The organism is Mucilaginibacter mallensis (assembly GCF_900105165.1).
Classification (GTDB): domain Bacteria; phylum Bacteroidota; class Bacteroidia; order Sphingobacteriales; family Sphingobacteriaceae; genus Mucilaginibacter; species Mucilaginibacter mallensis.
This window is the reverse complement of sequence record NZ_LT629740.1, coordinates 57,672-519,044: the sequence shown is the minus strand read 5'-3', so window position 1 is coordinate 519,044 and position 461,373 is coordinate 57,672. Positions and strand designations below refer to the sequence as shown.

The following is a 461,373-nucleotide window of genomic DNA, read 5'->3' as shown; positions in this document are numbered from 1 at the left end:
TTTTTTACAATTGGGAGATAATGTTTTGATGTGAGGATGAAGCTTTTAATGTGCGGATATGCAGATGTGCGGATATGCAAATGAAGCCCAATTACAGGATTTATTCATCAAATCATCTGCACATCTGCACATCAAAAAAATTATGCTACGGTACCTTCTTTAAGTTTTTCGGCGTTTTCCGCGAATTGAAGGGCTTCCATAATTTCTAATATATCGCCGTTCATTACACCTGGCAGGTTGTAAATGGTTAAGCCTATACGGTGCTCCGTTAAACGGCCCTGCGGATAGTTGTAGGTACGTACTTTAGCTGAGCGGTCGCCGGTTGATACCATGGTTTTACGTTTTTTAGATGTTTCTTCCAGGTGCTTTTGCAGCTCCATTTCATAAACACGTGAACGTAATACCTGTAAGGCTTTATCGTAATTTTTAAGCTGTGATTTTTGATCCTGGCACTGTGCAACAATACCTGTAGGTAAGTGTGTTAACCTCACAGCTGAATAAGTTGTATTTACCGATTGCCCACCCGGACCAGATGCGCAGAACAGATCCTTGCGGATATCGCTCACCTGCAGATCGATGTCAAACTCATCAACCTCTGGCAATACTACTACGGTTGCTGCCGATGTGTGAACACGGCCCTGGGTTTCGGTATCAGGCACACGCTGTACACGATGCACGCCCGATTCATATTTTAATGTACCGTAAGCCTCTTCGGCTATTACCTTAAACACAATTTCCTTATAACCGCCTGAGGTACCTTCGGTATAATCAACCAGTTCAGTTTTCCAGCCGTTCTTTTCACAAAAACGCATGTACATACGGTAAAGGTCGCCTGCAAAAAGCGCGGCCTCATCACCACCTGTACCACCACGAATTTCGACGATGGCATTTTTAGAATCTTCCGGATCTTTAGGTATCAGCATCAAACGGATCACTTCTTCCATCTCATCGCGCTGCACCAATAGTTCATCCAGTTCGCTTTTAGCCATTTCCCTGAACTCTTCGTCCTTTTCGGTAGCTAAAATTTCTTTGTTGCTATCAATATTGCTCATAATGTTGCGGTATATGTTATACTCGTCAACAATTTTGGCCAGGTCTTTATATTCCTTATTCAATTGGGCAAAGCGCTTCATATCAGCCATCGCATCGGGGCTGCTCAATTCAGCTTCAACGTTTTTCCAGCGTTGAAATATCGCTTCTAATTTCTCTAACATATATTTATTTGAAATAATTATAGCCAGCGCCAGGCTAGTAATTCCAGGTTTTGACTATCGGCTTTATATAAAAAAGCGCACAAAAATACGATTTTTTAGCCACATTTTAATTCACCGCATTGTAAGATGTGCAAATGTGCGGATATCCAGATGTGCAGATTGGGGTTGATGCGGAGATGATTTGACAAATAAAGGCTGTATTGGCGCTTCATTTGCACATACGCACATCTGCATATTTGCACATCAGGATGTAAAGTATTTCAAACTCAACTGCTCCCCGTCAAATTCGGCGTAGGAGTTATAGTTGATCCACTCGCCAAGGTTTATGTAGCGGCTTTTATCGGTAAGTTGTATATCCAGCGGCAAATGCCTGTGGCCGAATATCAGGTAATCATAATAAGTAGTTTGCAACACCTCGCGGCTATAAGTAACCAGCCATTCCTGTTCGTATACTTTGCGGTCTTCTTTCTTATCATTAACAATCCGGCTATTCTGCGACCAGCGGTTAGCTATGCCTATACCCAGGTTAGGGTGCAACCGCGCAAAAAGCCATTGGCACAATTTACTGCGGAAAAACTTTTTAAGTATCTTATATTTCCTGTCGCCCGGGCCAAGGCCATCGCCATGGTGCAGGAAGAACTTTTTACCCCCGCGTTCAATCACCAGTTCATTGGTGATAATGGTTGCGCCCAGCTCATTCACAAAATAATCGAACATCCACATATCATGGTTGCCCTTAAACATCCAAAGCTTTACGCCTGAGTCAGTTAATTCGGCCAGTTTGCCTAATAAACGGATATAGCCTTTAGGTACCACCGTTTTGTATTCGAACCAAAAATCAAAAACATCGCCCATTAAAAAAACTTCGGCGGCATCAGCTTTTATGCTATCCAACCAGCGCACAAAACGGTCCTCACGCTGGCGCGATGATTCATAACTACCTGCACCTAAGTGGATATCGGAAGCAAAATAAAGTTTATTTCGGGTTGGCATGTGCGCAAAAGTACGTTGTTAAGCTGAAAGGAAAAAACGATATGAAAAGCGATCCTTTATTTACTAGCCCATCAGCAGTCGTCCCAAAACCAATACAGCTACAATAATCAATACAGGTTTAGCAATGCTTTTAGGGTAATAATCATTATCCGGGAAATATTTCCTGAAGAAATACTGGGTTAAAATCAGCCCACCGATAACATTAAACGAAGTAGATAAGCCCAATATAATGAGGTATGTTTTGTTTAGGTTCGTCAGATCAACTTTATAATCTACTATATTGATTTTTAAAGCCAATAAAATTTCACTGGTTATTATATCTATTGCGAATAGGTATGCTAATAAAAAGATAAGCACCCGATATACTGCTTTTTTAAAGCCGGCAGCATACAAATTCAGCATTAACAAAACACCGCCAAATATAAAACTAGGGAATATTGAAAATCCGAAAATAGCCCATTTTGAATATATTTCAACGTAACTATCATCCTGTTGTTCCGGTACGTTGTTATCATCAATTTCCATGTGTCAAATATAATACTAAAAAATATTGGCGCTAAGTAAATTGTAAATGTTCCACTTTAAAATCGCCTTTCTACACTGGCTCTTATTTACATGCAATCCTTAATCTTATGTTGATAATAAAATAACCTATCAATTAGACACAAACCCGTTATTTTAACGTTCTACCATTCATAAACAAGTTTGTTGATCAGCTCATGAAACATTATGAAAATTAAGTCGCTTACCATTTTCACGTTGTTTTTATTTATGCTGACAGCCGCATCTGCGCAGGATAAATGGGAATTAAGACGAAATGAAGATGGTATCACCATTTATTCACGGCAATCGCCCGATGGTAAATTAGTGGAATTACGCCTGCTATGCCAGCTTGATGCCACACCCGGGGAGCTTATAAAGCAGCTTATGGATATTGACAGCTATAGCAGCTGGGTTTATAGCAATAAAAAATCGGGCATTATAAAAAAGATAAATGACCATGATATTATTTATTTTACCGAAGCGCATTTGCCCTGGCCCATACAGGACCGCGACCTGGTAGTTGAACTTAATATTGAACCCACCACTACTCCAAATGCACAACAAATTATACAGGTTAAAAGTATTAACGGTATACTGCCTCCTAAAAAACATTTTATCCGTGTACCTTATTCGATGGTAACGTGGCGAATAACCCCTGTGCCGGGCAATAAAATAAATGTAGACTATACTTTTAGCCTTGATCCGGGTGGCAGTATTCCCCGATGGCTGATAAACTTAACCCTTACAACAGGGCCCTATAAATCTTTTGTAAAACTCAGGGAATTATTAAAAGCAGAGCGGGATAAAAGGTAAAAATCGCCTTCCGTTTTAATTTTCACCTCAAAAAACTATCTTTATTACCTGTATTTAACTAAAAAATGACAAAGACGACTTGCTTAGCTGTATCTGCATTTTTACTTTGCAGCTTTACGTACGCCCAACAAATGAATATTAAAACACTGCCCTACCCCAAAACCAAGAAAGTAAATACCGTTGATACTTATTTCGACACAGAAGTGCCCGACCCATATCGCTGGCTGGAAGATGACCGTGCCGATGATACCAGGGAATGGGTAAAAGCTGAAAATACAGTTACAGAAAATTACCTGTCGCAAATACCTTACCGTGAGGCTATCCGCAAACAACTGGAAACCTTATGGAACTATGAAAAATACAGTGCGCCATTTAAAGAGGGCCAATACACCTATTTTTATAAGAACGATGGCCTGCAAAGTCAGTCGGTTTTGTACCGGCAGGCTGGTAATGGCACACCCGAGGTATTTTTAGATCCCAATAAGTTTTCGGCAGATGGTACAACCTCCATGCAGGGTATCGATTTCACCAAGGATGGCAGCATGGCAGCTTACCAATTATCAGAGGGTGGTTCCGACTGGCGCAAGGTGATCGTTATTAATACAGCTGATAAAAGCATTATTGGCGATACGCTTACTGATATAAAATTCAGTGGCATTGCCTGGAAAGGTAATGAAGGATTTTATTACAGCAGCTACGATAAACCAAAAGAGGGCAGTCAGCTTGCGGGGATGACACAGTACCACAAACTGTTCTATCACAAACTAGGCACACCACAAAGTACTGATAAACTGATATTTGGCGGCGAGGCCACACCCCGCCGCTATATAGGCGCTTATTTAACCGAGGATGAGCGCTTTTTGGTGATAACCGCAGCCAATACAACAACAGGCAACGAGCTTTACCTGGAAGACCTGAGCAAGCCCGGCAGCGGCATTGTTAACGTGGTTGACAACTTTGATAATGAGCATAGCATTTTGGATAATGTGGGTAGCAAACTGTATATTATTACCAACCTGTATTCGCCCAATTTTAAGCTAGTTACAGTTGATGCAGCAACGCCACAGATTGTTTACTGGAAGGACCTGATACCTCAAACCAAAAACGTATTAACTGCATCAACCGGTGGCGGTAAAATATTTGCTGAATACCTGAAGGATGCTACATCGCTGGTTGAGCAGTATGATATGGAGGGTAAACTGGAACGTATCATCGCCCTGCCATCAGTAGGTACGGCCGCAGGTTTCGGGGCAAAAAAAGAAGAGAAAGAAGTGTACTATACTTTCACCAGTTATATTTATCCATTTACTATTTTTAAGTACGATATAGCCAGCGGACAATCAACCTTATATAAAAAATCAGGGGTAAAGTTTGATCCTGAGCAATACCAGTCGGAACAAGTTTTTTATGCCTCAAAGGATGGCACCAAGATCCCAATGATCATCACCTATAAAAAAGGAACCGCGTTAAATGGTAAAAATCCGCTGTTATTATATGCCTATGGCGGTTTTGGGGTGAGCTTAACGCCTGCCTTTAGTACATCAAACATTATATTTTTGGAGCATGGCGGCATTTATGCCGTACCTAATCTACGTGGTGGCGGCGAATACGGCGAAACATGGCATCGCAAAGGCATAAAAATGCATAAGCAAAATGTATTTGATGATTTTATCGCTGCTGCCGAATACCTTATCAAACATAAATATACTTCAAAAGATTACCTGGCCATATCAGGCGGCTCAAACGGGGGCTTGCTCATCGGTGCTATTATAACACAACGCCCTGATCTGTTTAAAGTGGCTTTCCCCGCTGTTGGGGTTTTGGATATGCTGCGCTATAATAAATTTACCGCAGGCGCTGGCTGGAGCTATGATTATGGCACCGCCGAGGATTCAAAAGAAATGTTTAATTACCTGTATAAATATTCGCCGTACCATGCTTTAAAGCCGGGCAATTACCCTGCAACCATGATCACTACCGGCGATCACGACGACCGTGTGGTACCTGCGCATTCCTTTAAATTCGCAGCACGTTTGCAGGAGTATCAAACAGGTCCGGCGCCGGTGCTTATCCGTATTGAAACCAAAGCCGGCCATGGCGCCGGTAAATCAACCGCCCAGGTTATTAATGAGCAGGCTGATAAATGGGCGTTTTTGTTTGAGAATATGAGGATTGGGTGGTAGTTTTCATCTTGTTACTGGCTTCAGTTTGCAAAGAAGCCTATGGATGACGATGTCTATTGATTTCTGAATTACTTTTCAGTATGCAACTGTACTCACGATTACATATCACATGGTATCGCTCATAGCCGCTATGGCCTATTTCATTTGTCTTGATACAAAAGAAACAAAAAATCAAGTCAGGAGAAATGTTTCTTTGCCGCACGAGCCATTCCCCTGCAAATCAGGCAAAACCTGGGCTGCTATATTTTTACCCTGCTGTCGCTACGCACTTTGGCCCTTACTCTGCTGTAAAAATCTGCTATGCCCTGCCATTACGCACAAGGCCACCATCGTTTTGCCTGATTTCGCCCGAAGCTGTTCTACTGACGGGAGCTACATAACTTATTAGAATGAGAAAACTTTAAATGAACCGCGATTAAAAGTGGGTAAAGGCCCGACAAAAAGCGCGGGCCTGGGTGTTTTGCCTGTGGGCGGAAGGATCTTTTTGTCTTGATCTTTTGGTTACTTTTGGATCAAGCCAAAAGTAACTAAGGCTCCGCGCCTATGAGCGGCTTCACGCGATATATAAACGATATGCATATCCGCTCGCAATTACTCGCAAATACAAAACAACAAAGGGCAGGATAAATCCTGCCCTTTGTTGTTTATTAATAAAATTTTCATTCTATTACCTGCCATCGTGACCGTGGCCCTGGCCATTATCACCATGTCCGTGACCGTTATCGCCATGTCCATGATCACCGTGACCATTATCGCCATGTCCACCATTATCATAATGTCCGCCACCACCGTGGCCGTTATCACCATGCCAGTGATTGCGGTATTTGTCATCATGACTATCGCGGATAACTACCTGGTCTCTTCTGCCTCTATATTGAGCATAACGAGCCCTTATCTGGTCATGATGAACCCATGGTGTAGACTGGTTCACAACTACTTTATAGCCATGATATACATCATAATTGCTGTATCTTGGCGGTAAGCCACGTGAATGTACCCATACGTTATTGCTGAAGTAAACATATTGATGCGCGTTAACATCGTAATAAGAATCAATATCGGGCATATAATAATAATCAGCATGATCGTAACCAACAGGGCCCCATTCGGGCTGGCTACCAATGTTTATACCTACACTAAAATGAACTTGTGCGTCGGCAAATTTGAATGACAAGCAGCTAAATAATATAACTGCCATAAAGATTAACTTTTTCATGATATATATAGTTTGGATGTATGACAAATAATATCAATAATAGTTTAGCTATTTATTTAATATACACTAACGCAAGAAAATAAATTCATCATAAAACACGCCACATCAATACACAACATATTGATATACAGGTATTATATATTATAAAAAGCAAAAAAATTATATCTGAGCGTTATTAAAAGGTCTAATAATAATTATTATTGATCGTCGCTATTATTGGTAGTGTCTGCTGCTTTTTTAGTTGATACTGCTGCTAATACAGGTTTGCCGATCACTTTGTAACTCCCCTCGCCCTTTAGTATGGCATCAAGCTGGGTTTTATCCTGCATAGTTTTTATAGCCTGGGCCAGCTCGGTATCATACTTAAAATTGGCCAGGTAACGGCCTTTTTCGTAATAATAACGTGATGATATCTCGTTTTCCAACAGCTGTTTTATTTCGTCCTTATGAATTTGCAGGTCGTTCTTTTTGCTTTCGAGCAGTTTGGCCTGCAGGTTATTGAACTCCGTTTGCACCTGGTCGAATTGTTTTTCCTTGGTAGCCTCTGTTTTAAGCTGGGTCAGCAATTTTTCAGTAGGGCTGCTATAGCTATAATTTTTATCCGACAGGAACTTCACAAAATCGTTATAATCAGCATCAGACAGGGTGAAAGTACGAGGATCGGGTAATTTGGCGTGTTTTTCACGGTACAGGGTGGCATAATCAAATATCAGCAGTTTACTCAGTATGCTTTGCGTAACACTTGCAAAACGTTCCTGCTTTACAAAAATATCAGGGTAGATGCCGCTGCCATCATATACTGAACGGCCATCCTTGGTTTTAAATTCGTGGAGGAGTGAATCGGCTACTTTTACTACACTGCCATCATCCTTTCGGTGGGTATAATCCAGCGCCTGTATACACCTGCCCGATGGCACATAATACTTGGCGATGGTTATCTTCACCAAACTGTTGTATGGCAATGAAAATGTTTGCTGTACCAGCCCTTTACCAAAGCTGCGCTGACCAATGATCACTGCGCGGTCGAGATCCTGTAACGAGCCAGCCACAATCTCGGAGGCTGAAGCCGAATGACTGTTAACCAACACCACCAATGGCATATCAGGCGCCATAGGTACATTGGTTGTGTTATACGTAAAGTTTTTCTCCTTTATTTTACCGCGTTGCGATACTACTTCAACCCCTTTGGGTACAAAAAGGTTCACGATTTTTACGGCTTCCTGCAATATACCGCCGCCATTTGAGCGCAGGTCGAGGATGATACCGTTGGGATTATTCTTTTTCAGTTCGGTTAAGGCGTTGGTTACTTCATCGCCCGAGTTTTCCAGGAACCTGTCGAGTTTTATATAACCCATATTACCATCAACCATACCGTAATAGGATACGTTAGGCTGTTTTATCTCGTCCCTAACAAGGTCCTTTTCAATAGGGGCATTGTTATCGCGCTTAATCAACAGCTTTATTTCGGCGCCCTTTGAGCCTTTCAGCAACAAGCTCACATCGTCATTATTTTTACTGTTAAGGTCGATGCCGTTTATTTTCAGGATCTGGTCGCCGGGGCGGATATCGGCCTTTTGTGCCGGGAAACCCTCAAATACTTCAGATACATATACACCACCGTTACGCACAAAAATACTGGTACCGATACCGCCGTATTGGGTGCTTACATAGTGCAGCTTATAATCTTCAATTTCCGATTCGGGAACAAATTCGGTATAGGGGTCGAGGCCGTCAAGCATTGCATCGGCACCCGTTTTTATCATTTTTGCAGAATTGATATCGTCAACATAATTAATGTTAACCTCTTTATATAGTGATGCAAAAACATCCAGATTTTTGGAGATCTGGAACAGGTCATCATCAAAACTCCATATAGCTGTTGCCAAAACTACTATCCCGGCGGATAGCAGCAGCCTTTTATAATTCCTTTTCATTAGATGCGAGACGTGAGATTTGAGATATTAGACATTATGAAAATTAAATCAATCTCCCAATAACAATTTATGTTATTAACGATATTTTATAAAAATAAATATAAGATTTTTGTAATTAGATACCGGTTTTAATATAATCAAAGATTAGCCGAACCCTGAGTCTCAAATCTCATCTCTAAAATCTCAATCTATAGCCTGTTATTATCAATATTTACCAGCGCTTTTTGCAGGGTAAATACTACATACTTTCTATCGCGGTTCACCAGCTTCATTAAATTGCCGATCAGGCTTTCTTCCTGGCCCTCGGTATATTGCAACTGCGCATCACTTAGGTGGTTATATTTTCTCTGGATCTTGATTTTTACCCGCTGCCAATCTTTATTTGATATGCTGATCTCTGCCATGTTTAAAATTTTAACAAAAATATAAAAATTGAAGTAAAGTAGTAAACATTATACTTGTCATTCTGAGGGGCAGCCAAGAAACCAATATTTAGCGCAAGTCTTGTGTGTTGGAATAAGCAAGGCTGACTTGTGCTTTTTTGGTCAGGCACAAGTCAGCCATTACACGAGGCGTTTCACCTACAAGACTTGCGCCAATGAGCACCTCAACATGACACCCTTCGCACTTAAAAACGGCTCCCATCCTTATACAGCAAAGAAACTATCCGCGTTAACCGGCTGCTTGTATAATAAATGCTTCGTTCCTCAGCATGACAATGTAATTTTTGATTCCCCCTTTAGGGGGCGAGGGGATTATAAACAAGTAAAGCCCCTGTTGGGCAGGGGCCTTTACTAACCAATTATAAACCTAAATTATGAGAAGAGCTGTAGGAGAAGGAGTCGAACCTCCACGGAGTGGTTATTTTCATTGCTGAAAGTTTCCCAATTTCTCCGCCACCGCGACAAGGAGGTGTGTCTGCCAAAATTTCACCATCCTACATTTTTGTTAATCTCAAGCCTTTGAGATTGCTGTTGGGGAAGGATTCGAACCTCCACATAGTGGTTAGCCCGCTTCGGGTTTTCCATGATCTACGCCACCGGGACAAGGAGGTGTGTCTGCCAAAAATTTCACCACCCAACAAGATTTTTTTAGAAAGAACGGTTAGCAATTGGTCATTTGCATGTTACAAATCTAATAGACCTATCGTTTCCTTGCAAATATTTCAACGAAATAATTTTATTTTTAGTTTTATTTTAATTAAACTTGTATATTAGTATAGAATTTAAAATTTATGTCTCATAGAAAAGCCCCAAATTTAGAAATTGATAATCTTGACATACAGATTTTATCAATTTTAATGAAAAATGCAACCACTCCGTACACGGAAATTGCGAAAGAGTTGATCGTTTCGGGCGGAACCATACACGTGAGGATGAAAAAGTTGGAGGAGATGGGTGTTATAAAAGGTGCCACACTGGAGGTTGATCCCCAAAAATTAGGCTATGATATTACCGCTTTCCTGGGTATTTACCTGGAAAAGGGTTCACAATATAATGAAGCCGTCAAGCAGTTGAAAAATGTTAAGGAGATTGTTGAGTTGCATTACACAACCGGCAGCTGGAGCATTTTTGCCAAAATTGTATGCCATGATACCAATCACCTGCGCGAAATACTGAATGAGAATATACAAGGTATAACAGGCGTACAACGTACAGAAACTTTCATTTCATTGGAAGAAAGTATTAAGAGGCAGATAACGCTGGAATAAGTATACAGTATATTATAATACTTAGTAAGGGTATTAATAATCTCTTGATTATTAATACCCTTTTTAGTTTACAATCTCAGTGAGTATTTCTTTAGCTATTCTTTTCAGATTGTAATATTTAAACGTGGCATACACTATAAATGGCACTCCCATTAAAAATATAGAGTTATTCAAACATATCCCGGCTACTATATAAAGCGTTGAAATTATACAAATGATGACTATATCTAATGAATCCAAATGTGTATAATTTAAATCGACAACCCTATAATTTCCACAATCCTCTATCTTAAAAATCCCACTGTCAAATCTTCTAATTTGTTCATGCCTGCCACCATATGCATTATCGAATTTTACGCTATCGGTTTTTATTCCGGTAATATCATATTTCTCTCTGGTCATAATTAAAAGAATTCTTTCAATTAGCTCATTCGTATCGTGATTAGTTTTTTCTGAGATTTGGCTGGATATTTCCATCTGTAATAAGGATGATCCGAAATTACAAAATCTAGCGAGATTTCAATTGCGCTCGTCTGTGACGAGTGCTTAACTCTTTAGAGCATTTGCAACGCCCTGGCGATACAATCGCAAACCCATTTAAGCACTCGTCACAGACGAGCGCAATAGGATATTATTTATTGATAAGAAATCGATCTTTTATTTCTTCAGCGATATAAGTTGGCAGTTGACATTCCTCTTTAAGAGTTACCTTAATCCAGCTATCCTTTTCTATTAAGTCAATATAATCATATATCGACTTATTTACATTCCTAAAGAATGTATCGTATTTGCCCTGTATTTCCATAAGGACTTCATTAACTAACTGTATTCTTTCCATTATTAAGTGTCAGCAAGGTCTTATGTAAATATAGCCTATTTAAACTTACTTTTCAATGCCGCTAACTTCATTTGCAGATCACCTTCCGGTTCAGGAGCAGCTTTACTTGCATATGGTTTATTGAATGCCGGTTTTTGTGCCGGTTTGTTAAAGTTTGGTTTGACCGCAGACGGATTAGCCGGCCCCCTTTTCTCGTTCTCCTTCATACTTAATGAGATCCGTTTGCGGTTAACATCCACCTCGGTAATTGTTACTTCCACCTTTTGGGCAACCTTTAAAACTTCGTTAGGGTCTTTTATAAAGCGGTTGGTGATCTGGCTCAGGTGCACCAAACCATCCTGGTGAACGCCGATATCAACAAAAGCGCCGAAGTTGGTAATATTGGTTACTATGCCGGGCAATTTCATTCCTATCTTCAAATCGCCAATGGCATTCACACCGTCAGTAAAGCTGAACTGCTCGAATTGCTCACGCGGGTCGCGGCCGGGTTTGGCAAGTTCGGCCATAATATCATTTAAGGTAGGTAAGCCTACGGTATCCGATGTATATTTTGTAAGTGGGATGCTTTTGCGCAGCTTGTCATCCTTCATCAGGTCCTTTACGGTACACTTCAGGTCGGCTGCCATTTGTTTTACCAGGTCGTACCTTTCAGGGTGTACGCCACTTGTATCTAAGGGGTTATCAGCATGACGGATACGCAGAAAGCCTGCTGCCTGTTCAAAAGCCTTATCGCCCAAACGGGGAACTTTTTTAAGTTGGTCGCGTTTTTTAAACGCACCGTTCTGATCGCGGTACTCTACTATATTTTGCGCTAGCTGCGGGCCCAAACCCGATACATAGGCCAGTATTTGTTTTGATGCGGTGTTCAGCTCCACGCCTACCGCATTCACGCAATTGATAACGGTATCATCAAGTGATGTTTGCAATTTATTTTGATCCACATCGTGCTGATACTGCCCAACACCAATTGATTTTGGGTCGATCTTTACCAGCTCAGCCAATGGGTCCATCAACCTGCGACCGATGGATACCGCGCCCCTAACCGTAATATCCTTATCCGGGAACTCATCCCTCGCCACTTCTGACGCGGAGTAGATAGACGCGCCGCTTTCATTCACCATTACAATAGTTGCACCCGGCAAATTCAGGTTGCGGATAAAAACTTCCGTTTCGCGTCCCGCTGTTCCGTTGCCTATGGCTATGGCTTCAATATTATGTTTTTCAAACAAATGCTTAGCAGTTTTCTCCGCTTCTCTGGCCTGACCAGCACCGGTATGCGGGTAAATAGCGGTATCCTCCAATAGCTTACCCTGCTCATCCAAGCAAACCACTTTACAACCGGTACGGAAACCCGGGTCGATAGCCATTACTCGTTTTTGGCCAAGCGGCGCACCCAATAAAAGCTGACGCGCGTTTTCGGCAAATACCCGTATGGCTTCCTCGTCGGCCTTCTTTTTGGTGAAGAGACGAACTTCGGTTTCCATTGATGGTTTTAACAATCTTTTGTAGCCATCGCCAATAGCCTGCCGCACCTGGTTTGATGCCGCATTGTTACCTTTTATAAACAGGTTCTCCAAAGTAGCAAGCGCTTCTTCTTCCTGTGGTTTTATATCCAGCCAAAGTATCTCTTCCTTTTCGCCGCGGCGCATGGCCAGTATACGGTGTGATGGCGCTGTTTTTACAGCCTCCGTCCACTCAAAATAATCCTTGTATTTTATGCCTTCCTCTTCCTTACCTGTTATTACCCTCGATTCAAAGGTCCCTTTCTCAATAAAGAGCTCCCTTACTTTGGTACGAGCCTCAGCATTTTCAGCTATTTGCTCTGCGATGATATCTCTTGCACCGGCCAATGCTTCTTCAACACTATTAACACCTTTTTCCTCGTCAATAAATTTGGCAGCTTCCGTTTCAGGATCGATGCGGTGCTGCTCGAACAGCAGATCAGCCAATGGCTGCAAGCCTTTTTCCTTAGCCGCTGTTGCACGGGTTTTACGTTTAGGGCGATACGGCAGATAGATATCTTCCAGTGCCACCATCGTTTCGGCCTCGTTCACCAGTTTTTCCAGTTCGGGGGTTAACTTACCCAGGTCGGCAAGCGATTTTAAGATAGCTTCACGGCGTTTATCCAACTCGCGCAACTGTTGTATACGATCTCGGATTGCGGCCACCTGTACCTCATCTAAAGTACCAGTAACCTCCTTACGGTAACGGGAGATGAAAGGCACTGTTGCGCCTTCATCAAGCAAGGCAGCGGTAGCGCTTACCTGTTTCTCGGCGATGGAAAGTTCGTTGGCTATTTTTTTATAATGCGTGCTCATTTGTCAAATATTCGGGTTGCGAAAATGGTACTCTTTGGGTGAAAAACAAAAAGGAGTTTTAAACAAATCGTGAGAAAAAAATATTGTCATTTCGAACGAAGAGAGAAATCTTCTTCGCCATGCATATTCGCTGTGCATAGCGAAGAAGATCCTTCACTAACGTTCAGGATGACAATAGGGGATTTTTACTTAGCTTATATTCAGACTTACGAAGTTTTGAAAACTTCGTAAGTCTTTAACCGCCTTGTCATTTCGAACGAGGAACGAGGAGAAATCTTCTTCGACTTGCAAACGGTTATGTTTTAGCCAGAAGATTTCTCCCTCCGGTCGAAATGACAATGAGGAATAAATTTTACTTCGCCTTCAACCACCCATTCCCATCCATCCACTTAGCCAAACTGTTAAACCAATCATCTTTGGTTACCCTGTTATGCAGCCCAAAACCATGATCGCCGAATTGGTAAATATGGATCTCGCCCTTAACATGATTTTTCACCATGGCACCGTAAAACATCAGGCTGTTTTCAACAGGTACCAGGCCGTCGTCCTGCGCATGTACCAGGAATGTTGGCGGCGTATTAGGCGTTACCTGTTTTTCATTGCTATATAAGTCAATCAAAGTCTGCGGGGCATTTTTGCCGATCAGATTTTCTTTTGAGCCCACGTGTGCCCACTGCCCAAAGGTTACAACCGGGTATAACAATACCGCAAAACTCGGGCGCAGACTGATGTGTTTTTTATTCTCGATAACTTCCTTATCAAAATGCGTTGCCGCGGTTGATGCCAGGTGGCCACCCGCCGAAAAGCCAATAATACCAACACGCGCCGTATCAATACCCCACTCGGCGGCACGTTGCCTAACCAGCTGTATGGCGCGTTGTGCATCTTGTAACGGGCCAATGGTTTTATCAACCATAACACTATCACTCGGCATACGGTACTTTAAAATGAATGCTGTTACTCCTATCCTATTAAATGCTGCCGCGATCTCCGAACCTTCGTTCACCATCGATAATCCTGAATATCCTCCACCCGGGCAGATCACTACGGCAGCGCCGTTAGCCTTATCCTTTGCGGGGAAATATGGAATAAGCGCAGGCACCGTAACATTATGCATGAATGAACCTGCATCCATATTTTCCACATAATCCTTTGGCGCGGGCTTTGAATTGGGCACGCCATCGGGGTACAACAATATTGGTGTTGATTGCTGCGCGAATGTTGCAGATGAGATCAGCATTAATACAAACAGGAGTTTTTTCATGGTTTAAAATTAACTTTTAGGTCCGCCAAATTCCATTAAATAGGCTTTCAGAAAATCATCCAGGTCGCCATCTAAAACAGCGGCTGCATTTGATGTTTCATGATCGGTACGCAAATCCTTCACCAGTTTATACGGGTGCAGCACATAGTTTCTTATCTGTGATCCCCACTCTATCTTTTTCTTATTGCCTTCAATAGCATTGGTAAGTTCCATGCGTTTACGCATTTCGGCCTCATATAATTGCGATTTCAATAATCTGATAGCATTATCCTTATTCTGCAATTGCGAGCGCGATTCCTGGTTCTTGATAATAATGCCCGATGGCTTGTGGTATAAACGCACGGCGGTTTCCACCTTGTTCACGTTCTGCCCACCTGCACCGCCTGAGCGGAAGGTCTCAAACTCAATATCAGCCGGGTTAATGTCGATCTCAATAGTATCATCAACCAAAGGATAAACATATACCGATGCAAATGAAGTATGGCGTTTGGCGTTGGAGTCGAAAGGCGAGATTCGTACTAAACGGTGTACGCCGTTTTCACCCTTTAAATAACCGTAGGCGAATTCGCCTTCTATTTGCAGGGTAACGGTTTTTACACCGGTAACATCACCTTCCTGGTAATCCTGTTCGGTTACTTTATGGCCATTTTTTTCGGCCCACATCATATACATGCGCATGAGCATACCGGCCCAGTCGCAGCTTTCGGTACCACCGGCACCTGCGGTAATCTGCAATACGGCATTCAGCTGATCTTCATCAGCTGAGAGCATGTTCTTAAACTCCAGTTCTTCAACGGCCTTTATAGCAGCATCATATTGTTCCTGCATTTCGGCTTCGGTAGCATCGCCTGCATGATAAAAATCATACATAACGGCTGCATCCTCAACTACCGCCACTACTTTTTGGAAAGCATCAGTCCACACTTTTTTTGTTTTGATGGATGCCAGTACCTTTTCGGCATCTTTAGGATGATCCCAGAAATTTGGGCCTATAGTTATATCCTGTTCTTTTTGTAATAAATCGAGTTTGGTATCGATGTCAAAGATGCCTCCTCAGGGAAGTAACTCTATCCCTTAAATCCTGAATCTGTTCTTTAGTCATTTGGCAAATATATAGAATTTCGGAATTCGGATGTTCGATTTCGGATTTACATTTATTTCGGAATTCGGATGTTCGATTTCGAATTCACTTGTATTTCGGATTTATGATATGCAGATATTGATTTTCATTTGTCAATATCTAAAAAATCAAATAAAAACAATTCCGAAATCGAACATCCGAAATCCTAAATCGCACAAAAAAGCCCACCAATAAATTGGCAGGCCATATATGAGGTTGTTAAAATTTATACTTAAGCTACAGCTAGCTGGTTCATATCAACATGAATACCGGTAAGCTTTGTTAATATGGCTGATAATGCAAAGTCCTTATTCTCGCTTTTTGATTCCTTTATTAATTCCTGCATAACAGGCGGGATCAAAGATTTTGAGATAGCAAGCGCTGACGCCGCATCAATATTATAGTTATTATTCAGTTTATTGGCAAATCTTTTAACCGCGCTTGATATAAGTGGATTATTGTAAACTCCCGAAAACTGAAAATACTTTATCGTATCTTTTAGTTTGCCGCCTTCCATATTACCCTTTAAAACTTCAATTATTGAACTTGAAGCTTCATTTATCACTGCATCACGGTATTTTTCCGGTACCTCCGGGTTGTTCATAACAGCCGTCCCGGCGTTATTTTTAACAAGCAAAAAGAGTTTCTCAAACATGAATAAAAAATTTAAGAGCCGATTAACAATTTGATTATAAATAGATGTTTTCTTTACAAGATGTACAAATATGATAAATAATTATTTTAAATATGTAAACAAAGTGTAATTATTTTTTGGAATTTTACAATTAACATGGTGTAAAACAAACACTAAGTGAGGTGTGTTAATAATACACTGATCATACATGAAAAAGTAAACTTTCAGATTAATTTATCACCTGAAATTTTAAATCCTACTTTTGTTTAAAAACTAATCCAACTATGCTGCCAAACATTGATTTTACCACCACTAAGGCTTATAAATATTTAGCCGATCATTATATTGATATAGTGGCCGAAAACCTGAAAGACCTTTTTAAAACTGACAATCAAAGATTTACTAAATTCTCAACCCGTTTTGAGGATATTTTAATCGATTACTCCAAAAATCGCATCACGGATGAAACTTTTGCCCTGTTAATGCAACTGGCCAGGGAATGTATGCTAAAGGATGCGATTGAAGCCATGTTTTCCGGTGAAGTAATCAATGCTACCGAGCATCGTCCGGTATTACACATAGCCCTGCGTAACCGCAGCAACAAACCTATTTATGTTGACGGTAAAGATGTAATGCCTGATGTGAACCGCGTGCTTGAGCAAATGAAAACTTTTAGCGAAGAGATCATCTCGGGCCGCTGGAAAGGCTTTACCGGTAAATCAATTACTGATGTTGTTAATATAGGTATCGGCGGTTCTGATCTTGGGCCGGTGATGGTTACCGAGGCATTACGCCCTTACAAGAACCACCTGAAAATGCACTTTGTAAGTAATGTTGACGGCACCCACATTGCCGAAGCATTAAAAGAAGTGAACCCTGAAACTACCTTATTCCTGATCGCCTCAAAAACTTTCACTACCCAGGAAACCATGACCAACGCGCAAAGTGCTAAGGATTGGCTGCTGGCAAACGGCGGTAAACAGGAAGATGTTGCCAAGCATTTCGTGGCCCTGTCAACCAATACTGCCGGTGTTGAGAAATTCGGCATCGATACCAAAAACATGTTCGAGTTTTGGGATTGGGTAGGCGGTCGTTACTCTTTATGGAGCGCTATTGGCCTTTCAATTGTTTTAAGCCTTGGTTACGAAAACTTTGTTGAGCTTTTAACTGGCGCCCATGCTTATGACGAGTATTTCAGAACTACAGAGTTTGAACAAAACCCATCAGTTATATTAGGCTTACTAGGCATCTGGTACAATAACTTTTTTGAATCGGAAACCGAAGCTATTTTACCATACGACCAATACCTGCACCGCTTTGCCGCATACTTTCAGCAAGGCGATATGGAGAGCAACGGTAAACATATCGACCGTAATGGCAAGGCTGTTGACTACTCAACCGGTCCAATTATCTGGGGTGAGCCGGGCACAAACGGTCAACACGCGTTTTACCAGTTGATACACCAGGGAACAAAACTGATCCCTTGCGATTTTATAGCGCCTGCACAATCACACAACCCACTTGGCGACCATCACATGTTATTGCTTTCAAACTATTTTGCACAAACAGAAGCTTTGATGAATGGTAAAACTATAGATGAAGTGATTGCTGAATTAAAGGCAGCTGGCAAATCGGCTGAGGAAATTGAGAAATTAGCACCATTTAAAGAATTTGATGGCAACCGCCCTACCAATTCATTCCTGCTTAAAAAGATTACGCCACACAGCTTAGGTTCATTAATAGCAATGTATGAGCACAAAATATTTGTACAGGGTATTATCTGGAACATCTACAGCTTTGACCAATGGGGTGTTGAACTGGGCAAGCAATTAGCCCAAAAAATACAGCCTGAGTTAAGAGCCGAAGGTGAAGTTACTACGCATGACTCATCAACCAATGGGTTGATCAATCAGTATAAGAGCTGGAGATAACCCCCCAGCCCCCTGAAGAGGGAGCTATATTTATTAAACAAAAAAGAGCCAGAAATTCTGGCTCTTTTTTGTTTTTTCTTAGTAAGGACAAATTGTTCCCCCTTCAGGGGGTTAGGGGGCTTACTTCTTCACAAACTCCACCTGGTACAAATGCGGCCATTTTTTGCCGGTTACGAAGAGCCTTTTACCTTTTTCATCCCAGGCTATACCGTTAAGTACGTTTTGGCCATTATCAAAATCAGCGGGGCGACTTGCCATTGGCCACAGATTCTTCATATCCACACGCTGAAGCACCGCGCCTGTTTTGGGGCTGATCACCAAAATGGTATCATGCTGGTAAACGTTCGAGTATAGTTTATGGTCGATGTACTCCAGTTCGTTTACTGAATCTATCGCTCTTTTATTATCGTACACATCAATATAACCTGTGGCGTGGTAATTATTTTTATCCAGGAACCAGATCCGGTTCGAACTATCATCCAGGTATAGTTTATTGCCATCATAAGTAACTCCCCAGCCTTCAATACCCACATTATTATTAAAAGTACTGAGCATTTTAAACGTGTTCTTATCAAATACAAAACCTAATTTTTCTGTATAGGTGAACATTACAATTTTACCGTCGATTATAGCGCTGCCTTCTCCAAAATATTTAGGATCGAGCTTGGCTTCCATTACGGTTTTGCCGGTTTCAAGATTTACTTTTTTCAAGGCTGAATGACCTGCATTACCGGTACTTTCATATAAATAACCATCGTGATATAACAAGCCTTCGGTATAAGCGCTGGTATCATGCGGATAAACCTTTATTACCTTGTAGGTATATTCTTCAGGTGCTTTTGCTGCCAGTAAAACTATATTTGTTGATGCTTCCTGATTTTTGCCGCCGGTGTAAACCCGTGCAGTTATTACCCTTGGGCCTAAAAGCATGCTATCAGTTTTTAATGACAATACCGATGAATCCTTCAGCATACCCACCCTTACCGAGTCAACTAAATAAACAATAGAATCAGGTTTGGTATCAGCCGAATAATGCGCTTTTACAGCAACCACATCACCACTTTTGTAGCTGGTGCCCGCATCCGGACTTATATTAACAATATTTTCCGTTTGATTATGGTGACAGCCGAGGGCCAGTAATGCAAACGAGGCAAAAAGTAGCTTTATTTTATTATTCATGTTCAGTTTATGTGGCATGTGGCCAAAACGCATCTTCAATATGCTTTATTTTATAATTAGCTTGTTTATCAAATAATATGGAGATGATATCAAAGCGCACATCGCCCTGGTGATTCATCAGGTAAATATATTCATCCGCGGCATTAACCAATAATTTTTGTTTACGGTCATCCACAAAATCTTCTGGTTCGCCATAACCATTGCCGGTACGCGTTTTTACCTCCACAAATATAATCACCTTGTCTTTATAGGCAATCAGGTCGACCTCGGCTTTGCCATGCGTCCAGTTTTCATCCAGTATTTCATAACCGGAATTTTCAAGAAGTGTTTTAGCAATGCTTTCGCCTTTACGGCCTAGGTCGAGGTGTTGGGCCATTACCTTACTACTACAATGCCTAAATAATCCGCAATGCTTTTTTCAACTCTTTTAAGTTGCATGTGTCGGGCTAACAATATATTTAATTCTTCTATATCATTTGTAGTTTGCATTTCCTGATGAACGTTATCGAGAAGCTTTTTAACTTTTTGGTTCTTTAAGTTGAATACGCCTCCAAGTATAGTAGCTTTCATATTTTTTGTTTCATCATTAGTTGTAATATTATGCATTAAGACCCAATTAGGACTTAAAGAATATTGTGATAACAATATTGAGATCGCTAAATCTGAAACTTTATTATCATAGAAATTGACCAAGAAAGTATCATCAGGCATAATTCCTTTTTCATATTCTTGTTTATAAACTTCCATTACTTTACTACATTCAGAGTTTTCGAATTCTACATCGTCCAATGAGGATATTATAAAAGGTCCTATATAAGTATTAGCAATTCCATCCCAATCAATTATAACATTCCCATATAATAAGAGTAAGCGTATAATTTCTCGTTCTTGATTAAAATCATCTCTTGCGTTGTCTTCAATAGGCTCATAAAGCAACGTTTCATCAACAGGCACAAACTGCCTTGGATTTGAATTTGGCTGCTGCGAATCCTTTTTGGCCTTAGCCATCCGCATTTTATTGAGCTCGGATAGCAGGGCGCGCTCATCTATCTTTAACAGATCGCTGCACTCTTTTATAAATACCGATGCTTTTATGGAATCCGGTATTTTGGCAACGCTCTCAACAATTTCCCGTATTACCTCTGCTTTTTTTATGGGGTCGTTACCCGCATCTTTAAGCAGCAGGTCAGTTTTATACAGGATGAAATCTTTCTTAGTATCTTCAATATATTTTTTGAATGCGCTGGTACCTACGCTGCGCACATAGGAATCAGGATCATGCCCATCGGGGAACAGCACTACTTTTACGTTGAGTCCTTCCTCCAAAATCATATCTAACCCCCGCAACGAGGCTTTTATACCTGCCGCATCGCCATCATATAAAATGGTGATGTTTTTGGTAAGGCGACCAATCAGCCTGATCTGTTCAACTGTTAATGAGGTGCCTGATGAAGCCACCACATTCTCGATCCCTGTCTGGTGTACCGATATAACATCGGCATAACCTTCCACCAAATAACAGTTATCCTCATCCCTGATGGCTTTCTTGGCAAAAAACAAACCATAAAGCACATTTGATTTATGGTAGATCTCCGACTCAGGCGAGTTTACGTATTTAGGTACGTTCTTATCATTTTTTAAGGTACGCCCACCAAAGGCAATCACACGCCCGGTAAAGCTATGTATCGGGAACATTACCCGGCCACGGTAACGATCATACAATGAGCCGTTATCACGCTTAACAGATAAGCCGCTTTCCTCTAAAAACTCTTGCTGATAACCTTCTTTTATGGCCTGACCAGTAAAGGCTTCCCATTGATCGGGAGAATAACCCAGCTCAAACTTGGTTATAGTATCTTTATTAAAACCACGCTCTTTAAAATAGCTAAGGCCTATATTTTTGCCTTCATCGGTCTCCAGTAAGCTTTCATGAAAAAATTTAGCGGCATAGCCCGTAACTATCATCAGGCTTTCGCGATGATTGTCGGCTTCACGGTTCTCGCTGGTATCAACAGTTTCCTCAACCTCAATACTATACTTTTTCGCCAGCCATTTGAGAGCCTCGGGATAGGTGAATTTCTCCAGTTCCATTAAAAACGTAACTGCTGAACCGCCTTTACCCGATGAAAAATCCTTAAAAATACCTTTAGCCGGCGATACCGTGAATGATGGTGTACGCTCATTTACAAATGGCGACAGGCCCACATAGTTAGCCCCACGTTTTTTTAATTGCACAAACTCCCCTATCACCTCCACAATGTCGGTGGCTTCCATAATCTTGTCAATGGTGGGTTTTGTTATCATGTGCTAAAATGCAAATGTAGGGCAAATCATCAATGGATAATTAACAAACGTTAAGATACAATTTTATTTGATTGATTACCTGCCTTTAAAAATGTTACGGCTATGCCGCCCAGCACAATTACACTGCCTATAATTTCATTGGCACCCAGTCTTTCGCTCAGTAAAAATGCAGCTAACAGGCCTGCAAATACGGTTTGGCTCAATAAGGTGATAGCCACTTTGGTCGATTCCAGGTAACGCAGCGAGTAGTTGATGGTGAGCCACCCGGTAAGCTGGCATATTAGGCCCATCCCCACAAAACAGAACCATACTTTGGGCGAATAATCAATAATATCATTCCCCATAAAGCAATTTACCAGCAACAAGAACATACTTGCACTCAGCATGCTATAAAACATAAACGTGAATACATCAATACCCGCCATAATATTTTTGGTGATCATGATGTAGATTGCGTAGAACAAACTGGCTAAAATAGCCAGTAGAATACCCGTATTCAGTTCCAGGTGTAAAATATGCTGGTACCCTACTAATATTATCATGCCTGTTATGGCAATCAGGGTGCCTACCCAAAACAATATGCCTGAGCTTTTTTTGAACAGCAGGAAGCTGAATAAGCCCACCCAAACAGGCGCCAGGTTAGCAATAAGGGTTGATACTGTAGCACTGATTTTTAACAGGGAGATATTCCAAACGGCTACATCCAAAGCAAAAACTACTCCGGCGGTTAGCGCTATAATAAGTTGCCTTTTATTAATCCTGAGTTTTTTGGCCGCAATGCAATAGGGCACCAGGCAAAGCCAGGCAACCAAAACCCTGTAGAAAGCTGCCCCCAAAGGCGATACCCCTGCAAGCTTTACAAATATTGGCGAAAACGATATACACAGGATGCCAATAACCAGGCTTAGTTTGGGATTCATATTGCTATTATTGGCGTCAAACTTAAACAAATACACATTAATTTTTCTTAATGTTTTATAGTGAAATTTTTTATTGCTTACAACCGCTATCTCATTACTAATTAACTATTTACTGGATATTTTTTTTGTATATATCATAATATCCTTAACTTTGTAGTTCCCCATATAAATTGGGGATTGCTCTATTTATATTAATGCTTAATTTTTAACTTTAAATCTAACTCTTAATCATATGAAGAAATTAAACCTGCTTGTTTCCGGCTTATTGCTGATCTCAATATCTGCCTGCACCAAAAACAATAGCGTTAGCCCTGCTACGCATAGCAAAACTAACACTACTGGGATAAATGATAAACTTAAAGACACTATTGATGTAAGAAGCCCTTTACTTAAGAAAGATACTATTGATTTGCACAATCTTAGGCTTAAGGACACTATTGACATAAAACTGAAGAGCCCTTTACTTAAAAAGGATACTATTGACTAAAAATAGTTTCGTTATAAAATATAAACCCCGGCATATCACCGGGGTTTTCTTTTTTAGTTTCGCAAATAGTTTTTCAAAGGCTTATCGGCAATAAATCAAATAATTGTATTTTTGCCGCTCAAAAGATATTTACATGAGCCAGCGGACAAAGATCAAAGCATTATTAGAGAGCGAACAAACCAATATGGAGATAACTGTAAAAGGATGGGTACGGGCTTTCCGTCAAAATCGTTTTATAGCTTTAAATGATGGCTCAACTAATAATAACTTACAAATCGTTGTAGATTTTGAAAACACCGATCCTGATCTGTTAAAAAGGATCACTTTTGGCGCTGCTATAAGTGTTACCGGCGAATTGATCCCATCTTTAGGGCAGGGTCAGAAAGTTGAAGTTGTTGCAAAGGATATTGAAATTTTAGGCGATTGTAACCCTGATGAATTCCCTTTACAGCCTAAACGCCAAACCTTAGAGTTTTTGCGCGAGAACGCCCACCTGCGTTTCCGAACCAATACCTTCGGCGCTATATTCCGTGTGCGCAATACGCTGTCATTTGCGGTGCACCAATTCTTCCAGGAGCGTGGGTTTGTTTATTTGCACACGCCTATCATCACTGCATCTGATGCGGAGGGCGCGGGCGAAACTTTCCATGTAACCAATTTCGATCTGGATAACCCGCCAAAAACAGAAACCGGCGAAATAGATTTTAAACAGGATTTCTTCGGCAGGCCTACTAACCTTACCGTTTCCGGTCAGCTGGAAGGTGAGCTTGGTGCTATGGCTTTGAGTGATATTTATACTTTCGGTCCAACTTTCCGTGCTGAAAACTCCAACACTACCCGCCACTTAGCGGAGTTTTGGATGATAGAACCCGAAGTTGCCTTTAACGACCTTGTTGATAACATGGATCTGGCTGAGGATATGCTGAAATACGTGATTAAATACGCCCTTGACAAAAACAAGGATGATATTGAATTTTTAACGCAGCGCTTAACCGAGGAAGAAAAACAAAAACCGCAAAACGAGCGATCAGAAATGACATTACTTGATAAGCTGCAGTTTTGTTTAGACAATGATTTTGAACGTCTGACCTACACCGAGGCTATCGACATACTAAAAGAATCGACCCCGAATAAAAAGAAAAAATTCGTGTACCCGGTTGAAGGCTGGGGGACCGACCTGCAATCAGAACATGAGCGTTACCTGGTAGAGAAGCACTTTAAAAAACCAGTAATACTAACCGATTACCCTAAAGCTATTAAAGCGTTTTACATGCGCCAGAATGAGCCCGATGCACAGGGCCGCGAAACTGTTCGCGCTATGGACATTTTGTTCCCCGGCATTGGCGAAATTGTAGGTGGATCGCAGCGTGAAGAGCGTTTAGATAAACTGGAGCAACGCATGGATGAAATGGGCATACCAAAAGAAGAGCTTTGGTGGTACCTGGATACAAGGCGCTTCGGCGCTTGTCCGCATGCTGGTTTTGGTTTAGGCTTTGAGCGTTTGGTACTGTTTGTAACCGGCATGGGCAATATCAGGGATGTAATACCTTTCCCAAGATATCCAAAGAACGCGGAATTTTAAGCGCTGATTTAGGATGATTTTTTGATTACGCTGATTTTTGTGTCATTGCGAGGAGGAACGACGCGGCAACCTCGTCGCGTTCAATATGCAAGCGACGAGGTTGCCACGCTATCGCTCGCAATGACATACATTATATAACCATTATGCCAACAATAGAGTTGATCACCGAGATAAATGCTCCTGTTGAAACGGTTTTCAACCTCTCGCGCAGTATTGATCTGCATATGGAATCAACCAAACAAACCGGCGAACGTGCTATTGCAGGGCGCACCAGCGGATTGATCGGCTTGAATGAAAACGTTACCTGGCGGGCAAGGCACTTTGGCATATGGCAAAATTTAACTTCAAAAATTACCGTATTTGATTTCCCTTTCCTTTTTGTTGACGAAATGGTTAGCGGAGCATTCAAAAGCTTTACCCATGAGCATCATTTTACTGTGGTTGATGACAAGCATACGGTAATGAGGGATGTATTTATGTTTGAGTCACCATTAGGCATATTGGGTAAGCTGGTTAACCGGCTGGTATTGAAAAGGTATATGACCAGGTTCTTAACAGAAAGAAACAGAGTGATTAAAGCTGCTGCTGAAACACCGTAAATAGTCGCCGCCGTGTTGAACTTGTTTCAAAACCGTACCCACTATGTCATTGCGAGGAGGAACGACGAAGCAACCTCGTCGCTTGCATATTGAACGCGACGAGGTTGCCACGCTATCGCTCGCAATGACATGTTTTTTGTGTTTTACGCGCAATGACGTTTGGAGAAAACACTACGGCGTAAAATCCTTTTGCACAATCAAAAAACTTGCCCGCTCTGTCTTATGAAACGGAATATCCCAATTGCCCTGGTAGGTTATTTTAGTGGGCAATAGCTCGCCATTAAACCTGTTTAGTTCCATATTCATCTGCACATCAAAATCAATAAACATATTGTGGAAACTGAGGTTAACATAGCGACCCAATATCTGGAATGTGCGGGTATCAAAAATAGTGGTGAGTTCTTTTATCACTACATCATTATCCTGCGTGCTTGATTTTTGGATCACCTTAAAACGATAAACGGGTATACTATCCAAATACTTACCGCGGGCAAACTGATAATCGTAATACTGCCGCATATCCGGTGAAAAGATCTCTGTTTTATTGCTGATGAAAGGAATACCATCAACCCGGTGACCGGGTGCGAATATGAGGGTTTTAAGCTTGTCTTTATACGATTGATCCTTACCGCCATTGGTACTTTTAGCTCCTAACGGACTACTATTACCATTGCTGTTGTAGGCATTGGTAAAAATGTAATCAAACATATTTACGGTATACAACTGGTATTTGCCATCCTTTTTGTACATATTGCCGCTATCGCGTTTAGCCAGATATTCAACTTTATGACTGCCGTTGGCATAGGTGCGTTTTATTTTACGGTATATTTTACCGTCAATTTTATTGTGCTTGTCGTAGGTGTAGATATAATTTTCTGCAATAAATGAGGCATGTTTCATATTGCGAAAAGCCTGGTAAAAGCTGGTATCGTTTAATACGACATCAATAAAATCCTGCACATTCAGTTTATGCGAATGGATATTAATTGGCGAATCAATAACAATAGTGCGGATGGTATCCGGATTGAAACGCTTTACCTGTGCTTTTGAGATGAAAGCGAAAAGGAGAAAGATGAAAGCTAATAAAACGCATTTGTTCATAGATATTTTATCTAACACCCCTGTCATCCCGAACTTGTTTCGGGATCTCACAAGCCATATAGCCAACATGTTGTACACTTTGCATGTGGGGTGCTGAAACAAGTTCAGCATGACATATTGATTAAATTCGTTACTTTAATTCCCCAATTGTTTAATAGCCAGGTAAGCCATTAAACCGGTGCTTAGTTCCAATGCAGATTCCTCTACATCAAAGGTTGGTGTATGCACTGATGATATAATGCCACGACTTTCATTACGCGTACCTAAACGGTAAAAGCATGAATCAGCTTTTTGCGAATAAAATGCAAAATCTTCGGCGGCCATCCATATATCAAGGTCGAGTACATTTTCTTTGCCTAAATAATCTTCGGCATGGCCACGGGTTGATGCGGTTAGTTTTTCTTCGTTCACCAAAAAAGGATAGCCCTTCATAATGTTGAAATCGCAGCTGCCGCCCATGGCTTCTGCAATGCCTTCCGCCATTTTTTTCATGCGGATGTGGGCATCTGCGCGCCATTTTTCATCCATGGTGCGGAAGGTACCTTCCAAATAAACCTCGTTAGGTATAACATTGGTAGCGCCATTGGCAATCACTTTACCAAACGATAATACCGATGGATTTTTAGGATCGGCAAAACGGCTTATTACCTGTTGCAGGGCCGTTAATATATGCGCGGTAATAATTACCGGGTCGATATTTTGCTGGGGTTGCGCAGCATGGCCGCCCTTACCTTTTACAGTCACATACAGCTCATCAGCCGATGCCATATATTTTCCAGCGCGGAAACCTACTTTACCGGCATCAATTAAAGGCATTACGTGCTGCCCTATTACCGCCTGCGGTTTAGGATTCTCCAACACGCCTTCTTTTATCATGAGGCTGGCACCGCCGGGCAATTTTTCCTCAGCTGGCTGAAAGATCAGTTTTATAATACCGCCAAATTCGCTTTTTAAACTGGTTAGGATTTTTGCCGTACCCAGTAATGATGAGGTATGCACATCATGGCCACAGGCATGCATTACGCCGCTGTTTTTTGAGCGGTATGGCACATCATTAGCCTCAAGTATAGGTAGCGCATCCATATCGGCACGCAGGGCTACAACGTTGTTTGATGGCTTATCTCCTTTTATAAGGGCTACCAAACCGGTATCGGCCATTTTGTGGTACTCAAGGCCTAGTTCTTCCAGTTTTCTTGCTACAAAGGCAGATGTTTCTACTTCGTGAAATGAAAGTTCGGGATGGGAGTGTAAATGACGGCGGTTGGCTACAACACCACTAAATATATTGCCGGATAGTTCCCTTATCTTGTCCTGGATCATTCTGTATCAAGTTTTGGAAGATTGATCTTCTCTTGTGTAATAAAAAGGCCGCCAAACAACGGCTTTAAGTCCTGCATCACTTTCTCAGCCTCAAGCCTCGACCTGTAATCACCAACGCGTACCTTAAAATTAGGAGCGCGGTAGCTTAGATAAGTTGCTAAGTCAGGATATTTAGCCTTAAGTTTTGCCTGCGCATCATAAGCAGCCTGGCGGTCGGAGCCACTGAATATTTGTATACGGTAACCATCGGATGAGGCAGGCGCGATATTCTTTCCTTTATCGCCTACCACATAGTCCTGCACCAGCGAATCAACTTTGGGGTCTTTCACTACTTCTACCTTGCCCTTTTCCTGCGCAAACAGTAACGAGGGCAATAGCATTAACCCAAAAAGCACACAGCACCTTACCGGTGCTGCTGCTATAGTTTTATAAAAAGATGACCCATCTTTCATCCCTTGTAGTAATTACGCCAGGCCCTGACCGTGGCAGTTTTTAAACTTTTTACCGCTTCCGCAAGGGCAGGCATCATTACGCCCTACTTTTTGCTCAACGCGTACCGGGGTAGCTTTTTGTGGCTCACGGGTATCATCAAGCATAGGTATACCCGTGCCCTGGCTAACTAACTCAGGTTTTGAGGTACGCATTTTTTTCATATCCGTGCGTGGCTGCGGTTTAGCTTCGCGAACATCTTCCGCCTGCTGCTGAACCGGTATACCGCCTCTGAACAGGAAGCTCACCATCTCTTTATTAACAGCGGCAAGCATATTTCTGAACAACTCAAAAGCCTCAAACTTATAAACCAATAAAGGGTCCTTTTGTTCGTAAACCGCATTTTGTACAGATTGCTTTAACTCATCCATCTCATGCAGGTGTTCTTTCCATGCATCATCTATCTGCGAAAGCGCTACCATTTTTTCAAATGATTTAAACACTTCCAAACCATGGTTCTGGATAGCTTTTTTAAGCGGAACAGCTATTTGAATACCATGTATACCATCAGTAAATGGCACCATAATATTTTCCACATACTCGCCGCGGGTATCATAAACATCCTTTAGTACAGGGTATGCCTGATTAGCGATAGCCTCAGCCTTACGCTTGTAGAATGCCATTACGTCAGCAAAAGTTTTTTCAGTAAGATTAGCAACAGACATATGACCGAATTCATCTTCAGTAGTCTCAATATCCACAGAGAATAAACGGATCACTTCAAGCTGGAAACCTTCGTAATTATTTTGCTCCTTAAATTCTATAACAATGTCTTCAACAACATCATAAATAGTATTGCTCAGGTCAACATCCAAACGTTCGCCAAACAGGGCATTTTTACGTTTTGAGTAGATAACCGTACGTTGTGAGTTCATCACATCATCATACTCCAGCAAGCGTTTACGTATGCCAAAGTTATTTTCTTCCACTTTCTTTTGCGCGCGCTCAATTGATTTTGAGATCATAGAGTGCTGTATCACTTCGCCCTCTTCAACACCCATACGTACCATCATACTTGATATACGCTCTGAGCCGAACAAACGCATCAGGTTATCCTCTAAGGATACGAAGAACTGGCTTGATCCCGGATCGCCCTGGCGACCAGCACGACCACGCAACTGCCTGTCAACACGGCGCGACTCATGCCTTTCGGTACCCACAATGGCTAAACCACCGGCGTCCTTAACATTTGGCCCTAATTTTATATCCGTACCACGACCAGCCATGTTGGTAGCAATGGTCACCGTGCTCGTTTTACCAGCTTCAGCCACAATATCGGCCTCTTTCTGGTGCATTTTGGCGTTCAGTACGTTATGTTTTATGCCGCGCAGCTTAAGCATACGGCTCAATAATTCAGAAATTTCAACCGATGTTGTACCTACCAGTACCGGGCGGCCAGCTGTTGTTAATTTAACGATCTCGTCAGCTACCGCGTTGTATTTTTCACGTACGGTACGGTAAACCAGGTCCTGCATATCTGAACGGCTGGTTGGTGTGTTGGTTGGTATTTCAACCACATCCAGTTTGTAGATCTGCCAAAACTCACCTGCTTCGGTAACGGCAGTACCCGTCATACCGCAAAGCTTATGGTACATACGGAAGTAGTTTTGCAGTGTAATGGTAGCAAATGTTTGTGTGGCGTCTTCTACCTTAACATTTTCCTTTGCCTCTATTGCCTGGTGTAAACCGTCTGAGTAACGGCGGCCATCCAGTACGCGGCCCGTTTGCTCATCAACAATCTTCACCTTGCCTTCGTCAAGGATATATTCGGTATCCTTTTCAAATAGCGTGTATGCTTTTAATAATTGGTTAACAGAGTGGATACGTTCTGATTTTATAGAAAAATCACGCATCAGCTCATCTTTCCTTGTAATCTTTTCTTCGGCAGGCATAGTACCTTTTTCAATGTCGGCTATCTCGGTACCTACATCGGGCATTATAAAAAAGTGCGGGTCTTCGCCTGATGCAGTGATCAGTTCGATGCCTTTTTCTGCCAGTTCAACCTGGTTGTTTTTTTCGTCGATTATAAAGAACAGCTCGGCATCAACCTTATGCATTTCCTTGTTTTGGTCCTGCATGTAATAACCCTCGGTTTTAAGTAAAAGCTGCCTGTTGCCGCCTTCGCTTAAATATTTAATTAAGGCTTTGCTTTTAGGTAACCCCCTGTAAGCACGCAATAAAGCCAAACCACCTTCATCGGGGCCGCTTTTGCCTTCAGCTATTAATTTTTTAGCTTCGTTTAATACCGTATTAACATATGATTTTTGTGCATTTACCAAACGTTCTATACGTGGTTTCAGGTCATAAAACTCATGCTCATCGCCGCGTGGTATAGGGCCTGATATAATTAATGGTGTACGTGCATCGTCAATCAACACGGAGTCAACCTCATCCACCATGGCATAATGCAGCTTGCGTTGTACCAATTCTTCAGGACTGCGTGTCATATTGTCACGCAGGTAATCAAAACCAAATTCGTTATTGGTACCAAAAGTAATATCGGCCAGATATGCTAAACGGCGCTCTTCGGAGTTTGGCTCATGTTTATCGATACAATCAACAGATAAGCCGTGGAACTCATACAAAGGCCCCATCCACTCAGAGTCACGACGGGCCAGGTAATCATTCACAGTAACTATGTGTACACCCTGCCCTGCCAAAGCATTTAAATAAGCAGGCAATGTAGCTACCAGCGTTTTACCTTCACCTGTGGCCATTTCGGCAATTTTACCCTGGTGTAATACTATACCGCCAATCAGCTGTACATCGTAGTGTACCATATCCCAGGTAACTTCATTACCAGCAGCTAACCAGGTACTACTGTGTATAGCTTTGTCATCTTTTATAATAACATTGTTCTTTTTGGCAGCCAGTTCACGGTCAAACTGTGTGGCAGTAACCTCGATGGATTTATTTTCCTTTAGGCGGCGGGCTGTTTCTTTAACCACAGCAAAAGCTTCAGGCAATATATTCATCAATATATCTTCCAGTTCTTTATTACGGTCTTTCTCCAGCTTATCCAGTTGGGTATACAGCTCTACTTTTTCGGCTACATCCATGTCCAGTTCATTCTCTGTCCTGTCTTTAATAGCCTGTATTTCAGCATCAATACCAGCAAGCCCAACCTTAATTGTTTCTTTAAAATCTATGGTTTTAGCCCTGAGCTCATCATTGCTTATATTATCGAGTTTAGCAAATTCGGCCTTTACTTTTTCAACTAAAGGCAATATGCTTTTTACATCCCGTTCTGATTTGCTTCCAAAAAGCTTACTAATAAAATCTAACATATTAATTTGATATAATCATCCCAACTCAACAATTGCGCCATAGCAAATTATAAAGCCATAATGACAGGCAAATGTAAGAAATTAGTATTGATTTAGATGTGCAAAACGATTGTTTGATGTGCAGATATGCAAATGTGCGGATGTGCAGATAACTTCAACCGTGGATATGCAGATGCGCGGATGATTTGGGAATCAATATTAAGTTACGCTTCATTTGCACATCCGCACATTTGCATATCTGCACATTAAAAAGACTTCATCCGCACATTTGCACATCATAAAAAACCTATCTTTGCCCCCATGAACATCCTGATCTTAGGTTCGGGCGGAAGGGAAAGCGCCTTTGCCTGGAAACTATCACAAAGTAAAAAATGCGGGCAGCTTTTTATAGCGCCCGGTAATGCCGGCACCGGCCAGTATGGAACTAATGTAAACATAGCCGTTACTGATTTTGAAGGCATTAAACAATTGGTTTTGGAGAAAGGCATTAACCTGGTATTGGTTGGCCCTGAAGAACCATTGGTTAAAGGCGTGCATGATTTTTTCCTGGCGGATGAGCAGTTGAAAGGCATCCCGGTTATTGGTCCGCAGGCCGAAGGTGCGCAACTGGAAGGCAGCAAAGATTTCTCCAAACAATTTATGGAGCGCCATAACATCCCGGCAGCGGCATCAAAAACATTTACCCGCGAAACTTTGCAGGAAGGTTTCGACTACCTGCCAACAATAGGCCTGCCCATTGTTTTAAAAGCTGACGGACTTGCAGCTGGCAAAGGCGTACTGATATGCCTTACCGTGCAGGAAGCCCAGGAAGAATTAATTGAAATGCTTACCAATGCCAAATTTGGCGCAGCCAGCGCAAAGGTTGTGGTTGAGCAATTTTTACAGGGTATTGAGCTATCGGTTTTTGTGCTTACCGATGGCAATAACTATAAAATACTGCCATCAGCAAAAGATTATAAACGCATTGGTGAAGGAGACACCGGCTTAAATACCGGCGGCATGGGTTCGGTTTCACCTGTTCCGTTTGCGGATGAAGTGTTTTTGAAGAAGATAGAGGACCGTATTATCATCCCAACTATTGAAGGACTGAAAAGCGAGAACATCCCTTATAAAGGTTTTATTTTTATAGGGCTGATGAACTGCGATGGCGACCCTTACATGATAGAATACAATTGCCGCATGGGCGACCCGGAAACGGAAAGCGTATTGCCACGTATAGAATCAGACTTTGTTGAATTATTATCAGGCGTAGCCGAAGGTAATTTGAACGAGAAGGAGCTCATCATATCCAGCAAAGTAGCTGCTACCGTAATGATGGTTGCAGGCGGATACCCCGGCACTTATGTAAAAGACAGGGTGATGACAGGTATGGAAAATATCCGCGATTCCTATGTTTTCCATGCAGGTACTTATACCGATGGGAATGAGATAAAAACTTCAGGCGGCAGGGTAATAGCTATTACCTCGTTGCAGGATGATATGTTCACCGCGTTGCAACAAGCAACTGCTGATGCCAGCCGTATTTATTACGATGGTATGTATTTCAGGAAAGATATCGGGTTTGATTTGTTGTAGGTAAGTCCGAAAGACGGAAAGTCCGTAAGTCTGGAAGTAGCTGCACTTATCATTTATAGAAAAACGAAAGTCCGAAAGTTTAAGCGCGTTAAGCTCTTACTTTCGGACTTTCTGTCTTTTCAGACTTTCGGACTAATCTTCTTTCTTTCCGACTTTCGGACTTCCCGACTTTCGGACTAATAAAAACTAAATCTTCCCGAATAGCTCCGCTAATTTCTTCTCTAAATCATCACCAAAAAGATCTTTGGCTATGATCTTTCCGCTTGGGTCTATCAGCAGGTTTTGGGGAATGGCTTGTATGCCGTATAATTTGGCTGCATCATTATCCCAGAATTTAAGATCGGATACATGGTTCCAGGTTAACCCATCGTGATTAATGGCTTTGATCCATGCATCTCTTTTACCCGGCCTATCCAACGATACGCCCAATATGGTAAAGTTTTTGCCTTTATAGTTATTGAATGCCTTTACCACGTTAGGGTTTTCGGCACGGCAAGGACCGCACCATGATGCCCAAAAATCAACCAGCACATATTTACCTTTGAATGATGACAGACTGATCATTTTACCATTGGTATCAGCCTGGGCAAAGTCAGGAGCCATTGCGCCAACTGCTACCGCTTTTAGCGTGTTTAAATAAGTTTGGTATTTTACACCGGCCGCGCTTTTTTGCAACGATGGTGATAATTTTGAGAACACCGGCTGCAATTCATTCGGATCAGGATATGGGCCGCCCATACCTCTTAATGCTTGCAGGCTCATGTATGAATCAGGGTTTGCCGCGATGAACTGTTTATTCAGCTCCTTTGATTGTACGCCTATCACGCTATCTTTTTTATCGATATAGTCGCCAAATTCCTTGGTTTCCCTTTTCTCTTTTGGTGCAGCATAATACTCCGCGGTTAATGCATCTTCCGCATCGGTAGCAGGTTTTACAAATGTTTTATAACGTACATTATCCTCGTTTACCTTTGTGCCGGTAACTGTAGCGTGTGATAATGAATCGGCGCTGTTAATTGTGGTTGTACCATTAACCAGGAACACAGAAACGACATCCTGTTTTGATTTCCTGTCGATATTCATAATCCCGATACCTTTATAATCCAGCAGCAATGTAGCCTGGCTTATATCTTTTACTTCGCCACTGAACTGGAATGCGCCATTTTTTATCGCAGTCGAATCCGACATACGTTTGCCATCGGCACTATAAGTTAAGAATATTTTTGAAGGTGGGTTAACTGAGCCAACCTTGCCCTTTATCACATATTTTTCCTGTGCAAACAGCACAGCCGGTGATGCCACCAGCATGAATAGAATTAGTTTTTTCATTGTTATTGTTTATTATCTATTAAATAAGGTCAGCCATAAAAGTAGGAAAAAGAGTCAAGATTTAAGAATCAAGAGTCAGGATAGCGTCAGGAATTGAGAAAGAATCAAGATTCAATAGCCAGGAATCAAGATGAAGGGCCATAATATAAAAAGCAAAGAGTCAAAAATCAGGATCAGAAACGTTGGTATACTCTTCTTATCCTGATTCCTGGCTCTTAAATCTTGATTCTTAAAACCTACTTGCCGAATATCGCTGACAGTTTATTGTCAAGATCTGCACCACGCAGGTCCTTGGCGATGATCTTTCCTGTTGGGTCGAGCAGGAAATTATGCGGGATGGATTGTACTGCATACAGAACCGCCACCTGGTTGCTCCAGGCGTTAAGATCTGATACCTGTGTCCATGCCAAGCCATCATTTTTGATAGCGGCTACCCAATCGGCTTTACCATTTGATTTATCAAGCGATACGCCTATGATGGTGAAGTTTTTTGTTTTGAATTTATTGTAGGCCTTTACCACGTTCGGGTTTTCCTGGCGGCAAGGGCCGCACCATGACGCCCAAAAATCTATCAGTACATATTTACCTCTAAAAGATGATAAAGTAACCGGCTTACCATCAGGATCGCTCTGCGTAAAATCAGGCGCTATTGAACCTAAGGCAGTAGATTTTAAACCATCAATCCCTTTTCTGATCACCTTACCCTGCTCTGTATCTTTTAAGTTTTGCGACAATGAGTTATATAGATCATTCAATACTAAATAATCAGGCGATGGGCCTAAAGAGCTCAGTACGATCAGGCTGAAATAATTATCAGGATTGCTTTTTATGAATTTTTCGAAGATAGCGGTTTGCTCGTCGGCCAACGCTTTGTGCTTGGCGTCTTCGGCAGTTTGGTATGCTTCGGTGTTTTGTTGCGCCGCAGGGGTTGCGCTTTCTTCGGTTTTAATTGCTTTTGCTTTAGTGATAACAGGCGTTAAATCCACCATTAATCTTTTATAAGCATCATTAACTGCTGAGCCGGTGATCTGCGCTTTCCCAATGGAATCGGTTGTACTCACTACTGCCATTGTGCCTTTTTCAACATAAAAGCTTAAGCCATCAAGCGATTTTTCATCCAGGTATGCTGAACCAAGGCCTTTATGGTCTATAACCAATAAAGCCTGACTTGGGTCCATTACCTGACCGGAAAACTTGAAACTGCCTTGTACAATTTCAGATGAGTCGATTATCTTATTGGCGCCTAACTGGTAAAACAGGTAAGCACGCACAGGTGCATTTAAACTGCCAACTTTACCCTGGATGGTAAATGTTGAAACTGTAGGAGATGTTGTTTGCGCAAAGGCCAGTGACGGCAACAATGCTATAATAAAAACGAATATTTTTTTCATAAACACAATAATACTAACAAAGGTAACGTAAAAATGCGCTCAGAATTATTCTATCAGATGAGTTTTTGGTAAGTACGCCACCAAAGATCAGGCATTTCGCCGGAAACAGCGGTCTTGTAATCATTATATTGACAAGGCACTAAATGGAAACGCTCGTTAATAGAGCCAGTGTTTGGGTAAGGCACCTGCATCCACCAGCGGTCTGATTTTTTGCTTTTTACAAACACCACTTCATGCTCATCGTGCTTTAAACTGGTTTTATAAATCAGGTATTGCGATTTCGGGTTGAGCGGGAAATCTTTTTTACGGTTATAAAAACCATCAATAAAATACCATATCATTTGCGCTACCAGCGTAGCAGTTTGGCCGTTACTATCATAAGCCGGGCTAAACTCGTAAAAGCCTATGGAAGTTAGCTTATCATTAAAACCTGCGTAGCGGCAAAGCTGGCATGCTTCCTCAGCATAAAAGCCATTTGGGGTAGCATTAGCACTGCCCATCGCATCAGACGAGCGGATGGCATTTACATCAAAACTGATCATGCTCGCGTTGCGGATAATGGGTTCAGCAACGGCTATATTGCCGCTTAGTGCGCCTAAACGATGTGCATCGAAAAACAATTTTTCCATCACCCGCAAACCTGCCTGACTAATAAAATAAGTCTGGTAACCCAGGTTACTAAAGTTGAACAGGAAATTAGGCTCGTGCAAAAATATTTTGCTCAGGTATGATTGCGATGTGGTTTCGATGGTATCGCCAAAGGCATCATCATCCAGGTCGAAATGCGAATCGATAACTACCAGGTCAACTCTTTGCTCCAGGTTTTCATAACCCATGTATTGGGCATAGGTAAGATCCTGCCCACCACCTATGATGATGGGGATGATATCTTTTTTAACCAGTTCCTCAACCACCGTTTTTAGGGCGAAGTAAGTGTCAGTTATAGTAGCACCAGGTTTTATATTGCCAAAATCAACAATTTTGGTGTTGTAATTCCCCTCGTTAAGCAGGTAAAGTTTTTCGCGTACATAATCGGGTGCCAGCGCACAGCCGGAGTTATCCACGGCATTACGATCCTCCATTACCCCAATAATGGCGATATCTATTTTTTGCTCCTGGTCAAGGGAATCAGCAGCATATTGTTCTATCCTGTCGCCCATATGACTGGCATAATAACCGTTTTTAGGTGTTATAGTTTTAAGATCAACCGGGGTAAAAAAATCAGATAAAGACATGTTTTATAATATGCGGATGTGCAAATATGCAGATTGTTTTGATATGCATATGTGCGCTGTGCAAAATATGCAGTTTTTTTAATGCGGACGTCACAAATGTGCGTTTGCCCCATTTAATATTTACTCTATGCCCGGAAAGCTATTGGCGTAAAGGAAGTTTGCTTTTTGAAATATTTAGAGAAATGCGCCAGGTCATCATAACCTAATGCATAGGCTATCTCGCTTATGCTCCAGTGTGTTTGTTTCAGTAATATTTTGGCTTCCTGTATGATCCTGCTGCCGATCATTTCGGATGTTGTGTTGCCGGTAACTTCCTTTAAAACCTTATTAAGGTGATTTACATGCACAGCCAGGCGGTCGGCATAATCTTTAGCGGTACGCAGTGAAAGTGACTGACGGGGTGACTCCAGCGGGAACTGTCGCTCCAGTAATTCGATGAACAATGATGAGATGCGTTCCGAAGCATTCTGCGAAGCACTCAGTGTCGACATAGGCTGTAGCTTTTGCCCGTAGTGTATAAGTTCCATAACGAGGGTGCGCAGCAGGTCAAATTTATATTGGTAATCAGTGCCCAGCTCTTTGAGCATCTTCCGGAAGATATATTCTATTTCCTTTACCTCTGTTTCAGAAAGTTGGAACACGGGCAGTTGGCCTGGTTGAAAAATAGGCAACTCATCCAGCCCCAAACCTGTTTTGCCCGGCGAAAGGAAATCGGCGGTAAAAATGCAGAACATACCGGTTTGATTACTATCGGCGGGCAGCCAGTGATAAGGGATCTTGGGTGTTGCAAACAGCAGGGCATTTTCCTGCACATCAATCACTTTATCGGCATACTCGGCGCGGCTTTTACCTCGTAGCCAGCTGATCTTGTAATAAGCGCGCCTGCTATATGGCATAATACGGTCACCTGTTTTTTTGTCGAACAGCTTCTCACTTTCAAACACATTAAAATGACCTATGTCACGGGCGATCCCTTCAGGCTGCGGAGCTCCGTTCCTTTGGTAAAAATCGTCAAGTGAAGTATTGATGATCATTTTTGTGTTTGATAATCTATAATACAAAGATGAGAATATTACCAGTCAATAGTTTGCAACAATCAATCCGTTATTTGTACATTTCAAACTATATGCAAAAATAGGCATCGCTGATAATTCGTATTTGCACATACGCCTATCAATATGCACATTTGCACATACGCATAGCTGCACATAAATAATGATACTGGTTACAGGCGCAACAGGTTTTTTAGGTTCGGAACTGGCCAGGCAACTGGTGCAGCAGGGCAATACTATCCGCTGTACCAAACGCGGCAGCTCGGTAATACCCAAAATACTCATCCCTTACCAGCAACAGATAGAATGGGTTGATGCCGATATGCTCAACATATTTGCCTTGGAAGATGTGCTTGATGGCGTTACCCAGGTTTACCATTGCGCGGCATGGGTATCATTAAGGCAGGCCGATAAACAACCCATGATCCGTACCAATGTTATGGGCACTGCTAACCTGGTTAATTTATGTACGCAGTTTGGTATAAGATTATTGCACGTAAGCTCCATTGCCGCCATTGGCACCGCCTTACCTGGCGAAATGATAAGTGAAAATAACCACCTTGAAGAAACCGCCGAAAACGACGGGTATGCCATATCAAAGCTGGAAAGCGAGATGGAAGTATGGCGTGGTATTGCCGAAGGATTGAACGCGGTAATTGTAAACCCATCATTAATACTGGGTGCAAGCTCAGGTACAAATGGCACAGGTCAATTATTTGAGACCGTGCGCAAGGGCCTAAAATTTTATACCGCCGGCACAGGAGGTTTTGTTGATGTAGAGGATGTAGCCAAATGCATGATCCTGCTCATGAACAGCGACATACAAGCCGAACGCTATATTATCAACGCTGAAAACCTGACTTATAAAGAAGTAGTTACCGATATAGCCAACCATTTTGGCCTAAAACCACCTGCAACCCTTGCTACACCGTTTATGATGGGCCTGGCCTGGCGAGGATCGGCTGTTGTAGCGGCCTTAACCGGCAAAGCTCCCGCAATTGATAAAGTTTCGGCCCAAACGGCATCGCAAACACGGGTTTATGATAACTCGAAGATTAAGAAAGCGATAGGAATTGAGTTTAAGAGTATTAATAAAACGGTGAAGGAAGTTTGTGAGGCGTTGGCCGAGGTCATTAGTTAATGCTTTATCTTCGATAAGGGAGGGGGGCATACTGAGCATGGTCGAAGTATGCGGGCAAGGCCTCTGCACTTACCCTTCGACTAGGCGCTCAGGGTGACACCCACCACGCGTTATTCTTATATCTCAACAAACCATACCAACTTAATCAACTAATCGTCCAAAAAATCATCCAAAATTTGCACATTTGCACATCCGCATATTTGCACACTAAAGCTTATATCTGCACATCAAATAATGGATCAATATTTTATTATAGACTTCGACAGCACATTTACGCAGGTTGAAGCGCTGGACGAACTTGCCCGCATCTCCCTTAAAAATCACCCTGACCGGGAAAAAATATACGAACAGATTGAAGAACTAACCAACGCCTCGATGGAGGGCCGGTTATCATTCACGCAAAGTCTGGAGGCGCGTGTTAAATTATTGCAGGCTAACCGTGAGCATTTAAAACAGCTCATCACTCATCTAAAAAAGAAAGTATCTACCTCTTTTTCACGTAATACTATCTTTTTTAAGAATCACCAGGATGAGGTATTGATCGTATCAGGCGGCTTTAAGGAGTTTATTACACCGGTTGTTACCGAGTACCATATTAAAAAGGAAAACATCTACGCCAACACCTTTGTGTTTGATGATGAGGGGAATATTATCGGCTACGACCGTAAAAACCCATTATCGCAGGAAGGTGGCAAAGTAAAGCTATTGAAAGAGCTAAACCTGCCTGGCGAAATATTTGGCATTGGCGATGGTTATTCTGATTTCCAATTAAAGGAATCGGGTATGATAAAAAAATTCTTTGCCTTTACCGAGAATATCGAGCGGAAATCTGTAGCGGAAAAAGCCGACCATATTACCCCAAGCTTTGATGAGTTCTTATACATCAACAAACTGCCGAGAGCTATATCGTACCCCAAAAACCGCATAAAATGTTTGGTGGTGGGTAATGTTGATGAGGATGCCCTGGCGCAGATGCAAAAGGAAGGTTACAACATTCGCCAGCGTGAAAGTATCGAAGACAAATATTTAGAGGAAGCCGGTATCTTATTTTGCGATGAGGAAAATCAACCAACGCCCGAGCAATTACAAAATGCTGGAAGGCTAAAAGCGATAGGTATCTTTGGTAAAATAAGCAGCCGCAAGCTGGGTGAAATAGCCTGTGAAAATGGCATTATCATTTTTGATGATCCTAAGCATAACCCACGTAATGATGATTTTATCCCCAAAAGGGTAATGGCATTTATGAACGAGGGTAAAACACATACCAGTTGTAATTTCCCTGATCTGCAGCCGCCGCGCATTAATAACGCGCATAGGTTGATCCACATTCACAAAAATGTACCGGGTATACTGGCTAAGATAAATGATGTATTCGCCCGCCATAACATTAATATAGTAGGCGAGTTTTTGGTTACCAACCCACAAATAGGCTACGTAATTACCGACGTTAATACCGGTTATGACACCCAGGTATTGAACGAGCTTAAAGCGATTGAGCAGACAATTAAGTTTAGATTGCTTTATTAAGAGAAGTCCGAAAGACAGTAAAAGCAAAAAGTCCGGAAGTAAAAAAGCTTTACTTCCGGACTTTTTGCTTTTCATCTTTCGGACTTTACTGACTTTCCGACTTCCGGACTAAAGACTACTCTTTCGACGGCACTACCAGTACCGGAATTTCCGAGTGGCGCACCACATATTCGGCAATGCTGCCCATCAGCAGGCGGTCGAGACCAGTACGGCGATGGGTGCCGATGATGATCAGGTCGGCTTTAAACTCGTGGCTACAATTGATAATACCTTCGCCGGTTGAGCCGAATTCATTAAAATGAGTAACCTGCAATGTGCCACCATACTTTTTAACAATACGCTCCATTAAATTTTCGGCTATCTCATCCTGCACCTTTAAAAGTTCAAGATTATCGGGTCCACTAAGAGCCTGCATTGAAGTGCCCAATATTTCATCGGCCCCGGTATTGGTCATAGCTAAAGATACGGGTTCGGTCATATGTACCAATCCTACGTGAGTATTCAGTGTTTCAGCCAGATTAAAACCATATTTCGCGGCATGTTCGGCATATGCGCTGTCATCAATGCCTATTAGTATTTTCTTTATCATAAAATTATAAAGGTTTGGTGTGTATAATGTATAACAATTTAAGCGACAGATGTTTTGCAGTGTTATAAGTTTATGGGTTACTTATTATCAGCAATAGGTATTAATACTAAACCTATTATGACTCGTATTGCAAAAGTGCTTTTTTATACACTAATAGTTATTTTAGTGACTGCATTAATAAGAATTAAACCGGCAACAGAATATATTGGTTTTTATGCAGGTGAGTGCATAGGGGCATGTAATATTAGCTACGAGATCACGGCTGATAAGCTTACAATCGATGAAGTTTCAAATGACTCGGTACCGAGCAGACATCATGTAATAAAAGGCAACTTTGATTCACTCAGATTTAGGGTTCCATTGCTGATATTATCACAAATTACCGGCAGGTTTGGCTGTCCGGATTGTTCCGATGGCGGCGCATCAACCTTAGGGTTTAGACTATTAGGCATGACGTTTAATTATGCTTTTGACAGGGACAAGAAGCCATGGTATTTTCGTGATGCACATGATATTATAAGAGACAGATTGAATAAAATACAGAAGATAGATTCAGCATATCATAAATAACAAATCTTCCTACATTTGCTTATGCCGTTTACACCCGAAATTGAACAACGCCTAACACAGCTGCAGGAAAAATATGAGGCCATGGGCCAGGATATGCCTGCCTATCTGGATGGTTTGCTGTATGCCGATTTTTTAACTTACTGGGATTATATTCACCTGGATACTTTACTGAGCCTGCAAAGCCCTAAAACACCCTTCCCGGATGAGGAGATCTTTATCATTTATCACCAGATAACAGAGCTGTATTTTAAACTGGCACTGCACGAGTGTAAACAGATAGCAGAAGCGCAACATTTAACAACCGACTTTTTTACCGCCCGCATAAGGCGCATTAACCGTTATTTTGAAGCGCTCACCCATTCGTTCGAGATCATGGTTGATGGGATGGAAAAAGAGCAGTTCCTTAAATTCCGGATGTCGTTATTACCGGCAAGCGGTTTTCAATCGGGGCAATACCGGATGATAGAGATCCATGCTACTGATTTCATTAACCTGGTGGCAAAAGATAAACGGGCTGAGTTAAGCACGGCTACCATTGAGGACCAGTTTGAGCATTTGTATTGGAAATCGGGCGCCACGGAACTGGCAACAGGCAAAAAAACGCTGACACTTAAACAATTCGAGAAGAAATATTCCAAAACTTTTATTGAACTGGGCACTGCAAATGTTAATACCAATTTTAATGCGCTGCTACAGCAATTTAAATACAAGGGAGAAAGCACGCCGCAACTGGAGGACGAACTAAGGCGCCTGGATAGCAATGTAAACGTAAACTGGCCCCTATCGCACTATAAATCCGCCGTGCGTTATCTTAACCGCGAACCCGAGGATATTAAAGCAACCGGCGGCACCAACTGGCAAAAATACCTTCCTCCGCGTTTTCAGAAACGCATCTTTTTCCCAAGCTTATGGACCGCCGAGCAGGAAGAGAGCTGGGGTAAGAGTTGGGTTGAGCAGGTGCTAAGGGATTTATAGAATTGCAAAATATGGCAGACAATCAATATTTTACAAGAATAAAACGGCACTTTATTGCCTTTGGCATTTTAGGTTTATATTTCTTTTGTTGGATCTGGTTAGGATGTGCTGCCTTCTATGACTTTAACAATCATGGTGATGGAGAAGAGATTGGAATAGCTTTATATTCCTTCTTACCCTGTATCTTCCTACCATACTTTATTATTACAGGAATGATGGCAATTATCTCCAAACAAAAAAGTGCCTTTTATTGGAAATTAGTTTGGCTAATACTAATGCCAATACCTATAGCCGTAGTGGTTGGCTTAGGCATTTATTTTCTGCATTAATTTCATTTCCGGGAAACAGAACTCGTCATCCCGTTCGCTGATTAGCAGATCGAAACCCCACATGACAAACAGCTTGCCTAGCATGTGATGTGCTGAAATAAGTTCAGCATGACGGATTTGAAATGAGTAATAAGTTAAAAACTATTAATATTTTAACAAAAATACCTAACTTGCCATTTTCCATAATTTAATACGATAAGGCCATGACAGAGACGCTGGACATCAAGATCACCAAAACAAACCATTCGCGCTTAGCGGAAACCGATTTTAACAATTTGCCTTTCGGAAAAATTTTTACTGACCACATGTTCGTGGCAGATTACGTCGATGGCGAGTGGAAGAATTTTCAGGTCATTCCCTACGGCGAAATTGGATTGAGTCCTGCCATTTCAGCCCTGCATTACGGACAATCATTTTTTGAAGGGATAAAAGCTTACAAACATGCCGATGGCACGGTTTCAGTTTTCCGCCCGGATAAAAATGCAAAACGTTTTAATAAATCGGCAGAAAGACTATGTATGCCTACCATACCTGAGGATATATTTTTACAAAGTATTGCTGCAGTAGTTGATATTGACCGCGACTGGGTACCTACCCAAGCCGACCATGCATTATATATAAGGCCATTTATGTTCGCAACTGATCCATTTTTGGGTGTATCGCCATCATCAACCTATAAATTCATGGTGCTATTATGCCCGGTTGGACCATATTTCTCAAAAACATTAAGGGTTAAGATAGAAACTTATTACACCCGTTCTGCCGAAGGCGGTATGGGGTTTGCAAAATCATCAGGTAACTATGGCGGCGCTATGCTGCCTGCTAAAAAGGCCGTTGAAGAAGGCTTTGACCAACTGATATGGACCGATGCAAAGGACCATGCTTATGTTGAGGAAATGGGCGCTGCCAACGTAGTTTTTGTATTGGATGGCACAGTACTAACCCCATCAACCCGTGATACTATTTTGGATGGCGTAACCCGCGATACAGTTTTAGCGCTGGCCCGCGAATGGGGTTACCCTGTTGAAGAACGCCGCGTATCGGTAGCTGAAATTATTGAGGGTGCTAAAAACGGCAAACTTAATGATGCCTTCGGTGCTGGTACTGCCGCTACCATTGCGCCGGTTGGCTCCATAAGCTTTAATGGCGAAGAGTACTTTTTGAGCGACCCAAAAACACGCGAGTTTTCGCAACGTGTATTTAAGGAAATGAATGCTATAAAATACGGCACTACGCCTGATACCCACGGTTGGAATTATATTGTGAATGCTGAGTGACGCCAATGATTTTATTATATAAGCCCTGAGAGATCAGGGCTTTTTTTGTAAAGCAGGATTTCTAATTTTTATATAGGGTATTACTCAACACTAACTGTTAATCCCTCCTGTTGTAAAATTTTGCGGTAGATCTCCATTTCGGTAAAGGAACCTTCCAGTACAGCGCATTTGCCCTCGTTGTGTACTTTCCAGGCTATTTTCTCGGCCTGGGCTTCCGAGTAATCAAGATATTTGATCATGCAATAGATCACATGATCAAAACTGTTAACATCATCGTTCCATAAAATAAGTCGGTGAATTTCCTTCAAACCTACCAGCAACTCCTCGAGTGTGAACGTTTCTTCCTGTACTTCAGTTGGCATATGTAACTGTAAAATTACTTAAAAACTATAATAAAATTGTTAAAATTCTGTTCAAAGGGGAATTTTAGCAGTGAAATGATGAATCAAGAAATCATCCTTTAAGGAAAATTTTCCTAGTGAAGATCTATTCATCGTAAAATCGCCCTAAAATAAGCAAACATCACAATTAAATTAATGAAACAATCCCCTTTTTACATTACCGGTATTTTAACTATCCAATTAATGGCAACCATGATATGCCATGCGCAAACGGATGTAAACCTTAAGCTGCAAACACCACCGCCACATTTAACCGTCGACGGTGATATAAGAGATTGGGGCGATAGTCTTAAATTTTACAGTCCTGAAGAACGCATCAATTATATGATGGCCAATAGCCAGGATACGATTTACCTGGCTGTGAAAATTTATGAAAAATCGGAAATCGGGCGTGTGTTAAATGCCGGTTTAACTTTCAGCATCGACCCAAAGGGTAAAAAGAAAGAAACTTTTAGCATAACCTTTCCCCTGAACGTACAGGGCAGTGCGTCTGTACCATTTAAACGCCCCGAAGGCGATGAAGATGCAATAAGCCAGGAAGACCGCAATGAACTGATGCGTGAGCGCATAACCTCATTAAGGGGCATTAAGGTTGTTGGTTTTAAGGATATTGAGGATGATATGATCACCACATCAAACACCTATGGTATACAAACCGCAATAAACTATGATGATGCCGGCAACCTGATTTGCGAGGCTGCTATACCATTAAAATTTTTCCATGCTGATAACCTGATGAAAAGCCCGTGGGCATTTAATATCAAGATAAACGGTGTACAACGCCCTAAACCAAGCGGCGATAGCGACAGCGGCGGTGGAAGACAAGGTGGTGGTGGCATGGGCGGCGGTGGCGGCATGGGAGGTGGCGGCGGCAGACATGGCGGCGGCGGTGGTGGAAGACACGGTGGCGGCGGCGGCAACAGCAGTCCTGATAATAGCGAAATGAGTAAATCGGTTGATTTTTGGGGTAAATTTTCGTTAGCGAAATAAGTAAAATTTTAATATGTCATTGCGAGGAGGAACGACGAAGCAACCTCGTCGCGTTCAATATGCAAGCGACGAGGTTGCCACGCTATCGCTCGCAATGACATATTTTTACATTATTCCACCTTATACCTGTACACCTGCCTGCCCAAATTCCCATCACTGTCAATACCTTCAATAACTACGCGGTAGGTCCCTTTGCTGCCTGCATTAAAGAAATCCAATGAAGCATTGCCATCTTTATCAGTAATAACATTAGGGTTCCAGTAAATGGTTGACCGCAGATCTGCTACCGCAGTGTTAGTTTTAGGATCGTCATATTTAGGTGAGTAAAACTCCCTGGTTTTATAATAACCCTTGGGCGAAACAGTAATAATACCCGGTGCCGGGCGGCTTAAATAGGAATGATCTTCATCCCCCCTTTTCATGGTGATCAATATAACACCACCGGGACCAGCTTGGCTCCCATATATTGAATAATAAGTAGGTGTACGCAGTACTTCTATACTTGCAATATCATTGGAATTGATCATATCATACTCCGAACTTTGCAGAAACATACCATCAACGTTAATAGTCAACGCACCCCCACGGGTTGAATAAGGTATTCCGTTGCGAAAAGTAACCCCCATCACCACACCTTGTAAACAAATGCTAAGTGTTGGGCAACCAAGTAATCTATCCCCTAATATAACCTGATCTGCATTGCCCGGTCCGTTTAAATTATCAGAATGTTTTAAAGCAGCAGGCCGTTTATCCCTGATTTCAACCTCTTTCAATACTATTATATGATTACCCAAGCCGTACTTTAACTGTGCATCATAATAAGCTTTGCTATTTTGCATGTAGACTGACAGCCCATCGCTCACATTCACCTGCATATCGGGCGCATTCTTATTTTGGGTAACTTTTTGCGGGTTTATGTCGTCAAGATCAATTTCTACATTTTTCCTGTCCTTGCTGGTACGTGCCTGTATCACAAACCTAACACTATCCCTGAATGCAAGGTTATCGAACGAAAATTTACCCTGTTCATCGGTTACCGTATCTATAAAAAATGTCCCCCCTCCGGTAGCTAACAAAGTAACCTTACCATGCGGCACAGGTTTACCGCCCGATGTTTTTATATGCCCACTGAGATGTAAGGTTCTTTCAGGTTCATAGGCCAATGGCGGCATATCATCCTTTAATATCTTTTTCCATTCAAAGCGGCGATAGCCCTGGGTAAGCATCAGTACATCCAGATCGGCTTTAGTTTTTTCGTTTACGCCGGTAAAGTAATAGTTGGGTTTTTCTACATACCCTTTTATGTCTGACGTAAGCAGCAGGTTTGACAATATGGTACTTTCATCCTCTTCTTTAACCGGCACCTTTGTTTCATCAATAACAGCCACGGAAAAGGCGCCTATTACCGGCTTTGAATCGGCGTTTTGGGCATTTAGGTTGATCTTAACTTTTTCCCGCGGCGCGTAGGTTTGTTTAGCCGAATTTACATCCATCTTAAGCTGATCAGGATTTTGTATAAATACCAATCGCTCATTCATAGGTTCCCCTTTTGACGAGAATAAGGTAAACTGTACAATACCTGACGGGAAACGGCTTTTGGATATAGATGCCGTAAAATTGGTACTGCTGGCTTTACTCTGCGCGGCAAAATATACCTGCCCGCCTGATTGACCAATAACACTAATGGTATCGTCAGGATTATCGGCAAGCAACGCGTGGCTGGCTGATATTTTTAACTTAACATTATTAGGGTCGGTGTTATCAATGCTTAAAACAAAACCTTTATCAATTGCCTTAGGCAGATCGAAACTTTTGGTTGTGCCATCGGCAAATGTAATATTGGCTTTGTATGCTCTTCCGGTAGCTGGCAAAAGATCAAATACCCCCATTCCCAGGTGCTCGGTGCTGAAAGCAGTTATGGTATTATTCTGATCATCAATTACGGTCCCTTTTACATCTGCACCTAAACCATCGGCACCTGTTGCCTTAAAAGCTACTTTGGATCTGACACCACTCACCAGGCTGCCGCTTTCTGGAAAAAACTGGACATCAACATTGGCCGACGTGTTTTTTATCAATATAGCTTTGGTAACCGTTTTTTTATCATCCAGCTTAATGGTAGTTGCTATCATGCCCGACTGCAACGCCGTAGGCTGCGGGTCGGTGAAGGAAACATTGATATTTCCCTTATCATCCGTGATGCCTTTCCCCTTGGCTACAGATTTTGCATTCAGCTCAACAGTGTACCGCACTTCTTTATTTGCATACGGTGTACGATTCAAATCAGCATAGTTGATGACAGCATTTACCTGCTGTTTGCCGTTTTGGGTAGTATAGGTATAGGTTGTTTTTGTAAAGACCTTATTAGTGGTTGAGTTAACAATGGTAATGGCCTTATCAAAAAAATAATCCTCGCCGGCATTGCGCATGTAATTGGTGTAGGCACGTATGTGGTAGTTACCTTCTGTTAATGTATCAGATAGTGCAAAGTCACCCCAGGCGAGGCCGTTTATCAGAGGCAGCTTAACGCTTTGCTTTACGGAATCCTTATCATCAATCAGCTCCACATTTAAAGCACCGCTTAAGGCTGATAACTGATGCTTGCTGCCTATGGTTACATAAGCCTTAAACCATATATCATCGCCGACTGCATAATAGGGTTTATCAAATTGCAGGTAAACTTTTTCAGGCGCGTAGTTTTCCTTCCACTTATTGAGTTGTCCGGCTATTTTCTCTATTGAATATTCATCAGCATTAATAAAACCGGCTATGGTTGTTACACTGCCGATCAGCAATAGCCCTGCAATTATTTTTTTGTAGCTCATAGGTATAAAAATAAATTATATGTGCTTAATAATGCCGGTTGGTTGTATAACAAATATGTTACTTTGGGAAAGAGTCAAGATGTAAGAATCAGTATAAAATGAGAAAGATATTAACCGCTTTGTCTGCAAAATAATCTTTCTTGATTCTTGACTCTTAATTCCTGGCTCTTGTAAACTAAAACTTATTCTTCCACATCATGCTTTCAACAGGGCGGGTGGTGGGGTTGTTGTATTTGGCGTTGCCTTTGGTATTGTACATGGTTTCAATATCGCCCTCAACAACAAAATAAATAAGCTGACCTATAGGCATACCTGCATAAATCTTTACAGGTTGCGCGCATGATATTTCAAGCGTCCAGGTATTGCAGAAACCTACATCGCCTTTGCCGGCTGTAGCGTGTATATCAATACCCAGCCGACCGGTGCTTGATTTTCCTTCCAGAAAAGGCACATGGGCATGTGTTTCGGTATATTCAAGCGTTACGCCCAGGTAAAGTGTGTTGGGCTGCAAAACAAATCCATCCTTGGGGATCTCAAAATAATCTATCTCATTATGCAGCTTTGCATCAAGCACCCTATCACGATAAGTAGCTAAATGTTTGCCCAAATGCACATCGTAGGAGTTGGTGCCCAGGCCCTCACGTTTAAAAGGTTCAATAATAATGGTGCCCTTATCAATTTCCTCAAGAATGCGTTTGTCTGATAATATCATATTTAAAGATGTTATATGGCTAAATTAGAATTATTTGACATAAGTTTGCCATCCTTTTTGCAATTTTACTTTTATGGCTATAGCATACCGCCAACGGGTTGATGATGACACTGAATTTGCTCTCTGGAAAATAGAGGAAGAAGCAGATGAATTGTATAACCAGTTACAATTAGATGCCGACGAACAGGCTTATTTTGAACAGCTAAGCAAAGGCAAGCGCCACTTGCACTGGCTGGGCACGCGTGTGCTGTTGCGCAAAATGCTGAATACTGACGCTTTTATCGACTGCAAGGTTGACGCGCATGGTAAACCCTACCTGGTTAACCTGCCTTTCCAGATCTCGATGAGTCATTCTTTTGATTACGCCGCGGTAATGATCAGCAAGAAAAGTCCGGTGGGGATTGATATTGAGTTGATAAAGGAAAAGGTGGAGCGCATTGCCAACAAATTTATGCGCCCCGAAGAAATGGATTTTATTGCCGCCGATAATAACCGCATACCGCAGCTATATGTATGCTGGTGCGCCAAGGAGGCGGTTTATAAATGTTACGGACAAAAAGAGGTATCGTTTGTAAACAACATTTTATTGGAGCCATTTAAATTTGCTGAGCAAGGCACATTGCAGGTTTCTCTGGATAAAGAACCGGTAAAAAATAATTACAAGGTTGAATACATGCAGTATGAAGACTACATGATAGGATATGTAAAGGGCTGATAAATGAAGAACAAAAAAGTTGAGCTGATAGATTGGGGACTGATAGATTATCAGCAGGCATGGGATAAGCAGGAAGAGATATTTAACAGCACTGTCAAGTTAAAAACGGAGATCCGTAACAGGCAGGTGGCAGTTACGCCGGATGCATTGCCCGTTGAGGACAATGATATAACGCCGAACTATCTTATTTTTTGCGAACACCCGCACGTTTATACCCTGGGCAAAAGCGGTAAGGCCGAACATTTATTACTCGATGAGCAAGGGCTGAAGGAAAAAAATGCCGTTTATTATCCCGTTAACCGCGGCGGCGATATCACCTACCATGGGCCGGGGCAGATAGTAAGCTATCCGATACTGGACCTGGATAACTTCTTCACCGATATACACCTGTATTTAAGAACACTTGAGGAAGCTATAATACTTACCCTTGCCGATTATGGTTTACAGGCAGGGCGTTACCCCGGCTATACCGGTGTTTGGTTTGACGCCGATAACGAAAAAGCCCGAAAGATATGCGCCATGGGTGTGCGCTGTAGCCGCTGGGTTACCATGCATGGCCTGGCACTAAACGTTAATACCAACCTGGATTATTTTAAAAATGTGATCCCCTGTGGTATTGATGATAAAGATGTAACCTCGATGGAGCGCGAGCTGGGAAGAAAAGTTGATATTAATGAAGTAAAAAAAATCCTTACACATCATATTTCCGTATTGTTTGATATGGAGATATTGATATGAAAGTTTTACAGATAATTTTAATTAGTTTGACTACGCTGTCCGGCTGTAAAAAAAATGAAGCTAACCCTTATGTTTACACGTCAACTGACATCGTTAACCCAGTTAAAGCAATGACCACCGATTCCATTACCTACCTTGCTTTAGGCGATTCTTATACTATAGGCCAATCTGTATCGCAAGCAGAATCATATCCATACCAGTTAACTACTGCATTAAGCGGAGCAGGCTTTAAAACCCGTAATCCGGATATAATTGCAGTAACCGGCTGGACAACCGACGAACTGATAAATGCGATCGCGACCAGTCCGTTTCAAACTAAACAATACAGTTTTGTAACCTTATTAATTGGGGTGAATGATCAGTACCAGGGCATGAGCCAGGCCAATTACACCATAAAATTTGCGCAGGTACTAAATACAGCTATAAGTTATGCCCAAGGTGACCCTAACCGAGTTTTTGTATTATCGATACCAGATTACGGTGTTACGCCATTTGCAAACGGAAATGACGCCGTTATAGGCCCGCAAATAGATCAGTTTAATGCTATCAACGCAGCTATCAGCGCCAAAGCCGGCGTATATTATATTAATATTACGGCAATTTCAAGGCAAGCTGCTAACGACCCTTTGTTAATTGCTTCGGATGGCTTGCACCCGTCGGGCCTGATGTATACGCAATGGGTAAGCATGCTTGAACCATTAGTTGCTACGCAATTGAATAAGAAGTGACTTTTAGTCTTGAGTCTGAAGTCTTTAGTCGTAAGTAAAAACTACCGCCCGTTCAAGCGGACTTTAGACTTACGACTAAAGACTTCAGACTCAGGACTAAGGTGCTAACACTCAGGCAAACTCAGCGGTATATTTATCGCCAGGCCGCCATCAGATGTTTCCTTGTATTTCGAGTTCATATCCTGAGCGGTTTGCCACATGGTGCGTACTACGGCATCCAGACTTACCTTGGCATTTTCGGGGTTACTTTGCAGGGCCAGTTGTGATGCGGTTATGGCCTTTATAGCGCCCATGGTATTACGCTCAATACAAGGCACCTGCACAAGTCCGCCTATTGGGTCGCAGGTTAGGCCGAGGTGGTGTTCCATGGCAATTTCGGCAGCCATTAATACCTGGCGCTGTGTGCCGCCCAAACATTCTGTTAAAGCAGCAGCAGCCATTGCCGATGATACGCCAATCTCCGCCTGGCAACCACCCATAGCCGCCGATATAGTAGCACCCTTTTTAAATATGCTGCCAATTTCTGATGCAGTAAACATAAAGCGGATCACCTTATCATCAGTATAGCCATCACAAAAAGTTATATAGTATAGCAGCACTGCCGGTATTACCCCTGCTGCGCCATTGGTCGGAGCTGTAACCACCCTGCCGAACGAGGCGTTTTCTTCGTTTATGGACAAGGCGAAGCAACTTACCCAATCCAGTATATTTTTAAAGCCCCCGCCGGTTTGGCGTATGGCTGTTACCCATTCATCAAAATTGCTGTAAGTATTTGTGCCGATGAGCTTTTTGTTAAGATTAGCCGCCCTACGCGATACATTTAAGCCACCGGGCAAATTGCCCTTAGTATGGCAGCCACGGTACATACACTCTTTCATCACCCTGAAAATATTGAGCGCGCCCGCGCGCACCTCATCCTCATTGCGCCAGGCCAACTCATTTTCCATTACCACTTCTGATATCTTGAGCCCGGTTTTCATGCACCAGTGCAGTAAATTGCCTGCAGTATCGATAGGAAAAGGCAGGTCGACCTCTGTTTTTGATTGATCCTGCTCGCCCTCCTTAACTACAAAGCCGCCGCCAATGGAATAAAAGGTAGCTGATATAGCCTTATCGCCCATTAACAATGCCTGAAAGGTTACCGCGTTTGGGTGATAGGGTAAACTTTCGTTAAATAAAAACAGCAGGTCATCATCAGTAAAAAAACTGATCTGCTGCGTGCCCCCCAGCATTAATTTATGCGAGGTTTTAATGTCGTTTATTTTAGTATCTATCGCGTTTACATCAAAAGTTACCGGGTCATCACCGCTCAGGCCCAGTAGTACGGCAATATCAGTGCCGTGGCCTTTGCCTGTTTTTGCCAGTGAGCCATATAGCAATATCCTGATCCCTTCAACCAAAGGCAGGGCCTGCTGCTGTTCCAATAATTGTACAAACTGCTGCGCGGCACGCCAGGGACCAAGCGTGTGCGAACTTGATGGCCCTATGCCAATCTTAAACATATCGAATACGGATATTTGCTCTCTCTGCATAGTTCAAAATTACAATAGTATCCTGCTTTTGCCGATAAAATTTTGATTATTGAGAATAGATTTTTACATTCAACTATAAATTAATCTCTTATCACCAATGGATCAAACAACACCTTTCGATCAAATGCCTCCTCTACGCCCGAAAAACTGGCTGGTTGAGTCTATTTTAGTTACCATTTTTTGCTGTCTGCCTTTTGGCATTGTAGGCATTATAAATGCGGCCTCTGTTAATAGTAAATATGATTCCGGGGATTATGCCGGAGCCTTGTATTCTTCGCAGCAAGCCGGAAAGTGGACTAAAATTGGATTTTTTACAGGTATTGCAGTAACGGTAATTTATTTAATTTTTGTTTTTACAGTAGGTATCAGCAGCTTTATGCCGCATCATTAATAAATGACATTAAAAAGAAACCTGTATTTTGCCTTAACCGGATTGTTATTAATTGCTTTAGCCGTTATATACTATCTGTTTAACCCGGCAAAATATGGGTTTTTCCCAAAATGTCCTTTCCATACACTTACAGGCTTGGATTGCCCCGGCTGTGGTTCGCAACGGGCCATATATAGTCTTTTACACGGCGATCTAAAGCAGGCGCTCTCCTACAATCTTTTATTAGTTATCAGCCTGCCTTTTCTACTGGTACAGCTTTCTTATAAGATCAGGTCGTTCATCTTCAAACGTGATATCCGCTGGGCAATATTGTACCATCCGCTTACGCCTAAAATAATATTTGTTATAGTGATGATCTTCTGGATCGTGCGTAATATCCCGGCAACGCCGTTTAGTTATTTATCAGCAGATCACTAGACGAACTGATATGGCTGTAATCCTTTATCAGGATTTGTAAAAACTGCATAGCGTTCATATTCGGCGGCAGGGAAATAGATAGATGCTCCCGCATTTTATCGGCCATGGTATAAACCAGCATATCATTTCCCGATTTAAAGTAATTGCTCATTACTTCATGTATCAGCTCAATATCTTTATCGTTTAACTGGCTTGCCTGCGGAAACACAGGCTGATAGGTATCATCGGTAGTAGCAAAAGCAATATTATCCCTTTTTGTGCGTGGAGATGTTTTTATCACCGCTGTACCCGCAACCAGATCACCAAGGCGCTGGCCTTTTTTTGATACCGCTACCGAAATTAACGCACATATACCACTGCTAATGCCAAAATCAACCATCCTGAATAACCAGCGCAACAGGTATTGGCTAAATCTCGGTCTTGTCCCGTTTAAGCTGATCACCCTTATTTTCATAATCCGTTTGCCGAGGCTTTGCCCGTTAAAAAATGTTTCGAACAACAGATCATAAAAAACATACAGCACACCAATAATTATAAAATATACCATAATAAAGGTTTCAGCTGAAAATATTGCCCCTATAATGCCGCCAACAATAAACAAGCCGATAAATATTCCGCAATCAATTATATAGGCTAATATGCGCTCGCCTAAGCCGCCAATCTCATAATCGATATCAATATTTTGGGTGGTGCGTACACTTATAGTTTCCATCTTTAACAAATATAAAATTGTTATTGAAAATATAGTTGCAGATTAAATTTTTGTGAGTATTTTGAACAAAAAACTAAGCCCTTATAAATGCGTGAAGCCCTGTTTATTAAACAAAATACACAAAGGTGGAAAGACTATGAAAAACAACAAGCAAGCGACCCCGATGAGCTTGCCGAATCTTTCATAAGTATTACCGACGATCTTGCGTATGCCAAAACATTTTATCCAAAATCAAATACTACAAAATATTTGAATGGGCTTGCCGCGGGCTTTCATCAATCTATATACAAAAACCGCAAGGAGAAAACCAACAGGTTCATCACTTTCTGGAAGTATGAGCTGCCACTGATATTTTACAAGCACCGCAGGCAATTACTGTATTCTTTTTTATTCTTCGTGGTATTTAGCCTGATGGGGTGGCTATCCGCAAAATATGACAGCACATTTCTGCGGGCCATATTGGGGAACGACTATGTAAACATGACCAATGAGAACATTGCCAAAGGCGACCCATTTGGCGTATATAAACAGGGCGATTCATCATTGATGTTCCTGATGATCGCATCAAACAATATAAAAGTTGAGCTATTAACATTTGTTATGGGTATTTTCCTATCCATCGGCACCATATATGAATTGATGTTCAACGGCATTATGATGGGCTCATTTCAATACTACTTCTTTAGTAAAGGGCTGGGCCTGCAATCAGTATTGGTAATATGGCTGCACGGCACCTTGGAGCTGTCATCCATTATTATAGCAGGCGGGGCCGGGTTGATATTAGGCAACAGCATACTTTTCCCAAAAACATTTACCCGCATGGTATCATTAAAAAATGCGGCAAAAGATGGCCTTAAAATAGGCATCGGCCTTATACCCATATTTATTACGGCAGCATTTATTGAAAGCTTTTTAACACGCCGTACCGAAATGCCCATTTGGTTGAGTGGCAGCATATTATTAAGTTCGCTGGCCTTTATTATTTGGTACGTTATAGTATACCCCGCTTATTTAAACCGAAAACTAACACCTAAAAACCTAAACTTAGATGAACCCACCTATTGAATTAAGAAAAACGCGCGACTTTGGCCAGATCATTAATGACTCCTTTACCTTTTTTAAAGAGAACTTTAAACCGCTAACTATCTCGTTACTCATCATCACTGGTTTGTTTTTACTTGCCAGTATTATATCAACTGTGTTTGCCTATATGAGTATGGCCGATCTGTATTCCGGTGGTTTTACACATCCGCCAACACTATCGCACTATACTTCATCTTATATTATAAGTACGCTGGTAAACACACTTGTCACTCTTTTAACACAAGTGTTTATTCACCTTACAACTTTATGCTACATTTCTGTTTACCTGCAAAAGGGCAATAAACAGCCAACATTTGATGAGGTTTGGGGATACTTTAAGTATTATTTTTTAAGGGCCATAGGGAGTGGATTTTTAATTGCTTTACTAATGTGCGTTGGTTTTGTAATGTGCATTATACCGGGCATTTATTTAACCCCTATTTTTTATCTTATCATTCCCATTATCGTTATTGAAAACTCTTCGTTTAAATATGCATTTAACAAAAGCTTTAAACTGATTAAGGAAAACTGGTGGTTTACCTTCGGGGTTATTTTTGTTATGGGCTTAATTGTGGGTATGGCCGTAGGTATTGCAAGCATACCGGCAACAATAATCAGTGTTAGCAGCAGTTTTCTATCGTTAAAAAGTTTCACACTGCCTATTCTTATTATTTGCAGTATACTGCGCGGGATTATCACCATAGCTTATGCCTTGCCATCAATTGCGATATGTATGTGTTATTTTACCCTGTCGGAAGAAAAAGAGGGTCTTGGATTATTGAGCCGTATTGAAAACCTAGGTAAAAATGACAATGCCGACACAGGCCTACCTGCTGAGGAATATTAAATATATGCACAGGTTTATTGCAACTTTTTTTGCCTTTATTATCGCCTTAATGTTTTTTAACATGGCCCGTGCCGGTGTTAAAAAACCTGTCATTAAAAAAGTGCCTGCCCAGGAACGTCTTGATACCTCTAAAATCCAGGTAAAGAAATTTGACGCATCGGCTGTAAATAAATTCAGGGCCGATAAGAATTTTAATTATAACGAAGCCCAGGACGACACATCACTATGGACACGTTTTTGGGCATGGGTATGGGATAAATTGTTTGGCTGGATTAAATATACCCGCTATGGGGGCACTATATTGGAATATGTATTAATAGCTGCAGCGGTTGGATTATTGATCTATGTGATATCAAAATCATTAGATATTGACCCCATTAAACTATGGCGTGGCGAAGCAAGAAAAATTGATATGCCTTACAGCGAATCACTGGAGAATATTCATGAAATAAGTTTCGACAGCGAGATAGAAAAAGCCATCGCCCAAAATAATTACCGCCTGGCTGTACGCCTGCTGTATTTAAAATGCCTTAAACAATTAAGCGATACCCAGCTTATACAATGGCAAATTGATAAAACAAATGCAGCCTATATACATGAGCTTACCGACCCCGGGCAACAGCAAACCTTTAAGCTAATAACGCGCCAGTTTGAGTACGTATGGTATGGCAATTTCGGTATTGATAAACAGGCGTTCAGTACTATTGACGCGCTTTTTCAGGACTTTAAAAAGCAATTGCCATGAAAGGGTTACGCGCATATCTTATAATTGGCGGGGCATTGCTTATCGTCTATCTTATAGCCGAGTTTAATCGCCCAAAACCTATCGACTGGACAGTGTCATTGAGCAGTAAGGATAAGATACCTTACGGTACCTATATATTGCAAGACCGTCTGAATGATATTTTCCCGGGCGATACCATAGTTCCGTACCGGAAGCCGGTGTATAATGTAATTGCAGACGATTCTATAAAACAATCGTCGTATATTATCATCTGCCATGATATTGAGTTTTCAAAGCCCGATTATAATCAGCTGGAAAAATATTTGAAACAAGGCAATGATGTTTTTATAGCCGCTGAGGATTTCGGCACTTTGTTTGAAAAAAACCTCAGCATTACAACAGACGCCGAAAACTACTTTAAGTTCACCAGGGATTATGGTATGCCGGTAAACTTTGTAAGCCCTTATCTCGACCCTAAAAAAACATATACTGCAGGCAAAGGCATGGGCGATATCTATTTCAGTAAGTTTGATACCACTAAGGCTGTTGTTTTGGGTAAGGATATTAAACATAAAGCTAATTTTATAAAATATGCTTTCGGTAAAGGATCGTTATACCTGTTGGCTGACCCTAAATTTTTCAGCAATTATAGTTTACTGAAACCACAGGGCGCCGCCTATGCCGCTGCGGCTTTATCATTTATAAAAAGTACAAAAAAGATAACCTTGGACCAGTATTATACCCAGGGCAGCGAAGAAAACGATTCGCCGATGCGGGTATTTTTAAGTCACCCGGAATTGGAATGGGCCTATTACATAGCCATTTTTAGCCTGATCATATTTGTGCTGTATGAAATAAAACGCAGGCAGCGCATTATCCCGGTTATTGAGCCGCTCGGCAACTCAACGCTTGAGTTTGTGAATGTTGTTGGCCAGCTTTATTATGAAAAGCGGAATAATGATAACATCGCCAAAAAACAGGTGCTTTACCTGTTAAGCTATCTGCGCGATGAATATCACTTAAAAACCAATAAGCTGGATAAGGAATTTATTGAAATACTAACCGCAAAATTGGGCCTCACCCCTGATTTCGCCAACGACTTTGTGGAGTACCTACATTACATAAACGTGCAGGACCATATTAACGACAAGGAACTCATACACTTAAACAAACTCATTGAACAATTTTATATTCAATCCAGGTAAATGATGGAAGAAGACGAAATATTTGAACAAAGAACCGATTTGAGCAAGCTTAGTGCTGCCGTAGATCAGATAAAAACAACCCTTGCAAAAATAATTGTGGGGCAGCAGGACAGCATTGACCTGCTGATAGCAGGCATACTCGCCGATGGGCATATACTAATTGAGGGTGTGCCGGGCGTAGCCAAAACTCTAACGGCCAAACTGCTTGCCAGATCAATTGATGCGAAATACTCGCGCATACAGTTTACGCCAGATCTGATGCCCTCTGACATTTTAGGCACATCGGTATTTAACCCAAAAACAACTGATTTTGAGTTTAAGCGCGGCCCCATCTTCGGCAATATAATTTTGATCGATGAGATAAACCGCGCACCTGCTAAAACGCAATCAGCCTTGTTTGAGGTAATGGAGGAACGCCAGCTAACCATAGACGGGCACAGCTATAAAATGGAAGAACCTTTTATTGTACTCGCTACCCAAAACCCGGTTGAACATGAAGGAACTTATCGCCTGCCAGAAGCACAACTGGACCGTTTCCTGTTTAAGATAGAAGTGAAATATCCATCGCTTGATGAAGAGATCGCTATCATTACCCAGCAACATCAGCATAAAACGGTCGACCAGTTGCATGATATAAAACCGGTATTATCAGGACAGGAGATCATATCGCTTCGCCAGCAGGTTAAGGCCTTTCATGTTGAGGATAAACTGATCGTTTATGTTGCCAAGCTTATAAATGAAAGCCGCAACAATAAATCATTGTTCCTGGGTGGGTCGCCGCGTGCTTCGCTGGCTATTATTAACGCGGCTAAGGCGTTGGCTGCTATCCGCGGGCGCGATTTTGTTACGCCGGAGGATATTATTTACGTAGCTACCCCTGTTTTAAGGCACCGCATTATGCTTACGCCCGAAAAAGAAATGGAAGGCGTTACACCAGATGATGTAGTGGCACAATTGATACAGAAGATTGAAATACCTAGGTAAGGTGAAAGGATAAAGGCGAAAGCTGAAAGGTTACCTTCAGCAGATCTACTATTAATAATATACGTGAAAAAAATATTCAGCTTATTTTATAAGAACCTGTTTTTAACAAACCGGCTGTTCACCCTGATTGGCTGCTGCGTGGTGCTGTTTTTGCTTGCGTTCTTTTTTACTTGGCTGGGTGTAATACCCGAGCTGCTTTTTTATACGCTGATGGCGCTTGTTATTATTGATATATTCATGCTTTATCGTACTCATCGTGGCGTATTCGCAAAGCGCCATGCACCTGATCGTTTAAGCAACAGCGATGATAATGAACTGGGCATATTTATTGAAAACTGGTACCCTTTTAATATTAGCGCGGGTATAATTGATGAGATACCTTTCCAGTTTCAGCGCCGGGATATTTTATTTAAGACCTTTTTAAAACCACGCCAGCGTAAGTTAATTAACTACATGCTGCGCCCTACCAAACGTGGCGAATATGAGTTTGGTGATATCAGGGTATATGTACAATCGCCATTAGGGTTGATCAGGAGGCGTTATAATATAAAACAGGCGGAAACACTGGCCGTGTACCCATCCTTCCTGCAAATGCGTAAATATGAGCTGATGGCTATCTCCAATAACTTATCAGAGATCGGCATAAAAAAAATACGGCGACTAGGCCATAGCATGGAGTTTGAGCAGGTAAAAAACTATGTACAGGGCGATGATTACCGCACCATCAACTGGAAAGCCACCGCGCGCCAGGGCAACTTAATGACCAATACTTATACCGATGAGAAATCGCAGCATGTATATTGTATCATCGATAAATCAAGGGCCATGAAAATGCCTTTTGAGGGATTGAGTCTGCTGGACTATGCGATTAATGCCAGTCTTGTGCTCTCAAACGTTGCCTTACTAAAAGAAGATAAAGCCGGACTAATTACCGCGGGCGAAAAGATAGGCTCCGTTATAGCTGCCGACCGCCGGCCTACGCAGATCAATAAAATACTGGAAGTGCTATACAAAGAAAAAACCCGCTACCTTGAAACCAATATGGAGATGCTTTACGCAACCATTCGCTCGGTAATTAAGCAGCGCAGTTTGGTAGTGTTTTTCACCAATTATGAGAGTCTATCGGCATTGCAGCGGCAGTTGCCTTTTTTAAAGCGGATAGCCAAATACCACTTATTACTGGTGGTGTTTTTTGAGAACACGGAGCTCAAAAAGATCAGTGAAAAACCGGCTGATGATGTAGAAGGTATCTACATAAAAATTATTGCCGAAAAGTTTGCTTACGATAAAAAACTGATCGTAAAAGAGCTGGCAAAGTATAATATACAATCTATTTTAAGTGCTCCGCAAAATCTTACTGTTAATACTATTAACAGGTATCTGGAGATTAAGGCTAAGCAGAAGATATAGGGGTGTTATCACCCTGCTTCATTGCGAGGTGAAATTGTGAATGGGGTTATGCTGAGCGCTAGTCGAAGCATAAACGTAAAGGCCTTTGCCCACATGCTTCGACTATCGCTCAGCATGACAGCCCCTCTTAAAGCATCAGACTCCCGGCAGCTTTACACCGGCCGTTACTAAATCATTCAATATTTTTTCCTGCAGGGCCAGTTTTACAGCTCCGAAATCACCAGGGTTTACCCATGCGTTTACGACAAACTTAACGCCGTCAATCTCCAATGCCGAGATCCCTACCTTGTTCCGGGGATCGTTTAATACGTTGGGCGTACTTTTAACAGCATTCCATATCACGTTTTTCACCTGCTCTACATTAGCAACATAGCCTAATTTTATCTCAAAATCCAAACGGCGTTTACCTTCGCGGGTTACGTTTACGATAACTTCGTTAAACAGCTTACCATTGGGGATGATCACCGTTTTACTATCAAACGTTAGCAGTACGGTATAAAATATTTGTATGGATGTTACTATACCATCCTGCCCCTGTGCCACTATATTATCATCCAGGCCGAAAGGTTTAAGCAGCAATATCAACACTCCACCTGCAAAGTTTTGCAATGTGCCCGATAGTGCTAAGCCCGCAGCAACACTAAACGCGCCAATAATGGTAGTGAATATAGTAAGCTCAAGCCCGACCACATTCATTACCACAATAATGAGCAATATGTAAAGCGAGGTAATGGTTAAACTAAGAAAAAATGGTTGGAGTGAAGAGTGTACCTTCTTTTTGAGCATCTGATCGCGGAGCCGCGTTCTGAGCATTTTTATAAGCCAGATGCCTATAAACAATATTATTAATCCTATTATTATTTTTGGCCCGATATCAAGCAACCAATCGTAGGCCTTATCGTATAACTTCGTTAGCTTCATAGTAGCGCGAAGTTAAGGAATTAATTATTTTCCGTAAATAGATATAAAAAGCTCAGGGCCTTTAAAAAACACCCACTCAACTATGTGGGATTGTATTTGTCTTGTTTTTTCTGCTATATGTTTCATGCTGTGATGTATTCAAATGCCATGCCTGATTTATGATGTATCAGAATTGTTATTCAAATTTACGCAGAAAACATACGATTAGATTTATTAATCAATCATTTGATTAATAAATGACCATCCGCTTACTTTTAAATGACTTTTCAGCCCATTTAAAGCAAAACAGCCTGTCTGAAATATCAGACAGGCTGTTTTAGTGTATATTATATTAGTCGGTAGTCTTTAGTTCTAAGTCCCTAGTCAAAATAATTGACTTAAGACTCTAGACTATCGGCTTGGGACTTTCGACTTACATCATGCCACCCATGCCGCCGCCGCCCATTGGTGGCATACCGGCTTTTTCATCTTCAGGATCGTCAGCTAACACACACTCGGTGGTTAACAACATCGCTGCAATTGAAGCTGCATTCTCTAATGCTACACGGCCTACTTTAGTTGGGTCGATAACACCGGCTGCGATCAGGTTTTCGTATTTATCAGTACGTGCATTGTAACCGAAGTCGCCTGTACCTTCTTTAACCTTTTGTACTACTATTGAACCTTCAATACCAGCGTTTTCACAGATCTGACGTAAAGGCTCTTCAATAGCACGACGGATGATCTGGATACCAGTATTCTCATCTTCGTTATCACCTTTAAGATTAGCTAAAGCAGCAACTGCGCGGATGAAGGCAACACCACCACCAGCAACTATACCTTCTTCAACAGCGGCACGGGTTGCGTGTAATGCGTCATCAACACGGTCTTTCTTTTCTTTCATTTCAACTTCTGATGCAGCACCGATATATAATACAGCCACACCGCCTGATAATTTGGCTAAACGTTCCTGTAATTTTTCTTTATCGTAATCAGATGTTGTAGTTTCAATTTGTGAGCGGATCTCACCAACACGACCTTTAATAACTTCGGTATCACCGTTGCCATTAATGATAGTTGTATTGTCTTTATCGATAGAGATCTTTTCAGCCTGGCCTAACATGGTTAAGTCAGCACTTTCCAGTTTGTAACCTCTTTCCTCAGAAATTACGGTACCACCAGTTAATACAGCGATATCTTCTAACATAGCTTTACGGCGATCGCCGAAGCCTGGTGCTTTTACAGCAGCAACTTTCAGTGAACCACGAATTTTGTTAACTACTAATGTAGCTAATGCTTCACCGTCTAAATCTTCAGCTATAATTAATAATGGCTTGCCAGTTTGAACTTGTTTTTCAAGTATTGGAAGCAATTCCTTCATTGAAGAGATCTTTTTGTCGTAGATAAGGATATAAGGGTTATCCAGTTCTACTTCCATTTTATCAGAATTGGTTACAAAGTAAGGAGAAAGGTAACCACGGTCAAACTGCATACCTTCAACAGTTTTAACTTCAGTTTCAGTTCCTTTAGCTTCTTCAACAGTGATCACACCTGAAGTACCAACTTTTTTCATCGCGTCAGCAATCATTTCGCCAATAACTTCATCGTTATTTGCTGAGATAGATGCTACTTGTTTGATCTTGCTGAAATCATCACCAACATCCTGTTTTTGTGATTTTAAGTTTTCAACAACAACTTTAACCGCTTTATCAATACCGCGTTTTAAATCCATTGGGTTAGCGCCGGCTGCAACGTTTTTAATACCTGCAGTAACAATTGCCTGTGCTAAAACAGTAGCAGTAGTAGTACCATCACCTGCAATATCAGCAGTTTTTGATGCAACTTCTTTAACCATTTGAGCGCCCATGTTTTCAATAGGGTCTTTTAATTCAATTTCTTTTGCTACAGTTACACCGTCTTTAGTGATAGCCGGTGAACCGAATTTTTTATCAATAATTACGTGACGACCTTTAGGGCCTAAGGTTACTTTAACCGCGTTAGCTAAAATATCAACACCGCGTTTTAGAGCGTCGCGTGCTTCAACATTGTATTTAACTTGTTTTGACATGTTTAATTTTTTTATTGGTTGTTTTTAATAGATTCTATAAAGAAACGTTAACGATTAGCTCGTTAACAGATTATAATATAACGTAGATATCAGATTCTCTCATTACTAAATAATCCTTACCATCGATAGGGAATTCCTGGCCGGCAAATTTACCATAGATTACTTTATCACCTGCCTTAACTGTCATAGGTATTAATGTACCTGTTTGATCAGCATATCTTCCCGGGCCAACTGCTACTACAGTTCCGTATTGAGGTTTTTCTTGTGCAGTTTCAGGGATGTAGATACCTGATGCAGTTTTTGTCTCAGCCGGAGCAGCTTCAATTAAAATTCTGTCTCCAATAGGTTTAACGTTTAATGACATACTAATAACTATTTTAAATTTATAAAAGTTTTATGTTTTGCTTGCTTTAGCTCATCAATTGTGCCAAGCATGCAAATGCTGTTTAATTGTCAGATTAGATTTTATTAATATTTCTTACCTAACGGCATCATAACATGCAAGTGCCATCATGGCAGTGGTTTTTATTTAAACTAAAAAGGCCCCGGTAAATTACCAGGGCCTTTAAATATTTTATACGCTCCGTTATTTTGAAGGAGGAGTTGTTTGCGGTTGTGGCTGTTGAACAGGAGGCAATGCAGTTGGCGCAGCACCTGTGCTTGCCGGTTTCGAAGCTTTTTGTATAGCCTCATGCAATTGTTTGTTTGAATCATCAGAAGCTGCTACACCACGTTTTACACCAACGTTAATAGCCAATGATAAAACCATCAGTGTTATAGCTAAAATCCATGTGCCTTTTTCTAAAAAGTCGCCGGTTTTTTGCACGCCCATTAATTGTGATGAGCTTGAGAAATTTGAGGACAAGCCTCCGCCTTTTGGGTTTTGTACTAAAACAATGAATCCTAAAAGGATACAAACTATGATAACAACGATCAACAATAAAATGTACATTTCTTTATATTAATTAGTTTTCTTTTCTAACTCTTCAATTTGGCTTGCAAAGTAACGGCTTTTTTCCGGAAATTTCAACATCAATTTTTTATAGGCTGCAATAGCTTTATGGTACAGCATTTGGTCGGCATAAATTCCCGCCAAAGTTTCTGTCACCAACTCATCCTTGTCTTCCGAACTCTTCCGGGCTTTATTCTCATTATCCAGTTTCTCGCTGGTTTGCGGCTTTATTTGTGGCGCTTCCTGCATAAAGCGTTCAATTATAACATCCTCCTTGCGTTTGGAATCAAACTCAACCGGTATAAGACCGGTGCTCCTGTCCAATTCCTCTACCGAAGTAAGGTGAAAAATATTTTCAACATACTGCTGCTGCAATTCATCAGCAGGCGGCGTTTCCTTTATGCTTTGTGTAGTGTCAAGCGTAAACTCAACATAAGGCTGATATATACCGGAGTGCTCTTTACGGGTTTTATTTAACCACCATAAAAAACTGAAAGGCATTTTATCATCATTATACTTTGATACCCTTTTGTTGTTAACAAACTTAGCAGGGATATTATGCGCATAAGGTTTGAATGGCTCAGCTGCTGGTTGCGACTTGTCTATCGTAACATCCGTGTTTGTTTTTTTCTTATCGCCAAAGGCGCGATCAAAAACAAAGAAATCGCTGGCAGCAATATTACCCAGTATCAGTTTTTCTTCTTCCCGGTTCAGGTTTTGCTTACGGCCGGTATCGGTAGTTTCTTCGTTTTCAACAACAGGCACGTCCGGGGTATCATCAGCTACAGGCTCGGGCTCTTTATGGCTCGGCGTATCATAACGTATGTTCGACAGGTTTATACCTTCTATGCCCTGTATCTCATCATACACCTCATCTTCGTCATACTCATCGTCTGCATTTGATCTGTTTATATCCTCGATACTTTGTATCTCGTCGAAAATCTCATCATCAATAGCATGCTCTATTTGCGGCTCTTTTTCTTCGAGCTCAATCAGCGGTTCAACTATATTCCCGGCTTCTTCTTCGGCTATTGCTGCGGCTTCGGCTATTGCCTGCTCATCTTCCGCCACTTCTTCCCTTATCTGTTCGGCAGTTAGTACCTGACCTTCGGCATTGGGATCTATAGTATATTGCTGCTCAACAGTTTCATTATCTTCAACAGGTATTACCGCGTATTCAGGATTTTCGAGCAGTTCCTCGTGTTCTGTTTCTGCGGATGGTTGTTCCGTAGATTCATTTTCCGCACCAGTATCCGGCATTAATAATGGCTCCGCCTGATGATGGGTATCTTTAAGACTAACAATTTGATCTGGGCTAACTGTATGCAAGCCATCAGGATCATTAACTATCTTATATAGTAACTGCGGATTGCTGTATGTGGTTGCGCGCGATAAATTCCCTCCATCGCCTGCATATAAAAGTAATGACTGTAAGAGGCCGCTCTGCGGATAGTCCTTAACTAGCTGGTGTAAATTATAGGCATACTCCGCCCCTTTAGCTGCAGGGTTATCTAATAACTCCCATAAAAGTTCTGTCCGCCGGTTATTTAAATATTGATCCACGAGGTTGAAACTACGAATTGCTTACCAACTTGCAAAGGCTTTGTTAAAAATATCTTCGGTGAGGGCCAGGTTAAGGGTTGTTATAAGGTTATCCTGCTTGCTGCCGGTAAGGTCGCCGGTAAAGTTACCGGGCTCGCTGAATGACTGTTCGTAGCTCAGCTTTTTATCTACATTGTTGACATACTTTACCTCAACCGTAATGGTTAATGCAGATGCACCGGCAATAGGCGCTGTATTACCCGTAGTAGCCTGGATTGATACCGGAGCTATGCTGTAACCTGTAATTGTACCTGTTAAAACAGCATCGGCCTGCTGATTTTGTATAATGTTGAGGTTAGTTGTTGAGCGTATACGCGCCTTTAAGGCTTCAGTAAAATTCTGGCTCAGGTTACTCACCACAAAGGGGGCATTGTTATCAAAATAGCCCACATATATTGTTTTTAAACCTACTGTTGAAGCACCGTTTAAAGTAAAGGAGCATGAGGGCAAAACAAAAACCAAAAAACTCACCGCGACAAAAATTCCAAGTATTTTCTTCATCTGCCTTGTTATCCTATAAATCTAATTCTTTTATTTTCCTGTACAATGTACGTTCTGATATACCCAGTTCATTAGCGGCAAGCTTGCGTTTGCCTTTGTGTTTTTTTAATGCCTTGCGTATAAGGTCCGATTCTTTTTCAACTAATGATAACGATTCTTCCACTTCCTCATGATCGTGCGTTATATTGAATGAGTCGGGTTTGTTATTATTGTTATTAACGGGTTGTTGCAGCGTAAATTGTGCCTCTGGATTACCGGGTAATTCAATATCGCGGTAAAGCTGGTTTATGGCCTGGGAGTGGTTGGCAAAATTTGGTGATACACCTCCGTGTTCTACAATCTCGGCTACCAGTTTTTTAAGCTCCACCATATCGCGCTTCATATCAAACAATACCTTGTATAATATATCGCGTTCGGAGAAATCCTCTTTTTGCTGATCTATCCGCATAGGCAAATTTCTGCCGCTTACTTCCTGCGGGATGTAGGTAAGCAGGGTTGGACCAGTAATAATGCGGTCGGTTTCCAGCACAGCTAATTGCTCGGCCATATTTTTTAGTTGCCTAACGTTACCGGGCCATGAATAATTGATCAGGATCTGCTGCGCATCGTCGTCCAGTTGAATGGGCGGCGTGCGGTATTTATCGGTAAAATCAGAGGTAAATTTCCGGAATAGCAGGAAAATATCTTCCTTCCTGTCGCGCAAAGGAGGTATGCGCAGCGGAACGGTATTTAAACGATAATACAGATCTTCCCTGAACCTGCCTGCTTTTACCGCGTCATATACATCAACATTGGTAGCGGCTATAACACGTACATTGGTTTTCTCTACTTTGGATGATCCAACTTTAATGTATTGACCCGATTCCAAAACACGCAGTAAACGTGCTTGTGTACCCAACGGCATTTCGGCAATTTCATCTAAAAATATGGTACCGCCGTTTACCGTTTCAAAGTACCCTTTACGTTCGCCAACCGCGCCGGTATAGGCACCTTTTTCGTGACCGAATAATTCAGAATCGATAGTGCCCTCAGGTATAGCACCGCAGTTAACCGCGATGAACGGCCCATGCTTACGCGGGCTCATCTGGTGTATGATGTGTGAAAACACTTCTTTACCACTACCGCTTTCGCCGGTAATCAGTACCGAGATATCAGTAGGTGCTACCTGGTTGGCTATATTTATTGCCCGGTTCAATAAAGGCGAATTGCCAATAATGCCGAAGCGTTGTTTAATTTCTTGTATTTCCATACCCCCCGACCCCCTAAAGGGGGAGTTAGTTAGTTAGTTAATTATTAATTTATATCCCCATTGCCACACGGCGTAACTCCCCTTCAGGGGGTTTGGGGCTCACTGTTCCAATTAAAGTAGCAGTGGTACATCTGTCAATATGTACATTCACATACTGCCCCGGTTTGTAACCTTCGCCTACCGGGAAAACTACTACCGTATTTTGATCGCTTCTGCCGCTGTAATCTTTGTCTGATTTTTTAGAGAAACCTTCTATCAGTACTTTTTGCGTTGTGCCAACCAGCTGTTTTAAACGCGCGTGTGAATGTTCCTGCTGTTTAGCCACCACCTCTTTTAAGCGCTGGTGCTTTACTGCCTCCGGAATGTCATCTGCATAACGTTTTGCGGCTAATGTTCCGGGCCTTTCGGAGTACATGAACATGTAGGCAAAATAGTATTGCACATAATCCATCATGCTTAAGGTATCCTGGTGTTCTTCTTCTGTTTCGCTGCAAAAACCTGTTATTACATCGGTTGATATCGCACATTCAGGGATGATCCGACGAATAGCGTTGATCCTGTCGATATACCAATCACGACTATAAGTACGGTTCATCAGTTTCAGTACACGGGTATTACCCGATTGTACCGGCAGGTGAATATATTTGCAAATGTTATCATACGCCTTCATGGTGTACAATACATCATCAGTAATATCTTTTGGATGCGAGGTTGAAAAGCGGATCCTCAATTCAGGGCTGATCTCTGCAACCATCTCTAAAAGGTTAGCAAAGGTTACCCCTTCCTTAACTTCTTCCAAAGCCTGATCCTGTGTTTCGCCCAGGTCCTCGCCTGATGAAAGTACTTTCTCCAGCAGGTCCATACCCATTATGGGTTTTTGGTCTTCTGCTTTAGCATTCTGTTTCTCCGGGTTCCATTTGTAGGAGTCAACATTTTGGCCCAATAAGGTAACCTCGCGGTAGCCACGGTTAAACAGATCGGTGCATTCAGCTACTATTGATAGCGGCTCGCGGCTGCGCTCACGGCCACGTGTAAATGGCACTACGCAGAACGAGCACATATTATCGCAGCCACGCATAATGGATACAAAGGCGTTTATGCCATTGCTGTTTAAGCGCACCGGGCTAATATCCGCATAAGTTTCCTCACGGGATAGCAATACGTTTACGGCTTTTTGTCCATCGTCAACACGCTCTATAAGGCCGGGCAGGTCGCGGTAGGCATCAGGGCCAACCACTACATCTACCAGTTTTTCTTCTTCTAAAAATTTTGATTTTAAGCGCTCGGCCATACAACCCAGCACACCAACTACCATACCGGGGTTTTTAACCTTGGCTACGGTAAACTCCTTTAAGCGGTTGCGCACACGTTGTTCGGCATTCTCGCGGATGGAACAGGTGTTTATCAATACCACATCGGCATTGTTAAAATCTGTTGTGGTTTCAAATCCTTTATCCTGCAAAATAGATGCAACTATTTCACTGTCAGAAAAATTCATGGCGCAGCCATAACTTTCAATGTATAGTTTGCGTCCGTTATTTTTTCCGGCAACCGGTTCTAACAATAAAGCCTCACCTTGCCTGCTCTCATCATGTGTTTTATCCGGAATTAATAAATCCATCGTATTTTTAACAAAATTAGTTTGCAAAAATACATAAAATTTAAATTATAGCGTGACAGATTGTCAGCATTTAACAAAATGTATATTTTGTTGTTATAAGGATATACCAATAAGTATAATAATACGTATAAAGGCTAACTTTAAGCCGGAGCTAATACAAAGCCGCTATAAAAATAAGAACGCCAAAAGGGAATAAAAGAAACATATCAAAAGTAAAAACTAAAGAATGGCGTTACGCAGGCATCATAAAATAGGCGCGGCTATCTTACTAACAATAGCAGCACTTGTTTTAATTCTATCATTTTTTATAAACAGGTACTGGTCGCCCGTGCTGGCTATGCGGGTAAAAAGCGTTGTTTTAAGCAGCAGCGATAGTTTGTATAATGTTGATTTCAGTGATGCTGAACTGCATGTGCTTAAGGGGCAGCTCATTTTTTATAACATCACCCTAAAGCCTGATACGGCGGTTTTTAACCGCAGAAAAAAGCAGAACATAGCGCCCAATAACCTGGTTGAGCTGCATTTACGGAGGCTGATACTTAATAATATCCACCCGCTTCAATTATACTTTCATCACAAGCTTAATATCGGGGAGATAATTTTGAGCAGCCCGGAACTGAATGTAAGTTATCAACTGAACCATACCCGCGATACTGTAATTAAGGACCGTCGCACTCCATGGGAAATGATCTCAAAGAGCCTTAAATCTATTCGTATAGGGGCCATCTATTTAAATGATGTAAAGCTGAAATACAGGGATTACTCAGGCAATAAAGTGGCCATATCCGAGCTAAAGGAGATGAACCTGAGTGCCAGTGATCTATTGATAGATTCTGCTACACAAACGGATAAATCGCGACAGCTTTATTGTAAGGAGATAGTGTTTGAGGTAAATAACTATACGGGCCAAACGCCAAATGGTTTATATACCTATAAAATAAACCATCTTAAACTATCAACCCTAACCTCGCAGCTGAATGTTGAGGGCTTTAGGTTAACGCCCATTAAAGCGAATGATTTTTTTAACAAGAGCCATCAAACTCGTTACGACCTGGGGATAGATACGATACAACTCAACCATTTTGATTACCTGGGCTATCATAAATACCGTAAAGTATCGGCATCAAAAATAATGGTAAAGGGGGGCATGTTATCTGTTTTCAGCAACCCTAAGGGTGCTAAAGATCCTGATGCAGATAAAACAAAAAGCTTTCCGAATGTGGCTTTAAGCAGCTTTACTACCGATATTAAAGTTGATACCATCCAGATAAAAAGATACAATATTGCTTACAGCGAGTTCAATAAAAAATCAAATCAAACCGGTACCATTACCTTTAATAATACAACCGGCACCGCTTTAAATGTAACCAATAATAAAGATGCCCTTGCAAAGAATAATATTAGCACGATATACTTAAACTCCTATTTTATGAACAGGGGTAGGCTAAATGTGCTGTTCAACTTTAATTTAACGGATAAGGATGCCGCCTTTAGTTATAAAGGAAATTTAGGGCCGATGAAGCTAACAGATATTAACCCGGCAACTATGCCATTGGCTATGGTTAAGATCACATCGGGAACTATAAAGGACCTTAGCTTTGATATAAAGGGCAGCAGTAAAATATCAAAAGGACACCTGGCTCTGTTGTACAATGATCTGAAGGTAAAACTATTAAAACCCGACTCCACTTATGGACTTAAGAGCAAGATAATTGAAACGTTTTACGCCAACCTGTTTATCCTTAAGCACGATAATCCGGATAAAATAGGCGGTGCCCCCCGTACATTTAATGTTACTTTCGTTCGGCCTGATAATTTCCCTTTCTTTAAAACGGTATGGCAAACCCTGTTCAGCGGTATAAAGCCATCGGCAGGGCTTGATAAAAAAACTATAGAAGCCATTGCCGCAATGAAAAATAATAACGCGCAGAAAAAGCAGGAACGCCTCACCAAAAAGGCGTTAAGACAACAGCGCCGTGCCGAAAAGCAGCGCGAAAAGGAATTGCAGCAATAAATTTATTGCAACAGCAGTTTTAAGTTGAAACCAAAATTGGTGAACGATGTGGTAAAGGTTTGCGAAGTATATGGCCTTGTGATGTTAGAATCATAGAAGAAACTCACCGTAAAACGCTGACTGATGGAGTAATCTACTTCGGGGCGGTAGGTAATATTTTGCGCGCCTGATGATACCTGGGCGGCCAGTACATCGGGCTGGTAAATGAGGGTTTTGGTATCGCGAAGATCGAATGTAAGGTTAAAGGTAAGATCGTTTTTTAATATCACATTCTTAAACAAGCCAAACGGGAATCTGAAGTTTTTGGCTTTATACCCAAACCCGAAGATCACATCGTTCTCATTTTGCTGTGCCAGCTGACTGTTTAATAAGCTTAAGCTCAATGCCCTGCTTTGCGAGTAGCTAAAATTGGCGGTTACATTATTCTTAAACCGCATATCAACACCCAATAAAGGCGCAAACTGTTCAAATATGGTGATCTGCGAGAACTGGTATAGCGGTAAAAAGTCGTTATTCACATCCCTTGAGGTCGCATTACCATCTGTTTCAGAATATTGCAGCAGCGTGGTATAGCCGCCCACATTGTAGGTTGATGAATAGGCATGTTTCAGATCGAACGAATCAAAAATCTCACTTATAAAAGGAATTTTAGCTAAGCCGCTATAGGTGATCTGCCAGTTGGGGATAGGTATATTTGGGAACTGGCTAAGGCTTGATTTTGATGGATCCTTACCTGTATATGCCGCCAGGAAAGCGGGCACCAGCACATCCTGCGAGTTAGGGCCATAACCATCGGCAAAGCCGCCAACAACCCCAGTAGAGTTTGGATTGGTTTTACCCAGCCTGGTCGAGATCTCACTACGATCGTTCAGGAAGTTTTCATAAACAGCCGATGTATTGTTAATACCGCTTGTTTTGGAGAACGCGGTAGCCAATGTCATATATGATATGCTGTAATCGCCGGTGATTACAGGTGAAAGATTTTCAAAGCTATTGGTTGCGGCCAGGTATTTGAAGTTCGACTGATAGGTATGATCCTGTGTTTTAAATGCAGTTAACAGGATACGCAAACCCGGTATAGGCTCGAGCGTGCTACTAAAGTGCAGGTCTGAATTATAGGATTGTACATATAACTGGTTCTGTAAGGTATCTGACGAGATCCATCCCTTTGCAATGGCCTGTGGCCGCAGATCAGCCTGGCTACCCAGTAAAAACCCGATACCCGGCGCGCTGTAACTTGGGTCTTCGCCAAATATGGTCGACTGCGGCAGGTATCCGGGTAAATAGGTACCCTGCGTTTGGGTATAGGTTGCATTTAAGCTTTTAACGCTGGTTAACAAGCCTAGTAAAACCTTACTCAGTTTACTCATGCCCTCGCCTTTTTGCGCCCTGCGTAACAACGGGAATTTATTATACAGGGTGATAAAGTTAAATGTAGGATCGAACTCAATGGTACGCCTGTTTTGTATACTGTTACCCACCTCAAACTGCGGGTCATCTATAGAAAATCCCGGTTGGGCCATCCAGGTAAATTGTGTGTTATAACTAAAATTGGCCGTAACCCAATCCATGTAGGGCAGCTTATTTATAGGCACGGCCCAGGTTAAAGCAACGGTATGGTTATAATTAATGGTGCGCCCCAAATGCTTTAAATTATTCCAAAGTGTGTCCCTGTTCAATCCGGTAAGCGGCCCCTGCGGCTCATCAACTGTTGACAGGTTAGTGGCATCAATATTAAGGGTTAACGATTTGGTAAGGTTCCAGCCTACGCCAAATACCCGGGTTATGTTAAAGGTATTGTTATAGGTGGTTGGTATTGGGATAATATTTGTAGGGTCGTTATTTCTTAAAGTGGTTTGCGAATCAAAACGATCAAAATCAATACTAAAATTCAACCTTGATGGCATCAGGTTAAAGTTTATATCCTTAAAAATGGTGAGCAAATTGTTCTTAATTATTTTGGCAAACGGGCTAATATATTTTGGTTTGATGGCGTAGTTGTAAGCCAGCGCAAACCGGTACGTCTTTTCAAAATCGGTAACCGTATTAAAGTCGTGGTGCTCCATATCGGTAAAGGCATAGGTGGCATTAAAATTATCTATATCCCATACACGGTTCGGTGTTGCAGGGTTTGTTTTGGCAATGTGTACGTTGGTGAAATTAATGCTCTTGCGTTCGGTATAATCTTCGGCAGCGTTTTTTATGGAATCCTTTTGCTTGGTGCTGGTAGCGGCTTTAAGTGTTTGGCTCAACTCAATATCAGGCGATGCCGGGTCATATAGCGGCATACTGGTTTGGTTTGATACGTTTATATAGGTTGGGATATGTACGCCGCTTTTATCCGGAAAGAATTTACCGAGCTCCACATTTGCCGAGATATCATACGACTGCGTATTATCCAATGTACGGTCGCCTATTTTTGAATCGAGTGTACCAAAGCCGGCTGTTGTTTTACTGCCCGATACGGTTATATCGGCAAAATCAGCCAGCTTCACATCAGCCTTTGCTATTGCCGACCAGCCTTTACGTTCGTTAAAATCCGTCAACCTTAGCTCATCAAACCATACAATACCCGATTTCTGTAGCCCATCGTCATTAGTTGGGTTATTTAGTTTATACGGGTTACGTACACCCAGCATCACCGTACTTAAACGGCTCAGATCGGGCTGGCCCATAATGGTTATTTTATAGATGCCAACAGTAACGGTGTAAGGTATATTTAACGGCCATGGCTGCCCCTTATACCGGGCATTATTACGGGCCAGTTTTGCATTGGTAAGTACCGAAAGTTCCAGGTCGAGCTGATTGGCCGCAGGCCAAATGGAGTTTGGATTAGTGCTACCCGGCTGTGTTACCTGCAAAGGAATTTCACACTCGTAATAATTATCTACATAATCAATACCCAAACGGATAAATGCGCTCAGGTCATTATCCTTTAGCTGTTGGGTAGGCAGAGCTTCAGCATGTATAAACATTTGCAGGTGTTTATAATTACGCAAATCGTTATTAAATGTTTTGAAGGCCGTTTGCGAATACCCATCGTGCAGGTTGGTAACCGTTAATGATAGTGATTGCTCATTTAGCTTGGTATTGGCATTTATACCGGTATAATTGGTTTGGCGCTGTATGCCCGGCGGCACTACATAGGGTATTGGCACGCGGTTACCGTTCTCCTCAATATTAACCGTACCAACCACCATGGTTGAACCATCGGGCACGGGATTAACAATAGCGGGATCGGCAATAACGTTAGCAGCGGTATTGTCGGAGTTATATGCGCGCCAATCGCCTCTTACCAGTTGCAGGGTTGCGAAACGCAAAATAGATGTATCGGCGAAACCGGTCATATACATCCTGATAAAACGGATAGACTTAAAATCCTGAATACCGCCAATTGCTGCCTGATAAGAATTGATAGGGATGCGGAACTGGTACCAGGTATAGGATTGTGTTACACCATTAGCCAGTTTAACACTTGAGGTTACTTTATCATTAACAAAACCCTGCCCTACTACCAGGTTTTGCGGGTTGATGGGTACCTTATATTCAAAATATTCATCATCGGTACTCATGTTGTTATCGCGGTCAATATCCTCCGCATCGGGCAGGGAGGTGGAGGCCGATGTTTGCAGGCCAAGCAGCGCCTGCGATTGTTGTGCTGTTTTGGAGTTACCATCTGTACCATTGTACTGGCTGTAACGTTGCAGGATGCCCGCCCCGGCCTGGTCAAGCTTAGGGCCCTGGTAATACTGGTAATTATCTGTTGATGGGTCATTGGCAAAATCAGTGGCTGCCTGCGGGCTTACTACTGCCTTAACGCGCTGTACTACGGTACCAAATTTTGCACGTTCATCAGCATCGTTCAAACCATCCAAACCAACATCCTGCAAAGCGCGCGCGTTCGGGTCATTATCAAAGGCATCAACCACTGGCTGCAGCTTGGCAACACGGCCCCAGGCGGTGGTATCAACAGTACTGTAATCGCCGTTAACTGGCAGGCCATTTTCCAAACTTTTACGCCCATCCTTCAATATATCTTCCGAAATACTGCCCAGGTCGAAATACAGGTAACCGCTATTTTTATTATTGATAAAGGGGTCGAGCACCCAAAACTCAATATAACCTACGTTTAGTGCCTCAAAATCGGTTGTTGATATTGCCCGCATCATACCACCCCAGTTATTGGCCGGGGTTTGCAGTGTACCATCACTGTTGATGCCGGTTGTGGTATAGTTATACGGGCCGCGCACTTTAGGGTAAAAAGCCAGATCCAAAGTTGGTAAAACCAATGGCTGCCCGGTTACTGATTGTTTGAATGGGAACACTTCCGTTTCTAACACCTCGCGCACATAAGGCTTTGACAACTCGGCGCGGGAAACCGGTATACTGCTTGAGGTATAAAATATGGGGTCGATATTATAAAAGGCCAGGCGGGCACGGTGGAAACCGTAGCTCAGATCATTAAACCGCTGCGATTCGGGGAATAACTGCGGCGTGCCTGAGATCTGCCAGCTTATGGCACTCTTCAGGTCGATATCTGATTGGCTATTCTCAAAATCATCAAGGTAAGCTGTACCATTTTTTGATCCTGCATAATTCAGTACGCTTGGCGTACCAGGCAATAACTGGGCAAACTCACCGCTCAGGTTTATTGATGATGGGGCCTTGGTATGTATAAATGGTATCTTATCAACCAAACGGGTAAGTAAGCGCGAGTCGGAGCTGTAGTGGCCATCAAAGCCCCAAATGGTATTGGAGATGGATTCGTCTCCTACGGCCTCGTTTTGCGAAATAGGTTGCTCGGTAAGGTGCATAATGGTTGCACCTAATTTTAGTTTAGGGCTCGCATCGTAATCAAACCTTGAGCCGTATAATGATTTTTGCTGAACGCCGAATAGCTCATTGTTTTCCAAATTCACGGTAATGGGCACGCCCGATGAAAGGATGGCCTGGTTAAGTATGCGGATAGTACCGGCATTATAATCAACCGTAAAATCGTTACCCTCAACCAATTTGGTAGCACCTGCTGTTACAATAACAGAGCCTTGCGGAATATTGGTGGCATTCAACTGGTACTCAGAGCCGCCCTGCGATGTATAGGTACCCTGTATCACATACCTGTTCAATTGCGGATAAAATTGCTGCGCTACGGTTTTGGTGGAGTCATACAACTGCTGGTACACATAAGTACTGACCAGGCTCGTTTCCCCGGGCGCAAATTTTGCTGCTAGGTCGGAGCCGAAAGGTTCAACTTCGGGAAAGATCAGGAAGCCGTTTTTGGAGTCGATAGTTATGCCCTCTATAAAGTCGAAATAACCATCGGGTTTTTTCTGTTGCTGCTGATCGAGGTTATCCAGGTCGGTTAACTGAATCCAAAGCTTGCCGGTAGTGTTCTTACCTTCAGCCATTATTTGCTTCGCGATGCCTGAGTTATTATCAAGCCGCGAAATATTCATTTTAAAGTTGGTTGGACTGATCTGGTATGCACCTAAATTATAGATGTTTTTCATCATCAGTTTCCAGGTTGGCAGGTTGGTTTTTAGTAAAGTATTTTTCAGCAACTTTACATACAACACATTTGGGTTATTGTTATTAACCGCACGATCGCTTGAAAACTCACCCACTTGGTAAGTAACACCGTTATAGGTGTATTGGTAAGCCACGGCCAGCACCTCATCGTTATTCAAAGGATAATTCAGGGATATATAACCCAGTTGCGGGTGCAGGGTAAACTCCTTGCTGGTTAGCTGGCGGGCATAGGTTAACTTGGCATAGTTATCGGTACTACCGGTACTATTAAAATAGGTGGCAATAGCGTTTGAGTTTGTTAAACGGGCATCAGCCGGCAGGTTTTTAAGCAGGCTGTTTGATTGCTGCGGAAAACCCGGTATATCACTACCTGCAGGCAAACCTGAATATGACGGGCCGCCTTGTATCAAACGGGTATTGTAGGGTTTATTTTCACCAAGGTCCATAAAGGCCAATATATCCCTTGAGTTAGTGGTAACATTGGTGCGGTTGGTTGTCCAAACCTCAATTTTGGTAATGTTTATGTTTGAGCTGATAATGGGGATATTTGCCAGTGCCTTATCATAATTATCGCGAAAATATTGTGATAAAAAGTAGTGCTTATTGGCATCATACGCATCGGTAGTCAGCTTAAAATTACCCTGTTCGGAGCCATTGGTAATGGTAATTGTTTTTGACTGCGACCGTTGTTGCGACAAAATAGAGGTCATGGTGAGCTTACCAAATTTGAGCTTGGTTTTAACCCCGAACAATGCCTGCGTACCAGTAATGAGCTGGGTATTTAACGGCATGCTTACCGTACCGGCCTGTATTTCCTGTATAATATCATCATCGTGCCCTTTGTAATCCATTTTTACCTGGTTATCAAACTGGAACTGGGCATTGGTATTGTAATTGGTATTAAAGGTTAATTTATCACCTATAGTACCTACTACGTTCAGCTGTATCTGCTGATCAAAATTAAAGTTGAACTGATCACGCTGCGCGGTATTAAATAATGGATTTTCGTTTTTATTAATTTGCCCGGTAAAGGTAGCATTAGCCGATCCCTGGGCTTTTATATCGATATTTTCGCCACCGAATATTCGTGAAAAGGTTTGGCTCCTTACCTTTATTTGCGGAATAAAGCCAGGTTGTTGTGATTGATAGGCATAGTTATCGGCCAGTTTTTTAAAATAGTCGCGCTCATTTTGACGCTCTCTTAAGGCCAGGTATTGTGCAAAGGTAAGGTACTGGGGCGGGCGGTATAACATGTCGCCAACGCGCTCGTACATAATGTACTGATTGGCAACCGGGTCATACTCAATAGTACGTACTAAATTTGGCGGATCGGGATCAAAAAGGCCCTCCCTTAAACGCATATTGTTTGATTGCTGCAGGTTTAAGGGCGCTTTTGACGACGTTGAATCTCTTTTCCCGTTTGGCGACTGCTGGGCAAATACCTTTTCCTGTCCGCAAAATGCAGCAAGAATTAAGATAAGCGTAACAATCTTAAACGTAAAAGTCTTAGTCAAAAGTCAAATCAAATTATACGTAATTATAAGTTTTTTAGGGCGGATTTAATCAACTGTTCAACGGTTAAATCCTCTTTATTTTTATTCATTTCCTGGTCAAGAACTTTCTCGGCAGCATTGCGTGCAAAGCCCAGCATTACCAACGCCGAAAGCGCCTCATCCTTAGCAGTTTTATTAACCGGCATACTGGTTAAGGTATCAGGCCCTTCCTTGCGCAATTTATCCTGCAACTCCAGTATAACACGCTGTGCCGACTTAGGGCCGATGCCTTTTATACGTTGTATAAGGGCCACATTACCATTAATAATGGCTGTTTGAATCTCTAAAGGCGTGATTGACGACAGCATCATGCGCCCGGTATTAGGGCCAATGCCTGAAATTGATATCAAGTGAAGGAACAGGCGGCGCTCGCCCTCATCGGCAAAACCATATAGGCTGTGCGCATCTTCCTTTACATATAACCAGGTGTATAATTTGCAGTGCTCGGCATCACCCAGCAATGAGTAAGTATGGAGCGATATATTGATGTGATAACCCACTCCACCGGCATCAATTACCACATATGAAGGGCTTTTAAAAACTAATTTACCATCAATATAAGCGTACATGTTTTTTCGATATTATTAGCGTTTTACAGATTTAGCGGGTTCAACAGCAACAGATTTTTCCTGCGCATTTACCACTGCAATGGTTATCATGTTTACAATTTCACGTACCGAACTGCCTAACTGCAACACATGCACCGGTTTTTTAAGGCCCAGCAATATTGGCCCTACTGCTTCGGCCCCGCCTATTTCCTGCAATAATTTATACGCAATATTACCCGATTCAAGGTTCGGGAATATTAAAGTATTTGCAGGGCGGCCAACCAATGTTGAGAACGGAAAATTATCCGACAACAATTCGGGGTTTAGGGCAAAGTTGGCCTGCATATCACCGTCAACCACCATGTCGGGATACTTTTCATGTAATATACGCACGGCTTCACGTGTTTTTTCAGGAATAGGGCCATCATTCGAGCCAAAGTTCGAATAAGATAAGATCCCAACCCTTGGCGTAACATTAAATTGCCTAACTGAGTGCTCTATCAATACCGTAATATCTACCAGTTCCTGCACTGTTGGATTAACATTTACGGTGGTGTCACCAAAAAATACGGGGCCTTTCTGGGTTATCATCATGTACATACCAGCAACACGACTTACACCCTCCTCGGTACCAATTATTTGCAGGGCAGGTTTTATGGTGGTTACATAATTCTTAGTTAAACCGGAGATCAAGGCATCGGCTTCGCCAAACTGCACCATACTCGCGCCGTAATAGTTGCGGTCGATCATCAGCTTGCGGGCCTCAAACAAAGTTACCCCTCTGCGCTGACGCTTGTTATACAGATACTGCGCATATTTTTCGGTTTCCTCGGTACCCTCGCGCGGGTCGATGATCTGTACATCGCCCAGGTCGAGGTCGTTATCCTTCATTATTTGTTTTATACGATCTACATTGCCCAGCAAAATTGGCGTGGCAATACATTCATCTTTAACAATTTGAGCGGCACGCAATATTTTGTAAGTATCAGCCTCAGCAAAAACAATGCGTTTAGGGTTTTGCTTGGCCTGATTGGTCAGGTTACGTAATAATTTATCATCGCTGCCTATCCTTGTACGCAATTCTTCGGCATAAGCATCCCAATCGGTGATCACCTTGCGGGCGACACCTGAGTCAATAGCTGCTTTTGCTACCGCTGTTGATACCTCGATGATCAAGCGCTGATCCATTGGTTTCGGGATGATATAATCACGACCAAACTTCAGGTTAGTGGTGCTATATGCCAGGTTCACCGCCTCGGGTACCGGCTTTTTAGCTATCTCGGCGATGGCTTTAACAGCGGCAATTTTCATTTCCTCGTTAATGGCGGTAGCTCTTACATCCAAGGCCCCACGGAAAATATAAGGGAAGCCGAGTACGTTATTTACCTGGTTAGGGAAATCAGAACGACCGGTAGCCATGATGATATCCTTGCGGGTATTATGTGCAATATCATAAGCGATTTCAGGATCGGGGTTGGCCATGGCGAACACTATGGGATTTTTGGCCATACCTTTAAGCATATCAGGCGTAACCACGTTACCTGCTGAAAGACCAACAAAAACGTCGGCACCCTTCATCGCTTCGGCAAGGGTTTTTATGTCCTTGCGCTCAGTAGCAAATTCCATACGGATATCACCCAGATCGGTGCGGTCAGGGGTTAAGAGGCCATTGATATCAAACATCACCAGGTTTTCCTTTTTAACGCCTAATGACAGGTACATTTTTGAGCAAGATACAGCAGCGGCACCTGCACCGTTAACTACCATTTTAATTTTATCCAGCTTTTTACCCTGTATCTCGCAGGCATTAAGCAGTGCCGCGCCTGATATAATAGCCGTACCATGCTGATCATCGTGCATAACAGGGATCTTCATTTCGGCTTTCAGGCGGCGTTCAATTTCAAAACAGGTTGGAGCCGATATATCTTCGAGGTTGATGCCACCAAAGGTTGGCTCCAGCGCTTTTACTATAGCTACAAATTCATCGGGGGTTTTGGCATTTATCTCCAGATCGAAAACATCGATATCAGCATAAATTTTAAACAGCAGACCCTTGCCCTCCATTACCGGCTTGCTTGCCTCGGGGCCAATATTACCTAAACCAAGTACGGCGGTTCCGTTACTGATAACGGCTACCAGGTTACCTTTGGCGGTATATTTGTATACATCTTCAACGTTGTCGGCAATGCGCAGGCAGGGTTCGGCAACGCCGGGAGAATAAGCCATGGTAAGATCCCGCTGGGAGTTAGTAGGCTTGGTTGGCACTACCTGTATTTTACCCGGGCGGCCTTTTGAATGGTAATCTAAAGCGTCCTGTTTACGATTGGTTTTATTATTCATCTTCTCAAGATTCAAGAGCTCAAAACTACGATTCTTTTTTCACCGGGTACGGGAAAAAGACCGTATTTGATAATATATGTAAGGTTTAGCATAAAATAGAGCCAAGATTTAAGAGTCAGGAATCAAGATAGAAAGGTTCAGGAATTAAGGAACTTTAACAGCTTACTTCAATTGCTTTTATTGGTTTATCTTGATTCTTATATCTTGGTTCTTAATTCTATTATCAAAATCAGCCTTTGCTTATTTTAAGTGTCATCCCCGGCTGTAACTGACCATGCTTTAAACCATTTAATGATTTAATATGCTCAACCGATGCACCATCAAATTTGGCGGCAATTACACTCAGCGTATCGCCGCGTTTAACTTTATAGGTTATATAATTATGTGTTTCTTTTGGCGATGCAGCAGCATCTTCTTTATCGCCACTTAATTTAAGCTTTTGACCCACTGCCGGTTTGTGGTGCAGGTGGTTCCAGTTTTTCAGGTCCTGTACATCAACGCCATAACGATCGGCAATATCCGACAGCGTTTCCCCTCTTTTTACTTTATGGTAGGCAGGCTTGTGCTCGGGTTTTTCTTCCGCATAAGAAACATAGCTTGCATGCGCCGGTAATACGGGCGAAATAACACCGCTATTCAGTGCATCGTATAGTGCTGAGTAAGATTTACTGTTACATTGCGGAATAATAAGCCTGCGCGGGTTAGCCGGGCTGCCATTTATCATTTGTGTGCGGTAGGCCGGGTTTAACAGCGCTAAAACCCTGTAATCCATATTTAAGATATTGGAGATATTGCCAAGGGAAATGGACCTATCAACCAAAACGGTATCTATATTTCTTGAAAAACTACAAGGCTGGGCAATAATATTATGCTTGCCATAATAATTCATGAGGTAAGCAACGGCTATGTAAGCGGGTACATAGTTACGGGTTTCAAGCGGGAGGTATTGGCGAATGGACCAGAAATCATTGGCCCCGGCTTTGGCAATGGCATTTTCCACATTGCTTTTACCACAATTATATGACGCGATGGCTAACAGCCAGTCGCCGAATTCTTCATAAGCATCTTTAAGATAAGCGGCGGCAGCATAGCTGGCACGCACAGGGTCGCGGCGCTCATCAATATAGCCATCCATACTTAAGCCATATAATCTGGCTGTGGTTGACATGAACTGCCACGGACCGGTAGCGCCTACCCTTGATACCGCGTTAGGATCAAGCTTCGACTCCACTACCGATAAGTATTCAATTTCAACAGGGATACCCGCAGCGCGGAAAACCTTTTCGTAGATAGGGAAATAATATTTAGCCAGACCTATAACCTGCCCCATTTCGTCGCGGTTATTAGCGTAAATATCAATGTAGTTTTGTACGTATTCGTTATAATCTAACGGAACATCTTTTTTAAGGGAATCAAGGCGATGTTTTATGTTAGTTTGATAGCCTGTAAGCTGTGCCTGATTTGCAGCAGCATGTGCAAATGTGGTATCGCCAAAAGTTTGCGTAGAAGCCGGGGCTATAAAGCCAGCAGCAAAAATTGTATTAGTTTTAACAATTAGGAGTAATAAAATACAGATAATAAAAGTAAATAATCTCTTCATTTATTATAGGGATTTAAAACTAAAAACGTTGGCTTGCGTCAACATTTTTACTAATGTATTAAATTTTTATAGTCCCAGGAAATATTCAGAGAAATTTAACAATTCCTGTTCCTCAAACTGCCTGGTTATTAATTGTAAACCTAACGGCAAACCTTTGCTATTATTGCCCGCAGGCAATGAAATTGCCGGGACACCAGATAATGAAGCCTGAACAGTAAAAATATCAGCCAGGTAAGTTACAACCGGATCGCTTTCCTCCTTACCTATTGCATAGGCCGGTTCGGGGGCTGTTGGGGTGAGTATAAAATCGTATTCCAGTAATATTTCTTCTGTTTTCTCACGGATAAGACGGCGCGCTTTTTGTGCCTTGGCATAATAAGCATCGTAATAACCGGCACTTAAAACAAATGTACCCAGCATTATACGGCGTTTTACCTCTTTGCCAAAACCTTCGGAACGTGATTTTTTGTAGGTTGATTGCAGGTCGGATGCCTCTGGACTCCGGTAACCATAATGTACGCCATCAAAGCGTGCAAGGTTTGATGAAGCCTCGGCGGTAGCCAGAATATAGTACGATGGCACCATATAATCCAAATAATCAAAGGCTATTGGGTTTACGGTATGGCCTTCGGCTCGCAACTTGTCAATATATTTGCTCAGAGTATTTTTTACCTCAGCATCTACACCCGGACTGGATAATGATTCCTGCAGATAGGCAATCTTTTTCTTTCCCGGCGCTTTAATATTTGCGCTGAATGCCGGAACAGGTTTTTGGGCCAGTGTACTGTCGTACTCATCGGGGCCTGCCATAACTTCCAATAACAGGGCGGCATCCTCTATAGATCTGGTGATCGGGCCCACCTGATCGAAAGATGAGGCATAAGCTATTATACCATACCTTGAAATACGGCCATAAGTAGGCTTAAGGCCGACAAGCCCGCAAAATGACGCTGGCTGCCTTACTGAACCACCAGTATCCGTACCAATAGCAGCATGGCACATACCGGCCTGCACCGCTACCGCGGAACCACCTGATGAACCACCTGATACTTTAGTATTATCGGCATAGTTTTTTACCGGACCATAATATGAGTTCTCATTACTGGCGCCCATGGCAAATTCATCGCAATTGCAGCGACCTATAATTATGGCATCCTCGGCCAGTAAACGCTCAACTATGGTTGAGGAATAAATGGAGGTAAAGCCCTCTAAAATTTTTGATGATGCGGATACCTTGTGATCCTTATAGCAGATATTATCTTTTATTCCGATAACCATACCTGCCAGCTTACCTGCACTCCCTAGCTGGATGCGGGAATCAATATCATTGGCACGTGTTAATGCCTCCTGTTCAAATACTTCGTTAAAAGCATTTAAATGGGCATTATGTTTAATTTTTTCTAAATAACCCTTTACCAGTTTTTCAACGGTAATTTCCCCACTTTGCAACCCGCTCTTTATTTCAGTTAAAGAGGAATAGAATTTAGCCATGCGGCTAAAATAAAAATTAAAATTGATTTGAAGACTTGTTGATTTGAAGATTTGGTGATGTGCCAGTTTGAAAATGGCAAACCGCCCGTTCAAGCGCCTACGCTTGAATGCAGTTTTTTGTAAGCGTCTACGCTTACTTTATATTAAAATAACATGATTTTGAAGGATCTTTAGCGTGGGCGCTAAAATCTTTTTTCATTCAAGCGTGGACGTTTGAACGGGCGGGGAGCCTAAATAATGATCTGAAAATTTGAAGACATACCAACTGATAGCGGTAATTTAACCTTCAAATTTTCAAATCAACATATTTTCAAATAAACCCTTGCTTATGCTTTAGGTTTGTCGTCGGTATTTGTGGTAGTAGTACCCTCGCCGTTTTGCGCGTCTTTAAATTCCTTAACTCCTTTTCCTAAACCTTTCATTAGTTCAGGAATTTTCTTCCCGCCAAACATCAATAATATTACGCCGAATATTAAGATGAGCATTACTGGTGATTCTAATCCCATGATTTTAAGTTTTTATATTATGATTTATATACTGTACTTATGATTTAACTTCTTCCTGCGGTGATTTAAGCGACTCAATAGGTGTTTCCCTTAAATGAGCCGGCTCAGCAGGTGTATTAGGTTCGTGGTGTACCGCTGCAACTTCGGCTGTTGAGCTTATCTCAGCTACCGGCATTGTATTGGGTGCGGGTGTAATAACAGGTGGTTCAGTTGCCACTACCACCGGGGCGGCAGCTGCTGCAGTTTCGGTTGTAGTTGTTGCAGTGTTTGCCTGTTCAGCCTTTTTCGCTTCAAAACTATCAATCTGGTTGGTTATTTCACGCTTTACACCTTCAGATGCGTCTTTAAAATCACGGATGCCCTTACCCAGGCCGCGTGCCAGCTGAGGAAGTTTTTCGCCGCCAAACAATAATAATATCACCAGCATGATGAGCATTATTTCACCCCCACCTATATCAAAAAACAGAAAAACTGAACTAAACATAATTTTACTATTAAAAGGTTACAAATATAAACATTTTTAATATTACAAAGTTTCAATCAATTTGGCGCCAACCATAATTTAGGGTTAACCGGTGTTGAACCTTTGTATAAATCAAATTCAACATCCGTTTCGCCGGTTGTTGAATCGGTAGCCACAGTGCCTATTGTTTGCTTGGTGGTTACCTTTTGCCCCTTTGATACGCTAACCGACCTCAGGTTTGAGTAAGCTGTAAAATACTCACCATGCCTTATAACTACCAGGTAAGTACCAACAATATCACGCACATTTATCACCTCCCCTTCAAATATAGCCCTTACACTTGCACCAGGATTTGTTTTAATAGAAACGCCTGTACTCTCACTTTTAATATTCTCGGGCGTATAATAAACGCCAAAACCCTGTATTATAACGCCATTAGTTACCGGCCATGGCAAACGGCCCCGGTTACCCAAAAAGTCGTTTGATAGTCTGGCTGCCTCTGGCGTAGCGTTCAATACCTCGCTGTTACTTGATGTTTTAGTAATAGTTTTGGTTTTTGGTATCTCCACTTCCCTGTTTTCAGCCTTAGCTTTCGCGGCAGCTACTCTTGCTGCCTCCTTTGCTTCCTCTTCGGCCCTGCGCCTTGCTTCTGCAATTTCCCTGCGTACTGCCGCGTCTATCTCACGATTAGTAGCGGCTATTTTCTTTTGCAGATCCTTTTGCTGCTGTTTAAGCTGCCCTTCATGCTGCGACAGATCAGCTATTGCCTGTGTCTGCGTATTTTTCTGCTCGCCTAATGTTTTTTTCTCTTTCTCTTGGTCTTTCAGCAATGCACTTTTTTCTTCTTTGCTCTTATCCAGTTCAACTATCTTAACATGCAGGTCTTTTTGTGTCCCTTCAATATAATCAGCCTGCCGCTCGCGATAGGTACCAAATTGCTGTAAATACTTTAAACGTTTATAAGCCTGGTTAAAATCCTTTGCCGCGAAAATAAACATCAGTTTATTGTATGCACTTTGATTGCGATAAGCAAACAATATCATGCCCGCGTACTCTTTTCTAAGCTGATCTAACTGGCTTTGTAAACTACGTACGGAATTATTACTCTCAGAGATTTGATTATCTAAATTTCTTACCTCAGAGTTTATAACATTTATTTTTTCTTCGCGGATACTGATCTGCGCTTTTAGGTTATCGAGCTGTTTTTTAGATAATTTTTTATTGTTTGCTGTTTCCTGGTATTCCTGGTTTAGCTGCTGCAACTCCTGGGTTAGCTGGTCGCGGCGGCGTTTTAACTCCTGGCTGCTTTGCGCATGTACATTAAATGCTGTAAAAACGCAGAGCAAAAAGAAAACAATTTTTAAAAATTTCATCCGTATATAGTGGTATTTAATGGTTTTGACAAGGCTGTTTATACCCTGTCATTCCTGTTACATAAGCGCAAAAATACAATTTAATTTGCCGGTGAGTAGCTGTCGGGGATATTAAATGGATATTCAAGCGGTTGATTAATATCAACTTTAACGTAATGCAAATTAACCTGTATCTTTTTATCGCCGGCAACAGAAGCGATATTTATTTGCGATGGTACCTTTTGAGTGCCCGCTAAAGTAAACGCATTAACCGCCTGTAACGATTGCCCTGCTTCCTGGTTTGTAAGATTGGTTTGGCTCACTTTCATATCATTGCCAAGTACCAGTTTATATATCAGGTCCTGCAAATTACCACTTAAGGTGGTGTTATTACTGCTATCCGCCGCAATTTTTGTGCTATCGTTCAATGCCTGGGGTATAGCGTTACCTACCAGCAGTGCCTGCAACATGGTATAATCTATCTGCTTGTTGGCGTATTTATAAATGAAACTGAAAGGCTTTTTGAAGTACACACCCTGCAAACGGTTTATAACCTGTATGCTATCGGGTGTGATGATAGCCCGGGCTACTTCAATACCCAATAAAGCGGTTACTGAAACCCATATCTTTTTACCATTATCAATGCGGAGATTAAGTGTACAGTCGTTATTATTACCATTAATAGCCAGGCTTGCTTTGGCCTTGCCCGAAAAAGTATTAAAGCCGAGTTGCTGTGTACGGATAGGCTCCAGCTTTGATTCCTCATTAGCTTTTGAAACCGTGGCCGATGTACCCGCAGTAAGATGCTTATGCGCCGAGCAGCTTACCATTATCAGCAAGCCGCAGGCTATCATCAGTTTATTCAAAATATTTTCTTTCATTTATTTTACGATCTAAAACCGGCGACTGCTCTCCGAATGATTTTGCTTTTTTCCAGTTTTGTACAGCAGCGTTGGTATCGCCTAAATAAAACATAATATCGCCATAATGTTCTATCTGTACGGCGCTGTTTGTTTTATCATGCACTATGGCTTTCTCTATCCAAATTTTGGCATCGGCATATTTTTTTTGCTTGAATAATATCCAGGCATAAGTATCCTCGAACGATGCTGTATTAGGCTGCAACTCATTGGAGTGTGCCGACATTTGCGCCGCCTTATCCAACTGCTCTCCTCTTAACGATAAATAATAGGCATAATTGTTTAAGGCAAAGGCATTATCAGGATTATACGTCAGCGATTTATCATAGGCAGCATCAGAATTGCTGAAATCCTTCATCTCATGATAACAATCACCTAAGGAGGAATAGCTTAATGAGAGTAGGTCCTTATCATCAGGAGCAACATCAATAGCACTTTTAATATAACCTATCGCTTTTTTGTAATTTTTTGTTTGCTGGCAGGCAATGCCTACCAGGTAATTCATCCAGGCTTGGTTAGGGAAAAGCGCAAGGGCGTTCTCACCATCTTTTATAGCCTGATCCATTTCGTTTGAGCTGATCTCGATACGAACCAACTGTTCATAAACAGCATAATGGCTGCCATTTAGCTGGATAGATTTTCTGTAGGCTGTTTCTGCTTCCTTAAACTTCTCGGTCTGGAAAAGCATATCGCCATACATGGCATAAGATTTTGAATCATCGGGGTGAGCCTTTATCAAGATCTTGCTCAGCTCAAGCGCGCTGGCTTTGGCATTGGGATCGGGAAATTTGGGGAAGTATCCTAAAATGATCTTAATTTTTTGGTCGATATCAACCTCCGGAGATGCAAAAGCCAGTTCCAGTTCATTAAAGAAAGATTCATTATCTTTTTTATCACGATAAATATCGGCCAGGGCTAAATGTATCTGCCCGTTATTAGGTGCAATTTTTTCAGCATCCTTTAAAACTTTAAATGCCTTATCCTGCAGATTATTTGAGTTGTACAACTCAGCCAATACCAGGTAATACTTTACTTGTGAGGGATTGTCGGCAATCATTTCCTGCAACTGGGCAGCAGCCGGGTCAACCTTGCCTTGTATAAGGTATATTTTTTGTTTACCTGCAAGTATGTCATCATCAAGCCCGTTCATGGCCTGCAACTGATCATAAACCTTCAGAGCATCATCATACCTTTTCTCAATAAAAAGGGCATTGGCGTTATCATAATAATATTCGGGCTTATCGGGGTTTATCCTTATCAGCTGTACAAATACATTCTGAAGTTTTACTATGTTATTGTTTTTCTCATAACACTCGGCAAGTGACAGCCAGTACCACTCATTATCCGGACTAATGGCAACGGCTTTTTCGAGCAAGGGTTGCGCATCAGCATAATTACTTTTTTGCTTTTTAAGATTTGCCAGCTCATACAGCGCGGCGGCATTGCCCGGGTCGGATTGGAGCACACGGCCGAATAATTCAGCAGCCTGTGTAAAATTCTCCATTACCTTTTCATGCAAGGCCGACATAAAGATCTGCCTCACCATCACACTATCTATCTGCGACATGGGTTTGGCAGCCACAACGGTACCAATGCTTTTGTTTTGTGCAAAAACAAAAGCTGGTATTACTGAAAAAAGCATAACTGCAAACCGCCTCATCCTGAAATTTATCTAAATCTATGCTACCCCTGTATGTCCATAACCACCCACACCGCGCGAAGTTTCATTTAATACCTCAACTTCCTCCCAATTTACTTGTTCGTGTTTGGCAACTATCATTTGCGCGATCCTGTCGCCGGTATTTACCTCGAATACCTGGTCAGAAAGATTAATCAGCAACACCTTTATTTCACCACGGTAATCGGCATCAATTGTTCCCGGGGAATTAACTATGCTTATACCATGTTTAAACGCTAAACCGCTGCGCGGGCGTATCTGTGCCTCAAAGCCTTCGGGCAATTCAATATGTAACCCTGTTGGGACAAGCTTGCGCTCAAAAGGTTTAAGCGTTATGGTTGTTTCCAGGTCGGCACGCAGGTCCATACCTGCAGCATGCATAGTTTCATAGGCCGGCAGGCCATTTTTTGATTTGTTTATTACTCTGATAATCATCGTTTAAATATAGCCCTTAAGTTTGCGCGTTCAAAATAAAATGCCACTGATATATATAATAATAACAACGCATCGCCTATATAAATATTCCTGTTAAATACATAAAATGACAGATAAACTACCACAATTGATGATACTATATAAACCAGGTTCTTTTTAAGATTATAAGGAATAGGATAGTTTTTTTGCCCCCATATATAGGATAATACCATCATGGTTGCATAAGCAATGAATGACACCCATGCCGAAGCCATATAAGTATATTTTGGAATAAACAGCACATTCAGCACAATGGTGAGTATTGCCCCTATGCCCGAAATGTACAAACCATATTTTGTTTGATCGGACAGCTTATACCATACTGATAAATTCATGTAAATACCCAGACTCACATAACCAAAAACAAGTGGTGGCACTACACGTAAACCTGTCCAGTATAATGCGGTTTGTTTTGCATCGTGGCCTTTTACAAAGTATTTTAAAATTTCGATATTGGCTATAAGCGCTATAAATATTACGCAAACGGTAATTACAAAATAATCCATAATACGGGCATAGGTTTGGCCTGCATTCTTATTTTTGGCATGACTAAAAAAGAAAGGCTCGGCACCTAAGCGGAAGGCTTGCACAAATATGCTCAGGAAGAGGGATATTTTAGCACAGGCTGCATATATGCCTACTTCGCGCACACTGATGTTTTGCGGCAGCAGCTTACCCAAAAGCAGTTTATCTAAATTTTCATTAACTAAAAACGACAGGTTGGCAATTAACACCGGCCAGCTGTAGGCAAACATTTCCGCAAGCATTTTGCCATCAAAGTCAAGCCTTAATTTCAATATCTCAGGCAGCAATAACACTAATGTAACAATGCTTGCAATTAGGTTTGACAGGAATACATAACCCACCCAGCCTTTTGTATACCATGTATTTATCCAGCCCGAGCCAATATAGTGGTGATTTATCCAATAAGGAATAACATAAATAAAGACCAGGTTTAGCGAAACGAAGATGATAATATTAATAAACTTGATGATACTATACCTGCCGGGTTTACCATCGGCACGTATTTTGGCAAAAGGAATAACGCACCATGCATCAATTACCAGTATAGCTATAAAGTAGTCTATAAATGTTACAAACTCACTGTGTGAAGTATCCTTACCTACCTGTATAAAATTGGCTATATGCCCAATAAAGGGCAAAGTAACCAGCAGAAACACAATAGTAATGGAGAATACCGAAGCAAAAGCATTGTTATAAACTTTCCTTTTGTTATCGGCATGTTTATTTAAGTACCTGAAAAAGGTAGTTTCCAATCCAAATGCCATTATTGCATTTAAGATTGCCGCATAGCTGAATATGGTTGATAAAATACCATATACGCCGGTAGCAAATGTGCGTGTATAAACAGGGGTAAGAAAAAAATTTAGCACCCTGCCGGCTATAGTACTTGCGCCGTATATGGCGGTTTGACCCGCGAACTTTTTAGCTGTTGACAATGATTATACCTGGATTAATTGCTGTGGATGTACTACCACAAATGATTTTTTTTAACTACCTCAAAATTACGATAGTTTTTTAATTCGCCTTCATTTGATTCTACAGAAGTTACCTGGGCATCCTGCGGGCCTTCGTTGCACCAGTCTAAAAACATTTCGAGGGTAGCTTTATCGGCTTCGGCGGCTATGAGTACGTCGCCGTTATCGGCATTTTTTACAAAGCCGCGTACACCAAGCTGGTCGGCAACGGCTTTGGTTGATGCGCGATAAAATACGCCTTGTACTTTGCCTTTTACAGTTATATCCAGATGCTTTATCATAAGTTAAAAGTCAAAATTAAAAAGTCAAAAATAGGAAGGTTTGGATATAATAACGTTTTTTAAAAGTATTTTGTGGTTTATTTAATGATTCGCGCTCATTGCCGCTAAGGCTATTTCTTTTGTCTTGATACAAAAGAAACAAAAAATCAAGTCAGCAAAGAGGCTTCTTTTCGCACAGGGCCTGCGCTGCAAATCAGGCAAAACCTGGGCTGCAATCTTTTACCCTGCTGTCGCTCGCACAAAGCCACCGCTTCTGTAAAATTTGCTATGCCCTGCCACGCTTCTGGCCACCATCGTTTTGCCTGATTTCGCCCGAAGCTTTTTTGCTTACGGAATTTAGTATAGTATTTAGTCTTAAGTCTTTGCTGTAATGTGGATGAAGCTCATCTTAATTCTTTACTTCAGCATAAATACTTGTGACGGGAAGCTTTTATCATCATAAACTTCTTTTAGGTTAGTCACACTATCGGTTGTATCAAACAGCATAACCTGGCGGGTGTTGCTGTTGTATTCTGGCCATTTTGGGTTTGATGATGTATTGGGATTGCCGGTTTTTATAAAGGTTACCCATGCACCGTGCAGATTAATAGTTAATTGCTTTTTCGCGCTGTCGGTTATGGTGTTGGGGTTATTTATGTTCCAGATGTATTGCAGTTCTTCACCGTGCCTGGCACCGAATGATTTGCCGTTATCGTATTTAAAGCGGTACATCCAAACCGGTATGTTATTTTGGGCCAGCACTTTTGCAAAGCGGTAAGAATGCATCTGGTACATATACTGTGTGAGTACTTTTACCTCGGCGGCATACGGCGAATCTGTTTTTAGCTGCTGCTGATAAGCCGCATAAACCATTGGCGCGCCATCTTCAAATAATGGTTTAAAAACAGTTTTGTTTATATCCTTCAGATCGCTATTCGGACCAACGAAGGCTGCAGCCTCGTATTCATTTGTGCCGATGAGCGCTTTTATTTTTGGCATTTGACCACTGGCTGCATATTTATAAGCATCGCCGGTAATTGTTGCCCCATCATAAACCGGCCCTAAAAAAGAATTGCCGCCAATGCCTTCGCACACCATTCCCTGTATCTTTATAATAGAATCAGCAGGCAGCGTTAAGAATTTTTTAACATCAAGCGCGGTTAGTCCCATTTTATTTAAGATCCGCAGTCTTGCGTTTTTAGCAGTAACGGTATCGCGGATACACTGAACTGATCCGCTTTCGGCAATATATTGCTGAAATAAGCCTTTGGATAATGGCGAAACCATCACAGCGCTGATGAGCTTTGCGCCTGCAGATTCGCCCATAATGGTAACCCTGTTGGGGTCGCCGCCAAAGGAGGTGATGTTTTGTTTAATCCATTTAAGCGCTGCTATTACGTCCAGTACTCCACAATTACCTGATTGTGCGTAACGCTTACCCACATCGCCCATATATAAAAAACCAAAAGCGCCAAGCCTGTAATTAATGGTGATGGTTATAATATCATCATGATCGGCAAAGGCATGGCCGTTCATCCCTTTGCCCGAGCCGTTTGTCATGCTGCCGCCGTGTATCCAAACTACTACCGCCCGTTTATGATTATCGGTTTTTGGGGTGTACAGGTTTAATGAAAGGCAATCTTCGGAACCAATAACTTTATTACCTGAATATTGTGTAGCAACCGGGCCAAACTTTGTAGCGGCTAAGGTATCTGTCCACAGTTGGTGGGTTGCCGGGGGCATAAATCGTAAATCGCCGGCGGGCGGAGCAGCATAGGGTATGCCTTTAAAAACCTGGATATTATTTTCAACTATCCCGCGTATATATCCTTTGTCGGTTTTAACAACAGGGTCATTGTTTTGGGCTGATGCTTTGCAGGCGATGCAAATCGCCATAAATAAAATTACAGACCTGATTGCTGGGAGCATTCTTATAAAGATTAGTATCGCATTTAAATTAATCGCCTAACTTTTGATTCCGGGGTTAGTTTAAGTCCATCAACATTGGTAATTAAATTTAGTCCGGGTGTTTTGCCGGGTTCAAGGCTGCCTTTTTCCGCATCGATACCTAAAAACTGGGCCCCGTTAATTGTTCCCCACTCCATTAGCTTAGCTGTAGTAATAACCGGGAACTTTTGCTGAATGGTTTTCATTTCATGCAGTATGCACAGCTTGGTGTTTGATGCCAGGCTATCGGTACCCAGGGTGATGTTAAAGCCCTGATCAATAAACAGATTGATCTTTGGTACCCGGTTCTCGATATATAAATTAGCATTGGGGCAAAAGCACCAGTTTATTTTACGGTCGAAACGTTTAAGAAAATAGATGTCCTTAAGATTAGTACAGGTATTATGCACCATTAAAATATCCTGCTTGCTGGTTAGCAATGGGATTATGGATTGCATGGAGTTACGGGCCTGGGGCTTAAAGTGGCTGGTATCCATACCAAAGAACTCGTACAGCTCATTAAACTTACCCAATTTATAGCGGAAGAACTTATTCTCATCATCGCATTCCTGGTTATGGATACTCAGCAGATTTTTAACGCCTGAATCTGAATATTTTTTTATCAGCCTGAATAATTCTTTTGATACCGAATACGGTGCATGCGGTGTTATGGAGCATGATTGCGGCCTGAACTCATTCAGCAACATTAAACCATTGGCATACAATTCATTGGCATTGTGCGGCAAAAAACCCAGTATCTCCACAAAAGTGTGGTAGTATAATTTACTTTTGGCTTTTATTTGGATGGTAACATTATTGTTTGATATATCGCCAACGGCAACTATGCCATTATCATACATGTCGCTGTCGGCTTTTTCGGCAGCTTCAATAATTAATTGATGCTCGCCATTACGTACCTTTAGTATCTGTTTGATGAAATCGACCAGGCCTGTTTTTGTGGGTACCTTACCCTCCAGGTGTGAAAGTTCAAGATGACAATGTGTGTTTATAAATCCGGGGCAAATAATGCCGCTTAGGTGTTCAAGGGGCTGATTTTGATCTGATGCGGGCTGATAATCTGTAACTGAAATGATCCTGCCATAATCATCAACTGTAACAATTCCATTTTTAATTGGTTCGGCATAAACAGGGAAAACATAATCGGCTTTAAAACTTTTCATTAAATCATATACTTAGTATCTTCTAAAAAACCTTTTAAAATATACCAACCAAATCTATAAAACATTTACAATTAACTTAAAGTTATTGTTTTTAATTTGACAAAAAGAATATACTAAAAAAAGTTACTTTTTTTTTATTTCAGTACCTTTGCAAAGTGAGCATTAAAAAAGACAAAATTGATATCCGCAGCATTAGCCTGCAAACTCTGCAAGAGCACTTTATCCGTATGGACGAAAAAAGCTTCAGGGCAAAACAAGTTTATGAATGGCTTTGGAAAAAATCATGTTTCTCTTTCGATGAAATGAGCAATATTTCAAAAGAACTTCGTAATAAACTGGACGAAAATTTTGTTATAAATAACGTAAAAATTAACAACTCACAGTTTAGTGCAGATAAAACTATAAAAAATTCTTTTATTTTACATGATACCCACCTAATTGAGGGTGTTTTAATTCCTACACCGGGCAGAATGACAGCCTGCGTATCATCGCAAGTGGGCTGCAGCCTTACCTGTAAGTTTTGTGCCACCGGTTATATGGAGCGCAAACGCAACCTTAACCCCGATGAAATTTACGATCAGGTTGTGTTAATAAGCAAGCAGGCCATGGAAAATTACGGGCAGCCATTAACCAACATTGTGTACATGGGCATGGGCGAACCATTGCTGAACTACAAGAACGTAATGGATTCGGTCGAAAAAATAACATCGGAAGACGGGCTTAATATGGCTGCCAAGCGCATCACCGTATCAACCGCGGGCATAGCAAAAATGATAAAAAAACTGGGCGACGACCAGGTGAAGTTTAACCTGGCGCTATCCCTGCATGCCGCTAACGACGAAAAGCGTAACACCATAATGCCTATAAATGAGCAAAACTCGTTAAAAGCACTGGCCGAGGCATTAAAATACTACTACGCCAAAACCAAGAACCCGGTAACCTACGAGTACATTGTTTTTGATGGCTTTAACGATACTTTGCAGGATGCCATTGAACTGGCAAAATTTTGCAAGCACCTGCCATGCAAGGTGAATATTATTGAATATAACCCCATAGCCTTCGCCAATTTTATAAATGCCGGTGAGGATAAGATTGAAGTTTTTGCCGAATACCTGCGCAAACAGGGCATCAATACCAACTTACGCCGTAGTCGCGGCAAGGATATTGACGCAGCTTGCGGGCAGCTGGCGATTAAGGATAAGGAAAAAGCGGTGCAGGAGTAAAGCCCATTTTTGTGGCAGATTAAATTTGTTTTTAACCACAAAGGGCACGAAGCTTTCACAGAGATACGCAAAGATTTTATTGAATGAATTATTAGGGCGTTGCCTGCGGCCGTGCTATGCGCTCATACGCCTGCAGGCTTTAGGCTCAGCCTGCACTGAGGCCCTCGAAGTGGGCCGGTATCCACTCCTATCACTAACGCGGAGCTTCGACGCGCTCCGCTGACTCACCCGGTCGTTGCTCCGCTCGACCACCCTCTCTGCGGTAAACCGCAAAGAGGGTTGAGGGAAATTTCGTTATTCCCTTTTTCTCCCCTAACTTACTACCGTGAAACTATCCCGCGGTTATCTTGCTGATTTTGTTGCCTTATTTTTTCCAGAGCTTTGCCCGGCTTGCGGGGAGAGCTTGATGGCTAATGAGCATGTAATTTGTACCGATTGCCTGTACCACTTACCACAAACCAATTTTCATTTACAGCCCGACAATATTGTTGCCCGGCAGTTTTGGGGAAAGATTAAACTTGAAGGTGCCTATGCACTGTACTTTTTTGCCAAAGGTGGCAGGATTCAAAACCTGATGCATCATTTTAAGTATAAGGGCATGCAAAAGATAGGAAATCTGTTAGGCAATATTTCAGGTGGACAACTGGCAAAGAGCCCTGTTTTTAATTCGGTTGATGTGATCATACCTGTGCCGCTGCATAAAAGCAGGTTAAAGGAGCGAGGCTATAATCAAAGCGCCTGCTTTGCTGAGGGATTAGCGCAAAAGCTGAATGCTGTTGTTGAAGTTAATAATCTCGTGCGTGCAAAGGCAACCGAAACACAAACCCATAAATCGCGGTTCCTGCGGTTTGAGAATATGCAGGATGTGTTTACTATAAATAACCCCGAAAGCTTAATAAACAAGCATGTATTACTGGTTGATGATGTGATAACTACCGGCGCAACGCTGGAGGCCTGCGGGATTGAGTTATTGAAGATAGAAGGGTTGAAATTGAGTATTGCTACTATTGCGTATGCGGAGTAAAAACCAGGAATAGGAACCAGGATTTAACGAATTTTATGAATTTACAGGATGTTTTGATTTACTGCTTAACATAATGCCCTTTTGACTTTTGACTTTTGACTTTTGACTTTTGACTTTTGACTTTTGACTTTTGACTTTTGACTTTTGACTTTTGACTTTTGACTTTTGACTTTTGACTTTTGACCTACTGCTTCTGGTATTTACTCAGTTTATCGTAAAGCGTTTTGGGTTCAAAGGGTTTAAGGATGAAATCGTTCATGCCTGATTCTATCATTTGATTTACCTCGTTACTCAGCATGGATGCGGTTAGGGCAAGTATAGGTAATTGTTGAAAATAGGTTTCATCTTTAGCCCGCAGTATCTCGGTTGCTTCCAACCCACCCATTACCGGCATGTGTACATCCATCAATACAACATCGTAGTTTCTATTAGCTTCTATCTTGTCAATGGCTTCCTTGCCATTTTCGGCAAAGTCCACAGTGGTGCCCCATTTCTTAAGCACTTTGTTAACCAGTATGCGGTTGATCTGATTATCATCAACTACCAATACATTTATGTCTAATCCCATATCCATTTTACTCGCATTAAGCACGTGGCTATCAGCCTTGTTAAATGTTATTGTAAACCAAAATGTTGATCCCTGCCCAAGCACGCTATCAACGTTTATTCTTGAATCATGCAGCTCTACCAATCTTTTACTAATAGCAAGCCCCAGGCCCGTACCACCATATTTACGTGTAGTATCAAGCTCTGCCTGTTTAAACGATTCAAATATAGTTCCTTGTTTATCAGGTGCAATGCCTATACCCGTATCAATAACTGCAAACCGTATACGTACCGTATCAGTATTTTGCTCCAAAACTTTCAGATCAATGGTTACACCACCCTTTTCGGTAAATTTAACAGAGTTACTCACCAGGTTCAGCAATATTTGAATAAGGCGCGCGCTATCCGCAATAACCATTGGCGGAACATCTGGATCAACACTTTGTTTTATGTAGATATCCTTTTCATTGGCCCGGTATTGCAGCGAGTTGGTAACGCTTTGCACCAGTCCGCGCAGGTTAACGCCCGCTTTCTCCAGCTGTACGTTACCGGTTTCAATTTTGGTAAAATCAAGCACATCGTTTATCAGCTTCATCAAATTTTCGGCTGAAAATTTAAGAACGCTCAGGTTCTCTTTTTGCGATTCCAGCGGATCTTCATCCAATAATAAGTGTGACATGCCAATTACCGCATTCAATGGGGTGCGTATCTCATGGCTCATCACCGAAATGAACATATCCTTGGCCCTGTTCAATTGCAATGCCTGTTCCTTAGCCGATATGAGTTCCAGCTCCACCTTCTTTTTGGAGGTGATATCAATAATAACCTCAATATATTTATCAACTTCACCCTCACTGTCAATAATAACCGAATTGATGACTGAGATCCACAGCATCTGCCCATCCTTGCGGTAAGCCAGCAGATCAACCTCAAATGATTGTTTATTTTTTGAAAGATCCCGAGCCCGCTCTATAATGGCTATATCAGTAAGTTCACCTTTAAGGGCATCACCCAAATGCCTGCCCTTAACATCGTTAATATTATATCCGGTAATTTTCTCAAACGCACTATTGATCCATTCTACATTGCCGTCACTATCATTTATTACCACGCCGCTCGTGGTATTGCTGGCTACCAAGGAGAGCATTTTTAATTGCTCATCGGCTTTTTTGCGCTCTGTAATATCTACTATAACACCTATTTGACGTTCCACAACACCAACTTCATTTAGTAAAGGGCTATTGGATATAAATACCCAAATGGGTGTCCTATCCTTTTTATAAACCTTTATCTCAATCTCATAGGTTTTGTTCTGCTCAGCAGCATCAACCGCTCCATTATATACATGCATATTGGTTCCTTCGCCTAAAAGCATAGTACCAAAAGTTTTGCCTTTCATCTCTTTAAGCGTATAGCCTAAAATACGCTCGAGGGCTTCATTCATCCATATCACATTGCCGTCAGCATCACGTATTAATGAACCGCTAGGGGTCTTTTCGGCTGCGAATGATAGTATTTCAAGATCTTTTTCGGCAGTTTTGCGTGCAGTAATATCAATTATTACACGTATATATTTGTCAATATTGCCGTTGGCATCGTAAACAATAGAATTGACTATGGATATCCATTTCGGTTGCCCGTCCTTCCTGTTGAAAAGCAATTCTATTTCATAAGGCTGCTTATTTGGTATAGCCTCATCCAATATTTTTTTACTCTCTGCTGTAGGCTCGCCGTTAAGCGTATTTCTTAATGTCTTATTTTCAACATCGTTTAAATCATAGCCTGTTATCCGCTCAAAGGCCTCATTTATCCATATCACTTCATCGCTGGTGTTGCTTATAACCACACCGTTACGCACCTTACTAGCCACCAGCGAAAGCTGCTCCATTTGCGCCAATAAATGCTTTTGATAGGTAATGTCCCTACCGCTGGCATACCATTTTCCTTCTTTGTGTACAGCACACCAGCTTATCCATTTCGCCTCATTGTCGGCAGTTATGGTTTCTGTTTCCAGTTCAAACGGGCGCTGCGTAGCTATTGCCTTTTCAATAAGCGGCACAAACTGATCGCGGCTGTTCGTGCCAACTACAAACTGCCATAATGAACGCCCCATTGCCTGTTGCGGCGTATAACCCAGCACGCTGAGCACCGCATCATTTATCAATTCGATATTGGAATCCTTATCGGCAATAAAATGTACCTCGGAGGAATTATTGAAGAGTGTAAAGAAATCTTTATGAACGGCAAGCGATGCTTCAAGCTCCCGCTTTTGCTTACGCAATACCAGGTGCGACATTACCTCGTTAGCCAATGTGCGCAGTGCATCCTTTTGTTCAGAGGTGAGTGTACGTGGCACATTATCAATAACACATAATGCGCCTAAACGATGGCCATCAGGGTCAATTAGCGGGGCACCTGCATAAAACCTGATATGCGGCTCGCCTAAAACGAGGTTGTTATCTTTAAAAGTATCAGACTCAAAGGAATCATTAACTTCAAGTATGGTATCATCAAGGATGGTGTGATTGCAAAATGCCTCCTGCCGGGGCATATTCCCCCCCTCATTATCCAAACCTATTCTTGATTTTACCCATTGCCGGTCGGCATCAATTAAGGTAATAAGGGCAATAGGAACCTGGCATATATAGGATGCCAGGCGTGTTATAGCATCATACTCTTTCTCGGGCAATGTATTTAAAACATTGTAGGAATCAAGGGCTTTTAACCGTTGATCTTCATTTCCGGTAAGAGTATGATGCGTAATCACTTTTATCAATCAGTGCCTTTAAGTTTATATAGTGGATAGTCATCCATCAGCTTATGAACTCTCTTACGTATTTTCTTTAAGGAAAGTTCATTATCTGGATTGGTAATTACATTATCTATTAATTCAACAATGTGTTCCATTTGCTTTTCCTTCATGCCACGGGTTGTTATGGCGGCAGTACCCACACGGATACCTGAAGTTACAAACGGCGACTTATCATCATAAGGCACCATGTTCTTATTTACGGTAATATCCGCTGTAACAAGTGCATTTTCAGCAGCTTTTCCGGTAATATTTTTATTCCTAAGGTCGATAAGGATTAAATGATTATCTGTTCCGCCAGATACAATCTCGTATCCGCGATCAATAAATGCTTTTGCCATGGCTGCGGCATTCAATTTAACCTGTACGATATACTTCATGTAGTCATCAGTCAATGCCTCGCCAAAGGCAATTGCCTTTGCAGCTATGATATGCTCCAATGGGCCACCTTGTGTGCCCGGGAAAACAGCCATATCCAGCAAAGCCGACATCATTTTTACTTCGCCTTTTGGTGTTTTTAAACCCCATGGGTTTTCAAAGTCCTTACCTAATAAGATTAGGCCGCCACGCGGGCCACGCAATGTTTTGTGGGTAGTGGTAGTAACAATATGGCAATGCGGCAGCGGATCGGTTAATAAACCACGTGCTATTAGGCCTGATGGGTGTGAGATATCAGCCAAAACCAAAGCGCCAATTTCATCAGCTACTTTACGGATAAACTCATAATCCCAATCGCGCGAGTAAGCCGAAGCACCGCAGATGATCATTTTAGGCTTTTCGCGCAGGGCTACTTCCTTAAGCTGATCGTAGTCAACATAACCGGTATCTTTTCTAACCCCATAAAAATGAGGCTCATATAATTTACCCGAGAAATTCACTGCTGAACCATGTGTTAAGTGCCCACCGTGAGAAAGATCAAACCCTAATATTTTATCGCCTGGATTAAGGCAGGCCAGCATAACTGCCGCGTTTGCCTGTGCGCCAGAGTGTGGCTGCACGTTTGCCCATTCAGCATTAAACAACTGCTTTGCGCGTTCAATAGCAATGGTTTCAATTTCATCAACTACCTGGCAGCCGCCATAATAACGTTTGCCGGGTAAGCCCTCGGCATATTTGTTGGTAGCTACTGATCCCGCGGCTTCCATTACCTGCAGGCTTACAAAGTTTTCAGATGCGATAAGCTCAATGCCTTCTTCCTGGCGTTGTTGTTCTTCGTCTAATAATTTGAATATTAATTTGTCTCTTTTCATTGTGATGCTTAAACGCCGCTAAGGTAGCAAAAAGCTAAAAGTTAAAAGGTTAAAGCTTAAAGGTTTTTTTGACTATTGCCAAATAAGGCAGCAAAAAGGTAAAAGGTAAAAGCTAAAAGGTTTTTTGATTAGGTATTAATCTCCCTGCTTTTACCTTTTTACCTTTCAGCTTTTTTGCTCATTCGCTCCTTAAGCTTTTTATGGGGTTGGTGAAAGCTGCTTTTATGGTTTGGAGGATAATTAATAAAGCGGTTATGCCCGCAAGCAAGGCTACAGAAAAAACAAACGGTGTTAATGATATATTGATGCGGTAAGCATAATTGCTCAGCCATTTTTGCATAACGAGATAAGCCACCGGACAAGCGATCAAACCTGCGATCATCACTACGCCCAAAAAATCTTTCAGGAACAGCGTTGTAATACCCACGACTGATGAGCCCAGCACTTTGCGGATGCCTATCTCTTTGGTACGTTTTTGAATACTGAGTGATATTAAACCTAACACGCCAAGCAATACAATTATGATGGATAATACGGTGGCAATATAAGCAGCCTTTTGCAGCTGGATCTCGCTTGTATATAGCCGGTTAAGGGCATCATCCATAAAATGATATTCAAAAGGTTCGCCGGGTAATAGCTCGGCCCATTTCTTTTGCAGGGCCTCCGCGCTTTTTTGCAGGTCGCCGGGTTTAACCCTGAATGAGAAATAACGGTAATAAGGCGAGCGGTTTACATTAATAAAGGTGATGGGCAGTATCTTGGCCTGCATCGATCCAAAATGAAAATCGGCGGTGACGCCGCTGATGGTGTATGGCTGATCCCAGTACATGATCTTGCGCCCAATGGCATCATTGGGGTTGTTCCACCCCAACGCTTTTGCCTCCGTTTCATTGATCACTATTTGGGTGGAATCAGCTGCATTATAAATCGGACTAAAAAATGAGCCTGCTTTTAGGGGTATATTGTAAGTGGCCGCATATTGATTATCTGCTGTTAATCCCTGCGTAGTTACAGTTTTTGATGGATCTGAGCCTTGCTTATAAATGGGTACACTTCCACCATTGATTCCGTCGGGGATTTCAAATGAAAGCGAAACACTGCTTACCTGCGGCATTTGCGCCATTTGATAACGGATAGCCTCCATCTTTTTTACACCTTTTGGTGACCAATCGCGGGGTAGTTGGGCGTAAACTATATAATCCTTATTATAGCCCAGGTTATTGCTAAAAAATAGACTGATCTGTTGCGAAATAATCACTACGCCTATAAAAACAACAGCCGCTGTTGTAAACTGGAATGCCACCAGCGTTTTACGGAACAGTACACTCTCTTTTACTGTAGCGAGTTTTCCCTTTAGCGAGTCGACAGATTTTAATGCTGATAATACCAGCGCCGGATAAATACCTGCGAGCAAACCGATCATCAAGGCGAAGACAAACGGCAGCGGGAAGAAATACACAGGAAAATCAATAAGGCTCATGATATCCCTGCCCAAAGCCGCACCAAAATATGGCCTTGCTATGGTGTAGATGATCAGCGCCAAAATAGTAGCCAGCATTACCATCAGTACCGATTCGGCAAGGAACTGCCACACGAGTTGCTTGCGCAAACCACCCATCACCTTGCGTATGCCCATCTCCTTCATCCTGCCTGAAGCACGACCGATACAGATATTCACAAAGTTGATAACCGCCATCAGCAAAATAAACAGGGCGATGCAGGAGAGCGTCCAGGTCATTTTTTTTATGGTGCCATTATTGGCCAACAAGTTATAGTCCTTCATTTTTAGCAGGTAGGGCGTCAGGTTTTGGTTGATATCATCAGAAGCATTCTTCTTTAGCAACACCACCATGGCCCGTTCCACCGCCTTGGGGTCGACACCTTGTTTCAGTTCGATATGATCAATTGTGGCCGAGTTGTCCCAGCCATCCATACCACGCTCAAAAAATTTATTAACGCTGGCATTAAAAAAGAACTGTATAGTTCTGCCGTTTAAGTCGGTAACGGTGTTGCGTGGCAGTTCATCCAATACCGCGGTGACCATAAAATCATGGTTACTGCCCGCGAAGCTCTCGAAATTTAGTGTTTGCCCAACCACATCCGTTTTTCCGAAATATTTTTTGGCCATCTGCGTCGTTATCACCACCGAATAAGGCTCGATCAAAGCGGTTTTTACATCGCCATAAAGCAGCTTAAAGCCATACATATTCAATAGGGTACTATCGCCCACCAGCAAACTTTCATGAAAATGCATATCACCTTTTGATACATTGGTGAATGCAGGGTCGGAATTATAATAGTTGGCTACCAGGCCGGGGTAATTATCTTTTAGCGCACGTGACAGCTGCGCGATGGAAGTATAATCAGCCCCCATAGCCGGGTCCTTCCATTTACTCATGATGATGTATTGGTTATCGGCATTCTTAAGCTGCTGGTTTACCTGCAGCTCGCCCCATACATACGCGCCAATAAGCAGCGTAAAGGCTATACCTACCGAAAGGCCAAATATATTGATGAGGGAAAAAACTTTGTTCTTCCACAGGTTCCTCCAGGCGATTTTGAAGTAGCTTTTTAACATGGTTAAGGGATTGATTTGTAAAGTGGAAGATAAGGAAAAGGCAGGGATTTAGATTTACTTTATAGATAATATTATGTGAAATGATTTGTTAGTCGCTTGGTATCGCTCATAGCCGCTATGGCCTATTTCTTTTGTCTTGATACAAAAGAAACAAAAAATCAAGTCAGTAGAAAGGCTTCTTTGCCGCACAAGGCCTTCGCCCTGCAAATTAGGCAAAACCTGGGCTGCTATATTTTTACCCTGCTGTCGCTACACACCTGGCCTTTGCCCTTCTGTAAAAATCTGCTATGCCCTGCCACTGCACAAGGCCACCATCGTTTTGCCTGATTTCACCCGAAGCTGTTCTACTGACGGGGAAGGAAAAAAAGTGTAAGGTGTCATGCTGAGCGATAGTCGAAGCATGAGCGTAGAGGCCTTTGCCCTCATGCTTCGACTATCGCTCAGCATGACTCTCATTCTCTTGATCAAAAAAGCGCAGGCCCTGACAACAAGGGCGGGCCAGCGTAGAGGCGGGAATGACGGTTTAGCTTTTTGTGTGATGTGAGGTACGAATGTACCGAACAGCGAAAAAAGCGTGAAGAACCGGCAGGGAGCGGGGAAGCATCCTTGTTATCTTGATTTATTCACATATTGTTTGTTTTTTAAGGTGTTCATGAGCTCCCTCCGGTCGGTTTTTGGTTCTTTTGTATCAAGACAAAAGAACTAGCCTCCGCGGCAATGAGCGGCTTAAAGCGATATGTCTACAGTATGCAACTTCGCCTTGCACAGTCGGGGATTGCCACACTATCGCTCGCAATGACGCGCGAAGAGATACCCCGAAAATCAAATAAATCCGTTTAATCCCGGTTCCCCATAAACTGAATCACATCTACCTCCGTACCTTTAAAAGCACCCATCGCAGCAGTTTTTAACCCCGACATAGCCGCGGCAAATTCGCCGGATTCCTGAATGCCAACACCATTAACACGCTTGTATAAATAGCCTGCCATATAGGTATCGCCGCAGCCGGTGGCGTCAATCACTATTTTGGGCGAATGGGCCGGTATCGTATACAAAATATCATCGCTATAGATCCATGAACCCTGGCTGCCGTTGGTGATCACTATTTCTTTTACCCCCCAATCAGTTAATTGCATAATGCCGTCATTTAACTCATCACAGCCGGTTAATGCACGGAGTTCGGCAACATCGGCTTTCAGGATATCTATATAGAGTAAGATTTCCTTTTTACCGGCCCAGCCGGTAGCGTACACCTTTTTGTTCTCAACCTTGCGCAGGTAGCCCTGTACATCCAGACTTATCAATCCCCGGCCTGCTATACTTTTAACAAATTCAGCCGAAAAATCATTAGCCAGCAAAGGGCCGAGGTGGAATATCTTGGCACTTACCGATTGTATTTGTTCCGGATTGAACCGGTCAGCAACCTGTAATACATTTTGGGTACGCTCGTCCTGGTTTTCGCCGTAGATATTCTCAAAGTAAACGGTATGGGCGCTGGGCTGTACTTTTATTTCGATGCCTTTAGCGCGCAGGTCGTTCACGTAATGCATTTCTGTTTCTGCAAGGGCAGTAACCAGCAGGTATTTTACATCGAGCTTGTTCAGCGCGTAGGAAAAATAAAAGGCCGTACCCCCCGGCATATAAAGAGTGGTTTGGGTGTTAACTACTTTATCAGATGTGATGTGGCCTATGCAGCAGATATCGTACATGGCGGCAAAAATAATGATTTGTGGTTAGTGATTGAGGATTAGTGGAATATCGTGAGATTTCTATTACCAACATAAAATCGAGCCCGGCCTGTGCGATTCCTTCCTTTGGGAAGATAGGGGTTTGTTCGATAAAATTCGCTGGTAGAGACCCCTCCCTGCCTTTGCACGCATTTCTGCAGCACCCCTCCCGTCGGGAGGGAATGTAAAAAAATTAGAAAACACCCTGAAAATCAACTTAATCAGTTTAATCCTGGTTCATCCCCTTTTTCTGAGATCCAAAAATTATTATAACCTAAACCTATTTGTATCTCCACCAATTCCTGTTGCAGCATTTCGAGCATCGCTAAAAAGTTATATACAAAATGCACCTTATTTTCGGAGTAGGATGCCATGGCCTTAAAATCAAGCATCTTGTTGATCTTTAACAGCTGACTTATAGCCGCCTTTTGCTTTTCTATAGTATAGGGGTATTGTACAATGGTGTGGGTAACCTGCTTTTCGCGCAGCTCGTAATTGCGCATCAGGCGTTCGTAAACCATCATCAGCTTGTACAGGCTTATCTCCTGCAATTCATCGCCGGGGAGTGCTACTTTTTCAACCTGCTCCAGGTCGGCGCCAATGTTGCCTCGTTTTTCCTGCTTAAAGCGCTCGTCCTCAAAAGGGCGCAGTTCTTCGCATACTACCTTTATCTTTTTGTATTCAATCAGCTTTCGTATCAGGTCCTCTTTGTGGTCGATCTCATTACCAGCCTCATCCACCTCGTATCGCGGCAGCAACATTTTAGCTTTGATGCGCATGAGCGTGGCGGCTACATAAATAAACTCACTGGCAATTTCCATATCGAGGCTGGCCATATGGTGTATGTAGTTCAGGAAATCGTCGGCAATACGGGCAATGGGGATATCATGAATGTCGAGCTCATCCCGTTCGATAAAAAAAAGCAGCAGATCAAAGGGACCTTCAAATTGCGGCAACCTGATCTCAAAGCTTTCTTCTGTCATTTGCTATCAAATTAAGCTAATTATCATCAAAAAATAAAATCACGGAAGAAAACAATAATTAACGCTCAGTTTATCTTATTTTTAACAATTAAATAACTTACTTTGTAAGTTTAAATACTCTGACTAATGGCAATGCAGGTACCGGCCGGTAATTTATTACAAGATATATACTACCCTTCTGATTTAAAGAAACTTACCGAGGATCAACTTGAACAGGTTTGCCAGGAGTTGCGCCAGTATATTATTGATATTGTTTCGGTAAACGGAGGCCACTTTGCTGCCAGTTTAGGTGTTGTGGAATTAACCGTTGCCCTGCAATATATATTAAACACACCTTACGATCAACTGGTTTGGGATGTAGGGCACCAGGCTTATGGCCACAAGATATTAACTGGTCGCCGCGATCAGTTTCATACAAATCGTCTTTACAAAGGCATAAGCGGTTTCCCAAAACGATCCGAAAGTATATATGACGCCTTTGGCGTCGGTCACTCATCTACCTCTATTTCGGTAGCATTAGGTATGGCTGTTGCGTCGCAATATAAGGGCGAAACCGACAGGCAGCACGTAGCCGTAATTGGTGATGGTGCCATGACCGCAGGTATAGCTTTTGAAGCGTTGAACCATGCCGGGATCGAAAACTCGAACCTGCTGGTTATTTTGAATGATAACAACATGGCAATTGACCCGAACGTGGGTGCCTTGAAGGAATACTTAACAGATATAACCACCTCGAAGCCATATAACCGCTTTAGGGACGATATTGCACATGTATTGAATAAACTATCAGCTATTGGGCCCGATGCCTTTAAAATAGCTAAAAAGATAGAAAAAAGCATCAAGGGCACGCTGCTTAAACGCAGTAACTTTTTTGAGGCTTTACAGTTCCGCTATTTTGGGCCGATTGACGGGCATGATGTAAAGCACCTGGTTAAGGTGCTGAATGATCTGCGCGATATACCGGGGCCAAAATTACTGCATTGTGTTACCACAAAAGGCAAGGGTTATGCACTGGCTGAAAAAGACCAGACCAAATGGCATGCGCCCGGCTTATTTGATAAGATAACCGGCGAGATCAAAAAGACCAAGCACGAAAAGCCACAGCCACCAAAATACCAGGATGTATTTGGCCATACCATAATTGAGCTTGCCGAGCAAAACCCTAAAATTATGGGCATTACCCCGGCAATGCCATCGGGTTGTTCATTAAACCTGATGATGAAGGCTATGCCAAACCGCGCGTTTGATGTGGGTATTGCCGAACAGCATGCCGTTACATTTTCCGCAGGTTTAGCTACACAGGGACTGATACCTTTTTGTAATATATACTCCAGCTTTATGCAGCGGGCATATGACCAGGTGATACATGACGTAGCTATACAAAAGCTGAACGTAGTGTTTTGTCTCGATAGAGCCGGTATAGCAGGCGCGGACGGGCCAACCCATCATGGCGCTTACGACCTGGCTTATATGCGTTGCATACCGAACATGATCGTATCGGCACCGATGAATGAGGAAGAACTGCGCAACCTGATGTATACTGCCCAGCAGGATGATATGGGGCCGTTCAGCATACGCTACCCGCGTGGTAACGGTGTGATGGTTGACTGGCAGCGCCCTATGAAAGCTATACCTGTTGGCAAGGGCCGCAAGATATGCGATGGCGAAGAACTTGCCATATTGAGTATAGGTGCTATAGGCAACGAGGTAGTTAAAGCTACGACCGCCCTAAACGCCGAAGGCTACAACCCTGCACACTATGACCTGCGCTTTGTAAAACCATTAGATGAAGCTTTACTGCACGATGTGTTCAGCAAATTCAATAAGGTGATTACTGTTGAGGATGGCTGCATTGAAGGCGGCATGGGAAGCGCTGTACTTGAGTTTATGGCCGATAATAACTACCACTCACAGGTGATACGTATGGGTATCCCCGACCGCTATATAGAACACGGCGAGCAACCCGAGCTTTGGGCCGAAGCTGGTTATGATGCTAACTCAATAGCAGAGAAAGTTAAAAGCGTGGTAGAGAAACGCAATACACATACGATTGCATCTTAAATGTGCAAATATGCAGATGTGCGTATGTGCAGATTAAGGAGAAGACAATGTATAAATGTGTGTTTATTGATTAAACCTGTGCATTTAAATCATTTGCACATCTGCATATCCGCACATTTGCACATCTAATAATTAATGCGTCTGAAAACTAGCCAGATCATTATACACAGCGCGGAATGAGCTGCGGATACCAATCGTTACAAGACCTGTTTTATCATTGAACTGGGCATTCTTTTCGTCGCGGTAAATGCCGCTAAGTTCAAGGCGCAAGTTGTATTTAGGGTTAAGGATATAGGCTACTTTACCTTCAAGATAATATAAATTGGTGGTTAAGCCCTGGCCTATGTAATTGCCTTCAAGCTTTGCTGGGGTAGTATAGTCCTGGAATGGATCTTTACCGTAGTTAAGGCCATTAATATCGAGGCCATAGCGGCCGTAATCACCCTCACCCGAAAAATCAAATCTTTTGTAGCTGTAGTTTAGCAACGCAACCACTTCGCGGTAGTTGGCACCCCATGGCTGGCCTAGTGGTTCACCGTTTGCGGTGTAGCTAATTATAGGGCCGCGTTCGGAGTAGGTATATGGTTTGGCACCGTTGGTTTCTATTAAATAATTTAATCCTTTTACGTCAAACATATTTGCTCCTCTGAAACCGAATTGCCATGCATATTTATTTCGTGAGCTACCACCATCAGTAAAGAATTGTTTTGCCTGGAACTCATCCAAAGTAAACTGCCCATATGCGGTTATACCATTGGTGATCTTGTATTTTCCTGTAAAGCCAATCAAAGCATTATCCGGTGACCCGTTTGATGCCTCAAGCGGGCGAAGGAAGGTGATTGGTTGTAAATACGTTACATCAAAGCCACGGTAGTTGCCTGCATTGTCCCGGTTATACCAAATGATGGAGTCAAAGAAACCGAATGAAAGACGGTTGCTTACATTCCAGTCTAAATAATGGAAAACGCCCCATTTGGTCCGGTCATTGCCATTGGCATCCAGATCAATAGGGTCATTAAAATAGGCCCACATTACCATGTATTTCACATTGCCCAGGTCGGCGGTTAATTTCAGGAAGGGGTATGGCGAAGCGTAATCAGATAGCAATGTTGAGCGGTAACCATCGCCTATAAAGGTTTTATCGTGCCCTAAGGTAATATTCAGGTATTTATTGGGGGTAAAAGATACATTGGCGGTATAGTCCTGCCAGTCGTAGCTGTCTAGTCCATATATTTTGGCACGTGCCTGGCCCGGGATTATACCCGTTTGGTTGATATAGGTTGATATATATTCCGGGAAATTGCCCTGGTTTTCAAAGCCTGTGAAATTGTAAGAAAACTTATTGCTTATAGTACCCCCAAATTGAAAGCCGTAGGATACCAGTGAAGTGCTTTCTTTACCACCCAGGTAGTTCTTACCCATGGTAAAATCGGGTAAAAGATCAGCATAAAAAGTACTGTTGGCTGATTTGATATCGATCAGGTGTTCATTAAATAGTTTATTATATCCCCAGCCATGTTTTTTACCATCGTTATTGATGTTCATTAATGAATCATAATGAACTTTTAAGATGGAATCATCCACAAAAAATGGCCTTAATGCAGTATGCTCACGGGTAGTGGTTGAATAGGCATCAGCATCCAGTTTCTGATAAAAATCATACGAATAGGGCTGATATTGCGATTGAGAATGGGCAACACCAACAATTGCTAATACTAATAAAATGCTGCCTAAAATTCTTTTCATATATAATGTTAAACTATTATGTGCACTATTCAAAATAATTGAGTGTTTGGAAGCCACCCTTTTTTAAGTAATCGTCTTTTTTAACCAGGTGAAGGTCTGATTGCATCATATCGCTAACCAGTGCCTGTAGGTCGTATTTAGGTTTCCAGCCTAGTTTTTCATTCGCTTTTGTGGCATCGCCTATTAACAGGTCAACTTCGGTCGGCCTGAAATATTTAGGATCTACCTTAACTACGGTTTGGCCAAATCTTAAAGCATCGGCGCTTAAGCCCATCTCTTCAATCTTTTGCTCATCTATATCAATAATAACACCCCGCTCGTTTTCATCCTTACCGCTGAATTCTATTTCTATACCTAATTCAGCAAAAGCCATTTTTATAAAATCGCGTACGGTTGTTGTTACACCTGTAGCAATTACGTAATCTTCGGGGGTATCCTGCTGCAGCATCAGCCACATAGCCTCAATATAGTCTTTAGCATGGCCCCAATCGCGCTGTGCCGACAAGTTACCTACATATAAACAAGTTTGCAAACCTAACGCAATTTTTGATGCCGCGCGGGTAATTTTACGGGTTACAAAAGTTTCACCCCGTACCGGGCTTTCGTGGTTAAATAATATACCGTTGCAGGCATACATATTATAAGCTTCGCGATAGTTTACGATGATCCAGTAGCCGTATAATTTGGCTACCGCATATGGCGAGCGTGGATAAAATGGCGTAGTTTCACTTTGCGGCACTGCCTGTACCAGGCCATAAAGCTCGGAGGTAGATGCTTGGTAAATACGTGTTTTTTGGGTAAGGCCCAATAATCGTACAGCTTCAAGTATACGTAGTACCCCAACACCATCGGCATTGGCAGTATACTCAGGTGTATCAAAACTCACTTTAACGTGGCTTTGAGCGGCAAGATTATATATTTCATCAGGCTGTATTTCCTGTACAAGCCTTATCAGATTGGTTGAGTCGGTAAGATCGCCGTAATGCAGCTTGAATTTAACATTCGGCTCATGCGGGTCGTGATACAGATGATCAATGCGTTCTGTATTAAATGATGAAGCCCTTCTTTTAACACCATGCACTTCATAGCCCTTTTTCAATAGAAACTCAGCTAAGTAAGCGCCATCCTGCCCTGTTACACCTGTTATTAAAGCTACTTTCATCAATAATATTATAATAAGCTTATAATATTACAATATTATCAATTTAATTGCAAAAGCAGGGTATGGTATGAAGAGTTGTGGAGTTTTTTCTTTAATACAGTAGGATGCGTCCAACATTTAAGTCATGCTGAACTTGTTTCAGCACCTCATTAGCAATGTGTGGAACTTGCATGATTGCTCATTTTGTGGGATGCTGAAACAAGTTCAGCATGACGGAAAGATATAAGAAGGCAGCTTATTATATCCCAGCAACGGTATCTTCCAGCTCCTGGTACCATGCCTCACCATATTTGCGGATCAGTGGCCCCTTCAGAAATTGGTATACCGGCACTTTAAGTTCGTCGCCAAAAGAGCAGGCAGGGCTGCATATACTCCAGCGATCGTAGTTCAATACATCAAATTCGGGGTATTTAGTTATGCGGATAGGGTATAAATGGCAGGAGATAGGTTTTTTCCAACTGATATCGCCATGCTCGTAGGCTTTCTCAATAGCGCATTTGGTAATGCCGCCTTCAAATACCACGTAAGCGCATTCTTTATTTATATCAACACAAGGGGTGGTATAATCACCTTCAAAATCGGTTACATGGGTACCTTCCCGTTCTACAGTGGCAATACCTTTGGCATTCATGTAAGGTTTTACTTTGGGATATATTTCTTTAAGTATATCCAGCTCATCGGCGTTTAGCGGCGCACCTGAGTCGCCCTCTAAACAACAGGCCCCTTTACACTTGTTCAGGTTGCATACAAAGTTGTTTTTTACAACGTCCTCGTGCACCAAAATATTCCCTACCTCTATCATCTCTTTATTTACTTACTTTATTTAATGGAAACTTAAGCCCTTTGGCATCAGCCAGATCCATTGTTAAACTACCTAGTATTACTTCAACCTGCGCCTTTACAGGTATCCTGTTGGCATCATCGGTTATCCACAAGTATAACTTGCTGTTCTTTTTAAAAATACGGCCCGGTACAATTGTGGGGTTAAATTTAAGACAATTAAACGTACCTAACGAGCAACTTACTTTTTCTTTGCCAACATAGGTTATTCCCAGTGTGTTTACAGTGTCTTCTAAAAAATAATGAAGCTCAAATTTTTCGCCAATACGCATCTTTGAAACATCAATACTACGGGCAAAATAATAAGCTGATAAAAAATCAAATGTTTGCCCCTTTAGCGGATAAGTACCTTTGTTAGCTGTTATTTTGCCCTTCTGGTGATCAAAAGTTACCTTATCGCTGTGTTTGTAATTTGATTCGTGCCTATTCTCTTCATAAAAATAAGGCAGCAATGTCTTCTCATCAACAAAAGTTTCGTAACGGTTACGCACTTTGTAAAAAAAATCAAAAGTTCCTGCTGTTTTGCCTTCGGCGATGATATGAAATGCAGGCTGCCCGTTAAATTTTACATCAGTGCTCTCCACCCGCAGGTCGGCTGTGGCGGCGGTAAAAATACCATACTTTAGCTTATAGCTCAGTTGTTCGCCAACTTTAAAAACAGGCTCATTTATTTTGGTTAGTTCCTGTGCATATACTTCACTAAAACAGCTTGTTAAAAACAGGACTACTAAAAGGTATAATTTCATCTGGTAAGTACTTAGTGCTAGGTCTTTATTTTAAAGGTAACACTTCTGCCTAAAACTACTGGTTTAAGATTTTATTGTAAACTTTTAGTAAAATGAACTAATAAACAATACCTAATGACTACCGACCATAAGCGTTTGGAAGATATATTTTCTTACAAATATTTAGCCCGGGGTCACCCTGAGGCACTCGAAGGGTAACCGTAAAGGCCTTTGCCCGCATGCTTCGAGTGCCTCAGCATGACACCCTTTTTTAATCTTCCGAACACCTATAAGTTATCGACAAAAAAACTAATCCCTTCTTTTATAAATAGGTACTGTTGAGCATGGCTCGCCAAACATCATACTTTTAACTACGGGGGTTAATTTCTTAGTGAGCTCTACATAGGCCGAAACTGGTACATCAATATCACCACAGCCTTTTATCACTATACGCTGATCGCGGTATTGTTCCACGTCCAATGTGGTTATTCCCTTTAAAAACAATACAGTCTCTAGTACTGCAGCATCGCCAAAAACAATTTCGCTGGCATAAGGGGCCATTTTGTTTGCCAATAGCATGTAGGCCCAGGCCGGTACAACGGCATCGGCAGAGCAGGTGATAGCTACGTTTTTGCCCTGATATTGCGCCCAGTCGTGTGCTTTTACAAACTCCCTGAAATCTTTTTCGCGTAATATCAGTTCCATAAACAGGTTATCCTTAATATCGTATACCACACGTTCGCCCTGCGGATAAAAAGAAGCCGGATCCAAAGTGATCAAACCACTTTGTGCAACCTTATTCACTATATTTTCCTGTATATCCATGGTATTTAAAATAAAAAATCCGGAAACCACAACACGTGATTTCCGGATACAAAAATACTTTAAATTTGATTATAAGAACTTAACCCTGTAATCTTTTACATTCGCCTTATCTTTCAGGGCGTCAAGTATCTGCTGACCGGAGCGCTGTAACAGCGCCTGGCCTATTTCTTGTTTCTGCCTTACCGCGTTTGTAAGCGGTGCTGGTTTTATAAAGTTATCAACCACAAATACAAAAACACCTGCCTGGCCTTCAACCGGTTTTGACAGTTTGCCCGGCTGTGAGCCAAACACAGTACCTATCAATTTATATTCAGCAGCGCCACCTGGTATTACAGGGTTAGCTAATACTATGTTCTGTATGGGAACAACCTGGCTACCGGCTTTTTGAGCCACCTGGTCGATATTTGATGAACCGTTTAACGCATTCTGCAATTTATCAGTCAGTATTTTTGCTTTAACTTCGGTTATAACAAATGGTTTTATCTGTGTTTTTACAGCTTCTAAAGGTAAAATACCTTTAGACTTTATGGTTGTTAACTGAGCTACTATATATTGATCGCCAATGGTAAATACCTGGTCTGACACATCGCCACCGCTGGCTTTGTATGCCCATCTTACCACCTCGCGGCCATTGGTAACAGCGCCAAAGCTTGCTGCTGTTGCAGTAACATCAGGGGCAAGCAATACTTTTAAGCCTGATTTTTGAGCCTGCTCGGTAAAGTTGTCATTATTTACTGTACCCAGGAAAGCCTGTGCTTTGCTGTATGCCGCAGATTGTGTAGCAGTACTTGCACTTAACGCCTTATCAACAATGGCTACCTTAACTACTTTTGATGATCCTTTTTGATCCATGATCTGGATGATGTGTACACCAAATTGTGAAGTAACCACTTTAATGTCGCCTTTTTTGCCGTTAAACGCGGCATCTTCAAATACCGGCACCATTGCACCACGGCCAAATGTTCCTAAATCGCCACCTTTATCGGCAGAACCTTTATCAACTGAGTACATTTTAGCTAAGTCGGCAAATGATTTACCGCCTTGTATTAAGCTTTTAAGTGAATCGGCTGTCTTTAATGCTTTATCAACACCACCATTTACCGGTAGTAATATATGCCTTGCGGTTACTGAATCAGGACCAACGCGTGAATCAACCAGCTTAGCAATTTTATAGCTTCCGGTTGAAAGGTACGGACCATATACAAAACCCGGGGCAGCGCTAAACATTACTGAATCAAGCTTAGGATCAAGCTGACCTTTATGCTGATAAACCATTGGCGTTTTTGTATCAGCGTTAACCTCAACAAAAAGTGAATCGTTAGTGCTTGCCTTAAATTCAGGAACTAATTTTTCTACCTGAGTTTTTATTGCTGATGAATCGTCTTTTGAAGGAGCCGCGTTGAAGGATACGTAAGCTAAGCTGCGTGTTTCCTGTGAATTATCAAATGATTGCTTGTGATCATTATAATAGCTCTGGTAATCATCATCAGTAGGCGTAACCTTGCTATCAGGAATAGAAGCGTAATCAAGCTTTACATATTTAAAGTTAGCCAGTTGGTTTTTTGCTTCATAATCATCCTTAGCCTCAAGTGAATTAACGTATAAACTGTTTGATACCAGTGACAGGTATTTCTCGTTACGTTTGTTATCAACTATTTGCTGTACAAAAGCATCCCAGCGTGCCCTTATCGGGTCATCAGCTTTCGCTGCTGACAGGTTGCTTAAAAAGTTCATCAGCTTGGTTCTGTCAACCTGACCGGTTTGCGGATTACCGAAAGCCTGTATGATCTGCGGACTTGGGTTATCACCTTGTATTAATGATTTAATTTCATCATCACCTACAACCAGGCCCAGCTTATCCATCTCTTTTTCAAGAATTTTTTCACTAACTACCTGGTTCCAGGTATTTTCCTGAATGTAACTTGTGATCTGCGGATTGATCTCATCCTGGCGAGATTGTTGTTTGAAATTCGCCGTATTTTCTTCAACTCTTTTGTTGAAATCATCATACGCTATCTTTTCGCCGGCTACTTCGCCTATTTCATTACTATCGCCGTGAAAAAACGAGCTCCCATAATGTATAACCTCACCTGCGATAAAAGCAAAAAGTGCAAAACCAATAACGATGACTAATATTAGCCCCATTCGGTTACGCAAAAAACCCATTATTCCCATAAAACAATTTTATATATAATATTATTAGTACTCAAAAAAGAGGCGCAAGATACAACTTTTAGCAAAATATTTTAACACAAAAAAAAATACTGAAAACGTTGTGAATTATTGTGTTGGCGCATCTGTTACATTGAAGATGCCTGTAGATTTTGTGATGGTCCAATGAGCAAGGGTTTGGTCGCTTTGAAAGCCTATACCATTCATAATATCGCCGTTTGCCATGGTAATTTGCACTGCTTTATTTGAATGCATTAATTTGGATGTCTGATCCCAGATCAATTCGTCTGATTTAAATGTTTCGCCTTTTGCATTGCGGGCAACCACATTTTTATGAAATTCAATCCGGTTCTCATCTTCACGCTGGATACCCGTATCAGCAGTTAGGGTGCCTATCTGGCTCAGATTCTTATCGTAAATATTAATATGAACACCGTTTGGCATTACGTTATACTGCTTTTTACCGGTGTGCTGTAATAACAGCGGGGCATTAATAGTAAACTTAACCCTTGCAGAATCGCTGAAAATGATGTTGACAACATGTATGGTGTCAACATCCATATTTATCTGGTTCTGTGATATTTCTTTAACTTTTTTCAGGTCGTTTTCACAGGCGCTTAGCAGCATACCTGCAATAAGTGCCGGCAAGCATATTGTTAATACCTGTTTTGCCCGACTATACATACACTGAATTATTCCTGACCAATTTTATATTTCATGAACCACCTGTCATTAAGTGTGAACGATAAATGCAGATTAACATAGTTTTCTTTGATCAATCCGTTATCCAACGTTCCGCGGCGGCCAACTTCTGCAGAAAAATTGATCTTGTAAAAGCTGGTTACATTAGGGCGCAGTGGTAAACCTAAACCAAAGGTTAAAGCGTAATTTTTAATATTGGTGTTGGTATTGTTTAAAGGGTTATTTACATCAATATAAGTTTGATCATATATAACACCCAATTTATAATCAACAGTTGCCCAGTAATTGTTAAGCGCGTAAATGTTTGGCGTAAACGAGGCTCCCAGGTTATAAGTTTTGCTATTCTGTAAACCCTGATTTACCCCGCCAATAGTTAATTGCGACCAGTTTGATGTGCTATACTCAGCACCTACCAAAAGTTTGTTATCATTTACAAAGGTTAATCCAAAATGATTGATCATTGGAAGCTTAATTTTATCCTTAGGGTTTTTTGTACTCGCAAGTGTATCTATGGGCACATTCTGGTTTCCACTGCTATCATAAGTGTACAGACTAACAAAGCTGCTGTACTGGCTGGTTATTGATGAACTGGAAGAGCCTGAATAACCGAATATGATGTGTTTAGTGGCACTTAAATCAATAGTATACTGGCCGCCAAAATCATAATCTACCCCTCCGATTGCATAATCATTTTCAACCCTTGAGTCAAGCGTACCCGCCAAATTAGGTATTTCTGTTGAACTGTATTCTTTTAGCTTACCAAATATATAGGATACATTAGCACCCAGCAAAAGGTGTTTGCCTATACCAAAACCATAACCTAAATATGCTTTTGATAAACCGCCCTCACCACTATAGATATGGTTTACAGCATTGGTATCTACAGATGAGCTTGTACCCAGGTTAGCGCTTGTGATTTTGTAGTTGTAACCAAACTCGCTGTATGGCAATAAACCAAAACTAAGAGCAGAATGCTTGGTAACAGGAAAAGCAAATGCTACGTGGCTTAACCTGAAGTTACCATCGGTTTGGCTCTTTTGCCCGGTTTGATTAAGGGTGAGCGAGCTGCCATATATACCTACATCGGCAACGGTTAACGCAATTTTGCCATATGATGCAGGGTTAAGCGGGTTTATATCCGAATAGCCGTTTAAGCTATTGGTAGCCACCGAAAGATCGCCCATAGCAATATTCTGGGGCAGCACCTGTGGTGTAATATCACCTAAGCCATATCTTGAATATGGAGAGCTTGTGGTAGCAGTTGATTGTGACCTTGCCTGGAAAACAATAAGTGCAAGTAAAAATGTTATAAAAAATCTGGTATATTTAATCATCATGCTTTTGTATCGCTGCGTTTAATCCTTCAAGAACCAGGTAAGGTTCAGTTTTAATATAGGGGGCAAAGATGCTATTTTTCAATAGAGTATCAAAAAAAATACTGTCGCCTCCGGTTAGTATAATGTTAAGCTCTTTATTATTGTGCCTGTAGCTTTCAATAAAGCCTGTAAGCTCATATTTTATGCCGTTTTGCACGCCCGATAGCATGGCCCCCGGGGTATCGCTTCCGTATGTTTTATTAAATGTTTTATCTTCCTGTATCAATGGCAAGCCTGCGGTATAATTATTTAATGCCTTATAACGCATATTTAAGCCCGGCGATATACTGCCGCCATAATAATTTGCAGCAGCATCAACAAAATCATAGGTTATACAGGTTCCGCCGTCAATTACCAGTGAGTTTTTGCCGGGATATAAATGATTTGCGCCAATAACGGCAGCCAACCGGTCGCGGCCCAGGGTTTTCGGCGTAAGGTAATGATTAGTGATCCCGGTTGTCATCTCAGCATTAAAATATATTACGGGGATCTTCTCTTTTAATACTGTTTCCCACTCTTCTTGTTCGTTTTTTACTGATGATATGATGGCTTTATCAACCTCATTATCATACAGCAATGTATTTAGTGTATTGATATCCGGCTTCTCAAAATGCCCGGCATAAACCATTTTATTATGCCTGAACAGTGCAATTTTTGTGTATGTGTTACCTATATCAATAACCAGGTTGGCCATTAGGCTTTAACCAGTGATAATATAGATTCAAAGATAGCCAGACCGTCCTCATTAGCTAATAATGCATCGGCAGCACGTTCAGGGTGTGGCATTAAGCCAAACACGTTACGGTTTTTGTTACATACACCGGCAATGTTCTCTAATGATCCGTTAGGGTTTGCGTCATCGGTAACAAGGCCCGATTCATCACAATACCTGAACAAGATCTGGTCATTATCCTTTAACTCCTGCAAAACATCAGCATCAGCAAAATAATTTCCCTCGCCATGGGCAACAGGAATTTTTAATGCTCTCTGCGGATCAATCTGTGATGTAAGCATGGAGTTGCTGGTCTCAGCTTTTAGGTAGATGTTGCGGCAAATGAATTTCCGGTTCTCGTTATGCAGCAGTGCGCCCGGTAAAAGGCCAGCTTCTGTCAATACCTGGAAACCATTGCATATGCCTAACAAATAGCCACCGTTTTCGGCAAACTTGATAACTTCGGTCATGATTGGCGAAAAACGGGCAATAGCACCTGAACGCAGGTAATCGCCGAAAGAGAAACCGCCCGGCAGCACAATAAAGTCAACACCTTGCAGGTCATGGTCTTTATGCCATAATTTAACTACAGGCTCACCTGTTAATCTTTCTAATGTATAGATGATATCCTCGTCGCAATTAGACCCCGGAAATATTACTACGCCAAATTTCATTTGAATCGCTTTTTTAATGGTAATGCAGTCATCACAGGCCAATTTGTGCAGATACACGGGTGCTCATGATGGTTTTACGGTACAAAACTAATATAACGGCTGAAATTTGAACGAATATAATAGTTAAAAAGTGTTAAACTGGAAGTATATTATGCTTACAAGCAGCAAAAAAAACAAAGTTTCGAACACCCATTTGTTTGTGGCGTATAAAAAATAGTAGGCAAAAAAGATGGCGGCAGGTATGGCGCACAATAAAAAGTGGTTTAAATTAAACTCTGCCTTTACATAAAATGAGAGCCCGGCTATCAAAAAGATAAAAAATAAAAGCTGGAATGATTTGCGCACCTGCACATAGCTTCTAAAAAAGTTTTCGCGCAGTTTTACAAAGCAAAGGAACAGGATGATGATAACCGGAATAAGTACCAGGTAGTTATAATAATCGATATTAATCTTATTCGGAAACTTGGTGCCCAAAGGCAGCCATATACTCGAGAACTCACCTATACGGTTGTTTAAGTAATAAAATACCGCTAAAAAGAAATAAATAGTGGCATAACCCAATACCCCTGCTATCCACTCGCGCCAGTTAAAGGGCTTAAATATGATGAGCGCAATCCATATCACCAGAAAAAGGTAGATGAACGGAAAATAGATGAGCGAGCCAATAGCTACGATCATCCCCAGGTCATACGCTGTTGATTTGGCATCCTCGCCTTTATACAGGTTGAATAGCTTAAACAGCATCCATATCACCAGGAAATTGCATATAAGTGGCGGGCTCAGCAATAAAAAAGGTGTAAATAAACCGGAAATGGTGATATACATTAAGGCAGGCAAAAAAGTTGGCTTGCCTAATAAATTATAACGGTTTACTAAATAATTAAGCAGCAAAGCCTGTATAAGCACTAAAACGCCGGCCAAAAATATATTGACACCGGTAGAGAACAGGTGCTCATAAGATACAGGTATCAGCAGGCGGACAAATGGCTCCAGGAAAGCTACGCTGATATTTGCCGGCGCATGATAGGCATACCCCACCCGCAGCACGAATAATAAAATTATCAGCCATATAATACTAAGCGGGTTAAGTGTCCTGAATGCTCTAACTATCATTATCTATGTTCCGGGCGCAATATTAGCAGAAAAAAGGCTTATGATGAAATTGCTTGTTGTTTTGCAAGGGTAATAGCTTGTATATATGTCAACGCGTGATGAACCCTTTTCGCGCTCCGTTGACTCACCCCGACTTCGTTTCACTTGTCGACCCTCTCCACGCTGCGCGTAAAGAGGGTGTAGAAAATTTATGTTCTTTTACCTTTTAACCCTCTTTGCGGCTTGCCGCAGAGAGGGTGGTCGAGCGAAGCAACGACCGGGTGAGTCAGCGGAGCGCGTCGAAGTTCCGCGTTAGTGATAGTAGCGGATACCGGCCTTGCGCCTAATGCCTGCAGGCGTATAAGCGGATAGCACGGGCCGCAGGCAACGCCCTTATCTTTTTCGCGCTCCGCCGACTCACCCCGACTACGCTACGCTGGTCGGGCAAAACTTCCCTTACTGCCTCGCGTACTTTTTAACCATATCATCAACTATACGGGCGGTTTCATCGGGGAAATTCACCGGTATTATTTTACCGTTTTTCAGCCAATCGTCAATTTGGGTATCAAAGTGCTCATCTATCTCATTTATAACCGGCACGCCCAGTTTTGATGCTGAAAGTGCATTGCAGCGCTGCTCGTACTGGCCGGTCATGGGTATCATTAACACCTTTTTTTGCAGAAACAGCGCTTCGGCGGGTCCTTCAAAGCCACCACCGGTAAGCAGGCCCTCACAACTGGCCAGGCTGTTATTAAACTCCTGGTTATTTACCGGGAATATGTGCACATTACCTTCGCGGTGCGGTGTTTTTTGCCTTTTGGAGAAGATATGCCACTCTACATCTTTGGCACGGCTCAGATGCTTAAACAATATTTTATCGTCATAAGCGGGCAGGTAAACGCTGTAATGGCCCTTGTTTGATGTTTCCATATTACGGATCTCGCTGCGGATAACCGGGGTATGGATAAAATCGGCATAGCGCTCAAAGTGGAAGCCGATATGGTGCGTGGTTGGCGAATAATATTTAAACAACCACTCGGCATAGTTCCATTTTGCAGGGCGCGGTGTGTTGGGCGATACAAATGAGCACTGGTGACTTAAGGATACCGAAGGTATTTTTTGCAGTCGGCATGCCCATGCGCTAACGGGCTCGAAATCGTTAATTACCAAATCGTACTGACTTAGCGGCAGGCTGTGCATATCGCGCCAGAGCTGGGGCAGGTTCATGATCTTAAACGTGGCCCAGTTATCAACCCCGCCCTTGGTGCCGAACACAAAGCTGAAACCATGAAAGCGATATTTAAGCGGTTGCGCCAGGCTAACTTCGGCCTGGGTGCCGCTCACCAGCAGATCGAGCTCGCCATATTGCTGCAGCAGGGGCACAATTTCGCGCGCACGGCTGATGTGGCCGTTTCCCGTTCCCTGTATGGCGTAAAGTATTTTCATGCGCGATAAATGCGGGGGAAAGTTAGTAAAGAAAAATGGCTTGTGGTTAAAGATACATTGCTAAACTAGAGGAAACCGCTTTTAAAACTCTCCGTCGTAAAATTTGGGGCTAAAGCCACTTTGAATTTGAATTTAACCGTTGGCTGAAGCCAACGGCAATGAATAAAAAAATTTCTGGATGACGCTAAAATTCATTGCCGTCCCATTTATGGGGCGGAGAAGGTAAAATTGAACGTGGCTTTAGCCGAATAAATTTTATAAGCGATTCCTCTGATAGCTTAACTACCTAAAACATATCATAATACGTAACCCTTATCACCCCTTATCCTGCCTGAATATCTCCAATAGGTTTTTCACATCCATTTTAGCGTTCAGATCTTCGGCATCGGTATTATCGTCTTCGTTTTCATCCTTTATAAAATCTTCGGCTTTGTATTGAAAGATCTTCCACTGCTTGTTATGGTATTCCAGGGCGGTAAGGCTCTCTACCCAGTCGCCCGAGTTTAAGTAAACCACGCTGCCATTTTTTTCGGTCGATTCTATCTTCCTGATCTCAGCATGGTGAATGTGCCCGCAGATCACATACTGGTAGTTTTTGTCAACGGCCAGATCGGCTGCGGTTTGCTCAAACTGGTTGATGAATTTCACGGCATCCTTAAACCTGGCCTTTACTTTTTGGGAAAAGCTCATCTTTTGGCGGCCTATAGCGGTCAGGAACCAGTTGGTAAGGCTATTCAGCAGTATAAGGGTATCGTAACCTACCGCGCCCAGTTTGGCAAGCCATTTGGAGTGCTGCATGGTAACATCAAACACATCGCCGTGAAAGATCCAGGCTTTCTTGCCATCAATATTTAAAACTATTTTGTTGGATAGCTGGAACGAGCCCATATTAAAATCGGCAAACTTGCGCAGCATTTCGTCGTGGTTACCGGTAAGGTAATACACAGGGATGCCTTCGGTAACAAACTTCAGGATACGGCGCACCACCTTCATGTGCGCTTCGGGCCAGTATGATTTGCTGAACTGCCATATATCAATGATATCGCCGTTCAGAATCAAAGTTTTGGGCTTAATACTCTTCAGGTATTTAAGCAATTCCTTTGAATGACATCCGTAGGTACCTAAATGCACATCGGATATAACTACTATATCTACTTCGCGTTTTGCCATGAAAGTTTGGGGGTTATTTGTCCGGACCGGTAATTAAACCGGTAATTTGAGAGAGGGTTACGATTCCGACATCTATTCGTTGTCGTCTTCTTCATTAACACTTAGTTCGTAAGGGCTCATGTAGAATACCGCCAGTAACGACAGCAACACTACAACAACCAGATAAGAATACTCAAAATTCATTATCAAAAATTTTTAAAGGCAAATATCAATATAACAGATTATCTATATGTTAAGACTGCATTAAAAGATAATAGTTTAACGAAAGTTATAAACATTTGTTAGACTGGCATATACAATCAGAAATCAGGCGATTTTCAGTTGCCTTTTGATCCTGCCGACCTGTCTTAAATGATGCTGTAAGTGTATTCGTATAAATTTAAACCATTGTTCGGCATTAAGCATGCCTAAACGCGGGTGCTGTGAGCGACGGACCGAGGGAATAGTGTTGATAAGTATTGCCATTTCATCAACCCGCTTGCGTAATTTGATGATGAGGTTGCGGGCTTCTTCCTTACTTATTTTTGTGGCCGGCCATTTAGCTTCAACCTTTGGCGGTACCTTTATCTTAAAAGGCGGAAAACGACTGGTAAGCATTACATACCAACCCCAGAAGTTTAGTTTTTTATTGGTTGGCTTGGCGGTGCCATGTGTACACCGTTCCATAGGAATGGTTGATGCCACGCTGGCCTGCATAATGTGTGAGTAAACCTCGGCACATGACCAGCCGCCAGCGGGAGGGGTTACATCAAATGCATCGTCGGGGATAAGATCCAATTGTTTACGGTAATCATCCAATACAGCGCTGATGGCTTTTTGCTCTTTTATAATACTCACAGCGATAAAGGTAGGGGTTTTTAAACTATAATATCCAAACCAACTCAGCCAGTTTATTGATCTGCTCCGGCACATCATCCGGTTTGGAAAGCCCCATCGGGTTAAAATAAATGGCATCCATGCCAAAATTTAAGGCCCCGCGCACATCGGCTTCCAGGCTGTCGCCTATCATGATACTTTCTTCCTTTATGGCTCCGGCTGAACTCAGCGCATGCTCAAAAATGGCCTTATCTGGTTTGTTAATGCCTATCACTTCAGAAATAATGATCTGATCGAAATAACCGCCAATATTGGTACCCGCTATTTTTATTTCGGTTGATTCTTTAAACCCATTTGAAATTAAATGCAGCACATACCTCGATTTTAAATACGTAAGCACCTCATGTGCCCCGTCGAAAAGATTTGTTTTGGTTGGGCATAAAGCTACATAAGCATCCTCGAAACCAACTGGTATCGCATCCGGGTGCATACCCAGTTCCAGGAACGTGGTTTTAAAACGCGCTTCGCGCAAATAATCTTTCGTGATCTTGCCCACATGGTATTGTGCCCACAGGCTATGGTTGTTGCGGGTATAAGTTTCGATGAAAAGATCGGCGGAGCTGAGACCAACCTCTTTTAGCTTGTATATTTCATAAAGCTCATGCAGCGTTTCTTCGGCATTTTTATCAAAATCCCAAATGGTGTGGTCAAGATCGAAGAAAATGTGGCGGTATTTTTTCATTTCGGATTTCGGATGTTCGATTTCGGATTTGCTTATATTAATTCATCGAGATAATTGGAAAGGAAAAATGGCATTTCTTTAAAAAAAATAAAATCTTTTTTGTTTCCATAAATATCTCGCATAATTGGATGATGTAATGTAAACTCTAACATTTCTTTAAAATAACTAACCGCTTCGACTTTTATATCTTTACTTGCTTTTGATTTAATAACATTGAAAGTTTCTTTACCTACATCATATATCCAAGGAAAGTCAGCCTTAAAAAAACTCAAAGCTATTAGAAATCCATAAGGATTTTTTTCACCTCTTATTGAGCTATGCATTATTTCGTCAAGAAACATAGGATTAAACTTTCTACTCATTCTTCTAGCATCCATTTCATAATTCCTTTCAACTCTAAACAATTGCTCTTGAATAATATTTTTCAATTCATCAAAATTAATTTGCTTAGAATCGGGGCTCCTTAACAGTTTTTGATTATCTCTCGACAAATCCAAAATCTCCTCTAACATTTCAGATGTATGAATACGCTTTTCTACTTTTTTGGTTCCATCCTCTGAATCATCTTCTTCGCTCTTAATCTTATTTAAGTCCTCTTCTAAATTCGGATACCATTTATCAAAAGCTTTTTCAAGCATCACAGGTGCAATAGCAGTATCACCACAGGCTTTATTTAAAGTATTTAATAGTTTTCTTAGATCCTCCTTTTCAAATATCGTGGATTGAAACTGTAGAATCGGACCGTCTATTTCTGAACTTTTTATATCGAAAAGAAATGGACTTACGAAAGATTTGTTTATAGTTTTTGATAATGCACCTGCTTCAAACAATAACCATGGGGCTTCAAAGTTTTCTTTGGTAACACATAATATTCCAAACATTGATGAATCTAACTCCTTTGCGATATCAGCACTCCATCTTGCTCCTTTGTCAATATCTTCTGATGATACGTATGGCTGAATGGACTGAATAACTGATGGAAGCCAATCTCGAAATATAAGTGCAACATTGTGACTTTTTTTTCCTGACCAACTAATAAATACTTTCATTCTTAATTTGTTTAGGTTGTTGAATCTGTAAATATAATAGTAGTTATTTATTGAAGAATTAAAATTGGATTTATCATTTAATAAACATTTACCCGAATATTTAAAATCACCCTACTGACATAACGTTGTCACACCCCGGTAATTACTTTGCATTAAAACGAATGGAACATTTGAAAACCAAATTCGTTATTAACTAATTACGTATTTTTGTAATACCAATGGATTTTAGTTTAACCTCTCAATACAAACCCACCGGCGACCAGCCCGAGGCTATACGCCAACTGGTTGAAGGTGTTAACAATAACGATATTTATCAAACGCTGCTCGGTGTAACCGGCTCGGGTAAAACATTTACCATTGCCAATGTTATTCAACAAACGCAGCGGCCTACCTTAATATTAAGTCATAACAAAACCTTGGCCGCCCAATTGTACGGGGAATTCAAGCAATTCTTCCCGGAGAACGCGGTGAACTACTTTGTTTCCTATTATGATTATTATCAGCCGGAGGCCTTCATCGCATCATCAAATACTTATATTGAAAAGGACCTGCAGATAAACGATGAGATAGAGAAATTGCGGTTGCGTACCACCTCGGCATTAATGTCGGGCAGGCGCGATGTTATTGTGGTATCGTCCATTTCCTGTATTTATGGTATGGGTAACCCGGAGGATTTTGCCAACTCGGTATTTAAGTTCGCAGTGGGTACGCGTATTAGTAGGAATGCTTTTTTACACCGGTTGGTAGAGATACTCTACGCCCGTACTACCGCCGATTTTAAACGTGGCACATTCCGTGTTAAAGGCGATGTAGTTGATATCTTCCCGGCGTATATGGACCATGCTTATCGGATCTCGTTTTTCGGTGATGATATTGAGGAGCTCAGTACCTTTGATATCAGCACCGGTAAAACATTGGAGAAAATGACGCATATGGTGGTCTATCCCGCCAATTTATATGTTGCGCCGCGCGAGCGTTTCACCCAATCCATATGGGCGATACAGGAAGAACTGGAAACCCGCAAAAAGCAATTTATTGATGACGGTCGCTTTTTGGAAGCCAAGCGACTGGAAGAAAGGGTTAATTACGATTTAGAAATGATCCGCGAATTGGGTTATTGTTCGGGTATTGAGAACTATTCGAGATTCTTTGATGGCAGAGCGCCCGGGGCAAGGCCATTCTGTTTGCTGGATTATTTTCCTGAGGATTATCTGATGGTGATTGATGAGAGTCACGTCACCGTGCCACAGATCAGGGCGATGTATGGCGGCGACAGGTCGCGCAAAATCTCCTTAGTTGATTATGGTTTCCGTTTGCCTGCGGCTCTGGATAACCGCCCGCTCAATTTCCAGGAGTTTGAAAACCTGGCACCCCAAACCATTTATGTGAGCGCTACCCCCGGTAATTTTGAGCTGGAAAAGTCGGAAGGTATCATCGTACAACAGGTGATCCGCCCAACAGGCTTGCTTGATCCGGTGATAGAAATACGCCCGGTGATAAACCAGGTGGATGACCTGCTGGATGAGGTTGACAAAACTGTAAAAATGGGCGACCGCGTACTGGTAACCACATTAACCAAACGTATGTCCGAAGAATTGGCTAAATATATGGACAGGCTGGGCATCAAGTGCCGCTACATCCACTCCGAAGTAAAAACATTGGACAGGGTGGAAATTTTAAGAGGCCTGCGCCTTGGCGAATTTGATGTATTGATAGGTATTAACCTTTTACGTGAAGGGCTCGACTTGCCCGAAGTATCATTAGTAGCCATATTGGATGCTGATAAAGAAGGCTTTTTACGGTCGGAACGCTCATTGATACAAACCATTGGTCGCGCGGCGCGTAACGACCGCGGCCGGGTAATTATGTATGCTGATAAGATAACCGACTCCATGCAGATAACGATGGATGAAACGAATCGCAGGCGGGAGATACAGATAGCCTATAATACCGAGCACGGCATTACACCAACCACGGTAGGCAAATCCCGCGAGGAGATATTGGAGCAAACTTCGGTTATGGACTTTAAGGGTGGCGTACAGCAGGCCTATGTTGAAAATGAGATGGTAACCCTGGCCGCCGATCCTATTGTACAATACATGACCAAGGCCGATCTCAAAAAATCTATTGAAAACACTAAAAAAGAGATGCTCGCCGCCGCCAAGAATATGGACTTCCTGTTAGCTGCCAAACTGCGTGATGAAATGTTCGCGCTGGAAAAAATGATGGAAGAGAAGTTTTGATTTTTTTGATCTGCAGATTATAAAGCCATAAAGGCGCAGTTCATTTGCACATCCGCACATTTGCATATCTGCACATTATTTGTAACAAACAGTATCAACCGTTTGTCAAAAAAACAACGTAGATCATAACAAAACAATTTTACCGTTATAATTTTATATTTGTAAGCTTAATTTTAATACAATGGAATTTTTAGAATTCTTATTCATAATAGTCCTTATACTGTGGGTAATCAGAATGGTTGCACGCATAGTATTGCCTATGCTTTTTCAAAAAATAGTGAACAAAGCACAACAGCAGCAACAAAACTATCAGCAAAACTATACCAGTAACGCCAAACCAGGCAGCGTAAAAATAGACCATATACCACAGCAGCAAAAAGGTAAAATCCCTGATTCGGAAGGCGATTTTATTGATTATGAGGAGATAAAGTAATCATGGGTCCCGAAGATCTATTTAAACGCAGGCATTATGGCACGCCACAGTCGCTTTTACTTATTGTTGCCAATTTCACGGTATTCTGCTTAAGTGCCTCCATATTTGCCATGTGCGATAAGATCAGCTGGGTATTTTGGGCAATTATGGGATTATTGGCGATGTACAACGTTTTCAATATCCGCAAGGACCGCGAAGAATATAACCGTGTGCGCATAATTACCTATGTTATAAGTATAGGCATAATGGTATTGATGTTTGTACTTTTCAGGTCAAGGCCGCAGAATTGCTGATCAGTTGTAGAGAGACTTTTTACAAACGATTTTCCCGAATCGTTTACAACTTATAATTCCTTTTCCCGTTCTATTTTCTATTTTTGGAACATTATGCTCATTTTAAAGCCTATACATGAATAACTGGCTCAAACGTTATGGCGTACATTTCGCCGTTGCAGGTATTTTTTTAGTGATCTGCTTCTTCTATTTCACACCTGCTTTCCAGGGTAAAACTTTAGGACAAAGCGATGTACTCGGCGCTCAATCCACCCAAAAAGAAATCAACGATTACAAGGCAAAGGACACCACCATACTGTGGACCAACCAAATATTTGGCGGTATGCCTGTGTACCAGATCTGGGCCCCATACTCCAGCAATATAACCACACACGTGGTTAACACTTTAAAAACAATTTTCCCCAACCCTATTGATACGGTACTGCTGCTGCTTTTCGGCACATACTTTTTATTCTGTGTATTAAAGCTTAACCCATGGCTGGCTGCTGCGGGCGCTTTCGCATTTACATTTTCATCCTACAATATTATCCTGCTGGTAGCCGGGCACTCCAACCAGGCCTATGCCATAGCCTTTTTTGCACCCATTATTGCCAGCGTTATTTTAACGCTCAGGGGGAGGTACATTTTAGGCGGAGCGCTAACAGCCTTATTTATGGCGATGGAGTTTAAAGCAAACCATATCCAGATGACCTATTACTTGTTAATGGCCTTGGTTATTTTGATAGGGATTGAACTTTATCACGCTATAAAAGAAAAGAATACAAAGCCATTTTTAAAGTCGCTGGCCTGGCTTGCCGGCGCTATGGTACTGGCACTTATGGTAAATGCTTCCTTATTATGGAGCACACAGGAATACAGCAAATACAGCTACAGGGGGCAATCAAACTTAACACAGCATACTAATGAACCAAGCAATGGATTAAGTAAACACTATGCCTATGAATATAGTCAAGGCGTTGGCGAATGTTTTACCTTTTTGGTACCAAATGCATATGGCGGTTCTACAGGCTCTGTTGAAGGTATTGATCAAAATTCGGCTGTAGCCAAAGTATTTATTACCAATGGCATGCCCGAAGACCAGGCAGTTAGCACTGCTCAGCAAATTACTGGCAGCTTCCCGGGGCTTGGCATGTACTGGGGCAATAAACCACTTACATCCGGTCCGTTTTATTTTGGCGCGGTAATTTGTTTCCTGTTTTTATTTGGATTGATAGCCGTAAAAAGCCGCATCAAATGGTGGATACTGGGTACAGTAGTTTTAACCATGCTGTTATCATTCGGCAGCAACTGGCCTTATGTGTCCGATATCTTCTTTAACTATTTCCCGCTTTATAACAAATTCCGTACAGTGGAATCTATTTTGGCCGTGGCCAGCTTATGCTTCCCAATACTGGCATTTTTAGCTGTACGCGAAATTATCGAGGCAAAAGATAAAGCCGTTTACCTGAAAAAGCTTTTCCTTACGCTGTATATTATTGGCGGTATAACTTTAGTGCTGATAGCCGCTCCGACAATCTTCCTGAGCTTTAAACCGGATGGCTTTCAAACAGGCATCGGTTATTTGGCGCAAGCTCTTAAAGGTGATACCGGCACGGCCAACTCAATAGCAAATGCCATTGTTAACGACAGGATTGCCCTTGAACGTGCCGATGCCATCCGTACCCTGATATTTATTGGAATAACATTCGGCCTTGTATGGGCATTTATAAAACAGAAAGTTAATTTAACCATTCTTTCAGTAGGTTTATTTGCACTTGTATTGATAGATATGTGGCAGATAGACAGGCGTTATCTGAAAGATGCTAATTTTCAGGAGAAACAGGATGCCGACCAGCAAATTAAACCCCGGGACGTTGATACGCAAATAGCGCAGGACCATGACCCTGACTTCAGGGTATTTGATTACAGCCAGTTTCAGAATATAAAAATGGATAGCTATAATCCTTTCTTCCATAAATCAATCAGCGGTTATTCTGCGGCGCGTTTAAAACGTTATGATGAGCTGATCGATAACCAGTTAGTCAACACGCCAAACCTGAACGTGCTGAATATGCTGAACACCAAATATGTAATTGTGGGTGACCAGAAAACACAGGCGACAACGGTACAAAAAAATCCGGATGCCTGCGGGAATGCATGGTTCATTAAAAGCATACAGTATGTAAACAATGCTGATGATGAGATGAAAGCCATTACCAGTTTCACACCCAAAACAACGGCAATTGTTGATCAGCAATACAAGACCCAAATCAGCCCGATCCCGGCAACTGCCGATACCAGCGCCACTATAAAACTAACTAGCTATAACCCCGATCATTTAATTTATCAAAGTAAATCATCAACCGCGCAGGTGGCTGTTTTCTCAGAGATCCATTACAATAAAGGCTGGAAAATGCTGATCGACGGCAATGAGCAGCCGTATTTCCGTGCTGATTATTTGTTGCGTGCGGCAAACATCCCGGCAGGTGATCATAAGGTTGAATTTATTTTTCACCCTGCTTCGTATTACACAGGCGAGAGCATTTCACTGGCCGGTTCAATACTGTTAGTATTGGCGCTGGGCGGTGCAACATATGCCGAAACACGTAAGAAAAAGAGCTGATCTATTGGGTGATTTCCTTTTATAACTTATAATTCCTATTCCCGTTCTATTTTCTATTTTTGAAGATATTATATCCATTTTAAAAAACCTTAAATGAATAACTGGTTCAAGCGCAATAGTACCCACCTTATTATTGTCGCACTTTTAATAGTAATTCCGTTTGCTTATTTCTTTACGCCATTAATGCAGGGCAAGGCACTGGCCCAGGGCGATGTGCAGCGTGCGCAATCCATGCAAAAAGAGATCATGGATACCAAGGCAAAAACTGGCCACGAGCCTTTGTGGACAAACAGTATGTTCGGCGGTATGCCTTCGTACCAGATCCACGTGCTTTATCCAAATAACGTTACCAGTTACGTTGTCGAGAGCTTAAAAACCATTTTCCCTAACCCGGTTGATACCGTGCTATTAACCTTATTAGGGGCTTATTTACTGCTTTGCGTATTGAGGCTTAACCCATGGCTGGCAGCAGCAGGCGCTTTAGCCTTTGCTCTTTCATCATACAACTTTATTTTGATTGATGCCGGGCACGCCAACCAGGCTTTTGCCATCGCTTTCTTCGCGCCAATCATCGCAGGTATCATCTTAACTTTCCGCGGCAAATATTTGCTGGGTGCATCGTTAACCGCCTTATTCCTGGCGATGGAGATCCGCGCCAATCACATACAAATGACCTATTACCTGCTAATATCTATACTGATATTGGTAATAGTTCAACTTTATCATGCTATTAAAACCAAGCAGTTAAACCCGTTTGGCAAATCAATTATCTATCTGGTGGCTGCCACTTTGTTAGCTGTAGCGGTAAACGCATCAATGCTTTGGACAACCGCTGAATACGGCAAAGAAACCAACCGCGGCCCATCAAACCTTACCCAGCATACCTCAGAGCCAAGCAACGGTTTGGATAAAGACTACGCTTATGCCTGGAGCCAGGGTGTTGGCGAATGCTTCACCTTCCTGATACCGAACGCTTATGGTGGCGCATCTGAATGGCCCACAGGGTTTGATGTTCCAAGCTCAAATGTTACCAAAGCACTGGTAGCAAAAGGAGTCGCGCAGGATCAGGCTTCAAACATCGCGCAGCAGTTATTGCAGGGCGGCCTTTCACCTTATTGGGGTAATAAGCAATTTACCGGTGGTCCGTTTTATTTTGGCGCTGTTGTTTGCTTCCTGTTTATACTCGGGCTTTTTATTGTAAAGCATCGCATAAAATGGTGGCTGCTGGCAACGGTGATATTAACTATGCTACTTTCCTTTGGCCGCAATATGCCGTTTGTGTCCGACCTGTTCTTCAACTATTTCCCAATGTACAATAAGTTCAGGGCGGTTGAATCCATACTGGCGGTTGCCATGCTTTGCTTCCCGGTGCTTGGGTTTATGGCCGTACAGGAAGTAATTGACAATAAGGACAAGGCTTATATATTTAAATACGTAAAGATCGCCTTCTATATAACCGGTGGTATTACCTTGTTGCTGGTAGTTGCCCCAACTATATTTTTCAGCTTCAGGAATGATCAACACCAAACGCTCATTTCCGGCTTAACGCAGGCATTTAAAGGTGATGGTGATCTTGCAACCAGCGTAGCAAACGGACTGGTAAGCGACCGTATAGCACTTGAACGTGCCGATGCCATCCGCTCACTTATTTTTATAGTGATAGCATTTGGTTTGTTATGGGCTTTCATTAAGCAAAAGATAAACATTACCGTAGCCTCAATAGCGTTTTTGCTGCTTACGCTGATAGATATGTGGGGTGTTGACAGACGCTATTTAAACGACAATAACTTTGTTGACAAAGAAGATCTGGCCCAGCCTTTTAAAATGCGTGACGTTGACCAATTTATCCTCCGCGATACTGATCCTGATTTCAGGGTGTTCGACCTGAGCCAGGGCGATCCATTTACCAATGCCAGTACGTCTTATTTTTATAAGAGCATCGGCGGTTACCATGCAGCTAAACTAAAACGTTATGACGAACTGATCAGTAACCAGTTTAGCAAAACTACTAACCGTGATGTTTTGGATATGCTGAATACCAAATACATTATTGTAGCCGATCCAAAAACAGGCACGGTAAGTATGCAGGCTAATGAAACCGCGTGCGGACATGCATGGTTTGTAAAAAGCGTAAAGTACGCTATCAATGCCGACCAGGAAATGCAGGCCATCAGCAGTTTCGACCCTAAGAACGAAGCTATTGTTGACCAGCAATATAAATCATTAATTGAGGGCAAAAATTTAGCTAACGATCCGAATTCAACCATAACCCTTACCAGTTATGAGCCTGAGCATTTAACTTATCAAACAGGTTCAGCAACTTCGCAGATAGCCGTTTTCTCTGAGATCTACTACAAAGAGGGCTGGAAAATGTATATTGATGGTGTTGAACAACCGTATTTCCGTGCTGATTACCTGCTGCGTGCGGCAGTCATCCCGGTAGGTAATCACAAAGTTGAGTTCAAGTTCCACCCGGCATCCTATTATGTAGGTGAGCAAATCTCATTGGCAGGTTCAATACTGCTTGTTTTAGCTTTGGGTGGTGTAGTTTATACCGAGAATAAGAAGAAACCTGAAGTGAAAAAGGATACGAAGAAGAAGGCTTAGGCTTTTGTTAATATCGCTGTAAAAGGTGAGATGGTTAATTAACTATCTCACCTTTTTTATTTTGAAAAATGTTTATGAAGTTGAGCTAATCAATACGGCTAATTCTCTTTGCAGACAAAGTCTATTGAGTCGCTTTTAGCCGCTCATAGCCGCGGAGGCTTAGTTACTTTGGCTTGATCCAAAGTAACCAAAGATCAAGACAAAAAGATCCTTCCGCCCACTGGCAAAACACCCAGGCCCGCGCTTTTTGTCGGGCCTTTGCTCGCTTTTGATCATGTTTCGTTTAAAATCCTTTACTTGAATAATGTTTTTTCTTTTTCGCTTTCTCTTTCCTATCAGTAGAACAGCTTCGGGCGGAATCAGGCAAAACGATGGTGGCCCTGAGCGTAATGGCAAGGCATAGGAAATTTTTGCAGTGCAGGGGCCAGTGCGCGCAATATGGCCGCAAACTTTTCCAGCCCAGGTTTTGCCTGATTTGCAGGGCAATGACCTGTGCGGCAAAGAAGCCTTTCTACTGATTAGCCTTTTTGGTCCTTTTGTGGCGAAGACAAAAGGACTAAGCCTCCGCGGCTATGAGCGGCTAAAAGCGATATTCACGCCTTGCGTAAACGCTTTGTAAAGTCGGGATTATTTCGTTCCTTACAGAAATGCCGCTTTGTGATTAGAATGCTTTATCCGCTCGCATTACACATCCTAAAAATCCTTCAAATCCTAAAAATCCTGGTTCTCAATCATTCGTCCTTCTATTCCTCAACCAATACCATCCCAAATTAAAGGCGATCACAAAGTGGTTGAAGATGGTTGGTACCAGACCGTAATGCCGTTTCATGATATCGAAACGTTCGGCTAAGCTTTGGCGGTGTTTTTTCTTGGACATGCCCCCTACCAGGTATTTGGCTACGTAACGGTTTACGTTTACTATCATTTTAGCCTTTTTCGCTGCGCGGATGATCCAATCGATATCGGCGCTTAGGGCATACTGTCTGTCGTAGGGCTCAACAAGCGAGCGTTTAATATAAATAGCCTGGTGACTAACGCTCATACCTAAATTAAAGCTTCGCCAGGTGAATTGTTTGGGCGCTTTGTGGCGGCGCTGGCCCAGGCTTTGGCCGCTACTATCGATCATTTCTGTTTCGCCGTAATAGATATCGGCACCGGTTGCTGAAGCAAATACAGCGGCTACAGTAGTGGTATCATAAAACTCATCACCAGAGTTCATGAAGATGATATAATTGCCTGTAGCGGCAGCTATACCCTTATTCATGGCATCATAGATGCCTTCATCTTTTTCGCTCATGAGTTTGGCTATGCGACTTTCGTATCGCTTAACTATTTCAAGCGTACCATCGGTTGATTGGCCATCAATAATAATATATTCAATGTGCCCGTAAGTTTGGTTAAGCACCGAAAGCATGGTGCGCTCAATATCATTTACGTTATTGTAGACAATGGTAATTACCGATAATATGGGTTGAGCCGTCGTCATTTATTTTAAAACAGATTTATAAAGCTTATGGTACTGTTGCGCCACCGCTTTATTGGTAAACGTGTTTAATACCTTGTTACGCGCGTTTAGGGAGAGTTCTTCCGTTTTGTCTGAGTGCAGGATCTCATACATTCCCTTAGCCAGATCGTCTGCCGATTTATACTCCGCCAGGTAACCGTTTTGCTGGTGATCTATCATTTCAGGTACGCCGCCGGTGTTGAAAGCTACCACAGGCGTTCCGCAGGCAAGGGCTTCCATAACGGTATTGGGCAGGTTATCTTCAATTGATGGCATTACAAATACATCAGCCAGGTTATAGATCTCTACCAATTCCTCCTGCACACTAATTGGACCCAGTTCATACACCCTAAAAGGCAGCTGACTTGCATCAAAATGCTTGTTCTTGCCAAATATTACTATTTCTATTAATCCTGCATCTGGGCAAATATTATAAAGATCTTTTAAAGCATCAACCAGGTAAGTGATACCCTTGCGCCTGTCGTTAATATTAGCCGCACCAAATAATATGATCTTAGCGAATGGATTAATGCGCCACCGTTCCTTGGCGGTTATTTTATCGCTTGGCGAGAAAAAATCAACATCAATAGGATTGGGAATGGATTCGATCCGGAACTTGCTGATCAGCGAGCTGCGTTTTGCAACACCGCCCAGCCATTTACTACAGGTTACAAACGTGATATTCTCAGCCCCGGCATACATAGCAGCCTTACGTAGCCAGCCTTTGCGCGAAATATCATTTTCGCCGGGATCGCTTAAAAAGTAGCAATCGCCGCATTCGCCCGTAAAATGATCGCAGGTACCAGCGTAGTGACAGCCCCCGGTAAAGGTCCACATGTCATGCAGTGTCCATACAATGGGTTTGCCTGTATCAATCAGTTCTTTTAGATCGTTGATGGATAGAAAGCCGGAGTTTGTCCAGTGCAGGTGTATAATATCAGCCTCCTTAACCCACGGCTCATCTTTTATACTTGTACCGGCATTGGCGGTTGAAAAGGCAAAGCGTACCGATTTATCCTTCTCATGCAAAAACATGAAAGGCAATCGTTCATAAAAAAAATCAACCCGGGCTTTTAAACGGGAGGTAAAGTTCTTTACAATTCCCTGTACACGATTTTCGTTAGTCTTTTTTTCCTGGACTAAAAGCTGTGCATCAATCTTTTGCTCATCCAATGCCTTTAACAGGCGCAGGCAGGCAACGGGCGCGCCACCACCAGCATCAGATGTATTGATCAATGTAACTTTCATTCACACAAGTATAGTACTATTTCTGTGTATGATGATATTAAGAGCGACACAAAATATTGCGGATGGAGACACGACCATATGTTCGCAGGATAAACAAGGAAGCACGGGCATCGTGCGATTCCCGCCTTGAGGCGGGGAAGGGTGGGGTTATTGAACAGCTTGGTCAGCGTACAAACCCCTCCCTGCCACTTCACGTCCAATCGCACCCCTCCCGCTGGGAGGGAATGAAAAAACGAAATGCAATCTTTTTCTATAAAAGAGGCACAAAATATTGTGTCTCTACAGGGGGGCATTTTTCTGCTGAAAAATTTTACTTTTGATTGCGCTAATAAAACACACAGAAAACGCCCGGTAAATGAACTTTTTTTCATACTTATTCCAGGATCGGCAGGCAAACCGCAAAAATTTCAAGGCGCAACTGGTGCTGTTTATGTTCAGGCTGGTGCAGCTCATTAACCGGTCGATGCTACTGAAAGTAATTTTTATACTTTACCTGCTGTGGTACCGTTATTGGGTTGATTGGGTTTGGGGCATTGAGCTACCGCGAAAACTTACCGTTGGCAAAGGTTTATCGTTATACCACGGTCATGCGCTGGTGGTTAACCAGGGAGTTGTTATAGGCGATAACTGCGTGCTCCGGAACTCTACCACTATCGGACATAAAAAACTGGCCAACGGCAGCTTTACTAAGTGCCCTGTAATAGGAAATAATGTGGATATTGGCGCCAATGTGTGCATCATAGGTGATATCACTATCGGCGATAATGTGATCATCGGCGCCGGTTCAGTAGTAACTAAGAGCTTTCCATCAGATTGCATAATAGTGGGTAACCCGGCGCGGATACTGGAAAAGAAAAATGAGGATATCAGCTAAAATAGCTATCAATTAATGGAGAATAATTTAACCGACCGTTCGTTCTGGAAATCTTTTTGGGAATCAAAAAAGGATCTTATTTTTTATTTAAAACCCGATTATGTTTTCGGCGATATTTTAGCGGGGCTGATAAAAAAGAAAGGCATAAAAACAGCCATTGAGCTGGGTGGTTTCCCGGGATACTATTCTATCTACCTAAAAAAATACGAGCACTTAACCACCACCCTTTTTGATTATTACGTACATGAGGGACTGGTAAAGCAACTGCTGGAAAAGAATGGCCTGCAGGAAGGCGACATCAATATAATTGAGGCCGACTTGTTCAAATACACACCACAGGAGAAATACGACCTTGTGCTTTCTTTTGGCTTGATAGAGCATTTCAGCGATACAAAATCTATCATTAACACCCACCTGCAATTTTTAAAACCGGGCGGCACCTTGTTTATCACCCTGCCCAACTTTACCGGTGTTAACGGCTGGGTACAGCGCAAATTCGACCTTGATAATTATAATAAGCACTATATTGAGAGCATGGACCCAGCTTTCCTAGCCGAAACCTGCAAAGCTTTAGGACTAAAAAATATTGAAACTTACTACCACGGCAAATACACCGTATGGCTGGAGAATAAGGAACAAAAATCAGCTATTGCTAAAGCGGTGGTAAAGGCGGTATGGGTCGGTGTTAAAGTAGCCAGTAAGCTGTCGTCAGCCAAATCAAAAGCATTATCGCCTTATATTGTTGTAAAGGCGGAGATGTAAATTATTTTCTATTGTCATTATACCCCCGTGTCATTGCGAGGAGGAACGACGAAGCAACCTCGTCGCGTTTATATATGCAAGCTACGAGGTTGCCGCGCTATCGCTCGCAATGACATTTTTAATTAATTGCCTCAATAATATTGCTTCGTTCCCCGCAATAATACAACGAGGAACGAAGCATCAATTATGGTTTCGCCGCCGCCTCGTCAGTCATGGTTACATTACCGGTACGTTTTACTGTACCCCAACCGCTTAACTCACCCTTGAGTGCCTTGCGGATAGCTTTAAACAGGATGTAATACATGAGCTGGCGCCATATGAACCTTTGCGGGATGATATAGAGCAATTTCCTGTAGTTCTCCTTTTCCATCCAGAACGCAATGATGCCTACCAGAAAGTCAACCAAAACAAACACTACATAGTAGAATAATATTTTACCTGGTTTGCCGCCCAATAATCCGAAGATCATCATCAGATCCGCCAGCGGAGAGAACAATGGCAATATGATCTGGAACAATAATATGTTAGGCATACCCACCATTCCGAAGAACTTATATTTCTTGTTGAACAGGGCATCCTTATTTTTCCAGAAACTTTGTATTACCCCAAAACTCCAGCGGAAACGTTGTTTTAGCAACGCGTTAAGCGTTTCGGGCGCTTCGGTATAAGCAATGGCCTCAGCACAATTTTTTACGATGTAATCAGCCTTTAATATGCGCATGGTAAGGTCACAATCCTCGGCCAAAGTATCATAGGTAAAGCCACCTGCCTTAAATATGGCTGATTTCCTGAATGCTCCGATAGCTCCCGGTACAACGGTTATACTGTTGATGAGGTCAAAGGCCCGCCTGTCCATATTCTGGGCGGTGATGTACTCTATCGACTGGAAGTTGGTTATAATGTTGTTGGCATTACCCACTTTTACAGTTCCGGCTACGGCACCGATTTCCTCATCGGTAAAATAGGTCATGAGGTGATAAACGGCATCTGTTTTTAGCTGTGTATCGGCATCAATACATACCACAAACGCATGTTGTGCATGGCTTATACCAAAATTCAGCGCCGATGCCTTACCGCCATTTGGCTTATCGAGCACCTTAACTAAAGGATGATCGCCATAAGCTGCATTCATTACCTCAAAGGTTTTATCCTTTGAACCATCATTTACAAATATGATCTCGAAACGCGGGTAATCCGTTTTTAATAAGCTTTCAATAGTTTTGGCAGCGGTTACCTCCTCGTTATAAGCAGGTACAATAATACTTACTGCCGGCAGCAAGTCCCTGTCAACAGGTAGCCCTTTATATTTTTTGCTGTCGAAATATTGCCTTAACGCCAGTATACCGATCAAAAGCACACGTGCCAATGCCAGGAATATAGCGGTTAAGAACAGGTATATTAAAAACCAGTTTACATAAAAGAACCCATTGATATAGATGTTGTAGAACAAGCCGGTTATACCGCTGTTAGCCTCATCCTTTATAGGGGGCATCAGTTCGCCTTTGGTTTTATGCAATACATCGGCAATGGTGGTAAACTGGTAACCATGACTCTTGAAAAAGTGTATAATACGTGGCAATGCCTTTACAGTTTCCTCACGGGTTTCGCCGCCTGCATCGTGCAGTAACAGGAACGAGCCTGCATCCTTTTGCGCCTCAACACGGGCAACAATGCTATCGGCGGTAACGCCGGGATACCAGTCCCATGGGTCGATAGATTCGCCTACGGTAATATAGCTTTGGCGGCGTGCTTCAGCCACCGGGATAATTTCGGCCAGTGTTTGCGGTTCAGCATCAGCATTGTATGGCGGCCTGAACAGGATGGTGCTCCTGCCTGTTACCGATTCAATGATACTGCGTGTTGCATTCAGCTCAAAGTTTACCCGCTGTAAGCTAATGGTTGAAATATCGGGGTGAAAGAAAGTGTGGTTACCAATTTCGTAGCCTTCATCAAACTCCCGCCTCAGTATCTGTATATTTTTTTCGGCCATAGAGCCTACTACAAAAAATGCAGCGGGCACATGCTCCCTTTTTAATATATCTAATATTTGTGGCGTAAATTCAGGATCGGGGCCGTCATCAAATGTCAGTACTATTTTACCCGGCGCATAGCCATACCGCCTTATTACATATTTGGTTGGCAGTTTAATGTATTGTTGGTTGGTTATAACATAGCTGTTGGTATCCAAACTCACATTGATTTTACCTGCAACCGGTGTGGTTACCAAGTCAAGTACTTCGCCGTCGCCGGTGTAGGAGATCCGGTTATTTAAACCAACATCGGTTAAGCCTTTCATATCCACGCCTGTTTTATGCAGGGAGTCGATAGATAAGTTTTTCTGAAAGAATGTCCATAAGCGCGGATCTTCTGACCCTAAGCGCCATAAAGCCACGCCGCCGGTTGCCCAGTCATCCGCCATACGCACAATGTTAAAGTTTGTGGCTGCATCGGTAAAGTAAACCGTATGCGCATTGCCGTCCTGGTCGCTATAATTATAGTTAAGGTTAGCCGATTGCTTATCATACGTGATCTTGCTTTGTTGCTCCTGCGCGGTACTGATAGCCTGCTGATAGCCTATCGCTTTGCCTACGCTACCCTCGGGCCAGTCGTAAGCGCCACCGGCAATAGTTAAAATAACTTTTTCACTTGGTATTTTTGAACACACCCTATCCAAAATCTCCTCTACCCAGCGCTGATCCGAAAGATCGCCCGGGTTGCTGTTCTCGTCATGCTGATCGATAGCCATAATGAACAGGAAATCATTATAATGCTGTAACTGCACTAAATCATATTGCTCATCATCGGGTATTACATTTTGAGTAACCAGTAAGCCTAGTGGATGCAAAGTGCTGTAAAGCTCCTTTTCAAACTCAACGTAAGTTGGATTGTTGCGGTCTTTAATATTATCAAAATCAAGATCAACCCCTTTAAAATTGTATCTGTTTAATTGGGAAGCAATGCTACTGATAAATGTAGCGCGTGATTTTTTACTTTTTATAATGCGGTCAACATCCTTGGTATCAAAACCACCGGTGGTATTAGTGGTATTGATATAGTTTGATAGCGATATTAAAACCGGTTTTTTATATTTTTTGTTAAGCCTTATCAGACCTGTGTCGATATGTGCAGTAACGGTATCAGCATTGGGCGTTATAGTAAAGCCCTCGCTAACCACCATATCCAGCCTTGCAATATGATCTTCGAGCGAGCTATAAGCCTGGGGGTCCCATGCCATGTAGAAGCCGGCATTTATACGGTCTTTATTATTCGGCTGTTTCAGTTGGTGCAGGCGCTTTTGGCGGGCCAGCTTTTTAATTTCATTAACCTGTATGGTGAACTTTTTGTATTTGGGCGTCTTTTTTAACGCCTCAATGCTTTCTTTGGTTAAGGCTTTCGGGGCCTCATTAAGGTTGGGTAATGCCGGATATTTTTTTGAGGTGATAGCAATAGCTGCCGCTACAATAGCGGCTATCATTACAATTATTAACACCCGGCTAAGCCATTTAAAACGGGTCCATCTACCTTTAGAGTCGGCTTGAAAAACTTGTTTATCTGCCATGCAGTAAATTAAATTTAGGAAAAATTATTGGTTAGGTTGAGGGCTTATATAAGCTATATATGGTTTATTTATGTGTTTTATCAGTTTCAATGCCTGAAAAATCAACCCCGCACTTGCAGTTGCTGCCGCAGCTTTTTTTAGAAGAAAGGCTCCTATACATCATACGGCCCACATAAAATATGGCCGCAACAAAAAGGACTAGTATAATTATAACCTGGAAATTCATGTCACAAATTTAATACATTTTAACTTATATATATACGCAAAGACGTCACAAATAGTATATGGCTAAATTACAGGTAATTGTAAACTGTTATAAACCAATTAAACACGTTGCTTATTCATCTTCCTGTAAACTCAACACTGCTTCATCCAAAAAGTTCGGGATCATGGTGTTTTGTGTATGTGCTAATTTATCGGCATCATCAAGCAGCTCAAGCATTTCATTGTATTTATCGAGTCCGTGTTCGTCAACCACTTCCTTTTTCTTATGTGGTTTTAATAGCATTGCCCTCATGACTTCGGGGTCAGCTTCGGGGTGAAACTGTGTGCCGATAAAATAATCGCTGTAACGCACAGCCATCATGGCCTGTGGCAGATCAATATGCGGGCGTTCCTTTTCTATAGCCAACAGTTGCATGCCCAGGTCGGTAAATTGTTTTTCATTGGGGTGGATCACCTGCCAGCAGCGCGAATCAACGGCGTAAAAAGGATCGGTAAGATCATCAAAAACAGGCTCATTTAAACCTGCCGAAGTTTTATGTACCGGCAATATGCCAAACGAGGTTGTGCGGCGCTCATTAATATACCCCAGTTTATAGTGGCGGCACATGAGCTGAAAGGAGTGACAAACAAAAAAGCCATATTTTTTCTGCGGATCATCGGAAAGATTGTGATTTTCTAATTCACCGATCAAATTAAAATACTTTTTCTCCCACTCCGAGCCCTCCGTATCCAGCGGACTCCCCGGCCCACCGCTGGCTATATAAATATCAAATTCCAATCCCGGCATCTCGCATCTTTTGCGCACCTCGAACAGTTCATAGGTCAGCTCAAGATCGTTCTTTGCCTTATAGCGCTCCAGTATATCCTGAAAGCTGCGTATCGCATCGTTCTCAAGGCCATCATACAGATCTAATATGGCCACTTTAATGGGTCTGCCTGTTTTTGCCATGGGCATTAAGCTACTTTAAGTTTTGTGGATGTAATATAATTCAAAACATCCACAAAACTATTATTTTGCTGTAAATGGCTAAAATCAGCAGCTATACCTGACAATAATCGGTTATCAGGCGGCTTCTTTTGCGGTTTCAAATAGGCCCCGCCATACTAAAGCCGCAATAATACCACCCAGTATTGGCGCGACAATAAACAGCCATAATTGCCCCAGTGCTTTGCCGCCCGCCAGTATAGCAGGCCCAAAACTGCGTGCCGGGTTTACCGATGTGCCTGTTATAGGTATGGCTACCAAATGTATGAGCACCAGGGTAAGCCCTATTGCCAGACCGGCCATGTTACTATTGCCTAATTTAGAAGTAGTGGCAAAAATTACAAACAGGAACAGGAAAGTAAGCAGGGTTTCGGTAATGAAAGCGGCAACGGTTGTATAATTACCCAAATAGCCAGGCCCCCACCCGTTTGAGCCGAGCGCCCACTCGCCCATGGCAAAACCCGGTGCACCTTTTTGAATCTCCAACAGCGCTAATGCTGCTATAGTTGCACCCGCTAATTGTGCTATAATATACCCAATGGTATCTATAAAACTTATTTTTTTTGCTACGAGCATAGCGATGGTAATAGCAGGGTTAATATGACACCCTGAGATTGGCCCTATTGCATAGCACATTACAACAACCGCAAAACCAAACGCTAACGCTATGCCTAACAGACCTATGCCTGCAGGTGCATCTGCAACAGTTATTGGAATTGATTTACCGGCTACTACGGCAGCGCCGCATCCAAACAATACTAAAGAAAACGTCCCGATGAACTCGGCTAGATACTTTTTCATAATGTGATTGATTTACGTGAGTAGAAATAAAATTAATTGGTATAATAAAGGTAGGATATTTTATAATTGATAAACAATGTTTTATAGGGGAATAAACAGTTAGATTTTTTGGTTAGGTAGGATTAGGCGGCAGACAAGAGGGTTTTATGAGAGGTGGCAATGTGCGATTCCTTCCCTGGGGAAGGAGGAGGTAGGGGTTTAATGAAACCCCTACCGTGGGGAGGGAATTAAAAAAAAGCAAAATTCAATTTCCGTGTACCTACCAGATACGTGGGTTTTATTGACCCAATTTTATGTTTCAATACCTGCTTTAGCCGCATTAATTTCAGGCTAAATAGCTCAATCATTTGTCATTATTACTCAATCATTTGCATTCGCTTTAAAATCTCATATATTAACCGTACCTTTGCGCCAAATTTAGAGGCGCATTTTCATGCAAAAAATAAGAAACATAGCGATTATCGCTCACGTTGACCACGGTAAGACTACTCTGGTTGATAAAATTCTACATGCTTGTTCAATTTTTAGGGACAACGAATCAACCGGTGAACTGATACTGGATAACAATGACCTGGAACGTGAACGTGGTATTACCATCGTATCAAAAAACGTTTCGGTAATGTACAAAGATGTTAAGATCAACATCATTGATACACCTGGTCACGCCGACTTTGGCGGTGAGGTTGAACGTGTATTAAAAATGGCCGATGGCGTTTTGTTACTTTGCGATGCTTTTGAAGGCGCTATGCCTCAAACCCGTTTTGTAACGCAAAAGGCTTTGGCTTTAGGCTTAAAACCAATTGTTGTTGTAAACAAGGTTGATAAGGAAAACTGTCGCCCTGAAGAAGTTTATGAACAAATATTTGAATTGTTCTTCAACCTTGAAGCAACTGAAGATCAACTGGATTTCCCGGTTATCTACGGTTCATCAAAACAAGGCTGGATGAGCACAGATTGGAAACAACCAACAACTGATATCTTCCCGTTAATGGATGCTATCCTGGAAAACATTCCACCGGCACCAATAGCTGAAGGTACTTTGCAAATGCAGATCACTTCGTTAGATTATTCATCTTTCGTAGGCCGTATCGCGGTTGGTCGTGTTGCACGTGGTACTATTAAGGAAAACATGCCGGTATCGCTGGTTAAACGTGATGGCAGAATCCAGAAATCAAGAATAAAGGAATTATATACTTTTGAAGGCTTAGGTAAAGTTAAGGCTACAGAAGTAAGTTCAGGCGATATTTGCGCAGTTGTAGGTATTGAAGGTTTTGATATTGGCGATACTATTGCCGATTTTGATAAACCGGAACAACTGGAAGTTATCCATATTGATGAGCCTACCATGAACATGCTATTCACCATCAATACTTCACCATTCTTTGGTAAAGAAGGTAAATTTGTTACTTCACGCCACTTGCGCGACCGTTTGTACAAAGAGATGGAAAAAAACCTGGCGCTTAAGGTTGTTGAAACCGAATCGCCTGATTCATACTTAGTGTATGGCCGTGGTATTCTCCATTTATCAGTATTGATAGAGACTATGCGCCGCGAAGGTTATGAGTTACAGGTAGGCCAGCCACAGGTTATCATCAAAGAAATTGATGGTGTTAAATGTGAGCCGGTTGAAACCCTTATTGTTGATGTACCGGGCGATGTTGCTGGTAAGGTTATCGAACTGGTAACACAACGTAAAGGCGATCTGTTAGTAATGGAGCCAAAAGGCGATTTACAGCACTTAGAGTTTGATATCCCTGCACGTGGTATCATTGGTTTACGTAACAACGTATTAACAGCAACGGGTGGCGAAGCTATCATGGCTCACCGCTTTAAAGCATACGAACCATGGAAAGGTCAGATCCCGGGTCGTTTAAATGGTGTATTGGTATCAATGGATACCGGTAAAACCACTGCCTTCGCTATTGATAAATTACAGGATCGTGGTCGTTTCCACATCGATCCGGGAGTTGAAGTTTACGAAGGCCAGGTATTAGGCGAGCACATCCGCGATAACGATTTGGTCATTAACCTTACTAAAGGCAAGCAGTTAACCAACATGCGTGCATCAGGTAGCGATACCAACGTTCGTATAGCACCTGCTATCAAATTCTCATTGGAAGAATCAATGGAATACATACAGGCTGATGAGTACATCGAAGTTACGCCGCAAAGCATTCGCTTACGCAAGATCTATCTGAATGAAAATGAAAGAAGGATCAACGCTAAGAAATTCCAGTCGCAATAAGAATATAATTAACCAATACTAAAAAGCCGGATTCAAATAAATGAATCCGGCTTTTTTGCGTACTATATTTTCATATAGATTAATTATTTAATATATAGATAATTTTGTTTATTCTGTAGTTATTATATATTTACAGAATAAACCTTTAGTTACCTTTTCACAAAAAATCAAGTATGAAAACCTATTCTTCACCACAAATTTCCCCTATAACCAGGATGGTTTTAGGGGTCGCTGTTCTTATTACAGCATTCTCATCATGTAAAAAAAGTGATTCTACTACCCCACTAAGTTCAACTAAAAAGCTCAATCTGAAAGATCGATCGTTGAATGCTATCCCAAGCACAATTTCTAATGGCTTAGTAGCTTATTGGACATTTGCAAATACTGCTTATGACCTATCAGGTAATGGTAATAATGGTACATTAAGTACAGTAACCACTACCTCAGACAGGTTTGGCAATTCTACTGGCGCTTATAGTTTTAACGGAACAAGCAGCTACGTCTCTGTGCCGGACAATGCGGCCCTTCGCTTAAACGATACTTCCTTTACCTTAAATGCATGGGTTAAAATAGCCGCATATAATAGTTCGTATGGTTCAGTTTTATTGAGCAAGAGAATTACAGGGGCTAACAATGGCTGGAACATGAGCGTCACAGGCAATTTAGGAAGTCCAATCGGAGTGCTCAGCTATGGTCCGGGTGGTGGAAGTACCAATGCAGTAGGAGCAACCGTTATTGGCCTTAATAGCTGGCATATGGTAACCAGTACTTATAGCTATGGTAATCATCAAAAACTTCGTATTTATGTAGATGGTGCATTAAGCGATAGTACTATCAATATATCAAAGGCAAATGCCTCAATAACCGCAATGCTTTATATTGGCGCGGATAATCCAAGTATCGGAACCAGTTATTTTTTTAATGGATCACTTAATGATATCCGTATTTATAGCCGTGCTATCACCCCTACTGAAATTAATCAACTTTATAATGCTACTACAGCTCCTACAGCAGGACTGGTAGCTTATTGGCCACTTACAAATACCGCCAATGACCTATCGGGTAATGGTAACAACGGTACATTAAGTACAGTAACCACTACCTCAGACAGGTTTGGCAACCCTATCGGCGCTTATAGTTTTAACGGAACAAGCAGCTACGTCTCTGTGCCGGACAATGCGGCCCTTCGCTTAAACGATACTTCCTTTACCTTAAATGCATGGGTTAAAATAGCTGCATATAATAGTTCGTATGGTTCAGTTTTATTGAGCAAGAGAATTACAGGGGCTAACAATGGCTGGAACATGAGTGTCACAGGCAATTTAGGAAGCCCAATCGGAGTGCTCAGCTATGGCCCGGGTGGTGGAAGTACCAATGCAGTAGGAGCAACCGTTATTGGCCTTAATAGCTGGCATATGGTAACCAGTACTTATAGCTATGGTGATCATCAAAAACTTCGTATTTATGTAGATGGTGCATTAAGCGATAGTACTATCAATATATCAAAGGCAAATGCCTCAATAACCGCAATGCTTTATATTGGCGCGGATAATCCAAGTATCGGAACCAGCTATTTTTTTAATGGATCACTTAATGATATCCGTATTTATAGCCGTGCTGTCACCGCTACTGAAATTAATCAACTTTATAACGCACTAAACTAAATAATAATTATAACTAAAGGTTTATGATTACTTAATTAAGGAGGCTGTCTCTAAATCAGGGAGCAGCCTCCTTATTTTGGTAGGTGTAAATGCCCCTATGGCGATTTAACCAATTATATAGGAGTTGCAGGCGTAGTTAATTATTCAATTTCAGCGGATAATGATCCATGTGCAGCCGGTCAGATAAAAAAGGATGCTACTAAATGGCATATAGTTACAGCCATTTATAGTGTTTCTAAAAAAAGCTAAACTTTATTTAGATAAATCTGGAGACGCAACTACTGATAGTTCATCATCGCCAATCAATATAGGTACTGCATTAATGTATGTTGGTACCAGTTATAATTACAGGTGCTCGTTTTTTGAAAGATAAATGGGATGATATGCGGATATATAACAGGGCACTTTCTAATAAACAAGTATTGGCGTTATATCTTTTGCCAAATTAGTAAGCTTGTTGTAACTGAAAAGGCAAGTATTTTTAAGCACCTCGATAAAAAACTTTAAATTCGCCGGATGAAAGGTAACGACCGGTTAAACCCAACCATATTTCATACACGTTATGTACACCTTACCAGGCTAAGGGATGCTACTATAAAAATAATTGATGAGCTAACAGCTGACAATAAAAATTTATTACTGGCAGACTTTGGTTGTGGTGATATGCCGTACCGTTCGGTTATTGAGCCCAAGGTTGGCAAATACCTGGGTATCGATCTGGAAATGAACCCCAAGGCAGAACATCATATTGGATTTGACAGTAAAACTACCCTGCCTGATAATTATGTTGACATCATATTATCGAACCAGGTATTGGAGCATGTAGATACGCCATCAGGGTATTTGCAGGAGGCTTATCGTATTTTAAAACCGGGTGGTACTATGATATTAACTACACACGGTTACTGGTTCTATCACCCAACACCAAACGATTACTGGCGTTGGACAAGTGCCGGTTTAAGAAAAACAGTTGAAGCTGAAAAATTTAAAATCACCTCGTTTCACGGTATTATGGGTTTGGCGGCAAGTGGTATACAGCTGTTTCAGGATGCTATTTTAAATAAATCTCCAAAATTTTTGTACCCGTCAATTGCTTTTGTAATGCAGGGATTTATAGGCTTGTTTGATAAGATCAACACCCAGCAACAACGCGACAGGGATGCTTCATTATACATTGTAATTGCACAAAAACCATTGGATACGGTGTAATGGAGTCATTTAACCTCTGCATTATTAAGCCTAATAAGGACGCATTTTCAGAAACCTTTATCCAGGAGCATATTAATCGTTTACCTGGTAATAAAAAGGTGCTTTATGGAGGTGCTTTCCCCGTTTATGATGATGAGGGTAAATTTCTTATCCGCTCAAAATTTGGTTTGCTAAGCTACCTTATTCAAAAAAAAATATTTAAGCGCCAAAATATCAGGGTACGTACCAGGGCATTGGCCAACTATTTTAAGGAACAAAACATAGATATAGTTTTTGCTGAGTATGGTATGGTGGGAGCAATGGTTACTGAGGCCTGCCGTTTGGCGAATGTGCCGCTTATCATTCACTTCCATGGTGCCGATGCACATCACCGCGATACGGTTTCGCAGTACCATGATCTATATAAAAAAGCTTTTGCTTATGCCAGTTGGATCATAGCGGTATCAGGTGATATGGCAGAAGCACTTAAACAATTAGGCGCACCGGCTGAGAAGATAGTCCATGCTTCATGCGGGGTTGATACGGAATTGTTTCCGCAGCTCGATATTTCAAATTCGGCCCGGAACTTTTTGGCGGTTGGCCGATTTGTGGAGAAGAAATCGCCGATATCGGTAGTAAAAGCTTTTAAAATAGTAGCTAATAAGTTCGCCGATGCTAAATTATGGATGGTGGGTGAAGGGCCACTGTTTGATGAAACCAAACAATTGGTGCATGATCTCTGCCTCGAAAAAAATGTTACTTTAACAGGGAGACTGAACACCGGACAGATAAAGGAACTGATACAGCAGTCGCGTTGCTTTGTACAGCATTCGGTTACTGCCCGCAGTGGCGATAAGGAAGGTACCCCGGTGAGCATACTGGAAGCCGGATCATCGGGCCTGGCTATTGTAAGTACCCGGCATACAGGTATTAAAGAGGCCGTTGTTGATGGCGAAACCGGCTATTTAGTTAACGAGTATGACATCAGCGGTATGGCTGAGCATATGATAACAATCGCGGACGATGTTGCTTTGGCTTCAAGGCTTGGAGCAAAGGAAGCAGCTTACATCCGTGAAAATTATGAGATAAAAAACAGAATAATTACCTTAACAGGCCTGCTTGAGCAAGCATTAAAAAAGAAGATATGATACGGAAGTTCGTTCGTTCGTTTGTGAAGAAATTTGGATATGATTTAGTTAAGCCGGATAGCCGTTTAGTGGTTGATGGTTTACCTGCTGATTTTGATCAGTCGACTTTAGATACTTACCACCGCGTAAAGCAATATACCATGACAACGCCTGAGCGTATTGCCTCATTATGCAATGCGGTAAATTACCTGGTTAAAAATAACATTGCAGGTGATTTTGTAGAGTGCGGCGTATGGCGTGGCGGCAGTACAATGGCAGCTATTGATACGTTAATTAAAGCGGGCGATAAAAGCAGGGAGATTTACCTGTATGATACCTTTGAGGGCATGTCGGAACCTACAGAAGTTGATAAAGTATTTACAGGTACCGCTGCTGATGAGTTAATGAATAGTACCGATCGTAACGACCCTACATCAGTTTGGTGTTATTCAGCCTTAGAGGAAGTGCAGCAAAATGTTGGAACTTTAAAATACCCCGATAGTAAGGTACATTATGTAAAAGGTAAGGTAGAAGATACTATCCCGCAAACCATACCCGGTAAAATAGCGCTTCTGCGTTTAGATACCGACTGGTATGAATCAACAGCGCACGAATTAAAGCATTTATATCCTTTATTGGTGCCGGGAGGTGTGATCATTATTGATGATTACGGCCATTGGGAAGGCGCCCGCCAGGCAGTGGATGAATATATTGAGGCACAAAAGCTCCCGTTGTTATTAAACAGGATAGATTATACCGGGCGTATAGGTGTAAAGTATTAGTGTTATGGGGATAGTAAAAAAGCAGGCCTATAAAAATACTATTGTCTCCTACGCGGGTATGGCAATAGCTTATATAAATACGGTTTTGCTTTTCCCTTTCTTCACCAATACCGCCGAATATGGTTTTTATAACCTGATCATCAGCGTATCGGTTCTGTATTCACTCGTTTCATCAATGGGCGGTCCTAGCATCATCGCTAAGTATTTCCCATTTTATCGTACTGAAGATCGCAGGCACAATGGTTTTATACATTGGGTTGCAATACTTACACTTATTGGCTTTACAGGCGCTACAATACTATATATATTGCTTAAGCCAATAATATTAGGAGCTTATACCGCCAACAAATCGCCGTTATTTGCCCAATATTATTATTACCTCATACCGTTATCTTTTTTTGTAGTAAGTTTCAGTTATCTTGAAATGACAGGAAGGGTGGTTTATAAAACCATTTATTCCAATATTCTGCAAAATGTGCTGTTGCGTTTGCTTACTACGGGGTATTTATTAATGATTGCAGCAGGATGGATAAATTTTCACGATTTTATATTTCTCTATATAGGAAGTAACGGCCTTATATCTTTATTGCTTTTAATTAGTCTTTTTGCCTCAGGCAACTTCAGCCGCAAGGTTGATGATTATCGTTTTAAAAGCATAAAAAAGGCAGAGATCGTAAATTTTGGCTTATTTACACTGGTATCGAGCGCTATATATGTACTGCTTCAAAAGGTAGATACCTTAATGCTCAGCTCAATGGCTGGCGATTCTATACAGGGAGTTTACAGCTGGTATTTTAATATAGCAATCCTGATAAGTGTACCCGCGCAGGCGCTTAGCCGAACAACTTATGCAATAGTGGCAGATGCCTGGAAATCAAAAAACATGGCGAATATTGCCGAAGTGTATGCTAAAACTTCCATTATTCAGATGGTTATAGGCTGTCTTCTTTTTATTGGGATAATTATAAACCGGGAAAATTTATATACGGTAGCCCGGAATAAAGATTTCACTGATCCAAAATACTTTAGCCTCTTTTTAGTGATTGGACTTGGCTTTTTAGTTGATATTACCGGCGGATTAAATACCTATATCATCACAACCTCTCATAAGTACAGGCTAATTACAGTTTTAATTATAATTGCCAGCATATTTTGTATAGGGTTAAATTATTTGCTGATACCCAAATACAAAGGTATGGGATCGGCAATAGCCTATTTGCTAACGGTTACCGGTATTAACTTTTGTACCTGGTTTTATATTAAGTACAGGTTTAAAATGCAACCGTTCACTTATAAGCATCTTGTTGTTATTTTTATAAGTATTGCCAGTTATTTTGCAGGTAAATATTTTTGGCGGATGCCGAATTTATACCTGGATATAGCTATGCGGAGTGGCTTCACAGCAATTGTTTATGGCTTACTAACCTACTTCTGCCATATTTCGGAAGATTTTAATGAAAAAATAGATAAAACTTTAAAAGGGCTGAAGTTGACCCGGTAAAAGTGTACAATTCCGGTAATTAAATTAGAAATTCCGCCAGCTTATTACTATTATTATAGTCTTAAACTATTGGCACCCTAAACACATGATTAAGTTCGTACGGACTTTACTTATCACAGTATTGCTATTTATTCCCTTGTTGAGTATGTGCCAGATCGCTACCCCAAAGTGGGTTGATGATATTGGTGGCCCCACCTCAAATTGTATCTCATCGGCAGTAAAAGTTGATAAACAAAATAACGTTTACGTTGCCGGTTTCTATGATGGTACCGCCGATTTTGACCCTTCAGCTGGCGTATATAATTTAACAGCTTCAGGCGGCGGGTTTGATATTTTCGTTGCAAAATATACATCGGCAGGCGCTTTAATTTGGGCCAAAAGTTTTGGGGGCGATGGAACCGACCAGGTAAATTCCATGACTGTTGATATCAATGGTAACCCGATAATCAGCGGGCAATACAATTCAACAAGTATTAATTTTGGTTCTGCCACTATACAAAACGGGGGCGACTGGGACGCGTTTGTTATTAAACTTAATACTAACGGCGGCTTTGTATGGGCTAAATCGGTAGGTGGTAGTAGTACTGATTATGGCGCTCACGTTGCGTCTGATAGTCAGGGAAACATTGTACAGTGTTTGCGATTTGAATCATCATTTTCTCTCGGTGGAAAAAGTTACTCATCTACAAGCGGATCTTTTAATGCTTTAACTGTTAAATATGATCCCAATGGTAACGTGTTATGGGCAATTAACCTGCCTGATGCTACCCGCTCTGAAAGTATATTCAGTGAGTTTGATAGCCAAAATAATACGGTAGTATGCGGCCATTTTGAAAGTAACGATAATTTTAACCCTCTTGGCACAGCTTATAACTTAAATGGCAATGGTAACTCTACATATATTGCCAAATACAGCCCATCAGGTATTTTAATATGGGTGAAATCTTTTACCGGAACGGTTGTTGGCGATAATACCAATTTGTGTATTAATTCAAAAGATGATATTTATATTGATGGTCCATTTACGTCCCAGATGAATTTTGGAACAGTTACGCTTAATCCCTCTGGCAGCCAGGATATTTTTTTATCTAAATACTCTTCGGCAGGTGTTTTTCAATCTGTTAATGATGTAGGCGGCAGCGGGGGGAGTATATTTAATTATGGTATAGTATGCAGTAAGGATGATTATGTTTATGTGTCGGGATATTTTAGCGGCACAATTGACTTCGACCCCTCAGCTACCTCCAATGCGCTTGTTTCTGATCATGGGCTTCAGGATTTTTTCCTGGCTAAATACGATTCAAATCTTAACTATAAATGGGCATTTAACGGGGGTAATAACAGTTGTAGTCAAAACCTCGGTAGAAATGTAGCTATCGATAACAATAACGATGTTTTATATACAGGGGGCTTTTGTTCTACTGTAAATTTCAGCGCATCAGCATGTACCCCGGTAATCCGTACAGCGCAAAGCGGCAGCAGGGATTGCTTTTTAGCTAAATATACGCAGAGTGTTGCATCGGCACAAGCTCAAATTACCGGGTTTTCAATTCCTCAACAAAGCTCGCCTGCAGTTATCGACCAAACAAACCTGATCATAACAGTTACGGTTCCGGCAGGTACAAATGTTAAAGCATTGGTGCCAACTGTAGCCTATACCAGCGGTGTAACACTTGCTCCGGTATCGGGTGCTGCACAGGATTTCACTAATGCAGTAACCTATACCCTTTCGGCGAATTGTTCATCGCTTAACTACACGGTTAATGTGGTGTTTGCTGCAGGGGCTATTCCGCAGGCAGAATATGTGTGCTCAGGAGATGTGGCTACCTGGTATGGAGAGATAAAGACATCTACTCCTACAAGTTACTTATGGCAGATATCACAAAATAATGTCTGGGCCAGTGCGCCTGGCACAAACAATGAGGTTAACTATACAACTCCGGTTTTAAACAATAATACAGGTGCTGCAATTATTTACAACTATCGCAGGCAAGTTATTATTCAGGGGGTAACCAGTTACGATTCTTATTTTGATGTTACAATAAATGCAGCCATTTTAAATAATACTATTATCGCACCTGCTGTAATTGCTTTTTGTTCCAATGGTGATCCATCTTCAATTACGGGCAGCACACCTACCGGGGGGCTAGCAACCTATCCCTATCAATGGCAAAGTTCAACAGATAACACAACCTTTGTTAATATCAACGGCGCCATAGCTAAAGATTATGATCCCTCAGCAATAAGCAGTACCACTTATTACAGGCGGATGATAACATCGGGGCAATGTCCATCATATAGTAATACCGTAACAATCACTATTTCACCCACCCCTGCCACACCTGTTTCCACAGCAGCGGCAGTAAGCATATGTACAGGCAGCGGTGTTGGGCTTTCCGTATCAAATCCTCAGGCGGGTGTAACCTATAACTGGTACGATTCACCGGCTAAAACCACGCTGTTGCACACAGGTACAAACTATACAACGGGCCTTTTAACAAGCAACACTACTTATTATATCGAGGCTACCAATGGTTCATGTACAAGCACTTCATTAGCAACTGTTCAGGTAACTGTTGTTGCCTTGCCATCGGCACCCGCTTTAGCTACTAATAGTGTATCAACATGTTATGGCAGTTCGTTAACTTTAACAGATGATGCCCCGCAGGATGGCCATTACAACTGGTATACTGTGCCAACCGGCGGAACAGCTGTAGGTAGCGGGGTAACCTTTGTCACTGGTGCCCTTACCCAAAATACCACTTATTATGTTGAAAATGTAAATACAACAGGTTGCATAAGTGCCACCCGTACAAAATTTGACATTACCGTTATCCCGCTACCGGCAGCCCCGCAGATACAAACACCTTTGCCCGTATGTAGTGGTACCGCCTCCACACTCAATATTGCTACCCCACAGGCTGGTTTAACCTATAATTGGTATGCTGCAGCTACCGGTGGTACTTTGCTGGGTACAGGTACATCGTATAAGCAAACTGATCTGACAGATAATACCTATTATGCCGAAGCGGTAAATGCTAACAGTTGCACCAGCGCAAGCAGAACGCAGGTAATTATTACCCCTATTGATTTACCCGTAGCTCCGCAAGCATCATCACCAGCGGGCATTTGCAGTGGCTCAACCGCAACCCTGGCAGTTACAAGCCCGCAGGCTAATCTTACCTATAACTGGTATGCAGCAGCTACCGGCGGCACATTGCTTGCGTCGGGCAATTCTTATACTACGTCAGCCTTAGCTACTTCAACTACTTATTATGTTGAAGCGATGAGTAACATTGGCGGTTGTACATCTATAACGCGTACCGCAGTACAGGTTAACGTTACACAGCCGCCTGTAACACCTACGCCGGTTTCGCCAACGGTATCTGTATGTTCGGGAAGTACTACATCACTTTCGATAAACAATCCGCAAACAGGTGTAGTGTATAATTGGTATGATTCTGCAACAAAAACTAATTTATTGTTTACAGGCCCGTCGTACACAATTAAGCTAATAAATGCAAATACTACTTTTTATATTGAGGCGGTAAATGGCCCATGTACTACGCCATCCATGGGCAGCGTGCAGGTTAACGTAATTGCACTTCCGGTTACACCTGCTGTTGTAAAAAGCCCGGTATCTATTTGTTCAGGTACACAGGCTTCGTTAAGCGTTGCCAGTCCACAGTCTGGCATTACTTATAACTGGTACAATACTGCAACCGGTGGTACATCGGTATTTACGGGTACTGATTTTTCAACCCCTCAATTATCATCAAGTACCACTTATTATGTGGAGGCTGTTAATAGTAATAGCTGTACTTCGGCAGTGCGTACTGCGGCAAGCGTTATTGTTACGCCAACACCTGGTATTATTACACAAAATATCTCTATATGTCCCGGTACCAGCAGTACAATTGTGGCATCCAGCTCTGATCCTGATGCTACCATAAGCTGGTATACTTCTAACGCCTCTACTACTCCATTGGCTACAGGCAGTAATTTTAAAACACCTGTTTTAAACAATAATGCAATTTATTATGCCGAAGCAGTAAATAATACTACCGGATGTATATCAGTCACACGCTCTATAGCCACTGTGACCATGTACCAGCAATTAGCAGCACCTGTAGTGACGGTTGGTGGCACTACTGTCACTACCGTTACTTTTAGCTGGGGTGCTGTAGATGGTGCCAGCGGATACCAGGTGAGTATGGACGGCGGAGTGACATTTAACACGCCAAGCTCCGGAACTTCGGGTTTAACGCATACCATAACCGGACTTAAATTAGGCGAAAGTGTAACTATAATGGTTGAGGCTACAGGTGCATCAACCTGCCAGCTTAGCGGCAGCTCAACAGCGGTTACCGGTGTAGCGCATAATTCGGTACATGATCTTATTTACGTGGCCAATGCCTTTACACCTAACGGTGATGGTGTAAACGATGTGGTTTATGTACATAGTGAAGAGATAAAAAGCCTGAATTTTTATGTATACGACCAGTGGGGCGAAATGCTGTTTAAATCAACCAGTCAAAGTGTCGGTTGGGATGGCACTTATAAAGGCACCAAGCAACCCGTTGGCGTGTATGTGTACTATGTGCAGGCGGTAATGAATGATGGACAACAAGTAACTAAAAAAGGAACAATTACACTGTTAAAGTGAAGAAGATAATAATCGCAATGGCAGTACTGTTACAGGTTGTAATTGTAAGCCGGGTAAAAGCACAAATAGATCCGCATTTTTCGCAGTACTACGCGTATCCGCTATGGTTAAACCCGGCGTTAACAGGCGTTTTTGATGGTGATATACGCATTATGGCTAATTATAAAGATCAGTGGGCCACAATTAACAATGCCTATCAAACTACAGCCGTATCTGCTGATTTCAAGGCTACCAATAAGTTAAGTATCGGTGTTAATATATTGGATGAATCTGCCGGGAGCGCGGGTTTTAATTACCTTACGGCCTACGGATCGTTAAGCTATGTCATAAATGTATCTGATAATAATTACAAGCAGGTACATTTTGGCGTACAGGCAGGTATTATCAGCCGCACTTTTGATATAAATAAGCTTCAGCTTGATGATCAGTACAATCCTTTGATAGGTTATGACCCCTCCCTCCCCAGTAATGAAAATTTTGCTTCAAATGGTGTTAGTGTTTTTGATGCCGGTGCAGGTATTTATTATGATGACAGCGACCCTGCAGAGGCGGCAAATATTTTTGGTGGTGTAAGCTTATTTCACCTTAATCAGCCCAGCGATCCATTTGCTACCGAAAGCGCGAAAAGCAGCTTACCCATGCGCCTTACTGTGCATGGCGGCGTGCGTTTAGCGGCAGATGAAGGCATTTATTTTACCCCGCATTTTATTTACATGCGCCAGCAAAAAGCTCAGGAAAAAGACCTTGGTATAAATTCGGAGTTTAGGGCGGATAATAACAATGCATTTATATTAGGGGCCATGTATCGTTTTAATGATGCGGCCATACTTGATGTTGGCTATCACTTTAGCAATACCACTATTGGCTTAAGCTATGATCTGAACACATCAGCGTTGCGGACTGCATCAAACTCACAGGGAGGCATTGAATTATCCATAAGTTATGTATTTCGTGGTAATTCGGTAAACCGAGATGTAGTTTGCCCTGCTTTTTAACAGAATTATGGTATAAGTTTTTGAAATCCTGAGCTTATAATTTTACTTTCGTTGCATCATTTTAATCCGGTTATAAAAAAATGCAAAACCTTGCCCCGATAGCTTTATTCGTTTATAATCGGCCCGACCATACCCGTCGCACCTTAAACTATTTGCAGAAGAATGTACTGGCCGAGGAATCGCGGCTTTTTATCTTCTCAGATGGTGCCAAAACCGATGCGGATCAGGCTAAAGTTGAACAGGTAAGGCAACTGGCTAAGGAGGTAACAGGGTTTAAATCGGTTAAGGTAATTAGCAGCAAACAAAATAAGGGGTTGGCTAATTCAATTATTGATGGGGTTAGTCAGCTGATAAAGGAATACGGTAAGGTGATTGTTTTTGAGGATGACCTGCTTTCATCACCCTATACCCTTGAATATTTTAACGAAGCGCTTACCCGCTACGCTGCCGAAGAAAAGGTAATGCACATCGGTTCCTATATGTTCGATCTGGACGATAAAAGCCTGCCCGAAACATTTTTTTATCGCATTGCCACCAGCTGGGGATGGGCAACCTGGGCCCACGCCTGGAAAGATTTTGAACCGGATATTGACAAGCTCATCAATCAGTTCGATAAGCAGAAGATCCATCAGTTCTCTATTGATGGCACCATGAATTTCTGGAAACAGATGCAGGAGTTTAAAACAGGCAAAAATAATTCCTGGGCCATACGCTGGTACGCGTCTATATTTTTAAATGGCGGACTAACGCTCAACCCATCGCACTCGCTGGTGCACAACATAGGGCACGATGGCAGTGGTGTACACTCCAATATTGAGAACACCTACCAGGTAAAGATCGCCCAAAAACCTGTTAAACAATTCCCGAACTCTATTAAGGAAGATGAACAGGCTCACCAGGCTATCAGGTCTTTCCTCAAGAATCGAAAAGGAAGCTTAGTGAAGCGGGGAATTGTGTTTATAAAGCAGCTGCGGGTAAGGTATTTTATAAAAAAATAAAAAACCGGGTGTAATTGAAATAACGCGTGCACGCTTTTTAAAGCAGAATTATCCTTCTTTTTCAATCAAACAAACCGCGTAGGCAACAATACCTTCTTCGCGACCGATGAAGCCTAATTGTTCGTTGGTGGTAGCTTTAATGGAGATATCATCCTCACTTATACCTGCGGCCTTGGCAATATTAGCCTGCATGGCGGGGATATGGGGATTTATTTTTGGTGCTTCAAGGCATACCATGGCATCAATATTACCTATTTGCCAGCCTTTTTCCTTTAACAGTACTACAACATGCTGCAATAGGATTAAGCTACTGATGCCTTTCCAACGATCATCCTTATTTGAGAAATGATAACCAATATCCCGCAGATTAGCTGCGCCCAGCAAGGCATCACAAATGGCATGCAGTAATACATCGGCATCAGAATGACCAAACGCACCGGAGTGATGTTCAAGATTTACGCCGCCTAAAACAAACGGATGCTGCTCCCTTAACTGGTGCACATCAAAACCAAAACCTACTTTTATTTTTGCCACTTTATTATTTAGTGCCGCCAAAATTGGCCGATAAGGTAAAACGTAATGTGTTAGCTAAAGGACTGTTTGCCTGACTGGCTGCCAGATAAGCAAAATCAAACCCGAATTCCTGGTATTTTACGCCCACACCCAAAGTAAGGTAGTTACGACCACCCTCGCTAGGGCTTTGATAAAAATAACCTGCTCTTAATGCCAGGGCTTTGTCATACGTGTACTCTAACCCTGCTGAGTAGTATATTTCATGAAATTCTGTACTTAAGGGCGCATCAGAGAACGACTGAAATATGCCTGCAGGTACAGAAACATCGCTGCCAGCGTTTGTAGGAACCAATAATTTATTAATATCAAGTGCAAATGTTACATCGTTGGCATTATCAATATACCAGGTGTTGGCTATACCTGCTTTTAAATTAGTCGGTAAAAAATATGACGGGCCATTATCCGAATAACTGATCTTTGTACCAATGTTTGAAATATCAACACCAAAAGCAAACAAGGCATCAGTGCCAAATTCCTGTGTTGGGTTTTTATAGTATGCTGATACATCGGCGGCAACGGCATTGCCCGCTTTCTCTCCCTGATTGGGGGTTGAGGCCGATCCGTTTGATAAATTTGAATGTATATAACGCAATGTTAAACCCAGTGAAAAATTCTCACCAAACTTACGGGCGAATGACCCGTCGATAGAAAATTCAGAAGGTGTAAAGTTACCCAGTGAATTACCATTGCCATCTGTTAAAGCTATGGTGCCTATGTTAAAGTAGCGCAAAGATAAGCCAATAGCATTCCTATCATCAAGCTTATGGGCATAACTTAGGTATGATAAACTGATATCGGGCACTAAATTACGCAGCCATGGGCTATATGATAGTGAAAAACTATTATCGCTTTCAATAAATGCCAGTTTCGATGGGTTCCAGTAGTTTGCATTAACATCGGGTGATATGGCTACCCCTGCATCTCCTAAGGCTCCGGAGCGTGAATCGGGTGATATGGTTAAAAAAGGGACCGCTGTTGCTATTGCATTAGCATTACTTCCGTTAGTACTAGTTTGTGCAGTAACTAAAAAGGGGGATAATATTATTACTAAAACAATAGTAATTCTATTGTAGAAAAACCTCATTGAATGTATTGAATGTGTGTTTCAAATATATAAATATACTTTGGCTTATAAGTATATATAAGTTATCTTTAAGCCATAAATATGGCGATGTATGTAACACAATTGAAGTTATTTACGTTTAAAAGCCAAAAGGCGGTTTATTTTAATGGCGCTTAGGCCATAAAATTTATCATTTTTAATGAAATTTTTTTAATTTTAACGATTCATACATATAAAATAATTGTGAAAATATGAAGATAGTTTTTACTAAAACTGCTTTAGTACTTTTAGCTGCAGGGGCCCTGATAAGTGGTTGTGCTAAACATCAGCAATCTGAAAAAACAGGGATACCTTACAACGACAGGAATAATGGCGGATATGTAAAGTTTCGCCAAACACATCCCTCACCGGGCCCGGGTATGGTTGCCATTGAAGGCGGTACCTTTGTTTTGGGTGGCAGTGCCGATCAGGATGTTGCTTACGATTATAACAATGTGCGCAGGCGTGTTACCATACCATCTTTCTATATGGATGATACCGAAGTATCAAACCAGGATTGGTTGGATTACCTGCACTGGATAAGCATTGCTTACCCTAATGACCATGAATATTACTATGATGCCCTGCCTGATACATTAGTATGGCGCAGACCATTATCATATAACGAGCCTTATGTAGACAACTATTTACGCCACCCCGCTTTCCAGGATTACCCGGTAGTTGGTGTATCATGGGATCAGGCACAAGATTATTGCCGTTACCGTACCGACCGCGCTAATGAGTATATATTAGAGCAAAAAGGTATGCTTGCAACCGTAAAAGATAACAAAGGCAAAAACAATAACCAGGAAACTTTCAATACAGATATGTATTTAAATGGCCAGGTTAGAGGCGCCGGTATTGATGGTAAAAAAATGTTACCGGATTTAAATCCAAATGCCAAAGGTAAAGCTGTTCGCCCTGCCCGTATGGAAGATGGTATATTAAAACAAGCTTACCGTTTACCTACAGAGGCCGAATGGGAATATGCAGCGCTTGCTTTAGCCGGAAACACCCAGTTTGAAAACATTAACGATGGCAAAATATACCCATGGAATGGTTTAGGCGTACGCTCACCAAAAAGGAAAACCAGGGGTTTAATATTAGCTAACTTTAAACGTGGTGAAGGTGATAACGCCGGTGTAGGTGGTTACCTGAACGATAAGGCTGATATTACCGCACCAGTAAGGTCATACCCACCAAATGATTTTGGTTTATATAATATGGCTGGTAACGTAAACGAATGGGTACAGGATACCTACCGCCAAACTTCATTTGATGAGGTTGAGGATTTCAATCCTTTCCGTGGTAATGAGTACACCAACAAACGTTTAGCCGATCCTACAAAAGGTATCTATGCTAAAGACAAATACGGTCGCCCGGTATATGATCCGGCTACATCAGGTAAAAAATTAAAATACAGTGAGATCATAGCTCAGCAGCAGCAAACTGATTCAATTAAAAAAGCAGCACAAGCGGCACCAAAAGATGCCTTGGCTGGCAAAGCATACAACCCGGATCAACGTGGTTATGCTGATACTGTAAACCAAGCGTTATATGGTACTACCACTTTGGTTAATGACCACAGTAAAGTTTACAAAGGTGGATCATGGAACGACCTTGCATTTTGGTTAAACCCTGCAACCCGCCGTTTTATGGATGAGGACAATGCAAGTGCCGAAGTTGGTTTCCGTTGCGCTATGGATATGGTTGGTGCAGCTGAGATGAACCCGAATGGTAAACCTCACTTCAGTGTTAAAAAACCTAAGAAATTTGTAGCCAAATAATTTAGGCTGAAAGATAAAAGCTGAAAGGCGAAAGGTTCTTAAATCTTTCGCCTTTCTCTTTTTAAGACCTTTTTAAGGATAGGATTAAATTAATTGAATTGCAGCAGTACCTGGCCTTTTTCTACTTTATCGCCTGGTTTTAGCTTTACAGTTTTTACGGTAACATCTGCGGGAGCTTTAATGATGTTCTCCATTTTCATGGCTTCCAGTATAAACAGGTTATCCCCCTTTTTAACCTCATCGCCTACGGCAACAAACACTTTAAGTACCAGACCGGGCATAGGCGCCTTTACCTCGCTAACCTTAGCATTATTAAGGGAGCTCAGGCCAAGTTTATCCAGCAATACATCAAACTGATCTTTAGCGCTTACGGTGTAAATATTGTTGTTCACTTTTATCTCCGCTGTTTTTTCAGCAGCATTAAAACTTATCACCTCAGCATTGTACGATTGCAACTTGTTGATGATATGCCATGAAGACGCGTTTATCTGCCTCATATCAGCATTTACAGGTTCATTATTAATAGATAAACCTTTGCCGTTATTATCTATCTCGTAATCATATTTGCCGTTTACTTTTATCTTGTACATAGTTTAAAGATTAGAGATTAATATGCTGCAAACAATAGTATCATAAAATTCTTAAAATTCAATCAATCTGTAGTGTCTCAGTTTGAATTTATTTTACGTTTTAAGATGAAAACCATAATCATAGCAACTATCCAAATTAACAATACTACTGGTAAATAAATTGATATAATAGTTCTATATGGCAAAAGATCTTTTTTAAATGCATTTGCTAAAACCGTACTACATAACCCAATGATATTGAAGCAAAAATATACTTTTTGCCAAAAGACTAATTTGTCACTATTGCTACTCGCAAATATTCTTCTCATTGGGATTGATTTAGGAAATAAAAAGTCAACAAATCCTGGTTTAGCTTCGCCCTACTGCGTAAATACATATTGGATCATATTAGCGCCCATTTTAAGGGCTTTTAAGCGTGTTTCCTGGGTATCGCCGGCGTATGTGCCATAATCCTCCCAACCATTGCCTAAATCGCACTGATAGTCGTAAAAACACACCAGGCGCCCCTTATAGATCAAGCCAAAACCCTGGGCCCGTTTACCATCGTGCTCATGCACTTTGGGCAACCCGTTGGGGAAGCTATATTTTTGGTGATAGATGGGATGATTGAGCGGCAGCTCCACAAAATCAAGCTCCGGAAAAACCTTTTTCATTTGCGGCCTTATAAATTGGTCGAGGCCGTAGTTATCATCGATATGCAAAAAACCGCCGCCTATTAAATAAGCACGCAGGTTCTGCGCTTCCTGGTCGGAGAAGATCACATTGCCGTGGCCGGTCATGAAAATAAATGGATAATTAAATATTTCGGCACTGCCAACATCCACTACTTCGTCCTGTAATTGAAAATTGGTTTTTAAATTCTCGTTGCAAAATTTGATGAGATTGGGCAGGGCTGTGCGATCACCGTACCAATCGCCGCCGCCATTGTATTTTAGCTTAGCCATTTTATAGGTAGGGTCATTAAAGCTGCTCATTACAAACAATATTAACAATGCAACGCCTATATAAATGCCTTTTCTCATTCGCGGTTTAAAAAGTTTACTTCAAAACAAGCCTCCAAAGCAGCGGTTTCCGTTCTTAAACGACTTTGACCTAAAGTTATGGCTTTAAAATCATTATGCAAAGCATCCTCAATTTCCTTCGGACTAAAATCCCCCTCCGGACCTATTAAAATTAAATATTTGCCATTTAGGCTGATATCCTGTTTCAGATTCGATTTATCACTTTCCTCACAATGCGCTATAAATTTCTGCCCGTCAAAGCTTCGGGATAGTAATTTGCTCAAAGGTTCCGGCTCGTTTAATATGGGGTGGTAAGCTTTTAAGGATTGTTTTATGGCCGAGGTTATGATCTTATTTAACCTGTCAACTTTCGCCTCTTTACGCTCGGAGCGCTGACAGATGATAAGCGAGATCTCATCAATACCTATCTCGGTTGCTTTTTCAAGGAACCATTCTAAACGTTCAATATTTTTTGTGGGGGCAATGGCTATATGCAGGTAATGATTCCGCTTGTTAAAGCCGGTTACCACATCAGTAATTTGCAGGATGGTTCTTTTAGGGTGGGCGTCTTTAATTTCAGCGGTATATAAGCCACCTCTACCATCGATTAACTGCACTTTGTCGCCAACATTCAGGCGCAAAACCCTTACAGCGTGTTTGCTTTCCTCTTCGCTAAGAAAATATTGGGGGTGTGAGGGTTCAATATCCGGGGTGTAAAAAAGATGCATTGTATGGAATCAAGATTTAAGAATCATGAGTCAAGATAAGAAAACTTATTACTGGTATTTTAAGCTTGATTTCTAACTCTTGCTTCTAATTAGTGTAAATCTACAGCATCTTCTTCATTAATCAGCAGCTCAAGCTTTACTGATTCAATATTCTGGTCGGATTTACGTAGTACCGTAATGTTATACCCGTTTGATTCCTTTTGTTCGCCTACATCAGGTATCTTACCAAATATATCACCCAACCAGCCCGATACGGTATCATAATCACCGTCCTCCGGCAGATCATGTGGCAGGTGGCTGTTTACATCATAAATAGGTGCCAGGGCATTTACGATAAACTCACGGTCGTTTACACGTTCAACAATTGGTTTTTCCTCATCGTACTCATCCTGTATCTCGCCTACCAGTTCCTCAACTATATCTTCAAGCGTAACCATACCCGCCGTGCCGCCAAATTCATCAAGCACAATGGCTATCTGTATGCGTTTTTGCTGCAGCTCGGCCATCAGGTCGTTTATTTTTTTTGTTTCGGGGATAAAATACGGCTTGCGGATAATGTCCTTTAAAATTATCGGCTCATTTCGTGCAAGTAAAGGCAGGATATCCTTGGCGTGTACAATACCTATGATCTTATCTATCACATCATCATAAACCGGCATACGCGAGTAGCCTTCGGTTATCAGTGTTTCAAGCAACTCGTCCTTATCCGTATGGATATCAACGCCTGATATTTTGGTACGGGGCACCATAATATTTTTAACCACACGTTCATTAAACTCAAATACGTTCTGTATCAGTTCGTGCTCATTTGAGTCGATAGCACCAGTTTCCTTACCCTGATCCAGCAGGTATTGTAATTCCTCAGAACTATGGTGTGTTTCACCCTGCACGGCATCAATGCCAACTATTCTCAATATAAAATTGGCAAAGGTATTCAAACACCAGATAATGGGTTTAAACACCACATAAAACAAGCGTAACGGCACCGCAATGGCCATTACGGTACGTGTGGAACGCTGTATGGCTATTGACTTTGGTGCAAGCTCGCCAAAAGTGATATGGAAAACTGTAATAACCGAGAATGCCACAAAGTGGCAAATGTTAAGTACCAGGGTAGATGTAATAGCAATGCCCAGTGATAAAAACAGGTGCAGCATTATGGCTGTTACCACCGATTGGCCAAACCAGCCCAGGGCCAGCGAAGCAATGGTAATACCCAGCTGCGTTGCAGCCAGGTAGCCATCTAAATTATGTAAAATGCCACGGGTAGTTTTAGCCAGGCGACTGCCCGTTTTGGCTTTTATTTCAATTTGCGAGCCCCGCACCCTTACCATGGCAAATTCCGCGGCAACAAAAAAGCCGTTCAACAATACCAGGAAAATGGTAAGGAAAAGGTAAAAATAATTTACGGTGAGTTCTGCGGGGTCCATTAATTATTTATTGGTACACAGGGAAAGTGGATTTATACAATTCCATACTTTCTTGAATTACTTTGTGAGCATAACGCAAGCCCAGTAAATGTTCAATCGTTACGTTCTTGCCTTCCAGCTTTTTGTAATCCTGGAAAAAACGAACGATCTCTTTCATGGCATGCGGCGGCAATTCATTCAGGTCGTTGATATAGTTTACAGACATGTCGTTTTTTGCAACTGCTATAATTTTATCATCCTGCTCGCCGTTATCAACCATGTGCATTACACCTATTACCTTAGCTTCGATGATCGACATTGGGAATACATCAACAGAACATAATACTAATATATCAAGCGGGTCATGATCATCGCAATAAGTTTGCGGGATGAAACCATAATTAGCCGGGTACATTACAGAAGAAAATAAAACACGATCAAGCTTTAATAAACCTGACTCCTTATCAATTTCATATTTAGCCTTAGACCCTTTAGGTATTTCAATTACTGCTTGTACAATTTCGGGTACATTATCTCCGGGTGAAACCTGGTGCCAGGGATGTTGTGTGCTCATTTAGTAGTGTTATATTTATTATTTATAGGGTTAACTTACTTTACTTTGTGTGCTTTTTTTTCTAAAAAAAGCGATGATCAACGGAATAGATGTAACAACAAAAAATCCAATGATTATATAGTCCAGGTAATGCGTTATATCCGGGTATTTTCTACCTAGGAAGTAACCTGTTAAACATAGTGTTACCACCCATGCTACGCTGCCAATAATATTATAAAGTGTAAACTTTTTAATATCAATTTTAACAACTCCTGCAAAGATAGGAGCAAAAGTTCTAATTATAGGGAAAAATCTGCCCAAAATTAGCGCCATACCGCCATATTTAACATAAAATTGCTCGGCCATTACTACATACCGCTTTTTAAACAGCAAAGAATCGTTTTTGTTGAATAAAATTGGCCCCGTTCGGTAGCCAAACCAGTAGCCTGCGTAGTTGCCTAAAATTCCCGCTATAATTAATGAAATGATAAGCGTAGTGATCTGGATATCGAACATTCCGCTTGCGCAAAGCAAACCAGCCATAAATAGCAGGTAGTCTCCCGGTAAAAAAAAACCAAAAAACAATCCGGTTTCAGCAAAAACAACGATAAGCAAAAGAAAAAATCCTCCTCTGCTTATGATGGATTGAGCGTCCGTTAAATTTTGCAGGTGTTCCCAAAAACTTTCCATTCACTATGTAAAACTACAAATATTAAATCAATTTGTAGTTATGCCTTATTATTAAATAAGGTACGCAATAAATGTTGGATATACGCCAATAATAATGGTTACTAATGCGGAGAAGCCTAAAACAAAGCTATAGTATGCCGGGATCTGTACTTCGCTGGTTTCAGCAGTGCGGAAATACATGGCTACAATTACCCTGAAATAATAGAAGATACTGATAATAGCGTTTACTACCGCCAGTACAACCAACCAAACCTGGTAATGCGAAAGAGCACTTGAGAACATAAAGAATTTACCCATAAAACCTGCTGTAAGCGGTATACCCGCTAATGATAGCATGGCTATAGTTAATACCAGGGCCAGGAAAGGGTTCTTTTTTGACAGGCCGTTAAAGCTCTCAAAGTTATCGCTTCCTGATTGTTGTTGTACCAGTATTAAGGCCGCAAACGCGATGATAGAAGCAATTGAATAAGCAGTAGCGTATACAAATACCGAGTTTGCCGAGCTTGCGCCTAATGCTACGATAGCAAAAAGCATATAGCCGGCATGTGATATGCTGGAGAACGCCAGCATACGTTTAAAGCTTTGCTGGTAAAGAGCAGTAATATTGCCTATGAATAAGGTTAATATAGTTATGATAAGCAGGGCAGGCATCCAGAAATCAGCTACTGGTGCAAAGCACTCTGCAAATAAACGCAGGAATGCTGCAAAGCCTGCAGTTTTAACTACTGTTGACATGAACGCGGTGATCAGCGTTGGTGAGCCTTCATATACATCCGGGGTCCAGAAATGGAATGGGGCAGCGCCTACCTTAAAGCAAAGGCCAACAATGATCAGCATGATACCAGTACCCATCATAGGGTCCATGCCCCGTGGATGGGCCACTACCCAGTTACGGATAGCTTCTAAGTTAAATGAGCCTGTTGTACCGTAAATAAGCGCTATACCGAATAGTAAAAACCCGGTTGAGAAAGCACCCATCAGGAAATATTTTAAAGCCGCCTCATTTGAAGCAAAATCATTCTTTTTAATACCTGCCAGGATATATAAACTAACCGACATGATCTCGATACCTATAAAAAGCATGGTTAGGTTATAATAGGATACCATTACAATGATACCTGCTAACGAAAACAGGATAATGGCATAATACTCGGCAATGTGATCGCTTATACGTTCAAAATAACCTTTTGATAATAACAGGATAAGTATAGTGGATATAATAGTAATGGCTGAAAACGCTATTGAATAGTTATTAAACAACATCATGCCATGGTAAATAGGCTGAGCTACATCAATTGATGTCCATTGTGCAAGGGCAAAGCCTAAAGCAGCAAGCAAACCGATAACAGCAACCGGCAGCAATGCTTTTTTAGCTTTATATAAACCCAAATACAAAAGCACTATGGGTAAAACAGATATTATTATTAAGGTATTCATTTTCTTTCTTTAAATCTGATCTCTATTTATCATTAATAAGCAAAATTCAGTTTGCCGGTTATAATGTAACATTCATTGCTTTAGTGCTTATTGTTAACAGCAATTTGTCAACAGCAGCTTCTGAAAGATGTAATATTGGCTGCGGATAAACACCGATACCTATTATTAATATACAAATTATGATAAGGGTTAATTTATCTGAGCCGCTAACATCAACAAAAGATGCAGTTAGGGCATTGGTTTCGCCCTGCATAACATTCTTGTACATCCTGAGCATATAAACTGCACCAAATATGATGCTTAAACCTGCTACAAGCCCGAACCAGAAGCTATACTGGTAAACACCGCTCAACAGTAAAAACTCACCTATAAAGCCGTTGGTTAATGGCAGGGCTACCGTTCCTAAAACAATTATTAAAAATGCTGTAGCAAACTTTGGTGCAACTTTAGCAATACCACCCAGCTGGTTTACATCCATGGTGTTCATTTGCCTGCTGATGATATCCCAGATAAAGAATAAGCCAACCACGTTTATGCCGTGATTAAGCATTTGGATCATTGCGCCCTGTGTGCCTTGTAAGGTAAGGCTAAATATACCAGCGGCTATGAGGCCAACGTGTGATATTGATGAATAGGCGACTAAACGTTTGCCCTCCTTTTGAGTGAAGGCAATTATTGCGGCATATAGAACACCGATAACAGCAAGTATCATTACCAAATTTTGCCAATGTAAAAATGCTATTGGCGCGTTAGGTATTAACCAGCGCATTAAACCATATAAACCCATTTTTAGCATAATACCGGCTAATAGCATACTACCTGCTGATGGTGCTTCGGTATAGGTATCAGGCTGCCAGGTATGTAATGGGAACAAAGGAATTTTAATAGCGAATGCCAGGAAGAACGACCAGAAAACCCAGTTCTGACGTGCCGGGTCTAATTTGGTAGCATAAAATTGCATCAGGTCATAAGTACCGTTAGGCGCTTGCATGTATAGGTAAATAATACCTACCAGCATAAATAATGAGCCTGCAAATGTGTAAATGAAAAACTTAAGCGTAACACGGATACGGTTCTGACCGCCCCACATAGCGCATATAAAGTAGATAGGTATAAGCGCTGCTTCCCACCCTACATAAAATAAAAATCCGTCTAAAGCAGTAAATACAACTAATAAACCAGCCTGCATAAACAATATCAGCGCATAAAAAGCCGATGCGTTTTTATACGTGTGCTTATAGGTTGTTAATATAATAAGTGGTACCAGTAAAGTGGTAAGCAATACCATTACCATACTTATACCATCAATACCTGCGTTAAAGTAAATGCCCATTTTTACTATCCATGGTACATTAATAGAGTACTGTATGGTAGCATCGGGTACAAAATTGGCTAGAAACCAGCCGGCTACAGCCAGTTCAGCAACAGCAAAAAACAAAGCAACATATTTTGCTATCTCATTTTTCAATAAGAACACAGCAAGAGCTGCTATAATCGGTAAAAAAATTAATACACTAACCGTCATTTTATATTTAAACGCTAAGGTTTATATTCTAACTAAACTATATACTAATACAGCAATAATACCTATCACCATCATGAAGATGTAAAAGCCCACATTACCGGTTTGCAACAGGCGTAAACCTTTGCTGGCCTCAACAGGTCCTCTTCCAATGCTGTTCACCAAACCATCGATACCGGCACGATCAACAACATTGTAAAAGAAGGTTGATAACGCATCAAGCGGCTTGCGGACGATGGCATCGTACAACTCATCAATATAAAACTTGTTGTATGAAAGGTTTTCCCAGAAAGAACGCTCTTCGGTATCGGCAACCGGCAGCGTAGCTTTTTTAACATATTTATTATAAGCATAAATTAATGCAATTACCGCTACTCCTGCAGAAACACCCATCAGCAATAATTCATTTGGCGGAACTGCATTAGATGAAGCTCCCGGAACGGATATCAATAATGGCTTTAACCAACCGGCTAACCAATCATGCCCGCCCCAGCTTTCAGGTAAGCCTAAAAATCCACCTACAGTTGATAATATTGCCAGGATAATTAAAGGTATGGTCATACTTAGCGGTGATTCATGTAAATGATGTTCCTGCTCATGTGTACCTCTGAATTTTCCCCAGAAAGTAAGGAACATTAACCTGAACATGTAGAATGATGTGAACATAGCTACTATAACACCTATAACATACATTGCAGGGCTGAACAGGTAAGTATGGTACAGGATCTCATCCTTTGAAAAGAAACCTGAGAAAGGTGGGATACCTGATATAGCTATCGTACCTATCAGCATGGTTGCGAAGGTGTATGGTAATTTTCCTTTTAAACCGCCCATTTTGCGCATATCCTGTTCGCCGCTAACCGCGTGGATAACCGACCCTGCGCCAAGGAATAATAATGCTTTAAAGAAAGCGTGTGTAATTACGTGGAAGAATGCACCGGTATAATCACCTACACCTAAGCCTAAAAACATATAACCTAATTGTGATACTGTTGAATAGGCTAATACTTTTTTGATATCGGTTTGTGTTAACGCGATCAGCGCGCCCAGTGTTGCTGTGGCTAAACCTACAATGGCTATCACCTCCATCATATCCGGAGACAGTGAAAACAAGATATTAGAACGCACTATCATATAAACACCTGCAGTAACCATGGTTGCAGCGTGTATCAATGCTGAAACTGGTGTCGGACCGGCCATTGCATCAGGTAACCAGGTAAACAATGGTATCTGTGCCGATTTACCGGTAGCACCGATAAACAGCAATAAGGTTATTACAAACAATGGAACCTGCCCGCTGTGCATGGTGGCAGCTGTTTTAAATACAGTTGCAAACTCAAAACTTCCGAACACCCGGAATATTAAGAACATGCCGATCAAGAAGCCAAGGTCACCAATGCGGTTCATGATGAATGCCTTTTTAGCGGCATCGGCATAAGCGGGGTTGTTGTACCAGAAACCGATCAGCAGGTATGAGCATAAGCCTACGCCTTCCCAGCCAATGAACAGTATCACATAGTTTGAACCTAAAACCAGCAATAGCATGAAGAATACGAACAGGTTAAGGTAGGCGAAAAACTTACCATAGCCTTCATCATCATGCATATAACCTATAGAGTATAGGTGGATCAAAAAGCCTACGCCGGTAATGATGAGCAGCATTATTGAACTTAGCTGATCAACCAGGAACGCGAATGGGATTTTAAAGTATTCTACGTGGATCCAATCGTACAAAGTAACATTGAAAGCGCCGGTTGATCTTACTTGTAAAAAGGCGGCAACACTAAGAGCGAAAGATGCAAATACCAAAAAGCTGCCGATAAAACCGATCATCTTCTTCGACAAGGTATTACGGCCAAGTCCGTTAATAATAAAACCGGCTAAGGGTAATACAGGAATAAGCCAGATATATTTATCCATTTGTTATGTTATAATTTTTAGCCCCTAACCCCTAAAGGGGAACAGAAACTTGTCTTTTAATTTTATATAAACTCTCCAAACTCCCCCTTCAGGGGGCCGGGGGGCTTACCACTTTAACCTGTTCAATACGTTAATATCGATAGAGTTGGTGTTACGGTATATCATTACTATGATGGCCAGACCTACGGCTACTTCGGCTGCTGCCAGTGCCATAATGAAAAACACGAATACTTGTCCGCTGGCATCACCGCTATATACCGAGAAAGCGGTAAGCAACAGGTTAACCGCGTTAAGCATCAACTCAACCGACATAAAAATGATGATGGCATTTCTGCGTAACAGCACACCCATTACACCTATTGAAAATATAATAGCGCTCAATAAAATATAATGATTCAGCGGTACTGTATGCAGTGTATTTGTTAAACTTTCCATTATACAGTTTTTGGGTCTTTAGTGGCTAATAAAACAGCTCCAACCATGGCAGATAACAGCAACAGTGAGGAGATCTCGAACGGTAATAAAAATTCGTTGAATAGCACTTTACCCAGGTTTTTTACCAGACCAAGGCTTGGATCTTTCAACACTACAGGCTCATTAATACCTACCTGCCTGAAACAGGCAAACAGCACTACAAATAAGCAGCCGCCACCTAAAACAGCGGCAATTTTTACAATGTTTGATTTGAATGGCTCCGAATCTTTATTCAGGTTCATGAGCATGAGCGTGTATAGAAACAGTACCAATATGGCACCCATGTACACAATGAAATTCACAATGGCCAGGAACTGGGCATTCAGCAAAATATACTGAATAGTGAATGTAAAAAATGTGAGTACAAGGTAAAGTATGCTATGCACCGGATTTTTTGCAGATATGACCAATATCGAAAAGAATATGGACAAAAACGCGATGAAGTAAAATGTATTCATGTTTATATTTACAAAATACCTTATGCCTTAAAATGGTTGGGCAAAGGTATAAAACTTCTTTATTGATTTAAGGGCGCTTCTACTAATTTGTCCTTACCGTAAATAAAATCTTTCCTTAAATAATCCGCAGGCACTATATCACCGTCAAGATAGATGGCTTCTTTAGGGCAAGCTTCCTCGCATAAACCGCAGAAAATGCAGCGCAGCATATTTATTTCATATACAGCAGCATATTTTTCCTCACGGTATAAGTGCTCTTCACCTTTCTGGCGCTCGGCAGCTATCATGGTGATCGCTTCTGCAGGGCATGATAGGGCGCATAAACCACAGGCTGTGCAACGCTCTTTACCGTTCTCATCACGTTTAAGTGAGTGCATGCCACGGAAGTTTTCAGAAAACTCACGTTTTTCTTCAGGATAGCTGATGGTTACCGGCTTCCTGAAAAAGTGTTTCATAGTAATTGACAAGCCCGATAAAATGGCAGGCAGGTAAGCGCGCTCCCAAAAGTTGAGGGGCTTTGATTCAATTAACTTCTTTTTATTACTTAATGATTCCATTATTCAATCCTTTAACTATTTAAAAATAGTACCTATCACTCCCGTCAATACAATATTAGCTATGGCTAGTGGTATCAATATCTTCCAGCCCAGATCCATCAACTGATCGTAGCGGAAACGGGGGATTGTCCACCGTACCCACATGAAGAAGAAGATGAAGAAAATTATTTTAGCAAATAATGCTATCACCCCTAAAATGGTTACCCAATTTTCTGTCAAGCCTAAATGGTGCATGAAAGGAAAATTGTATCCGCCAAAATAAAGCGTAGCCATTACTGCCGATGAAATAAACATGTTGATATACTCAGCAAACAGGTAAAAACCCAGTTTCATGGATGAGTATTCGGTATGATACCCACCTACCAGCTCGGTTTCGCACTCAGGCAAATCAAATGGTGTACGGTTGGTTTCAGCAAAAGCACATACAATGAAGATCAGGAAACCCAATGGCTGACGGAATACATTCCATGTAAACCAGCCATGCGACCAGAAACCGTGCTGTTGCTCTGCAATTTCGCGTAAGCTTAAAGTACCGGTTAACATCAATAGGGCGATGATAGAAAGGCCCATTGAAATTTCGTAGCTGATGTTTTGTGATGCAGCACGTATAGCACCTAATAAAGAGTATTTATTGTTTGATGCCCAGCCGCCTATCATTACACCATATACACCTAATGATACCACACCGAAGATGTATAATACACCTACGTTGATATCAGTTACTTGCAAATCGATAACATGTGAGCCAATAGTTAAATGCTGCCCCCATGGGATAACAGCCGAACCGATACATGCGGTTAAAATTGCTAATGACGGGCCTGCAATAAACAGGAACGCGCTGGCATTGGTCGGGATGATCTCTTCTTTCAGGAACATTTTACCACCATCACATAATGGCTGTAAGATTCCCCAGGGACCGGCACGGTTAGGACCTATCCTATCCTGGAAAAACGCGGCAACTTTACGTTCGGCATAGGTGGAATACATGGCCACCACCAGGCTGATAGCGAAAATGATCACTATCAGTACAAATTTTATGATTATATCTGCTAATTCCATTATAAACGTGTATCCCTTTCAAATTGCTCCTGGTTTGCTTCTTTAAGCACAGGGTTTGTTTTTACAACCGGCAGCGGGTGTAAAGTTTCGTAATGATTTGAGCTGATAACCGATTGGTTTGACACCTTGCGCGGGCCTTCAATTACCCAATCAGCAGTTTTCTTTTTATCAAAACGGCATTCATTGCAAATAAATTCTTCAACCTCGCCGTAAACATCCTTACGTGCGGTAACACGTAATACATCCTCACCTTTATACCAAAGGGTCACCTTACCGTTACAGTTAGGATGGTTACAATCCCTGTGTGCCTCAACCGGCTTGGTAAACCAAACGCGATTTTTAAAGCGGAAAGTTTTATCAGTTAAAGCGCCTACCGGGCAAACATCAATTACGTTTCCTGAGAAATCGTTATCAATAACTTTATGTATGTAGGTTGATATTTCGGAGTGGTCGCCACGATTCAGGATACCATGCTCACGCTGATCGGTGATCTGGTCGGCGGTGAAAACACAACGGTAACAAAGGATACAGCGGGTCATGTGCAGCTGGATCTTATCGCCAATGTCGATCTTTTCGAATGTACGGCGATCAAACTCATAGCGGGTTTTTGCAGCACCGTGCTCATAGCCCAGGTTTTGCAGATCACACTCACCGGCCTGGTCGCAAATAGGGCAATCAAGCGGGTGGTTTATCAATAACATTTCAACTATCCCTTTACGTGCCTCAATTACCTCTGGCGAAGTAATGTTTTGCACTTCCATCCCATCCATAACCGCGGTACGGCATGATGCTACCAGCTTTGGCATTGGGCGCGGATCTTTTTCTGATCCCTTGCTTACCTTTACTAAACAGGTACGGCATTTACCGCCGCTGCCTTCCAGCTTGGAATAATAGCACATAGCAGGCGGCACAATATCACCACCAATTTGCCTCGCGGCATTCAGGATGCTTGTTCCGGGTTCTACTTCAACGGGTATTCCGTCTATTGTTACCTTCATTTTAAAGTCAAAATTAAAAATTCAAAAGTCAAAAATAGCCTTTGAGTTGATTTTCATTTTTGCAGGTTGATAATTATTGAAGCGATGATCTTTGACAGTTCGTCAGCTTCTTTTATCAACCCGTTTATTTTATCTTTTTCGATATTACTATCTATCGTATCTCTTATTAAACAAAGCCAGTATTTTGTTTCGTTTGCAGATTTTAGCGCAATTGTATAAAAATTCCTAAAATCCTTTGCCGAACTTCCCGCCTTCGCTTCTATTATGTTGGCACCAATAGAGGTACCGCTTCTTATTAATTGATCAAATATTGAAAAGTGTATTCTTTCAAATTTAGCTGCCGATACAAATTGAACTATCTCTTTTGAAAACTGGTAACATCTGTGTTTGATGTCGTAAGGTTTCTCGTTCAACGTTCTTACTTTCTATTTTTGAATTTTGACTTTTTAATTTTGACTTAAATAGCTTCAGCTTTTACCAACGATCAGCATAATGTGCTATTCCGTAATTCCTGCTAACTGCTTCGGCGCTGTTTGTTACGTGCCATTCAAACTCATCCCTGAAATGGCGGATCGCACTAGCCACCGGCCATGCAGCCGCGTCACCCAGCGGACAAATTGTATTTCCTTCTATTTTCTTAGATACATCAACCAGCAAGTCCATATCGCTCAGGCTACCATGACCATGCTCTAATCGGTGCAATACTTTCTCCATCCATCCGGTACCCTCACGGCATGGCGAACATTGTCCGCAGCTTTCGTGATGATAAAAACGGGTGAAGTTCCAGGTATTGCGAACGATGCACTGATCCTCATCAAAAGCAATGAAACCACCTGAACCCATCATGGTACCGGTAGCAAAACCACCATCAGCTAATGATTCATAGCTCATTAGGCGCGGTTCGTTATTTATAGTTTTCAGGAACAGGTTTGCCGGTAAGATTGGTACGGATGAACCGCCTGCAACAACCGCCTTTAGGCGTTTGCCGTTGGCTATACCACCGCAATATTCATCGGAGTATAAAAATTCTTCAACCGGTAAGCCCAAATCAATTTCAAATACACCTGGTTTTTTAACGTTACCACCTGCTGAGATCAGCTTAGTGCCTGTACTGCGGCCGATACCAACTTTAGCATATTCTTCGCCACCTTCATTAATGATAGGGACTACAGCAGCAATTGATTCCACATTATTTACCACAGTTGGGCAACCATACAAACCTGCGATAGCCGGGAATGGTGGTTTTATGCGTGGGTTACCACGTTTACCTTCCAATGATTCCAACAAAGCAGTTTCTTCGCCGCAAATGTAGGCGCCGCCACCGGGTTGTACGTATAGCTCCAGGTCGTAACCTGTGCCTAAGATATTTTTACCTAAAAATCCTTTTGCTTTTGCTTCCGCGATCGCTTTTTCAAGAATGCGGATCTGCGGCATCATTTCCCCACGAACGTAGATGTATGATGTTTTAGCGCCTAATGCAAAACTGGCTACTATCATACCCTCAATTAATAAGTGAGGGATATAGGTCATCAGGTAACGGTCCTTAAAAGTTCCGGGCTCCGACTCATCGGCATTACAAACCAAGTAACGGGCAACACCCTCTGGCTTAGCCAAAAAGCTCCATTTCATCCCGGTAGGAAAACCTGCACCACCACGGCCGCGCAAGCCCGATTTTTTAACTTCCTCAACAACCTCTTCGGGTGTTAAAGTTTTAAGCGCCTTTTCAACAGCTGCATAACCGCCTTTTGAGCGGTAAACATCAAAAGTGTTGATGCCGGGTACGTTTATATGTTCTAAAAGTAATTTACGCGCCATGGCTACTAATAAATCTTTTTGTTCAACTTGTAATAATTAACATGCCTTCTGAGGCAGGTTGCAAAACCAATAAGGGCTAAGAAAATTAACGGCGTTGAGTTTTTAACACTACTTAAATCATATGTTAACAGGGCGATGCCTATGATGCAAATGATATCAGTAAAAATTAATCCTTTTTTGCTCATTAATAAATCCTCCTGGTTTGCTTGTAATAATTGATATGCCTTACCACGCAGGTAATAAAAGCTATAATAACCAACGGCCCTAGTATGATCATGTTCTTTTTGAATCCGTCGGTCATATTTATCATAGACATTACGAATACAAATAAAGCATCTGCCAATACCAGGTTTGTGTTGACCATTTTTCCTTAATTATTTCCTTTTCTTTTTAAATCTCCAATCAGGTTATCAACGGAAGCCTCCGTTAAATTTTCATAAAAAGTATATTCAGGGCCTATCTGCAACACCGGGCCAAAGCCACAGGCCGCCAAACACTCCACTCCGCGCCAGCTAAATAAGCCGTCAGGTGTAACTTCGCCTTCCTTAACGCCAAGTTTGTTTTCAATATAGTCCATTATTTTTTCGGCACCTACCAAGCAGCAAGGGCCTGTACGGCAAACCTCCAGTACATATTTGCCTTGCGGGCGCATAAAGTACATGCTGTAAAAAGTGGCTACTTCGTATACTTCAATATCTTTTATTTTAAGATAATCAGCCACCTTATCCATTGCAGGGGCGCTTAACCAGCCATACTCAGCCTGTACTAAATGTAGTATAGGCAATAGGGCTGATTTTTGTTTGCCTTCGGGATAACGGCTAACTACATCATCAAATTTGGTTATCAGTTCCGATGAAAACTCTACCGGAACAGCTTGTGCATCGTCAACTCTAAGCATCTAATTCTCCGGCTATTACGTTTAAACTACTCATGTTAATAATCGCATCAGATAACAACATACCACGGCTCATTGGCGCGTACATCTGGTAATTGATGAAACTCGGCCTGCGGAAATGCAAGCGGTATGGAGATCTGCCGCCATCGTTCACCAAATAAAAACCTAACTCGCCATTGGCACCTTCAACCGAGTGATATACTTCGGATGTTGGGGTATCTATTTCGCCCATCACTATTTTAAAATGATAAATAAGGGCTTCCATATTGTTATAAACTTCTTCTTTTGGAGGCAGGTAGAACTCAGGCACGTCAGCATGAAAAATATCTGACGGCTCTTTTTCCAATTTCATTAATGCCTGCTCAATTATGCGCATACTCTGCCACATTTCTTCGTTACGCACCAGAAAACGGGCGTAAACATCACCTTTTTCACCTACCGGTACTTCAAAGTCAAAGTCCTCATATGATGAGTAGGGGTTCATCGCCCTAACATCATAATCCAGGCCTGTTGCACGTAAAAGTGGGCCGGTCCAGCTATAGCTTAAAGCCTCTTCAATAGTAACTTCGGCAACACCTTTGGTACGATCAACAAATATCCGGTTACGGTTAAACAGGGCTTCAAACTCACGTAAAACCGGCGGGAAATCCTTCAGGAATTTACGCAGCTTGTTAAAGGCTATGGCATTAAAGTTACGCTCGAAACCGCCTATCCTGCCAATGTTGGTGGTAAGGCGTGAGCCGCAAACTTCTTCATAAATTTCATAAATGGCTTCACGATATTCCATCATGTAAAGGAAACCTGTGAAAGCACCGGTATCAACACCCAATACACCGTTACAGATGATATGATCTGATATACGTGCAAGTTCCATTACTATTACGCGCAGGTAATCCACACGTTTTGGCGTTTCGATACCTAAAAGTTTTTCAACCGTCATGTGCCAGCCCATGTTGTTTATGGGTGATGAGCAATAGTTTAAACGGTCGGTTAATGGGGTGATCTGGTAAAATGGCCTGTGTTCGGCAATTTTTTCAAAGGCACGGTGTATGTAGCCAATGGTTGATACCCCGCTGATGATCCTTTCGCCATCCAGCTGCAATACGTTTTGGAAAACGCCATGCGTTGCAGGGTGCGTTGGCCCTAAGTTTAAGGTTGAGGGCGCGGTTTGCGGATCGTTATCTGTATATACAGGATGATTTTGCATCAGTATTTGTATCTATCTACCAAAAAAGTAATCTTTCTTATCAACACGGTTAGGGTCTTCCAATGGAAATTCTTTTCTCATCGGGAAGGCCGTCATGTCGTCAACATTTAATATCCTGCGCAAATCGGGGTGACCGTCGAATATCACTCCAAAAAAGTCATAGGTTTCTCTTTCCATCCAGTTGGCACCGTTCCATACTGTTGTTGCAGTAGGGATATGGTAATCATCGGCAGGCAGGAAAACTTTTATACGGATGCGCACATTATTTACCAGGCTATGCAGGTGATAAATTACTCCGATAGGGCTTGCCTGTTCGGGATAATGGATACCTGTAATATCAGTTAAAAAAATGAACTGCATTACAGTATCATTTTTAAGAAAATCTAAAAGATCTATGATATGATCGCGGCTGGTTTCAATAGTTAATAAACCATAAGGCTCGCCAACAACGGTTATTTGCTGGTCAAACTTTGCGTTGATCTTCTGTAGAAGCTCTTCGTTTGTTATTTTACCCATTACTGAATTCCGTATGAAGCTAATAATTTCTGATACTCCGGTGTACTTCTCCGGCGTAATGATTCCGTTTGAACCAGTTTTTGGATACCCATAAAGCCATCAATGATAGCCTCAGGGCGTGGCGGGCAACCGGGAACGTAAACGTCAACCGGGATGATCTCGTCAATACCTTGTAAAACTGAATAAGTATCAAATATACCACCGCTTGATGCGCAGGCACCAACAGCTATAACCCAGCGGGGTTCGGCCATTTGCAGGTAAACCTGGCGTAATACCGGACCCATTTTTTTGGCAATGGTACCCATAACCATCAAAAGATCGGCCTGACGAGGCGAAAAACTTAAACGCTCGGCACCAAACCTCGACAAATCATAATGGGAAGCCATGGTGGCCATAAACTCAATACCACAGCACGAAGTGGCAAATGGCAAAGGCCATAAGGAGTTTGAACGCGCTAAACCTATTGCTTTATCAAGCGAAGTAGCGAAAAACCCAGCACCTTCTACACCAGGAGGAGCTTCAACTAACTGAATATCACTCATGAACTATATAATACAAAAACCCATCCAAAGCGGAATAGGATGAACAAATTTACAATAATTAAGCTGTAATTAATACACTATGCAATTGGTAGAATATATTTAGAATTAGTCTAAACAAGCCATTCCATCATTTCGAGGAACGAAGTAATCTCTACAGTAGCAGGTCAGATTTTTGCAAGGTTACGATCTTTCTTTTTGCTCTGTATAGCATAGCGATTGCTTCGTTCCTCGCAATGACGCCTTTATAAATTTAAAGGCGGTATAATAACGGGAATTAATCCCAGTCTAAAGCGCCTTTTTTTATTACATAGATAAAGCCTAATAGCAGCGTGGCCATAAAGATGAACATCTCTATCAATCCGCCTGTGCCTAAAGCTTTAAAGTTAACTGCCCATGGGTACATAAATATTACTTCCACATCAAACAATACAAACAGTATGGCTACCAGGAAATATTTAATGGAGATAGGTGTGCGGGCATTACCGATAACTTCGATACCCGACTCAAATGGGGTTAACTTATCCTTTGTTTTACGCTTTGGCCCAATTTTGTGGGTAACAAACATAGTGGTAACCACAAAACCAAGTGCTACCAGCATTTGAAAAATAATGGGCAAATAATTTACCGGCAAACTTTGTACTTCCATGCTGCAAATATACTAATGCATTGATAATAAAAAAGGCCTCATTTTACTGAGGCCTTTAATTTTATTGGTTATTTTTTCCTTTTCTGATAATCCAGCGCTTGCGGATCTGTAGGGTTTAGCGCTAAAGCTTTACTGAAATTATCAGCAGCCTTAGTTGGATCTTTTGCTATTAACTCATAGTAAGTACCCAGGTAATCATAAGCAGTAACCAAGCTCTTTTTATCAGCATCGCTGATTGTTGCTTTAGCCGTTGTTAGCGCTACAAATTGTTCATAAAAAGGTTTTGCATACCCTTTAATGTTATTACGATCAGTTTCACGCAGGTCATTAGTATATGCCCTGAAAAGTGAAACTGCAGCAACTGGCTTTGTAGCTTTTTGCTGTACCTGGCTAAATGCTGAATCGGCTTTAGCTAACAATGTAGTATCAGGCTTCTTAGGATCATATGCAAAATAATAGGCACGGCCCTCATTGAAAAGATCGGGCAGCGTTGCACCTTTAGATTTGCTTACAAATAATGCATATGCATCGCCAGATTCTTTATATTTCTTTTGTGTATATAAAGATCTTGCAATTTCGCCTAATACATCTGTTTGTGTAGTGTCCAATGAATACGCTTTTCTAAGGTTTTGCATACCTAATGAATCCTGGCCGCTAGCAATTTGCAGGTGGCCTAAGTAAGTATAATCCAATGGGATGATACGTTTAGGATCAGCTTTGGTCATCCAGGTGTTCATAGCAGTTAAGCCGGCAGGGTAATCTTTGTTATTGTAAGCTGCATAACCTAAATAACGGTAAACCCTTAGATTAACACTTGCAGACGTTGAAAGTTGTTTAGTCAACGCTTGTAACTCATCATATTTACCTGCGAAGATCAGGAAGTCGGCATAACGCATTTGCGATTCTAACGACATATCTGTTAAGCTCAGGTATTTTTTGTATTGAGTAATAGCTTCATTTGCTTTATCAACTGCAACTTTAGGATCGTTTTTTGCCCAACGCGCATCAGTTTCAGCCCATTCGCGGTAAGCCGGACCAAAGTTTGGATCGATTTGCAGCGCAGCCTGAAAATCCTTTATAGCATCATCAAAGTTATTGGCATATTTTATTAAAACACCTTGTGCCACATCAGCAGCCGGTGATTTTGGATCAAGATCCAGGGCTGTTGAATAGTTTGAGTAAGCATCAGACTTTAATTGCGTAAGATCAGCATCGCCTAATGTTAAAAACAGCTCAGCATCTTTTGGGTTAATTGCCACACCTTTGTTTAACACATCAATCGCTGCCTGTGCATCAGCAGGTGATGCTGAGTAAGGTGCTAAAGGTGCGCCATTGTTTGTTAAAAGGTAGCTTTTACCAATGTAAACATAAGGCTTGCTATCTTTTTTACCAGCTAATGCTAATGCCTGGTTAAAGTTTGATGTAGCACCTGCCTGGTCCTTATTTAAACGTGCAACCGCACCCAAACCTACATAGTTTAATGATGATTTTGGATTTACGGCAACCCCTTTATTAAACCATATTTTTGCTGAATCGGCTTCATCCTGTTTTAAATAAACCCAACCCAGGTAAAAGTAATTTTCGTCTTTAGTTGCTTCAGTAACCGTTAGGTTCTTCAGCATTGTTTTAGCTTTTTGATATTGCTCAGCGGTAATTGCTTTCTTAGCATCGTCAAGGCTTTGCGCATGTACTGCGGTGCCTGCAAATGCCAAACCAAATACTGCCGTGGCTATTTTACTATTGATTTTCATTTGAATAATATATAATTTTTAGTTTAATGATTGTTTAATACTAATTTCTCTTCCTGGTATCTCATCAGGCAATAAACCCGATTCCATAATTATCCTTTGTCCGCGCTCGCCAGTTATAAATGATGCAAATCCTGTTCCCAAGCCCTGCCTGTCGGTGCAGTTTACGATGAATAAACCCCTGCTTAAAGGATATTGTTTTAATGACAATGAAGTTTGAGACGGCTTAAAGTACGTTGTTGGGTACTTTTTATTGTCTTCATCCTTCACAGCCACCATCTTAACGCTTGCTGCAGCTTCCTTTGTATCGTTATTTGAATCATCCAGCCAGCTAAAGCCTGTTATACCTATTGCATCGGGGTGAGTACTTACATATTTGATCACCTCTTTGTTTGATTTGAGTGCAAAAAGGTTCTTTAGTTTAAAGTCATTATTTCCCGACAGTTCTTTCAAATACCTCACCAAACTTGAGCCTGGGTTATCAAAAACGATGTTTTTGTCGGTTTTAGCCTTTCCGTTGAGCATTTTTTTAACGTCGCTAAGTGTAATAGTTGTATCATTTGACACTTTATTTACAATCAGCACCACTGCATCTATCGCGAAACGGCTAACGGCAGGCGTTAAGTTTCTTGTTTTTAATACTTTTAGCTCATTACTATCCAAATCACGTGAAAGTATTGCTACTCTTACACTATCAGCAAGCAGCAACCTTAAAACATCATTTTCGGATCTGTAAGTAATTTCAGGATCGGCTTTAGTATTCAGCGCTTTAAACATGTACAATTCCTGGTCAACAATTGGCTGAAAGGATTCGTCAGCTGCAAACTTCGCGTTTCCGGCTACCCAGGTATCATTATAAGCCGGTTTTGCTTTTTGTTTGCAAGCCTGTAATAATGGTAAGGACAGTAACCCTAACGCTAAAAACTTCAACTTATTCTTCATCATCAAATTCTCCTCTCTTACGTGAGAACACAAAGCGTGCCACACCATAAACAATAAACAGCGCACCTACTATCAGTTTATCAGTATATGAAAGGTTAAGATTGAGTTTTTTAGAAAAAATAATAATTAAAAACCCTGCGCCTACAACACATACCAACCTGATAATACCTAAAAGCAAAAACCGCCTTTTGAGCGATTTTTGCCTATTATTGAAATTTGATGACATTATACATTATTCGTCTCCGCCTGAAAGCGTAAAGCTCACAGGAACAGTGTATTGCACACGAACCGGGCGACCGTTTTGTATACCTGGCTTCCATTTTGGTGATGCTTTAACAGCTCTTACAGCTTCGTCCTGCAATGATTCATCCGGACCGCGTAATGCTTTAACATCTGTTAAGCTTCCGTCTTTTTCAACTACGAAGGTAACTAAAACCTTACCCTGTACGTTGTTTTCCTTATCAACAGAAGGATATTTGATAGCGTTACCCAAGTACTTGTAGAAGCCTGGTAAACCACCATTTTTAAATTCTGGTTCATTTTCAACCGCGTTAAAAATCTGGTTAGGGTCGGCTTCGGTAACTTTATCACCATTACCTACAGGTCCGTCAATCTGAACGTCAGCATTCGCGTCACCGGCTTGTGTTTTTGGTCCCGGATCGGCGTTTACCAATTCTTTAGTTGTTGGAGGTGGTTCCTTAGCCTCATTATCGGGTTTTACAACCGGAGGCGGGAATTTAACCTGGTTAACTTTTGGTTTTGGTGGTTCTGGTGGTGGCGGAGGTGGTTTTTTGGCCGGGTCCGCGGGAGGTGGAGGTAATAATTTAACGTCCGTAATTTTTACCACTTCTGGCGCTTTAGGAATAAACCCTTCTATCGCATTTATAATCGTGTTTAACGATATAATAAATATGAAGAACAAGCCACCTATAAGAAGCGCAAGATTGGTATTGCGGGAATTAGAATTTCTTAATTCATAAGCCCCATATTCTTTATTACGGCCCTTAAAAATAACATCGGTCCATTCCCTCTTGAATATGTCTAATTTAGATCCAAACATTTTTTAAGGCTTTTAATAATTTGTTTATATTGTTAATATAGATTATCCCTTTTGAGCAAATCAATGTCAACAGGTAAAATTTTCACAATGGCACGCTGGTCAATGTTGGTAATATTCAACTCGTCCATTACCGTAACCACATTTTTGTAGGTGCTTTTATCGCTAGGGCTAACAATAACAATCATGCCCTGGCCACCGTGTGAATCCTTTATTAACTTATCTTGCTCAACTAATGTTTTACGCAAATCACTGTAGCCTATTACAGATGGTTTTGATTTACCTGGCTCGCCTACAAACCACTCCAACTTATCATTGCTTCCCAGCAATAAGGTCATTGTTCTGCTTTCGGGCACAGCCAATTGTTTTGTTGTATCGCTTTTATCCGGCATAACCAACTCCATAGCCTTAGGCTTGCTAAGAGTGGTAGTAAGGATAAAGAAGGTAATCAGCAGGAACGCAAGATCCACCATCGCGGTTAAATCCACGCGAGTGTTTTTCTTCTTGGTTCTTACCTTTCCGCCTTTATGTTTACCCCCGCCGGAGGTATCTAATTCTGCCATTTTCTTTTATTTAGCCGTTTTTAACGACGTTATTAAATTAAATCTGTTAACTCTTTGTTTTTGCAGCGTAGCAATTACCTTATCTACAACAGGATATTCTTCCTGGCTGTCACCTTTAACACCAATTTTCGGATCTTTGTCATGCAAAAATTTATTAGCTAAACGTGCTGAATGCACCCAATCAAATAATTCATTGGTTGCAGTGGTATCAACCGGTATGCCTGGCTGCACCAATGACGCCCTGTCTTTATTTGACATGGCAAGCAGTTGGTGTAACTGGCTTATTGGCACTCCAAATGATTGCATACTTGCGAAAGTGTTAGCCTCATCAGGTGTAAAGCTCATTTTGTATTTCTCGGCCATTAAGGATAATGTTTTTTTGCGCACATCATCACCTTCAACACCAAAAAACACTTTTCCTTGTCCTATAAGGATGGTTATAAAATCAGTTTCGGGAATTGTAGATATTGATGTTGCCGCTGGAATCTCAGCTCTAACCGGATCTTGCGTCTTAGGTTTTGCTGATAATATAAAAAAGGTAAGCAAAAGAAAAGCTACGTCGCACATGGCTGTCATGTCGATCGCTGTACTTTTCCTCGCGACTTTTACTCTGGGCATAATTTATTTTATTAAAATGAGTAATATAATGAATTCAATTATACGCCGGGCTTATGAGGCCACAGGCGTATAAAAATAAATTGTACCTCTTATTATTTTTTGTGTGATGCAGCAAATGTTTGCACAATGCTAAATCCTGTTTCATCAATAGCGTAAGTAAGATTATCAATTTTTGATGTAAATACGTTGTACATTACAATTGATATTGCTGAAGTACTGATACCTAATGCAGTGTTTACAAGTGCTTCAGAGATAGCTGCTGATAATGCACCAGTGTTAGTACCACCACCGTTACCTGCCAGCTCGTGGAAGGCCTTGATCATACCCACAACCGTACCTAACAGACCGGTTAATGTACCGATAGATACCAAAGTAGCTATGATAGTTAAGTTTTGCTCCAACATAGGCATTTCTAAAGCTGTTGCTTCTTCAATATCTTTTTGGATAGCTAAAGTTTTTTGATCAACATCAAGTGTTGCTTCAGTTTCCATTTCGCGGTATTTTTTCAAACCTGCTTTGATAACGTTAGCAACTGAACCTTTTTGTTTGTCGCACTCAGCTGAAGCGCCATCAATGTTTCCTGCGCTTAGGAATGTTTGGATCTTTCTAACGAAAGTTTCGATGCTGCTGGTACCTGTTGCTTTACCGATAACAATAAAACGCTCGATAGAGAACACGATAACCATTAATACGTAACCCATTACCAAAGGTACCAGGTAACCGCCTCTGTGCACGATACCATATATATCAGATGGTTCGCCGTTTAGCACATCACCGCCTTTATAGTGGCTAGGATCGGCTAAAATGAAGAAGAAAATTAATAAGGACACACACAAGCAAATTACGATTGCCAAACTGGCAAATATGCTCGATGCACTTGAGCTTTCTTTCTTTACTGGAGCGGTTGGTTTTGTTGGGACATTTGCCATTACTTTAAAAATTTAGTTTTTGTCAGTGTTTATATAAATATGTTAATTAAATGCATTTTTTTTAGGAATAACAAAAATAGAATTTTAATGAAAAAAAAAAATCTTTTCTGTTATTACTTTAACCTTTTTCCGTTACAAGGGCCTCAAAGCTGTAATTGGGTGTATGAATAACGCTTCTACGCCCAAAAATTGTATTTCGGCAAAAGTATTTTTTACAATGAAACCCATTTTTTTTAATAATAACAAAAAATACTTTATAAAAAACTTGTAACTATAATGTTATAATTGAATCTAAGCAGGGTTCGCTGTTTTTATTTTAAAATATAAATTACACATTTTCAGTATATTAACCATTATTAGCTCTACATTGTTTCTATGAAAATAATATTATTTCCATGACCGATTTATTTTTTTTAAAGGTGTAAAATTGACACTATTTGCTTTATACGAAACAAAAAATACACTTTATCCGCCTGCCTTTTTAGCCTTAAAACCATCTGTTTGCAATAGCGTGAGAACCTTATCCCTGAAATCGCCCTGTATTAATATTTCGCCATCCTTAACAGAGCCGCCAACACCACATTTTGATTTCAGTTTTTTGCCTATTACCTCAAGTTCATCATCGGCACCAATAAACCCACTTACACGGGTAACCAATTTACTGCCCCCTTTACGGTCGAGGTAAATTTTAAGGTTTTGTTGCTGGGGCGGTAAGGTATCAACCGAATTATCGTCTTCCTGGTATTGAAAGCCCGGATCGGTGGAATATACTACCCCTGTAATATTTTTATTTTTCTTTGACATGATTCCTTATTATCCACATGGCGCGATATTATGCGCCTATCTATCCATTAAAGAAAATATTATTTGCTTCTTTAAGGGATTGCAAGTTATAAAAATGCTGAAAACTTATATAATATTTAATGTTAAGAAGTTGTTAAGATGCGAAACAGGCATTTTAAGACGTAAAATATTACGTCTCTACTGTTTTCTAAAGGATTTCCCTGCAATTATTCTTAATGATGCGGGTGCTACATTAATATCAACAACCGCGGGAGCTATGCGGGGCTCGCCATCAAGATGAAAGGGGCCTGGTTCATTACGCTTTATAATAATGTGCTTTCCCCTGATGATCTCTACATATTTTGATCTGTGGGCAGTTTTGGTGAACATTCGGATACCCATTCCCACAAAACGCCATAGCGGGAAAGGTTTAATGATACAAACATCAAGCAAACCATCCTGCACCGAGGCATGGGGCGACACATGGGCGTTATTACCGTATTGCGATGAATTGGCAAAGCTGAGCATAAAAGCTTCACGCTCATAAACCACTCCATCAATATCTATATGATAGGTATGCGCTTTATAATTATTGATCTCGCGGAAAGATGATTTAATATAGGTGCTGAAACCACGGGTTTTCTGGTGTGAGAATACTTCGCTTATATGTGCATCGAAGCCCATACCTGCCATATTAAAGAACCATTCGCCATTGGCTGTGGCGGCGTCAATAGTTTCAACGTGCCATACATTAAGATTTTGAATGGCTTTTTCAGCATCCATCGGGATACCTAAAAACCGCGAAAGGCCATTACCCGAACCAAAAGGAATAATACCAAAAACGGTATTACTGCCCACTAATGCCGATGCTATTTCATTTACTGTACCATCGCCGCCAACGGCAACAATCAAATCGTGGCTCGCAATAGCCTCTTTTGCAATTACATGCGCATGTGCTACGCCGTCACTATAAACAATACTATATTCAAAAACACTTTTGTCAAGGTTTTTTTCTATCATATCCGGCACACCGTCTTTCTTCTTCCCTCCCGATACCGGGTTTACAATAAATAAAGCTTTCCTTTTCAACTACATGTAATTTCAGTGTGGCAAAAGTAAATGTATTTTCGGCTTTGTAAAAATTGTTTTATTTTTGCAGACCAACAGTGGACTGATTTAATTGTCCCGATTGATTCTGATAGTCATCAAAACAAGTCGGGGCCGGATTGCAACCACGTAAAAAAGTGCTAAAACCATGCTTCTTTTTACAAAACGATCCAGTTTATTTCCTTTCATTTGTTTTTAATTTTTGTAAAAACACTTTAAAAATATGCCATATTTATTCACTTCAGAATCTGTGTCAGAGGGACATCCAGATAAAGTTGCCGACCAGATATCAGATGCGCTGATTGATCAGTTCTTAGCATTCGACCCGGAATCAAAGGTTGCCTGCGAAACTTTAGTTACTACCGGCCAGGTTTTTTTGGCGGGTGAGGTAAAATCAAAAGCTTATTTAGATGTACAAAAAATTGCCCGCGAGGTAATCAATAAAATAGGTTATACCAAAGGCGAATATATGTTTGATGGCAGTTCATGCAGTGTACTATCGGCCATACATGAACAATCACCGGATATTAACCAGGGTGTTGACCGCCAGGCAAAAGAAGAGCAAGGTGCCGGCGACCAGGGTATGATGTTTGGCTATGCCACTATTGAAACTGATAACTATATGCCACTGGCATTGGATATTGCCCACGCTTTATTAATTGAGCTAGCTGCTATCCGCCGCGAAAATACGGAGATCAAATACCTGCGCCCTGATGCAAAATCACAAGTTACACTGGAGTATGATGATAACAACAAGCCTACCCGCATTGATGCCATTGTAATATCAACCCAGCATGATGATTTTGATGAGGAAAAAGTGATGCTTGCCAAGATCAGCAGCGATATCATCAGCATACTTATACCGCGTGTAAAAGCTAAATACCCTAAATACGCGCATTTCTTCAATAACGATATTAAATACCACATTAACCCAACCGGTAAATTTGTTATCGGCGGGCCGCATGGCGATACCGGTTTAACCGGTCGTAAGATCATCGTAGATACCTACGGTGGTAAAGGTGCACATGGTGGTGGTGCTTTCTCGGGCAAAGACCCATCAAAAGTTGATCGTTCTGCTGCTTATGCTACCCGCCACATTGCTAAAAACCTGGTTGCTGCCGGTGTTTGCGATGAAGTATTGGTACAGGTATCATATGCTATTGGTGTTGCACAGCCAATGGGTATTTATGTAAACACTTACGGAACAGGAAAAGTTGGTTTAAATGATGGCGAGATAGCTAAGAAAGTGGAGTCGATCTTTAATATGACGCCTTATGCTATTGAAACCCGTTTTAAACTGCGCAACCCAATATACAGCGAAACTGCTGCTTACGGTCACTTTGGCAAACCAAGCCAAATTGTAACCAAAACTTTTACCGGGCATGATGGCACCACCATTACTAAAGAAGTGGAACTGTTTACCTGGGAAAAATTGGATTATGTTGACAAGGTGAAGACGGCGTTTGGGTTGTAAGAGCCCCCTCTAAATCTCCCCCTGAAGGGTGAGACTTTAAATAACAAAAATAGCGATGGGTTTGATACCCATCGCTATTTTTGTTTAAAGCAGATTATTACCTTTACGCCCATGCATCACACCGAAGAAAATCCCTGGACCATTACATCCGCAAAACATATTTATACTAACCCCTGGATCAGTTTAACTGAGTACCAGGTGATCAATCCATCGGGTAACCCGGGGATTTATGGCAAGGTGCACTTTAAGAACCTGGCCATAGGTATTGTTACTTTGGATAAGGACATGAACACTTACCTGGTGGGCCAATACCGTTTCCCGTTGGACCAATACAGCTGGGAGATAACTGAAGGCGGAGGTTTGCTCGGTATCGACCCAATTGATTCAGCCAAACGCGAGTTGCTTGAAGAAACCGGCCTTAAAGCCAGTGAGTGGACGGAGATACAGCGCCTGCACCTCTCCAACTCGGTAAGTGATGAGCTCAGCATCCTTTACCTGGCCCGCGGTCTTGAACAATTTGAGGCCGAGCCTGAGGATACTGAGCAACTCGTTGTAAAAAAGGTACCTTTTGAGGAAGCATACCAAATGGTTTGTGAAGGCAAAATAACCGATTCCATGTCGGTAGCGGGCATATTAAAGGTTAAATTACTGCTGCTTGAAAATAAACTGGGGTAATATCCCTACAATGGCACAAGTCATCAACCCACAAGACTTGCGCTAAAAATGGATAAGCATTATTGAAATATTTTATAATTTAGCCCTGCTAAATACAATGAGAAAGTTCCTCGGCTATATTTTAACACCCATTGTTACAGTGGTATTTTTCCTGGCACTGTGCATTTTTCATCCTATACAATGGCTTTGCTATAAATTGGGGGGCTATAGCGCGCATAAAAAATCAGTCGACCTGCTAAACTTTTGCTTAATGAGCAGCTTATACCTGGCAGGTGATACCGTAAAGTTCACCAATACACAGGAGTTGCCGATAGGGAGGCCGATAATCTTTATAGCCAATCACCAAAGTATGTTTGATATACCGCCGCTTATCTGGTACCTGCGAAAATATCATGCTAAATTTATTTCGAAGATTGAACTAACCCGGGGTATCCCATCCATATCATTCAACCTTAAATATGGGGGCGCCGCTAATATTGACCGTAAGGATTCAAGGCAATCCATTACTGAGATAGTTAAGCTGGCTACGCGCATGAAAGAAAATAAATGGTCGACCGTGATATTTCCGGAGGGCACACGCTCAAAGGATGGCAATGTAAAACCTTTCCGCGCGGCAGGTATAGCAACTATACTAAAAAAATGCCCTGAGGCATTATTGGTGCCCATAGTCATAAATAACTCCTGGAAAATAGTAAAATTCGGCATTTTCCCTATAAATACCTTTATCAAAACCACCGTTGATGTGCTTGCACCTATTGAACCCGGCAAAATCCCCGCCGAGGAATTGGTACTGGATGCAGAGAACAGGATAAGGAAAGCGCTTGGGCAACCGCCCGCAGTGCCTATGGTGGTGAAAGCGTAAAGTTAAATGATTTGTGCGTAGGGTCATGCTGAGGCACTCGAAGCATAAGGGCAAAGGCCTACGTATCATATTAAAGGAAGAACTATAAATGAACCAATACTTCGTATATATACTCTTATGCAGTGATAATTCATATTATACCGGTATCACCAATGATTTGGAAAGGCGTTTGTATGAACACGATAATGGAATTAGCCCCAGTTCATATACCAGCAAAAGGAGGCCGGTAAAGCTTGTATTTCATGAGCGGTTTCCGGATCCTGCCCAGGCAATTGCTTTTGAAAAACAGATTAAAGGTTGGAATAGGACTAAGAAAGAGGCTTTAATAAATAGAGATTGGCATTTGCTACCTGAACTATCCGTTAGAAAAAAGCAAACGTAGAGCATGGCGTTGAGGGCCTTTACGCTTATGCTTCGAGTACCTCAGCATGACCCTCCCTCTTTATTTGCATTGAGCCATTGGCTAAATATTCTTCCCGTCAATTATCTTGAAGAATGGGTCGCGGTAGGTGTCGCCTACGGGGATGATCTTGTCACCTATCCATATGCGGCTGCGCTCGATGCTGTCGATCTTATTGAGCGATACAATGTATGATTTATGTACGCGGATAAAATGCCTTTCGGGCAAGGCATCTTCCATCTTTTTCATGTTTTGCAGGGTGATGATACGCTCGGCAGGGGTAAATATGGAGATATAATCTTTCAGTCCCTCGATAAATAAAATATCGCGCAGGTACACCTTTTGTATTTTGTGTTCGCTTTTTATGAAGATAAAATCGCTTAAAAAGTCGTTCTGCGGCTGCTGTTGCTGCTGTACAGGCTCAGGTATAACTATTAATTTAGCCGACGGCTGTATAATAGCCTGGGCCTTTTGTACCGATTTAAAAAAACGATCAAACGCGATGGGCTTAAGCAGGTAGTCGACCACATCCAGTTCATAGCCTTCCAACGCATATTCAGGGTAGGCAGTGGTTAGGATAACCTTGGCTTTACCATTGGCAATCTTCAGGAACTGGATGCCGGTAAGCTCGGGCATCTGCACATCAAGAAAGACCAGGTCAACATCGCCCTGCTGCACCAGCGTTAAAGCTTCAATAGGATTGGTGGTTGATTTAACCAGTTGCAGGAACGGCACTTTGGAAATGTAATCTTCCACTATATGCAGCGCTAAAGGCTCATCGTCAACAACAAGGCATCTGATCATGGGCATAAAACTAATGATTATTCAGGATGTAGTACCGGAAAATTTGAAAAGTGAGTTTCTTTTAACAATTCAGCTGTTTCTTTTGAATCAGCATTAATAAGAAAAGAAAGACGGCAGGCACAATATATCACTAATTACCTCTTAATATAATAGTTCCCCAATAAGATGTAAAAACATTGTGTTCAACAGTTTGATTCTTGTCATCCATAATGGTGGGCGATAAATTAGTCCGCAGACCCCAATAATCTGTATGGGTAGTACTGCTAATCATATTGTGGCTGTCTTTAAATGGGTGTGAGGACGAAGAATGAACATTATTTTTAAAAAAAGGAGAGATCACAGCGCATACGGCCATAAACAACACATAATTAATAATGTATTTCATAATCCAGCGGTTTTATAGCCATTACGTAAGCAAAGGCCAGAACATTACAGTTGAATAAAATAATTTATCAAATTATTTTATTCATATATGAAATTGGGAGAAAGCAATTATTTATAAAACCAATGATAGTTCGCTGGTGTAGGTTTGCTCTTCATTATTAATAGTTAAACTGTATTTACCAGGGTAGAGCAGATCGAGCCGGCGTTTAACATTATTTAAACCTATGCCGCCCATAGCGTCGCGGTTATTGCTATGCTTTTTATTCTGGATGTAAAAATGCAGATGATCTTCATTCACATCTATTAATAAATGGATGGGTGATAAAGGATCGTTGACAACGCCATGTTTAAAGGCATTTTCAATAAAAGCTATCAGTAATAGCGGCACTATCTGTTGGCCATCAACCTGACCAGTCACTTTAAAATCGATATATGATTTTTTGCCGAAACGGATCTTTTGAAGGTCGATATAGTTTTGCAGGTATTGCAGCTCCTTGGTCAGCAAAACCTTATTATCATTACATTCATACAGCATGTAACGCATAATTTCGGATAATTTAAGTATAGCCTCTGGCGTAGTTTCCGAACGCTGGTAGGCCAGCGAGTATATACTGTTCAGTGAGTTGAAAAGGAAATGCGGGTTGATCTGCGATTTCAGGAAGGAGAGTTCGGCGCTGAGTCGCTGGTTCTCCAGATCGCGCTGTACGCGCTCATTCAGAAACCAGTCGGTAGTAATTTGTAGTACAATGCTCAGGAAAAGGAATATAAGGCTGGTAAAAACAGTCCCCAAAAAATACTGCCAAAAACCAATTACATAGCCTTTTTCATGCATCAGCACGTATTGCTTAAAATGAAGGCCAACGCCGTACTTACCAAGTCCAAAAATGATTATGGTGAGCACAATTAAAATACCGTAGCTACTATATCGTTTTTTATCCCAAAAGATTGGAATAAAAACAAGGTAGTTCAGATAAAATATGCTAATGTTAATTAACGGGTATAGTAAAAAAATGATTAAAAGCCCTTTTAGGCCCAGCTGCGTATCGTCACTACCCAGGTACAGGAATAGCGAGATAAGGCATATCCAAAAAAACACATGCCAGAATATTTGCCAGCTTTTTTTCATTAAAGTCAATTACATATTAAGGGTAATGGAATTATCATGAGTGTTTATTTTTTCAGCACATCACACAATAGCTACACTATACCAAATATAATATTTTGACTGTGTTATCATACACAAATTTATATATAGGCATGCTTTTTACCGATGAACGGGTAATTATCTCCTATAAACGGGTTTGTCGGGGTAAATAGGGGTTCGTCTATGAATAAGGGAACTTGGTCTAAATGTTTTTAGGGGGTGGAATAATTAATATTCCTTTGTATCATCAAATCACTCACAATGAAAAAGCTGATAACAAACTCAAACCCTTTTGTTTTATTACTGGTACCAGTGCTGTTTGCCTTAATCATGGGCTTTAGCTACCAGTTTCAACAAAAAAAGACTGCGATAGCATGTAATTCATGCCACCAGGCTACCTCACTTTTTTTTAAAAGTGTTAGTTTAATTAAAACAGTTTGCTCCATTAGCAAGGAGAAAGTGTGGTAATAGATACAGCCGGGTTAACCTTTAACTTTGGCAACCAAGCGGTTGTTAAATCAGTATCCCTGCAAGTACCCGAAGGGAGCATATATGGTTTTTTAGGCCCAAATGGTGCCGGGAAAACCACAACCATAAAATTACTGCTGAATCTGCTACAGGTACAGCAAGGCAGCATACATATTTTTGGCAAGGAACTAAAAAGTAACCGCCTTGAAATACTTTCGCAAATTGGCTCACTCATTGAGCAACCCGCTATATATCTTCACCTTACCGGTAAGGAAAACTTACTAAACAGGGCGTTGTTGTTACAGATATCAGAAAAACGTGTTGATGACATGCTAAACCTGGTACATTTAACCGACGCCGCACATAAAAAAGCCGGGCAATATTCATTAGGGATGAAACAGCGTTTGGGTATAGCCCTGGCGTTATTATCAGACCCTAAATTGCTTATTTTAGATGAACCCACCAACGGCCTGGATCCAAACGGAATAATTGAGATACGTGAACTGCTTATAAAATTGATTAAAGAACATCAGAAAACGGTTTTTATATCAAGCCACTTATTGGCAGAAATAGAGCGTATGGCTACACATGTAGGTATCATCAACCATGGGGAGTTGCTTTTCCAGGGAAGTATTAAGGAACTGGAAAGCATGAACAAGCCATTGATACAGATTGAAACAGACAACACTGCCGACGCTGCCAATTATTTGAGCCGGAATAATGTTATTGTTAGCGATGTTACTGAGCAACATATATATCTGCCTTATACCTCCAAACAGCAAATGGGGGAAATAAATACCATGCTTAACCAAATGGGCTATGTTGTATACAGCATTAACAAACAACAGCAAGACCTGGAGAAACTATTTTTAGCCATTACCCAAACCGCCTAAGCCATCATGAAAGGATTTATATTATCATTCAGGTCTGAGTTTTATAAAACCCGGAAAACTGCCGGTTTTTGGAGCGCTGTGATACTACCACTACTGCTTTGCCTGTTACTGTTCATTGGCTTTTACTCCCATAGCGACAAGCTGGCAGGGCTGCCGGGAATAATGCTTTGGGTACAGTTTTCAGGCGCTATATTAGGCGTGATGGGTTCATTGTTATTACCGATGCTCATTGTGTTTATAGCATACTCTGTAAACAGCATCGAACACAAGGCCGACACCTGGAAAACGCTGTTCAGTTTACCAATATCAAAGCTGTCGGTTTATTCGGCTAAGTTTTTTTATGCCTTATTTTTAGTGCTCTTATGCCTTGCATTATTTGTGCTTTTCACACTTGGTTTCGGCAACCTGTTGGGTTTGTTAAAGCCTCAATTAAAATTTAGTGAATACAGCATTGCCAGCACTTTGACCCAGCTATATTTTAAATTATTTTTATCCTCATTAGGTATATTGTCTATACAATTTTTACTGAGCCTGCTATTCCGCGATTTTTTAAAGCCGATGGGTATTGGTTTTGTAGCCACTATAACCGGTGTTATTTTAGCCGCCAACAAATGGACCTATGCCTACCTTTTCCCTTATTCGCACCCTATGCTGGCATTAAGCATATTGCCACGTCATGGGCAAGCCCCTCCCAGCCCTGGAATGCCTGTAATAACTATTGATATGTTTACAAAAGAGATTTTAGTTAGTCTTATTGTTGCCGCTGTTGTTTTTATAGCTGGCTATTTTATTGTGCTGAAAAAGAGTGTGAAGTAATGATCTGATTATTATAAAAAATTGTCATTCTGAGGTACGAAGAATCTATCCGCGCTTATCTGCCCGGTTTTAGCGCAAGTCTTGTGAGTTTGGGATAAGTAGGGGTGACTTGTGTTTTTGGAATATAAACAAGCACAAGTCAGCAATCGCTCAGGGCGTTTCACCCACAAGACTTGCGCTAGTGATGGGGATTTAAAGACGATCTTTAATCTAAGAGAATTATGTTCTTATCTTATCGGCTTTGGAAATACCGGCAGACTTTCATGCCCATCTGCATCTACCGATTGTACGGCGAAAAGGTAATTATCTTTGGAATAACTTAACGTAGCAGTGGTATCTGTTACATAAAATTTCTTTTCCCAATACGGATTGATCGTTTCGCGCATCAGTACATAATAGCCTGCCGGTTTTTTGCCGGTTTTAGGTTTATCCCATTTTAAAATGGTTTTGTTGGTTAAGCCGCTGGTAACAATGCCTGCATTTTGTGGCTCGGCAGGTGCAAGCGCCAAGTTTGCCAATACAGAAAGATTCATTCTGGCTACTTTTTGCACGTAATTAAAATCAACAAAATCGGGAAGATCACCATAATCTACACCCTTTTCAGTACGTACATCCTGATGTTGGCGGGTAAAATCCTCATTCATTTCCGTGAATCTTACCGCTGTAAAACCCTGTAATAAAAATGGCACATGGTCGCCGCTGCGTAAGTACCGGTCGCGGCGATATATCATCGTCACATCAAGCTGATCGACATAGCGTTCAGCAACTTCTTTTATATATCGGGCCAATTCGCGCGAGGGGCTGTCATTTTCGCCGCCCAAAGCTATTAAACCCGATACCTGCTTTACATTATCAGCCATAACAGACGGTACTCCTTCGCTAAAAACACGCACGCTGCGGTTATCCTTCAAGTCAGTTTCCATGCCATGGGTATTGCCAACAATATCATTATTGAGCATGGCATCAATATTCCAGTTCTCAGCCTTAGCACGCTTGGCCACATTTGTTGACCCATATAGCCCCTGCTCTTCACCCACTACCGACATAAAAATTATGGTAGCCGGGAATGATCGCTTTGCCATCACCCTTGCCAGTTCCATTGATACGGCAGTCCCTGAGGCATCATCATTAGCTCCCGGTTCAACAGCATCGGGATTCATTACATCGTTTACACGGGAATCATAATGACCCGATACAATATAAACCCTGGTATCATTAGGGTCTGTTCCCTTTAAAACAGCCAGAACATTTTTAAGCTTTACAGCTTTGTCAATCCTTTCTCCTTTAGGCTGAGTAAAAGTATCAAACTGTACCACCATTCTACCACCTGATGCAGCCGCATAGTGCTCCATCTCGGCCTTAATCCAGTTACGCGCCGCACCACTGCCTGTTGTTTTACTGGAAGTATCACTAAGCGTGTGCCTGCTTTTAAAACTTACCAGCTTACGAATGATAGCCTCTATGTTCCTGGATGAAACCTCGTCAACCATTTGTTTAATAGCAGCATCCTGCTTGATAATGGTTTGCGCCGGTGAATTCAGCACAAAAAATACAGGGATAAGAAATACTAAATACTTCATATTATTTTTTATTGACGTATGTTGAATGTGTCGCGTCTACTGGATTATTCCCCGTCCATTTCCTCCACCAACACCCCATCAGCCTGTTTAAAATTGCTTTTTACAAAATGGCACCAGTCGCATTCCTTTTTGCCGCAGCCGGTATTAAAATCGTGAGCCATAATTTTTTGATAAACGGTTGTTATCTGTTCGGTTACCGTGGCGGTATCCTCATGTGTTATAAATACTTTTTCTTTGTGGTATTCGCCATCTTTTATGGGTTCCACAAACTCAAACAAGGTGTTCACTACCTGCCAGTCGTTGGTGCGGTCGTGGTCAATTAATATTTTGTAGAAAACCGCCTGGCGCCAGTAATCGCCGCCATTGGGTTCTTCATTGGTTGGGCGTATAAATTTATCTTTGGCATTTTTAAACTTACCGGTTTTGTAATCAACTACGGTTACGTTTTTACCCTCAAACTCTATCTTATCCAGGTTACCCTTAATGGGTACGCCCTGTATCTCGATATTTTTTATGGTGCGTTCAGTTACGGCTATCTTGTTCCATGTCGGGATGCTTTGCTCGTAATACGCGGGCAAGATCTTTTCGCCGTAGGCTACACGCAGTTTAAATTCCTCTTTGGTGAACGAATCGCGATTACGGTACATGTACCAGCGATATTCCTTCATAAACTCTTCGGTCGGCGGGAATTCATCACCCCATTCCTGCAGTTTTTTAAAGGTTTTGTTCAGCGCCCAGTGTACAGCCTGCCCAAATGTAGCCGACGGGCTTTTACCCGATGGCACCCTGATCAAACACTGAAAATAAAACCGTAACGGGCAATCCAGATAATTGCTTAAATGGGTTACCGATAGCGTATAGTTTTGCAGCAGCTGGTTAATATAATTCCTGTCGAGCAGTTCGATCTTCGGTTTATCATCAATGCTGAACTGCGCTGCATAAAACTCGAGCATTTCATCCTCTTTTACCTTTGGATGCTCTACCACCAAATGCGTATCGGCCAATATTTCACCAATAAATTGCGATGCTTCCTGATCCTTGCCATTTTTATCTTTTGAAGCATAGGAGATCATGAGGCATTGTTTTGCCCGCGTAAGTGCTACATAGAATAACCTGCGCGATTCTTCCTTTTGGGCGATATCATCAGCGCGACTTTGCGTTAATGTATCCGGATAGCTGAAGCCGGTGTTGCGGCCCTTGCTGTCCCAGGTCTTTTTATCGCAACCGATGAAGAACACATACTCATATTCCAGCCCTTTCGAGCCGTGGGCTGTTAAAAAGTTAATGCCGTTATCAGAAAATATAACCTGGTTTAAACTCAGCCTGATGTTGTTCTTTTTCATCAAGTCGATGGTTAGGATCAAGTCGGCGAGGCTGATCTCAGGATTTTTGCGGCTCTCGTCCTTTAAAAAGTCGAACAGATTGGTGAGCATTTGCATATGCGTGCCCTTATCCTGCTGCTGCATGATATACCGCAGAATTCCCATCTTGGATATCACATGCTGAAAAAATTGCTGCAGTGTTATGCTTACCGAGTCTTTTAACAGCAGATCGATATTGTTGATGAGGAATTTCATTTCCACATTTTGCGCACTATCAAACAATCCGGGTTGTGCCGGGGTGCGCATTTCGCTGATATAACGGCGTAACGAGGTCTTGGGCTGATTATTTGATACCGTGGCATAGTTCTCTTTTGCTACCGCGATACTTGCCTTAGCAATCTCAATTGGCGGGATACTAAAGAAATCATAGTGCATGATCTCGAATAATAACTCATCGCCGCTATAAGGTGAATCCATTTCCATGGCGAGGTAACGCAAAATGGTAATGATCTTTTCACCAAAGGGCTGAGTAAGGATATCTATCTTTCGTTTGGTATTAACCGCTATCTTTTGATTATCGAGGTATTGCAGCAGGTCCTCAACCTGGCTATGGTTACGGTAGATCACTGCTATTTCATCGGGCGAAATGCCTTTATCGATCAGATTTTTGATCTGCAAAGCGATATCCACTACCTCCTGACCGGGATTTTCATATTCACGGATCACCGGCTCAACCACCAGCTCATCAAAGCGCGGGTGCGACGAGCGCAGGTCCTTATCCAGAGCCAGCTGACTGGTCAGCCTCTCCTGGTTATTATTGATAAGCGCCTTTGAAATATCAAGTATCTGCTGGTTAGAGCGATAATTATGCTTAAGCACTACGGTATGCAGTGTTTGTACATAATCATTGGCAAAATCCAAAATATTCTTCATGTTAGCGCCCTGAAATTTGAAGATCGACTGGTCGTCATCACCAACCACAAACACGTTGGGCGTTTCCCAGTAGTTCAGCAGGAATTTCAGGAGCTCATTTTGTGATCCGCTGGTATCCTGAAACTCATCTACCAGTATATATTGATAGCGTTCCTGGTATTTGCGCAGGATCTCCTCATTTTCGCGGAAGGCTTTTAATACCCATATGATCATATCGTCATAATCATACCAGCCCTTTTCGCCCATTTTGATGGCGTAGTTTTTATATTCGTTTACTGCCGCCATCAGCTTTTGCATAGCTTCCTGCGCGGCATCAATATCTTTTTGTTTTGGGTCGCCTATTTTGATGCCTTTTGTGGCGTTTGCCCGCTTATAGATAAATTCTTCACGGTTAGGCAGATCGTCCATATATTCCTTTACTGCAGCGGCAATTATATCAGCGTCCCAGCCCTCGCTTTTCATGGTAGAGAAAAGACGTTTTAAGCGCGGAGCATCAAAATAGATATCACCGGTAAAACGCTTTAATAAATGATCGTTCGGCAACTCATCAACCAACTCGCGGAACAGCATAGCGCCATCCAGTTCTGATAATGGTTCTAAATTCAGCTTGCCGAAATACTCCAGGTTTTCCTGGATGATCTCATTACAAAAGGCGTGGAAAGTATAGATATTAATACGGTAAGCATCCGGACCAATAAACTCGAACAAACGTTTGCGCATTGCAATAGCGCCAGCATCGGTATAGGTTAAGCAAAGGATCTCATTTGGCAGGGCATCGGTATCTGTCAATATCTTGCCTATGCGCGCTGCAAGTATCTGTGTTTTACCAGTACCCGGCCCGGCAACTACCAGCACCGGCCCATCCATTTTATTAACCGCGGCTAATTGCTCCGGGTTTAAATTGGCTAAAGCCTGCTGAAATTTCTCATTATATTTATTGAAGGATGATTGCATAGTGAACAAATTTACGAATTAATCAAGGTTATAAATCAACCATAATACCTGGTTGAATATTTTATATCATCATAAAAAAATATCATATTTAACAAATGGAAATACCCTACACCGGTCGCGCCACTATTGACGAAGATTTTGGAGGTATTGAGATAACAATCCCAACCAAGAAAAACTGGTTCATTATTTTATTTTTAAGCTTTTGGCTATGTGGCTGGCTTGCCGGGGAAATTTTTGTGTCAGCAACGGCATTTGGTTTCTGGGGCAGAGGTCCGGCGCCTTTTTTAATTATTTGGCTTTGCGGATGGACTGTAGGCGGTTTTTTTGCTTTAAGAACATTTTGGTGGATGCTTATGGGCAAAGAAGTAATATCTGCGGGGCAAGGAGCCCTTACAATTGATAAAAAGGGAGTCTTTCTTTACAGGCTTAAAACGTATGATCTTCGTGAAACGAAAGACTTTCGCGCACGAGAAGACTATTTTGCCACAGGCCCGTTTGGCTTTGGACGGTCAAACATATTTAACCTGGATAAAAAAGGGACCATAAAATTTGATTATGGTATGCAAACCATCATGTTCGGCGAAGCGCTTGATGAGGCTGAAGCTAATTTTATACTTCAAAAACTACGTGATAAAAAGTTGATCAGTTAAACTTTCTTTTTAAACCATCCTTCACTCTTTCACCACTGCCAGTATCTGGTAAAATTCATATTCCATTATCCTGCCGGGTCAAGTACCGGACCGAATACCAGTACCTTTTCCTCAGCCATCATGCTGCGCCAGTAAGCGGAGTGCTGCTGCATAACAGCTCTTTCATCATCCGTTAGGTCCTGCGCAAAGCTTGGGCGACTGGGGATGAGCTTTACCGCGAAATACCTTTTATCCATAGCTTAAGCTTTACCTAAAGCTAATTTAAATAAATTTAATCATCTATTTATCAGCAACATGCGCCAACTTCACAATATCCTTCACTTCTAAAACAGGTTTATCATAACCAATAAGTACCACATTAATCATCGCCTGACCTAACTCGGCTAGGGTGCTCACAAATTGCGGAAAGAACCTTCTTACAAACGGATAAAGCCACGACATGTACTTGTAATAAGGCAATACATTCTTCAAGCCTTTGGTTGGGTGCATATAGCCTGGTCTGAAATTATAAACGCGCTTAAAAGACAGTTTCATTAAATCGTTCTCGGTTTTACCTTTTACCCTCGCCCACATCGAGCTGCCTTTCTCGGTACTATCCGTGCCACCGCCGGATACATAGCAAAAGGTCATATCCGGGTTTAGTTTACTGAGCGTTTGGGCCACATTAAGAGTGAGGGTATAAGTTAGCTTGTAATATTCCGGTTCTTTTATCCCTACCGATGATACTCCCAAACAAAAGTAACAGGCATTATAACCCGAAAGCTGACCCTCAATAGCCGACAGATCAAAAAAATCAGCATGAATGATCTCCTTTAGTTTAGGATGCACTATACCACTGGGTTTCCGATTAATTATCAGTACTTCCTCTACCTGTGGGTGCAGCAGGCATTCGTGCAATACACCTTCGCCCACCATGCCGGTAGCGCCTGTTATTATGGCTCTTATTTTTGTTTCCATGCTAATTTAATTAATTGTCATGCTGAACTTGTTTCAGCACCTCACATGCTAAGTAACCAGCAAACGTGCATCCTGTTTTATGGGATCCCGAAACAAGTTCGGGATGACAGGAGGTTCTACAAACTAACCCCAGTCCCGTAAGGGAAAAACGTATTTACATTTACCGGCAATTTACCTGTCGGGTTTATACGCCTGATAATAACTTTTACCGCCGCGCGCTGCATATCATCACTATTTTGGTAGCAGGCCATTAATGCCCCTGCTTTTTCAATCCCCGGCAAACCGGCAATGGTGTACGGGTTAGCGAAAACAGTTATAACCGTATTTTTTTTCGCAGCTAGTTGCGTTATAAATAACTTCACCTCATTACTATAGTCCAGTTTGCTTTGCGGGCGCGGGCGGGTATCGTTTATACTGATAAATACCTGCTGGTATTGCTTTAATACGTTATACAAACTATTCAAATCACTAACAGATGCTGTTTTCCCAACCCTGAACAAGGCACAATTCAGGTACCATCTGGAAAGATTTTTCTGAAACTCGGTATACTGTGTTACGCCGATGCTAATAATAGCTGTTTTAAGTATAGGGTTAAGTTGTACCGACGCAGCATTTCCTCTTAACACTGTAACTGACGCGTCACTTAATTGCTGTACCAGTTCCTGCTCACTGGGCCTGTTCAGATCGGCTACAAGATTGGTTAGTGGAGTTGGCTTATAATTGCTTAAGCCTGCCCAGTATTTAGCGGCTAATATCTTTTTAACCCGGGCATCAAACTCATCCTGCGCTATCTGCCCTTTACGTACCGCTTTCCTGATTATTTTTATGGCACGGGCAGAATTCTGCGAAAGCTCAATAATATCATTACCGGCCATAAATGCCCGCAGATCGGCTTCGCCATTAGGGAAATATTTTATAACTCCCTTCATCTCCATTGCATCAGACACTACAAGCCCTTTAAAATCCAGCGAATCTTTCAGTATACCCGTAACAATTTTTCGTGAGAGGGTTGATGGCAAATTCTTTGTATTATCCAAAGCAGGAATATCCATATGCGCTATCATCACACCGCTTATGCCTGCCTTTATAGCTTCCCTAAAGGGATATTCTTCCAATGAATCCAATCGGGCACGGCTAAACGGCAGCGATGGCAGATCAAGGTGCGAATCTACATTGGTATCACCGTGGCCGGGGAAATGCTTTGCAGTTGTTAGCAAGCCCTCGTCCTGCATACCCTTAAGGTAGGCTATGCCTTTTTGCGCTACATTGTATTTGTTATCGCCAAAAGACCGGTAGTTAATCACCGGGTTGTCGGGATTATTGTTGATATCCATGTCCGGACCCAGGTTCATTTGCATGCCCAGGCGTTTAAAATCATAAGCCACCTGTTGCCCCATTTTGTATATCAACGTATTATCCTGTATAGCGCCCAATGTCATCTGGTAAGGGAACGATGTGGTTGAATCCAGTCGCATACCTACACCCCACTCGCCATCCATGGCTATCAGCAGTGGTACGTTGCTCAGCTTTTGATACCTGTTAATCAAATCGGCCTGCCTAACCGGCCCACCCTGGAAGAATACCAGGCCGCCAACCTGCTCATCGCTTATAACTTTGGCAACAGAATCTTCATAAGCCTGTCCCAAATTGGTATGTGCCCGCACAAAAAAGAACTGGGCTATCTTCTGCCTCCGGTTCATCTTTTTAAATACCGAGTCGACCCAATGATTTTGCTTTTTTAGTGATTCTATATAGGTCTCTTTTTGCGCAAATGCATCTACAGCAATAAAATTTAGTAAAAACAGCAGTGTATATATAATGCTTTTCCTGTATCCGGCCATAGTTCAAATGTAGCTAAATTCGGTTTCTATGACATTATTTTTACCATATCCATAAAAAATTAAAACCTTAAATAAACCTTTGTGTTTATTTTTGCTCTATACGTTTATAAAAACTATTTACATTATGAAAAAAATTCTCTTTATGGCTATTTGCCTGTTCGCAGCAGGTTCAGTTAGCGCCCAGCAATATTACTACGGTCCGCGTCATCCGCATCATCAACAAAAGCGCTCCAATGACGACTTTTATACCGTTAAAGTTGGTATAACAGGCGGCTTAAACATAGCCAATACAGTTGATGCTTATGATTCATATAACTCTACCGGTACTATAGCAGGTTTTAATGCCGGGCTTTATTTTGATGTGCCTATTGCTTACCCTGTATCATTCGAGCCTGAAGTGTTATTCTCCCAAAAAGGTTTCTCAGCACAATTAGATGACGGTACTAACTTTACATCGCGCGCCAATTTTATTGATGTGCCATTACTTGCCAAGTTTCATTTAGTTCCGGGATTTAACCTGTTGTTAGGCCCGCAGGTATCGTTTTTAACTTCAACAAATAACACTTACCACGATCCAACAGGTACCACTACCGATAATTATAATTACAATGGTAATAACACCATAGTAGCCGGTGTTTTTGGCGTAAGCTTTGACATTAACCCAGTAGTTGAAATACGTGCACGGTATGCGCTTGATTTGACTGCAAATGGCAATAATAATGGCCCTGATTATCGTAACCAGGTTTTCCAGGTAGGATTGGGATTCAGGATTAAGTAACAAGATTTGAGAACCAGGAGATCAGAAACTTCTGCACATCAGGTTCAAAGTAATATTATAATGTGATACTCTTGAAAAAGGGTATCACATTTTTTCATATATAGCACTAGTGTCGTGTCAATCATAAAATGTCGCTAGTCATGAGCCTAAAGTCTTGAGTCAAAATTCAAAAAGAACGAAATATGGCTTTAGACTTACGACTAAAGACTGTTGACTTGACACTATCTTAATAAGTGTTATAAATATCTGTAATTTGTTTAATTTCAGCCCCAATTCCATGCGGCAATTATTATAATGCCACGTAAACCCCAATAAATGAGAAGCAAAATTACAGGTGGCGAAACTTCATTATTATTTACCAAAACAGTTCTGAATAAGTATGAGGTTAAGTATTACAAATGCAATGAAACCGGCTTTATACAAACCGAGGAGCCTTTTTGGCTGGAAGAAGCATACGCATCTGTAATAACCAAACTGGATATTGGCCTGGCTTCGCGCAATATTTATTTGGCCGATAGGGCAAGCAAGCTTTTAATTAAGAATTTTAAGCATGAAGGCCTTTTTTTAGATTATGCCGGAGGATATGGATTGTTTACCCGTTTAATGCGCGATAAGGGGTTCAACTTTTACAATACCGATAAATATTGCCCCAATTTATTTGCCGAGCATTTTTCGCTTGCCGATCTGCCTGCTGAAACAAACTTTGAGCTAATAACTGCCTTTGAAGTACTTGAGCACCTGCCCGATCCGGTTGAGGAGATAAAAAACATGCTTAAACTTTCGGATAACCTGCTTTTTACCACTGAAATTCAGCCCGAAAAAATTGCTGATTTTAAAGAATGGGCATATTTATCGCTCGAAACCGGGCAGCATATATCATTTTATACCACCAGCTCGCTGGCCTATATAGCCCAGCACTTGGGTTATAATTTTTATAGCGACGGCAAGTTTTTACACATGTTCAGCAAACAGCAATTCAGCCATGATATACTGGTACCTGTACGGGAGAGTTTTTTGCTCAGGAAAGCAAAGAAGTTTGTGAAGAACACGGAGGAGAAAATATATGGCAAAACAAAAGGCCTGTTGATGACCGACTGGCAATATATTAAAGACAAATTAAATAAGTAATCTGCAATTAGCTGATAAACATATAGGTTGCCGCAGTTCTAAGCGCTTGCTTAAACCATCTTTTTACCTTGCGACGCAATAAGTTTTGCCTCCGCTTCCTTTCTTCAATATTAAAGTCGCGGTTTAATATGCACATATCGGCCTGTTTTTCGGGCAATACAAATACAGGGTGTGTTATTTCTGTAATTTCCGTTACCGGCACATTAGCGTTGAGGCTATTTGCCTGAAGGGTATGGGTAGCTGCAGGGCCAAAGCCTATATTTGATATCAAATTATCATTAGGTACAATGGTAAGCCCGTTGTTAAAAAAGTTCACAAAATCAAGCTGGTAACCCCATGAATTTAATTTACCGGCTTTTACCTCTTCAAATATATTTAACCAGCTATCAACTAATAAAGGCTCGCCAAAAATGTTACCTAACTGCTCTTTTACTTCTTCATAATTATAATTATCCAGTTTTTTGTAATCGTCCCAAACTCGTTTCCAGCTTGCCCAGCCCCAAACAAAGGTCATGTTTGAAAAGTAGTAGCTATTGTTACCCCATTTTTTACCGTGCTGAAGATTGCAACCTGTAATATGCCTTATGCGATAATCATCCCGGTATTTATCTAACAGGGTATCACAAAACTTAAAGAAACTGTTTGCCGGCAAACAATCATCCTCTAAAATTATCCCTTCCTCTTCGTTATTAAAAAACCAGGTAACGGCAGACGAAACCCCTTTTTTGCAGCCTGCATTTTGCTTATTAAAAAGTGTTTTTACATCACATGCCCAATCAATCATATCGATAATTGCCCTTGCCTGTTCACATAACAATTTATCTTCAGGAACATCAGCGCGAGGGGCATCAGCAGCAATATATAAGCGGGGGGGCTGTGCTAATTTAATCTGCTCAAATACCTTTAAAGTAGTATCGGGCCGGTTAAATATGACAAATAATACCGCTGATTTTGTTTTATAAGAGGTTACGTCAAAATTTATCATGTTACAGGGGTTTTAGTAGATAACTTGATATTGAACCGAAAGTTCGCAAAAAACGTATCTATTAAAAGTAACAATCTTGATGCACTGATTTAACATAGGTAGACCAGCATTTGTGTAAAGGATCTTTTACATTAGGCTCATTTCCTCACAAAAATCGCCCGGGGAAAACATTAATTAATCAGCATTAAAAGTTTGCATATTGATTAATTTCTTATACAAACCCTCCTCGTTCATCAGCTCCTGGTGATTACCCTGCTGCACTATTTTACCGTTCTCCAGTACGATGATACTATCAGCATTTTGGATTGTGCTGAGGCGGTGCGCGATGATAAGTGAGGTACGGTTTTTCATCAGGTTATTCAAGGCATCCTGCACCAGTTTTTCTGATTCGGTATCCAATGCCGATGTAGCTTCATCCAGCAACATTATTGGTGGGTTTTTTAATACCGCGCGGGCTATACAGATACGCTGGCGCTGGCCACCTGATAGTTTTGCGCCACGGTCGCCAATATTGGTTTGGTAACCTTTTTCTGTTTCAATAATAAAGTTGTGGGCGTTGGCAATTTTGGCCGCGGCAACTACTTGCTCCATGGTTACATCTGTTTTACCGAAAGCTATGTTACCAAAAATAGTATCGTTAAACAATATCGATTCCTGGTTTACAATACCCAGTTGCGCACGTAATGAATCGGTAACCGCCGTTTCAATGTCAACTCCATCAAATAATATCTGCCCTGATTTAGGAACAATAAACCTTGGTATAAGATCTATCAATGTAGACTTGCCCCCCCCCGACGGGCCAACCAATGCTATTGATTTACCCTTGGGAATGGTTATGTTAATATTATCAAGTACGGTTCTTTCACCGTAGGCAAAAGTTACATTCTTAAATTCAATGGCATGTTCAAATTCTGCTAACGGCTTAGCATCAGGCGCATCAAAAATGGTAGGTTTTTCATCAATAAGCTGAAGCACACGTTCACCGGCTGCAATACCCGCGTGTATGTTACCAAATGAATCTGATATAGATTTTGCAGGGCGCATCAGTTGCGAAAAGATACCAATATAAGCGATGAACTGAGCCCCGCTCAAACCATCCGAACGTTTATTCAGGATCAGGTAACCGCCATATAGTACTATGCACGATATCATGGTAACTGCAAGCGTTTCTGATACCGGTGATGCTGCCTGCTGGCGCTTGGCCATGGAGCGCAATATTTTGGTATAACGCTTATTCTCATCGTCGAAACGATTTTTGATATAATCGGCAGCGTTAAATGCTTTTACAATTCTAATCCCCGACAGGGCCTCATCCAGATAGCTGATCATATTGGCATAGGATTGCTGGGCAGCAATTGCCTGTGATTTAAGCCGCTTAACTATTCTTGATATAATTAAACCTGCTACAGGCACTACTAATAGTGACCATAAAGTAAGTTTTACCGAGATCAGGAACAGTGTAACTAAAAAAGCTATTAACTGTATAGGATCTTTAAATATTACCTGCAGGGTTGAGGTAACAGAAAACTGTACTACCTGCACATCTGATGCTACTTTTGAGATAATATTACCTTTACGCTCATTGTTAAAATAGCTTAATTGCAGGTCCATCACATTATTAAAAACGCGGCGGCGCAGATTAAGCAATGTATGTACCCGCAGATTTTCCATTATCCTCGCTGAAAGATAGCGGAACAGGTTGCCCAGTAATATGGTAACAATAAGTACAGAACATACAAAGCGCAAAGCGCCCCACTTACCATAAGTACTTACAAAGTAATACATGTAGTAGTTGAACCAGCCTGTAAGATTGAATGTTGACGGATTACTCACAACTTTATGAGTGATCTGGCTGTTATCAGTTAAAAAAAGCAGGTTAAGTAACGGGATCAGCAATGGGAATACCAGCGTGCTGAACACTACATAAAGTAAAGTAAACAATATATAAGGGATGGCAAACTTTTCAATTGGTTTGGCAAATGATAGCAGCCTAAAATATGTCTTCATTAATTATTAAAATAAAAAGTGTGCAAAGCTAATAGTAATTTAGTAATTACCGTATCATAAAACGCTTAGTAGTAATTTGTATTATAATTGATTGAGCGCCTGTTGTGCCATAAGCCATACCTTATCTAAACTTACAATGCTAATGCATGGGTAAGGCGCATTGGGCATAGTTTCATATATACAGTTCCAGTTGCAGTTGTAACATTCCATTTTTTCGTAGGCACATATTGTTGTTTGCGCCATATGAGCCGGATAAGGCGCAAACCGCCCAAAATGGCCACCGCCCAAAATACAAATAGCCGGGGTTTGCGCGGCAGCAGCTATATGTATGGCACTGGTTTCGTTACTCACTACCAGTGCGGCTGAGCCAATAAGCTCAACCAATTGCGGCAGGGTGGTTTTACCTGTTAAGTTGATCACCTCTCCTTGTGGCAATGCATTGGTTAAATACTCCGCAACGGCAGCCTCTGCCGGTCCGCCAGCAATATAAACCGGCTGGTTGGTTTGCTGTTTTATCAGTTTGATAAGCTCCAGGAATTTCTCAGGCTCCCAGCCCCGCTTGATGATACCCGCGCCGGGGAATATGATTATCCCCTTTCTTTCAGTTTGTTTAGTTTTGATTAACGGCCCATTTATATCCAGCTTCTGCTTCAATACCGCCTCGAAAAAGAATTTACTCCGGTCGAACTCAAAATAAACAGCAGCCGGGAGCAGCAGCCTTTGTGTGTAGAACTTATCGCTTTTGGTTTTATAGCGTTGTTGTATGCTTTCGGTATTGCCTTCGTAGCCTATAATTTGTTTGGCTGCTGTAAGCGCTGCCAGGCCATCGGTAATTAATAAGCGGTTTGATGATGGCTGTAAAACCACTGCATAATTCCTTTTGAACAGTTGCCAGCCTAGTTTAAATGTTTTCAGCGGGGCTTCATACAGGTCATAAATACGGGTAAACATCAGTTCAGTAACAAAAGGCGCATCATAGCTTAATACTATATCGCGCCATAGCGGATTGCCTAAAAGATCGATCTCGTAGTTCTTATACTCATCCGAAAGTTTAACGATCTCAATAAAATTCCTGAACAGGATATAATCACCAATCGCATCGGTTTTTAAAATGAGCAGCCGTTTCTTACCCGATCTGAACTTAGCCAGGAATTTAAATAAGTACGATATTTTAAATATTACAAAACGTGTTAATCTAAATAAGTTCCTGTTTTTTATTTCCATCGGTACAAAGCTAACTAATCATCCCTTTCAGTTTTAACAGGATATTTGTTTTAAGTATTTTAATTGTTCAGAATTAAATAACAGTTTTAAGCGTTTAAAAGTACTTTTGCCTGCTAATAAAGCGTGCTGTGTGTAAAACAGTAAATATAAACGATCGCCCCAATGAGTAAAGAGCATATTTCAACATTACCGGCATACAATACAGCAGTTATTTCAATAATTATTGTTACCTATAATGCCGTTGAACATTTGCAAAACTGCCTCAATAGTATTTACCAACAACAATACCCGGCCATTGAAATTATTGTGATAGATGGCAATAGTACTGATGGCACAGTGAACATATTACAGGAAAATACCAGCCAGATTAAATATTGGTTAAGTGAGCCCGACAACGGGGTTTATGACGCCATGAATAAGGCAATACAGCATATTACAGGTGAATGGGTATATTTTTTGGGTGCCGATGATGAACTGCTGCCTGAATTTTCAACAATGGTTACTGAACTTACCGATAATACAGCAATTTATTATGCGAATGTATTTGCAGAAGGAAGAAAACGGGCCGGATATTTAAATGAGTACAGATTTGCAAAATTTGGCGCCTATCATCAGGCTATGATCTACCCAAAGGCGGTATTTATTAAATATAAATATGATACGCAATACAGGATATCGGCCGATTTTGCATTAACCCTTAAGTTATATGCAGATAAAGATTTTCACTTTATTTATAAAGACTATACCTTAGCCAATTTTAATCATACAGGCATATCAGGCACCCAAATTGATGTTCCTTTCCAAAAAGCTAAAGGGGGAATGATTTTTAAATATTTCGGGTTGACAATATGGCTACGATATAAAATATATAAGTTTAAACACAGGGACGATCCCAGGGCTTAGTTTTATTTACCGCCCGCATTTAAACTTTCAACCAGCGATTCAAAGTGATCCTGCAAAAAAAAGTCGTGACCATTTTCTCCTTCAGGCACCACATTTATAACATCAAAAGCTACCTCTAATATTCGCGGAACTTTTAACGCTTCGGCTATTGAATAGGGAAAGGACTGATTACCGATAAAAAACTTACAGCCAGCAATCATCCGGGCCATCTGCAAAAAATCTTCAACTTCGATCCATTCTATTTTAGGAATGAATTTTTTAATATCATCATACTCGCTTTTTACACCTATAAACTTCAGATTATTGTATTTATTTATAAATGAATAATTAATGGTTTCATTGTGATACCGGCCACTTCTGGCTACTATTATCGTGTCAGAAAAATCAGTATCAGGTGTAACTATCAGCCACTTCTTCCATAAATCCGGACTAAAGCCCGTAATATAGCTGCACCATCGCGCAATATTGCCCGTATTCATGGGTATAAAACCGGCCCGGAAATAATCAAGATCTATATCAATAACCTGATTTGTATATACCGCTGTTGTCCTTATATATTCTTGCGACTGAATTAAGGGAAACAACATATCTGCCATTTTTTGATTCAGCATTACATTACCCAGTGGATGAGCTCTGAAGGCCTGTATTTTTGAAGGCTGGTTTAATTTCAATAACAGGTTTATATGCACACCTGTTGTTTCATATATTTTTTTTATAGTGGGCAAAGCATATATAATGTCACCTGCGTTGCCGCTATGCAATAAGTTTAGTTTGCCTGTAGAATTGATAACAGCATTAATTTTAGCAGTTGTGTTTAATTTTTCACTCCCGATTAAAAAATTTATCTGCTCCGATTCGCCATAATTCGCCAGATCCCACTTGTAAGTTACATAAGCGGCTCTATCCGTATACTTTAACCACAATTTGCTTATTATATTCCTTTTTTTAAACATTCTTTGTAAGATAAATAGCTATTAAAACTACTGCTAATTGTAGTGTTCGTTACTTTAAACACTCATCATACAATGCCAAATATTGATTTGCTGTTTCATGCCAGTCGAATTTCATGGCGTGGGCAATTACTTTTTGTTGCCAGTTTTCAGTTTCAAATGTTTCCATCCCTTTGGTAAAAACCTGTCGCATGGCTTCCGGCTCAAAACTGTTGAAGTAAAAAGCTGCATCGCCGCCAATTTCGGGCAGGGAGGTATGGGTTGATAAAAACACAGGCTTGCCAAAATGCATGGCTTCAATTACAGGCAATCCAAAACCTTCTGCCAATGATGGGAATACAAATGCTGCGCAGTTTTTATAATACCAGGCTTTATCGGCCTCGCTTATAGGTCCGGTTATTTTTACCCGGTCGGCGCAGTCCAGCTTTTCGGCCTCTTCCATTATTTTGCTTTTATAGGGCGTTTCCACACCCGAGATAACCAGCGTATAATCATTACCTATTAGCAGGGCCGGCAAAACGTGAAAGTTCTTTTTGGGCGCTATAAAACCTATGGCAAACAAAAATTTGGCAGGCGGCAAATAATTTGGTTCATGCGCATCATCAACCTGCAGGATATCGGCACCATTATAAATTACCCTTATTTTATCTTTAGCCTCAGGGAAATACTTTAAAATATCACCGGCCACAAAATGAGATATGGCTACTACCCTGTCGCATACATCTATATAGCCCTGCAATTTTCTCAGGTGCTTTTGTATTTTACGCTCCGATTTGCGCTGCTCGTGCACCGGGTTAATGTCATGTATAGTCAGCACTTTTTTCCCTTTAACCTTTTGTGGTTTTAGCCTGCAATACTGGTCGGTAAAATGTACCAATGCAAACCGGCTTGGCTCGGGGAAGAATAATTTATGTAGCTTGGAAAGGAACACCAGGCTCACCTTTTTATTGAATAAGTAGTTTGCCCTTTGGTGTACATAGTAATAAAGCTTATAACGCCCCGCATTTTGTGTCAGCACCGCATCACCCAGACTTTTCCCAAAGGAAAAAAATCCAGAATTGGGGTATTTCATAGAATCAAACGTGAGCAGTATGGATGGTTTTGTCACCATGTTATGAGTTTATATAAATTATTGCTGCGCCATGCGGTATGCATCGCGTTGTAAATATTCGCTTTTTTATTGAAACAACTAATTTCCGGGCAAATATTAAGTTATCTTGTGATAATTTTATTGTTTTGCAGATATAAAATAACCCTGTGAGCGCCATTAGCCATACATTAGCGGCCTTAAACCGCGACAACTTTAAAGCAGTAGCCCGCGCGTTAACTATTGTTGAGAATAGCCTTAGCGGCGCTGATGAATTATTAAAAAGCCTGAGTTTTACTAAAAATACACCTATAATAGGCATAACCGGCCCACCCGGTGCGGGTAAAAGCACTTTAGTTAATGCGCTTATCAGCAATTTACTAAAGGATGGCAACAAAATAGCTGTTCTGGCTATCGATCCCACTTCACCTTTCAATTTTGGTTCCTTATTGGGCGACCGCATCCGGATGTCGGCGCATTTTAATGATCCCGGAGTTTTTATCCGTTCGCTGGCCACACGTGGTTCATTAGGCGGGCTATCAGCCAAAACGATTGAAATGACTGATGTATTGCGCGCTGCAGGCTTTGATTATATATTTATTGAAACGGTGGGCGTTGGACAGTCGGAAGTTGAAATTGCCGGTTTGGCCGATATTACCCTATTGGTTTTAGTACCTGAAAGCGGCGATGAGATACAAAATATCAAGTCGGGCCTGATGGAAATTGCAGATGCCTTTATAGTAAACAAAGCCGACAGGGCAGATGCCGACCTGTTAACCAACAATTTAAAAAAGATTACCGAACAAAAGAGTGATCAGCTGCCTGTTTTTAAAGCGATAGCTTCGCAAGGTGAAGGGATTGATCAGATCATCAGCTTTATTACCACGGCGCAACACCGGCAAAATAGCCGTAAGGAAATGCTGCTGGCCGAAAAGGCTTATCGTATGATCCAGCAAAAACGCATGGCAAACGTAAATAAAAGGGACCTGCAACAGCAAATTGCAAAGGAAGCGAACCAGCCCGGGTTCAACCTGTATAATTTTGTGAACAGGTATTTAGGGTGAATGGTTGATTAGTTTCATTGAGTGAATGATTACAACTAATAACTTAATCAACCACTCACCTAATCAACCTTTAACTAAGCATTCATTATCTCTTCAATCTCATCAGCCTCAAGTGGTATATCAGCCATCAGATCAATATTACCATCTTTGGTGATCAGTATATTATTCTCCAGCCTTATGCCCAAACCCTCCTGCGGAATATAAATCCCCGGCTCACAGGTTAATATATTACCCGCCTCAAAAGGTTTGTACCTGCTGGCAAAATCATGCACATCCAAACCCAAATGATGTGATGTGCCGTGCATAAAGTATTTTTTATAGGCAGGCATTTTAGGATCCTGCTTTGCAACATCGTGTTTATCCAGTAAGCCAAGGCCAATAAGCTCGCCGGTCATTATTTTTCCAACCTCATCATGGTAATCATTCCATACGGCTCCGGCTACAATAAGTTTGGTTGCAGCGCGCATCACTCTTAAAACGGCATCATAAACATCGCGCTGGCGTTTTGTAAAACGGCCATTTACAGGTATGGAGCGACTCATATCGGCATTGTAGTTGGCGTATTCGGCACCAAAGTCAAACAATATCACATCTCCGTCATTACAAACCTGGTTATTATCAATATAATGCAGCACTATAGCATTTTTACCTGATGCTATTATGGGGCTATAGGCATGCCCGGTAGCACGCTGTTTTATAAACTCATGTATTATTTCAGCCTCTATTTCATACTCGGCAACACCGGGTTTCACAAATTTAAGTACGCGTATAAAAGCGTCTCTTGTTATAGCGCAGGCTTTTTTGGTAAGCTCAACCTCTATGTCAGACTTTACAGCCCTCAGTTCACGCATTATAGGTGCCGAACGTTCATAATGATGTAGCGGGTATTTTATACGCAGGTCCTGAAGAAAGCGCAGGTCACGATAGGGCACCTCAAAGCTAAAGCGGTCGTTCTCATTCGCGTTTATATATATGTGCGTTGCATAATTAATAATGCTATGCAATATGGCATCAAATTCACTCAGCCAAAATACACTCTCAATACCCGAAACCCGTTTGGCTTCCTCTTTTGTGTACTTGTGTCCCTCCCAAACTGCAATGTGTTCGTTAGTTTGTCTTAAAAAAAGTACTTCTTTGTATAGTAGATTAGGACAATCAGGAAATAAAATTAAAATACTTTGTTCCTGATCAATACCTGTTAAATAAAAAAAATCCGCATTCTGCTTAAATGTAAAGGTTTGGTCGCCACTCCTTGGAAATTCATCATTTGAGTTGAAAATAGCTATAGAATTTAATTTTATTCGCGAAACGAAATTTTTTCTATTATTTGTAAATAAGAACTCATTTACAGCGGGATATTTCATTATTAATGCGTTTATATATTTTATTTAAACAATTTTTTTAGTTTATTTGTATAAGTATTACAAGTTTTGGAACAAAATTTGGTATTGGTTTCAAACATAATTACTAATTTTGAAAAAAATCACAATTAAAATCGTTTAATCTTAAAACTATGAATTATTCTACATTAAAGAAAACAGTCGCATTGTCAGTTGTTTCCTTGATGGCTCTGGGTGCAGCTAAAGCTCAGACATCAACTGATTCTACCAAGACGGTGTCTTCTGCAACCTCATCTGCCAAGGTATTTGGTGGATTAGGCCAGTACAACCACATTAGCATCGGTATAAACGCCGGTATGTTATCGGGTCAAACTCCTCTTGGTAACAACGTTACTACTCACTTCACTCCTGAATTAGGTTATGGAGTATCAATCAGAGATGCATTCTCTCATTTCTTCAGCTTATCATTAGATTACTTAGGTGGTACAGTTAAAGGTAATAATGATGGATATCAGTACGGACCATCTAAATTTGGCGGTATTGATTACAAAACCAAAACAAACGCTGTTAGCTTAAATGCTATTGTCAATTTCGGTAGCGTTTCTTTCTTACACCGTGCAAATGCAGTTAACTTTTATGGTGATGCTGGTTACGGTTTAGATTTCTACAAACCTAAATTTGATTTAGCTGGTGGTACTGAAGGCGCTTTTGCTAATGTATATAGCAATACTGTTAAAGAAGTTGTTGTACCGGTAGGCGTAGGTGTTAAATTTAAATTATCTGACGCGTTAGCTTTAAACTTTGGTTACAAAGTTAACTTCATCGGTGGTTACAATTTCGCAGGTTACCATTCTTACCCAACTCAAAACCGTTATTCATATAGCTATGGTGGTTTAGAGTATACTTTCGGTTCAAGTGCAAAGAAAAATATCGATTGGGTGAACCCAATTGCTATGATGTATGACGAACTGTATGACGCAGCTTTACGTCAGGAAGTTGAAGCTTTAAAAGGTCGTGTTACCAATGTTGAAACTGCGGTTGCTGATCTTAAGAAAGATTCTGACGGTGACGGTGTTTCTGATCAATTCGACAAATGCCCTAACACACCTGCTGGCAGCGTAGTTGACGGTTCTGGTTGCGTTATCGTATTCCCTAAAGATACTACTAAGAAAGATTCTGTTAAAGCAGCTCCTTATTCTAACATCCAGTTTGAATTTGATAGCTCTGTATTAAGAACTTCTTCTTACCCAGTATTAGATGCTACTTCAGCTGACTTAAGGGCTACTGGTAAAACACTTACAGTTGCTGGTTACGCTTCATCAGAAGGTACTGCTGCTCACAACATGCGTTTATCTAAAGACCGTGCTAACTCAGTAAAAACTTACTTAGTTAACTCAGGTGTTGATGCTAAACACTTAAAAATTAAAGCTTTCGGTGAAACTCACCCAATAGCTGACAACTCAACAGAAGAAGGCCGCGTTGCTAACCGTCGTGTTGAATTCCACCAATAATTATTAGATAAAATAATATATTGAAAAAAGGCCCCGATATCGGGGCCTTTTTTGTTTCCCATATTTTCCAAATGAAAAGCTTTGGTATTCTGCTTTAAGCTTTAGTGTTTCTGCTTATATTTGTACTATGTACTTCTTCAGAAAAAAGGATCCTAACAGGCCCACCAGTTTCAACCTTAAAGTAATGCATGTTATTAATGCTATTGCAATAACTGTGTTCCTGTTGGGTATTATCTGGAAACTGATAGATTGGTTCATACTTAAAAGACATTGATCACCTAAAAATTACTGTGATCTGCTACGCTAAAAAACACTTATTTTAATGAAAACAGTTATCAATACCGTTAACGCCCCTGCGCCAATCGGTCCTTACAGCCAGGCTATTGAAGCCGGCAATTTTATATTTTTTTCAGGCCAGGTTGCCATTAACCCGGTAACCAATGATCTTGTGCTTGATGATATTAAAACCGAAACCACCCAGGTAATGGAAAACATTAAAGCGCTTTTAACAGAGGCCGGTGTTGGCTTCGGCAATATTGTAAAAACTACCATCTTTTTAAAAGACATGCAAACCTTTGCCCAGGTTAATGAAGTGTATGGTTCTTACTTTACCGACAAGTTCCCTGCACGCGAAACTGTGGCTGTTGCCGGTTTGCCTAAGAATGTTAATGTGGAGATATCAGTTACTGCTATTAAAGGTTAATACTTAAATATCCTTATTATTTGAGCCCTTTTCAAACCCCGATCGAGTACTTAAAAGGCATGGGCCTTAGTCGTGCCGATGTTTTGAAAAAGGAGTTGCAGATAGCCACTTTCGAGGATCTTTTACGCCATTTTCCGTATAAGTATATCGACAGGACCCGCTTTTATAAGATCCGGGAGATTGAACCTGAACTGCCCCATGTACAAGTAATAGCGCGCCTAACGCATAAAGAGCTGCTGGGCGAGAAGCATACCAAACGCCTCATCTTCCAGGCGCAGGATGATACCGGGGTGATGGAACTAGCATGGTTCCAGGGTATACGCTGGGTCGAAAAGGCGCTGATCCCGGGCAAGGCGTACATTATATTTGGTAAGCCAACCTTTTTTAACGGCAAGGTGCAGATGGCACATCCCGAGATAGAGCCATATTCAGCAGAAGTACTGCAGAGAAAAGGTAATTTAACGCTGCAGCCCGCCTATAGCTCAACAGAAAAGTTAAAGCCGTTTTCGCTGGATAGCAAGGGCATCCAAAAGCTGGTAGCCACGCTGCTTGAACAATACGCCAAGGACATTCACGAAAACCTGCCCTTATATATCATCAACAGGTTTAAACTGGTATCAAGAGTTGAGGCGTACCGCAATATTCATTTCCCGGAGGATGCCGCCGCGCTTAATGAAGCAAGGCACCGGCTTAAGTTTGAAGAGCTGTTCCTTTTACAGCTTAAACTATTAAAAACCAAGTTACACCGCACCAATAAATTCAAGGGTAATATATTTGGCACGGTAGGTAATTACTTTAATGAGTTCTATCACCATAAATTACCTTTTGAACTAACTAACTCTCAAAAAAAGGTTTTAAAAGAGATACGGCAGGACACGCAGCGCGGCGTTCAGATGAACCGTTTATTGCAGGGCGATGTTGGTAGCGGAAAAACTGTTGTAGCGCTCATGAGCATGCTGATAGCTATTGACAACGGTTTCCAAACCTGTATTATGGCGCCGACTGAGATATTGGCGAATCAGCATTATCAAACTATAAAAAGTTTGGTGGGCGATGATTTTGTTGAGGTGGCCCTGTTAACCGGCTCAACCAAACCTAAAGCCCGAAAGATTTTGCATGAGCGCCTGGAAAGCGGCGACCTTAAAATACTGATAGGCACCCACGCGCTTATTGAGGATAAGGTACAATACAAAAACCTGGGCCTTGTGGTTATTGATGAGCAGCACCGCTTTGGTGTGGAGCAAAGGGCAAGGCTATGGCGAAAGAATAGCATCCCACCACATATCCTGGTGATGACGGCTACTCCCATCCCCCGCACATTAGCTATGACGCTTTATGGCGATCTGGATATTTCTATAATTGATGAATTACCGGCAGGTCGTAAACCTATCGAAACACACCATTTATATGAAAATCAGCGTTTGCGAATGTTCGGCTTTATGAAACAGGAAATTGCCAAAGGACGGCAGATCTATGTGGTATATCCGCTGATACAGGAAAGTGAAAAGCTCGACCTGAAGAACCTCGAGGATGGCGCTGCGGTAATGTCGCATGAATTTCCTGCACCCGATTACAACATCAGCATAGTACACGGCAAACTAAAGCCGCATGAAAAAGATTATGAGATGCAGCGCTTTATTAAGCACGAAACGCAGATAATGGTTGCAACCACGGTAATTGAGGTAGGTGTTAACATACCCAATGCCTCGGTAATGATTATTGAAAATGCGGAGCGCTTTGGCTTATCGCAATTACACCAGCTGCGCGGGCGCGTGGGGCGCGGTGCCGAGCAATCCTATTGTATACTCATGAGCAGCCATAAGTTGAGTGCCGATGGCAGAAAAAGGCTCAGTACCATGGTTAAAACCAACAACGGTTTCGAAATAGCCGAAATAGACCTGGAACTACGCGGCCCAGGTAACATTGAGGGTACCCAGCAAAGTGGTGTGCTCGATCTTAAGATAGCTAACATTGTTACCGACCAGCAACTACTAATACAGATCCGCCAGTGTGTTGAAGGCATTTTTGAGGCCGATCCGCAATTGGCGCTGCCTGAAAACCAGATCCTGCACCACTCCTTACAATCAAAAGACCAAGGCTTAAGCTGGGATAAAATATCCTGATCATACTGCTTTTTACTACACAATATTATATTTGTAATAAACGCATTCGTATGAAATTAAAATTTACCTTACTATTCGCTTTTATTTTCTCAACCGCATTGCTCAAAGCACAGGACTCACTTATGCTGCGCAAAATATATGATGAGGAACTGGTTAATGGCAAATGCTATGCTAATCTGCATTATTTATGTAAGAATATTGGCCCGCGTTTAAGTGGTTCACCAAATGCACAGAAAGCGATTGAATGGGGTAAAAAACTAATGGAAAGCTATGGTTTCGACCGTGTTTTTCTGCAGCCGGTAATGGTGCCTCATTGGGTACGGGGTGATAAAGAGAATGGGGTGATAATTATTGGCAATAACCACATACCTGTTGCCATTGCAGCATTGGGCATGTCGGTAGCTACCCCGGCAAATGGCATTACTGCCGATGTTATTGAGGTGCATAGCTTAAAGGAACTGGATACACTTGGCGTTGCAGCTATAAAAGGTAAAATAGTTTTCTTTAACCGCCCGTTTGATCCTCGCTTTATTGAAACATTGCGAGCCTACGGCACAGCCGGCGACCAGCGTTTTGCAGGCCCGGAAGCGGCAGCAAAATATGGCGCAATAGGCGTAATTGTCCGTTCCCTGACCGAGAGCATCGACAATTATCCGCACACCGGTGCTACATCTTATGATAAAGCGGGCATTAACATTCCGGCGGCAGCCATATCAACTATCGCAGCAAACCAGTTGAGTGAGCTGCTAAAGCAAAAAAATACAGCACCTGTACAATTTTACTTAAAAATGAGTTGTAAGCTCTTGCCTGATACTCTTTCGTACAACGTTGTTGGCGAATTAACCGGGACCGAGAATCCTAACAAATTTATTACTGTTGGCGGTCACCTGGATTCATGGGACCTGGCTGAAGGTGCGCATGATGATGGCACGGGTATCATGCAGTCGGTTGAGGCGGTGCGTTTGCTTAAAGTGCTGGGCTATCAGCCAAAAAATTCCATCAGGGCAGTATTTTTTATCAACGAGGAAAATGGCGACAAAGGCGGTGAAAAATATGCTGAATTAGCGGCCAAAAACAAGGAAGAACATATTGCCGCCATTGAATCGGACCTGGGCGGTTTTACACCCCGTGGATTCGGTTTCAGCGGTGCATCACCCGCATTTGTGCAGAACATCAACCTGAAATGGAAAAAACTTCTTGAACCTTATGGTGCCGATCGACTTACTGCCGGCGGTGGCGGAAGCGACATAGAGCCGCTGAAAGCAAAAGCCCCGGGAGTTGTATTGATAGGTTACCTGCCAGATTCGCAGCGTTACTTTGATGTGCACCATAGTGCCAACGATGTTTTTGAGAATGTAAACAAGCGCGAGCTGGAACTCGGCGCGGCTGCAATTGCCTCTTTAATGTATCTTATAGACCAGCATGGCTTAAATTAATATGGGTGTAACTCAAACCTTACCGTAATTTTACATAAAAAACCGCCGCATAATCTTAAATTTGCGGCACATCACAAAAAACATTAAGTGCCAGACGAAGGACATAGTCAACCCCAAAAAAAAGATTCTTTTGCAGCATTGCGATTCAAAGATTTCCGCGCCTACATCGGGATGCGGTTTTTCTTCACCTTTGCTTATCAAATGCAAACCGTTGTTATCGGTTTTTACATTTATCAGTTAACTCATAGTACCTTTAAGCTCGGCATGCTTGGCCTTTGCGAAGCTATACCCGCGGTTGGTATTGCCCTATATGGCGGATATATAGCCGATAAATCCGAAAAGCGAAAAATGCTGTTGCTTATTTACACAGGCGTATTTTTATCGTCGCTGGTAATGGGCACAGTTACATTAACCAGCATGCGCCCATACATCCACGCCGACTGGATTGTGCCTATAATTTATGTAATGATATTTTGTAACGGCGTTGCCCGCGCGTTTTATGGCCCGGCAACATTTACCGTTTACGCGCATAGCATACCCAAGGAGCTTTACCCTAACGGCAGTACCTGGAGCAGCTCAAGCTGGCAGATAGCATCTATATTGGGGCCTGCCACCGGTGGTTTAATATATGGCTTTGCCAATAAATTTATACCTGGCGTAAGCGGCATAACAGCCACTTTCGCTGTTATACTCTTCCTGATATTGGTATCATTAGTATTGGTATACTTCCTGAAAAAATATCCGCCTGTTTTTAAACCGAAGGAAAACATCTGGAAGAGCCTTGCAGAAGGTATACACTTTGTTTTTAAAAACAAGATGATGCTCGGCGCGATGAGCCTAGACCTATTCTCCGTATTTTTTGGCGGCGTAGTGGCATTGCTGCCGGTATTTGCCAATGAAATATTAAAAGTGGGGCCCGAAGGCTTAGGAATTATGCGCGCGGTAGGCTCTGCCGGGGCAGTTATTACTATGCTGGCCATGTCGCGTTTTTCTCCTATGGGTAAACCATGGCGCAACCTGCTGATAGCAGTTACAGGCTTCGGCGCATCAATAATTTGTTTCGGTTTGTCGAGAAATTTCTACCTGTCGCTGTTTTTCCTCTTTACCGAGGGTGCATTTGATAGCGTAAGTGTGATCATCCGCGGCACCATTATGCAGCTATTAACACCTGATGAGATGCGCGGCCGTGTATCAGCAGTAAACTCCATGTTCATCGGTTCATCCAATGAGCTTGGCGACTTTGAATCGGGCACAGCAGCAAGTATATTAGGAACAGTACCCGCTGTACTTTTTGGCGGCTGCGTTACCTTAACGGTAGTAACGGTTACTTACTTAAAAACAAAGAATCTGATACCGCTATCATTAGAAGATATTAACAGGAGAGATACGGCGATTTAAACTACATGCATTAAGGCAAAATAGGGTATCATACCGGCATTCGAGCCATTATGATGCCCTATTCTATGTAATAGTAAATTATTTCAATTTACTCAAAGCTTCCTTAATCCTCGGGATCATTTGCTGAATATCCTGCAAGGTACTTGCACCTACTGATGCCCTGAACCAGTTTACATCCTCACCTGTGCCGAATGCGGAGAATGGCACAAAGGCCACCTTAGCTTCTTTTATCAGGTAAAAGTTGATATCTGCTGATGTTTTTAGCACGGTTCCATCAGGTGTGGTTTTGCCGGCATAATCAACTTTAATAGTTAGGTAGATGGCACCCATTGGTTCGATAGAATCAACACTGAAGCCTTCAGCTTTTAATTGCTGGAAACCTTCGTGCAGGGTGTTTAAGCTGGCCTGGATGTTTGCTTTTATCTGGGTAAGGTAATTGTTAACATAAGTATCGTTGGTCAGGAATTTAGCCATAGCCACCTGCTCCGCCTTTGGCGACCATGCACCCATGTGGCCAACAATGGCTTTCATATTATCAATCACATTTGCCGGACCGAAGCCCCAGCCTACACGCACGCCTGTTGCTGCAAAGCATTTTGATGCGCCATCAATAAATATGGTGTAATCTTTTAATTCGGGGCGCAAGGTAACCGGGTCGTAATGTTTGTGCACCCCGAAGGTTAGTTGCGAGTAGATCTGATCGTATAATAGATATAATGGTTTTTCGCCTGCTGCACGTGTTTTATTTTCGGCGATTACCAGGTCGCAGATCTCTTCCAAATCCTTTTTGTTGAACATGGTGCCCGTTGGGTTCAAAGGTGAGCACAATGCCAGTAAAGCAGCGCCTTTAATATGCGGGCGGATCTCATCTGCCGTAGGCATAAAATTGTTTTCGGCACGGGTTTCAATCATTATAGCATTGGCGCTGGTTAGGTCGCTGTAATGGTTGTTATTCCACGATGGTGTTGGGAAAACAACGGTATCACCGGGATCGACAACTGCTAAAAATGTAGAATAGATCAATGGCCTTGAACCGCCTGAGATCAGGATCTGGTTAGGGGCATAATCCAAGGCATACCTGCTTTTCAGGAATGCCGACACGCTCTCGCGCAGGTTAAGCATACCATCAGCCGGCGGGTAGTTGGTTTGATTATCGTTATAAGCTTCAACTATGCCTTGCTTTAGCTCGGTAGGAATAGGATATATGTTCGAATCGAAATCGCCGATGGTTAAGTTGGCAATGTTTTGTCCTTGTCGTTTAAGTTCGTTTATTTCACCGGCTATTTTAATGATTTCGGAGCCGCGCAGATTTTTAGCTAATACGGAAACACTCATTGTATAAATTTTATATATAATGCAAAAGTGCAGATAGTTTTGAACTATCTGCACTTTAAATTTTAATTGTTAACTATTTAAGGTAGCCGGCCGCAGTTTGATGATGCGCACCCAGTGCATCAGTTTCATTACCGGGAAAACCGGGTCGAACTCAAACCAACGGGCTGCAAAGTTTGCATTGTTGGGGCGTTTGTGGTGATTATTCTGGAACAGTTCGCCCAGCATTAAAAAATCAAACGGTGTGGTGTTTTTTGATTTATCGTTATTATCAAAATTGGCATAACCATATTTATGACCGCACCAGTTTACAATAGCACCATGAATTGGGCCCATCATAAAGTGTATCGGCAATAATAAAAACATCCACCAATGGGTAGCAAATACTATATAAAAGGTAATGTATAAGCAACCGAATATGATGCGCGATATCATGGTTGAACCATAATAATCAACCAAATGCCACTCAGGGTAATTGCCTTTAAATTCAGCATCAGGTTCTTTTAGTCTTTTTTCATATAGCCTGAAACTTTGCACGGTGTTCCACATCATCTGGAAAACATCAGTAAAGAAATATGGTGAATGCGGATCCTTAGCGGTATCACTATAAGCATGGTGCTCACGGTGCATAATAGCATATGCACGCGGGTTTAAAAATGATGATCCCTGGAAAATAAAAGTCATCAGGTGAAATGTACGCTCGGTAAATTTACTTGTGGTGAACATTTTATGAGAAGCGTACCTGTGTAAGTAAAACGTCTGAAAAAATAGGGAGAGGAACCAGTGAGCTAAAAAGAAAATTAATATGTACACGTAATTGGGTATTGATAGAAAATGAATTGTATTATTTTGCAAAGATACGATTAAAACCTTAAAAAGGATTTTGAAAGCGGATATTTAATCCGTATCTTATACGTTTGAACTGCATTTCATTAACGGATCAGCACCATTTATAGTATAAAAAATGCATCAGATCCAGCCCTGGCGTATGGCTTTGGCTATCAATTCGCCTGTATTGCTGAGGTTGTTTTTGTTCAGCATATTTTTGCGGTGGGTATCAACGGTTTGCTTGCTAATGTTTAATATAGCGCCTATTTCCTTACTTGCTTTTCCCTCAACCAACAGCCGCAGTACCTGTTTTTCGCGCTGGGTGAGTGTTTCCTGGCTATCAATAAACATGCTTTTTACGTCAACATCAAGGTAGGATGGTTCACCCTCCATGCCGATATAGGATAATACCGGTTTGCCGTCGGGTTTTAGGTGTGTAATATCGGTAAGTACGCCCAGTGAACGGGCCACTGTGCCATTATCCTCAAACTGTATGGTAAGCGCCTGGTGCATTACCCGTATATAATCGCCATTCTTCTTTTTTATCCGATAATCACTTCTTACTTTGTACTTTATTATTTTATCGGGCGGCATCTGTGGTAAAAACTGCGCGGTATAACTTTCAAAGCTTAAAAAGTATGGCCTGTCGTCGGGATGTATAATATCTAAATAAAAATCTATTGTAAAATCTGATGGCATATGTCCCAATACAGTTTCAACGCCATCACTTATCAGTTCAAATTCCCTGTCTTTAAAATTAAATATATAATAGAAGTAATTGCCTACCTGGAAAAAAGTAAGTATTTTTTTATAAAGTTCAAGCTCAACTTGTGGAAATTCTGCTATGTTCTCAGTGGCTACACTCTTCCATACCTTGTTGATTTCATCAGCAAACAGTTTCAGTTTCATATATATACGTAATAGGGCAAGGCTGTTCTAAAAGTAATAAAAATACACGAGAATACCTATAAATAGGTATTTCTTTAATGCTAAAACTAAACTATCATTGGGCGTATTATTCTACCTAAACCTTAACATGGCAAAAGCCGTCCGCAATGGGCGGCTTTACTAATTATAGTATAACCAATATTAAGACTAACCATCACGCAAATATTTGATTTTATCATGACCGTTAGTGATCCCTGCCTGCTGTTGCGCAAGTAAAGTTTTCAGACCTGCCGATAAACCATTGCCGTTATTTAATACTTTAACTGATTTTTCGATAGTTTCCATAATAGATAGATTTATCTTTTTAAGATATATGCAACTATCCTGCCAGTATTAAGAATAAAATGGAAGAAATGATCGATGTTTGAACGCGGTTCGTTGACTCATCCCGACTTCGCTCCGCTAGTCGGCCTTCTCTTCATTGCGTGGAAAGAGAGAATATAGATTATGATTTATTTAATGGAATAATCAAGCAGGATTCTGACAGTTGTAAAATCAACGCCTGTTGCATCTTCCTCAATAATCCCTACGCCTTTGGCTATGAAATAATCGAAGGTAATACCTGTAGTAAAGCCGGTGCCGGTGTCCTGTTGAAGATAAAATTTGGTGTGGATAACATTGGTAAAAGTTTTACCGTTTACGGTTCTGCTTATATTCTTTTCAACTATCTGGCCTGCAATGCGGGAAGGAATTCCGCTTAATGTTCCGCTGCCATTAACCTTTGCAATCCATGTACCGTTTACTGCTGTAGTATCGTTCAGATAATAAGTTTCTAATGTATCACTTCCACTCTTTCCCAATGTGGTGTAAATATGTCCGCTATTTGAAAAATAGCCTGACTCTGTCGGAAATACCTGCGATTGGTAAACTGTGCTTACCTGATAATACGTTCTGTTATTAATTACAGTTGAAAGGCCGGTCATGGTAGTGGTGCTGGTATCTAAATCACCGCTGGCATTCTCCTGGTATGTCCAATAGGAGCCTTTGGTTACGGGCTGGTAGGTGTTTGCAGTAGCAAAAAAATTAGCGTAATCGGGTTTATCCAATTTGCAGCCAGCCATTAGCAGCAGTATAGCGGCGTAAAAGTATAACCGATGTTTGATAATGGCCTTCATTGTGGTAACTGTTACCGTATTTTATCAAAATATATTAATTTTTACTAAAATGCAGCTGTATTCAAAAGGGTAGATATGTTATAGAGCCGCTATTGTCGTTTTTACGATTGCGACTTACTCAAAGTTTCAATTAAAATAATTTTTTAGCTGATTTACTTTTAAAACAGCAAAAAATTAAAAGTGTTTTAAAAAAGATTGTAAAAAAACTGAGGATTTTTTATTGAATTATTAACTATTAGTAAAACTTTGAGTTGCTTAAAAAGGACGTGTTTTACGATTTACTTGTGTGTATTGGTAATTTGGTGCAGCAGTGTGTTTTAAAGGTTTTGATTTAATGAATTGTAGTTAAATTTTTAATTTTTTACATTAAAAATTTGCTGGTTGAAAATGGATAAAAGTTGGTTGACTATAATTTTGCCGGATGATTAGTTTACGTAGATTTATAATATGAATGAGTTTGACAAAAATAATTACGAGTTGTGGAAGTGGGGGATATTTTACTACAACCCCAAAGACCCGAATATTATGGTTGAAAAGCGCAGCGGCTTAGGATGGACGTTCAACTTTGGGCATAATGTATCCTTTGTAGTGATGGGGATTATTCTGCTTACTATAATAGGTAGCGTGCTGGTGAGTGCCGGCATTTTGAAAGTTTAGACAAAAAGCCGGATTTTCTTCCCGCGCTTCGTTTGACTCACCCCGACTTCGCTAAGCCGCTTGTCGGCCCTCTCTTCGCCTGCGGCGGAAAGAGGGCTGGAAGATATATTAGGTAACCCTAATCCAAAAAGTGATATAAAAAAACTACCTCGCCTACATAGGCTGGTTTCTTTTGGCCGTCTATCTCCATTTCAACGCCTATGGTGGCTTTGGTAACACCTCTTAAATTTACTATGGCTGCAAGCCTGGCTTTAAGGCGTACCTGGCTGTTTACTATTACCGGTTGTGAAAATCTTAGGCCTTCAATTCCGTAATTGATCTGCATTTTCAGGTTCTGCACATCAGCAATCTGGTGCCAAAAGTAGGGCAGCAGCGATACCATTAAATAACCGTGCGCTATGGTTGCCTTAAACGGGCTTTCAATGGCGGCGCGCTCAGGGTCGGTATGGATCCATTGATGATCAATTGTGGCATGGGCAAATTCGTTTATTTGTTCCTGGGTAACGGTGTGCCAGCCTGAAGTACCGAGCTCCTTACCTAGATAGGACTCAAATTCGCCGTAGTTTTTAATGATGATCATGTTAGTAGTATATAATAGTATGATGTAAAAGTAATAAAGTGCAGGGGATTGGCAAGAAAGGAGCAGGTTTTTATAGATTGGAAGCTACCGCAAGCGTGCTGTGGCTGTTGCACAACGAAGTTTTTGCCTCTCATAATTATTGGTATAGCTTATCATTTTTGATGCCCCGTATTTTATATGTAATGCATATCGGTTGTTATTTGAGACGTTAATAACCATAATATTTCATCCCAAAAGTGGTTTCCTCCGTATTTGATCAACTTTTTAAGATTATAAGCGATTCCAGCCATTATCATACATTTATTGGCCAGTTTTATCCCTATTGTATTTACTTTTCGCATCCCTAGGTATTCGATCAGATTGCCAATGACGGGTTCTACTGTGCTTTTTCTTATCGTCATCATTTGCTACCGTAGTTTGCATTCATACGTTGGTGCATTTCGTCAAACAAGGGGCGTTTCAAAGAATTGGTTAATGTTTTATAGGTTGATGTGCCAATACATTGGGTACGTACAGGGCAATTTTTACAGTCAGACCGTTTGCTCATGTAGGTTTTTGAAACGCCATGGTGGTTCTTGTAACCGATGAACTTTAAAGTATTTCCCTGATCGCATATGTAACGGTCATTTTCCGAATCATAGGTAAATCCTTCCCGCTCTTGTTTATAGGTTCCTGTATTAGGAATGTAGCCATTAATGCCTCTTGATATTAGGCTTTCCAACACCGATGAACTGCTGTAATTTGTATCGGCAATGATTTCTTCAGCCGCTAAACCATACTCTTTTAGGTTATTATCAATTGTATCAAGTACTGAATCAAGGCATTGACAATCTTTCTTATCGGCATGGTAAGCCCCAATACTTGTAATAATATAGCTGGAAGTATCGACGCTCAATTGGCTAAGATAATTAAGCCTTGTTATTTTGCCAGGCTTTACCGACATCCTTGCATCGGGATCAGTAGTACTGACCCGGTTAGCATTACTCCGCTTTTGGGGTGCCACACCCGGCTGGTCGGGATGCTGTGGACTATCATTATCTGATTTATCTTCTTTCAATTGGCTGGTAAATGCCAAAGCATCATCTAAAATAGCTTTTTCCTTAATGCTATCCATTGCTGCATTAGCCTTCACATAGACACTATCAATAGCCTGTCTTTTACCGGTTAACATACCTTTGTCGATGCACTGCTTTAGTACCTGCTTAAATAATTGATTAAATATATCTTCATCATAAAGCTGACGTGTACGGCTCAACGTAGAGTGCCATGGTAACTCTTCATCAACATCATAACCGATAAAATACAGAATATCCAGGCGCATAGAAGCCATATTAATAATTCGCCTGTCGCTTGGTTGATTTTCTAAATAGCCAACAAGTAATAGCTTAAAGAAAACAATCGGGTCAATACTTTTTTGCCCGTCTTTCCCGTAGTACTTTGCAGTAGCAACATATAAGAATTGCAGATCTAATATCTCTTTTAATTTCCTATATATATTATCCGCAGGAACACGGTCAGATAACTGGAAATTGGTGAAGAGTTTTTCCTGATAATGTTTCTTTCCTTGCATGACATTAAGATACTAAAAATCAATGTCTTGACATAATATTTATCAAATATTATTCGTTTGTTGTGCAACAGCCACGTCTCGCTTGTGTGTTTGAATGGACGTTTGTGGTAGCGAAGGGTAGCTTTCGATATAAAGTACCAGATTGAAGTAGTATGTTAATTGTATATATTTATCAAATATCTTTATCGCCGTTAAGGCTGATGCTTAAATAAAACTTAAACTTTAATAAATAAATGGATATCCGATATTTTATTGACCAGGCAAAATTAATGTTAGGCAAGGAGTATACCGATGAAACAATTATTTATGAATTAAAACAGGAGGGGGCTGAACCGAGTGGTATTGTAGGCCTTATAGAAATTGCAAAAAAAGAATTTATAGAAGAAAGAGCGGCGAAATATACCGTATTAAATAAGCGAAACTATTATATGTGGATGTCGCTTTCAATAGCTTCTTTGTTTATCTTTTTGTTTGTGATTCCGTTTTTTGATTTTGCAGTAGGCCATGTCTTTGCTTTATCGTTTTTAGGATCGGCATTATGCTGCTTATTTGCTTTTTATACAATTTCCCATCGTAAAACCTGGAACGAAAACTATGTAAGGAAAATAGGTAAGCCTAAAATACATTACCAGTTTTTGCCTGTTTTGGTGACACCCGGTGTGGTAATTTATTTTTTAATTTCTTTTGCATTTTCTACTGTACAGGATCATGTTTTGAAAGACACACAAGAAGCTACAATAGGGCAAATAGTTTCGGGCAGTTCACTTAAAATAAGAAACCTCAAAGGGGATGAAGCCGATATTTCGAGGTTGGTAGTTAAATTTAATACCAGGGAAGGTAAAACTTATATTGTTACCAAAGATGTTCCTTCATACCAGTTTGAGAAATTTTATAAAGGGCAAGAAATACATATGATCTATTCAAAAATAAATCCTAATAATGTTGACCTTTTGGCAGATGATAATAGTGTTCGGCAATTTGAGAATACAGAACAACGGGATATTACAATGCCCGACCTTTTACATTTGATAACAATTAAACAGTCTGATGTCATCAGCGAATTAAAAAAAATACATAATGGCTGGCAAAATGCCGGAAATGGCAACACGTGGATTAACGAAAGCCTGAAATCTATCATAACATTGCAGCAAAATAAACTAGCATTTGTTGCTAATGACAATAACCCCAATTATACTTTCCCGGATTATTTGAAACAGAATGGATTTAAATTAATGAATAAAGAAGATTCAACCGACGTTTTTCATACTGGTGAAAAGGTGTTCGAGAATAATAAATTTATAGTAAAGATCGGCATGAAAGTTGAAAATGAAGGTTCTGAAGACCATACAATTGTTACCGTAGCCCTAAAGTAAAATATAATTACCACAAGCGGGACGCTTGCTGTAGCGGGGAGAGGTTTATATTGAAGGTGTAGACTAATCTCGACATCTTGTCAATTCCATGCCTATTCCAAGTTTTGACTCACCCCGACATTGCTTCGCTCGTCGACCCTCTCTCCCGCAAGCGGCAAAGAGGGTGAGGCTCCTAAAATAGAAGTTTAAAAACCACCCACCACTTAACTTAATCAACCCAATAAACTAATTACAAAAACCATTTGTAAATAACACAAAAACAGCTATCTTTGCAGTCCCGAAAATGCGGGGTATAATAAACGTTTAATTAATTTAATTTAAAGCAAGTGAATACGTTAAGTTACAAAACTGTCTCAGCCAACAAAAAAACCGTCAACAAACAATGGGTTGTTATTGACGCACAAGGCGAGATTTTGGGGCGCTTGTCCACTAAGATCGCAATGATCATCAGAGGGAAAACCAAGCCGGATTTTACCCCAAACGTAGACTGTGGTGATAATGTAATAGTTATCAACGCAGACAAGGTAAAGTTGACCGGAAACAAATTCAGCGAAAAGCAGTATGTTTCTTACACTGGTTATCCAGGTGGTCAGCGTTTCATTTCTCCTAAGGAGTTAATGGCAAAACATCCAACACGCGTAATTGAAAAAGCCGTGCGTGGTATGTTACCTAAAAGTCGTTTGGGCAAGGCATTGTTTGGCAATTTGCATGTATATGCAGGCGCTGAGCACCCTCATGCAGCACAAAACCCAACTACCATTTAACTTTTATTTTTAAAGGAGAAAAAAAATGCCAACAACAACTAACACTTCGGGCAGAAGAAAAACAGCAGTTGCACGCATCTACCTAACAGATGGCAGCGGCGCAATTATCGTAAACGGTAAAGATTACAAAGAGTACTTCCCTACATTGCCATTACAATACATCGTTACTCAGAGCACTGAGGTTTCTGGTTCAACCGGAAAATTTGATGTAAAAGTAAATGTTGCAGGTGGTGGTGTAAAAGGACAGGCTGAGGCCGTTCGTTTAGCTATCGCGAAAGCAATTGTTGAACTTGATCCTGAAAAGAAACCTTCACTGCGCGCTAAAGGTATAATGACACGTGATGACCGTATGGTTGAGCGTAAAAAACCAGGACGCAAGAAAGCACGTAAGAGATTCCAATTCAGTAAACGCTAATCACAAGGAGACAACAAAATGGCAAGAACAACATACGACGAGTTACTGGACGCTGGTGTACACTTTGGTCACCTTACCCGCAAATGGGATCCGAAAATGTCACAGTACATTTTCATGGAGCGCAACGGTATCCATATTATCGACTTAAACAAAACCTTAACTAAGGTTGAAGAAGCTGCTGCAGCTATAAAACAAATTGTAAAATCAGGCCGTAAGGTATTATTCGTAGCTACAAAGAAACAAGCGAAAGATATCGTGGCTGAATATGCAAAAGGTGTAAACATGCCTTTCATAACCGAACGTTGGTTAGGTGGTATGTTAACTAACTTTGCTACTGTTCGCAAGTCAATCAAAAAGATGTCAAACATCGATAAATTGACTAAAGACGGTACTTACAGCAACCTTTCTAAAAAAGAAAGACTGATGATACAACGTGAGCGTATCAAATTAGAAACATTATTAGGTGGTATCGCGGATCTTAACCGTTTACCGGCTGCATTGTTCCTGATCGACGTTAAGAAAGAGCACATCGCGGTTTCAGAAGCATTAAAGTTAAACATCCCAACCTTTGCAATGGTTGATACCAACTCTGATCCTTCAAACATCGATTTCCCTATCCCAGCGAATGACGATGCTACCAAATCAATTTCATTGATCACCGGTATCATTATCAAAGCTATCGAAGAAGGTTTAGACGAGCGTAAACGCGAGAAAGAAGATGAAGCTGAAAAAGAAGCAGCAGCAGCGAAAGCTAAAGCTGATGCTCCTGAAGCAGTAACACCTGACAGAGGCGAAAGCGGAAAAAGAAGCCGCAAAACAACAGCAACTACTGCTGAAGTTGCCGAAGCTGCTGCCGAAACCGGTACTGAACCAGCTGAAACAGAATAATATTAGTTGAAGGTTGTAGGTTGTGTGTTGTAGGATTTCTTCTTATTACCATAACATACAACCTTTAACTTTGTTAAACACATATTAATGCTGTATGTTATAAAGGGTGTGCTGCCATAGGTATTACCTTTAACTCACAACTCATAACATACAACAATCACCAACAAAAAAAATTAAAAGAATGTCTACATTACAAATATCTGCAGCCGATGTGAACAAACTGCGCCAGCAAACTGGTGCCGGTATGATGGATTGCAAAAAAGCTTTAACCGAAACTAACGGTGACTTTGAAGCTGCTATTGATTTTTTACGTAAAAAAGGCGCTAAAGTAGCTGCCAGCCGTCAGGACAGGGAATCAAACGAAGGTGTTGTTATAGCACGTACTTCTGCAGATGGAAAACGCGGTGTAATTATTGAATTAAACTGCGAAACTGATTTCGTGGCTAAAAATGCTGAGTTTGTTGCTTTTGCTAACGCGATTGCTAACGTAGCAGTAGAAAACGCACCTGCTTCAATTGAAGAATTAGGTCAGTTACAAATTGAAGGTGTTTCAATAGCTGAAGCTATTGTTGACCGTACAGGTAAAATAGGTGAAAAAATAGGTGTATCTAAATATGAAGTTGTTGATGGCGAAAAAGTTATCGCTTACATACATGGTAACTTCCGTTTAGGTGTATTAGTTGCTTTAAGCGCTAACGTTGCCGGTGCTGATGAAGCAGGTAAAGACGTTGCTATGCAAATTGCAGCTATGAACCCAGTTGCTTTAGATAAAGACGGTGTTGACTCTACAACTATCGAGCGTGAGCTTGAGATTGCTAAAGAGCAGATTCGCGCTGAAGGCAAACCAGAAGATATGGTTGAAAAGATCGCTGCTGGTAAGCTTAACAAATTCTACAAAGATTCAACTTTACTAAACCAGGAGTTTGTAAAGGACCCATCTAAAAACGTTGCTCAGTTTTTGAGCACTGTTGAAAAAGGTTTAACAGTTACCGCGTTTAAGCGGGTAGCTTTAGGAGCTTAATTTTATTATCCCCCTCGTTTTTAACGAGGGGGATTTTTTTTGCAATATTGTTTTCTCCTATTGTCATTGCGAGGAGGAACGACGAAGCAACCTCGTCGCATTCAATATGCAAGCGACACATCTCGTATCTTGAATAACTCTGAGACGCAAAATATTGCGTCTCTACAATAAAAGGATTGATATGATAACAGCCTACCATAACCTCCAGCTTATTTCTGATGGCTCCATAGCCCGGAGCAAAGCCGTTTTAGTTGACGGTACCCAGATCGTAAATATTATTGATGAAACTGCCATCCCGCAGGATGCAAACAAAATTGATCTTAGTGGTGCTTTCCTGGCGCCGGGATTGATAGACCTGCAAATTTATGGCAGTGGCGGCAAGCTATTCGCCGGTACACCCGAAGTTGCTGCTTTGGAGCGGATGGAAGATGATCTGCTGAGCCAGGGAACAATCGGCTTTTTTGCTACTATCGGCACTAATAACGATGATATTGTTGAAAAAGGTATTGAGACCGCCAAAACTTATCGCGCAACCTGTAAAGGCAACTTTTTAGGTGTGCATTTGGAAGGTCCGTTCCTGAACCCAATCAAGAAAGGTGCTCATCCCGAAAAGTTCATCAAAAAAGCCACGCTTGAACTGGTACAGAAATGGATTGAGCAGGCAGATGGCGTAATCACTATGATGACCATTGCGCCCGAACTACAGGATGCAGAAGTTGTTGATTATTTAAATGATCATGGGGTGATCTTATCATCCGGCCATAGTAATGCTACTTATCAGCAAGGAAAAACTTTTTTGAATAACCCAATAAAGGCGGTAACGCATTTATTTAATGCCATGCCGCAGATGCATCATCGCGAGCCTGGCTATATCCCTGCCATTTTTGAAGAAAGACCATACACCAGCGTAGTCGCCGATGGCGTGCACGTTGATTTTGCCATGATCCGTTTAGCAAAGCGCGAACTGGGCGATAAGTTATTTCTAATCACTGACGCCGTTACCGCTGCAACTGAAGGTACTTATCAGCACAGGTTTGAAAAAGACCGCTATGTAATGCCTGACGGGACTTTATCGGGCTCATGCCTTACCATGTTAAAGGCCGTACAAAATTGTGTGGAGCATGTAGGTATTAATTTGGCCGAAGCTATAAACATGGCTTCATTATATCCTGCACAACTTGCTTCTTTAACCAAAAAGGGGAAAATCGAAGCGGGTTATGATGCGGATATGATTGTTTTCGACGAGAACTTTGAGGTGCAGGGCACCGTATTCAAAGGCGATTATTTAACAAAATAGACATAAAATTTTAACACTGATTTTTATTATATACTTTTGACAAACAACTACCTCATGAAATATAAAAGAATCCTCCTAAAGCTGAGCGGCGAATCCCTGATGGGCGAAAGACAATACGGTATCGATAATAATCAGGTATTGCAGTACGCACAAGACATTAAAAATGTGCATGACGAAGGCCTGGAAATTGCAATTGTTGTTGGTGGAGGAAATATCTTTAGAGGCCTAAGCGCCGAAAAATCAGGTATGGAGCGCGCCCAGGCCGACTATATGGGTATGCTGGCAACAGTAATTAACTGTATGGCCATGCAAAATGCATTGGAAAGCATCGGTGTTGAAACCCGCCTGCAGTCAGCCATAAAGATGGAGCAGATCTGCGAGCCGTACATCCGCCGCAGGGCAATGCACCACTTACAAGAAAATAAGATCGTTATTTTCGGTGCTGGAACCGGTAACCCATATTTTACTACCGATACTGCCGCATCTCTTCGCGCTATTGAAATTAAGGCCGATGTGGTTTTAAAAGGTACCCGCGTTGACGGCATCTACACCGCCGACCCTGAGAAGGACCCAACAGCAACCCGTTACGACGAGATTACTTTCCAGGAAGTATACGACAAAGGCCTTAACGTAATGGACATGACAGCCATCACCCTTTGCCAGGAAAATAAACTCCCAATCATCGTTTTCGATATGAACAAACCAGGTAATTTCATGAAAATTGCCAAAGGTGAAGCTATCGGAACGTTGGTTAAATAAAGAGCGCATTCCTTCTCCACGCGTCATACTGGGAACTGCGGATAAACTATTAGATTTTTCAAAGTGCCTATTAATGGGTAGGAATTTAGTTAAGGTAGAAATGATACTTTTTACTATTTTTGTCCAAAATATTAAACGATGAGCGAACTCGTTAAAAAACAGGTAACTGATGCAAAGGCTTTAATGGACAAAGCTATTGACCATTGCGAAAGCGAATTACAGAAAATACGTGCAGGTAAAGCAAACCCTGCTATGTTGGATGATATTATGGTTGATTACTACGGTAGTCCAACCCCGTTGAGTCAGGTAGGTAATGTAAACTCGCCCGATGCCCGTACCCTTGTGGTGCAGCCATGGGAAAAATCATTATTGGTGCCGATAGAGAAAGCTATTAAAGAAGCTAACTTAGGTTTAAACCCACAGAACGACGGTGTTATTATCCGTATTAACGTACCGCCGCTTACTGAAGAGCGTCGCCGCGATTTAGTTAAAAAAGTTAAGGCTGAGGCTGAAACCGGTAAAATTGCGATCCGCAATATCCGTAAAGATGCCAATGAAAAAATAAGGAAACTGAAAACCGAAGGCGTATCAGAAGATGAAATGAAAACCGGCGAAGGTGAGATCCAAAAGCTTACTGATGCCTATATCATCAAGGTTGATCACCATTCTGAAGCTAAGGAAAAAGACGTGATGACGGTGTAAATACCAACCTAATGTCAAATTAAAGGGAATGAGCTTGTTAGCCATTCCCTTTTTTTATTTTTGCAGAAATCAAAAATTTTAATGAAAATACTCCTATCATATCTTAAAGAATATCGTGGTATTATTGTTTTTGCCCTCTTCCTGGCGGCAATGAACATCGGCTTTTCGCTTATAGACCCCTATATTTCGGGCCGTATATTGGATAAGGTTATCAACCAAAGTGATAAACTGGCCTTTAGTGTTTACCTGGCGGGTACATTAAAGCTGGTAGGTATGGCTATTGGTGTTGCCATGGTATCGCGTATAGCAAAAAACTTCCAGGATTATTATACCAATATCATCACACAAAAAGTTGGTGCCAAAATGTATGCCGATGGTTTAAAGCATTCGCTTGAACTGCCCTACCAGGTTTTTGAAGATCAGCGCAGCGGCGAAACACTGGGCATATTGCAAAAGGTACGTTTGGATAGCGAGGCATTTATTACCGCCTTTATCGGTATATTATTCGTGAGCCTTACCGGGATGACCTTTGTTATTATTTACTCTCTATCCATAAGCTATAAGGTAACGTTAGTGTATCTGGCAGCTATTCCTATTATCACTTTTGTAAGTACTTCGCTAAGCCGCAGGATCAAGAAAGTACAAAGGAGCATCCTGTCTGAAACTACGGCGCTGGCCGGATCTACAACCGAATCATTAAGGAACATCGAGCTGGTAAAAAGTTTGGGTCTGGTTAAGCAAGAGATAGGCCGTTTAAATAATACTACCTATAAGATCCTCGGCCTTGAGCTTAAAAAGGTGAAATATGTGCGCAGCATGAGCTTTGTACAAGGCACCACCGTTAACTTTATACGCAGCGTGATGATGGTGGTATTACTGTTGCTGATATACGACCATACCATAACAGCGGGACAATATTTAAGCTTATTATTCTACTCATTCTTCCTATTCAATCCATTACAGGAGCTTGGAAACGTGATCGTTTCATGGCGCGAAGCCGAGGTTTCACTGGCTAATTTTGACCGTATAACCAGTACGCCAATCGACAAGAAACCAGAGAAACCTGTGCTGTTGGAAAAAGTAAATACGCTAACTTTTGATAACGTGAGCTTTAAACACCTCACCGCAAACCGCAACGCGCTTAACCATATTGATTTTGAGGCTAATAATAGTGAAACGATAGCATTTGTTGGCCCATCGGGATCAGGTAAAACCACACTGGTAAAATTGCTGGTAGGCTTATATCAGCCATTAGAAGGCGATATTTTATACAATAATGTATTAAGTAAGGATATAGACCTTGATCAATTACGCGAAAAGATTGGCTTTGTAACTCAGGATACCCAATTATTTTCGGGAACTATCCGCGAGAATTTATTGTTCGTGCGCCCTGAGGCTACTGACGAGGAATGTATGGATGCCTTACAAAGAGCCGCTTGCAGAACATTACTGGCCAGGGCCGATAAAGGTTTGGATACCGTTATTGGCGAAGGCGGTGTAAAGGTTTCAGGTGGTGAAAAACAACGTTTATCCATAGCGCGTGCTTTGTTACGCAGACCTGATATTTTGGTGTTTGATGAAGCAACATCTTCACTGGACTCATTAACGGAAGAAGAGATTACCGAAACTATAAAGGACGTATCTGTATCAGGCGGCCACATCACCATACTTATCGCTCACCGTTTATCAACCATTATGCATGCCGACAGGGTATATGTGCTGGAAAAAGGCCATATCATTGAATCAGGCAAGCACGCTGATCTGCTCGCACAAAAAGGCTTATACTACGCCATGTGGAGGCAACAGATTGGTGAGAAGTTAGAGGTTGAGGAAGCGTAAGAAATAATAATTTCAATAAAAATGGGGCATGTTGTCCGCTAACCAGCGGATCAGCATGCCCCATTTACCGGTTATACATCACAAGCAATTCGATTATTTAATCCTATTCGTAATTCCTCCATATCTTGCAATAACACTTTTAGAAAAGCCCTCATTATCAATGAGCTTTCTTTATATTTACTAAATAACTTCATCGGCTATGAAAAGAAGATATTTAGTAATAATATTACTACTAACCTGTTACACTATTTCCCACGCGCAAACTACAACTCAAAAATCAACTATCATTGATTCGGTATTTGTTTGTCCGCCCTGTGGCAGTTGTGATTACCAGACTTTTGATAAAGCCGGGAAATGCCCGATGTGCGGTATGACATTGATCAGTATGTCACTAAACGATTTCAAAAAACAGCTCAATTTAAAACCTGTTACCGTTTGTTTTTATATCCAGGATGGGGTTGAACTCCTTGATTTTGCCGGGCCGATGGAAGTTTTCACCACAGCAGGGTTTCACATAGTAACTGTATCAAAAACAAAAAGTGAGCTGCATACCAATGGCTTGTCATTTATCCCTCAATACAGCATAAAGGATGCCCCAAAGGCTGATGTATTGGTGGTATTTGGCGGCAGTTTTGCGGCAACAGTAGCAGATACAGCTGTGATCTCATGGATACGCGCGCAAAGGACAACAGCATCTTACTTCCTGTCCGTTTGTACAGGCGCCTATATTTTAGGCAAGGCCGGCATACTTGATAATATGACCGCTACCACCTATTTCTTACAGATTGATAACCTGCAAAAGGCGTTTCCCAACACAAAAGTATTAGCCAATACCCGTTTTGTTGATAATGGGAACATAATTACCACTGCAGGTATCTCAGCCGGGATTGATGGTGCACTTCACCTGGTTGAAAAGCTCCGTGGCCGTGATTATGCCAAAAGCATTGCCCAAACTATTGAATATGATAAATGGATACCTGAACAGGGATTGGTTTTGAATAAAGGGAATTAAGAAAATTGTTGTGTGTGTTGTAAGTTATAGGTAGGAAGGAGTTTACTTACAACCTTCAACTCACAACCTACAACACCATAATCACGCCGCCTTCATAATATACTTTACCAAACTTCTTTTAGCCACAGGCAGCAACGTTTGCTCCAGCGGGAAACTGATATCGCTTTGCACATAATACACCGCCGGGTTGGGCAGATGTTTGCGTTGATTAATCAAGTTTAGTTTGATAGCCTCAGGAGTGTTGGTGATGCTTTGCTCGTAAGTATCTACAAATTGGATATTGATGCCACGATACTGATCCTTTGTGTTCTCGAAAATGGTGAGATGATATTCATAGATCCAGTTGGTACGATCGTTGCCATTACGCAGCGAGAAATAGCCCTGGTAAGGCATCAGCGGCACTAAACCTATTGGGTTAATGTTCAGCCGGCTTTCAACAAAATCATATATCTCGCGGCCTGTTTGTATGGCCGGGTCCATTTTTAGCAAGGCGTAGGTAATGATATGCTCTATTTCCTGCATAGTGCTGTCATCCTCCACCATCTTTTTATAGGTCAGCTTTACAGCTTCAATATCAGCCTTGGTTAACCACTGCGGAAAAGCCTGCTGCAATATGGTTTTGTTCTGCTTAAAATCGAGCAGGTTGTTGTAGTGAAACACCAGATCGGTGAGGTTTGGATAGAGTTTACTTTTATCAAAGTGGCGGTTTATCTCCTGCAAATAATCCAAAAGGATGTACTTTTTATGCTCAAAGTCGAGCGAACCTTCTATAAACCAGTTTAAACCTAATGATTTCAATAGCGTAACCTCCTTTTCACTGCTTAAATTAAATAAAAAAAAGCAATTTTGCAATATGCCTTATGGAACCCTCTATTTGATCCCCGTACCTCTTGCCGAAAATGCATCGGCAAAATCATTTACCCCCTACCTTGTTGATACCATCAACAACATTAAGGAGTACATTGTGGAAAATGAAAAAACCGCCCGCAAGTTTCTGAAGGAAGCGGGTCTGAAAACCCCGCAAAGCGAACTGCTGATACATGATTACGGCAAATACAAACGCGATGATACCGCCGACTTTTTCAAAGGACTGCAAGCCGGTACCGATGTTGGCCTGATGAGTGAGGCCGGTTGCCCCGGCGTTGCTGATCCCGGATCGGAGATTGTGGAGAAAGCACACCGCATGGGTATAAAGGTTGTTCCATTAGTTGGGCCAAGCTCTATTTTACTGGCGATAATGGCTTCCGGGTTTAACGGGCAAAGCTTTACCTTTCATGGTTATTTGCCTATTGACAAGGTAGAGCGCAGCAAAAAGATAAAAGAACTGGAAGCTTTGGCGATAAAGAACAATCAAACTCAATTGTTTATTGAAACACCTTTCCGTAATAACCCAATGCTGGAGGAGATACTGAAAACTGCCAACCCCAAGACCCGCCTGTGCATAGCCTGCGACCTTACAGCAGAAACGGAGTTTGTACAAACCAAACCCATATCCGAGTGGCAGAAAAAAGTACCCGACCTGCATAAAAGGCCAACCATTTTCTTACTATTCCGTTGAGGATAAATGGTATTTACTACACAACATACCCATGTACTGATAGTAGGCGCCGGGCCCTCTGGCTTGATGATGGCCGCTCAATTGCTGCGGTATGGTGTGCAGCCAATTATCATTGATAGCAAGGCAGGCCCAACCAATCATTCAAAAGCATTAGCTGTACAGGCCCGGTCGCTGGAGATCTACCGGCAAATGGGTGTGGTTGATAAGGCTGTTAATAATGGAAAGAAGGCACAGGGTGCTATTTTTAATCACAATGGTGTAGAAGAGGCCACGCTATCGCTACATAATATAGGCGAAGGCTTAACACCCTTCCCCTACATACTCATGTATGAGCAAAGCAAAAATGAACGCCTGCTGCTTGATTACCTTACGCTGAATTGTTGCCCTGTATACTGGAACACCACCCTAACCTCGCTGCAACAAAATGCTGATGGCGCAACCGTTCAACTGCAAAACGCTGAGGGTGAATATACGCTCACCTGCGATTGGGTAGTCGGTGCCGATGGAGCGCATAGCAGTGTACGCAAGCAATTGCAGATCCCTTTTAAGGGCGATACTTACGCGCATTCCTTTTACCTGATCGATGCCAAACTGAATGCATCTTCACTAACCGAAGATCATTTAAATATGTTTCTTGGGGAAAAGAGCTTTACGGCATTCTTCCCCATGCCCGAGCAGGATAGCTGTCGTATCATAGGTAATTTACCCGAAGAGTTCGGCGAAAGGGAGGATGTACAAGTGGAAGAGATGCTGCCCTATCTGAATGCCATTACCAAAAGAACTATAACTCTAATGCAAACCAATTGGTTTACTACCTATAAGTTGCACCACCGCATGGCGGATAATTTCAGAGTGCAACGTTGTTTTCTGATTGGCGATGCGGCACATATCCACTCCCCGGTTGGCGGGCAGGGCATGAATACCGGTTTGCAGGATGCCTATAACCTGGCCTGGAAGCTGGCAGGTGTAGTAAACGGGCAGATAAAACCCACCATACTGGATAGCTATGCCGCCGAGCGTATGCCTGTTGCTAAAGAGCTGTTGAATACTACGGATGCGGCGTTCAATGTCATCATGTCGACCAAATGGTATGCTAAGCTGTTTAAGAAATGGCTGCTGTTCCGTATTTTAGGCTTTGCCTGGAAAAGCGGGAACATCAGGACCGCGTTTTTTAAACGTGTATCGCAGATCGATATCAATTATCGCGATAGCAACATTAACCTGCACCTGAGCAAAAGCACTAAAGTAAAGGCGGGCGATAGGCTGCCATATCTCAAACTTTTCGACGAAAAACAGCATGTAGAAACCGATCTGCATGAGTGGTGCAGCAAACCGGGCTTCACGCTTATTATTTTAGGCAAGTTTGATGAACTGTTCCTGTTCACCATGGCTAAATGGATCACCCAAAAATACGCGGGTAAGCTCAATTTCTTCTACCTGCCGCCCTCAGGTAAAAACCTGGAAGTTTTTGAAACATTTGAAGCCAACCCTCACCAGCAAAAAGCCATAATTGTGCGCCCCGATATGTATATTGGTTATATGAACGATGTGGCCGATATCGGGATGATGGATAGCTATTTGCAGAATGTAGCGGGGGTGAGTGGTTAGTAGTTGATGGTCCATGGCAAATCACCCGCCCGTAGCACCGCCCGTTCAAGCGTCCCACGCTTGAACGGGCGCACTTGTATACTAAAATTATTAGTATTTATCTTAAATTATCTGCACATTTGCACATCCGCATATCTGCACATCAACAAACATGGCTAAAACCAAGATCGCTTACTTTTGCCAAAGCTGTGGCTTTGAATCACCTAAATGGCTGGGCAAATGCCCGTCGTGCCAGCAATGGAATACCTTTGTAGAAGAAATTATTGAGAAAAGTAATGGCTCAGTACCTGACTGGAAAGCCACCTCATCAACCACACAGCAACGCGCCAACAAACCTGTTGAGATCCCGGATATAGTTTTCAGCGAGGAACAGCGCATGCTTACGCCCGATAAGGAATTTAACCGGGTGCTGGGTGGTGGCATTGTCGCGGGCTCATTGGTGTTGATAGGCGGTGAACCGGGCATTGGTAAATCAACCTTAATGCTGCAGTTGGCATTGAGTATGCCTAATCTAAAGATCCTTTATATCTCCGGCGAGGAAAGCGAAAAGCAGATAAAAATGAGAGCCGAAAGACTCGACCCATCGGAGAAGCAGGAACCACAAGCCACGAACCACGAACCCAAAATCAACTTTAATTCCGAAATCAAACATCCGAAATCCGAATTTGGCAAGGGCTGCTATATACTTACGGAAACATCAACCCAAAACATATTTAAGCAGATAGAACAACTGCAACCCGACCTGGTGGTGGTGGATTCTATCCAAACCTTGCACTCTTCGCATATCGAATCAACCCCAGGCAGTGTATCGCAGGTGCGGGAATGCACCGCCGAGCTATTGCGTTTTGCCAAGGAAAGCTCTACACCCGTATTCCTGATTGGCCATATTACCAAAGATGGTATGATTGCAGGGCCTAAAATACTGGAGCATATGGTTGATACCGTTTTGCAGTTTGAGGGCGACAGACATCATGTTTACCGCATTCTGCGGGCTGTTAAAAACCGCTTTGGTTCAGCATCAGAGCTGGGCATTTACGAGATGCTGGGCGAAGGCTTGCGTGAGGTATCAAACCCCTCAGAAATATTGTTATCACAACGTGATGAGCCGTTGAGCGGCATTACTATATCTGCCACACTGGAGGGCATGCGCCCTATGCTGATTGAGACGCAGGCATTGGTAAGTACATCGGCCTATGGCACACCGCAGCGCACCGCCACCGGCTTTGATACCCGCCGTATGAACATGCTGCTGGCTGTGCTCGAAAAGCGCTGCGGATTTAAACTGGGCGCCAAAGATGTATTCCTGAATATAACAGGTGGCATCCGGGTTGAGGACCCGGCTATCGACCTCGGTTTAGCTGCGGCTATCATCTCATCTCATGAAGATATCCCTATCCCTTTTAAAACATGTTTCGCCGGCGAGATAGGTCTCTCAGGCGAAATACGCGCAGTAAACCGTGTAGAACAACGCATTGCCGAAGCGCAGAAGCTAGGCTTTGAACAGATATTCATCTCCAAATACAACCTGCCATCAGGCGGGAAAGATAAGAAACGGATAGACCTTACCCGCTATGCCATTGAGGTACGCACGGTAGGTAATATTGAAGAAGTATTTGGCTTGCTGTTTGGCTAAACTAAAAAGACCTGGCGCAAATAATTGCGTCAGGTCTTTTTAGTTTATAATATCCTATTTGTTATTGTTGTATAGCTCCGGTTACTTTGCGGATAATATTGTTGTTATAATCGGCCACATAAATATTACCATTATTATCAATGGTTAATCCCTGCGGACTAGAAAATTTCGCGGCTGTACCTGTGCCGTCAACATAGCCTGCGGTATTAGCCGAGCCTGCTAATACATATAATATCTTGCTTGTAGTTATTTCAAGTATGCGGCCACTCTGGTCTGCTATATACAGATTGCCTTTGCTGTCAATTGATATGCCTGCAGGTGTGCCTACTATAGTTGTTTGTACAGGGTTGCCCACAAGGGTAGTAACCACTTGTGCCGGGCTTATTTTTCGTATAGAATAGTTTCCGGCATCAGCCACATAAACGTTGCCCGAAGCATCAACTGCTACGCCTTTAGGGCCATTAAATGAGTTATCAGAACCTGTACCATCAAAATAATAAGCTGCGCCCGAACCCGCAAAGTTGCTGGCAACCCCTGCTGCAGTTATTTTGCGTACAAGGTTATTGCTGCGGTCGGCAACAAAAACATTTCCGCTGGCATCAACACATAGCCCCTGCGGGTTGTTAAATTCAGCTAATGTAGCTGCACCATTTACATAGCCGCGTGTTCCGTTACCGCAGAATGTGCTGACTACACCCGCAGTACTAATTTTACGTATCACGTTGTTACCTAAATCAGCCACATACAAATTACCCTGGGCATCAATAGCTATTCCTTGTGGAGCATAAAACTCAGCGCTTGCAGCAGGGCCATTCAAAAATCCTGCATTGCCGTCGCCCGCATAAGTAGTAGTAACTCCAGTTGATGTGATTTTTCTTATACGATTATTAAAGCCATCAGCTACATAAACGTTGCCCTGCGCATCGGTAACTACACCTTGGGGATTTGCAAATAATGCGCTTGCTCCGCTTCCGTCAAAAAATCCGCCTGTTATGCTGCCTGCTAATGTGCTTACATTAGTATTTATGCCTGTAACGTTGTTAGTTTTGAATGTTATAATAGCTCCGTACGCTGTACCGGCGCTATTGGTTGCATATGCCCTTACATAATAGGTTGTAGCAGCTGTTAAACTTTTTAATGTGCTTGTAAAGCTTTTTGTACCAGCAGGGTTGTTTACCAGGGTATCAGATGTTTTGGAATCTGATGTTGTTGGCGTTTGGTTTGATGAACTGTAGCAAACACCAGCTAATGTTATATCAGCACCACCATTGTTGGTTATTACACCTCCGCTTTGCGCGCCTGTGGATGTTAAGTTTACTATTAATCCGTTTGTTGATAAAGTAGCTAAAACTGCCGGTGTAGTAGTATCTGTTTTACCACAACCGTTTATAATCAATAATATAGATAAACTAAATGCTGATAAAAGTACTTTGCTTAATAAGGGGCTTTTCATGTATATATAAGGTGACAAATAATAAAGATTTTTATATGTTATAAATTAAAACTCTGACCATAACGCTGATCTTGCAAAAGTAGTATCCTGATGGCTTATACCAAGCCGCACAAAACTAACTGCGAAGTTATCGTATTGGATTAATAAGTCAGTAATATTTTAGATACTTTCACATATTTTAACGTTTTAAAGCGCTGATTTTGTTGCGTTGAAACTATGACGGCTGTTTATTGTTCCAATAATTAGTTAATAAAGCCACTGTCGTTATGAAATTATTGTATTTACTTGTTGCCCTGTTCTTATCAATTGGTGCCGGGGCACAGCAACATACACCCTTGCCACATGGCACGGTTTATGGCAAAAAACCCAGCATAACCAGTATGATGCCCGCCACAAAGCTTGAAGCGTATATGGGCAACAGAACCCGCATAAGTACAACCATTGAAGGCAAAGTAATTAAAGTCACCAAAACAAAAGGTGGCTGGTTTGAGCTGGATGCAGGCAACGGAAAGATCATTAACGCGCATTTTAAGGATTATGCCGTAACCATACCAACCGATTTAAAAGGCCGTACAGTAATTATTGAGGGTGTGGCCCAGAAACAATTTATTGCTGATGATGGTCAGCATTTTGCCGGAGATACGGTTGCAGGGAAAAAGCAGCATAACGTAAATGCCAACCCTAAACAAAGCCTTACTTTTGAAGTTAGCGGGTTAATGGTGGATAAGTAAGCGGAAAGGCGAAAGCGTAAAGCTTAAAGGTTTTGGTATTGTGCTAAAAGTAGAGGCAGTGAGATTCCCTCCCTTTGGAGGGGTTATCTTGTCCGTCCGCTTTCCTGACCGATACCTGCGAACAAACTCCGGACAAACCTATCCCCACTGCACCAATGAACAAATTCCTCTTTTAGTGCAATTCTTGTGTTAAAAACGGGGAAGAAGAGGTCTGTGCGATTCCCTCCCACGGGAGGGAATCGCACAAAAAAGGCCTCTGCTTTTTAAAGTAGAGGCCTTTGATATATTATTTGCTCAAATACATTGATTTCTCTTTATACAGATGCCTGAAGTATGGATCCTGCAGGTTAGGTATAAAGCGGATCGCTTCGCCGGTTGATTTCATCTCAGGGCCGAGTTCCTTGTTTACTTCAGGGAACTTATCGAATGAGAACACCGGTTCTTTTATCGCGTAGCCCCATAGCTTGCGCTCAATGGTGAAGTCTTTTAGCTTGTTTACACCCAGCATAACTTTGGCAGCTATGTTAATGTAAGGCACATCGTATGCTTTAGCTATGAATGGTACCGTACGTGATGCACGCGGATTAGCCTCTATCACATACACCTTATCATTCTTGATAGCGAATTGTATGTTCAGCAAGCCAAGCACGTTTAATGCTTTGGCTATTTTAACCGTATATTCTTCCATCTGCTGTATAGCGCTATCAGAAAGATCAAACGGTGGCAACACCGCGAATGAATCGCCTGAGTGGATACCGGCAGGCTCAATGTGTTCCATCATACCTACTATATGCACATCATCGCCATCGCTTATCGAGTCCGACTCCGCCTCAGCCGCACGATCAAGGAAGTGGTCAATCAGTACACGATTGCCTGGCAGGTTCTTTAACAAGCCTACAACAGCTTTCTCCAGGTCCTCATCGTTTATCACAATGCTCATGCCTTGTCCGCCTAATACGTAGCTTGGGCGTACAAGTACCGGGTAACCAACTTCATGTGCAACTTCCAGTGCTTCTTCAGCGCTTTCGGCTACGCCATATTTTGGATATGGGATTTCAAGTTCTTTCAACAGGTCAGAGAAACGACCGCGATCCTCAGCGATATCCATGTTATCAAACGAGGTACCGATGATCTTGATGCCATGCTCGTGCATTTTCTCTGCCATCTTCAAGGCAGTTTGACCACCCAGCTGTACTATCACACCATAAGGTTTTTCCAGTTCGATGATCTCCCGCACATGCTCCCAGTAAACCGGCTCAAAGTACAGCTTATCTGCCATGTTAAAGTCGGTTGATACCGTTTCAGGGTTACAGTTAACCATGATGGCTTCAAAACCTGATTCCTTGGCGGCAAGCAGACCGTGAACGCAGCTATAATCAAACTCAATACCCTGACCTATACGGTTAGGACCTGAGCCCAATACTATTATTTTCTTTTTATCTGATGCTACCGATTCATTCTCGCCTTCGTAGGTTGAGTAGTAGTAAGGTGTTTTGGCCGAGAACTCTGCAGCGCAGGTATCCACCATTTTATAAACCCTTTTTATACCCAGTGCTTTGCGGCGCTGGTAAACATCTTCCTCGGTAACATTACCCAGTATGTAGGCGATTTGTGTATCCGAGAAACCTTTTTGTTTCAGGGTGAATAAGAAGTCTTCAGGGATATTATTCAGTGAGTAACGGCGTAGTTCTGTTTCCAGGTTCACTACATCCATTATCTGGTTCAGGAACCAGCGATCTATCTTAGTTGCTTTTCTTACCGACTCAATCGGCACACCCAGGCTCAAGGCATCATAAATGTGGAACAACCTGTCCCAGCTTGGATGCTCCAAACTGTGCATGATCTCTTCCAGGTTGCGGCTCTGGCGACCATCCGCACCTAAGCCGGCACGACCGATCTCCAGACTCTGACAAGCCTTCTGTAAAGCCTCGATAAAGCTGCGACCTATACCCATTACCTCACCTACCGATTTCATTTGCAGGCCCAGCTCGCGGTTGGCACCTTTAAATTTATCAAAGTTCCAGCGTGGGATCTTTACGATCACGTAATCCAGCGTCGGCTCAAAATAAGCTGAAGTGGTTTTGGTGATCTGGTTTTCTATTTCATCAAGGTTGTAACCTATGGCCAGCTTTGCAGCTATTTTAGCGATAGGGTAACCGGTTGCTTTTGATGCCAGTGCCGATGAACGTGATACACGCGGGTTGATCTCGATGGCGATGATCGCCTCATCAGCCGGGTTAACCGAGAACTGTACGTTACAGCCCCCTGCGAAGTTACCTATGGCGCGCATCATTTTGATGGCCTGGTTACGCATTTCCTGGTAGCAGCGGTCGCTCAGGGTCATGGCTGGTGCCACGGTTATCGAGTCGCCGGTATGGATACCCATTGGGTCGAAGTTCTCGATAGAGCAGATGATGATCACGTTGTCATTACTGTCCCTCAATAGCTCCAGCTCATATTCCTTCCAGCCTAAAACTGCCTGCTCCACCAAAACCTCATGAGTTGGCGATGCCTGCAAGCCACGGCTCAGGGCTGCGTCAAAATCTTCTTTTTTATGTACAAAGCCTGCGCCTTTACCACCCAGCGTATAGCTTGGGCGTATAACCAGCGGAAAGCCGATCTGCTGCGCTGCTTCTTTACCTTCTAAAAACGAGTTGGCAATTTTTGATGTTGCCACCCCTACGCCAATATCAACCATCAGCTGGCGAAAGGCCTCGCGGTTTTCGGTCTTCTCGATGGCTGCCAGGTCAACACCTACTATCTTTACGCCATACTTTTCCCAAATACCCTGCTCGGCAACGCTTATGCACAGGTTTAGCGCTGTTTGGCCACCCATGGTAGGCAATACAGCGTCAATCTGTTGTTCCTGTAATATTTTCTCAATACTTTCAGGCTCAAGTGGCAGCAGGTACACATGGTCGGCAATAACTTTGTCGGTCATGATGGTTGCCGGGTTGCTGTTGATGATAGATACGGTGATACCTTCGTCCTTTAACGAAAGCGCCGCCTGCGATCCGGCGTAATCAAATTCACAAGCCTGGCCTATAATAATAGGGCCTGAACCAATGATCAATACGTGTTTAATGGAGGTGTCTTTGGGCATAGTTGTTAAACTTTTAGTCTTAAGTTTTGGGTCTTAAGTCGCGGTCCGGTTAAGGACTGTAAACTACCGACTGTGAACATGAAATACTATGCGCTGAAAGCGAAAATCCCGACTTCTCAGCGTCGGGGTGCAAAGATACGCTTTATGCTAACATTTTAACACTTTTTTTCGAAAAGTTATCAGCTATTGTGGAGAGGGTAAATTTTCGGTGTAAGGTTGGCTTAAGTTCGTTATTGGCGGGCTGAGATTATAGTAGCAGTAAATTCTTTTGGATGAGTATAGGTAGCCAAATAATGTACTACATCATGGTATATTACCGCAATTATTAATAGATTGTAAGTGCTATGTGGTAGTGGTTTTATTTTAGGGCGTTACCTGCGGCCCGGGCTGTACGCTCATACTGCACAGGCATTAATCACGGGGCCGGTATCCGCTGCCATCCCTAACGCGGAGCTGCAACGCGCTCCGCCGACTCACCCGGTCTTCGCTCAGCCGCTCGACCACCCTCTCTGCCGCAAGCGGCAAAGAGGGTAAAAGACTCTAGCTACCGCAAGCGTCCCGCTTGCGGTAGCGGGGGCAGTTTATTTTTGTTTCCAAGAAAGAAAACTACTTGTGATTTTTTTAAATTCTGCATCAAGCATAGCTTCAGCATTGGTAGGAAGTTTAGCTATTAAATAGTCAAGTGCTTCAATGTATCTTTCCGTTACTAACGTTGACCTAACCAATGTCAGAAGTTCGATAAACTGCCTGACTGAGATACCATTTCTCAGCTTTGTTCTAATTCTGGTGGTAGTGATTAGATGGATAAATTCTGGTATAAATTCCTCTCTCATTAGCCCGAAAAATTTATCATATAAAGGCTTTCCTTTTGGCGAAACACCATTTTCATGACTATACCCCCTGCCTATACGGCATTGCATTACAACTTCTATTAAATCTTTTGAAACTTCAGCAGGTAGATCTGTAGGAGAACTAAGATACGTCATAATCTTAGTTATAATAGGAGCCTCATGATAATAATTGTCGTATCCAGCATTTGCAGATATTAAATCATCTGTCAGGTCACTTAAAACGGAAATAACTTCAGTTTTTGGCCGATAACTATTGCCATTAACTAAATCAAAGAAATCATTACCTTTTTCGTATTTATATGTGTGTAAATTTGTTTTATAGCCCTGTAATATTATACCAAGTTTATTTTTTATTGCATCTTGTGATGCATCCCATAATGTCGGCGCAATTAAAGAGATATTTTTTCTCAATGTAGGAGAAGTGTCTTCCGAAACATAAATTCCGAAAACTGTTTGCAATATTCGACTACAATGGTACGAGCTAAGTTTTTGTAATTCAGGAACAACACTATCTAAGACATTTTGGTCTAATACAGTTGCTTGGGTTTTTATATTATCAATAAAGCCCTTAATTTGTATTGCTCGCTCTGATGGTTGATCATGAAGCACTTCTTTAACACAAGTACTCAACCAACCCAATAATTCGTAAGCATTTATTATTGCATTTGTAGGATGAGAAATACCAATATCATTTCTCATGTCCAATATATGAGAAAGCTTTTTATATGTTGTATCCGAAATTAATTCTAGTTTATTGCAAGTTGTTAATAATGTTTTATCTTTTATTCCAGCTAAATCCTCTTCAGACGAATATGAAGATCTTATACTTGGTCCTACTGCTGCATCATAAAAGATATCAAGTCCGTAAGCAATAACTTTTTTTCTTAAAGCCAACGTTACTTCATTCCATATAGCGTTCAAGGAATAATCAAATAACCCAAATCCGGCGCCAACTACATATTTAGAAAGATATCTTGCATCTGATTTTATCTCATCTGGAAGATTAGCAATTAGATCAGGTAAATTCTTATTTATAATAGCTCTTTGTTCATCATTTGCGATTATATTATCAGATGGCAAACCAATGCTTTCAAGAAAGGTAACTATATTCTTCTCAGGAACGCCAACGACTAATTGATCTTCCTTTTCTATTTTGTAAATTTCACTCATATTATTAATTATTTAAGAAGCCTAGTTTGCACTTAAGAACTAAACTTTATGTTATAAACAAATTTACAATAAACAGGACATGCATTGTAAGTGAAGAAAAAATAAGACATTCAAATTAAATATGTTATCTACCCAATGCCACCGCACTCATGCCACGCACGACCAAACCCTGAAAGCGTCCGCAAGTGTTCGCATCACCCTATCCCCCTAAGCGGACGAACGGATTAGCATTCATTCTCTCCGCCATCGTCATTGCGAGCGATAGCGTGGCAATCCCAAACTGTACAGAGCGAAGGGATAAGCTTGGTTAACTTGCATAGTCGGGGATTGCCACATCGTTCCACTCCTCGCAATGACGCTTGGTGAGAAGGTGTGGCCGGAAATGTTCGCAACTAGCGGCCCCCGGGAACGGACGGACAAAACATAAACGAGCACTATTGGTCGCCCTTATTATCAAAAAGTTCCCCTCTCAAACGCTTAGGGCACCAAAACTATACCCTGCCTCGCTCCATACCTCCATCGCCTTTGGCAAAACATATTCCAGGCGGTTAAATGCTTTCAGACTGTCGTGGAAAACTACGATGGAGCCGCTTTGGGTGTGCTTTAAAACACGCTGTAAACATTTCTCCGGTTGCAGGTTAATATCAAAGTCGCCGCTGAGCACATCCCACATCACCATTTTAATGCCGGGTATCGCATTTTTTAGTAGTTTTATCTGCTCTCTTTTTATCCTGCCATAGGGCGGACGAAAAAGTTTTGTATGTAGTAATTCATCAGCTTTTAATGTATTTTTGAGGTAATCCTGGCTATCTGTTTTCCAGCCTTTTAAATGGTTGTAGGTATGATTGCCGATGGCATGGCCATCAGCCTTTATCTGTTCAAAAATGTCAGGGTGTTTGCGTACATTATCGCCGATACAAAAAAAGGTGGCTTTGGCATTATACTGTTTTAAAATATTTAATACAAACGGTGTAACAATAGGTATGGGGCCATCGTCAAAAGTGAGATAAATGCAAGGTTTGTCCTGTTTCATATCCCATATAAGTTGGGGATACAGCTTTTTTAGCAGCAAGGGTGTTTTAAACAGGTACATTTTTTTAGGTAATAGTTGATGGTTCATAGTTCATAGCAGCCTGTCCATTAACAACATTAAGTATAATTTTATTAAAGGCACGGGTCTATCACAAATCCGTGAACGGACAAATATAACCTTATGGCACAACATATATTAAAATTTAAAAAGGCAATTCTACTCGGTATTATGCTTACTGCAATTGGTTTTACCGCCAATGCCCAGCAGGTAATAAGCCTGCAAAAAGCAGTCAACCTTACCTTGCAGCGTAACCTAACCATACAACAGGCACAGGTAACCCAGTCATTAGCTGCCCAGGATGTTGACCAAAGCAAGTATAATTTATTACCCAGCGCAAGTGCAAATCCAACAGCCGGTTGGGGTTTTGGTCGTAGCCCGGTAGCAGGTGCTTATGTGTATGCCAATCAAACAATTTTTAACGTAAATGCCAGCGCGGCAGTGCAGGTTACGCTTTTCCAGGGCGGGCAGCTGCGCAACCAGATCATCGAAAACAAACTCATACTCGATGCTGATAAAACAAGCGTAGAGAAAGTAAAGAACGACCTTGTTTTAAACGTGGTGACCGATTATCTGCAAATACTGGCAAATATGGACCTGATAACTGCCGCCAAACAGCAAATCGGCATTGCGAATATTACGCTCGACAGGTCGCAGAAAAGCTTTAACGCCGGTAACCAAACCCTTGCCGATCTTTCGCAGGCAAAAGCGGGCCTGTCAACCGCGGAGCTTAACCTTACAACGGCGCAAAACCAATATGCTTCTTCTATCCTGACATTAAAACAGTACATGGAAATGAGCCCCGACTCGGATATTATTGTTGAGAAACCCGATGTAAGCCATTTTAATGATATTAAAACAGTGTTTGATGCTGATGAAGTTGCTAAAACAGCCATGGGCGTTAACCCCGATGTGCACCTGGCTGAATTGCAGGAAAAAAGTTATCAGCAGCAAATTAAAATAGCCAAGGGCAATTATTACCCAACACTGGCACTGTATGGCAACCTTGCATCGTACTACTCAAGCGCACAGGATAAGTTCAGGATAACAGGGCTTACTACACCTGTTGTACAGCCTATAGGTGTGGTTTCATCAACAGGCGCTATTGTTAATAGCTTACAGCCGGTATCAAACCCTATTTACGGGCCATATTCATTTACCCGCCAGTTTGATGATAACTTTAACCAAAGCGTAGGCATTAGCTTGCAGATACCTATTTTCAACCGCTTTACGGCACGTACCTCGGTAAGGAAAGCTAAGCTTAATTACGAATACGCGCAAATAAGCACCCAGCTTGCACGCAATACCTTAACCAAAACTATTTCGCAGGCGGTGCTGGATGTGGAGTCGGCAGAGAAAAGTTATCTATCGGCCATACAAACTTACAATGCCAATAAAGAGGCTTTTAACATAGTACAGCAAAGGTATAATGTAGGGTTGGTGAACTCGCTTGATTATAATACCTCATTAACCAACTACAACAAGGCCGAAACTGATATGATACAGGCCAAATACACGGTTATATTCAGAAGCAAAGTAATTGACTATTATTTGGGTATACCGATAACGTTGTAAGATAGAAAAGTCCGAAAGTCGGGAAGTCAGTAAAGACCGAAAGTCAGGAAGTTGGGCTTACATAATAAGACAAGAAATTAAAAAAAATAAAAAATCCGAAATCGAAAATCCGAAATCCGAAATCAAACGCATCATGGGAAAAACTACAAAATATATATTAATAACGGTTGGCGTGGTAATCGTTTTACTGGTGATAGGTAAAATGACCGGCCTGTTAGGCGGCCAAAGCAAAACGCAGGTGGCAACCGAAAAAGTAGCCGTACGCGACATTGTTGAAACCGTTACCGCCAGCGGCAAGATAAAGCCGCACCTTGAAGTGAAAATAAGTGCCGAGGTTTCGGGTGAGATTGTTGAGCTGCCTGTAAGGGAGGGCGATGTGGTTAAAAAAGGCCAGCTGCTGTGTAAAATAAGGCCCGATGCATTAAAATCTGCTTTTGAACGTAACGTGGCATCATACAATACCCAAAAGGCAAGTGTAGGCAACTCAAAACAATTGCTGGCACAGGCACAGGCTACTTATGATAACCAGGCTTCCATCTACAAACGCGATCAAACACTTTTCGATAACAAAGTACTTACAGCAGCCGAGTTTGATGCTGCCAAAGCAAGCTACGAAGGTGCGAAAGCCGGGCTTGAAGCTGCCAAACAAAATGTTATCGGTTCAAACTATGGCCTGGCGCAATCATCAGCATCGGTACAGGAAGCTCAGGCAGACCTGGACAAAACCAGCATTTTTTCGCCTATTGATGGGGTAATATCAAAACTATCTGTTGAAAAAGGTGACCGTGTGTTGGGCACCATACAATTTGCCGGTACTGATATCATGACTGTATCTGATCTGAGTAAAATGGATGTAAATGTTGATGTAAACGAGAATGACATCAATCGTATAGAGCTTGGCGATTCATCAAATATTGATGTGGATGCATTTGTGGATAAAAAATTCTCAGGCGCTGTATCAGAAATTGGTAGCTCGGCAAATGTGGTGGGCACCAATGCCGATCAGGTTACCAACTTCACGGTTAAAGTGCGTATCAACCCTGAATCATACATGGCATTGCTTAACAAAACTGCTACTAACCCTTCACCTTTCCGCCCGGGATTAACTGCTACAGTTGATATCAGGACCAATCACGTGCATGGCATAACCGTTCCGATACAATCGGTAACTACCCGCGAAGAGAAAAAGGCAACTAAACCAGGTGATGCCAGCAGCAGCGATGATGACAAACAGGTAAAAATGAGTACCGTTGTTAAGGAATATGTATTTGTATACAATGCCGGCAAACTGAAACAGGTATTAGTTACTACAGGCATACAGGATGATAGCTACATACAGGTATTAACCGGCCTTAAAAAAGGCGATGAAGTAGTATCGGCACCATACTCCGCTATATCAAAAACATTGAGCGATGGCATGTTGGTTGAGAAAGTTGACAAATCAAAACTATTTGACAAGCCAGCTGATAACTAGAAGGATTGATATGAGATTTGAGATGGGAGGCCCGCGTTTGCACCACGCAAATTAGAAGTTTCCTATCTCATATCTAAATACCATGGGTGTCCGACGGAAATATTTCTTACAAATACTGAGCGTGGGGTCATGCTGAGGCACTCGAAGGGTAAGCGTAGAGGCCTTTGCCCGCATGCTTCGAGTGCCTCAGCATGACTCCCTTTTTTAATCTTCAGAACGCTTACAAATAAAATCTCAAATCTAACATCTCATATCTCACATCTACCTATATTTGTCCTGCCCGGAAAAACAATTTCCAGGCAGGACATTTTTATTTTGTTGATGATTAAGCAAAAAAATAAGATCACGGTTGTAGGCGGGGGCAGTTGGGCTACTGCTAATGTTAAAATGCTCTCGGACAATGTTACTGAGAAGGAGATTTTTTGGTGGATGCGCAGCACGCAAGCGGTTGAGCATATCCATAAATTCGGGCACAACCCTAATTACCTGAGCTCTGTTGATATTAAAGTACCCACAGCCAATATCTCAACCAATCTTAAAGAACTGATAACACCGGCAGATTTTATATTGCTGAATGTACCTGCCGCGTTCCTGAAAGATGCATTAAAAGGTATTACCCCTGCTGATCTGGCAGGCAAAAAAATAGTATCAGCCATAAAAGGTATAGTACCCGATGAAAACCAGATCATCGGCGAATTTTTAAACCAGCATTACAACGTATCATTTGATGATTTTGTAGTGATCAGCGGGCCATGCCATGCTGAAGAAGTGGCGCTTGAGAAATTATCTTATTTAACAATTGCCTCGCGCGATATTGAGCTGGCAGCTGAGTTTGCCGGGATGATAAATACCCGCTATATTAAAACCAATGTATCCGACGATATATATGGCACAGAGTACGGCGCTGTACTAAAAAATGTATACGCTATTGCCAGCGGCATATGCCACGGCATAGGTTATGGCGATAATTTTCAATCGGTATTAATATCAAACGCTATACGCGAGTTGGAACGCTTTGTTGATACCGTACATCCTATCGACAGGGATATAAAAGAATCGGCCTATCTGGGTGATCTAATGGTTACTGCTTACTCCCAGTTTAGCCGTAACCGTACCTTTGGCAACATGATAGGCAAGGGCTACACCGTTAGATCGGCGCAATTAGAAATGAACATGATAGCCGAAGGTTATTATGCTGTAAATTGCCTACACGAGGTAAACAAAAACTACAAAGTACACATGCCTATTTGCAACGCTGTATATAATATTCTGTACCAAAAACATTCCCCTGCATTAGAAATGAAACATTTAGCCGAAGAATTGAGTTAAGTATATATCACAACATAACTCAATTAACAAGCAACATGAAAAACTTATTTAAGATTGCATTTTTAGCAACAGGATTATTCGTGGCCACTCAAAGCCATGCACAAAGTACAGTAAACAAAGACGCCAAAGCAGTTGGCCACAAAACATCAGAAATTGCCGCTAAAGGTAAAGCCGCTGTTGTTGACAAAAAATATAAAGGCAAAACGGGCCCTAAAGGCCAAACTATTTACATTGATAAATATTCTCATTATTATTATGTAAATTCAAAGGGACATAAGTATTACTGTAAAAAATCGGAATTAAAAGACCGATAATCTGGAATTAAACGTTTGTTGCCATGAAAAACTACCCCTTGATATTTGTGCACGCAGCATGTGCATTTATACTATTTACCCCGGCATGTAAAAATACATCAAACAAGAAACTGGTAGGCGAGTGGCATTCAAAGGCCGATGGCAGCAAACTTAAAATTACCGACAAGTCTTTCGCCCTGGAGAGTGATTCGCCTGATCCGGAGGATTATTTTATTAAGGGTGATACTATTTATACTTCATTTGAGGGCAATCTGCCCTATACCAAATATGCTATAGTAAAGGTCGACGAGCATCAGCTGGAGTTGGTTACGCCCGATTCGGCAACCATCGCATTTACTAAATAAAACGAAAGCCCCCCGGATCTTACGACGGGAGGCTTCATCAAACTAAACTAAACTAAACAAACTCAAATGCTTCTGTTAAGAAGCAATATGAAAACTAAAATCTTCTGCGGCGTTCAGGGCGATCTTCACGGCGTTTGCCTGAAAAATCACGGAAACCACCACCAGCTGAACCACCTGCATTACTGCGCTCACGGTTAAAGCCGCCTTCACGACGTTCGCCGCTTCCGCTTCTTTCACCACCACCTGAACGGTTATAGCCACCTTCGCGACGTTCGCCACCACCTGAACGGTTGTAGCCACCTTCACGACGTTCACCACCTGTACGGGTGCTGCTGGTACCTTCGCCTGATACTTCTATTCTAACTTCGCGGCCTTTAAAATCAATACCTTTAAAGCCGGTCATTACTTTCTCAACATCATCATTGGCAACTTCAAAGAAAGAGTAAACACCCTTTACATCAATTTTACCAACTGTGCGGCCGCTTATTTTGGTGTTATTGCAAATGTAACCCAGCAAATCGCCACGGTTAAATTCATCAACTGAACCTAAGTTTATAAACAAACGGGTAAATTCTGATTTACCACCGCTGCGTGGAGCACGTTCTCCGCGTTCGCCACGCTCACCACGTTCTTCAAACGGACGGCGCTCTTCAACGGCAGCGTTCAAATCAGGTGCGTTTTTGTAATATTCTAAAAAGCGGTTAAACTCTAATGATGCAAAGCGTTTAATAATATCTTCCTTGCTCAGCTCTTTGAACTCTTCCATTATACGTGGAGTGTACTGTTCAATTTGCTGCTCATTAACTTCAACATTGTGTACTTTATGTACCAGGGCAAACAATTGTTTTTCAACAACGTCAAATCCTGTTGGTATTTCAGCTTTAATAAATTTCTTGCCGATAACTCTTTCTATCTGGCGGATTTTACCAAGCTCCTTACCGTTGATGATAGAAATTGATACACCTGTTTTACCTGCACGGGCTGTACGGCCGCTACGGTGGGTGTAATTCTCCAATTCATCAGGTAATGAATAGTTAATAACGTGTGTTACATCATTAACATCAATACCACGTGCAGCAACATCAGTAGCAATTAATAATTGCAGGCTGCGGTCGCGGTAGCGTTTCATTACTTTATCACGTTGTTGTTGTGATAAGTCACCATGTAAAGAATCGGCATTGTAACCGTCTTTAATTAATGACTCAGCAATTTCCTGAGTTTCAATTTTGGTACGGCAAAATACAATACCGAAAATTTCAGGGTTAAAATCAACAATACGTTTAAAAGCGGCATACTTGTCACGGGCACGGATGATGTAATATTCGTGCTCAATGTTAGCATTACCTGTGTTTTTTGTGCCCATGGTAAGCTCATGCGGATCGGTCATGTATTTTTTCGCGATCCTGCGAACTTCGGCAGGCATGGTGGCTGAAAACAGCCATGTTTTTTTCTCGTCGGGCGTAGTAGAGAGAATACTGTCAATGTCTTCCTGAAAGCCCATGTTGAGCATTTCATCAGCTTCGTCTAAAACTACAAACTTAACCTTCGAAAAATCAATCGCTTTACGATTGATGATATCAAGCATACGCCCGGGTGTAGCAACAACAATTTGCACACCGCGTTTAATCTGGCGTAATTGATCTGAAATACTTGCTCCACCATAAACAGCAACAACGTGTACGTTGGGCATATTTTTGGAGTAATTGTTCAAATCATTAGTAATTTGTAAACAAAGTTCGCGCGTTGGGCACAATATAAGTGCCTGCGGATAGTTTTCTTCGAAATCCAGTAGTTCTAATAATGGCAGTCCAAAGGCAGCAGTCTTACCGGTCCCGGTTTGGGCTAATCCGACAAAATCGTTGCTGCCTGTTAACAATACCGGAATTGACTGTTCCTGGATTGGCGTAGGATTTTCAAATCCTAACTCAGAGATGGCATTAACAATATCATGACGGATTCCCAGTTCAATAAATGGGTTCATGAATTTAAATAACGAATTTGGCAACATCGCCAAATCGGGCGCAAAGGTAGCGCTAATTATTTACAATTCAAAGAAAGGTTTTAGCAAGAGCGTATCCATTGATTAATAGCCGCTAAATGGTGATAAATATATGACAAACGCGGGGTCTTATTTTGCCTTTTTAGCTATACCGGCAACCCTGCTGGTGTTATCCTTAACAAAAGTTTCCCAGCCTGAGTAAGCTTTCTTACTGGTGACCTTTCCGCTTTTACCAACGGGCACGCGCTGAAAGGAATGGCAAACGGCCACTGCCAAACCATCGGTAGCATCCAAAAACTCCGGGGTTTCTTTAAAACCAAGCAAAGTTTGCAGCATGTTTGCCACCTGTTCCTTTGTGGCATTACCATTACCGGTTATGGATTGTTTTATTTTGCGGGGAGCGTATTCGGTAATAGTAATATTGCGCGATAATGCAGCTGCCATACACACGCCCTGCGCGCGGCCCAGCTTTAACATTACCTGGATGTTTTTACCGTAAAAAGGCGCCTCAATTGCCAGGCAATCGGGGTGATAGTTATCAATAAGGGCAACGGTTTTTTCAAATATGCGCTGCAACTTCAGCATGTGATCGTCTATCTTTTCCATCTTCACCACGCCCAGGCTGATCAGTTCCACTTTTGAGCCGACTTCTTTCACCAGTCCATAACCCATTACCGACGTACCCGGGTCGATGCCTAAAATTATCCGCTCTTTTTGGTTGATCTGCTGCATATTTTCTCTTTTGTCATTCTGAGCGATAGCGAAGAACCTGAACGCCTGGCATCCGCCTGAAAGTTTCTTCGCTATCGCTCAGAATGACATGTTTTGTTGTGCCCAGACTTACGAAGTTTTAAACCGGCGTAGCCCTCAATGAGACCATTGAAAACAGACAACACCGAATTAAACTTCGTAAGTCTCTATCCCTTTACTCCCTATGTCATTGCGAGGAGGAACGACGAAGCAACCTCGTCGCGTTCAATATACAGGCGACGAGGTTGCCACGCTATCGCTCGCAATGACAGGGAGGAGATGGTTCGCTAAGTTAAAAATTCATTAACCATTCCCACGCAGCAAAGCCATATATTCTTCACGGGGTATCATCCTTGCACCCATTGATTCCAGGTGCTCAGTATGCACCTGACAATCGATTAATTTATATAAGCCACTATTACATAACCATATCAGCGCGGTTTTTGATGCATTGCTAACGCGACTAAACATACTCTCACCACAAAAAACATGACCAACCTGTACACCATAAAAACCGCCGACCAAACTCCCCTGTTCCCAAACTTCAACTGAATGCGCATAGTCTTCGGCATGTAATTGCTTGTAGGCGGCTTTCATATCTTCGGTGATCCAGGTGCCATCCTGCCCTATACGTTCAACAACGGAGCAGGCTTCAATAACATCGCTGAAAGCTTTATTCATGCTGATGGTGAATTTACCCGACCGCAGCACTTGCCGCATACTTTTTGAAACCTTCAGTTCATCCGGAAAAAGCACAAACCTTTCATGCGGCGAATACCATAGTATAGGCGAATCATCGCTATACCAGGGGAATATACCATTTTGATAAGCCAGCAGCAAACGTTTGGTCGACAAGTCGCCGCCAACAGCCAGCAAGCCATCTTCCTCGGCCAAAGCAGGTTCCGGAAATAGTAAACGTTCATCAAGCCTGAATATCATCAGGAGCAAATTTACGCCTTGCGATGTATTACCAGCTTTTTATTTTGCGCTTTGGCAATGGCATCCATGTATTGCTGCATTTCGGTATATTTTGCAGCCGGTATAACCTGGTTTGCTAAATTAAATTTAGCGGTGCTGACCACTTGGTTTTTAGCCGCATCATAAACAAATTTTATGTCATAATCACCATAAGTAAATTTCAGATGCTGGTTAGCAGGCAAGGTTTCTACCTCAAAGCCAACAGGCAGATCGATGGTGGTTACGCAGGTTTTTATCCTTGGAAAATCAAAGCAATAATCACTTTTTCTTTTTTCTGATATAGGTACTGTTAAATTCCACAATTCAAAAATATTGGTATGATAAAACTGTTTGTCGCCGGAGGCAATATCATATAGTTTGTCATATTCCAGGTTCAGGTCTAATTCCTTAATTCCATCTTTATCATTACCATATTGAAAATTAAAGACTGAAGGCTGCCTCATGCTAAGATCATTTAACAGATCATCCTTTTGCTCATCCTGTTTTTTATATCCCATTTGGATGTATTCTTCCCTGTACTCACCTGTGCTTAAAATTTTCACCTGCGCTTTGGCCCCGCCATCAGCATCAAGCACAACGTGCACTTCGCTGTTAAACTGGTTATCTTCGGGTTTACTCTTAGGTGTGTTTACCAGTTTACCGCCATCTTCTGTAATCAGCAGCGCATTACGGTTTTCAGTAAATGGCCCCGGCTGGCCAAATTGCCGGGTAGTCATGGTGCAATCAAGCCAGGTAGTATCATTTTTAAATGGAATGCACAAAATTTCATGGTTAAACTGATTTTTCGGAAAAGCAGGATCTGATGATAGTCCGTTAAAACCAGCGTACACCACCGCCCAATAAGACGGGATATTTACAGCCTTTAACAAAGCATACATATAATTGGCCAGCGCTTTACAATCACCATACTTTTTGGTATCCACAAAATTGGCATCAAACGGTTTCCAACCCCCAATTCCTAATTGTACACTTACATAACGTGTATTTTGTTGTAAATACTGATATAAAAACTTCGCTTTCTCTTTATCCGTTTTAATGGTATCGGTCATTTTTCTTATTTCAGCTACGCGTTGCGGGCTTAGCGTACAAACATCCTTATTTAAGCCATATACCCATTTGCCATAATCCTGCCATGTACTTATATTGCCCGGATAACCATCGCAATTAAAAGCATTTGTGCCAAATGAAACGAAGGGAATTACTGAGGTCATTAAAACATTCTCCTCCTTTTTAATGGCCTTTAAATTTTTCACCTGCCAAGTGTAGGTATCATAATCATCAGCCTTGCCTTTCTCAGCGTTAAGCTTAATGTTAGTGTATTTATACCTGAAGCCTATAGCCGGTTTAGCCAGCACCTTATAGGTTTCATTTTGTACCGATTGCTCTATATTTTGTATATACCAATTATCCAGACTTATAAAACTACTTATATCCTCTTCATACTCCACCTCAATTGTTGTTGGGTAACTTGCTACAGTATGCTTAAGGTCGAGGTAACGCTCATCATTGGCTACATCCCAACCACCTATGAGTGCATAATCATAAAAGTCGCTTTTGTGATACTTTTTTACCTGCACCCCATTTGCATCAAAGGCACGCACATCTATAAAACTATAAGTATCATACTTTTTATTATAGGTGTATCGTATGTTAGCTTCGTCATCGCCTTTTTCATTCAAAATGGTAATCAGACTATGGTGTTTAACTACTGCTTCGCCCGGCCCTTTTATGGTTACTTCGTCAATTGAGTAACGTACAATTGAATTAGCATCCTCTTTTAAAGAATCGGGTATACCCGCGGCAGTATAAAATTCCTTCGGAATAACATCCTGGCAATTGCCCTTAGTGCCAACAACACCTGCCAGAACAACTGTTAACAACAAGCCATTTAAAAATTTACGCATAACAGTAATTATCAGGATTTTTTAAGCACTATTTGTTCATTCAGCATTTCATACATCTTCTTAAAAAACTCATGAAAATCGGCATAATTCTCTTTAAAATAGATGCTCTTTTTATAACTTATGGTATAGCGCACAGCTATGGTGCCATCCTGTTCAGCTATAAAGCGCCTGAAGGTAATTCCATTATCGGGCGTGGTCATGCTGACGTTTTTAGGCAAGGCATCAATCTTATAACCTGCCGGCACTTTATACATACCGTTAAGTGTAAGATTATCCAGGTAGCCAAAATCAATATCAGTGGTGCGCGTATCGCTTAAAAAAGGATTTTTATGTAACGATGTAAACAGGTTTGGATTAAAATAAATGTAGTTTTCATCAGAGCCGGCAAGGTCAAGATTAAAATTAATACTCTGCATCAATGGCAAGGTATCAACATCCATATTATCCATTTTAAGTGATGCTATTTTTAAATTATTATCATCATCCCTTAAATAGTCGATATATTTTTTCTCCCCATCTGTTTTATAGCGTTTAATACCATCTATACGGCCATAGCTATAACTGCTTAATTGCGCTGTGCCATTTACTTTCCCATCAGGTTTTATATCGGCAGTTATAAATATCGATGTGCGTACAGGTGCTTGTTTATTCAGGAAAACCAGTTCATAATCTTTCAGATCGCTGTTTACATATAAGCCCGATGAATTCAGAAGATTATAAGGAATTTCATTATACATATTATACTTGCTACTGGCATCAAGTATGTAGCTTTTAGTACTATCAACAGGTATATATACTACAGCACGGTTAAATTGGTATACATAAGAGAAAACCGGGTTTACCTTGCCGTGTTTACGCGTACTTACAACCATTGGCAAGGCCTTAACGCCCGACTTTTTAAGCAAATGGTATAGTATTAGGTTAATTTCGGTTGAATTACCTGTTTTGCTATCCCACGCTTTGCAAGTGCCATCATTGGTATACCAATCATCCTCTTCGTTCCACTTCATATCATTTTGCACTTCCTTAAAAAGATAGGCTATCTTTTCATCGTCAGTTTTAAGTGCTTTGGCCTTTTCAATTATCGCATCCTCGTTTGTTAATTTTCTTTTAAACTGACCACCAAAATCCTCGTTCGCGCTAAGCTTTTCACCAACTTTTGCCCACGTTTCAGAAAAATTCTGAACAAATCCGTAGGGTGGCCTGAATGATGTGAGGTTAAAGAGCACGCATTCCAGGTTATCATTTCTTGAGCTCATATAGGGCTCATCACGCAGGGCCGGTTCATTAACCAGTACCCTGTCTTCTATTGCCGACGTGTAGGAGATTGGGCTATGATCAATCGTTATGTTCCCGGTACCATTTGTGCTGGTACGTTTTGTATACATGGAGTGCATATGTGTTTGCGTTGAGAAGAAAAACCATTCAGGAATATTAGTCATATATTCTCCATACCTGATGGGTACATTGTCCTGGAAATACCATGTAGGTATATTTTCAGCCGAGGCTGTATTAAAGGTATACTTATATTCAATAATTGAACCTGCCTTAACGTTAGGCATAGTAAAGGTTATAACACTCCTGTACTTATCAACTGTTTGTTTATATATCAGTTTCTTATCCAGTTTGGTAATTTCCTGTTTGCCATCAACCATGTTTATAGTTTCGGCCTGTATGCCTGTAATATATTCGTAGTTATCAATTGAATAATATTCTATCCTGATGTTTGCCTTGTCCTTTCCCTCATCATTGAAAATCTTAATACGTTCATGATAATCCATAATAATATTAAGATTCTGATCATAATACTGGTCACCTTTGCGGATCAGGATCTCGGCATTAGCATCTTTGTCAAAGTCGCAGGCTTTCATCGCCAGGTCTTCGTTACTAACCTTGCCATAAGGCTCATAAACGGGGGTTACTTGCTGTGCTTTAGCAGAAAAGGCAATTGCAAATAACGCAATCAGGGTAAAAAATTTATTCATTGGATAAGGTTTAATCAGTATAAATATAATAATAGCTACGACTTCTTCAATACAATTTGCTCATTGAGCATTTCGAACATTTTTTTATAGAACTGGTACAATTCATGATATTCTTCCTTTGTGTAACGGGTCCTTTTTCTGGATATAATATAGCGCACCAATACATTCCCGTCCTGTTCACCTATGATCCTTTTAAAAATCAGGCCTTTATCCTCTGTACTCATTATCTGGTTTTGTGGCAAAACATCAACTTTGTAACCATCAGGTATTTTGTATACACCGCTTATGTAAACATTATTTTTGAAAATAAAATCAATATTACTATACCTGTCTTCGCTTAAAAAGGGATTAGTACCAAATAAGGTAAACAAATTAGGATTAAAATAAATGTAGTTATTATCAGAGGCTGATAAATTAAGATCGAAGTTAATATGCTGCTCTAATGACAAGGTATCGCTATGCTGATTTTCCAGTTTAAGCGATGATATTTTCAGGTTGTTATCAGCATCGGTAAGATTATCAATATATTTCTTCTCGCCCAGGTCGTCATATAATTTCAGGCTATTTACCTTGTTATAACCATTGCTTACGATGTCGGCCGTTCCGCTCATTTTGCCTTCTGATTTTATATCAGCATTTACAAAAACCAATTGGGCTGATGCGGTATCACATTGAATATTAAATAATATATTATTACCTGTTTTAGGGGCTACCAAAAAACCATATGAGCTCAATAATTCATAAGGTATTTGGTTATATATGCTATATTTACCTGTAGCATCAAGTATATAATGTTTCGTGCTATCCCGCTGTATATAAACCACCACCTTATTAAATTGCGCTAGGTCAGGATAGTCTGGGTCAATAATACCATTATCGGGGGTGCTTACAACCATTGGATATGCTTTTATACCTGCCTTTACCAGTAAATGGTATAATATCAGGTTAATTTCAGCAGAATTTCCGGTCTTTTTATCCCAGGCCTTTTGCACCCCTACATTAGTAAACCAGCGGTCTTTTTTATCCCATACCATCCTGTTTTTTACTATATTAAAAATAGAATCTACCTTAAGCTTTTCGCTCTTAATGGAATCAATCTTTGCTAGTATCGCTTTTTCATCGTTTAACTTTTGGTTTAGTTGTTTACCAAAATCATCATCATATATCAGTTCCTTACTAATTGCTGGCCAAAGAAAGCTGTAGGGTTTAAATTGAGCCCTTTGCAAGTTGTCTTCAATAGGGGTCATATAAGGCTCTACTTTAAATGAATGTATATTTGATAGCGCCCGTACTGTTCTTCTGCCTCTAAAAATCACATCCTCATCAATTTTCTTCGAGAAATCCTGGCTTATCTTAAAGACTATAGCAATACGATTTTCTTTAGCTATTGTAATATCAAGTTCCGAGTAGCGTGTTGGAATTTCTGATTGAAACTCCCATGCCGGTAAAAGGAAGGAACGTATTGTCCATTTATATTTCAGTTCAATAATAGACCCGGGCTTTACGCCTGGGAATGTAAGGATCAACGACCGGTGGTATTTGTTAATCTTTTCCTTATAAATGAGTTTATCATCAACCGGGATATATTCTATAGTATTGCCGTTAAGATTTATTGTCTCAGCCTCAACACCGTGCATACCGTCAATATAGGGTATGTTTATATTGGCTTGGTCTTTCCCCTTGTCATTAAATATCTTGATCCTTTTATGGCGTATAAAAGTGATCTCGCCATAGGGGTCAAATGATACTTCAGCCTTATCAAAAAGCACCATGGCATTGGCATCCTTTTCAAAATCACAGCTTTTGAGTTCAAGGTCGGCGGTATCTACCTTGCCATATGGCTGGCCTTCCTTTACCGGCAGGCTTTCCTTCTTTAACTGGCTTTCTTTTGTTGATATTGTTTGTGTTGGTGCTTTAGGGGTTTGCGCCTTAACAAACAATGTAAATATGCTTAGCGCTAACAGCGCAAAAATCTTATTCATTGTGAGGTTTAATCGGCACTAATATAATAAAGTTGACAGGATATGTTAAAGAAAATATCACCTGTCGTAAATAAATATAACTATTAGTAATACACCATGTTAAACCAATTGCAAATACCGTAGTCATACAGCGGCATGGATAACATTAAGCCAATAAAACACCTGTTTACAAGGGCAGCATTTGGGATGCGGTTTGAGGATGTAAGCGATGACGAGCACCTGACCGCCAAAGCAACAGTTAAACAACTGTTTAAAACGTCTGATAATAGCGATTCAATTGATATAATTAAGGATAGCACCGATTACACCATGCTGATGAAAGGCGACATCGGCGCCAAAAAAATATTTTTGCAGGAGCAGCGTCAGCAGGAAAAAGATCTTAACCTGGCCTGGATTGATAAAATGAGCAAAACCGATGCTCAGCTAAGGGAAAAGATGACCCTATTTTGGCATAACCATTTTGCCTGCCGCAGCAACCGTGCATCATTTGCTCAACAACTCAATAATATACAGCGCAGCAATGCCCTGGGTAATTTTCGCACTATGGTGATGGAGGTATCCAAATCACCGGCTATGCTACAGTTTTTAAATAATCAGCAAAATCAAAAAGGGCACCCTAATGAGAATTTTGCCCGTGAGCTGATGGAACTGTTTACCATTGGCCGGGGCAATTATACCGAGCATGATGTTAAGGAATCGGCACGGGCATTTACAGGATGGGGCTTTAACAAGGATGGAGAATTTAAAATGCGCCCCTTTGTTCATGACGACGGACAAAAAACCTTTATGGGTAAAACGGGGAATTTCCAGGGCGAGGATATTATTAACACCCTGCTTGAGAGGAAGGAAACCGCATACTTTATCAGCAATAAGCTTTATAAATACCTGGTAAATGAAACACCCGATCCGGCACACGTTAGCGCTATGGCCGATGTTTTTTATAATGCCAATTATGAAATAAAAACCCTTCTGGAATACATTTTCACTGCCGATTGGTTTTATGATGATAAAAACACGGGCAACCTGGTAAAATCGCCTGTTGAATTTTTAACAGGCTTAAACAGGCAATTTTATATCACCTACCAAAAGCCCGAGGTTTTATTATTATTTGAGCGTGCTTTGGGCCAGGTATTGTTTTACCCGCCGAATGTTGCAGGCTGGCCGGGTGGCAGAAACTGGATCGACAGCTCATCACTCATGTATCGCATAAAAATACCATCAACCCTGCTAAACGGCGGTATAATTGACTTTACCGGCAAAGCCGATCCGGAAGATGAGGCTTATATTGCCACACTGCACAATCAGCAACAGGCTGTAGCCACCAAAGTACAGGCACAACCTGATTGGGACAGGTTTTTAAACAGTATACCAAAGGATACATCAAAAATGGCAATAGCTCAGTTTATGCTGGCACCTAAATTGAATAACACGCTAATTGATACAGTAACACAGGCAACAGATATTAAACAAATGGTAATTGAGCTGGTTTCAACGCCGGAATATCAGCTTTGCTAATGCCAAATAATAAATGGAGATTTATTAACTACCAGTTAAACCACTTTGATTTTATATAGTCCTATTTAACAAAATACAGGATGAGTAACGCAAGAAATATCAAACACTTATATGCCAGGGCCGGCTTTGGCATCCGCTTTGAAGACTTGCACGATCATGAGAACTGGTCGGCGAATAAAGCTGTCAGAAAACTTTTTAAGGCTTCCGCCGACATTCATCCTATAACTATACTAACTGAAAATATTGACCTGCGCCCACAGACTAATAAAACCGACGAGGAAAAAATCAGGATACAGGAAGAAAGAAATACGCAGGATAAAGCGCTTAACCTGGCCTGGATAACCCAATTAAGTACTACCGATGCCCAGCTAAGGGAGAAGATGACCCTTTTTTGGCATAATCATTTTGCCTGCAATATTGGCAATGCTTATTATGAACAGCAGCTTAATAATATTGAGCGTGAAAATGCACTGGGTAATTTTAAAACCATGTTGTTACAGGTTTCGCAAAGCCCGGGGATGCTGCAATTTTTAAATAACCAGCAAAACCAAAAGGGCCACCCTAATGAAAATTTCGCCCGCGAGCTAATGGAACTTTTTACTATTGGTAGGGGTAATTATACTGAGCACGATGTAAAAGAATCGGCACGCGCGTTTACAGGCTGGGCTTATGATGGTAAAACGGGAGATTACACCTTCAGGCCAAAAGCACATGATGATGGGCCAAAAACATTCATGGGCCAAACCGGCAATTTTTGTGGTGAGGATATCATAGAGATCATCTTCTCGCACAAAAAAACCGCCGAATTTATCAGCACAAAACTATACCGCTACCTGGTAAATGATGTGCCTGATGCTGAACATATCAGTCAGATGGCTAATGTGTTTTATAAATCAAATTACGAGATAAAGCCTTTGCTTGAATTTGTTTTTCAATCCAACTGGTTTTATGACGATAAAAATATTGGCAACCTGGTAAAATCGCCTGTTGAATTTTTAACAGGCTTGAACAGGCAATTTTATATTACCTATCAAAACCCTGATGTTTTGATGCAGTTTCAGCGTACACTGGGGCAATTATTATTTCGCCCGCCAAATGTAGCTGGCTGGCCGGGTGGTAAAAATTGGATTGACAGTTCATCGCTGATGTACCGGATGAAAATGCCATCCATTATTTTAAATGCAGGCGTAATTGATTTTACCGGAAAGGTTGATCCCGGCGATGAGGCTTACCTGGCATCGGTACGCAAACAGCAAATGAATGTAATAAAAAGAGTACAGGCACAGCCCAACTGGAATAAGTTTTTAAAAGAAATACCTGAAGATACATCAAAAATACAAATAGCAGAATTTATGCTGGAGCCCAAATTAAACCCGGCAGTTATTGCCCAAGTAAACCAGGCTGCAAATATTAAGGATACGATAATACAAATAGTTTCAACACCAGAATACCAGCTTTGTTAACCCCCCAGCCCCCTAAAGGGGAAAAAATGGAGGGTCGTTAGTAATGTATGTTAAACAATAATTCTCCCTTTAGGGGGTTAGGGGGCTACGATGAAAAGAAGAAGTTTTATAAAGAGCAGTGCAATAGTATCGGGCGCATTTTTGATGCCGGCTTTTCTGAAGCCTTTGGAAGCTATGGCCATGAGTGAGCTAAGCGGGTATAAAAACCTGGTGATCATACAGCTCTCCGGCGGTAATGATGGGTTAAATACCATTATACCTTATGGTAATGATATCTATTATCAAAAGCGGAATACCATCGCCATAAATAAAACAGATATTCTTACACTGAATGATATGCAGGGTCTGAACCCTAACCTATCAGCCTTAAAGGAAATTTATGACCAGGGCTGGATGAACATCATCAACTCGGTAGGCTACCCAAACCCCGATCGCTCCCATTTCCGCTCAATGGATATATGGCAAACCGGTAGTGATGCCAATCAGTTTTTAACCACAGGCTGGATAGGCCGCTACCTTGATTCAAACTGTCAGAATTCCTATTCGGCTATTGAGGTTGATGATACACTCTCATTAGCCATGAAAGGCGCCAAAATGAAGGGCATCGCCGTACAGGATCCCAACAAACTATACCAAACCACTCGCGAACCTTTTTTTAAGGACCTGGTGCATGACCATAACAACGCTGATTTAAACGAGGACAACCTGGGCTATCTGTATAAAACCATGATAGAAACCTATTCATCGGCTGATTATATCCAAAATACCTCCAAAACCTATAAAGTAACTGCCGATTATCCCGCTACCCCCTTTGCCAATCAACTTAAAACGGTATCAAAATTTATAAACTCGGGGTTGAAAACAAGGGTTTATTATGTGTCGCTAAGCGGTTTTGATACGCATGTTGGGCAGCAAAACCAGCAGGGCAGGCAGTTAAAAATTTATGGCGATGGAGTTGCCGCCTTTATAAAAGACCTTAAACAAAGCGGAAAACTTGACGATACCCTGGTAATGACCTTCTCTGAATTTGGCCGCCGCGTTGAGCAAAATGCCAGCAACGGTACCGACCATGGTACAGCAAACAATATCCTTATTTATGGTGGTAAGCTTAAAAAACCGGGCATCTATAATGAAGCCCCCGATTTAGCTACGCTGGATAACGGCGACTTAAAATACCAAATAGATTTCAGGGATGTTTATGCCACACTTTTAGATAAGTGGCTCAATGTGAACAACAGCCAAATACTTACACACAACTTTGCCGGCCTTGACTTTGTTTAGTGTAGCATTGTAATAAATCATTTACGTAATATAGGTAATTAACATATTAATATTACTTTAGCCTCACCTATTTAGTTTGGTTTTGTAAACCCGGTGTAATTAAAACAAAAAACATCAATACTGGTCTGCTTTTTGAGTATATTTATAATTAAACCAGTATTAAACCGTTTGCATAACCAATAGTCTATGACTATATAAAGCTAAATTATTAGGTACTGCTTTACGTTAATTTTTTATTATCATGAAAAGTATATATAAATATCTATCAGCTACTGCTTTAAGCGGTATGTTATGCCTGGCATTAGCCATCCCTGCAAGTGCTCAGCACGATCATTCAGGTGGTGGTGGCGGCGGTGGTCGTCCTGCCGGTGGCGGGGGCGGAGGTGGTGGCGGCGGCCATGTATCTGTTGCACCATCTGCACCAAGAACATCATCTGCGCCACGCAGTTACAGCACTCCATCAACACGCACAAATAATGCTAACACAGCCGGGCACAGTAATTACGCACAACGCCCTAACTCAAATACGCAAAGAAGCATTATTGCAAGGCCAAACTACGGCGGCCATGTAGGTGTTCCGGCACGTACCGGTGTTACTGCATACCGCACTTACCCAAGCTCTGTTTATGGCCACAACCATGCTGTTGTAGCTTATCGTGGTGGCTATTTACCTGGTAATACTGCTTATCATTATAACCATGGCTATTATGGCAGCTACTACGCGCCAAGGTTAGGCTTTAGCATCGGCTATTTGCCTTATGGTTATTATCCTTTTTATTATGGTGATTACCAGTATTTTTACAGTGGTGGCTTATTTTATCAGTATGACAATGATCAGTACACCGTTGTTGAACCACCCGTTGGTGCTGAGGTAACTACTTTACCATCAAACGCGCAATCAATCGTGATCAACGGTCAGCAATATTACGAGGCTGATGGTGTTTATTATGAGCCTATCACTAAGGATGATGGCTCACTAAGCTACCAGGTTGCCGGTAAGGATGGTGAATTAACCACCGATGATAGCGGCGGCGATGTTAACAATGCCCCTGCTGCACCGCAAATAGGTGATATTGTTACCCAATTACCTCCAAACTGCAGAAAGATAAATATCAATGGCGATAAGCTTTACATTTCACCTGATGGTGTTTACTTCAAAGTTTTGGTTGATCCTAATGGAAATAAGACCTATAAAATTGTAGGCCTGCCTGATCAGGGTGACCAGGGCCAAAACCAGGGCGATCCAAACGGTAATTAATACCGGGATTATAAATAACATTTAAAAAAGGGTGATGCTAAAAATAGCATCACCCTTTTTTGTTTAATCTATTATTGACTTAGAGATTCCCTCCCCTGGGAGGGGTGCGGCTGATTGTGAAGTGGCAGGGAGGGGTCTATACGCTAAATCAGGCTATTTCAATCAACCCCTTCCTGCACCTTCCCGAGGGGAGGAATCGCACCGACCTACGCTTTGTTGATCTCCCGGACACCCATGGTCTCAAATCCATCGCTATAAAAATAAATACAAACCCAGTAATTATCAGCCTGACGAAACCCCACCCTGCCCCGCCCCAGGGCGGGAATCGCACAAGGCCAGCACTTTAACTTTCGCATATTGTTTCCAACCCCTCGCTATACAAAATACATACAAAACCCATTAATTATCAGTACATTTACTGAAATTTATACGCCATATGATCTTGTTTTCAAGAAGAAATTTGCATTATTCCGATTACAAGTGGAGCGTTTACCCGCATAATGATCCTCACGTAAACGGGAAACCCGATGGCACCTCTTTTAACCGCGAAGAAGGCAATGAAATGGTATACCTTGTAAACAGGCTCATGATACTTTGGGACTACCGTTTCTCAAACACCGGCAATAAAATAGAAAAGCTTATTCACGATAAATTACCCGCCGATATCCTGGTACAGGAAGAAGTGCAAAAATGGGTAAAAAGCAACCTGAAATTTTAAAATTACCGCTTTCGCATACTACTTCCCGAAAACAATATTACTTTCGCAACATCTTGCGGCAATCAAATGATTATTGTTGTTTATACACTTATAATTGTTAATATTGCACTTTTGCAATTCCTATGTAAAAAGCAGGAGACGACCTCATATTAAAAAACAAATAGGCTATAAATCTTATTCATTATAGTGTTTATTTGCCATGCGATAAATAACATATAAATTAACATTTATTTATTATTAAAAATATGATATTTGTATACCAACAGGGGTAATCCTGCTGTATATTCCTTGAACTCACATCTTAATGAAAAATTCTTCTGCGCAATTACAGGTTCTTTCCATCGATATCGGAGGCTCTCATATAAAAGCTACTATTTTAAATAGTGAAGGTAAATTGCAAATGGCTTATGAAAAAATAGTAACGCCAATGCCCTCTACGCCTGAAAATATGATGGAAGCAATAAAAACCCTTATCAAAAATTTTCCGGAATACACCAACATATCAGTTGGTTTCCCTGGCTATGTTAGAAATGGCGTAATTAAAACGGCACCAAACCTGGGCAACGAGGCCTGGAAAGATTTTGACCTGAGTAAAAAACTTGAAGCAGAACTAGGCAAACCCGCCAAAGTTGTTAATGATGCCGATATGCAGGGCCTTGGTGTAGTTACCGGCAAAGGCTTTGAAATGGTGCTAACTTTAGGTACCGGTTTTGGCACAGCCTTATTAATGGATGGCCATTTACTGCCGCACCTGGAGATAGCACACCACCCTATTAGCAAAAAAGAAAAAAAAGCAGTTACCTACGACGACTACATTGGCGAGCGGGCACTTGAAGCTGAAGGAAAAAAGAAATGGAACGAGCGGATGCAAAAAGTTTTTGAAGTTTTGAAAACAGTATTCAATTACGACACTTTGTATATAGGCGGTGGGAATGCTGATAAGCTTACCTTTCCATTGGATGCGAATATGAAGATCGTTACAAATGAAGACGGGATAAAAGGCGGGGCCAGGCTATGGACGATGAATGAAGAACCCATAACAGAAACGTTGTCGGCAGCAACAAAATAAGTCACCTAATCAAATACATTATACTATAAGTTTAATAAAAATGGATACAATCGCAATCCCAAGCATCGAAGAACTTGGAATAAACACCGTTCGGATTTTATCAGCAGACGCTGTACAGAAAGCAAATTCAGGTCACCCTGGTACAGCCATGGCGCTTGCGCCAATGGGCCATGTACTTTGGTCAAAGGTTTTAAATTACAACCCTAAAAACCCGCATTGGGCTAACCGCGACAGGTTTATCCTTTCATGCGGCCACGCTTGTATTTTACAGTACAGTTTTTTATACCTAACCGGTTACGATCTGACCTTAAATGATATCGAAGATTTCCGCCAGTTAAACAGCAAAACTGCGGGCCACCCGGAATACGGCCTGTGCCCTGGTGTTGATGTTACTACCGGCCCGCTGGGTCAGGGCTTTGCAAATGGCGTAGGTTTCGCTATCGCACAAAAACACTTAGCAGCACGTTACAACAAACCGAACTTCGATATTTTTGATTATAGTGTATATGCTATAGTTAGTGATGGCGATATGATGGAAGGTGTAACTTCTGAAGCTGCTTCATTAGCAGGCCACCTGGAGTTAGGCAACATCATTTATTTGTACGATAACAATCACATCTCGATAGAAGGTTCTACAGACATTACCTTTAACGAAGATGTAAGCGCACGTTTCCGCGCATATGGCTGGCATGTACAGGATGTTACTGATGTTAACGATGTTCACGCTTTGGAACTGGCTATAACCAACGCCAGGGCCGAAAAACAAAAACCATCGTTAATAAACGTACGTTCATTGATTGCTTATGGCAGCCCTAACAAATCAGGCACTGCTGGTTCACATGGCGCGCCACTGGGAGCTGACGAGATTAAACTGGTTAAAGAATTCTTTGGCTTCGATCCTGATAAATCATTTAACGTACCTGCTGAAGTTTTAGATTTCTACCACAAAGCTGGCGAAAAAGGTATCGCTAAAGAAGATAAATGGAATAAACTATTTGCTGATTATAAAGCACAATACCCTGAACTGGCTGCGGAATACGAAACAGCAGTTAAAGGTGAGTTACCTAAAGGATGGGCAGATTCATTGCCAACTTTTAAGCCAACAGATCCTAAAATGGCAACACGTGTTGCATCAGGTAAAGCCTTAAATGCTCTTGCCGATAAAATACCTTATTTAATTGGTGGCGCAGCCGATTTAGCTCCGTCAACAGAAACCAACTTAAAGAATTTCGATTCATTTACATCTGAAAACAGAGCAGGCCGTAACTTCCACTTCGGTATCCGCGAGCATGCTATGGGTTCAGCATTAAATGGTATGGCTTTAACAGCAGGCGTTATTCCTTTCGGTGCAACATTCCTGATGTTCTCTGAATATATGCGCCCGCCGATCCGTTTGGCATCCATCATGAAGATCAGCCCGATATTTGTTTATACTCACGATAGTATTGGCTTAGGTGAAGATGGTACAACTCACCAGCCGGTTGAGCAATTAGCTTCATTACGTTCAATACCACGTATCACTGTTATACGCCCTGCTGATGCAAACGAAACTGTACAAGCATGGAAAGTAGCCGTTGAGCACAAAGGCGGCCCGGTTGTATTGGTATTCACCCGCCAGGGATTACCTATATTAGATCAGGATAAATATGGCAAAGCAACAAATCTTGCAAAAGGTGCTTACGTATTGTCTGAGGCCAGCAAAAACCCTGACCTGATATTAATAGCAACAGGTTCAGAAGTTGCTTTAATTATGGAAGCACAGGTTAAACTTGAGGCCGAAGGTATCTCAACCCGCGTGGTAAGCATGCCATCATGGGAATTATTTGAGAAACAGGATGCTGCTTACAAAGAGTCGGTATTCCCTAAAGCATACAGAAAACGTTTAGCTGTTGAAATGGCATCCCCAATGGGCTGGCATAAATACACTACCGACGAAGGCGATATGTTAGGAATGGAAACATTCGGTGAATCAGCTCCGGCAGATGACCTGTACAAACACTTCGGCTTTACAGTTGATAACGTAGTAAAAAGAGCGAAAGCATTATTATAATTGAGTATCAAGTAGCAAGTATCAGGTAGCAAGACAACTTCACCCTGGTATTTGCTACTGTCTATATAAAAAGGTCCTGATACTTGATACTAAATACCTGATACTAACAAATGAACTGGCAAAGCGATCTTCTAAAAAATCTGGCTTGGTCTGATACCATTATCAACCTTGAAGGCAAACAAAAAGTTGCCGATGCAATAGCTGCAAAGGTTAAGGATGGCGATATATTAGGAGTGGGTTCGGGTTCAACAGTTTATGTGGCTTTATTAGCCATTGCAAAAAGGATAAAGGAAGAACAGCTGACTATAAAAGCTATCCCTACCTCTATTGAAATTTCGCTGTTTTGCAGTAAACTGGGCATACCTTTAACTACCTTGTACGAAAATAAACCCGACTGGCTGTTTGATGGTGCCGATGAAGTTGACCCTAAGCACAGTTTGATAAAGGGCAGAGGCGGGGCAATGTTCAAGGAAAAATTGCTGATCAGCTCCAGTCCTGTTAATTATATTATTATTGATGACAGTAAACAGGTAAAAAAATTAGGAACCAATTTCCCTGTACCGATAGAGGTTTTCCCGGCTGCTTTATTGCATGTGGAAGACGAACTAAGAAAAATAGGGGCAACTAGCTTGCTGATAAGGCCCGCAAAAGGTAAGGACGGCCCCATTATTACTGAAAACGGTAATATGGTGCTCGACGCTCATTTTGATGACATTGATGATGATATGGAGATCAAAATAAAATCAATAACAGGCGTAATTGAAAGCGGACTGTTTATAAATTATAACGTGGACATATTAATGGCATAATAATTACGGTTGAATGATACGTTAACTTTAATACAACCGTAGATTTGCCCAACATCTAAACAAAAAAGAATAATTAAATATTAAAATAATGGCAACCAATAAAGTAAAACAAATACACAGCTTTGGCCAAAGCATCTGGCTGGATTTTATAGATCGCGAAATAATTTCATCAGGTAAATTAAAAAAACTGATTGACGAAGAAGGTATCAGGGGTGTAACCTCAAACCCGGCGATCTTTGAAAAAGCCATCACCAGCAGTTCTGATTATGATGCCGATATCACTGAACTGGCCAAAACTACCGAAAGCAACGAAGAAATATTCTTCGGCCTGGCTGTAAGCGACATTCAAAAAGCTACCGCTTTGTTTGATGGCGTTTATAACGAGGGTGTTGTAGGTGAAGATGGCTATGTAAGCTTAGAAGTATCTCCGTTTTTAGCTTTAGATACTGAGAAAACAGCAAAACAAGCTGTTGAACTTTGGCAAAAAGTTGACCGTAAAAACGTGATGATCAAAATCCCGGGTACAAAGCCAGGTTTAGAGGCCATCCGCCAGTCGATCGCTAAAGGCATCAACATTAACGTTACCCTGCTTTTTGGCTTGCCACGTTACAAGGAAGTTACTGAGGCTTATATTTCAGGTTTGGAAGATCATTTGGCAGCAGGCCACTCTATCAGCCATATCTCATCAGTAGCAAGTTTCTTCCTGAGCCGTATTGACGTTCTAGTTGATCCTTTGTTAGACGAAAAAGGCTTAGGCGATCTGAAAGGCGAAGTTGCTATCGCGTCAGCTAAAAAAGCTTATGAAATTTATAAAAAAGTATTCAGCGGTGAGCGTTGGGAAAAATTGGCTGCCAAAGGCGCGAAACCACAGCGTTTATTATGGGCAAGTACCAGCAGCAAAAACCCTGCATTTAAAGATACCAAATATGTTGAGGCCCTGATCGGTCCGGATACTGTTGATACCGTTCCATGGGAAACTGTTATAGCATTTGCTGATCATGGTATTGCTGCCAATACTTTAGAACAAGGTTTGGATAAAGCTACCGAGACATTGGAAAGACTAAAAGCAGCAGGTATTGATATTGATGCGCTTACCCAGCAATTAGAAGATGAAGGTATTGAGAAATTCAATAAACCTTTCGAAAAATTATTGCAAGCTATCGAAGATCAAAAAAACAAAAAATAAGCTTTGGAAACATTAGCCGTAAAATTCCTGTTTTTTGACATTGGCGGCATTTTGCTCACCAATGGCTGGGGACACGAATCCCGCGAGGAAGCAGCAAAAAAGTTCGGGCTTGATTATGCCGAGGTCAAAGAACTGCACACATTTATTTTTAATGTGTACGAAGCCAGCGGCGTTGACCTGGATGAGTACCTGGATACCGTAGTCTTTAATCATCCCCGCGATTTTACACGCGAGGATTTTAAGAACTTCATGTTTGAGCAATCGAAAGAATTGCCCGATATGCTGGCTTGGTTAAAGGAATGGCGGAAGAACTGTGGTTTCAGGATCATAGCTATCAATAATGAGGGCAAGGAGCTGAATGATTACCGTATCAAAAAATTCAAATTACACGAAGTATTTGATGCCTTTGTATCATCCTGCGAGGTAGGCATCCGCAAACCCGACCCGGCCATTTTTAAACTGGCTATGGGCATTGCTATGGCACAACCACAGGAGTCCGTGTATTTTGATGACCGGAAAATGTTTGCGTTAGCAGCCAAAAAACTAGGCATGCGCGCATACCAGCACACCAGCTTTGCAACCACAAAAAAAATACTGGAAGATTTAAAAAAAGAAAACCTCAAATAACATGAGCGAAACAACAGATAAATACAGTTTTGGCATGATCGGTCTTGGTACTATGGGCCGCAACCTGCTATTAAATATGGGTGATCATGGTGTTAAAGGCGCCGGTTTTGATAAGGATGCCTCAAAAGGCCAATTATTGGAGCAGGAAAGCAAACATGGTAACCTTAAAGGTTTTAGCGATGTTAAGGCATTTACTGAAAGCCTGAGCAGCCCAAAAGCTATTATGATGCTGGTACCCGCCGGTAAAATTGTTGACGATGTAATAGCCGAGCTTTTGCCTTTACTTGATAAAGGCGATATATTAATTGATGGCGGTAACTCGCATTTTACCGATACTAACCGCCGTGTTGAAGAGTTGGAAGCAAAAGGTTTTCATTTCTTCGGGATGGGTATATCAGGCGGTGAAGAAGGCGCACGCCGCGGCCCGAGCATGATGCCGGGTGGCGATAAAGATGCCTACAATGTAATGAAACCTATATTGGAATCCATAGCCGCTAAGGTTGATGGCGCTCCATGTGTTACTTACATTGGCCCTGGCGCATCAGGTCACTTTGTTAAAATGGTGCATAACGGTATTGAGTACGGTATTATGCAGTTAATTGCTGAAACCTATGAAATATTAAAAACAGGTTTAAAACTTGATAACGAAGCCATCCGCAAGGTATTCCTTAAATGGAATGAAGGCCGTTTGAAATCATTCCTGCTGGAAATAACCAAGGATATCTTCGCTTACAAAGCTCCCGGAACTGATCATTTATTGTTAGATGATATTAAGGATGAAGCGAAAGCTAAAGGTACCGGCAAATGGACCTCGCAAGTAGCAATGGACCTGCAGGCACCTATCCCTACTATAGATACAGCAGTATCCATGCGCGATCTTTCAAAATATAAAGAAACGCGTTTAGAAGCAGCCAAAGTTTATAGCAAAGTAGCTCCGGCACTTGATGTTAACACTGATGAGTTTTTAAAGGATTTGGAACAAGCCTACTACTTCAGCATGGTAATTACTTATGCGCAGGGTATGTTTATGCTGGCAAATGCATCAAAAGAATATAACTACGACCTGCATTTAGGCGAGATCGCTAAAATATGGCGCGGTGGCTGTATTATCCGTTCAGAGTTTTTGAACGATATATATAATGCCTACAACGGCAACGCAAAACTATCACACCTCTTATTAGATGCAGGCGTTGAAAAACTGGTTAGCGCTGCCTTGCCGGGTGCCCGTAAAGTAATATCAAGCGTTATTGCTGCCGGTATTGCAGCCCCATCATATGCAGCTTCATTAAGCTACTTTGATAACTTCCGCACCGGTCGTATGCCGTCAAACCTTACACAGGCACAACGCGACTATTTTGGCGCGCATACCTATGAACTGATAGGCAAAGAAGGAACTTTTCATACACAATGGGTTCCTAAAAGCAACGATTAATAAATAAATTTAGCCGATAGAACATATATCATGGACTCAACTAAAAATAACCCTACCGTTTTTATCATATTCGGTGGTACAGGCGACCTGAATGCCCGTAAACTGGCACCGGCGCTTTATAACCTGTTTTTGGATAACTGGCTGCCAAAACAATTTTCAATCATCGGTACCGGCCGTACCAAATTATCTGATGAAGATTTCAGAAAGAAATTGCTGGATGATATCAACCAGTTTTCGCGCAGCGGTAAAGCCGACAAGAAAAAATGGGATGAGTTCTCTAAAAACCTTTTCTACCAGGTATCTGATATCAACGATTCAGAAACTTATAAAGAATTTGGTAAAAGGGTTGAGGCACATAACACCGAATGGAAAACTAAGGCTACCGTTATTTATTACATGGCGGTATCACCTAACTTCTTCCCTATCATAGCTACCAATATTTCAAAAGCCGGTTTAGCTGTTGATCCTGAAACAACAAGGATCGTAATAGAAAAACCTTTCGGCCATGACCTGGAAACAGCTAAGGAGCTTAACCAGCTTTTAGCAGGTATATTTAACGAAAAGCAGATCTACCGTATAGACCATTACTTAGGTAAGGAAACCGTACAAAATATTATGGCTTTCCGTTTCGCCAACTCTATACTCGAGCCGATCTGGAACCGTAATTATATTGAGCATGTGCAAATATCCGTAACAGAGCAATTAGGTGTTGAAGAACGCGGCGATTACTATGATGGTGCCGGTGCGTTACGCGATATGATCCAGAATCACTTACTGCAATTGCTTTGTTTAGTGGCTATGGAAACCCCGGTTAACTTTAGTGCTGATGAAGTACGCAACCGTAAGGTTGATGTATTGCATGCCATGCGTAAATTCTCACCTGATGATGTAAGAATGTCGGCAGTAAGAGGTCAGTATGGTAAAGGCTGGATGGAAGGCAAAGAAGTTGCCGGCTACCGAGAAGAGCCAAAAGTTGATAAAGATTCAAATACCGAAACATTTGCAGCCGTTAAATTTTTTGTAGATAACTGGAGATGGCAAGGTATCCCTTTCTACCTGCGTACAGGTAAAAGGCTGCACCAAACCGCATCGGTAATTACTATACAGTTTAAGGATGTGCCGCACAAGGTATTCCCTACTGAGGCCGCTGAAAGCTGGCAGCAAAACAGGCTCATCATCAGCATACAGCCTGAAATGAGCATTCGTTTGCAGGTACAGGCAAAACGCCCGGGACTGGATATGATACTGAATACCGTTGATATGGTGTTCGATTACAAAGGTACTTACACTGCCCAGGCACCTGAAGCTTATGAAACTCTATTGTTAGATACCATGCTTGGCGACCAAACGCTGTTTATGCGTGGCGACCAGGTTGAAGCCGCATGGGAACTGATAATGCCGATATTAAGCACATGGACCAACAAAAAGAGCCTTAACTTCCCTAATTATTCTGCCAACTCATGGGGCCCTGAAAGTGCCGAGGCGCTGATAGCCCGTGATGGCTTTAACTGGTTCTCATTACCGTTGGCCAGTAGTAAAAAATAGTATTTATGAAATTAAATGTTTTTAACACCGCCGATGAGGTATTGCTTAACCTGGCAAATTACTTTGTAACCCTTGCTGAGCAATCCATAGCGGCTAATGATAAGTTTACTGTTGCTCTTTCGGGTGGCAGCTCACCTAAAAAATTATATGAACTGCTGGCTTCTGATGCTTTTAAGGGCAAGGTTGACTGGGAGAAAGTATACTTCTTTTTCGGCGATGAGCGCAATGTACCGCAGGATGATAAGGACAGCAATTACCTGATGGCTAAAACAGCTTTGTTTGCCCCATTGGAAATTGATGATTCAAACATTTTCGCGGTTGAGACAAGTCTTAGTCCGGCGGAAGCTGCTGCAGAATACACCAAAGCCATTACCTTGTTCTTTGACGAGGAAGACATAGCGTTTGACCTGGTATTACTTGGCCTGGGCGATAACTCGCACACGGCCTCGTTGTTCCCCTTTACTACTGTTTTGCATGATGATTCAGCCTCAGTAAAAGAAGTGTTTTTAGAAGATCAGCAGGTATATCGTATCACCTTTACTGCACGTTTAATTAATCAGGCACGTCATATTGCCTTTTTGGTTTATGGTGCGGGTAAAGCAATCGCGGTACATCATGTATTGGAAGATGGCAGGAATATTGAGCTATACCCGGCGCAGCTAATTGCCCCGATTAATGGCGATGTGCAATGGTTTTTAGATACTGCCGCGGCAGCTGATCTGAAACAATAATTAACATTAACAAAACATTTAAAGCGATGTACTGTAGTACATCGCTTTTTTTATGCTTAATTAATTTATAAGTAACAGAATTATATCACAATATATTTTGGAAAGCCGCATTTATATTTTATAATTGTCATTCTGACAAATTAAAACCAATTAAGAAGAATGAAGACCCTTGCAACCGGCGACTACGTCGTATTTTTTATTTACTTTATCATCGTCGCCTTTTATGGTTGGTGGGTGTATAGAAGCAAACACAAAGGCCCAAGTGATTCAAAAGATTATTTTTTAGCCGAGGGTTCGCTTACCTGGTGGGCCATTGGCGCATCGCTGATCGCATCAAACATCTCAGCCGAACAATTTATAGGCACCAGCGGTTCTGCCTTCAAAATGGGGATAGCCATTTCCAGTTATGAATGGATGGCAGCGGCTACGCTTATCATTGTAGCCATTTTCTTTATCCCGGTTTATTTAAAAAATAAGATAGCCACTATGCCGCAGTTCCTTAACCAGCGGTATAATGGCACGGTCGCCATGATCATGGCTGTGTTTTGGTTGTTATTGTATATCGTAGTAAACTTAATGTCGATATTATACCTTGGGGCTCTGGCTATAAGCGGCATATCTGGTCTTAACCTTTACCTGTGTATCTCGTTGCTGGCTATCTTCGCGGTTTTTATTACGCTGGGCGGCATGAAGGTTATCGGTTATACCGATGTTATACAAGTGTTTTTCCTCGTTTTAGGCGGCCTTGTTGCCACTTATATAGCATTAAACCGTATTGATGCCTTAACAGGTACCAGCGGCCTATGGAATGGCTTTAAAATTTTAAAAGAACAGGCCGACGACCACTTTCATCTCATATTTAAAAAGGACAACCCCAATTACATGGACCTGCCAGGTTTGAGTGTGCTGGTAGGTGGTATGTGGATCACCAATCTTAACTATTGGGGTTGTAATCAGTACATCACCCAAAGGGCATTAGGTGCGGATCTGAAAACTGCCCGTGGTGGTTTGCTATTCGCGGCGTTCCTGAAATTATTAATGCCTGTGATAGTGGTATTACCGGGTATCGCAGCTTACGTGCTGTATCAAAAAGGTATGTTCCATCATGAAATGCTGAGCTCAAAGGGCGTAATTGACGTTAACAAGGCTTATCCGTCATTACTTAACCTGTTGCCTACTTATTTAAAAGGCATCGCGTTCGCGGCATTAACAGCGGCTATTGTGGCTTCATTAGCGGGCAAGGCAAACAGTATAGCTACCATATTCACATTGGATATCTACAAAAAAGCCATTAACCCTGCTGCCAGTGAAAAGAAACTGGTGAGCCTTGGCAAAATATCAGTAGTTGTAGCCATGTTACTTGGTGTGCTGTTATCGCTAGTTATTGGCGATAAATTGATGGGTGAAGGCAAACAAGGTTTCCAATATATCCAGGAATACACCGGCTTTGTATCACCGGGTATATTTGCCATGTTCATCCTTGGCTTTTTCTGGAAGAAAACCACTTCAAACGCAGCGCTGTTTGCAACCATTGGAGGCTTTATATTATCAGTAGTATTCAAATTCCTGCCTTACTGGACAAACCTTTCCTTCCTTGCGCCTTATGGTTTCTCAAAGGATAATGGCACAGGTGTTTTTGAAATCCCTTTTTTAGACAGGATGGAGTTTGTATTTGCCTTCTGTATCATCGGTATGTATATCATCACCATGATTGAGAACGCCAAAGGCCTGCGCACAAACGGGCTGGAAGTAGATACCTCCATGTTTAAAACCAGCAGGGGCTTTGCGATTGGTTCAATTGTTATTTGCGTGCTGTTAACTGTGCTTTATACTATATTTTGGTAAGATAAGGCAGTTCCCCTCTTGAGAGGGGGCGCGTAGACGGTGCGGCTGTAGGGGTGTGTTATTACGCATAAAGGACACACCCCTACACCCCTCTCAAGAGGGGAATCGCACAGGGCCATCGCTATTCTTGTTATAAGGTTTTACTTCCCTCCACTTTAAACCCATTCTTCCGCTCATAATAATTAATCGCTTCAACCAATAGCAAATTAGGCACCCAGCTTAAAAAGGCGATGATGATATAGTTATTGGGGAAGTTAACCCCCTGCCCAAAAATAGTGAACAGCCATATATAAAACCGCAGCGTTACCGCCGCGAATGCCAGTCCGTAGCTCCGGCGCATCATGCGGATGTGTTCATCTATCTTGCCATTCATAACCAAAAGCCAGGCGCTTAGGGTAAATATAACCCATAGGGTATTCTGAATAAAAAATGAGGCGAATACTGCCGGACCACGGTTAATAAACAAGGTCATGACATAAGCCCCCGGCGAAGCGAAAAACAGCACACCAAATACATATAATTTCCCCAATGCTTTATGCAACGGCCTATTATTGTATACCTTTTTTGAGAACTGGAAAAAGCCGGCTATCAATATAATACTGCTCCCAAAAATGTGACAGTAAAAGGCAGGCAGATACCAACCGGTTTCAACAGCTTTCTGTTTCAGTTGCAAAAATACCGACTGGTGCTTAAAATCAATATATTGATAAAATGTACCCGCACACAAAAACACTATCCAGAACAGGGCAATATATCTAAGTATTTTACCCATTATTCAGCCGCCAATGTATTTGATTTTTGGCCTTGAAGCTTTTGATTTAGCCAGTTGATATTGTATTTATCAATAACGGTTAATGAGTCATCAACAGAAACATTCTTTTTGTTATCAGGAATATCAGTATCGCCATAAAACACATTGTTCCAGGCAGCACTTTTAAATTTATAAAAATAAGAAGCATATATCTCATTTTTCATATACTGCAACATCTCGGGTGTTACATGATCTATTGATTTTCCATTAATTACATAACAGCCTTGTAAATAACTATCATCCAGTTTTACATATTTTGTACAGCCAAATACACGTTGATTGGGCAATGCTTCCAGTTTGCCATTTTTAATATGCAGGTAATGATAATATGGTGCCTCGTATATTGTATCCTTTATAATTTCCTGATCAACGCCGCTTGTGGTTCTATACTCAAACAAGGTATCGTTTATAGCACGTATAGCGTTCTCATTGCATTTGCCAGACAATACACTTCCGCCGTCTCCTTGGCCTTGATAACTAGGTACATTAAAACCTAATATCCTGTTTTGTGCCTTATTAACAATCAGAACGTTCTTGCTCTCATATAAACCTGAGCGGCCTCCCAAATAATCATTATAAATAGAATAAAAAGCACTCTCCAGCCAATTATTAGCTTCATCCTTTTTATGGCCTTCATACTTAATTTCTATCGATCCGCTGGCCTCGATACCATCATTATCAGCCCCCGGCTTTCTTAACGGATTTTCAAAGGTTACAAACTGATCTAATATACCCCAGTCAACCAGGTATGATGGCGCCACAACAAGCGAAGTAAAATCTTCGCGGTCATTGTATTCCATAATGTTCTCTGAGCTCTCGTCCGACAGCGTATACGAATCGCCATAAGCTTTTATCTTAGGCAATACATCAGCTATTTTAAAATCCTGTATTTTATCACTTACAGTCGAATCGCTTTTTAAATAGAAGTAATCATCGCCGTTACGTAATAAGGCCAGGTTATCATCAGCCTTTAAAGGAAATATCTGGTCGTAATTTACAGGCAGTACCAATTTCCCATCCAGGTTATAGAATCCCTTTTTACCATCCTTCTCTACTTCAATTAACCCCTGTATGGTCCCGCCTATATTGTGGATCAGGTCGTACTCTGCTGGTATCACCTCCTTCAGGTCCGGGTTTACCAATCCCATTTTATACGTCGGCTTATAATCAGGCTTATGATCATTCAACCAATAAAACTCCTTATTCAATGTACCCTTAATAACATAAAACCACGTTTTTTTATTAATATGCTCAAACCATAATACGCTATCATAGCGAGCCTTTAATTTATCAGCGGTTTTAAACGCGGCAAGTGTAATTGCGCTGTATATAGCATCTTCGGGCACAGTTTTGTTTCGCACCAAAATTGCGTAGGCCATATATCCTTTTAAAAATACACCTGTTTTTACTTCAGCTATTTTAAACTGATGATCGGCTATTTTATGAATGGTGAAAGTGATAACAGCTTGTTTGGTATCCATACCAGCATGCGTAAAGCTAACCGGCACTTCGGCAATGGTATTGGTAGTGTTGCTGAAAATGATCTTATTATCATCAGTATTCAAACTGATATTGAATGTCGGTGCTGATTTTCCATTCATGCCCGTTTTGCCGGCCAGTACTTTAACCAGCAGTGTTATCTGCTTATTGTTTTTACCCGCCTCAAAATCATTGACAGCCGAATCTATGTGTTCGTCCTTCAGTTCGCTCCTAAAATCATTCAAAAACTGTGTTATCTCCGCCTTTTCCGGCTTGGAGAGGTATTTGATTTTTATAAAAATGCACAAGCAAATTATTACAACAAGGCAAATCAGGCTTATGATTATTGGTTTGGTTTTCATGATACTAATATAAAATGAATTTTAAACAATGCAATATTATCCTATTCATAACAATTCACTACCATAAACAGCTTTATCCCAGTCGCTTGTAAGCACAGATATAATATAGTTTTTATCTATATTATATCGAAACTATATATAACTTATAAATTACAAAGTTTGTATATTTGAGAACAAAAAAAGATAAATATGTTAACTATAGGACAAGAATTCCCAAAATTTTCTAAAACAGCGGTTGTTAGTATTGAAAAAGGCAAAGAGTTTGAAACACTAACTTCTGACTACTTTACTAATGATGATAACGTATGGACAGTAATGTTTTGGTGGCCAAAAGATTTTACTTTTGTTTGCCCTACCGAGATTGCTGAATTCAACAAAAGCTATGGCGAGTTTCGCGATCGCGATGCCCGTTTAATTGGTGCATCAACCGATTCTGAATTTGTGCACGCTGCATGGAGAAGAGATCACGAAGATCTGCGCGACCTTAAATTCCCAATGCTGGCCGATACTTCAAAATCATTAGCTGAAGACTTAGGTATATTAGAACCAACTGAAAAAATTGCTTACCGTGCTACTTTCATTGTTGACCCTACCGGCATTATCCGTTGGGTATCAGTTAACGATTTAAACGTTGGCCGTAACGTTAAAGAAGTTTTACGCGTACTTGATGGTTTACAAACCGATGAGCTTTGCCCATGTAACTGGGAAAAAGGTCAGGATACCCTTAGCGTATAATAATTATTAGCATCTACCTATGTTCCCCGTGCTTTATTGCGCGGGGATTTTTTATTCCCATCTACTACAAAATAATATTATCATGAGTGAAGTAACAGAAACCATAACTGAACTATTGCAAACTATCGGCCTTGAAAGCGATTATCGTACCGAGAGCCTTACTTTGCTTGAAAAAGGCGAATCACGCTACCTGCGCGATTTTAAATTGAATTTTACCAGCACACTAACATCAGAACACCTAAGCACTAAGGAATGCGCTTTATTGGGCCTGAGCGTGGCTATAAACAACAATAACACCCCGCTTACTCAATACTATACCAAATACGCCGAAGAACAAGGCGCTACAGCAGCTGATATTGCTGAAGCGGCAGCATGCGCGTCGTTACTGGCATCAAACAACATATTTTACCGTTTCAGGCATTTTACCAAGAAGGAAAAATATAATCTGATCCCTGCACGTATCAGGATGCAGATAATGATGAAACCGATAACCGGCAAGGATTTTTTTGAATTGATGAGCCTTACCATTTCGGCGGTAAATGGCTGCGAGCTATGTGTGAATGCACATGAGGATTCGCTTATAAAATTAGGTACAACAGAGGAGCGTATTTTTGATGCCATCCGTATTGCATCACTGGTAACTGCTGCCGGGAAAGTTATATTTTAAGCTATTTCTGCCGAAAAGACCATCATATAATAAAATATAATGAAAATTTCATGAAATAAAACACATTGCTTAATAAAAGTTTGCTTTTATTAATTAAAAACCTTTAATTTTATAGCAAGATTAAGCACCCTACCTTCCCTTATAGTTTTGTTGATAATACGTGTGATTTAGGTAGGGATATACCAAATTTTTAATTGTTAATTTTTTTTAAAAAGAAGCCGTCCTGGAATAGTGATACCATGGCGGCTTCTTCTTTTTAGTGTGTATCGGTAGCTGCCTTCAATTTCTTGAAAGGCTGCAGGTATAATAATGGTATGGAGAATAACATTACCAAACCCGATATCCAGTAAGCATCAGCATAAGTTAATAATAAGGTTTGTTTAATAACAGCACCTTCTATAGCCATGTATGCCTGGTGGGTAGCATCAAGTAATGAACTACCTTTTGACTGGAAATTCTGTACCAGCATATTAAACCGCGTGTTAAACGGCGTATTGTATTGATTGATATTACTTAACAAGTTATCACGGTGCACTCCCTGGCGTATGTGAATAACTGTTGTTAGCGTAGCAATACCAAAAGCACCGCCTAACTGGCGCATCATGTTGTTTAAGCCTGTTCCCTGCCCAACTTCCGGCCCTTTCAGATCGGCTATTGCTAAGGTGGTTAACGGAACGAATAACAGGGCCATACCAACACCCCTTATTACCAGCGGCCAAAAGAAGTCGCTCGTACCTGAATTAAGGGTTGATTTGCTCAGCATTGTAGTAAACACAAAGAACAAAAACATACCTATGGTTGCCATAAATTGCGCCGGTATACCCTTATTAAGCATTTTACCGATGAACGGCATCATAACAATGGTACATAAGCCACCGGGAAATAGTATCTCCCCTGTTTGCTGTGCCGAAAAGCCCAGCAGGTTCTGACAAAATATTGGGAACACGAATACCGAACCATACAAACCAAACCCGAGCACAAAGGACGTGAACATCCCCACGGCGAAGCTTCGATGCCGCATAATGGCAAAGTTAACTATCGGATGATCCGTACTTAGTTCCCTCCATATGAACAGTAATGTGCCCAATATAGCGGCTATGGTAAGTACCAATATGTATGTTTTTGCAAACCAATCTTCCGATTCACCTTTTTCAAGGATGGTTTGTAAACTGCCTACTGCAACAGCAAGCAGTGCAATGCCCCACCAGTCGATGGGCTTTCCTTTCCCGTCCTTTGGCGTTGTTCGCACAAATGTGTAAGTAAGGAACAATGCCAGTGCACCTACCGGAATATTTACATAAAATATCCATGGCCATGAGTAATTATCAGTTATCCAGCCGCCAATTGTTGGTCCTACTGTTGGCCCTACTACCGCGCCTAAACCAAATAGTGCGGTTGCTGTACCTATTTCCTCACGTGGCCAGGTTTCAATTAATATGGCTTGTGAGGTTGATATTAAACCACCACCTGCAATACCCTGTATAATACGGAAGATTATTAATTCATCTAAACTTGTTGCGTTACCGCATAAAAAGGAGGCTATTGTAAACAATAGTATGGATGCCATGTAGTAATTCTTACGACCAAAGAAGCTGCCTAACCAGCCCGACATCGGCAATACAATTACGTTGGCCACCGCGTAGCCTGTTGTTACCCAGGCCACATCCTCCAGCGTTGCCCCAAGGTTTCCCTGTATCTGGGGCAAGGATACATTCACTATCGTGGTATCAATAAGCTCCAATAACGAAGCCATGATCACTGTGATAGTAATGATCCACTTTCTAAAACCTTGTTCAGCCATTGTTTATTTAGTCTTTATATATAACAGAAACATTCACGCTCATACCCGGACGTAATTTTTCCATCACATCCTTATCAGCCTTGATCAAAATCTTAACAGGCACACGCTGTACTACCTTAACATAGTTACCGGTAGCGTTATCAGGTGGCAGTAAAGAGAATTTTGCACCTGTAGCCGGTGAAAAGTTATATACTACACCCTCTAATTTTAACTCTGGATAAGCATCAACTTCAATATCAACTTTCTGGTTAGCGCGGATTTTATCAAGCTGGGTTTCCTTAAAGTTTGCAGTAATGTATAAGCTGTTATCATTAACAACAGAGAACAGTGTTTGACCTGCCTGTACCAGCTGACCAATCTGAATGTTCTTTTTAGATACAACACCACTTGCTGGTGAAAGCACATTGGTATATGATAATTGCAGCTTAGCATAATCAACATCAACCTGGCGTTGTGTAACACCTGTGTTGGTTACAGTTAACTGGCTTTGAGTAGTACCAATTTGTTGTTGTGCAGCTCTATACTGATCCTGTGCAGCCTTGTAATTTGCCTGCGCAACTTCAAGATCTGATTTTGACTGGTCAAATTGTTGTTGAGTGATAGAACCATCTTTAACAAGGTTTGCATAACGTGCATAATCCTTGGTAACCTGGTCAAGGCGTGCTGCTGCTGATGCAACACCTGCTTTAGCTACTGCCGAGTTTGAGGTAGTAGTAAAGATTTGTGCCTGGCTTACGCCAATACCTGCGCTTGCACCTTTTTGTGCTGCTAAAGCTTGTTCTAATTTTACTTTGTAATCGCGGTCATCAATTTTTACTAAAAGCTGATCCTTGTTTACGTGTTCGTTTTCCTGGAAATACATACTGTCAACATATCCGCCTACACGGGCAACAACCGGGCTTATATCGCCGTCAATCTGCGCGTCGTCAGTATCTACGTGTTTGCTATAGTATATATATTCTTTGATGCCAAAAAAGATGCCACCTATAAGCACTATCCCTAATATAATTGGAAGTACTTTATTGGGTTTCTTTTTAGGTTCTTCTTCTTCTGTGGTGTGTTTCTGTGCCATTGTATTTTAATTGTTGAATTTGTGAATTGATGATTTAGTGAATGTGAGTGATCTGCAAACATTTGCTTTCACTCGTCTGCACATTTATTTGTTAAGTTTTCCGGTTGATTTTAATAATGAGTAATAAGCCAGTACAGCATCTGCTTTAGCAAGCTCCAGGTTTATCTGCGCCTGGAAAAGCAAGGTTTCCGCATCCGCACGATCTGTTGCTGATGCTGTATTGCTCTTGTATTTTGATTGCAGTATGTTATTGTTTTCACCTGCTTGTGCAATTGATGTTTGTAATAACTTGATCTTATCAAGCGCGGTTAAATAGTTCTGATAGTTTTGGTTAACCTCGTCTTTTACATTATCAGTGGTAATACCCTTGTTTATGTCAACCTCGGTACGCTGTATGCTGGCCTGGGCAACTTTATTTTTGTTAAGCCATAAAGCGTCAAAGTTCCATGCTACTGTTACACCTAATACTAAAGGCGTTATATAATTACCATGGGTTGGCAGCGGGTTGGCAGCCACATCAACATAATAACCTGCAGCCGATGCTGACAATGTAGGCAACTGATTAGCCTTTATTGATTTGATATTCAAATCAGCAACACGGTTATTAAAATCAAGCACTCTCAACTCCTGGCGGTTCTGTAATGCAGTATCCAGATAAGCTGATAGTGGCCCTACTATTCTGGCGCTATCGGTAAGCGTATCAATATTTAAAGTTGTAGTTTCAGGCAGACCTAATAAAACATTCAGGTTGTAGTTGATCACTTTCCTGTTATTTTCTAGGTCGATACCATTTAACTGGATATTAGCTTTTTGCAGTTCAAAACGCAAAACATCATTTTTGGTTACCAAACCCTGGTCAAAAAAGCGCTGCGACTGGTGGATCTGCTGATCTTCAGTAGCGATGTTTTGATTTACCACCTTTATGCTCTGCAATACCTTATAAAGGTTGTAGTAAGAGCTGATGATATCAAAAGTGATCTGATCTTTATCCTTGTCGGCATCTAAGCGTGATGCCTGTGTTAAAAGATCAGTGCTTTGGCGGGCATATTTTAATTTATTACCGCCGAAGATAACTTCGTTAACTGATGCGATACCTAAATAAGCATTAGCACCGGTAGGCAAATTAATGGTCTGCTTTCCAAAATCAAGCGTGTTAGCAGGTATCTGCGCACGGTCATAAGCAAAGCTTACAGAGCCAGTAGGCAACGATTTGTCTTTTGCCTGTTTGTACTGTGAAACCGCCTCATCAATTTTAGCTTGTGAGTACTTCAGTGTCTTACTGTTTTGGAGGCCCAAATCTATGGCTTCCTTTAGGGTAAGTGTTTTGTCCTGTGCTGATGCCTTGTTGCCGGTAAATGCTATTAATAGCAAAGCCGCAAGCAAGCCAAGCAACGACATTTTAAACAATTGTTTGTGGGATATATTAATTTGTGTGTTCATTGTCATTTAGTAAATAAGATTTTAATAGGGTTTTTAAATATTTTTTTAACCGCGGCTTGAGCTTTTCTTCTATTATTTTTTCATCAAGAATGTCATAACCTAACATACTTGATGCTAACAGCGGTGTATTTATCATGAAGTTCTTGGTACCATAAATGGTAGCAACCACCATCTGCAGATCAGAGTCGGCTTTAAACTCGCCATTATCAATCCCTTCCTGTAGCATTTTATAGAGCTCTAATACGCTCGTCATCAACATGGCGTGAATTTTGTCGGAAAGATCTGTTCTTCTGTTAATACTCATTTCCTGGTACAAAAGTTTCTGGAAACAGTTATTATTAACAACACGGTTGCTATAAATATCAATATAGCTTTCAACTTTCGCCCAGGAACTAATGGTATCATCAATACCAAGATTGTGCAAAATATCCTGAAAAGAAGAGATCTTACGATCAAAAACAGCAAGGAACAAACCTTCTTTTGAACCGAAATAATAGTTTAGCATCGCCATGTTTACACCGGCCTCTCCCGAGATCATCCGGGTAGATGCGCCGTCGAAACCCATATCAGAAAATACCCTTTCGGCTACATCCAGTATATGGTCTTTCTTGTCTATTTTATCTTTGTCCATTTTCTTTTAACGGCACAAAATTAATCAAACGATTGATTAATTTAAAATAAAATTAGTCATTGATTTGTAATTAACTGACTAATAGATTCAAAAATTCAATCAGTTGATTAACGGGCAACAATTTTCGGCAGTATTTGTTTTATCTAAATGAAAATGAACACGTTGAGCACGAAAATGAGCTGCTTAACAAGAATACTGCGAACAAATGTACTTCAAGTTTATTGCGCGATTGTTGAGCGATTGTTAAATTCTTGATACGAAAATAATTCGCCGTCTATCTTTCAATATATTTGTTGTTATGAAGCGTATTAAACTCATTAGTATACTGTTATTATTTACCAGTTCTGTTTTTGCACAAACCGCCCCACCTGCCGACATTGCAACCATTGAGCAAGGCCTAAAAAAGCTGAACGTTTTAGGCAGTGTACTATATATAGCAGCCCATCCTGATGATGAAAATACTCGCCTGCTGGCTTACCTGGCACAGGAAAAACATTACCGAACGGGCTACCTGTCATTAACCCGCGGCGATGGCGGGCAAAACCTGATAGGTAATGAACAGGGTGAACTTTTAGGCTTGATACGCACACAGGAACTTTTAGCCGCACGCCGTGTGGATGGCGCCGAACAGTTTTTTAGCCGCGCAAACGATTTTGGCTTTAGCAAAGGCCCCGGCGAAACGTTAAAAATATGGGATAAAGAAAAAGTACTAAGCGATGTAGTTTGGGTTATCCGCAAGTTCAGGCCCGATGTGATTATCTGCCGTTTCCCAACAACGGGCGAAGGCGGGCACGGGCACCATACCGCATCAGCAATATTAGCGCAGGAAGCGTTTGCAGCAGCTGCCGATCCAAGCCGTTTCCCGGAGCAATTAAAATATGTAAAAGTTTGGCAGGCTAAACGCTTGCTTTGGAACACTTTTAGCTTTGGCAGCATAAATACTACCGCTGCGGATCAATTTAAAATAAACGTTGGGGTTTACAACCCCATACTAGGCAAAGGCTATGGAGAAATGGCTGCCGAAAGCCGCTCCAATCATAAAACACAGGGCTTTGGCTCAGCCAAGCAACGTGGTGATACTTACGAATATTTCAAAAACATTTTAGGCGATGCCCCTAAAACTGACCTGATGGATGGCGTTAATACCACATGGAGCAGGGTTGAGGGTGGAAGCGCCATTGGATCGGAAGTTGAAAAGATCCATAAAGATTTTGATGTGGACCATCCTGAAAAATCAGTTAGCGGATTGGTGAACTTGTTGGATAAGATTGAAAAAGTGCCCGATACCTACTGGAAAACACAAAAGACAAAGGAGCTGGATGAGTTGATTGCCGCTTGCGCGGGCTTATGGTGCGAAGCTTACAGTGCCGAACAAACCTATGCCGTTGGCGATCAGATGAACGTTCTTTCGCAGGTGATAAACCGTTATGGCTTAAATATATCCTTAAAAGGGCTCACCTTATTGCAACGCCCTGATAATATAAACTCTGACCCGAACTCTTTTATTGAACCCATAGCAAATTACAATTTGCCCGTTACTACAAAAGACAAAACTATCCCGGCAAATGAGCTACAGTCATATAATAATGACTGTATTGCAAGCAAGATATCACAACCTTACTGGCTGGAAGCAGCACATGATGCAGGTACTTATAAGCTCAATTACGAAGGCAATGCCGGTAATCCTGAAAATCCCGATGCGCCAACCATACGATTTGATTTTTCAATCGATGGGCGCTCCATTGTTTTAGATAGGAACTTGATGTACAAATATGTAAATCCTGCCAAAGGGGAAATTTATCAGCCGGTAGAAATTGCCCCGGCGGTAACCGCTAATGTTGCAGGTAAGGATTATATATTCAGTGCAAAACAAAGCCAGAATATAGAGATAGACTTAAAAAGCTTTACTAAGGCCAGTGGCAGCATCAGCATAAAACCTATACCGGGTTGGACCGTGAGTCCTGACAAAATAGATTTCACCAATAAAAATAAAGGCGATGAATGGGCGGCAGTGTTTACTGTTACGCCAACAAATAGCACACCTAACACCAGTGTTTTTGAAACGATAGTAACGGCCAATGGTAAGTCCTCTTCCCTGGGTATAAGGCGTATCAGTTACGAACACGTGCCGAATATTACCTTATTCCCGCCATCCCAGGCTAAATTAATATACCTCGACCTGAAAACCGCAGGTAAAAAGATCGGCTATATTGAAGGCGCAGGTGACCTGGTACCCGAGGCTTTGCGACAGGTAGGTTATGAGGTGCATATGCTTACCGAAAGCGAGATCATGAACAGCGACCTTTCGGTTTATGATGCCATTATCACCGGTGTACGTGCTTACAATGTGAACAACCGATTGGCCGTTGAGCAGCCTAAATTGATGGATTACGTAAACAATGGCGGCAATTTGGTAGTACAGTATAATAATAACAACGGCATATTGGTTAACCAGATCGGTCCATATCCTTTCCGCCCGGTAAACCAGCGGGTAACTGATGAAACGGCTAAGGTTACGGTGCTTGACCCGCAAAACCCGGTATTAAATTATCCCAACAAGATAAACGATGCCGATTTTGATGGCTGGATACAGGAACGCGGCCTATACTTTGTAAGCGACATCGACCCTAAATATCAAACCCCACTGCAAATGAACGACCCTAATGAGCAACCGAACAAAGGTTCGCTGATCGTAACCAATTATGGTAAAGGGCGGTTTGTATATACATCGCTGGCATTCTTCAGGGAATTGCCTGCCGGGGTGCCCGGAGCATACCGTTTATTTGTTAATTTACTCAGCAATCCAAAAAAATAACATTTGCATTAGGCATCAATGCATTAATAATATAAATTTGCAACTTATAATTACGCAATATGGCACATCATCAAAAAGAGGAAGAAAAAAGCTACGATTACCTTTACTATGTTTTAGGATTAATTACCGGTGTATTTACAGGTGCAATTTTAGATGTTGGTATGATATGGGCTTTAGTTGGCGGCGTTCTGGGTCTGTTATCAGCAGCCTTCTTTCTTAACGTACTTGTTAAAGGCCGCGAAGACAAATAAGCAATCTTTTAAAAAATCATTTATACAAAACCAGTTTTGCAGCTATTGTTGTAAACTGGTTTTTTGTTTTTAGTGGCTTGCCAATTGCTTATGCAGTTTACGGTGTACAACGGTCCGCACCTGTTTAGTTTTGGTTTTCTTCCGCTTGCCCAGCCATATTATAAAGCCGGTAACAGGTAAACTACCGCATATCAGGCTCGCTAAAAAAGCGATAATCTTGCCCGGCAATCCCAATGCCTGCCCTACGTGTATATCATAGTTGAGATCGTTCAGCTTCATGCCTACGCTTTTTTTAGTTTCAGGTAGATCTTTCAGCAGCTTTGCCGTGTACTTATCAAAATAATAATCATCGGCATTACCATAATGCAGGCTCTTGGCATAAGCGTTTACCCCAACGGTACCCGCTGCTGTGGCATCATCATAAATTAAAAACATCTCTGCCTTTGGCGATTTTTGCTCTGCAACTATTAAAGCCCTGTCGATAACAGGCTTTGCTATGAACATTGCCTTGTTTAATGAATCTGATTTAGGGAGAACTTTTTCGGCCGCATAAGTCTTACCCAGGTTAGCCGTTTTATATATACCATCACGCACCCAGTCGAAAGTCATGGATAAGCCCGTTAAGGCTAATATAATCGCTATACTGGTTGCATAAAAGCCCAGCACATTATGCAGATCATAATTTACCCTGCGCCAGCGGCCGTTCCATTTAATGCTGAAACTGCGCTTACGGTCTGATTTTCGTTTGGGCCACCATAAAACGATCCCCGTTATCATCAGCACAACAAAAATAATGACCGATATACCCACCACCAGCGCACCTGCCTTTGGCGGCAGTAATAAATACAGGTGGATGAATTCAACTATGGTAAAAAAGTTTTTGCTGGCAACTTCGGTATGGGTTATTTGCGCGGTATAAGGGTTTAAGTAAACAAAGGTAAACTCATCCTTGGGCCAGGCTACCAGTACCGCGGCAGGGCGATCCTTACCATAATAATAGATGTAACTGGCGGTAGCGCGCGGGTATTTTTTTAAAGCTGTGCTTTTTAATACTGAGGGATCGGCATAAGGCCTGTTTTGTACAGTTACTGTACGATAAGGGCAAAGCGCATCCTGTATCTCATCCTGAAAACAAAAGATACAGCCGGTTATACTCACTATTAACACCACCAGCCCGGATATAAACCCGAGCCAGCGATGTATGAAAAGTATAACTTTTTTGAAAGTCATTTATTTAAAACTTGTAGGTAACACTTGCGGCAACACTGCGTAATTGCTGCGGATTAAAGGTAGAGTAGCCTATCCAATATTTTTCATCGCCAATGTTGTTCATCTTTACTGCCACCCTGAATTTGGTAAAATCATAAAATGCTGAGGCATTGAAAACAGTATATTCAGGTAATGTAAAAGTACCCAGCGTTCTGCTGTTCACTACTTTGTTATCACTCGCGTAGTTGCCGCCGAAGCCCAGGCCTAAGCCTTTAAGCACCCCTTGTGGTAAACGATAGCTCAGCCAAAAGTTTGCAGAGTATGGCGATGCCGCAGTACCAGGGCGCAGGCCATCCACATCGGCAGTAGTGTTTTTGTATTTTGAATCATTATAGGCAAACCCGGTAATTACATTAAACCCGGTAAACGGATTGGCAATAATTTCGGCCTCAAAGCCCTGGCTTTGCTGTGTTCCGTTCTGTATGGAATGAAGCGCGTCATACGGGCGGATGATATCTTTTACGTTGATGCTGTAATAGCTTAATGTACTGCTTAGCTTGCCGGCAAACACATCAAATTTAACACCGCCTTCAATTTGGTTTGCTTGCTCCGGTTTAAAAGGCTTACCCGCATAATCCGTTCCCTGCTCATTAGTGAAACCATTTTGATAATTAGAAAACAATGATACCTGATTCTTCACCAACTGGTACACCAGGCCAAATTTTGGAGAAAAAGCGTTTTGGTTATATGCTCCTGTTTTTAATTGTGTTGTCGGGCTATAATTACCTTCATTGTTAAAATGATCAAAACGGATAGCCGCTGAAGCAATTAAGCGATCGGTAATATTCAACACATCTGATATATAGCCGCTATAGGTGTTTGAGTTGAATATAATCGGGTAGGTAAAACCAGGGGCTCCGGCAGCATAAACAGCATCCATACTGGCTTTGTTGAAATTATCATAGCTTGCGGTTGGTTGCTGTAATGATACCTTATCAAATGAGCTCCCGAAAAAAAATTGGTTTGAGTTGTTCCTGATGTAATCCAAGCCGCCTACAAAACGGTTCCTGAGTTTACCGATTTTAAAATCGCCATTAAAATTCTGCTGTACCTCTATAAACTGGTCTTTGCTGTTACGGGTTGACTGGTCGTTACGGGATATTGAATCCTTCGACAATAAATAATAGTATGAGCCAAAGCCATCAGAAAAGCTATTTGTTGCGGAGAAATTGGTTTGCGATGTCCATTCATCTGATATTTTGTACTTAACCTCGCCGTAAAAATTATCGTTTCTTGATCGCTGACTCAGATCCCCATTATTATATGAATTTTTGTAATTAGCATTTAGTTGATTGGCATTACTTACACCTATACTGGCAATACTAACGCCATATGGGAAAAAGTATATGGTATTGGCAGTATTTGACCCTGTTGAGATTTCCGCATCCAGCTGAATAGTTAATCGGCTGTTCACTTTATATAATAAGCTTGGATCGAATACGAAATTTCTGTTGTATCCATTAGTCAGGAAGGAACCCTGGTAATTAAAGGCTGTATTTACACGTAAAAGCAAATTCTTTTGCCCATCTAAGGGCGTATTTATATCCGCGCTTACACGGTTAAAATGATAGTTACCGGCGCTGTAAGATACTTCGCCGCCAACTGTATCATAAGGCTTTTTGGTAACGCGGTTTATTAACCCCCCATATGAAGTTAATGCACTGCCAAACAAGGTAGCCGAAGGGCCTTTCAGTACTTCAATACTTTCAATATTAACGGCATCAACTGTATTGGTTATATTACCTGCCAGGCCATTTCTTAACTGGCCCTGTAAAATAAAACCACGCGAATTATAATAGCTGCCGCCATCACCACCACGGCCTGTTGCATTCCACATTTGTTGCAAGCCTGGTGCATTTTTAAGCGCGTCATCTTCACTAAAAGCAAGCTGATCGGTTATCAGGCTTTTAGTAATGGTTGTATAAACCTGCGGATTTTCCAGATTTTTTAATGGCATTTTTGCCACGTCATCACTTTTCTTTGTACTGAACTTGTTGGTTTTGTTGGCATTCACCGTTACCTGCTGCAAGGCGCTGGTAGAAATACTAAGTATGATATTAGGGACAATAGTGACTTGTGAAGCCTTTATGATAACCGCTGTTTCCTGCGCTTTGACGCCAACGTGACTAACTACTAAAGTATAATTGCCTGCAGGGGCTTTAAAGTGGAATTTTCCCTCTTCATTAGTTACCGAGCCAAAGCTTGTGCCTTTTAAACTAACAGATACATTTTCAACGGGCTTGCTATTTTCTGTGAACACATAACCTGAAATAGTGCCTTTTCCCGCGTCATTATCATCGGCAAATACATGTCCCGCCACGAAAAATAGCAGGGCAGAAAATATTAAAGTAAAAATTGTTTTGTGAGATAACCCGAGATACATATCTTATTTAGACTAATTAAAAACTGCGCAAATATAGGTATCGGCACCTAAATTGTTTAGATTAATTATAAATAAGACGGTAATGAATTAAATATCAATCACTTCTTTTTTCTTTTTGCTGCGCATTCGCTTAGGAACAAGCTCCAGGATCTCATTTTTAAGGGCATCTATCATGCGTTTTTTCAGAAAGTTATTCTGCACAACAATGCTCACCTCACGGGCCGGTTCAGGTGATCTGAAATAGCGCACTTTATCTAACTGGCGGTCGCTGAGATCGGCCAATGCCAGCTCAGGCAGGATGGTGGCGCCATTATTCTGATCCACCATGCGTTTCAGGGTTTCAACGCTGCCGGTATTATACTCAAAATGCTGAAAGCCTTTGGTTGATTTGCGGCGCTGGCAAATATTTAAAACCTGCTCACGCATGCAATGGCCTTCGTTTAACACCCATATCTCTTCCATATCAATATCTTCGGGGCAGATATTCTTCTTTTTGGAAAGCTTGCTGTTTTTAGATACATAAGCCACAAAGTTCTCGTAAAAAACAGGGATCTCCTTTAAATTACTTTCATGTAATGGGGTTGAAAGTATGCCGCAATCAATGGTGCCATTTTTTAATTGCTGAATGATGCTTTCGGTAGTCTGCTCCCATACAATGAGCTTTACCTGCGGATATTTCTCAACAAAGCCATGCAATATTTTTGGCAGTATATAGGGTGAAACTGTTGGAATAATAGCTACCTTTAATTCCCCTGATAATTCTTTTTGCCTGTCGGTGATAATTTCCTTTATTTTTTCGCTTTCGGCAAGCAGGGTGCGAGCCTGGGCTATGATCTCTATACCTATTTCGGTAGGGCTAACGGGTTGTTTACTACGGTCGAAAATCTTAACACCCAGCGTATTTTCCAGCTTCTGAACCTGCATGCTGAGTGTAGGCTGGGTAACAAAACATTTTTCGGCGGCGGTAACAAAACTGCGGTAGGTGTCAACCGCTACAATGTATTCGAACTGAACTATCGTCATATAGATATTATCTATACAAATATAGTAATTATTGATTTTTTCTATTGAAATTTTATCGTGAAGTTTGATATATACAAAAACTACAAATATGGAAACAAACAAAAAGAAGCTTACTACGGCATCGGGCATTCCGTACGTAGAAAATGAAAACTCCATGACCCTTGGCCCACGCGGGCCGATATTGCTGCAGGATTTCATTTTACATGAGAAAATGGCTCATTTTAACCGCGAACGTATCCCTGAGCGTGTAGTACATGCCAAAGGTTCGGGCGCATATGGCACTTTTACTGTTACACACGATATTTCTAAATATACCCGCGCTAAGGTTTTTGATACCATTGGTAAAGAAACCAAAGTTTTTCTGCGTTTTTCAACCGTTGGCGGCGAAAAGGGTTCGGCTGACACTGAGCGCGACCCGCGTGGTTTTGCGGTTAAGTTTTATACCGAAGAAGGTAACTGGGACCTGGTAGGTAACAATACACCGGTATTCTTTATAAAAGATCCTAAAAAGTTCGGTGATTTTATCCATACACAAAAACGCGACCCATATACCAACTCTAAAAGCGCAACCATGATGTGGGATTTCTGGTCGCTGAACCCGGAGAGTTTACACCAGGTTACCATCCTGATGTCGGACCGGGGTACGCCTTACGGTTACCGCCATATGGATGGCTTTGGAAGCCATACCTTCTCCTTTATCAATGCCAATAATGAGCGTTTCTGGGTGAAGTTCCATTTCAAGACCCAACAGGGTATCAAAAACTTTACCGATGAGGAAGCTGGCGAAATGCGTGGCAAAGCGCCTGATTTCGCACAGCATGACCTGTTAACTTCAATTGATAATGGCGATTTCCCGAAATGGAGCCTTAAAATACAGGTAATGCCGGAGGCTGATGCCAAAACATATCACCTTAATCCATTCGACCTTACTAAAGTTTGGCCGCATGGCGATTATCCTTTGATTGATGTTGGCACATTGGAACTGAATGAAAACCCGGATAATTACTTTGCACACGTAGAACAGGCTGCTTTTGCACCGGCACACGTAATTGATGGTGTTGGTTATTCACCTGATAAAATGCTGCAGGGCCGTATACTATCATACCCTGATGCACACAGGCACCGTTTAGGCGCTAACTATGAGCAGATCCCGGTTAATAAGTGCCCATTCGCGGTAAACAATTACCAGCGCGATGGCCAGATGAGAGTTGATGGCAACCATGGCAGCGGGCCGAATTATTTCCCTAACAGCTTTGATGATATTGTAGCCGACCAAAGCTATAAAGAACCAGCATGGGATATCGGTAATTCAGTAGCCGACTGGTACGACCGCAATGCTGAAGGCGAAAACGATCATTATACACAACCGGGCAATTTATACCGCTTAATGAGCGAAGAAGCTAAGCACGACCTGATCACCAATATCACCAACTCTATGAGTGGTATTGACGGGCCAAAACGCGATATTATTGTTAACAGGCAGCTTTGCCACTGGTTCAGGGCTGATGTGGGTTTAGGCATGGCGATAGCCAAAGGCCTGGAACTTGATCTGAGTGAAACTATGAAACATATGCCGCAGACGGTGTAGTTTTTAGTCTTTAGTCTAAAGTCGATAGTCCTGAGTAAATAGGGCGTTCTATATAAACAAAAAGCCATAGCTAAATTTTAGCTATGGCTTTTTGTTTATTGTTAATCGATGACTACCGACTTTAGACTAAAGACTATTGACTAGATTAATATCACCAACCTCTTCCCGCTGGGGATCTCTTTATCCCAGGCAGTTTCAATATCTTTCAGTTCAAGTGTTTCGGTTTCTATCTTTAGCTTGCCATCTGCTGCCAGCTGGAACATTTCGGGCACCATCTCGGTAAATAAACGCTTCATATCATCAGCATTAACGCTGCCCAATCCTGAGCCTGATATTTCAATATCAGAGCTTCTTAATGTACCTGATGAAAGGCTTATTTTATCGCCGGCCATAGCGCCAACGGTTACGTAGCGAACCTTGTGGGTTGTACTGCCTGTGCCTTGTAAGGCTGCAAGTACCAGTTCGGCAGGGTGACCCCATATATAATCTATCACTACATCAATTGGTGTAGCGGCATGCAATTCTTTTACCTGTTTAATAATCTGCTCGTCGTCCTGTTTCAGGGAAATGATCTCATCGGCACCTAAAGAGAGCAGTTTATGAAGTGATTCCGCATTTCTGCCGGTTACTATTACCTTTTTAGCGCCGTAGTGTTTGGCAAGCTGTACGGCAACCATACCTGTTACACCAGTTGCGCCGTTAATTAAAACTACTTCGCCCGGCTGTAATTTTGCCCGGTAATGTATGGCCGCTCCGGCACCCATAACTGCGTTTGGTAATGCTGCGGCGGTTATATCATCGAGCCCGGCAGGTATTTTCACCATCCTTCTTTTGTCGATAATACCTTTTTCGGCTATCATGCCGGTAACGCCAAAGCCATATACCCGTGTGCCATCAGCTAAAACACCAACACCATCCATGCCTAAGGTGCGTGGCTCCTGCGTGTGTGCTCCGCTGGAATAATGTTGACCGCTGGCTATACCTTTGTCAAGGTTCTTAACAGCCGCTGCTTTTACATTTATTAATAGGTGATTATCATTCTGTACTATCGGATCGGCAAAATCACCATACTTTGGTGTTGTGCCGGGTGCGTATAATATTGCTGCTTTCATTGTCTTATTTGTTTATACAAAGATGGGGATAGCAACAACAGCCGGGCGATAACATTTGTTATCAAATATGTTTTTCTTTCAGTAGCCTGCTTTTTATACGGCTCAGGTGTACGGTAGTAATACCCAGATACGAGGCAATATAATGCTGGGGCACCCGCTGAATGATCTGTGGCTTTTCGGTGAGCAGGTTAAGGTAACGCTGCTGCGGCGTATCGCGGATAAATGAGAGGAACTGCTTCATATAATGCAACTGCCTTTCAAATAAAACATTTATCATTTCATTCAAAAAATCAACTTCCTTGTTCAGGGATACCATTATGGTTTCATAGTCTTTTTTTTCCAGTACGTAAAGTATACAGGGTTCAATTGTTTCAATAGTGAACATGCCCGGAATATTTTTCCGGAAGCTTTCAAGCGATGCCAGGCCCTCGCCCTCAAAAAAGAATTGAAATGTGGTGTCTTTCCCGTTATTGTTGAACCAAACCCTCAAGCAGCCTTTTTCAACAATGAACGATCTTTTGGATATATCGCCTTCATGTAAAAGAACAGTCCGCGCCGGTACTTCAATCCGCTTGTGCATACCTATATAGGCATCCCAATGCTGTATTAAATGTGGGAACTTATCTTTAAACTGAAAGAACATTTAATTGATGATTTTTGGTTCAATGTTAGCTCATAGTTGATAGTTGATGGTTCATAGCAATCGCATTTGCTTGTTCTTTTTACTATGAACCATCAACTATAAGCTTACTCTACCGTAACTGATTTTGCCAGATTTCGTGGCTGATCAACGTTACAGCCGCGCATTACCGCAATGTGGTATGCAAGTAACTGTAAAGGTATGGTTGCCAGCAGGGGCACAAAGGCTTCGCTGGTTTGTGGTATTTCAATGGTGTACTCGGCCATTTCCTTTACATCCACATCACCTTCGGATACGATGGCTATTACATGGCCTCCGCGTGCTTTTACTTCCTGTATATTACTCACCACTTTTTCGTATGATGAGTTTTTGGTAGCGATAAACACAACCGGCATCGCATCATCAATCAGCGCGATAGGGCCGTGTTTCATTTCAGCGGCAGGGTAGCCTTCGGCGTGTATGTAGGAGATCTCCTTTAATTTTAAAGCACCCTCAAGCGCTACCGGGAACGAGCTTCCGCGACCTAAGAATATGCAATTATTTGAGTCTTTAAACCGCTCAGCTATCTCTTTAACTTTATCATTAACCTTTAAAGTACGTTCAACCAATTCAGGTATCTGGTTCAATTCGGTTAAATATTCTACCAGTTTGCTGCGGGTAATAGTGCCGCGTTGCTGGGCAATATAAAATGCCATCAGCGTTAAAACAGTAACCTGCGCGGTAAATGCTTTGGTTGATGCCACACCAATTTCGGGGCCAGCGTGGGTATAAACCCCTGCATGCGTAGTACGTGGGATTGATGCGCCCACCACGTTACAAACACCAAAAATAGTAGCGCCTTTTTCTTTAGCCAGTTCAATGGCAGCCATGGTATCGGCGGTTTCGCCGGATTGTGAAATGGCTATTACCAGGTCCTTTTCCGTAATTATAGGGTTACGATACCTGAACTCCGAAGCATACTCCACTTCAACAGGTACACGTGCATACTCTTCAATCAAATATTCACCAACCAAACCCGCATGCCATGATGTACCACAGGCAACGATGATGATACGGTCGACATTCTTCAGTTTTTCGGTGTATTCCTTTATCCCGCCCAACTGTACTTTGCCCTGCTCGGGATAGATCCTTCCTCTCATACAATCACGTATGGAACGTGGCTGCTCATAGATCTCCTTGAGCATAAAGTGATCGTAACCACCTTTTTCCAGCATTTCCAGCTTCAGATCGAGTTCCTGTATGTACGGGGTTTGAACAGTGTTGTCGATGTTTTTGACCAGCAAGCTATCACGGTGTACAAACGCGATCTCGTTATCATTTAGGTAGATCACATTTTTAGTGTACTCCACAATAGGCGTAGCATCTGACGCTATAAAATATTCGCCTTTGCCTACACCTATCACCATTGGGCTGCCTTTGCGGGCGGCAATCAGCAGATCGGGTTCATCGGCACTCATTATAACAATGGCGTAAGCGCCTATTACTTTATTTAAAGCAGCACGTACAGCCTCACGCAGGTCGAGCCCGGTTTCCTGTATAATGTCTTCAACCAGGTGAATCAACACCTCGGTATCAGTATCACTTTTAAAAACATGCCCTTTAGCTAATAAAGTTTCTTTAATGATACCGTAATTTTCAATTATGCCATTGTGGATAATGGTAAGCTTACGGTCGCCCGATGAATGCGGGTGTGAGTTACGATCGCTTGGCGCGCCGTGTGTTGCCCAGCGGGTATGGCCCATACCCATTGAACCGGCCATGGGTATATCTTTAACAAAATTTTCAAGGTCGCTTACCTTACCGGCTTTTTTATAAACCTTAAGATCGGTATCAAGCAAGGCTATACCTGCACTGTCATAACCGCGGTACTCCAACCGGTGTAAACCTTTTATTATAATAGGATAAGCATCCCTGTAACCAATGTAACCTACAATTCCGCACATAAATATTTTTTGATTTATAAAGGGTATAAATAATTGTTATAACAAAAAAAACATACTTATTATTCTGTTAAAACGCTTAACAAAAATAATAAGTATGTTTCAATTAATACCGTAATAGTTATTTTATTGTTTTGGTATTTTGGTATATATAACGTTTAGTTTTATACGGTAAGGCGATGTTTTGCTATTACCTACAGCTACTGTGCGGCCGGCGGTTTCAGGCGTGGCAGCTACATCAACTGATGTGGTATTGGTATAATCAATAGGCCCTATAAATGTTCCGTAATCAATGGTTTTTCCTGTTATCAGGTCTTGCAGATAAGAGGTAACCAGGAAATGATAATTATTGGTAGTTGCACTGTAGAAACCACCAAACAAGCCTACACTATAAGAACGCGAATCAGTTGATGTTGCATCCTCAATGGTAGTACGCTGGTGCGCTATATCATACCTGTACAAACTTAGCTTTATCTGCGGGGTAAGATAAGCCGGAATATCAGATGACGCTACCGGTGTTAAAACCAGCTCAGCCCTGTTTATAACAACATTGCTGCCTCCACCCAATGATTTAAACAGGTTCTGGATGTATGGGAAACTGATTTTTGATCGTAACCCGCCCAGGCCCTGCAAATAAATTGTAGTATCGGATGGTGTTGTATGGTTTAACGCGGCTTTAACTTGTGCCGAATAATTATGACTTATTTGCGACGCGTAAACTGATATAGGTAAGGTAACCAAACCGGTATCAATTGTAGAACCATTTATAGTGCGTTCATATATAGCTATACTGGAATATGTAGCCGGGTTCTTGATCATAAATATACCGCCGGCACCCGTAGTTTGTGTTGGGTCAATAGTTATATAAAGACCTTTAACCTGATTTTTGAAAAGGAGGTTTGTAGTTACCTGTGCTCCTGTGCCAAATAATATATTGTGTATAAAATTCACATCTATTGGCACCCTTAATTGTGGTGCAACCTTTACAAGTGTATCGGGACCGCCGCTTACAATAGTATCAACCTTAAGGGTATCATGTGTTCTGGAATAAAAAGACCGGCTGCCAAGTAAAGCACTTGAATTATAACTCCAAACTTTGGTATTATAATAAGGTTCATTGGCGCTGTATGGTCTTTCAGCCAGTTGGTAAACATTAACCTTGTATTTTGAGGTGAGCGAGTCACCATAAAAACCGGCATCATATTGCAATATCAATATGGCCGAATCAACTACGACGGTACCCGTTGGTATGGTATAAGCCGCGCTGCCGGGTAAGTTTAAATCGGTTATAAGGTTTGCAGTAGTTGTCCCCATTGCAGGATCCACAAAGTACCCCATCGGCGATTTTGAAATACCTGACGTTACAACTGAATCATCAGTAGTAGTATTGGTAAATATCGTAGCGGTATCAACTAACGAGCCCGTTAACTGACTACTTGAACCTGCAGGTAAACCAATGCTATCCTGATTTTTACAGCTATTCAAAATAAAAAGACTTATCAACAGCGTTAATAAGTCTAATCGGAAAAATTTCATATATGATCTCAAAGCTTATACAACTTGTGCTAATTCCTCATTAGCAATTTCGTCGTAAAAATTGTAATAATTTTCCAAATCTGAGGTAGAATTAAATTCCATCACCGATTTATGGCTGTTTTTAACATTATTTAACACAAGTTCGTCAATATGCTCACTGCCCAAAACTATTCCATCTGAGTATTGTATAGCACCGGCGTATAATGCCGAGTTTGTACCAGGTTTGTATGCTTCAACATGAGTTTCATTCATATCGTTCATAATTGCCTTTTGTGCAAAATCAGGACTCAGCGTCTCTTTAAAATCATTCTCATAAATAGAATAAACTATTTTAGAATTTTTAAAGGTTGGATCGTCCTTGTAAGTTGTTTTTAAATAAGCAGGGACCAATGCGCTCATCCAGCCGTGGCAATGGATAACATCAGGCGCCCAACCTAATTTCTTAACAGTTTCTAATGCACCTTTGCAAAAGAAGATCATCCTTTCATCATTGTCGGCATAAAACTTCCCGTCTTTATCGCCAAACACATGTTTACGCTGAAAATATTCTTCATTATCTAAAAAATACACCTGCATACGGGCCGCCGGAATTGAAGCAACCTTAATAATTAATGGATTATCATTATCATTAATAATGATATTCATCCCCGATAAACGTATAACTTCATGCAGACGGTTCCTGCGCTCGTTGATATTTCCAAAACGCGGCATAAGGATACGAATCTCGTAACCTTTCTCCTGCATTGCTTGCGGGAGCTGACGTGTGATTTCAGAAATTTTTGAGAGTTCTAGGAAAGGCGACATTTCATGAGTTATAAACAAAAGCTTAGATTTACCCATTTCTAAATCAGTATTAAAATATGTAAGCAGTCAAAAAAATTTGAGTTTGCAAATATAATCAATATTATATGAACTATCAACGGATTATGCAAGTAACTTTTGGTTATTTTTAATCAAATACTCATCTTCGCGCGTTTTTACGGTTCAATAGTATTAAAATCGCAACGCTAAAATGCTTAAACATTATAGTTGTACAGGTTTCATTACTGTTAAAAAAACAGCTTATAACAATGAAAATATTTACTAAAACGAAAGAGATTGAAGAATATGTGCTTCAGTTACGCCAGGCGGGTAAAACAACGGGCTTTGTAGCTACTATGGGAGCGCTTCATCAGGGCCATCTTTCGTTAATACAACAGGCACAACAAAGCAATGATGTGGTTATATGCAGCATTTTTGTTAACCCAACGCAGTTTAATGACCCCGCTGATCTTGAAAAATACCCGCGCCCTATAGCCGCTGACATCCAGAAACTGGAGCAGGCAGGGTGTGATGTTCTATTTAATCCGGATGTAAGTGAAATTTATGCTACCCATGAGCAATGGCATTTAAATATAGGCGAACTGGAACATTTACTGGAAGGAAAATTCAGGCCGGGGCATTACCAGGGTGTTACCCAGGTAGTGTATAAGCTGTTTAATATTGTAAAGCCTGATACCGCCTATTTCGGACAAAAAGATTACCAGCAGGTAATGGTGATCAGCAAAATGGTGCAATTATTAAATATGCCGGTTAAATTGGCGATGTGCCCTATACTGCGCGAGCCCGATGGCCTGGCCATGAGCTCAAGGAACATCCATTTAACTGCTGATGACCGCCTGCACTCCCTCATCCTATCAAAAACACTGAATTGGGTAAAGGACAATTTTGACAGTACTAAGATCATAGAAATAAAGGCAACAGCAGAACAGCTCATCAGCAATGAACCCGGTGTTGAGCTGGAATACCTTGAGATTGTTGATGGCGATACTTTGCACACAGCAAATCAAAACACTAAAAATATTGTTGCATTGGTAGCAGCCCGCGTGGGTAAAACCAGGCTGATCGATAATATGATAATTAGTTCATAGTTGATGGTTCATAGCATATAGTTGATGGTTCATAGTTCATAGCAAAAAAGACAAAATCCACTTGATGTAGCTGCCATGAACTATCAACGATGAACCATGAACTAAGATTTACACTACCATGAATGAACTATGAACCAAAAATATATAACTTTGCGCCATGATTATTGAGGTATTAAAATCAAAGATCCATCGTGCCCGGGTAACTCAGGCTGAACTGAATTATGTAGGCAGCATTACGATTGATGAAGATTTAATGGATGCGGCAAACATAATTGCCAATGAGAAGGTACAAATTGTAAATAATAATAATGGTGCCCGCTTTGAAACCTATGTTATAAAAGGCGAACGCGGCAGCGGCACTATATGCCTTAACGGCGCTACCGCCAGGCTTGCCCAGGTTGGCGATGTGGTGATCATCATGTCATATGGTTATATGGAAATGGATGAGGCACGCACCTACGAGCCGATAGCTATTTTCCCGGATATTGATAATAAGCTGATAAAATAACCTGCTAATTATTCGGATCTCCGCCCAGGTTTAATACCAATCTTAAATTAGTATCGGCAGCTGTATTATTGCGCAGTACATATACCATGCGCACCCTTATGCCCGGCAAGCGCACCAGCTTATCCAAAAAATCGGCGTTATCAACATCAAGTGTTATGTTGTTGCCAACATCGGCTGTTATATTGCTGCGCGATGCTACAAGTATCTCATCCTGCCCGTCGGCACCCGACATATAGATCTTGACGGAGATCATGTTGCCGATATTAAAATAAGTGGGGCCAATTGAACGTATCTTTGCTGATATAATGCGCACCTCGCCCACCTTATTGGCATTGTTACCATCTTTGGTAAAATCCTGATCAAGGCTGTTAGCCATAGCTACGCTTTCATATTGCTTACCCGGCACCGAGGTTGCTGGTATGATCAGATCAGCAGTATAAGGAAAGGTTGATTTAACAATAGTTTGCATCATAGCGCAACCTGAAAGCAACAAGGGCAAAGCAATTGATATAAGTAATAGCTTTTTTATCATAACAACTTACTGGCAGGGAATTGGCTTATTATACAAGTTTAATAGTTTTAAACAACAATTAACAGTTTATTAAAAAAGATTTATCACAAACGTAATTTTCTTTTTACCACATTAAACCCTTCCCTACATATTCGTAATCTGGCTTATCAATGGCTTACAATCTGCTATCAACTAATTTAGAACCCCTCCAAATAACAATTGTACAAAAGGCTGACTTCCTTTTCAATTCAATTTTTGTAAATTCGCCGCACAACGCCGTAGAGGGTGTTATATCTACTATTTACTTACCTAAAAAGATCAAATACCATGGCTTTTGATTTAGATATGATCAAAAAGGTTTACGATCGCTACAGCACCCGTGTGGCTGCTGCGCGCAAAGCGACCGGTAAACACTTAACTTTAACCGAAAAAATATTATACGCCCACCTTTCTGAAGGCGATGCGCAACAGGCATTTGGCCGCGGTGTTGACTATGTTGACTTTGCACCAGACCGTGTTGCCATGCAGGATGCTACAGCCCAAATGGCGCTGCTGCAATTTATGCAGGCTGGCCGACCGCAGGTTGCAGTACCTTCAACCGTACATTGCGATCACTTGATACAAGCTAAAGTTGGCGCTGATACCGATTTGCAAACTGCAAAGGATGTGAATGCCGAAGTTTATGATTTCCTGGCATCGGTTTCTGATAAATATGGTATTGGTTTCTGGAAACCGGGCGCTGGTATTATTCACCAGGTAGTGTTAGAAAACTATGCTTTCCCGGGTGGAATGATGATAGGTACCGACTCACACACACCTAACGCAGGTGGTTTGGGTATGATAGCCATTGGTGTTGGCGGTGCCGATGCTTGTGATGTTATGGCAGGCCTACCATGGGAGCTAAAATTCCCGAAATTAATCGGTGTTAAATTAACCGGTAAATTATCAGGCTGGACATCAGCTAAAGACGTAATATTAAAAGTTGCCGGTATATTAACCGTAAAAGGTGGTACAGGCGCTATTGTTGAATATTTTGGCGAAGGTGCACGTTCACTATCAGCTACCGGTAAAGGTACCATATGTAATATGGGTGCTGAAATTGGCGCAACAACTTCCATCTTCGGATATGATGAAAAAGCAGCTACTTACCTGAGTGGTACATCACGCGCTGACATTGCTGAGCTTGCTAACGCGATAAAAGAACATTTAACAGGCGACGACGAGGTTTACGCAAACCCTGAACAATATTTTGACCAGGTTATTGAAATAAATCTTTCTGAGCTTGAGCCACATGTAAATGGTCCGTTCACACCGGATCTGGCATGGCCTATCTCAAAATTCGCGACAGCTGTTAAAGAAAACAACTGGCCTGTTAAATTAGAAGTTGGTTTGATAGGTTCATGTACCAACTCATCATACGAGGATATTACCCGTTCGGCTTCAATAGCCAAACAGGCTATTGACAAACACCTGAAAACAAAGGCAGAGTTCACCATCACCCCGGGTTCAGAACTGGTACGTTATACTGTTGAGCGCGATGGTTACTTAGGTACTTTCGAGAGCATGGGTGGTGTGGTATTGGCTAATGCCTGCGGTCCGTGTATCGGCCAGTGGGCCCGTCATACTGATGATCCTACCCGCAAAAACTCTATCATCACTTCATTCAACCGTAACTTTGCAAAACGCCAGGACGGTAACCCTAACACCCACGCGTTCGTAGCATCACCAGAGATCGTAACAGCATTTGCTATTGCAGGTGACCTTACCTTTAACCCGCTTACTGATACCTTAACCAACTTAAATGGCGAACAGGTTAAGTTTGACGAACCAGTTGGTATTGAAATGCCGATAAAAGGTTACGCGGTTGAAGATGCAGGCTACCAGGCCCCAGCTGAAGACGGCAGCGCAGTTAGTGTTATTGTTGATCCAAAATCAGCACGTTTACAATTGTTGGAGCCATTCTCTGCATGGGAAGGCACTGACATCACCGGCTTAAAACTGTTGATCAAGGCTAAAGGTAAATGTACTACCGACCATATCTCAATGGCCGGTCCGTGGTTAAAGTTCCGTGGTCACCTGGATAACATATCAAACAATATGCTGATCGGTGCTATCAACTACTTTAACAATACTGCCGATAGCGTTAAAAATGAATTAACCGGCGAATACGGTCCGGTTCCTGCCACTCAGCGCGATTATAAGGCGCATGGCATAGGCTCAATTGTTGTGGGCGACGAGAACTATGGTGAAGGCTCATCACGTGAGCACGCGGCTATGGAGCCACGCCACTTAGGTGTACGTGCCATACTGGTAAAATCATTTGCCCGTATTCACGAAACCAACCTTAAAAAACAAGGCATGCTGGGCATCACTTTTGCCGACAGCAACGATTACGATAAAATACAGGAAGACGATACATTCGATATTGTTGGTTTAACCACTTTTGCCCCTGGCGAACAGTTAACCGTTGTATTGCACCATAAAGATGGCTCAACAGAATCATTTGCTGTAAACCATACTTACAATGCACAGCAAATAGAATGGTTTAAAGCCGGTGGCGCGTTGAACATTATCAGAAGGCAAATGGCTTCTTAATTGAAGTAAAGGCCAAAAGGTAAAAGCTTTAAAGCCTCTCTAAATGGAGAGGCTTTTTTTGTGACAGTTGCAAACTGTCATTATCCGGGGTTTCAGTCACAGACTGAAACCAGTAGTAATGGGGTTGAGTGAGTTTTTGTCTCTGACAAAAACTCACTCAAATAAATAAAGTATAACTGGCTTCAGTTTACAACTGAAGCCGACAGATCAGGAAAGTTTGCAACTTTCCTTTAGCTACTACTCCTCCTTTAACACTTTTGATTTGGTATAAACCCTTAGCTTGGAAACTATTTCATCATCAAAGCGCTTTATAACGGCTTCTTCCTCATCATTATCCAGCCCTGATTCCAATATCCATTTGTCGCTGCCGCGATTAACGGCGCGTATGGCAAGGCGGGTACGGGCGCTATCATCCGTCATTACCGAATCATTGATCAGCACTACATAATACAATTCCTCAGGGTTTGATTTAAAATAGAAGAACTTATCCTCGGTAAACGGGGACGCCTTTACAATTGAGCTTTTGTATTTTGCCCATGTTGCAGGTATTTTGTATTCCGGGTAATTCTTATACAAACTATCAAGGGCGCTCTCCAGTTTTGCCGTAGAGGTACTGAACCTTACCGAATCACCTATCTGCCCCATGGTTCCGCAGGCGGCCAGCATACTGCATATACATCCTATTATAATTAAAACTTTCGCCTGCTTGTGTTTTATCATATGAGCTTTAAAATAGCACCCAAGTTAATAAAAATTTATTGTGTTATTAATTCTCTTGCGGGATCACCAGGGTTGGGTACTGCATTAATAGCAATAGCTCATACCAGCCGGAAAAATAAATCCATATTTTATCATTTTCGCAAAAAAACAAGGCATGATTTAATTGCTGATAAACACCTCCTATTGGTGTCATTTATTCCATGCTAAAACCATCAATTTACTCCCTGTGGCTCTATTTTAATCCTGGTACAAAACATAATCAAAACCGGTTAAAAAACCCTCATAAAATGTGTTAATTTTAGTTTTCAACAGGGTTAAATCATTGTTAACTAGCAAAATAAAACCTTTCATAGGGATTATGCCCCATTTCCCAACAGGATGTGGAAAACTCTAAATTGAATCCTACTACTAAGAATAATAGATTTGATATAAAACCCCTAAAGGTTTTTTTACTGACTATTCACTTTATAATACATTACAGAAATGGGCAACAAAACAACAAAAAAAGCAGCCGGTCCGAGCGGTAAAGGACTCAAGGTTGGCAGGTACTTCACCAAAGAAGGCGTTAACGTTTATGACCTGTTCAAATACGAAAAACGATCGTCAGTTATCCGTAACCCTTCAGGCGATGCAGTGTTTGAAATGAATGATGTTGAAGTACCGGCTACGTGGTCACAGGTAGCTACCGATATACTTGCTCAAAAATATTTCCGTAAGGCTGGGGTTCCGCAGGCCGATGGCTCAACCGGGTCAGAAAAAAGCATTAAACAGGTTGCCCATCGCATGGCAAATTGCTGGAAAGACTGGGGCGTACGCTACGGTTATTTCGCAAGCCCTAAAGATGCCGATATTTTTTATGACGAAATAGTATACACCATTGCAGGCCAGTTAGCTGCCCCAAACTCACCGCAATGGTTCAACACCGGCTTACATACTTCTTACGGCATAACCGGAAAGCCACAGGGGCATTATTTTGTTGACCCGATAACAGAAGTACTTAGCAAATCAACCTCGGCTTATGAGCGCCCACAGCCCCATGCATGCTTTATCCTTTCGGTTGAGGATGATCTGGTAAATGAAGGCGGTATCATGGATCTTTGGGTTCGTGAGGCGCGTATATTTAAATATGGCTCTGGAGTGGGCACCAACTTCTCCAAAATACGTGGTGAAAGCGAAAAACTTTCAGGCGGTGGTTATTCATCAGGCTTAATGTCGTTCCTTAAAATAGGCGACAGGGCAGCAGGAGCCATCAAATCAGGCGGTACAACCCGCCGTGCAGCCAAAATGGTTTGCCTTGATCTTGATCACCCTGAAATTGAAGGTTTTGTAAACTGGAAAGTTGAAGAAGAGAAAAAAGTTGCCGCTCTTATCGCCGCAGGCTATTCATCTGATTATGAAGGCGAAGCTTACCGCACTGTTTCAGGTCAGAATTCAAATAACTCTGTACGTATACCAAACAGCTTTTTCCACGCGCTTAAAGAAGGCAAAACATGGGACCTGACAGGCCGTATGAATGGCAAAGTTGTAAAATCAATATCATCACAAAAATTATGGGACGATATCGCGTTTGCAGCATGGGCCTGTGCCGACCCTGGCGTACAATATGATAGCACCATCAACGAGTGGCATACCTGCCCCGAAGGTGGCCGCATCAATGCTTCAAACCCTTGCTCTGAGTATATGTTCCTTGATAATACGGCCTGTAACCTGGCCTCTATCAACCTGGCGCATTACTTCGACCCAAAAACACGTGTGTTTGATGTAAAAGGCTTTGAGCATTCATGCCGCATATGGACCATCGTACTGGAAATATCCGTATTGATGGCACAGTTCCCGTCAAAAGAAGTAGCTCAATTATCATATGACTACCGCACTTTAGGTTTAGGCTATGCCAATCTGGGTTCAGCATTAATGGTGAACGGTATCCCTTACGATAGCGATAAAGCCCGCGCAATAGGTGGCGCAATCACTGCTATCATGACCGGTACTGCATACGCTACCTCTGCCGAAATGGCCCGTGAGTTAGGCACTTTCAGCGAATACAGAAATAACAAGCAACATATGCTGCGTGTAATGCGCAATCACCGTTATGCGGCTTACAACTCAACCGAGAATTACGAAGGTCTGGAAATTCTTCCTCCGGGAATCGACCAAAAACAATGTCCGGATTACCTGCTGTCAGCCGCATGCAACGCATGGGATAAAGCAGTTGAAATGGGCGAGCAATATGGCTACCGCAATGCTCAAACCACCGTTATAGCGCCAACAGGCACTATAGGTTTGGTTATGGATTGCGATACTACCGGCATCGAACCCGATTTTGCCTTGGTTAAATTCAAAAAATTATCTGGCGGCGGTTACTTTAAGATCATCAACCAGGCTGTGCCTGAAGCTTTAAGTAACTTAGGTTACAAAGAGCATGAAGTTACCACTATAGTTAACTATGCTAAAGGTGCTGCAACCTTAAAAGGTGCTCCGCATATTAATGTAGATACCTTATTAGCAAAAGGCTTTACCCAGGATGAGTTAGAGAAACTGGATAAAGGCTTAGTTTCAGCATTCGAAATCAGCTTTGCATTCAACATCTGGAGCTTAGGCGAAGAATGCCTTAAACGCTTAGGCATTACCGCCGAGCAGTACAACGCGCCAGATTTTAACGTATTACGCTCATTAGGCTTCAGCCGCAAGCAGATAAACGAGGCTAACGAGTTCATCTGCGGTACCATGACTCTTGAAGGTGCCCCATACTTAAAGAAAGAGCATTACCCAATATTTGATTGCGCCAATAAATGCGGCGCTAAAGGCGAGCGCTATATCCACGCACATGGCCACATCAAAATGATGGCAGCAGCACAGCCTTTTCTTTCAGGCGCTATATCAAAAACCATTAACCTGCCAAATGAGGCCAAGGTTGATGAGATAAAAGACTGCTACCAACTTTCATGGGCATTAGGCTTAAAAGCTAACGCGCTTTATCGTGATGGTTGTAAACTTTCTCAGCCGTTATCAACCAAATCTGATGCTAAAGAGGAAGCAGAAGAAAAACTGGATACCGTTGAAGAGGTATTAGGCGAAGCCGCCAATGTAAAACTAAGCGACTTAACGCCAGATCAGGTATTAGAAGCTGCGATGGCTATTATGGAAAGATCGCAGGATACCGGCTTTATGCGCCAGCTATCCCGTGTGGTACAAAAGAAGAGCTTGCCATACAAACGCCGCGGTTTTACACAAAAAGCTACTATTGACGGGCAAACCGTATTCGTGCGCACAGGCGAATATGAGGATGGTACCTTAGGTGAGATATTTGTTGATATGCACAAAGAAGGTGCAACCTTCCGCTCATTGATGAACTGCTTTGCTATAGCCGTATCAGTTGGTTTACAATACGGTGTTCCGTTAGAAGAGTATGTAGAGAAATTCACCTTTACCCGCTTTGAACCGGCCGGTATGGTAATGGGACATCCGAACATAAAGAGCTCAACTTCCATCATCGACTTTATATTCCGCCTGCTGGGTTATGAATACCAGGACCGTACCGACCTGGTGCATGTAATTACCGAACAAAAAGGAGTTACCGGCAACCCGCAAATGCAGGATAGCGACATAAACACCGATGAAACCAATGTTTATGTACCTGTTAGCAGCGGATCAACCCACAAACATGCCATGGCTGTTGATTTAAGCATGGGTGTACAAAGTGATGCACCATCATGCAACGTATGCGGGCATACTACCATACGTTCAGGTACCTGTTACAAATGTTTAAACTGCGGTAACTCTATGGGTTGCAGCTAATATCTAGCCCTTTTCCCTCGATATCCAGGTCTCAACCGCCTGGATATAGTGTTCAGTTTATAAGTTAATTTAAATGTGAAGCCCTGCTGTAATGGTGGGGCTTTTTTGTGGATGACAGTTACAAACTGTCATCATCGGGGGTTTCAGTTATAAACTGAAACCAGTAGCGGGTAGGGAGTGAGTGTATTTTGTCAAAGACAAAATACACTTAAAAGAATATCACTAGCTTCAGTTTATAACTGGAGCTAACGGATCAGGAAAGTTTGCAACTTTCCTCAAAAACCATTACCTTTCTCCTACCAATGCCTTCCAAATACCGTATTCACAATAGTCAGGAAATTTACTTCGTAACATTCGCCGTAGTAGAATGGGTAGATGCTCTATCCCGACGATATTATAAGGACCTATTTTTAGAATCCTTAAAATATTGCCAGGAGAATAAAGGCTTTATTATTTATGCTTATGTAATCATGAATAATCATGTGCATTTGATCGCCTCTGCCGATGATAAGTACAATCTCTCAGATATCCTTTGTGATCTGAAAAAGTTCACGAGCAAAAAGCTGACAAAAGCAATTGAAGAAAATATTCAGGAAAGTCGTAAACGTTGGATGCTTTGGCTATTCAGGTCGAACGGGCAAAGAAATAGCAATAATGAGATTCACCAGTTTTGGCAGCAGGATAATCATCCGGTATGCCTGGATACTGCTGAAATGATCGACCAGCGATTGACCTATTTGCATAATAATCCCGTTGCTGAGGGAATAGTTGAAGAACCGGAGCATTACGTTTACAGTAGTGCAAGAGATTATGCGGGTATTAAAGGGCTGCTGGATGTGGTCTTTTTGTATTGACAGTTGCAAACTGTCTTTATCTGGGGTTTCAGTCACAGACTGAAACCCCAGATAAAGGTGATGTTTTAGGTTTGGGGTAAAACCCCAAACCTAAAACAAACCACTGGCTTAAGTTTGCAACTTAAGCTAACTGATGAAGAAAGTTTACAACTTTCTTACCTTTGCACCCATGTTTGAAGTAATTCTAAAAAAAGGCAAGGAGAAGGCTGTCCTTCAGCGCCATCCATGGGTATTTTCAGGGGCGATAGAAAAAGTGAAGGGCAAACCTGCCAATGGCGATATTGTGCGCCTGCTGAATGCCAAGGGCGATTTCATGGCCTATGGCTTTTATAACGACCAGTCACGCGTGGCCTTGCGCCTGCTGGAATGGGATGAGCATGTTATTGTGGATGATAACTGGTTCCGTAATAAAGTGGCTGTTGCCGTAGCAGGCAGGGCTGATATTTTAGCCGATGGCACTACCAATACCTGCCGGTTGATCTTCAGCGAATCAGATTATTTACCGGGATTGATAGTTGATAAATACGCCGATCATTTAGCGGTACAAGTATTAACATCTGGTATTGAAAATCTAATGCCTGTTATTATTGATGAATTGCAGCGCTTACTAAATCCAGAAAGCATTTTTGATAAAAGCGATGCTTCATCGCGCGAGCATGAAGGTCTGGAAACCGTTAACACGGCTTTGACGCTGACCAGTCCGCCGGAAAATGTGGAGGTAAGGGAAAACAACGTTATCTATAATATTAATATCGCCGAAGGCCAAAAATCTGGCTTTTACTGCGATCAGCGCGATAACCGTAAAATACTTGCATCATACACAAAAGATAAGAAAGTACTAGATTGCTTTAGCTATACAGGCGGTTTTACGCTAAACAGCCTGCAACATGGCGCGGCATCCGTTACCAGTGTGGATAGCTCGGCATTGGCTATTGAAACCTTAAAGGAGAATATTAAGCTAAACAAACTGGATGCGGCCAAACATATCGCCATACAATCTGATGTAAACAAGCAATTAAGAGTTTTCAGGGACCAGGATGAAAAGTTTGATATCATTGTGCTCGATCCGCCTAAATATGCACCATCGCGCTCCTCATTAGATAGAGCTTCACGTGCTTATAAAGACCTGAATCGCTTAGCCATGCTATTGCTTAACAGCGGTGGGCTGCTAGCCACTTATTCGTGCTCCGGCGCAATGAATATGGAAACTTTTAAGCAGGTACTGGCCTGGGCCGCGCTTGATGCCGGCAAACAGGTGCAATTCATTTACCAGTTTTGCCAGCCGGGAGATCATCCCGTTAGAGCTTCATTCCCCGAAGGTGAATATTTGAAGGGGTTGTTGTGTCGTGTTAGTTAAGTGGTTGGATTAAGTTGATTAAGTGAGTAGTTCTAATAACCATTCACTTAATCAACTACTCACCTAATCAACCCTCACTCAAACTTCACGCTTGCGTAGCTAGAGTTGATCGCTATTGTTTTTTCAGCATCACCTTTACCTATATAGCCTTTGAAGCTTTTGGTAAAGTGACCACCCTTGTCACCATCGGCAGGGGATTTACCGGTGATGGTTACATTATGCTCATTATAATTAAAATCACCATAGTGTACCGTTACATCAAAATTCGCATTCTCATCGCCGCTTAAGCCGATGCTTACACCCGTATATGACGCGTTAATTGCCAGGTTTTTTACTGTCTTCTCTAAGCCTCCAATTTTAAGGCCGCCGCCATACCTGATATTGATAGCACCCGAAGTTTTTAATTTTCCTATATCTGCACCGCTATAACTAACATCGGCCAACAATTTATCTGCTGAGCCAAGGTGAAGGCTGCCATAAGATACCTCAAGCGAGCTTGAACCTAAGTTCTCAATACTCGCGCTACCATATTTCACCCTGATAGCACTCTCATTGGTAAGCGATTTAGCGGCAAAACTGCCATAGGCGCAGTTTATAGTAACCTTTCCCTGCAAATCAGGCAATACAATAGCTCCATAACGATTATCAATGATCAACTCATTTCTGGCAGGCATGTAAACCACATAATTTATTTCCATTTTACTACTTGAATGGCTGCCACTTATCCATGATGTCCATGAACCTTTTGTTTCACCTATATTTGTTTTAAAAGATACTGTATTGCCGCTTTTATCATCGCTGATGGTTACGTTATCTAATACCTTCTGTGTCGCGTTATCATTACTTGATGATACCTTTATCTGTACATCAACCTTAATTTCATTTTTAGCCCAGGTATTTACGATAACACTTCCATAGCGGTTGTCTATCGATAACGCATCATTAGCATCAACAGGATAGGTTTTGCTGTAATTTTTAGTCAGCGGGCCATCATCATTCTTCGCTTCATTGCTGTATGATGATCCATCGCTCATGGCCTTAAATCCTGTAGTAATAGCAGGGGTTAAGCCATCGATATCAACTTTCAGATCATTAAGCGCCACCCTCGTCTGCGCATTTACCTGTGCGGTTAAGCTTTTAACCTGCGATGTAATCTTGCTAACAGTTGTTATTGTTAGTGTTTGGGTTTTAACCTTTGTAACCGGCGCAGATTGGGCCGATATAGTTGTTACAGTACCCACTGCCGGTACAGCTTGAGCCTGTGGGGCTATTGTTATAGCCGAGTCTTCTTGTATTGAAATTGTTGCCTGTGCAAAGCAGGTGCCCGCTGCAAGTAAAACTACTGCAAGCGCTGCCATTGTTGACTTAAATATCCTTAGTTTCATTTTTTTGATCTTTTTTCATTTGGTTGTATTGCTCAAGCACACTCAATTGTTGGCTAAGCACCTCTGTTTGTATCTGCAAGTTCCGGATCATTGCATGTAAAACAAGCTCCTGGTTGGGGCTGGTGGCTAAATCGCTATTCAGTTTATTATATGTTGAGTCCATTTTTGCAATCTCCCCGCTAAATTCCTTGTACAGTTGCGGGTCTGTTTTGGCAATTGCCTTTAATTCGGTACGCTTGGCTTCTACCAACGATGCATAATGCATTTGTTGTTTAGCGTATTCCGGGTTTATGGCGGCCAGGTCTACGCTTGTAGTTTTTTCGCTCCTTAGGTAAAACAGAAAGCTTACGCCCATTACCAGTATTACCGTTGCCGCTACCCGCAGCACAAAGCCTAAGGAAAATGTTTTTGCCTCGCGCTTTTTTACCATCTCAGCCTCTTGTGCAGGCAGTTCCTGTTCAATCCTGCTCCATAAGTCTACTTTTGGCTCCAGGTCGTCAAATTCTTCTCTGTTAGCTTTTATAAAATCTTCTAATCGCTTGCTCATTATGCTATCCCTCTATTTTTTAAAATCTCCATTAACTTTCTTTTCGCCCTCAAAAACTGCGTTCTCGAGGTGTTTTCTGATATATTCAATACCTGCCCTATCTCCTCATGGTCGTAACCTTCAAGCAAGTAAAGCGATAGTACAACCCGGTAACCCTCGGGCAATAATTTTATTGCCTCTTTAACCTGCTCTACCTTAAATAATATTTCCTCATCATCCTCTGCTTCTTCATCAGGTATATTTTCAATCTGGTCACCTTCAAGTTCAATCAGGTCCATCTTGCGCTTCCTTAACAAGTTTATGGCCCTATGAACCACTATCTGTTTTAGCCAAAGCCCGAAAGTGGTTTCCTGCCTAAAATCCTTTACCTTTTTAAAGGCATCCAGAAAAGCCTCCTGCAAAACATCTTCAGCATCGCCAATATTACCAACTATCCTAAAGGCAACGTTTAACATTGCCTTCGAATATAAGCGGTATAGCTCGTAGCAGGCCTTTTTACTGCCCTGCTTGCACTCAGCCACCAGGCTATAATGCTTATCTATGTATACTTCCGATTCCAAATTTTGCAGCTTTCAAATAATAAGACACAACGTTTTTACGAACGTTGCATGTAAGGTAAAGTTTATTTCGGATTTGTGAATTTCGATTTCGGAGTTTTTCCTTTCCCAATTGTCATGCTGAGGTACGAAGCATCTATTGTAAAAGCGGCAAGTGATCGCTCGGTTATTGAACGCGGACAGGTCTTCGCTATCACTCAGAATAGGAAGATATGGGATAATTAAAGCCTTTGTGTTTCTTTGTGAATCTCTTTGTGACCTTTGTGGTTAACAATCTCAAACCACAAAGGTCACAAAGATTAGGTTTTTATATAGGGCGTTGCCTGCGGCTCGCGCTGTACGCTCATACTGCACAGGCCTTAATCACAAGGCCGGTATCCGCTACCATCGCTAACGCAAGAAAATTTCTTACAATTCCGAAATTGAACTTCCGAAATCCGAAATAAAAGAATCCACCGCCTTTACCGCGTTCTCATACCTATCCTCACCGGTACCCGATATCAATACATAACGGGCATCCAAAGCATGCAGCTCCTTATACCAAACCTCCATAAAATGCTCGCGCATGTGTGGAAAATCGCGCAGCGGGTCTTCTTCCCAGGGCAGGTCGATGTTTAATAACAGATAAAGATCATAGGGGTGTTCGGGCAGTTCGTCCAATACCTCCTGCGGCGAGCGGCCAAAGGTATAGTCACTCCATATTTTTACGGTGATGAATGTGGTATCGCAAATGAGCAGGCCGTTGGCCTTAGGCAAATACTCCGCCTCTAGTGCCAGCTGACCGTAAAACATATTGATCTCATCCTGCCAGGTGCAGGGTTCGGTTAATGCTGCGCAATAATCGCGTGCAAACTCCGGTACCCAAACCGTGTTATAGTGCTTTGCCAGATATGCCGACATGGTAGATTTTCCCGTTGATTCCGGGCCTACAACGGCTATTTTCAGGATATTATCCTCCATTATCTCTTTACTAATAATATCCTGTATTAATTATTTTACTTTTGATAGCAACCAGCTGTTACGGAAATCCTGCTGATCTTTAGTCAGCGTTTTACCAGCTTTTTCAAAGGTTACCACCTCAAGATAAGGATTTTCTTCGAGCGTAATAGTTGTTTGATGATCGCCTGTACGGTTTTTATAGTCGATCACTATTTTATCGCCAATGCTTTTACCTTCAACTATGTTTTCAAAGGTTTGTTCATCTTTAACATTTTTCCCATCAGCCTTTAAAATAATGTCGCCGGCATCAAGTCCCGCTTTGTAAACAGGCGACCCCATTAAGGTGCTGCTTTGTATCAGCAATCCATCATATGAATCGCCCTTTGCAAAGCCCGCACGTCTTCTGCCATAGCGGGTTGATAGCGGCCCCGCCCATGCCTTACCGGGGTTCGACTTACGCAGTACCAGGCCCGCTTTCGCCAGCAGGGCTTCGTAATTATTTTTTTCGATACCGTATATGTATTGTTTAAAAAAGTCGGCGGCAAATTTGGGGTTATTGGTAAGCTTGCCTAATACCTTTTCAAGATCAGGAATGATATATGGCTTTTGCACCTTGCCCACTGCCAGCCATACCGCTTTCATATAATCATCAAGCGTTAGGTTAAACTCACTGCGCAAACGCAGGTCGAGCGCCAGGGCAATGGCCCCGCCATAATAGTAATAAGTGGTAAAAGTATTAATTTGGTTAACCGGATCGATAGATACGCCATTATCAGCAAAAACAGCATAACGGCTCATTTGTGTTGCAGAGTATTTAGCGGCTGCAGGCGTTTTTAATACCGCGTTCACCAATCCGCCTATAGTTTGGGTATAATCATCAACTGAGTGAAAGCCTGAGCGTACCAGCAGCAATTCGCCATAATATTGGGTAAACCCTTCGGCAAACCAAAGTTCATTGCTCATGTCGGCATGCTCAAAGTTAAATGGCTCCAATGATTTCGGGCGGATGCGTTTCACGTTCCAGCTATGAAAATACTCATGCGAGAATGTACTAAGCTCATCTATCTCATTTCCCTCAATTTTTTTATCCTCCTCAACAATACAGGTAGAGTTTCGGTGTTCCATGCCATCACCTGAATTGGTAGGGTATACATCAGTTAAAAAAGTGTATTCGCCAAAATCATAGGTGGGCAGTTCCCCAAACACTGCTTTTTCCTCCAGCACTACCTTTTGTACCATCTTACCAAAATTATCAATGGTAGCCTGACTATCATCAGAGTGAGCGGTAAGATTTATGGTTTCGGTTTTACCATCGGTATTTACAACCTGCCAACTGGTTTCTTTAAAGTTTGATAGCTCTGTTGGGCTATCCATTAAATATTGCAGGTTAGGGGCACTGTAAACATTCACACCCTCATGTTTTAATTGCGTAGCCACTTTCCAGCCGTATTTGTCCAAATCATTCAGCTCTAATGTAATAGGCCTGTCTGTTTGCCCCGGCACCCACATACATACAGCCGGCATATTTAAATGCGCGTGACTATCATCTATAGATGCATAGGTACCATCAGTCCAGTTAGCAAAAAGGGTATAGCTTATTTTTACTGTTGCCGGATGGTCCTCATTAACTTCATATACATCGCCTTCAATTTGTTTAAGCGGTATATCTGCACCGTCAACAGTGCTTCCCTTAACGTTATAAATATTTTTACCAAATTCATGTGTTGCATACCGCCCGGCTGATGAGCGGCTCATCCTAACCTTAAAAGCGCCGCTGGGGGCTTGTGGTATGGTCATCACAATTTCGGCTTCGTGGTGTACCGCGTTAGGAAATGAGATGGAGTAGAAAATCGCTTTTGGGGGTGTTTGCGCAAAAATATTGGCAACAAATAAACACAAAGTAGTTATCAGGAACAGTTTTTTCATCGAGATCAATTAGATCGCTCAAATTAACACAAATTCAGTAAAAATTTACTATCAAATTTATTACGTGGGGAATATAAAAGCGCAGGGTCCACTGCGAGAGACCCTGCGAATACATAGAAATGTGGACACACAGAAATTCACATCCTGAAAATCCAATAAATCTGTTAAATCCTGGTTCATCTAATCGTACTGATGCCGTTCAATATCATACTCCGATTGTCCTGATATCAGCCGCTTTTTCTTCTCTACATCCTTATCAAGGTGATAATCATATACACTATCTGTTACCGCAATATCGCGGTCCTTATCCTTTTCGGCAAAATGGATATTGGCTTCACTTATTTTGGCTAGTGCAACATCATATGGCCCCTTAGGCGACATCAGCTTTACAAACACCGGCAAGCATTCAAACAAAATGAATAACCAGCTGATGAATGTTTCAGCCAGATAGGTATCTAAATTACGGCTACCGTCATCATTATAGCCTAGCTGTCCGAGCGCCCAGTTACGGTCGGCAAAACCGGCAACATTCGAGAGGCTATCCAGTTGCTGATCGGAAAATAAGCGCAGGCTATTCAAACCTTCATAGTCTTTACGACGTCCCAGATAATCATCCATTTTGCCCTGGTCGTCGGTAACCGTTTTTAGTCGGTTTTCCTTTTCCTCCAGTACCGCCTGCTTTTGTTTGGCATAAGTACCATAACCGGTTATACCCGACGTTTGATTGGTTTTATCGCCAAAAACCTCCTGGTTTAACTGGTAACGCGACCGGTTAATATCCTTCTCCAGCGAATCTTTTTCTTTTTTCAGGTCTACATCTTTCCCCATCTCCATCGCGTACTTTTGGGTGTAGGTTTTCTCCAAAGTATCAATTTTACGGTGCTGGCCTTTGATGTAGGCGTTCTTTAATTTCTGGCGAATCTCCTTATCAAATATCTTCAGCTCAATGGGCCGGGAGATAACTACCCCTATCATTATCGCCAGTAAAATACGCGGCGAGGCCTGTAATATCTGCTGGTTTGTGGTACCTTCCTTGTTGATACTCGATACGATGTAGCGGTCCATGTTAAAGATGGCCGTACCCCATATCAACCCAAACAATATAGCAAACCCTACCGCAAAGGCACTGCCGCTGAATACAAAGTACATGGCATACCCACCCGAAAGTGATGCAAACAGGGCTGTAAAGAATATAGTTGCCCCAATGCCCACATACTTATTGTGTTCAATAGGGTATTTTTTCAATGTATCTATATGCGCTCCTGAACAGAACCAGAAAAAGCGTGTAACTTTTTTCATTACGTATTATTGTGTATTATTAGAAATTATAATATGAAACGCCATTAGCGAGCTATTGTTACAAAACTTAGCATTAAATATAAATGCTAAAACCTAACTTTGGTTTTTATTTACAATAACATGAAAGAAATTAGCGTACAGGAATTAAAGGAAAAAATGGATAACCATGAAGATTTTCAACTTATTGACGTAAGGGAAGATTTTGAATATGAAGTATCAAACCTGGGTGGTACATTGATACCCCTTGGCGGTATTTTAATTGAGGCTGATAAAGTGTCAAGAGATAAACCCGTTATTGTACAATGCCGCAGCGGTAAACGCAGTGCAGCGGCTATTATGCAGTTAGAGCAACTGGGATATACCAATCTTTATAATTTAACCGGCGGCATTTTAGCCTGGGCAAATGAGATTGACCCAACCATAAACGTATACTAAGCTATGTTTAAAAAAGCAATGCTTAACCTGTTTTACAATCTGAGCATTGTAGGGAGCTTGGTATTAGGGTATCTCGCGTTTGATAAAAGAAGCTTTGTGCTCATCTTCCTGGCTATTTTCGCGCTTATCTTTTTTGTTATGCAAAAGATAAAGTTGTTAAAGGCTATAAAAAACTTAAAGAAACCATAAATTACACCATGCTTATAGCAATTTTAGGTGTCATCATACTCATTGTAGGTATGGTGCTCAAACGCTCGCCCGAACCTGGCAGCCATTTCTCCGGTGTTGTTAGCATCGTGGGAGCAGTAGTTATAGTTATCGGGCTGGCGCTATCCGCGTTCAAGGTTATTGAACCTGGGGAACTGGGTGTGCAATCACTGTTTGGTAAAGTACAGGACGAAGTGCTGGAAAGCGGCCCGCACATTATAAACCCGCTGGTTAACGTAACTACCTTTGACATTCAAACCCAAAACTATACCATGAGTGCCAAAAGTAGCGAAGGGCAGGTTGAGGGAGATGATGCGATCAGGGTTTTATCGTCCGACGGGTTGGAGGTCACTATTGATCTTTCTGTACTGTATAAAGTAACACCATCACGAGCGCCTTATATTTTGCAAAACATTGGCGTGGATTATGAGAAAAAAATCGTTCGCCCTATAACCCGTACCGCTATACGTGATAATGCGGTAAACTACCAGGCCGTTGATCTATACTCCTCAAAAAGGGAAGAGTTTCAATATAAGATCAACAAAACCATCAGCGATAATTTCGTTAAAAATGGCCTGGAAGTACAGCAGATATTGGTACGCAATATAACCCTGCCCGCCAGTGTGCGCGAGAGTATTGAATCAAAGATCCAGGCTGAGCAGGATGCTCAAAAGATGCAGTTCGTACTGCAAAAGGAACGCCAGGAAGCCGACCGTAAGCGTGTAGAAGCACAGGGTATTGCCGACTACCAAAAGATCATCTCAACCGGGTTAACGGATAAACAATTGCAATATCAAACTATATTGGCGCAAAAGGATATTGCCCTATCGCCAAACACCAAGATCATTATCATGAATGGCGGCAAAAGTTCGCCGATTATTTTGAGTGATAAGTAGGGGTTAGCACGAATTGAATATTCTCCGAGCGTCATTGCGAGGAACGAAGCAATCCCCGATTAGCAGAGCCGCTCTGTATAGTTAGGGATTGCTTCGTTCCTCGCAATGACGTTTGGCTATATTTGGGGTCACACTGAGGTACTCGAAGTGTGTGGACAAAGGCCTTTACGCTTATGCTTCGAGTGCCTCAGCATGACCCGGCGCACATTAATTGGGTTATTACAGCAGCTCCAACCCTAATCCACTCTCATTCCCCAATACCCATTTCCCATCCACAAACTCCGGCAGTTTAAAAGGGTTATTACTGGTTAAAAACGGTCCGTCCAGATCGGCCCAATCACATTGCGGGGCGAGGGCGGCACCAGCGAGGGCGGCACAGCTGGTTTCGGTCATGCAGCCTATCATTACTTTTAGATCCAGCTCACGAGCCTTCAGCAGCATCTGGTGCGCCTCGTACATGCCTGCCGATTTCATGAGTTTTATGTTGATGCCATGATAAGCCCCCTTTAGCTTTTCAATATCAGCCAAACGTTGTACGGCCTCATCGGCTATGATGGGCAGCGGACTCCGTTCTGTAAGCCAGGCATTGCTGTCGGTGTCGGTTTTTAGCATGGGCTGCTCAATCAACAGCACGCCTTGTTCCTGCAGCCAGTAGGTGAGGTCGAGGCTTTTTTCAAGGTCGGTCCAGCCCTGGTTGGCATCAACGTATAGCGGCAGATCAGTTACCGAGCGGATGGTTTGGATCAGTCCCTTATCATTATCGCGCCCCAGCTTTACTTTTATCACTTTATAATCACTGGCTGCTTCCAGTACCTTTTGGCGCATTACATCCAGTGTATCAATACCGATGGTAAAGCTGGTTACGGGCATGGTGGCCGGGTTGCTGCCTAGTAATTGCCAGCAGGGTTGTTGTTTAATCTTCCCTTCCAGATCGTGCAGGGCAATATCAATTCCTGCTTTTATGGCGGTGTTGCCGGGAGCTATGCTATCGAGGTAAGCGATAATCTCCGAAAAATCAAAAGGATATTTAAACTGAGATACATCAACCTTGCTCAAAAGCGCATTAGCGGTATCATAGGTTTCGCCCATGTAGGGCACCATTGAAGCCTCGCCATAGCCGATAAAGCCCTCGTGCTTAATTTGCAGCAGCATAACCGGGGTTGAAGTACGCGAAAATTTAGCAATGGTAAAAGTGTGCTTCAGTTGCAGTTCGAAAGGTTGATAAGTCAGTTCCATGTTATAATTCAAAGCTAAAATTTTCAGATTGAAAATCATATCTATCTTTGCGGCTATGCCGGCACAAATTTATCATCCGTTCGAGAAATCTAACTTCAGCAATTCTACCTGTTTTTTAACCGGGCAAAAGTTACAATCCGAAGAAGAAAAGATTCAGATCTTCCCGCAATGGCTCATGAGCATGTATGGGCTGGAAGATAAACCCTTTAAACTGCTTGATGAAAGCATGGCAACTTATAAGGATCTGAAACTCCCATGTTCAGCTCAGGTAAATGAAGCCTATCTTGAACCCCTGGAAGCTGAGATAGCTGCCACGTTTGAAATTGGTTACAACGCTATTAAAGAGCTGGATGAGCAGAAGCTTTTTCAATGGGCGGGCAAATTGCTTTACGGCATCATTTTTAATGAGATCCAAAGCGGTATAAAACTACAGCATGCACAGGGCGAGGAGTTTAATATTTCGCAATCCATCATCCACAAATTCAGTCAGCTGCACTTGATGCTACAGAGCATTAATCAGCCTGTTTACTTCGAGGATTTTAAGCCCTTCAGCCTATTTTTATTTAAGGTGGAGAATAATGAGGAGGAGTTTGGCTATCGCGATGAGATTAATACCCTAACCTTTGCCTTACGTATAAAGGATTTCGGGCTGATCATCTGCTTGCAGGACAATGGCGCCAACCGTATGTACCACCGCGAGGTATTGGAAAAGATAGAAGGAAAAACCCTCCACCCAATACAGTTTGAGGAATTCAGCGGGCGCATATTTTATTCGGCCTACCTGTTTAACCGCCTGCCGGAGTATAATATTTTGCCTGTGGGCGATGATATTTATATTGAAGCTATGCCCCTGCGCGGTATGAGCACCAAACCGTTGTTTGATACCTGGAATAACAAAACCTACGGGCAGGTGCTGGAAAGCTTCTGGAAAAACTGGGGCTTCCTGCTGCTCGAGATCATTAAAGACCCGGAACACCCTATGAGCTTTCTATTTGATGCCGATGGTGGTTTTAAAAATGCAGATGATATTTCGCTCCCTCACTGATCTGTTGAAAAAACGCAGGCAGAATACTTGGGTGCAGTATAATGGTTAATCCCAAACCGCATATAGCACCAAATAAGTGCGCATCGTGATTAACATTATCGCGTGCGTATTTTGCAGCGTAATGACAGTATACAAGGTACAGCACACCAAAGGCAAAATACCATATAGGTATTGGTAAAGGCAAAATCATCAAGGTGGCCCATGGGTTATATAATATCGACCCAAAAATTACCGCACTTACCGCACCCGATGCACCCAGACTGCGATAACCGTAATCATCTTTATGCTTGAAGATAGTTGGCAGATCACTTAGGGCCAGGCTAACAATATATAAGAACCCAAATTGCCAGTGCCCGATAAGTCTCTCCAGGTTAAAGGCAAAAAAGAAATAGGAAAACATGTTAAATATCAGGTGCATCCAATCGTTATGGATAAGGCCGCTGGTAAATACAGTATAGATATTCTTTTTACGGTAAACCGTGTAAGGATGCAGTATAAGTTTGGCCAGTAAATCCTCGTTGGAGAAGGCCATTAATGAAGTAAGGATCGTTATAATAAATATGGCCGACGCCACGGGCGCCGCCATCAGGGTTTCCATCATTTAAGGTTGGGTTAATATTAATAATTAAGCTGCCTAACAGCGGCGAATATAAGTTATTTTCAGAACAAGGCAGATAGTTCAATTAAACCATCGCCCATAAAAAAACCCTCCATTGCTGAAAGGTTTTATAATACGGTTGTTATACCAAATTAAAGAACCGGGTGATGCTGATCGGTATCATGATCAACTGCATATTCCAGGTAACCTTCTTCATTTACTAATATGTTGCTTATTTCATGTGAGTTTTTGGTAGCTTTTTTTTGAGGGCCGCTCAACGGTATTAAAATAACGGCTAATAGTGCGCAAACTTCAAGCACTGTGTATAATGTTGTCATCACGTTAAAATGTTAATATTGTTCATAGCCTTTTAGCTAAACCCATGCCAAAAAGCTGTAAAAGCCGAAAAATTACCATTCTTACACAATACAGTGCTTAATCTTAATTTTTAACTATTAAAACATGTTATTCTTTTTGTTTTTTTGATGCTTTAATTTATCAAAATGGAAAGGTGTATGTGAAAAATGTATCAATTTGAGAATTTTAGACCATTATTAATACATCATATATTTTAGCCTAAACCAAAAGAAAATAGAGTTATATGCGCATTAATTTTTGATGAAATATGACCAATTGACGCGTTCAAAGCATATTATTTGTAATTTTAGGCCATCACATCTAAAACTATCAATATGAAAAAGACCTTACTCCTGGCATTTATCGGGTGCTTAAGTGCGGCCGGTTACGCCCAAACAACTACTCCAGTTACCCCGAAAGACACGACACACCTCTGGACCATTCACGGGCAAAATACCTTGCTCATTAACCAGAGTTCATTCTCAAACTGGGCCGCGGGCGGGCAAAACTCCCTTGCTGCTAACATTGTACTTGATTACGATTTCGACTACAAAAAAGATAAATGGAGTTGGGATAATAAAGTGATATTCGGCTATGGCTTAAGTAAACAGAACGGCCTTGGCTGGCGCAAAAACGACGATCGTGCAATTTTAAACAGCTTACTGGGTTACCAGGCTGCCAAATACTGGCTGTATACCTTTTATGCCAACTTTCAAACCCAGTTCAGCAACGGCTATACTTATGATGATGCCAATCACCGTACATTAATATCTGCTCCGTTTGCGCCTGCCTACCTTACGTTCGGTCCGGGTTTTGCGTATAAAAGATCGGATAATTTCAGGATCAACTTTTCGCCTGCAGCCATACGCCTCACATTTGTTCAGAACGACTCCCTTTCAAACATTGGCTCATATGGGGTGACTCCAGGCAACAAAAGCCTGCTTGAGTTTGGTGCTTCGCTAGATGCTTACTACAAATTTAACCTTGCCCAAAATATCACCTTCGAAAACATTTTGAAACTATATTCCAATTACCTGGACAAGCCGCAGAATGTTTATATGGACTATGCCGGTAATATTTTCATGAAAGTAAATAAACTGGTAACAGTGAATTTAGGCGTTGAATTAATCTCGGACCCGGAGGCCAAGATCCCGGTTTTAAGCAATGGTGTAACCGAATATCACTCGCTTTTACAGGTTAAAGAGATTTTTGGTGTAGGCCTCACGTATAAGTTTTAGCTATAATACTTAGCAATGGCATGGCCCAATAAATAAAAATATCAGGCTTTATATCAGGCTGTTAAATAATTTAAATGGCGTTATTCCTGTTTTAACTATATAAAAATGTGTGCTTAAGCATTGAAATTATATCTTTACAACGGAGGATTTAGCGCATGGGATTACCATTACGAATAACATTTAAGGACAATGATTACGTTTACCAAATAGTAGACAGTAAATCAATAAACCAAAATACTACTGAAATAGAACTGCTCCTTAACGGCGAAAAAGTAGAACTGATCAGGGATATAAAATTGGTTTGGAAACAGAAAGACGGCCAACAGGAACTGGACTCAGAACTGGTGCAGGCTTTAGGAAGATCTGTGTCGTTAAGATTGAGAATGTAAAATTACCCTTGCTGCGAGCGTCTCCCGCTTGCAGCATAATGGAGAGGCTCACACTTTCCGTTAAATAATGTTAAAACAAGCTATCAGTGTAACACTGAGGAGGTTGCTGCCGTAATGGGTTTATAAATCATTACTTCGCAGCATGTTAAAGTATTTACTTGTAAGCCTGTTTATCGCAATATTCCCTGCATCTGTATTAAAAGCAAAAAATGCGCCGGTGGATTCGCTGGTTCATATGGCGCAGTCGGACGCCCAAAAATTCAGGCTGAATGATGCCGATATGAAAAAATTTAGAAAGGACCGGCACAACAGCACTTCAGATTATTTTAAGCCCATTAAAACCAGCGTAAGCGATACCACGCTGTTGCAGGATTCAGTATATGTAAAAGCATACCGCGCTTCCGCTTATAACAAAACCCGCAAAAGACGTACCGTATGGCATCACGTATTGGTGGGTACCGCAGTTTTGTATGGAGCCAGCCTGGTAGTAATTATGGCCATCGTATTTTCGCCGGGTTACAAGGGGCGTTAACAAGAGTTTTAAACTTACATACCTTTCCAGAATTCAAAACGCCTCATTTCCTGAACTAAATCCCATAATCATTGCAGTTTTTCTACGCTACATCTTTTTCCACTCATCCTCATTTTTGTAGACTTTGGTAGCCTTGCATACACTAACAAGCATCCACACAGGCGTTATTAAAAACATCAATATAGTATCAAACAAAAAACCAATGTCTTCATATTTATGGCTCTCATCAAATATCGGCCTATCATAAAATTTTGACGGCAGACCTACTACCAGTAGAAATATAGCTGTTACGGTTACTATCTTCCTGTATTTTATAAAAAAAATATACATCCCGGTAACAGCTGATTGTTTAGGTTCCATTGTAATTATTAGGTGCTGCTAATGTAGTAAAACTTAGCACACAAATTCACCTGGAATTATGCATACAACATTCCATTAACAGAAAATCAATATTATTTCTTTCCCCTTTTACCCAGCGTTTTGGTTCGAAGCGGCGTAATGCCATTAAATAACTTTATGAACCCATACCTAAACGGGAAATCATTATACGGCGACGATTTTACAATTGATGAGATAGAAAACTGGTACAACCAGGAAAAGGAAGCTTATGCTAATCTCGGCAATAAAAATACTGAGACATACTGGTACGGTTACCACGCTTTAAATAAGCTGCATGGCTTTAATTATTTAAAAGGCAAACATTTTAATAATGTACTTGGGCTGGGAGCAGCATGGGGGCATGAGTTTGAAGTAATTATTGACCAGATCAACAACTTATATATTATTGAACCATCTGATCAGCTACGATCGGAAAGGGTAGGCAACATCAAGCCTGTTTATATAGCACCCGCAATTTCAGGAACTATTAATTACCCCGATAATTACTTTGACCTGGTAACCTCACTAGGAACGCTTCACCATATCCCTAATATTTCTTACGTAATCGCAGAACTGTACCGTGTTACCAAAAAGGACGGCTATATATTGATCCGAGAGCCTATTATTTCTATGGGCGACTGGACAAAGCCGCGACCCGGCTTAACAATTCATGAAAGAGGTATCCCCTTAAATATTTTCAGGGATATTTTAGCAAAATACCCTTTACAAATTATAAACGAGGGTTTGTGCTTTACCATGACGGCGTTTTTTCAGCGTATATGGATCAATCTTTCAAACTCCCCGATATATACATTTAAAAGCTATATACTGTTAGATAAATGGTTATCAAAACTCTTTTACTGGAATTTGCAATACCATGCAACACATAAGCTACACCGCGTAGCACCTCAAAGTGTCTTTTACGTTCTTAAAAAGCTTTAAATTAATATAGCTATTTATCCGATAGGCGTAAATCGAAAACCATTTCTTGATAGGACAACTTTCGAACCGGTGCAGAACTGAAGAAACCGGCGAACTAACTACCGTTAAAACATCTCTGATAATGGGTGTTTTAACGGTCACTACCCCCTTACCTATTTACCTAGATTTACTAAAACAACTTAGCGGAATGGGTGCTACTTCACAACCTACCGTTATCAATAATATGCTGTTTATGTTAAAAATCCTTTTATCTGAATATATATCTAGTATCATAACTTAAATCGACAAAGAAAATGAAAGCATTGAAACTTACGCCAGAGGACAGTAAAATTTATTATGGATCATCAATAACAACGGACAATTTGCATAACTGGAGTCCTGGAGAAGAGTACAATCCCAACGTATATCGGGAGTTTGCTAATTCATGGTTCAAATATTATGAATTGACAGTTTCAGTTACTTCGGGCTGGCATCTTGTCGGAACACCAACTCCGCATCTAATAGATACGGGCCCTGATAGCGAAGGGTCTTTTACCTGGAATAATCTCCAGGGTTCGCCCGATAGATTCTATGTTCTTAGAAGTACGCCATTATCTATAACTATGGCTTGCTGGATTGGCTCACACCCAATGGAAATACAAGTCTGCTGTATGGGGGTAACAAATTAAACATAACATAAAACTTTTTACAATGAAACAAAAAATCACTCTTGAAGAGTTCTTGAATGAACAAACAACTGGCAATTTTCTTTGCACAATTGAATTAGTGCCAGGCGATGACACGAAGGTAAAACTAACTCCCTGGATTGACGAAAGTGGAGGGTGCAGCTGTGACTCTTCGCTTATTGTCAATAAAAATCTAATTGAAAGTATCATCCCAACGGAGTTGCGACATTTTTGCTGTGGTAAAAGGCACAAAGTAGTAGAAGTAATTTTTGTTAATGATGCCTCTGTAAAAATCACTGACTTGATTGAAAATGCTATTAGTAAGGCGAAAAATCCTCATGCACATGATGAACCATTGAGAGGCGGCGCTAACACAGGGCACCCTTCCAGGCCATTAGGATGCCCGCAGGGATTTCAACCATGCGGCAACGGTTGCTACAATCCAAGCAATCAATGTTGTTGTGAGGATAGCTTTGGGAATGTTTCTGTTAAAGATAACTCTAATGGCTATTCTTGTTACAATATTTGTGGCGGATACGCTGCTTCAGCTCCAAAAATACAACCAAGGGACTGCCAATGTACCTACGGAGGATCAACTTATTATCAAGGCGATCAAATTTGTATAGGTGGGTATCAAAATAAATGCGGATGCAATGGATGGGTAAATCTTGGATTTAACTGTTAATATAAATGTCAAATGCTAAGTGTATGCTTGGCATTTGATTTTAACATTAAATTCAAACAGTTAACTGCCTAAGCAAAAAGCACGCTTAATAGTTTTTGAAATTACCAGCAACAAACCAATTGTTTTTATTGTCGCCTTTCTGTAACTGTAAAGTCATGTTCAAGATCCCCGAAAAATATTTGGCAATTTATATTCGCATAACAGTTAAAACGATGTGCGTAATTGGCTTGCTTATATGTCTTTTTACAAACAGCGTATTTAGCAAAAGTCTATTTCATTTAAAAGAAAAACGAATCCTCAAGACTTTAAGTTCGTTTCTCAAGGTTGCAAAGAGTGGAATAGGCAATGATTCGACCTCTTCAATTAAGGCCTTTGCTGATAAATTCATTAGCCAATTAGATTTTAGAAAAGATCTGGTGGAAACAGATACCTCTCTGGAACAATACTATATATTTACTATTGGATCTGGAAGGGATGCGCCCCGGTGTACGTTAGATTTTTTTAAAGACAACTCAAATCATTACTCTGTTTATTATAACATATTGGAACTAGATTTATTTGAGTACGACAGATCATATCTGGATTCAAATTATAAGAACACTATATTAAAGAGTCTGGGTGAAAGGATCGGATTAGAATGTGACAGTTCGGAAGTATGGGAATTGGGAGGAAAGGGCTACATAACTAATAATCTTTATAACAACTACCAATTGGCATACCAAAGCGAAAAATATAAAGAGCTTTTTTTTCAAACCGGCTATATCCCTTATTCGCAAAGCATTATTTATGACCGGTTTATCGGGCTTCCTAAATACAACACGATATATATTCAACTTTCAAAAGATTTCCGCTTTTTGGGAAAATCGATTACCCCCGGTAATGGGGTATCTTTTGAATATAACTTTTTTAGGCTGATAATGCCTTCAATTGACTCACTTTTATTATCGAGCGATAGTATTTATTATAAAACCACCGAAACGAAGCTAAAATTGATAGATTCGTTATTGACGGCAAAAAAGAAAGAGTTAAATCTGTCCACCTACAAAATCGATCTATACAAAGATTATAAACCAACGCCTAATTTATTTAACGTAGTATTTTCTGTTGGCCTGATGAATAACACATCAAATAGTAAAGATACTATTAAAAATAAATTGATAAATCTGGTGTCGGGGTCGCCCTTAGCTAATCTTTTATCGTTCATTTTGAATGGTTTCGACAAAATAAGCCCCGATCAAAAAGAACAAACATTCGACACACAGGTAGGGAACTTTAATATCCATACATATTTTTCGCAAGACTTCCTCCCTTATTGCGAGACGACTGTATCCATGTTAGCTTGTCCAGCTCCTTAAGTTTTATAAGGATCATATTCGGGTTGCGAATCTTAATGTAACGAGAGGGCTGGCGTTATATAACCTGCTCATTTTATATAAATTATGGTCCAATTTTTATTAAATTATAATAAAAAAGCCATCCCTATTCAGGGATGGCTTTTTTACGCAGAAATTTCAAGTCTTTACTCCATATGGCGAAAACTGTCGGGATGGCATGATGATGAACCGGCCATTTAAATCTATAATATTCAATATGTTATATCGAAAACAAACAGGAACGGGCACCGAATAGGGCACATTTAATGTGTTCTTATTTGGTGGCTTTGTAGCCTGTTTATCCGTATAAATAATAGTCAATGAACTTGTTACACAAATATAATGAATGTTTTTGCAATAAAAAAGTCTTTGTTACGCGGGTATCCAGGATTTTATTCTTTATAAATAAATCAAGGTAAAGCAAATTGGCAACCATCATACCAGAAGTATATTTTCAAACAAGCCTCCAACATAACTGCTTTTTTTGAATAGCAAATAGATCTTCTGTTCAATCGCTTAAGGTGCGTACGCAGACTTAGGTTTTTGCGCTCTATTTTATTAGTACCGTAACGCTTTACTTTATGAATAGTTGTAGGAAGTATTTGCTGGTACAATCCTAGCCCGTCTGTATATATCTGTTTGCATTTCGCTATCAAAAGCGTATCGATAACTCTTTTCACATTTGTTTTTGTTCGCCTCCCAACTTTTAAATCAGCCACCTGCCCGGTCTCCTTATCCAAAGCATAAATTACCCAGCACTCTTTATTTTTATTGCCGATATAAGTACGTAGCTCGTCAACTTCAAATATCCGACCACTTCTCATTAGAGGCTTTTTAATACAATTAGCAATATCTTTAATCCGACGAAGCACTGTACTTGTAGAAATTTGCAATAACCTGGCAATGCTCCTTATACCGCATCCTTCTTTTATATAATTGACTATTTTATTGTTGATAAATAGACTGCATGCATTATTCTTATATAAGCCCATTTGTGTTCTTTTACAATTCTTACACCGATAACGTTGCCTGCAATGCACTAACCCATGTTTTATGGTTAACCCATTACAACCATTACACAAAGGATTAACCACACTTTTATTACACCTATTCATTTATCAATTAGTTACGCTCTAAATTTCACACTTAAACAAAACGGGGGGTATTTACATACCACCCGCTAAACAAGTTTTCTTATTTAAAATTTATAAATTATCTTTGATTTTCAAACAGATGGCTATTTACCCACATATTTGATACATTACCACTCGTACCATTAACCGTGGTTGGCGGAACGCCCGGCGCGGGTATGTTAAAGCGGTACCAGCCGGTGTAAGTGGATGTTTATGTTTTGGGCGTTGCCTCCGGCCCGTGCTATCCGCTCATACGCCTACAGGCATTAGGCGCGAGGCCGGTACCGCTGCTATCACTAACGCGGGGTGTGCCACGACACATATGAAACAGGTGGAACACGTGGCACAGTGTGGCACACAGCAATAGTTAAATATCCCTTGTTTTCAGCTAGTTATAATCTCAATTTCACACTAAAACAAAAAGGGTGGTATTAAATACCACCCTTTTAATCGATTTCTTATTTTAAATTTATAGATTATAGTTGATTTTCAAATAGATGATTATTCACCCACACATTTGATACATTACCCAAAGTAAATTATTTCATTTTTTTGTCAATATTGACAAACTTTCGTTAAATAAACCATCTTTCCCAGTCAAAAAATAAGTTGCATATTTTTGACCAGAAATTAATTTTGATGTGTCGGGATTATCATTATCAAAAAATGATATTTTTTGATAATGACCATTACAATCAATTAAAATATTAAGCGTTTGGTTAAAATCAGTAGTAAAACCTTCATTAGAATTTAAATTGGTATAATATACTCCTTTGTTGTTGAACTTATATATTCGATTTTCAGAATGCTGTGCTACTTTACTATTAAAATACACTGTTAGTGTTCCAGTATATCCACATGGCACAATCCATGTCTCTTTTTCCATATCTTTAGTACAACTAAATAAAAATACAGGTAAAAAAATCATTATAAGTTTCTTTTCTATTTTCATACTAATTCGTTGTGGGTTGTACTGCCGGCTTACTACTTTGTTTTTTATTCCAATCTTCAATTGTATATTTTTTCCATTCATACAATTTTCCAGTAAATATAGCTTTTAAAAAAGGAACGTTACTTCTCTCCTTAACTTCTAAAGTACCCGTAAAGTTACCTTTTGCGTTCACGCCAATTTTAATATCAGTACCTCCATAATCTCCTTTTCCACTATTATAAAGTAAATTCATAATTGCATCTTTTGATGGCGGGGCATAAGTATTTAATAATACTTTTTGCCCTTTTGAATCTTCAATATAATCTTGGTATGCTGGAAATCCCTTACCTAGAACATTTGATTTTACTTCGATAGCCCCTTTAGTTTGTGTATCAAATATATAATTTCCTGTCCAGCTAATATCGGGGGCTAACAAATTATCTATTCGCCCATCATGACCAGTAATATTAACTGATACCACTGTTTCTCCAAATTGATTGTCTACAATAGTAAATTCGTTAGGACTTGCTTGTGTTGAGCCATTTTTGCCATAAAAGTTTTTAGGACCAATTGATGGGAAACTATGTACTACTGTTTCTCCTATTTGTTGAGAAGTTGCCAAATCTATTTTTGTAATTGAATATATTCGTGATGTATTATTTTTGCCCTCTGGTAATGTGTTGAAGCCTCTGTTTCCGTCTCCTTTATACGGTTTCTGAAATGGGAAAATGTTACCAAAATAATCAAATGGAGCAAATGTTGCTTGATGAATAGTTATTTTTTCTAGTCCATCTAAATCTATTGCCCATATCGGTTGATTTTCAGCAAAGGCATAAGAACTATTCCAAGAATATGATTCCTCAAGTGGATCCACGCTCAAAAATTTTCCTACCCTCGGATCATATATCCTCATCCCATAATCAATCTGATTCCCGGTTCCCTTCACATCATTATCATTCTCCTTCCCATTAAACCCATAACGGTAATTACTGGCCTGTACATAAGTCCTGCCCGGCATTAAGCCGCCAAAGGCATAGTATTCCTGCGCGGTGGCTATGTCGGCATCAAAATAGTCTATGGCTGTGCCATTGCTGCTGTGCTGTACCCGTTTATCGCTGATGGTAACCAATACATTGCCTAAATGGTTGCTTAACTCATACTGCTTACTGCCTGTGGTATCCCATACTGCTTGCGCGTTGTTAGTGCTTAACGTTACGCCGGGTTGCCACATGCCTAGCCGTGATGAGCCATACAGGTCCTGCTCTTTCCAATTAATGGCACTGTGCTTATTGTCATATAATGCGAGGGTATTACCTTGCGCATCCCTGATGTACCAGGTGGTGATGCCATTTAGTGTTTTGCTTACCCTTTGGCCGGATGGGTCATAGGTGTAAGTAATCGTGCCTTTGCTGTTGGTCAGGCTTTGGATCTTGTTATAAACTGTCCAGTTGATATTGCTGATGGTATCGGCTACGTCTGCCGTCATATTGCCGATGGCATCATAGGTATAGTTATTTATACTTTGGTTGTTCAGTCCGTAGGGCCAGTTGTGGGTGGTTACGGCATCAGTTATATAGTTCAGTTCGTTATTGGTGAGCCTGCCGCTGGTGTTATGGTTGTATCTGTAGGTCAGGTTATCCATCGCAATGGCAGCGCCTGCGTTGCGCATGGCCGTGAGGATATTGCCATTACCATCATATGTAAAGTTTTCCTGATAGTCAGTTACCGGGGTGGCCATGCTGCCTGCCTTGTAAACGCTGGTACCTTTCAACCTGTTGAGCTGATCGTATCTATAGGTATAATAGTGCCATGGGTCGGTTAGCTTCGTTATGTTCGTACTCATGGCAGCTATGTTGCCATTATACAATGAATTAAACGTGCTAAGGCCTGCCGGGGCAGTGGAGAATGGGTTTGTACCGCCGATAGGCGTGTAATCGGCAGTATAATAATACAGGCTGTAGCCGTAGGCATCCCTTGGGATTGGCAAGGAGTCGCGGCCCATGTCCTGTGAGCTTTGGACGGAGCTATTTGTATCATGTATATTTAGCTGTAACTGAAGCTATGCACAATCATGGCCTGTAGATTCGGGAAACGCGGGATAAATTATCCCCTCAGGGCGGTAATAATTTATTAATTAATATGATAACATTTTCAGGAAGAACTTCTACACCATCATATAATTCTATAAATTTCAAATTATAGGGTTCCGATCTAAAAAAAGTAACTAAATGTTCTATTTCGGATATCACGACACTTCTATCGGCATAACCTGCATGGACACTAATTCCAACGCTATCATAGTCAAATCCCAACTCTTTTGGGATAGGAAATACTTCAACGGTAGATACGTTTAAGCTCCAATAATTTTTAAGAAATTCATCCCAATTAATGCTTTTAGTAGTCTTAGCAAGAATGTTAATAAGCGCCATATTATCTTAAAAAATCAATTATAATCTGGTTATCGATTTGAAAAACGTTAATCTTTTCTAGCAATTCCAATTTAAACATATTTGATTTAGTCATTATTACTCCTTGTCCTCTAATATCAAATGACAGTGTAATTATTGCTTTGGAGGGGAGATTATAACTACACCAAAGAGTCCGACCAACGACATATTTGACAACCTCTTGATATTTACTTTCAGTTGTAATATTACAATTAAAAACCATTGTAACCACATTATTATTTTCATTATAACCATCAACTGTTATTGGATCCCAATCTAGCTTATAAGTATTGATTTGATCTAACATATTAGTTCGTTTTAAACATGACATTAACGTTTTGACTACCAGCTTGTGTAGTTATACGATTTTTTATATTATTCAAAATTGATTGATTCACTTCTTGTCCTCTTGTGTCAATAATAATATTTTGCGTTGAGCCTCTTGGAAGATTTGACAGTCTTTGACGCACTTGTTTTACTACATTATTTACCAAACTTGTTCTTCCTTGCTGAGTACTCACATTATAATTCTTTATTTCAGTTGATATGGCTTCTGAAGTATTATATCCATCCGGTCTCACACTCCCCACTGTCCGGGAACTAACCGGTTTTCCATTTTTAAAGGCGACTTGAGGTGCTGCATCTGCGGGAACAAGGTCTTTTTCTGATTGATAAGGTGTAGGTCTGACATTGGCTATTTCATCATTAGATTGTTGTATCAATTTACCCTCGATCAATAATTCCCCCTCTGTTGTTGTCTCCACAGAGTTCAATCCGCTCGGCAATTCAGCTGGGGTTGCCAATATACCGGTTTGAATATACATTGCATGCAGATCAAGTGTCTTTTTATCATAAGTTGAATAATCAAACGCTCTTAATGCTTTTTCTGAGCCAAAAGGCACTGTATAACCATATGGTGTAATTAATACAAAGGTTCTTTTTATACCTTTAATCACATCACCACTAAAATCCTTCAGCCGTTCATACTCTTCAGCGGGGTCACCCGATGGCAAATGAAAAATACCTTTGAATGAATCCCAACCACTTGACTCATTGGTTTGGACAACCGTTTTTAAACTTGTTATGCCATTCTTTTTGTTTACGTCGAATAAATAGTAATATTTTTCTAAACCATCTAGATCGATATCAGCTATTGGACTATTCGAAGCAAACTGATAAGGTGTCAGCCCAGCATATTGGTGTTGCAACAGATCAATGCTTGGAAACCGCCCCACCCTCGGGTCGTAGATTCTATTCCCGTAATCGATTTCATCTCCAACCCCCTTTACCTCATTATCATTCTCTTTACCGTTAAAGCCGTACCTATATACATTAAAGAACGAATATTGCCTGCCCGGCATCAGCATACCAAATGGGTAATAATCCTGTGCCGTGGAAACATCTGCAAGATAATAATCAATATTCGAATTATCAGTAGTGTGCTGCAGGCGTTTATCGGTAATTGTTTCTAACACGTTGCCCAAATGATTGGTCAGCTCATATTGTTTGCTGCCTGTAGTATCCCAGATGGCTGTTGCGTTATTGCTGCTTAAGTTTTCATTCGGTGTCCATAGGCCAAGTCTGGATGAACCATAGAGTTGCTGTTCCTTCCAGTTTAAATTACTATGGGCGTTATCGTAGATGGCCAGGGTATTGCCCTGCGCATCTCTGATATAGTAAGTAGTTAAGCCGTTTGCCATCTTACTTACCCTTTGTCCCGATGGGTCGTAAGTATAGCTGATCGTACCAGTGGTTTTATAGATACTTTGTATCTTACCGTAAACACTCCAGGTAATGGCGTTGGTTCCGTCGTTACCTGTTATATTAGATTGGGCATCGTAGATTAGGTTGCCTATCGCATCATAGCGGTAATTGGTGGCATTGGTTTGGTTGGTCAGGTCGCCGGTGTAATTGCTGTTGGCTATCGCGTCATTGATGTTTTGCAGGCGGTTACTGCTTAACCTGCCGCTGGTTTTTGGGTAATTGTAGGTCAGGCTATCAATGGTTTGGGCCGTTGGTGCTGCACCGTTCCTTCCGTAGGTGAGTATATTACCATTGCCATCATACATAGCGTTTTCCTGGTAATTTAAGGTTATGCTGCTCCTGTCCCAGCTGGTGCCACTAATACCGGTATGCTGCCGCATTTTCTTTAATCTGTTCAGCTGATCGTAGTGATAGGTGTAGCCTACTGTTGTGCCTAGTTGGTTGATAGCCAGCGTGGCATTGCTGATGTTGCCATTGTACAAACTTTGCCCGGTAATGTCGCCCGTTGCTGCGGTGTATTTTAAGGCAAAGGCAGCGTAGCCTGAGCCGCCGATCGGGTTGTAGTCGTTAGTATAATAACCTAATGAATAACCGTAGGCATCACGTGCTACTGTAGCCCCGTCCTGTCCCATATCCAGCGCCGCTGTGCCCGAGGTGCTATTCACCCCCTTCAGCCATCCCTGTAAGGTATAGGCATAGTCTACGCCCTGTACCTTCGTCGTGCTGTCACCCAGCTCCATCCGGCGCAGCGGGCCGTGCAGGTAGTAGTAATAGGCGGCGTCCTGTTTGGCCGTGGTTTTGGGCAGGTAGCTGCCCGTGGTGGTGTCCACCATGGCCGTGGTGCTGCTCCAGGCCTTGGTCAGCCGGTTATCGGCATCATAGTTATACTGGTAGTAAAATGCGTCGGGTTGCCCGTCCTGGTAGCGTACAAAGTTTACCTTACCGCTCACCAGGTCGTATTCATAGTCTATCCGTTTTAAGCCCGTGTTGGTGCTGTTTTGGTAGATCCCGTCTACCTGCTGCCATAGCGTCTTTACATTGCCGTCGATATCGTAATTGTAATAGGTCGCCCGCAGTACCGGGCTGCCCTGGGTTTCGGTGTAGGTGCTGGCTGCTACTCTTTTCCTCAGGTTGCTTTGCCCCGGCAGCGTGGCTATACCGTTGGTATTGCCGCTGACTGTTGGTACCGGGTTGTCATAATACGTATCGGTGATCTGGCTGTTAGCACCTGCCGTGTTAAACGCTGTTATCGTGGCATTGCTCAAATAATCCGGGCTGCCCAGTGTGCTGCCCATATAGTTCTTCTGCCCTACCTCTGTTATCCTCCCGATCGAATCGTACTGCGTATAGCTGTAATTATTCGCTGCCAATTGTTTGTCGTTCTGCGAAATCACCAGTCTGCTCAGCAGATCGTACCAGAAACGGTTCGTGCCCCCATCCGGCGACTGTTGCGTGGTCACCTGGTTGGTCGCATTATAGGTATAGCTGGTCGGCAGTACGTGGCCGGGGTAGAGATCCACATTGGTCGTTTCATCACTCGTACCATTAACAGTGGTTGGCGGCGTGCCCGGCGCCGGTATATTAAAGCGGTACCAGCCGGTGTAGCTCAGGTCTGTTGCTGAAAAATAGTTATTGGCGGCATCCGCAGCTATCGTTGCCGGACTCAGCAGATGGTTGTACAGCCGCATGTGTTTCAGGCTCTGGTTACTGTCGGGATAAATGATCACGCTGCTGCCCACCTTAATCGTAAAACCGAATGGTCCCGGTGTCCCGCTGGTGCTGACCGTCAGCGCCTGCCCGTTCAGATAAATCTGCGGCAGCGTTGTTCCTGATCCCAGCGAGCTCCCCTGGAACACTACATGCGTAAATGGATACAAAGGCAATGCAGCACTGATATCCGCCTGGTAATGCCCCGTTGTGGGCATCAGCTGCACGGTCGTAGCGTTTGGCGACTTAAGCGGATAAACGTCAATGTTAAGCGTGCTGCCCGCAATCCCTAACTGGAAAAGATATTTCTGATCAGGCGTTACCTCTACCCAATGGTAATGGTTCAGGCTGGCATTATACAGCCACATTTCTACCGCGCCTGTTGTGGCCGACAGGGTAGCTGAAAGGGTGGTCAATGCCGCAGGCAGACTGGATGCTGTTTCCGGGCCGTTATAGCTATAGCTTACCGTCGCCGTATCCACATCGCGCACATGGTCAATATAGCTAAACAGGTTAGGGTTAACCAGCGTAACCCCCTCGGGCGGTATGGTGCGCGCCAAATTATCCGCCTGATCATAATAATACAGCGTATAATGGTATTCCTGCTGCACGCCTACCATATTGGCGTTAGCCTTGGCGAGGCTGCAGGTATTGATATAGCTGGTCATAAAGTTTTGCCGCTGCAGCGCTATATAGGCATCATAATCGGCTAAACCGCTTTCTACTGCTTTTGATACCGCGTTCTCCACGCAGTTTTTGGGCGTTCCCTTCGGGCGGGCTATCCGCTCATACTGCACAGGCATTAGCCACGGGGCCGGTATCCGCTGCTATCCCTAACGCTGGAAACTAGGGTGTGCCACGAAACGCATGAAACACGTGGCACAAGTGGCACAGTGTGGCACACATTACTAGTTAAATAACCTTTATTTTCAGTTAGTTATACTCTTAATTTTATACCAAAACAAAACGGGTGGTATTTACATACCACCCGTTTAACCAGTTTTATTATTTTTAATTTATGAATTATCGTTAATTTCCAAAAAGATAATTATTCACTCACACATTTGATATACTACCGCTATTTAACCTCTAATCCAATGGACCAACAAAAATCTTTCAATTCATTTGCGTCCGCTCCAATCAAACTTTTCAACTCAAAAGAAGCATTTGCAAATGATAATAGTTCATGAGTTACAGTCATCAGTAGTTCTGAACCAGTAGAAGATGCGTCTCTAAGTGATTCAATGATCTCACATTCAGATATGTAACCATTATTTCTTAATTTGCTTGCTATAACCCTAATTTTCTCTAAATAGTCCATTCTGTTTATTTTTTTATTATGTGAAAACTTTCTAAGTTGACTCCATTTGCGGGAGTAACGACTTCAATACCACCACCATAATCATCAGGGCTATTTGGATATGCTGGCGCAGGTCTTGTTATAAATGAAGTATTCTTCTTAAGTGTACCTATTTCAATGAAATTTTTCTTTCCAAGACTTCCCGGTTCTAACCCATATTTTTTTTCATAAGCTCGCGGATTATCTAACGGATTTTCTGTTGACCAAAATTGCGCTTCTGCCCCCTCGCTTTTTCCTAATTCTCCTACTCTATATAGCTTTATACCCGATTCGACCTGTGATCGTAAAGATAATGCATCTTTTGTCAATGCTTGTCTTGCTAAACCATAAGGTGTTTCTATCGATAATTTTTCTACGTTAAATAACTCTGGTGAAACAGACTTAAGTTCTTCCTCTTCAGGAAATAAAAACCATGGTCCATATTCAACGATTTTATCCGCCGCTAACTTGGATACTTGGTCTGTTTTCCCTTTTGCTGCGTAATTTAACAAATTACGAGCATCTTTTGGAATTTGATCTTCTTGCTTACTTATATTTTTTACTGTATTTATTATTATTTCATCTGGATGTTTAAGTGCAGTTGCCATTGTTTTATTGATGGCGTCTTTTATTTCTTCATTACTCATTAATGAAAGCTTTTCTTCCTCCTGTTGAATTTTTTTATCAATAGCCTTATTTATATCGTGTATAATTTGTGAAATAGGATCACGCTTATATTTTGGCATAGCTTGCTCTAATCCATCGATATCAATAAAATTAATTGGACTATTACTAGCAAATTGATAAGTTGATAACTCGGGATATTTACCTGAAATCGGATCCACACTAATAAACCTTCCTATCAATCTATCATATTCACGTTGCCCATAATCCTGAAAGCCATTATTGGCATCGTTATCATTCTCCTTCCCATTAAACCCGTAACGGTAGTTGCTAGCCTCCACATAAGTTCTTCCCGGCATCAGGCCGCCAAAAGCGTAGTATTCCTGGGCGGTGACTATATCGGCATCAAAATAGTCTATGGCTGTGCCATTGCTGCTGTGCTGTACCCGTTTATCGCTGATGGTTGCCAGTACATTACCTAAATGATTGCTTAACTCATACTGCTTACCGCCCGTAGTATCCCATACAGCTTGTGCATTGTTTGTGCTTAGCGTTACGCCGGGCTGCCACATGCCTAGCCGTGATGAGCCATACAGATCCTGTTCTTTCCAGTTAATGGTACTGTGCTTATTGTCATATAATGCGAGGGCATTGCCTTGGGCATCCCTGATATACCAGGTGGTAATGCCGCTCAGCGTCTTGCTTACTCGTTGTCCTTCCGGGTCGTAGGTATAAATAATCGTGCCTTTGCTGTTGGTCAGGCTTTGTATTTTATTATAAACCGTCCAGTTAATGTTGCTGATGGTATCTGCTACATCAGCCGTCATATTGCCTATGGCATCATAGGTATAGTTATTAATTGCTTGGTTACTCAGCCCGTAGGGCCAGTTGTGGGTGGTTACGGCATCGGTTATATAGTTCAGCTCGTTATTGGTGAGCCTGCCACTGGTGTTATGGTTGTATCTGTAGGTCAGGTTATCCATAGCGGTGGCAGCCCCTGCGTTGCGGGTGGCCGTGAGGATATTGCCATTGCCATCATAGGTAAAGTTTTCCTGATAGTCGGTTACCGGAGTAGCAGTGCTGCCCGCTTTGTAAACGCTGTTGCCTTTTAGCCTGTTGAGTTGGTCATATCTATAGGTATAGTAATGCCATGGGTCGGTAAGTTTGGTTATATTGGTACTCATGGCAGCTATGTTGCCATTGTACAGCGAGTTAAACGTGCTAAGGCCTGCCGGAGCGGTTGAGAATGGGTTTGTACCGCCTATTGGATTGTAATCGTTTGTATAATAATACAGGCTATAGCCGTAGGCATCTCGTGGGATTGGTAAAGAATCGCGGCCCATATCCTGCGAGCTTTGTACGGATGTACTATTCACCCCCTTCAACCAACCCTGCAAGGTATAAGCATAGTCCACACCCTGTACCTTGCTCGTGCTGTCGCCCAGTTCCATCCGGCGCAGCGGGCCGTGCAGGTAGTAGTAATAGGCGGCGTCCTGTTTGGCCGTGGTTTTGGGCAGGTAACTGCCTATGGCTGTATCCACCATGGCCGTGGTGCTGCTCCAGGCTTTGGTCAGGCGGTTATCAGCATCATAGTTATACTGGTAGTAAAACGCGTCCGGCTGCCCGTCCTGGTAGCGTACAAAGTTTACCTTCCCGCTCACCAGGTCGTATTCATAGTCTATCCGTTTTAAGCCCGTGTTGGTGCTGTTTTGGTAGATCCCGTCTACCTGCTGCCATAGCGTCTTTACATTGCCGTCGATATCGTAATTGTAATAGGTCGCCCGCAGTACCGGGCTGCCCTGGGTTTCGGTGTAGGTGCTGGCTGCTACTCTTTTCCTCAGGTTGCTTTGCCCCGGCAGCGTGGCTATACCGTTGGTATTGCCGCTGACTGTTGGTACCGGGCTGTCATAATACGTATCGGTGATCTGGCTGTTTGTGCCTGCTGTGTTAAACGCGGTTATCGTGGTATTAGCCAGGTAGTCGGGGCTGCCTATAGTGGTGCCTGTATAGTTCTTCTGCCCTACTTCTGTTATCCTGCCGATCGAATCGTACTGCGTATAGCTGTAATTATTCAGCGTGATCTGCTTGTCGTTCTGCGAGATCACCAATCTGCTCAGCAGATCGTACCAGAAACGGTTCGTGCCCCCATCCGGCGACTGTTGCGTGGTCACCTGGTTAGTAGCATTATAGGTATAGCTGGTCGGCAGTACGTGGCCCGGATAGAGATCCACATTGGTCGTTTCATCACTCGTGCCATTAACCGTGGTTGGCGGCGTGCCCGGCGCGGGTATGTTAAAGCGGTACCAGCCGGTGTAGCTCAGGTCTGTTGCTGAAAAATAGTTATTAGCAGCATCCGCGGTGATCGTTGCCGGACTCAGCAGATGGTTGTACAGCCGCATGTGTTTCAGGCTCTGGTTACTGTCGGGATAAATGATCACGCTGCTGCCCACCTTAATCGTAAAACCGAATGGTCCCGGTGTGCCGCTGGTATTTACCGTCAGCGCCTGCCCGTTCAGGTAGATCTGCGGCAGCGTTGTTCCTGATCCCAGCGAGCTCCCCTGGAACACCACATGCGTAAACGGGTACAAAGGTAACGCAGCGCTGATATCTGCCTGGTAATGCCCCGTTGTAGGCATCAGTTGCACGGTCGTCGCGCTTGGCGACTTAAGCGGATAAACGTCAATATTAAGCGTGCTGCCTGCAATCCCTAACTGGAAAAGATATTTCTGGTCAGGCGTTACTTCTACCCAATGGTAATGGTTCAGGCTGGCGTTATACAGCCACATTTCTACCGCGCCTGTCGCTGCCGACAGGGTAGCTGAAAGGGTGGTCAGTGCCGCTGGCAGACTGGATGCTGTTTCCGGGCCGTTATAGCTATAGCTTACCGCCGCCGTATCCACATCGCGCACATGGTCAATATAGCTAAACAGGTTAGGGTTAACCAGCGTAACCCCCTCGGGCGGTATGGTGCGCGCCAAATTATCCGCCTGATCATAATAATACAGCGTATAATGGTATTCCTGCTGCACGCCTACCATATTGGCGTTAGCCTTGGCGAGGCTGCAGGTATTGATATAGCTGGTCATAAAGTTTTGCCGCTGCAGCGCTATATAGGCATCATAATCGGCTAAACCGCTTTCTACTGCTTTTGATACCGCGTTCTCCACGCAATCATATGGGTTGGCGTTAACCGATGTATACGGCAGCGTATTACATAACAACGGCGATGTGCCGGTTTCAAAGGCATTATAATCACTATAAGTGAGCGAAAATCCCCAGCGCTGGTTCATGTAATTGCTCAGTATGGTTTGGTAATTGGTATCGAGGGTGGAAAGCGTACCGCCAAACTGTATGTTCAGGGTATCCTTAGCCGCTAAATAGGCAGCACGCAGTACACAACCTGTTGAACCAGGATCCAGAAATACTGGCAGGGTAATATCATTGGCCAGCATGAACCGGCAATTGGTACAGGAGTTCACCAGTGTATCCAGGTCGGCGTGGCTCAGCGTCATGGCGCTGCCGTAGGTGCTTACCAGGTAATTGTACAGCGTTTGGCCCGCAGTTGTAGCCCGTGCGGTTAAAGCGCTCAATGAATCGCACAAAACAGCATTTGAATTACTGATAGTCTTGGCCACCGACTGCTGCAAAGGCTGATAAGGATATGGGGCGTCAATGAGGTACGGGTTCATGACCGAAGTGTAGTGATTGATGCCCGGACTGAGTATGATACTTTGAATAGCTGCACCGAAATTCACGTAGGGTATAGTTTGTCCTGGCGGCAGCGAACTTGCCCCCATCGGGTGGTTTTGATCTACACCACCAATAGAGCAAATACCTATTAAAGCCGAAGTAAGTTGATTAATTTGGCTCTGACTAATGCTCATCGCCGTTAACCCGGGTTGCAATCTGCTGATCCAGGTAGCAGCATTGGCCTGGCAAATATCCTGCGCCTGGTCCGATATGGCAGTTTGAACAGGTGCGGTTAACTGCCAACTGGCCGTAATGCCCTGTACCGTATCAGCCGGAATAGAAGTATAAGTCGGGAACCGTGGTGTTTTTACAGTATATGCCTGCGGGCATGGGTTTACCGGCGGTGTTGGCGGCGGCGGTATGGAGTCGACGAAATCCGGGCATGTTCTATTAAAATATGTCGGTGGGCTAGTGTATTTAGCGGTAAACAAGGCCCCGTAAACATATAAAACACAGTCGGGGTTTACCGACACCACATTGCATGTACCCGGTACTACGCTGGACCTGTAATAAACGTAACTTGTACTTACAGAATCGCCAGGAGGTATCATGAAATAATGCGTAAATTCTGGCGCTTCGGTAATAGTATAGTTGACCTCTACATCAATACTCTGCGTTGCTTTAACTGATTGTCCGCTTTTGTTGCGCAACACCATATAGCTGGTATATTGAACCTGCTGATATAAACCACCCTGACACAACATAGTTGATTGTCCTGTTTTAGCATCATGCATAAAAATCAATGGTGTATCAACCGGTACAGGCGGTGGTGTTGTTCCGCAATTAACCGAATCTACGCTAATGTAACTGATCGGCACATCATTCGGCACACAAAATGTAACCTGCCCGGCACCGGGGAAATAAACTGAACGTATGAGGTCTGTCCTGCTATTATAAACAGACGGATAATACAAATGCACGGTAAGCGAATGGCTCAGCGTCCCGGGATTATGTACTACTACAGCAGTTTGTGCACTTCCGCAATAATCAGTACCGATATATGGCTGCACACTAAACTCAGATGGCACCGGGCAACTACCCGGCAACTGGCTTACTATAGGCTGCCCAACCGGGCAAACCGATCCGCAAGAAACGGCTTGCAGCAGCTGGTAATATTTTTGTTTAAGCTGAAAGTAATACTGGCTGTATAAGGCCCACTCCCTGTCGGCCACCCTGCACGAAGTTACCGGGGTACACTGTGTCCAGTTGCTATCTACCGGCAAACCTGTATTGGTATTGCCCGTTTTATCCACGCAATAAAGCATGTAATCATCATAAGCCATCAGCCCCTTGATCGGCTCCTGGGTGATGTTCAGCACATTGCTGGAATAATGAAGCAGATCGCTTTGCATCTGCGAATAATAAGCCGCCCCCATGCCCCCCGACTTAAAGAACGGGTCGGCAGGTAATAACCAGTCGGATGAGTTGGTATAGTTATAGTTTAATGGAGGCCCGCTGGCCACCGGGATCAGCGGTACCTGCGATGCTTTGGTAAAATCCTCCTGCACCCGCAGGTCCCAGCTTTGGTATTGCGAAGAGCTACTACAAAACTGCAGTTTACAATATTCCGGGTGATAACTCAAGAACTTAACCGCCCATGCCGGCTGCCAGTAAGTGATCAGTTGCTGCAGATTAAAGCTACCATCATTCGGCGAAGTGACGGTGCCATCAGGCCTGACTCTCTCGTTGCTGATGTATACCGAATCTGTTGCTGCCAGCACAGGAAATACTACCCGCCAGTTAGGCTTACCCACTCCCGGTATGGTATCGGCTAATACATTTGCGCCGGGTTCAAGTACCCTGCCGGTAGAATCAAACAAAGCATACTGACCACCCGGCGACACATCACCCTCCATTTCATCCTGTTCAGAGGTGCATGGTGAATAACTGCAGGTAGCCTGTAGTGCATTACAATTCAACTTTAGGGTATGGAACAGGCCGCCTGCCCATGCATGAAAAGAAGAGCCGGCCACACTTAAAGAATCCAGCCCGAGCCCGGTACAGGTAGTTTGGAGTGCCTGTACAAAGCCTGCAGAATCAGCCAACAAAGTGGTACAGGTATGGCAATCGCTGTAACAACCACTTACATTCAGACTATCCAGGTAACGCTGTTTGATGTAATCAAATTGCTGCTGTATGTAGCCATGGCTGAGGCCCTGTTGTATAAAAGTGTCGGTATAGCTCTGTATCACTGTTGGGTCGAACGCGAATTGCAGCCTCACGTTGTACTCCCCGATCTGATTAACCGGTACTACTAATAACCCGTTATAAAGAGCGGTATCGGCACAGGTGCTTACTGTATCACCTATCTTTACCGGAGTAGTGATACTGGCTGCTATATCGCCGCAATCATCGCTCACCACTGCTGTCATTTTATAGTAACAATTACTGCAGATCTGAAACGTACCGGGATATTTATCAACCAGTTTCTGGATATTAAACTTCAGGGTATCTACTCCAGTTACGGAAGCTAAATAAGTAGTATTGGCGGTAAGCGTGAGCGCAGAAGCATCGTATATAAACTGTTCAGGCTTTAGTATGTGGATATTTTGCGGTATGGTGGTGCTGGAAACCGAATGATACGATGGCAGCGTATCCAACATAGATGGTACCTTGCCCGTTAGTGCCGTGGCGATAGTTTTACCGCTGGCATTCAGGTAAGAAATACTGATCTGCCCATTAGGGTCAATCACCATATTTTTCAGGTAATGCTCCGCGTAACCCGCATCGTTGGCAAATAACTGGTCAAGCTCCCATTGCTCCGGTTTGCCATAATAGTATTTGGTGGTTTTGCTCAGCGCCGGCGAGCCGGATTTACCCGGCTGAAAAGCCAATCCTACCCCGCCCTGCGAGCGGATCCGACCCGTATTATCATTGGTATATTGCGTAACTGATAAAGGGTAACCCGCTGCATCGGGTATATAATTATTACCGATGTTCAGGGTTTTGAAATCATTTGAAGCAGAGTAATACTGTGAAGCACCTGCTGCTGTATTCAATGGGTCAGGATTTAACTCACAGGCAGCTGGAACAACACCTCTGACATTTACGAAAGTATAAGGGCTATCTAACGCGTTCTCATTAAAATTGGGGATATAATGCAAATAAGGCACGAGGCTGGGTTCTTTATAAGGCGCGGGCAAGATGCTGGCTGTTGGCCGCCCAAAATTATCGTATATATTCTCCTGAGCTATGGCAACATTATCCGTATTGTTCAATGTCACCGTTTGTCTGCCGCGCAGCGTACCATCAAAATAACTGATCACTTCCTTTTTCTTGCCGTCTTCAGCAAATGCTGCTGAATATTGCCAGTTCTGATTTTGTTCATCCCAGTTGAGCAGCCATATGGCGTACCCACTACCATTCTTGTAGTCCCAGTTGCCTGCCACCCTTACTCCGGTTGTTTTATCATACTGCACCTGCCGTATGCGTACCAGCAGCAGGCTATCTGTTGAGATCATGGAGATACCCACGTTATTGCCCGAAGTAGTGGTACGGCTGGCATTATTTCTGAAAGCCTGCGCAAGGGCGGTACTTAAAGCTGGATTATCAGGCGTAGATGGAATTGTGCGGTTGGCCGAGATCTCAGCAAAATTGCTATTCCCATTATTGATCGTTGTCCACTCTACATCATATTCATCAGCCGATGGTATCGTGGCCCAGCTCACCTGTAATTGTTTGGTATTGTTGGCTATATTATACACCGCGCCAATACCAGTAGCAGCCGAGAACGGATAACTGCGGTCTATCACAATAGCGGCGGTTAGTTGTACCGATGATGCCGGAGCCGTACCTGTGGTTGATGAACTTAAAACTGTAGCCGTAATTTTATAGCCAAGCGGCACATTATAAATATCCAGCCCTTTATATTTGGCGCCCTGCCCCGGTACATAATTTACGGTAAGTGATGTATTAACCGTTGTAACAGCGCTACCGGGTGCAGTGTAATACTGGATCTGCAAATTAGCGGTATAGGTAAATGCCGTGCTGATCAGTACATTATCCAATACTTTTAGTGATACCGTACTTTGAATGGATTTGGTATAATAGCTACTCCATAAGGGGTCGGTAAATTTACTATCCTGGGCAGAACACGTTACGCCAGTAGCAAAAGGTCCTGTTATTGCATTCTGGTTATTTTCTATACCGGCAAAACAGTTGCCCGGAAACAGCAGGAAGGCTGTTCCGATCAAAATAAAAAGCTGTACAATTTTACGCATGCCGGCAATTATTAAATATTACATTTTTATTAGCTCGTAACTCCTATATTCATTCACCGTTCTCCATCCGCCCTTTACATTTTTTATCACCTTGTCTTTGGATAGATACTGGCTGATAGCAGCCGTATTATCCCATTTGCTGATACTTACGGTTACTATCTTTTCATTCGCTTTATTCAAGGGGTCGTTCAAATTTGTGAGCCGCATATAGAGGTATTTTACCTTCAGGCTCTGCCTGTCGAAGGTTATGGTATATTGCTTACAGCTGATATGGCGTTCATTCACCAGGGATATGGTTTGTTCGTCACCATTAATCTTACTGGTCATTTTGTAATGCTCCGATTGTATGTTCGCCCCCATATACGCAAACTGTTTTATACCGGCATCATACTCTACCTTTTTTTGCGGTGAAACCATCACCCGCCTCGACTGGTTATCGATATACAAATACACACCCTGTTCATTCAGGGTGATAGTTTTCCCCAGGCGGTAATAAAATTCATCTGCTTGCTTGCAGAACAGGAAATTAACATGATCCATCGCATCGGCCGGATTGGCCCTGTCAATAATATTGATGACACCACCGAGCGTGTAATTGCCTTTAACATCATTCATTTTTTTACACACCTGTTCAAACTTCTCCAACACTGCTTTGTCAGGCACCGTATCAGTTGTTTTTCCATAACTGGATGAAGCCATTAACACCGGCAACAGGATAAATAAAGTGCTTATGATCTTTAATCTTTTCATTTTCATCGCTATGGATTTAAATTACGCCTGTAGGTCGACCTGCTTTCCTTCAGCGTCATGATCCCTTTTTCGGTTTCCTTTTTAACCCTTATCAACAAGCCCTCATCATCATATTCATAAAAAGTAGCAAAACCGTTCTCATCCAATTCTGCCATCAGGCGCATGGTTTTGTCGTCATAGGCATAACTTTTCATTTGCGCATCAAAAGGATGCATGCGGATATCATCGATATAAACCGTACCTGTAACCGGCACAATGGATATATTTAATGCCGTAGCTGAACCGAGTGTCGACAGGTCAATAATACCTTCAACCAGTTTCCATCCTTCTACCACAGCTTTACATTTTAAAGGCACATTGGTGCCGTTGATACTAAGATTAATATTGATAGATTGGGTATTGGGATAAGCATCACTTACCCATGCATCAAACAGGTATTGCTTGCCGGGATAAGGCTCAAACCCATTAGGGTACAGCCCCGTTGTAGTTTGGGTGATGTATTGTTTCTTACTATCCAAAGCCAGGTAAGGCACCGTTTTCTGGTGGACGGTATCTATAATGGTGGACAGTGTAACACCATCCGAAGGCAACAGCGCGCTGTAATTGCCGCTATGCGCCACGGTATTTACCGCCAGTTGTTTAATGGTGCGTTTAGTAGATGGCTGGATAAACTCTCTAATGTTGCAGGTATCCGAGTTGCTGGAATCGCCGAAGGTAAAGTAGCTGTCTTCCAGGCTGGCCGCGTAGATCTCCCGGTTCATGGCATTGGAGGCCACCGCGGAGGGCAGCTCGCCATTAAAATCAAAATTAGCTGCGCTGAAACGCCCTAAGGCATCCTTGTTTTCCAGTTGCTGTCCATATTTATCATACAGCGTTACTGTATTGGCGGTTACCCAGCGTGTACCATTAGGGTTAACGGTCCAGGTACCGGCATTGGAATACCAGTATGGATAAAAATTATTGATATAGCCCGCGTTCTTCACATCCACACTCGCGAGGGTGCGGTTGCTGGAGAAAATATAATTACGGCTTTGCTGGAAGACTTTGGTTTGATAAGGCCGCCAATTGCCGAGGTAGCCGGCGATGTAGGGGTTGAGAATAAGAGGCTGAGGTGCAACACAGTAATTAAAGTTATAAAACGGCGGGTTTCCATCTGGTCTGGTATAGTGATAAGATTGATGCCCATCTACCTGGTCACTATCAGTTAACATTGTATCAAAGAAATTTAGTACATTATTATTTCCCACATAGTTTTTTGTTGAGAATAAAATATTCAAGCCTGTTCCAACAGAATCGGCATGAATCAAATCATTAAATGTATTATTATATATTTCCAACCCTGAACAACGATTGGCAAGTGGAACATTTGGATCTTTCAATTTAAAGGTAACATGAATTATATGTTTTCCAGCATTAATCAACTTTCCCTGCACATCAAGAAAATCACCATCTAGTTGATAGGATTCACCATCATCACCATCCTGACAATCATATACATATTGCGAAATAGGGTTGAATGCGAATGCGAAATAATACACCTTAGTTTCAGGGAAATTCACTACGACATCATAACCAGAATACGATGTATCAGAAGGATTTGTAATTGCTTCGTGTGGCCAAAAGCCAATAACTTTTCGCCTTCCCATATTCGTACTTGTATTTCCTCCCCAATAAGCAGAATATATGACCGTATCAACAGAAGGATTATTAAAATCAGTTATTGTCATGCCGCCATATAAAGGCATCGTAGCTGAAAGCGAGAAATCTCTTGTTGTATTTTCTATCAAATTTAATGTTGGATCTATTTTATTATCAACACATTGATTATTCGCCCCTGCCCAACTCTCATCATAAGTCGTCGCCGAAGCATTAATTACCTTCATAGCCGTAAGATTTCCGGAAGTATTCAACTGCAGGTAATTAGCCGCTGTTATCGGGCTGTTCAGGCTTACCAGGGTGGTTGCACCGGCAGTAAGCATATTGCGGAAGCCCGACCTTACAATCTTAACCAGTGCCGGAGGGTTATAGCTGGCATTGATATTCCCGTTGATATCGATCAGCTTTTTGGTATTGCCGCTGCCGGATGCCGCCTGGTTATAGATCACCCAGTAATGAATGCCGGACTGGGTATCCACTATTTCATCTCCGCCATGCAGATAGCTCGCATATATCGGATTGATCTCGCCGTTGGCATTGGTGGTAAACTGGCTGAATGACACCCCCAGGTTTTGATAGGCTGCCCCCATGCCATTATAGATCCAATAAGCCGGTATGTTGGTGGAATAGATGGGCCGGTTAAATTCATTTTTGGTGCGGGTGACTACCGCTTCACCGGTCAGCGCATCATAGGCGAGGTTGTCGGTGGTAATGGATGAACCGTTTTCGGTTTTTACCACCTTACTCAGTATCCCGTAATTCTGGATCACCTTAACAGCGCATGCTGAGCGGAATAATTTACGATCATTATTCTCATGTATCGGAAAATGTGGCAAGCCGAAAAACGGGAGAAATGGTGGTATCGGAAAAATATCAAAGCCGACATTTACTGCTGTTCCGGTATTACTTGTTTGCTGTTCCCTGAAATCGGTAAAAAAGTCAACGTCGCGCCCCAATACCTGGCTGCTAACCTGTAAGGTGGATGGGTTAACTACCTGTACATTATTGTTCAGCGACATTCCATTACCGTTATTCGTTGCATTGTAATAATAGGCTGTTGAAGATATCACCGCGCCCGACTGGTCATAAACCGTGGTCGCTTTAGTCTTCCCATTCATGTCATTCAGCTCAATACTATAGCCCTGCGACATGCAAAGCTCATCATCGCTATTGGTTTGGGTTAATGAATATTGCGCATTGGGCCTTGGTTCATAGGGAACAACAGGCAAAGCTGTCACCTTCACCGGAAAATCCTTACTGGTATAAAACTCATTAACAATAGTACCGGTCTGCGGCGGCGATGTGCCTGTTTTATCGAGGTCGGCAACGGTCACCTTACTATATGTTACCGTTGGCGCCGGGTATAAGGATTCGCAAAAAGGCATCTCCAGGTCAAAATAATTATTGATAGCCCCTTTAATGTTTTCGATGTAGGGCACTGGCTGCTTTAAAGCGTTTTCATCGTTACCTATAGCCGGTTCATACGTAGCCACACCACTACTGATTGTTTTACCATTTTCTGTTGTGGTATAAGTATACGACTGCCCGTAACTCGACGCTGTATTAGGGCCACCTGTCGCGTTCCATGTGTCGCTGATCTGGATCTTTTTTACACGTACAGGGCCTCCAATTTTAGCACCGGTATTTATAGCCAGTTTTACAAAGCTATTGCCCAGCAAAACTTTACTGCAATAGCCCCGGCTGTTTGCTTTCTGGTAGAAACTTTTTTCGAGCTCGGTCAAATTTTTTGCCGCGTTTATTACGGCGGACACCGCAGCCAGCACACTGTTATTATTGGTTTGTACCCTATTTTCAAAACCCGGATAGGCGTATCGCGGATACTCATTTTTCATGCGCTGCCAGGCGGAGATAATCATAGGATTGGCTGTTACACCTCCTGCCGTAATGGGCGTTAACATAATATTCGCCATTCCTGCACTATTTATATGCACCGATTGAATAAGACAATACGTCGGCACAAAATCATAGGATAATCGAGGATCGGGACTCCTATAATTATTCGTTCCCATACTGTCACACATCTTGGTATACAAATAATTGGATCCGTTAAGAAAATTATTTTTAAACCAGGTTGTTTGATCAACACCTGCAGGTGGCAGATTAGCCGTACCGATATTAACCCGTATCCCTTTGATCGCATTTAACAAGCGTGTGGTATCACGCATACTTGAGGTGGTATCAATGATCAGGGATACTATTTTACTCATCACCATCGCCTTTTGATTTTGCACATAAGCATAATCCCCCGATTCATAGGAGACATTGATCACTCCACCTGTAGGTAATGCGATCTGGCTCAGCTGCCATAAAGCACTATTTTGATTGGTATAAGAGGTATCCTGGTTGGTATACGGGTATTGCTCGTTTGCCAGATGGTTGGCGTTTTCGGTTGCCGGTTTATATATTCCCCACCTGTCGGTACTATTATAGGCGTATTTTGGCGTATTGGCCCCGTTATATTTAAGGTTGGTTTTATTGTATTGAAAAACATAAGGGTGGTATTTGCCTTTGTCCGAATTTCCGTACTCAAACCACACTTTTGATAAAGTAAGTTTACCGCCCAGCAAGTGGTTTCCCGATCCATAATCCAATGAATTGGGGATGCCGGTGCACAATTCATAAGTATATTGGAACTTCACCACCTTAATTGGCCGTGTCATATCTGCCTTGGAATACAAGCGGATCTCCTTTAGGTATTTTTGCGTATTCGATGGGTCGCTACCGCCATTTTGCCAGCTGCTTACACCCAGCGCGTCCCGGCGGTCGCCGGTTATAAAATAAGCGATCTTTGTTTTTGATTCGATTGATTGTACGTACCAAACCTCCTTTTTGCCATAAACAATGCTGCCTTTATCATCATCAGGATCAGCCAGCAAACCACGATTAGGCGTGGCTTTATTGTAGGGTGTTCGCCATTTATAATAATGGGCTAACTTTGAATAATTGAATTTAATGGCCGTGCCCAGGTCATCATCAGTAATACCGTTACCGGTCTTATCCACATAATCAGATGACAGGATAGCAGACAACAAATAACTGGTAGCATATGATGGTTTGTGTTCTTTGTGATAGTAATTGTCAACCCCATAAGGATCGCCCTTAGGGTTGCTGATACCCGTTGGGGTACATGCCAGGTTATTTGTATCACGGCTTGTGCGATCTATGGCAAATGAGTATTCATCCTGGTAAATGTTATAAACCGGTATGCCATACACCATCCGCTTGCCGCCATCATCCGTTACCGTAATTTCGGAAATATGATGTGGTTTGTGAATATAGGTAGTATCGTTGCCCGTGGCGTCAACCCTTGGTAACGGAGTATAGATTTGGTTTGCTGTTAACGTTGCGATACTGGAGGAATCTTTAAAGCTATATTCAGGTATACTTTTATAAAGGCCTGCCTGCTGTGCTTCAGCAGCAGTTAAATAGGATATTACTGTCCGGTTAGGTCTCCTCGAAGTTTTGGCAATTGCCGAATCGATAGGTACTGAACTATTCAGACCACTTGCATTGCGAAAAGCGGAATTGGCAGTTATGCCGCTGGTGGAGACGGCGAGCGCCTGCGTACCATGAAGCTGACTGTCCATATCCTGGTCTTCCACGTTTTTTTCGCCCACCTGCCGGAAATAGACATGCTCGGCGCTGGGATTGCTATAGTTTGGCTTCTGAAAATCTCCGTAGGCCAGGTAGTTATTATTACTGGTCCATTTGTGGGTGGCGGTTTTGGCGGTTTGGTTATAAAGGGTAATCCCACCGTGAACCCATGCGCCGACACCTAAATCACCACCCAGCGTACTTGTGGTTGAACCATCGACAGTCTGGTTATCAAAAAATGCCCCGGAACCTCCCCTGTATAACCTGAATTGCCCTCCGCCCGACTGGCTTGTATACGACCAGATATCCGGAGTATGGATAGGAATAGCAAGATCAGGAAGCGTAGGAATAACCGGGTTATCATTCTCACGGATGAAATCCATTATCGCATCCGGGTTATCTTTCCCTCTTTCGGCATACAAGAAACCGAACGCCGGTTTAGCGTTAGCGATAGTTTGTACTTGCCGTACATTTTTATAGCCTGTACCTCCGATTGAACCAAAGATACCTTCACCGGCAAGCCCTACATCAAAACTATATGATCCGTAACTTGAAGTGTATGGTACTTGAACAGATGGGGAGATCGGCTCGGTATTATAACTTATACTTGATCCGGCTACGCTGTAGCTTGCCTCGCCTGCTTTTATAATATCACCGTTATCATTTTTTACATTATTTCCGGCCCCGAAACTTGCACCTAATGTGAGTGCTTTCAGCCCGGACCTTGTGTTATAACCAAAAGAACCCGATAAACCTGCATTTATAGTAGCATTATTATCTGTGTTTTCTTTTATAGCCATACATACGTAAGGCGATATATCAGCATCAACACCTGATTGGGTATTTGATAAAACGCCAATCCCAAGCCCGGCTGTAAGTAATCCGTCATTAGATGTAGAGAAAGAAACACCCGCATTCACCCCTAACTCCGCGCCCAGGCCGGTATAATTATCATTAAACACCCCAAAAGTGAAAGTGCCTTGTAATCTTGCAATACCGAAAGCTTCGGTTTTTGCGGTTAAGCGGCCGCCTATGGTGATTTTTGGTTTTACGTAATGATCCGTTTCTACCATATCACCTGAAAAATCATCAGGCAAACCCCTTACCTGCCTGGTAATCGCACCTGGGGTGCAGCTCCACCCCAATCCAACCCAACTGGCTTCATCATCAATGCCGGAGCCCGACTGATAGCTCAGATTAACAGGATAACCATCAATATCTAATAGCGGAATATTATATTTTAAACCTCCCGATGACAAATCGACCATATCGGATACGCTGGCTACCTGGAAACCCTGTACTTCAGGCTGCGCAGGGCCTGATGTAAGCGCATAAGATATCGCCGGCGCGCATATATTGCCTGTCCAAACGACTAGCAGCGTCAGGGCTATTCTTTTTCTTTTGGTAAAGAGGTTTATCATATGGTTTGGTTCAGGTATTTTATTCTTCAGGAACGCTCAGGGTATATTTCTTATGGTTCAGATATCTGTCATCATATATTAAACTCCAGTTACCTGCCTTTAAATCTTCTTCATTAAAGGACAACATGTATTCGAATGTACCTGCCACACCATTGGCAATAGGCTGCACTATTGCCGAATAGATCTTTCTCTGTCCCTTCATCAGGTAAAAACAACTATCCATGCTGTACCATAATGAGTTCCTAAAACTTTTATCTTTATCGGCTAGTAGCTGTTTATTCGAGATAAGGCGTATAGCAAAATCCAGCGTGCCGGAGTTCCCCTCCCCGTTTTTAAGCCGGCTTATTCCCAATGACATATCGCCATCTTTTATCTGGTTAACCGCACTCCTGTTTTTATGGCATGCTAACAGCATTGTTAACAGGCAAATACTTAATACAATAGTCTTCTTCATAGAGATCTGAATCAGTTTATCGCTTATTTCCAGGCGTATTTTTCAGTAATAGTTGTAATTGCTGTTTTAGCTGATCAATTTCCTGCTGCTGTAGCTTTAACTGCCCGGCCTGTACATCAATTTGAGTTTGCTGCTGTTGTTCCTTTTTATCGCCCTCGATGAGATACAAAGTCAGTTCTTCTACTTTTTTAGTGAGCAGCTTGTCCATTTCACCTAAATTAAGGCCATCAGCAGCTATTTGACTTTCTGAAGGCATGTCAGGTAAATGATGATTGACAGCCACATAGCTTTTCACATCTGTCAGCTGTCGTAACAAATAGTTGGGCTTAAAAACATAATCTGGCCAACCTGTAAGTTGTACTACAACCTGTTTCGCCCGCGCAACCCCGAGAGAGCTTACGCTAAAAGCAATCAATTTTTTAACAGAGCTATCAGCCAATGTTTGGGTTGCCCCTCCTGCACCGCCTGCTGTACCTGTAGGAATCGGCGCGAAATAAATATCGCCGAATACATCCCCATAGATAACGCCGCCACCATTATGCAATCCATCGCTTTCCACAGTCCAGGTACCGGCGTTTCTTGCAGCATTAAACCCTAAATAGCTGGTCCCATAATTTAAGTCAGTAGCACCAGCGCTTCCGAGTGATGATTTTCGGCAACCAGTTGCCACCTGAAACATAGATATAGGCGCAATTGTCCCGATTCCAACTGCGGTGGTTGTTATGCGCATCCATTCGGACCATCCGCTGCCAATATTATTAAAAAATTGAAGCTGCCCATGGTATGACTGTATCATGGATGAAAATCCGGTGGCTACATCGGTGAATTGTATGGCCGGCGCAGTACCAATGCTTGCGCCTGATGTGGCTCTTGATATACCAATATCCGGGCCAATAAAAGAACTGGTGTTACCGGTAACAGTCACACCTGCAAGCGCGCTTGTACTAATCTGTAGTTTTGATAGGGGACTACTCAATCCAATTCCTACATTTCCTGTATTGGTATTAAATATGTTATTACCACTGGTAGTCCATTGCGATTGGGCAAAAGATGACTGAGAAATTGCAAGAATCGCAAAAATGGCGATGCATATTTTTTTCATGAGAAGAAAGGTTTAGGTGGTATTCGTTATTATTATGGTGTAGTAGCGGCGTGATGAAAAAAAGAAATCACAATAAAGCATGTCAGCATAAATGCCGGCTTCATTTTTTCAAAAGATCTTGGTGCCCAGAGTTAGACCTGCATTGGAATTTTCATATGTGTAATCGGTTAAGGTTATAGGATTTGTGTTGTACTAATTTAACATTTATAAAAACACACACTATGATTACAATGTGTAATATTATTGTTACAATAATACAATTAACCCCTTTTGGTAAGTTGAGAATTGAACTATCATTTTCATTTAACACACCATCCCATTTCAACGCTTAGGCACCAAAAAGCGCAAGGCGGATGAAATAGCAAGGACGAAGCATCGCTAAAAAAACAAACCAAATTGCTTCGCTTGTATATCCTTGATATTTCATCCGCCGGTTGCTTTTTGCCGATGCGGAGATACTTTTGAAAGTTCGTGAGTTTGGCAAGCAGTTCCATGTCGGTCGCATGGCTCGAATTAAATGGGTCTTTGGTTTCTATATATCTGATACGTATTAAAACGATCTGCCAAACGAATGTAAAAAACTCCTGTTCGCCCTGCGGCTCCTTTCCTAAGAAATAGGATAAGTGATATTGGTAATAATCGGTGTATTCCTGTTCAGATAGGGTAAATAGTTTCTTTATGAAAAGGTTGTCTTCATAGCCTTTTTTTAACCCGGTAAATATGCCAATATCATACTTATGTGGGTTACGGTCAAAGCGTTCGTGTGGTTTAAAATATTTATTGGGCATGGTTTCGGTTTTTAAGTTCTGTTACATGGTACAACGGGATGATATTATTTTGGTTTTATTACAAAAATTAAGCCCTGCACTTTTCGGTACAGGGCTTGGCTATAGTATAGATTTTTACTTTTATGGCTATGCTTGTAACCGCTTACTAAGTTGTGCCATATCGTCACCTAATTTGCTCTCGATTACCTTAGCGTAAATCTGCGTGGTGGTTAGCTTGCTGTGGACTAATAACTTGCTTAACGTTTCAATTTGTACACCGTTGGTTAATGTTACCGTAGTTGCAAAGGTGTGGCGGGCAATGCTGGCGCGATACCGGGCTACGCTACATCCCGAAAGGGAAAATTTCCGGAGTGCAAATATATACGATGGGGAATAAATATAAAAAAACTATGCTGGCACACGCGAAACGCATGCGCCGGCATAGGGGCGGGTCAAACGGATTAACTTTATAACGTTTTCGTACAGCGATCGTCCGGTTTCGAACACTTATCTAATTGCAATAACTATAAACAATTCATAAACAACGACTTGAGAACTGGCATAACACTTGAACCGGGATAAGGAAGTTTAAATCAAAACGAAACCGCCATGATCAAAAACTACTTTCGCACCGCTTTACGTTATTTTCAACGCAATAAAGTCACCACACTTATCAATATATTGGGACTGTCCACCGGGATCAGTGCTGCGCTCATTATTTTTATGATGATCCGCTATGACCGCAGTTTCGATCAGTTCGAGCCAGCCGGCGAGCGCGTTTATCGTGTGGTAACCGATGGCGATGGTTGGAAAAATCAGGGCGTTCCTGTGCCGCTTGCGGAAGCTTTAAAACAGAACGTCAGCGGCATTGAGACCGTGGCAGCAGTGTATGATTATAATGACTGGAATACCAAAGTCATCATCCCCCAGGGCAGCAGCAAGCCGGATAAAATTTTTAAAAAGCAGCAGCAGATCGCTTTTGCAGATGCGGGCTATTTTAATATTTTGCCGCACCGCTGGCTTGCGGGCAACCCGGCAGGCGCTTTAAAAAATCCCAATACCCTGGTATTGAGCGAAAGCCGGGCAAAAGTTTATTTCCCCGGTCTGTCTCCGGATCAGATCATAGGTAAAATGGTCATTTTCAGCGACACGGTCAGAACAACCGTTACGGGTATTGTGGCGGATCTGGAAGCAAAGAGCGATTTTGACAAACAATGTTTCCTGTCCCTGAATACCGTTTATAACACCAGCTTAAAAAAGGACTATCAAACTGATCAGTGGGAAAGCGTCAATTCGAATAACGAGGTGCTGGTGAAGCTTAGCCCGAAGGTGTCGGCTGCTACCATCAACCGCCAGATCGCGGCTATTTTCAAATTGCATAATAAAGATGCTGATGGCAAAACAGTGCGTCGGCTGCAGGCGTTGGCCGATATACATCTCAATCCGGATTTTGGGGGCAGCGTAAATCCAGCTGTCATCCGCAACCTGGCCATATTGGCTATTTTCTTACTGGCGCTCGGGGCCATCAACTTTATCAATTTATCAACTGCTCATGCCTCTGAGCGTGCAAAAGAGATCGGCATACGCAAAACATTGGGCAGCGGCAAGGGCCAGCTGATGACCCAGTTCCTGTCAGAAACCTTTTTACTTACGCTTATAACGGCTATAGTATCAACTGCACTTGTGCCCTTACTGTTAAAAGTATTTAGTGGCTTTATTCCTAAAGGATTGAATGCAGCTTATCTGTTCAGAGATCCCGGCGTTTGGCTGTTTTTGCTGGCACTGATTATAGGGGTTAGCCTGGTGGCCGGCCTGTACCCGGCTTTCATCATGTCTGCCTTCCGCCCCGTTACTGTATTAAAAGATAACAAATCCACTGCTTCCGGCAGTGCCTGGCTGCGCAAAACGCTCATCGTTTCGCAATTCGTTATTGCGCAGGTATTTGTGATCGGCGTATTGGTAGTCGACAAGCAATTACACTTTGCCGAAGCCAAAAACATGGGCTTCCGTAAAGATGCGATCATCAATTTTTATGTTCCTTTTGATTTCAATAAGCCTAATCCTAAGAAACTCCTGTTAAAGCAGGAGCTGGCGGGCATTCCCGGCATACAGGCGGTCAGCCTGGGCAACCAGTCGCCGGCATTCAACGGCTTTATGAGCACGGAGGTCGATTATAAGGAAAAAGGTAAAAACATAAACCTTTCCGTCAATTCGCGCGATGGTGATACCGCATATCTGAGCGTTTACCGTATTAAACTTGTAGCAGGCCGTAACGTAACCGCTTCCGATACGGCGAATGAGCTATTGATCAACGAAACCCTGGCCAAACAGATCGGCTTCAGCCAGCCAGCGGCAGCAGTAGGCCATTTCCTGCAATTCGGTAATGGACAGCTCCCGATCGTGGGTGTCATGCAGGACTTTAACCAGGCATCTGTTCGCACGTCGGTAGCGCCTATGATCTATTTCTCCGCACCAAAGCGTGGTTATGTGATGCATGTGGCGCTCCAAACCGATCCGGCTTCCTGGAATAAAGCCATTCAACAAATGACGGCCGCCTGGAAAAGCGTCTATCCCGATACCGATTTCGATTATACTTTTCTGGACAAGACCGTAGAAAACTTTTATAAGGAAGACCGGCAGTTATCCCTGTTGCTGACCTGGTCGGCAGGAATTGCCATCTTCATCAGTTGTCTAGGCATGCTTGGACTGGTTATCTTCATGACCAACAAGCGAGTGAAAGAGATCGGTGTACGTAAGGTATTGGGCGCTTCGGTAAGGCAGATCATTACGCTTTTGGCTGCCGATTTTGCCAAATTGCTCGTCCTTGCCTTTATCATTGCTGTACCGATTGCCTGGTGGCAAATGCACAAGTGGCTGCAAAACTTTGCCTACCATACAGCGCTCAACTGGTGGCTATTCCTGCTTGGCGGGGTGGTCATGATCACCGTTGCTTTAATCATTGTTGGCATCCGGGCGGGTAAAGCAGCCATGGCCAATCCGGCAGATAGCCTGCGGACAGAGTAGAAAATTTGTGCCTGACAGATTTTGGTATCCAAGTAAGGACTTAAATATTTGTTGCTATCCACATATTAATATCCTCATGAGAAGATATTCCAAATTTTTTCCGGATTCGGTATTTCTTTGCTTCTACAGATCTTACTGTCATATTCGCATATCTGGCTATTTCTTTTGTATCAAAATTCATCTTAAGGTAGACACAAAACTCGAAGTCACTTGCACTTAGATCAGGGAATCTTGCCAATAATCGACCGCTAAAGTTTGGGATAAGCTCATTAAACTTAATAAAAAAAGCAGGATCTCTTTTCTTTGCCAATTCAACCAACATGCTAAAAGCATCTATTTCAGCTTGTGATCTAGATTCAGCAAGGGAATCTAAAAATTCTTTTTTATCTGTTACACGTTTGTCTTTTTCCTTTTTTAACATCTTAAAACTGTGATAGTAAGCCAAAACGAAAATTGTAACTATGCTGAACGTAATTATAACAAGTATTTGTAGTAATCTATTTTTATTTTTTGTAAAGAATCTTTCATGGTCACTATCAATCTCACTAATAGCAACAGGCATGCCTTTCTTTTCTAAAGTAGTAATGCTATCCGAAATGGCTGTATATAATTTAAGATAGTACATCGATTTACTATCGTTGTGATTTAAGCTGTAGGTTTCATAAAGACTTTTATAGAGACTCTTAAATTCATACATATAGTTTGACCTGCCAACTAGCTGAAGGGAACGATGGAAGTAAACAAGCGCTGAATCATATTTTTTTTGTGTGAAGAAGAACGATCCTGCTTTTTTTGTTGCTACTTGCAGGGCATAGGGATATTTTGTTTGCTCAGCAAGTTTTAGAGATTTGAACAAATAAAACCGGGCAGAATCGGGTTGATTCTGCCTACCCCAGTCGCTGCTTAGGTTGCCACAAACAATTGATAAAGCAATCACTTGTGTAGTAGAATCAGCGTTTAACAGAGATACATAAGCCTTTTTGTGGTAAAAATATGCAGAGTCAAACCTATTTAAAGCCAAAAAATCTTCCCCAATTTTGTTACAAGCAATGCTATAAATTAAATCCTTTGATCCAATCTTGCCATTTAGTATCCTTTTTTCTCGCTCAATGGCAATATTGTAAAGGCCAAGCTTGTTTTCGTTATCTCCATATACGCGATTAATATCTGCTTTAAGCTGTTCAGAATTTTGAGTATACCCTTCATGCTCTGCAATAATTAAATGCCGGATACTTTGTTCAAAATCTCCACGCATATTCAGAGCCTTGCCAATTCTAAAATTTGCTATTGCAACTCCCTTTGAATAAGATATTCGTTTAGCATCTTGCGCGATTTGTATGTTAATGTCTAAATATTCTTTAGATTTTCCCTGAAACAACAACATTTCACTGTTTTTTAATCTTTTGTCAATTTGTTGTTGGTTAACGGGAGTGAATCGAAATGAACCGAAAAGGAACAAAAAAACAGAGTGTAAGAGAAAATTTCATCTAATGTATTGTGCGATTAAATAAATCAAAACAAGGGTTTTAAATTTTATATTGATGATTAATATATTAAAGGATATTAATTATAATTAAAGATTTATTCATAAGCAATTTCTACCTATTTAGGGATATTACCAAATCTGTTTTTAAATCTTCGATAAGATGTATGTTAAACTTTTCTCACCCAAAATACATACAACAATATTAATATCAAGTGATTATATTATCATAACATATAATTACGAAGGATATATTAGAGTATAGTTGTAAAATATTTCCCAATAGAGGAATAAGTAAAATAGGGGTTTAACAAAGAGATATGGAGAAAAAGATTTGCTGAATCATTATACTGATAGCGTAAAATGTACAGAAGCAGAACACCAGGGAGAATACAATCTTAAGTGTGAAGATATCTTATTTGATTGCAATTAATGAGAAAATTTAATTTTAAACACCTATTATCCGATACAAGCTACTTGATTTCCTAAAAACAGGCAAAGGCTTAATTGATTTTGCCGGATCATTTTTTTATAATCATAAAGAATTTGTTTATATAAAGTGCTATAAACGTTACTATTCTCATCTTTTAAATGAAGTGCGAGTACATAAATCTTAAAAAGTTTATTATCTAATTTATCAACGATTACATTAATAACTCTAATGTCTGTAAGTATGGATGCGTATTGCTCACAAGAACTACTTACTATTACCTTAGCTGTATTAAATAATGATTCCATAAAAGGAGTTATGTGGTTTTTACACCTATAAAAAGTATCTTGTATAGAATTATATATTTTTGCCGCCTCCTCTATGTCGCGCATTATAATATATTCATTTATCATAATAACTTTAAAAAGAATATTGTAAGCGGTGGGACTCTCTGTTATCGGCCTATAATGCTTATTTACAGCATTTATAAATCGAATTGTTTTTTTGGGATTTTGACAAATTTTTAAGGTAATAACTCCAATAAAATATAATACATCATTAGCAGGTCTATCACGAAATCCACTTCTCTTGATTGGAGGATTAAAACAAAACTGGGTTATATCATCAAAGCAATCATTTTTAATAACCCCATATTTAAAATAAGAATAAATAGCTTTAAAACAGCTTAATGGATTGATGGGAAGTCCAATATAATCCTCACTCGAGAAGGCGCTCATTCGATTAATATATTTTTCCAATCCATTTAAATCAAGGGCAATTATCGAAATGATGGCTAAGTTTGAATATACCAGGATTTGCTTTTCTGTGGATAGTTTGTGGTTTAATAAAATATTAAGGGCCTTTGGATAGTTCAAATTGATCAATTCTAACCCAAGATAAAAATCAAAAAAGTCCTGATCACAATCATGATTAAAATATTGGATTAACGCATCATTATCATTTATTTTAAGCACATCATTATTAAGCAGGTCACTTAAAAAATCTATTATCTTTAGTTTATCATTAGCTGTTAACTCAATTTTTGATACAAGATGCAAACTATTATATTGTCGTGTTTCAACGACGTAAATCAGATGCCATTTAATTATTCCAAGCCTGTATTCAATATTTAAAAATTGATTAATAGTTTGTACTAGTTTTTCATCAAATAAATCGTTATTGTTAAAAAGAAGAGTTTTTGCAATTGAAAATTCACAAAAATAAGCATTGCCAAACTCAAGATTAGTTTTGTACAGAATGTCATATTCAGTATTCAATTCTTGAAAAAAGCCAATACTCAACAACTCTAGATAAGCGTTATTATATCTTTTTATCAAATCAATCACCTTACATTTATCTACCTTAAATATCCCCTTCATTAAATCCATCTCCTTTACAAATCCCTTTATTAAAAAGGATTTTTCGGCAGAATATGGGCCTGCGCACAATTTGTCTGACATAAAGCTAAAAATCAGCTTATGGACGGACATTTTATCAATATTTTTAGGATTATAGTTGTTCTTGTACTGTTTATTATAAATCTGAAAATATAATGGATAACTGAGGATTTGTGTTAAATTATTTGGCAAGCTTCCTTGAATTCCTAAATTACAATTGATTGTCAGTTCATTAATTTCATTAATGCTTAAAAGCGGCGTATTGCTTACCGGATTTTGGTTGCTTAAATTTCCAAAAAAACAAACATCTAGCGTGTTCTTAAAAAGATAACTATTATTAACCCAGGTTGACAAGCGCATGGTTAAAACGAGTTTAAAACAAGCATTCAATCGATAAATAGAAATAATATCTATCAATTGATTTATAAGTACCTGGAACTGCCCATATCTAAACAAGTTTTCATCAATGCCATCAATCATAAGAAAAACATATCCATCCTTCTTATGCTGATTTTCCAATAAAGTAACAAAATGCTCTTCATTGGAATATCCCATTAAAGAAATCAACCAACTATTTAAATTCCCCCCACCTAAATGAACATTCATTAAAGCATTACAACTAAAAAACAAGATTATGTCATTAGATCCTGTTATTGCCATTCTTTCCTCTATCCAATGACAAAGGGCTAAAGTTTTACCATATCCTACCGGGGCTACAAGTACGGTTGCTGTATATGTACTGTTTAAAAATGCTTCAAAATGATCATCCATAAACCTTCGCTTGATTGTCATTGCGTAAAGGTATACCTGATCTGTTTTTTAAAGCCTGAAGCGTAAAGGCGGTCATTTTCATGGCTTTAGCTTTCAAAATATCTAAGTCAACAACATGCGTTTTAGAATTTATGGATATATTGTTATGTTCTTTGATAAAATCATCCCAGTTATTGTAATTACAATATTTTGTTAGTGTATCTAATGTAAATAACGAAGGATTATGTTTGGCTAGTGCAAAACCATAAAAACGTTTGATGGTAGTTTCACTGATCCGCTTTTTGGTTTTCTTAAAAATCATCATTTCAAGACTTTTACAATCAGCTGGAATATCCATTTGTAAACCAGAAATCTGAATAATGTTTTTTTTTAAAGCTTCCGATGTGATGTGTAGAAAATTTTGACATTTTGGGCCCTGTAGTTCAGCTCTTAATTAATCTTTATTTAATAACAGTAGTATGTAATTTTATTATGATTTAGATGATTAATCATAAATTGATAGAAGCCAGATTCACTAAATAAGTACATAAAAAAATTCCACCAGTGTTAGGATTAAACTAATAATTCAAACTTTCGCTAAGGAAGGTATTCCGGCAAGAAAATTTAAGAAAAAAGACTACTCATTTATACTCAAATAATATTAAAATACTGATTATAAGGCATTTGAAAAGAAGTACAAAATGAAAGTTAATCCAAAAGAAACAAGCATTTATGACAAGATAAACTTAAACTGCATTACTCCTAAAACATGATATTCTAATGGTAATAAACTAGGTTCATCTCTTATTTTTATAATGTAAATAATAAGTATTTGCCCCATATTGATTAACAATGAGTTATATAAACGTGTAATCAAAAGATATTCTTAAAGACTTTTAGGATTTGGTTGAGAGAGTTGACAGGATTCGAACCCAATATAAACTGATGTATAGGCATTTATATTTTCTATAGAAATGCCGATAAACAAAAAATTCGGGCGGTATTTAATTTGCCAATTGATAATTTCATCATGAATAAATCGCCCTTTAAATAGTCAATTTAACTTAATATAATAAAATTGATTCGAATACAACCGGTTCTCTTACTTAGTAGTTCCTTCATCATTTTTCGGACTATTTCGTAACTGAGTTAAAGCAATCGAGCCCTTTAAGTGTTAATAACTATTAAATATAATCCTTGCGTAGCCGTGCCTTGACTTCTTTGTTGTGATTACTTTTCTTTTTGACCTGTCTCATTCTAAAAAAGTTAACATTAGGTCTTGCCCGCTTTTTGGTTTACATCCCATCCGTACAGTTTTTAAAATACCAATAAAAATCTGAATCAATTATGTTTTATAAGATAGTCATTCAATGAAAATCCGGGTAAAAGAGCGATGCCTTGAACCACCGACTCGGCATTAATGATGGCCCCGGCTTTGTTAGTATGCGTATGATCAATTGGAAAAAAGTCTTTCACTTTGTCTGGCCCAATCACATTGTATTTTTCGGCTGTTAAACTATTCAGATCAATAAAAGGAACATTCTCCTGCTGAGCAACTTCTTTTGCCCATTTACCGAAGTCCTGATCTGCCAAAACAACTTTCCCGTTAACCCATATATTACGCGGGATCATAGATAATACAACAGGTATGGCTCCTTTTGCCCTGGCATCTCGCACATACTTACGAATGTACCAGCCATAAGTATGCACTGTTTCTTTTTTACCACCGGGCCATGTCAATACCACGGTATCTTCACTGGTACCCTTCAGTGTGCCACGATAACCGGCTTTGCTGGTATCGGGTTTAGCACCGTCATTATGCCCGAACTGCATCATTACATAATCGCCGGGCTTTAACAAAGAATCGATATGGCTCCATCTGCCTTCTCTAAGAAAAGTACGTGTGCTACGCCCCGGTATTGCCTGGTTACTTATGTTAATCCTGTTGGTATCCAGGTAATCAAGAAGAATAGTTCCCCATCCCCACTTTTCTTTATTGTTATTCCGTACCGTAGAGTCACCGATAATGTATAAAGTTGGCTTTTGTTGATAAGAGAAAGATGTAGTAAGCAGGCTTACTAAAAGTACTATTGAAATTTTATATAGCTTATTCATGTCTATTGCAAAAACATAGTTTTCGTACTCATTTATTATTACAATTTAACTTGTTCTGATTCGGTAATATTCACTTTTCTGCCATCTTCCGCAACTATCGATACCCTGTCAAAAGTCCAATCACCGGCGAAGCTTATGTTGCCGGCGCTTTTAGCTTGGGTACTTACATCCTGAAAGTGGAAGCCTGTGACCAATGATTTGGGCAGCCCGGTTACACTTATCGCCTGCTTTGCGCCTGAAACGTGGATATCGGAGATATAAACATCTTTAAAATGAGGTATACCTTTTTCAGCAGGCTCAACCTTTGCCAGCATTTTTTTCCAATGCGGAGGTATGTGCGCAGTGTCATACCCGGCCGGTAAGGCTGAATAACTGTAGGCCGGGTTCCAGTTCATATTTACAGCGATAGCTGTACCCACGTCTTTCATTTCTATATGCTGGAAATGAATATCCTCTACCGTACCGCCGCGGGTAACAGCAGATTTAATATTTAGCCCATTTTTTGTTCCGATAGCTGAAAGATGCGTTGCCCACACATGCCGTATACTGCCTGATGTTTCACTGCCAATAGTTAGCAACCCGCTGCCAGCCCTGGCTATGCAGTTACGTATAACTACATATTCTGTTGGTCGGCTAACGCGCAGGCCATCCCAGTCACGCCCTGCTTTCAGGCAAAAGTTATCATCGTTGCAATCAATATCACAATTCTGGATTAAAACATCAGCGGAAGAATCCACATCAATACCGTCAGTACTCGGACCATGGCCGTCAATGTTATTAAGTATTGTTAATCCATCAACCGTAATAAACTTTGAATACAATAGCTGTACCGTCCAAAAGCCAGCCTGCTCAATGGTAACTCCGCTAAGCATCACATCTTCAGCATCCGAAACCAGGATCGCCCGGGGCCGCTTCGCATCATAGTCAATAATCCAGCGGAGCCCTTGCGCCTCATAATTTTTACGCATTTGCCAGTATTTATCCCAAAAAGGTTTCCCTTGCGCATTAATAATACCGCCCCCCGTTATGGATACTTTATGCTGATGTAAAACATTGATAAGCGCCGAGGGCCAAAGCATTTCAATTCCGGCAACACGGGTAGGTATTTCAGGATAATCATCAATATCCTGGCTCCCTAAAATCTCCACGCCTTTAGCAATTTGCAGCTGTATATTTTGTTTTAGATAAATAGCTCCTGTTAAATATTTACCCGGGGCAAATGTTACTATCCCTCCACCCAGTGCCGAACAATCATCTATAGCGTTTTGTATAAACTTTGTATTTAATGTTTTGCCATCATTTACAGCACCGTAAGTGGTGACTTCAAAAATCTTATTTTTTTTAGCCAGATGGTGAGCCCCGGCATTTTTAACCCATGCCGGTTCCATGTCAACAGTATCCGCGTATGCGGCACTACCGCATATCAGCATCACAGCGATAACAGCCCATAAACGATCGTATATTTTCATGCCTTTGCGTAGATATTCACTAAGGATTCAGATACTTAAGTGGCTCAAGCTTTACAGGCCCCATCAAACCGGATGGTTTAAGTTCCCAACCGGAAGCGTTGAATAAACCATCGGTACCACGGTCTTCCTTGAAATGTGCCGGGAAATTGGTATTATAAAATATCCTGTAAGGAATATTCCGCTTGTCCATATCAATAATGCGGTTAACCATTAAATTAGACACCCGGACCTCAAGTTGATTAACCTGCTTTAACAATCCGGCCGGGATTAGCAGCTGATAATTCGGCCCAATTAGCACAGCTAACTTTTTTCCATTTAAATAAACCTCTGCAGTTTCGTGCACTTCGCCTAAATTAAGTTCCCAAGCCGAAGCATGATAAGCGGGTTTAGTAAATGTTATGGAATAACTTGCCGTACCTGAGAATCTTTTTACATCATCGCCATCAAATGCAGTCCATGAGGTAAGGTTTGTTTGATGCACTTCAGCCGGTAGTACAGGGCCGCCCTCTAAGAACTTTACTGCCCACATGCCTTTTATAGCTGCCGATTTTCCTGTATACTGATAATAAGCAAAATTATTCCCCTTTACAGGCTGACTTGTTGTTTGCAGAATGCGGCTTTCACCCGGCAATAATTGCAGGTAAATTTCAGGGTAGCCATTTACATTGTGCCTTAGTTTTGCCAGTCCGCTTTGTTTAAACATAGGGTCGAACAAAACAACAGCATTAGCTTTTACACCTAATGGTACCCATTCATCCACTTTATTCTTGCTGTTATTTACCAGGAAATAATAATAGCCTTTATCGTATTGCCTGCGTGTAAACTGCAGGCCCTGATCTGTTAAACTTTCACGCTTTATTGCAGCAAAAGCAAGTAATTGATCAACGTCATCGCCTAAAAGGAATGCTCCTTTACCTATTACCGCCTTTTTAATATTGTTCCCGGCATCCGTAAAATTAAGCTTGGCGAGTAGTGTTTTAAATGATTTACGGTTACTATCCAGGTTAGCCAGACCAGGCACATCAACAGGTATATTTTTATAAATGATGACCTGTGCCCCCGCTGTTGCCAGTTGTACCAGCTTATTGAAGGTAGCAAGTGGGAGGTAATGAATATCGGATAAAATAATGGTTTGATAATGCTGATCAGCTACATTGAGCTGGCCCACGGTTCCATCAAGATTAGCAATCTGCTTGTCTGATATATAATCGAATCCATATCCGCTATTCAGCATTGTGGTAGCTGTAGCCTCAAAACCCGTCCCTTTAAATTCGGGTAACATGTTGTCATAGTGTTTTAACAGTGCCTTACCTGCCTCGCTATAACTATCAAAAATGGGGTAATATAACAGCACCTTATTATCCGCTTTTCCAAGCTGTAAAAACGACTGGCAGCGGGCAATGTATTGGTTTAATGCTGAAAAGTCTCTCCATGTAGGATCATTCGGTACAAAATGTACGGCAGCGTAAAACAACCATCCAGGCCATTGAGCTGATTGCGGCGAATAGCTGATACCATGATAAAAAATGTGATTAACCCCACCCAAAAGGTATTTGTCTATAGCCTGCTTTACATCGCTTATAGAAGACAGGAAATGCTCATTTAACCAGGTGGCTGACTCAGATGACACCAGCTTTTTACCGCTTACATGTGCCGCAGAAGTAGCAAACCTGAAACGCAGGGGATCTTTTCCTTCAGTTTCCGGAATATCACTTGCGCTGTACAGATCCAGTATATTTGCCGGCGAACCATGCGGCTGATTACGTATCAAAGCTCCCCTCGCATTTGCCCAGGAATGCCACGGCAGGGTGAAGTTGTAAAGCATCAGATCTGATATAGTTTCGCGGTAATCGCACAATACACGTAAATCATCTTCTGTAGGTGTTTTGGCAAACAGTTGCGGCAAATGTTCACGCAAGTCATATCCCCTGCGCTTTTTAAATTCATCAAAAATCTGAGGCGTAAAGTTGGCTTGCCCCCGGGCATCATCCACTTCGTAGGAGTCATTAAAAAATGCGCGGATACCGCTCAAATCCCTGCCCTTAAAAGCTTCAGAAAAATGATTGAGGTAAGTTTTAATGGCCGCTTCAGAAAAATGATCAATAGCAAAGCCTTCAGCGCCGGGAGATGCCCGCTCCACCATTTTGCCGTGCCAGCCCATAAAAACAGCATACAGGTTCCAATTACCGGCCGGAGCTGTCCAGTTAAGTTTACCTGTAGCATCTACTTTATTTGTAATATCTATACTTTGCCCAGTATCGCCATAGGCCATTAAAACCTGTAGCGGAAGCGGCTTTTTAAATTTCACCTGTACCAATGCCAGGGCCTGAAGGTTTTTAGTATTGCCTATCGGATCAACCAATGTTTCAATGGTCGGGACTGCTCCTTCGGCAGTAACCAAAGGCTGCTGTATGTACTGTACGGTATCTTTTAACTGCTCACCTGCGTGTAAAGCATAGGTTTTTACAACTACATCTTTTGCAGCATCGGCATCGCCTATCCACGGGCCGCCAAATGGCCAGCCGCTGGCATTGGACATATCAATACCCAGGCCTAACCGTTTACCTTCTTTAAGTGTATAAACCAACTTATCAACCCAAGCCGGCGACAAGTATTGTATAAACTGGCTTTCGGAACCTTTAGCACCATAAATGGGTGTAAGTTCCAGGCCACCTAAACCGGCGTTATGGTAAAGCTGCATATTGCCTGTAAGGTCTTTTTCGTTAACTGCGCTACCCTGCCACCACCAGCGTGCCCAGGGCTTGGTTTGGCTGGTAATTTGCGGCCACGAGATTTGTGCAGATACTTGTAAACTTAAAGCACAGCAGGCACTCAGCAATATCACTTTACGCATCATAGCCATGTTTATTCGCCTTTAGATTTACCTAACTGATCGAACGGAATAACATCGGCACGTGCTGCCCAGTCATTATATAAAGCCGAAAGCTCTGCTACTTTTTCAGGATATGATGCACTCAGGTCATTTCCTTCAGAACGATCTGTTTTTACATTGTAGAGTTCCCATTTATTTGCCGGGCGCTGTGATACGAGTTTCCAATCGCCCTGCCTTACCGCGCGGTTTCCTTCGTGTTCAAAAAACAACCCATTATGGCCTTTCCATGGCTGCCCTTTAAATAAGGGGACCAAGCTCACGCCTTCTGTGGGTGTAATTACATTTCCGTTATAGGTTTTAGGGTACGATACTCCGGCCAGCTCTAGACAGGTCGACATCAAATCGATAATATGTGCGGGCTGGCGCTCAATACGGCCCGGCTTAATTACGCCGGGGTAATACGCTATAAAAGGTGTAGCTGTACCGCCTTCATACTCCCAGTGTTTAAACAAACGGAAGGGGGTATTGCTAACATTAGCACCCAATGTTTCATAGGCAGTAAATGAAGTTGGGTCAGTGGCTGGTTTATAATTAGCCGCCAATACTTCTGGTGTAAAACCGGGGCCCTTAATACTTTCGTTGCTGGCACCATTATCAGACAGGAACATTATTACGGTATTTTTATCTTCACCTAATTCCTTCAGCTTTTGCCTGATACGGCCAATGTTCTGATCCATACGGTCAACCATTGCCGCGTAAACTGCCATTTTAGTATCGAATTGTTCTTTTTGTTCCGGAGTTAAACTATCCCATTCGGGGATGCTTTTATCGCGTGGTGAAAGTTTTTCATCTTTATCCATAATACCCGACGCCTTTTGCCGTGCCAGGCGCTCCTCGCGCAGCCTGTCCCAACCCTGCATGTACTTGCCTTTATATTTGGCTATGTCCTCGGGCAATGCCTGTATTGGCCAGTGCGGACTGGTGAACGCCATGTATAAAAAGAATGGCTTATTTGTTTTCTTATTCCCCTCAATAAATTTAATAGCATAATCGGCATAAGCATTGGTGGAATACCATCCGGGCCCTGGCGTAAACTCTTTATTATCTAAAGCAATGGTCAGTTTTTGGTTAGGGCGATAAGGCATGGTGGGCGTAAAATAACTGCTCGCGCCATCAATCAAACCAAAATAATGATCAAAGCCTCGTTTAACAGGCCAATGTGCCGTATCTGTACCTACGTGCCATTTACCGGCCATCAACGTATTATAACCGCCTGCTTTAAGCGCCTCGGCTATGGTAACGCAATTGTTATTCAGGTAACCCTGGTAAGCAGGCACATCGCGATGATTTACCATATCGCCAACGCCTGCCTGGTGCTGGTATAAACCTGTAAGTAATGAGGCACGTGTTGGGCAGCAACGGGAAGCATTGTAAAACTGAGTCATGCGCAGGCCGTTTTTTGCTAAATCATCCAGGTTTGGTGTTTGAGTTTCCGCACCATAACAGCCAATATCCGAATAACCCATATCATCAGCAAGAATGATGATTATATTAGGCCTACTGGCTTTTTGTTGTGCAGATATGGTATTATTAACGCTGCACCATATAAGGGCAAGCATTATATAAGATGTGGCTTTCATAGTTTTATAAGTTTTTAAAATTTACTACGATGCAATAGTTTATAGATAGGCCATTAATTATAGCCTGCATTTTGTGTATACAAGCCCGGCTGGGTTTGGAGTTGTGTTGACGGAACCGGGTAAATAACGTAATCAGGAATAACCGTATCAATGTTTCCTAAGCCATCGCTTGCAATCCAGGCGTTCATCGTCGTAACCGCCATACCTTCACGCACCAGGTCATTCCAGCGCAGCCCTTCACCAACAAATTCCCGGCGGCGTTCTTCCATTAGAGTAGTCAGATTTACGTTAGCAAGTGAGCCTACGCCTGCGCGCGCTCTTACCTGGTTAACAATTGTATCAACATCCGCCTGTGATCCTGAAGCTCCGTTCAAGATACATTCGGCTTTCATTAGTAATATATCCGTGTAGCGTAAAACAATAAAATTGATAGGCCAATCAGTACCACTGGTGCCTTTTTTAGCAACATTAATATATTTTTGAATAAAAGGGCCTAACGTATAAGTGGTTGCTATATTAAATGCATACCGGGTATCGGTGCCGCTTACTGTATTGGTAGTATAAGAATTTTTTAAGTTATTACTTACTGTGAATGAACTGGCGCCGTAACCATTACCATAAGTATTGGAAATGCCCAGGCTCGTCCAATAAGCAACCGGTACCAGATCACTCGGAAAACTACCTCCATTCAGACTGGTCGCATACTGCACGTCAAATAAAACCTCCGGGTTATCTTCATTAGCATAGGAAAATATAGAAGGGTAACTGCTTATAAAACTATACTGGCCACTGTTAATTACCGTATTGAAAAGGGCAAGTGCCTTGTCATATTCATTACTGGCCAAACCTGGGCCGTCAACTCCATAAGTTGGGCCCGAGCGGGTAAGATAAACTAGACCAAGTAACCCATCGGCAGCGTAGGAAGTTGCCCGTCCAATGTTACTACCGGTGTAGGAGGTTGGCAAATTAGTAGCTGCATATTGCAGGTCGCTGATGATCAACGTATATACATCAGCAACAGCATTACGCGGAACGGTGCTTACCTGGCCGGCTGTCAGCGGCGTGGATATAAGCGGTACTTTGCCAAACAACCGTACTAATTGAAAGTAATAAAAAGCTCTCAAAAAACGGCATTCCGCAGTGTAACGGGTCGCCAGGGCGCTACTGCCAATCACACTGCTTTTGGTGGAAAGTGCATTTAATACCGTGTTGGCATTATAAATCCCATTGAAATTATTATTCCAGGCGGTAGATAAAAACGCAGTTGATGCAATAGTGGGATAAAAGTCATTAATGCCGTCCCAGTCACGTAACCCATCGGATATGGCGTTGATGTTATCGCTTCGCATTTCATCCAGCCACATCATTTGGTCAGGATAAGTCTTTAACTGGGAATACACTCCATTAACAGCCTGTAAAAAATCATTATTATCGCTGTAAAAGTTAGAGGTTGCCAGGCTAGAAACCGGTTGCTGATCGAGCTGCTTATTGCAACTACTTATGGCTATTGCCATGAATAGTAATATATATATCTTTATTTTCATTGTTGATGATTGTAAATTAAAAGCTAAAGTTTACACCTAGTGACGCCGTTTTACTTAAAGGCATTGAGCCATAATCACCAGGAAGCGCATAGCTGCTGTTACCGCTTACGTTAGTATTCTGTGCTTCAGGATTTACGCCTCCCTTATATTTATCATGCCCGAAATAATTTTCAAGGGAGAAATAAATTCTCGCCGCACTGATAGCTTTGGAGTCGGGGAACAGTTTTTTTAGGTTATACCCTAATGTAATATTCTGTATCCTGATGAAGTCTGTTGAATAAATCCAGTCAGAAGTTACGTAGGGCACTGTATATGAAGGATCAAGTTTTCCTCTTGGCGCGCTATAATTTTGGTTTTGCGGTGTCCACCGGTCATTCCATACACCCAATATATTCTGAGATGTACTACCGGCAACGTCAATTGCCCTTCCAAAATAGGATAATATGGAACCACCCTGCTGCCCATAAACCAATATACTCAGATCAAAATCATGGTAACGGAATGTGTTTGTCCATCCCCATGTATAATTCGGGTTGGGGTGACCATCTACAACGCGATCGTTGGCATTGATAACACCATCTCCGTTTGCATCATAATACTTGGGGTCTCCAACCATTTCACCGGCTATTTTTGCCACTTTGGGGTTTGCAATATCCGCAGCGGTTAGTATACCTTCAACCTTGGTTACGTAGTAACTGAATTCGGGAAGTCCTTTCTCCAGCAAATACGGTGCATTGCTGCCACTATAGGCCGAGGCGATCTGTATCGTCGCATTGCCCGGCCCTAGTGCTGTTACCGTATTCTTATTGAATGCTATATTGGCATTCATTGACCATTGGAAGTCCTGCCGCCTGATATTTACTGTATTTAAACTTATCTCTAACCCCTTGTTTACTACAGCTCCTATGTTTTGCAAACTGGTAGTAAATCCGCTGGCTGCTAAAACAGGAAGATTTAATAGCAAATCGCTGTTTTTCTTGTTATAAGCATCTACTGTTAAATTGATGCGTCCCGCAAAGAAACTGGCATCCAGGCCTGCATTGTACGTAGTTGATGTTTCCCACTTAAGATATGGATTGGCTAAGCCGGAAACTACCTGACCCGTAGCCGATATAGGTGTATTACCGCCAAAATTGTAATTCGCACTCGATAAAGTAGGTACCGAGTTATAATTACCGATATTATTATTGCCTGATTCACCCCAGCTAAAGCGCAATTTCAAATCACTTACAGGTTTAATATCATCAAAAAATGATTCCTTGGAAATCCGCCAGCCTACGGATGCTGATGGGAATGTCCCCCAGCGGTTATCAGCGCCAAACTTGGAAGAAGCATCTCTCCTGATGGTACCCGAAATAAGGTATTTGTCTTCATAGCCATATTGCAGCCTGCTATAATAGGAAAATAATGTATTGTTACTTTCCGTGTTCGTTCCGGTATAGGTTGCACCGGCACTTGTTGGAATAGCATTGTTCAGGGTGGTTATAATATCATTTGCATAGCCTCCGGCAGTTGCCAGGCCAACCGTTTCGTCATGCACAATATTGTAGGAAACACCAGCTACTGCAGAAATGGTATGTTTATTTGCAATCGTTTTATTATAACTTATAGTGTTTTCATTTAAAAAGTCCTGTTGGCTTAATACGGTATAAGAACCAGATGAATAAAGCCCGGGATTTGTAGTTAGCGAAGATGCCGCTCCGGTGACAACATAATCCGGTATATAGGTTTTCGTAGTTTGACTAATACCGTCATAGTTCACGGTTGATTTGATAGCAAGTCCGGGCAACACATCATATTCGGCATAGGCAGTTCCCAATAAGCGGGAAATTTTGATCTCGTTTACTGTAGACTTGAGATATGTATAAGGGCTCACCAGTTTCGCACTAGCCCAGGCATAGGTTGGGTTACCATAAGCACCTGTGTTGATACCTGTTGAGCTCTCTACAATCGGCACCATTTGCGCCAGCTTCATCAGTTGGTTATCTTTACCTTCGGCCGGTGGCGCATTATTGATGGAATAAGTTGGAGCCAGATTGATACCGAATTTAATTTTCTTGCTGGCATTTGCTTCAACATTGGCCCTCATGCCATAGTTGAGGTAATTGGAATTGATTAGTGTTCCGTTTTGATTAAGGTAGTTGCCGGATATAAAATATTTTACATTTTCAGTTCCACCGCTTGCCGATAAATTATAGTTTTCGAAAAGCGCTTTGCGGAAAACCTCGTCCTGCCAATCCACATAAGTCAGGCCAGGATGACCAGGCTCCGTCCATCGCGGATCGCTCATATAATTAATGTTTACCGCACCATTCGTCAGCCCTAAAATAGCGGCCCGCTCCGCACTGGTTTGATCGGCAGTTCTTCCTGCGCCTGAAGCCACCCAGTTGGTATTTTCTACATCGGTCGCCTGTTCTATCCATTCCTGCGCGCTCAAAACATCCAGCTTCTTTGAAACTGAACTTACTCCTGTATTCGCATTAAAATTAATCTTAACCTTACCCGTCTGGCCCCTTTTGGTAGTAATAATAACAACGCCATTTGCCGCCCGTGATCCGTATATGGCGCCTGCTGCAGCATCTTTTAATACCTGTACACTCTCAATATCTGCCGGGTTAATGTTATTTAAAGGGTTATTGGTAAAGGTGCCGTTGGAATTCTGGCTTGATACCTCAAGCGGGAAACCGTCAATTACATACAGCGGTTCATTTCCGGCCGTAATAGAACCGGTACCTCGAACCAAAATACTTAGACCTACGCCAGGCATACCGGTTTGTTGCCTTACCTGTACACCTGCCATCTCGCCAATCAGCGCCTGCTCAACCCTGTCAAGAGGTTTGTCCTCAATGTTCTTTGCATCAAATGACGCTACGGCACCAAGAATATCACTTTTCTTCTGTGTACCGTAACCTACTACCAAAACCTCATTTAAACTCCCCGATTCCGGAACCAGATTTATATTCAATATATATTGTCCATTGGGTGTGATTTCCTGAGATTTATAACCAACAAATGAATAAACCAATATGGTATTCTCGGTTGGGACTGTTATTTGGTAACTACCATCAGATGAGGTAGAAATACCTGTAGTTGTACCCTTTATATGGATATTTACACCCGGTAAGCCAATTCCTTTTTCGTCAACTACCTTACCCTTGATAACGATAGGAGAAGACTTAACGTTTTTATCTGCAATAACAATGATTTGGTTACCCAGCAAATGGTAGGTATAGGTGGTCTTAGCCAAAATATTGGTCAGGACTTCTTTTACAGAGACATCCTTAACGTTTAATGTTATATTTTTATCCGCAGGAAAATGACTATTGCTATAGAAAAATTGATAAGTCGACTTTGCTTCTATTGCTTTTAAAGCCTTACTAAGGGTCACATTCTCAACAGAAAGGCTTATTTTAGTATCCTGTGAATAGACTTTAGCTGATACATCCATAAAGGTAAGCAGCATCAATATAAAAGTCAATTTGGTCATCAAGAAGAATTTATAAGTCACGAGCTTGTTACTCCGCTCGTGCTTTCGGATTTTTTGCATATTATTGTAATGATTTGTTTAAAATGGAACCAGAGACAACGCCAATTGATACCTGGTTCCTAAGAATTTAATCGGGGAAGTACTTTACAGTATTTCCTTTTTTATTAGATGTTAGTAGATAACGACAGTATGATCAGCCTCCTTTCTGTAGTTAAAATGCTCGCTCAACATTAACGCTTCCATTACGGTATCGAAACCTGCATCATTCAGCGTACCTGTGAACCTGTAATTTTTAAATGCCGGGTTTTGAAATATCACTTTTACATTATACCATCGTCCCAGTTCAATTGCCAGATCTGAAAAACTTTCATTATCAAAACTCAAAAAACCTTTTCTCCATTCGGTTTCTCTTGCTACCTGTAATCGGGGATCTGTGGTTATGCGATTAACGAAACTACTATCATGCGATGCCGCATTGTTATTAGGTGTAATCTTTATCAGCACAAATTTTTGTTGTGGTTGCAGAATAACCACTTTTTTATCTCCCTGTAAAACGCTTACCTGCACCGCACCTTTAATTAATGATGTTTCCACCTTATTTTCCAGCGGATATGCTTTTACATCAAATACCGTCCCTATATCTTGTATATCTATTTTATTGGTATGAACAATAAACGGCTTCTTAGCATTATGCCTTACTTCAAAATAAGCCTCACCTGCTAAAGTCACCAGTCGTTGGTTTTTATTAAATTGAATCGGGAATGATAAGCGGCTGTCAGAATTCAGCCACACCATTGTACCATCGGGTAGTGCAAAGTTTTTTCTTTGTCCTTTTGCGGTAATTACAATATTTTGGGCACCATCTTTAGCAGTAGTATTTATTTTGAAAATAACGTACCACGCACCAAGAATTGATACCATCAAAATAATGGAGGCCGCGATCTTAAAGATAAAGAACAGCTGCTGCCTCTTATTGTTGTCATCTCCGGTGTTTATTCGCGAACGAATATCTAAAAACAGTTCTTGCTGTTCTTCGGTTGATAATTCCTCATCAGGAACAAATGAATCGTTCTTGGACGCATCATACCAATCAAACAGCATTTGTTCTTCCTCCGGATCAGCCTTTCCTGAAAGATACTTGTTTAATAGTTTACGGAACTTTTGTTTGTTCATTTATAGGTAAGTGTACAGATTGATGGCCTACCCCCAAAAAGAAAGAAAAAAAATCAACGGCAACAATACGCCATCAATATTAAAGCGGGAAGATACTCGCGAAAATTAATCCTAAGCTTACGGAAAGCAATAGTTAACTGATTTTCAACTGTTTTAGGAGCAATAGAAAGTTTTAATGCAATATCTTTATTTGAAAAATATTGCATCCTGCTCATGTAAAATATGGTTCTGCATTTTTCAGGCAGTTGGGCTATTCCATTGTACAATGTTAAAGCCATTTCTTTTTCATTGATTAAATTTTCTGTGTTTCTACAGACAGGCAGTTCATCTGCAACATCAAACAAATCTTCATAGCAACGACTTGAGCGTATTGCTTTGAATACCTGGAATCGGGTTGCCGCATATAAATAGGCATCAAGCGATTTAATCTCCTGTGTATGCCTTTTAAACCAGAGTTGTGAAAATATTTCCTGAATAATATCTTTACATGCGTCCTTATCTTTTAATAATTTATAAGCATGTGCATATAAGCGGGGAAAATATTTTTTGTAAATGACCTCAAACGCATCTGCGTTATCTTGCCTTAATTTTTCGAGCAACTCCTGATCTTGAAAAATTGGCAGTCCCTGTACTTGCATCTAAAATAGTTTTGACAAATATAAACAAAGTCTATAGATTTAGTAGTTATTTGTATGAATTACACTTATTATTATTGATCTTTTAAAAATAGCTGGCATTTATTAAAAATATGCAAACCAAAATTCCATCAATAATATTACTCACCGCATTATGGCAACTGGTATACCTTCAGGTTAGAGATCTCCTGGTTGGATTTGGTTGAACGGAAACCCAAAAAGCCCTCGGTTAAAGGATCGGGGTCGTTAAATGCAAAATATAATTGGTGATTAACCTCATAACTTATATTCCCGTTTTCAATAATAATTTTTATATGATAAGTTATATTGGCTTCCAGCAAATGCTGTTGATCGGTGTATTCCGAGATCAGTATACGGTTGCCTAAACCATCATATTTCCGGAACCGGGTAGTAGTGTTGCCATTGCCGCCCATTCCTACATAATACAATTGCAGGTTATTGTATTCATCCAACTTACCCGACCTGGTAAAAAAAACACTTTTATGAGGGTCGGCAGCCATCCAAAACTGATTTAGATCAGATAGCCGGTCAAACGGCCCACCTTCCATAATTACTTTCCGGTCATACTCAATTATCAAATTTCCCTTCAATTTTTTCTTGAGCCATACCGTTACACCAGCTCCGGTTTTAAGTACCAGTTTATCGTTTGCCACGCCTACAAATGAACCCGGAGAACGTTCCAGTTCGATATGCCATAGGGTAGTATCAAGTGGACGATTAAAAAGGGCCTTAAAAATCAATTTCCGCCCACTTTGTGACTGGTTATTTACGCTAAGTGCATTTTGCGCCAATATTTGTTCAATGCTAATAATCGCGACCAGCAAAAAGGAAAGGATAAAGTATCTTTTCATTAGTTATTGATTTACAACCCGCACCTTCTTCCGGACCACCTTATGCATACCCGCACCCAGATAAAACCCGGGATGCGGCGGTTGATTATAACCAACATTTTGACCGGCAACAGCAGTACGATATTGAGGGTCTTGCATGAGAGTTACAAACCTATATTTGGTTGGTATGGTGGTAGAGTAAATACGCAGTTCCTTATTATCTTTTGTTCTCCATATTACCTCTTCACGCCAGTCACCAAAAATATCTGCACTAAGGCAAGGTGTAGCCTTGGTACCATTATTGGCCTCACAATCTTCGGCGGTCAATAAATTAATTGTCTTATTTGTTTTCCAGTCCCATTTATCTATGCGATTCTTATCCAGCAGTTCACGGGTAAGGTCATCGTCCCACCAGATCACAAAATTGGTTGAACTTGGCCTGTCTTTACTAATCGTTTTTCCATTAAGGTCACGTAAGCCACCGGGGCCACCCCAATTCTCAAACCCGGGATGTGTTGGATCAATATCTGCGGCTACTCCTCTGCCCACATCTACATTGCGGCCGATGCTGAATCTTATTTTACCTGTACGGGCATCGTATAAAGCAACACCAGGCCGGGGCGGTGTTTTCGTGGTATCTTCAATCTCATGTATACCAAATACCATAACATCATCATTATCCGGATCCATTTTGGCCACGTGGAGCGCGTCGCCATGCCCCAGGCCGGTTGTATATAATCCTTTGCCATCATCGTCAACCGTCATTGCGCCAACGCATATCTCATCTTTCCCATCATTATCCACATCTGCAACACTTACACTATGATTGGCCATTCCGGAATAAGGATTATTTCTATCCCTGGAGTCAAAAACCCACCTACTGGTCAATTTTTTGTTCTGCCAATCCCAGGCAGCAATAACGGTACGACCATACCAGCCGCGAACAAAGAAGGCCGTAGGATGCTTTCCATCAAGATAGGCTACACCTGCTGTAAAACGATCTGAACGGCCTCCGGTACTGTCATTGCCCCCGTTGCCTCCTGTTCCACCCCAGCCATTTAAAGGATACCTATCCGGAATAAATGGAACGGTAGATAAGGCTGCTCCTGTTTTGCCGTCGAATACAGTTAAATATTCCGGACCATTGACAATTTTTCCATAACATCCGGATGTTTTATCATAGGTACGCCAGTCTTTACTACTATCGCCAATCACTTTTCCTGTGCCATCAACTGTACCATCTGCTGTTTTAGTAATCATTTCGGCCTTGCCATCGCCATCAAAATCATAAACTAAGAACTGTGTATATGCAGCACCCGAGCGTATATTTTTACCCAGATCAATACGCCATAGCCGTGTACCATCCAGCTTGTAGGCGTCAATTATCTGGTTGCCCGTAAACCCGGTTTGAGGGGGATTCTGTGCATTACTAGGGTTCCATTTTAGAATAATCTCGTATTCTCCATCGCCATCCAAATCGGCCACACTGGCATCATTAGCTGAGTAAGTATATTTTACGCCATCTATTTCGCCACCGGGCGGTTGTTGTAATGGGATAGAAAGATATTGCTGCGGCTTTTTACTACTAAATAACGTATATGATGAGCTTTTCCCATTATTTAAACCGCCAGCACTTTTTACAAACCAGGTATTATCTTTTGAAAGATCAGCCGTACTATCGGTAAAATTGGTACCGGCGGTTAATGATACCCTGTTCAATTTGATTGCTTTTTCACCTTTCTGCTGTCTGTAAACGTTAAAACTGGCCGTTTCCCGGTCATTGGCTAATAATCTCCAGCTTAAAAAAACATGGCGATTATCATATTTAATGGCGATCAAGCCCCGGCCTAAATTTTCTACCTGCTGCTGAGCACAACTTAAGCGTGTTATACTTGTATAAAACAGTATCAACAGCAAAACGAATTTATAATATTTAGTCATGTACGGTGTATTAATGATTATTATACGGTATTAAAGGCCTGATGTCTTTTCCGGCAAAAGCCAGGCACTGTATTGCTGCCAGCCCCCATTCGGCAACAGCGTTGGTAGAAACTGCCACATCTTCTTCAACAGGATTGAGCACATACGGGCCGCTTATTTTTCGTGCCTGAATTTGGCCGGGTACTATTCCAGCCTTACCACTATAAAATTCATCCCATGCACGCGCTGCTAATTTGGAATCCTGATTATAGTAGGCTGCATAGGCTGTGAGTCGGGAATGTCCCTGTCCTAAATTAAGTTTACTTAATGCTTGCCCCAATTCCTTTTGCTGTTCTTCCGGTGGCGCATTATATAACCTGCAGTATTGAAGCCATGCTTTTGTAAATCCCGGCACATCTATAAGGCTGATTAATTCCTCTGCAATTTCGGTAAGACCAAATACCGCGTTAAGGTGTGATACGCTTAATGCCTCACTTGTAGTAATATCAAACTTGCCGGTATCCAAATGCAATATGCCGCTTCCTGTAAAAAAACCGTGGGGCTGCGCCGCGATCGTAACCATGCTATTCACCAGTTTTTCTTTCATTCCGGCATCATTTGTGCGCTCCCACTCCGTTAACCAGGCTGCTGCAATAGCACCATAGTCTGTACCAAAACTGGCCGGTATTTTATTAGTGGTGTAATCAGGTTGTTTTTTATCTCTAATACCCTCCAGCTTACGGTTAGGCTGTATAATATTTAACGCTTTTGCCGCATCTACCTGTTCGCGTAATAAATCGCCTACGCGTTCATCAGCGGTAAGGTAGTAGTAAAACCTGCGGTTTGCGGCCGTGCTTATCCGCAACTGTTTTGCGCTATCGCCCCAATGCATCACATTATGCCGGGAGCCTAAGGGCGCAAACCTGCCTATATGATGCACGTCAACTTCTCCTGTATGCCTGGTCATGGCTTCAGCGACACGAAAAACATCGCTTCGCTGCGTTTTTAAATAATAATACCATATCCAGAGATCAGACGATAATTCGGAGTTATCCCAGGCAAAACCACCTACATCATACCGCCAGGTGTGCCTGTCCTGGTCATAGGTATGCATAAAATCCCCATAATTCCAGTAGCCATACCAATTATGAAAATCGGTTTGCTGTTGGTAATACTCAAAATAAGATTCCAACTGTTGTTCTATAGCAGCTTTTGGCGGGACAGAACGGTCCTCTACCGTCCAATTACCACCAAATACACGTAGTTGCTCCAAATAAGTATGGTCGCAAATCAACCTGGCCGGTTCCTGAATGTTATGTGCAATGTATAATAACTCATCGCGAGTTGGTGTAGCCGCCAATCCTTTCAGCACAATTTCGCTGGTTCGTGCCACGCCATGCGGTGTTCCAAAACCAGGCTCATAATCTTCATATGTAATATCCAATCCTTCACGCTGCAGCTCGTAAGTATCCTGCCCCATTCCGTTATGATAAAAGCGCAAATCCATCGCCTGTGCATTTGGTGCCCATAGCCATAAATTAATTTTACCCGTAGCTGTTGCAGCGTCGCGGATATCCAGTTGAGCGGGAAAGCTCTGCCAGAAATTGCGGATTCCGGCGGCCAAACCACCTTGTGGTGTACCCAGGTAGACGGTACCTAGCGCACGCTCACCACGACCGGATGCCAACCAGCTATAACCTGATGCGGTGCGTTTCTTTATACTGAAACCTGTTGAGTCTCCCTGAAATAAAGTATAATCACCAAAGGCAGGTATATATTTCAGATTCTCCGCTATCTCAGGTGGAAACTGACTCACCGGGACAGTTGCTTTACCATTCAGCTGCGCTTCTTTAATTTGTTTACCGGGGTCTCTGCGCAAGCCGGTTAGTCCTCTTACTGCTTCAGCAAACATCCCGTTATGCGCGCTGTTTACAAAACGAATATGCCGGTTATGCAATTCATCATTTAGGGGGACATCAAAAGAAATACCTACCCCTTTTATAAACTGTTTTTTTTCATCGGCATCATAAATAAGGGTATGTAGCAAACGTATTTCATCACTATTCGCGTAAAAATATAATCGGATAACGTAGGGTAGTAAAGTAACCTCTTGACCAATATGTGTTCCTGTTATTTTTACAATTGCCCTTAGCGGACCATTTTGCTCGACAGTAACTGAGTCAATCGATCCTTGCAATTCCTGCTTGTTGATGATTTCAATATCATCGTCATCTGGTTGATCCTGTACCAACACGATGAGCCGGCCTTCTGTAGCGACAGGTTTATTATTTATGCTAATATTTTCTATCAGTACCTTACCCTTTTTATTGATGGCACAAGTAATTTTACCTGTGTTTATCAAAATTGAGCCAGCAGACTCCTTGATGACTACTTCTTCCTGATAGGGAACAGTTTTTCCTGCAACAACAGTATAATCACTATTTACAGACAGTCCAGCGGCGGCAGCATGTCCCGTCCATTTAAGGCTTCCGTCAGGCCAGTAAGCTAATGGCCAGCTCTGTAATGCTTTTTTTTCTCCAACGGCATCTGTCAAATAAAAGTCACTTCCACGTTTTAATTTCCCCTTAGGCCATGGCGTGCCCCAAGTTAATCCGGTAGCAGCCGGCCCTCCGCCTTTTTCTATCCAAAATAATTTGGCACTTAAGCCCGGATTATATAAAGAGGCAAAATCTAATGGTGTGTTTTTTATTATTAAAGGCGTACCAGCCAGTACTATCGAATCTTTTAAAAATTTTCTGCGCGAAAAATCGAACCTGTTATTCATACTCTGATCAGTAACTTCATATAAGCAATCATGCTCCTATACAAGTGTGTTCAAAGTGTATATTCCCCCAAAAGCATTAAAAATATTAAGTCATTAATTAGCGATCATAAGTTAGCTAACTAAGATTTCATAATGTTCCTGCAACCAGATGTCGAGAGTAGAGATTCTGACAAATATGGGAGGGTTTAGTTCTCAAATAGTATGGATATCGAGATTTATCGTTCTTTCATTCTTTAAAACACATGGTAATATAATAAGCTAATGGCAGGACGATTATCCGGCCATTTAAATCTATAATATTCAATAAGATAAATCGCAAATAAATAACGGGCACCGAATAGGGCACATATAATGTAATTCCATTCGGTGGCTTTCTTGTAGAAATATTCACGTTCTCCTTATTCAATATAATTATCCGGACGTAACTGCATTTTCTATCTTCCTCTGATCGAGTTTAAATTCGTATTGTGCAAAATGTGGCTGACTGTCATACTCGGTAGGGAAAGCCGATTATAATTGCACAAACCATCCTAATCGCCATTTAATACCATTGCATGCACATTGTAATGGCGAGATCTCGGTATTCAACCTATCACTTTGACATATTTGGCCGGTTTTATTATCTTGGCTATCAGCATTGCCACCACGGTATCACCGGTAGCATTCAACACCGTAGCCACCGGATCAACCAATGTGCCAATAATCATTACCGCTGGCAGGGCCTCCGGTGGAAAACCATACACTGATATTACCAGAAGTTCGGCAATATACCCGCCGTTGGGAATACCCCCTTCTACAATACTGCACACCACGCTTATGCCCAGGGCAATAACTATTACATCTACACCAGCCAGTGGCCTATGAAACATGGCAAACACGGTAGCAATTTTTATAACTGCAGATATTGCAGAACCATCCTTGTGCAAAGGAGCGCCCAATGGAATAACCAAATTGCGAATATGTTCAGGAATCCCCATTTTCTTTGCAGCCTCTAAATTGGCAGGTATGGTGGCAATACTGCTGCATGTGCCGATAGCCGTGGCCGATGGAACAATATTATTTTGCCAATAAAGCTTTACGGCTGTAAAACCTCCGGCTAAAAAAGCATACAGGCTGAAGAATATCACAAAATACACCAGGCACACGCCATGGTACAAAAGCATAGCATCCCTGTAAGTACCAAATAATTTTGGCCCAATAGTACCCACCTGCACCGCGAAATATGCACCAAGCCCCAGCGGTGCTATTTTCATAATGATAGCTAAAATATTTTTTAACACTTCGTTTCCAGAATTGAGAAAATCCTTAAATGGTTTACCTTTATCTCCCGATTGTAATACACCAAAACCGGTGAGTATAGAAAAAATAATAAGTGCCAGCATGCTTTTTCGGGAGAGTAGTTCAAAAAAATCGCTTGCCGTAAGCAGTTGCGTTATTTGGTCGCCAATCGTTTTTTTCTCGATACTTTCTAAAATGATTTTTTTGTCAGCCAGTTCCGCGTGAATAGGGAACCACCATGCTGAAATAAGGCTAAGTGATGCGGCTAATAATTCGGTACCGATGAACACCAAAAACATTATTGTTATCAGCTTTCCAAAGTTTTCCCCCCGCTCAACGTTGGCGATGGCCGACGCGATGGCAAAAAATACCAGCGGCACTACTACAGTAAATAATAGATTGATAAAAATATCACCCAGAGGTTTTATGAGCTCAACTTTCGCTCCAAAAAAAATACCCAGGACGCTCCCGATGATTAACCCGGCCAATAGCAATAAGATGCTACCATAGTGTTTTAAGAAATTGCCTTGCTTTTTACTCATACTATCATGTTTTTACATCGTTGTTTACCCAACTAAAAAGTCCGGAACATCGAATTGATGTTCCAGACTTTTATTTGCTGGTGTAAAATAGGTTAAAATTTTAATTTTAAACTGGCAGAATAAATTATGCCCAGTTGGCTAAATTGCGAGCCATTATTAGTAGTTACCGGATATCTGCCATTGAAGGTTATCCCATTGGTATTATACAACACCTGGGCCGGATCCGCTAGCACTGCTTGCCCTGCGGCATTGGGCGCCACAAAATGCCATTTGGGAAGAACATTAAACAGGTTTTCAACCCCTCCACTAAACGTCAGGTTTTTTAAAATATCAAAGTTGAAGCCAATATCTGTTACCCCTTTTGTTTTAAATACAACATTTAAATTGGGGTTCAATTCATTGTCGGTATCATGAAAAGTTGTTGGGCCAAATATGGTTTCATTGGCATTGAACGACCATTTACCAATTCTATAATCTGCCCCGAGTATATATTTAAATTTGGGGCGAGAGGTTAACAGTAAAGCCTCAAAGTTGGCGTTAATAACGGAAGCGCCCGCTGCTTCAATCAGCGGTGGATTTATGGTGCCCAGATTTTTATTTTCCAAGGTATAATTACCTGAAACATTTAATCCCAATCTGCCTGATCCCAATAATATATTGCGATAAGATGCTACAAAATCAAGTCCCTGTGTTCTTGTATCCAACCCGTTGGTAAAAAAAATAACTTTCGCAATATGGTTTTTAGATAATACACTATCTAATCCTGCCGCGCCGGGCCCGGTGCCAGGCCCTATCGTATTACTCAAAATGATACGGTCGGTGATTTTAATATTATAGTAGTCAAGCGTAATATTTAAATTATCTACAGGGTTTACGCCAACACCTGCAGTTAAATTGAGCGATTTCTCCGGTTTGAGTTCGGGTATTCCGATTGCCTTTGCCTGCGGGCTGATATTGTTCACAAGGCCCTGGGTGATAACCGTGCCACCGCTAACTGCAGGCGTCGATAACTGTTCATACAATTGTGCCAGCGAAGGAGCTTTAAAGCCGGTAGATGCTGAACCACGTAAAGTCAGTTTATCATCAAGCAGTTTATATCTGGAACTTAATTTCCAAACAAAGGTATTACCAAAATCGCTATATTGTTCATCACGTATGGTACCACTTACGAGAAAGTCATGAGTGACGTCATAATCCAACGAAAAGTATCCGCCAAGATTGTATCTATTGGCTATGATTGCATTTTTGGCCTGGTAACCAGGAAACGACTGTGCACCACCACCAGAGTAGGAGGCCGTATCGCCAGGAATCAATTGCCACCGTTCTACCCTGAACTCACTACCAAAGGCAATATTTAACTGGTCGGTCACCTTTCTTGATATATCTATATTGCCGATATTATTGGAGAATGAGAACCCACCTGTTTTAAAACTAATAGGGCTGTTTACACCTAAGCTGTTATTTATAGTATTATTCACGGTATACAATTGTTGATTCCCCCCGGTGGTAAAACTTACATCTGTATTCCAGCCATTTTTTTGGGATTTGATACCAATTGTTCCATTGTAATCTGACAAGTCGCCCTCAAAGGTTGGCCCATAGCCGATGTATTCTGTACCTGCCGCGTGGAGCAGGCCATAGTCTGTACTCTGCCAATATGGTGTGCGGAAATTGGCAAAACTGTTCACCTTTTTGGCAACATAGGCAGCATTAAAATAAACCTGACTATTTTCATCGAGTGGGATGCCGCCATTGATCAGAAATTTACCTGCCGTTTTTTCCGGGTCAGCGTTATGATTGTTTGCAGTAGGATATTTTGCCAGATAGGCATTAACAACATTGATGTCGGCACCAAAACCAGTGCTGCTGTTTGCTTCTCCAATTGCAGAAACGATTCCCGGCCTGTCCGCTTTACCTATATGGCTTAAATCAAGGGTATAATTGATGTAGCCGTCATTATTGAGAATAACTCCGTTTGTTAAGCTTACCCCAAGGCGTCCACCATCCCCTTTGCCTGTTATACCGCTGTTTAATGTTATAGCGCCATAATTACTTTTCTTTTTCAAAATTACGTTCAAAACACCTGCTATCGCATCCGAACCATATTGTGCCGAAGCTCCGTCACGCAATATTTCGATATGGTCAATGGCGTCGATTGGAATTGCCGAAAGATCTGCACCGCCTTCTCCCCGACCAGGGGATGGCACTATATAAGTAAGGGCACTAGGGTTCTTACGTTTACCGTCTATTAAAATCAGGGTGCGACTTGGCCCCAGGTTGCGTATTTCATAGGGGTCTAATAGGGAAGTAGCATCATTTACAGGTGTATTTACTGTATTGAAAGACGGTACCCGGTATTCTAAAGCCTTGTCAAACGAAGGCTGCCCTGTGCTGGCCAGGTCTTTTCCGCCTACAATGTCAATCGGCACCGGACTATCTGTTATCGTGCGGGGCTTTGTTCTGATACCTGTAGAAATAACTACTTCTTTTAGAGTATTCCCTGACGACGGATTTAATGTCACATTTATCGTTGTATCTGCACCAGCAATGTTAATTTGAAGTACTATGGTTTCAAATCCGGTAAACGAAAAAGTTAATTTATGTTTGCCATTAGTCACTTTTGCTGAATATGCTCCGTTTGCATCAGAACTTGTTCCACCACTTTCATCGGTCTTAATAGTGGCGCCTACCAGCGGCGCTCCCTGTGGGTCGGAAATTTTGCCTTTTAATATTGATTGGGCCGAAGCGCCATATGCTGTGAAAAGAATGATAAAACTTAATAATAGCCTTGATAAGGCAGGCACCTGTTTTTTACGTATAAATAATTGCATTATCTTTGATATGGTTTTGTGTTAATGATAATTCGTTAATTGAAACTTAGGGAATTCAGTTTAGTGATTGGCGTTACGACTGATCTTCCATGAATGGACCGGCAAGGCTACCTTGCCGGTCCATTTTTTGTAAATTCTATTTCATACCAATAAATTTAAATTGTTTAAAGATTGCGTCTGTGCATTATAAAAGACCGATTGAATAAATCTATCTTTAAAATCAGCCGTTAAATAAAAGAGATTGAGGGATCCTTGTTGCTAACAACAACAAAACATTTTTATCACTTTGAATGTGAAAAGTGATTGTTGAGATTGTGATAAACCTTTAATGGTAGGCGAAGTCATGCGCGTAAAATTTCTGTGACAAATATATAATTATTTTTTAATTCTACAATTCCTATAGATTTTATAGATTTTAATTGATTTTTTAACAGGCACTCTTTGCCGGATATTTCAGAAAACCACGAACTCTGACCCTGTACTGTCAGTTTCGGCACATAAGTATGACGTTGAAGGATTAGGTATTGATGGTTAAAAGGTGATGCGATCTATATACGGGAGCAACAGCACTACTATAATTGTTCTTTTACTTCAATCCGCAACTGATGCGTATTAAAAACATGTGAATAAGGCTGAACACTTTTAGCAAGGAAAACGCTACCACCGATCACACTGCCATGGCCGATAACAGTTTGGCCACCTAATATGGTACTCCGAGCGTAAATAATCACGTTATCCTCTACCGTTGGGTGCCTTTTTGTTTCGGAAAGTTGTTTACTCACCTGCAATGCTCCTATGGTTACACCTTGATAAATAGTTACATTTTTACCTATTATACTTGTTGCACCTATAACTATCCCGGTACCGTGATCTATGCAGAAAGGTACGCCTATTTTGGCTTTTGGATGTATATCGACACCCGTTTTACCGTGTGCATATTCGCATAAAATTCGGGGTAAAATTGGTATTGCCAATTGGGTTAACCTATGAGCAATGCGATAAACCGCAATGGCATAAAAACCGGGGTAGGAAACGATTACTTCATGTATGCTGATAGCCGCCGGATCTTTTTCGTATATCATAGTTGCGTCCTGGCGCAGGTCAAGATAGATTTCCTTCAGCGAATCGTAAAAGGAATTTACAGCGTCTTCTATGCTAATATCGTTTGCATCAAGGTAACTTAACAAAATATTTATCAGATCGATTTGGTTCTTTTTAAGTTGCCCGCTATAAATAGATAATTTATTGGCTTGGTTATTGGGAAATAGAAATTCGAACAGATCAGAAAGCCAGGCCACACACTCCTTTGTTTTGGGTGTAGCTTCCCATTCCATTTTATGCGTTTGATGAAGAAGCGCTATGAAATCGTCCAAATTATTATCCCTCATAGATAAAATTATTTAAAGTCAATTACTAAAAGTTTTGAAATATAGTTAACGCTCTCTACAAACATATAAAAATCTATAGATTTAGTAGTATTAAACCTTCTTTTATCTATCGTAACGCAAACAATACGAAACTGAGTAAAATTGGTTCCGGGCAAATATAGTATGAGGTTATTTTTATGCCTTGTATAGATACTTTAGCTATCCGAAGAGGTTACTGCTCAAATATCGGTCGCCCCTATCGCAAGCGATGAATACAATAACGCCAGATGTTAGTTCTTCAGCCAATTTAAGTGCTGCGTAACAAGCACCACCCGAGCTCATCCCGGCGAATATACCTTCCACCTTAGCCAGTGCGCGAGCGGTTTCTATAGCATCGGTTTCGCTGATATCGGTGATATGATCTACACGATTCGGATCAAATATCTTTGGTAGATAAGCCTCGGGCCAGCGGCGGATCCCTGGTATAGAGGCGTCTTCCGTAGGCTGGCAACCTACGATTTGTATAGCTGTATTTTGCTCCTTTAAGAATTTTGAACATCCCATGATTGTACCCGTTGTACCCATTGCACTGACAAAATGCGTGATTTTGCCTTCCGTATCACGCCATATCTCAGGCCCCGTTGTTTTGTAGTGTGCCAGGTAATTATCCGGATTAGCAAATTGGTTAAGCAGGTAATATCCATTCGTTGCTCCTTTTCCCTCTGCATAATCGCGGCAAGCTTCGATACTATCTAGCAAAGTCACCTTGGCACCAAAAGCTTCCATTGTAAGTGTGCGCTCCCGCGTCGAGTTTGATGGCATTACCAGTTCAATTTCAAGGCTGTAAAGGCTGGCGATCATAGCGAGGGCTATTCCGGTATTACCACTTGTAGCTTCTATTAGTTTAGTGCCGGGCTTTATTTCACCGAGTTCTATAGCGCTCCGAATCATGTTGAGAGCAGCGCGGTCTTTCACACTACCTCCTGGATTATTACCTTCCAGCTTGGCATAAATTTCCACATCCGGATTTGTGTTGAGCCTGGTTAATTTAATAAGGGGCGTATTGCCTATAAGATCAATAATACCTGCCATAATGAGGAATTAATTTATTTTTTCGTCTGGCTAGCCGCCAAACAGTTTGTTAGTAGGATTATTTACTCGCAATTTAAGCATTCGAATTTACAGCCTTTTAATTGTCAAACATCTTTTTTGTTTATTTTGGGCATGGGAACAACATAGTGGCGCTAAGGATAATGATGTATTTTAATTTCATAATCTTAATTAACGTTCCCCAAATAGTTTTAGAGCTAGTAAACTTATAATGAACCTTTATTTTATAATATTCGGAAAGTTATAGAAGTTCATGTGAAACTCCGATCTAAAACTCCTGTTAATTGTCTATCACCAGCCTTTAATTGCCCCGCCTTTAAATGCTATTTCAGCAGCAGCTGCAACTTCGGGAGATTGATAGGACTTTACGAATTTCTTCACGTTATCCTGATCTTTATTATCTTCCCTTGAAACGATGATATTTACATAAGGAGATTTTTCATCCTCAACAAATAATCCATCCCGTTTAGCTACAAGGCCCGCCGGACCTGCAAAAGTGTTATTAATAATAGCAATAGTTACCTTTTGATCATCGAGCGCTCTTGGCAATTGTGGAGCTTCCAGTTCCAGGATTTTTAAGCTTTTAGGGTTAGCAACAATATCATTTACAGTTGGCAGCAAGCCTACATTATCTTTTAGTTTTACTAAACCGGCTTTTTGTAACAGCAGTAAAGATCTTCCGCTATTAGTAGGATCATTCGGGATAATAATTGTACTTCCATCTTTCAACTCCGTGATGCTTTTGATCTTTCCGGAATAACCCGCCAAAGGATAAACAAAGGTATTGCCGAGTATAGCAAATTTATAGCCACGCTGCTTTGCCTGCACATCCAAATAAGGCTTATTTTGAAAAACATTTAAATCAATGTCACCCTGACTCAGGGCCTCGTTAGGCATTACGTAGTCGTTAAATTGAACCAGGTCAACATCAAGCCCGTATTTTTCTTTAGCCACTTTCTGGGCTGCCTGTGCAACTGTGTACTCCGGCCCTGATTCAACACCAACTTTAATATGGTTAGAATTATTAGGCTGGGTTTTTCTTCCACATGCTGATAATCCAAGGGATATGACAACGATAGTAATGAGGGATAAATTTTTCATTTTTTATATAAATTATTTACGGTGGTCTACTTTTTTTGCAATAAACTCACCCGCAACTTGAATAATAAACACGAGTAAAACTAAAAGGACAAGCACTGTATTCATAACCACCACATCATAGCCCACATAGCCATACTGGTAGCCAATCTGCCCTAAACCACCTGCGCCAACCGCACCACCCATTGCTGAATAGCCAACCAGGGTAATAAGTGTGATTGATGCACTGCCAATAATGGAAGGCAGCGCTTCAGGAATCAGCACTTTAAAAACAATTTGCAATGGGGTTGCGCCCATTGAGCGAGCTGCTTCTATTAACCCACCTGGTATTTCGATCAAACTATTTTCCACCATCCTGGCAATAAAAGGCGCGGCGCCAATACTCAATGGCACCAGCGCTGCCTGAACCCCTATAGATGTCCCTACCAATGCCCTGGTAAAGGGAATCATCCATACAATCAGAATAATAAATGGGATGGACCGAAATATATTTACAAGTACAGATACTACACCATTTATCAAACGACTTTCAGATACCTGCCCCTTCCGGGTCATAAATAGCAATACTCCCGTAGGTAATCCTAGCAAAAAGCCAAAAAAACCGGACACGAAAGTCATGACAATGGTTTCCCATAAACCTTGTAGAATCATCATAAGCATAGGTTCAGACATAACCTAACACCTCCACTTCTATATGTTTACTGCGGTAATATTCAAGAGAATTTTGCGTATCTTTTTTACTACCTGTAACCTCTATAAGCATCACACCGTATTTCACCCCTCCTGTATAATCCATTTGAGCACTGATAATGTTGTTATCTACCTGAAACATCCTGCTGGCCTCAGACAAAATGGACGCTTCGGCCGAATGTCCGTTAAATTCCAGTTTGATGACCGGATGATTTTTACCCGCAGGTGTTGCTGAAAGGCGTTGTTCATATTCGGCAGGTAAGGTTGCGTGCAGCGAAGACGCGATAAACTGCTTTGCAATGGTAGTTTCGGGATAGGCAAACACTTCACTTATCGAGCCGCGCTCAATCAATTTCCCTTCGCTGATAATAGCTACTTCGTCGCAAATAGCTTTTACCACATTCATTTCGTGTGTTATAAGCAGGATAGTGATCTGGAAACGCTTGTTAATATCTTTTAACAGGTTAAGAATAGAAAGCGTTGTTGCTGGATCTAAGGCACTCGTTGCCTCGTCGCATAACAGCACTCTAGGGTTGTTTGCCAGCGTTCTGGCGATGGCTACCCGTTGTTTTTGCCCGCCCGATAAGTTTGCCGGATATTCATTTGCCTTATCCCCCAGGCCTACTAATTCCAGTAGCTCAGCTACCCGCTTTTTTATTTCGTCGCCCGGCCTATTGCTTAGCTCCAAAGGGAACGCCACATTGCCTGCTACGGTACGTGAGGATAGTAAGTTAAAATGCTGGAAGATCATTCCTATTTCCCGCCTCGCTTTAGCGAGCGCTGAAGGGGCAAGTTGAGTTAAATTAAGCCCGCCGATGATTACCTCACCCGAGGTTGGCCGTTCCAACAGGTTAACACAACGTATTAATGTACTTTTCCCAGCACCTGAAGCACCAATCACCCCCAGTATTTTACCCTTAGGAACTATCAGCGAAACATTAGACAAAGCGCTTACCTGGCTGTTTTTTTTATAAAATGTTTTTGTAATATTTCTCAGTTCGATCATTATGTCTGTTGTTCTTGATTAAATAATTCGATGCGTCAAAGGCCGCTGGGGTTTTGTATCGTAACATCGAACAAATGGCATAATCATGGTAAACCAACTATTAAGCTCTCTTTATCTGATTATTTAAATTTGATTTTATGCAAAGATAAATTATTCCATTATAGCCATAGATTATATAGATATTATGACACATACAAGAGATAACGATTATACTTACTTCGCTTTGAAGCGTGAGAATGGGTTCGAACCGTTGTTTAGAGTTTTCAAGGTTCCCGCATAACCGCTAAAGATTGAATATTTGTCCATCAAAATTGATGGGGTTAATAGTTGATGCGCGCAAAAACAGCAGACAAGTTATCTACCACGTAATCGATCTCTTCCAGAGTATTTAGCTTGCTAAAGGTAAAATAAATGATCTCAAAACCCGATTCAATTTTACCTGATACCGAAATTTCGCATTCATCGAGATACTGTTGTAAACTCCTATTTTGAAAAAGCGATGGAAATTTAACGCTCAAAAAAGCAAAATAACCTTTATCATCAAGCCCGTGATTACCTATAATTTCACTATCAGGGATGTATTCGCTTAGTTCTATCGCCAGTCGCTGTTTAAGCTGTCCGATATATTCACGTCTTTCTTCCAAACTATCATAAGCGAGCGTCAGTGCCTCCGTCAAACCAACTATGCTTACTATATTAGTATTTTCCTGTTCAGGATAAATCAAGCTGGTACGCCACCTATTATATAAAAAGCCGATGCCTGCCGGACCGTGGAACCTATCAGCCGAAGCAGATAAAAAATCAATCTTACTCAAGTCATATCGAAAATTGCCCGCCGTATAAGCTGCGTCGATATGTAAAAGTGATCGGTATTGCCTTGCAAGGTCCGTTATTTTTTGAATGTCGTTTAAACCTCCGGTTTCTACATTTGCGTGGCTAAGCGATATAAAATTATTGGTATTTTTCTTCAGTAAAACACCAAGATGATCCAGATCTACTGTTCCATCAGCTCCCTGTTCCAAGTAATTTATTTTTACATTAAACTTCCTTTGCAAGGTTAAAAATATAGCTACAGTTGAAGGATGCTCATATTTGCTAGTTATGATGTGGTCAATGCCGGTACTTTCAATTACTGAACTGATTGCCAACTTCAGCGATTCATAATGTCCCGAAGTAAACACAATTTCTTCACTGTTAACACCGAGAATGGCTGCCAGCTTTGACCTGTTCTTTTTAATAACTGTATTCGCCGCCCTACCATGCGCATGCAAGGCACTTGGTATACCGTAATTACCACGTAAATAAGGGAGCATAGTAATAAATACAGCCTCATCAATCACCGTCGATGTCGCGTTGTCAAAATAAACTTTCATAAAATCAAATTAAGCTTTAGCAGAAAGATAACCAGCCTGTCCTCTGCTGGCAGCAACAAGCGTTGGCCTTACCGATCATTCTTTCCGCTTCTGCAACTAAAAAAATACTAACCAATTATCTATTTTCATAAATAATTGAGGTCAGAAGCGGAATTGAACCGCTGTATCAGGTTTTGCAGACCTGTGCCTAACTACTCGGCCACCTGACCTTAATAAAATGCTTCAATGCTAAACCTAACGTGATTACTGAAACTATCGTGAAATAAGGGATAGTCGCCAATCGGTTTTAAGTCGGTTAGCCAGATCAGCAAATTTTTCATCGTGCTTTTTTAAAATTCATATTGGAGCCAGTTGTAATTTTTGCTCCTTTAAAAAATAATACTTCATAATTGGCCCCGAAATAACCATGGTAACCACTGTCATAACTACTAGTCCTTCAAACACAGGGCCGCTAATAATTTTAGCTTGTAAAGCAATTAAACCCAAAACAATTTCCTGTGAACCACGTGCATTCATGCCAAAAGCCACCGCTATGGATTCGTTCCTGGTCATGCCACTTAAGGAGCTCCCAATGCGGGCACCGATCAATTTTGCAAGGAAAGCGATTACCAGTATAAGTACTACTATTTCGAGGTTGAAATTGGATATGAAATTTAACCTTAATCCTACTGATGCAAAAAACAATGGAGCCAAAACGTTGATAGTAAATTGATGCAATACCTGCTTATGCGTCTCGGTGAAATACTCGGAATCGCTGATAGCCACCCCTACTAAAAATGCACCAAAAACTGCGCGTACACCAAGGGCTTCTGTAACCGCGGCACCTACAAAACAAAGGCAAACAGCTACCGTAAATACGTTACTCATCTTCCCGCTTTTACCAGCATAGGCAAGTAAGCGGTGAATAATCCAGCGGCCGCCGGTTAGCATAAACACCGCGAATAGTACAACTGTGATAACCGACCAAAAAGAAACCTGTTCTTTCCCGGCAATCATCATCTGGATGATGATTGAAAACAGTATCCACCCCAGAAAATCATCTACCATCGCTGCTGTCAATACTATATTACCAATCCTTGTTTTGAGAATATCCAGGTCGAGCAATATTTTAGTGATAACAGAAAGCGCAGTAATGGAAAGTGCAGTGCCAAAAAACAGCGATGTAACCAATTGGTTATTAAAGCCATTAGCAAAATGGTCTTTAAACAGGAACCACACTGTTACAAATCCAATTGCGAATGGAAATAATATACCGGATAAGCTAATGGCGATGGCTTGTTTCCCATTTTGCCTTATTTGTTTTAAATCAACTTCAAAACCTGCTATAAACATTAGGAGGATAATGCCAATATTAGCTATCCCGTCAAACGCCCCGCTGGCTTTTGGAGCTGAAATAAAGATAGCATTAAACAGACCCGGAGAAAAAGCACCCAATAAAGTAGGGCCAACAATTATTCCGGCAAAAATTTCACCAATAATTGCCGGGAGTTTATACCTGCGGCAAAGCTCGCCAAGCAGCCTGGCCGGTATTAGAATAATCAATAAGATGATTAAAAAGTGAATGATTTCTGTAGAGCTTAGTTTAGTAATCATATGTATGTTTTTAAGATCTGCCTGAACTTAATACCTGAACTTTTGCGGCCGTCAGTTTTTTCCGCCTGATAAAGTAGCCAATAATAATTGCTATGATCATGGCAATTTATTTAACAATTTTGGCCAGGCGCTGGTACAATGCCGTAGGACTATCCTCATTCTTCGGCTTATATTTCCCTGCTACTATCGGAATATAAATTACCCGCCTGCGGCTTTCCTCTCCCACTACCGATGACTGAGCCACCCGGTGCCAAAGGCGCCCATCGTGAATGGTGAGATCACCGGCTTTAGGCGTAATAGCTACTTCGTTCTCATCAACATCATGATCCAGAAAGTACTTTTTACGGAACAGCACCTGGTACAGGCTTTGTTTATGTGTTCCCGGCAGGATGCGCAGGCCACCATTATTGGGCGATGCATCACTCAGGTGTATGCCTACGTTCAGCATCGGGTTTAATTTTGTGCCGTGGAAAATATCGCGCAAGCCATCGGTATGCCAGCCCATTTTGGTAAAGCTGCTTTCCTCACTGTTTACATAATGATTAAAAACCATACCATCCTTTTCATCAACTCCTAAACGGGAGTCCGGTACCAGATCTAATAAAGTCTGGAAACGCGGATCGAGCGTAAACTCTGAAAGTAAGGGATGATGCTGATTGACGAATGCAAAACGTTGCACGATAACGGATCCGTCAAGGTCCTTACCATATTTGATCGGCACACCGTTTATCTTTTCAACGTTGTTCTCTGTCCAGTTTTTTTCCACCTCTTTTGATGCACGGATAATATCCCGCACTGTTTCGGGGTTGATAAAATTCTTAAAATGTATAAAACCGTTACGGTTAAAAAAAGCTTGTTGTTCGTCAGTAATTTCAGTACCAAGGCTGAACCTTTGATAAGTTGTGTCCATTAAAAATAAAAAGGAGGAATAATAAATGAATTTGTTAATTAAAAATACTTGTGGCATTTAACAACAACAGCAACACAAGCCAATCTGGGGGAAAGGCATTCGCATGGAGTTTGCGGTGTTTATCTTACTGTTTTGATTCATTTAACTCTATAATGTCTATATATATAGTAGACATTACAAATGTAGAGAAATATTTATCATACCAAAATTTATTTTCTATTTTTTATAAAGCCCTGCAGTAATACGTTCAATTAGCGATTTATTTATATACCGTGCGCCAATTGATGATAGCTTATTTAAAAACCCGGGTATAATCTCGGCCTTTTTCTTAAACATCCCCTCTACCTGTAATTCTGCCCTGACTGCATCCCTGATACATCGGCTTAGGGCTTCGTGGTTGATTAAATCCATGTCGCAAATGAAAATAAAAAAGCAGCGCGAGCGTGACCACGCAGATTTGCGTGGTTAAATTGAGGGTGTTTACAGCAAGCTAAGATAAGCTTGTATATAATTGTAATTTAAGCTGTTATAGCTTGTTGAAGGGATGGGATGATGAGATTAAGCTGTGCAAGTTTTAACTCCGCTTCTTAGCCGGTGTGATATTGAGCCAGCAGCGTAAAATCTGGATACATATTCCGAACAGCAACGGAGGGAATAAAGTTAAGGACAAAGGACATTATCCTGTTGTTTACGTGCTGGATGGCGATGATAATTTCAATACAGTTGTCAGTATAACGGAGCACATGGAAGAATCAGGTCTTTGTCCTCCAATAATTGTAGTTGGCATTGTGCCTGCAGATCGCTTAAGCGAACTCACAACCGCTACAGACAAAGAATTGCCTAACGTTGTAGGCAATGGCGATAAATTCATGTCTTTTGTGGAGAACGAACTAATTCCTTATATCGATACGAACTATCCAACCACAACTTACAAAACATTGATCGGTCATTCCCTGGGAGGCTTAACGGTCATCAACACGTTACTTCATCATCCAAATTGGTTTAACGCTTATGTTTCTCTCGACGCGTCATTGTGGTACAATCACAAGAAACCTGTGGAAGAAGCAAAGACAATCTTACGTACTCAAAATTATCAAGGAAAAACGCTATTCATGGCGATGGCCAATCGCCTGGAAAGAGAAATGGACACGCTAAGTGTCCAAAAGGATACAAACTCATTTACTGACCTTATTCGCAGTAACTTGGAATTTATTAAAATCCTCAATAACAATAAAAAAAATCAATTGCGATATAGCTACAAGTTCTATAAGGACGACGACCATCCATCAGTAAGATTAATTGGAGAATACGACGCACTGCGGTTTGTCTTTGGTTTTTACAAGCTAAAGATATATGACAGCGAACTGAGAGATCCAAACTTTAAGATAGATTCAGTACTGATTGCGCATTATAAAAAGGTTTCTGAAACTATGGGTTACCTGGTTAAGCCAGATGAAACTCAGGTTAATAATTTGGGATACGAAATGTTAGCTAAAAAACAATATAATAAAGCCGAGAATCTATTTAAGCTCAATATCGCCAATAATCCTTCTAGTGGTAATGATTATGATTCAATTGGCGATTTTTATTTGGCAATTAATAATAAAGCTAAAGCGATAGAAGCCTTCAAAAAGGCGTTAACGCTGCAAGCAATTCCAGAAACCAAAGAGAAATTAGAGAAGTTATTGAATGAGGGGGAAAAATAATTTAACAAAAGCATGGATTTGACTGATTTTGATGTGCCCCTTGAAAAGGGGCACTGATTTGAGTAAAAAACAGGTATCAAACCGCATCAAAATATGTCAAAATAAACCAATCAATTAATTTACTATCAATATATTAAAATACTTTTGGCAACCCAAACGTATGAAATTAAAATGGGTAACCGAATAGGTCTCATTTTCTTTGGTTTTACTTGAATAACTTGGGTTGAAATAAAAAGAAAAACCCCTTAAATCATACGATTTAGAGGGTTTTCGACTCGATTGGTATCGCTTTTGTCGGGATGGCAGGATTCGAACCTGCGGCCTCCACATCCCAAATGTGGCGCGATACCGGGCTACGCTACATCCCGAAAGGGAAAATTTCCGGAGTGCAAAGATATACGATGATGGGATAAATCCAAATGGAATGTGAAGGATTTATTACACGAACAGATATTTACTATTCCATTTTTGAACCTAAACCGTATATCACGTTGGCTGCTACTTTATTACTATTACTAAAGTTTAAATATAATCCTAAAACGGGGGGTGTTAACAAGCTCTTGTATCCGTTTAAATCACTGGCATATATTGTATTTTTAAAGTGAACTCGTTATGTTAGCACTCTAAACATATCACATGAAAAGAATTTTATTTTTTGTACTAATACTTATTAGCTCGGGTACAGCATTCGCCCAAAAGGATACCACGGGCTTAAACATCCCTGTTAAAGATGGTAATGTAGTTTATGAACGGGTGGTAGAAATTCCGGGAAAAAGCAAAGCAGACTTGTATAAAAATGCTAAACAATGGTTTGTTGATTATTTCAAAAGCTCAAGGGATGTGATTCAGAGTGAGGATAAGGGCGACGGTAAAATTGTAGGTAAGGGTATTTTACCGGTGCTGTTCAATGGCGCAATGGGCACACAAGTGATCTATGATGACAATTTAAGTATACAGGTTGATTGTAAAGATGGTAAATATAGAGTACGGATTTACGAACAGCTTTTAAGCAGCCCCGTAGGTGGGCAGGTTACTACTACACCTGAAGAATTAATTGCTAAGTTGCTGGGCACCGGCAGTTCTCCTTTTAATGCTAAGCAGGCCAGGCGCATGCTTGAAAGCATGAACAGTGAAATGCTATCTACCCTTGCCTCGGTAAACAGAGCTATGAGCGCGAGAACGGATGATTTTTAATAATTGGCGATCATACGATGTTAATAACAGCTTTTATCCGCAACTGATGACCACTCATGCGCAATGTTTGTCATGAGCAATGCATTATCAAAATGAACAGATCCTTTAGGAAAGATCTGTTCATTTTCAAAATAGCTTGATACAACTTTGCTTACTTCAAGAGGTTTAACTTCCCATTTATAAGTATTAAGTAATAAGCCGTCATATTTATTGTTGTTGGGAGAATAACCTAACGATCCCGCTTTAAAAAAGTTAGAAGCTGTTTCCAGATCCTTAAAAATAGACTTTGGATCAAATGAATCCGTTATCCTGGCATCAACGCTAATAATTGTTCTGTCAGAGCTGTTAAAAGCCACATGGTAATCATTCCCATTTTCCTGAACATCAAATTTTGCATGGTGGTGCTTACCAGGGAATACCCTGCCACCTGCAATAGTATTAAACAGGGATGAAGTATCCCTCCGTGGTACATAAACCCCTTCCTTCAGTTCACCATCTTCCACCCATTCTATTGCAATCCGGTGCGCACCGTTTTCTGATCCAATACCAACAAATGGAGGCAAGCCTTTAGGTCTGACTTGTTTTAGCCTGATGAGACATATCCCGGCAATAGCTTTACCTTCAACAAGTTTAGGCTTAAATGGTGACGGCACTATCAAGCTGGCTATATCGGCTTCAACTGTAAAGTTAACCAATATACGTCTGTCTATAACTCCGCTAAGAGTAGGTATCTTCATTTTTCAATAACTAATTTAGCATTGCATTAATATTATCCCAGAATTACCTGTACAAAAACAGATATTTATTCCCTGTACTTTGATTATAAAACCGTTTACCATTAAAGTCGATAAATGGATGATTTGTAGTTGTACTAATGATATAATCAAGCGTTGGTACAGTTTGCGGCAGCGACTTTGAAACATTATCAACCCCGATATAAAACGGGTTGATATGCCTGCTGAAACTATCTTTAAACAGGGGATATTCCCAGTCGTCAACACCGAAAAGGAGGCCTATATTTTTAGCGCCTGATTGTGATATAGCTGTATAAACCGCGTTATATTCATCGTAAACCAATGGGTTACCGGCAAAATAATTCTGGTACCGGCTATTGAACATGGTATTGGAATATGACCTCCTGATATTATGGAATACCACCAATAGCGCGTAAACCAAAAGTACCGGTGTAATTATGTACACTATCTTTTTAAACAGCTTACTAATACTTAAAGCATAACACACCAGCGGTACCGACAGTAAAAACATAGGCACATGCAGTCGGGATACCCATGGCTGCCATTTTAAGTAAGCGCAGAAGAATACCACCTGGAGTATCATTATCGCCAGCAATGTAGTAACTATGAACTCGCGATTGCCTTTTATTATACCCCATCCTAATATCACAAATGCGGCAGCGATCAATATAAAGTGGATCATATTGGGCCCGCCATCCTCATCGGTTACACCGCTATTTATAATGTAAATATTATTGCGGTAGTTAACAGCCGGATCGTTAATGTCCGTACCAGCTATAGCATGTAGCTCGTAGACCACTTTGGTTGAAACCTTCGCCACTGGCTTGGCATACATTAAACTAAAGTGCATGCCGGCATTCTTTATCACACTCGACAGGAATATACCCGCGCTCATTTTTTGGTTTGCATAGGTTTTCCCTTCTTCCTTGTCGGTACCCAATACATTTTTGCTATAGTTATAATTGCGGTAGTATTGCCCGGCATTTATACTTATGGATAGCACTGCTACCATCAACGGGAAAATCAGGTAATTATAGTTCCGGGTACGGAATAGGCACACTAATGATCCTATCCCCCAAAAAAGTAAAACCGGTGCCAGGTATATATAAGCTGTACCCTTTGTAAGTATGCCCAGGCCAACGGCCAGCCCTAAAAATAAATGATCGCTAAACCGGCCACTCTTAACTGCCCTGAGCGCAAAACAGCATGCCGCGATAATAAAAAAGGAAACTACAATATCATTTTGCGTGCTTGATGCTTCCAGCACCACCTCGGGAATGGTAACGGCCAATACTACTGCAATTACTTTGTAGCTGCGATTTAAACCAAACTCTTCAAGTATCAGCACAATGCCAACAACGGTGAGTAACAGAAAAAACAACTGTACCGGGTTGGCAAAGTAATCGCCTTTGCTCAGGATGGCAATGTGGGCGATCAGATATTCGGCAAAGGGCGGCTCATACAACTGCCTTACAACGTGGGTAGGATAATAAGCAACCGACTGGTGGCTTACCCAACTGGTAATACGGGCCATGTGATAGGTCATGGAGTCCCAGTTATTGGGCGGATATATGATGCCCTGCGCAAAAATCAGCAGCAGTATTACAGATACGCTGCCCAGTAAAATTTTCTCGAAAATGCTGAGACTCTTAAATACATTATAAATATTTTGACTTAAGTTGCCGGTAAATACAGCTAATTTTTCCTTTTTAAGATATAGATAGAGCAGGCTACCAATTAAAACTATACTCCATGAAATTAAGATTGATTGAAAGTTGAAGCAGTGCAGAATGCTTAGTATTTCAGTAATGAATACTACGAGTGTAGAAAAAACAAGTACCGTTATCAGCAAAACTTCCTTTTTACCGGTTGCCTGTGATTGAAAAGCGCCAATACTTAAAAAGATGGAAATAAAGCAGAGTATGAGTAGGGTAAGGGCCATTAATACTATATTATGAAGCCCAAAGATAAATAAACCACTTTAGCAATGTGGTAACACAAATTCAAGTTTTATCGTTATAATGCTAAACCTATGAAAGAGAACGAAAATCAGCCTATTGCTAACCCATCAGATCATTTAGCAAATGAACGCACATTTCTGGCCTGGATACGAACCGGCGTGGCCATAATGGGGTTTGGATTTGTTGTGGTAAAATTCGCGCTGTTCATCAAACAAATCTCCTTTGTAATAACAGACAAACAAACCGTTTTGCCCACTAAGGGCCATTCCAGCGAAATTGGGATATTGTTAGTTGTATTGGGTGCATTCATCGTATTATATGCTTATGTACGATATAGCATCACTGAAAAACAATTGATAAACAAAGCCTATAAACCATCTTCAATCCCCGCATTAATACTAACACTGGCTATAGTTATTATCGGCGCCTTATTAGCCATATATCTTATCCCCGGCGTGTAGTTTGCATGCGGTGTAATAACGTTGAAGTAAGTTCAGGATGCGATCATACAGATTGACGATAAACCAATCTGTTTACCCACTTGATTATAATATGATTAATAATCCGGCGACGATCATGACCTTTAAGTTGTTTGCCGAACTTATTTCTTTCCATCTTAGCTCTATTGAAAAAGCATAATTTAAACCAACGGCTACTGTATCATCTTAAGTACACACGCCCTGCATTACGTTTTACTTTTTTGTATTAATTGTAGTGTAAGGAATATACGTTAAACCCGACTAAGTTTTTACAAAACAAAACCGGTCGTCCCCCTATTAACGTAAATAACCAATCAGCATTAAAAAATTAAATCATGGTAAAATTCGCATTACTGGCAACCCTTGAGGCTAAACCAGGTAAAGAACAGGAAGTAGCAAGCTTTTTAAAAAGCGCAATACCTTTAGCTATGGCTGAAACCGGAACCATTAACTGGTATGCCTTGCAATTTGGCGCATCAACCTTTGGCGTTTTCGATACGTTTGAAACAGAGGAAGGCAGAAATGCACACTTATCCGGCGAGATTGCAAAAGCTTTAATGGCAAATGCGCCAGACCTGTTCTCTAAAGACCCGGTTATACAGAAAGTTGACCTGTTGGCTGTTAAATAATACGCACTATCGCTATACAAATATTATACTGTCCGATGTCTCTGACACCGGACTATTACGCCTGTAGACTGCGTCTACACATCTGCTACCGCAATGGTAATGTAAACCAAAAGGTACTGCCTTTGCCTAATTCGCTTTCCACGCCAATTTCTCCGCCATGTTTCCTGATTATTTCGGCGCATATATATAAGCCCAGGCCTAAGCCGGAGTTATTGAAACCACCGGGCTGGGCCTGGTAATAACGTTCAAACAGGTAAGGGATCTTATCGGCTGAAATGCCGGGGCCATTATCTTTAACAGCTATCCTCATCATGCTACCCACCTTTTCACTTATCAGAAATATTTTTGGTGAATCGGGCGCATATTTTACCGCATTGTTCACAAAGTTTACTAATACCTGGTCAATGGCATGTTCATCAGCAAACACAGTGAGCATTTTATCGCCCTGAAATATGAGCTCGTGTTTACCGGCAACTCGTACATGGTTACAGCAGCCCTCCAATAATTCCGATACATTAAAGATAGACTTATTCAGTTTCAACTGTGTTTCTCTTGTACGGCTCACATTTAACAGGTCATCAACCAAAGTGCTTATTTTTTTAACCCCCTTAATCGACTGATCTATCAGCTTTGGTATTAATAGTGATGACCTGTCGCCCTTTATTTTCTCCAACAATTGCAGTGATGCCTTTAAACTGGTAATAGGTGTTTTAAGCTCATGACTGGCAATACTTATAAAATCGTCCTTTTGCTGCTCAAGGCGCTTAACCTGCGTTATATCAAGCAGTGTCCCCAATATTCTTAAGGGGCTGCGTTCTTTACCATAATAAACCTTGCCCTGCACCCGTATCCAATGTACCGATCTGTCAGGGTGTATTATTCTTGCTTCGTAAAGTAGTTTCCCGTTTAGCAGGGCTGCTTCATGGGCCGCCTCACGGTTATGCCTGTCATCAGGATGTATCGCGTCTTTATATTTTTTCCAGGATACATGGCTGTTAAAACCCAAAATAGCATCAAAGCGTTCGGAGGTCAGCATTACATTTTTTACAACATTCAGGTCAAAAGTTCCTATTTCGGCAGCTTCAACGGCCAGCCTTACTCTTTCTTCCATGTCCTCAATACTGCGCCTGGCAATCACTTTGTCTGATACATCAATGGCCAGCACCATTATAGCGCTCACCATACCATCGTTTTTTACCGGCTCATAAACAAAGTCAATAAAAACCGTTTCAGGTACGCCGTCTCTTATTAAAACAAGCTCATGTTCTATGGCATTAAATGGAACGCCGCTATTAATTACATCATTCATAATAGGCGCATAAATATCAGCTGCTTCAGGTATTGCACCCCATATGGTATGATTTTCCAGCTCGCTGCGCTTTTTACCTACCAATTCAAGGTAATTATCATTTACGTCCTGTATAAACAGGTCATGGGCCCTTATTATGCATATCCCAACAGGCGCCTGCTTAACCATGTTACGAAAACGGATATCACTTTCCTTAAGGTCTTCATAAAGCTCAAACAGTTCCTGGCGCGATTCACTCAACTCCTCGTTCGATGCGTTCATCTCTTCATTGGCGGCCTGCAACTCTTCATTGGCTGCCCGTAGTTCTTCAGTTAGGTCCTGTTCCCTGTTCTTAGCCAGCATACGCTCGCTTACATCTTTTGCTGTGTGCAAAATGCAGTAGGTTTGGCCTGCACTGTTTTTTACCGCACGATATTCATAATCGAAATAAAATGTCTGGAGTATACCATCAACTATTAATTGAGCACGCGTGTCAGTGCCTTTAATAGTTATGCCCTCATCCCATACTTTTTTAAACATTTCAATAAAAGGCTGCCCTTTTAGTTCGGGCAAAGCATTTTCAAGTGATTTTCCTATAACATCTTTTCCCTTGCCCCAGAAAGCTAGCATAGCATCATTAGCATATTGTATTACAGCATCTTCAGTAACATGGATAGCGGTTGCGTCTCCAGAAAAAGACAATACATTTAATAACTCTTCATTATTTAAATTTAAGGGCTGCTGGGCGTTACTCATTGATGGATAGTGGAAAAAAGTAAAGATATAATAAAGCATTAACAGCAAAAGCTATGCCTATACTTTATTAAAATATTATTTAGGTTGATAAATTATATATAACTATTGATGTTTAATCAAGTCATATTTTTTTCTAGAGGAACCATAGGTGTTGGGAAGATTAAAAAAGAGGTCATGCTGAGGCACTTGAAGCATGCGGGCAAAGGCCTTTACGCTTACCCTTCGAGTGCCAGTATGACCCCACGCTCAATATTTGTAGAAAATATATTCTTCCGAACACTTTTTCTACGGAAACAAAAAAAGCCTCTCCAAAATTTGGAGAGGCTTTTAAAATTTCAAAATGTTATACCAACTTATTCAATAACGCTAACCTTTAGCATATTGGTTTTGCCTTGTTTGTAAATTGGCACTGCTGCAGTGTTAATTACTACATCGCCAGTTTTTATCAACAGTTCATTTTTAAGGGCAGCGTTTACATCGCTTATGCTTTGATCGGTACTTTCCAGCTTATCGTAGTAAAACGCTTTTACACCCCAAACCAGGCTCAACGCGTTAAGCAATTGCTTGTTTGATGTGAAAATATAAGTACTTGCTTTAGGGCGATAGCTTGATATTTCATATGCGGTATAACCTGATACGGTCATGGCTACAATACCTACCGCGTTGGTGTGCTCAGCTAAATATACTGCCGATCCGCAAACTGCGTCTCTCAAATACTCAGGTGAAGCAGGATCCATATTGGTTTCCTTTGCCGAGTTATACGGATAACCCAGTTCTTCAACATTGCGTACAATTTTAGCCATAGTTTCAATAACTATTACCGGGAATTCACCAACCGATGTTTCGCCGCTAAGCATTACCGCATCAGCACCATCAAGTACAGAGTTGGCAACGTCATTAACTTCGGCACGTGTTGGGCGCGGGGTGGTTATCATTGATTCCAGCATCTGGGTAGCAACAATTACCGGTTTTGATGCCGCGCGGCATTTACGGGCTATCATTTTTTGTAACAAAGGCACTTCTTCAAGCGGCATTTCAACACCAAGATCGCCACGGGCAACCATTACGCCATCAGTAACAGCAATAATTGCATCAATGTTATCAATAGCTTCAGGTTTTTCAATTTTAGCAATAACACGGGCAGCGCTGCCTTTTTGGTTAATGATATGTTTTAGTTCAACTATATCCTGAGCGTTACGCACAAATGAAAGGCCTATCCACTCTACATCCTGCTCCAAAGCAAAATGCAGGTGCTCCAGGTCATCTTCGGTTAAGCTTGGGATAGATACTTTAGTGTTTGGCAGGTTAACACCTTTGCGTGATGTTAATATACCGCCGTGTATAACTTCACAAACAACTGCATCTTTCCTGTTGGTTTCAATAACTTTCATCTGGATCTTTCCGTCATCAAGCAAAATAATTTCATTTGCCTGTACATCCTGAGGGAAAGTATCATAAGTAATGTAGATCTGGTTATCGTCACCTATACACTCATGGGTTGTAATATTAATGTGAGTACCGTTAACCAGGTGAATACCTCCATCTTTTACCAAACCAATACGGATCTTTGGTCCCTGTAAATCGGCAAGTATGCCAACATTGGTTTTATATTCTGCATTTATTTCGCGGATAGTGTCGATCACTTTTTTATGATCTTCAACCTTTCCGTGCGAAAAATTTAATCGGCAAACATTTACGCCAGCCTTTATCATGGCTAATAATACCTCTTTTGGCGATGATGCAGGCCCCATGGTAGCAACAATCTTGGTTCGGTTATACTCTAATTTCATAATTTTTAGTTTAATGTGGCTATAAGCCTTTATATAGTGTAGTTAGAACACTTTCAATTTCGGCGCTAAAATAGAAGATTTTCACGTGATTTTATTTTTTTTGGATCAATCTTTACCGCGGCAACAATTTCGGGGATACGGTTAAGGCCCGATATCAGCTTTTCAAGGTCCTCATCATCAATATAATTCTTGATCATAAAAAAATAATCCGTCTTGCGCATTTCGGGTACAAGGTAACCATCTGATCCTTTATTGGCTATAAAATAAAAAAAAGTATCGCTGGCCTCCCAGTGGTAGGTATACATAGAGAAGTAGACGGATTCCGGACTATGGTTAATATCAATAGCCAGATCGCTGGTTTTCAGGAAATTAAAATTCAAATACTTGTTAATTAAATAACAAATACGATAATCTTTCAGCGATGTTGTAACTGCAATCAGCACAAAATCAAGATCGATCTCAAACTTTAAGATTTTTCTGTTCAAAATCATTACATTTGCCGCGGTAAAAATACAAATTGAAACCTTTGCAAGTAAAATTTTGTTGAGCTAAATATGTAAAAAGTTTTAGATTTGATATTTAACAGAATTTATTTTTCTTTGCACTGAAATTATTAATCATTAAACTATAAGACTATGTCTGATATCGCTTCAAGAGTAAAAGCTATAATCGTAGAAAAATTGGGTGTTGACGAAAACGAAGTAACCCCGGAAGCTAGCTTCACCAATGATCTTGGTGCAGATTCTTTAGACACCGTGGAACTGATCATGGAATTCGAGAAAGAATTCAATGTGGCTATCCCTGACGATCAGGCTGAAACTATTGGTACAGTTGGCCAGGCTGTTGCTTACCTTGAAAAAAACGTTAAATAAACTCCTTAAATTTACTAATGGAGTTTAAAAGAGTCGTTGTAACCGGGCTTGGGGCACTTACTCCAATTGGCAACAGCGTTCCTGAATATTGGGAAGCGTTGATCAATGGAGTGAGTGGCGCTGCGCCTATTAAGAGCTTTGATACGTCGAAGTTCAAAACTAAATTTGCGTGCGAAGTGAAAGGCTTCGACGCAGATGCCTTTTTGGGCAGAAAAGACGCCAGGAAACTGGATCCCTTTGTTCAATATGCCCTTTATTCAACCGAAGAAGCCGTAAAAGATGCCGGTCTGGATTTCAGCACGCTGGATACCAGCCGTATTGGCGTTATCTGGGGATCAGGCATTGGCGGGTTAAAAACGTTTTTGGATGAGATAACCAATTTTGCCAAAGGCGATGGTACTCCTCATATAAACCCGTTCTTTATCCCTAAAATGATTGCTGATATTGCCCCGGGCCATATCTCTATCAAATACGGCCTTCGTGGGCCAAACTTTACCACCGTTTCCGCTTGTGCTTCGTCCAACAACGCGCTTATTGATGCCTTTAACTATATCCGTATGGGTAAGGCCAATATGTTTGTTACCGGCGGATCAGAAGCCATTATAAACGAAGCTGGTATAGGCGGTTTTAACGCTATGCACGCCCTGTCAACACGTAACGATGATCCGGCAACGGCATCACGTCCGTTTGATCTGGACCGTGATGGTTTTGTGGCAGGCGAAGGTGCAGGTACTCTTATTTTAGAGGAACTTGAACACGCTAAGGCAAGAGGCGCTAAAATTTATGCTGAAATGGTTGGCGGAGGCATGAGTGCCGATGCTTATCATATGACAGCACCACATCCTGACGGACTTGGAGCAGCCATTGTAATGAGGGAAGCTTTACGCGATGCAGGTTTGAAACCTGAAGACATTGATTATGTGAATGTTCACGGTACATCAACCCCGATAGGTGATCCGCAGGAAATAAAAGCGATTGAGAATGTTTTTGGCGACCATGCTTATAAGCTTAATATTAGCGCAACCAAATCAATGACCGGGCACTTATTAGGTGCAGCGGGCGCTGTTGAGGCTATTGCTACTATAATGGCCATGAACCATGGTATCATTCCACCAACAATAAACCATTTTACTGACGATCCGGCGTTCGACCCACGGATTAACTTTACATTTAATACTGCCCAGAAAAGAGAGGTAAGGGTGGCCCAGAGTAATGGGTTTGGCTTTGGCGGTCATAATGCTTCTGTGATATTTAAAAAACTAGAAGATTAAAATTTAGATGCCTATAAGTCGTTTTTACAAACTTTACTTATCGCCTAACAGAAAATATGTAAAAGTGTTAAAGAATTTGCTCGGCTTTGTTCCGGGCAATTTATCTTTATACAGGCTTGCTTTTCGCCATAAATCTGTAGCCCAAAACATAAAAAAAGGAGTAAAGAATAGTAACGAACGCCTTGAGTTTCTGGGTGATGCAGTATTGGGTAGCGTTGTTGCCGAAGTGCTCTTCAAACTATACCCGTATGAGGATGAAGGTTTCTTAACCGAGCTGCGATCAAAGATCGTAAGCCGTGTAAACCTTAACCAGCTTGCCCGCAAACTTGGCTTTGATAAACTGATAGAGTTTGATAGCCGCGCGCTAAACTCATCAAGGCAAGGCTCATTATTGGGCGATGCTTTTGAGGCTTTAATAGGCGCCGTATACCTGGATAAGGGCTACGACTTTACCCGCAATTTTTTGGTGAACCACATCATCAAATCACACATTGATATCCACACGCTGGAGCAAACCGAAACAAACTTTAAGAGCAAGCTGATTGAATGGTGCCAGCGCCATAGCAAAGATATCTCGTTCGACCTGGTGAACAATACTGAAGGCGAGAACGTAAAGTTATTCACCGTACAAGCCAGTGTCGATGGCGACGTGGTGGGCCTTGGAAAAGAATTCAGCAAAAAGAACGCGGAGAAACTTGCTGCTGAAAGAGCTTGTGAAACCTTGGGAATCTAAGCCCATCGTACTAAGATACAGCCTAATACTATTTTGGATAAAAATTTTATCATTTGCATATTGTTTTTTTAGATTTATTCCAACAGTGCAAAACTTTTTCACTGCTCAACTGCAAATTTCAAACTATGATTGTTTAAATTGCGTAAAATATTCCCTTACCTGCCCTCGTACACTTGACAATAACTAATATTTTTAGTAAATTAGCATTATGTATTCAGCATCACTTATAGCAGCCGCAATAGTTCAGAAAGCTATCGATGAGGGCGATCCGGTAACACAAATGAAACTTCAAAAGATGGTTTATTTCGCTAACGGATATAATTTAGCTAAAAGAGATCAAAAATTAATTGAGGAAGATTTTCAAGCCTGGAAGTTTGGTCCGGTTGTTCCAACTATATATAATGATTATCAGCTTTATGGCAATATGGCGATATCAAACTTTGATAAATCAAGATCGATATATGGATCGCTTGGTTTTGATGAATCTTCTTTAGGTGAAGATGCTAAAGATGCTATAAATTATACATGGAAAGCAACCGCACACTTATCAGCGGCCGATTTATCAAAGTGGACGCATAAAGAAGATGGACCATGGGCAAAAGTATACAATCAACTTGAACCATCGATCAAAATAGATGACAATGATATAAAGGCCTATTTCAAGAATTTTTTATATTCTTAAAATGAGTTCAGAGCCTAAAAATCCCGAAGATTTACATTTTGAACGGGGCACACCCAAAGATTATCTATTGAGTGAGGCTAGTTATATTGCAGAAGAAAGAGATAGGGCCGAATCCAAAGAGAAATTAAAAGGAAATAAACAAGATCGAAAGGAAAGAAAACTTTATGCAAATCTATCCTTTGTTCTTATTTGTATGTGGCTAATAATAGTTTTGGCAATATTTGTAGCTATTGGCCAAAAAAAATTAACTTATTCGGATACAGTAATAGTGGCGTTACTGACAACAACTACAGCCAACGTAATAGTTATATTTAATTTTGTGATGAAGTACTTATTTAATACTGGCAAATAATTATCTTGTTTGTTATATGAGTAATAGCTAATGGTTTGTCCCCAATCATATAATTACATTTAGAGGCTAATAAAGCTTTTCCATCGGCATATCATTCTTATGCACTTTAAAATACTCCAGGTATTGTTTAATATGGGTGATCAGCTCATAGTCGTTCCACTGTTTTATGTCGTCAGCCGATGGCGTGTATTGCTGCATAAATTTTACCACATCGCTATCCGGCAGTGCTGTAACGTGTTTCACCAGTTGGGGGTTATAACGTTTACGTATACCAGCTGCCTCCATTTCATCTTTTGAAAACTTAATGAAATGGCGCTCGTTTTTGGCATCACGACTAAACAGCTCATACAAACCCGTTATAGGCGAGCCACCAAATGGGTTAAATAGTAACGCCGGCGGTTTGCCATCAAAGTATAAGCCCTTGCTGCGGTAGGTATTTACTACGTCGTTCAACTCCTGCATGGTGCTTTTGTCTTTTATATTAACCTGGTCTAACTCTATCACCGGCTGCATGTATATAAATATATCTTCCGGGCCGGCCACCAATTGTTTTTGATCGGCAAATCCTATTTTACTAAATAGTAGCGTATCCCCAACGGCAGTCTTGATGTTAAAGCCACCAAGCTCATCGCTCATCATTACCACCCGTGTTTTCAGGTCGGTAATAACAGCTTGTGCCAGTCTTTCAGTATTCCCTCGCTTACATACCACGCCTTTAATGTTAAGTGGCTGTTGCTGCGCGTTTACAATAAATGGCAGGCAATATAGGGTGGTTATAAGAAGATATATTTTAAATTTATTCAGCGTCATCCGTTATTAAAGGGGCAAAGTTAATGATTGTGGTTTAGATCAGCGGTTACAAATTAACGGACAGATGGGTATGTTATTACCTTAAATTAACTAATCTACAACCGCTAATCACTAATCTCTAAAAATACTATCTTTGCGCATGATAAAATCTATGACAGGGTATGGAATTGCTACTTCCGACTCAGGCAGTACAAAATATACCGTTGAGATAAAATCCCTGAACAGTAAGTTCCTTGAGCTTGCCCTGCGTTTGCCAAAAATATTTTCTGATAAAGAGTTCCAGCTGCGTAATGATTGCAATAAGCAGATAGAGCGCGGCAAGGTAAATTTATCCATCACTATTGAGCAGCAAAATGGCGCTGCTGTACGCGCCGCCGGTATTGATACCGCATTGCTGAAAAACTACTATGAGCAGTTAAAAGCCGTTAGTGATGATCTGGGCGAACCTACGACTAACTTATTGCAACTGGCTTTGGGCTTACCCGAGGTGGTTAAATACGATGAGGAAACTGTATCCGAAGATGAGTGGAAATTGGTTGAAAAAACCTTTAACCAGGCTGTAGCGGCTTTCCAGCAGTTCAGGACCGATGAGGGTAATGTATTGGAAGGCGACCTGAAATACCGCATCAATATCATATTACAGAACCTGGCACTGGTTGAAATTGAAGAACCTAAACGTGTGCCGGTGATACGCGAGCGTCTGAACCAGTTTTTACTGGAAGCCACCAACCGTGAAGCCATTGACCAGAACCGTTTTGAACAGGAGCTGATCTATTATATTGATAAGCTGGACATCACCGAAGAAAAAATAAGGCTAAAAAGCCATTGCGACTATTTCATCGAGACATTAAAAAATGCCGATGCCAATGGCAAAAAACTAGGCTTTATAGCGCAGGAAATAGGCCGCGAAGTAAATACCCTGGGCTCAAAAGCCAATGATGCCAACATGCAAAAGCTGGTAGTAGGCATGAAAGAAGAGCTCGAAAAAATTAAAGAACAATTATTGAATGTTTTATAATCATTGAGTCATTGGTCATTATGTCATTAGTCATTTGGCTGATGTAAAATATAATGACTCAATGACCAATGACTCAATGACGAATGACTAATGACCAAGGAAGGCAAACTAATTATATTTTCGGCGCCATCGGGGGCAGGTAAAACTACTATTGTACACCACTTGCTATCAAAAATGAATGAGCTGGAATTTTCTATATCGGCAACCACCAGGCCCGCGCGGGGTGAGGAAAAAGATGGCACCGATTACTACTTTATAACCAAGGAAGATTTTTTACACCGTATAGCCAAAAAGGAATTTGTTGAGTTTGAAGAAGTTTACTCAGGCACATTTTACGGCACACTCCGTACTGAAATTGAGCGCATCTGGGCAAAAGGCAAAACCGTAATATTTGATATTGATGTTGAGGGCGGCCTGCACCTTAAACGTAAATACGGCAACCAGGCACTGGCTATATTTGTACAGCCACCATCATTAGAAGTATTGATTGAGCGATTAACCGGTCGTGGTACTGATAGTTCCGAAAAATTAAAGGAACGTTTTGCCAAGGCGGAGAAGGAACTGAACTATGCTCCTAAATTTGATATCATCCTTAAAAACTATGAGTTGAGTACAGCCTGCGCTGATGCAGAAAAATTGGTAAAGGATTTCATAGTTAAATAAATATTAGCTATATTACTATCGTAAAATTTAAATACCTGCCACACATTAACTGATGAAAATAGGCTTACTGTTCGGCTCATTTAATCCAATACACATCGGCCATTTAATTATAGCCAATTATATGGCCAACTATACCGATCTTGATAAGGTATGGCTGGTAGTATCGCCCCAAAACCCGCTAAAAAAATACGGCGACCTCATTAATACTTATGACAGGCTGGAGATGGCTAAACTGGCCACCGATAACTCGCGCAATCTGGCTGTAAGTGATGTGGAGCTTAAACTGCCGCAGCCATCTTATACCATTGATACGCTCACGCACCTGAACGAAAAGTACCCCGAGCATGAGTTCGCGCTCATTATGGGCTCTGACAACCTGGTATCACTGCCTAAATGGAAAAATTTTAAGCTGATACTGCGCGATTACCGCATTTATGTATACCCTCGCCCTGGTTATGAAAATGCCGAATATGCTTCGCATCCATCCGTAACCATCACCATGACACCACAGATGGAACTATCCGCAACCTTTATCCGCAAATCATTATCGGAGAAAAAGGATGTTCGTTATTTTGTACCTGACCCTGTGCTGGAGTTTATTGAGAGTAAAAATTTGTACGGGAAGATTAAGTGAGGTTTATTACAAATTTATTGGCCGTCACACTGAGGCACTCGAAGTGTGAGCGTAAAGGCCTTTGCCCACATGCTTCGAGTACCTCAGCATGCCCCCACAGCAATAATTTCAAGTAATAACCCGCTTTCAAGGATGACGAATAACATTTATCTTTGTTATCGTGAGCGAGAAAACAATACTTAAACTACAGCTGCCTACCGACCCTATTTGGGTTACCAATGTGGTGGAAAGCAATATTGAAGAAATTTTAACCGACCACGCGTTCTGCGAGCAAAAGGCGGCCAGCAATGCTATTACACTAATTGTTCAAAATCATAACCTGTCAGACCTGGTGCAGGAGATGATTGCCCTTGCGCAGGAAGAAATGGACCACTTTAAACGGGTGCATGATATTATACTGCAACGCGGGTTTGTACTTGGCCGCGAGCGCAAGGATAATTACGTTGGCGAACTGCAAAAATTCATGAAGAAAGGCGGCAGCCGTACCGATCAGTTAGTTGATCGCCTGTTATTTTCGGCCATGATTGAAGCTCGGAGCTGCGAGCGCTTTAAGGTATTATCAGAAAATATTAATGATGAGGAATTAGCTGCCTTTTATTATGAGCTGATGGTAAGCGAAGCCACCCACTATGCCACCTTCATCCGGCTGGCTAAAAAATATGCCGGTGATATAGATGTCGACAAACGCTGGAAAGAATACCTGGAGCACGAAGCCATAGTGATACAAAACTACGGCAAAATGGAGCGCATCCACGGGTAGTTGTTTAGTTCTGAGTAATTAGTTTTAAGTCAAAAAATCGACTTAAGACTTAAAACTCCAGACTGACGACTATTAACTCATACTGCTGTAATCCAATAAATTCCATTTAAAAAAATATTCGTCGGCACAAAATCCTTATTCGCCGACACATAAAATTATAGCCAAAAAAGTATCCTGACTTTTATAATGTGATTCAAAACTATTGTTTGAACTAATTATAAAAATATGGAACGGAAGAACTTTTTAAAGGCATTTGCAGTGGCAGCCGCTGCAGGTCCAATGCTAATCGATGCCTGTAAAAAGGATTCATCCTCTGCATCTACAACATCTACAACCACCAAATCTACCACAACTACCACTACCGATTCAAGCAGTTGTACGCTTACACCAACAGAAACAGAAGGCCCATATCCTTATCCGGGAGGGGAATTAACAAACCCTTTAGACAGGTCTGATATTATAGAAACCCAAACAGGGATCCCACTTTCATTAACCTTAACCGTAGTAAATACCAATAGTAGTTGTGCAGCAGTTTCAGGCGCAAGGGTTGATATATGGCACTGTAATAAGGATGGCTATTACTCGGGTTATGCCAATCAGCCCGGTATATCAGGCGAGTTAAGCTATGTTGGGAAAACTTTTTTAAGAGGCTACCAGCTAAGTGATACTGATGGTGTGGTTAAGTTTTCAACTATTTATCCGGGCTGGTATGGCGGCAGGGCTACACATATACACTTTGAGGTTTATGTAGATAGTGTTTTAAAGAAAACCACACAGATCACCTTTTCAGAAACAATAAGCGATGCCGTTGATGTATCAACCTTATATGCAGGCTTAGGTGTAAACCCAATCAGAAATGCCAGCGATAGCGTATTTGGCGACTCCGCCACGGATCTGGCTAATGAAACTGTGGCACTTACCGGAAGTATTTCGGCTGGCTACAGCGGTTCGTATACTATAGGGCTTGCATTATAAAATGAATATTTAATACGATTTTATATGAATAAGGCATTAATAAAATTGGCATATAAGCAGGTGATCGATAACACATCAACCGGTGACTTTGAAAAAAACGTTTTTAACGCGTCGTACCAGGAGTTTCTTTTTAAATCACAGGCTTATAATATGGAAGGTAAGTTTAAAACTTTCAGCGAGCTAAAAGCAAACGACGGCCGGGCAAACTCACTACATTATAAATTGAGTTTTGCGGTGGGGAATTTCATTAACAGGCTAAATAACCGGATCCCTGTTTTAACCGATAATGCCGACAACAATCTGGTATTTGAGGTGCCCAAATTTGAGCTGATAGAATCCGATCTTACCGACAAAACAAAGCACCTGGTTGCTATAAACTATTGTACAGGTGTATTAACCCTGCTGGATGTTATTGGCGAATACATGATACTGGCAACTGGTGATGTAGCAGACAGCGAAACGTTTGAAAGCTTTACGCTTAAAATGCAGCCGGGCCTTTCAGTAGTGTTTTATCATGAACTGATTAACCTGCAAATGGCAGAAGTCAACGGGCATGATACCCTGTTGAAGTACAATATAAAAGGCAATGCATTGTAATAATTTAATACCCCTGTTTTCATAATTAATGTTTTAGTGAAGAGCGTCTGTAGCAATACAGGCGCTTATTTAAGTTTAAATGAACCCCTAAAAAATGATATCCGGTTTTAAATGTAGGTCACTTTTTATCAGCCTGATTTGCTTTCTGATTTTCGCAGTTACTAAAAGCCGGGCCCAAACCGGCAGCCTGGGTGACCCCGTTGTACACATTACTTTTGGGGCGGGTACAAGCACACATGCAGGGGCATTACCTGCCGATTCCGGAACCACCAGCTATACCTATTCAACAGCGGATTTCCCGATTGATGGTTCATATACTATTGAGAATACCACAGCCGGTGCGGGCAATGTATGGTGGAGCACAACCGACCATACCGGCAATACCGGCGGCTATATGATGATAGTAAACGCCAGCTATGCCAGAACAGATTATTTTTATAAGCGCGAGGTTGATGGCTTATGCGGCGGGACTACCTACCAGTTTTCGGCATGGGCAGGCAATTTGCTCCGGAGCCAGGATGATAGTCCGCCGAATATCACCTTCGCCATTTTGCAAACAGATGGCACTACGGTTATCCAAAGTTTCGCTACCGGGGCAATAGCCCTTTCAACTTCAGGCTTTAAGTGGATACAATACAAGTTTAATTTTACGCTACCTGCAGGCACATCAAATGTGATCATTAAAATGACCAATAACAGCAATGGAGGCGCTCCAGCCAACGATCTTGCTTTGGACGATATAACCTTCAGCCCATACGGACCAGCGCTTGTAGCCAGCTTTAATTTAGCCGCATCAACCACTACCGAAACAGAATGTGCTGGCCAAACCGAGCCTTATACCATGACAGTCCCTGCAGTTACGGGCTATACCAGCCCGGCATACCAATGGCAGGTAAACACAGGCAGCGGGTGGACAGATATAGCCGGGGCCACAACATTATCATACACCGCCAATCCCACAACAGCCGGCACTTATGAGTATCGCCTCGCAAGTGCCGAAGCAACTAATATTGGTTCGCTAAGCTGCCGTATCGTATCAAACGTATTAACGCTGGTGGTTAATACGGCCGCCACATCATCTGCAACCGCCAATACACCTTTGTGTGTAGGCAACACCCTAAATTTAAGCACCACAAGCGGCACAACTTATAAATGGACAGGGCCTAATGGCTTTACGTCAACTGAACAAAAACCGTCTATCACCAATATAACTGCGGCAGCGGCGGGCGTTTATACAGCAACGGTTACAACAGGCAATTGCAGTACCACAGCATACGCAACGGTAAGTGTTTATGCCCAGCCCGTAGCCGATGCAGGTGCCAATGTTACTATCTGTTCAGGTGAGTCCACAACACTAAATGCCTCGGGTGGCACAAGCTATAGCTGGTCGCCAACAACAGGCCTGTCTGACCCAACAATAGCCGATCCGGTGGCAAGCCCTACTGATACTACCACCTATGTGGTTACTGTGAGCAACAGCAATGCCTGCACCTCAAAGGATACGGTAATTGTGAACGTACAGCAAAAACCCACAGCTAATGCCGGGGCAGATAAAGTAATGACCCAGGGACAATCCGTAACGCTTAACGGCAAAGCCAGCGGATCAGATATAAGCTATTACTGGACGCCCAACGAATATTTAAGCAGCAACACCGTGCTTAATCCGGTTGCCAGCCCGCCTGATGATATTACCTACACACTGCACGTAGTATCAAACGTTGGTTGCGGTGCCGAAGCTACAGATGCTGTTTTTGTCCGCGTTTATAAAAAAATAACTATCCCCAATACATTCACCCCAAATGGCGATGGTATTAATGATTACTGGGATATTACCGCATTAAGCACCTACCCAACAGCTACAACACAGGTGTTTAACCGTTATGGTACCGAGGTATTTAAAAGTGTAGGCTATGCTACCCCCTGGGATGGTAGATACAACGGCCAAAACATCCCGGTAGGAACTTATTATTATAAAATAGATTTGAAAAACGGCAATATTTTTTCGGGATGGGTGCTGGTGGTGAGGTAGTTGGTTTGGTGAGTGGTAAATAGAGAGTGGTGAGTGGTTAAAATCCTATCGCCATCGCCGCCCGTTCAAGCGTCCACGCTTGAATGTTATTTTTTGTAAGCGTCCACGCTTACTTTACTAAAGCCGCTTAAACGTAAGCGTGGACGCTTATATCCTCTGTAAGTTCAAGCGTGGACCCTTGAACAGGCGGGATATTTGATAACTATACATTAACTATCACCTCGTCCAGATAAACTGAGATAAGCTCATTTTCAGGCTGGCTATCAGGAGTGAGGATAACCTTTTTCTTAAGCGCCCTCGAAACGCCCAACATGTAATTTACTAACTTATTATGATCTTCAATTGAGTTGATTTCTACAGGTGTAATGTCATTTTCGATCTCGTCCGCTGAGAAGAAATAGATCTGAACAAGTATATCATCAAGAAAAACTGTTGCGATTGAACATTCTCCCTCGTCCGAATTAAAACAATTTTCAAAAGCTTTATTTACGTCTATCTTACCCTCAACTAAATTAGTCCCCACAGGATTAAAGGATACTTTATAATTTTGATTTACGAAGTCGGCCCATATTAGCCAATCGTCTTTTGTGGTTCCCTGAACGTAAATATCCCGTAATGTTCCATCAAGATAATATATACTATTCCTTAGTTGCTGCCATTTCATTTTTGCGGATCAAGAAATTAAAGGTAATAATTATTGATCATAGATAAATGACAGCGTTTATTTCTTCCTGGATTATACCGCCTCTCCCGCTCCGTCCGTTCAAGCGTGGACGCTTGAACGGACGGCTCTAAAACAAAAATGTGCAGGTGTTTCATCAACATCTGCACATCTGTAATCTGCATATCTGCACATTAAATTCTATAATTTTATCTCTTCGTCCTTTGATGAGAAGAAGTGGAATTCCGCTATCTGGTAAGCGGGGTTGCTCTTTACTTTTATCCACTGGCCATATTTGAAAAACCATTTCATCTGGCGGTTAATGAGGCCTTTTTTGATGTAGGCTTCAATGTAGGGGTGCACGCAAAGCGTAATATTTTTTTCGTTTTGCTCATCCAGAATATAATTGAAGTTGTTTTCAATATCATCTATGAGCAAAATAGTTGGCCTTATGGTTCCTGTTCCACCACAAGCCGGGCAAACTTCGTTGGTAACGATGTTCATTTCGGGGCGTACACGCTGACGGGTGATCTGCACCAGTCCAAATTTACTTGGCGGCAAAATGGTGTGCTTGGCCCTGTCATGCGCCATCTCGGCCCTTAAAAAATCAAAAAGATCTTTACGGTTAGTTGGCTTGTGCATATCGATAAAATCGATCACCACAATACCACCCATATCGCGCAGGCGTAACTGGCGGGCTATCTCTTTGGCTGCTTCCTTATTCACCTGGAAAGCGTTCTCCTCCTGATTTTCCTTACTGGCTGTGCGGTTACCGCTGTTCACGTCAATAACGTGCAGTGCCTCGGTATGCTCAATCACCAAATAAGCGCCACCGGCAAGGTTTACCGTTTTGCCAAAAGCTCCTTTTATCTGCTTATCAACACCAAAATGCTCAAACAATGGTTCCTTATGCTTATGCAAACGAACTATGTTCTCCATATCGGGCGAGATCTCGTGAATATAAGAACGTACTTCCTCAAACATCGCGTTATCATTAACAGTGATGCCCTGGAAATCGGCATTCAGCAGATCGCGCAAAATAGTTGAGGTACGGCCAATTTCGCCCAGTACTTTTTTAGCAGGCTCAACTGATGGTAAACGGGTAACAAATGCTTCCCATTTTGATACCAGGTCGAGCAGGTCCTTTTGCATTTCGGCTACGCCCTTACCTTCAGATACGGTACGTATAATTACCCCAAAATGCTTTGGCTTTATGCTTTCAATTACTTTACGCAGTCGATTGCGCTCGGTGTTGCTCTTTATCTTTTTAGAGATAGAAACCACTTCAGAAAACGGCACCAGCACTACGTAACGACCGGCTATGGATAAGTCGGCGCTTAAGCGCGGCCCCTTTGTTGAGATGGGCTCTTTAGCAATCTGTACAGGTATAAGCTGGCCTTTTGTTAAAACCTCGGAGATTTTGCCTCCCTTATTGATATCAGCCTCAAGCTTAAAGTTATCTAAAAGCTTTGATTGATACCCCCCGCTACGTACTTGCTTGGTTAACTTCAACAGGCTTTGCACCTGCGGACCAAGATCAAGGTAATGCAAAAAGGCGTCCTTCTCGTAGCCTACATCTACAAAGGCAGCATTTAAACTGGGCATTATTTTTTTAATACGGCCCAAATAAATATCACCAACAGTATAATTGTTGCTGATCTGCTCTTTGTGTAGCTCTACAAGTTGTTTATCCTGTAATAATGCAATAGTAGCCCCGTTGGGGGTTGAATCGATAATTAACTCCTTTATCAATGCTACTCCATTTCTTAAAAACGACACAAAAATGCCGTTTGGTTATAAGAGGGTAAAAAACAAAAACTAAAATAACCTGCCTTAACGGGCAGGTTCATAAGCAATGCTTAAAAAAGCCGCTTATTTCTTTTTATGTCTATTTTTTCTTAAACGTTTTTTACGTTTATGGGTAGCCATTTTGTGTCTCTTACGTTTTTTACCGCTTGGCATAATAATAATAATTTAAATGTTATTTAATTTTTTAATTCCTTAATATATTGATCGATGCGTTGATCGAAATTCTGATCAGGCATCATTTCCTTACATTTCTGGTAAGCGTCAATCGCTTCCTTTCTCATGCCTAGCTGTTTATAGCTTTCGGCTAAATAAAAGTAGGGCTCAACTTCAGGCTTTTGCGCTATCAGCGTTTTAAACCTGTCAACAGCTTTTTCAAACTGTCCTGATTTCATGGCAAACAAACCTAAGTTAAGTTGCGCATTTCTGTTGGTTGGGTCCTGCTTAACAACGTCAAGCAATAAACCAATACCTTGCATTGGCGGGCCACCTCCATTTACGTAAGCAATACCTAAGCCTGCTTTTGCGTCAAGGCTTTCAGGTTTCAGCTTCGTCGCGTTTTGGAATGCCTCAACGGCATTTGCATCAAAAGTTGGCTGTGCTGCAGTATCCTGTGTAAGCTTGTAAGCATCATTAAAACGGCTACCGGCATTTATCCAGTTTTCGGCCGTATTTTCTTTACGGGCTACATCCTGGTAATAAAATGCTGCCGGCGCTGGCTGACTTACGTCGTCCCAGGCTTTGGCCAATTGTTTTTGCAAACTCAATTTATCAGCATCATTCGAAGCGTTTTTCAACTGGCCTTCCAAATCAATTATTTTGGCTGATAAACCTGCACCGATCACATTCTTGGCTGAAGTGGACACCATATCAACATTGATATTGGCATTCGGGCGTTCAGTTGTTGAAGCAACCTTTCCGGTACCTTGCTGTACTTTTGGCTGTACCAATCCCTTAACGGGCAATGAATACAAATAGCCTATAACAATAACTACTGCTACAATAACGGCTATTTGTTCTTTTTTCATGCTAAATTATTTGCTTGCTTTTGCTTTGTTACCTGTTCTAACTTTTTCAACAAAAGTTTTAGCTGGTTTAAAGCTAGGTACAAAATGCTCAGGAATAATAATGGCAGTATTCTTTGAAATATTACGAGCTGTCTTTTTCGCTCTTTTCTTTACTACAAAACTTCCGAATCCTCTAACGTATACGTTCTCGCCGCCAACCATTGAACTCTTAACTACTTTAAAAAACGCCTCAACGGTTTCTTGTACGTCAACTTTCTCTATGCCTGTTTTAGTTGAGATTTCAGTTATAATTTCTGCCTTAGTCATATCTGATTTTCTTTTTTAATTATATAAATACTTAACTGTTTTGGGGTTGCAAAAGTATCGCTTTATAACGAAAGATTGAAATAATTAATACGTTTTTTTTCTCAGGCGATAAAAACAGGTGTAAATCTTACATTAAATAAGCAAATCTATGCTTATCATCCTACTTTTGCTACGCATGAATTTCTCTGACGAATTGGTACAATGGTACATACAAAATAAACGCGACCTACCCTGGCGCAACACCAATAACGCTTATATTATATGGTTATCCGAAATTATTCTGCAACAAACACGCGTTGAGCAGGGAATGCCTTACTTTAACCGTTTTGTTGAGAAATATCCCGATGTAGGCAGCTTTGCCGCCGCCCATGAAGATGATATATTAAAGCTTTGGCAGGGCCTGGGCTATTACTCGCGCGGGCGCAACATGCTTAAAACAGCACGCCTGGTTAATGAGCTTTACCATGGTAAGTTCCCTGAGCAGTATAACCAGCTTATAAAACTGAAAGGTATTGGTGAATATACAGCGGCGGCCATATCCTCATTCTCAGCAAATGAAGCAAAAGCCGTTGTTGATGGCAATGTTTACCGGGTGATAGCCCGTTATTTCGGTATTGATGAGCCTATAAACAGCACAAAAGGCAAAAAAATATTCCAGCAAATGGCCGATGAGCTGCTTAATCATGATCAACCCGGCCTGCATAACCAGGCTATGATGGAGTTTGGCGCTATGCTGTGCAAACCTAAAAACCCGGCTTGCGGCATATGCCCGGTCAGAACGGGGTGCTTTGCTTTTATTAATAATGCAATTACCACTTTACCAGTAAAATTAAATAAGCTGAAAGTTCGTGACAGATATCTCAACTATTTCTTAATAGTTGACGGCGATAAACTATTGATGAACAAACGCGATGAGAAAGATGTCTGGGCAAATATGTACGATCTGCCACTGATAGAAACATCGTTTTTGATGTCTGAAACAGATCTGTTGAATTTACCCCAACTGAGTGACCATTTTGGGCAGCACATTAAAATACTTGAAATATCGCCCATTTACAAGCATATACTTACTCACCAGCGCCTGCACGTGCGTTTCATAAATATACAGGTTAAAAATGTTAACTTAGAACAAAATTGGTTTTATACCGATGTAGAAAGCTTACAAAAATTGGCAATGCCAAAAATCATTTTTATATTTATAAAAAATTTTTTTAATTTGTAGTATAATTTTTGTCGATTTAAAAATATGTCTGGAATAAATAAAGTGATTCTTGTAGGTCATTTGGGCAAAGATCCTGAAGTACGCTATCTGGAGGGGGGAGTATCTGTAACGAGTTTTCCGCTGGCAACTTCTGAAACTTTTAACAAGGATGGACGAAAAGTAGAACAAACCGAATGGCACAACATAGTTATGTGGCGGGGCCTGGCCGATGTGGCGGTTAAGTTTCTGCAAAAGGGCAAACTGGTTTATATTGAAGGTAAATTAAGGACCCGTTCATTTGAAGATAAAGAAGGCATCAAAAAATATACTACCGAAATAGTGGCCGAAAATTTTACCCTGCTGGGCCGAAAAAGTGATTTTGAATTAGACAATATTGCCAAACAACATAAAGCAGGCGAAGATGATATATTGGAAAGCCTGAATGATGACGATATTAAATATTGATCAATTATAAACCTAAATAACAAAGCCTTCCTGTTAATTCAGGAGGGCTTTATTTCTACCTGCTTTCCTGATAATTTATAAATTAAACATTACCGACAAGTTTTTTGCATTAAATTAGTTGCAGTTAATAAATTATAGTGTTTAAAACCTATATATTTATTTTATTAGCCCGTACCTATGTTTAATTTGATGAAAAAACTATTACTGCTGCTTATAATAAGTAGCATAGAAATATCTGCTGCAAACGCACAGAATATTGACAGAAGCAAATTTATTACCGATAGCCTGCAAAATTATATGAGCCGGGCATTAACTAATTGGCGCATTCCCGGGGCGGCGGTTTGTATAGTAAAAGATGGCAAAGTAGTGCTCATGAAAGGCTATGGCATTAAAGAGCTTGGCCTTACCAATCCAGTTGACGAAAATACCTTGTTTATGATCGGCAGCAATACCAAGGCTTTTACAGCTACCATGCTGGCCATGTTGCAGGCCCAGGGCAAACTCAACCTTGATGATAAAATAACCAAATATATTCCCTCATTTAAGCTGGACAATAAGCCAGCCGGTGATATGGTAACCATACGCGATCTGTTGTGTCACCGTATAGGTTTCCAGACCTTTCAGGGCGATTTTACTTTTTATAACACCAACCTTAGTCGCGAGGATATTATTGGCAAGATGAGCCTCGTTAAGGCCACCTATCCCTTCAGGAGCAAATGGGGGTATACCAACTCTGCATTTTTAACCGCGGGGCAGGTGATCCCGGTTGTAACAGGTAAATCATGGGAGGCTTATATAAAGGATTATATTTTTGCGCCACTTGGCATGGGCAATACCCTTGCTTTAAGCAAAAACATGCCAGCCGCGCTAAACCGCACCGTACCGCATACTATTGTCGATGGTCGGCTTACCGCTATCCCTTACGATCAGTTGGATGGCCTTGCACCTGCCGGCAGCATCTGCTCAAGTGTTAACGATATGAGCAAATGGGTACTTTGCCTGCTTAACGATGGCAAGGTAGGCAACAGGCAGGTAATACCCCTAGCCGCCATACAGGCCACCCGCGAGCCGCAGGATATAGTAACAACCGCACACCACTTAAACGGCGAAGATGATTATGAACTCTATGGTTTAGGCTGGTTTTTACAAGATTACTCGGGCCATAGTATCGTAATGCACGATGGCGGCGTAGGCGGTTATGTAACCTCCGTTACACTGGTGCCTAAAGAGCACCTGGGCATCATCATACTTACCAATACCGATCAGAACCGTTTATATGATGCCCTGCGCTGGGATATAATGGATGCCTACTTTAAAATGCCATTTCGCAATTATTGCGATAATTACCTGGCCCGCTTTAAAGATAATCAGGATAAAGAGCAACAGCTCGACAAAAGGCGGAAAGATACTGTGGCCCTATTACACCCTCCTGCCTTACCGGCAACGGCCTATCTTGGCAAATATACTAATGAGCTTTACGGCAACATGGTAGTTACAGCCGGCGAGGGTAATGATCTTGAAATGCGCTTTGAACATCACCCTAAAATGTATGCACATTTGATGCCTTTAGGCGGCAATCGTTTCTACGCTGTTTTCTCCGATCCGGAGCTTGGCAAGGCGGTGTTCCCCTTCCTTGTACAAAACGGCACCGTAACAGGGGTAAGGATTAAGGTTGATGACGAGTTGGAGCGTACTCCGTATGATTTTAAGAAGGAGTAGTAGATTGATTTCGATATCGGATTTTTGATTTCGGAATTCGCTCCACGCGTCATTGCAAGGTACGAAGACAGCCGACCGTAGGAGCTCATTAATAATCCCCGACTATGCACGGTATATTGAGTCGCATGGTATCGCTCATAGCCGCTAGGCCTAGTCCTTTTGTCTTGACACAAAAGGACCAAAAAGTCAAGTCAGTAGAAATGCTTCTTTCCGCACGAGGCCTCTACGCTGCAAATCAGGCAAAACCTGGGCTGCTATATTTTTACCCCTGCTGTCGCTACGCACCCAGCCTTTACGCTTCTGTAAAAATCTGCTATGCCCTGCCACGCACAAGGCCACCATCGTTTTGCCTGCTTTCTCCCGAAGCTGTTCTACTGACAGGGAAAGGAACTTTACCTAATTTCTCCAAAGGAAATGGCTTTAATTGAACCATGATTAAAAGCGGGTAAAGGCCCGACAAAAAGCGCGGGCCTGGGTGTTTTGCCTGTGGGCGGAAGGATTTTTTTGTCTTGATTTTTTGTTTCTTTTGTATCAAGACAAAAGAAATAGGGCTCCGCGCCCATGAGCGGCTTCATGCGATATTCACAATTACATATCTGCTCTGCATAGTCGGGGATTATTAATGTTGTAATTTGTTTTTCAATGGTATTAATGAGCTCCCTCCGGTCGGTTGTCCACGCTATCGCTCGCAATGACGTGGTGAAGAGACCTATTCCCTCACCATTTTCTCCAGCGCGTCAATCCATGTTGGGGAATCGTTCAGGCTTTCTACTAATTGCACATGCTCACCCCCTAAGGCTTTAAATTCGTCGCCGTATTCTTTGGTTACTTCAAATACGGTTTCCAAACAATCGGCAACAAAAGCGGGGCAAAATACCAATAGGCGTTTTTTGCCCTCATTGGCTAGTTTAGCTACAATCTCGCTGGTGTAGGGTTGTACCCAGGGGTCGCTACCCAAGCGTGATTGAAAACAAATGGTATATTTTTCTTTCGGGATATTTAATTTTTGGGCGATGAGTTTCGCTGTGTGGTGCGATTGCGCCGAATAGCAAAACTTGTTGGTATCGTTAAGCGTTTCGCAGCAACCATCAACTTTAAGGCAGTAACTGTGGGTATGGTCTGATTTTATCAATTGCCGTTGCGGCAGGCCATGAAAGCTGAACAAGATGTGGTCATAACTTTCAGGATCATGTTTTTGCGCGTTATTGGCAAAGGTCTCAATCATCAGTTCATTATCATGGAATGAGTTAATGAAGGATATATTTGGCGATGTGGGCCATTTACCCACAATGTCCATTATTTTTTCATACACTGAGCCTGTACTTGCCGATGCATATTGCGGGAACATCGGGATTACCTGTATTTCCTGCACTAAAGCATCTTTCAGCCTTGTTAATGCTGACTCTATCGATGGGCTTTGATAACGCATGGCTAGTTCAACCATATATTTATCGCCTAAGCGATCCTGCAATAATTGTTGCTGTAGTTTGCTGTAATGCAAAAGTGGCGAGCCGGTTTTTTCATCCCAGATCTGCTGATAAAGTTTGGCTGATTTCGGTCCGCGGGTAGGGGCAATAAAGCCTTTAACCAATATTGTACGTAAAACAGGGTTTACATCAATTACCCTCGGGTCCATTAAAAATTCTCTGAGGTATTTGCGCACATCCGCGGTTGAAGGACTATCAGGCGTACCTAAATTAACCAGTAAAACTCCCTTTTTGCTCATAATGAAGCGCAAAAGTAAATATTTTGCCACTGAATTTTCAAATGCTTCATTTTATTACGAATAGATGATTAGAAAAGACCCCGGAATATCTCCCCGAAATTCATGACGTAAGCATTTAAGCAATCGATTGTGCGGTGTTTAGCAAAACCACACAAAGGCTATTATTTATATTTACACCTATTAGAACGTTATCCTTTCAGAACAAGAAGCTGATGTAAATAGTTAATTAATTTTATCCGCCAAGGGCCCAGACATCTATGTTTGGGCTTCTTTAATTTGATGGACCAGCCGGTTCCCTCCATAATTTCCACCACGGCGTCCCCGGTGAATCATGGTGCTCATAATGATAACCGAAAAAGTAACACGACAAAAATGCCAGCACATGGTTACGAAATTGACTGCATGCCTGGTGCTTGTTATCATGCTCACCTTTATGCGGCAGGTAAGTACCAAAATAAAATAACTGTACGGTGCTTAATAACGATGGCGCTACCCAAAACAGTAACAGGTTTGGCTGCGGGATCCAGATCTTCAGGATGTTGAATATTACTGCCATCAGCACAATTTGCCAGATGGATAAATAATTACGGATAAACCGTGTATACCATTGTATAAAATTACCTTCGTGATAGTCCGGGTCGGCAGCAGTATGAACGTGGTTATGATGCTGGTGATGCTTGGTATATAACTTCGGATACCAGAATGAAGCATAAAGCAATGTGGAGAGATATCCCACCAAATTATTAAGTGTTTTGTTTGATGAAACGGTGCCATGCATAGCATCATGCGCGGTGATGAACAACCCCGTATACAAATGCATCTGCACTAAAATAAACAGGTATAGCAAAGGATTTGCAAAATTCACCTGCCAGCGCATTAACAAAATGATTGAGGTTACCCAGCTACCTATAACCAATAGGGCAACTAATAAACCAATGTTTGATGGACGCTTTTGCATGTGATAATGGTAATGTACAAATTTAATACCATCATGTCATTGCGATCCGCTGGATAGCGGAGAAGCAACCTCGTCGCTTGCATATTGAACGCGACGAGGTTGCTTCGTCGTTCCTCCTCGCAATGACATAGAGAAAATATTATAATCTTTCCAGTTCCGCTTTTACTTCCTGCATTAGCCACATGGGGGTTGATGTGGCGCCTGCTATACCTACTTTATCACCGGGGGCGAATAATGCTTTATCAAGCTCGCTGGCTGATGATATAAAATAAGTGTTGGGATTATTTTTAAGGCATACCTCATACAACACCTTGCCGTTGGATGATTTCCGGCCCGATACAAATACGATCTTATCAAACTTCGCAACAAACTTTGGCAGGTCCTTATCCCGGTTTGATACCTGGCGACAGATCGTATCATTTGCTTTCAGATCATATCCGCGTGAGATCAGTTCATCCTTTACGCTGTAGAACTTCGCCATACTTTTAGTAGTCTGACTGTAAAGGGTGATGTTATGGGGTAGCTCCACATTATCCAGTTCGGCAATATCCTGGAAAACCAGTGCCTCGCCATTGGTTTGGCCTTCTAAACCAATTACCTCAGCATGGCCATGTTTGCCAAAGATCAATATTTTCTCGTTGGAGTCGTATGAATTTTTGATGCGGTTCTGCAGCTTTAACACTACAGGGCATGAGGCATCAATAAGGGTAATATTATTTTCTAAAGCGGTACGATAGGTATCAGGAGCCTCGCCATGCGCGCGGATGAGTACCTTTTCGTTTTTGAGATCTTTAAGCGCCTCATGTTCAATAATGCGCAGGCCTTTGGCTTTTAAGCGTTCCACCTCTTCATCATTATGCACTATATCGCCAAGGCAATACAGGTATCCATCCTCGGCCAGAATTTCTTCGGCCATATCAATAGCGTAAACCACTCCAAAGCAAAAGCCGGAATCCTGGTCTATGGTAACCTGTAGATTATACTCTCCCATTGTGCTGCAAATTTACGGTAAAAAATTAAACAAATACACCGTTGTAGAGATGCAATATTTTGTGTCTTGTACTTTAAAAAAGCGAAGGCCTGGGGCGATTCCTTCCCTGGGGAAGGGCAGGTAGGGGTAATCTGCGGCGAAACCCCTACCTGTCACCGCACAATCAGCCGCACCCCTCCCAAGGGAGGGAATTATATAATTATCAATCTCAAAACAGCAAAAAACACAACCTGTATCAGCAAAAACACCGGCGCTACCACGCTTTGCTTTTTAAAGTTGAATTTTTCAAATACAAACAGCATTAAAGCACTCAGCAAAAACCAGCCTGCATAATTACTTAGGGGGATGATATTATCAGTCCAATGCCAGTAATCCAATTTTATGGCAACGGGTTCTATCAGCAGATCCACTAAAACCAAAGTAAAAGCAGCAGTTATTACGCGGGCAAAAACACTCCTAATCCTCAATTGCTGCATCAAAACCCCCGCAGAATAAATCAGCAGGAACCAGTTCACGCCTATAATTAACGGGATATCATAAAACTGCAGGCCCAGGGTTGTGCCGTAGCCATAATTACCAAACAGCCAACTTTTGTGTACGCCGATCCACTCCGCGCCGTAACCTATTATAAATATCAGCAGGGCAAATAATAATATGCGATAATCTGAGGGCCTGTGACTGGCAATTATTACTATCAGCATTAACAATATATGCCAGGGTACTAGCTGTAAAAAAATGGGGCGAAGAGACGGCATAACTAAGCCGATGAGCCCCACCGTATGAAAAAGCACAATAATTATTATGAGCGTTAGCTGCGACTTTTTCGATGATTCGTATGGTTTTGGTTTCAAATTCTGCGGCCCTTCCATACCGTGGTTTTGGTGAGGTATTTTTGTATCGCTATAAAAGCTATCAGCATTAAATTGATCATTTGCACAGGGTGGAGCAACACATTGAGCCAGGCGTTCTGGCTTGCCGATAAGGAGATCATGATACGGGTAAGAATAATTAAACCCACCATAAATAACATCAGCTGAAAGTTCAATGTCATTAATATGATCATAGGCCCCCCAATAATTATTACCAGGTAAATAAGCAGCCACATAATGCTGTAATTAAATGCCGCCAAAAAATTTTTACTAAAGCCATTAACCGCGTCGGTATAACCTTTATACATTCGGCAGCTTATCATGCCATTTGCCAGCAAAGCCTCACCGTTATACCCTGCTGCTTTTACAAATTTCATGATCTCTACATCCTCAACTACTTTGTCCTTAGCCTGCTTATGCCATTCGTACTGCCGGTAAAGCGTTGCATCAAACAACATAAACTGCCCGCTTGCCGCCGCAACCGAACTGTTTTTAGTAAGATAAACCAGGCGCAATGGCAACAGGTTTAAAAGTATAAAGTGCATAAGCGGTACCACTATCTTCTCGCCTAATGTATCCATTTGCTGGTTGGTAAACAGGCTTAATAAGCCGAGATTATACAGATGCATGCGGTGCAGAGCACTATTGATCAAACCATTATATACCTGTTCATCGGCATCTAAAAACAAAAAGTAATCGCCATTGGCTTGTTTGGCCAATTGGTAGCAGGCATAGTTTTTTCCCAGCCAGTCGTGCGGTAATTTTTTACCTTTTATCACTTTAAAGCGCGGGTGTTCAGCCGCAAATTCCGAGCAAACCCGGTAGGTATCATCTGTTGAATCATCATCCAGTATGATCACTTCGTAATTACCGTAATCTTGTTTTTGTATGGATTGGAGCAGCGTTAAAATATTTCCCTCCTCGTTACGCACCGGTATTAATATAGACACGAGCTGGCCATACGGCTTTTTTATATGCGGCAGCTTAGGGTTTGACAAAAAGTTAAACAGCGACACCGTAAAGCGCAGTACCATAAAAAAGAGAGTAACAAATATGGCTATGATCACTGTTCTATATCTATTTCGGTTTGTAACTGTTTTGATCGATCGTAATACTGCTGATAGGCACTTTGCAATTCATTAATAGTTGTATCAGCAAAACTTTCATCAGCTGTTTTTAAATAAACGGTTGCTGTTGGCTTTTTGTGTTTAAAGTACTGCACAAAAGCAGCGGCAAATACTAATTGAAAACTGCCCTGAGCCTGCTTTATTATCCTCAATACTCCTTTTTCAAAAATTATATGATCTACAAAATTTGAATACAGTCTACCTTGCGGAAATATCACCACCATGTTTTGCGGATCATTCAGCAGATTTGCCGCATAATCCAGCGATAGCAGCATGTCCTTTGATTTTTTATTGATTGAAAAAGCGCCCGCATATTTAAAAAAAGCATTCCCCCTGGCAGTTTCTTCCAGTATCATAATGTACATCTTTTTCTTAAACAAACGGGTATTTACACAATATAAGATGAGGCTATCCCAAAAACTATAATGATTAACTATTAAAAGTATTGATCGGCTTTTATCAGTTTCAATCCTGTTAAACAGCAACTCATGAAAATGCCTGCCCACTATCCATTTCACATAATAGTGCATCGTCCAAAATATGACAGGGTTCTTTTTGGGGTAGATCATATTCCCTTACAGCTTTATATGCTCTACAATTGTTGCTGTAGCACCGGTATGCTCCTGCACATAGGCTGCCGCTTTTTGGCATATCGTTTTATAGCGTTCCCCATTCTCCAGCAAATAAGCCACGGTGCTTTTTAATTCGGCCTCGTCATTAATGCTGTATCCGGCCTGCAGGGTTACCAGGTCATTTGCCTCTTTAAACCTGCTGTAATTTGGCCCGAATATTACCGGCAGACCAAAAGCGGCTGCCTCGAGCGTATTGTGTATCCCCACACCAAAGCCGCCACCTATATAGGCCAGATCGCCATATTGATATAGCGACGACAGCATGCCTATATTATCAATTATGAGTGTTTGATAGTTGGTAAGCGGCAGATGATCCGTTGCCAGTTGCGAATATCTTATAGCTGAATTAAATGGCAATAGGCTGATAAGCTTAGTGATCTTTTCCTCGCTTATTTCGTGAGGGGCAAAAATAAATTTCCAATCAGCATAATCATTTACCAAAGCTGCTGTCAAAACCTCATCATCGGGCCATGTACTGCCGGCTATAAAAACCTTGCGCCCGTTTTTAAAATCGTTTACTGGCTGCAATTCTTTTGGCTGCTGTGCATTTGCCCAAACACGATCAAAACGAGTATCGCCACTGATAGAAACATTTTCAATTCCGAGATTTTTCAGCAGCTCCGTTGAGCGCTCATCCTGCACAAAAAACCAGGTTACAAAACTTAATATTTTGCGGTGCAGGCTACCATACCATTTAAAAAAAACCTGCTCAGGCCTGAAAATACCGGAGATAATATAAAGCGGTATCTCGCGCTTATTCAACTCGTTAAAGAAATGATACCAGTACTCATATTTGGTAAATATGGCTATAGCAGGCTGTATGGCATCAATAAAGTTCCGCGCATTGGCGGCAGTATCAAGGGGCAGATAATATACTGCATCGGCAAGCGGTGTATTCTTCCTGATCTCGTAGCCCGATGGTGAAAAAAAGGTGATGACTATCTTTTTATCCGGGTACTTTTCACGGTAATACTCCAGTACCGGCCGGCCCTGCTCAAATTCGCCAAGCGAAGCAAAGTGGAACCAAATGCTTTGCTCATACTTTTTATAGCTTATATTTCTTCTGCCGGAAACCCAAAGCTTTGCTTTCCCGTTAAAAAATGAAACCGTGAAAACAGCACAATAGTATAAACGTAAAGCGATATTATATATTAGCAGCATTAACTATGAATTATTATCTTCGTCGGGATAAAAGTAATAACAATAAATTACAATAAACACTTATGAAAATAGCTGTAGTGGGGACCGGGTACGTGGGCCTGGTAACAGGAACATGTTTAGCCGAGACCGGCAACCAGGTGATCTGTGTTGACATCAATGAACAGAAAGTAAAAATGATGCAGGCAGGCCAGTTACCAATATACGAGCCGGGCTTAGAAGTGCTTTTTAACAGGAATATTAATGAAAGCCGGCTACTGTTCACCACTAACCTGGCTGAGGCTATAGCAGAAGCAAAAATCATCTTCCTGGCGCTGCCAACGCCTCCGGGTGGTGATGGCTCAGCAGATTTGAGTTATGTTTTGGGCGCTGCTAAAGATATTGCCGGGTTGATAACCGATTATAAGGTTATCGTTACCAAGTCAACGGTGCCGGTGGGCACAGCCGATAAAGTAACCGCGGTATTAAAAGCCAACACTACAGTAGAATGCGCGGTGGTGTCAAATCCCGAGTTTTTACGCGAAGGTGTAGCGGTAGACGACTTTATGAAACCCGACCGCGTAGTAGTAGGTACTATGGATGAACGCGCCCGCAAGTTAATGGGCGAACTGTACGGCCCATATGTGCGCCAGGGCAACCCTATTATTTTTATGGATGAACGCTCTTCGGAGCTTACAAAATATGCGGCAAACTCTTTCCTTGCTACCAAAATCTCGTTTATGAATGAGGTAGCTAACCTGTGCGAACTGGTAGGCGCTGATGTGGACATGGTAAGAAGAGGTATTGGTTCTGACGATCGTATCGGTAAACGCTTCCTGTTCTCAGGTATTGGTTATGGCGGCAGCTGTTTCCCTAAGGATGTGCAGGCGCTGGAGAAATCAGCAGCCGAGAACAAATACGATTTTAAGATACTGAACGCGGTGATGGATGTAAACCAGATCCAGAAAAAGGTTTTGGTTGAGAAAATGCGCGGCTATTATAAAGATGGATTAAAAGGTAAAAAGTTCGCGTTATGGGGACTGGCCTTTAAACCAGATACCGACGACATTCGCGAAGCACCTGCTTTATATATTATTGAGGAGCTATTGAAAGATGGCGCTACTGTTGTAGCTTTCGATCCCGAAGGTATGCCAAACGTAAAGAAACTGTTAGGCGATAAGATCACTTACGCAGAAAACCGCTATGATGCGCTTAACGGTGCCGACGCGTTGTTGATAATAACCGAATGGCCGGTATTCCGCACACCTGATTTTGATTTTATGAAAGAAAAATTGAAAGCACCTGTTATTTTTGACGGCCGTAACCTGTATGATCTGGAAAGAATGAAAGAATATGGTTTCTATTATAACAGTATAGGCAGAAAAGTAATCGGATAATGGCAACAAGAAAAACAGTATTGATAACCGGTGCTGCCGGTTTCCTGGGTTCGCATCTGTGCGACAGGTTTATTAAGGAAGATTACAAGGTAATCGGCATGGATAACCTGATCACCGGTGACTTGCGGAACATAGAACACCTATTTAAACTGGAGAACTTCGAATTTTATAACCACGATGTTTCCAAATTTGTATACGTACCGGGTGAGCTCGATTATATCCTGCACTTTGCGTCACCCGCAAGCCCGATAGATTATCTAAAGATCCCGATCCAAACCTTAAAGGTAGGTTCATTGGGTACACACAACCTGCTTGGTTTGGCACGTGCCAAAAAAGCAAGGATGCTGATCGCCTCTACATCAGAGGTATACGGTGACCCAAATGTGAATCCGCAGCCCGAAGAATACTGGGGTAACGTAAACCCCGTAGGGCCACGTGGCGTATATGACGAAGCTAAACGTTTTCAGGAAGCCATTACAATGGCTTACCATACTTTCCATGGTTTAGAAACCAGGATAGTAAGAATATTTAACACTTATGGCCCTCGCATGCGGCTGAATGATGGCCGCGTATTGCCCGCTTTTATTGGCCAGGCACTAAGAGGTGAACCATTGACTATTTTTGGCGACGGATCACAAACACGCTCGTTTTGCTACGTAGATGACTTGGTTGAAGGCATATACAGATTGCTGCACAGCGATTATGCACAACCCGTAAATATCGGCAACCCGGATGAGATTACGATAAGGCAGTTTGGCGAGGAGATCATTAAGCTAACAGGTACCGACCAAAAGCTGATCAGCTTGCCATTACCTACAGATGATCCTAAACAAAGGCGCCCGGATATTACCAAGGCTAAAGCCCTGCTGGGTTGGGAACCCAAAGTATCCCGCAGCGAAGGCCTGAAGATCACTTATGAATATTTCAAATCCCTTCCTGAAAAGGAAATTTTACATAAAGATTTCACCTATTATAACAAATAAGCTATGGCTAAAATATTAGTGACCGGTGGTTTAGGTTTTATTGGTTCGCACACAGTTGTTGAACTTGTAAACGCAGGATATGAACCGGTAATTATTGATAATTTATCAAATTCCTCTCCCAAAATATTAGATCAGCTTACAAAGATCATCGGCTTTAAGCCCATTTTTCATAAAATTGATCTTTGCGATGAGCATGCGGTAAAAAAGCTGGCTGAAACTGAGCCCGATGTTGAGGGCATTATCCACTTTGCCGCTTTTAAAGCAGTAGGTGAATCAGTGCACTTACCATTAAAATATTACCGCAACAACTTTTACTCTATGCTTAACCTGCTGGATGCTTATGCCGGCAAACCAATAAATTTTGTGTTTTCATCAAGCTGTACGGTATACGGGCAGCCTGATGTGTTGCCGGTAACCGAAGATGCACCTGTAAAAGCGGCACAATCTCCATATGGCAATACCAAGCAAATAGCTGAAGAAATGCTGAAAGATATGATTGCGGCCGGCAGCGACTACAAAGTGGTATCATTAAGGTATTTTAACCCGGTAGGTGCGCATGATTCAGCATTAATTGGTGAGTTACCTATTGGAGTGCCACAAAATTTAGTACCTTTCATCACCCAAACAGCTATTGGCAAACGCGAAAAATTAACCGTATTTGGCAATGACTACGATACCCCTGATGGTAGTTGCGTGCGTGATTATATCCACGTGGTTGATTTGGCTAAGGCTCATGTTGCCGCGCTTAAATTAATGGAAAAACCAGAATTTACCGGTTATGATGTTTTCAATATCGGAACAGGCGATGGCAGTACAGTATTACAGGTTATTAACACTTTTGAACGCGTTACAGGTGTTAAATTAAGACACGAAATAGGCCCAAGACGTGAGGGGGATGTAGAGAAAGTATGGGGGGATGTAACCAAATCGACAAATAAGCTGCACTGGAAAACAGAACTTAATATTGACGACATGATGGCATCAGCCTGGGAATGGGAGAAATATTTAGCCGAAAACCCTTTAGGCTAATATTTGTTACAGAGCAGATTAAAGGATAATAATGTTTGGTTTATTTAAGAAGAAAAAGAAGTTAAAGAAGCATATAACGTTCAATTATGAATCGATCATGGTTGATATGCATTCACATGTTTTGCCTGGAATTGATGATGGCGCGCAAACTCCTGAAGAATCGATCGTACTGATCAAAAAAATGATGGAGCTGGGTATCAGCAAAATTATTGCTACGCCGCACATAATGGCCGACTTCTATAAGAACACGCCTAAAACCATCGGCGATGCACTTGAAACACTTAAAGCCGAGCTGAAAAAAGAAAATATCGTTATTGATATTGAAACAGCTGCCGAACATTATTTTGATGAGTCGTTTGAAGCCAGTATAAATAACGGCAGCTTAATGACCATGGGCGATAACTATGTGCTTTTTGAGTTCTCATTCATTAGCCTGCCGCCTAATTACATTCCTGTAATACAAAAGATGAGAGACCTTGGCTATAAACCCATTTTGGCACATCCCGAAAGGTATTCATACATGAACCTTGAACAGTACAAAATGCTGCACGACTGGGGCTGCAACTTCCAATTGAATACCATATCGTTAACAGGCTATTATGGCAAGGATATTAAAGCTGCTGCTGAAATGCTGATTGACAATGAGTTGATAGATTTTATATCGAGCGATATGCACCACCCAAGGCATGCTGCCGCGTTCACCGATGCACTGCGCACCAGCTATATTGAGAAACTGCTTTTCAATTATCCGCTTAAAAATATAATGCTAAAATAGAGAGAATCAAGAGTTAAGAGTCAGGAATCAAGACCTTTTTAAAAGTCTTTCTTGACTCTTGAATCTGGCTATTCGTATCTCAATGCCTCAACAGGATCGAGCTTTGAGGCTTTTTTAGCGGGATAGAAGCCCGATAAAAGGCCAATTACAGTACAAACTATCAGTGCCACCACTATCCACAACCAGGGAATAACAAAGCTGCCTTTGGTTAACAGCACAATAAGGTTGCCTATCAGTATCCCAAAAAAGACACCCAAAATACCTCCTATAAGGCATATTACAATGGCCTCAATTAAAAATTGCTTGCGTATAATGGCCGGGGTGGCGCCAATAGCTTTTCTTACGCCTATTTCGCGTGTGCGTTCAGTCACCGAAACCAGCATAATATTCATTAAGCCGATAGATGCGCCAATAAGAGTTATAAAGGCTATAGCCATACCGCCTATGGTCATGCCTTGTATTTGCCCCGATAATTGTTTCTCGATGGAATCGCTGCGGTTAATGTTAAAATTATTATCATTTGATACCCGTAGGTCACGTACATTTCTGAATAATGATGTAGCCTCATCAATAGTGGCATTTACCGCCGTTGGGCTGTTTGCCATAATTGATATGGTAAATGATGGGTTCGAAACCGTATCAATTTGCTTGGCACGCAGCACAGGTATAATGCAGTTTCTATCGCCGGGGCCTATATTTGATGAACCTTTTGTAGCGAATACGCCAATTATCCTGAAACGGTTATTACCTATAAAAATAGATTGGTTAACCGGGTCGACTGTTTTAAAGAAACGTTTTTTTATCTCATCACCAACAATAACCACACTTTGGGCCTGGTCGAGCTCCGCGCTGGAGAAGTTACGGCCCGATGCCAGCTTATAACCGCTAGTCATCAAATAATTTTCATTGGTCCCTGTATATGAAATGTTTGGATTGCTTTTTTTGTTACCATATTTTACAACCGCCGTACCCGACAGGTCGAGATTAACCGAAACCAGTGCGGGTAGCTTAAAAGTCTCCTTAAAACGGGTAGCCTGCTCATAGGTTATAGGCGGGAAAATTTTCCGGTGTCCGCCATTACCAAAACCAAGATCAGAGCCCTGGTTCTCAATAGTAAATGAATTGGCGCCCAGGCCCGCAAATGCCTCGGTAGTTTGTTGTTTAATGCCCTCTATCGCCGTTAAAATACCCACCAGCGCCATAATACCAATGGCAATAATTAAAGCCGTAAGCGCTGTACGCAGCCTGTTACCCTTTATAGAGTTTAATGCTATGGCGATATTTTCTTTGTAAGTGGTTTTTACCGGCATGTAATCAATTTAAAAAACTTGCTGCTATGACTGTGTAAGGTAGCTGTTTGTTACAGTGAAGTTAGTGTTTATTTGTGGGATAATATCACATCTCGTCATTGCGAGGAACGAAGCAATCCCCGACTGTACAGGGCGACCGAGCAAACCCCTCTGTACAGTCGGGGATTGCCGCGTCGTTTCACTCCTCGCAATGACGCTTTTTTATTTGCACATTTGCATATTCGCACATCTGCACATCCGAAATCCTACCTCAAAATCTCCTTAATATCATCAGCAGTAAGCGATTTTATAAAGCTTTCTTCGGTGGTGATCAACGCGCGCGACAGGCTTAGTTTACGTTGCTGCAAGGCCAGTATCTTTTCTTCAACAGAATCTTTGGTGATGAATTTATAGATGAACACATTTTTAGTTTGGCCTATGCGGTGTGTACGGTCGATAGCCTGTTGTTCAACGGCAGGATTCCACCAAGGGTCGAGGATAAATACATAGTCGGCTTCGGTAAGGTTCAGGCCTACGCCACCCGCTTTTATGGATATTAAGAACACCCTTGTTTTCTCATCTTCCTGAAAATGCTTTACAATATCGCCACGGTTCTGCGTGCTGCCATCCAGGTAAGCATACGGGATCTTTTCCTTATCAAAATGCTCCCTGTAAATAGTCAGCTGTTTTACAAACTGCGAAAATATGAGCACTTTATGCCCGCCATCAAGCACGTTAGCCAGCGTATGTACCACGTTCTCAAATTTGCCTGAGTCGCCCTCATACTCGCTATCAATCATAGATGGATGGTTAGCGATCTGCCTTAATTTTATCAGGCCTTGAAGCACCTGTATCTGGGTTTTGGCATAGGTGCCGTCTTCCAGGCTCTTCAGCAGCTCGTTACGGTATTCCGATTTTACCTTTTCATAAACCGATGATTGCTCCTCGCTCATTTTACAATAGAACAAGGTTTCGGTTTTTGGAGGAAGCTCGGTGGCTACCTGCTCCTTGGTACGGCGCAGTACAAATGGTTTTATTAATGCTTGTAATTTGCGGGCCTTGTCTTCGTCTTTTTTCTTTTCAATAGGCGTTACAAACTCATTCTGAAAATACTGCTGTGTACCCAACAAGCCCGGGTTAATGAACGACATCTGCGTCCACAAATCATTAACCGAGTTTTCAACCGGGGTACCGCTGAGTATCAGTTTAAAACGCGACTTAAGCTGCCTTACACACTGGTATGATTTCGACGATGGGTTTTTAATATTCTGGCTTTCATCCAAAATTACATAATCAAAAAAGAAGGAGGTAAGCAGATCAATATCTATCCGGCTGATACCATAGGTAGTGATGATCACATCATAATTACTGAATACTTCCGGCGATTTATAGCGCATGGTACCGGTATGCACCATCAGCCTTAGCTTAGGAGTGAACTTTTTAGCTTCGTTCAACCAGTTATAAATGAGTGAGGTTGGCATAATGATAAGCGAAGTGCTTTTACTATCACCAGCCTCGGTATCTTCCTTATGCTTTTGCAGCAATGCCAGCGTTTGTATGGTTTTACCAAGTCCCATATCATCGGCCAGGCAACCGCCAAAATGATAGTTCTTTAAAAAGTGGAACCAGTTATAGCCTGCCTTTTGGTATGGCCTTAAATTACCTTTAAAATTTTGCGGCAGGGCAATTTCTTCCAACGCTTCAAAATCGGTTAGCTTTTGCAGCTTGCGGGTCATGGTTACATCGGCCAGTTCACTTTCGGCAAGGTCGCTTACCAGGCCAATATGGTGCCTGCGGAGTTTAATATCATCGCCGCCTTCGCTAAAATGCAGCAGGTTGCCATATTGCGAGAACCATTTTTCAGGAATCACCGCTATCTCGCCCGATGGCAGCGTAAATTCCTTTTTATGGTTAAGGATATGATTTTTTAGCTGGATGAACGGTATCCGGTACGGACCAAAATACACCACAGCATAAATATCAAACCAATCGTTGTTCTCTTTAACTTCCAGATCGATCCGGGTTGAGCCGAATACATAGCGCTTCTGGCCCTCCGGCTGTTCAATTACAAAACCAAGCTCCGCAAGCGCATCATGATGAAAGTTCAGCCATTCAAATACCGAGAATGAGTGATCGGCATCTTCATCACTTACCGCTACCTCCAAATTTTGGAATAATGTAGATACTGTTTTTAAACCGAGCTTTTCCAGCTCGTAAAGCTTATTCTTCTCCCAACCTAAAGAGCGTTTTATGCGGTGGAAAACAGGCACATCGCCGTTCAGATCCATACGTACCGAAACATGCCGGCCATCGCCATAAGGAAAAATATATCCTGAATATTTAAAGTTAAGCTGTAGTTGTGATGTGCCACCCTCAATGTATATGGGCTTTAAAATTGGCGTAGCTTCATATTTTTCAGTATTGATAACAAAGCCTTCGGCATATACGCTGTGCTTTTCTATCAGCGGCACAACAAATTTCTCGAAATATGATTTCTCTGACGACCGTGGGATGGCTATATAGCGTTTGTTAAGAAAAGGTAATAGTTTTTTGCCCTCTATCTCCTTATCAAAGTAATACAGCGTGTCCTCAAGCAGCATCCATGCGGGATGATTGCAAATGATCTCCGCCCCCTTAAATATGAACTCAATGCGCATGCCCTGGTATTTGATGGTCGGGAAATACCTGATCTCCACATCATCGCGCCTGAAATGGAACAGTACCGATGCAGGCTCTTCGGCTATATGCAATTTACGCTCGGCAGGGTAGCCCTCCTTACTCATCAGGTAGATCTCTTTATTACCCAGCATGCCCAAAGCTTCGGCCATGCGTTTTTCCATTTTTGGCCTTATGGCATCAAATAGCTGCTCGTTAAATATCTTGGTAAAAAACTCAAACGGACGTATTGGCTTTTTATAGAATTTTTTGATCAGATTCCCCTGCTCTATTTCTTCCAGTATTTTAACGAGCTTCAGATCTGTTTCATCAATACAATGAGCAAACTCTTTGGCGGTATTGGAAAATAAGCGTTGGTGAGTGAGCGAAAATTCGCCATTAGGATTAAGCTGAACTATGTGCGGCTCAATAACAAACGACAGGTATTCATGCTTGGCAATAGCATAAATTATCTGGCAAGGTTTTGTACTGTCGACTCGTAGCATCCTATTTGGTAAAAAATTTATAGAAGCTACATCAACAAAAAATTCAAACGTAATGAGAATTTGCAGTAATTAAAAATGTTTAGTGTTAAATAATTGTAAACAATGAACCAGGGTTTATGGGATTGGATGGATTTACAGGATTTATACAACCGCGCGTCATTGCGAGGCAAGAAACAATCCCCAACTGTACAGAGCGAATTTGTAGATTTGAATGTCTATTGAGTCGCATGGTATCGCTCATAGCCGCTAAGGCCTATTTCTTTTGTCTTGATACAAAAGAAACAAAAAATCAAGACAAAAAGATCCTTCCGCCCACAGGCAAAACACCCAGACCCGCGCTTTTTGTCAGGCCTTTACCCGCTTTTCATTATGGTTCAATTAATGCCCTCATCTTTGGCGAGGGTTGGGTGAACTAGGGTTCTTCCTTCCCCGTCAGTAGAACAGCTTCGGGCGAAATCAGGCAAAACAATGGTGGCCTGGTGTGTGGCAGGGTATAGGAAATTTTTGCAGCGCATGGGGTGGTGAGCGCATTATGGCCGCAAATATTTCCAGCCCAGGTTTTGCCTGGTTTGCAGGGAATGGCCTTGTGCGGCAAAGAAGCCTAATCTACTGACTTGATTTTTTTGGTTACTTTTTGTATCAAGACAAAAAGTGACTTCTTAGCGAAAAGCGATACCATGTGATAAGTAACAACCTTGCATATCCGCTCTGTACAGTCGGGGATTGTTTCTTGCCTCGCAATGACGCGCGGAGGAACAGAGATACGCGAAAGAGAAGAACGATCAGTCCTTCAACACAACATCCCCTTCAAACACTTTTTCAGCAGGACCTTCTAAAAAAATATCAGTAAATGTGTTACCGTCATAATTAAAACGGATGGTGAGATCACCACCCAATACTTTTATGGGAGTAGTTATCTGCCCAGTGATGTTATTATGTTTTGCCATAGCTAATGCAACCGCTGTAACACCAGTGCCGCAGGCAAAGGTTTCATCCTCTACACCACGTTCAAAGGTGCGTACAAAGTAGCCGTTGTCGGTTGGTTCAACAAAGTTGATGTTGATGCCCTCGGCACGGTAAGTATCGTTATTGCGGATGGCGTAGCCTTCTTTATAAACATTTTTATCTTTAAGCCCTTCTGTTAAAGTTACATAATGCGGCGAGCCGGTATTTAATACATAGGCATCATCATCGCTGGTAATGCTGTTAACATCAGTCATTTGCAGGCTTACCCAGTTGCCTTCTGCTGAAATTTTGGCATAATGCGGACCATCAACCGCCAAAAATTCTGTTTCGTCGTCTATAATACCCAGGAACTTCGCGAAAGCTACAATACAGCGACCGCCATTGCCGCACATGCTGCTCGGTTTGCCATCGGCATTGTAATAAACCATCTCAAAGTCGTATCCATCAACATTTTGCAGGAACATGGCACCATCGCCACCGATACCAAAACGGCGATCGCATAAATGCTGTATCAGCCTGGAATTATGATGATTAACAACGTTTTCACGGTTATCAACCATTATAAAATCATTTCCTGCACCCTGGTATTTATAAAACTGTAATTTCACTTAGTTTTTCTGTTGTTATAATTTCTTACAATATTAAAGTAACCGCTTAAAACATCGGTTAGGATAAAGTAAATTTATTTTAACAAATTTTAACAAATTTCCCAATAACATACCATTGCTTCTGCCGTCTATATGGTATTATATTTGAATTACTTAAAAAAATATATTTAAAAAGAAAAGTGAGTAATATATGAAAAAGTTTGGTTTAACATTGTTAGCAGCCTTTATCGGCGGGGGCATAGCCTTGGGTACTTATAAAGTATTTGAGAACAAATACACCGATAACATGACTTTCCAGGAAAAACAGAAGGTTTATTTTGCAAGTAACCCATCGGCTCCTATCACCTCATCAGCCGGCGAGGTTGATTTTACACAAGCAGCAGCGGCAGTAACCCCGGCGGTGGTTTATATCCGTGTTACTTATTCTAACACATCAAGCAACAGCGATCAGGACCAGTTACAACAATTGTTTGGCAACATGTTTGGCCAGCGTGCACAGCCCCAGGGTGTGCAAATGGCATCAGGCTCAGGTGTAATTATTTCGCCCGATGGTTACATTGTCACCAACAACCATGTGGTTGAGAAGGCCGATAAGATCACTGTAAATACTAATGATCACCGTACCTTCCAGGCAAAAGTTATCGGCACCGACCCTAATACCGACCTGGCACTTATAAAAGTTGATGCCAGCAACCTGCCTATTGTAAAATTTGGTAACTCTGATGATGCAAAAGTTGGCGAATGGGTTTTAGCGGTAGGTAACCCTTTTAACTTAACATCAACCGTTACGGCGGGTATTGTTAGCGCCAAGGGCCGAAACATAGGTATCATCGGCAATGAAGACAATCAGGATAATAACCCATTTGGGCGCAGCGGTAATCAGGGCCAACCAAGGGCTGCCAATAAAGCCATTGAATCGTTCATACAAACAGATGCGGCTATCAACCCTGGCAACAGCGGTGGCGCCCTGGTAAATACGAAAGGCGAGCTTATAGGCATTAACGCGGCTATCGCATCACATACTGGCTCATACGAAGGGTATGGCTTTGCTATCCCTATTAATTTAGCTAAAAAGGTATTGAATGATATTGAAAAATATGGCGCGGTTAAACGTGGTTTTGTAGGCGTAAGCTTTACCCAGCTTGATCCGGATGTTGCGCAGACATTGCATATTGATAACACAACTGGCCTGTATGTAAAAGACCTTGTGCATGGCGGCGGTGCCGAAGCAGCAGGTATAAAAGCAGGCGACGTTATTACAAAGGTTGATGGCAGCCCGATCTATGAATCATCAGACCTGCAGGAGCGTGTAGGCGAATTACAGCCCGGCGATAAAGTCCACTTAACTGTATTGCGCGATGGTACTGAGAAAGAATTTACAGTAACACTTAAGGCCGATGCCCCTCCTGCCGTTCGCACAGCTGCTGCTCCGTCAAAGTCGGCAGCGGAGTTGTTCAATAAGCTGGGGGCAAGCTTTATGCCTTTGGATAACAGCCAAAAAGCTAAGTTCCATGTAAAATCAGGTGTAATAGTTACCCAGGTTCGTCCGGGTCGCTTATTTGATGATACCGAGATACCGGTTGGCTCGGTAATTACCAGCATCAACAAAAGCCCTATTGGCAGTGTTGCCGATATGGATAACGCAATCACCAATACCAGAAATGGGTTACTGGTTATATCCGGTGTTTACCCTGATGGTACCAGCTTTAGTAATACCTTCCAGGTACAATAAACATTATTTAACCCTAATTGATTAATAATTGAAGAACCTGGCCCAACAGCCGGGTTTTTCTTTGTAACTTAAATGTTAAAATAGTTAAAAAGTTGATTTTTATGCTTTTAAAACTGCACATTTGTTAGGCAATTAACTATAAATACCAATTAATTTGTGTGCCGCGCAAACTTTGTAAATAATTACAGGAAATTTTAAAATTCCGGTTAAACCTTTACAGCTGTTATTCGTCTAATTACAATTAAAGCGGTTTATACTTTATAAATAAAAACACTGTTTTATATCATATTATGAAAAGGTTATATAAATATGCATCCGGATTATTTTTAACCGGATTACTTTCCGTAGCAGTTATTTCAACTGCCAGTGCTCAGCACGGCGGCGGTGGCGGCGGCTTTCATGGTGGAGGCGGCGGCGGTAGTGTTCATTCCTATAGTGGTGGTTTTAGCAACAGCGGCGCTCACGCCTATAGTGGTGCTCGTAGCAATAATGCAGCTGTAGTTGCCCACCGTGCTTATGGTGGCGCTTACGGCTACAATCGTGGCGGTTATTACAGATCTGGCTATGGTTATTATGGCTACCCGCACCTGGGCTTTTATTTAGGCGTATTGCCTTTTGGCTATTACCCTTTTTATTGGGGTTCTGACCTGTATTATTATTATGGCGGTGTATTCTACAGCCCATATGATGGCGGCGGATACCAGGTTACTACACCTCCGATAGGAGCTGCGGTACCAAGCCTGCCTGATGGTGCAAAATCAATAATGATTGATGGCCAGCAATTTTATGAACTGAACGGTGTATATTTTAAGACAGTGGTAAACGACCAGGGTAAAAAAGTATTTGTAGTTGCCGGCAGGGATGGTGTTTTAAATACTGCTGACAGCACCGTTAGCCCCGACCAAACTGCTGCACCGCAAGTTGGTGATATAGTAAATGAGTTGCCTGATAACTGTCGTAAGGTATCATTAAACGGCAAAAAATATTATGTATCTCCCAATGGTATTTATTACCAGCCATATGTTGATGGTAATGGCAACACCGGCTACCGTATAGCAAGTGTGCCTGATAATAATGATAACGATAACGACCAGGAGAACTAATCTCCCGGCGTAATAAAAAGAATAAATAAAAGCCGCATATACGGGTTAAATTATTAACCCGTATATGCGGCTTTTTTAATAAGAAAAACTTTCCCGTTGATTTATTGAAGATAAAGCAATAGTTAATTTTACATGAAATGACTAATATTCTTAAATAACTGTTTATCTTTAAATTATGTATTAATAAAATATTAATATATAAGCATTATCACAGTTGAAATGTAAAACCTTAAAACTATTTTTTTTTAAAAAAATCATAATTTTAACAGCTACACATATACCCCTAATTATATATAACCTATGAAACTTTTATAATAACATGCTAAAAAAATAACATTAAAAGAAAAAACTGCGTAACATGTCAGTTAGTATTCAGAGTAACAGTATACAAAAACAGGAAGACCCCTATCCGGAACTAATGGCGTTCTTTAGCGCTATCGACGAAGTTTTTTTCTCTACTGATTTTATTGATTCAAGAGTTATACGGATATCCGATTCCTGTGAAAAACTATTTGGCTATAAGGCCGATGATTTTTTGGATGATCTGCAGCTATGGCTACGATTGGTACATCCCGAGGACAGGCATATTGTTGCCAATCAAAACGACCTGTTGCAAAAAGGTGAAATTGTAAATAGCCAGTATCGAATAATCCACAAAGATAATACGATCAGATGGGTTGAAAAAAAGCTCTCACCCATATTAGATGAAGCAGGTAATTTAATAAGTTTTAATGGTGTTATAAGAGATATAACCGCGCGGAAAGAAGAAGATGAGAATCACAGAAAAAGCGAAGCTATGTACCGGCGCATTGTTGAAACTGCGCAGGAAGGTATATGGACCATTGATGAAAACGAAAAAACAAATTTCGTTAATAAGAAAATAGCTGAGATACTTGGCTACACACAGCAAGAAATGCTAGGTAAAGGCCTTTATGATTTTATGGATGAGGAAGGCAAAGCCTATGCTATTGCCTGCATGGAAAGAAGGCGTGCCGGTGCAAAGGAAAAACTGGACATAAGATACGTTACAAAAGCCGGGAATAACGTATGGACAAACATATCCGCCAACCCTATTTTTGATGAAGCCGGTAATTATAAGGGCGCGCTTGCCATGGTAACAGATATAACCGACCGGAAAGCTGATGAAGAGGCCCTTAAAAAATCGGAAGCAAACCTTCGTACTATTTTTGATAATACCGATACAGCATATATTTTAATTGACACCAAATTAAGGATCGTTTCCTTTAACATGCTGGCCCAAAAATATTCCGAACAAAACAACGATATCCCGCTTGAAATTAATAAGCCCATAAAAAAATATTTCCGCCCGGGCCGATGGCCAGCCATCCAACAATATATTGATAAAGTTGCCAAGGGAGAGGCCATTAGCTATGAATTGAACCTCCCCGAAAAAAATGGAAATGCAAAGTGGTATCAA

At 41.6% G+C, this 461,373-nt stretch carries 379 protein-coding genes and 3 tRNA genes (1 of these 382 cut by a window edge); 148 read left to right on the top strand and 234 right to left on the bottom strand.

From position 1 onward, the window contains the following. Positions 1-140 precede the first annotated feature (140 nt). From prfA to BLU33_RS02160, 3 genes are all read right to left on the bottom strand, one after another. The gene (prfA, locus tag BLU33_RS02170) at positions 141-1,214 is read right to left on the bottom strand and encodes a peptide chain release factor 1 (protein ID WP_091368556.1); all 1,074 of its coding nucleotides are present in this window, start codon (positions 1,212-1,214) and stop codon (positions 141-143) included. Between the two features lie 243 nt (positions 1,215-1,457). Further along, positions 1,458-2,207 (bottom strand): UDP-2,3-diacylglucosamine diphosphatase, encoded by a 750-nt coding sequence (locus BLU33_RS02165; RefSeq protein ID WP_091368554.1) that lies wholly within the window; start codon positions 2,205-2,207, stop codon positions 1,458-1,460. A 63-nt stretch (positions 2,208-2,270) separates the two neighbouring features. Next, complete coding sequence (locus tag BLU33_RS02160; RefSeq protein ID WP_091368552.1) at positions 2,271-2,732, bottom strand: hypothetical protein; 462 nt, start codon at positions 2,730-2,732, stop codon at positions 2,271-2,273. A 204-nt stretch (positions 2,733-2,936) separates the two neighbouring features. Between BLU33_RS02160 and BLU33_RS02155 the strand changes: the two genes are divergently transcribed. Both BLU33_RS02155 and BLU33_RS02150 read left to right on the top strand, forming a co-directional pair. Continuing rightward, entirely contained in the window at positions 2,937-3,563 is a 627-nt protein-coding gene (locus tag BLU33_RS02155) for an START domain-containing protein (protein WP_091368549.1), read from the top strand. A gap of 131 nt (positions 3,564-3,694) precedes the next feature. Further along, the gene (locus tag BLU33_RS02150; protein WP_232009376.1) at positions 3,695-5,746 is read left to right on the top strand and encodes a prolyl oligopeptidase family serine peptidase; all 2,052 of its coding nucleotides are present in this window, start codon (positions 3,695-3,697) and stop codon (positions 5,744-5,746) included. A 667-nt stretch (positions 5,747-6,413) separates the two neighbouring features. On the opposite strand, the gene BLU33_RS02145 is transcribed toward BLU33_RS02150, so the two are convergent. The 4 genes from BLU33_RS02145 to BLU33_RS24985 form a co-directional block, all read right to left on the bottom strand. Then, complete coding sequence (locus BLU33_RS02145; protein WP_197684549.1) at positions 6,414-6,962, bottom strand: hypothetical protein; 549 nt, start codon at positions 6,960-6,962, stop codon at positions 6,414-6,416. A gap of 197 nt (positions 6,963-7,159) precedes the next feature. Next, on the bottom strand, positions 7,160-8,896 hold the full coding sequence (locus tag BLU33_RS02140) for a S41 family peptidase (RefSeq protein ID WP_091368545.1): 1,737 nt from the start codon (positions 8,894-8,896) through the stop codon (positions 7,160-7,162). Between the two features lie 188 nt (positions 8,897-9,084). After that, positions 9,085-9,300, bottom strand: coding sequence for a hypothetical protein (locus tag BLU33_RS02135; protein WP_091368542.1), 216 nt, complete (start codon positions 9,298-9,300; stop codon positions 9,085-9,087). A 567-nt stretch (positions 9,301-9,867) separates the two neighbouring features. Further along, positions 9,868-9,979 (bottom strand) — tRNA-Asp (locus tag BLU33_RS24985). 151 nt (positions 9,980-10,130) lie between these two features. Here BLU33_RS24985 and BLU33_RS02130 point away from each other — a divergent pair. Then, entirely contained in the window at positions 10,131-10,607 is a 477-nt protein-coding gene (locus BLU33_RS02130) for an Lrp/AsnC ligand binding domain-containing protein (protein WP_091368540.1), read from the top strand. 63 nt (positions 10,608-10,670) lie between these two features. Here the strand turns inward: BLU33_RS02130 and BLU33_RS02125 are convergent, their stop codons facing one another. The 6 genes from BLU33_RS02125 to BLU33_RS02100 all read right to left on the bottom strand — a co-directional run bounded on the left by BLU33_RS02125 (position 10,671) and on the right by BLU33_RS02100 (position 16,802). Next, positions 10,671-11,084: a hypothetical protein gene (locus BLU33_RS02125; RefSeq protein ID WP_091368538.1), complete on the bottom strand. Its 414-nt coding sequence runs from the start codon at positions 11,082-11,084 to the stop codon at positions 10,671-10,673. Positions 11,085-11,238: 154 nt separating this feature from the next. Next, a complete protein-coding gene (locus tag BLU33_RS25270) occupies positions 11,239-11,445 on the bottom strand; it encodes a hypothetical protein (RefSeq protein ID WP_091368535.1) in 207 nt (68 codons plus the stop codon). 35 nt (positions 11,446-11,480) lie between these two features. Further along, complete coding sequence (locus BLU33_RS02115) at positions 11,481-13,763, bottom strand: Tex family protein (RefSeq protein WP_091368532.1); 2,283 nt, start codon at positions 13,761-13,763, stop codon at positions 11,481-11,483. 352 nt (positions 13,764-14,115) lie between these two features. Beyond that, positions 14,116-15,027, bottom strand: coding sequence for an alpha/beta hydrolase (locus BLU33_RS02110; protein WP_091368530.1), 912 nt, complete (start codon positions 15,025-15,027; stop codon positions 14,116-14,118). A 9-nt stretch (positions 15,028-15,036) separates the two neighbouring features. Further along, positions 15,037-16,129 (bottom strand): peptide chain release factor 2 gene (gene prfB, locus BLU33_RS02105; protein ID WP_157682021.1). Its coding sequence is split into 2 segments (ribosomal slippage): positions 15,037-16,068 and positions 16,070-16,129, totalling 1,092 coding nucleotides; the frame shifts between segments, so codons are not numbered across the junction. A gap of 250 nt (positions 16,130-16,379) precedes the next feature. After that, positions 16,380-16,802 (bottom strand): hypothetical protein, encoded by a 423-nt coding sequence (locus BLU33_RS02100; protein WP_091368527.1) that lies wholly within the window; start codon positions 16,800-16,802, stop codon positions 16,380-16,382. Positions 16,803-17,065: 263 nt separating this feature from the next. On the opposite strand from BLU33_RS02100, the gene pgi reads away from it, so the two are divergent. Further along, complete coding sequence (gene pgi / locus BLU33_RS02095; protein ID WP_091368524.1) at positions 17,066-18,712, top strand: glucose-6-phosphate isomerase; 1,647 nt, start codon at positions 17,066-17,068, stop codon at positions 18,710-18,712. Positions 18,713-18,832: 120 nt separating this feature from the next. On the opposite strand, the gene BLU33_RS02090 is transcribed toward pgi, so the two are convergent. The 4 genes from BLU33_RS02090 to BLU33_RS02075 are packed head-to-tail and all read right to left on the bottom strand — an operon-like array spanning position 18,833 to position 23,115. After that, a complete protein-coding gene (locus tag BLU33_RS02090) occupies positions 18,833-19,891 on the bottom strand; it encodes a glutaminyl-peptide cyclotransferase (RefSeq protein WP_091380097.1) in 1,059 nt (352 codons plus the stop codon). Between the two features lie 7 nt (positions 19,892-19,898). Beyond that, positions 19,899-20,267 carry a YraN family protein gene (locus tag BLU33_RS02085; RefSeq protein WP_091368520.1) on the bottom strand — a complete coding sequence of 123 codons (369 nt, stop codon included), beginning with the start codon at positions 20,265-20,267 and terminating at the stop codon, positions 19,899-19,901. Next, complete coding sequence (dnaG, locus tag BLU33_RS02080; RefSeq protein ID WP_091368517.1) at positions 20,267-22,195, bottom strand: DNA primase; 1,929 nt, start codon at positions 22,193-22,195, stop codon at positions 20,267-20,269. Before dnaG ends, BLU33_RS02085 begins: the two co-directional genes overlap by 1 nt. A 50-nt stretch (positions 22,196-22,245) precedes the next feature. Continuing rightward, positions 22,246-23,115: a DMT family transporter gene (locus BLU33_RS02075; protein WP_091368514.1), complete on the bottom strand. Its 870-nt coding sequence runs from the start codon at positions 23,113-23,115 to the stop codon at positions 22,246-22,248. A gap of 232 nt (positions 23,116-23,347) precedes the next feature. Here BLU33_RS02075 and BLU33_RS02070 point away from each other — a divergent pair, with 232 nt between their 5' ends. From BLU33_RS02070 to BLU33_RS02060, 3 genes are all read left to right on the top strand, one after another. Next, positions 23,348-23,602 carry a hypothetical protein gene (locus tag BLU33_RS02070; protein WP_091368511.1) on the top strand — a complete coding sequence of 85 codons (255 nt, stop codon included), beginning with the start codon at positions 23,348-23,350 and terminating at the stop codon, positions 23,600-23,602. A gap of 133 nt (positions 23,603-23,735) precedes the next feature. Further along, the gene (gene asnS / locus BLU33_RS02065) at positions 23,736-25,184 is read left to right on the top strand and encodes an asparagine--tRNA ligase (RefSeq protein ID WP_091368507.1); all 1,449 of its coding nucleotides are present in this window, start codon (positions 23,736-23,738) and stop codon (positions 25,182-25,184) included. A gap of 143 nt (positions 25,185-25,327) precedes the next feature. Next, a complete protein-coding gene (locus tag BLU33_RS02060; RefSeq protein ID WP_091368504.1) occupies positions 25,328-25,783 on the top strand; it encodes an SRPBCC family protein in 456 nt (151 codons plus the stop codon). Positions 25,784-25,954: 171 nt separating this feature from the next. Here the strand turns inward: BLU33_RS02060 and BLU33_RS02055 are convergent, their stop codons facing one another. From BLU33_RS02055 to secA, 4 genes are all read right to left on the bottom strand, one after another. Then, a complete protein-coding gene (locus tag BLU33_RS02055; RefSeq protein WP_091380096.1) occupies positions 25,955-26,884 on the bottom strand; it encodes a hypothetical protein in 930 nt (309 codons plus the stop codon). A gap of 135 nt (positions 26,885-27,019) precedes the next feature. After that, on the bottom strand, positions 27,020-28,204 hold the full coding sequence (locus BLU33_RS02050; RefSeq protein WP_091368501.1) for a M20 metallopeptidase family protein: 1,185 nt from the start codon (positions 28,202-28,204) through the stop codon (positions 27,020-27,022). Further along, positions 28,201-28,656 (bottom strand): SPOR domain-containing protein, encoded by a 456-nt coding sequence (locus BLU33_RS02045; protein WP_091368497.1) that lies wholly within the window; start codon positions 28,654-28,656, stop codon positions 28,201-28,203. Before BLU33_RS02045 ends, BLU33_RS02050 begins: the two co-directional genes overlap by 4 nt. Before the next feature lie 12 nt (positions 28,657-28,668). Then, the gene (gene secA / locus BLU33_RS02040) at positions 28,669-31,980 is read right to left on the bottom strand and encodes a preprotein translocase subunit SecA (protein ID WP_091368494.1); all 3,312 of its coding nucleotides are present in this window, start codon (positions 31,978-31,980) and stop codon (positions 28,669-28,671) included. Between the two features lie 300 nt (positions 31,981-32,280). Between secA and purD the strand changes: the two genes are divergently transcribed. Next, entirely contained in the window at positions 32,281-33,555 is a 1,275-nt protein-coding gene (purD, locus tag BLU33_RS02035) for a phosphoribosylamine--glycine ligase (protein ID WP_091368491.1), read from the top strand. A gap of 186 nt (positions 33,556-33,741) precedes the next feature. On the opposite strand, the gene BLU33_RS02030 is transcribed toward purD, so the two are convergent. The 4 genes from BLU33_RS02030 to BLU33_RS02015 all read right to left on the bottom strand — a co-directional run bounded on the left by BLU33_RS02030 (position 33,742) and on the right by BLU33_RS02015 (position 38,544). Then, the gene (locus BLU33_RS02030) at positions 33,742-34,884 is read right to left on the bottom strand and encodes a TlpA disulfide reductase family protein (RefSeq protein WP_091368487.1); all 1,143 of its coding nucleotides are present in this window, start codon (positions 34,882-34,884) and stop codon (positions 33,742-33,744) included. A gap of 236 nt (positions 34,885-35,120) precedes the next feature. Continuing rightward, on the bottom strand, positions 35,121-36,275 hold the full coding sequence (locus tag BLU33_RS02025) for a TlpA disulfide reductase family protein (RefSeq protein ID WP_091368484.1): 1,155 nt from the start codon (positions 36,273-36,275) through the stop codon (positions 35,121-35,123). A 53-nt stretch (positions 36,276-36,328) separates the two neighbouring features. Next, on the bottom strand, positions 36,329-37,510 hold the full coding sequence (locus BLU33_RS02020) for a formimidoylglutamase (protein ID WP_091368481.1): 1,182 nt from the start codon (positions 37,508-37,510) through the stop codon (positions 36,329-36,331). A gap of 125 nt (positions 37,511-37,635) precedes the next feature. Next, the gene (locus BLU33_RS02015; RefSeq protein WP_091368476.1) at positions 37,636-38,544 is read right to left on the bottom strand and encodes a helix-turn-helix domain-containing protein; all 909 of its coding nucleotides are present in this window, start codon (positions 38,542-38,544) and stop codon (positions 37,636-37,638) included. 181 nt (positions 38,545-38,725) lie between these two features. Between BLU33_RS02015 and BLU33_RS02010 the strand changes: the two genes are divergently transcribed. Next, positions 38,726-39,703 carry an NAD-dependent epimerase/dehydratase family protein gene (locus BLU33_RS02010; protein WP_091368473.1) on the top strand — a complete coding sequence of 326 codons (978 nt, stop codon included), beginning with the start codon at positions 38,726-38,728 and terminating at the stop codon, positions 39,701-39,703. Positions 39,704-39,937: 234 nt separating this feature from the next. Then, on the top strand, positions 39,938-41,230 hold the full coding sequence (locus BLU33_RS02005) for an HAD-IB family phosphatase (protein WP_091368469.1): 1,293 nt from the start codon (positions 39,938-39,940) through the stop codon (positions 41,228-41,230). 115 nt (positions 41,231-41,345) lie between these two features. Here BLU33_RS02005 and BLU33_RS02000 read toward each other — a convergent pair whose 3' ends face one another. Next, positions 41,346-41,819, bottom strand: coding sequence for a universal stress protein (locus BLU33_RS02000; protein WP_091368466.1), 474 nt, complete (start codon positions 41,817-41,819; stop codon positions 41,346-41,348). 117 nt (positions 41,820-41,936) lie between these two features. Between BLU33_RS02000 and BLU33_RS01995 the strand changes: the two genes are divergently transcribed. From BLU33_RS01995 to BLU33_RS01980, 4 genes are all read left to right on the top strand, one after another. After that, complete coding sequence (locus BLU33_RS01995; RefSeq protein WP_157682020.1) at positions 41,937-42,389, top strand: hypothetical protein; 453 nt, start codon at positions 41,937-41,939, stop codon at positions 42,387-42,389. A gap of 21 nt (positions 42,390-42,410) precedes the next feature. Continuing rightward, positions 42,411-43,364 (top strand): tryptophan 2,3-dioxygenase family protein, encoded by a 954-nt coding sequence (locus BLU33_RS01990; RefSeq protein ID WP_091368460.1) that lies wholly within the window; start codon positions 42,411-42,413, stop codon positions 43,362-43,364. Positions 43,365-43,375: 11 nt separating this feature from the next. Beyond that, the gene (locus BLU33_RS01985) at positions 43,376-43,693 is read left to right on the top strand and encodes a hypothetical protein (RefSeq protein WP_091368457.1); all 318 of its coding nucleotides are present in this window, start codon (positions 43,376-43,378) and stop codon (positions 43,691-43,693) included. Positions 43,694-43,896: 203 nt separating this feature from the next. Beyond that, complete coding sequence (locus BLU33_RS01980; protein ID WP_091368453.1) at positions 43,897-44,970, top strand: branched-chain amino acid aminotransferase; 1,074 nt, start codon at positions 43,897-43,899, stop codon at positions 44,968-44,970. A gap of 80 nt (positions 44,971-45,050) precedes the next feature. Here the strand turns inward: BLU33_RS01980 and BLU33_RS01975 are convergent, their stop codons facing one another. Continuing rightward, positions 45,051-45,332, bottom strand: a complete 282-nt coding sequence (locus BLU33_RS01975; protein WP_091368450.1) for an ATP-dependent Clp protease adaptor ClpS — start codon at positions 45,330-45,332, stop codon at positions 45,051-45,053. Between the two features lie 174 nt (positions 45,333-45,506). On the opposite strand from BLU33_RS01975, the gene BLU33_RS25350 reads away from it, so the two are divergent. After that, positions 45,507-46,361: a hypothetical protein gene (locus tag BLU33_RS25350; RefSeq protein WP_197684548.1), complete on the top strand. Its 855-nt coding sequence runs from the start codon at positions 45,507-45,509 to the stop codon at positions 46,359-46,361. A gap of 110 nt (positions 46,362-46,471) precedes the next feature. Here the strand turns inward: BLU33_RS25350 and BLU33_RS01960 are convergent, their stop codons facing one another. Both BLU33_RS01960 and dcd read right to left on the bottom strand, forming a co-directional pair. Continuing rightward, positions 46,472-49,186, bottom strand: a complete 2,715-nt coding sequence (locus BLU33_RS01960; RefSeq protein WP_091368441.1) for a TonB-dependent receptor — start codon at positions 49,184-49,186, stop codon at positions 46,472-46,474. Between the two features lie 175 nt (positions 49,187-49,361). Next, positions 49,362-49,898 (bottom strand): dCTP deaminase, encoded by a 537-nt coding sequence (gene dcd / locus BLU33_RS01955; protein ID WP_091368438.1) that lies wholly within the window; start codon positions 49,896-49,898, stop codon positions 49,362-49,364. A 73-nt stretch (positions 49,899-49,971) separates the two neighbouring features. Between dcd and BLU33_RS01950 the strand changes: the two genes are divergently transcribed. Genes BLU33_RS01950 through BLU33_RS01940 form a run of 3 tightly spaced genes read left to right on the top strand, consistent with a single transcriptional unit; the run spans position 49,972 to position 52,079 of the window. After that, a complete protein-coding gene (locus BLU33_RS01950; protein WP_091368434.1) occupies positions 49,972-50,613 on the top strand; it encodes a 4'-phosphopantetheinyl transferase family protein in 642 nt (213 codons plus the stop codon). Between the two features lie 3 nt (positions 50,614-50,616). Continuing rightward, complete coding sequence (gene lipB, locus BLU33_RS01945) at positions 50,617-51,351, top strand: lipoyl(octanoyl) transferase LipB (protein WP_091368431.1); 735 nt, start codon at positions 50,617-50,619, stop codon at positions 51,349-51,351. Positions 51,352-51,377: 26 nt separating this feature from the next. Continuing rightward, on the top strand, positions 51,378-52,079 hold the full coding sequence (locus BLU33_RS01940; RefSeq protein ID WP_232009375.1) for an SGNH/GDSL hydrolase family protein: 702 nt from the start codon (positions 51,378-51,380) through the stop codon (positions 52,077-52,079). A 104-nt stretch (positions 52,080-52,183) separates the two neighbouring features. On the opposite strand, the gene BLU33_RS01935 is transcribed toward BLU33_RS01940, so the two are convergent. Next, on the bottom strand, positions 52,184-53,611 hold the full coding sequence (locus BLU33_RS01935) for an L-serine ammonia-lyase (RefSeq protein ID WP_091368425.1): 1,428 nt from the start codon (positions 53,609-53,611) through the stop codon (positions 52,184-52,186). A 97-nt stretch (positions 53,612-53,708) separates the two neighbouring features. On the opposite strand from BLU33_RS01935, the gene BLU33_RS01930 reads away from it, so the two are divergent. After that, positions 53,709-54,002: a CD225/dispanin family protein gene (locus BLU33_RS01930; protein ID WP_091368422.1), complete on the top strand. Its 294-nt coding sequence runs from the start codon at positions 53,709-53,711 to the stop codon at positions 54,000-54,002. A 3-nt stretch (positions 54,003-54,005) separates the two neighbouring features. After that, entirely contained in the window at positions 54,006-54,419 is a 414-nt protein-coding gene (locus tag BLU33_RS01925; protein ID WP_091368418.1) for a DUF2752 domain-containing protein, read from the top strand. Here the strand turns inward: BLU33_RS01925 and BLU33_RS01920 are convergent. Further along, positions 54,394-55,131, bottom strand: a complete 738-nt coding sequence (locus BLU33_RS01920) for an RDD family protein (RefSeq protein ID WP_091368415.1) — start codon at positions 55,129-55,131, stop codon at positions 54,394-54,396. The genes BLU33_RS01925 and BLU33_RS01920 overlap by 26 nt on opposite strands. Positions 55,132-55,218: 87 nt before the next feature. Between BLU33_RS01920 and BLU33_RS01915 the strand changes: the two genes are divergently transcribed. The 6 genes from BLU33_RS01915 (at position 55,219) to BLU33_RS01890 (ending at position 61,384) form a co-directional block, all read left to right on the top strand. Next, positions 55,219-56,196 (top strand): stage II sporulation protein M, encoded by a 978-nt coding sequence (locus BLU33_RS01915; protein WP_091368412.1) that lies wholly within the window; start codon positions 55,219-55,221, stop codon positions 56,194-56,196. Further along, a complete protein-coding gene (locus BLU33_RS01910; protein ID WP_091368409.1) occupies positions 56,180-57,061 on the top strand; it encodes a hypothetical protein in 882 nt (293 codons plus the stop codon). The genes BLU33_RS01915 and BLU33_RS01910 overlap by 17 nt, the downstream gene beginning before the upstream one ends. A 4-nt stretch (positions 57,062-57,065) precedes the next feature. Beyond that, positions 57,066-57,806: a DUF4129 domain-containing protein gene (locus tag BLU33_RS01905; RefSeq protein WP_157682019.1), complete on the top strand. Its 741-nt coding sequence runs from the start codon at positions 57,066-57,068 to the stop codon at positions 57,804-57,806. After that, the gene (locus BLU33_RS01900; protein ID WP_091368401.1) at positions 57,803-58,990 is read left to right on the top strand and encodes a DUF4350 domain-containing protein; all 1,188 of its coding nucleotides are present in this window, start codon (positions 57,803-57,805) and stop codon (positions 58,988-58,990) included. The genes BLU33_RS01905 and BLU33_RS01900 overlap by 4 nt, the downstream gene beginning before the upstream one ends. Beyond that, positions 58,991-59,974: an AAA family ATPase gene (locus BLU33_RS01895; RefSeq protein WP_232009374.1), complete on the top strand. Its 984-nt coding sequence runs from the start codon at positions 58,991-58,993 to the stop codon at positions 59,972-59,974. Positions 59,975-60,037: 63 nt separating this feature from the next. Further along, positions 60,038-61,384 (top strand): DUF58 domain-containing protein, encoded by a 1,347-nt coding sequence (locus tag BLU33_RS01890; RefSeq protein WP_091368398.1) that lies wholly within the window; start codon positions 60,038-60,040, stop codon positions 61,382-61,384. Between the two features lie 135 nt (positions 61,385-61,519). Here the strand turns inward: BLU33_RS01890 and BLU33_RS01885 are convergent, their stop codons facing one another. From BLU33_RS01885 to BLU33_RS01850, 8 genes are all read right to left on the bottom strand, one after another. Continuing rightward, positions 61,520-62,305, bottom strand: a complete 786-nt coding sequence (locus tag BLU33_RS01885; protein WP_091368395.1) for a mechanosensitive ion channel family protein — start codon at positions 62,303-62,305, stop codon at positions 61,520-61,522. A gap of 412 nt (positions 62,306-62,717) precedes the next feature. Further along, entirely contained in the window at positions 62,718-64,352 is a 1,635-nt protein-coding gene (gene groL, locus BLU33_RS01880) for a chaperonin GroEL (RefSeq protein WP_091368392.1), read from the bottom strand. A 70-nt stretch (positions 64,353-64,422) separates the two neighbouring features. After that, positions 64,423-64,716 (bottom strand): co-chaperone GroES, encoded by a 294-nt coding sequence (locus tag BLU33_RS01875; RefSeq protein ID WP_091368389.1) that lies wholly within the window; start codon positions 64,714-64,716, stop codon positions 64,423-64,425. Positions 64,717-64,938: 222 nt separating this feature from the next. Next, positions 64,939-65,304: a preprotein translocase subunit SecG gene (secG, locus tag BLU33_RS01870; protein WP_091368385.1), complete on the bottom strand. Its 366-nt coding sequence runs from the start codon at positions 65,302-65,304 to the stop codon at positions 64,939-64,941. 9 nt (positions 65,305-65,313) lie between these two features. Next, entirely contained in the window at positions 65,314-66,867 is a 1,554-nt protein-coding gene (locus BLU33_RS01865) for a hypothetical protein (RefSeq protein WP_091368383.1), read from the bottom strand. 21 nt (positions 66,868-66,888) lie between these two features. Then, positions 66,889-67,407, bottom strand: coding sequence for an LPS assembly lipoprotein LptE (gene lptE, locus BLU33_RS01860; protein WP_091368379.1), 519 nt, complete (start codon positions 67,405-67,407; stop codon positions 66,889-66,891). A 13-nt stretch (positions 67,408-67,420) separates the two neighbouring features. After that, positions 67,421-68,656 (bottom strand): sigma-54 interaction domain-containing protein, encoded by a 1,236-nt coding sequence (locus BLU33_RS01855; RefSeq protein WP_091368376.1) that lies wholly within the window; start codon positions 68,654-68,656, stop codon positions 67,421-67,423. 49 nt (positions 68,657-68,705) lie between these two features. Next, positions 68,706-70,277, bottom strand: a complete 1,572-nt coding sequence (locus BLU33_RS01850) for a MiaB/RimO family radical SAM methylthiotransferase (protein ID WP_091368372.1) — start codon at positions 70,275-70,277, stop codon at positions 68,706-68,708. Positions 70,278-70,503: 226 nt separating this feature from the next. Here BLU33_RS01850 and BLU33_RS01845 point away from each other — a divergent pair, with 226 nt between their 5' ends. After that, positions 70,504-72,291 carry a hypothetical protein gene (locus BLU33_RS01845; protein ID WP_091368369.1) on the top strand — a complete coding sequence of 596 codons (1,788 nt, stop codon included), beginning with the start codon at positions 70,504-70,506 and terminating at the stop codon, positions 72,289-72,291. 2 nt (positions 72,292-72,293) lie between these two features. Here BLU33_RS01845 and sov read toward each other — a convergent pair whose 3' ends face one another. The 15 genes from sov to BLU33_RS01770 all read right to left on the bottom strand — a co-directional run bounded on the left by sov (position 72,294) and on the right by BLU33_RS01770 (position 95,632). Beyond that, positions 72,294-79,334 carry a T9SS outer membrane translocon Sov/SprA gene (gene sov, locus BLU33_RS01840; protein WP_232009373.1) on the bottom strand — a complete coding sequence of 2,347 codons (7,041 nt, stop codon included), beginning with the start codon at positions 79,332-79,334 and terminating at the stop codon, positions 72,294-72,296. Between the two features lie 23 nt (positions 79,335-79,357). Next, positions 79,358-79,942 carry a Holliday junction branch migration protein RuvA gene (gene ruvA / locus BLU33_RS01835; protein ID WP_091368367.1) on the bottom strand — a complete coding sequence of 195 codons (585 nt, stop codon included), beginning with the start codon at positions 79,940-79,942 and terminating at the stop codon, positions 79,358-79,360. A gap of 15 nt (positions 79,943-79,957) precedes the next feature. Further along, positions 79,958-82,261, bottom strand: coding sequence for an NADP-dependent malic enzyme (locus BLU33_RS01830; protein ID WP_091368364.1), 2,304 nt, complete (start codon positions 82,259-82,261; stop codon positions 79,958-79,960). Between the two features lie 229 nt (positions 82,262-82,490). After that, positions 82,491-83,861, bottom strand: a complete 1,371-nt coding sequence (locus BLU33_RS01825; protein ID WP_091368361.1) for a lytic transglycosylase domain-containing protein — start codon at positions 83,859-83,861, stop codon at positions 82,491-82,493. 66 nt (positions 83,862-83,927) lie between these two features. Next, a complete protein-coding gene (gene gatA, locus BLU33_RS01820; protein WP_091368358.1) occupies positions 83,928-85,352 on the bottom strand; it encodes an Asp-tRNA(Asn)/Glu-tRNA(Gln) amidotransferase subunit GatA in 1,425 nt (474 codons plus the stop codon). A gap of 326 nt (positions 85,353-85,678) precedes the next feature. Continuing rightward, positions 85,679-85,858, bottom strand: a complete 180-nt coding sequence (tatA, locus tag BLU33_RS01815; protein ID WP_091368356.1) for a twin-arginine translocase TatA/TatE family subunit — start codon at positions 85,856-85,858, stop codon at positions 85,679-85,681. 37 nt (positions 85,859-85,895) lie between these two features. Further along, positions 85,896-86,342 carry a Sec-independent protein translocase subunit TatA/TatB gene (locus tag BLU33_RS25460; RefSeq protein ID WP_232009372.1) on the bottom strand — a complete coding sequence of 149 codons (447 nt, stop codon included), beginning with the start codon at positions 86,340-86,342 and terminating at the stop codon, positions 85,896-85,898. A 56-nt stretch (positions 86,343-86,398) separates the two neighbouring features. Next, positions 86,399-87,694: a murein hydrolase activator EnvC family protein gene (locus BLU33_RS01805; RefSeq protein WP_091368354.1), complete on the bottom strand. Its 1,296-nt coding sequence runs from the start codon at positions 87,692-87,694 to the stop codon at positions 86,399-86,401. Positions 87,695-87,774: 80 nt separating this feature from the next. Further along, entirely contained in the window at positions 87,775-88,554 is a 780-nt protein-coding gene (locus BLU33_RS01800; RefSeq protein WP_091368351.1) for a DUF4292 domain-containing protein, read from the bottom strand. Further along, positions 88,532-90,253, bottom strand: coding sequence for a tetratricopeptide repeat protein (locus BLU33_RS01795; protein WP_091368349.1), 1,722 nt, complete (start codon positions 90,251-90,253; stop codon positions 88,532-88,534). The genes BLU33_RS01800 and BLU33_RS01795 overlap by 23 nt, the downstream gene beginning before the upstream one ends. 18 nt (positions 90,254-90,271) lie before the next feature. Continuing rightward, the gene (dut, locus tag BLU33_RS01790; RefSeq protein WP_091368346.1) at positions 90,272-90,706 is read right to left on the bottom strand and encodes a dUTP diphosphatase; all 435 of its coding nucleotides are present in this window, start codon (positions 90,704-90,706) and stop codon (positions 90,272-90,274) included. Next, a complete protein-coding gene (locus BLU33_RS01785; protein ID WP_091368344.1) occupies positions 90,703-92,205 on the bottom strand; it encodes a lipopolysaccharide biosynthesis protein in 1,503 nt (500 codons plus the stop codon). The genes dut and BLU33_RS01785 overlap by 4 nt, the downstream gene beginning before the upstream one ends. Positions 92,206-92,237: 32 nt before the next feature. After that, positions 92,238-92,525: an acylphosphatase gene (locus tag BLU33_RS01780; protein WP_317040549.1), complete on the bottom strand. Its 288-nt coding sequence runs from the start codon at positions 92,523-92,525 to the stop codon at positions 92,238-92,240. A gap of 396 nt (positions 92,526-92,921) precedes the next feature. Next, positions 92,922-94,433: a carboxylesterase/lipase family protein gene (locus BLU33_RS01775; RefSeq protein WP_091368341.1), complete on the bottom strand. Its 1,512-nt coding sequence runs from the start codon at positions 94,431-94,433 to the stop codon at positions 92,922-92,924. Between the two features lie 23 nt (positions 94,434-94,456). Further along, positions 94,457-95,632, bottom strand: coding sequence for an amidohydrolase family protein (locus BLU33_RS01770; RefSeq protein ID WP_091368338.1), 1,176 nt, complete (start codon positions 95,630-95,632; stop codon positions 94,457-94,459). A gap of 155 nt (positions 95,633-95,787) precedes the next feature. Between BLU33_RS01770 and rlmN the strand changes: the two genes are divergently transcribed. Both rlmN and BLU33_RS01760 read left to right on the top strand, forming a co-directional pair. Beyond that, positions 95,788-96,855, top strand: coding sequence for a 23S rRNA (adenine(2503)-C(2))-methyltransferase RlmN (gene rlmN, locus BLU33_RS01765; protein WP_091368336.1), 1,068 nt, complete (start codon positions 95,788-95,790; stop codon positions 96,853-96,855). 325 nt (positions 96,856-97,180) lie between these two features. Then, a complete protein-coding gene (locus BLU33_RS01760; RefSeq protein WP_091368333.1) occupies positions 97,181-97,879 on the top strand; it encodes a ComF family protein in 699 nt (232 codons plus the stop codon). 184 nt (positions 97,880-98,063) lie between these two features. Here BLU33_RS01760 and BLU33_RS01755 read toward each other — a convergent pair whose 3' ends face one another. The 5 genes from BLU33_RS01755 to BLU33_RS01730 all read right to left on the bottom strand — a co-directional run bounded on the left by BLU33_RS01755 (position 98,064) and on the right by BLU33_RS01730 (position 107,772). Beyond that, a complete protein-coding gene (locus BLU33_RS01755; RefSeq protein ID WP_232009462.1) occupies positions 98,064-101,192 on the bottom strand; it encodes a PAS domain-containing protein in 3,129 nt (1,042 codons plus the stop codon). A gap of 5 nt (positions 101,193-101,197) precedes the next feature. Next, positions 101,198-102,484: a serine hydroxymethyltransferase gene (glyA, locus tag BLU33_RS01750; RefSeq protein WP_091368327.1), complete on the bottom strand. Its 1,287-nt coding sequence runs from the start codon at positions 102,482-102,484 to the stop codon at positions 101,198-101,200. A 178-nt stretch (positions 102,485-102,662) separates the two neighbouring features. Continuing rightward, positions 102,663-105,062: an ABC transporter permease gene (locus BLU33_RS01745; protein ID WP_091368323.1), complete on the bottom strand. Its 2,400-nt coding sequence runs from the start codon at positions 105,060-105,062 to the stop codon at positions 102,663-102,665. 836 nt (positions 105,063-105,898) lie between these two features. Beyond that, positions 105,899-106,771: a PfkB family carbohydrate kinase gene (locus BLU33_RS01735; RefSeq protein ID WP_091368317.1), complete on the bottom strand. Its 873-nt coding sequence runs from the start codon at positions 106,769-106,771 to the stop codon at positions 105,899-105,901. Positions 106,772-107,010: 239 nt separating this feature from the next. Then, complete coding sequence (locus tag BLU33_RS01730) at positions 107,011-107,772, bottom strand: segregation and condensation protein A (protein WP_091368314.1); 762 nt, start codon at positions 107,770-107,772, stop codon at positions 107,011-107,013. A 132-nt stretch (positions 107,773-107,904) separates the two neighbouring features. Here BLU33_RS01730 and dxs point away from each other — a divergent pair, with 132 nt between their 5' ends. After that, positions 107,905-109,833, top strand: coding sequence for a 1-deoxy-D-xylulose-5-phosphate synthase (gene dxs / locus BLU33_RS01725; RefSeq protein ID WP_091380088.1), 1,929 nt, complete (start codon positions 107,905-107,907; stop codon positions 109,831-109,833). Between the two features lie 132 nt (positions 109,834-109,965). Here the strand turns inward: dxs and BLU33_RS01720 are convergent, their stop codons facing one another. From BLU33_RS01720 to BLU33_RS01645, 16 genes are all read right to left on the bottom strand, one after another. Beyond that, positions 109,966-111,579, bottom strand: coding sequence for a gliding motility protein RemB (locus tag BLU33_RS01720; protein ID WP_091368313.1), 1,614 nt, complete (start codon positions 111,577-111,579; stop codon positions 109,966-109,968). 25 nt (positions 111,580-111,604) lie between these two features. Continuing rightward, positions 111,605-112,741: a GDP-mannose 4,6-dehydratase gene (gene gmd, locus BLU33_RS01715; RefSeq protein WP_091368310.1), complete on the bottom strand. Its 1,137-nt coding sequence runs from the start codon at positions 112,739-112,741 to the stop codon at positions 111,605-111,607. Between the two features lie 238 nt (positions 112,742-112,979). Then, the gene (locus BLU33_RS01710) at positions 112,980-113,543 is read right to left on the bottom strand and encodes a DUF3109 family protein (RefSeq protein ID WP_091368308.1); all 564 of its coding nucleotides are present in this window, start codon (positions 113,541-113,543) and stop codon (positions 112,980-112,982) included. Between the two features lie 4 nt (positions 113,544-113,547). After that, the gene (locus tag BLU33_RS01705; protein ID WP_091368305.1) at positions 113,548-114,327 is read right to left on the bottom strand and encodes a DUF3108 domain-containing protein; all 780 of its coding nucleotides are present in this window, start codon (positions 114,325-114,327) and stop codon (positions 113,548-113,550) included. Positions 114,328-114,615: 288 nt separating this feature from the next. Beyond that, positions 114,616-115,131, bottom strand: coding sequence for a DUF2480 family protein (locus BLU33_RS01700; protein WP_091368303.1), 516 nt, complete (start codon positions 115,129-115,131; stop codon positions 114,616-114,618). 69 nt (positions 115,132-115,200) lie between these two features. Then, on the bottom strand, positions 115,201-117,276 hold the full coding sequence (locus BLU33_RS01695) for a SurA N-terminal domain-containing protein (RefSeq protein ID WP_232009371.1): 2,076 nt from the start codon (positions 117,274-117,276) through the stop codon (positions 115,201-115,203). Between the two features lie 135 nt (positions 117,277-117,411). Beyond that, positions 117,412-117,987 carry an LPS export ABC transporter periplasmic protein LptC gene (gene lptC / locus BLU33_RS01690; RefSeq protein WP_091368297.1) on the bottom strand — a complete coding sequence of 192 codons (576 nt, stop codon included), beginning with the start codon at positions 117,985-117,987 and terminating at the stop codon, positions 117,412-117,414. An 8-nt stretch (positions 117,988-117,995) separates the two neighbouring features. Next, the gene (locus BLU33_RS01685; RefSeq protein WP_091368294.1) at positions 117,996-119,342 is read right to left on the bottom strand and encodes a hypothetical protein; all 1,347 of its coding nucleotides are present in this window, start codon (positions 119,340-119,342) and stop codon (positions 117,996-117,998) included. Continuing rightward, positions 119,332-120,075: a type III pantothenate kinase gene (locus BLU33_RS01680; RefSeq protein ID WP_091368291.1), complete on the bottom strand. Its 744-nt coding sequence runs from the start codon at positions 120,073-120,075 to the stop codon at positions 119,332-119,334. The genes BLU33_RS01685 and BLU33_RS01680 overlap by 11 nt, the downstream gene beginning before the upstream one ends. Further along, a complete protein-coding gene (gene purQ, locus BLU33_RS01675) occupies positions 120,075-120,767 on the bottom strand; it encodes a phosphoribosylformylglycinamidine synthase subunit PurQ (protein ID WP_091380085.1) in 693 nt (230 codons plus the stop codon). Before purQ ends, BLU33_RS01680 begins: the two co-directional genes overlap by 1 nt. A 123-nt stretch (positions 120,768-120,890) precedes the next feature. Continuing rightward, the gene (locus tag BLU33_RS01670; RefSeq protein ID WP_232009370.1) at positions 120,891-121,880 is read right to left on the bottom strand and encodes a DUF6427 family protein; all 990 of its coding nucleotides are present in this window, start codon (positions 121,878-121,880) and stop codon (positions 120,891-120,893) included. Between the two features lie 435 nt (positions 121,881-122,315). Further along, a complete protein-coding gene (locus BLU33_RS01665) occupies positions 122,316-123,305 on the bottom strand; it encodes a glycosyltransferase family protein (RefSeq protein WP_091368288.1) in 990 nt (329 codons plus the stop codon). 315 nt (positions 123,306-123,620) lie between these two features. Further along, a complete protein-coding gene (locus BLU33_RS01660) occupies positions 123,621-124,475 on the bottom strand; it encodes a UDP-2,3-diacylglucosamine diphosphatase (RefSeq protein WP_091368285.1) in 855 nt (284 codons plus the stop codon). Between the two features lie 306 nt (positions 124,476-124,781). Next, positions 124,782-125,312, bottom strand: a complete 531-nt coding sequence (locus tag BLU33_RS01655; RefSeq protein ID WP_157682017.1) for a DinB family protein — start codon at positions 125,310-125,312, stop codon at positions 124,782-124,784. Between the two features lie 25 nt (positions 125,313-125,337). Beyond that, positions 125,338-126,033, bottom strand: coding sequence for a YjjG family noncanonical pyrimidine nucleotidase (locus BLU33_RS01650; RefSeq protein WP_091368279.1), 696 nt, complete (start codon positions 126,031-126,033; stop codon positions 125,338-125,340). 32 nt (positions 126,034-126,065) lie between these two features. Next, positions 126,066-127,082 (bottom strand): TIR domain-containing protein, encoded by a 1,017-nt coding sequence (locus BLU33_RS01645; RefSeq protein WP_091368276.1) that lies wholly within the window; start codon positions 127,080-127,082, stop codon positions 126,066-126,068. Between the two features lie 218 nt (positions 127,083-127,300). On the opposite strand from BLU33_RS01645, the gene uvrB reads away from it, so the two are divergent. The 5 genes from uvrB (at position 127,301) to BLU33_RS01620 (ending at position 135,260) form a co-directional block, all read left to right on the top strand. Then, positions 127,301-129,325 carry an excinuclease ABC subunit UvrB gene (uvrB, locus tag BLU33_RS01640; RefSeq protein ID WP_091368273.1) on the top strand — a complete coding sequence of 675 codons (2,025 nt, stop codon included), beginning with the start codon at positions 127,301-127,303 and terminating at the stop codon, positions 129,323-129,325. A 181-nt stretch (positions 129,326-129,506) separates the two neighbouring features. Beyond that, positions 129,507-129,758, top strand: coding sequence for a DUF4834 family protein (locus BLU33_RS01635; RefSeq protein ID WP_091368270.1), 252 nt, complete (start codon positions 129,507-129,509; stop codon positions 129,756-129,758). A gap of 2 nt (positions 129,759-129,760) precedes the next feature. Next, on the top strand, positions 129,761-130,051 hold the full coding sequence (locus BLU33_RS01630; RefSeq protein WP_091368268.1) for a hypothetical protein: 291 nt from the start codon (positions 129,761-129,763) through the stop codon (positions 130,049-130,051). 115 nt (positions 130,052-130,166) lie between these two features. Continuing rightward, positions 130,167-132,653, top strand: a complete 2,487-nt coding sequence (locus tag BLU33_RS01625) for a YfhO family protein (RefSeq protein WP_091368264.1) — start codon at positions 130,167-130,169, stop codon at positions 132,651-132,653. Positions 132,654-132,746: 93 nt separating this feature from the next. Continuing rightward, positions 132,747-135,260, top strand: a complete 2,514-nt coding sequence (locus BLU33_RS01620; RefSeq protein WP_091368187.1) for a YfhO family protein — start codon at positions 132,747-132,749, stop codon at positions 135,258-135,260. 727 nt (positions 135,261-135,987) lie between these two features. Here BLU33_RS01620 and BLU33_RS01610 read toward each other — a convergent pair. Continuing rightward, positions 135,988-136,746, bottom strand: a complete 759-nt coding sequence (locus BLU33_RS01610) for a glycosyltransferase family 2 protein (protein WP_091368182.1) — start codon at positions 136,744-136,746, stop codon at positions 135,988-135,990. Continuing rightward, entirely contained in the window at positions 136,747-138,012 is a 1,266-nt protein-coding gene (locus BLU33_RS01605; RefSeq protein ID WP_091368181.1) for a glycosyltransferase family 4 protein, read from the bottom strand. 355 nt (positions 138,013-138,367) lie between these two features. Between BLU33_RS01605 and BLU33_RS01600 the strand changes: the two genes are divergently transcribed. Further along, a complete protein-coding gene (locus BLU33_RS01600) occupies positions 138,368-138,886 on the top strand; it encodes a serine acetyltransferase (protein WP_091368178.1) in 519 nt (172 codons plus the stop codon). Between the two features lie 15 nt (positions 138,887-138,901). Then, a complete protein-coding gene (locus tag BLU33_RS01595) occupies positions 138,902-139,648 on the top strand; it encodes a class I SAM-dependent methyltransferase (protein ID WP_091368176.1) in 747 nt (248 codons plus the stop codon). Between the two features lie 184 nt (positions 139,649-139,832). On the opposite strand, the gene BLU33_RS01590 is transcribed toward BLU33_RS01595, so the two are convergent. The 4 genes from BLU33_RS01590 to BLU33_RS01575 form a co-directional block, all read right to left on the bottom strand. After that, complete coding sequence (locus BLU33_RS01590) at positions 139,833-143,207, bottom strand: glycosyltransferase (RefSeq protein WP_091368172.1); 3,375 nt, start codon at positions 143,205-143,207, stop codon at positions 139,833-139,835. A gap of 64 nt (positions 143,208-143,271) precedes the next feature. After that, positions 143,272-143,370: a hypothetical protein gene (locus BLU33_RS25665; RefSeq protein ID WP_394331801.1), complete on the bottom strand. Its 99-nt coding sequence runs from the start codon at positions 143,368-143,370 to the stop codon at positions 143,272-143,274. 174 nt (positions 143,371-143,544) lie between these two features. Next, positions 143,545-144,381 (bottom strand): type 1 glutamine amidotransferase, encoded by an 837-nt coding sequence (locus BLU33_RS01580; RefSeq protein ID WP_091380079.1) that lies wholly within the window; start codon positions 144,379-144,381, stop codon positions 143,545-143,547. A gap of 114 nt (positions 144,382-144,495) precedes the next feature. Continuing rightward, complete coding sequence (locus BLU33_RS01575) at positions 144,496-145,218, bottom strand: MIP family channel protein (RefSeq protein WP_091368166.1); 723 nt, start codon at positions 145,216-145,218, stop codon at positions 144,496-144,498. A 433-nt stretch (positions 145,219-145,651) separates the two neighbouring features. Between BLU33_RS01575 and typA the strand changes: the two genes are divergently transcribed. The 9 genes from typA to BLU33_RS01530 all read left to right on the top strand — a co-directional run bounded on the left by typA (position 145,652) and on the right by BLU33_RS01530 (position 160,384). Then, positions 145,652-147,463 carry a translational GTPase TypA gene (typA, locus tag BLU33_RS01570; protein ID WP_091368163.1) on the top strand — a complete coding sequence of 604 codons (1,812 nt, stop codon included), beginning with the start codon at positions 145,652-145,654 and terminating at the stop codon, positions 147,461-147,463. A 173-nt stretch (positions 147,464-147,636) separates the two neighbouring features. After that, positions 147,637-149,127, top strand: a complete 1,491-nt coding sequence (locus BLU33_RS01565) for a LamG domain-containing protein (protein ID WP_091368160.1) — start codon at positions 147,637-147,639, stop codon at positions 149,125-149,127. 516 nt (positions 149,128-149,643) lie between these two features. Beyond that, positions 149,644-150,336 (top strand): class I SAM-dependent methyltransferase, encoded by a 693-nt coding sequence (locus tag BLU33_RS01560; RefSeq protein WP_091368157.1) that lies wholly within the window; start codon positions 149,644-149,646, stop codon positions 150,334-150,336. Continuing rightward, entirely contained in the window at positions 150,336-151,463 is a 1,128-nt protein-coding gene (locus BLU33_RS01555) for a glycosyltransferase (RefSeq protein WP_091368154.1), read from the top strand. Before BLU33_RS01560 ends, BLU33_RS01555 begins: the two co-directional genes overlap by 1 nt. Further along, complete coding sequence (locus BLU33_RS01550) at positions 151,460-152,224, top strand: TylF/MycF/NovP-related O-methyltransferase (RefSeq protein ID WP_091368149.1); 765 nt, start codon at positions 151,460-151,462, stop codon at positions 152,222-152,224. The genes BLU33_RS01555 and BLU33_RS01550 overlap by 4 nt, the downstream gene beginning before the upstream one ends. Before the next feature lie 4 nt (positions 152,225-152,228). Continuing rightward, on the top strand, positions 152,229-153,725 hold the full coding sequence (locus BLU33_RS01545; RefSeq protein ID WP_091368146.1) for a lipopolysaccharide biosynthesis protein: 1,497 nt from the start codon (positions 152,229-152,231) through the stop codon (positions 153,723-153,725). An 85-nt stretch (positions 153,726-153,810) separates the two neighbouring features. Beyond that, the gene (locus BLU33_RS01540; RefSeq protein ID WP_091368142.1) at positions 153,811-158,391 is read left to right on the top strand and encodes an Ig-like domain-containing protein; all 4,581 of its coding nucleotides are present in this window, start codon (positions 153,811-153,813) and stop codon (positions 158,389-158,391) included. Positions 158,392-158,408: 17 nt separating this feature from the next. Beyond that, positions 158,409-159,386 (top strand): PorP/SprF family type IX secretion system membrane protein, encoded by a 978-nt coding sequence (locus BLU33_RS01535; RefSeq protein WP_091368138.1) that lies wholly within the window; start codon positions 158,409-158,411, stop codon positions 159,384-159,386. A gap of 80 nt (positions 159,387-159,466) precedes the next feature. Next, a complete protein-coding gene (locus BLU33_RS01530; protein WP_091368135.1) occupies positions 159,467-160,384 on the top strand; it encodes a glycosyltransferase in 918 nt (305 codons plus the stop codon). 48 nt (positions 160,385-160,432) lie between these two features. On the opposite strand, the gene ispF is transcribed toward BLU33_RS01530, so the two are convergent. Further along, the gene (ispF, locus tag BLU33_RS01525) at positions 160,433-160,918 is read right to left on the bottom strand and encodes a 2-C-methyl-D-erythritol 2,4-cyclodiphosphate synthase (protein ID WP_232009369.1); all 486 of its coding nucleotides are present in this window, start codon (positions 160,916-160,918) and stop codon (positions 160,433-160,435) included. 4 nt (positions 160,919-160,922) lie between these two features. Beyond that, positions 160,923-162,041, bottom strand: coding sequence for a type IX secretion system outer membrane channel protein PorV (gene porV, locus BLU33_RS01520; RefSeq protein ID WP_091368132.1), 1,119 nt, complete (start codon positions 162,039-162,041; stop codon positions 160,923-160,925). A gap of 230 nt (positions 162,042-162,271) precedes the next feature. Here porV and BLU33_RS01515 point away from each other — a divergent pair, with 230 nt between their 5' ends. Beyond that, positions 162,272-163,846, top strand: a complete 1,575-nt coding sequence (locus BLU33_RS01515; protein ID WP_091368128.1) for an SUMF1/EgtB/PvdO family nonheme iron enzyme — start codon at positions 162,272-162,274, stop codon at positions 163,844-163,846. An 89-nt stretch (positions 163,847-163,935) separates the two neighbouring features. Here the strand turns inward: BLU33_RS01515 and BLU33_RS01510 are convergent, their stop codons facing one another. The 31 genes from BLU33_RS01510 to BLU33_RS01355 form a co-directional block, all read right to left on the bottom strand. Further along, positions 163,936-164,436 (bottom strand): acetyl-CoA carboxylase biotin carboxyl carrier protein subunit, encoded by a 501-nt coding sequence (locus BLU33_RS01510; protein ID WP_091368126.1) that lies wholly within the window; start codon positions 164,434-164,436, stop codon positions 163,936-163,938. Positions 164,437-164,795: 359 nt separating this feature from the next. Next, complete coding sequence (locus BLU33_RS01505) at positions 164,796-165,458, bottom strand: DUF4159 domain-containing protein (protein WP_091368123.1); 663 nt, start codon at positions 165,456-165,458, stop codon at positions 164,796-164,798. Next, positions 165,455-166,165 (bottom strand): 16S rRNA (uracil(1498)-N(3))-methyltransferase, encoded by a 711-nt coding sequence (locus BLU33_RS01500; protein WP_091368122.1) that lies wholly within the window; start codon positions 166,163-166,165, stop codon positions 165,455-165,457. The genes BLU33_RS01505 and BLU33_RS01500 overlap by 4 nt, the downstream gene beginning before the upstream one ends. An 89-nt stretch (positions 166,166-166,254) precedes the next feature. Continuing rightward, positions 166,255-167,595 (bottom strand): hemolysin family protein, encoded by a 1,341-nt coding sequence (locus BLU33_RS01495; RefSeq protein WP_091368119.1) that lies wholly within the window; start codon positions 167,593-167,595, stop codon positions 166,255-166,257. A 7-nt stretch (positions 167,596-167,602) separates the two neighbouring features. Continuing rightward, the gene (locus tag BLU33_RS01490) at positions 167,603-168,148 is read right to left on the bottom strand and encodes an inorganic diphosphatase (RefSeq protein ID WP_091368116.1); all 546 of its coding nucleotides are present in this window, start codon (positions 168,146-168,148) and stop codon (positions 167,603-167,605) included. A 30-nt stretch (positions 168,149-168,178) separates the two neighbouring features. After that, on the bottom strand, positions 168,179-168,817 hold the full coding sequence (locus tag BLU33_RS01485; RefSeq protein ID WP_091368113.1) for a DedA family protein: 639 nt from the start codon (positions 168,815-168,817) through the stop codon (positions 168,179-168,181). A 51-nt stretch (positions 168,818-168,868) separates the two neighbouring features. Continuing rightward, on the bottom strand, positions 168,869-170,254 hold the full coding sequence (locus tag BLU33_RS01480) for an NADH-quinone oxidoreductase subunit N (RefSeq protein WP_091368109.1): 1,386 nt from the start codon (positions 170,252-170,254) through the stop codon (positions 168,869-168,871). Between the two features lie 58 nt (positions 170,255-170,312). After that, complete coding sequence (locus tag BLU33_RS01475) at positions 170,313-171,779, bottom strand: complex I subunit 4 family protein (RefSeq protein ID WP_091368106.1); 1,467 nt, start codon at positions 171,777-171,779, stop codon at positions 170,313-170,315. Between the two features lie 21 nt (positions 171,780-171,800). Further along, on the bottom strand, positions 171,801-173,696 hold the full coding sequence (gene nuoL, locus BLU33_RS01470; protein WP_091368101.1) for an NADH-quinone oxidoreductase subunit L: 1,896 nt from the start codon (positions 173,694-173,696) through the stop codon (positions 171,801-171,803). Between the two features lie 105 nt (positions 173,697-173,801). Beyond that, on the bottom strand, positions 173,802-174,131 hold the full coding sequence (gene nuoK, locus BLU33_RS01465) for an NADH-quinone oxidoreductase subunit NuoK (protein WP_091368098.1): 330 nt from the start codon (positions 174,129-174,131) through the stop codon (positions 173,802-173,804). After that, positions 174,131-174,628: an NADH-quinone oxidoreductase subunit J family protein gene (locus tag BLU33_RS01460; RefSeq protein WP_091368096.1), complete on the bottom strand. Its 498-nt coding sequence runs from the start codon at positions 174,626-174,628 to the stop codon at positions 174,131-174,133. The genes nuoK and BLU33_RS01460 overlap by 1 nt, the downstream gene beginning before the upstream one ends. Positions 174,629-174,687: 59 nt before the next feature. Then, complete coding sequence (locus tag BLU33_RS01455; RefSeq protein WP_091368094.1) at positions 174,688-175,185, bottom strand: NuoI/complex I 23 kDa subunit family protein; 498 nt, start codon at positions 175,183-175,185, stop codon at positions 174,688-174,690. A gap of 15 nt (positions 175,186-175,200) precedes the next feature. Further along, positions 175,201-176,244: an NADH-quinone oxidoreductase subunit NuoH gene (gene nuoH / locus BLU33_RS01450; protein WP_091368091.1), complete on the bottom strand. Its 1,044-nt coding sequence runs from the start codon at positions 176,242-176,244 to the stop codon at positions 175,201-175,203. Beyond that, positions 176,244-177,242 (bottom strand): 2Fe-2S iron-sulfur cluster-binding protein, encoded by a 999-nt coding sequence (locus BLU33_RS01445; protein WP_091368088.1) that lies wholly within the window; start codon positions 177,240-177,242, stop codon positions 176,244-176,246. Before BLU33_RS01445 ends, nuoH begins: the two co-directional genes overlap by 1 nt. Positions 177,243-177,295: 53 nt before the next feature. Beyond that, on the bottom strand, positions 177,296-177,655 hold the full coding sequence (locus tag BLU33_RS01440) for a four helix bundle protein (RefSeq protein WP_091368086.1): 360 nt from the start codon (positions 177,653-177,655) through the stop codon (positions 177,296-177,298). Positions 177,656-177,716: 61 nt separating this feature from the next. After that, positions 177,717-179,057, bottom strand: a complete 1,341-nt coding sequence (nuoF, locus tag BLU33_RS01435) for an NADH-quinone oxidoreductase subunit NuoF (RefSeq protein WP_091368083.1) — start codon at positions 179,055-179,057, stop codon at positions 177,717-177,719. 184 nt (positions 179,058-179,241) lie between these two features. Next, on the bottom strand, positions 179,242-179,421 hold the full coding sequence (locus BLU33_RS01425; protein WP_091368078.1) for a hypothetical protein: 180 nt from the start codon (positions 179,419-179,421) through the stop codon (positions 179,242-179,244). A gap of 6 nt (positions 179,422-179,427) precedes the next feature. After that, positions 179,428-179,955 (bottom strand): NADH-quinone oxidoreductase subunit NuoE family protein, encoded by a 528-nt coding sequence (locus tag BLU33_RS01420; protein WP_091368075.1) that lies wholly within the window; start codon positions 179,953-179,955, stop codon positions 179,428-179,430. Further along, positions 179,948-181,159 (bottom strand): NADH-quinone oxidoreductase subunit D, encoded by a 1,212-nt coding sequence (locus BLU33_RS01415; protein ID WP_172829199.1) that lies wholly within the window; start codon positions 181,157-181,159, stop codon positions 179,948-179,950. The genes BLU33_RS01420 and BLU33_RS01415 overlap by 8 nt, the downstream gene beginning before the upstream one ends. A gap of 12 nt (positions 181,160-181,171) precedes the next feature. Beyond that, on the bottom strand, positions 181,172-181,675 hold the full coding sequence (locus BLU33_RS01410) for an NADH-quinone oxidoreductase subunit C (protein WP_091368069.1): 504 nt from the start codon (positions 181,673-181,675) through the stop codon (positions 181,172-181,174). Beyond that, positions 181,675-182,217 carry an NADH-quinone oxidoreductase subunit B gene (locus BLU33_RS01405; RefSeq protein WP_091368066.1) on the bottom strand — a complete coding sequence of 181 codons (543 nt, stop codon included), beginning with the start codon at positions 182,215-182,217 and terminating at the stop codon, positions 181,675-181,677. Before BLU33_RS01405 ends, BLU33_RS01410 begins: the two co-directional genes overlap by 1 nt. A 274-nt stretch (positions 182,218-182,491) precedes the next feature. Then, on the bottom strand, positions 182,492-182,863 hold the full coding sequence (locus BLU33_RS01400) for an NADH-quinone oxidoreductase subunit A (RefSeq protein ID WP_091368064.1): 372 nt from the start codon (positions 182,861-182,863) through the stop codon (positions 182,492-182,494). Positions 182,864-182,931: 68 nt separating this feature from the next. Beyond that, positions 182,932-184,614: a tetratricopeptide repeat protein gene (locus BLU33_RS01395; RefSeq protein ID WP_091368061.1), complete on the bottom strand. Its 1,683-nt coding sequence runs from the start codon at positions 184,612-184,614 to the stop codon at positions 182,932-182,934. An 18-nt stretch (positions 184,615-184,632) separates the two neighbouring features. Then, a complete protein-coding gene (locus tag BLU33_RS01390; protein ID WP_157682015.1) occupies positions 184,633-185,556 on the bottom strand; it encodes a PstS family phosphate ABC transporter substrate-binding protein in 924 nt (307 codons plus the stop codon). Next, the gene (locus BLU33_RS01385; protein ID WP_091368056.1) at positions 185,543-185,779 is read right to left on the bottom strand and encodes a hypothetical protein; all 237 of its coding nucleotides are present in this window, start codon (positions 185,777-185,779) and stop codon (positions 185,543-185,545) included. The genes BLU33_RS01390 and BLU33_RS01385 overlap by 14 nt, the downstream gene beginning before the upstream one ends. Before the next feature lie 6 nt (positions 185,780-185,785). Beyond that, the gene (locus tag BLU33_RS01380) at positions 185,786-186,613 is read right to left on the bottom strand and encodes an energy transducer TonB (RefSeq protein WP_091368054.1); all 828 of its coding nucleotides are present in this window, start codon (positions 186,611-186,613) and stop codon (positions 185,786-185,788) included. Positions 186,614-186,645: 32 nt separating this feature from the next. Continuing rightward, a complete protein-coding gene (locus BLU33_RS01375) occupies positions 186,646-187,173 on the bottom strand; it encodes an ExbD/TolR family protein (protein WP_091368051.1) in 528 nt (175 codons plus the stop codon). Between the two features lie 6 nt (positions 187,174-187,179). Further along, positions 187,180-187,791 (bottom strand): biopolymer transporter ExbD, encoded by a 612-nt coding sequence (locus BLU33_RS01370; protein WP_091368048.1) that lies wholly within the window; start codon positions 187,789-187,791, stop codon positions 187,180-187,182. Positions 187,792-187,883: 92 nt separating this feature from the next. Beyond that, complete coding sequence (locus tag BLU33_RS01365) at positions 187,884-188,720, bottom strand: MotA/TolQ/ExbB proton channel family protein (RefSeq protein ID WP_091368046.1); 837 nt, start codon at positions 188,718-188,720, stop codon at positions 187,884-187,886. 465 nt (positions 188,721-189,185) lie between these two features. After that, positions 189,186-189,524 (bottom strand): translation initiation factor, encoded by a 339-nt coding sequence (locus tag BLU33_RS01360; RefSeq protein ID WP_091368042.1) that lies wholly within the window; start codon positions 189,522-189,524, stop codon positions 189,186-189,188. 177 nt (positions 189,525-189,701) lie between these two features. Next, positions 189,702-190,592 (bottom strand): diacylglycerol/lipid kinase family protein, encoded by an 891-nt coding sequence (locus BLU33_RS01355; RefSeq protein WP_091368040.1) that lies wholly within the window; start codon positions 190,590-190,592, stop codon positions 189,702-189,704. A 241-nt stretch (positions 190,593-190,833) separates the two neighbouring features. On the opposite strand from BLU33_RS01355, the gene metK reads away from it, so the two are divergent. From metK to BLU33_RS01335, 4 genes are all read left to right on the top strand, one after another. Further along, the gene (gene metK / locus BLU33_RS01350; RefSeq protein ID WP_091368037.1) at positions 190,834-192,084 is read left to right on the top strand and encodes a methionine adenosyltransferase; all 1,251 of its coding nucleotides are present in this window, start codon (positions 190,834-190,836) and stop codon (positions 192,082-192,084) included. A 111-nt stretch (positions 192,085-192,195) separates the two neighbouring features. After that, positions 192,196-192,759 carry an NUDIX domain-containing protein gene (locus BLU33_RS01345; RefSeq protein WP_091368033.1) on the top strand — a complete coding sequence of 188 codons (564 nt, stop codon included), beginning with the start codon at positions 192,196-192,198 and terminating at the stop codon, positions 192,757-192,759. A 97-nt stretch (positions 192,760-192,856) separates the two neighbouring features. Then, complete coding sequence (locus BLU33_RS01340) at positions 192,857-193,621, top strand: lysophospholipid acyltransferase family protein (RefSeq protein ID WP_091368031.1); 765 nt, start codon at positions 192,857-192,859, stop codon at positions 193,619-193,621. Positions 193,622-193,709: 88 nt separating this feature from the next. Beyond that, positions 193,710-194,003 (top strand): GIY-YIG nuclease family protein, encoded by a 294-nt coding sequence (locus BLU33_RS01335; RefSeq protein WP_091368027.1) that lies wholly within the window; start codon positions 193,710-193,712, stop codon positions 194,001-194,003. Between the two features lie 81 nt (positions 194,004-194,084). Here BLU33_RS01335 and BLU33_RS01330 read toward each other — a convergent pair whose 3' ends face one another. The 3 genes from BLU33_RS01330 to BLU33_RS01320 all read right to left on the bottom strand — a co-directional run bounded on the left by BLU33_RS01330 (position 194,085) and on the right by BLU33_RS01320 (position 196,335). Then, positions 194,085-194,825 (bottom strand): LytR/AlgR family response regulator transcription factor, encoded by a 741-nt coding sequence (locus BLU33_RS01330; RefSeq protein ID WP_091368023.1) that lies wholly within the window; start codon positions 194,823-194,825, stop codon positions 194,085-194,087. A 130-nt stretch (positions 194,826-194,955) separates the two neighbouring features. Further along, on the bottom strand, positions 194,956-195,210 hold the full coding sequence (locus BLU33_RS01325; protein ID WP_091368020.1) for a hypothetical protein: 255 nt from the start codon (positions 195,208-195,210) through the stop codon (positions 194,956-194,958). 111 nt (positions 195,211-195,321) lie between these two features. Next, on the bottom strand, positions 195,322-196,335 hold the full coding sequence (locus BLU33_RS01320) for a sensor histidine kinase (RefSeq protein ID WP_091368017.1): 1,014 nt from the start codon (positions 196,333-196,335) through the stop codon (positions 195,322-195,324). Positions 196,336-196,614: 279 nt separating this feature from the next. On the opposite strand from BLU33_RS01320, the gene BLU33_RS01315 reads away from it, so the two are divergent. From BLU33_RS01315 to BLU33_RS01305, 3 genes are read left to right on the top strand one after another with little or no spacing between them, the layout of a single operon-like run. Further along, positions 196,615-196,821: a hypothetical protein gene (locus BLU33_RS01315; protein ID WP_091368015.1), complete on the top strand. Its 207-nt coding sequence runs from the start codon at positions 196,615-196,617 to the stop codon at positions 196,819-196,821. Further along, the gene (locus BLU33_RS01310) at positions 196,815-197,714 is read left to right on the top strand and encodes an ABC transporter ATP-binding protein (protein ID WP_091368012.1); all 900 of its coding nucleotides are present in this window, start codon (positions 196,815-196,817) and stop codon (positions 197,712-197,714) included. Before BLU33_RS01315 ends, BLU33_RS01310 begins: the two co-directional genes overlap by 7 nt. Positions 197,715-197,720: 6 nt before the next feature. Beyond that, positions 197,721-198,530 carry an ABC transporter permease gene (locus BLU33_RS01305; protein WP_232009368.1) on the top strand — a complete coding sequence of 270 codons (810 nt, stop codon included), beginning with the start codon at positions 197,721-197,723 and terminating at the stop codon, positions 198,528-198,530. A gap of 227 nt (positions 198,531-198,757) precedes the next feature. On the opposite strand, the gene BLU33_RS01300 is transcribed toward BLU33_RS01305, so the two are convergent. Together BLU33_RS01300 and BLU33_RS01295 are read right to left on the bottom strand one after the other, a co-directional pair. Then, positions 198,758-200,110 carry a M28 family peptidase gene (locus BLU33_RS01300; protein WP_197684547.1) on the bottom strand — a complete coding sequence of 451 codons (1,353 nt, stop codon included), beginning with the start codon at positions 200,108-200,110 and terminating at the stop codon, positions 198,758-198,760. 44 nt (positions 200,111-200,154) lie between these two features. Further along, complete coding sequence (locus BLU33_RS01295; RefSeq protein WP_091368005.1) at positions 200,155-203,319, bottom strand: ATP-dependent DNA helicase; 3,165 nt, start codon at positions 203,317-203,319, stop codon at positions 200,155-200,157. Positions 203,320-203,414: 95 nt separating this feature from the next. On the opposite strand from BLU33_RS01295, the gene BLU33_RS01290 reads away from it, so the two are divergent. After that, positions 203,415-203,969, top strand: coding sequence for a hypothetical protein (locus tag BLU33_RS01290; RefSeq protein WP_091368001.1), 555 nt, complete (start codon positions 203,415-203,417; stop codon positions 203,967-203,969). 65 nt (positions 203,970-204,034) lie between these two features. On the opposite strand, the gene BLU33_RS24975 is transcribed toward BLU33_RS01290, so the two are convergent. The 3 genes from BLU33_RS24975 to BLU33_RS01280 form a co-directional block, all read right to left on the bottom strand. Further along, complete coding sequence (locus BLU33_RS24975) at positions 204,035-204,205, bottom strand: hypothetical protein (protein ID WP_157682014.1); 171 nt, start codon at positions 204,203-204,205, stop codon at positions 204,035-204,037. A 43-nt stretch (positions 204,206-204,248) separates the two neighbouring features. Continuing rightward, positions 204,249-204,926: an NAD-dependent epimerase/dehydratase family protein gene (locus tag BLU33_RS01285; RefSeq protein ID WP_091367998.1), complete on the bottom strand. Its 678-nt coding sequence runs from the start codon at positions 204,924-204,926 to the stop codon at positions 204,249-204,251. Positions 204,927-205,042: 116 nt separating this feature from the next. Continuing rightward, positions 205,043-206,767 carry a glycoside hydrolase family 3 protein gene (locus tag BLU33_RS01280; protein WP_091367994.1) on the bottom strand — a complete coding sequence of 575 codons (1,725 nt, stop codon included), beginning with the start codon at positions 206,765-206,767 and terminating at the stop codon, positions 205,043-205,045. 124 nt (positions 206,768-206,891) lie between these two features. Between BLU33_RS01280 and BLU33_RS01275 the strand changes: the two genes are divergently transcribed. After that, a complete protein-coding gene (locus BLU33_RS01275) occupies positions 206,892-207,545 on the top strand; it encodes a porin family protein (RefSeq protein WP_091367991.1) in 654 nt (217 codons plus the stop codon). Positions 207,546-207,860: 315 nt separating this feature from the next. Further along, complete coding sequence (locus BLU33_RS01270) at positions 207,861-208,673, top strand: class I SAM-dependent methyltransferase (protein WP_091367988.1); 813 nt, start codon at positions 207,861-207,863, stop codon at positions 208,671-208,673. Positions 208,674-208,680: 7 nt separating this feature from the next. Here the strand turns inward: BLU33_RS01270 and BLU33_RS01265 are convergent, their stop codons facing one another. From BLU33_RS01265 to BLU33_RS01255, 3 genes are all read right to left on the bottom strand, one after another. Continuing rightward, a complete protein-coding gene (locus tag BLU33_RS01265) occupies positions 208,681-209,658 on the bottom strand; it encodes a nucleotide-diphospho-sugar transferase (protein ID WP_091367984.1) in 978 nt (325 codons plus the stop codon). 174 nt (positions 209,659-209,832) lie between these two features. Then, positions 209,833-211,665: an ABC transporter ATP-binding protein gene (locus BLU33_RS01260; RefSeq protein WP_091367980.1), complete on the bottom strand. Its 1,833-nt coding sequence runs from the start codon at positions 211,663-211,665 to the stop codon at positions 209,833-209,835. Between the two features lie 81 nt (positions 211,666-211,746). Continuing rightward, positions 211,747-212,889 carry a glycosyltransferase family 9 protein gene (locus tag BLU33_RS01255; protein WP_091367976.1) on the bottom strand — a complete coding sequence of 381 codons (1,143 nt, stop codon included), beginning with the start codon at positions 212,887-212,889 and terminating at the stop codon, positions 211,747-211,749. 162 nt (positions 212,890-213,051) lie between these two features. On the opposite strand from BLU33_RS01255, the gene BLU33_RS01250 reads away from it, so the two are divergent. Then, positions 213,052-213,792, top strand: coding sequence for a glycosyltransferase family 2 protein (locus BLU33_RS01250; RefSeq protein ID WP_091367973.1), 741 nt, complete (start codon positions 213,052-213,054; stop codon positions 213,790-213,792). Positions 213,793-213,794: 2 nt separating this feature from the next. On the opposite strand, the gene BLU33_RS01245 is transcribed toward BLU33_RS01250, so the two are convergent. Further along, positions 213,795-214,745, bottom strand: a complete 951-nt coding sequence (locus BLU33_RS01245; protein ID WP_091367969.1) for a hypothetical protein — start codon at positions 214,743-214,745, stop codon at positions 213,795-213,797. Between the two features lie 49 nt (positions 214,746-214,794). Continuing rightward, positions 214,795-215,853 (bottom strand): glycosyltransferase family 4 protein, encoded by a 1,059-nt coding sequence (locus BLU33_RS01240; protein ID WP_091367967.1) that lies wholly within the window; start codon positions 215,851-215,853, stop codon positions 214,795-214,797. 146 nt (positions 215,854-215,999) lie between these two features. On the opposite strand from BLU33_RS01240, the gene meaB reads away from it, so the two are divergent. After that, entirely contained in the window at positions 216,000-216,893 is an 894-nt protein-coding gene (gene meaB / locus BLU33_RS01235; protein WP_232009367.1) for a methylmalonyl Co-A mutase-associated GTPase MeaB, read from the top strand. 74 nt (positions 216,894-216,967) lie between these two features. On the opposite strand, the gene BLU33_RS01230 is transcribed toward meaB, so the two are convergent. Next, positions 216,968-218,257: an aminopeptidase P family protein gene (locus BLU33_RS01230; protein WP_091367964.1), complete on the bottom strand. Its 1,290-nt coding sequence runs from the start codon at positions 218,255-218,257 to the stop codon at positions 216,968-216,970. A 149-nt stretch (positions 218,258-218,406) separates the two neighbouring features. Here BLU33_RS01230 and BLU33_RS01225 point away from each other — a divergent pair, with 149 nt between their 5' ends. The 6 genes from BLU33_RS01225 to BLU33_RS01205 all read left to right on the top strand — a co-directional run bounded on the left by BLU33_RS01225 (position 218,407) and on the right by BLU33_RS01205 (position 225,404). Next, on the top strand, positions 218,407-219,744 hold the full coding sequence (locus BLU33_RS01225) for an OmpA family protein (RefSeq protein WP_091367961.1): 1,338 nt from the start codon (positions 218,407-218,409) through the stop codon (positions 219,742-219,744). Between the two features lie 127 nt (positions 219,745-219,871). Further along, entirely contained in the window at positions 219,872-220,018 is a 147-nt protein-coding gene (locus tag BLU33_RS25265) for a DUF6728 family protein (protein ID WP_172829198.1), read from the top strand. Positions 220,019-220,066: 48 nt separating this feature from the next. Beyond that, positions 220,067-220,447, top strand: coding sequence for a RidA family protein (locus BLU33_RS01220; RefSeq protein ID WP_091367957.1), 381 nt, complete (start codon positions 220,067-220,069; stop codon positions 220,445-220,447). A 59-nt stretch (positions 220,448-220,506) separates the two neighbouring features. Further along, positions 220,507-222,570 (top strand): ATP-dependent DNA helicase RecG, encoded by a 2,064-nt coding sequence (recG, locus tag BLU33_RS01215; protein WP_232009460.1) that lies wholly within the window; start codon positions 220,507-220,509, stop codon positions 222,568-222,570. Positions 222,571-222,620: 50 nt separating this feature from the next. Continuing rightward, on the top strand, positions 222,621-224,006 hold the full coding sequence (locus BLU33_RS01210) for a M20/M25/M40 family metallo-hydrolase (protein WP_091367953.1): 1,386 nt from the start codon (positions 222,621-222,623) through the stop codon (positions 224,004-224,006). 87 nt (positions 224,007-224,093) lie between these two features. Then, the gene (locus BLU33_RS01205; RefSeq protein WP_232009366.1) at positions 224,094-225,404 is read left to right on the top strand and encodes an MFS transporter; all 1,311 of its coding nucleotides are present in this window, start codon (positions 224,094-224,096) and stop codon (positions 225,402-225,404) included. Between the two features lie 78 nt (positions 225,405-225,482). On the opposite strand, the gene BLU33_RS01200 is transcribed toward BLU33_RS01205, so the two are convergent. The 5 genes from BLU33_RS01200 to BLU33_RS01185 form a co-directional block, all read right to left on the bottom strand. Further along, positions 225,483-226,739 carry a pyridoxal phosphate-dependent aminotransferase gene (locus tag BLU33_RS01200; RefSeq protein ID WP_091367949.1) on the bottom strand — a complete coding sequence of 419 codons (1,257 nt, stop codon included), beginning with the start codon at positions 226,737-226,739 and terminating at the stop codon, positions 225,483-225,485. A gap of 69 nt (positions 226,740-226,808) precedes the next feature. After that, the gene (locus BLU33_RS01195) at positions 226,809-227,549 is read right to left on the bottom strand and encodes an acyl-CoA desaturase (protein WP_091367947.1); all 741 of its coding nucleotides are present in this window, start codon (positions 227,547-227,549) and stop codon (positions 226,809-226,811) included. Between the two features lie 156 nt (positions 227,550-227,705). After that, positions 227,706-228,473 (bottom strand): LuxR C-terminal-related transcriptional regulator, encoded by a 768-nt coding sequence (locus BLU33_RS01190; RefSeq protein ID WP_091367944.1) that lies wholly within the window; start codon positions 228,471-228,473, stop codon positions 227,706-227,708. A gap of 186 nt (positions 228,474-228,659) precedes the next feature. Beyond that, positions 228,660-228,797: a hypothetical protein gene (locus BLU33_RS24970; RefSeq protein ID WP_157682013.1), complete on the bottom strand. Its 138-nt coding sequence runs from the start codon at positions 228,795-228,797 to the stop codon at positions 228,660-228,662. Between the two features lie 167 nt (positions 228,798-228,964). Beyond that, positions 228,965-229,627 (bottom strand): hypothetical protein, encoded by a 663-nt coding sequence (locus BLU33_RS01185; protein WP_091367941.1) that lies wholly within the window; start codon positions 229,625-229,627, stop codon positions 228,965-228,967. A gap of 447 nt (positions 229,628-230,074) precedes the next feature. Between BLU33_RS01185 and BLU33_RS01180 the strand changes: the two genes are divergently transcribed. Further along, positions 230,075-230,284: a DUF5808 domain-containing protein gene (locus tag BLU33_RS01180; protein ID WP_091367939.1), complete on the top strand. Its 210-nt coding sequence runs from the start codon at positions 230,075-230,077 to the stop codon at positions 230,282-230,284. Between the two features lie 118 nt (positions 230,285-230,402). Here the strand turns inward: BLU33_RS01180 and BLU33_RS01175 are convergent, their stop codons facing one another. The 3 genes from BLU33_RS01175 to BLU33_RS01165 form a co-directional block, all read right to left on the bottom strand. Continuing rightward, the gene (locus tag BLU33_RS01175; protein WP_091367936.1) at positions 230,403-230,864 is read right to left on the bottom strand and encodes a MaoC family dehydratase; all 462 of its coding nucleotides are present in this window, start codon (positions 230,862-230,864) and stop codon (positions 230,403-230,405) included. Positions 230,865-231,037: 173 nt separating this feature from the next. Then, positions 231,038-231,205 (bottom strand): hypothetical protein, encoded by a 168-nt coding sequence (locus BLU33_RS25660; RefSeq protein ID WP_394331789.1) that lies wholly within the window; start codon positions 231,203-231,205, stop codon positions 231,038-231,040. A gap of 59 nt (positions 231,206-231,264) precedes the next feature. Beyond that, complete coding sequence (locus BLU33_RS01165; RefSeq protein WP_091367933.1) at positions 231,265-232,434, bottom strand: transposase; 1,170 nt, start codon at positions 232,432-232,434, stop codon at positions 231,265-231,267. Positions 232,435-232,667: 233 nt separating this feature from the next. Between BLU33_RS01165 and BLU33_RS01160 the strand changes: the two genes are divergently transcribed. The 10 genes from BLU33_RS01160 (at position 232,668) to BLU33_RS01115 (ending at position 242,504) form a co-directional block, all read left to right on the top strand. Next, positions 232,668-233,807 (top strand): hypothetical protein, encoded by a 1,140-nt coding sequence (locus tag BLU33_RS01160; protein WP_091367932.1) that lies wholly within the window; start codon positions 232,668-232,670, stop codon positions 233,805-233,807. A 326-nt stretch (positions 233,808-234,133) separates the two neighbouring features. After that, a complete protein-coding gene (rplM, locus tag BLU33_RS01155; protein WP_091367931.1) occupies positions 234,134-234,571 on the top strand; it encodes a 50S ribosomal protein L13 in 438 nt (145 codons plus the stop codon). Between the two features lie 25 nt (positions 234,572-234,596). Further along, positions 234,597-234,986, top strand: coding sequence for a 30S ribosomal protein S9 (rpsI, locus tag BLU33_RS01150; protein WP_073406958.1), 390 nt, complete (start codon positions 234,597-234,599; stop codon positions 234,984-234,986). 18 nt (positions 234,987-235,004) lie between these two features. Next, entirely contained in the window at positions 235,005-235,874 is an 870-nt protein-coding gene (rpsB, locus tag BLU33_RS01145) for a 30S ribosomal protein S2 (protein ID WP_091367929.1), read from the top strand. A 181-nt stretch (positions 235,875-236,055) separates the two neighbouring features. Further along, positions 236,056-236,895 carry a translation elongation factor Ts gene (tsf, locus tag BLU33_RS01140; protein WP_091367927.1) on the top strand — a complete coding sequence of 280 codons (840 nt, stop codon included), beginning with the start codon at positions 236,056-236,058 and terminating at the stop codon, positions 236,893-236,895. A 181-nt stretch (positions 236,896-237,076) separates the two neighbouring features. Beyond that, positions 237,077-238,192: an N-acetylglucosamine-6-phosphate deacetylase gene (gene nagA / locus BLU33_RS01135; RefSeq protein WP_091367925.1), complete on the top strand. Its 1,116-nt coding sequence runs from the start codon at positions 237,077-237,079 to the stop codon at positions 238,190-238,192. Between the two features lie 54 nt (positions 238,193-238,246). Then, on the top strand, positions 238,247-238,951 hold the full coding sequence (gene pyrH, locus BLU33_RS01130) for a UMP kinase (RefSeq protein ID WP_091367923.1): 705 nt from the start codon (positions 238,247-238,249) through the stop codon (positions 238,949-238,951). A 138-nt stretch (positions 238,952-239,089) separates the two neighbouring features. Then, positions 239,090-239,653, top strand: coding sequence for a ribosome recycling factor (gene frr / locus BLU33_RS01125; RefSeq protein WP_091367921.1), 564 nt, complete (start codon positions 239,090-239,092; stop codon positions 239,651-239,653). 81 nt (positions 239,654-239,734) lie between these two features. Further along, positions 239,735-241,492, top strand: a complete 1,758-nt coding sequence (locus BLU33_RS01120) for an ABC transporter ATP-binding protein (protein ID WP_091367918.1) — start codon at positions 239,735-239,737, stop codon at positions 241,490-241,492. Between the two features lie 199 nt (positions 241,493-241,691). Further along, positions 241,692-242,504: a DJ-1/PfpI family protein gene (locus BLU33_RS01115; protein WP_091367917.1), complete on the top strand. Its 813-nt coding sequence runs from the start codon at positions 241,692-241,694 to the stop codon at positions 242,502-242,504. A gap of 81 nt (positions 242,505-242,585) precedes the next feature. On the opposite strand, the gene BLU33_RS01110 is transcribed toward BLU33_RS01115, so the two are convergent. Further along, complete coding sequence (locus tag BLU33_RS01110) at positions 242,586-243,302, bottom strand: hypothetical protein (protein ID WP_091380067.1); 717 nt, start codon at positions 243,300-243,302, stop codon at positions 242,586-242,588. Between the two features lie 55 nt (positions 243,303-243,357). Between BLU33_RS01110 and BLU33_RS01105 the strand changes: the two genes are divergently transcribed. The 3 genes from BLU33_RS01105 to radA all read left to right on the top strand — a co-directional run bounded on the left by BLU33_RS01105 (position 243,358) and on the right by radA (position 247,303). Continuing rightward, complete coding sequence (locus BLU33_RS01105; protein ID WP_091367914.1) at positions 243,358-244,062, top strand: SAM-dependent methyltransferase; 705 nt, start codon at positions 243,358-243,360, stop codon at positions 244,060-244,062. 6 nt (positions 244,063-244,068) lie between these two features. Further along, positions 244,069-245,670, top strand: coding sequence for an FAD-dependent monooxygenase (locus BLU33_RS01100; RefSeq protein ID WP_091367912.1), 1,602 nt, complete (start codon positions 244,069-244,071; stop codon positions 245,668-245,670). A gap of 151 nt (positions 245,671-245,821) precedes the next feature. After that, positions 245,822-247,303 carry a DNA repair protein RadA gene (gene radA, locus BLU33_RS01095; RefSeq protein ID WP_091367910.1) on the top strand — a complete coding sequence of 494 codons (1,482 nt, stop codon included), beginning with the start codon at positions 245,822-245,824 and terminating at the stop codon, positions 247,301-247,303. A 61-nt stretch (positions 247,304-247,364) separates the two neighbouring features. Here radA and BLU33_RS01090 read toward each other — a convergent pair whose 3' ends face one another. Further along, positions 247,365-248,756 (bottom strand): NHL domain-containing protein, encoded by a 1,392-nt coding sequence (locus tag BLU33_RS01090; RefSeq protein WP_091367908.1) that lies wholly within the window; start codon positions 248,754-248,756, stop codon positions 247,365-247,367. A gap of 266 nt (positions 248,757-249,022) precedes the next feature. Between BLU33_RS01090 and BLU33_RS01085 the strand changes: the two genes are divergently transcribed. Continuing rightward, on the top strand, positions 249,023-249,487 hold the full coding sequence (locus tag BLU33_RS01085; RefSeq protein WP_091367906.1) for a DUF4920 domain-containing protein: 465 nt from the start codon (positions 249,023-249,025) through the stop codon (positions 249,485-249,487). 286 nt (positions 249,488-249,773) lie between these two features. Here the strand turns inward: BLU33_RS01085 and carB are convergent, their stop codons facing one another. The 3 genes from carB to BLU33_RS01070 all read right to left on the bottom strand — a co-directional run bounded on the left by carB (position 249,774) and on the right by BLU33_RS01070 (position 255,704). Next, positions 249,774-252,590, bottom strand: a complete 2,817-nt coding sequence (gene carB / locus BLU33_RS01080; RefSeq protein WP_091367904.1) for a carbamoyl-phosphate synthase large subunit — start codon at positions 252,588-252,590, stop codon at positions 249,774-249,776. A 581-nt stretch (positions 252,591-253,171) separates the two neighbouring features. Next, positions 253,172-254,611, bottom strand: coding sequence for a hypothetical protein (locus BLU33_RS01075; RefSeq protein ID WP_091367902.1), 1,440 nt, complete (start codon positions 254,609-254,611; stop codon positions 253,172-253,174). A gap of 469 nt (positions 254,612-255,080) precedes the next feature. After that, positions 255,081-255,704, bottom strand: coding sequence for a polysaccharide deacetylase family protein (locus BLU33_RS01070; RefSeq protein ID WP_091380064.1), 624 nt, complete (start codon positions 255,702-255,704; stop codon positions 255,081-255,083). Positions 255,705-255,824: 120 nt separating this feature from the next. Between BLU33_RS01070 and BLU33_RS01065 the strand changes: the two genes are divergently transcribed. From BLU33_RS01065 to BLU33_RS01045, 5 genes are all read left to right on the top strand, one after another. Next, a complete protein-coding gene (locus tag BLU33_RS01065; protein WP_091367900.1) occupies positions 255,825-257,276 on the top strand; it encodes a TolC family protein in 1,452 nt (483 codons plus the stop codon). Between the two features lie 133 nt (positions 257,277-257,409). Next, positions 257,410-258,750 carry an efflux RND transporter periplasmic adaptor subunit gene (locus BLU33_RS01060; protein ID WP_091367898.1) on the top strand — a complete coding sequence of 447 codons (1,341 nt, stop codon included), beginning with the start codon at positions 257,410-257,412 and terminating at the stop codon, positions 258,748-258,750. 321 nt (positions 258,751-259,071) lie between these two features. Continuing rightward, positions 259,072-260,079 (top strand): NAD(P)H-dependent glycerol-3-phosphate dehydrogenase, encoded by a 1,008-nt coding sequence (locus BLU33_RS01055; RefSeq protein WP_091367896.1) that lies wholly within the window; start codon positions 259,072-259,074, stop codon positions 260,077-260,079. A gap of 35 nt (positions 260,080-260,114) precedes the next feature. Then, positions 260,115-260,393, top strand: coding sequence for a hypothetical protein (locus tag BLU33_RS01050; RefSeq protein ID WP_091367894.1), 279 nt, complete (start codon positions 260,115-260,117; stop codon positions 260,391-260,393). A 23-nt stretch (positions 260,394-260,416) separates the two neighbouring features. Beyond that, positions 260,417-260,737, top strand: a complete 321-nt coding sequence (locus BLU33_RS01045) for a hypothetical protein (RefSeq protein ID WP_091367892.1) — start codon at positions 260,417-260,419, stop codon at positions 260,735-260,737. A gap of 94 nt (positions 260,738-260,831) precedes the next feature. Here the strand turns inward: BLU33_RS01045 and BLU33_RS01040 are convergent, their stop codons facing one another. The 6 genes from BLU33_RS01040 to BLU33_RS01015 form a co-directional block, all read right to left on the bottom strand. Beyond that, complete coding sequence (locus BLU33_RS01040; protein WP_091367890.1) at positions 260,832-262,718, bottom strand: DEAD/DEAH box helicase; 1,887 nt, start codon at positions 262,716-262,718, stop codon at positions 260,832-260,834. 147 nt (positions 262,719-262,865) lie between these two features. After that, positions 262,866-263,468: a crossover junction endodeoxyribonuclease RuvC gene (ruvC, locus tag BLU33_RS01035; protein ID WP_091367888.1), complete on the bottom strand. Its 603-nt coding sequence runs from the start codon at positions 263,466-263,468 to the stop codon at positions 262,866-262,868. Between the two features lie 321 nt (positions 263,469-263,789). Then, complete coding sequence (gene aat, locus BLU33_RS01030; RefSeq protein ID WP_091367886.1) at positions 263,790-264,425, bottom strand: leucyl/phenylalanyl-tRNA--protein transferase; 636 nt, start codon at positions 264,423-264,425, stop codon at positions 263,790-263,792. A gap of 11 nt (positions 264,426-264,436) precedes the next feature. Continuing rightward, entirely contained in the window at positions 264,437-266,368 is a 1,932-nt protein-coding gene (locus BLU33_RS01025; protein WP_091367885.1) for a DUF3857 domain-containing protein, read from the bottom strand. Between the two features lie 11 nt (positions 266,369-266,379). Then, a complete protein-coding gene (locus BLU33_RS01020) occupies positions 266,380-268,353 on the bottom strand; it encodes a DUF3857 domain-containing protein (protein ID WP_091367884.1) in 1,974 nt (657 codons plus the stop codon). Between the two features lie 35 nt (positions 268,354-268,388). After that, on the bottom strand, positions 268,389-270,335 hold the full coding sequence (locus tag BLU33_RS01015) for a DUF3857 domain-containing protein (RefSeq protein ID WP_091367882.1): 1,947 nt from the start codon (positions 270,333-270,335) through the stop codon (positions 268,389-268,391). Between the two features lie 135 nt (positions 270,336-270,470). Between BLU33_RS01015 and BLU33_RS01010 the strand changes: the two genes are divergently transcribed. From BLU33_RS01010 to BLU33_RS00945, 14 genes are all read left to right on the top strand, one after another. Then, entirely contained in the window at positions 270,471-271,850 is a 1,380-nt protein-coding gene (locus tag BLU33_RS01010; protein WP_091367880.1) for a DUF1800 domain-containing protein, read from the top strand. 80 nt (positions 271,851-271,930) lie between these two features. Continuing rightward, a complete protein-coding gene (locus BLU33_RS01005) occupies positions 271,931-273,313 on the top strand; it encodes a DUF1800 domain-containing protein (protein WP_091367878.1) in 1,383 nt (460 codons plus the stop codon). A 90-nt stretch (positions 273,314-273,403) separates the two neighbouring features. After that, a complete protein-coding gene (locus tag BLU33_RS01000) occupies positions 273,404-274,594 on the top strand; it encodes a DUF1501 domain-containing protein (RefSeq protein ID WP_091367876.1) in 1,191 nt (396 codons plus the stop codon). A gap of 241 nt (positions 274,595-274,835) precedes the next feature. Next, positions 274,836-275,852, top strand: a complete 1,017-nt coding sequence (locus tag BLU33_RS00995; protein ID WP_091367874.1) for a DUF6515 family protein — start codon at positions 274,836-274,838, stop codon at positions 275,850-275,852. Between the two features lie 436 nt (positions 275,853-276,288). Then, the gene (locus BLU33_RS00990) at positions 276,289-276,570 is read left to right on the top strand and encodes a hypothetical protein (RefSeq protein WP_091367872.1); all 282 of its coding nucleotides are present in this window, start codon (positions 276,289-276,291) and stop codon (positions 276,568-276,570) included. Positions 276,571-276,874: 304 nt separating this feature from the next. Continuing rightward, positions 276,875-277,639, top strand: a complete 765-nt coding sequence (locus BLU33_RS00985) for an ROK family protein (RefSeq protein WP_091367870.1) — start codon at positions 276,875-276,877, stop codon at positions 277,637-277,639. 40 nt (positions 277,640-277,679) lie between these two features. Further along, positions 277,680-279,689, top strand: coding sequence for a transketolase (tkt, locus tag BLU33_RS00980; protein WP_091367868.1), 2,010 nt, complete (start codon positions 277,680-277,682; stop codon positions 279,687-279,689). Between the two features lie 110 nt (positions 279,690-279,799). Beyond that, the gene (gene rpiA / locus BLU33_RS00975) at positions 279,800-280,498 is read left to right on the top strand and encodes a ribose 5-phosphate isomerase A (RefSeq protein ID WP_091367866.1); all 699 of its coding nucleotides are present in this window, start codon (positions 279,800-279,802) and stop codon (positions 280,496-280,498) included. Positions 280,499-280,586: 88 nt separating this feature from the next. Beyond that, entirely contained in the window at positions 280,587-281,684 is a 1,098-nt protein-coding gene (gene tal / locus BLU33_RS00970) for a transaldolase (RefSeq protein ID WP_091367864.1), read from the top strand. Between the two features lie 3 nt (positions 281,685-281,687). Continuing rightward, entirely contained in the window at positions 281,688-282,311 is a 624-nt protein-coding gene (locus BLU33_RS00965; RefSeq protein ID WP_091367862.1) for an HAD family hydrolase, read from the top strand. A gap of 1 nt (position 282,312) precedes the next feature. Then, complete coding sequence (gene gndA / locus BLU33_RS00960; protein ID WP_091367860.1) at positions 282,313-283,743, top strand: NADP-dependent phosphogluconate dehydrogenase; 1,431 nt, start codon at positions 282,313-282,315, stop codon at positions 283,741-283,743. Between the two features lie 30 nt (positions 283,744-283,773). Continuing rightward, entirely contained in the window at positions 283,774-285,288 is a 1,515-nt protein-coding gene (zwf, locus tag BLU33_RS00955) for a glucose-6-phosphate dehydrogenase (protein ID WP_091367858.1), read from the top strand. 5 nt (positions 285,289-285,293) lie between these two features. Then, a complete protein-coding gene (pgl, locus tag BLU33_RS00950; RefSeq protein ID WP_091367856.1) occupies positions 285,294-286,019 on the top strand; it encodes a 6-phosphogluconolactonase in 726 nt (241 codons plus the stop codon). Between the two features lie 159 nt (positions 286,020-286,178). After that, positions 286,179-287,864 carry a sodium:solute symporter family transporter gene (locus BLU33_RS00945; protein ID WP_091367854.1) on the top strand — a complete coding sequence of 562 codons (1,686 nt, stop codon included), beginning with the start codon at positions 286,179-286,181 and terminating at the stop codon, positions 287,862-287,864. 130 nt (positions 287,865-287,994) lie between these two features. On the opposite strand, the gene BLU33_RS00940 is transcribed toward BLU33_RS00945, so the two are convergent. Together BLU33_RS00940 and BLU33_RS00935 are read right to left on the bottom strand one after the other, a co-directional pair. Beyond that, a complete protein-coding gene (locus BLU33_RS00940; protein WP_091367851.1) occupies positions 287,995-288,636 on the bottom strand; it encodes a DUF2306 domain-containing protein in 642 nt (213 codons plus the stop codon). Continuing rightward, on the bottom strand, positions 288,636-290,516 hold the full coding sequence (locus BLU33_RS00935; protein WP_091367849.1) for a WG repeat-containing protein: 1,881 nt from the start codon (positions 290,514-290,516) through the stop codon (positions 288,636-288,638). The genes BLU33_RS00940 and BLU33_RS00935 overlap by 1 nt, the downstream gene beginning before the upstream one ends. A 189-nt stretch (positions 290,517-290,705) precedes the next feature. On the opposite strand from BLU33_RS00935, the gene BLU33_RS00930 reads away from it, so the two are divergent. Beyond that, positions 290,706-291,251: a peroxiredoxin gene (locus BLU33_RS00930; protein ID WP_091367847.1), complete on the top strand. Its 546-nt coding sequence runs from the start codon at positions 290,706-290,708 to the stop codon at positions 291,249-291,251. A gap of 82 nt (positions 291,252-291,333) precedes the next feature. Next, a complete protein-coding gene (locus BLU33_RS00925) occupies positions 291,334-291,918 on the top strand; it encodes a carboxymuconolactone decarboxylase family protein (protein WP_091367845.1) in 585 nt (194 codons plus the stop codon). A gap of 256 nt (positions 291,919-292,174) precedes the next feature. On the opposite strand, the gene BLU33_RS00920 is transcribed toward BLU33_RS00925, so the two are convergent. From BLU33_RS00920 to BLU33_RS00905, 4 genes are all read right to left on the bottom strand, one after another. Further along, the gene (locus tag BLU33_RS00920) at positions 292,175-293,719 is read right to left on the bottom strand and encodes a DHA2 family efflux MFS transporter permease subunit (RefSeq protein ID WP_091367843.1); all 1,545 of its coding nucleotides are present in this window, start codon (positions 293,717-293,719) and stop codon (positions 292,175-292,177) included. 7 nt (positions 293,720-293,726) lie between these two features. Next, positions 293,727-294,791 (bottom strand): HlyD family secretion protein, encoded by a 1,065-nt coding sequence (locus tag BLU33_RS00915; RefSeq protein WP_091367840.1) that lies wholly within the window; start codon positions 294,789-294,791, stop codon positions 293,727-293,729. 84 nt (positions 294,792-294,875) lie between these two features. Then, positions 294,876-296,231: a TolC family protein gene (locus BLU33_RS00910; protein ID WP_232009365.1), complete on the bottom strand. Its 1,356-nt coding sequence runs from the start codon at positions 296,229-296,231 to the stop codon at positions 294,876-294,878. After that, complete coding sequence (locus tag BLU33_RS00905) at positions 296,215-296,862, bottom strand: TetR/AcrR family transcriptional regulator (protein WP_091367833.1); 648 nt, start codon at positions 296,860-296,862, stop codon at positions 296,215-296,217. Before BLU33_RS00905 ends, BLU33_RS00910 begins: the two co-directional genes overlap by 17 nt. 298 nt (positions 296,863-297,160) lie before the next feature. Here BLU33_RS00905 and BLU33_RS00900 point away from each other — a divergent pair, with 298 nt between their 5' ends. Together BLU33_RS00900 and BLU33_RS00895 are read left to right on the top strand one after the other, a co-directional pair. Further along, a complete protein-coding gene (locus tag BLU33_RS00900; protein WP_091367831.1) occupies positions 297,161-299,677 on the top strand; it encodes a PIG-L family deacetylase in 2,517 nt (838 codons plus the stop codon). A 59-nt stretch (positions 299,678-299,736) separates the two neighbouring features. Further along, the gene (locus BLU33_RS00895; RefSeq protein WP_091367828.1) at positions 299,737-299,928 is read left to right on the top strand and encodes a hypothetical protein; all 192 of its coding nucleotides are present in this window, start codon (positions 299,737-299,739) and stop codon (positions 299,926-299,928) included. Positions 299,929-299,997: 69 nt separating this feature from the next. On the opposite strand, the gene BLU33_RS00890 is transcribed toward BLU33_RS00895, so the two are convergent. From BLU33_RS00890 to BLU33_RS00880, 3 genes are all read right to left on the bottom strand, one after another. After that, positions 299,998-301,158, bottom strand: a complete 1,161-nt coding sequence (locus tag BLU33_RS00890; RefSeq protein WP_091367825.1) for a PepSY-associated TM helix domain-containing protein — start codon at positions 301,156-301,158, stop codon at positions 299,998-300,000. Between the two features lie 4 nt (positions 301,159-301,162). Next, positions 301,163-303,517 (bottom strand): TonB-dependent receptor, encoded by a 2,355-nt coding sequence (locus BLU33_RS00885; protein ID WP_197684546.1) that lies wholly within the window; start codon positions 303,515-303,517, stop codon positions 301,163-301,165. 150 nt (positions 303,518-303,667) lie between these two features. Next, positions 303,668-304,603: a hydrogen peroxide-inducible genes activator gene (locus BLU33_RS00880; protein WP_091380060.1), complete on the bottom strand. Its 936-nt coding sequence runs from the start codon at positions 304,601-304,603 to the stop codon at positions 303,668-303,670. An 88-nt stretch (positions 304,604-304,691) separates the two neighbouring features. On the opposite strand from BLU33_RS00880, the gene BLU33_RS00875 reads away from it, so the two are divergent. Continuing rightward, positions 304,692-306,191 carry a catalase gene (locus BLU33_RS00875; RefSeq protein ID WP_091367819.1) on the top strand — a complete coding sequence of 500 codons (1,500 nt, stop codon included), beginning with the start codon at positions 304,692-304,694 and terminating at the stop codon, positions 306,189-306,191. A 140-nt stretch (positions 306,192-306,331) separates the two neighbouring features. On the opposite strand, the gene BLU33_RS00870 is transcribed toward BLU33_RS00875, so the two are convergent. From BLU33_RS00870 to BLU33_RS00850, 5 genes are all read right to left on the bottom strand, one after another. Further along, on the bottom strand, positions 306,332-307,303 hold the full coding sequence (locus tag BLU33_RS00870; RefSeq protein WP_091367817.1) for a quinone oxidoreductase family protein: 972 nt from the start codon (positions 307,301-307,303) through the stop codon (positions 306,332-306,334). A gap of 61 nt (positions 307,304-307,364) precedes the next feature. Further along, positions 307,365-307,946 (bottom strand): Crp/Fnr family transcriptional regulator, encoded by a 582-nt coding sequence (locus BLU33_RS00865; RefSeq protein ID WP_091367816.1) that lies wholly within the window; start codon positions 307,944-307,946, stop codon positions 307,365-307,367. 104 nt (positions 307,947-308,050) lie between these two features. Then, positions 308,051-309,886 (bottom strand): glutamine--fructose-6-phosphate transaminase (isomerizing), encoded by a 1,836-nt coding sequence (glmS, locus tag BLU33_RS00860; RefSeq protein WP_091367814.1) that lies wholly within the window; start codon positions 309,884-309,886, stop codon positions 308,051-308,053. 123 nt (positions 309,887-310,009) lie between these two features. Then, positions 310,010-311,419: a DUF4270 family protein gene (locus BLU33_RS00855; protein WP_091367812.1), complete on the bottom strand. Its 1,410-nt coding sequence runs from the start codon at positions 311,417-311,419 to the stop codon at positions 310,010-310,012. Between the two features lie 15 nt (positions 311,420-311,434). Next, positions 311,435-312,259, bottom strand: coding sequence for a glycogen/starch synthase (locus BLU33_RS00850; RefSeq protein ID WP_091367809.1), 825 nt, complete (start codon positions 312,257-312,259; stop codon positions 311,435-311,437). Between the two features lie 230 nt (positions 312,260-312,489). Between BLU33_RS00850 and panC the strand changes: the two genes are divergently transcribed. Further along, the gene (gene panC / locus BLU33_RS00845; protein WP_091367807.1) at positions 312,490-313,329 is read left to right on the top strand and encodes a pantoate--beta-alanine ligase; all 840 of its coding nucleotides are present in this window, start codon (positions 312,490-312,492) and stop codon (positions 313,327-313,329) included. Positions 313,330-313,486: 157 nt separating this feature from the next. After that, positions 313,487-313,837, top strand: a complete 351-nt coding sequence (gene panD, locus BLU33_RS00840) for an aspartate 1-decarboxylase (protein ID WP_091367805.1) — start codon at positions 313,487-313,489, stop codon at positions 313,835-313,837. A gap of 4 nt (positions 313,838-313,841) precedes the next feature. Here panD and BLU33_RS00835 read toward each other — a convergent pair whose 3' ends face one another. After that, the gene (locus BLU33_RS00835) at positions 313,842-314,309 is read right to left on the bottom strand and encodes a hypothetical protein (RefSeq protein WP_091367803.1); all 468 of its coding nucleotides are present in this window, start codon (positions 314,307-314,309) and stop codon (positions 313,842-313,844) included. Between the two features lie 366 nt (positions 314,310-314,675). Between BLU33_RS00835 and BLU33_RS00830 the strand changes: the two genes are divergently transcribed. Further along, positions 314,676-316,943, top strand: a complete 2,268-nt coding sequence (locus BLU33_RS00830) for an aconitate hydratase (protein ID WP_091367801.1) — start codon at positions 314,676-314,678, stop codon at positions 316,941-316,943. A 237-nt stretch (positions 316,944-317,180) separates the two neighbouring features. On the opposite strand, the gene BLU33_RS00825 is transcribed toward BLU33_RS00830, so the two are convergent. Together BLU33_RS00825 and BLU33_RS24965 are read right to left on the bottom strand one after the other, a co-directional pair. Further along, entirely contained in the window at positions 317,181-317,663 is a 483-nt protein-coding gene (locus BLU33_RS00825; RefSeq protein ID WP_091367800.1) for a hypothetical protein, read from the bottom strand. Between the two features lie 46 nt (positions 317,664-317,709). Beyond that, positions 317,710-317,856: a hypothetical protein gene (locus BLU33_RS24965; RefSeq protein WP_157682012.1), complete on the bottom strand. Its 147-nt coding sequence runs from the start codon at positions 317,854-317,856 to the stop codon at positions 317,710-317,712. 290 nt (positions 317,857-318,146) lie between these two features. Here BLU33_RS24965 and BLU33_RS00820 point away from each other — a divergent pair, with 290 nt between their 5' ends. The 3 genes from BLU33_RS00820 (at position 318,147) to BLU33_RS00810 (ending at position 323,669) form a co-directional block, all read left to right on the top strand. Continuing rightward, the gene (locus tag BLU33_RS00820; RefSeq protein ID WP_091367798.1) at positions 318,147-321,458 is read left to right on the top strand and encodes a vitamin B12-dependent ribonucleotide reductase; all 3,312 of its coding nucleotides are present in this window, start codon (positions 318,147-318,149) and stop codon (positions 321,456-321,458) included. A 302-nt stretch (positions 321,459-321,760) separates the two neighbouring features. Beyond that, positions 321,761-322,312: an REP-associated tyrosine transposase gene (locus BLU33_RS00815; protein WP_091367796.1), complete on the top strand. Its 552-nt coding sequence runs from the start codon at positions 321,761-321,763 to the stop codon at positions 322,310-322,312. A gap of 169 nt (positions 322,313-322,481) precedes the next feature. Continuing rightward, positions 322,482-323,669, top strand: a complete 1,188-nt coding sequence (locus BLU33_RS00810) for a class I SAM-dependent rRNA methyltransferase (RefSeq protein ID WP_091367793.1) — start codon at positions 322,482-322,484, stop codon at positions 323,667-323,669. A 74-nt stretch (positions 323,670-323,743) separates the two neighbouring features. On the opposite strand, the gene BLU33_RS00805 is transcribed toward BLU33_RS00810, so the two are convergent. The 6 genes from BLU33_RS00805 to BLU33_RS00780 all read right to left on the bottom strand — a co-directional run bounded on the left by BLU33_RS00805 (position 323,744) and on the right by BLU33_RS00780 (position 330,322). Then, positions 323,744-325,054 (bottom strand): hypothetical protein, encoded by a 1,311-nt coding sequence (locus BLU33_RS00805; RefSeq protein WP_157682011.1) that lies wholly within the window; start codon positions 325,052-325,054, stop codon positions 323,744-323,746. Further along, a complete protein-coding gene (locus BLU33_RS00800; protein ID WP_091367787.1) occupies positions 325,035-325,601 on the bottom strand; it encodes a hypothetical protein in 567 nt (188 codons plus the stop codon). The genes BLU33_RS00805 and BLU33_RS00800 overlap by 20 nt, the downstream gene beginning before the upstream one ends. After that, a complete protein-coding gene (locus tag BLU33_RS00795; RefSeq protein WP_091367785.1) occupies positions 325,601-326,161 on the bottom strand; it encodes an RNA polymerase sigma factor in 561 nt (186 codons plus the stop codon). The genes BLU33_RS00800 and BLU33_RS00795 overlap by 1 nt, the downstream gene beginning before the upstream one ends. Positions 326,162-326,566: 405 nt before the next feature. Further along, complete coding sequence (locus BLU33_RS00790) at positions 326,567-327,118, bottom strand: AAA family ATPase (protein ID WP_091367783.1); 552 nt, start codon at positions 327,116-327,118, stop codon at positions 326,567-326,569. Between the two features lie 30 nt (positions 327,119-327,148). Beyond that, the gene (locus BLU33_RS00785) at positions 327,149-329,023 is read right to left on the bottom strand and encodes a M61 family metallopeptidase (protein ID WP_091367781.1); all 1,875 of its coding nucleotides are present in this window, start codon (positions 329,021-329,023) and stop codon (positions 327,149-327,151) included. 180 nt (positions 329,024-329,203) lie between these two features. Then, a complete protein-coding gene (locus BLU33_RS00780; RefSeq protein ID WP_091367779.1) occupies positions 329,204-330,322 on the bottom strand; it encodes a DUF4407 domain-containing protein in 1,119 nt (372 codons plus the stop codon). Between the two features lie 120 nt (positions 330,323-330,442). Between BLU33_RS00780 and BLU33_RS00775 the strand changes: the two genes are divergently transcribed. From BLU33_RS00775 to BLU33_RS00765, 3 genes are read left to right on the top strand one after another with little or no spacing between them, the layout of a single operon-like run. Further along, positions 330,443-330,757, top strand: a complete 315-nt coding sequence (locus BLU33_RS00775) for a rhodanese-like domain-containing protein (RefSeq protein ID WP_091367777.1) — start codon at positions 330,443-330,445, stop codon at positions 330,755-330,757. Between the two features lie 3 nt (positions 330,758-330,760). Then, positions 330,761-330,946: a DUF6358 family protein gene (locus BLU33_RS00770; protein ID WP_091367776.1), complete on the top strand. Its 186-nt coding sequence runs from the start codon at positions 330,761-330,763 to the stop codon at positions 330,944-330,946. Positions 330,947-330,954: 8 nt separating this feature from the next. Next, on the top strand, positions 330,955-331,860 hold the full coding sequence (locus BLU33_RS00765; RefSeq protein WP_091367774.1) for a prohibitin family protein: 906 nt from the start codon (positions 330,955-330,957) through the stop codon (positions 331,858-331,860). Between the two features lie 219 nt (positions 331,861-332,079). Here the strand turns inward: BLU33_RS00765 and BLU33_RS00760 are convergent, their stop codons facing one another. Continuing rightward, on the bottom strand, positions 332,080-333,096 hold the full coding sequence (locus tag BLU33_RS00760; protein WP_091380057.1) for a dipeptide epimerase: 1,017 nt from the start codon (positions 333,094-333,096) through the stop codon (positions 332,080-332,082). Between the two features lie 28 nt (positions 333,097-333,124). Between BLU33_RS00760 and BLU33_RS00755 the strand changes: the two genes are divergently transcribed. Next, positions 333,125-334,141: a hypothetical protein gene (locus BLU33_RS00755; protein ID WP_317040548.1), complete on the top strand. Its 1,017-nt coding sequence runs from the start codon at positions 333,125-333,127 to the stop codon at positions 334,139-334,141. On the opposite strand, the gene BLU33_RS00750 is transcribed toward BLU33_RS00755, so the two are convergent. Continuing rightward, positions 334,107-334,742 carry a rhomboid family intramembrane serine protease gene (locus BLU33_RS00750; RefSeq protein ID WP_317040547.1) on the bottom strand — a complete coding sequence of 212 codons (636 nt, stop codon included), beginning with the start codon at positions 334,740-334,742 and terminating at the stop codon, positions 334,107-334,109. The genes BLU33_RS00755 and BLU33_RS00750 overlap by 35 nt on opposite strands. 149 nt (positions 334,743-334,891) lie before the next feature. Further along, entirely contained in the window at positions 334,892-335,077 is a 186-nt protein-coding gene (locus tag BLU33_RS00745) for a hypothetical protein (RefSeq protein ID WP_091367768.1), read from the bottom strand. A 354-nt stretch (positions 335,078-335,431) separates the two neighbouring features. On the opposite strand from BLU33_RS00745, the gene BLU33_RS00740 reads away from it, so the two are divergent. The 3 genes from BLU33_RS00740 (at position 335,432) to BLU33_RS00730 (ending at position 337,255) form a co-directional block, all read left to right on the top strand. Beyond that, entirely contained in the window at positions 335,432-336,334 is a 903-nt protein-coding gene (locus BLU33_RS00740) for a DUF3078 domain-containing protein (RefSeq protein WP_091367766.1), read from the top strand. Between the two features lie 155 nt (positions 336,335-336,489). Next, positions 336,490-336,723, top strand: a complete 234-nt coding sequence (locus BLU33_RS00735; RefSeq protein WP_091367764.1) for a hypothetical protein — start codon at positions 336,490-336,492, stop codon at positions 336,721-336,723. Positions 336,724-336,865: 142 nt separating this feature from the next. Beyond that, a complete protein-coding gene (locus tag BLU33_RS00730; protein ID WP_091367762.1) occupies positions 336,866-337,255 on the top strand; it encodes a hypothetical protein in 390 nt (129 codons plus the stop codon). Between the two features lie 87 nt (positions 337,256-337,342). On the opposite strand, the gene BLU33_RS00725 is transcribed toward BLU33_RS00730, so the two are convergent. Further along, entirely contained in the window at positions 337,343-337,615 is a 273-nt protein-coding gene (locus tag BLU33_RS00725; RefSeq protein ID WP_091367760.1) for a hypothetical protein, read from the bottom strand. A gap of 156 nt (positions 337,616-337,771) precedes the next feature. Here BLU33_RS00725 and BLU33_RS00720 point away from each other — a divergent pair, with 156 nt between their 5' ends. From BLU33_RS00720 to BLU33_RS00710, 4 genes are all read left to right on the top strand, one after another. Further along, positions 337,772-338,575 carry a class I SAM-dependent methyltransferase gene (locus BLU33_RS00720; RefSeq protein WP_157682010.1) on the top strand — a complete coding sequence of 268 codons (804 nt, stop codon included), beginning with the start codon at positions 337,772-337,774 and terminating at the stop codon, positions 338,573-338,575. A 293-nt stretch (positions 338,576-338,868) separates the two neighbouring features. Further along, the gene (locus BLU33_RS24960) at positions 338,869-339,243 is read left to right on the top strand and encodes a hypothetical protein (RefSeq protein WP_157682009.1); all 375 of its coding nucleotides are present in this window, start codon (positions 338,869-338,871) and stop codon (positions 339,241-339,243) included. Between the two features lie 22 nt (positions 339,244-339,265). Continuing rightward, entirely contained in the window at positions 339,266-339,925 is a 660-nt protein-coding gene (locus tag BLU33_RS00715; RefSeq protein WP_091367756.1) for a hypothetical protein, read from the top strand. A 95-nt stretch (positions 339,926-340,020) separates the two neighbouring features. Continuing rightward, a complete protein-coding gene (locus BLU33_RS00710; RefSeq protein WP_172829197.1) occupies positions 340,021-341,280 on the top strand; it encodes a hypothetical protein in 1,260 nt (419 codons plus the stop codon). Between the two features lie 428 nt (positions 341,281-341,708). On the opposite strand, the gene BLU33_RS00705 is transcribed toward BLU33_RS00710, so the two are convergent. The 13 genes from BLU33_RS00705 to BLU33_RS00645 form a co-directional block, all read right to left on the bottom strand. Beyond that, positions 341,709-342,413 carry an IS1 family transposase gene (locus tag BLU33_RS00705; RefSeq protein ID WP_091367751.1) on the bottom strand — a complete coding sequence of 235 codons (705 nt, stop codon included), beginning with the start codon at positions 342,411-342,413 and terminating at the stop codon, positions 341,709-341,711. A gap of 562 nt (positions 342,414-342,975) precedes the next feature. Continuing rightward, the gene (locus BLU33_RS00700; RefSeq protein ID WP_091367749.1) at positions 342,976-343,383 is read right to left on the bottom strand and encodes a DUF6843 domain-containing protein; all 408 of its coding nucleotides are present in this window, start codon (positions 343,381-343,383) and stop codon (positions 342,976-342,978) included. Between the two features lies 1 nt (position 343,384). After that, positions 343,385-345,364 carry an RHS repeat domain-containing protein gene (locus BLU33_RS00695; RefSeq protein WP_091367747.1) on the bottom strand — a complete coding sequence of 660 codons (1,980 nt, stop codon included), beginning with the start codon at positions 345,362-345,364 and terminating at the stop codon, positions 343,385-343,387. Between the two features lie 109 nt (positions 345,365-345,473). Beyond that, entirely contained in the window at positions 345,474-345,791 is a 318-nt protein-coding gene (locus tag BLU33_RS00690; protein WP_091367745.1) for a hypothetical protein, read from the bottom strand. A gap of 1 nt (position 345,792) precedes the next feature. Further along, entirely contained in the window at positions 345,793-346,116 is a 324-nt protein-coding gene (locus tag BLU33_RS00685; protein WP_091367743.1) for a hypothetical protein, read from the bottom strand. Position 346,117: 1 nt separating this feature from the next. Continuing rightward, positions 346,118-350,083, bottom strand: coding sequence for an RHS repeat domain-containing protein (locus BLU33_RS00680; RefSeq protein ID WP_091367741.1), 3,966 nt, complete (start codon positions 350,081-350,083; stop codon positions 346,118-346,120). A gap of 275 nt (positions 350,084-350,358) precedes the next feature. Beyond that, positions 350,359-350,601, bottom strand: coding sequence for a hypothetical protein (locus tag BLU33_RS00675; RefSeq protein ID WP_091367739.1), 243 nt, complete (start codon positions 350,599-350,601; stop codon positions 350,359-350,361). 5 nt (positions 350,602-350,606) lie between these two features. Further along, positions 350,607-359,213, bottom strand: a complete 8,607-nt coding sequence (locus BLU33_RS00670; RefSeq protein WP_091367737.1) for an RHS repeat domain-containing protein — start codon at positions 359,211-359,213, stop codon at positions 350,607-350,609. 18 nt (positions 359,214-359,231) lie between these two features. After that, entirely contained in the window at positions 359,232-359,969 is a 738-nt protein-coding gene (locus BLU33_RS00665; RefSeq protein ID WP_091367736.1) for a hypothetical protein, read from the bottom strand. A 2-nt stretch (positions 359,970-359,971) separates the two neighbouring features. Further along, positions 359,972-366,655, bottom strand: a complete 6,684-nt coding sequence (locus tag BLU33_RS00660; RefSeq protein ID WP_091367734.1) for a hypothetical protein — start codon at positions 366,653-366,655, stop codon at positions 359,972-359,974. Between the two features lie 19 nt (positions 366,656-366,674). After that, positions 366,675-367,109, bottom strand: a complete 435-nt coding sequence (locus BLU33_RS00655) for a hypothetical protein (RefSeq protein ID WP_157682008.1) — start codon at positions 367,107-367,109, stop codon at positions 366,675-366,677. A 16-nt stretch (positions 367,110-367,125) separates the two neighbouring features. Next, on the bottom strand, positions 367,126-368,211 hold the full coding sequence (locus tag BLU33_RS00650) for a hypothetical protein (protein ID WP_091367730.1): 1,086 nt from the start codon (positions 368,209-368,211) through the stop codon (positions 367,126-367,128). A gap of 299 nt (positions 368,212-368,510) precedes the next feature. Next, positions 368,511-368,999 carry a hypothetical protein gene (locus BLU33_RS00645; RefSeq protein ID WP_091367728.1) on the bottom strand — a complete coding sequence of 163 codons (489 nt, stop codon included), beginning with the start codon at positions 368,997-368,999 and terminating at the stop codon, positions 368,511-368,513. A gap of 588 nt (positions 369,000-369,587) precedes the next feature. Between BLU33_RS00645 and BLU33_RS00635 the strand changes: the two genes are divergently transcribed. Next, positions 369,588-372,002 carry an ABC transporter permease gene (locus BLU33_RS00635; protein WP_091367724.1) on the top strand — a complete coding sequence of 805 codons (2,415 nt, stop codon included), beginning with the start codon at positions 369,588-369,590 and terminating at the stop codon, positions 372,000-372,002. A 40-nt stretch (positions 372,003-372,042) separates the two neighbouring features. Here the strand turns inward: BLU33_RS00635 and BLU33_RS00630 are convergent, their stop codons facing one another. The 26 genes from BLU33_RS00630 to BLU33_RS25450 all read right to left on the bottom strand — a co-directional run bounded on the left by BLU33_RS00630 (position 372,043) and on the right by BLU33_RS25450 (position 410,723). Next, entirely contained in the window at positions 372,043-373,386 is a 1,344-nt protein-coding gene (locus tag BLU33_RS00630) for a helix-turn-helix transcriptional regulator (protein ID WP_157682007.1), read from the bottom strand. Positions 373,387-373,944: 558 nt separating this feature from the next. Next, entirely contained in the window at positions 373,945-376,083 is a 2,139-nt protein-coding gene (locus tag BLU33_RS00625; RefSeq protein WP_091367719.1) for a hypothetical protein, read from the bottom strand. Beyond that, complete coding sequence (locus tag BLU33_RS00620) at positions 376,076-376,420, bottom strand: hypothetical protein (RefSeq protein WP_091367717.1); 345 nt, start codon at positions 376,418-376,420, stop codon at positions 376,076-376,078. Before BLU33_RS00620 ends, BLU33_RS00625 begins: the two co-directional genes overlap by 8 nt. A 983-nt stretch (positions 376,421-377,403) precedes the next feature. After that, positions 377,404-378,177: a rhamnogalacturonan acetylesterase gene (locus tag BLU33_RS00615; RefSeq protein ID WP_091367715.1), complete on the bottom strand. Its 774-nt coding sequence runs from the start codon at positions 378,175-378,177 to the stop codon at positions 377,404-377,406. A gap of 38 nt (positions 378,178-378,215) precedes the next feature. After that, a complete protein-coding gene (locus BLU33_RS00610) occupies positions 378,216-379,646 on the bottom strand; it encodes a glycoside hydrolase family 28 protein (protein WP_232009364.1) in 1,431 nt (476 codons plus the stop codon). A 19-nt stretch (positions 379,647-379,665) separates the two neighbouring features. Beyond that, positions 379,666-382,509, bottom strand: a complete 2,844-nt coding sequence (locus BLU33_RS00605) for a glycosyl hydrolase (protein ID WP_197684545.1) — start codon at positions 382,507-382,509, stop codon at positions 379,666-379,668. A gap of 2 nt (positions 382,510-382,511) precedes the next feature. Beyond that, complete coding sequence (locus BLU33_RS00600) at positions 382,512-384,119, bottom strand: arylsulfatase (RefSeq protein ID WP_091367713.1); 1,608 nt, start codon at positions 384,117-384,119, stop codon at positions 382,512-382,514. Between the two features lie 53 nt (positions 384,120-384,172). Further along, complete coding sequence (locus tag BLU33_RS00595) at positions 384,173-385,663, bottom strand: RagB/SusD family nutrient uptake outer membrane protein (protein ID WP_091367711.1); 1,491 nt, start codon at positions 385,661-385,663, stop codon at positions 384,173-384,175. A 16-nt stretch (positions 385,664-385,679) separates the two neighbouring features. Continuing rightward, the gene (locus tag BLU33_RS00590) at positions 385,680-389,150 is read right to left on the bottom strand and encodes a TonB-dependent receptor (RefSeq protein ID WP_232009363.1); all 3,471 of its coding nucleotides are present in this window, start codon (positions 389,148-389,150) and stop codon (positions 385,680-385,682) included. Between the two features lie 171 nt (positions 389,151-389,321). Further along, entirely contained in the window at positions 389,322-390,323 is a 1,002-nt protein-coding gene (locus BLU33_RS00585) for a FecR family protein (protein ID WP_091367709.1), read from the bottom strand. Between the two features lie 53 nt (positions 390,324-390,376). Then, positions 390,377-390,961, bottom strand: a complete 585-nt coding sequence (locus BLU33_RS00580) for an RNA polymerase sigma factor (RefSeq protein WP_091367707.1) — start codon at positions 390,959-390,961, stop codon at positions 390,377-390,379. Between the two features lie 149 nt (positions 390,962-391,110). Continuing rightward, complete coding sequence (locus tag BLU33_RS00575) at positions 391,111-391,830, bottom strand: DUF6250 domain-containing protein (RefSeq protein ID WP_157682006.1); 720 nt, start codon at positions 391,828-391,830, stop codon at positions 391,111-391,113. Between the two features lie 3 nt (positions 391,831-391,833). Next, positions 391,834-393,750 carry a rhamnogalacturonan lyase gene (locus BLU33_RS00570; protein WP_172829196.1) on the bottom strand — a complete coding sequence of 639 codons (1,917 nt, stop codon included), beginning with the start codon at positions 393,748-393,750 and terminating at the stop codon, positions 391,834-391,836. A 10-nt stretch (positions 393,751-393,760) separates the two neighbouring features. Next, positions 393,761-396,514 (bottom strand): exo-rhamnogalacturonan lyase family protein, encoded by a 2,754-nt coding sequence (locus BLU33_RS00565; RefSeq protein ID WP_091367702.1) that lies wholly within the window; start codon positions 396,512-396,514, stop codon positions 393,761-393,763. A gap of 584 nt (positions 396,515-397,098) precedes the next feature. Further along, positions 397,099-398,334, bottom strand: a complete 1,236-nt coding sequence (locus tag BLU33_RS00560) for a dicarboxylate/amino acid:cation symporter (protein WP_091367700.1) — start codon at positions 398,332-398,334, stop codon at positions 397,099-397,101. A gap of 92 nt (positions 398,335-398,426) precedes the next feature. Then, positions 398,427-401,165 carry a TonB-dependent receptor gene (locus tag BLU33_RS00555; RefSeq protein WP_091367698.1) on the bottom strand — a complete coding sequence of 913 codons (2,739 nt, stop codon included), beginning with the start codon at positions 401,163-401,165 and terminating at the stop codon, positions 398,427-398,429. A 572-nt stretch (positions 401,166-401,737) separates the two neighbouring features. Further along, positions 401,738-402,553 carry a serine O-acetyltransferase gene (locus BLU33_RS00550; protein ID WP_091367696.1) on the bottom strand — a complete coding sequence of 272 codons (816 nt, stop codon included), beginning with the start codon at positions 402,551-402,553 and terminating at the stop codon, positions 401,738-401,740. 198 nt (positions 402,554-402,751) lie between these two features. Further along, on the bottom strand, positions 402,752-403,624 hold the full coding sequence (cysM, locus tag BLU33_RS00545; RefSeq protein ID WP_091367694.1) for a cysteine synthase CysM: 873 nt from the start codon (positions 403,622-403,624) through the stop codon (positions 402,752-402,754). 309 nt (positions 403,625-403,933) lie between these two features. Then, positions 403,934-404,743, bottom strand: coding sequence for a methionine ABC transporter substrate-binding lipoprotein MetQ (gene metQ, locus BLU33_RS00540; RefSeq protein WP_091367692.1), 810 nt, complete (start codon positions 404,741-404,743; stop codon positions 403,934-403,936). A 12-nt stretch (positions 404,744-404,755) separates the two neighbouring features. Beyond that, positions 404,756-405,394: a methionine ABC transporter permease MetI gene (gene metI, locus BLU33_RS00535; protein ID WP_394331788.1), complete on the bottom strand. Its 639-nt coding sequence runs from the start codon at positions 405,392-405,394 to the stop codon at positions 404,756-404,758. Positions 405,395-405,404: 10 nt separating this feature from the next. Continuing rightward, the gene (metN, locus tag BLU33_RS00530; RefSeq protein WP_091367688.1) at positions 405,405-406,436 is read right to left on the bottom strand and encodes a methionine ABC transporter ATP-binding protein MetN; all 1,032 of its coding nucleotides are present in this window, start codon (positions 406,434-406,436) and stop codon (positions 405,405-405,407) included. 320 nt (positions 406,437-406,756) lie between these two features. Beyond that, on the bottom strand, positions 406,757-407,809 hold the full coding sequence (locus BLU33_RS00525; protein WP_091367685.1) for a cysteine desulfurase family protein: 1,053 nt from the start codon (positions 407,807-407,809) through the stop codon (positions 406,757-406,759). Between the two features lie 138 nt (positions 407,810-407,947). Next, positions 407,948-408,018: transfer RNA gene (locus BLU33_RS00520), tRNA-Cys, on the bottom strand. Positions 408,019-408,145: 127 nt separating this feature from the next. Then, on the bottom strand, positions 408,146-409,402 hold the full coding sequence (locus tag BLU33_RS00515; protein WP_091367684.1) for a cation:proton antiporter: 1,257 nt from the start codon (positions 409,400-409,402) through the stop codon (positions 408,146-408,148). Positions 409,403-409,508: 106 nt separating this feature from the next. Further along, a complete protein-coding gene (locus BLU33_RS00510) occupies positions 409,509-410,312 on the bottom strand; it encodes a phytanoyl-CoA dioxygenase family protein (protein ID WP_091367682.1) in 804 nt (267 codons plus the stop codon). A 216-nt stretch (positions 410,313-410,528) separates the two neighbouring features. Next, positions 410,529-410,723, bottom strand: a complete 195-nt coding sequence (locus BLU33_RS25450) for a hypothetical protein (RefSeq protein ID WP_091367680.1) — start codon at positions 410,721-410,723, stop codon at positions 410,529-410,531. A 191-nt stretch (positions 410,724-410,914) separates the two neighbouring features. Here BLU33_RS25450 and BLU33_RS00500 point away from each other — a divergent pair, with 191 nt between their 5' ends. Next, positions 410,915-412,018, top strand: a complete 1,104-nt coding sequence (locus tag BLU33_RS00500; protein ID WP_157682005.1) for an alpha/beta hydrolase-fold protein — start codon at positions 410,915-410,917, stop codon at positions 412,016-412,018. Between the two features lie 294 nt (positions 412,019-412,312). Here the strand turns inward: BLU33_RS00500 and BLU33_RS00495 are convergent. After that, positions 412,313-412,386, bottom strand: a tRNA-Pro gene (locus BLU33_RS00495). A 268-nt stretch (positions 412,387-412,654) separates the two neighbouring features. On the opposite strand from BLU33_RS00495, the gene BLU33_RS00490 reads away from it, so the two are divergent. Further along, positions 412,655-413,212 (top strand): DUF4468 domain-containing protein, encoded by a 558-nt coding sequence (locus tag BLU33_RS00490; protein ID WP_091367677.1) that lies wholly within the window; start codon positions 412,655-412,657, stop codon positions 413,210-413,212. A 20-nt stretch (positions 413,213-413,232) separates the two neighbouring features. On the opposite strand, the gene BLU33_RS00485 is transcribed toward BLU33_RS00490, so the two are convergent. Beyond that, positions 413,233-413,949 (bottom strand): DUF2071 domain-containing protein, encoded by a 717-nt coding sequence (locus BLU33_RS00485; protein WP_091367675.1) that lies wholly within the window; start codon positions 413,947-413,949, stop codon positions 413,233-413,235. 43 nt (positions 413,950-413,992) lie between these two features. Continuing rightward, positions 413,993-415,909, bottom strand: coding sequence for an ArnT family glycosyltransferase (locus BLU33_RS00480; RefSeq protein ID WP_091367672.1), 1,917 nt, complete (start codon positions 415,907-415,909; stop codon positions 413,993-413,995). Positions 415,910-415,999: 90 nt separating this feature from the next. On the opposite strand from BLU33_RS00480, the gene BLU33_RS00475 reads away from it, so the two are divergent. Together BLU33_RS00475 and BLU33_RS00470 are read left to right on the top strand one after the other, a co-directional pair. Further along, positions 416,000-416,389 carry a YidH family protein gene (locus tag BLU33_RS00475; RefSeq protein ID WP_091367670.1) on the top strand — a complete coding sequence of 130 codons (390 nt, stop codon included), beginning with the start codon at positions 416,000-416,002 and terminating at the stop codon, positions 416,387-416,389. A 353-nt stretch (positions 416,390-416,742) separates the two neighbouring features. Further along, positions 416,743-417,036 (top strand): putative quinol monooxygenase, encoded by a 294-nt coding sequence (locus BLU33_RS00470; RefSeq protein ID WP_091367667.1) that lies wholly within the window; start codon positions 416,743-416,745, stop codon positions 417,034-417,036. Positions 417,037-417,121: 85 nt separating this feature from the next. Here the strand turns inward: BLU33_RS00470 and BLU33_RS00465 are convergent, their stop codons facing one another. The 3 genes from BLU33_RS00465 to BLU33_RS00455 all read right to left on the bottom strand — a co-directional run bounded on the left by BLU33_RS00465 (position 417,122) and on the right by BLU33_RS00455 (position 421,361). Continuing rightward, positions 417,122-419,080 carry a PAS domain-containing sensor histidine kinase gene (locus BLU33_RS00465; RefSeq protein WP_172829195.1) on the bottom strand — a complete coding sequence of 653 codons (1,959 nt, stop codon included), beginning with the start codon at positions 419,078-419,080 and terminating at the stop codon, positions 417,122-417,124. A 353-nt stretch (positions 419,081-419,433) separates the two neighbouring features. Then, positions 419,434-420,870, bottom strand: coding sequence for a pyruvate kinase (pyk, locus tag BLU33_RS00460; protein WP_091367663.1), 1,437 nt, complete (start codon positions 420,868-420,870; stop codon positions 419,434-419,436). Between the two features lie 65 nt (positions 420,871-420,935). Beyond that, on the bottom strand, positions 420,936-421,361 hold the full coding sequence (locus BLU33_RS00455) for an IPExxxVDY family protein (protein ID WP_232009362.1): 426 nt from the start codon (positions 421,359-421,361) through the stop codon (positions 420,936-420,938). 144 nt (positions 421,362-421,505) lie between these two features. Here BLU33_RS00455 and BLU33_RS00450 point away from each other — a divergent pair, with 144 nt between their 5' ends. The 5 genes from BLU33_RS00450 to BLU33_RS00430 all read left to right on the top strand — a co-directional run bounded on the left by BLU33_RS00450 (position 421,506) and on the right by BLU33_RS00430 (position 424,780). Then, positions 421,506-421,742 carry an acyl carrier protein gene (locus BLU33_RS00450; RefSeq protein ID WP_091367661.1) on the top strand — a complete coding sequence of 79 codons (237 nt, stop codon included), beginning with the start codon at positions 421,506-421,508 and terminating at the stop codon, positions 421,740-421,742. A 17-nt stretch (positions 421,743-421,759) separates the two neighbouring features. Continuing rightward, entirely contained in the window at positions 421,760-423,013 is a 1,254-nt protein-coding gene (fabF, locus tag BLU33_RS00445) for a beta-ketoacyl-ACP synthase II (RefSeq protein WP_091367659.1), read from the top strand. A gap of 7 nt (positions 423,014-423,020) precedes the next feature. Continuing rightward, positions 423,021-423,746, top strand: coding sequence for a ribonuclease III (gene rnc / locus BLU33_RS00440; RefSeq protein ID WP_091367657.1), 726 nt, complete (start codon positions 423,021-423,023; stop codon positions 423,744-423,746). A gap of 208 nt (positions 423,747-423,954) precedes the next feature. Continuing rightward, on the top strand, positions 423,955-424,428 hold the full coding sequence (locus BLU33_RS00435; protein WP_091367655.1) for a Panacea domain-containing protein: 474 nt from the start codon (positions 423,955-423,957) through the stop codon (positions 424,426-424,428). 1 nt (position 424,429) lies between these two features. Next, on the top strand, positions 424,430-424,780 hold the full coding sequence (locus tag BLU33_RS00430) for a hypothetical protein (protein WP_091367653.1): 351 nt from the start codon (positions 424,430-424,432) through the stop codon (positions 424,778-424,780). Positions 424,781-424,846: 66 nt separating this feature from the next. Here the strand turns inward: BLU33_RS00430 and BLU33_RS00425 are convergent, their stop codons facing one another. Then, entirely contained in the window at positions 424,847-425,590 is a 744-nt protein-coding gene (locus BLU33_RS00425) for a hypothetical protein (protein ID WP_091367651.1), read from the bottom strand. Positions 425,591-425,729: 139 nt separating this feature from the next. Between BLU33_RS00425 and BLU33_RS00420 the strand changes: the two genes are divergently transcribed. From BLU33_RS00420 to BLU33_RS00390, 7 genes are all read left to right on the top strand, one after another. Beyond that, positions 425,730-426,608 (top strand): YicC/YloC family endoribonuclease, encoded by an 879-nt coding sequence (locus BLU33_RS00420; RefSeq protein WP_232009361.1) that lies wholly within the window; start codon positions 425,730-425,732, stop codon positions 426,606-426,608. A 90-nt stretch (positions 426,609-426,698) separates the two neighbouring features. Continuing rightward, a complete protein-coding gene (gene gmk / locus BLU33_RS00415) occupies positions 426,699-427,271 on the top strand; it encodes a guanylate kinase (RefSeq protein ID WP_091367647.1) in 573 nt (190 codons plus the stop codon). A 52-nt stretch (positions 427,272-427,323) separates the two neighbouring features. Continuing rightward, the gene (gene nadD / locus BLU33_RS00410) at positions 427,324-427,905 is read left to right on the top strand and encodes a nicotinate (nicotinamide) nucleotide adenylyltransferase (RefSeq protein ID WP_091367645.1); all 582 of its coding nucleotides are present in this window, start codon (positions 427,324-427,326) and stop codon (positions 427,903-427,905) included. Between the two features lie 160 nt (positions 427,906-428,065). Further along, positions 428,066-428,665: a tRNA-(ms[2]io[6]A)-hydroxylase gene (gene miaE, locus BLU33_RS00405; protein ID WP_232009360.1), complete on the top strand. Its 600-nt coding sequence runs from the start codon at positions 428,066-428,068 to the stop codon at positions 428,663-428,665. 225 nt (positions 428,666-428,890) lie between these two features. Next, complete coding sequence (locus BLU33_RS00400) at positions 428,891-429,640, top strand: dioxygenase family protein (RefSeq protein WP_091367643.1); 750 nt, start codon at positions 428,891-428,893, stop codon at positions 429,638-429,640. Positions 429,641-429,664: 24 nt separating this feature from the next. Further along, positions 429,665-430,237: a hypothetical protein gene (locus tag BLU33_RS00395; RefSeq protein WP_091367641.1), complete on the top strand. Its 573-nt coding sequence runs from the start codon at positions 429,665-429,667 to the stop codon at positions 430,235-430,237. A gap of 94 nt (positions 430,238-430,331) precedes the next feature. Further along, positions 430,332-432,266: a T9SS type B sorting domain-containing protein gene (locus BLU33_RS00390; protein ID WP_091367639.1), complete on the top strand. Its 1,935-nt coding sequence runs from the start codon at positions 430,332-430,334 to the stop codon at positions 432,264-432,266. Positions 432,267-432,468: 202 nt separating this feature from the next. On the opposite strand, the gene BLU33_RS00385 is transcribed toward BLU33_RS00390, so the two are convergent. The 4 genes from BLU33_RS00385 to BLU33_RS00370 all read right to left on the bottom strand — a co-directional run bounded on the left by BLU33_RS00385 (position 432,469) and on the right by BLU33_RS00370 (position 436,067). Further along, complete coding sequence (locus BLU33_RS00385) at positions 432,469-432,930, bottom strand: hypothetical protein (RefSeq protein ID WP_091367637.1); 462 nt, start codon at positions 432,928-432,930, stop codon at positions 432,469-432,471. A 198-nt stretch (positions 432,931-433,128) separates the two neighbouring features. Next, positions 433,129-434,679: an Rne/Rng family ribonuclease gene (locus BLU33_RS00380; RefSeq protein WP_091380036.1), complete on the bottom strand. Its 1,551-nt coding sequence runs from the start codon at positions 434,677-434,679 to the stop codon at positions 433,129-433,131. Positions 434,680-434,912: 233 nt separating this feature from the next. Continuing rightward, a complete protein-coding gene (locus BLU33_RS00375) occupies positions 434,913-435,761 on the bottom strand; it encodes a tetratricopeptide repeat protein (RefSeq protein ID WP_091367635.1) in 849 nt (282 codons plus the stop codon). A 6-nt stretch (positions 435,762-435,767) separates the two neighbouring features. Beyond that, entirely contained in the window at positions 435,768-436,067 is a 300-nt protein-coding gene (locus tag BLU33_RS00370) for an HU family DNA-binding protein (protein WP_091367632.1), read from the bottom strand. A gap of 148 nt (positions 436,068-436,215) precedes the next feature. On the opposite strand from BLU33_RS00370, the gene mutY reads away from it, so the two are divergent. The 3 genes from mutY (at position 436,216) to BLU33_RS00355 (ending at position 439,452) form a co-directional block, all read left to right on the top strand. Next, positions 436,216-437,289 carry an A/G-specific adenine glycosylase gene (gene mutY, locus BLU33_RS00365; protein ID WP_317040546.1) on the top strand — a complete coding sequence of 358 codons (1,074 nt, stop codon included), beginning with the start codon at positions 436,216-436,218 and terminating at the stop codon, positions 437,287-437,289. A gap of 24 nt (positions 437,290-437,313) precedes the next feature. Further along, positions 437,314-437,733 (top strand): single-stranded DNA-binding protein, encoded by a 420-nt coding sequence (locus tag BLU33_RS00360; protein ID WP_091367628.1) that lies wholly within the window; start codon positions 437,314-437,316, stop codon positions 437,731-437,733. A 189-nt stretch (positions 437,734-437,922) separates the two neighbouring features. Continuing rightward, the gene (locus tag BLU33_RS00355) at positions 437,923-439,452 is read left to right on the top strand and encodes a serine hydrolase (protein WP_172829194.1); all 1,530 of its coding nucleotides are present in this window, start codon (positions 437,923-437,925) and stop codon (positions 439,450-439,452) included. A 709-nt stretch (positions 439,453-440,161) separates the two neighbouring features. Here the strand turns inward: BLU33_RS00355 and hemH are convergent. The 7 genes from hemH to BLU33_RS00315 form a co-directional block, all read right to left on the bottom strand. Continuing rightward, positions 440,162-441,178 carry a ferrochelatase gene (hemH, locus tag BLU33_RS00345; protein ID WP_091367624.1) on the bottom strand — a complete coding sequence of 339 codons (1,017 nt, stop codon included), beginning with the start codon at positions 441,176-441,178 and terminating at the stop codon, positions 440,162-440,164. Between the two features lie 271 nt (positions 441,179-441,449). Then, positions 441,450-442,136, bottom strand: coding sequence for a fatty acid desaturase (locus BLU33_RS00340; RefSeq protein ID WP_091367622.1), 687 nt, complete (start codon positions 442,134-442,136; stop codon positions 441,450-441,452). Positions 442,137-442,275: 139 nt separating this feature from the next. Next, positions 442,276-443,127, bottom strand: coding sequence for a 4-hydroxy-3-methylbut-2-enyl diphosphate reductase (locus tag BLU33_RS00335; protein WP_091367621.1), 852 nt, complete (start codon positions 443,125-443,127; stop codon positions 442,276-442,278). A gap of 191 nt (positions 443,128-443,318) precedes the next feature. Beyond that, positions 443,319-443,828, bottom strand: a complete 510-nt coding sequence (locus BLU33_RS00330) for a carotenoid biosynthesis protein (protein ID WP_157682004.1) — start codon at positions 443,826-443,828, stop codon at positions 443,319-443,321. Between the two features lie 146 nt (positions 443,829-443,974). Then, a complete protein-coding gene (locus tag BLU33_RS00325; protein WP_091367617.1) occupies positions 443,975-445,063 on the bottom strand; it encodes a glycosyltransferase in 1,089 nt (362 codons plus the stop codon). After that, on the bottom strand, positions 445,060-445,692 hold the full coding sequence (locus BLU33_RS00320; protein WP_091367615.1) for a 1-acyl-sn-glycerol-3-phosphate acyltransferase: 633 nt from the start codon (positions 445,690-445,692) through the stop codon (positions 445,060-445,062). The genes BLU33_RS00325 and BLU33_RS00320 overlap by 4 nt, the downstream gene beginning before the upstream one ends. A 6-nt stretch (positions 445,693-445,698) precedes the next feature. Continuing rightward, entirely contained in the window at positions 445,699-446,916 is a 1,218-nt protein-coding gene (locus tag BLU33_RS00315; RefSeq protein WP_091367613.1) for a 3-deoxy-D-manno-octulosonic acid transferase, read from the bottom strand. Positions 446,917-446,978: 62 nt separating this feature from the next. On the opposite strand from BLU33_RS00315, the gene BLU33_RS00310 reads away from it, so the two are divergent. The 4 genes from BLU33_RS00310 to BLU33_RS00295 are packed head-to-tail and all read left to right on the top strand — an operon-like array spanning position 446,979 to position 451,076. Beyond that, positions 446,979-448,289 (top strand): UDP-glucose dehydrogenase family protein, encoded by a 1,311-nt coding sequence (locus tag BLU33_RS00310; protein WP_091367611.1) that lies wholly within the window; start codon positions 446,979-446,981, stop codon positions 448,287-448,289. Next, positions 448,289-449,272, top strand: a complete 984-nt coding sequence (locus tag BLU33_RS00305; RefSeq protein WP_091367609.1) for a UDP-glucuronic acid decarboxylase family protein — start codon at positions 448,289-448,291, stop codon at positions 449,270-449,272. The genes BLU33_RS00310 and BLU33_RS00305 overlap by 1 nt, the downstream gene beginning before the upstream one ends. Before the next feature lie 3 nt (positions 449,273-449,275). Further along, the gene (galE, locus tag BLU33_RS00300; RefSeq protein WP_091367606.1) at positions 449,276-450,301 is read left to right on the top strand and encodes a UDP-glucose 4-epimerase GalE; all 1,026 of its coding nucleotides are present in this window, start codon (positions 449,276-449,278) and stop codon (positions 450,299-450,301) included. A 31-nt stretch (positions 450,302-450,332) separates the two neighbouring features. Continuing rightward, entirely contained in the window at positions 450,333-451,076 is a 744-nt protein-coding gene (locus BLU33_RS00295; protein WP_091367605.1) for a tyrosine-protein phosphatase, read from the top strand. A 68-nt stretch (positions 451,077-451,144) separates the two neighbouring features. On the opposite strand, the gene BLU33_RS00290 is transcribed toward BLU33_RS00295, so the two are convergent. The 3 genes from BLU33_RS00290 to dapF all read right to left on the bottom strand — a co-directional run bounded on the left by BLU33_RS00290 (position 451,145) and on the right by dapF (position 457,100). Continuing rightward, positions 451,145-452,386 (bottom strand): ABC transporter permease, encoded by a 1,242-nt coding sequence (locus BLU33_RS00290; protein ID WP_091367602.1) that lies wholly within the window; start codon positions 452,384-452,386, stop codon positions 451,145-451,147. Between the two features lie 245 nt (positions 452,387-452,631). Next, positions 452,632-455,526 carry a DEAD/DEAH box helicase gene (locus BLU33_RS00285; protein WP_091367599.1) on the bottom strand — a complete coding sequence of 965 codons (2,895 nt, stop codon included), beginning with the start codon at positions 455,524-455,526 and terminating at the stop codon, positions 452,632-452,634. A 782-nt stretch (positions 455,527-456,308) separates the two neighbouring features. Beyond that, a complete protein-coding gene (dapF, locus tag BLU33_RS00275) occupies positions 456,309-457,100 on the bottom strand; it encodes a diaminopimelate epimerase (protein WP_091367595.1) in 792 nt (263 codons plus the stop codon). 190 nt (positions 457,101-457,290) lie between these two features. Here dapF and BLU33_RS00270 point away from each other — a divergent pair, with 190 nt between their 5' ends. From BLU33_RS00270 to BLU33_RS00260, 3 genes are all read left to right on the top strand, one after another. Beyond that, positions 457,291-458,832, top strand: a complete 1,542-nt coding sequence (locus tag BLU33_RS00270; protein WP_091367592.1) for a Do family serine endopeptidase — start codon at positions 457,291-457,293, stop codon at positions 458,830-458,832. A 290-nt stretch (positions 458,833-459,122) separates the two neighbouring features. Then, positions 459,123-459,935, top strand: coding sequence for a DUF6515 family protein (locus tag BLU33_RS00265; RefSeq protein WP_091367590.1), 813 nt, complete (start codon positions 459,123-459,125; stop codon positions 459,933-459,935). A gap of 358 nt (positions 459,936-460,293) precedes the next feature. After that, positions 460,294-461,373 carry the 5' portion of a PAS domain-containing sensor histidine kinase gene (locus BLU33_RS00260; RefSeq protein ID WP_091367588.1) on the top strand. The gene runs 795 nt beyond the window's last position, so 1,080 of the gene's 1,875 nt are visible here — the first part of the coding sequence; the start codon lies at positions 460,294-460,296; the stop codon falls past the right edge of the window.

Excerpts from the sequence above, each read along its gene's own strand:
- lipB (WP_091368431.1), top strand. The coding sequence starts at position 50,617 with ATGAAGAACAAAAAAGTTGAGCTGATAGATTGGGGACTGATAGATTAT.
- BLU33_RS01485 (WP_091368113.1), bottom strand. The coding sequence starts at position 168,817 with ATGGAAAGTTTTTGGGAACACCTGCAAAATTTAACGGACGCTCAATCC.
- BLU33_RS00370 (WP_091367632.1), bottom strand. The coding sequence starts at position 436,067 with ATGACTAAGGCAGAAATTATAACTGAAATCTCAACTAAAACAGGCATA.
- BLU33_RS02110 (WP_091368530.1), bottom strand. The coding sequence starts at position 15,027 with ATGAAAAAACTCCTGTTTGTATTAATGCTGATCTCATCTGCAACATTC.
- BLU33_RS01825 (WP_091368361.1), bottom strand. The coding sequence starts at position 83,861 with ATGAAGAGATTATTTACTTTTATTATCTGTATTTTATTACTCCTAATT.
- BLU33_RS01320 (WP_091368017.1), bottom strand. The coding sequence starts at position 196,335 with ATGAAAAAAAGCTGGCAAATATTCTGGCATGTGTTTTTTTGGATATGC.
- BLU33_RS00835 (WP_091367803.1), bottom strand. The coding sequence starts at position 314,309 with ATGATGCAAACTATTGTTAAATCAACCTTTCCTTATACTGCTGATCTG.
- BLU33_RS01830 (WP_091368364.1), bottom strand. The coding sequence starts at position 82,261 with ATGAATAATAAAACCAATCGTAAACAGGACGCTTTAGATTACCATTCA.
- BLU33_RS25350 (WP_197684548.1), top strand. The coding sequence starts at position 45,507 with ATGAAACAATCCCCTTTTTACATTACCGGTATTTTAACTATCCAATTA.
- BLU33_RS00800 (WP_091367787.1), bottom strand. The coding sequence starts at position 325,601 with ATGAGCAAGCGATTAGAAGATTTTATAAAAGCTAACAGAGAAGAATTT.
- BLU33_RS00865 (WP_091367816.1), bottom strand. The coding sequence starts at position 307,946 with ATGTTCTTTCAGTTTAAAGATAAGTTCCCACATTTAATACAGCATTGG.
- BLU33_RS24975 (WP_157682014.1), bottom strand. The coding sequence starts at position 204,205 with ATGGATAAAAGGTATTTCGCGGTAAAGCTCATCCCCAGTCGCCCAAGC.
- dxs (WP_091380088.1), top strand. The coding sequence starts at position 107,905 with ATGCAGGTACCGGCCGGTAATTTATTACAAGATATATACTACCCTTCT.
- BLU33_RS01950 (WP_091368434.1), top strand. The coding sequence starts at position 49,972 with ATGGCTATAGCATACCGCCAACGGGTTGATGATGACACTGAATTTGCT.
- BLU33_RS00880 (WP_091380060.1), bottom strand. The coding sequence starts at position 304,603 with ATGACGATAGTTCAGTTCGAATACATTGTAGCGGTTGACACCTACCGC.
- BLU33_RS01045 (WP_091367892.1), top strand. The coding sequence starts at position 260,417 with ATGAAAAACTACCCCTTGATATTTGTGCACGCAGCATGTGCATTTATA.
- BLU33_RS00330 (WP_157682004.1), bottom strand. The coding sequence starts at position 443,828 with ATGCTGATAGTAATAATTGCCAGTCACAGGCCCTCAGATTATCGCATA.
- BLU33_RS00315 (WP_091367613.1), bottom strand. The coding sequence starts at position 446,916 with ATGCTGCTAATATATAATATCGCTTTACGTTTATACTATTGTGCTGTT.
- BLU33_RS02020 (WP_091368481.1), bottom strand. The coding sequence starts at position 37,510 with ATGTCTTTATCTGATTTTTTTACCCCGGTTGATCTTAAAACTATAACA.
- BLU33_RS02090 (WP_091380097.1), bottom strand. The coding sequence starts at position 19,891 with ATGAATAATAAAATAAAGCTACTTTTTGCCTCGTTTGCATTACTGGCC.
- BLU33_RS00550 (WP_091367696.1), bottom strand. The coding sequence starts at position 402,553 with ATGAGGGATAATAATTTGGACGATTTCATAGCGCTTCTTCATCAAACG.
- BLU33_RS02050 (WP_091368501.1), bottom strand. The coding sequence starts at position 28,204 with ATGATCCAGGACAAGATAAGGGAACTATCCGGCAATATATTTAGTGGT.
- BLU33_RS01625 (WP_091368264.1), top strand. The coding sequence starts at position 130,167 with ATGAATAACTGGCTCAAACGTTATGGCGTACATTTCGCCGTTGCAGGT.
- BLU33_RS01300 (WP_197684547.1), bottom strand. The coding sequence starts at position 200,110 with ATGAAGTATTTAGTATTTCTTATCCCTGTATTTTTTGTGCTGAATTCA.
- BLU33_RS01960 (WP_091368441.1), bottom strand. The coding sequence starts at position 49,186 with ATGAGCTACAAAAAAATAATTGCAGGGCTATTGCTGATCGGCAGTGTA.
- BLU33_RS01005 (WP_091367878.1), top strand. The coding sequence starts at position 271,931 with ATGAGTAACGCAAGAAATATCAAACACTTATATGCCAGGGCCGGCTTT.
- BLU33_RS00635 (WP_091367724.1), top strand. The coding sequence starts at position 369,588 with ATGATCAAAAACTACTTTCGCACCGCTTTACGTTATTTTCAACGCAAT.
- BLU33_RS02100 (WP_091368527.1), bottom strand. The coding sequence starts at position 16,802 with ATGTTTGAGAAACTCTTTTTGCTTGTTAAAAATAACGCCGGGACGGCT.
- BLU33_RS01420 (WP_091368075.1), bottom strand. The coding sequence starts at position 179,955 with ATGCTTAGAGTTGACGATGCACAAGCTGTTCCGGTAGAGTTTTCATCG.
- BLU33_RS01105 (WP_091367914.1), top strand. The coding sequence starts at position 243,358 with ATGCCTTATGGAACCCTCTATTTGATCCCCGTACCTCTTGCCGAAAAT.
- BLU33_RS01285 (WP_091367998.1), bottom strand. The coding sequence starts at position 204,926 with ATGGAAACAAAAATAAGAGCCATAATAACAGGCGCTACCGGCATGGTG.
- BLU33_RS01065 (WP_091367900.1), top strand. The coding sequence starts at position 255,825 with ATGGCACAACATATATTAAAATTTAAAAAGGCAATTCTACTCGGTATT.
- tsf (WP_091367927.1), top strand. The coding sequence starts at position 236,056 with ATGTCTACATTACAAATATCTGCAGCCGATGTGAACAAACTGCGCCAG.
- BLU33_RS00785 (WP_091367781.1), bottom strand. The coding sequence starts at position 329,023 with ATGAAAAAACTGTTCCTGATAACTACTTTGTGTTTATTTGTTGCCAAT.
- BLU33_RS01695 (WP_232009371.1), bottom strand. The coding sequence starts at position 117,276 with ATGGGGCTAATATTAGTCATCGTTATTGGTTTTGCACTTTTTGCTTTT.
- BLU33_RS02135 (WP_091368542.1), bottom strand. The coding sequence starts at position 9,300 with ATGGCAGAGATCAGCATATCAAATAAAGATTGGCAGCGGGTAAAAATC.
- BLU33_RS01650 (WP_091368279.1), bottom strand. The coding sequence starts at position 126,033 with ATGAAAAAATACCGCCACATTTTCTTCGATCTTGACCACACCATTTGG.
- BLU33_RS01990 (WP_091368460.1), top strand. The coding sequence starts at position 42,411 with ATGCCGTTTACACCCGAAATTGAACAACGCCTAACACAGCTGCAGGAA.
- nuoK (WP_091368098.1), bottom strand. The coding sequence starts at position 174,131 with ATGGAAAGTTTAACAAATACACTGCATACAGTACCGCTGAATCATTAT.
- BLU33_RS01385 (WP_091368056.1), bottom strand. The coding sequence starts at position 185,779 with ATGTCATCAAATTTCAATAATAGGCAAAAATCGCTCAAAAGGCGGTTT.
- BLU33_RS00455 (WP_232009362.1), bottom strand. The coding sequence starts at position 421,361 with ATGATTTTGAACAGAAAAATCTTAAAGTTTGAGATCGATCTTGATTTT.
- BLU33_RS01100 (WP_091367912.1), top strand. The coding sequence starts at position 244,069 with ATGGTATTTACTACACAACATACCCATGTACTGATAGTAGGCGCCGGG.
- secA (WP_091368494.1), bottom strand. The coding sequence starts at position 31,980 with ATGTTAGATTTTATTAGTAAGCTTTTTGGAAGCAAATCAGAACGGGAT.
- BLU33_RS01645 (WP_091368276.1), bottom strand. The coding sequence starts at position 127,082 with ATGAAAGTATTTATTAGTTGGTCAGGAAAAAAAAGTCACAATGTTGCA.
- BLU33_RS01685 (WP_091368294.1), bottom strand. The coding sequence starts at position 119,342 with ATGATGATTAAATATACCAGATTTTTTATAACATTTTTACTTGCACTT.
- BLU33_RS01605 (WP_091368181.1), bottom strand. The coding sequence starts at position 138,012 with ATGAAAGTTACATTGATCAATACATCTGATGCTGGTGGTGGCGCGCCC.
- BLU33_RS01445 (WP_091368088.1), bottom strand. The coding sequence starts at position 177,242 with ATGAAGGTAACAATAGACGGAATACCCGTTGAAGTAGAACCCGGAACA.
- metQ (WP_091367692.1), bottom strand. The coding sequence starts at position 404,743 with ATGAAAAATTTATCCCTCATTACTATCGTTGTCATATCCCTTGGATTA.
- BLU33_RS25665 (WP_394331801.1), bottom strand. The coding sequence starts at position 143,370 with ATGATGTATAGGAGCCTTTCTTCTAAAAAAAGCTGCGGCAGCAACTGC.
- BLU33_RS01910 (WP_091368409.1), top strand. The coding sequence starts at position 56,180 with ATGAACCCACCTATTGAATTAAGAAAAACGCGCGACTTTGGCCAGATC.
- BLU33_RS00610 (WP_232009364.1), bottom strand. The coding sequence starts at position 379,646 with ATGAAAATATACGATCGTTTATGGGCTGTTATCGCTGTGATGCTGATA.
- BLU33_RS02015 (WP_091368476.1), bottom strand. The coding sequence starts at position 38,544 with ATGATCATCAATACTTCACTTGACGATTTTTACCAAAGGAACGGAGCT.
- BLU33_RS01855 (WP_091368376.1), bottom strand. The coding sequence starts at position 68,656 with ATGGAAATACAAGAAATTAAACAACGCTTCGGCATTATTGGCAATTCG.
- BLU33_RS01535 (WP_091368138.1), top strand. The coding sequence starts at position 158,409 with ATGGCAGTACTGTTACAGGTTGTAATTGTAAGCCGGGTAAAAGCACAA.
- BLU33_RS01015 (WP_091367882.1), bottom strand. The coding sequence starts at position 270,335 with ATGAATAAGATTTTTGCGCTGTTAGCGCTAAGCATATTTACATTGTTT.
- BLU33_RS00740 (WP_091367766.1), top strand. The coding sequence starts at position 335,432 with ATGAAAAAGACCTTACTCCTGGCATTTATCGGGTGCTTAAGTGCGGCC.
- BLU33_RS00560 (WP_091367700.1), bottom strand. The coding sequence starts at position 398,334 with ATGAGTAAAAAGCAAGGCAATTTCTTAAAACACTATGGTAGCATCTTA.
- pyrH (WP_091367923.1), top strand. The coding sequence starts at position 238,247 with ATGAAATATAAAAGAATCCTCCTAAAGCTGAGCGGCGAATCCCTGATG.
- BLU33_RS00515 (WP_091367684.1), bottom strand. The coding sequence starts at position 409,402 with ATGATTACTAAACTAAGCTCTACAGAAATCATTCACTTTTTAATCATC.
- BLU33_RS01995 (WP_157682020.1), top strand. The coding sequence starts at position 41,937 with ATGACTCGTATTGCAAAAGTGCTTTTTTATACACTAATAGTTATTTTA.
- BLU33_RS00825 (WP_091367800.1), bottom strand. The coding sequence starts at position 317,663 with ATGATAAAACACAAGCAGGCGAAAGTTTTAATTATAATAGGATGTATA.
- BLU33_RS00425 (WP_091367651.1), bottom strand. The coding sequence starts at position 425,590 with ATGACGCTGAATAAATTTAAAATATATCTTCTTATAACCACCCTATAT.
- BLU33_RS00335 (WP_091367621.1), bottom strand. The coding sequence starts at position 443,127 with ATGGGAGAGTATAATCTACAGGTTACCATAGACCAGGATTCCGGCTTT.
- mutY (WP_317040546.1), top strand. The coding sequence starts at position 436,216 with ATGCTTATCATCCTACTTTTGCTACGCATGAATTTCTCTGACGAATTG.
- BLU33_RS00670 (WP_091367737.1), bottom strand. The coding sequence starts at position 359,213 with ATGCGTAAAATTGTACAGCTTTTTATTTTGATCGGAACAGCCTTCCTG.
- BLU33_RS01010 (WP_091367880.1), top strand. The coding sequence starts at position 270,471 with ATGGATAACATTAAGCCAATAAAACACCTGTTTACAAGGGCAGCATTT.
- dcd (WP_091368438.1), bottom strand. The coding sequence starts at position 49,898 with ATGATATTATCAGACAAACGCATTCTTGAGGAAATTGATAAGGGCACC.
- BLU33_RS00400 (WP_091367643.1), top strand. The coding sequence starts at position 428,891 with ATGGAACGGAAGAACTTTTTAAAGGCATTTGCAGTGGCAGCCGCTGCA.
- BLU33_RS01400 (WP_091368064.1), bottom strand. The coding sequence starts at position 182,863 with ATGGAAGTACAAAGTTTGCCGGTAAATTATTTGCCCATTATTTTTCAA.
- BLU33_RS00760 (WP_091380057.1), bottom strand. The coding sequence starts at position 333,096 with ATGGAACTGACTTATCAACCTTTCGAACTGCAACTGAAGCACACTTTT.
- BLU33_RS00770 (WP_091367776.1), top strand. The coding sequence starts at position 330,761 with ATGTTTAAAAAAGCAATGCTTAACCTGTTTTACAATCTGAGCATTGTA.
- BLU33_RS01885 (WP_091368395.1), bottom strand. The coding sequence starts at position 62,305 with ATGAAGCTAACGAAGTTATACGATAAGGCCTACGATTGGTTGCTTGAT.
- BLU33_RS02070 (WP_091368511.1), top strand. The coding sequence starts at position 23,348 with ATGAAGAAATTAAACCTGCTTGTTTCCGGCTTATTGCTGATCTCAATA.
- BLU33_RS25450 (WP_091367680.1), bottom strand. The coding sequence starts at position 410,723 with ATGGATTTAATCAACCACGAAGCCCTAAGCCGATGTATCAGGGATGCA.
- pgl (WP_091367856.1), top strand. The coding sequence starts at position 285,294 with ATGAAATTAAATGTTTTTAACACCGCCGATGAGGTATTGCTTAACCTG.
- BLU33_RS00765 (WP_091367774.1), top strand. The coding sequence starts at position 330,955 with ATGCTTATAGCAATTTTAGGTGTCATCATACTCATTGTAGGTATGGTG.
- BLU33_RS01845 (WP_091368369.1), top strand. The coding sequence starts at position 70,504 with ATGGCGTTACGCAGGCATCATAAAATAGGCGCGGCTATCTTACTAACA.
- BLU33_RS02165 (WP_091368554.1), bottom strand. The coding sequence starts at position 2,207 with ATGCCAACCCGAAATAAACTTTATTTTGCTTCCGATATCCACTTAGGT.
- secG (WP_091368385.1), bottom strand. The coding sequence starts at position 65,304 with ATGTACATTTTATTGTTGATCGTTGTTATCATAGTTTGTATCCTTTTA.
- nuoH (WP_091368091.1), bottom strand. The coding sequence starts at position 176,244 with ATGGAATTAGCAGATATAATCATAAAATTTGTACTGATAGTGATCATT.
- metI (WP_394331788.1), bottom strand. The coding sequence starts at position 405,394 with ATGATGATTCTACAAGGTTTATGGGAAACCATTGTCATGACTTTCGTG.
- BLU33_RS01090 (WP_091367908.1), bottom strand. The coding sequence starts at position 248,756 with ATGAAAAGCCCCTTATTAAGCAAAGTACTTTTATCAGCATTTAGTTTA.
- BLU33_RS01460 (WP_091368096.1), bottom strand. The coding sequence starts at position 174,628 with ATGAATACATTTTACTTCATCGCGTTTTTGTCCATATTCTTTTCGATA.
- BLU33_RS01265 (WP_091367984.1), bottom strand. The coding sequence starts at position 209,658 with ATGATAAATTTTGACGTAACCTCTTATAAAACAAAATCAGCGGTATTA.
- BLU33_RS01305 (WP_232009368.1), top strand. The coding sequence starts at position 197,721 with ATGAAAGGATTTATATTATCATTCAGGTCTGAGTTTTATAAAACCCGG.
- BLU33_RS01415 (WP_172829199.1), bottom strand. The coding sequence starts at position 181,159 with ATGCAAAATCATCCTGTATATACAGATAACGATCCGCAAACCGCGCCC.
- ruvC (WP_091367888.1), bottom strand. The coding sequence starts at position 263,468 with ATGCAGCAGATCAACCAAAAAGAGCGGATAATTTTAGGCATCGACCCG.
- tatA (WP_091368356.1), bottom strand. The coding sequence starts at position 85,858 with ATGGGATTAGAATCACCAGTAATGCTCATCTTAATATTCGGCGTAATA.
- BLU33_RS00340 (WP_091367622.1), bottom strand. The coding sequence starts at position 442,136 with ATGCAAAAGCGTCCATCAAACATTGGTTTATTAGTTGCCCTATTGGTT.
- BLU33_RS02000 (WP_091368466.1), bottom strand. The coding sequence starts at position 41,819 with ATGATAAAGAAAATACTAATAGGCATTGATGACAGCGCATATGCCGAA.
- BLU33_RS00720 (WP_157682010.1), top strand. The coding sequence starts at position 337,772 with ATGAACCCATACCTAAACGGGAAATCATTATACGGCGACGATTTTACA.
- BLU33_RS01060 (WP_091367898.1), top strand. The coding sequence starts at position 257,410 with ATGGGAAAAACTACAAAATATATATTAATAACGGTTGGCGTGGTAATC.
- BLU33_RS00805 (WP_157682011.1), bottom strand. The coding sequence starts at position 325,054 with ATGAAACTAAGGATATTTAAGTCAACAATGGCAGCGCTTGCAGTAGTT.
- BLU33_RS00645 (WP_091367728.1), bottom strand. The coding sequence starts at position 368,999 with ATGCCCAATAAATATTTTAAACCACACGAACGCTTTGACCGTAACCCA.
- metK (WP_091368037.1), top strand. The coding sequence starts at position 190,834 with ATGCCATATTTATTCACTTCAGAATCTGTGTCAGAGGGACATCCAGAT.
- BLU33_RS01225 (WP_091367961.1), top strand. The coding sequence starts at position 218,407 with ATGAATTATTCTACATTAAAGAAAACAGTCGCATTGTCAGTTGTTTCC.
- BLU33_RS01915 (WP_091368412.1), top strand. The coding sequence starts at position 55,219 with ATGCGTGAAGCCCTGTTTATTAAACAAAATACACAAAGGTGGAAAGAC.
- BLU33_RS00875 (WP_091367819.1), top strand. The coding sequence starts at position 304,692 with ATGGAAACAAACAAAAAGAAGCTTACTACGGCATCGGGCATTCCGTAC.
- BLU33_RS25460 (WP_232009372.1), bottom strand. The coding sequence starts at position 86,342 with ATGTTTAGTTCAGTTTTTCTGTTTTTTGATATAGGTGGGGGTGAAATA.
- BLU33_RS01705 (WP_091368305.1), bottom strand. The coding sequence starts at position 114,327 with ATGAAATTATACCTTTTAGTAGTCCTGTTTTTAACAAGCTGTTTTAGT.
- BLU33_RS01475 (WP_091368106.1), bottom strand. The coding sequence starts at position 171,779 with ATGACGGTTAGTGTATTAATTTTTTTACCGATTATAGCAGCTCTTGCT.
- BLU33_RS02005 (WP_091368469.1), top strand. The coding sequence starts at position 39,938 with ATGGATCAATATTTTATTATAGACTTCGACAGCACATTTACGCAGGTT.
- BLU33_RS01025 (WP_091367885.1), bottom strand. The coding sequence starts at position 266,368 with ATGCGTAAATTTTTAAATGGCTTGTTGTTAACAGTTGTTCTGGCAGGT.
- BLU33_RS01055 (WP_091367896.1), top strand. The coding sequence starts at position 259,072 with ATGATTAAGCAAAAAAATAAGATCACGGTTGTAGGCGGGGGCAGTTGG.
- BLU33_RS00290 (WP_091367602.1), bottom strand. The coding sequence starts at position 452,386 with ATGCCGGTAAAAACCACTTACAAAGAAAATATCGCCATAGCATTAAAC.
- BLU33_RS00450 (WP_091367661.1), top strand. The coding sequence starts at position 421,506 with ATGTCTGATATCGCTTCAAGAGTAAAAGCTATAATCGTAGAAAAATTG.
- BLU33_RS01930 (WP_091368422.1), top strand. The coding sequence starts at position 53,709 with ATGGATCAAACAACACCTTTCGATCAAATGCCTCCTCTACGCCCGAAA.
- BLU33_RS00695 (WP_091367747.1), bottom strand. The coding sequence starts at position 345,364 with ATGGGCCGCGACTCCTTGCCAATCCCAAGGGATGCCTACGGCTACAGC.
- BLU33_RS00910 (WP_232009365.1), bottom strand. The coding sequence starts at position 296,231 with ATGAACACACAAATTAATATATCCCACAAACAATTGTTTAAAATGTCG.
- cysM (WP_091367694.1), bottom strand. The coding sequence starts at position 403,624 with ATGGCAGGTATTATTGATCTTATAGGCAATACGCCCCTTATTAAATTA.
- BLU33_RS01075 (WP_091367902.1), bottom strand. The coding sequence starts at position 254,611 with ATGAGTGAAATTTACAAAATAGAAAAGGAAGATCAATTAGTCGTTGGC.
- BLU33_RS01735 (WP_091368317.1), bottom strand. The coding sequence starts at position 106,771 with ATGTACGATATCTGCTGCATAGGCCACATCACATCTGATAAAGTAGTT.
- BLU33_RS01505 (WP_091368123.1), bottom strand. The coding sequence starts at position 165,458 with ATGAGAAAAGGCATTTATATAGGCGTTGCATTGTTAATATTGTTTGTA.
- pgi (WP_091368524.1), top strand. The coding sequence starts at position 17,066 with ATGCTGCCAAACATTGATTTTACCACCACTAAGGCTTATAAATATTTA.
- gndA (WP_091367860.1), top strand. The coding sequence starts at position 282,313 with ATGAGCGAAACAACAGATAAATACAGTTTTGGCATGATCGGTCTTGGT.
- BLU33_RS01245 (WP_091367969.1), bottom strand. The coding sequence starts at position 214,745 with ATGTTTAAAAAAAGGAATATAATAAGCAAATTGTGGTTAAAGTATACG.
- BLU33_RS01295 (WP_091368005.1), bottom strand. The coding sequence starts at position 203,319 with ATGCAATCATCCTTCAATAAATATAATGAGAAATTTCAGCAGGCTTTA.
- BLU33_RS00620 (WP_091367717.1), bottom strand. The coding sequence starts at position 376,420 with ATGGATATTCCAGCTGATTGTAAAAGTCTTGAAATGATGATTTTTAAG.
- dnaG (WP_091368517.1), bottom strand. The coding sequence starts at position 22,195 with ATGATAACAAAACCCACCATTGACAAGATTATGGAAGCCACCGACATT.
- BLU33_RS01560 (WP_091368157.1), top strand. The coding sequence starts at position 149,644 with ATGAAAGGTAACGACCGGTTAAACCCAACCATATTTCATACACGTTAT.
- BLU33_RS01250 (WP_091367973.1), top strand. The coding sequence starts at position 213,052 with ATGAGTAAAGAGCATATTTCAACATTACCGGCATACAATACAGCAGTT.
- radA (WP_091367910.1), top strand. The coding sequence starts at position 245,822 with ATGGCTAAAACCAAGATCGCTTACTTTTGCCAAAGCTGTGGCTTTGAA.
- BLU33_RS00890 (WP_091367825.1), bottom strand. The coding sequence starts at position 301,158 with ATGACTTTCAAAAAAGTTATACTTTTCATACATCGCTGGCTCGGGTTT.
- purD (WP_091368491.1), top strand. The coding sequence starts at position 32,281 with ATGAACATCCTGATCTTAGGTTCGGGCGGAAGGGAAAGCGCCTTTGCC.
- BLU33_RS00510 (WP_091367682.1), bottom strand. The coding sequence starts at position 410,312 with ATGGACACAACTTATCAAAGGTTCAGCCTTGGTACTGAAATTACTGAC.
- BLU33_RS01240 (WP_091367967.1), bottom strand. The coding sequence starts at position 215,853 with ATGGTGACAAAACCATCCATACTGCTCACGTTTGATTCTATGAAATAC.
- BLU33_RS01630 (WP_091368268.1), top strand. The coding sequence starts at position 129,761 with ATGGGTCCCGAAGATCTATTTAAACGCAGGCATTATGGCACGCCACAG.
- BLU33_RS01730 (WP_091368314.1), bottom strand. The coding sequence starts at position 107,772 with ATGACAGAAGAAAGCTTTGAGATCAGGTTGCCGCAATTTGAAGGTCCC.
- BLU33_RS00355 (WP_172829194.1), top strand. The coding sequence starts at position 437,923 with ATGAAAAAACTATTACTGCTGCTTATAATAAGTAGCATAGAAATATCT.
- BLU33_RS01985 (WP_091368457.1), top strand. The coding sequence starts at position 43,376 with ATGGCAGACAATCAATATTTTACAAGAATAAAACGGCACTTTATTGCC.
- BLU33_RS01805 (WP_091368354.1), bottom strand. The coding sequence starts at position 87,694 with ATGAAATTTTTAAAAATTGTTTTCTTTTTGCTCTGCGTTTTTACAGCA.
- BLU33_RS01360 (WP_091368042.1), bottom strand. The coding sequence starts at position 189,524 with ATGTCAAAGAAAAATAAAAATATTACAGGGGTAGTATATTCCACCGAT.
- rpsB (WP_091367929.1), top strand. The coding sequence starts at position 235,005 with ATGGCAAGAACAACATACGACGAGTTACTGGACGCTGGTGTACACTTT.
- BLU33_RS01620 (WP_091368187.1), top strand. The coding sequence starts at position 132,747 with ATGAATAACTGGTTCAAGCGCAATAGTACCCACCTTATTATTGTCGCA.
- BLU33_RS00705 (WP_091367751.1), bottom strand. The coding sequence starts at position 342,413 with ATGAATAGGTGTAATAAAAGTGTGGTTAATCCTTTGTGTAATGGTTGT.
- BLU33_RS00830 (WP_091367801.1), top strand. The coding sequence starts at position 314,676 with ATGGCTTTTGATTTAGATATGATCAAAAAGGTTTACGATCGCTACAGC.
- BLU33_RS00925 (WP_091367845.1), top strand. The coding sequence starts at position 291,334 with ATGAGTGAAGTAACAGAAACCATAACTGAACTATTGCAAACTATCGGC.
- purQ (WP_091380085.1), bottom strand. The coding sequence starts at position 120,767 with ATGAAATTTGGCGTAGTAATATTTCCGGGGTCTAATTGCGACGAGGAT.
- BLU33_RS00605 (WP_197684545.1), bottom strand. The coding sequence starts at position 382,509 with ATGGCTATGATGCGTAAAGTGATATTGCTGAGTGCCTGCTGTGCTTTA.
- BLU33_RS00395 (WP_091367641.1), top strand. The coding sequence starts at position 429,665 with ATGAATAAGGCATTAATAAAATTGGCATATAAGCAGGTGATCGATAAC.
- BLU33_RS00680 (WP_091367741.1), bottom strand. The coding sequence starts at position 350,083 with ATGCCTGTGCAGTATGAGCGGATAGCCCGCCCGAAGGGAACGCCCAAA.
- BLU33_RS01905 (WP_157682019.1), top strand. The coding sequence starts at position 57,066 with ATGCACAGGTTTATTGCAACTTTTTTTGCCTTTATTATCGCCTTAATG.
- BLU33_RS01795 (WP_091368349.1), bottom strand. The coding sequence starts at position 90,253 with ATGAGGCGGTTTGCAGTTATGCTTTTTTCAGTAATACCAGCTTTTGTT.
- BLU33_RS02140 (WP_091368545.1), bottom strand. The coding sequence starts at position 8,896 with ATGAAAAGGAATTATAAAAGGCTGCTGCTATCCGCCGGGATAGTAGTT.
- BLU33_RS00820 (WP_091367798.1), top strand. The coding sequence starts at position 318,147 with ATGGGCAACAAAACAACAAAAAAAGCAGCCGGTCCGAGCGGTAAAGGA.
- BLU33_RS01410 (WP_091368069.1), bottom strand. The coding sequence starts at position 181,675 with ATGGGTAAAATAACAAACGAAGAGCTTCTACAGAAGATCAACGCAAAG.
- BLU33_RS00320 (WP_091367615.1), bottom strand. The coding sequence starts at position 445,692 with ATGATCTACCCCAAAAAGAACCCTGTCATATTTTGGACGATGCACTAT.
- BLU33_RS24960 (WP_157682009.1), top strand. The coding sequence starts at position 338,869 with ATGAAAGCATTGAAACTTACGCCAGAGGACAGTAAAATTTATTATGGA.
- BLU33_RS00525 (WP_091367685.1), bottom strand. The coding sequence starts at position 407,809 with ATGAAAGTTTATTTTGACAACGCGACATCGACGGTGATTGATGAGGCT.
- BLU33_RS00850 (WP_091367809.1), bottom strand. The coding sequence starts at position 312,259 with ATGGGTAAATCTAAGCTTTTGTTTATAACTCATGAAATGTCGCCTTTC.
- BLU33_RS01160 (WP_091367932.1), top strand. The coding sequence starts at position 232,668 with ATGGATATCCGATATTTTATTGACCAGGCAAAATTAATGTTAGGCAAG.
- BLU33_RS01390 (WP_157682015.1), bottom strand. The coding sequence starts at position 185,556 with ATGATGAAGAATAAGTTGAAGTTTTTAGCGTTAGGGTTACTGTCCTTA.
- BLU33_RS00715 (WP_091367756.1), top strand. The coding sequence starts at position 339,266 with ATGAAACAAAAAATCACTCTTGAAGAGTTCTTGAATGAACAAACAACT.
- BLU33_RS01600 (WP_091368178.1), top strand. The coding sequence starts at position 138,368 with ATGAACTTTTTTTCATACTTATTCCAGGATCGGCAGGCAAACCGCAAA.
- metN (WP_091367688.1), bottom strand. The coding sequence starts at position 406,436 with ATGATCGAACTGAGAAATATTACAAAAACATTTTATAAAAAAAACAGC.
- nuoL (WP_091368101.1), bottom strand. The coding sequence starts at position 173,696 with ATGGATAAATATATCTGGCTTATTCCTGTATTACCCTTAGCCGGTTTT.
- gmk (WP_091367647.1), top strand. The coding sequence starts at position 426,699 with ATGACCAAGGAAGGCAAACTAATTATATTTTCGGCGCCATCGGGGGCA.
- BLU33_RS24970 (WP_157682013.1), bottom strand. The coding sequence starts at position 228,797 with ATGGAAACTATCGAAAAATCAGTTAAAGTATTAAATAACGGCAATGGT.
- rpiA (WP_091367866.1), top strand. The coding sequence starts at position 279,800 with ATGAACTGGCAAAGCGATCTTCTAAAAAATCTGGCTTGGTCTGATACC.
- BLU33_RS00285 (WP_091367599.1), bottom strand. The coding sequence starts at position 455,526 with ATGCTACGAGTCGACAGTACAAAACCTTGCCAGATAATTTATGCTATT.
- BLU33_RS01920 (WP_091368415.1), bottom strand. The coding sequence starts at position 55,131 with ATGGAAACTATAAGTGTACGCACCACCCAAAATATTGATATCGATTAT.
- BLU33_RS01530 (WP_091368135.1), top strand. The coding sequence starts at position 159,467 with ATGCAAAACCTTGCCCCGATAGCTTTATTCGTTTATAATCGGCCCGAC.
- BLU33_RS01270 (WP_091367988.1), top strand. The coding sequence starts at position 207,861 with ATGAGAAGCAAAATTACAGGTGGCGAAACTTCATTATTATTTACCAAA.
- BLU33_RS01210 (WP_091367953.1), top strand. The coding sequence starts at position 222,621 with ATGAAATTAAAATTTACCTTACTATTCGCTTTTATTTTCTCAACCGCA.
- asnS (WP_091368507.1), top strand. The coding sequence starts at position 23,736 with ATGAGCCAGCGGACAAAGATCAAAGCATTATTAGAGAGCGAACAAACC.
- glmS (WP_091367814.1), bottom strand. The coding sequence starts at position 309,886 with ATGTGCGGAATTGTAGGTTACATTGGTTACAGGGATGCTTATCCTATT.
- BLU33_RS01500 (WP_091368122.1), bottom strand. The coding sequence starts at position 166,165 with ATGCATCTTTTTTACACCCCGGATATTGAACCCTCACACCCCCAATAT.
- nagA (WP_091367925.1), top strand. The coding sequence starts at position 237,077 with ATGATAACAGCCTACCATAACCTCCAGCTTATTTCTGATGGCTCCATA.
- BLU33_RS00895 (WP_091367828.1), top strand. The coding sequence starts at position 299,737 with ATGGCACATCATCAAAAAGAGGAAGAAAAAAGCTACGATTACCTTTAC.
- BLU33_RS01175 (WP_091367936.1), bottom strand. The coding sequence starts at position 230,864 with ATGATCATCATTAAAAACTACGGCGAATTTGAGTCCTATCTAGGTAAG.
- BLU33_RS02085 (WP_091368520.1), bottom strand. The coding sequence starts at position 20,267 with ATGGCCCAACACCTCGACCTAGGCCGTAAAGGCGAAAGCATTGCTAAA.
- BLU33_RS01260 (WP_091367980.1), bottom strand. The coding sequence starts at position 211,665 with ATGAAGACATATTTTAGGCTGCTATCATTTGCCAAACCAATTGAAAAG.
- BLU33_RS01510 (WP_091368126.1), bottom strand. The coding sequence starts at position 164,436 with ATGTACAAGATAAAAGTAAACGGCAAATATGATTACGAGATAGATAAT.
- aat (WP_091367886.1), bottom strand. The coding sequence starts at position 264,425 with ATGATATTCAGGCTTGATGAACGTTTACTATTTCCGGAACCTGCTTTG.
- BLU33_RS00615 (WP_091367715.1), bottom strand. The coding sequence starts at position 378,177 with ATGAATAAGCTATATAAAATTTCAATAGTACTTTTAGTAAGCCTGCTT.
- BLU33_RS00555 (WP_091367698.1), bottom strand. The coding sequence starts at position 401,165 with ATGCAATTATTTATACGTAAAAAACAGGTGCCTGCCTTATCAAGGCTA.
- fabF (WP_091367659.1), top strand. The coding sequence starts at position 421,760 with ATGGAGTTTAAAAGAGTCGTTGTAACCGGGCTTGGGGCACTTACTCCA.
- BLU33_RS00570 (WP_172829196.1), bottom strand. The coding sequence starts at position 393,750 with ATGACTAAATATTATAAATTCGTTTTGCTGTTGATACTGTTTTATACA.
- BLU33_RS00920 (WP_091367843.1), bottom strand. The coding sequence starts at position 293,719 with ATGGCTGAACAAGGTTTTAGAAAGTGGATCATTACTATCACAGTGATC.
- BLU33_RS00485 (WP_091367675.1), bottom strand. The coding sequence starts at position 413,949 with ATGAAGATACCTACTCTTAGCGGAGTTATAGACAGACGTATATTGGTT.
- gmd (WP_091368310.1), bottom strand. The coding sequence starts at position 112,741 with ATGAAAGTAGCTTTAATAACAGGTGTAACAGGGCAGGATGGCGCTTAC.
- BLU33_RS01800 (WP_091368351.1), bottom strand. The coding sequence starts at position 88,554 with ATGAAAGAAAATATTTTGAATAAACTGATGATAGCCTGCGGCTTGCTG.
- BLU33_RS00665 (WP_091367736.1), bottom strand. The coding sequence starts at position 359,969 with ATGAAAATGAAAAGATTAAAGATCATAAGCACTTTATTTATCCTGTTG.
- BLU33_RS00490 (WP_091367677.1), top strand. The coding sequence starts at position 412,655 with ATGAAAAGAATTTTATTTTTTGTACTAATACTTATTAGCTCGGGTACA.
- BLU33_RS00390 (WP_091367639.1), top strand. The coding sequence starts at position 430,332 with ATGATATCCGGTTTTAAATGTAGGTCACTTTTTATCAGCCTGATTTGC.
- BLU33_RS01565 (WP_091368160.1), top strand. The coding sequence starts at position 147,637 with ATGAAAACCTATTCTTCACCACAAATTTCCCCTATAACCAGGATGGTT.
- BLU33_RS02045 (WP_091368497.1), bottom strand. The coding sequence starts at position 28,656 with ATGAAAGATGGGTCATCTTTTTATAAAACTATAGCAGCAGCACCGGTA.
- BLU33_RS01610 (WP_091368182.1), bottom strand. The coding sequence starts at position 136,746 with ATGACGACGGCTCAACCCATATTATCGGTAATTACCATTGTCTACAAT.
- BLU33_RS00700 (WP_091367749.1), bottom strand. The coding sequence starts at position 343,383 with ATGAAAATAGAAAAGAAACTTATAATGATTTTTTTACCTGTATTTTTA.
- zwf (WP_091367858.1), top strand. The coding sequence starts at position 283,774 with ATGGACTCAACTAAAAATAACCCTACCGTTTTTATCATATTCGGTGGT.
- BLU33_RS01365 (WP_091368046.1), bottom strand. The coding sequence starts at position 188,720 with ATGGCAAATGTCCCAACAAAACCAACCGCTCCAGTAAAGAAAGAAAGC.
- BLU33_RS01375 (WP_091368051.1), bottom strand. The coding sequence starts at position 187,173 with ATGGCAGAATTAGATACCTCCGGCGGGGGTAAACATAAAGGCGGAAAG.
- prfA (WP_091368556.1), bottom strand. The coding sequence starts at position 1,214 with ATGTTAGAGAAATTAGAAGCGATATTTCAACGCTGGAAAAACGTTGAA.
- BLU33_RS01935 (WP_091368425.1), bottom strand. The coding sequence starts at position 53,611 with ATGCAGAGAGAGCAAATATCCGTATTCGATATGTTTAAGATTGGCATA.
- BLU33_RS00685 (WP_091367743.1), bottom strand. The coding sequence starts at position 346,116 with ATGTTAGATCAAATCAATACTTATAAGCTAGATTGGGATCCAATAACA.
- BLU33_RS00480 (WP_091367672.1), bottom strand. The coding sequence starts at position 415,909 with ATGGCCCTTACCCTACTCATACTCTGCTTTATTTCCATCTTTTTAAGT.
- BLU33_RS00660 (WP_091367734.1), bottom strand. The coding sequence starts at position 366,655 with ATGATAAACCTCTTTACCAAAAGAAAAAGAATAGCCCTGACGCTGCTA.
- BLU33_RS01020 (WP_091367884.1), bottom strand. The coding sequence starts at position 268,353 with ATGAATAAATTTTTTACCCTGATTGCGTTATTTGCAATTGCCTTTTCT.
- BLU33_RS02155 (WP_091368549.1), top strand. The coding sequence starts at position 2,937 with ATGAAAATTAAGTCGCTTACCATTTTCACGTTGTTTTTATTTATGCTG.
- BLU33_RS01255 (WP_091367976.1), bottom strand. The coding sequence starts at position 212,889 with ATGGAAATAAAAAACAGGAACTTATTTAGATTAACACGTTTTGTAATA.
- BLU33_RS00375 (WP_091367635.1), bottom strand. The coding sequence starts at position 435,761 with ATGAAAAAAGAACAAATAGCCGTTATTGTAGCAGTAGTTATTGTTATA.
- BLU33_RS01900 (WP_091368401.1), top strand. The coding sequence starts at position 57,803 with ATGAAAGGGTTACGCGCATATCTTATAATTGGCGGGGCATTGCTTATC.
- BLU33_RS01085 (WP_091367906.1), top strand. The coding sequence starts at position 249,023 with ATGAAATTATTGTATTTACTTGTTGCCCTGTTCTTATCAATTGGTGCC.
- BLU33_RS01980 (WP_091368453.1), top strand. The coding sequence starts at position 43,897 with ATGACAGAGACGCTGGACATCAAGATCACCAAAACAAACCATTCGCGC.
- BLU33_RS00735 (WP_091367764.1), top strand. The coding sequence starts at position 336,490 with ATGGGATTACCATTACGAATAACATTTAAGGACAATGATTACGTTTAC.
- BLU33_RS01455 (WP_091368094.1), bottom strand. The coding sequence starts at position 175,185 with ATGGAATCATTAAGTAATAAAAAGAAGTTAATTGAATCAAAGCCCCTC.
- BLU33_RS01275 (WP_091367991.1), top strand. The coding sequence starts at position 206,892 with ATGAAAAAAATTCTCTTTATGGCTATTTGCCTGTTCGCAGCAGGTTCA.
- BLU33_RS01710 (WP_091368308.1), bottom strand. The coding sequence starts at position 113,543 with ATGATAGAGGTAGGGAATATTTTGGTGCACGAGGACGTTGTAAAAAAC.
- BLU33_RS25660 (WP_394331789.1), bottom strand. The coding sequence starts at position 231,205 with ATGCGAAAAGTAAATACAATAGGGATAAAACTGGCCAATAAATGTATG.
- BLU33_RS25270 (WP_091368535.1), bottom strand. The coding sequence starts at position 11,445 with ATGGAAAGAATACAGTTAGTTAATGAAGTCCTTATGGAAATACAGGGC.
- BLU33_RS02025 (WP_091368484.1), bottom strand. The coding sequence starts at position 36,275 with ATGAAAAAAATATTCGTTTTTATTATAGCATTGTTGCCGTCACTGGCC.
- BLU33_RS00625 (WP_091367719.1), bottom strand. The coding sequence starts at position 376,083 with ATGGATGATCATTTTGAAGCATTTTTAAACAGTACATATACAGCAACC.
- BLU33_RS01395 (WP_091368061.1), bottom strand. The coding sequence starts at position 184,614 with ATGAAAATCAATAGTAAAATAGCCACGGCAGTATTTGGTTTGGCATTT.
- BLU33_RS01280 (WP_091367994.1), bottom strand. The coding sequence starts at position 206,767 with ATGGCCGGATACAGGAAAAGCATTATATATACACTGCTGTTTTTACTA.
- BLU33_RS01680 (WP_091368291.1), bottom strand. The coding sequence starts at position 120,075 with ATGGCCAACCTGGTTATTGATATAGGTAACACATACACAAAAATTGCA.
- BLU33_RS01540 (WP_091368142.1), top strand. The coding sequence starts at position 153,811 with ATGATTAAGTTCGTACGGACTTTACTTATCACAGTATTGCTATTTATT.
- BLU33_RS02075 (WP_091368514.1), bottom strand. The coding sequence starts at position 23,115 with ATGAATCCCAAACTAAGCCTGGTTATTGGCATCCTGTGTATATCGTTT.
- BLU33_RS02150 (WP_232009376.1), top strand. The coding sequence starts at position 3,695 with ATGAATATTAAAACACTGCCCTACCCCAAAACCAAGAAAGTAAATACC.
- BLU33_RS00915 (WP_091367840.1), bottom strand. The coding sequence starts at position 294,791 with ATGGCACAGAAACACACCACAGAAGAAGAAGAACCTAAAAAGAAACCC.
- BLU33_RS00650 (WP_091367730.1), bottom strand. The coding sequence starts at position 368,211 with ATGAAAAAAATATGCATCGCCATTTTTGCGATTCTTGCAATTTCTCAG.
- BLU33_RS01595 (WP_091368176.1), top strand. The coding sequence starts at position 138,902 with ATGGAGAATAATTTAACCGACCGTTCGTTCTGGAAATCTTTTTGGGAA.
- BLU33_RS00855 (WP_091367812.1), bottom strand. The coding sequence starts at position 311,419 with ATGAAATTTTTCCGATTAGACTTATTAACGCTGTTGATAAGTCTTTTT.
- BLU33_RS00655 (WP_157682008.1), bottom strand. The coding sequence starts at position 367,109 with ATGAAGAAGACTATTGTATTAAGTATTTGCCTGTTAACAATGCTGTTA.
- typA (WP_091368163.1), top strand. The coding sequence starts at position 145,652 with ATGCAAAAAATAAGAAACATAGCGATTATCGCTCACGTTGACCACGGT.
- BLU33_RS02160 (WP_091368552.1), bottom strand. The coding sequence starts at position 2,732 with ATGGAAATTGATGATAACAACGTACCGGAACAACAGGATGATAGTTAC.
- BLU33_RS24965 (WP_157682012.1), bottom strand. The coding sequence starts at position 317,856 with ATGACACCAATAGGAGGTGTTTATCAGCAATTAAATCATGCCTTGTTT.
- BLU33_RS01660 (WP_091368285.1), bottom strand. The coding sequence starts at position 124,475 with ATGGCAAAACGCGAAGTAGATATAGTAGTTATATCCGATGTGCATTTA.
- BLU33_RS01780 (WP_317040549.1), bottom strand. The coding sequence starts at position 92,525 with ATGATAAAGCATCTGGATATAACTGTAAAAGGCAAAGTACAAGGCGTA.
- pyk (WP_091367663.1), bottom strand. The coding sequence starts at position 420,870 with ATGAAATTAGAGTATAACCGAACCAAGATTGTTGCTACCATGGGGCCT.
- BLU33_RS01330 (WP_091368023.1), bottom strand. The coding sequence starts at position 194,825 with ATGATCAGATGCCTTGTTGTTGACGATGAGCCTTTAGCGCTGCATATA.
- BLU33_RS00940 (WP_091367851.1), bottom strand. The coding sequence starts at position 288,636 with ATGGGTAAAATACTTAGATATATTGCCCTGTTCTGGATAGTGTTTTTG.
- BLU33_RS01590 (WP_091368172.1), bottom strand. The coding sequence starts at position 143,207 with ATGGCAGATAAACAAGTTTTTCAAGCCGACTCTAAAGGTAGATGGACC.
- groL (WP_091368392.1), bottom strand. The coding sequence starts at position 64,352 with ATGTCAAAACAAGTTAAATACAATGTTGAAGCACGCGACGCTCTAAAA.
- BLU33_RS02130 (WP_091368540.1), top strand. The coding sequence starts at position 10,131 with ATGTCTCATAGAAAAGCCCCAAATTTAGAAATTGATAATCTTGACATA.
- ruvA (WP_091368367.1), bottom strand. The coding sequence starts at position 79,942 with ATGTACGCTTATATTGATGGTAAATTAGTTTTTAAAAGCCCTTCATAT.
- BLU33_RS01380 (WP_091368054.1), bottom strand. The coding sequence starts at position 186,613 with ATGTTTGGATCTAAATTAGACATATTCAAGAGGGAATGGACCGATGTT.
- dut (WP_091368346.1), bottom strand. The coding sequence starts at position 90,706 with ATGATTATCAGAGTAATAAACAAATCAAAAAATGGCCTGCCGGCCTAT.
- BLU33_RS00630 (WP_157682007.1), bottom strand. The coding sequence starts at position 373,386 with ATGTTGTTGTTTCAGGGAAAATCTAAAGAATATTTAGACATTAACATA.
- BLU33_RS00475 (WP_091367670.1), top strand. The coding sequence starts at position 416,000 with ATGAAAGAGAACGAAAATCAGCCTATTGCTAACCCATCAGATCATTTA.
- tal (WP_091367864.1), top strand. The coding sequence starts at position 280,587 with ATGGCAACCAATAAAGTAAAACAAATACACAGCTTTGGCCAAAGCATC.
- nadD (WP_091367645.1), top strand. The coding sequence starts at position 427,324 with ATGAAAATAGGCTTACTGTTCGGCTCATTTAATCCAATACACATCGGC.
- BLU33_RS00780 (WP_091367779.1), bottom strand. The coding sequence starts at position 330,322 with ATGAAAAAAGTTACACGCTTTTTCTGGTTCTGTTCAGGAGCGCATATA.
- BLU33_RS00430 (WP_091367653.1), top strand. The coding sequence starts at position 424,430 with ATGAGTTCAGAGCCTAAAAATCCCGAAGATTTACATTTTGAACGGGGC.
- BLU33_RS01895 (WP_232009374.1), top strand. The coding sequence starts at position 58,991 with ATGATGGAAGAAGACGAAATATTTGAACAAAGAACCGATTTGAGCAAG.
- frr (WP_091367921.1), top strand. The coding sequence starts at position 239,090 with ATGAGCGAACTCGTTAAAAAACAGGTAACTGATGCAAAGGCTTTAATG.
- BLU33_RS02060 (WP_091368504.1), top strand. The coding sequence starts at position 25,328 with ATGCCAACAATAGAGTTGATCACCGAGATAAATGCTCCTGTTGAAACG.
- BLU33_RS00580 (WP_091367707.1), bottom strand. The coding sequence starts at position 390,961 with ATGCAAGTACAGGGACTGCCAATTTTTCAAGATCAGGAGTTGCTCGAA.
- BLU33_RS01115 (WP_091367917.1), top strand. The coding sequence starts at position 241,692 with ATGAAAAGAAGATATTTAGTAATAATATTACTACTAACCTGTTACACT.
- hemH (WP_091367624.1), bottom strand. The coding sequence starts at position 441,178 with ATGAGCAAAAAGGGAGTTTTACTGGTTAATTTAGGTACGCCTGATAGT.
- BLU33_RS01425 (WP_091368078.1), bottom strand. The coding sequence starts at position 179,421 with ATGGTCAACACAAACCTGGTATTGGCAGATGCTTTATTTGTATTCGTA.
- BLU33_RS00595 (WP_091367711.1), bottom strand. The coding sequence starts at position 385,663 with ATGAAAATAAAGATATATATATTACTATTCATGGCAATAGCCATAAGT.
- BLU33_RS00310 (WP_091367611.1), top strand. The coding sequence starts at position 446,979 with ATGAAAATAGCTGTAGTGGGGACCGGGTACGTGGGCCTGGTAACAGGA.
- BLU33_RS00745 (WP_091367768.1), bottom strand. The coding sequence starts at position 335,077 with ATGACAACATTATACACAGTGCTTGAAGTTTGCGCACTATTAGCCGTT.
- BLU33_RS25265 (WP_172829198.1), top strand. The coding sequence starts at position 219,872 with ATGTACTTCTTCAGAAAAAAGGATCCTAACAGGCCCACCAGTTTCAAC.
- recG (WP_232009460.1), top strand. The coding sequence starts at position 220,507 with ATGGGCCTTAGTCGTGCCGATGTTTTGAAAAAGGAGTTGCAGATAGCC.
- BLU33_RS01770 (WP_091368338.1), bottom strand. The coding sequence starts at position 95,632 with ATGAAAAGTTTTAAAGCCGATTATGTTTTCCCTGTTTATGCCGAACCA.
- BLU33_RS01720 (WP_091368313.1), bottom strand. The coding sequence starts at position 111,579 with ATGAAAAGAATTTTAGGCAGCATTTTATTAGTATTAGCAATTGTTGGT.
- BLU33_RS00470 (WP_091367667.1), top strand. The coding sequence starts at position 416,743 with ATGGTAAAATTCGCATTACTGGCAACCCTTGAGGCTAAACCAGGTAAA.
- BLU33_RS00420 (WP_232009361.1), top strand. The coding sequence starts at position 425,730 with ATGATAAAATCTATGACAGGGTATGGAATTGCTACTTCCGACTCAGGC.
- BLU33_RS01120 (WP_091367918.1), top strand. The coding sequence starts at position 239,735 with ATGAAAATACTCCTATCATATCTTAAAGAATATCGTGGTATTATTGTT.
- BLU33_RS01165 (WP_091367933.1), bottom strand. The coding sequence starts at position 232,434 with ATGCAAGGAAAGAAACATTATCAGGAAAAACTCTTCACCAATTTCCAG.
- BLU33_RS00690 (WP_091367745.1), bottom strand. The coding sequence starts at position 345,791 with ATGGCGCTTATTAACATTCTTGCTAAGACTACTAAAAGCATTAATTGG.
- BLU33_RS01555 (WP_091368154.1), top strand. The coding sequence starts at position 150,336 with ATGGAGTCATTTAACCTCTGCATTATTAAGCCTAATAAGGACGCATTT.
- BLU33_RS00295 (WP_091367605.1), top strand. The coding sequence starts at position 450,333 with ATGTTTGGTTTATTTAAGAAGAAAAAGAAGTTAAAGAAGCATATAACG.
- BLU33_RS00270 (WP_091367592.1), top strand. The coding sequence starts at position 457,291 with ATGAAAAAGTTTGGTTTAACATTGTTAGCAGCCTTTATCGGCGGGGGC.
- panD (WP_091367805.1), top strand. The coding sequence starts at position 313,487 with ATGATTATTGAGGTATTAAAATCAAAGATCCATCGTGCCCGGGTAACT.
- BLU33_RS01875 (WP_091368389.1), bottom strand. The coding sequence starts at position 64,716 with ATGTCATTAAACGTTAAACCTATTGGAGACAGAATTTTAATTGAAGCT.
- BLU33_RS01050 (WP_091367894.1), top strand. The coding sequence starts at position 260,115 with ATGAAAAACTTATTTAAGATTGCATTTTTAGCAACAGGATTATTCGTG.
- BLU33_RS02030 (WP_091368487.1), bottom strand. The coding sequence starts at position 34,884 with ATGAAAAAACTAATTCTATTCATGCTGGTGGCATCACCGGCTGTGCTG.
- BLU33_RS01180 (WP_091367939.1), top strand. The coding sequence starts at position 230,075 with ATGAATGAGTTTGACAAAAATAATTACGAGTTGTGGAAGTGGGGGATA.
- BLU33_RS00675 (WP_091367739.1), bottom strand. The coding sequence starts at position 350,601 with ATGGACTATTTAGAGAAAATTAGGGTTATAGCAAGCAAATTAAGAAAT.
- BLU33_RS01580 (WP_091380079.1), bottom strand. The coding sequence starts at position 144,381 with ATGGCAAAAACAGGCAGACCCATTAAAGTGGCCATATTAGATCTGTAT.
- BLU33_RS00750 (WP_317040547.1), bottom strand. The coding sequence starts at position 334,742 with ATGATGGAAACCCTGATGGCGGCGCCCGTGGCGTCGGCCATATTTATT.
- BLU33_RS01550 (WP_091368149.1), top strand. The coding sequence starts at position 151,460 with ATGATACGGAAGTTCGTTCGTTCGTTTGTGAAGAAATTTGGATATGAT.
- nuoF (WP_091368083.1), bottom strand. The coding sequence starts at position 179,057 with ATGGCGCGTAAATTACTTTTAGAACATATAAACGTACCCGGCATCAAC.
- panC (WP_091367807.1), top strand. The coding sequence starts at position 312,490 with ATGAAAATATTTACTAAAACGAAAGAGATTGAAGAATATGTGCTTCAG.
- BLU33_RS01220 (WP_091367957.1), top strand. The coding sequence starts at position 220,067 with ATGAAAACAGTTATCAATACCGTTAACGCCCCTGCGCCAATCGGTCCT.
- BLU33_RS00360 (WP_091367628.1), top strand. The coding sequence starts at position 437,314 with ATGTCTGGAATAAATAAAGTGATTCTTGTAGGTCATTTGGGCAAAGAT.
- BLU33_RS01925 (WP_091368418.1), top strand. The coding sequence starts at position 54,006 with ATGACATTAAAAAGAAACCTGTATTTTGCCTTAACCGGATTGTTATTA.
- BLU33_RS00905 (WP_091367833.1), bottom strand. The coding sequence starts at position 296,862 with ATGGACAAAGATAAAATAGACAAGAAAGACCATATACTGGATGTAGCC.
- BLU33_RS02115 (WP_091368532.1), bottom strand. The coding sequence starts at position 13,763 with ATGAGCACGCATTATAAAAAAATAGCCAACGAACTTTCCATCGCCGAG.
- BLU33_RS02055 (WP_091380096.1), bottom strand. The coding sequence starts at position 26,884 with ATGAACAAATGCGTTTTATTAGCTTTCATCTTTCTCCTTTTCGCTTTC.
- BLU33_RS01340 (WP_091368031.1), top strand. The coding sequence starts at position 192,857 with ATGAGAAAGTTCCTCGGCTATATTTTAACACCCATTGTTACAGTGGTA.
- BLU33_RS00995 (WP_091367874.1), top strand. The coding sequence starts at position 274,836 with ATGAAAAGTATATATAAATATCTATCAGCTACTGCTTTAAGCGGTATG.
- BLU33_RS01670 (WP_232009370.1), bottom strand. The coding sequence starts at position 121,880 with ATGATAGTTAGAGCATTCAGGACACTTAACCCGCTTAGTATTATATGG.
- BLU33_RS00985 (WP_091367870.1), top strand. The coding sequence starts at position 276,875 with ATGAAAAATTCTTCTGCGCAATTACAGGTTCTTTCCATCGATATCGGA.
- BLU33_RS01230 (WP_091367964.1), bottom strand. The coding sequence starts at position 218,257 with ATGAAATATCCCGCTGTAAATGAGTTCTTATTTACAAATAATAGAAAA.
- BLU33_RS01315 (WP_091368015.1), top strand. The coding sequence starts at position 196,615 with ATGAAAAAGCTGATAACAAACTCAAACCCTTTTGTTTTATTACTGGTA.
- uvrB (WP_091368273.1), top strand. The coding sequence starts at position 127,301 with ATGGATTTTAGTTTAACCTCTCAATACAAACCCACCGGCGACCAGCCC.
- BLU33_RS00465 (WP_172829195.1), bottom strand. The coding sequence starts at position 419,080 with ATGAGTAACGCCCAGCAGCCCTTAAATTTAAATAATGAAGAGTTATTA.
- BLU33_RS01200 (WP_091367949.1), bottom strand. The coding sequence starts at position 226,739 with ATGAGTGTTTCCGTATTAGCTAAAAATCTGCGCGGCTCCGAAATCATT.
- rpsI (WP_073406958.1), top strand. The coding sequence starts at position 234,597 with ATGCCAACAACAACTAACACTTCGGGCAGAAGAAAAACAGCAGTTGCA.
- BLU33_RS01405 (WP_091368066.1), bottom strand. The coding sequence starts at position 182,217 with ATGAGTGATATTCAGTTAGTTGAAGCTCCTCCTGGTGTAGAAGGTGCT.
- BLU33_RS01575 (WP_091368166.1), bottom strand. The coding sequence starts at position 145,218 with ATGAAAAAGTATCTAGCCGAGTTCATCGGGACGTTTTCTTTAGTATTG.
- BLU33_RS00305 (WP_091367609.1), top strand. The coding sequence starts at position 448,289 with ATGGCAACAAGAAAAACAGTATTGATAACCGGTGCTGCCGGTTTCCTG.
- gatA (WP_091368358.1), bottom strand. The coding sequence starts at position 85,352 with ATGGCTAAATTCTATTCCTCTTTAACTGAAATAAAGAGCGGGTTGCAA.
- BLU33_RS00775 (WP_091367777.1), top strand. The coding sequence starts at position 330,443 with ATGAAAGAAATTAGCGTACAGGAATTAAAGGAAAAAATGGATAACCAT.
- galE (WP_091367606.1), top strand. The coding sequence starts at position 449,276 with ATGGCTAAAATATTAGTGACCGGTGGTTTAGGTTTTATTGGTTCGCAC.
- BLU33_RS00900 (WP_091367831.1), top strand. The coding sequence starts at position 297,161 with ATGAAGCGTATTAAACTCATTAGTATACTGTTATTATTTACCAGTTCT.
- BLU33_RS02145 (WP_197684549.1), bottom strand. The coding sequence starts at position 6,962 with ATGAAAAAGTTAATCTTTATGGCAGTTATATTATTTAGCTGCTTGTCA.
- BLU33_RS01975 (WP_091368450.1), bottom strand. The coding sequence starts at position 45,332 with ATGCCAACTGAAGTACAGGAAGAAACGTTCACACTCGAGGAGTTGCTG.
- BLU33_RS00725 (WP_091367760.1), bottom strand. The coding sequence starts at position 337,615 with ATGGAACCTAAACAATCAGCTGTTACCGGGATGTATATTTTTTTTATA.
- BLU33_RS01290 (WP_091368001.1), top strand. The coding sequence starts at position 203,415 with ATGGAAATACCCTACACCGGTCGCGCCACTATTGACGAAGATTTTGGA.
- carB (WP_091367904.1), bottom strand. The coding sequence starts at position 252,590 with ATGCCCAAAGACACCTCCATTAAACACGTATTGATCATTGGTTCAGGC.
- BLU33_RS01665 (WP_091368288.1), bottom strand. The coding sequence starts at position 123,305 with ATGAAAATACTTTACGCCATACAGGGAACGGGAAACGGCCACATCAGC.
- BLU33_RS00575 (WP_157682006.1), bottom strand. The coding sequence starts at position 391,830 with ATGAAAAGATACTTTATCCTTTCCTTTTTGCTGGTCGCGATTATTAGC.
- BLU33_RS00935 (WP_091367849.1), bottom strand. The coding sequence starts at position 290,516 with ATGAAAACCAAACCAATAATCATAAGCCTGATTTGCCTTGTTGTAATA.
- BLU33_RS00565 (WP_091367702.1), bottom strand. The coding sequence starts at position 396,514 with ATGAATAACAGGTTCGATTTTTCGCGCAGAAAATTTTTAAAAGATTCG.
- BLU33_RS00600 (WP_091367713.1), bottom strand. The coding sequence starts at position 384,119 with ATGAAAGCCACATCTTATATAATGCTTGCCCTTATATGGTGCAGCGTT.
- BLU33_RS01190 (WP_091367944.1), bottom strand. The coding sequence starts at position 228,473 with ATGAAACTGAAACTGTTTGCTGATGAAATCAACAAGGTATGGAAGAGT.
- BLU33_RS00945 (WP_091367854.1), top strand. The coding sequence starts at position 286,179 with ATGAAGACCCTTGCAACCGGCGACTACGTCGTATTTTTTATTTACTTT.
- BLU33_RS01490 (WP_091368116.1), bottom strand. The coding sequence starts at position 168,148 with ATGAGCACACAACATCCCTGGCACCAGGTTTCACCCGGAGATAATGTA.
- BLU33_RS01345 (WP_091368033.1), top strand. The coding sequence starts at position 192,196 with ATGCATCACACCGAAGAAAATCCCTGGACCATTACATCCGCAAAACAT.
- tkt (WP_091367868.1), top strand. The coding sequence starts at position 277,680 with ATGGATACAATCGCAATCCCAAGCATCGAAGAACTTGGAATAAACACC.
- BLU33_RS00435 (WP_091367655.1), top strand. The coding sequence starts at position 423,955 with ATGTATTCAGCATCACTTATAGCAGCCGCAATAGTTCAGAAAGCTATC.
- BLU33_RS01850 (WP_091368372.1), bottom strand. The coding sequence starts at position 70,277 with ATGGATTTATTAATTCCGGATAAAACACATGATGAGAGCAGGCAAGGT.
- BLU33_RS01545 (WP_091368146.1), top strand. The coding sequence starts at position 152,229 with ATGGGGATAGTAAAAAAGCAGGCCTATAAAAATACTATTGTCTCCTAC.
- BLU33_RS01000 (WP_091367876.1), top strand. The coding sequence starts at position 273,404 with ATGAAAAGAAGAAGTTTTATAAAGAGCAGTGCAATAGTATCGGGCGCA.
- BLU33_RS00815 (WP_091367796.1), top strand. The coding sequence starts at position 321,761 with ATGCCTTCCAAATACCGTATTCACAATAGTCAGGAAATTTACTTCGTA.
- BLU33_RS01515 (WP_091368128.1), top strand. The coding sequence starts at position 162,272 with ATGAAGATAGTTTTTACTAAAACTGCTTTAGTACTTTTAGCTGCAGGG.
- porV (WP_091368132.1), bottom strand. The coding sequence starts at position 162,041 with ATGAGGTTTTTCTACAATAGAATTACTATTGTTTTAGTAATAATATTA.
- BLU33_RS00265 (WP_091367590.1), top strand. The coding sequence starts at position 459,123 with ATGAAAAGGTTATATAAATATGCATCCGGATTATTTTTAACCGGATTA.
- BLU33_RS02010 (WP_091368473.1), top strand. The coding sequence starts at position 38,726 with ATGATACTGGTTACAGGCGCAACAGGTTTTTTAGGTTCGGAACTGGCC.
- BLU33_RS00810 (WP_091367793.1), top strand. The coding sequence starts at position 322,482 with ATGTTTGAAGTAATTCTAAAAAAAGGCAAGGAGAAGGCTGTCCTTCAG.
- BLU33_RS01370 (WP_091368048.1), bottom strand. The coding sequence starts at position 187,791 with ATGCCCAGAGTAAAAGTCGCGAGGAAAAGTACAGCGATCGACATGACA.
- BLU33_RS00730 (WP_091367762.1), top strand. The coding sequence starts at position 336,866 with ATGTTAAAGTATTTACTTGTAAGCCTGTTTATCGCAATATTCCCTGCA.
- glyA (WP_091368327.1), bottom strand. The coding sequence starts at position 102,484 with ATGAAAAGAGACAAATTAATATTCAAATTATTAGACGAAGAACAACAA.
- BLU33_RS01745 (WP_091368323.1), bottom strand. The coding sequence starts at position 105,062 with ATGTTAAAAAGCTACTTCAAAATCGCCTGGAGGAACCTGTGGAAGAAC.
- BLU33_RS01070 (WP_091380064.1), bottom strand. The coding sequence starts at position 255,704 with ATGTACCTGTTTAAAACACCCTTGCTGCTAAAAAAGCTGTATCCCCAA.
- BLU33_RS01700 (WP_091368303.1), bottom strand. The coding sequence starts at position 115,131 with ATGGATATACAGGAAAATATAGTGAATAAGGTTGCACAAAGTGGTTTG.
- BLU33_RS00585 (WP_091367709.1), bottom strand. The coding sequence starts at position 390,323 with ATGAACAAACAAAAGTTCCGTAAACTATTAAACAAGTATCTTTCAGGA.
- BLU33_RS00790 (WP_091367783.1), bottom strand. The coding sequence starts at position 327,118 with ATGGAGGATAATATCCTGAAAATAGCCGTTGTAGGCCCGGAATCAACG.
- BLU33_RS01040 (WP_091367890.1), bottom strand. The coding sequence starts at position 262,718 with ATGAACCCATTTATTGAACTGGGAATCCGTCATGATATTGTTAATGCC.
- lptE (WP_091368379.1), bottom strand. The coding sequence starts at position 67,407 with ATGAAGAAAATACTTGGAATTTTTGTCGCGGTGAGTTTTTTGGTTTTT.
- BLU33_RS01335 (WP_091368027.1), top strand. The coding sequence starts at position 193,710 with ATGAACCAATACTTCGTATATATACTCTTATGCAGTGATAATTCATAT.
- BLU33_RS00930 (WP_091367847.1), top strand. The coding sequence starts at position 290,706 with ATGTTAACTATAGGACAAGAATTCCCAAAATTTTCTAAAACAGCGGTT.
- BLU33_RS01775 (WP_091368341.1), bottom strand. The coding sequence starts at position 94,433 with ATGCTCCCAGCAATCAGGTCTGTAATTTTATTTATGGCGATTTGCATC.
- BLU33_RS01495 (WP_091368119.1), bottom strand. The coding sequence starts at position 167,595 with ATGGACCCCGCAGAACTCACCGTAAATTATTTTTACCTTTTCCTTACC.
- BLU33_RS00590 (WP_232009363.1), bottom strand. The coding sequence starts at position 389,150 with ATGACCAAATTGACTTTTATATTGATGCTGCTTACCTTTATGGATGTA.
- BLU33_RS01635 (WP_091368270.1), top strand. The coding sequence starts at position 129,507 with ATGGAATTTTTAGAATTCTTATTCATAATAGTCCTTATACTGTGGGTA.
- rnc (WP_091367657.1), top strand. The coding sequence starts at position 423,021 with ATGCCTATAAGTCGTTTTTACAAACTTTACTTATCGCCTAACAGAAAA.
- BLU33_RS01325 (WP_091368020.1), bottom strand. The coding sequence starts at position 195,210 with ATGAAATACATTATTAATTATGTGTTGTTTATGGCCGTATGCGCTGTG.
- BLU33_RS01480 (WP_091368109.1), bottom strand. The coding sequence starts at position 170,254 with ATGAATACCTTAATAATAATATCTGTTTTACCCATAGTGCTTTTGTAT.
- BLU33_RS00385 (WP_091367637.1), bottom strand. The coding sequence starts at position 432,930 with ATGAAATGGCAGCAACTAAGGAATAGTATATATTATCTTGATGGAACA.
- BLU33_RS02125 (WP_091368538.1), bottom strand. The coding sequence starts at position 11,084 with ATGGAAATATCCAGCCAAATCTCAGAAAAAACTAATCACGATACGAAT.
- lptC (WP_091368297.1), bottom strand. The coding sequence starts at position 117,987 with ATGTATAGTCGGGCAAAACAGGTATTAACAATATGCTTGCCGGCACTT.
- BLU33_RS00870 (WP_091367817.1), bottom strand. The coding sequence starts at position 307,303 with ATGAAAGCAGCAATATTATACGCACCCGGCACAACACCAAAGTATGGT.
- BLU33_RS01185 (WP_091367941.1), bottom strand. The coding sequence starts at position 229,627 with ATGAAGGCCATTATCAAACATCGGTTATACTTTTACGCCGCTATACTG.
- BLU33_RS00990 (WP_091367872.1), top strand. The coding sequence starts at position 276,289 with ATGATCTTGTTTTCAAGAAGAAATTTGCATTATTCCGATTACAAGTGG.